The sequence below is a fragment of the Frigoribacterium sp. VKM Ac-2859 genome (genome assembly GCF_013204925.1).
Lineage (GTDB): Bacteria > Actinomycetota > Actinomycetes > Actinomycetales > Microbacteriaceae > Frigoribacterium.
On sequence record NZ_JABMLC010000001.1, the window covers coordinates 1144517 to 1590269 of the forward strand.

The window sequence follows — 445753 nt, forward strand, 5'->3', positions numbered from 1 at the left end:
TACCCCTCGGCCAGCGACGGCCCGCTCAGCTCGACCTGGCCGTCGACGACCTCGACGCGGGTGCGGCCCACGGGCACGCCGTCGTACACGCACCCGCCACTGGTCTCGCTCGACCCGTAGGTGCGCACGACGGTCACCCCGAGCCGACGGGCCCGTTCGACGAGGGGGCCGGGAGTCGCCTGCCCGCCCACCAGGAGGGCGTCGAAGCGGCGCAGCACGTCGGCCACGCCGGCGTCCTCGTCGGCGGCGTCGAGCGCCGTCGAGAGCTGCGCGGGGACGAGCGACGAGTACCGCAGAGGGTGCTCGAGCCGACCGGCGGCGGCGACGAAGTCGGCGACGTCGAAGTGGCCGGGCGTCAGCAGGGCCGGCTCGGTGCCCGAGGCGATCGAGCGGACGAGCACGTTCAGCCCCGCGACGTAGTGCGCCGGCAGGGCGAGCACCCACTGCCCGGGCCCGGCCAGGGCACCGTCGGCCGCGGCGGCACCGGCGAGCACCGCGTCGGAGGACAGGGCCACGCGCTTCGGGCGTCCGCTCGAGCCGCTGGTCTCGACGACCAGCGACACCGCCTGCGGCACGAGTCCCGGGAGGTCGGCGGGCACACGGTCGTCCGTCCGGGGCGCCACCGCGGGACCCCCCTCGAGCGCGACCCGGAGGGCGTCGAGCACCGCACCGGGCTCACGTGCGTCGACCGCCCGCAGGGTGCGCGTCATCAGTACTGCCAGGGGAAGGGCGACCAGTCGGGAGCACGCTTCTCGAGGAACGAGTCGCGTCCTTCGACGGCCTCGTCGGTGCCGTAGGCGAGGCGGGTCGCCTCGCCCGCGAAGACCTGCTGACCGACGATGCCGTCGTCGGTCGCGTTGAAGGCGAACTTGAGCATGCGGATGGCGGTCGGCGACTTCGTCAGGATGGTGCGCGCCATGGCGAGCGCCTCGCGTTCGAGGTCGACGTGTGGCACGACCCGGTTGACGGCACCCATCTCGTGGGCACGGTCGGCGCTGTACTCCTCTGCCAGGAAGAACACCTCGCGAGCGAACTTCTGCCCGATCTGCTTGGCGAAGTAGGCGCTGCCGTAGCCCGCGTCGAACGACCCCACGTCGGCGTCCGTCTGCTTGAACCGACCGTGTTCGCGACTGGCGATCGTCAGGTCGCAGACGACGTGCAACGAGTGGCCGCCACCGGCCGCCCAACCGGGCACCACGGCGATGACGACCTTGGGCATGAACCGGATGAGCCGCTGCACCTCGAGGATGTGCAGCCGCCCCGCCGACGCCGGGTCGGGCACGTTCGCCTGGTCGCCCTCTGCTTTGTAGCCGTCACGACCGCGGATGCGCTGGTCGCCACCGCTGCAGAACGCCCAGCCCCCGTCCTTCGCGCTGGGACCGTTGCCGGTCAGCAGGACGACCCCGATGCGGCTGTTCATGCGGGCGTCGTCGAGCACCCGGTAGAGCTCGTCGACCGTGTGCGGCCGGAACGCGTTGCGCACCTCGGGGCGGTCGAAGGCCACGCGGGCCACCCGCCCGTCGAGGCTGTGGTGGTAGGTGACGTCGGTCAGGGCGTCGAACCCCTCGACCCCCCGCCACTCGGTCGGATCGAACAGGTCGGACACCTCGGAAGCCATGTCGCCAGCCTAGCGACGGGGTCCGACCTCGCCGCCTGGCGGGGTCAGACCGTCGAGACGAACCGCCCGATCAGCCAGACGAGCACGAACGGGTTCGACAGCGAGCTGAGGACCACCGCGGCCACCCCCCACCACCGGCCGCGGCGCAGGACGGCGGCCATCAGACCGATCACCCCGACGACGACGGAGGCCAACAGGGTGACCAACGCGAGGACGGCGGCCGGGCTCACGGCGTCCGCGGCCAGGAGTCCCAGGGCCACACCGTCGAGTGCGAGCAGCACGACGGCCAGGACGAACGTGACGACGCCGAGGCGTCGGCTGCGCGCAGGGTCGAGCACGTCGTGACCGGGACCGTCGAAGACCCGGAGGCCGTCGGCCTCGGACGAGGCGCGGCCGAGGCCGTCGCGCCCCGGGTCGGAGGGATCGTCGGGTGAGGGCTCCGGTCGTCGGACGGGTTCGGGTTCGCGGTCGACCATGACGCACGACCTTACCGGGGTCCCCGGTGCGACACTGGGCGGATGCCGACCGTCGACCGCGCACCGTCCACGACTCCCCCGCTGCCTCCCCTGGCCGACCTGGTCGAGGGTGCCCACGTCGTCCGTCTCCCCCTCCGCACCCGGTTCCGCGGACTCGACGCACGCGAGGCCCTGCTGGTCGAGGGCCCGTCGGGCTGGACCGAGTTCAGCCCCTTCGTCGAGTACGGACCGGCCGAGGCGGCCGCCTGGCTCGCGGCCACGATCGACTTCGGCTGGGGCCGGCTCCCCGAGGGGGGCGCCCGCCGGGTGGCGGTCAACGCGACCCTGCCGGCCGTCTCCGCCGACCGGGTGCCCGACGTGCTCGCCCGCTACCGCGGCTGCCGGACGGTCAAGGTCAAGGTCGCCGAGCGCGGTCAGACCCTCGCGGACGACATCGCCCGCGTCGCGGCGGCCCGCGACTGGGTCGGCCCCGAGGGGCGCGTCCGCGTCGACGCCAACGGAGGATGGTCCGTCGAGTCGGCCGAGGAGGCGCTGGTCGGCATGGCACCGTACGCCCTGGAGTACGCCGAACAGCCCTGCGCCACGGTGCCCGAGCTCGCCGAGCTGCGACGCCGCGTCTCGGGGTCGGGCGTGCTCGTCGCCGCCGACGAGAGCGTCCGCAAGGCCGACGACCCGCTGGCCGTGGCCCGGGCCGGGGCCGCGGACCTCCTCGTGGTCAAGGCCCAACCGCTCGGCGGCGTCACCGCCGCACTGCGCATCGTCGCGGCGGCCGGGCTGCCCGTCGTCGTGTCGAGCGCCCTCGACACGTCGGTCGGGCTCAGCATGGGGGCGCACCTCGCCTCCGCCGTGCCCGGGCTCCGCCACGACTGCGGGCTCGGCACGGCCGCCCTGCTCGGGGCCGACGTCACGCGTGATCCCCTGCTGCCCGTCGACGGAGAGATCGACGTGCGACGGGTCGAGGTCGACGTCGACCTGCTCCGCCGCCACGCGGTGGACGACGACCGACGCGACGTGTGGCTGGAGCGGCTGCGCGCCTCCTACGCCGTGCTCGCGGGCTGACGCCCCGTCGCACGCGGCGCCGGGCGACGCCACGGCGTCGGTGCGTCAGAGACCGGAGTACGCGTGGAGGCCCTTGAAGAAGACGTTGACGACCGAGAAGTTGAACATGACCGCGGCGAAGCCGATGATCGACAACCACGACGACCGGGCCCCGCGCCACCCACGGGTCGCCCGCGCGTGGATGTACCCGGCGTAGAGCACCCAGATGATGAAGGTCCAGACCTCTTTGGTGTCCCAGCCCCAGTAGCGGCCCCACGCCCGCTCGGCCCAGATGGCGCCGGCGATGAGGGTGAAGGTCCAGAGGACGAAGCCGACGAGGGCGATGCGGTAGGCCAGGTCTTCGAGGCGCTCGGCGCCCGGGAGGGTGTCGAGGAAGCGCAGGCCGGCGAGCTTGGACTGCTCACGCTTCGTCTGCACGAGCTGGGCGGCCGAGAGCCCGGCGGCGATGGCGAAGAACGCCGTGCCGAGGATGGCCACGAAGACGTGGATCACCAGCCAGGCGGACTGGAGCGCCGGTGGCAGCGGCGAGACCGCCACGTAGTAGTTGACGGTGCCGATCGCGAGCAGCACCAGGTTGAGGCCCATGACGTACGCGCCGAGGAACCGCAGGTTGACCACCAGCTGGACGGCCAGGTAGACCCCGACGATGATCGCGGTGCCGGTCAGCGAGAACTCGAACATGTTCGCCCACGGCACGCGACCGGCGGCCAGTCCACGCAGGACGACCGAGGAGACGTGGACGACGAACCCCAGGAGCATCATGGCGATGGCGACGCGCTCGAAGCTCGAGGCCTTGGCGGACCCACCGGCGGCGGGGACCGCCCCGCCCGCTCCGCCCGACGGCCGGTCGAGGACGACGGTGCTGCCGCCCGACGACGAGCGCGAGACGGTGGTGGTCGCGAGGGCCTCGGCCTTGGCCGCACGGGCCGCCGCCTGCTGGGCGTCACCGGACCGCTTCGCCAGGTCGAGGGCGAAGGCCACGAACGAGATCGTGTAGATGGCCATCGCCGAGTACACGGCGACGAGCGAGTAGTAGGCGAGGTCGGCGGTCACCATCAGATCTTACGTCCGCGTCCCCCGGCGGCGGGGCCGGGTTTCTCGACGTCGTGACGGGCCGGGTCGTCGGCGACCTCGCGCGCGACGTCGGCCGGGACGCCGAGGCCGCCCAGGTGCGCCTTGGCGATGTCGCCGACGGCGCGTCCGAGCGTGGGGTCCTCGCCGCGGGCGAGCCCGGCGTACTCGAGCCGGACGCCGTCGCCGGTCTCGGTGGCCTTGACCCAGACCCGACGGCGCGGCACGAACAACGCGGTCAGCAGACCGGCGAACGAGAGCCCCGCGAACAACAGCACCCAGACCTGCGAGGGGTCGTGGTGGATGTCGAACGAGGCGAACCGCTTCACCCCGTCGAAGGTGATCGTGCCGAGACCGTCGGGGATCGTCGCCGTCTCGCCCGGGATCAGCTGGACCGCTTTCTCTTGCGCGTCGTCGTCGGTGCCGGCCAGCGGGGTCAGACCGTCCGTGTCGAGCGTGTAGACGGACGTCGGCACCCCGGCGTCCAGCCCGAGGTCGCCCGAGTAGACGTTCAGGCTGAGCACGGGGTTCGTGGTGTCCGGGTCGGTGGACGTCAGGGCCCCCGTGCCGTTGTCCGCCGCCGTGGGGTAGAAGAACCCGATCATGCCGAGCTGCCGGGGCAGGGCGTCGGGCACCTTGATGACGCCGAGCGAGGTGAGGTTGGTGTCCTGCGGCAGGAACGGGACCGTGTCCCGGAACGCGACGTTGCCCTCGCCGTCGCGCACCGTCACGTCGACCGCGTAGCCGTTGCCCAGCAGGTAGACGTTCGAACCGCCGATCGACAGGGGCGAGTTGACCTTGATCTGCGTCTTCTCGGCGTCGCCACCCCGCGCCTGCGCGGTGACGTCGGCGGTGAAGTCGGTGGCCATGCCGGCCGCGCCCGCGGTGTCGGGCGCGTACTCGGTCGAGAACCGGTCGAGCGCGATCGAGAAAGGCGACAGCTGTGCCTCGTCGAACCAGCGGCCCGGGTTGAACGAGTCGTACGAGCCGAGCACGTTCGAGAAGGTCTGACCCTCGACGACCACGCGCTGGCCCGAGTAACCGAAGCCGCCGCCGACGCCGACGGTCAGGAGGACCCCGACGAGCGCCGAGTGGAACACCAGGTTGCCGGTCTCGCGCAGGTAGCCGCGTTCGGCGCTGACCGAGTCGCCGAAGACCTGCGTGCGGTAGCCGGAGCGCTTCAGCTGGGCCCGGGCCGCGTCGACGGCACGGGCGGCCGTGATCGAGGCCTCACCCGCGCCTCCTGCGGTCTCGAGCGTGATCGACCGGTACCCGGCCAGGCGCGACAACCGCGCGGGGGTCTTCGGGGGTCGAGCTCGCAGCGCCTCGAAGTGGTGCCGGGTGCGCGGGATGATGCAGCCGATCAGCGAGATGAAGAGCAGCAGGTAGACGGCCGAGAACCAGGGCGACGAGTAGGTGTCGAAGACGCCGAGCTTGTCGAGCACCGGGAACAGGTCGGGGTGGTCGGTGCGGTACTGGACCACGCCGTTGGGGTCGGAGGTGCGCTGCGGCACGAGCGAACCGGGGATCGCCGCGACGGCGAGCAGCATGAGCAGGAAGAGCGCGGTCTTCATGCTGGTCAGCTGTCGCCAGAAGAAGCGCAGGTAGCCGACGGGGCCGAGCTTCGGCTGCGTGATGCCCGCGCCGTCGGAGGCCGCCGGGCGGACCGAGTCGATGTGGTCGCTCGGGCGCAACGGGTCGCCGCCGACGTCGGTGGCGTCCGCGTCGGTCAACCCGGTGTCGCTCCGCCCGGTGTCGGTCCCGGCGGCCACCGAGGAGGCGCGGGTCGCGTCGCCCCCGTCGCGGTCAGACGATCGTGCCATAGGTCGCGATCACCGCCCCGACGTGTGACATGAGGCTGGACCAGAGGCCCGTGACCATGAGCAGACCGATGAGCACGAGCAGTGACCCTCCGACGATGTTGACGACGCGGATGTGCCGCTTGACGAACGAGATGGATCGTGACGCCCAGCCGAAGCCGAGCGCGACGAGCAGGAACGGGACCCCGAGGCCGATGCAGTAGAAGGCCCCGAGCAGGACGCCCTGCCAGGCCGAGCCCGAGCCCAGGGCGAGCACCTGCACGGCGGCCAGGGTGGGTCCGATGCAGGGGGTCCACCCGACGCCGAAGACGATGCCGAGCAGGGGCGCCCCGGCGAGACCCGTCTTCGGGAGGAACCCGGGCTTGAGGGTGCGTTGCAAGAACGTGAACTGCCCGATGAAGACGAGACCGAGCAGGATCACCACGACGCCCATGACCCGGGTGACGACGTCGCGCCACTGGATCAACCAGAACCCCGCCGAGGCGAAGGCGAGCGAGGTGCCGACGAAGACGACCGAGAAGCCGAGGATGAACAGGACGACGCCGAGGACGAGCCGGCGGCGGTCGCGGCGCCGGGCCCTCGCCTCGGTCGCCCCCGTCGTCAGACCGCCGACGTAACCGAGGTACCCCGGCACGAGCGGCAGCACACACGGCGACAGGAACGAGATGAGCCCCGCCAGCAGGGCCACCGGCAGGCCGACCGCGAGCTGACCGCCCACGACCGCGTCGAAGAAGGGATTGCCCTGGTACACCTAGGACGTCTCGGCGAGGGTGTCGGAGATCAGGGTGTCGAGGATGCCGGGCCCGTCGAGACCGCCCAGGATGCGCGCCGCGATGCGGCCCTGCTTGTCGAGGACGATCGTGGTCGGCACCGCGTTGGGCGCGATCGTGCCGGCGAGGGCGAGCTGGACCGCCCCGTCGTTGGCGTCGACGACCGACGGGTAGGTGACGTCGAAGGTGCGGGCGAAGGCCAGGGAGGTGTCGGCCTGGTCGCGCACGTTGACGCCGAGGAACTCGACGCCCTTGTCGGCGTAGGACTGGTTGAGCTTCTCCAGCTCCGGTGCTTCGAGACGGCAGGGCGGGCACGCCGCGTACCAGAAGTTGAGGACGACGACCTCGCCCTCGTGGTCGGTTCGCGAGACGGTCTCGCCCGCGTCCGTCTCGGCCGTGAACGCGACCGGGTCGGTGCGGTCCTCGGGCGCGATCTCGGTCACGGTGCCGTTGCCCGAGATGTAGTTCTCGGTCGTGCCGTTGCCGTACTGCTTCGCGAGGTCGTCGGCGGTGGACGAGCACCCCGTGGCGACGACGCCCAGGACTGCAGCGAGCGCGAGGCCCCGGACCACGAGTCGGGCTCGGGTCGGACGGATGGTCTTCTGGCTCACACTGCTCCCAGGTCGACGGCGGACTGGTTCAAGTGTGCAGCGGGTTCCTGGTAGCCGACCTCGACGAAGCCCCCCTCGCGGCGTTCGAGCGTCGTGATGCTCGAGAGGGTGCAGCGGCGGCGGCGCGGGTCGTGGAACAGGCGGGCGCCCGTCACGCTCCGGTGGACCATCCAGATGGGCAGCTGGTGGCTGACGAGCACGACGTCGCCCTCGTCGACGCTCGACCAGGCCTCGTCGACCGCCGAGAGCATGCGGGCGGCGATGCTCACGTAGGCCTCGCCCCAGCTCGGCTTCAGGGGGTTGACGATCCAGGGCCACTCGGCCGGCACCTTGAGCTGCTTGGCGATGGTGAAGTCGCTGCGACGACCCTCGTACTTGTTGCTCGGCTCGATCAGCCGCTCGTCGACCTGCGTCTCGAGCCCGAAGGCCGACGACCACGGCGCCGCGCTCTCGCGGGTGCGCTGGAGCGGTGAGGCCACCACGGCGCGGACCGGGACGCCCTGCTCGTGGAAGGCGTCGGCCGAGGCGGCCGCCATCCGGTGGCCGAGGTCGCTCAGGCCGAACCCGTCGAGGCGGCCGTAGAGCACGTGCTCGGGGTTGTGCACCTCACCGTGCCGGACGAGGTGGATCTGCTGCGCGGGCATGCGGACGAGTCTAGGTCGGGACCGCCTGCACACCTCCCACACGGGAAGCCCCAAGCTCGCCGTGGTCCGCCGGGGCCGTCCGGCGGGTCGCGCGAGGCGGTGACTGTAAACTCGGGCCTCGTGATCGAACGCACCCTCATCAAAGACCTGTCCGCGCTGCCCGACGGACCCGTGACCGTGACCGGCTGGGTCGAGACGGTGCGCGACCAGAAGAAGGTGCAGTTCGTCGTGCTCCGCGACGAGACGGGCGCCCTTCAGCTGGTCCGCCCCCGTACCGCGGCCGACGTGCTCGAGGCCGCGGGCGAGACCGACGACGTCGCCGACGCGATCTCGTCGCTGTCGCAGGGCAGCTTCGTCACCGTCACGGGCGAGCTCAAGCACGACGAGCGCGTCAAGCTCGGCGGCATCGAGGTCAAGGTCGAGACGCTCGTCATCGACTCGCTGGCCGACCCCGAGACCCCCATCGCCGCCGACAGCGGCATCGACAAGCGCCTCGACTGGCGCTTCCTCGACCTGCGCGTCCCCCGCAACGCCCTGATCTTCCGCGTGCAGACGACCTTCGAGCACGCCCTGCGCACCTGGTGGATCGAGCGTGACTACGTCGAGATCCACACCCCGAAGCTCATGGCGACCCCGAGCGAGTCGAACGCCGAGCTGTTCAAGGTCGACTACTTCGACGGTGTCGCCTACCTGGCGCAGAGCCCCCAGTTCTTCAAGCAGATGGCCCAGTCGGCCGGCTTCGGCAAGATCTTCGAGATCGCTCCGGTGTTCCGTGCCGACCCGTCGTTCACGTCGCGTCACGCGACCGAGTTCACGGGGGTCGACGCCGAGATCAGCTACGTCGAGAGCCACGAGGACGTCATGCAGATGCAGGAGCAGCTGCTGGCCTTCGCGTTCCAGGCCGTGGCCGACAAGCACGGCGCCGAGATCAAGGAGCTCTTCGACGTCGACGTCGTGGTGCCGACCGTGCCGTTCCCCCGCATCCCCTTGGCCGAGGCCAAGCGCATCGTGGCCGAGCGCGGCTACGAGGTGCCCCGGGCGGATGCCGACATGGACCCCGAGGGCGAGCGCCGCATCGCCGAGTACGTCGCGGAGGAGTTCGGACACGACTTCGTGTACCTGACGGACTACGATGCCTCGATCCGCCCGTTCTATCACATGCGTCATGACGACGACCCGCAGCTCACCAAGAGCTACGACCTCATCTACCGCGGCACCGAGATCACCACGGGTGCGCAGCGCGAGCACCGCATCGAGGTGCTCGAGCAGCAGATCCGCGAGAAGGGCAAGAAGCCCGAAGAGCTCTCGAGCTACCTCGACTTCTTCCGCTACGGCGCCCCGTCGCACGGCGGCTTCGGCATGGGCCTCGCCCGGGTGCTGATGCTCATGCTGAACCAGGCCAACCTGCGTGAGGTGACCTTCCTCTTCCGCGGCCCCACGCGCCTCCAGCCGTAGCTCCTCGCCACCGACCACAGAAGCCCCGACGAGAGTGTCTCGTCGGGGCTTCTCGTCGTCGTGCGCCGTCGGCCGTCCTCAGCGGACGGCCGCGCGGAGCGCCGTCCGGAGCCGCTCGGGCTCGACCCGCCAGATGGTGTGCACGCGACCGTCGATCAGGACGACCGGGATCTCTTCGGCGTACTCGGCGGCGAGCTCGGCGTCGTCGAGGATGTTCTTCTCGTCGACGACCATGCCGGCATCGACGAACTCGGCTTCGGCCAGCACGCCGTGCACCGCGGAACGGGCGTCGTCGCACAGGTGGCAGCCCGGCTTGGTCAGGAGGGTGATTCGCGGTTCGGCCATGCCCTCAAGGGTAGCGAGGGCCGGCTGGCGCCCGGGCACGACGAAGGCCCCCGGCGACCGGTGGTCGGCGGGGGCCTTCGCGTCGAGCGACTACTTCTTGTTGCGACGCTGGTGACGAGTCTTGCGAAGCAGCTTGCGGTGCTTCTTCTTCGCCATGCGCTTGCGACGCTTCTTGATGACAGAACCCATAGAGGACCTCACTGATTTCTGGATTGGACCGACCGGGTCCGAAACAGAACCGCGGAAAAATGCCTCGGGTCAGTCTACTAGGACGGCCCGAGAAAGTCGAAGTGGGCCTACCCGACGTCGGCGATGCCGATTCGCAGCACGGCCGCGACGGCCGATTCCGGCACGCGGAAGGACCGCCCGAAGCGGATCGCCGGCAGCTCGCCCGAGTGGACCATGCGGTAGACCGTCATCTTCGACACGCGCATCATGTCGGCCACCTCGGCGACCGTGAGGAACCGCACATCCGACAGATCCTGCGACATGACCCTGCCTCGTCTCGGGCCCCGGGCGGGGCTGTGGAGCAGACGGGTGTTCCCCATGTGCCTGGGGGCAACTCTAGGGGCGCGTGTGACTCGGTGTAAAGGTGCCCGGGCCGCTACTGGCCGGTGCGTCCCCACCGCTTGCGGACGGGGTCGATGACGCGCTCGTCCAGGGCCCCGAGCGCGCTCTGGGCGTCGTGCAGGGCCGAGGAGGCGCGGTGCTGGGCCCCGGCCGCGTAGCGACCCAGCGTGCTCCCGACGTCCTCGGCGTCGGGCAGGTTCTCGGCCGCCCGCCGGAGCGGGGCGGGGACGGAGGCCCCGGCCCAGGCGGCGAAGGGCGTGCTGGCCAACGCCTCGGAGGTCAGCGAGTCGGCACTGACGAACGGGATCAACCAGTCCTCGACCACCTCGAGCGGCCCCGACTCGAGCGAGTAGTACCGGTGCTGACCTTCTTCGCGGACGCGCACCAGACCGGCCTCGCGCAGCACCCGGAGGTGCTTCGAGACGGTCGGCTGGCTGACGCCGAGGGACGTGACCATCTCACCCACGCTGATGTCGGCATTGGCGGAGTCGGTCGACAGCGAGGCGTCGAGCAGCACCTTCAAGAGGTCTCGGCGGGTGGCGTCGGCGATCACGGCGAAGATGTCCGGCATGCGACCAGCGTAGTGACCCGGGATAGCATGACCGTCGTGACTCGCGCCCCCGTCGCCGGTCGACGCCGCCCCTCGGACCCCGGCCGCTCGCCCTGGCGCAGACTCAGCGACGCGATCGACGACATCGGTCGCAAGTCGCCCGCGCGCTTCGCCATCCTGATCTTCACCGGCCTCATCGTCGTCTTCACCCTGCTGTTCTCGTTGCCGATCGCCTCGGCCGACCGGACGATCACCCCGCTGGCCGACTCCGTGTTCACGGCCGTCTCGGTCATCTGCGTGACCGGCCTCGCGACGGTCGACATGGCCACCCACTGGTCCCTGTTCGGCCACGTCGTCATCTTCGTCGGCGTGCAGATCGGGGCGATCGGCGTGCTCACGCTCGCGTCGATCATGGGCCTCGTCGTCTCGCGCAAGCTCGGCCTCCGCGCCCGGCTGATGGCCGCCGGCGACCAGAACCCGCTGCGGGTGCACGCCGGCCCCGTGCCCGAGGGGCAGGCCGTGCGACTCGGCGAGATCGGTGGCCTGCTGACGACGGTGGCCCTCAGCTCGTTCGTGATCCAGCTCGTCATCGCGGTGCTGATGATCCCCCGCATGCTGATCGACGGCATCCCCGTCGGCGACGCGGTGCTCGACAGCTTCTACTACTCGGCGATGGCCTTCACGAACACCGGGTTCACGCCCAACGCCGAGGGTCTGGCCGCGTTCGAGAACGACTACTGGTTCCTCAGCCTGATCATGGTCGGGGTCTTCCTCGGCAGCATCGGGTTCCCGGTGATCTACGCCCTGGCCCGGAACCCCCGCAACCCCCGGCGCTGGTCCGTCCACGTCAAGCTGACCCTGCTGACGACGGCGATCCTCATCGTGTTCGGCATGGTGCTCTACATCGTCCTCGAGTTCGACAACCCGAAGACGTTCGGCGGCATCGAGGCCGGCCCGACGGTGTTCCAGTCCCTGTTCCTCAGCATGATGACGAGGTCGGGCGGTTTCTCGACGATCCAGATCTCCGACCTGAACGGATCGTCGCTCCTCGTCACCGACATGCTGATGTTCATCGGCGGCGGCTCGGCGTCGACCGCCGGAGGCATCAAGGTCACGACGCTCGCGGTGCTGTTCCTGGCGGCCTTCGCGGAGGCACGCGGCCAGCGGTCGATGGAGGCCTTCGGCCGCCGCATCCCCAGCGACGTCCTGCGCCTGGCCGTCAGCGTCGTCCTCTGGGGCGCCACGATCGTCGCCGTGTCGAGCATCCTGATCATGCACATCACGAAGGAGCCCCTCGACCACGTGCTGTTCGAGTCCATCTCGGCGTTCGCCACCTCGGGGCTCAGCACCGGCCTGACCGACCGCCTGCCGGACTCGGCGAAGTACATCCTGGCGGTCACGATGTGGATGGGCCGCGTTGGTACAGTGACACTCTCCGTCGCCCTGGCCGCCAGCCAACGACGCCAGCTGTTCACCCGAGCCGAGGAGCGACCGATCGTTGGTTGACAAGATCAAGCACGACGCCCCGGTGCTCGTCATCGGCCTCGGACGCTTCGGCGCCGCGACCGCCGGACAGCTCGAACGGCAGGACCGTGACGTGCTCGCCGTCGACACCGACGCCGGGCTCGTGCAGAAATGGGCCGACCGCGTGACGCACGCGGTGCAGGCCGACGCCCGGAGCATCGACGCCCTCAAGCAGATCGGCGCGCAGGACTTCTCGATCGCGGTCGTCGCCGTCGGCTCGTCCATCGAGGCCAGCGTGCTCATCACGGCCAACCTGGTCGACCTGAAGGTGCCGCAGATCTGGGCGAAGGCGATCAGCCAGTCGCACGGCAAGATCCTCGCCCGCATCGGCGCAAACCACGTCATCTACCCCGAGCGCGAGGCCGGCGAGCGCGTCGCGCACCTCGTCTCGGGCCGGATGCTCGACTACATCGAGTTCGACGACGCCTTCGCGATCGTCAAGATGTATCCGCCGAAGCCCGTCCGCGGTGCCTCGTTGGCCGCGTCGAACATCCGCAAGAAGTACGGCATCACGATCGTCGGCGTCAAGAGCCCCGGTGGGGCGTTCGTCGAGGCGACCCCCGAGACGGTCATCAGCAACCACGACCTGATCATCGTGTCGGGCGACAGCCGCGCCATCGAGCGCTTCGCCGCCCTCGAGGGCTGATCGCCTAGCGCCCTTCGGCGATCTCGCGGTTGCGGGCCAGGGCCGCCTGGGTCGCCCGCTCGAACAGCTCGAGCAGACCACCGTCGGCGAGTTCGGCCACGGCGCGCTCGGTCGTTCCGCCAGGGCTCGTGACACGGCGACGGAGTTCGGCCGGTGCGGCGTCGGCCGGCAGGACGTCGCTCGTCGCGAGCAGCTCGCTCGCGCCACGGAACGTGCCCTGCACCAGGGTGGCGGCCTGCGCGCGGGTGAAGCCCAACGCGACCGCCGCCTCCTGCAGTTGCTCGACGAGGTAGAAGACGTACGCGGGGCCCGAACCCGAGATCGTGCTGAGCGCGTCGATCTGCGCCTCGGGGACGACCACGACGTCGCCGACGACGGCGAAGAGCGACCGGGCCAGGGCCAGGTCGGCGTCGGTCGAGCGCGACCCGGCGCTCAGGCCGGTCACCCCGAGACCGACGTGCGACGGCGTGTTCGGCATGGAGCGCAGCACCGACACGGACTCGGGCAGCGCCGCCTCCATCGTGGCCGTCGTCACGCCGGCGGCCAGGCTCACGACGACGGCACCCGCGTCGAGCACGGGACCGATCTCGTGCAGCAGGTCGACCACCATGTGCGGCTTGACGCCGATCAGCACCAGCCGCGCACCGACGACCGCGGAGGAGTTGGCGCTCGGATCGGTCTCGGTGGCGAAGGAGGTGACCCCGCCGTGCCGCAGCGCGCGGGCCTTGACCTCGGTGCGGTTCGTCACCCGCACGCCCCCGTCGACGGACACCTCGGGGTGCAGCAGGCCCTGCAGGATCGCGCCGCCCATCGAGCCGGCTCCGAGAATCGCTGTGGTGGGGAGGGTGGTGACCATCCGGCCATCCTAGGATCGACCAGGACCACACGAGGGGATCGAACCGATGAGCAGTCACGGCGGCAACAAGGCGATCATCGCCGCACTCAGCGCGAACCTGGGCATCGCGGTGACGAAGTTCATCGCCTGGGCGTTCTCGGGGTCGTCGTCCATGCTCGCCGAGGGCGTCCACTCCCTGGCGGACTCGGGCAACCAGCTCCTGCTGCTGCTCGGTGGCCGCAAGGCGAAGAAGGCCGCCGACGCCGACCACCCCTTCGGCCACGGGCGCGAACGCTACGTCTATGCGTTCGTCGTCTCGATCATCCTGTTCAGCGTCGGTGGCGTGTTCTCGCTCTACGAGGGCGTCGAGAAGCTGCGCGAGCCGCACCCCCTCGAGGTGCCCTGGCTGCCCGTCCTCGTGCTCGCCATCTCGCTCGCCCTCGAAGGGTTCTCGCTGCGCACCGCGATCCGCGAGTCCCGCCCGAGCAAGGGTCAGCAGAGCTGGGTCGCGTTCGTGCGCCGGGCCAAGGCCCCCGAGCTGCCGGTCGTGCTGCTCGAGGACGCCGCCGCGCTGCTCGGCCTGTCGTTCGCCATGATCGGCGTCGTGCTCACCTGGATCACCGGTGACGGCGTCTTCGACGCGATCGGCACCCTGGCGATCGGCGTGCTGCTCGTCGCGGTGGCCGTGATCCTCGGCATCGAGACGAAGAGCCTGCTCGTCGGCGAGGGCGCCTCGGCCGACGACGTCCAGAAGATCCGCGCCGCGATCACGGGCGGGCCCGAGGTCGAGTCGATCATCCACATGAAGACCCTCTACCTCGGTCCCGACGAGCTGCTCGTCGGCGTCAAGGTCGCGATGCCCGGCCGCACGGTGCTGGCCGACGTCGCGAGCGCCATCAACGCCGTCGAGTCGCGCATCCGCGAGGCCGTGCCGATCGCCCGCGTCATCTACGTCGAACCCGACGTCTGGGTCAAGCCGGGCCAGGTCGACCCGCCGACCGACGCGATCGTCATCCGCGCGGCCGACTGACCCGAGGAGGCGCGGATCGGCCCTCGGGGTCGGCCCGCCTCAGTGCCCCTCGGCGACGCGCCGCGCGGCGAAGAAGTCGTCCAGCCGAGCCCGGCACTCGGCCTCGCGCACGCCGGCGTACACCTCGGCGCGGTGCGGGAGCCTGCGGTCGCGGACGATGTCGTAGACGCTGCCCGCGCCTCCTGCCTTGTCGTCCCAGGCCCCGTAGACGAGCCGCGGGACCCGGGCGGCGAGCAGGGCCCCGGCGCACATGGGGCACGGTTCGAGGGTGACCACGAGCGTCGTGCCGGTGAGGTGCCAGTCGCCGGTGTGCGCCGCGGCGGCCCGCAGCGCGATCACCTCGGCGTGGGCGGTCGGGTCCTGCCGCAACTCGCGTTCGTTGCGGCCGGTCGCGATGACCAGGCCGTCGGCGTCGACCACCACGGCACCGACCGGCACGTCGGCCGAGACGTGGCACGCGTCGGCCTCGGCGAGGGCGAGCGACATCCAGTCGTCGAACTCGGGCGGGACGGCGATCACGGGGCCTCTGCGGGGTCGGGACGGCTCACGGAACCGGTCGACTCCGCTACCGTTGAGCCTATGCGAGTGCACGTAGCGGACCACCCCCTGATCACCCACAAGCTGACCGTGCTCCGCGACAAGAGCACACCCTCCCCCACCTTCCGGGCGCTGACCGAAGAACTCGTCACGCTGCTGGCCTACGAGGCCACGCGCGACGTCCGCACCAGCCCCGTCGACATCGAGACCCCGGTCGGTCCGACCACGGGTCTCGAGATCAGCCAGCCGCGTCCGCTCGTCGTGCCGATCCTGCGCGCCGGCCTCGGCATGCTCGAGGGCATGACCAAGCTCGTCCCCACGGCCGAGGTCGGATTCCTCGGCATGGTGCGCGACGAAGAGACCCTCCAGCCCACGACCTACGCCGAGCGTCTGCCCGACGACCTCTCGAACCGTCAGTGCTTCGTGCTCGACCCGATGCTCGCCACCGGCGGTTCGCTCATCGCGGCGATCGACTACCTCCTCGACCGCGGCGCCGTCGACGTCACGGCGGTCTGCATCCTGGCCGCGCCCGAGGGCCTCGCCGCCGTCGAGAAGGCGATGGAGGGCCGCGACGTCCACGTCGTGCTGGGCGCCGTCGACGAGAAGCTCAACGAGCAGGGCTACATCGTGCCGGGCCTCGGCGACGCGGGCGACCGCCTCTACGGGCTCGCCTGACCCCCGTCGCCCCGACGCCCCGGACCGCGCCTCCTCGACCGCAGGAGGCGCGGTCCGGCGTTTCCGGGCCGCTCACGGTGCCGGAACGCGAACGTCGCTTGACATCGCGACGCGGGGTGTAACAAGATCGACCCCATGACTAACAGTGTGCTCACCCCGACCTCTCGTGAGGCCCTCGGGAGCACCGGCATGATGATGCCGATGCACGCTGTCATGTGTCGAATGTGTGCCTGATCCGGTCACACACCTCGCCGAGTCGAAGCTGCTGACACCGCCAGCTGAGCTCGTGACCCCACCCGGTCACTGAGCCACCGACTCCAGGATGCCCCGCGTCGCCACCCTCGACGCGCATCCCGAACGGTGCATCGCACCGACTGCTCGTGACGTACGGCACCATCGCCGGCGGGATCGAGCACCGACACACATCGAGCAGTCCCTCCGCACCCGGCGACCCGTCGGCCCGAGGGACCGCCGCCGTCACGCAAGGACCCCGCCTGTCATGTCCCTCATCCTCGACCGCCCCGTCACCGCCACCCGCACCGTCTCGCCCGCCCGTTCCGCCGCCCCGACGCCCCTCCGCGAGGTCGCGCCCGCCCTCTCGGCCGCCCCCAGCGACGCGTCCGTCGTCGCGAGTTCCGTTGCTCCCGCGGCACCTCGACCCCGCGCCGTGCCCGAGGGCACCGAGGCCCGCGGCTTCGTCCTCTACGTCGGGCTCGACGAGCTCAAGGCCGCCGCCGACGGCACCTCGCTCGGCGACGTCGTCTCGCAGATCAAGGAGCTCGTCGGACGGATCGCCCCGTCGGCCGAGACGCACGCCGCCGTGGCCCTCGCCCCCGAGGGGGCCGGCGGCCGAGACGTCGAGGTCGTCCGCCTGGCCCTGCAGGACCCAGCCGCCCTGGCGAAGCGCCGGCAGGTCACCGAGGACGACGAGCCCGGTGCCCGCGGCGGCGTCGTCGTCGACATCTCGCGCAAGCGCCTGCTGCTGGACGGCGACGTGGCTCCCCTGACCTACAAGGAGTTCGAGCTGCTGCAGTACCTCGTCCTGCGCGAGGGCCGCACCATCGAACGAGCAGAGCTGATCTCGAGCCTCTGGGCCGACGGCGACGACGAGGTGCCGAACGAACGCACCATCGACGTGCACGTCCGTCGACTGCGGTCGAAACTCGGCGCCTTCGAGGACATCGTCCGCACCGTCCGCGGGGTCGGCTACCGGTTCGACCGCCACGCGGACGTCTCGATCCGTCACGCGTCGACCCCGTCGCCCGACGTGTTCTGAGCCCCGTCCGGCACACGCGCCGGCCGCGGCGTCGGCTCGGTGCGAGTTCCCAGGAATTCCTCGGGTCCACCCCTGGACCACCGTTACCGATCCGTTATAGATTGTGTCTCGCCGACGTCGTTTGCTGTGGCGGCCGAGGCGGAATGTGATTGCAGGACACTCCTGGTGCAAGGGAAGAGGGCCGGTCGCCATCGGGCGACCGGCCCTCTGTCGTGTACCCCCGGGTACACGCTCGCTCGTCGCCGCCCCCGCGCGTCGGCCCGAGGTCGGTGGCCTTTCGTAGACTCGACCTCGACGAACGTGAGGGACGACATGAGCGAGACATCGATGGCCGTGGGGGCCTGGGAAGCCCTGTTCCGGGCCCAGGTCAGCGTCATGCGTGAACTGACCGAGTGCTTCCCGACCCACGAGATCTCGTTCAACGAGTACGACGTGTTGTTCAACCTGTCCAACCAGCCCGATCGGCGGGCCCGCATCCGCGACCTGACCCGCCACCTGTTGCTGACGCAGCCGAGCATCAGCCGTCTCGTCGACCGACTGGCGTCGAAGGGCATCGTCGAGAAGGCCTCCGACCCCGGCGACGGCCGGGGCATCATCGTGACCATGACGGACGAGGGCTACGACCTCTACCGACGCACGGCGGTCAGCCACGCCGAGGCCATCCGTCGTCGCGTGGGCGGAGCACTCGACGACGACGAACTGGCCTCGCTCGCCGATCTGTGCACCAAGCTGCGGCTCGGCACGCCGGTCGGGACGAACGCATGACCTCTCCCTCCATCGTCTGGTTGCGCGACGATCTGCGCCTCGCCGACAACCCCGCCCTCGTGGCCGCCGTCGAGCGCGGCGAGCCGGTCGTCGTCCTCTTCCTGCTCGACGACGAGACCGACGGCCTCCGCCCCCTCGGCGCGGCCTCACGCTGGTGGCTGCACCACAGCCTCGCCGCCCTCGCCGAATCGCTGCAGGCCGTCGGGGGGCGACTCACGCTGCGCCGGGGTCCCCAGGCACGCGAACTCCCCCGTCTCGTCGACGAGGTGGGCGCGGGTGCCGTCTTCTGGAACCGCCGGTACGGTCTGGCCGCCCGCGACGCCGACGCCGGGCTCAAGTCGTCGCTGCGCGAGCGTGGGCTCGACGTGCGCAGCTTCCAGGCGAACCTCATGTTCGAACCGTGGACCATCCAGACCGGGCAGGGCCAGCCGTTCAAGGTCTTCACGCCGTTCTGGCGCGCCTGCCTCGACCGGCCCGAACCCCGCCACCCCGAGGCGGTACCCGACGAGCTGCACGTCCCCCACGCGACGCCCGACAGCGACGACCTCGACTCGTGGGCGCTGCTGCCCACGACCCCCGACTGGTCGGCCGGCCTGCGCGACGCCTGGACCCCGGGCGAGGCGTCGGCCCTCGACACCCTCGAACGTTTCGCCACCGGCCACCTGGCCGACTACGGCCTGCGCGACGAGCCGGCCCAAGAGGCGACGAGCCACCTCTCGCCGCACCTCCGTTTCGGCGAGGTCAGCCCGTTCCAGGTCTGGCACCGCATGCGCGGCGACCTGGCACCCGACGCCCGAGAACAGGCCTCGGGCTTCCTGCGCGAACTCGTGTGGCGCGAGTTCAACCACACCGTCCTCTTCGCGAACCCGCACCTCGCCACGAAGAACTACCGGCCGGAGTTCGACGACTTCCCGTGGCACGAACTCGAACCCGGCGAACTCGAGGCGTGGCAGCAGGGCACGACCGGCATCCCGCTGGTCGACGCGGGCATGCGAGAGCTGTGGACCACCGGGTACATGCACAACCGGGTGCGCATGGTCACGGCGAGCTTCCTGGTCAAGAACCTGCTGGCCGACTGGCGGGTGGGCGAGCAGTGGTTCTGGGACACCCTGGTCGACGCGGACGAGGCGAACAACCCCGCGAACTGGCAGTGGACGGCCGGCTCGGGTGCGGACGCGGCCCCGTACTTCCGAGTGTTCAACCCCGTCCTGCAGGCCGACAAGTTCGACAAGCACCGCGACTACGTGCGGCGCTGGGTCCCCGAGGTCGACACCGACTCGTACCCCGAGCCCATGGTCGACCTCAAGGCCTCCCGCCGGGCCGCGCTCGACGCCTACGAAGCCATGCGCCGCACCACGCGCACCGAATGACCCCGCCCCTCGAGAGGACCGCCTCCGTGACGACGTCATCACGACCCGACCGCACCGAACCACCCACGGGGATCGACGCCGTGTTCGCCGCACGCGCTCCCGAGCGGCGCGGCCCGAGCGCCGTGTGGGCGACCTTCGACCGTTCGGGCGTCACGCACGACGGCTCCTACGGCCAGGTCGCCCCCGGCACCGCGCCCGGCGTCGACACGGCGTACCGCATCGCCTCGTGCACGAAGAGCTTCACCGCCACCGCCCTGCTCGCCCAGCGCGACGCCGGGCTCGTGTCCCTCGACGCACCGATCACCGACTTCGTGCCCGCCTTCGCCGACGTGGCCCTGCCCACCGCCGACTCCCCCGTGCCGACCCTGCGCATGCTCCTGACCATGTCGGCCGGCTTCCCCACGGACGATCCGTGGGGCGACCGGCAAGAATCGCTCACCGACGACGGACTCGACGCCCTGCTGCGGGCCGGGCTCAGCTTCGACAGCGTGCCGGGCACCACCTTCGCCTACTCCAACCTCGGCTTCGCCCTCGTGGGCCGGGCGATCGCGGCCGTCGCCGGCAGGCCCTACCGTGAGGTCGTCGAGTCGACGATCCTCGAACCGCTCGGCCTGACGGCCACCGGCTTCGAGGCGACCGTGCGAGCGACGGGCGGCGTCGCGATCGGCCATCGCCGCACCTCCGACGGGGGTGACCCCCTGCCGTTCTCAGGCCCGGGCGCGTTCTCGCCGATCGGCGGCTTGTTCAGCACCGTGACCGACCTGGCGCGCTGGGCGCGCTGGCTGGGTTCCGCCTTCGACCCCGAGGGCCGCGGCGACCTCGACGGCATCCTCTCGCGCGCCTCCCGACGCGAGATGCAACAGGTGCAGCGTTTCGTCCCCGCCCGGGTCGGGCACCCCGGCGGCTACGGGTTCGGCCTGTTCGTCGAGCACTACCCCGACCACGGCCCCGTCGTGTCGCACAGCGGGGGCTACCCCGGGTTCTCGGCCCACATGCGCTGGCAGACCGCGACCGGCCTCGGCGCGATCGGGTTCGAGAACGCGACCTACTCGAAGGTCTCCGAGCCGATCGGGCTCGCGCTCGACGGCCTGATGGCCGAGCGCCCCGATGCCCGCGTCGTCGTGCGGCCGTGGCCCGAGACGTCCGCGGCCCGCGAGGCGGTCGAGGCCGTCGTCCTCGGCGGCGCCGTGCCCGACGGGTTGTTCAGCGAGAACGTCGAAGCGGACCTGCCGCTCGACCGACGCCGCGCCTCCTGGGCCGCCGCCGTCGAGTCCGTGGGCGGCTGGGACGACGACGGCGAGGCATCGCCGCCCGACGAGTCGTCCGCGCCCTCGCACGTGGTCTGGCGACGACGGGGAGCCCGGGGCGTCGTCCGGTTCGAGATCCGGCTCACCCCCGAGCATCCGCCCCGGGTCCAGACCGTGTTGGTGAGCGCCGAGAGCGCACGGTAGCCGAAGGGCTCGTCGGGCCAGGCGTCGTCAGGCGGGCCAGGCGTCGTCACGCGGGCCAGGCGTCGTCAGGCGAGCCCGACGCCGTCAGGCGGGCGGCCGTCCTCCGGCGACCCCGGCGGCCCGGGCGGCGGCACGGGCCCCACTCCGACCCGCGACCCCCAGGCTGCCCGTCGTCGCCCACGCGGCGATGAATCCGGCCGAGAACGCGTCCACGAGACCCACCGAGTCGACCCAGCGCGAGACGACCCCGTCGACCACGACCGGTTGCTGCCCCCGCGAGACCACGACGGCACCCCCGTCGTCGGCGACGATCGCGACAGCGCCGACCTGCTCGGCGAGCGCCGTCGCCGACGCGACGGGGTCGTCCAGCCCGGTGAGCTCGCGAGCGGTCTCGTCCGACGGGAAGAACAGGTCGGCTCCGTGGACGGCCGCGAGGAACGCCGACGCCCCGAAGCGGCGGACGATCGAGGCGCTGCCCGGGGCGACCGAGACGAGCGCCCCCGCCTCCCGGGCCCGTCCCACGAGGCGTCGGAGGGCGACCGGGCTGCGGGACTGGGCGACGGTGTAGCCCGTGAAGTGCACGAGACCGGCCCTGGCGACCAGGTCGTCGGGGACGTCGTCGGGGCTCAGCGAGGCACCGGCCCCCCGATCGGTGAACATGATGCGCGACGAGCCGTCGACGGTGATGACGACCGTGCCCGTCGGGTCGTGGGCGTCGTAGGACAGACGGGCCACGACCCCCGCGTTGGCGAGCAGTTGCGCGTGGCGTTGCAGGTCGGCCGTGCCGACCCGACCGACGAACGAGACCTCGACCCCCAGCGACCCGAGCCACGCCGCCGTGTTCGCCGCCGAACCCCCGGCCCGGTGCCGGATGGTGGCGGCCGTCTCGGTCCCGGTGCCGTCCTCCGCCCGGGGAGTGACGATGATGTCGTCGAGCACGTCCCCGAAGACGAGGACGGGCGACCCGGTGCGGGGTCGGCCGCCGGAGCGGCGGAAGCGGTCGCTGGCGGGGATCATCGGCATCCAGCCGACCACGGATCGGGGGCCGGGACGGGACGAGGAGGCGCAAATCACCCTCGCGGGTGCGTCACGTTCACCCGTCCCGGCCTCGCGCCCGACCCGCTCGGCCCCGACTCAGACGGTGGCGGGCAGCGGGGCCGGGGCCTCGCGACGGGCGCGCCGGCCCCGGACGACCAGGGCGTCGAGCGCGAAGCGGCCCGGCCCCGTGAGCACGACCGCGACGGAGACGACCGCCAGGACGAGGACGTACTCGAACCCACCCGTCGTCGAGTAGAAGCCGTTCGGCAGGTGGACGGCGACCAGGGCGACGACCGCCGTCACCGCCAGGAGCGCGGCGGCGACACGGGTGGCGACGCCGACCACGAGGGCGACGCCACCGGCGAGCTCGGTGACGGCCGCGACCGGGGCGGCGACCTCGGCGAGCGGGATGCCCATGCCCCCGAAGGCGCCCTGCGTCGCGGCGAGGCCGTCGACGGCGAGCTTCTGCCAGCCATGGGCGACGAACACGACCCCGAGGACGACGCGGACGAGGAGGAGGCCGAGGGACGAGAGAGCTGACGACACGAGGTGCCTTTCGGTCGGGGACGGGGTCGTGGCACGTCGTCGGGCCCCCCGCCACGGTAGGAGGTGACGCGTCACCGACCGGGGTCGTGGAGATCCCTGCCAGGCCTTCGCCAGAGCCTTGTCAGGCTCGGGTGGGGCATCCGGGGGACGCGGGGACGCGTCGCGAGGGCGCTTCGGCGGACGCGTGGCGTGCCCCGCGAGCGCTGTCGGTGGTCCGGGGCAGGATCGGGGCAGGACCACGGGCGGGCCGACGAGCCCCCGACGAGAGGCGGCACACATGGCGACCATCGCGATCACGGGAGGCTCGGGCCGCATCGCGACCTGGGTCCGCCCTCTTCTGCTCGAGGCCGGCCACGACCTGCGGCTGCTCGACGTGGTCACGCCACCCGGCGACCTCCGACGACGAGAGACCTTCGAGCACGTCGGCGTGACCGATCTCGACTCCCTCACCGTGGCGTTCGCCGGGGCCGACCTGGTCGTCCACCTCGCGTCGCACGCCAGCGAACGCACGTGGCACGAGATCCGCGACCTCAACGTCGAGAGCGCCTACGTGGCGCACGAGGCCGCCCGTCGGGCCGGCGTGACCCGGCTGCTCGCGGCCAGCTCGGTGCACGCCGTCGGGTTCGAACCGGGCTCGAGCGCCGCCGACCACGACGTGCCGGCCCCCCGGCCCGACACCTTCTACGGCGTCAGCAAGGTGCTGCTCGAGGCGGTCGGCAGCCTGTACGCCGACCGCTTCGGCTCGACCGTCGTGTCGGCGCGCATCATGACGGCCGAGGTCGAGCCGCACGACGTCCGCAGCCTCGGCACCTGGCTGTCCCCGGCCGACGCGACCCGGCTGATCCTGGCCACCCTGACGACCGCACCGGCCGGGCACCACGTCGTCTGGGGCGTCAGTCACAACACCCGTCGCGTCGTGTCGCTCGCGGCGGGCGAGGCCATCGGCTACCACCCCGAGGACGACGCCGAGGCGTTCGCCGACCGCTTCGCCGGTCAGGTCCTGCCCCCCGACGCACCCGTCGGCGGGGACTTCACGACCATGCCGTTGGGCGAGACCCGGTGACCCGCCCGAAGGCGGCATCCGGTCACGCGCGCGAGGCCGATAGCGTGGCCGTGTGACCCCCACCCAGCACTCGTCGTCCGTCGCCGAGATCGACCCCGTCGTCCTCTACGAGATCCTCCGCCTCCGGGTCGACGTCTTCGTCGTCGAACAGGAGTGCCCCTACCCCGAGCTCGACGGGCGCGACCTCGAGCCGACCGCGCGCCTCCTCTGGTCCACCGACGACGACGCCCGGATCCTGGCAACGCTCCGGGTGCTGCACGACGGCGACGACCGTCGCATCGGCCGGGTGGCGACGGCGTCGTCGGCTCGCGGTCGCGGGCTCGCCGCCGACCTCATGCGGTCGGCCGTCGACGAGTGCGACGGTCGACTGGTCCGGCTCGACGCCCAGGCCCACCTCTCGGGCTGGTACGCCCGGTTCGGCTTCGTGGTCGACGGTGACGAGTTCCTCGAGGACGGCATCCCCCACCTGCCGATGACGCTCGCCGCCACGCGCTGACGCCGGCCCCTGGCTCGGCACGGCACCGGCTGGTCGATCAGACGGTCGGGCCGGGGTGGTGGTGCTCGAAGACCAGGCTGGTCCGGGTCGAGGCGACGGCCGGGTGCGCCGAGAGGTGGTCGAGGACGAACTCGCGGACGTCGTTCGTGTCGCGGACGGCCAGGTGGATGATGAAGTCCTCGGACCCGCCCAGGAAGAACAGCTGCACCACCTGCGGCAGGGCCCGGATCTCGGCCGAGAACGCGGCGATCCGCTGCCGGGCCGACGCGAGGATCGTCACGCTGATCAGCGCCTGCAGGTCGAGTCCGAGCGCGGACAGGTCGACGTCGGCTCCGAAGCCGGCGACGACGCCGCGCTCGACGAGGGACCGGAGGCGCGCGAGACAGGTCGACGGAGCGATCCCGACCTGCGCGGCCAACGTGGCGTTGGGGGTCCGACTGTTCGCGAGCAGCAGGCGCACGAGCTGCCGGTCGATCTCGTCGAGCCGAACGTCCTTCGTCGCAGCCATGCCTCGTCCCGTCCCTCACCGTCGATCGTGCGGCCAGGCAGGGCCTGCACAGAATCTCGTGCGGAGAGCTTGGCACGCATCGGCACGAAACAGCACACTGACCTCAGTTCGGCGAACAGAGGCGTGCACCGGCCGCCCGTCGTCGAGGCCACTCCCCGAGAGGACGAACCATGCGCGTCGGCATCCCCACCGAGATCAAGAACAACGAGAACCGCGTCGCCGCGACACCGGCCGGAGTCCACGAGTTCTCCCGCCGTGGACACGACATGATCGTGCAGGCCGGCGCCGGACGGGGGTCGGGGTTCACCGACGCCGAGTTCGTCGCCGCGGGTGCGACGGTGGTGGACGACGCGGCCGACGTCTGGGGCGAGGCCGATCTGCTGATGAAGGTCAAGGAGCCGATCGCGGCCGAGTACCCGCTCATGCGGGCGGACCAGACCCTCTTCACCTATCTGCACCTCGCGGCCTCACCCGAGTGCACCGAGGCCGTCCTCGCGTCCGGCACGACCGCGATCGCCTACGAGACGGTCCAGCGGGACGATCGCAGCCTGCCGCTGCTCTCGCCCATGAGCGAGGTCGCCGGCCGCCTCTCCACGATGGTCGGCGCCTACCACCTCATGAAGCCGATCGGGGGCACGGGCGTGCTGCTCGGCGGCGTCCCCGGCACCCCGAAGGCGAAGGTGGTGGTGATCGGCGGCGGCGTCGCCGGTGAACACGCCGCGGCGAACGCCCTCGGCCTCGGCGCCGACGTGACCGTCATCGACGTGTCGCTTCCGCGCCTCCGCGCCCTCGAGGTGCAGTTCGGCGGCAGGGTGCAGACCCGCGCCTCGACGGCCTACGAGATCGGCGCCCAGGTCGCGGCCGCCGACCTGGTGATCGGTTCGGTTCTGATCCCCGGCGCACAGGCCCCCAAGCTCGTCACCGACGAGATGGTGGCGTCGATGCGTCCCGGATCGGTGCTCGTCGACATCGCCATCGACCAGGGCGGCTGCTTCGAGGGCTCGCGCGCGACCACGCACGACGACCCGACCTTCGCCGTCCACGACAGCGTCTACTACTGCGTCGCCAACATGCCCGGCGCGGTCCCCCAGACCTCGACCCGGGCCCTGACGAACGCGACCATGCCCTATGCACTCGCCCTCGCCGACCGGGGGTGGCGTGACGCCATCGCGGCGGATGCGTCGTTGGCCCGCGGCGTCAACGCGGTCGCGGGGCAGATCACCAACGCGGGCGTCGCGGCGGCGGCCGGCGTCGACCTGGTGGACGCCCGCGCGCTCTGACCCGTCCGGCGACGCGACGGTCCACCTCCGCGACGGCGCCCTCCCGGACGCGGGGCGAACCGGTCCGGCCGGTAAGCGAAGACCTCTCTCCGAACCAGGTGGTCCGGAGAGGTGCAGCCCCTATGCTCTGGGCATGGCACGACGACCCACCCCTCCGCGGGAGCGGCTGCTCGAGGCGGCGCGGACCGAGTTCGCGGCCCGCGGCCTCGCCGGAGCCCGCGTCGACACGATCGCGCGCGACGCCGAGGCGAGCAAAGAACGGCTCTACGCCCACTTCTCGACCAAGCGCGACCTGTTCGACGCCGCCCTCGGCGAGAGCATCGGCCGCTGGGTCGCGGTCGTCCCCTTCGACGCCCACGACCTGCCGGGCTGGGCCAGCGCGCTCTACGACCACCTGGCCTCGAACCCCGACGACGCGCGCCTCCTGCTCTGGGGCCAGATCGAGGGCGTCGCGTTGCCGAGCCCCGGCGTGCTCGACCACGGTCAGCTCGAGGCGCGCCGTGACTCGGTGCGTGCGGCCCAGGACGCGGGTGACATCTCGTCCGGCTGGGACGCCGACGAGTTGCTGACCATGGTCTTCGGCGTCGTGCTGGCCTGGTTCGTCACGCCCGAGGCCACCAACCTGCACACCGGCCCGCAGCAGCGTCGGTGCGACGTCGTCCGCCAGGCCGTCGCCCGCATCGTCGACCCCGGCTGAACCGCCCCCGGCACCGTCCGACCCGCCGGGAGTAGCGTCCCCGTGTGACCACGACCGAACCCACTCCCGCCCTCTCCCCCGACCTTCAGCGCGTCCTCGACAGCGTGCCCGACCCGGGCGGCGTCACGACGTCGGACGAGGTCTACGCGGCGACCGACGTCGATCTCGAGGGGTTCCTCGCGACGCCGGCCGGCGCCTCCTCGTCCGGGCTCGTGCCCGGCGTGCTCGTGCTGCACGACTGGTTCGGCGTCGTCGACCACGTCAAGGTGCGCGCGCAGATGCTCGCGCGGCTCGGCTACGTGGCGCTGGCCGGCGACGTCTACGGGCAGGGGGTCCGCCCGTCGCCCGAGGAGGCCGCCGGCGAGGCGGGCAAGTACTACGGTGACGTCGCGCTGTTCCGGTCGCGCCTGCTCGCGAACCTCGAGCGCCTGCGCGCCGAGCCGGGCGTCGACCCGTCGCGGATCGCGGTGATGGGCTACTGCTTCGGCGGCTCGGGTGCCCTCGAGCTGGCCCGCGCGGGTGCCGACGTCGCCGGCGTCGTGTCGTTCCACGGAGGGCTCGGGACGGGGAGGCCCGCCGAGAAGGGTGCCGTGACGGCCCCGCTGCTCGTGATGACGGGTGCCGCCGACCCGGTGGTGCCCGACGAGGCCGTGGTCGGCTTCGAGGACGAGATGCGCGCCGCCGAGGCACCCGACTGGCAGGTGCTGAGCTACAGCGGCGTCATGCACGCCTTCGCCGTCCCCGGGACGGACGCACCCGATCACGGGGCCCAGTACGACGCCCGCGCGGATCGTCGCTCGTGGCAGCAGCTCGAGACGTTCCTGTCCGAGGTCTTCGCCTAGGCCCGAGGGGCCCGAGGGTCCCGACGGGCGCGACGGGCAGGACGCCAGACCGTCAGGAGGCGCGGTGCCGGGACGCTCGTCGCCCCGGCACCGCCTCCGTCGTCAGAAGCCGGCCACGCGGGCCGTGCCGGCCCGGGCCAGGTCGCGCAACTGGACGGCCGTCGCGACGGCGGCGTGGGCGGCCTCGGCACCCTTGTCCTCCTTCGAGCCGGGGAGGCCTGCCCGGTCGAGGCCCTGCTGCTCGTCGTCGAGGGTGAGCACGCCGAACCCGACGGGCTTGCCCGTGTCGAGCGTCACCCGCACCAGGCCCGAGGTCGCGGCGTCGGACACGTACTCGAAGTGCGGCGTGCCGCCGCGGATGATGACACCGAGGGCCACGACCGCGTCGGCCCCGGCCTCGAGCGCGGCCTTCGCGACGACGGGCAGTTCGAAGCTGCCGGGCACGCGCACGACCGTGGCCGTGGCGCCGAGGCGCTCGACCGTCGACAGCGCGCCGGCCAGCAGGCCGTCGGTGATGGTCTCGTGCCAGGTGCCGGCGACGATCGTGACACGGATTCCCGTGCCGTCGACGTCGAGTTCGGTGGGGGCGCCTTCTCCGCTCATGCGCGGTCTCCTTCGGTCGTGCGGGTGGTGGTCGTGGTGTCGGTGGCCCGGGAGTCGGACGCAGGGGATGGTGCGTCGAGGTCGCGGTCGCCCAGCCAGGAGACGAGAGCGGCGATCGTCACGACCGGCACGCCCTCGCGGGCCCCGAAGTCGAGCAGTGCCCGCAGGCGCATCATCTCGCCGTCGTCGCCCACGATCTCGCTGATGACGGCCACGGGTCGCAGCCCCGCGGCCTTCATCAGGTCGACCGAGGCCTCGGTGTGGCCGTCGCGCTCACGCACTCCGCCGTCACGGGCGCGCAGCGGCAGGACGTGCCCGGGACGGTGCAGGTCGTCGCGCACGCTGGTCGGCGACGCGAGCGTGCGGAGGGTCGTCGCCCGATCGGAGGCGCTGATGCCCGTCGTCACGCCGGCCGCCGCGTCGACGCTGACCGTGTAGGCCGTGCCCCGGGCGTCCTCGTTGTGGGCGACCATCGGCGGCAGGTCGAGTCGGTCGGCGATCTCGTTCGTCATCGGCGCGCAGACGAAGCCGGAGGACACCCGGACCGTCCAGGCGATCCACTCGGCCGAGGCCAACTCGGCCGACAGGACGACGTCGCCCTCGTTCTCGCGGGACTCGTCGTCGACCACCACGACCGGGCGACCACGGCGCAGGTGCTCGAGGGCGAGCTCGATCGGGGCGAGGCGCGAGTCGACCCGCCCCTCCTCCCGGGGCGTCGACACGGTCACGGGCGCCCCGTCACGGCGGCGTCCCGCGGGTCCGCCGCGTCGGCCGGGGCGGCCGCACCGCGCGGGCCGCCGGCGTCGAGCGCGTCCAGTCGCAGCATGCGGCGCACGTGGCGGGCGAGCACGTCGGTCTCGACGTTGACGCGGTCGCCGACGGCCTTGCCGCCCAGGGTCGTCACGGCGAGCGTCTCGGGGATGAGGCTGACCTCGAACCAGCCCGGCAGCTCGCCGGGTTCGCTGATCGCGCTCACCGTGAGGCTGACGCCGTCGAGCGTCACCGACCCCTTGTCGACGAGCAGGGGCGCGAGGTCCTCGGCGAGGTCGAACCGGACCCGACGCCAGGCCTCGCCCTCTTCGATCTCGACGACCGTGGCCGTGCCGTCGACGTGGCCCTGGACGATGTGCCCGCCCAGGCGGTCGCCGACGCGGGCGGCTCGTTCGAGGTTGACGCGCGTCCCGGGGCCGAACGTCCCCACGGTGCTCATGGCCAGGGTCTGCCGCATGACGTCGGCCGTGAAGGTGTCACCCTGCTGCTCGACCACCGTCAGGCAGACGCCGCTGACCGAGATGGAGTCACCGTGCGCGGCGTCGGTCAGCACGGCCGGGCCGTGGACCGTCAGGCGGACGCTGTCCCCCTGGTCGGCGACGCGCTCGACGCGTCCGAGTTCTTCGACGAGGCCGGTGAACATCAGCGCACCACCGGGCCCGTCGGGTCGGTGGGTCGGTGCGTGCGTGCATCGGGCCCGCGGGGCGTGGTCGCCTGCGTCGTCATGTCGTCCTCCGGTCTGCCTGGCTGTGTGCCGAGGGCTCTCCGGGGGTGCGCGACGCGAGGGTCGGCATCGGCCCGGGGGTCCGCTGACGGACGACCGGGCCCGCGCCACCTCTCATCCGGACTATGACCGTCGGTACCGGGGTTCCACCGGTTCAACCGGCCGCCACCTCTCGGGGACGACGCGGGTCGCGGACTGTGACCGCCGGCTCAGATTTTCACTGACCCCGGAGCGCGTTGCTCTGTCGGCGACGATAGCACCGCCGCCTCGTGCGGCCCCGACGTGTTCGGCCAGGGCGTAGCCGGGCGTCGCACGGGCGGCCCGGGCTCAGCCGTCGACGAGCCCGGGCTCAGCCGACGACGAGCCCGAGGTGAGCCGCCATCGTCGGGGCGAAGGTCGCCAGCTGCAGGTCGTCGATGGTCGCGCCACGAAGCCCTTCGAAACCGTCGATGCGGGAGAAGTCGCTGGTGCGCAGATCGGTGTGCGACAAGGAGGCGCGGGTCACGTCGAGCGTGCCGATGCGGCAGTCGACCAGCGCGACCCGCAGGGCCTGCACACCCCCGAGGTCGAGTTCGCCGATCGTGCAGCCCTCGATCACGACGTCGGTGAGGCGCGCCCCGCGCAGGTTGAGGAAGTCGACCTTGCCGCCGACCAGGTGCACCGACCGCAGTTCGGCGTCGAACAGCTCTGCCGACCCCCACCGGGGCCGCTCGACGCGGACGTCACGCCAGGTGCTGCGCGAGGCGGCGAACTCGGGGGCGAACGAGTCGGCCAGCACCGACTCGACCAGGCGGGCGCCCCGCAGTCGGGCCGATCCGAGCCGCGGCGACTCGAAGACGCACTCGGTGAACTCGGACCCCTCGAGGTCGCGACCGGTCAGGTCGGCGTCGACGTACCGTTCGAGCTCACGGCTGTCGCGCGGACCCAGCAGGTCGGTGCCGAGATCGACGAGCCCCCGGGGCTCGACGGGGTCGAGCCGCGGAGCGTCGGTGCCCCCCGGGGTCGCGGGGCGGGACGGCGTGGGGCGGCGCGACGGGGTCATGCGACGAGGCTAGCGGCGGGGGTGCGACACGACCCCGAGGAACGTCCGGGCGGGCGTCCGACGCGGACGTTCTCAGCACTCGATGACGTTGACCGCGAGCCCGGCGCGGCTGGTCTCCTTGTAGCTGTCCTTCATGTCGCGGCCGGTCTGGCGCATCGTCTCGATGACGGTGTCGAGGCTGACGACGTGGCTGCCGTCGCCGAGCAGGGCCATGCGGGTGGCGGCGACCGCCGTGCCCGCCGCGATGGCGTTGCGCTCGATGCAGGGCACCTGCACGAAGCCGCCCACGGGGTCGCAGGTGAGGCCGAGGTGGTGCTCCATGGCGATCTCGGCCGCGTTCTCGACCTGGCGGGGCGTCCCGCCGAGCAGGGCGGTCAGCGCGCCGGCGGCCATCGACGCGGCCGAGCCGACCTCGCCCTGACAGCCGGCCTCGGCCCCCGAGATCGACGCGTTGCGCTTGTAGAGCGACCCGATCGCCGCCGCCGTCAGCAGGAAGGTGCGGGACAGCTCGTGATCGGTCGCGCCGTGGAACCTCATGGCGTAGTAGGCGACCGCCGGGATGATGCCGGCCGCGCCGTTGGTCGGGGCGGTGACGACGCGCCCGCCGCCCGCGTTCTCTTCGTTGACGGCCATCGCGTAGGCCTGCAGCCACTGGGCCGGCAGGTCGGAGGCCAACAGCGAGGAGGCGCGGCCCCGGTCGATCGCCGAGCCGCCGAGGGCGAAGGCGGTCGCCCGCTCGTCCTGCTGGCGGAGCATGGTCGCGAACTGCCGGGCGCGCCGGGGCACCTTCATCCAGCCGGGCAGGACGCCCGTGGCCTCGAGACCCGCGTCGACGCAGGCCCGCATGGCCGCCCAGCGCGAGTCGAGCCCCGCCGCGGCGTCGGCCTCGCCGTGCAGGGCGACCTCGTTGCGCCAGGCGAGGTCGGCGATCGACGCGCCTTCGGAGTCGCAGAGGCGCAGCAGGTCGTCCGCGTCGGTGAAGGCGAACGGCGCCTCGGCGGTGGGCACGGCCTGCTCGTCGTCGCCGTCGCGCACGACGAAGCCCCCGCCGACCGAGAAGTAAACTTCGCGGGCGAGGCTCTCGCCGTGAGCGTCGAAGGCCTCGACGCTCATCGCGTTGGGGTGCCGGGGCATGCGCGTCAGCGGCGCCATGCGCAGGTCGTTGGGGGCGAAGGCGATCTGGTGCCGGCCGAGCAGCCGCAGGCCGCCGCCCTGCTCGACCGCCTGCTGCATGCCCGAGACGACCTCGGGGTCACAGGTCTCGGGTTGCATGCCCGCGAGGCCGGCGAGGACGGCCGACGGCGTGCCGTGGCCGAGGCCGGTGGCGGCGAGCGAGCCGTAGAGCACGGCCTCGACCCGCACGACGTCGGTCAGCCGGCCGTCGACGTCGAGACCGAGCAGGAACTCGCGGGCGGCCCTCATGGGGCCGACGGTGTGCGAGCTCGAGGGGCCGATGCCGATCGAGAAGAGATCGAGGGCCGAGACGTGGTCGGTCACGGAGAACCTGCCTTCCGGGGTCACCACGACGTTACCCGCTCCCGCCGACGCCCAGGAGGTCGGGGCCGTTCGCCACCCCGAGGAGGCGCGGCTCGCCTCAGGCGGGTCGCCCCACCTCGCGGGCCCGCTCCGCCATCGCGCCCGACATGCCCTCGAGGAACCGTCGGACGGTCTCGAGCTCGGCCTCGTCGAACTCGGCCATGACCCGGTCGCTCATCACGCCGAGCGGCCCGAAGAACGCGCCCGCGACCTCGCGGGCGCGATCCGAGTAGCGGACGAGCACCCGGCGCCGATCGGCGTCGTCGCGGCTGCGGTGCACGTGCCCGACCTTCTCGAGCCGGTCGATGACTCCGGTCGCCGCCCCCGACGTGACGCCCAGGAGCTCGCCGAGACCGCCGGCGGTGACGGGGTCGCCGTCACGCTCGGCCTGCATGACGTGCAGCAGCGCCTCGAGGTCGATGTGGCCGAGACCGTGTCGCGAGGCGAAGGCCTGGGCGACCTTCTGGGACTCGGTGGTCAGCCGTTGCATGTGGGTGACGATCTCGTCGGCCTGCGGCGAGCGCGACGGACGGGTCGACGGGGCCGTGGGGCCCGGGTCTCTCGGGGTGGGCATGGAACCTCCTGCGTGACGAGTCTGGTCGATGCTCCTGTGATCTGCAATACTCTTAGCTCCTAAGACATTCAGCGACTGAAGGATCACCATGCGCACCCTCGCCCGCATCGTCAGCGGCCACCGCACCGCCTGGGCGGTGCTCGCCGCGACGGCCGTCGCCGTCGCCCTGCTCTTCACGGTCCTGCCGCAGAGCGAGGGCGACGCGGCCCCGCCGTCGGGCGTCCCCGACACGAGCCAGTCGGCCCAGGTGGCCGAGTTGCTCACGACCTTCCCGAGTGCCGAGACGACGGTGGGCATCCTGGTCTTCAGCCACGACGGCGACCGGCTCGACGCCGCCGACCTGACCGCCGTCGACGAGCGGGCGGCCGCCCTCGCCGAGCTCGCCACGACCCCGCAGGCCGTCCGGCCGCAGATCAGCGACGACGGCACCGCGGCGATCGTGGCCGTCCCGCTCGACGCCACGACGGTCGACGCCGACGTCGCGGGCACGGCGACGAGCCTGCGGGACGCCGCCTCGGCCGACCTGACCGCCGGGCTGGACGCCCTGCTCACCGGGCCGATCGGGTTCCAGGACGACATCGCGAACGCCTTCGCCGGGGCCGACTTCCGGCTCCTGCTGGTCACGGTGGTCGTCGTGGCCGTGCTGCTGATCGTCACCTACCGCAGCCCCGTGCTGTGGATCGTGCCGCTGGCCGTCGTCGGTGCCGCGGACGCCCTGGCCGGCCGGGTCGCGGCCGCCGTCGCCGAATTCCTGGGCATCCCGCTCGACGCCTCGATCTCGGGCATCCTCTCGGTGCTCGTCTTCGGCGCGGGCACCAACTACGCCCTGCTACTCGTCGCGCGTTACCGCGAAGAACTGCTGCTCGAGCCCGACCGCCATCGCGCGATGCGCACGGCCGTGACGAGCGCCGGGCCCGCCATCGCGGCCAGCGGCGGCACGGTCGCCCTGAGCCTCCTCACGCTGCTCCTCGCGTCACTCACGGGCAACCGGGCCCTCGGTCTCGCCTGTGCGATCGGCGTCGGCGTCGCGATCGTGTTCGCCCTCGTCGCCCTGCCGGCGGCCCTGGTGGTCTGCGGTCGCGGGCTGTTCTGGCCCTTCGTGCCCCGCGCCTCCTCGTCCGGGCGCGACAGCGTGCCCGACGGGGCCGACGCGGCCCGGACGGCCGACGCCACCGCAGGAGGCGCGGCGCACCACGCGGCACCGCGACGCGGCTTCTGGGATCGTCTCGGGCGCGGCGTCCGACGCCGTCCGGCCGTCGTGGCCGTGGCGTCCGTCGCGGGCATCGGCGTCCTCTGCCTCGGCCTGAGCGGCTACGCCGTCGGCCTCTCGCAGACCGACCAGCTGCTCGGCGACCCCGATTCGGTCACCGCGCAACAGGTGATCGACGACTCGTTCTCGGCGGGGCTGACCAGCCGCACCACCGTGATCGTCCCCTCGACGGTCGCCGACGAGGCCACCGCGCTCGCGTCGGGCACGGACGGCGTCGACACGGCCACGACCGGCGAGACCGAGGGCGGACTGACGCGCGTCGACCTGCAGCTGTCCGCCGAACCCGAGAGCGACGCCGCGTTCGCCACCGTCGAGCGTCTGCGTGCCGGGTACGCCGACGCCGGCGGCGGCCTCGCCGACGCGCTCGTCGGGGGCAGCGACGCCACCGCCTACGACACGAAGGTGGCGGCGCAGGCCGACATCGACCTGATCGCGCCGATCATCCTGGCGATCGTGTTCGCCGTCCTGGCCCTGTTGCTGCGCTCGCTCGTGGCCCCCGTCCTGCTCATCGCCTCGGTGCTCGCCACGTTCTTCGCGAGCCTCGGGGCCTCGACCTGGCTGTTCCAGAACGTGCTGGGGTTCCCCGCGCTCGACACGGCGGTGACGCTGTACGCGTTCCTGTTCCTCGTCGCCCTCGGGGTGGACTACAACATCTTCCTCACCACCCGGGCCCGCGAGGAGGGCCTCGTGCACGGCACCCGCGAGGGCATGGTGCGGGCCCTGGCCTCGACCGGCGCCGTCATCACGAGTGCCGGCATCCTGCTGGCGGCCGTCTTCGCCGTCCTCGGCGTGCTGCCGGTCGTCGCCCTGACCCAGGTCGGCGTGATCGTCTGCCTCGGCGTGCTGCTCGACACCCTGGTCGTGCGCACCGTGCTGGTGCCCGCGCTCGTGTTCCTCACCGGTGACGCGTTCTGGTGGCCGAGCCGGCGTCCGTCGGTTCAGCCGCAGGCGCCCCAGAGCCCGACCCGCGACGCCTCGGCCGACGCCTCGGCCGCGACGAACCGGTTGCGGTAGCGGTACGCGTCGTCGTAGGTGTCCTCGCGCCCGTAGCCCTCGGCGACGAGCCGCTCGTTGAGCATCGTGCCGTCCGGCGACCAGACGTAGCGCAGCAGCCGGTCGTAGCGGTCGGCGTCACCCTGCGAGGCGTCGTCCTCGAGCCAGACCGTGGCCCCCTCGGGCAGGGTGGCCGTCGTGAAGGCGCTCGCCTCGGGTCCGAAGCAGTCGACGGGCGCGTCGGGCTTCACGGTCTCGGGGGTGTCGACGCCGATCAGGCGGATGCGCTCGCGCTCCCCCGCCACCAGGACGACGACGGTGTCCCCGTCGACGACCCGGTCGACCACGGCCTCGACCGCCGCGGCCGGGACGCTCGCGGGCACGGGGACCGCACCCGCGCCTCCCGGGTCGCCACCCGCCGACCCGTCGCCGAGGAGGCGCGGGAAGGCCACGAGGACGGCCCCCGCCACGAGCACCACGAGGACTCCGAGCAGCCGGCGCGGCGTGAGGCGACGACGCGACGGACGGCGACGCGCGCTCACTCGGCGAGCCGCGTGCCGCGGAGCTCGGGCAGCATCGTGGCGGCGACGGCCCCCACGACGAAGACCGCGCCGAAGACGACGAACAGGGTGGGCGGCCCCCCGAGGGCGATCAGCGGGGGCACCGACAGCGGCGCGGCGATCGAGGCGATGCGCCCGACGCCCGCGGCCCACCCCGCGCCCGTGCCCCGCAGCGGGGTGGGGTAGAGCTCGGGCGTCACGGCGTAGAGCGCCCCCCACGCGCCGAGGTTGAAGAACGACAGGGCCATGCCCGCGACGAGGATCTGCGCGACGCTGCCGCTGACCGCCCCGAAGCCGAAGAAGACGGCCGCGACGGCCGACCCGAGCAGGAAGGTCGCGAGCGTCCCCCGGCGTCCCCACTTCTCGATCAACCAGGCCGAGGCCGCGTAGCCCGGCAGCTGCGCCAGGGTGATGATCAGCACGTACCCGAACGAGCGCACGAGCGGGAACCCGGCCGCGACGAGCAACGACGGCAGCCAGACGAAGGCGCCGTAGTACGAGAAGTTGGTCATGAACCAGACCACCCAGATCGCGACCGTGCGGCGAGCCATGCCGGCACCGAAGAGCCGGCCGACGGAGGCGCGGGCCGGCTTCTCGACGACCCGCGCCTCCTCGGCGGCCACGGTCGGGGCGGCGACGCCGGCCGCCTGCTCGAAGCCGCGGACGGTGCGCTCGGCCTCGTCGTGACGCCCCTTCGACTCGAGGAAGCGCACCGACTCGGGCATCCTGAGGCGGACGAACACGGCGTAGAGCGCGGGAGCGGCACCGATCAGCAGGGCCCAGCGCCAGCCGTCGTCGCTCGTCGGGATCACGAGGTAGCCGACGAGGGCGGCCCCGATCGAGCCGACGGCCCAGAACGCCTCGAGCAGGACGACCACCCGGCCCCGGATGCGCCGGGGTGAGAACTCGCTGACGAGGGTCGACGCGACCGGCAGTTCGGAGCCCAGGCCGAGTCCGACGACGAAGCGCAGGACGAGCAGCACGCCGACCGACCAGGACAGGGCCGAGAGGCCGGTGGCGAGGCCGTAGAGCAACAGGGTCAGGGCGAAGACGGTCTTGCGGCCCAGGCGGTCGGCCAGCGAACCACCGACGGCCGCGCCGATCGCCATGCCCGCGAACCCGGCCGACGCGACCCAGGCCAGTTGTCCGGCCTGGTCGCTCCACACGGTCATCAGTTGGGCGATGACGAACGAGAGCAGGCCGACGTCGAGCGCGTCCAGGGCCCATCCGATGCCCGAGCCGGCCAACAGGCGACGGTGCTTCGAGGTGAACGGCAGCTCGTCGAGGCGCTCGCTGCGCGTCGGGGCGACCGGGGTCGAGGTGGGGACGGGGGTCATCGGGGCCTGTCGTCTCGGGGTGTCGTCGGGTCGGGCGGGTGGTCGGACACGGACTCCTCGCGTGAGGCGGACCGGGCCACTGGGCAGTGTAGGAGCCGTGAAGATGGCCGCGGCTACAGACACCGGGGCCGCGGCACCGTAGCCTCGGGCGGACCGGATCATCTCGGTCCGCGACGGAGGCACCACCATGGCAGAGAAATCAGCGAAAAAAGGCACCGCGAAGGTTGCCGTGCGCTCCTTGAAGGAGAAGCGCGCCGACAAGAAGGCCAAGGGCGCGACGGGTGGCCACTCGGAGGACATCGTCTCCAACGCCAAGAAGCGCTGACGCACGACGTCCCCGAAGGGGCGCCGACCTCCGCACCGGGTGACCGGTCGCGAGGCGGCGCCCCTTCGTCGTTCCCGGCACGCGGCGACGCCCGCGACGACGCCTCGGGCCTCCACGGGTGTGACACGACGACCACACCTGACATAACCTCGACCTCGTGGCCCGCGATCAGGGGTGGGCCCGGAGGGACGGCGACATGATCGACAGGCGCATCAGGGCATGGGCGGCGACGGGGGTGACGGTCGTCGTGGCCGGAGCGCTGGCCCTCGGGGGCGCGACCAGCGCCTCCGCCGCCGGACCGGGAACGGTCGGCTGGGCCGACTTCACCGTGGACGGGACGGCTCGCGCGTACACGGGCACGATGACGATCCCCGGGGACTTCCCGCAGGCGACGTTCACGTCGACCTCGCGCCAGGCGACGATCCCCAGCGGGTCGAGCACGTGGCAGGGCACGGGCACGCCGGTCGGCGCCGAGTACGACTCGAGCCGCGGTCGCCCCTACCTCAACCTCCGTCCCGCCCAGGACTCGCCGACCGCGGCCGCCGCCTCGGTCACGACCTACACCTTCGATCGCGCCACCCCCGCGAGCGACTGGTCGTTCGTGCTCGGTGACGTCGACGCCGACCAGGTGACGGTGTCGGCCACCGGCGCCGACGGTGTGGCCGTGCCCGCCGACGCCCTCGGCTTCGGGAGCACGTACAACTACTGCCGCACCGCGGCCGGCGGTCCGTCGCCGTCGTGCGACGCCGCGGGACTGCGCGACGTGCCGACCTGGAACGCCGCCACGGGCGTGCTGACCGGCAACGCCACCGCGTCCGACACCGAGGGCGCCGCCGCCTGGTTCAGCCCGACCGTGCCGCTGTCGACGCTGACCTTCACGTACCAGCAGCGTTCCGGGTTCCCCGTCTACCAGACGTGGTTCGTGACCAAGACCTTCACCGCGAGCGGGGTGGTGACGAACGACGGCGCGGCCTACCCCGGAGCGATCGTGACGGTCGTCGACCCGGCGACCGGTGAGGTCGTCGGGACCACCACGACGGTCGGCCCCGAGGGCACCTGGTCGGTCCCCGGCCTCGTCTCGGGCACGCCCTACGAGGTCGACGTCACCACACCGGAGGACGCCGCGGATCTGCCTGCCGTGCCCTTCACGATCGCGGGCGACGACTCCCCCGGACTCGACTTCGCCTTCGCCGGCGCCGTGCCCCCGGTGGCCACCGCGCCCCTCACGGTGACGGTCGTGGAGGCCGACGGGACGCCCGTGGCCGACCGTCCGGTGAGCATCGTCGTGCCCGACCAGATCGACCCGGTGGCGTCGGGGACGACCGGAGCCGACGGCACGGTCACCTTCGAGGGGCTCGACCCGGCGGCCGAGTACGACCTGGTCGACGAGGTCACGGGCATCGCCCGCGGTCCGGTCACCACGGCCTCCGGCGCGTCGATCACGCTCGACCCGACCGTCGAGATCACGACGAGCATCGTGAACCCCGACGGATCGGCACCCGCGACCGGGTCGACGGTCGACATCGTGCCGGTCGGCGAGACCGCGCCGGTGGCGAGCGTCGAGACCGGCGCGGGCGGCTCGTTCACGGCGGACGGCCTCACCCCCGGCGAACAGTACGAGGTGGTCCTCAACGAGGACGTCGACTCGGCCGTCACGATCACCGCACCCGCGACGAGCGGGACGATCCCGCCCGTGCAGATCGCGGCCCCTGCGACCGTGTCGGTCGAGGGCACCGTCGTGGACTCCGACGGCACGCCCGCCGCCGACCTCGAGCTGTCGCTGATCGAGGCGGACGCCACCGACCCCGAGCCCGTCGCCACCCCGACCACCGACGCCGCGGGCGTCTACCGGGCCGGCGACCTCGTCCCCGGCACGACCTACGACGTCGTGGCCGACGGCGAGGCCATCGGGTCGTTCACGGCGCCGACCGCCGACGGGACCGTCCCGACCATCACCCTCGCCGCGCCTCCCGTGGTGACCCCGGTGCCCGACCCCGAGCCGACCCCCGACCCGACCGTCACGCCGGCTCCCGTCGTGCCGGCAGCCGGAGGCCAGGGCACGGGCGGCACGGGCACCGGCGGCTCGGGCCGACCGCTCGCCTACACCGGCAGCGAGCCGGGCCTGCCGCTCGGCGTCGCGGCGGCCGCCCTGGCCCTCGGCCTCGCGCTCGTCACGGGCTCGGCCGTCACCCGTCGCCGGGCGGGGCGCCGCTGACCGCGGCGGCCCCCGGGGCCCGACCCCACGAGGCAGAGGAGGCGCGGTGTCCGGTCGACGGGCACCGCGCCTCCTGCTGTCCGTCGGCCCGTGGGCCCCGTGGGCCCGTGGGCCCGTGGGCCCGTGGGCCCGTGGGCCCGTGGGCCGGGCATGTGCCCGCACCGGGTGCGAGGGAGTTGGCTCGGGACCATGAAGAACACCACACTCGGCCAGGTCGACGGCGGACTCGACGTCGGCCGCCTCGGCCTCGGCCTCATGGGCATGTCCGCCTTCTACACCGGCAACAGCACCGACGACGACGAGTCGGTGCGCGTCATCCACCGCGCGCTCGACGTGGGCGTCACCCTGCTCGACACCGCCGACATGTACGGCCCGCACACGAACGAGCAACTGCTCGGCCGCGCCCTCAAGGGCCGCCGCGACCAGGCCGTCGTCGCGACGAAGTTCGGCAACGTGACCGACCCCGAGGCCCGCGCCGAACGCACGGTCGACGGTCGCCCCGAGTACGTCCGCCGGTCGGTCGACGGCTCGCTGAAGCGCCTCGGCATCGACCACATCGACCTCTACTACCAGCACCGCGTCGACCCGCTCGTGCCCATCGAGGAGACCGTGGGCGCCATGGGCGAGCTCGTCACGGCCGGCAAGGTGAGGTTCCTCGGGCTGTCCGAGGCGGCGCCCGAGACGATCCGCCGTGCCCACGCGACGCACCCGATCACCGCCCTGCAGACCGAGTGGTCGCTGTGGAGCCGTGAGCCCGAGGCCGAGATCCTGCCGACCGTCCGCGAGCTCGGCATCGGCTTCGTGCCCTACTCGCCGCTCGGTCGGGGGTTCCTCACGGGCACCATCCGCTCGGTGGACGAGCTCGCCGAGGACGACTTCCGCCGGTTCGCTCCCCGCTTCTCGGGCGACAACCTGCAGGCCAACGTCCGCATCGTGCAGCAGGTCGACGAGGTCGCCCGGGCCGTCGGCGCCACACCGGGTCAGGTCGCGCTCGCCTGGCTGCTCGCCAAGGGTGACGGCATCGTGCCGATCCCGGGCACGAAGCGCCGCGCCTACCTCGACGAGAACGTCGCGGCCGACGACGTGGTGCTCGACGCCGAGCAGGTGCACCAGCTCGACGACGTGGCCGCGCCGAAGGGCGCCCGCTACGCCGACATGTCGACGGTCGACAAGTAGCGAGGCGACCGGCGTCGGCTCGACCGTCGGCCTGCGTGAGCCGTCGCTCGGCCACCCCGCCACCCCGCCACCCCGCCACCCCGCCACCCCGCCACCCCGCCACGAAATGAACATCCCGCCATCTTTTCTCGTGGCGGGATGTTCACTTCGTGGCGGGGTGAGACGTCCGGGCGCGGAACGAGGGCGAGCCCGAGGAGGCGCGGGTACGGTCGAGCGATGGACGACGTGATCAGACGCCGGGCCCTCGTGCACGGTTCGGTGCAGGGCGTGGGTTTCCGTTTTTCGACCGAGGGCGAGGCGGACCGACTGGACGTCGGCGGCTTCGTCCGCAACCTGCCCGACGGGACCGTCGAGGTCGAGGTCGAGGGACGGCCCGACCGGGTGGCGCTGCTGCTCGAGTGGCTGGACGAGGGGCCCCGTGGGGCCCGGGTCGACCGGGTCGAGGTGAGCGAGATCACCCCCGTGGGCGAGAGCGAGTTCAGCACGCGCCACTAGCCCGAGCGACGATCAGAACGGGGCCCGGCGGCCGGAGACGAGAGACCCGGCCCGGACGCTCGCACACACCCGACAGTGTGGAGTGCCCGGACCGGGCGTTCAAGGGTACCTGCTCGACGGCCCGGCCCGATCACCCGGACCGGTTCGGTCGGACCGTCCGGCCCGGTCGGCCCGTCCGGCCCGGCGCGTCCGATCTCGTCGACCGGTGACCTCACATCCGGTGCCGCTGCCGCGTCTACGGGGTGGATACCATCGCCGAGAGCCAGGAGGCACCGTGAGCGTCCACACCAGCGTCGACACCCCCGTCGGCCCGTTGACCGTCGTCGGGGGCGAGACGGGCCTCGTCGGCCTCTACTTCGACGAGCACCGCCACCTCCCCGATCCGACCGGCTTCGGCCCGGTCTCGCGGGACGGCGTCGGCCTGAGCGACTTCGCCGAGGTCGGGCGCCAGCTCGGCGAGTACTTCGGCGGCGAGCGGCGCTCCTTCGACCTCCCGCTGGCACCGCGAGGCAACGACTTCCAGGTGCGGGTGTGGACGCTCCTCCGCGACATCCCCTTCGGCGAGACCCGCAGCTACGGGCAGCTCGCGACCGCACTCGGCGGCGTCGGCCTCGCCCGCGCGGTCGGCGCCGCCAACGGGCTCAACCCGTTGAGCATCGTCGTGCCGTGCCACCGCGTGGTCGGCTCGGGCGGGGCCCTGGTCGGCTACGCCGGCGGGCTCGACCGCAAACGGTTCCTGCTCGGGCTGGAGGCCGACCAGCCGTCGGGCCCCGACTCCGGTCGGCTGTTCTGACGTGGAACCCTTCGAGCGCGTGGTCGCCCGGCACGGTCGCACGGTCTGGCGCGTCTGCCGGGCCGTGCTCGACGAGCACGACACCGACGACGCCTGGAGCGAGACGTTCGTGGCGGCCCTCGTCGCGTATCCGTCGCTCCCCGCGTCGACGAACCTCGAGGCGTGGCTGGTGACCATCGCGCACCGCAAGGCGATCGACGTGCTGCGGGCACGGGAGCGTCGCCCCCGCCCGGTCGAGACGGTGCCCGAACCGCCGCCCGCGCCTCCTCACGACGAGACCGTCGCGCGCGCGGACGAGCTCGACGGGGCGCTGCGCACCCTGCCGCCGGGCCAGCGGCGTGCCGTGGTCTACCACCACCTCGTCGGGCTCTCGCACCGCGAGGTGGCCGAGCTGACCGGCATCAGCGCGGACGCGGCCCGGCGTGCGTCCGCGGACGGCATCGCGGCGCTGCGGCGGCTGCTCGCGGAGCCGGCGACGCCCCGACCGGCTGACGCCTCCGACCGGGCCGCCGACCGCGCCTCCGTCCCGTCCGCCTCCCCCGAGCCGAAGGGCACCCGATGACCGCCTCCCCCATCGACGCGTCGACCGACCCCGGCGACCTGTTGACCAGCCTCGACCCGACCGACGAGCGACTCGCCGCGCTGCACGCCCGCTTCGCCGAGACCGCCCTCGGCGTCGGGGCGGTCGACGTGGCCTACCGCACCCTCGACTCCCCCGTCGGCCTCCTGCTGCTCTGCGCCACCGACGTGGGCGTGCTGCGGGTGGCCTTCGAGATCGAGGGGCACGACACGGTGCTCGACCGCCTCGCCTCGACGGTCAGCCCGCGCATCGTCGAGGCGCCGTCACGGCTCGACACCGTGGCACGCGAGCTCGACGAGTACTTCCGCGGCGAGCGCCGCGCGTTCGACCTGCCGCTCGACCGGCGCCTGTCGACGGGGTTCCAGCGGACGGTGCTCGAGCACCTGCCCGACATCGGCTACGGGTCGACGACGAGCTACGCCGCGGTGGCGCTGGCCTCGGGCAGTCCTCGCGCGGTGCGGGCCGTCGGCACGGCCTGCGCCACCAACCCCCTGCCGCTCGTCGTCCCCTGCCACCGGGTGGTGCGGAGCGACGGGACCTCGGGCAACTACCGTGGGGGCATGGCGGCCAAGCAGATCCTCATCGACCTCGAGGCGGGGGCGTGAGCGACGCGGTGACCTCCGGCGTGACGGCGGCCGGCCCGGGAGCGGTGCCGTCGGACGTGGCGGGCGCGGGCGTCGTGGTCGGTGACGACGGGCTGGCCCGACCGGTCTGGGCGTCGACCGATCCGCTGTTGCGCGAGTACTACGACACCGAGTGGGGGCTGCCGGTCCGGGACGAGCGGGGCCTGTTCGAGCGGCTGAGCCTCGAGGCGTTCCAGTCGGGGCTGTCGTGGGCGACGATCCTCCGCAAGCGTCCGGCGTTCCGGAGCGCGTTCTCCGGCTTCGACCCCGACGTCGTCGCGCGCTTCGACGACGAGGACCGGGCACGGCTGATGGCCGACGCGGGGATCGTCCGCAACCGGCTCAAGGTCGACGCGACGATCCGCAACGCGCGGGCGACGCTCGACCTGAGGGCCGACGGCGGCCTGGTCGACTTCGTCTGGTCGTTCCGGCCGGCCGAGACTCCCCGGCCCCGCACGATGGCCGAGGTGCCGACGACGTCGCCGGAGTCGCTCGCCCTCTCGCGGGCACTCAAGGCGAAGGGGTTCACCTTCGTGGGGCCGACCACCATGCACGCGCTGATGGAGGCCGCGGGCATCGTCGACACGCACCTCGTCGACAGCCACCGCCGCGGGTCGTCCGGGGTGTGGGGCGACGACGGCCGGCCGGTGCCGGACGGCGGCCCCCGGGCGGCCGGGTCGTGACCGCGGACTCGCCCGACGGGGCGGTACCGCACGGGGCGGTACCGGTCGGGGCGGTACCGCATGGGGCGGTACCGCACGGGTCGACCGCGCGCTTCGTCGTCGAACCCGTCGGCGCCTGGGACCACGCGCACGCCGTGGGATTGCTGGCGGCGCACAGCGTGCCGGGAGCCGAAGCCACCGACGTCGCCGCGGCCACGCACGCGCGACTGGTCGAGCTGGGCACGGGAGCCGAGCGCGCCTCCCACCGTCTCGACCTGTCGTTCGCGGCCACCGGGGTCGACGTGACGGTGACCGGGCCCGACGGCGTGCCGCCGACGGAGGCGACGGTCGACGAGGCACGACGCGTCGTGCGGACGTGGCTCGACCTCGACACCGACCTCGACGACGTCGAGCGGGGCTTCGCCGACGACCCCGTGCTCGGGCCGCTCGTCGCGGCGCGTCCGGGCATCCGCGTGACGGGCAACCCCGACGGGTTCGAGACGGCCGTGATGACGGTGCTCGGGCAGCAGGTCTCGCTCGCCGCGGCGCGCACCTTCACCGGGCGGCTCGTCGCGGCCCACGGCGAACCCGTCGCGGGGACGGGCCTGACGCGGTTCCCCCGCGCCGACTGCCTGGCGGCCGCCGACGTCGACGAGCTGCGGGCCGCGGTCGGGGTGACGAACAGTCGCGCGCGGACGATCCACGCCCTGGCCGAGGTCGTCGCCGACGGACTCGTCATCGCCCCCGACGTCGACCACGCCGACGCCCGCCGACGCCTGCTCGCCGTGCCCGGCATCGGCCCGTGGACCGTCGAGTACCTGGCCGTGCGCGCCCTCGGCGACCGCGACGCCTGGCCGGCGGGCGACCTCGTGCTGCGGCGCGTGATGGGCGGCCTGACGACGAAGGAGGCCGAGGTCGCCGGGGCACCGTGGTCGCCCTGGCGCGCCTACGCCCTGTTCCACCTCTGGGCCGCGGTGCTGCCGACCGCGCCGTGAGGCGCCCGGCGCCACCTGCCGACGACGACGACCGGACGAGGAGGCGCGGTGCGCCTAGCCTCGGAGGCCCACCACGAGAGGACCCCCCGATGAGCGACGCCCGCACGAACCCGGACCCGCACGAGCCGGACGACGAACTCGGCCACGGCGACGCGCTCGACCAGGCTGCGGTCGAGGCCGCCGCGATCGAGACGCACCGGGCCGCCCACGGCACGGGCCCGACCGACACGCAGGGCGAGTCCGCCGCATCGGGCGAGGCGACGCCGGACGGCGACGTCACGCAGCCGCTCGGCGGCAGCCACTCGGGTGAGGAGGGCTATGTCGCCGTGAGCCCCGGGGGTGTCTCGGGCGAGCAGGACGCCGCCTTGACCGTCGACGACGAGGACTCGCACTCGGCCGACCCCGAGGCGAACGCCCACCGTGGCGACATCGGCGCGAACCGCGGCGGCAGCGGCGGCCGCTGACCCCGAGTGAGACCCCGGGAGGGCGCCGAGACCCGCGTGCGTGAGCCGGGGCCTCGGCCACTTCGTGGGGTCTCGGCGGCGACCGGGTGGTGCATGCTGGTGGGGATGACTGACACGCGCCCCCACCTCGACGACTTCGCCCGCTTCATCCAGGCCTCGCCCTCGTCCTTCCACGCCGCGGCCGAGGCCGCCCGCCGGCTCGACGACGCCGGGTTCACCGCCCTCGACGAGACCGCCGAGTGGCCCTCGGGCCCGGGCCGTCGCTACGTCGTGCGCGACGGCGCGGTCATCGCCTGGATCGAGCCGGCCACCGCGACGGCCACGACGCCGTTCCGCGTCGTCGGAGCGCACACCGACTCCCCCGGCTTCAAGCTGAAGCCCAAGCCGACGACCGGCACTCGCGGCTGGCTGCAGGCCGGCGTCGAGGTCTACGGCGGTCCGCTGTTCAACTCCTGGCTCGACCGCGACCTCGAGTTCGCCGGCCGACTGGTCACCCGCAGCGGCGAGACGCACCTGGTGCGCACCGGGCCGCTGCTGCGCTTCCCGCAGCTCGCCGTCCACCTCGACCGAGGCGTCAACGCCGACGGCCTCAAGCTCGACCCCCAGCGCCACCTGAACCCCGTGGTCGGGGCGGGACCGCTCGACGAGGCCGACGTCCTCGGCCACCTCGCCGGGTTGGCCGGGCTGACCGGAGCCGACGTGACCGGGTACGACGTGGTCGTGGCCGACACCGCGCCTCCTGCGGTCCTGGGGATGTCGGGCGAGCTCTTCGCCGCCGGGCGCATGGACAACCTGTCGTCGACCCACGCCGGTCTCGTCGCACTGGTCGAGACGGCGACCTCGGGCATCGAACTCGACCATGTCGCCGTGTTCGCGGCGTTCGACCACGAAGAGGTCGGTTCGGCCACGCCGTCGGGTGCAGCCGGGCCGCTGCTCGAGGACGTGTTGGCCCGGGTCTCGGCCGGTCTCGGGGCGACGACGACCGATCACCGCCGGGCCATCGCCGGGTCGTGGTGCCTGAGCGCGGACGCCGGGCACGCGGTGCACCCGAACTACCCCGAGCGGCACGACCCGGTCAACCAGCCGGTCGTCAACCGCGGGCCGCTGCTCAAGATCAACGCGAACCAGCGCTACGCCACCGACGGGCTCGGGGCGGCCGAGTGGTCGCGGGCGTGCGAGCAGGCGGGTGTGCCGTTCCAGGAGTTCGTCTCGAGCAACTCGGTGCCCTGCGGCTCGACCATCGGACCGATCACCGCGACGCGACTCGGCATCCGGACGATCGACGTCGGCATCCCGCTGCTCGGCATGCACTCGGCCCGCGAGTTGTGCGGCGCCGACGACCCGGCCTACCTGTCACGCGCCGCCGCCGCTTTCCTCGCGCCGGACGCGTAGGTCGGCCGCGGACGGCCGCGGCCCTGCCCTGCCCTGCTTTGCCCTGCCCTGCTTTGCCCTGCTCGAGGCGGTTCGCCGTGACATGACGGTCTGACATGTCAGGGTAGTTTGGTGCGATGCACGAGGCGAATCGACTACGACTGGCGGATGTCGAGATCCGGTACGGGCGCCGACCGGTGGTGGCCGCTCCCGCACTCGAGATCGCCCGATCGTCCACGACAGCGCTCGTGGGAGCATCCGGCAGCGGCAAGAGCTCTCTGCTTCGCTGCCTGACGGGCCTCCAACGCCCTTCCTCGGGTCAGGTCTTCGTCGACGACCTCGATCTGACGTCCTTGTCCCCCTCCCGGCTCGCTCGGCGACGGCGAGAGCTGTTCGGCATCGTCCTTCAAGACGGCGGCCTCGTACCGTCGTTGTCGGCCTTGGACAACGTGCAGATCGCTCTCGACCTCCGCCGCATCCCGAAGTCGCGATCCACTGCCCGATCGACCCTCGCCGACCTCGGCCTGACCAGACTGGCCGACCGGCGACCCGACGAGCTGTCCGGCGGCGAGCGGCAGAGGGTCGCCTTCGCCCGGGTGCTGGCCCAACGGGCACCTTTCGCGACGTTGGACGAACCGACCTCGAGCCTCGACGCCGAGAGCCGCGCCGACGTCGTCGACGGCATCCGTGCGCTCGCGGCCGCGGGGTGCGGCACGGTGCTGGTCACGCACGATCTCGAGCTCGCCGCCAGCGTCGACGCCGTCGCGGCGATCACCGAGGGGCAGGTCGTCACGCATCTGACCCCGACGACGGCGTCGGACATCCGCCGGCGGATGCGAGCCGTGCACGACACCCAGAGCGAAAGATGATCGGCCTCGCTCGTCTCGCCGGGGCCTCCCTGCGCATGCTCGCGACCGATCGGGCCACCTGGTTCGCCTACGGCGCCGTCGTCCTGGTCACCACCGTCGTCGCCGGCCTCGCCCTGACGGGTGTCGACTCGGCAGGCGGTGCGCCCGCCCCCCTCGGAGGCATCGTCCGCTCGTGGACGACTCCCGCGGCGTTCATGGCCGTCGTCGCCGGCACGACGTGCCTCGCCGCCGTGTCACGACTGACCCAGTCACAGTTCGACCCGACCCGTCTCGCCTGGGTGCCCTTGGGCGTCCTGCCGTGGCAGGGGCGAGCGCTCATCGCCCTCGAGACGGCCGTCGTGACGGTCGCGGCCGCCACGGGGGGTATCGCCATCGTGATCGTGACGGCCACGGCCCTCAACCCCCTGACAACTCCCTGGGGTTCCCTCGTCCTCACCACGGGTCCACTGGTCACCGTCGGCACATCGGTCGTCGTCGCATTGTCACTGACCCCGGCGCTGGTAGGTGCGACGAGCCGCTTCCCGCCGCGTCCGCGACGGGCCAGGCTCGGCCGCGTGCTCGGTTGCGCGATCCCCGTCGCGGCCGTCGTGGTGCTCCTGGCCCTGATGCCGTCGACTTCGATGAGGGACGACGACGTGGCCGGGCTGGTGCCCTGGTCGCTCCTCCTCGTCGTCCTCGGCTCCGTCGCCGCGTCCACGATCGGCCCTGCGGCCTGCCGTCTCGCCGCCGCCGGGCTCGGTCTGGTTGCGCGGGGTACCCGATGGACCATTCCCCGACTCGCCTTCCAGGCCGTCGCGGACGGCGTCCGCCGCGATGGCGCGGGCATCTCGGTGCCGATGGTCGGCGTCGCCGTCCCCGGCGGACTCGCCGCCGTCTTCCTGGCGGGCGACGAGGCCCTCCGTGCGTTCGGTTCGCTGGTCACGTCGGAGACGACGATCAACTGGGCGGCCGTGACCGGTCTCGCCACGGCGCCCGCCCTCCTCGCAGCGGTCACGGGTGCACTCGTCTTCAGCCTGTCGGCCCCGATCCGTCGAGACACCGGGCGAGCACTGCTCGCCGCGGGAGCCGCCCCGGCGACCCTTCGGGCCATCGCCTCCTTCGAGGCCGTCCTGCTCTGGGCTCTCGGGGCCCTTGGCGCCGTCGCCGTGGTAGCGGTCTCGGCCTCACCTCTGTTGTCGGCCGCCCAGGCCGACCTCGGCACGTGGGCGGCCGTGATCGTGAACCCGGTCACCCTGTGCTGTTCCGGGCTCGCCCTCGTCGCACTGCTGATGGGCAGTTCGTTCGGCCGACGGTCGTGACCGGCGGCGGATCAGCCGAAGGCCTCCACCGCCGGCGCCCCGAGCGCCCAGGCCAGGATCGCCGGCCACTCGCCGTAGCCCGAGTCGGGGGTGAGGTGACCGCCTCGGGGCACGACGACGACCGGGGCGTCGACCCGCGCCTCCCAGGTGTCGACCGGGCCGAGCGGCAGCCACTCGTCGTCGTCCCCGGCGACGACGACCGACTCGGCGTCGCCCCCGAGCGCGAGCCGCCGCCCGTCGAACAGCTCCCCGGCCACGAACGCGTGGATCGGCTGGCCGGCGATCAGCTCGGGCGACGGAGGCGCGACCAGCGCGACCCGGTCGGCGGACGGAGGCGCGACGCCGGCCTGCAGCCTCAACCAGAGCAGGCACGAGAGGCTGTGGCACAGCACCGTCACCGGACGGCCCGCGGGCAGGGCGGCCCGTTCGTGTCGCACCGCGGCGTCCCAGGCGGCGGGCGTGGGCTCGTCGGCGTCGGGCAGCTGCGGGTAGCGCACCACGTGTCCGCGGGCCTCGAGCTCGCCGGCGAGCCAGCGCTGCCAGTGCCCCTCGGGACGATGGTTCTGCCAGCCGTGCAAGATCAGGAAGGCCGTGGGCGGGGTCGGCGTCGGGGCGGTCGCGTCGGTCACGGTCCGATCATGCCCCGACCCGGCGTCCTCACGTGGCAGGGTCGACCCATGACGTCACACCCGTACCGCGCCCGGTTCGGCGACGGCTACGCCTTCGAGGGTGAGCCCACCCTCGACGGTCCGCCGCCGACCGGATTCCACGTGACGACGCGCAGTCGGGTGATCGGCCACGGCCGGGCCGCCTTCGAGGCCGCAGGGGACGCCGTGCTGCACTGGCAGGTGCACCGCGGCTCGGGCTTCGTGCCCCTCGAGGTGCCCGTCCGCGTGGCCGTCGGTGCGACGAGCGTCTGGGGCGTGACCCTCGGCCCCGTGCACCCACCGGTCGCCTGCCGGGTGTTCGCCGTCGTCCGGTCCGCCACCGACATCGGCTTCGGACACGCCGCCCTGGTCGGCCACCCCCAGCGCGGCTGGGAGAGCTACCGCGTGCACCACCACGACGACGACCGCGTCACCCTCGACATCCGCGTCGTCTGGCTCCCCGCCGCGTGGTGGATGCGGGCCGCCGGGCCGGCGTCCGCATTCGCCCTCTCGCTGATCCTGCGGCGCAACCTCCGTGCCCTCGACGTCGTCGTGGCCTCCGCCTGACGGCACCGCGCCCTCACCGGACGGCCCGGTCACCCCTCCGTGGGGACGAGGAGGCACGGCTCACGAGAACAGGTCGTCGAGCCACCTCTGCCAGGCCGACCCGGTCGCGGCGGCGTCGGCCCCGTCGGCGAAGTCGTGGACGCTGACGCTCACCCCGGCCCCCCAGGCCTCCCGCCCGAAGATGCGGACGAGCGCGCTCGCGGTCCGCAGCCCCACGAACGACGCCGTGCGGTACGAGAGTCCCGCGGCGACCGGACCGACGCCGGGCAGGTCGACCACGACGGCGTCACCGACCTCGACGTCGTCGGCCAGGTCGAGGGCCTGCAGCACCCGGGCGGCCGATCCCGCCGCCCGCGACGACTCCGGGGCGTCGACGCTCGTGAACGTGGCCTCCCGGCCCGTGAACCACGCGACGTACTCGGCGAGGGTGTGCAGGTAGAAGTCGGTGTGCTCCTCGACGCCGGGCACCTGCCCCTCGTCGAAGACGCTCGAGTGCCGGTAGGTCAGCCGGGTCGCCTCCTCGGTGTCGTCGCCTGCCTCGAGGGCGAAGTCGAGCTCGTTGAACCAGCCGCCCTCGCCCTCCATGCGGTTGGCGTAGTGGCGACCCGGTCGCCAGGCCGTGACCACCCCGCCCGGCCCGGCCGCGCCTCCCACCCGGGGTTCGACCTCGCCGGGCCAGAGCCACCCGCCGGTGCCCGTGGTGACGGCGTCGAAGACCACGGCGGGAGGCGCGGCGAGGGTGACGGTCCGGACGATGTCGGCAGCGGGCACGATGACTCTTCTCTCGTCGAGGCGGGTGGGTCGGAGGCGGTGGGCCGCGGGTGGGACCCGGCGGGGTCAGCCTGCCACCGGGGACCCCGCCTGCGCCAGCGTCCCGGGCTCCGAGCCCACCGTGCCACACTGATCCGATGACCCCTCGACGTCGCCACGCCGGTTCGCCACGGCGTGCGGCCGCCCGCGACGCCTCGCGAGCGGGGGACGTCGACACGACCGTCACCGTGCGTCGCGTCGAGCGGGGCGACCTCTACGTGCGGGTCAACACGATCGGCGACACCGGCGACCGTCCGTTCGTCCTCGTGCCGGGCATCGGCGTCTCGTCCGACTACTTCGAGCGCCTCGCGCCGAACCTCAACGAGTTCGGCCCCGTGCACGCTCTCGACCTGCCGGGCTTCGCCGGGGTGCCGCACCCGGGTCACGCCCTGAGCATCCGCGAGTACGCCGACCTCGTCGGCACCGCCATCGACGAACTGGGACTCCACGACCCGGTCGTCGTCGGGCACTCGATGGGCACGCAGATCGTCGTCGACCTCGCCGCGCGCCGACCCGACCTGTCGACCGTCGTGCTGATCGGGCCGGTGATCGATCCGGCCCATCGTCACGTGCTCGAGCAGGCGGTGCGGTTCGCCCGGGCCGCCTGGCACGAGCCCGGCCGGGTGAAGTTCCTGGCCCTGAGCGCCTACGTGCTCTGCGGGGTGCGTTGGTTCTCCCGCATCCTGCCGAAGATGATGACCTACCCGATCGAGCAGCACCTGCCGCAGATCGCCGCCGACACCCTGGTCATCCGGGGCGAGCACGACGCCGTCGCCCCGCGCGAGTGGGTGCGCCGCGTCGGCGAACTGCTGCGCTCGTCCCGCCTGTGGGAGATGCCCGGGGCCGCCCACTCCGTCATGCACGCCCACGCCGAAGAGGTCGCCAAGCTCTGCGTCGAGCACGCCCAGCAGCCGATCCGACACGACGAGGGCGTCGAGTTGCACCACTACGTCGACGCGGGGGACGGCGACGAGAGCGACGACTTCAGCCCCAGCCCGGCCGACTTCGTGAAGGCCGTGGGGGCGCGCCTGCGTTCGACCGCGGCGACCATGCGCGGAGACGACGAGGCCCTCGCGAAGGCCAAGACGGACCACGCCGAGTCGATGCAGGCGGCCTTCGACCGTCGCCAGGCCGAGAAGGCCGCGGCCGGCGCCGACCCCGACGACGGCCCGCACATCGAACCCACCACCGGCGGCGCGGACCGCTGACTGTGCGGCTCGTCTCGGCCGCGCCGGGCCGGGCCGGGTCGGGTCGGGTCGGGTCGGGTCGGGAACGCAGGAGGCGCGGGTCGCCTCGCCGCCGGACCCTCACGCCCCCGAGACGGTCAGCCCGATCAGCACGAGGTTGAGGGCCACGACGACGACCACGGCCACCCAACCGGCGATCCGCGTCCCGACGGCGTTGACGCCCGTGCCCATGAGCGACCGGTCGCTCGTCGCCACGACGAGGGGCACGAGGGCGAAGGCGATGCCGAAGCTCAGCACGACCTGGCTGAGCACGAGCAACCACGTCGGGCTGATGCCCGTCGCGAGCAGCACGAGGGCCGGGATCAACGTGACGACCCGACGCACCATGAGCGGCACCTGCACGTGCAGCAGGCCCTTCATGATCTCGGCGCCCGCCATCGCCCCGATCGACGTGGACGCCAGACCCGACGCGAGGAGGCCGACGGCGAACAGGACGCCGATCACCGGCCCGAGCGCCGCCGCGATGGCCCGCTGGGCCCCGGGGATCGTGTCGGTGCCGTCCTGACCCGACAGGGTCGAGGCCGCGAGCACGAGCATGGCGATGTTGACGCCGCCGGCGACGAGCAACGCCAGCACGACGTCCCACCGGGTGGCCTTCAGCACGCGGGCACGGTCCGCCCCCTCGGCCACGACGCCGTGGTGGTCGCGGGTGAGTGCGGAGTGCAGGTAGACCGCGTGCGGCATGACCGTCGCGCCGAGCATCGACGCGGCGAGCAGCACGGCCGTGCTGTCCTCGAAGCGGGGCACGAGACCGGCGAGCATGCCTCCGGCCGACGGCGGGGCGAAGAGCAGCCCCGCGCAGAAGCCGAGCGTGAGGACGGCGAGCAGGGCGATGACGACGGCCTGGAAGACTCGCCCGCTGCGGTACCTCGTGAGCAGCAGCAGGCCGAGCGAGACGAGGCCGGTGATCAGGCCCCCGACGACCAGCGGCACCCCGAAGAGCAGCTGGAGCGCGAGGGCTCCCCCGATGATCTCGGCGACGTCGGTCGCGGCCGCCACCAGCTCGGCCTGACCCCAGTACGCCAGCCGGAGGGGCCGACGACGGAGGCGCGTGCCCATCACCTCGGGCAGCGACCGACCCGTGACGATGCCGAGCTTCGCCGACAGGTACTGGACGAGCACCGCGATGGCGTTCGCGAGGACGAGCACCCAGAGGAGCGTGTACTGGTACGCCGCCCCGGCCGTGAGGTTGGCGGCGACGTTGCCGGGGTCGACGTACGCGATCGCGGCGACGAACGCCGGGCCGAGCAGGGTGCCGCGGGGTCGGGCGTGCACGACCTGCGGGGCACGGCCGTCACGGGGTCGGTCGGCGTCGGCACGGCGGGTGTCGGACGAGCTCATGCCTCGACCCTAGCAAGATTTCGGTGTCCCGAAACCTTGGTGTGAGGCCTCCGTAACCCGCCCGCGGGCCGCACGCCGCGCCCGCACACCGAACGCCGCGCCCGAACGCCGAGAACCCCGTTCCCGAAGACGAACCACGATCGATCGGGGTTCTTCTTCGCGAACGGGGTTCGTCGGTGATCGGTGTGTAGTCGACCGACCGCGCGGAGGTGTTACTCGGTGGCGGCGGTGATCTTCGCGACGCCGACGAGCATCTCGTCCTGGACGGCGTCGGTCTTGAAGGTCTGGTTCAGCAGCGACGCGGCGTCGGGGCTGATGTGCACCGTGGTGCCCTCGAGGACGGCGTTGCCGTCGACGACCTCGAGGGGCTTCAGCGAGCCACCGTAGAGGTTGAAGAGGTAGGCGTCTTCGGCGGCGACGGTGCCGTTGGCGGTGACGGTGCCGTAGAGCTTGCTCTCACCCGGGTCGATGCGGAAGTCGGTCAGTTCGACGACGGTGCCGTCGGCGGAGGTCAGCGACAGGCCGGAGCCGTCGTGGTCGATCTCGCCCTGGACGTAGGGGCGCACGTCGCTGTCGGGGCCGTAGTAGTCGACGTTTCCGCCGGTGATGGGGAAGGCGAAGGTGCCGTCGGTGAAGGTCGCGGTGCCGACGACGCCGGGGGTCAGGCCCAGGCTCGTGAGGGCGTCGACGAAGGACGCGTCCACGGCGACCTGCGTGTCGACGCCGTTCGACAGATCCGGGATGGACGCCTCAAGCAGCATGCTCTCGCCGGGGCCGGGTTCACGGGTCTGGTTGACGGGGTGCGTCGGGGCCGTGTTGTTGCTCTCGGAGTCCGAGGTCGAGGCGCAGGCCGCGAGCGAGAACACGAGGGCGCCGGTGGCGACGACGCCGAGGACGCCTCGACCGAGGGAGGAACGGAAGGGGGTGCGCATGAATGGTCCTTGTCTGTGCTGCCCGGTGGGATTGATCGGTGTTCGACGCCCGGGCCGCGTCGGATGGGGCGAGGGGGCGACCCGGCCGGGACGCTCCCTCGCGGCGCTCAGTCCTCTTCGGAGAAGAAGCGGTCGACCTTGCGGTGGTACCGCTGACCCAGCAGGCCACCGAGGACGGCCCCGGCGAAGCTCAGGACGACGACGAGGCCGAGGCCGATGAGACCGGCGAGGGACGACGACTGCAGGTCGTCCATCGAGGGCACGAACGGGTTCGGCGACGACGAGTCTCCGGTCTGGGTGCCGACGACGCCGACGACGATCGCCAGGACGATCGTGATGACCAGACCCCAGAGCCAGGTCGCGAGCCCCTGCTTGAAGCCGCTGAAGCGGGCGATGCGCGACGCCGTGTAGCCACCGATGAGGTACCCGAAGAACATGATCGCGAGCACCACGATGCCCGAGGTCAGCGCGAGCACGTCGGCGTTGTCGGTCGTGAAGCTGCGCAGGTCGGCCATGGCGGTCGAACCGGAGGCGACCCCGCCCCAGGCCGCGAGGACGCCGCCGAAGATCGTGATCATGACGAGGCCGAAGCCCGTTGCGGCGAACCAGCCGAGCAGGCCGGCGCCGAAGCGGATGCCGCCGAACTCCTCTTTCTGCTGGGCGAGCAGCTCACGGCGCACCGACACGTGGTCGATGCCCGAGTCCTTGACGAGGGGGTAGGCGTGGGAGCCGGTGTCGCGACCCGCGGCGGCTCCTGCGGCCGCGCCTCCGGCTGCCGCCGCGGTGGGCGCGACGGCGGTGGGGGCGTCCTGACCGAACGAGGGCTGACGCTCGGCCGCGGCGCGGTCGGTGGCGTCGCGTTCGGCGTCCGAGCGGTCGTCGACCCACCCGTCGTGCGAGGACGAGGAGGCGCCGGTCGCCGCGGTCGCGGACGCCGCGGTGGCCGTGTCGTCCCCTCGGTCACCGGTGGCGGGCTCGCCGGCACGGGCGGCCTCGGCCGCACGGAGGGCCTCGTCGTCGTGCAACGGACGGCGCGTGCCGTCCGAGGAGGCGGACCAGGCCCGCTGGGCGGGCTCGGTCGGCGCCACCATGGGCACCGCCTCGGTGGGACGGCCGGTCGAGGCCGCGTCGCGGTCGGACTCCGAGAGGACCTCGGTGTCGCGGCGGTCGGCGTCGGTCGACGGGTCGGCGTCGGCGTGCTGGTCGGGCCCGGTGTCGCCGGGGACGTACTCGGCGGGCACCGAATCGGGCAGCGCCTCCTCGTCGGACGACGCGGGAGCCTCGTGCGCGTCCAGGCCGGACGCCTCGGGGTTCGCGGGGGCCTCGGCGACGACCGGGCGGTCCTCGGCGTCGGCGACGGGGGCCTGCTGCGTCGGGGCGTCGGACCCGAAGTCGACGGCGGGCTGCTGCTGCGTCGGGGCGTCGCCGCCGAAGTCGACGGCCGGGGGCTGCTGGGTCGGGACCTCGGAGCCGTACGGCACCTCGGTCGGCTCGACCGTCTCGCCGGTCTCGTCGGACCGCGGGGCGTCGTTCGTGTCGCCGTACTGGGGATCGCGTCCCTCGTGGTCGGGGCGGTCGCGCCGCGGATCGTTCGCGTCGGTCATGGCTCACTCCTGTCGGTGGGGTCGTTCCCTGGATCTGTGATCCGCCTGAACGTTACGCCCGAACGGCACCCCGGGCCGGGAGCCCCCGCCCGCGCCCGCGGGACTCACGGGCGCGGACGAGCCGGTAGCGTGGACCGGACCGCCGAGCGACGAAGGACGACGACGTCATGACCGACACCAGCCAGACCCCCTCCGACCCGACCGCGACGGCCCCCGGCGCGACCGACTCCGCGGCGACGGGCCGCCGGGCCGCGGCGGCCGCCCGCACGCGACCGAAGGCCGACATCGCCCGTTCGTGGCTGCTCGTGCCGGGCACCGCCCCCGACCGTTTCGACTCGGCCCAGGCGTCCCGCGCCGACCAGATCGTCCTCGACATCGAGGACGCGGTCGACCCCGCCCGCAAGCCAGCCGCACGCGACGACGTCGTCGCCTGGCTCACGGGCGGCGGCGAGGCCTGGGTGCGCATCAACGACCGCTCGACGGACTTCTGGTCCGACGACGTCGACGCCCTGATGGGCCTGCCCGGACTGCACGGCGTCATGCTCGCCAAGACCGAGGCGCCCGAACACGTCACCGAGACCTTCGACCGGCTCGGAGGCGCGGTGCCGGTGCTCGCGCTCGTCGAGTCGGCCCTCGGCATCGAGGAGAGCCCCGCCATCGCCAAGGCCCGCGGGGCGTTCCGCCTCGCGTTCGGAAGCGGCGACTACCGCCGCGACACCGGCACGAGCGCCGACGACCTGGCCATGGCCTACCCCCGCTCCCGCCTCGTCGTGGCGAGCCGCATCGGCGGGCTGCCCGGCCCGATCGACGGCCCGACGGTGGGCAGCAGCCACCCCGTCCTGCGCGAGCAGTCCGGGGTCGCGGTCGCCCTCGGCCTCACCGGCAAGCTCTGCCTCGACGTCGAGCAGCTGCCCGTGATCAACGAGGTCATCAGCCCCACGCCGTCCGACGTCGCCTGGGCCCAGGACTTCCTCGCCGACTTCGAGGGACGCGGCCGGGTCATCCGCGACGGCAGCGACCTGCCCCGCCTGGGCCGGGCCCAGAAGATCGAGAAGCTCGCCTCGGCGTTCGGGGTGCAAGCCGCGAACTGACGGCTCGACGGAAGGAGGCGCGTCCCACCCGGGACGCGCCTCCTTTTTTTTTGCCCGGATATCTGGCAGACCGTTGACAGACGATAGTCAACGACATATCTTTTACACATCGCGACAGGACGTCGCGACCTCGATCTCTTCCCCCCGACCCGAGAGGAGTACCCCATGGGTACCGACTTCACCCCCGAGAACCACGGCGACCCCCGTCGCCGGCACCACGACTCCCCCGACGCCCGACACGACCCGATCGGCCGCGGCGAGGGTCACGGCCGCTTCGGCCGTCCGTTCGGCCGCGGGTTCCGCCCCGGTCCGGGCTTCGGCGGCTTCGGCCCCGGTTTCGGCCCCGGCGGCCCGGGCTTCGGTCCCGGCGGCTTCGGACCGGGCCGCGGAGGACGCGGCCGGGCACGACGCGGCGACGTGCGCCTCGCGATCCTCTCGCTGCTGTCCGACGCCCCGTCGAACGGCTACGGCCTGATCAAGGCGATCGCCGAGCGCACCGACGGCACGTGGAAGCCCAGCCCCGGCTCGGTCTACCCCACGCTGCAGCAACTCGTCGACGAAGAGCTCATCTCGTCCGACGAGACCGCGACCAAGAGCGTCTTCACGCTGACCGACGCGGGCCGGGCCCACGTGGCCGAACACGCCGACGAGATCGAGAAGGCCTGGGCCGCCACGGCGGACGACGCGAGCGACACCGACCGCGAGTTCCAGACCAGCCTCATGAAGCTCATGGGCGTCGTCAAGCAGTTCCACCACGACGGCAGCGACGCCCAGCGGGCCGCCGCCACCGCCAAGCTCGACGAGGCACGCCGCGCGCTCTACACGATCCTGGCCGACTGAGCCCCGGCGGGCCGGGGCTCGGCCGACCGAGCCCCGGCGGGCCGTCCGCCGGTGGCGGCCGGACCGATGTCGGGGGCCGTCGGCATGATGGGGCCACGAGCACGACGACCCCGCCGGAGGCGCACATGAGCACCGCAGACGACCCCACCACCGCGAGCACCGCCGACCTCGCGCAGGCGGGGTACGACCCGTCCTTCCTCACGGTCGACGTGCCCCTGCCGGCCGTCCACGCCACCGTCCGCGAGCTGCCCTACGTCCACTTCACGGTGCTGCTCGACCCCGTCCGGCGGTTGGCCGCCCTGACGGCCGTCAACATCGACGGGTCGTCGCTGGTCGACCTCGGCCGGGGCGACGACTGGCACCTCGACGAGCGCGTGCCCGACGACGAACAGACGGGTCCCGAGGTGTACGCCTCGAACGACCTCGACCGGGGGCACCTCGTGCGTCGGCGCGACCCGGTCTGGGGCGAGCGAGCCGTCGCGGCCGCGGCGAACGTCGACACCTTCAGCTTCACCAACGCCGCACCCCAGGCCGCCGAGTTCAACCAGTCGAAAGAACTGTGGCTCGGCCTCGAGGACCAGGTGCTGCATTACGCCTCCACGCATCGGCAGCGGCTGACGGTCTTCACGGCGCCCGTGCTGCTCGACGACGACGCGCCCTACCGCGGCATCCGCCTGCCCCGTCGGTTCTTCAAGGTCGCGGCCTGGACGACCTCCGACGGCGGTTCGTTGCGCAGCGCGGCGTACCTGCTCGACCAGTCCCCCGAACTCGACGGCGTCGACCTCGAGGCGGCCTTCGCCCGCGCGCACGAGCAGGGCGACCCGCCGCCCCTCGGGCCGTACCGCACCTACCAGGTGCCCGTCCGCGACATCGCCGAGATGACCGGTTTCGACCTCGCCCAACTCGCCGAGGCCGACACGCTCCGGCCCGTGCCCACGATCGAGCCGCCGGACGGCATCCGCGCGGGGTGGGTGCCGCTGACGTCGGTCGACCAGCTGTCGTTCTGACCGCCAGGCGACGCGACCCCGGCTCGTCCAGGCGGCTCGCATCGGGCCGTGCCAGCATTCTCGGGCCATGGCACCGAACGACCGAGATCCCGTCGACCCCACAGACGCCCCGTCACCCCTGCCGCCCGAGATGCCGCGCAGCCTGACGGTCCTGCGCGACGAGGACGCCCCACCCGTGCGGGCCACACCCTGGCGAGAGGTCCGGGTGGACTTCTTGGTGCCGACCACCTCGACCGGTGCGGCCTCCGGCGTCCGGCACCTGCTCGACGAACCCGAACTGCACTTCTCACCCGGGCTGCGCCAGGGGACGCTCGCTCTGATGCCCCGACGGTCGGCACTCCTCCGCGTCGTGCTCGCGTGGGAGTGGTCGGTCGAGGCAGCGTCGTTCGCCGTGCACTCCTTCGAGCCCGAGCCCTTCTCGTCCGACGAACGAGACGCCCTCGAGGCATGGTTGCGGGCGACGGCGCGGCGGTTGCAGCTGTTCGACGGCGCCCTCGCGCGTGCCGTCGCCCGGGTCGACCACGACGTGGTCCGAGGCGTCGACACGAGCTCTCCCGAGGCCTCGCTGGCCGGCGCCGCCGCTGCGGCCCGGGCGGCAGCCCCTGCGGCCGCGGGTTCGCCCGCCTCGGGCCCGGTCGGGGGCCGTCCGGTGCCCCACCACTCCGACCCGGTCGACCTCTCGGCGGCCGGGCCCGCCGCCACGACGATGCGGACGGCCACCCTCGGGACGAGACTCGCCTCCCCCGCCGTCGGCGCCGCCCACCCCGTGGTCGACGTCACCCTGCCGGACGCGAGCGACCCCGGCTGGGAGGTCTTCGTCGACGCCCTGAGCCGTCAGACCCTCGGTTACCGTCGCACCCTCGACGACGGCGGCAGCGCCTACGCGTTCACCTACCTCGTCGCCGACGACGTCGACGACGTCACGCCCGACGACCTGGTCGACTGGCACGACCAACACATCCAGCGGCAACTGCTCGTCGAGGACGCCCGCCAGGCGTACGTGCACCTGCTCGCCGGGCTCGAGCCGCCCGTCTCGGTGCAGTACACGGTCTGACCGACGCGGCGCGCGCCTCCCGGGCAGGCAGTCGGGTCAGGGGGCGACGTCGACGATGGCGACGAAGCGGGTGCCGACGCCGTCGACCTCGGCGCGCACGACGCCCGGCTCGGGCTCGGGCAACTCGTCCGCACCGTGGTCGTCGCAGCTGAGGTAGGTGTACTCGGGCCACCACTTCTTGGGGCGGGCCGCCTCGTGGTAGCCGCAGACGACGCACTCCAGTTCGACCCAGACCGGCTTGCCCGTGCGGTTCGCCCGGGACTGCACCAGCCAGGCCGGCGGCGTCCGCTCGATCGCGACGAGTTCGTCGACCGTCATCTTCGGCGGCAGGCCGTGGCGCTTGGCCATCTCGAGCGGGATGTCCAGTCGCAGGGCGGCGTCTCGTCGCGTGATCACCCGCACACGCTACCCGTCCGCCCCCACCCCTCGCGAGCACCGGCGCTGTTGCCACGCGCAACACAAGCCGTCAAGTCGGCCAGAGTGCCGACTTGCCCCCGAACGAGGGCCAGGCGGAAGCTCGACCCAGGCGGCACGTGTCCGATCCACCCGGTCGGTCGATCACCGGACCGCCCGGCAGGCACCACCCGACACGCACCACACGAACCAAGGGGAACCACATGAAGACCTCCGTCGCCGCCGCCCTCACCGCCGCAGCCCTCGTCGTCGGATCGCTCGGGGTCTCGACCTCGGCCGTCGCCGCCGGGCCCGTCGACACCATCCGGTCGACGGACGTCGTCGGCGGCGAGAAGGCTCCCACGACGCCGTGGGCCGTGCAGCTGGTCTTCCGGACCGGCGGCACCGCCAGCTACGCCTGCACCGGCGAGCAGATCAACGCCAGCTGGGTGCTGACCGCCCGCCACTGCATCGACGGCGTCACCTCGATGCAGGTGTACCACTCGAACAGCACGACGAACCCGGGCACCGCGATCGCCGTCGACCGCGTCGCCGCCGCCCCCGCGGGCGACATCGCGCTCGTGCACCTCGGCCAGTCGAAGGCGCTCGGCAGCTACCCGACGCTGAACCTCGGGTTCCAGGCGACGTCGTCGGGCAGCGGCACGATCATGGGCTACGGCCTGCGAGCGAACTCGGTGCAGTCCGACGGCCTGTACCAGGCGACGGTGGGCCTGACCGGCCGCAGCACCGACGCCTACGGCGGGGCCGCACAGCACCTGACCGGCACCACCGGCGCGGCGAACCACGGCGACTCGGGTGGCCCCCTGATCGTGGGCGGCCAGATCGTGGCCGTCTGCTCCACCGGCGACGAGGCCGACCCGGGCGCGAACACCCGCGCCGGCTCGAACTACGCCGTGCTGTCGCAGAGCGCGACCTGGATCCGCTCGACCGCCGGCCTCTAGTCCGCGACCTCGGCCGGGTCCGCCGGCGACGGGCGGCCTCGGACGCAAGGCCCGTACGGACGCGCCCACCCACGGAACGCAGGAGGCGCGCCCCGGTCACGCGACCGGGGCGCGCCTCCGTCGTCGCGTTGACCCGCGCCTCCTCGGGGGCGTCGGCCGCCGGACGTCAGGCGATCGGCTTCTCGAAGCAGATCGACTGCGGGATGGTCGTGACGTAGGGCTCGTAGGTCGGGATGCGGGTGAAGCCGATCTTCTCGTAGAGGGCGACGGCGTCGGGCTGACGGTCCCCGGTCTGCAGGATGAGTCGGCGGGCACCGCCCTCTCGGGCGGCCGCCTCGAGCTCGGCCATCAGCAGCCGGCCGATGCCGCGGCCACGCTGACCGTCCGCGACGATCACCCGCTTGACCTCCCATTCGCCGTCCCGGCTCTGCACGAGGGCGTGGCCGACGGGCGTGCCGCCGTCGGCACCGTCGTCGACGACCACCAGCACGGTGGCCAGCACGTTCGACGGGTGCACCGTGAGGGCGGCGTTCCGGGCCTCGACGACCTCGACGGGTTCGACGACGTCGCGGTGGTAGCGGACGGTCATCTCGGCGTCCATGGCGTCGCGCAGCGCGACGGCACGGGGATCGTCGAAGGCGACGCGTTCGAGATGCAGCGGGGGCAGGGCAGAGGGAGCGGTGTTCGTCACCAGACGATTCTGCCCCCTCGTGGGGTGCCTAAAGTCGCACGCCCCGCGCGGCCATGAACGGCACGGGGTTGGTCGAGGCGCCGCCGACGCGGGTCTCGAAGTGGAGGTGGCAGCCGGTCGAGTTGCCGGTCGAACCGACGAGCGCGATCAACTGGCCCGCGACGACGCTCTGCCCGCGGGACACCTTGATGCCCCCGTTGACGATGTGGCCGTACGCGGTCGAGACGCCGCCGCCGTGGCTGACCTGGATGTAGTTGCCGTAGCCGCCGGTCAGGCCCGCGAAGGTGACCGTCCCGGAGGTCGCCGCGTAGATCGGGCTGTTGCAGCCGGGGGCCAGGTCGATGCCGTCGTGCATGCGGTACACGCCGGTCACGGGGTTCACGCGCATGCCGTAGCCGCTCGACATGTACCCGGCGCTGGGGCGCACCCAGCCCGAGCCGCTCGAGGCACCGCCACCGCCGGACGAACCGCCGCCGGCGGACGGGGCGGGCGCGGGTGCGGAGGGCGTCGAGGGCCGGGCAGCGGCGGCCGCGGCAGCCGCGGCGCGCTGCTGACGGAGCGCCTCGGCCTGGCGGGCGGCCTCGGCGGCGGCGGCGGCCTTGCGGGCCTCTTCGGCCTGACGCGCGACCTCGACGCCGGTGGCGTAGTCGGCCTCGGTCTGCAGGCTCTGGTCTTGCAGCACGGCGAGCTGGCCCTGGAGGCGCGACTCGTTCTCCTGCTGGGCGGCGACGGCGGCCGCGGCCGCGTCGGACGCGGCCTGGGCCTCGTCCATCGAGACCTGGGCGGCTCCCTGCAACTTCACGAGCGCGTCCGAGGCGACCTTGGCCTGGTCGGACAGCGACTGGGCCACGTTGCGGTCGTTCACGGCCTGCTGACGGATGCCGTCGGTCTGCTCGGTGAGCTTGCTCATCGCGCCGAGGCGGTACAGCAGGTCGTCGGCCTGCTCGGTGTCGCCCACGAGCTGCGACGAGACGTCACCGCCACCGGTGCGGGCGAGCTGGGCCGAGACCTGACCGGCGCGCTGTTCGCTGGCGTCGGCCACCGCAGCCTTCTCGTCGGCCTGCGACTGCAGTTCGGCGAGCTTGGCGGCACCGGCGTCGGCGTCGGCCTGGGCCTGCTCGAACTCGGCACCGAGACGTTCGGCCTCGGCCTGGGCGGTGGTGGCGTCGCTCGCGAGCTGGTCGAGCAGCCCCTGGATGCGGCTGACCTCGGAAGCCTTCGCCGACTCGCTCGACCGGGCCGCCTGGACGTCGTCCCACGTCGGGTACGAGGCGGCCTGTGCGGGCGAGCCCCCGAGCACCGCGCCCGACGCGACGAGCGTGAGGCTGAGCAGCACCGTCGCCACGGCGGCGGCGACGCCCTGACGGCGGGGCAGGGACACGGGCGAAGTCACGGAGGAGCACCTATCTGTGGTCGGTCCTGAGCCCGCTGGACGCGCCGGATCGACGGTCGTCGGGGGTGGGGAACCCGCTCAGCCTACGGGCGGAACCGGGAAGGGTAAACCCGCACCTCAGGGTTTCTCGTCATCGGCATGTCCCCAGTCAGGGGTTCACAGGGGGATGCACGACATGACTCCAGTCACATCCGTCACACGATCTGTACCCCGATCGACGAGGAGGCGCGGGTCGGCGACACCCGTCGCCCACCGCGACGGGCATCGCCGTTCCGGGCCGGGCCGGGGCCGGGCCGGGCCGGGCCGGCCATCGGGCACCCGGCACCGGGCACGGGCGCCGAGCCGCCAGGCGGGTCAGTCGACGAAGGCCGAGTTCAGACGGTGGAGCGCCGCGGCCAGCGCGTCGACCTCGGCGGCCGTCCACCCCTCGAGCCGGTCGGCCAGTGCGGACCGGTTGGCGTCGACCGATCGGGCGAGCAGGTCACGACCACGGGCGGTCAGCGTGAGCGCCTGGCCGCGGCGACCCTCGACCGCGGCCCCCGCGCCGGGCTCGACCAGGCCCAGCTCGACGAGTCCGCCGAGCTGGCGCGAGACGGTCGAGCGGTTCAGCCCGAAGTCGGCGGCGATGTCGGTGGCGCGGCAGCCGGGGTGGGTGGCGATGAAGGTGACGAGCGAGTGCTCGACGAACGACAGCGGGGCACTCTTGTGCCGGGCACGGGCGACGGCCCGTCGGGACACGGTCTCGAGCTCCGAGTAGACCGTGTCGATTCCTCGCTGCCCCCGCTGGTCCGTCACGTGTTCAGCCTAACGGCGGGTGGTCGGGAACACCGAGGGGGTCGTTTGTGTTGCATAATGCAACTGTAGACCGACGGGCAACGGCGCCCCCGACCCCGAGGAGCCCCGTGACGACCACCGACCTGACCCTGCACCGCCCGGACGACGGCGCGCGCCCCGACCACGACCCGTTCCGCGCCGACGCGCTCCGGGGGCGGGACGACCGACCCGACCCGCGCCTCCACCGGGCTCACCAGCACGCCGGGCCCACGACCGCGCGCCGCCCGCGTCCCGACGCCGCGGCCTGGCGGTCCCTCGGCCTGCACGTGCTCATCCCGCTCTTCCTGGCCACCGGCATGGCCCTCGCCTACCTCGGCGCCTTCGGCCACCCGACCCCGCACCACGTGCCCGTCGCCGTCGTGGGCAGCTCGGCCCAGAGCGAGGTCTTCGCCCAACAGCTCAACGACGCCGACCCGGACGCCCTCGACGTGCGCACCGTCGCCGACGCCGACGCGGCACGCAGGCTCATCACCGACCGCGAGATCTCGGGTGCGTTCGAGGTGGGCGCCACCGACGCGACGCTGTACGTCTCGTCCGCGGCGTCGGACACGACCGCGAGCGTCCTGCAGAAGGTGTTCGGTCCGGTCGCCTACCGACTCGGGCTGCCCCTGAAGGTCGACGACGTCGTCCCGAGCGGCGAGGGCGACCCGACCGGACAGGGCCTGTTCTTCCTGCTCGTCGCCCTGAGCGTCGGCGCGTACGCGAGTGCCGCAGCCATCTCGGCGGCGAGCGCCCGGCTGGGACTCGGCTCGCGCCTCCTCGCCGGGGTCGTCACGGCAGCCGTGATCGCGGCGATCGGCACCGTCGTGGTCGGCCCCGTCTACGGCATCGTCACGACCGGCCTCTGGGGCGTCGCCCTCGTCAGCTGGTTGTACGTGACCGCCGTCGTCGTGATCGGCATCGGCCTGCACCCCCTGCTCCGCCACTGGACGACGCCGGCCCTGACCATGCTCTTCGTCATGCTGAACTTCACCAGCTCGGGCGGAGTCTTCTCGTCGCAGCTCGTGCCGCTTTTCTTCGGCGCGTTGGGTGCCTTCTGGAACGGCTCGGCCTGGCTGCACGCCACGCAGTCGATCGTGTACTTCCCCGGCCAGGGATGGGGCCGGGCCGGTCTGACGCTCGCACTCTGGCTGGCCGCGGGGCTCGCCCTCGCCGGACTCACCCACCTCTGGAGCGTGCGCCGCACCCGGCTCGCGAACGAGCGCGTGGCCGTCCGCGAGGACGAGGAGGGCATCGCCGCCTGAGCCGCAGGGCGTCGGGGACGCCGGGGACGCCGGGCGCGGCGGTGACGCGTGCGACACCGGGCGCCGGGCCCGCCGGGGACGCGTGCGAGACTCGACCGGTGACGACGACGCACGAGACCCTCCGGCCACCCCGACGCGACGAGCGCAACTGGGCCGACAGCTTCAGCTACTGGGCGACCCGGGTCGTCCAGCCGACCACGATCGACGAGCTGAGCGAGCTGGTCGCCGGGGCCCCGCGCATCCGGGCCCTAGGCACGCGCCACTCCTTCAGCGACGTGGCCGACGGACCGGGGCTGTTGGTCTCGACCACGGCGTTGCCCGCCGACCCGGTGATCTCGGACGACGGCCACGGCGTCACCGTCGGGGCCGGCACGAACTACGCCGTCGTCGCGCAGCACCTCGACCGACACGGACTCGCCCTGCTGAACATGGGCTCGCTGCCGCACATCTCGGTGGGTGGAGCGATCGCGACCGGCACCCACGGCTCGGGACTCGGCCTCGGGAGCCTGTCGAGCGCGGTGTCGGCCCTCGAGATCGTCGGGCCCGACGGGTCGCTCCGGACCGTGCGTCGTGGACAGCCGGGCTTCGACGGCAGCGTCGTGGCCCTGGGCGCCCTCGGCGTGGTGGTCCGGGTGACCCTCGACGTCCAACCCGGGTTCCGCATGCGACAGGACACCTACGTCGACCTGCCCTGGTCGAGCGTCGACGACCACCTGATGGACGTCATGGGAGCCGGGTACAGCGTCAGCTTCTTCCACGAGTTCGACCACCGCATCCGCGAGGTGCTGGTCAAGTCGCGCGTGCCCGACGGCCTCGCCGACGTGTCGATGCCCCGTGACCTGTGGGGCGCCCGCCCCGCCCCCGTCGACGAGCACGCCGAGGTCACCGGCACGAAGTCGACGCCCATGGACGGCAGCGTGGGGTCGTGGGCCGACCGGTTGCCGCATTTCCGCATCGACGCCACCCCGTCCGTGGGTTCCGAACTGCAGAGCGAACACTTCGTCGCCCTCGAAGACGGTGCGGCCGCCCTCCGCGCCGTACGACGCCTCGGCGACGAGCTACGCCCGCACCTGCACACCTGCGAGACCCGCACCGTCGCGGGCGACCCGCTCTGGTTGAGCCCGACACCACAGGACAGCCTGGGCATCGCCTTCACCTGGAAGAAGCACCCCGCCGAGGTCGCGGCCTTGATCCCCCGGGTCGAGGAGGCGCTGGCCCCGTTCACCCCGCGCCCCCACTGGGGCAAGCTGTCGGCCCTGCCGCACGCGGCGATCGTCGCGGCGTACCCGAGACTGACGGATTTCGCCGACCTCGTGCGCGAGATCGACCCCGAGGGCAAGTTCGGCGGCCCGGCCGTGGAGCGCCTGCTCGCCTAGCCGGGACGGCGTGGAGCGCCTGCGCGCCTAGGCGCGACGGGTGGTCGACGGGTCGGGCCTGGAATCCGGCCTCGGGTCGGGCACCGGATCGGGCCTGGGGTCGGGCTTCAGTAGGACTCGCCGGTGGGGTCCGCCGCCTCGAAGTCGAGCAGCTCGGCCCCGCCGACGGGCAGGCCCTGCCAGGTCTGCAGGCGCCAGCCGGCATCGATGCTGCCCTCGAGGGTGACGACCCCCGTGTTCTCGAGCAGGTGCTGACGGATGAACTCGTCGTCGGCGTTGACCGCCCGCGAGCCGACCCAGGCCCGGATGGCCGCACCGTGACTGACGGCCGCGACCGTCTCGTGCCCGTCGCCCTCGGCCCCGGCGATCAGGTCGGCCAACGCGGCGTCGTACCGCGCGGAGAACTCGTGCCCGTCCTCGGAACCGGGCACCCGGACGTCGAGGTCGCCCGACGCCCAGGAGAAGACGCAGCCGACGTAGGCCGTGACCGCCTCGGTGTCGTGTCGGCCTTCGAGGTCGCCCGCCTTCACCTCGCGCAACCCGTCGAGCACCGTCGGCGCGAGGCCCCGGGCGGCGGCCAGAGGAGCCGCGGTGAGCTGCGTCCGCACGAGCGTGCTGACGGCGAGGGCGCCGATCGTCTCGTCGGCGAGGGCGGCGGGCAGAGCCTCGGCCTGCCGTCGACCGAGGTCGGTGAGCCCGACGCCGGGGGCGACGGTGCCGAGCACGCCCTCGACGTTGTCGGGGGTCTGACCGTGGCGGATCAACAACAGGCGCATGATCGTCAACCCTACGGTGGACCCCCGACACCGGCGGTCGGTCAGGCGTCGGGCCAGAGGCGACCGGCGTCCACGACGACGTCGGCCCGGGCGCGGGTGGCCCGCACGAGCCGGGCGTTCGCCTCGTCGGGACCCGCGGCCCAGGCCTCGGCGGCTCCGGGCGTCATGCCGAAGCGGACGTGACGGGCGACGAGCCAGCGCCGTCGCCGCTCGGCCGGGGTGTCGACGAACCACACCTCGTCGAACGTCGCGCGCACCGCGGGCCAGGGCGTGAGCTCGGCCAGCAGGTAGTTCCCCTCGCTGACCACGACCTCGACGGACGGATCGACCTCGACCGCGCCGCCGATCGACTCCTCGACGCCCCGGACGTACTCGGGTGCCCACACCGTCCCCGACCGGGACCGCAGCCGCTCGAGCAGGGCGAGGTAGCCGTCGGCGTCGAAGGTGTCGATCGCGCCCTTGCGGTCGAGACGGCCGAGCCGGGCCAGGGTGGCGCCCGCGAGGTGGAACCCGTCCATCGGCACGACCACGGCCCTCACCCCGACCCGCGTGAGCCCCTCGACGACGGCCGCGGCGACCGTGCTCTTGCCGCCCCCGGGCTCGCCGGCGACGCCGATCAGGGTGCGGACGGACGTCGGGGCGGGACCGCCGGGGGACGCGAGGCCCGCGGAGGAGCCGCGCCGCGCCTCCTGCGTCCGGGCGTGGACCGCCAGGGCTCGGGCGACGAGGGCCTCGACCGAACCGAGCGGCGTACCGGTCACTCGGGGCGGCCGGCCGAGCCCGGACCGGTGCCCGCCTCGTCGCCGACGTCCGCGGTCCGCAGCTCGGTGAGGGCCGCCTCACGCCGCGACCGGCGCCAGGCGAGCAGGGCGTGCAGGGCGATGGGCACGACCGACAGCACGACGAGCACGACCGCCAGCACGTCGATGTGGTCGCGGATGAACGGGATGCCGCCGAGCAGCGAGCCGAGCACCGTCATGCCCACGGCCCAGAGGAAGGCGCCGGTCACGTTGAAGAGCAGGAACCTGCGGTACCGGTAGCCCGCGGTCCCCGCGGCCAGCGGGACGTAGGTGCGGACGATCGGGACGAACCGCCCGAGGATCAGGCTCGTGCCGCCGTACTTCGCGAAGAAGGCCTCCGCACGCTCGAGGTAGGCCGTCTTCAGGATGCGGGCGTCGTCCTTGAACAGGCGTCGGCCGAAGCGGTTGCCGAGGAAGTAGCCCACCTGGTCGCCGAGGACCGCGGCGACGAAGGCGCAGAGGGCGATCACCCAGACCTGCAGCCCCAGCGCCTCGTGCAGCACGCCGGCGGTGAAGAGCAGGGAGTCGCCGGGCAGGAACGGGAACAGCACGCCCGACTCGATGAAGACCATCAGCGAGATTCCGGCGAGGGCCCAGGGCCCCAGGGCGGGCAGCAGCTCGTCCGGGTTGAACAGGACGAACCCCCCGCCGGTGGAGGCGGGCAGGGCGGCGAGCAGGGTGTCGGCGATCACGAGGGACGACTGTAACGGGTCGACCCCGGGACGCGGCGTCCACCGAGCGGACCACTCGCGCATCCACCGGTCTCGGCCGGGCGGGGGATGCCCCCGGGCGCACCGCGCCCCTAGCCTGGGGCGATGCGGACACCCCTCAGCATGCCGACGACAGGACGCACGCGATGATCGAAGCCCGGAACCTCACCAAGATCTACGGAGACAAGCGCGCGCTCGACGACGCCACCTTCACGGTCCGACCCGGTCTCGTCACCGGGTTCCTCGGCCCGAACGGCGCCGGCAAGTCCACCACCATGCGCATGATCGTCGGGCTCGACCGCCCCACCAGCGGCAGCGTCACGGTCAACGGCAAGCGGTTCGCCGACCACGCGGCCCCCCTGCACGAGGTCGGCGTCCTGCTCGACGCCAAGGCCGTGCACACCGGTCGCAGCGCCCACGACCACCTGCTCGCCATGGGCGCCACGCACGGCATCGGCAAGAAGCGCGTCGACGAGGTGATCGCCCTGACCGGCCTCGAGTCGGTCGCGAAGAAGCGCGTCGGCGGGTTCTCGCTCGGCATGGGCCAGCGCCTCGGCATCGCCGCCGCGCTGCTCGGCGACCCGGCCACCGTCATCCTCGACGAGCCCGTCAACGGCCTCGACCCCGAGGGCGTCGTCTGGGTGCGCACCCTGGCCCGCTTCCTCGCGAGCGAGGGCCGCACCGTGTTCCTCTCGTCGCACCTGATGAGCGAGATGGCCCAGACCGCCGACCACCTCATCGTGCTCGGGCGCGGCAAGGTGCTCGCCGACTCCCCCATCTCGGACGTCATCTCGCAGGCGTCGGGCGACGCCGTGCGCGTCCGCAGCCCGCACGCGGACCACCTCGTCTCGCTGCTGCAGGGGCCGGACGTCGCCGTCACGGCCGTCGAACCCGGCGTGGTCGAGTTGCGCGGCATCACCGCCGAGCGGGTCGGCGACCTCGCCGCCTCGTCCGGCGTCGTGCTGCACGAGCTCACCCCGCTGGTCCGCTCGCTCGAGGACGCGTACATGACCCTCACGCAGGACTCCGTCGAATACCACGCAGGAGGCGCGGCGCGAGGCAGCCACGTCGCCCCCGACACGCAGACCCCCCAGGGAGCGACCCGATGACCGCCACGACCCCCACCCGTCACCGCGACCGACCCGTGCGCCCGACCTCGAAGCTCACCTTCGGCGGCGTGCTGCGCAGCGAGGTCATCAAACTGCGTACGCTCCGCTCGACCTGGTGGTGCCTGGCGATCATGGTCGTCATCATCGTCGGCTTCGGTGCCCTCTTCGCCCTGAGCGCGGGCCTGTTCCAGGCCGGCGAGGCCAGCACCGAGCAACAACAGCAGATCGTCGCGCAGTCCGTCTCGGTCGGCGTGGTGTTCGGCCAGCTCGTCGCGTCGATCCTGGGCGCTCTCGTCATCACCGGTGAATTCGGCACGGGCATGATCCGGTCGACCTTCTCCACGGTGCCCAAACGCCTGCCCGCGGTCGTCGCCAAGCTCGTCGTCGTCGCGCTCACGCTCTTCGTGGTGTCGCTGGTCGCCCTCGTCCTGACCCTGCTGATCAACAGCGCGATCCTGCCGTCGAACGACATCACGGTCGACTTCGGCGACGGCGCCCTCTGGCGCAGCGTGGTCGGAGCCGCGGCCTCGATCGCCTTCATCGGCATGATCGCCTTCTCGCTCGGGGCGATCATCCGCAACGGCGCCGGCGCCATCGCGGCCTCGGTCGGCCTGGTCTTCGTGCTGCCGATCATCGTGCAGATCTTCACGGCGTTCGTCGACGCCGCCTGGGTCTACACACTGGCCGAGATCATCCCGCCGAACGCCGCCGCCCGGCTCTACGACTACGTCGTCTCCGGCCAGTCGGCCATGGCCCTGCCGAGCCCCGACGGGGCCCTCGTCCTCGAGCCGTGGAGCGCCCTGCTGGTGCTCGTCGGCTGGGTCGTCGTGCTCTTCGGTCTGGCGCTCGCGCTCGTGAAGCGACGCGACGTCTGACCGACGGGCACCGCGCCTCCTCGGGGTGACGGCGACGCGATCGGACGGATCGGGAAGAACCGGACCGTCTCGTACGTTCGGTCGCACAGGCACACCGCCGTCACCTCCGAGGAGCCCCATTTGAGCATCGACCCCTCTCCCCCGACGACCGTCGTCGACAGCCGAGCCGCCGAGAGCCGAGCCGCCGACACCGCGACGGCGGGCGCCGACGGCGACCAGGCCGGCACCGAGGCGCGCAACAAGCTCGTCATCGGGCTGCTGCTCGTGTCGGCCTTCGTCGTGATCCTCAACGAGACGATCATGGGCGTCGCCCTGCCGAGCCTCACGCGCGACCTCGACATCACCGTCACGGCGGGCCAGTGGCTGACCACGGGCTTCATGCTCACCATGGCCGTCGTCATCCCGATCACGGGCTTCCTGCTGCAGCGCTTCAACACCCGCCCGGTGTTCATCACCGCGATGAGCCTCTTCAGCCTCGGGACGGCCATCTCGGCGATCGCCCCCGGCTTCGGCGTGCTGCTGCTCGGCCGCGTCGTGCAGGCCTCGGGCACGGCGATCATGATGCCGCTGCTGATGACCACCGTGCTCACCCTCGTGCCGCCGGCCACGCGCGGCCGCACGATGGGCAACATCTCGATCGTCATCTCGGTCGCACCGGCCATCGGCCCGACGATCTCGGGCGTCATCCTGAGCGTGCTCGAGTGGCGCTTCATGTTCATCCTCGTGCTGCCGATCGCCCTCGTGGCGCTCGCGCTCGGTGCCGCCCGCGTCAAGAACGTCACCACGCCGAAGAAGGTGCCCCTCGATGTCACCTCGGTGATCCTGTCTGCCTTCGCCTTCGGTGGCATCGTCTTCGGGCTCAGCTCGATCGGCGAAGGGGCAGAGGCCGCCGTCCCCGCCTGGGTGCCGCTGGCCGTCGGCGTCGTCGCGCTCGTCGCGTTCGTGCTGCGTCAGCGCTCGCTGCAGCGTCGCGACCGCGCCCTGCTCGACCTGCGCACGTTCTCGTCGCGCACCTTCACGATCTCGGCGTCGGTGCTCGGCGTCGGCATGATCGCCCTCTTCGGCACCCTGATCGTCCTGCCGATCTACCTGCAGAACGTGCACGGCCTCGACCCGCTCGCCACCGGGCTGCTGCTGCTGCCCGGCGGCCTCGTCCAGGGCCTGCTGTCGCCCGTCGTGGGACGCCTGTTCGACAAGTACGGTCCGACCGTGCTGCTCGTGCCCGGCACCACCCTGGTCAGCGCGGTGCTGTGGTTCATGTCCACGGTGTCCGAGTCCACCCCGATCCCGATGGTCCTCGCCGCCCACGTCGCCCTCAGCATCGGTCTGGCCTTCATGTTCACGCCGCTGTTCACCTCGGGCCTCGGGTCGCTGCCGTCGAACCTGTACTCGCACGGCAGCGCGATCGTCGGCACGGTGCAGCAGCTGGCGGGCGCCGCCGGCACCGCCGTGTTCGTCACCGTGATGACCCTGGCCGCCACCGCGGCGGCCAGCCAGTCCGGTGCCGGAGCCGCCGCCACGGGAGCCGGCGTGCGCGCCGCGTTCCTGGTCGGCGCGATCATCTCGGTGTTCGCCGTCGTGGGGTCGTTCTTCGTCCGGCGCCCGCCGGTCGTCGAGGGCGCCGAGCCGGTCGTCGCGCACTAGCCTGCGCGCGTCGCGCGTCGTGTAGCGCGCGTGGCGCAGCGCGCGTGGCGCAGCGCGCGTCGCACGTGAGCGCGTCGCGTGGCGCGTGGCGAGACGTGCGTCGGCGCTCCGCACATCGTCGCTGGCGAGCTGCCGATGGTCACGGCCTCCCCCTCGGGGAAGCGCCAGCCGTCGGCAGCTCGTCGTCGTGTCAGCCGTCCGTGAGGTCGTGGACCATCGCGCAACCTACGGCCTGCGCCGCGTGATCCCGTCCCCCGACTGCCCCATGGCGCCGGCGGTGCGACCTGCACCACCCGCGCCTCCTCAACCCCTGCGAATTCGGTGCGGGTGCGGGTGCGGGCAACTCCTCTCCCGCGGTGCGCCCCGCCTCCGGGCCCCTGTCTTCTCCGCCTGCGCCTCTTCAGGAGTCCTGCGTTGCCGACACGCGCCTCCGCAACCCCTCCGGGTGCGGGTGCGGGCAACTCCTGTCCCGCGGTGCGCCCTCCCTGCGGGTCCCTGTCTTCTCGGCCCGCGCCCCCTCGCGAGTCCTGCGTTGCCGACACGCGCCTCCTCGGCGGTCATGCATTGCCGTCACGCGCCTCCTCTTCCCCTGCAGGCGCGGGTGGGGCTGCGGGTGCGGGCAACTCCTGTCTCGAGGTGCGCCCCACCTCGAGGTCCCTGTCTTCTCGACCCGCGCCTCCTCAGGAGTCCTGCGTTGCCGACACGCGCCTCCTCGGGCACCTGCTTCCTCGACGTGCGGGCCGACGCGGACACGGGCTCCGAGCGCGAGTAACGTCCGGGCACGTGCAGATGATGCAGACTTGCAGGCTGCGCACCCGACGTCACGCATCCCCGGGAGGCCGACCCATGACAAGCTCACCCACCACCGCGTCGAACGGCGGCCCGAGCGGAGGCACGCGCAGCCTCGTCCCGGCCCGGATGGACCGTCTGCCGTGGACGAGGTTCCACTGGTCGATCGTCGTGGGCCTGGGGTTCTCTTGGGTACTCGACGGGCTCGAGATCCAGATCGTGGCTTCGGCCGGGTTCCAGGCGGACCTCGGGCTCACCGCCGCCGAGGTCGGGCTGCTGGGCACGATCTACCTCGTCGGCCAGGTCTTCGGGGCCCTCATCTTCGGGCGGATGGCCGACAGCCTCGGCCGCAAGAAGCTGTTCATCCTGACCCTGGCGATCTACCTCGTGGCGAGCGCCATCGCGGGACTGTCGCCGAACTTCGTCTTCCTGGCCGTGTTCCGGTTCTTCGCCGGTGCGGGGATCGGCGGGGAGTACGCCGCCATCAACTCGGCGATCGACGAACTCATCCCGTCGAAGTACCGCGGACGCGTCGACATCGCGATCAACGGGACGTACTGGGGCGGCGCGGCCCTGGGCGCGACGGCCAACATCTTCTTGCTCGACCCCGACCTGTTCGCCGAGAACGTGGGCTGGCGCATCGGGTTCTTCATCGGGCCGGTGCTGGGCCTCGCGATCATCTACCTGCGCCGCCACATCCCGGAGAGCCCGCGGTGGCTGATGACCCACGGACGCGAGAAGGAGGCCGAGGCGACGGTCGACGACATCGAGGCCCGCGTCGAGAAGGACAAGGGCACCGACCACCTCACCGCCGTGTCGGACGACCAGGCCATCGAGGTGGTCGCGGCGGGGCGGATCGGGTTCGGCACCATCATCCGCACCCTGGTACACGACTACCCGAAGCGAACCTTCGTCGGCGCCGCGATGATGATCACGCAGTCTTTTCTCTACAACGCGATCTTCTTCACCTACGCACTCGTGCTGCAGAACTTCTACGGCACGAGCCCCAGCAGTACGCAGTACTTCTTCCTGATCTTCGCCGTGGGAAACCTGCTCGGGCCGCTGGTGCTGGGGCCGCTGTTCGACAGCTGGGGTCGACGTCAGATGATCTTCCTGACGTACGCCGTGTCGGCGGCGGTGCTCGCCGTGTCGGCGATCCTGTTCCAGGCGGACGTGCTGAACGCCGCGACTCAGACCGCCTTCTGGAGCGTCTCGTTCTTCTTCGCCTCGGCAGGCGCGTCGTCGGCCTACCTGACGGTGAGCGAGATCTTCCCGCTCGAGCTACGGAGTCAGGTCATCGGCTACTTCTTCGCCCTCGGACAGATCGTCGGCGCCGTCGCTCCGAGCCTCTACGGCGCCCTCATCGGCGACGGGAGCGACCGGGGCCCCCTCACGGGCGGGTACTTCCTGGGCGCCGGCGTCATGCTGGTCGGCGGTGTCATCGCGCTCATCTTCGGAGTCGACGCGGCTCGCAAGTCGCTCGAGACGATCACCACTCCGCTGTCGGTCGTCCCCTCGTCGAAGCAGTCGCCGCGGAGCTGAGGTGGGCCGGGCAGGGCAGGGCCCGCGGGCGGGGTGGCTTCACCAAGCCGGCGGGCGGCTTGGCCAGGCCGGACGGCGGGCCGTGCTGCGGGCCATGCCTCGCGACCGGCTTGGCCGGGCCGTGCGGCGCGATGAAGGCCAGTGGGACGGGCTACGCGCTCCACCGCTAGGTTCCCCCGATCGGGAACTCCTGACCGGGGCGCCGTCGGGGAATCGCCAGCCGCCAGGATCGGCGACCCCGGGGTCCGAGCACTCGCGGCAACGAGGAGTTGCCGACATCCTCGGCGCGACGGGGGCCACCCGCCGTGAAGATCAGCGCTTCGATCGCCTCAGCCGTCGACCGCCACCTGTTCTTCACCATCATGGCGCTCGCCCGGAACGGCACCCGCCCCTCACGGGCGATGTCGGAGTCCTTGACCCGGTCCTCGTCGAAACGCCGTTCGTGGTGTGCTCGTCCATCGGTCTCGAATCCGATGATGCCGTCGACCACCATGTCGATGATCTTGTTCGTCCCCGAGACGGGGATCTGACGCACGACGTGGCGTCCCGCGCGTCGGAGTCTCGTCCCGGCGGCGCTCTCGAGGATGCTCTCCGCGCCTCCTTCACTCCATGCGACGAGGCCGGCAGCGTCCACCCTCTTGCGGGACAACACCTCGGCGGCGTCGTCATCGTCCTGGACGATGCCTGCCTCCCTCGCCCAGTCGACGAGGATCACCGCGTCCTCGAAGGATGGCGCCTCGACGACCGCCCGTGCCAGGGCGTCGCGAGGATCGACCGCCCAGGTCGATCCTCGGCAACTCAGGTCGACGGGGTCCCAGACGACACGGACCCCTCGACGCCTCCGGAGGCGCGAGGCCGTCAACGGAACCGACACGGTGACGGGCGGTCGGCGCGACGACCACGACCACGCCCCGAGCAGGTGGAGGGCGGAGGCTCCCGTGAGCCGGCCACCGACCGCCACCGCGACGAACCGGGGGTCATGGGGCGGCCACGTGGAGTACCACCCCCGCCGGGGCCGGACGACGCTGCGGGATCGCACGGCGACGGTGAGGTGTCGGTCGGTCGCGCCGTGGGCGACGAGGTCGCGTCTGTGGAGCAGGCCTCCGGCGGACGAGACCAATTCGGCGATCGTGGTCATGTCCACGAGCGTGTCGGAATCGCCGTAGCCGGCACCTCCGCGCGACTCGGATCGGGGACGCACGGCGGCGGCGGGCCCCTGGGGACGAGACGACGCCGGACCGGTGTGACCTTATCCGCGGTCGGGACCGGCCTGCCGTCGGCAACTCCTGTCTCCTGCCCAGACCCGATGTCGTGCGAGAGTTCCGGCCCGGTGGCGATGCCCTGGGGCAGGAGTTGCCGATCGTGCTGGTGCGGTGTCGGGAACTCCTGCCTCGGGCGTCGGCGTCGCGAGGGAGGCGCGAGGGCTCCGCCTCGGGAAGCCGACAGCCAGGAGTTGCCGACCGGGACAGACGCTTGGCGGTGACAGCAGGCGGAACGGACAGGACAGGACGGGACGAGACGGAAGGGGGCAGTAGACGGACGGGACAGGGGCGGCACGAGGCGAGGCGGGGGCTGGGCGAGACGAGGCGAGGCGGGGGCGGGGCGGGGCGGGGCGGGGGCGGCGATCAGGGAGTCGTGACCGCCGGGGGCATGCGCGCGAGGTCCGGACCGATGCCGATGTCGACGAGCACGACGCGTCCGGCTCGCTCCGCCCCCGGGCTCACGACGAGCCCGACCTTGTGCCCGCCGAACGTGACGGTGACGTCCGCGGGCAGCACGTGTGGCGGATCGGGGAGGGCCCCGTCGTCCACCCCGATGCCGCTCGGAACGTCGACCGCGATCACTCGTGGTGCGGGCTCCGTGACGTCGCCGTCCGCAGCCGAACCTCCGCCCGGGGACGTCCCTGCGCCCCTCCCCGTCACGGATGCCACAGCCGCTTCCGCACCCGCACCCCATGTCGCACCAGTGACCACCGGCAGCACCGCCTCCACCACGCGCAGCGAATCCCCCCGGAGCCCCGCTCCGTTCGAGCCCGTCCCGACCAGTCCGTCGAGCAGCACGTCGTACGCGGGCAGAACCCCCGCCACGACCGCAGCATCGCACCAGGCTTCGACGTCGTCGAGCACGGCCCCTGCCGCGAGCGCCGCGGCCAGGGCGGCCTCGTGCACCCGTGACCCCACCGGCACGACCGTCACCGCGCCGCCTTGTGGCACAAGCTCGCGGGCGAGCGACTCCCCGGCGTAGAGCGCGTCACCGCCGTTGTTGCCGCTTCCGACGAGCAACAGGATGCGGCCCGCACGACCGTCCCGAGAGGACGAGGAGGCGCGCAACACGTCGCGCACGACGTCCGCGAGACCGTCGGCCGCCCGCCTCATCAAGGGTTCACCCGCCTCCAGGTGTGGGCGCTCCGCCTCGCGGATCTGTGCCGCCGTCCAAGCTTCGACCATGCGTCCACCCTCCTCCCCTCGCCCGCCGGACGACCGGGCTCCCACCCCGGTCCGCCACGGCGCCGGGCCCCGCCGTGCCGCACCGCGCCGAGGGAGGACCTGCTCGTGCGGCACCGGCCGAGTCGGTAACTCCGGGCCTGTGACGCGCAGGCGGCCGAGGGCGCCGCCCACGGGAGGCACGGGCGGCACGAGGGAGGAGTTGCCGACATCGCGCGCCACTCGGCACCTCGGACGACCCGATCGCGAGCAGACCCGATCGCGAGCAGACCCGAGCCGACCGTCACGCGACCAGAACGGCACGACGAGCGGGAGGCGCAGCGGGCACGACGAGCGGGACGTGCAGCGGGCACGACGCGCGAGACGCGCGCAGGGGGCACGACGAGCGGGGCGCGCAGCGGGCACGACGAGCAGAACGAGCACAGCGAGCACTACGACCACAACCGTCACGAGCTGTGCGGCGCTGCCAGACTGTCGGGATGCGTGCGACCACCCCGAACCCCGTCGACGGCACCGAGATCGCCTACGAGGTCGACGGGGACGGTCCGCCGCTCCTGCTCGTGCACGGCTCGGGCCTCTCGCGCGGCACCTGGCGGGGGCTCGGCTACCTCCGGGACCTGCAGCGCGACTTCACGGTGGTCGCCCTCGACATGCGCGGCCACGGCAAGAGCGGCAAGCCCCACGACCCCGAGTCGTATGCGATGGACCTGCACCGTGGTGACGTCGGCGCCGTGCTCGACGCCACGGGCCTCGAGCCCGCGCACTACGTCGGTTACTCGTTCGGCGCCCGCATCGGGCTGTCCGTCGCGGCGCACGAGCCCCGGCGCCTCCGGACGCTGACCACGATCGGTGGCAGCTGGGCCCCGATGAACGGCAACATCGGCGCGACCTTCACGCCCGACTGGCACGACGCCCTGACGACGGGTGGCATGGCCCGCTTCGTCGACCGCTGGGGCGAGACGATCGGCCGTCCGATCGATCCCGAGACCCGCCTGGCCTTCATGCAGGACGACCCGATCGCCCTGGCCGCCTTCTTCACCGCGGCAGAGACGGGTGGCGGCCTGACGGTCCCCCAGCTCGACTCGGTCGAGGTCCCCACCCTCCTGCTGGCCGGCACGCGGGACGTCGACCGCCACCGCGAGTCCCAGGAGGCCGCCCGCCGGATGCCGGCAGCCGTCTTCTACTCGCTCGTCGGCCAGGACCACGCCTCGTCGCTGCTCCCCGTCGACCAGGTGACGGACCTGCTGCGCACCTTCCTCGAGACCGTCGACGCCTGAGGCCCGCCCCGACGGGTCGTCGACCCGGAGGCGCGGCGCCCGAACGCAGGACGCCACCAGGAGGCGCGGCGCCCGAACGCAGGACGCGACCCGGAGGCGCGGTGCCGGTGCGCAGGACGCCACGGGACGACCCCGGCGAGCGCCGGTGCGCGCCGACTGCGAGAATGGACGCACCATGGGCATCAGTCGGCGAGCGTTCTTGACGGGATCGGTCTCGGGGGCCGCGATCCTCGTGCTGTCGGCCTGCACGACGGACTCCCCCGCGCCGACGGCCAGCCCCACCCCGTCCGCCACGCCGACCCCCACGCCGACGCCGACCTCGTCGGGCACGGTCGCCCCCGCCGCCTTCCGCCGCAGCTCGTGGGCCGACGATCCCTACTCCCTCGGGGCGACGAGCCACCTCACCCCCGGCACCTCCGACGCCGACCGCCGGTTGCTCGGCACCCCGCTCGACGACCGCCTCTTCTTCGCCGGAGAAGCCGTCGCCTCGACGATGGGCGGCACGGTCTACGGTGCACGCCAGTCGGGCTTCGACGTCGCGGCGCAGGTCGCCGAGGTCGCCACGGCCGACGAGCGCATCGTCGTGATCGGCGCCGGCATCGCGGGCGCGACCGCGGCGCGGTCCCTCGTCGACCGGGGCTACGACGTCGTGGTCGTCGAGGCCCGCGGCCGGGTCGGCGGCCGGGTGCACAGCGTGCACGACGACGACTGGCCCTACCCGGTCGAACTCGGCGTCGGCCTGCTCGAGGGCCCCGGGTCGGTGGCCCTCCAGGCTGCCCTCGCCCTCGCCCGCGTCCGCACCCGGCCGCTCGACGACACCGTCGAGGTCCGGACGTCCGACGGTGCGGTCGACTCCCTCGGCGACGCCGCCGACCGTCTCGACCGGGCCGCGTCCTGGGCCGCGGGGCGCTCCACCACGACCGACGCCGACTCCGGCACGAGCGTCGCCGACGCCCTCTCCGGCTCGGGGGCCGACGACGTCTCGGCCCTGCCCGGTCCCGACGGGGTCTCGGACGCCGACCGCCTCGCCCTCGTGCTCGACGACCTCCTCCCGGCCCGCTGGGGGGTCGGGGCCGACGACCTCGCCGCCTCGGCCCTCGGCGACGACCCCGCGGGCGACCTGCTGCCCACCGGCGCCTCCGTGGTGACGGGTGGCCTGTCGGGCTTCGTCGCGGGCCTGCTCGACGGCCTCGACGTGCTCCGCGACAGCAACGTCGTCCGCGTGCAGTACGGCGACCAGGGCGTGGGGCTGAGGCTCGCGACCGGCGAGTCGCTCTCGGTCGACCGCGCCGTGTCGACCATCCCCCTGGGCGTGCTGAAGACCGGCGTGCCCGAGTTCTCACCCGACCTGCCGTCCACCCACACGGACGCGATCGAGGCCCTCGGCGTCGGCACGCGCGAAGTGCTCTGGCTGCGCTTCGACGAGGCCTTCTGGTCCACCCAGGCCACGGTCTGGGCCGTGCTCGACGACGACGCCCCCTACCGGCTCTTCGTCAACCTCATGCCGGCGACCGGCGCACCCGTGCTGGTCGCGCTGACCGGTGGCGACGCGGCGGCCGAGGTCGCCGGCCTCGACGACGACGCGGCGGTGGCCTCGGCGATGCAGAGCCTGGCGCCCTACCTCGACCTCGTGGCCGCCGGGTCCCCCGCGCCCACCGACGAGCCGACGGCCGACCCGACGTCCTGACCCGCGCCTCCTCGTCCGTCGACCGCAGGAGGCGCGGTGCCCGTCGCCGACGCCGGCCCGCCACCCTGCCGTGCCCGCGCGTGCGGCCGCACGTGGCTCAGCGCGACGAGCCCCACGAGCACGCCGACGATCGTGCCCAGGGCGATGCCGTTGTACAACAGGAACTCGCCCGGCCAGGTGACCTGCGCCGGGTCGAGGAAGAAGTACGGGTACCAGCCGACGTCGGCGCCCCGGACGATCGTGAACACGCCCCACACGAGCGGGAAGACCAGCACCACCGAGAGCACCCGCCACCGCACCCGCGGCCGGTCGGGGCCGAACACCCAGTCCACGAGCACGAACGTCGGGATCACGAAGTGCAGCAGCTGGCTCGACCAGGGCACCTCGATGCGGTAGTCGTGACTCGCCGACTCGGCGACGATGATGCCGAACACGATGCCCGACACGATCACGTAGGTGCTGACCAGGGCGTGGACTCCTGCGAACCAGCCGGGCTCCTGCCGCCCACGCAACGACACGACGCCCGCGAAGGCGAGCACCACGACGTTCGCCATGTTGCTCTGCTGCGTGAAGTAGCTGAAGTAGTTGATCGAGCTGAAGGTGCTGAAACCGAGCACGTAGACGAAGTCGGCGACGAGGGCGACGACGCCGACGGCGGCCGCGAGCAGGCGTAGGACGCCGACGATCCGTCGCACCGTGTCACGCCCTCCGGATCTGGTCGGCTGTGGTCGGGGGAAACGTCGATCGTACTAGGCGCCCGCCCGACGCCTCGACGTGCGGAGGCCGGGCCCGCTCGTCGTGACGACGTGCGGACCCGGCCTCGGTGCCTCGGCGTCGCGACCGAGCGCGACGTCGTGCCGATCAGGCGATCAGCTGGGGATGTAGTTGAACTCGTCCGGGTTCGGACCGGTGCGCTCGTCCTTGTTCAGGGCGGTGATGGCGGCCACGTCGGCGTCGGTCAGCTCGAAGTCGAAGAGATCGAAGTTCTCTTCAACGCGCGAGCGCGTGACCGACTTCGGGAAGACGATGTCGCCACGCTGGATGTGCCAGCGCAGCGTCACCTGCGCGGTCGTCTTGCCGACGCGCTCGGCGATCTCGGTGATGGTCTCGTCCTTGAGCACGCCGCCCTGGGCGATGGGCGACCAGGCCTCGGTGTGGATGCCCTTCGAGACGCCGAACTCGCGCAGCGCGTCCTGGGTCAGGTAGGGGTGGACCTCGATCTGGTTGACGACCGGGACGACCGAGCCCTCGTCGAGGACGCGCTCGAGGTGGGGCTGCTGGAAGTTCGAGACGCCGATGGACTTCGCGCGGCCGGTGGCGTGGATCTCCTCGAGGGCCTTCCAGGTCTCGACGTAGTCGACGTCGATGCCGGGCAGCGGCCAGTGGATGAGGAACAGGTCGACGTAGTCCTGCTTCAGCGCGTCGAGCGTGCCGTCGAACGCCTTCAGCGCGTCGTCACGCTTGTGGAAGCCGTTGTTGAGCTTCGAGGTGACGAAGATCTCGCTGCGGTCGATGCCGCTCTCGGCGATCGCCTCGCCGACGCCCGCCTCGTTGCCGTACATCTCGGCGGTGTCGATGTGGCGGTAACCGACCTCGAACGCGGTGAGGGTGGCGTCCTTGGTCTCGGCCGGGTCGACCTGGTAGACGCCGAACCCGAGCTGAGGGATCTGGATTCCGTTGTTCAGGGTGATGGTGGGGATCGTGGTCATGTGTAGAGCCAACCACTCACCCCCGTCGAACCTTCCGAGGAAACACTGGTGGACGTACCCCGGGCGTGTTACTGTGGTGAGTCGCTTGGGTCCTTCTTCTCAGAAGTGCCCCGTGCGGTGACGACCGAGTCCACACCGGTGCACCGCCCGAACAGCCCCGCGAGACGACCTCGCCGGATGCGCACGATGACCACCGATCATCGTTGCCCTACTTCTCCGGCCGCCGTCACCGCAGGCCCGACCACCGCCGTCAGGCGGACCACGAGCGCCCATCCGGCATCTCGTGCCACGGATTCTGTCGCAACACAGAGCACACATCGAAATCGAGCATCATGAACGACATCATCAGCATCACCGGCACGGTCACGACCGCGCCCACCCTCACCACCGCCCGCCTCGTCGAGTTCGTCGTCGTCGACGACCGCGGCACCCAGTTCGCTGTCCGCGCCTGGCGCGACGACGTCACCGCCGCCGTGCGCGTCGGTGCGTCGGTCGTCGTCGACGGAGCGGCCGGCTGGGTCATCCCCGGTCGCAGCTGGCGCCACGAGCCCAGCCGCACCATCGTGCAGGCCTCGTCGGTCGAGACCCGCGAGCTCGCCCTGGCCGCCTAGGCCCCGGCGGCGCCTGCGGGCGCGACGACCCGAGGAGGCGCGGTGAGGCTGTCGGCCGCACCGCGCCTCCTGCGGTTCCCGGCCCCGAGGAGGCGCGGTGAGGCTGTCGGCCGCACCGCGCCTCCTGCGGTTCCCGGCACCACGACGAGGGGCCCGGCCACCGAGGAGGTGACCGGGCCCGTCGTCGTGTGCGGAACCCGCGAGGTCAGAGCCCCCGGGCGCGGACCAGGATCGGACGGTGGTCGCTGATGCCGGCCGGCAGGGTGACGACGTCCTCGATCTTGAGGTCGTAGCTCGTCGCGAAGTCGAAGTGGCCCTTGACGTACTTGTAGCCGAGGTAGGTCGGGGTCGAACTGCGGGTCAGCACGAAGCCGTCGCGCTCGATGTGCTTGCGGAGACCGCCGTGGAACCACGGGTAGTTGAAGTCGCCCACCATGAGCATCGGCACGCCGGGCGCCAGCGCACGCATGAGGCGGTGCGCCGACTCGACCTGCTTCTTCCGCAGGGCGTTCGTGGCGGTGAGCGGGGCGGCGTGGAACGAGCCGATCAGCACGTCGCGTCCGCTCTGCCGGTCGGCCAGGTGCATGGCCAGGAGACGCTCGTGCGCCGGCGACATCACCCGGTCGTGCATCGACTTCTTCAGCGCGTAGACGTTCGTCCCCAGCAACTCGAAGCGCGAACGGCGGTAGTAGGCCGCCAGCCCGAGACGGTTGTTGTGCGTCGACGCCGCGAGGGCGAACTCGCCGAACTCGTCGGGGATGTCCTTCGTGTCGGCCTCTTGCAGGCAGAGCACGTCGGCGTCGTTGTCCTCGGCGAGCGACCGGATCTCGCCCTTGGCCGTGTGCTCGCGAAGGTTGTAGCTGACGACGCGCATCGTGTGTCCGTTGTCTTCTGTCACGAGTAGCGAACCTAGTCCACGTCTGTTTCGGGGAGGTGCAGGTTGGACGAAAGGGGGGTGCCGGGTGAGGCGGACGTCGTGTCCGCCGCACCCGGCACCCCCTGACGGTCGGCTACTCGCCGCGGTGGCTGCGGTCGGCGTCACCGGTCAGCGCCGCGCGGGCCGCACGGCGACGGGCCGAGACGACGAGCGCTGCACCGAGCAGGGTCAGCAGTGCGGCCAGCGTGACCGGGCCGGCCAGCTCGGCGCCGGTGAAGGCGAGACCGGTGGTCGCTGCCGCGGCGGCGGGTCGAGGCGTCGACGCGGCCGGGGCGGTCGGGCCCGCCGCGGGGGCGGCGAGCGCGGCCGGGGTCGTCGTCGGGGAGGACGTCGGCGTGGTGGTCGTGCCGGTCGCGCCGGAGACGCGGGCGAACCAGGCGTTCGAGGACGTCACGGCCTGGCCCGACTCGATGCCCCGCGCCGTCACGGTGCCGACGTCGTGGTGGTCGGCGGTGCCGGCCGTCACACCCGCGAGGGCGGCGGTGCAGTCGAACGAGGCGCCGACCGCGAGCGGGCCGGCCCAGGTGACACCGGTGGACGGTCCGCCCAGGGCGCTGAAGTCACAGCTCAGGCCCGTGACGGTGCCGTTGGCGACGACCGCGTCCGAGACCGAGACGTCGGCGAGCGCGTCGGCGCCCGTGTTGGTCACCCGGTAGGCCAGCGAGGCGGTCCCGTCGGAGAGCACGACGGCGGCGTCGGCGGTGTCGGCCGCGTGGCCCGCGGCGTCGCCCTTCGTGATGGTCACGGCGGAGACGGGGACGTCACCGCTGCCCACTCCCCCGGCGGAGGCCTGGACCTTCGAGGCCGTGACCCGGCTGCCGGCGGCGACACCGGCCCGGACGGTCGATGCCGTCGCGGCGTTGGTGAAGGTCTGCGGGGCGGTCGCGGTGCCGGTGGGGGCGGCGAGGCTCACGGCGACGGCGGCACGGTACTGCGCGGTCCGCGTCTGCGCGCCCCACGAGACCGTGTACCCGGAGTCGGTGCAGTCGAACGAGGCCGGGGTCACGGCGACCGGGGCGGCCAGCGAACCGTCGGCCTTGGTGCGGATCTCGGTGAAGACGGCGGTGTCGCAGTCGAACGACCACGCCTCGCCGGCGGGGACCGAGTCACCGACGGTGGCCGAGTCGAACGGCCCCATCGGCGTGTTCACGCTCCAGACGAGGAAGTCGTCGGCCACGAGTCGACCCTGGTCGGCACGGGTGTAGGTGCCGAACTTCGTCACGACGTCCGAGCCGCGCAGCACACCGGTCGGAGTGACGACGGTCGTGAAGTCGCGACCGTCGTTCGTGGTCGACGTGAAGGGGGTCGGCACGCCCGACGGGGTGGTGCGTCCCTCGAAGTCGGACGTGACGAAGGCCTGGCCGCTGACGTTGAGGTGGTCCTCGGCGTAGGCGGTCATCGTGAAGGTGACCACGGACGGGCGCGTCCCGACGACGGCGGCGTCGGCCACGACCGCACCGGTGGCGGGGTCGCGGAGCGCGAAGTCGGTGGGCAGGTTCTTCAGGTGCTCGCTGAGCGTCAGCGTGAAGGTGTCACCGGCGAGGGTGTCGTCGGGCACCTGCCACGCGATCGTCGTCGTGAGCTGGGAACCCTGCTTCGGCGTGGTCGGGGTGACCGTCACGTTCGTGATGGCACCGTCGATCTCGGCGGCCCGGGCCGGAGCCGCGGTGCCGGTGAGGGCGGCGGTGCCGGCCAGGGCGAGGGTGGCGAGCAGCGCGGCGGACAGGCGCAGGGCCCTCCGCCCGCGACGGGGAGACCCCGCGAGGGTGAGCGAATGCATGGTGGTGCCTTTTTCGGGTAGGGCAGATGCGCGCCTCGACCTGTTCCCCCGGTGCCGTGTTCGGGTACGGCGCCGGGGTCGGGTGAACGGGGATCGTCACGTCTCGGGTGACACCCAAACTAGGGCCGGCGTGCCGACCGTGTCCACCATCGGGGGGACAGATCACCCGGACGAGGAACGGGCGACGAGGGTGGCGCCCGAGCGACGGACGTTCCGCGGTGCGCCGTGCGCCGTGCGCCGTGCGCCGTGCGCGGTTTGCCGGGAACTCCTGCACCCTGTCCGACACCCGCCCCGATTCCCCCGCAGGCGAGCCCACACCGCAGCACGAGCCAGGAGTTGCCGACACGGACCACCCCCGGTCGGCAACTCCTGCACCCTGCCCGGCACCCGCCCCGACTCCCCCGCAGGCGAGCGCCACCGCAGCACGAGCCAGGAGATGCCGACACGGACGGCCCCCGGTCGGCAACTCCTGCACCCTGACCGACACCGGCCCCGACTCCCCCGCTGGCGAGCGACGCCGCAGCAGGGACCAGGAGTTGCCGACACCGCGGCGGGGGCGGAACACGGGCCAGGAGTTGCCGACACCACGCGGGCGGGGCAGGCGGGGCGGGAGGGGGCGGGGACGCGAGGAGGCGGTGGTCGCCCTCCCGAGGGAAGGTGACCACCGCCTCCGGGTGGCTCAGGCCGTCAGGCCGTCAGGCCGTCAGGCCGTCAGGCCGTCAGGCCGCGGGTGCTACCCGCGCCAGGGGAACCAGCCGTGGAAGAGGTCGCCGAGGGCGTTCCAAATCCACTGCAGGATGTCACCGAGGCTCCAGCCGCCGGGGTGTCCGGGCTGTCCGGGGTGGCCGGGCTGGCCCGGGCCGGGACCCGGGTCGGTGGGCGTCTCGGGCTCTTCTCCCGAGGCGACCGTGAGATAGGTGACCTGTCCCGTGTCGCCGTACACGACGCGGCCGAGGAAGGTCTGCTCGTAGGGCAGGCCCGTCCAGGACGCGGTCAGCGTCGCCGTCTCGCCCAGCCCTGCGGAGAGGGTGGCCGGGTCGACCGCGAAGCCTCCGACGGCCGTCGCCGGGTCAAGCAGGTACGACGTCAGCGTGTAGTCGAGCTGCCCGGCACCGCTGTAGAAGTCGACCAGCAGCACGTACTCGCCCGCCGCGGGGCCGTCGAGGTCGATCTGCTCGTCCGCCGAACCGGTGGCCGAGGACGCCGCGAGCCGGTCGGGCGCACCGTCGGCACCGGCCGTGTAGAGGAGCAGGTCGAGGTCCGCGGTGTCGTCGGCGCTGTCGAGCACGAAGCGCGCGTGGCTGGTGCCCTCGGCGATCGTGACCGGCGTCTCGGCCGCCGCGGTGCCTGCCGCACCCGAGCCGGTCGTGACCTGCCCGGCGGCGAGGCCCTCGGTGGTGAGCGGCAGCTCGAGGGCGTCGCCCGCCGTGACGTCGAACGCCTTCTCGCCCGTGGCGCCCTCGCCGGCCACCTCGGCCGGGGCCTGCAGCTGGACGGGGCGCACGGCGAGCGGGCTGCGCACGTCGTGGGTCCCGTCGGACCAGGTGAGGTAGCCGGTGGCGAACTGGTCGAGCTCCGCCGTCGTCCGGGTGAAGGTGACCGTGTAGTCCTGCTCCTCGCCCGCGGCGCCGAAGGTCAACGTCGAGGGTTCGACCGTCGCCGTCACGCCGTCCATCTCGATCGGGGCGACCGTGTAGGTCCCCGCCCCGGTCGAGGTGACGGTGCGCGTGACCTGGGCGGTGCCGGCCAGCGAGCCGACGCTGATCGACGGCAGGTTGAGCGACGAGTCCGTGCCCTCGACGGTGTCGATCGAGTCGACGTAGGCCTGCCAGTCGGCCGGACCGTTCTCGTAGAGCAGCCCGGGTTCGAGGAACGCGGTCGGGTCGACGTGGCCGGCGCCCTGGGCGAAGACGTCCCGGCTCGGAGCACCGTCCTCGCCGACGAGGTCGTAGGCGGTCGTCATCATGGCCGACTTGACCTCGTCCGGGGTCCAGTCGGGGTGGACGTCCTTCGAGAGGTAGAGCGCGGCCAGACCGGCGATGTGGGGGGACGACATCGACGTGCCCGAGAGGAACTCGTACGTGCCGGGCTCGCCTTGCGCGTTGGCACCGTCCGCGAGGATCGCCACGCCGGGGGCCGAGATGTCGGGCTTCAGCAGGTTGCCGCCGTCGGCCGTCACCGGGCCGCGCGACGAGAAGCCGGCGATCTGGGGGGTGGCGGGCTCGGGCAGTGCGCCCGGGTTGCCGTCGAGCAGGGTGGCGGTGGCACCTTCGGTGTCGGCGTACGCGTGGACCGCGTCGTAGTCGTCGGCGTTGAGGTGGACCGTGGGGACGGCGTGTTCGTCGAGGTCGACCGAGCTGCTCGTCGGGTTGACCAGCACCATGCCGATGCCGCCGGCGCGCTCGACCTCGGCCGACTTGGCCGTGCGGTCGTAGACACCGCGGTCGCAGAGCACGATCGTGCCGGCGGCCTTCGCCGGGTCGAGCGTGTCCGGTGCGCAGAGGGTCACCGCGGTGGCGTCGGCGCCGGCGGCCGCGACGGCGGTCGACGAGACGAAGTCGCCCGTCAGGCCGTCGGTGCCGGTCGGCACGGTGATCGAGCCGCCCAGGTAGTCGGTGCCGTCGGCGGTCCGAACCGTCGCGCTGTAGCTGGGGATGGTCGACGCCGCGACCGTGGTGATCCACGGTGCCGCGTTGTCGGCGGTGGTCGCGGTCGGGCCGTCGTTGCCCGCCGAGGCCGCCACGAAGACGCCGGCCGAGGCCGCGCCGAGGAACGCCTGGTCGGTGGCCGAGAAGGTGCTCGTGGCCCCGCCTCCGCCGATCGAGTAGTTGATGACGTCGACGCCGTCGGTGACCGCGGCCTCGATGGCGGCGATCAGGTCGAGCGTGGCGCAGCCGTCGTCGTCGGTGGCGACGCGGTCGGGGCCGTCCCAGCAGACCTTGTAGGCCGCGATCTTGGCGGCCGGGGCGACGCCCGAGACGGTGCCGAACGAACGGTCGCCGATGGTGGCCTCGACGTCGGCGTTGCCCGCGGCGGTCGACGCCGTGTGCGAGCCGTGGCCGTTGCCGTCGCGGGGAGAGAGGTACTCGCCCTGCTCCTCGGTGCCGATGTTGCCGACGCCGAAGCCGTCGACGAAGTAGCGCGCACCGATCAGCTTCGTGTTGCAGTCGCCCGCGTCGAACTGCACGCCGGTCTGGCACACGCCGGTGAAGGTGCCGCCGTCGCCCTTGGCGAAGACGGTCCGGTCGCCGTCGAGGTGGGGTTCGGCGTCGCTGGCCGACCCCAGGGGGTCACCGGCGAACGAGGCGTTGCCCGCCGCGATGCCCGAGTCGATGATGCCGACGACGACTCCTTCGCCGGCCTTCTCGCGTCCGCCGACGGCGTCCCAGACGCCACCGTTCCCCTCGGCGTCGCCCAGGCCGAGGAACTCGGTCGACGGCGTCGCCTGCAGCTTGAGCAGCTCGTTCTTCGAGACGGCGGCGACCGAGGGGTCGCTCGCGAGCTCGGCGGCCTGGGCGGCCGTGAGGTCGGCCGCGAAGGCGTTGGTCGTGATGGCGTAGCTCGCCTGGACGGTGGCGCCGGCCGCCGCCGCGACGTCCTGCTGGACGCCCTTCAGGTGCTCGGCGTAGTCCTGCACGGGAGCGCTCTGCGCGTCGAGGTCGCTGCCTTCGGGCACGGCGGTGCGGGCGAGGCCCGGCTGTCCGCCCTCGTAGGTCGCGGCCGCCGGCTCGCGCAGCGTGACGATGTACTTGCCGTCGGAGAACTGGCTGTCGCCCACGACGGCCGGGCCGTCCGCGGCGAAGGAGGCGGTGGCCGGCACCGCGACGAGGCCCGCGGCGACGACGCCGGTGGCGAGGAGGGTGGCGAAGCCGCCACGGAGTCGGGTGCGGGGCGGAGCGGTCGGCCTGCGTCGGCCGGATGGTGTGATCACGGATCGCCTTTCGATGCACGTCGTTCGGGACGTGCTGTCGGTGGTGCGCCGCAGCCCCGGGCCGCGGTCGATCCATAAGAACTACCTGTGAATGTCGGTGACCCTCTAGTGGGGGCCATGGCCGAAACCGGCCACTGACCGGCTTCGGCCAGAGAGTTCACACGAGGAGGCGCGGGCGGGGCACCGCCGTCGTCCCCCCTTCGGCGGACGGTCGCCTCGCCGCGCCTCCCTACCGCGTCGTCAGCCCGAGCCGCGCCGCCGCCCAGGCCGTCCCCGCGCCGAGCCCGCGCGACGCCGTCGACCAGTCGTGGCCGCTGCCGGGCACGACGTGGCGGGTGACGGCCATGCCCGCGGCCCGGGCCGCCGCCGCCACGACGGGCATCACGGGCCCGTAGCGCGAGTCGGTCCCGCCGACGGCGAAGAACCCGGCACTGTCGGCGTAGGGGGCCCGGGCGGCCAGCACGGCGAGCGGCTGGGCGGCGTCGTAGGCCGCCCGGTCGCCGGCGAAGCCGCGCTCGACCGTCGCCCGGGCTCCCCCGTCCAGCAGTGGTCCCCGCTGCCCCGAGACGTCGACGAACGAGGCGAAGAGCTCGGGGTGGCCCGCCGCCAGCTGGAGCGAACAGGTGCCGCCCTCCGAGAAGCCCGACACGGCCCACGCCCGACCGGGCGCCTGGACCGAGAGGTGGCTCGTGATCCACCGGGGCACGTCGACCGTCAGGTAGGTCTCGCTGTGACCGAGGGGTCCGTCGACGCACATCGGGTTGTTGGTCGGCCGCTCGAGCTGGTCGGGCATCACGACGATCGGCGCGAGGCCGTGGTGCGTGCGGGCGAGCGCGTCGAGGGTCTCGACCATCCGTCCGGCGTCGACGAGGTTCTCCGGCGCGGCGCCGGGGCCCTGTCCGGACAGGACGACGTCGACGGGCAGGGGCGGCGGATCGGCCACGAGGGCGGCGGGCGGCAGGTACACCAGGGCGTCCCGCGCGTCGAAGTGGGACGCCGTGCCCGGGATGGCGACGCTGCCGAGCCGTCCGCGGGACGGCAGGTCGGCGGGTGCCCGCCAGGTGCGTCCCAGGTCCGGGGCCGCCGGGGTCGACGTCCGTCCGGCCCGCACGGCCGCCCCCTGCGCGACCGGGACGACGAGCGGCGAGACGTCCGACACGCCGAGCAGGGCCCCCACGGTCGGGAAGAGCCCGCTGTCGCGGTCGATCGCGAGGCCGGTGGCGAGGGCCGTCACGACGATCGTCGAGGCGGCGAGGACCCGCCGCCCCGCGCCTCCGCGCACCACGGCGACCACGGCCGCGCCGACCACCGCCAGCAAGGCCCCGACCCAGAGACGGTCGACCCAGGTGGGCGGGACGTCGAGGACGTCCTCGACGTCTCCGAGCCACCAGGTGACCAGCGCGCCGAGGCCGGCCCCCAGCGCGGCGGCTGCGGCGACCCAGCGCCACCAGGTGCGGGCCCCGCGCGGACGGCGCACCGTCGAGACCACGAGCGCCCCGGCCACGGCGTACACGGCCGCGAGGGTGCCCGCGGACATCAGGGAGAGCCTCAGCACGAGGGCTCCGCACGGGGAGGATCGATCACGTCCGGACGCTATCGAGGCGACTCGATGGGTGAGCCGTGAGAGGGCTGGGCGTCGGCTGACTCAGACCCAGCCGCGGCGTGCGGCCTCGACTCCGGCGTGGAACCGGTTGCTCGCGCCGAGCTCGTCGAAGAGGGCGTGCAGGCGTCGCCGGAGCGTGCGGGACGAGATGCCGAGCTGACCGGCGATCACCTCGTCGGTCGCCCCCGCCGCCACGAGGGCGAGGAGGTCGCGCTCGGCGGGGGTGGGGGGTCGCATCGCGAGTCGCGCCTCCTGGTCCCGCGACGGCACGGTGGCTCCCGACGTCGCCGGCACGGTCGACGACGACGCCAGTCGCGCGGCCACCGCGGCCCAGTCGACCGCGGCCCCACCGGCCCCCGGGGTGCCCGGCACGGGCAACGCGCTGCGCCACCGGGCCTCGAACAGGTCGTGGAGGGCGGCGACGAGCGGCTCGGACTCGGTCACGAGGGCCTCGGGCCGGTCGGGGTCGTGCCCGATCGAGACGAGGGCCACCCGGCGGTCGGCGACGGCGAGCTTGACCGGCAGGTCGTGCGTGATGCGGGCCTCCTCCCCGTCGGCGCCGAGGCGGTGGACGCCCTGCCAGCTGCCGTCGGCCGAGATGCTGGCGACCGTGTAGACCGCCCGCCACCGCACGCCGCGCCCGAGGGCGACCCGCTGGGTGGACTCGTTCGACGCGACCACGTAGGGCGGACGGTCGAAGGCGACGAAGTCGGTGGTCGCCCGGTGCTCCAGCCTCGAGTACCAGTCCCCCACGGCCGCGTGCCCGACGACCACCCGCGTGAGTTCGTCGGCGTCATGCGGGCGGCGGCCCTCGTCGAACAGCGCTCCCAGCTCGGGCACGGCCGCGCGCACCTCGACGAGCGCGTCGGCACGCGCGGCGACGACGGCCGGCACGGCCACGCGCGGGTCCACCGCGCCGTAGCCCTCGCCCCCCGCCGAGCGCTGGACGAGCCCGAGCGAACGGAGGCGCTCCAGGGCGGCCAGGGCCGTCGCCTCGTCGAGGTGCACGGCCCGTGCCACGGCCTCGGGCGTCGGCCCGGCCGCCGCTCCCGCGGCGTCCGCCAGCCCGGCCCCGGCGACGACGTGACGGTAGACCGCGACGGCCACGTCGTCGATCCCGAGGGCGGCGAAGGACGGAAGGGGCACGGGACGATCTTGCCCCGTCACAGCCGACTCTTGGTAGCGTCGTCCAGATGACCGGACACGGGGCGGGGCGGTGAGCCGCGAGACGATCGCGTCGCCCTCGGCGGCGAGGCTGCGCCGACCCGGTTTCTCGATCGGTCTCGCCGACCGGTTCTCGGGCAGCTGGCGCAGCGTGCTGGTCGTCTACCTCGCGTCGCGGCTGTTCTCGACGAGCGTCCTCTTCGCCGTCTACGAGGTCGCGAAACTCGCCGGTGCGACCTTCATCACCCCCGGCAGCGACCGCAGCTTCCTCGACTTCACCTCGTCGTGGGACGCCGACCGGTACCGCACCATCGCGCTGCACGGCTATCCCTCGACCCTGCCGACCGACGCTGCCGGCGAGGTGCTGCCGAACGAGTGGGCGTTCCTGCCGGTCTTCCCGTACCTCTGCCACCTGCTGATGGTCGCCACGGGCATGGACTTCGTCGTCGCCGCCCCTCTGCTCGCCACCGTCTTCGGTGCGGCTGCGGCCGTCGTCCTCCACCGCCTGCTCGTGACGAAGGTCGGACGCACCGGCGCCCTCTGGGCCGTGCTGCTGTTCTGCTTCGGGCCGATGGCGTTCGTCATGTCGGTCGGCTACGCCGAGAGCCTCTTCCTCCTGCTGATGTTCGGCGGCCTGCTCGCCATGCAGCGGCGGAACTACCCGCTCGTGGCGGCGGCGGGCATCGTCGCCTCGTTCGTCCGACCCGGGGCGCTCGCCCTGGCGTTGGCGCTCGGCATCCACCTGATCGTGCGCTGGCACACCGAGCGGGAGCGACCCGGGGCCCGCACGGCCGCTGCCTCCGCCGCCGCTGCCTCGACCACGTCCTCCGCTTCGACCTCGGCCTCGATCACGGGGCACGGCACAGCGGGTGCCGACGCGCCGTCCGCGTCGACGCCGCGGTCCCCCGGAGGCGCCGGGACGCGACGGATCGCCGGGATCGGCAGCGCGCCTCCTGCCCTCATCCTCGCCGCCCGGGCGTCGGCCCGTCGTTCCTGGGCCGGGCTGCGCGAGTTCGTCGTCGGTGGCCGGATGCCGAAGCGCGAACTGACGACGATCGTCGTGGCGGGGCTCTCGATGGCCGCGGCGGGACTCGCCTGGCCGGTGATCGCCCACGTGGTCACGGGCCAGTCCGACGCCTACCTCGAGACCGAGATGGCCTGGTGGGTGGACTACGTCGGCCGCCCGGCGTTCGTGCCGTTGACCCCGTGGTTCCTCCTCGCCGGGCGGTGGCTGGGCATCGGGGGCATCGTGCTCGTGCTGGCCATCATCGCGTCGTTCACGTTCTGGGTGACCCGACGCTCGACGCTGCGGCTCGGTCACGAGGTCGTCGCGTTCACCGCGGGGTTCTTCGCCTACCTCGTCGCGGTGTTCCTGCCCCAGCAGAGCCTGTTCCGCCTGCTCATGCCCCTCAGCCCCCTGCTCGGCACGCCCGCGATCTCGTCGCGACCGTGGGTGCGGCGCTCGATGCTGCTCGGCGGGGCCGCGCTGCAGCCCGTCGCCGTCGTGTTCGTCTTCCTCTTCACCGCGCCGTAGCCGTCGGCGCGATCCCGGCCCCGACGGGCCGTGCGGTGGCGGCTGTGCGGTGGCGGGTCGGCAGCAGCGGGCTACGCCGGGGCGGGGCCCTGCGGCGGCGGGCTGGCGCAGCGGGCTGTGCCGCAGCGCGCTACGCGGCGGCGGGGGCCAGTTGCATCGCGTCGGCGAGGAGCGCGACCGACCGGAGGCGCGCCTCCGTCGATGAGGCCGAGTGCGCGACGATCAGCTCGTCGGCCTGGGCGGTACGGGCGAACTGCTCCATGTACTCGCGTGCGTCGCCGGGCGTGCCGACGGCAGTGTAGGTCGTCATGGTCTGGACGTGCTGCCCCACGGGGGTGCGCAGCAGGTGGTCGAGCTCGTCGTCGCCGAACTCGCGGGTGGGGTCGATCTGCCCGCTCTGGCGCAGCAGCATCATGAGGCGCTGACGCTTGACGGCGGCGAACTGCGTGTCGGCGTCGTCCGCGTCGTCGGCGACGATCGCGTTGACGGCGGCGAGCACGTACGGCTCGCTCAGCTGGGTCGACGGCTGGAACTCGCGACGGTACGCCGAGACGGCGTCCACCAGGTCACCGGGGGCGAAGTGCGAGGCGAAGGCGTAGGGCAGACCGAGGGCGGCGGCGAGCTTGGCACCGAACAGCGACGAACCGAGGATGTACAGCGGCACGTTCGTGCCCGCCCCGGGGACGGCCTGGACGCCGGCGACGCGCGACTCCCCCGCGAGGAACGCCTGCAGTTCGACGACGTCCTGCGGGAAGCGCTCGGACGACGAGGGGTCGCGGCGCATGGCACGGAACGTGGCCTGGTCGCTGCCGGGGGCTCGGCCGAGGCCGAGGTCGATGCGCCCCGGGTGCAGGGTCTCGAGGGTGCCGAACTGCTCGGCGATGGCGAGCGGCGAGTGGTTCGGGAGCATGACGCCGCCCGAGCCGAGGCGGATGGTCGAGGTCTGGCTCGCGATGTGGGCGATCAACACCGACGTCGCGCTCGAGGCGATGGAGGCCATGTTGTGGTGCTCGGCGTACCAGACCCGCCGGTACCCGCTCGCCTCGGCCTGCTGCGCCAGGGCCACGGAGGCCGCGAAGCTCTCGCGCACGGTCTGGCCGGGTGCGACGGGGGCGAGGTCGAGGATCGAGAGGGGAATGCTCATGCGGGGGTGAACAACGACGGGCGTCGTCGTATGCCCCGCGAGGCAAAACGAGTGGTCCCGGACCGTCGTCCGCCGTGGGGCGGAGGACGATCCGGGACCACTCGATGCGCGGGGGGCGCGAAGGGCGCGAGCCGGGCGCGGCCTACAGGCCGCGGGCGAGGCGGTGGTACGCGGCGTTCCAGGCGACCTCGTGACGGAAGTCGCGGATGCGGGTGTCCTCGTCGATCACGAGCAGCTCGGTCTCGACGATGCGGGCGAGGTCCTCGAAGGCCTCGAGCCCGACCGCGGTCGACATGACCGTGTGGTGGGCGGCGCCGGCCGTCAGCCACGCCTCGGCCGACACGGCGAACGACGGACGGGGCTTCCACACCGCGCGCCCCACCGGGAGGTTCGGCAGGTCCTCGTCGGGGTCGACCACGTCGACCACGTTGACCGTCAGGCGGAAGCGGTCGCGCACGTCGCTCATCGCGACGACGACGGCCGGGCCGGGGTCGGCGGAGAAGACCAGGCGCACCGGGTCGTCCTTGCCGCCGATGCCGAGCGCGTGCACCTCGAGGGAGGCGCGCCCCGACGTCAGCGCCGGGCTGACCTCGAGCATGTGCGCCCCGAGGATCTTCTCCTCGCCGGGCACCAGGTGGTACGTGTAGTCCTCCATCAAGGAGGCGCCACCCGGCAGCCCGGCGCCCATCACGTTGGCCGCACGCACCAGCACCGAGGTCTTCCAGTCACCCTCGGCACCGAAGCCGTAGCCCTCGGCCATCAGGCGCTGGACCGCGAGGCCGGGCAGCTGCTTGAGCGCGCCCAGGTCTTCGAAGTTCGTCGTGAAGGCACTGAACCCGCCCTCTTCGAGGAACGAGCGCAGACCGATCTCGATCGCCGCACCGTCTCGCAGCGACTGGTGACGCTCGCCGCCCGCCCGCAGCGCGGGGACCACGTCGTACTCGGCCTCGTACACCGCGACGAGCGCGTCGATCGCCGTCTCGGACGCCGCGGCGACGGCCTCGGCCAGTTCGTTGACGCCCCAGGTGTTGACCTGGACGCCGAAGGCCAGCTCGGCCTCGGTCTTGTCGCCCTCGGTCACGCCGACGAAGCGCATGTTGTCGCCGAAGCGTGCCAGCTTGAGCGAGCGCATGGCCGAGGCGCCCGCGGCGGCGCGCATCCAGGTGCCGACCTGCTGCTGCACGCGCGGGTCGCTGACGTGGCCGACGACGGTCTTGCGGGGCACCCCGAGACGGGTCTGCATGTAGCCGAACTCGCGGTCGCCGTGGGCGGCCTGGTTGAGGTTCATGAAGTCGAAGTCGATGTCGGCCCAGGGCAGCGCGACGTTGGCCTGCGTGTGCAGGTGCAGCAGCGGCTTGCGCAGGGCGTCGAGGCCGCCGATCCACATCTTGGCCGGGCTGAAGGTGTGCATCCAGGCCGTGACGCCGATGACCGAGTCGTCGAGGTTCGCCTCGAGCATCGTGCGACGGATCGCGTCGGCGTCGGTCAGGACGGGCTTCCAGACGAGGCGCACGGGCACGTCGGAGGCGGCGGCGAGTTCGTCGGCGATGGCACGCGACTGGTCGGCGACCTGCTGGAGCGTCTCTTCGCCGTAGAGGCCCTGGCTGCCGGTGAGGAACCAGACCTCGCGTGAGGCGAGGAAGGCGGTGGGGTCGAGGGTGTCGTTCGTCACTTCAGTTCTCCTGCGGGTGCTTGTCCGTAGACGTTCTGGTACCGGTCGAAGAGGGCGTCGATGCTCTCTGCCGGGATGGGGATGGGTTCGCCGAGCTGGCGGGTGATGTGGACGGTGCGGGCCACGTCCTCGGTCATGACGGCGGCCTTGACCGCGTCGCGGGCGTCCTTGCCGATCGTGAAGACGCCGTGGTTCTGCATCAGCACGGCCCGGCTGCGGTGCCCCTCGAGCGTCGCGACGATGCCGCGGCCGATCGAGTCGTCGCCGATGATCGCGAACGGCCCCACGGGGATCTCGCCGCCGAACTCGTCGGCCATCGCCGTGATCACGCACGGGATCGCCTCGCCGCGCGCGGCCCAGGCCGTGGCGTAGGTCGAGTGCGTGTGCACGACTCCGCCGACGTGCGGCATGGTGCGGTAGACGTAGGCGTGGGCGGCGGTGTCGCTCGACGGACTGCGGTCGCTGCCCGGCGTGCCCTCGACCACGGTGCCGTCGAGGCGGCAGAGGATCTGGTTCTCGGCCGTGAGGTCGTCGTAGAGCACCCCGCTGGGCTTGATCACGAAGAGGTCGGTGCCGGGCACGCGACCCGACACGTTGCCGCCCGTCCAGACGACGAGCCCGTAGCGCACGAGCTCGGCGTGCAGGGTGGCGACGTCTTCTCGGGTGGCGTCGATGGCCGCCTGCGTCGAGCGGTCGATCCAGCCGGTCATGCGGTCACCTGCGCGTCGCTCGTGGCGGAGGCGGTGGCGTCCTGTTCGACGGCATCCGTGCCTCCACCGCCCTCGGTCGTCGCCGAGGGAGCCGAGGAGGCGCGGGTCGCCTCGCGACGCATCGCGCGCAGGCGGTGCATCACGTCGTTGCCGCCCCGACCGAACCAGTCGTGCAGCAGGAGGTACTCGGCGTACAACGCGTCGTAGGCGTCGGCGGCGGCCTCGTCGGGGACGTAGGTCGCCCGGTCGACGCTGCCCATGGCCTCGGCCGCGGCGCGGATGTCGGCGTAGGCGCCCGCGGCGACGGCGGCGTGGATGGCCGACCCGAGGGCCGGGCCCTGCTCGCTCGTGATCGTCGAGATCGGCATGCGGAGCACATCGCTGTAGGTCTGCATCAGGTGCTTGTTCTTCAGCAGACCGCCGGCGGCGATGAACTCGGTGACCGGCACGCCCGACTCCTCGAAGGCCTGGACGATGCGGCGCGTGCCGAACGCCGTGGCCTCGAGCAAGGCCCGGTAGCCCTCTTCGGGCGTCGTGCTGAGCGTCTGGCCGACGATGACGCCGCTCAGCTCGTGGTCGACGAGCACCGAGCGGTTGCCGCTGTGCCAGTCGAGGGCCACGAGGCCGTGGGCCCCGACGGGCTGCTCGTAGGCGAGGTCGGTGAGGTGCTGGTGCACGCTCTTGCCGGCCGCCGCGGCGTCGTCGACCGACGACTGCGGCACCTGGTTCTTCACGTACCAGGCGAAGATGTCGCCGACGCCGGACTGACCGGCCTCGTAGCCGTAGAGGCCGTCGACGATGCCACCGTCGACGACGCCGCACATGCCGGGCACCTCGGCGAGCTTGTCGCCGTTCATGACGTGGCAGGTGCTCGTGCCCATGATGGCGACCATCTGGCCGGGCTGCGTGGCCTTGGCGGCCGGGGCCGTGACGTGCGCGTCGACGTTGCCGACGGCCACGGCGATGCCCTCGGGCAGTCCGGTCCAGCCGGCGGCCTCGGCCGTCAGCGTGCCCGCGACGTCGCCCAGGGCGCCGATCTCGTGCACGACCTTGGTCTCGGCGAAGTCGGCGAAGTCGGGGTTGAGGGCGGCGAGGAACTCGCGGCTGGGGTACTCGCCGTCCTGGTAGATGCCTTTGTAACCCGCGGTGCAGGCGTTGCGGACGTAGCGCCCGCTGAGCTGCCAGACGATCCAGTCGGCGGCCTCGACCCAGTGCTCGGTCGCGGCGTAGACCTCGGGGTCCTCTTCGAGCAGCTGCAGCCCCTTGGCGAACTCCCACTCGCTCGAGATGAGCCCGCCGTACCGGGGCAGCCACGACTCGCCCCGCGACGCGGCCAGTTCGTTGATGCGGTCGGCCTGGCCCTGCGCGGCGTGGTGACGCCACAGCTTGACGAACGCGTGCGGGCGGTCGGCGAAGCGGTCGAGCTCGTTGAGCGGGGTGCCGTCGGCGGTGGTCGGCACCATGGTGCAGGCCGTGAAGTCGGTGCCGATGCCGACGACCGCGGCGGGGTCGACGCCCGACGCGCGGAGGGCTTCGGGAACGGCGTTCTTCAGCACGTCGACGTAGTCGGACGGCACCTGCAGGGCCCAGTCGGCGGGCAGGCGCTCGCCCGTTCCGGGCAGCGTGCGGTCGACGACCGCGTGCGGGTACTCGAACGTGGCGCTGGCCAGTTCGGCGCCGTCACGCACGCGCACGACGACCGCGCGGCCGCTGAGCGTGCCGTAGTCGACGCCGACGACGTACGTCTCGGCCGAGGCGCCGGCGGGGTCGGGGGCCGCGGGCGACGGGTCGGAGGGGATGGCGGTCTCAGCCATGGAACGTCCTTGTCCTGATGCGAAAGTGAGCGCTCACATTCTCACATGAGCGAGTGGGACCGTGCAATCTCGCACGGGCGGTTCGGGGTCGGTCAGCGGGCCGGGGCCGCCGTCGAGCGGCGGACGACGAGCTCGGGGTCGAGTGCCGCCACGGGCGCCTCGTCGCCGGCGAGCACGGCCTCGACGGTCGTCATGAGTCGGCGCCCGAGTGCCTCGAAGTCCTGCCGCACGGTGGTCAGCGGCGGGACGAAGTGTTCGGCCTCGGGGATGTCGTCGAAGCCGACGATGCTCACGTCGCGCGGCACGACCCGACCGGCGTCGACGTACGCGTGCACGACGCCGAGCGCCATCTGGTCGTTGCCGCAGAACACGGCCGTGACGTCGTCGCGCCCGGCCAGCTCTCGGCCGATGCGATGACCGGAGCCCGGGGTCCAGTCGCCGCGCAGCAGCACCGTCGAGTCGACGCCGAGCCGTTCGCAGGCCTCGCGCCAGCCCCGCTCGCGGTCGCGGCCGTCCATCCACCCGTCGGGCCCGGCGACGTGGGCGATGCGGCGGTGACCGAGCGAGACGAGGTGCTCGACGGCCGCCTCGGCCCCGGCGGCCTGGTCGAACGAGACCGTGTGGTGGCCGTCCTCGGCCTCGCTGTCGGCGGTGACCAGCGGCACCGAAACCCCGGAACGCCGCAGCACCTCGAGGGCCTCGGCGTCGGGCGCGATGAGCACGATGGCCGCCACGTTCTGGCCCACCAACGAGTCGAGGGCCTGCCGCATGCCCTGCCGGTCGTCGACGTCGAGGGTGGCCATCGACACCTGGTACCCGGCTCGTCGGGCGGCACCGTTGAAGCCGTGCATCGTGCTCGACGGCCCGTAGAACGGGAACCCCGTGCTGATCACGCCGAGCGACCTCGTCTTGCGGCTGGCCAGCGCCCGGGCGGTGAGGCTCGGCCGGTAGTGGAGCTCGTCGATGGCGACGTCGACCTTGGCCTTGGTGGCGGGACGGACCGTCGGGTCGCCGTTGACGACCCGCGAGACGGTCTGGTGCGAGACGCCGGCTGCGGCCGCGACGTCGAAGAGGGTTGCCACGAGGTGATCCTAGTTCGGTTCGGTTTTCGGGACGGTGGCGTCGTGTGCGGCCGGCCCGCGCCTCCTGCGGTCTGGTCGGTGCCCGCCGGGGGCGGGGAGACGAGGAGGCGCGGCTCCCGTGACCGGGAACCGCGCCTCTCGCGGATGGTGACCGCTCGTTACTTGCCGGACGAGGCGGCGCGACGCTTGTTGAAGACGTCGAACGCGACCGCGGCGAGCAGCACGAGGCCCTTGATCAGGGACTGGTACTCGGTGCCGACGCCGAGGATCGACATGCCGTTGTTCAGGATGCCGATGATGAGACCACCGACGATGGCGCCGGTGACCGTGCCGATGCCGCCGGTGACGGCGGCGCCACCGATGAACACGGCCGCGATGGCGTCGAGCTCGAACCCGTTGCCGGCGCTGGGGCTGGCGAGGTTCAGCTGACCGGTGAAGACGACGCCGGCCAGGGCGGCGATGACGCCCATGTTGACGAAGAGCAGGAACGTGACGCGCTTCGTCTTGACGCCGGACAGCTCGGCGGCGTGCAGGTTGCCACCGATCGCGTAGACGTGACGACCGAACACCGAGTTCTTCATGATCATCGAGTACGCGACGACGAGCACCGCGAGCACGACCAGGACGATCGGGGTGCCCGAGTAGCTGGCGAGCAGGAACCCGACGTACATGACCAGGGCGACCGTGAAGACCATCTTGGTGATGAACCACAGGAAGGGCTCGTCCTCGAGCTGGTACTTGCGACGCGTGGCACGGCCGCGGAGGCCGGTGCCGATGAGGGCCAACGAGGCGACGGCGCCGAGGACGAGCGTCAGCGGCTCGTACCCGGTGGTGCCGAAGGCGGGCAGGAAGCCCGACCCGATGTCGCGGAACCCCTGGGGGAAGGGCGAGATCTGCTGGCTCTGGAGGGCGATCTGGGCGGCACCGCGGAACGCGAGCATGCCGGCCAGGGTGACGATGAACGCCGGGATGCCGAAGTAGGCGATCCAGAAGCCCTGCCAGGCCCCGACCAGGGCGCCGAGCACGAGGCAGAGCACGACGGCGAGCGGCCAGGGCAGGCCCCACTGGGTGATCATGACGCCGGCCATGGCGCCGGTGAAGGCGACGATGGAGCCGACCGAGAGGTCGATGTGGCCGGCGATGATGACCATCACCATGCCGATGGCCAGGATCAGGATGTAGCTGTTCTGGACCACCAGGTTCGACACGTTGATCGGTGCCAGCGTGATGCCGTTCGTGGTGACCTGGAAGAACAGCACGATGACGATCAGCGCGATGAACAGGCCGATCTGGCGCAGCTGCCCGCCGAGGTACGAGACGGCACCCGTGATCGGGTTGCCACCCGAACCGGACTGCGGCTGACGGGAGGTGGGCGACCCGCCCGTGGGCTTCGGGTCGGTGGCCTGGGTGGGGCTAGGCGCGCTCATTGACGGGGCTCTCTCGTTCGAGGGTCATGTACTTCAGGAGGAATTCGGGGGTCGCCTCGGCGATCGGCACGTCGGCCGTGATGCGCCCCTCCGAGAGGGTGTAGATGCGGTCGCAGATGCCGAGCAGTTCGGGCAGCTCGGACGAGATGACGATGACGCCCTTGCCCGCGTCGGCGAGCTGGTTGATGATCGTGTAGATCTCGTACTTCGCGCCGACGTCGATGCCACGGGTGGGCTCGTCGAGGATGAGCACGTCGGGGTCGGCGTACATCCACTTCGACAGCACGACCTTCTGCTGGTTGCCGCCCGAGAGCTTTCCCGTCACCGACGCCACGGTGGGAGCCTTGATGTTCATGCTCTTGCGGAAGCGCTCGGCGACGGTGCTCTCTTCGGACCGGTTGACGAAGCCCCAGTTGGCGAGCTTGCCGAGGGCCGAACCGGACACGTTGCGCGTGATGTCGTCGATCAGGTTGAGGCCGTACTTCTTGCGGTCCTCGGTGGCGTAGGCGAGACCCGCGGCGATGGCCTTGCTGACCGTCGACGTGTCGATCTTCTCGCCGCGCTTGTAGACGGTGCCCGAGATGCCGGTGCCGTAGCTCTTGCCGAAGACGCTCATCGCGAGTTCGGTGCGTCCGGCACCCATCAGCCCGGCGATGCCGACGATCTCGCCGGCCTTCACGGCGAGGTTGGCCTGGTGGATGATCTCGCGCGTCGAGTCGAGGGGGTGGTGGACGGTCCAGTCCTCGATGCGCAGCAGCTCGTCGCCGACCTTCGACTCGTGGGCCGGGTAGCGGCTCTCGAGGTCACGGCCGACCATGCCCTTGATGATGCGATCCTCGGACACCTCGTCGGCGTGCATGTCGAGGGTCTCGATCGTCTTGCCGTCGCGGATGATCGTCACCTTGTCGGCGATCGCCTTGATCTCGTTGAGCTTGTGGCTGATGATGATCGACGTGATGCCCTGCCCCTGCAGGCTCTTGATCAGGTCGAGCAGGTGGGCCGAGTCGTCGTCGTTCAGGGCGGCGGTGGGCTCGTCGAGGATGAGGATCTTCACGCGCTTCGAGAGCGCCTTGGCGATCTCGACCAGCTGCTGCTTGCCGACTCCGATGTCGACCACCTTGGTGACCGGGTTGTCGCGCAGGCCGACGCGGGCCAGCAGGCCGGCGGCGTCGAGGTTGGTCTTGTTCCAGTCGATGAAGCCGTTCTTGGACTGCTCGTTGCCGAGGAAGATGTTCTCGGCGATCGAGAGGAACGGGCTGAGCGCCAGCTCTTGGTGGATGATGACGACTCCCGCGGCCTCGGAGTCGTTGATGTTCTTGAAGTCGACGGGCTGGCCGTCGAGCAGGATCTGACCGTCGAACGAGCCGCTCGGGTAGACGCCCGAGAGCACCTTCATGAGCGTCGACTTGCCGGCGCCGTTCTCGCCGCAGATCGCGTGGACCTGGCCGCGCTCGACCTCGAGCGTGACGTCCTGCAGGGCCTTGACGCCGGGGAACGTCTTGGTGATCTCCCGCATCTCGAGGATCGTGTTCGCCACGTGTTCCTTCTTCCGTGTGTCGGGTGGGTGCCGCTGGGGAGCAGAGAAGCGAGGAGGCGCTGGTCGGCGACCGGCGCCTCCTCGGTTCTCGCAGGGGAGGGACCTACTTGAGGTCGGCCTCGGTGTAGTAGCCGCTGTCGATCAGGACCTCTTTGTAGTTGTCCTTCGTGACGATGGTCGGCTGGAAGAGGTACGTCGGGACGACCTTCACGCCGTTGTCGTACGTCTTGTCGTCGTTCGTCTCGGGCGTCTTGCCGGTGAGCAGGTCGTCGGCCATCACCACGGACTGGTCGGCGAGCTGACGCGTGTCCTTGTAGATGGTCGAGTACTGCTGACCCTCGATGATCGACTTGACCGAGGCGGCCTCGGCGTCCTGGCCGGTGATGACCGGGAGGGCGTCGCTGGTGTAGCCGGCACCCTCGAGCGCCGAGATGATGCCGATCGAGATGCCGTCGTAGGGCGAGAGCACGCCGTCGAGCTTGGTGCCGCCCGAGTAGGTCGAGGCGATCAGGTTCTGCATGCGGGCCTTGGCGGTGGCCGGGTCCCAAGCCGCGGTGGCGGCCTGCGTGAACTGGTCCTGACCGGAGCCGATGGTCAGCGAACCGTCTTCGATGTAGGGCTTGAGGGTGTCCATCGCGCCGTTGAAGAAGAAGGTGGCGTTGTTGTCGTCCGAGCTGCCGGCGAAGACCTCGATGGTCTTGGGCGAGGCGCCGTCGACCTTCTTGCCGTCGGCGTCGGCGAGGCCGAGACCGGTCAGGAGGCTGGTGCCCTGGTCGACGCCGACCTTGTAGTTGTCGAACGAGACGTAGTAGTCGACGTTCTCGTTGCCCGTCAGCAGGCGGTCGTACGAGATGACCTTGATGCCGGCCTTGGCGGCCGAGTCGAGCTGGTCGCTGAGCGAGCCACCGTCGATCGAGGCGACGATGAGGACCTTCGCGCCCTTGGTGATCATGTTGCTGATCTGCTGGACCTGCTGGGGGATCTTGTTGTCGGCGTACTCGAGGTCGACCTTGTAACCCTTGTCCTCGAGGGCGCTCTTGACGGCGTCGCCGTCCTTGATCCAGCGCTCGGACACCTTGGTGGGCATCGCGACGCCGACCAGCGCACCGGCGTTGTCGCCGCTGCTGCTGCCGCCGGCGTCACCGCCGCGTCCGCCGCCGCCGCCGGAGCAGGCGGCCAGGGAGAATGCCATGCCGACGGCGACGATGCCGACGAGGAGCTTTTTCTTCACGGTTGTTCCATTCGTGTCAGGTGTCATCTCGACGGCGTCGTCGATGACGGGTGATGGTGCTGTGAGGGAATCTCTGTGGTGCGGGCGCTCGACGGCTCGGGTGGCCGGGGACGCGCCGGGCCGACGGGTGCGCGAGGCCTGCCCGTCGGGGCTGAGGGGACGTCAGGCCGGGGCGACCGCGAGGAGGCGCGGGGCGGGCGACGTGCGGACGGCCCGGTGGGCGGCCGGGCGGCGGAGGGAGGAGCTGTTCACGGTTGACCTCTTCGTCAGGAAACGTGTGGCTGGGGTGTCGCGGAGTGGAGCGGGATGGCCCGTCGCGGGGACGGTCGAGCGCTGACCTGAGAATGTGAGCGCTCACATCGGTGGTGCTGGGCAATACTGAACGAGGTCCAGGTGCTTGTCAAGTCGGTCGGTGCCCGGCGTGTCGCGACAGGATTTACATGTTCGCCACACGCCGTTCACGCGCGTGAGCGGTCGTCACGTCACAGTGTGCCCATGATCACCGCGACCGCGACCGTCCACACGGCGCACGACGCCGCCGGCCTGTTCTGGTTGTCGCGCCGCCTGCTCGCCGAGCACCGGGCCGCGAAGGTCGAGGTGGGCCAGTACCTCGTGCAGCTCGCCGACGCCGGGACCGTGCTGCTCACCGAGCTGCCCGAGGCCCTGCGGTTCGACGTCGTCGTCCGGGACGAGCTGACGGCACGCCGCACGCGCCGGGCGCTCGAGGCCGCCCTCGAACGCTGCCTGCCCGGCACGGTGTCGGCCATGACCTGGCAGACCGAACCCGTCGCCGTCTGAGGGCGGCCCGGCGCGACACCCCCGAACCAGCGCGACGCCCCGGGTTCGTGGGGTGTCGCGCTGGTTCGGAGGTGTCGGGCCGCGCTAGAACGCGGTGATGGTCCAGCTCGCCGTGTGGGCCTCGCCCGGGGCGAGCAGCACGAGGTCGTCACCCGAGTTGAAGGCGTCCGGCGGGCAGGTCATGGGCTCGACGGCCAACCCGACGCGGTCGTTCTCGGGTTCGGGACGGTCGGCGGTGTGCACCTGCACCCAGGGCAGCTCGGTCCCCCACGACATGGTGACGCCGTGGCCGTCGCGCGCGGTCACCGTGGCGGTGACCCGCGCCTCCTGAGCGGGGCCCCCACCGGCGTCGCCGTCAGGGGTGCCGAACGCGAGGTCGGTGAAGGCGTGGTCGACGAACAGGTCGCCGACCGGGTGCCCGTCGCGGAAGTCGAAGCCGTCACGGTCACCGACGGGCCGCGTGCCGACGGGGACGAGGCGGTCGTCGGTCACCTCGAGGTAGCTCGCGGCGGGCAGCGTGAACGACCAGTCGTCGACGCGACCCTCGCCGGCGACGAGGTAGGGGTGCGGCGCCGTGCCGTAGGGGGCGACGCCCGTGCCCGCGTTGCGGGCCGTGACCGTCGTCGTGAGCCCGTCGTCGGTCAGCTCGTAGACGACCGACAGCGCCAGCCGCCACGGGTAGCCGTCGCTCGGCACGAGCACGAACGAGGCCGAGGCCCGCGCGGCCTGGGCCTGGTCGATGGTCCAGTCGGCCCAGTGGGCCAGGCCGTGCAGGGCGTGCCCGCGCTCGACCTCGTTCAGCGGCAGCTGGTGTTCGACCCCGTCGCGCTCGTAGCGTCCGTCGGTCACGCGGTTGGGCCACGGGGCGAGCAGGGCCCCGCGGAAGCCCGGCCGCACCTCGTCGGCGGCGAACGGCACGACCAGGTCGCGGCCCTCGAACGTGAGCGTGCGCAGCGTGGCCCCGACCCCGGCGATCTCGGCCCGGTAGCCGTCACGCTCGAGCACGACCTGCGCGCCGGAGACCGGCACCGGCGACGTGACGAGGCGAGCGGTCGGCGGCGCCCCCGGTGCGGGCTCGACGACGGGGGGCACGGTGCCGTGCGGCGGAACGGGGGCGACGGGGGTGGGCTCAGACATGCGCGGGCTCTCCGAGGACGGACGCGGACAGGAACGGGTTGCGGAAGCGGCCCTCGGGGTCGACCGACGCGACGTGGGCGGCGAAGTCGCCGAGACGCGGGAACACCCGGCGCAGCTCGGCGTGCGTGGCGGTCGAGACCTTGCCCCAGTGCGGGCGGGCGTCGAACGCGCCGAGCACCCGCTCGATCTCGGGCAGGACGGCGAGCACCTCGTCCGGGCGGCGATGCCAGGTGAAGTGGAAGGCGACGCTCTGACGTCCGCCGCTCGGGCTGATCCAGGCGTCGTCCGGGGCGATCGTGCGGATCTCGCTGACCATGAGCACGTCGGCGAAGGTGTGCGCGATGCCACGGAGCCCCTCGATCGCGGCCGCGGCGTGCTCGGCGGGGATCAGGAACTCGCTCTGGATCTCTTCGCCGGCGCTCGGCGTGAAGTCGAAGCGGAAGTGCGGGAGGCGTTCGAGCCACGGGCCGGCCACGCCGCCCTGCTGCGTGACGGCAGCGGTCTCGGCCCCGGGGATCATGTGCGTGGTCGCGTCGGCCCGCACGGCACCGAGGTCGCGGAGGTCGAGACCGACCGCGTCGCCGACCCGGTGCTTGGACCAGACCTGGTCGACCCCCGCGCCGTCGTACCGCGTGAAGAAGCTCAGGCTGTACGCGCCGGCGAGTACGGCGTCGAGGTTCTCGAGAGCGGCCGCCCACGGGAGGTCCTCGTGGATGGTCTGCTCGACGTCGAAGGTCGGCACGGTGTCGAGTTCGAGGCTCGTGACGACGCCGACGGCGCCCAGCGAGACGACGGAGGCGCCGAACGCGTCGTCACCGCGGCGCACGGTCTCGAGGCTGCCGTCCGCGCGGACGAGCTCGACGGCGCGGACGCCGGCCGAGAGGGCGGGATTGCGCACGCCGGAACCGTGCGTGCCGGTCTGGACCGCTCCGGCGACCGAGATGTGGGGCAGCGAGGCGAGGTTGTGCAGGGCGAGGCCGCGACGCTGCAGCTCGCCCGCGAGGGCGGCGTGCGTCGTGCCCGCACCGACGCGGACCGTGCCGGCGGCCGAGTCGACCTCGACCGGGGTGTCGAGCACGTCGAGCGAGACGAGGACGCCGTCGGTGTCGGCGACCCGGTTGAACGAGTGGCGCGAGCCCAGGGCCTTGACCCGACGGCTGCCGGTGACGACGTCACGCAGCTCGTCGATGCTCGTGGGGCGACGCAGGTCGGTCGTCGAGTACTCGACGTTGGCGGCCCAGTTCTGCATGGAGACTCCTTCGGCTCGGGGTGCTGCGTCGAGTCTAGGCGAGCCCCACGGCCGGGAGTGAGCGCTCACTCGCCTCGGGCGGCGGCCTGCCAGCCGAGCAGCGGGCCGAGGCGCTCGGCGGCGTCGGTCAGCACCTGCGTGTACTCGGCGAGTCCGAAGTCGAACGGCAGCTCGACGATCAGGTCGTCGACCTCGCGCATCGCGGCGTTCTCGTGCAGCTGCTCGGCGATCCACTCGGACGGGCCGACGAGGTCGCGGTCGAACATCATGCCGCGGGGTCCGTGGGCCACGGTGGTGCGGTCGCGACGGGAGGACGCGTAGGCCTCGTACGCGGCACGCTGCTCGGCGGTGGCCGTGTCGGTGGGCAGGACGACCGCGCCCTTGGCGACCCGCGCCTCCGGACCCGAGGGGTGGACCGCGCGGAAGGCGCGGATCTGCTCGAGTTGCGACGCCGCGAAGCGGGTCGGCTCGATCGGCCCGGGCGCGCCCGCGAAGCTGACGTTGCTGATCAACATGCCGAGGCCCTGGCGACCCGCCCACTCGGCCGACCGGGGGCTGCCCGCGCCGTACCAGACACGGTCGGCGAGGCCGGGGCTCTGCGGCTGCACCCGCCCGGTGAAGACCTCGATGCCCTCGGTGCCCTCGAACGCGCTGACCTGCTCGCCCCGGACGAGCGAGAGGAACTTCTCGACCCGGCCGTACGAGAAGTCCTGGTGGTCGGCGGCGTCCCCGTAGAGGTGCGGCCCGACCTCGTCGTAGGCGCGGGGCTCGCCGACGCTGACGCCGAGCTGCAGCCGGCCGCGCGAGAGCACGTCGACCGTGCCCCAGTCCTCGGCGAGACGGAACGGGTTCTCCCAGCCGAGCGGCATCACGGCCGTGCCGAGGGTCAGGCGCGAGGTGCGCTGCACAGCGGCCGAGAGGAACGCGACGGGCGACGAGATGCCGAACTGCAGGTGCCGCGTGCGGGTCCAGCCGCCGTCGAGCCCCAGCGCCTCGGCCCGCTCGAACAACTCGAGCCCCTGCTCGAGACCGACGGTCGGGTCGTCGCCCTCGAAGGCGCCGATGGTGAGGAAGCCGAGACGACGCAACGGCCTCGCGGCGGCGGACGGAGCGGGCGACGAGGAGGCGGTGGTCACCCGTCGAGCCTAGCCAGACGACCCGGGGTCGCCGGGCCGGGCCCCGGCCCTCGTCCCCCCGTGCGACATCCCCGGACGGCGTCCCCCGGGGTGCGTCCCCCGCATTGGGGACCGGCCCACCCCCGTACTGGGTGCCTGTGCCCCGTTGTCCCCCACCCCGGAGTGCGGTTCGCTGGACGGAGCCGTTCGAGGGTCACGTCCACGACGACACGACCACGCACGCCACCACGACTCCAGGGGAACAGAACACGATGGACACCGCAGAGCCCGACACCGGACGCCCGGGCACGAACGACCCCTCGGACGCGGCGCTCGTCCTCGACCCCACCGCGACCGTGGGCACCGTCCGGACCACGCCGGCGCACCCGGCCCGCATCCGCCGCGAACGCGCCACCCGTCTGCGTCGCCCCGCCACCTTCGTGCTGTCCTGGCTCGACCTGCCCAACGACGGCAGCGACCCCACCCTGCCCCTCGGCACGTGCCTCGTGCTGCGCACGGTCGGCCGGCCGGCGCGGGACGTGCTCGTCGACCTGCCCGGCGGGCCGGTCCGGGGTCGCGACAAGCTGCGCCCCGGCGCCCCCCTCGGCATCGCGACCCCCGTCGAACTCGACGCTCTGGTCGCCCTCGGCACCGTCTTCGTCGAGTGGTCGGACGCTCGCGGTGTCAGCCGGACGACGTGGCTCCGCGTCCCGCCGGTCCCGGCTCGGTACCGCAGCCCCGCCGCCCACTGACCACGTCGACACGTCCACCCCGGACCGGGACGTCCCCGGGAGGGACGTGAACGACGCGCCGGCGCGCGCCGCCCCTCCCGGGCTCAGCGCCGGTAGGCCGCCGCCGGGTGCGTCGCGGGGAGCCGGGGTCCCCCGCCGGTCAACCGCTCGCGCAGCGTCTCACCGGGCACGTACGCCTCGCGCAGTCGACCACGACGACGCAGCTCGGGCACGACCAGCTCGACGAAGTCGGTCAGCGTGTCGAACGAGTGGTACTGGCGCAGGTTGATGCCGTCGATGCCCTCGTCGTCGAGCCAGCGCTCGACGGCGTCCGCGACGACGGTCGGGGTGCCGGCGACGAAGAACGTGCCGCCCCAGGCCTCGTCGACCGAGTCGATCAGCTGCCCCACCGTGATGTCGAGCGGCAGCGCGGCGGCTCCCGGGTGGTCGAGCCGACCCTCGGCCTCGAGCGCCTCGCGCACGGTCCGGTCGCGGGGGTGCGCCGGGGCGTCGAAGGGGATGCTGCGGTGGATCAGCTTGCCCTGCTCGCTGGCGAACGAGCGGTAGAGCGCCAGCTTCTCGGCGACGACCTCGTCGGTCTCGCCCGTGATGACGCCGGCCTGCACGATGAACGACACGTCGGCGGCGGAGCGTCCGGCCGCGACCGCCGCCTCGCGCGTGGCCGCGCCGACCGCCCGGACGGCGGGGCCGCCGGTGAAGACGACCTCGGCGTTGCGGGCCGCCTGCTCGACGCCCTTCGGCGACGCCGTCGCGAGGAAGAGCACGGGCGTGCGCTGCGGCGACGGCTCGCTGAGGTGCGGGCCGGCGACCCGGAAGTGCTCGCCGACGTGGTCGATCGCGTGCACCTTGGCGGGGTCGGTGTAGACGCCGGAGCCGGGCTCGAGCCCGTCGGCGGTGGGGTCGGCGACGACGGCGTCGTCCTCCCACGAGCCCTCCCACAGCTTGTAGAGGACGTCGAGGTACTCGGCGGCGCGGGCGTAGCGCTCGGCCTTGGGGATCTCGGCGTCGAGGCCGAAGTTGCGGGCGGCGTTCGGCAGGTACGACGTCACGACGTTCCAGCCGACGCGCCCCTTCGTGAGGTGGTCGAGGGTCGACATCCGCCGCGCGAACGCGAAGGGCGGCTCGTAGCTCGTCGAGAAGGTGATGCCGAAGCCGAGGTGCTCGGTCACCGCGGCCATGGCCGGCACGACCATCATCGGGTCGTTGTTGGGCGCCTGGATGCCCTCGAGCAGGGCCGGTGCCGGGCTGTCACCGAACACGTCGTAGGCACCGAGCACGTCGGCGATGAAGATCGCGTCGAAGCCGCCACGCTCGGCCAGGCGGGCCAGCTCGAGCCAGTACGCCAGGTCTTTGTACTCGCTGCGGTGGTTGTGCGGCAGTCGCCAGAGACCGTGCGTGATGTGCCCGACGCAGTTCATCTCGAAGAGGTTGAGGATCAGCTTCTTCTTCGGGGCGGGGGTCCCGGCGTCGACGGCGGCGGCGGGGACGGTGGCGGACGGCTCGGGCGCGGGGGTGTCTGCGGTGCTCACGCGTCCTACTGTGCCGCACCGCGCCTCCTCGTCCACCGGGCGGTGACGCCGTGTCGCCCGAGGGGAGAACCGGGCGGCACCACACCGCACCGCGTCCCGTGCACGACACCGCGACGAGACGAGGTGTGGTGCACGGAACGCGGTGCGGCGCGGTGCGGCGCGGCGCGGCGGGTCAGCGCTCGCGGATCGTGGTGGTCACGTCGACGAGGCTGGGATCGGCGGGCGCCGAGCCGAAGCCGAACCGCACGGGCGGGTCGAGCGGGGCCAGCGGCCCGAGGGCGCGACCGTCGAGACGGGCGTCGACCGCGACGATGCGCCGGGCCAGCGTCACGCCGTAGTACTCGCGACGACCTCCACCGGCCGTGCCCGCCGTGCGGGCACCCCGGACGATCAATCGGGCCACCGGGTCGATCAGCGTGAGCCAGCCGGGGCGGGTCGCGAACGCCCGGGGCACGAGCCGCAGCAGCCAGCCGAGCGCGGACACGGGCCCGATCTCGAGCGACAGGTCGAGGACGTCGCCGCCCGCGTCGTCGGGGCCGGTCGAGACCCGCAGCGTCCGGTCGACGCCGCGCCACGACACGGGCTGCACGCGCACCTCGTCGAACGTGTAGGTCGACGAGACGTAGTCGGCCACGGCCTGCGACGGCGCCAGCAGCGTGCGGTGGCCGTCCGCCCCCTCGACCATCACGTCGACGAAGCGGCCGAGCGGCGAACGGTCCCACAACCCGACGACGACGCGCGTGCCGGACTCCGTGCCGAAGCCGGCGATGCGTCCGTGGAACCGCTGGTCGGGGGTCGCTCTGCTCATCGCTCGACCGTACGCCGACGGTGCTGCACGCACCGCGCCTCCGGGTCCGTCGCTCCCCCGCTCGTCGCGGGCCGAGGCGGACCCGGAGGCGCGGGTCGTCGGTTCGGGAGGCGCTACTCGGCCACGCGGGCCGAGACGGTCTCGAGGGCGGCGAGCTCGTCGGCGCTGAGGGCCACGCTCGCGCTGGCCAGCAACGCGGGCAGCTGCTCGAGGGTGCGGGCGCTGGCGATCGGGGCGACGACGCGGGGCTGCGCCTGCAGCCAGGCGAGGGCGATCGTGGCGATCTCGACCTGGTGGGCGCTCGCGATGTCGCGCAGGGCGGCCACGACGTCGAGCCCCTCGTCGCTGAAGTAGCCCTCGACGTTGCCGCTGCGGGCCCCGGCGATGTCGTCACGGCTCTGGTACTTGCCGGTGAGGAAGCCCGCGGCGAGCGAGAAGTAGGGCGTCACGCCGAGCTGGTTCAGGGCGGCGAGCGGAGCCAGGTCGCGCTCGTAGGACTTGCGGGTCACGAGGTTGTAGTGCGGCTGCAGTGCGACCGGGGCCGCGAATCCCTCGCGGCGCGCGATCTCGACCCACTCGGTGATGCGCTCGGGCGAGAAGTTCGAGATGCCGACGTGCCGCACCTTGCCGGCCTTCTGCAGCGCGTCGAAGGCGCCGAGGGTCTCGGCGAGGTCGTCGCCGGTGTCGAAGTGCGCCCAGTACAGGTCGATGTGGTCGGTCTGCAGGCGGGTCAACGAGGCGTCGGCCGCGGCGGCGACGTTGGCGGCGCCGAGCCCGGGGAACTCGGGGTGCTGGCTGACCTTGGTGCCGAGCACGATCTGGTCGCGACGCGAGGCACCACCCTGGGCGAGCCAGGTGCCGATGACCGTCTCGGACTCACCGCCCGAGTTGCCGTCCGCCCAGGCCGAGTAGACGTCGGCCGTGTCGACGAAGTTGCCGCCGCCGGCGACGAAGGCGTCGAGCACCGAGTGCGACTCGGCCTCGTCGCTGGTCCAGCCGAAGGTGTTGCCGCCGAGGGCGAGGGGGAAGACGTCGAGGTCGGATGTTCCGATGAGGGGCATGCGGGGGTTCCTTTCGCGAACGTCGCGTCGGGTCGGCGCGGCGACTACCCAGGTCTAACGCGTGCGGCGCGGGTTCGTTCCCAGGTCCGCGGCGTTCCCGTGTGCGCGGCGCTCCCGGCCGCGCGCTGCTCCCAGGTGCGCGGCGTTCCCGTTTCCCGTGTGCGCTCAGTACCCCTGCTCGACGTCGACGACGCCCTCGGGGTCGCCGCCCTCGGCGAGCGCGCAGATGTTCGCCTCGACCCGGGCCTGGAACAGCGGCTCGGTCATGTCGTTCGTGTTCGCCTGGTGCGGGGTGACGAGCGCACGGGGCTCGGCCCACAGGGGGTGACCGTCGGGCAGCGGCTCGGGGTCGACCACGTCGAGGCCCGCGGCCCCGATCCGCCCTTCGGCGAGTGCCGTCACGAGCGCGTCCGTGTCGACGAGCGGGCCGCGGGCGATGTTGACCAGCACGGCCGTCTCGCGCATGGCGGCGAACTCGGCGGCACCGAGCAGGCTGCGGGTGCCGCCGGTGAGGGCGGCCGCGACCACGACGACGTCGCTCGTCGGCAGCACCTCCGCCAGGCGGTCGACCGTGATCGTCCGGGCAGCACCCGGCACGGCCTCGTCGGTGCGGCGCACCATCGTCACCTCGACGTCGAACGGCTGCAGCAGCCGCAGCAGCTCGGTGCCGATGCCGCCGGCCCCGACGATGGTGACGGACGCTCCGTTCAGCGAGATGCCGCGCTGCTCGCGCTCCCACGAGGAGGCGCGGGCCCTGATCTGCAGGGAGCGCAGCGTCGCCAGCGTCAGCGCCAGGGCGTGCTCGGCCACGGGTGCGCTGTACGCGCCCTTGGCACTGGTGAAGACCAGGCCGTCGCGGGCGGTGGCCTGCATGGTCTCGACGTAGGCGTCGACCCCGGCGCTCGGCAGCTGGACGACGCGGACGCGGGGGTGCTCGTCGATCGCCGCGCGCAGGGCGTCCTGGTCGACGCGGCCACCGAGGACGATCATGTCGGTCTCGTCGCCGAGCTCGACCAGGCGGGCGTCGGTCGCGTCCACCGCCCTCGTCGCGGGGGCGACGCCCCAGGCGTCACCGGACGACGCCTCGGAGTCGGCGGTGGCGGAGGCGGAGGGCAGGACGGTGACGGCGACGGTGCTCATCGCTCCACCGTATCGATCCGGTCACGAAAGCGACTCAGGCTCGTGTCTGCGTCGAGCCGGTGGCAGAGTGACGCCGTCTGCAGGTCGCGAAACCCGATCGTGGACGCGGGAGGCACGGGTCAACGGCGACACGCGCCTCCTTCCCCTCACCCCACCCCGTCGCTCCCGTCGCACGACGGTCGACGGTCGCGGCCCCCGGGGGTACGCTGTCCCACGGCCCAGGCGGGCCCACGGCCCCACCGGGCCCGGCGGCAGCACGACGGAAGGCAGGTGAGCGGCGATGGCTGGTGACAGTACTGGCGCCCCGCGGCATCGCTCCGTGATCGCGCCGTCCGCCCCGCTCGTCTGAGCACCGGGCCCGACCGACCACGAGCGAGGCCCACGGGCACCGACGTCTCCTGTCGACGCACGTCGTCGACGACCCGACACCCCGGTGTCGTCTCGTCGCCCGTGTGCGTCGCCCCGGCCCCACCGCACACCCGCCGTCCACACGGCTGTCGTGACCACCACCGGTACGACATCGTCCCTCGACGGACGGTCGTCGCACCCCGAACGGCAGGAGCGCAGACCATGGCACTCATCGACAACGGCATCTACGTCGCGGGACACCGCACCGACAGCCCGGCGAACCTCGACGAGACGTTCGAGTTGCTGCACGAACACCAGGGCATGGCCTGGATCGGGCTGTACCGCGCCGACCCCGACGAGGTGCGCTCGATCGCGCAGGAGTTCGAGCTGCACCCGCTCGCCGTGGAGGACGCACTCAAGGGCCACCAGCGCGCGAAGCTCGAGCGCTTCGGCGAGACCCTCTTCGTCGTGCTGCGGTCGGCCCGCTACCTGGACGCCGAGGAGACGGTCGAGTTCGGCGAGGTGCACGTGTTCGTCGGCCCGGGCTTCGTCATCACGATCCGGCACGCCGAGAACCCCGACCTGGGTCGGGTGCGGCGCCGCCTCGAGTCGAACCCCGAGCTGCTCGCCCTCGGACCCGAGGCCGTCCTCTACGCCGTGCTCGACCAGGTGGTCGACGGCTACGGCCCGGTCGTCGCCGGCATCGAGAAGGACATCGACGAGATCGAGGACGAACTCTTCGGCGGCGACCCCGAGGTGTCACGGCGCATCTACGAACTGCTGCGCGAGGTGATCAGCTTCCAGCGCGCGACGAGCCCGCTGCGGGGGATGCTCGAGAACCTGCTGCGCGGGTCGGACAAGTACGGCGTCGACGTCGAGTTGCAGCGCTCGCTGCGCGACGTGCTCGACCACGTGTTGCGCATCGGCGAGCGCGCCGACACGTTCCGCGCCCTGCTCGAGAACGCGCTGACCGTGCACTCGACGCTCGTCACCCAGGCGCAGAACGACGAGATGCGGCGCCTGTCCGAGGCCGGGCTCGCCCAGAACGAGGAGACCCGGCGCCTGTCGGAGGTCGGCCTGCAGCAGAACGACGAGGTCAAGAAGATCTCGGGCTGGGCGGCCATCCTGTTCGCCCCGACCCTGGTCGGCGGCGTCTATGGCATGAACTTCGACCACATGCCCGAGTTGCACTGGCAGTTCGGCTACCCCATGGCGGTCGCCGCCATGGTCGCGGTCGGCGCGAGCATCTGGGGCGTCTTCAAGTGGAAGAAGTGGCTCTGACGCCGTCGCACCGGTGACGCCGTCGGGCGGGTGATGCGGAGAACGCAGGAGGCGCGGGTCGGGTGACCCGCGCCTCCTGCGTCCACGAGGCGGTGCGGTGCTGCGATCGGGGCCTAAGCCTCGAGCGCGGCGTCGAGCGTGATCTCGACGCCGGTGAGGGCCTTCGAGACGGGGCACGTCTCCTTGGCGTTCTGGGCGGCCTCGAGGAAGCCGGCCTCGTCGATGCCGGAGACCTCGCCGCGGACGGTGAGGGCGATGCCGGTGAGCTTGAAGCCGCCGGCCGAGTCCGGGCCGAGCGAGACGTCGGCCTTGACGTCGAGCGCCTCGACGGTGCCGCCGGCCTGGCCGAGGACGGCCGAGAACTGCATGGCGTAGCAGGCCGAGTGGGCCGCGGCGAGCAGCTCTTCGGGGCTGGTGGAGCCGTTGGCGTCGTCGGCGGCACGCTTGGGGAACGAGACGTCGTAGGTGCCGAGCTTCGAGCTCGAGAGCTCGACCTGGCCTTCGCCGGTCTCGAGGCTGCCGTTCCAGGCGGTGCGTGAGGTGCGAGTGGGCATGTGGTGCCTTCTTTCGTGGAGGGGCCGACGTCGGGGTCGGCCCGGGGTGGGGTGTTCGGGGGTGTTCTGGTCGGTCGGTGAGGCGGGTCAGAGGTGCTGGTCGGTGAGGGCGGCCGTGTTCGCCCGGACGGCGGCGGCGAGCGCGGCGATGTCGGCTCGCAGCGTCTGCAGGTCGGTCAGCTCGAGACCGGTGGCGCCGCAGATCTGGTCGGCGAAGCCGGCGGCCTGCTCGCGGAGCGCGACCCCGGCGTCGGTCAGGGCGACGTCGACGGTGCGCTCGTCGGAGGCCGAGCGTGTGCGCGTGACCAGGCCGTGGGCCTCGAGCCGCTTGAGCAGGGGCGACAACGTGCCCGACTCGAGCTGCAGCTGGTGGCCGAGCTCGGAGACGGTCGTCGGGCCGCCCTGCCAGAGGACCAGCAGCACGAGGTACTGCGGGTAGGTGAGACCGAGCGGCGCGAGCAGGTCGCGGTAGCGCGCCGTGACGGCACGCGAGGCGTTGTAGAGCGCGAAGCAGATCTGCTCGTCGAGCACGGGCGCCGGGCCCGGGGTCGTCGTCTCGGCTGCTGTCGTCATGTCGGCGACTGTAGCACGTCGCGCACGATTTGGTTGTGCACAACTAATTCGCTCTTTGATGCCTCAATCGACGCGAACCCACCTCGGTCGACGTCGGCCCGGCGTTCCCGGAAGGCGATCATGTTGACGCGGTTGCCGCAGCGGACGCTGCAGAACCGCTTCGACCCGTTACGTGACAGGTCGACGAAGACCCCGTCGCAGTCCTCGGCGGCACAGGCCCGCAGCCGGCCGGTCTCGTCGGTGCGGATGACGTCGACCAGCGCCAGGGCCGACTCGACGCGGATGCGGTCGGCGAGGGGCGCGTCGTCGCTCGTCGCGTGCAGGTGCCAGTCGAGGGCGTCGTGTCGCACGAGCCGGGGCGACGAGACGCTGTCGGCCAGCATGCGGTTGACCTCGGCGGCGAGCAGGTCGCGCTCGAGCGTCCAGATGCGTCGCAGTTCGGCCCGGACGCCCTGCACCGAGGCCAGTTCGGCGTCGTCCCGGTCGAAGCGGCCCGAGAAGGCGAACGAGTCGAGCAGGGCCGTCAGCTCGGCACGGGTCGAGAGCTCGTCGCCACCGGACCGACTCGCGCCGGCACCGGTGTTGACCAGGGCGACGTTGAACTCGAGGACGTCTTCGGTGTCAGGGGCGAAATGCAAGTTGACTCCTTGTCAGAGGCGGTCCTACGCTCGCCACAGAGACGGCGCGTCAGCACCCATTGTGCACGACGGCCCTGACACCAAGGAGTCCTCGTGAGCACCGGTGCGACCACGACCACGATCGCGACGACGCCCCTCGCCGCGGGGCGCCCCGCCTCGACCACCGCCGGCCTGCTCGTCGCCCTGCTGGCCGCCGCCTCGTTCGGATTCTCGGGTCCGTTCGTCAAGCCGTTGCTCGAGTCGGGCTGGAGTCCCGTGGCCGCCGTCACGGTCCGCGCCCTGATCGGCGGGGTCGTGCTCGCCCCCGTCGCCCTCTTCGCCCTCCGGGGCCGCCTGGGTCCGATCTGGCGGGCCCGGTGGCGCGTGCTCGGCATGGCGGTGGTCGGCGTCGCCGGCACCCAGGTCTTCTACTTCGCCGCGGTGGTGCGCATCCCGGTGGGCACCGCGATCCTGGTCGAGTACCTCGCTCCGCTGCTGCTCGTCGGCGTGGCCTGGGCGACCTCGCGACGCGTCCCGCAGGCCGTCGTGCTCGTGGGCTCCGTGATCGCCTTCGCGGGCCTCCTGCTGGTCGTCGCCCCGAGCGGAGGCGTGGCCCTCGACCCCGTCGGGCTCGCCCTGGCGGGGGCGGCGATGGTCTGCTGCGCCGCCTACTTCGTGCTCGCCGCCCGGCCGAGCGGCGACCTGCCCCCGGTCGCCCTGGCGGCGTCGGGCCTGCTCGTCGGCGCCGGGCTGCTGGGACTGCTGGGACTGACCGGCCTCGTGCCGTTCACGACCTCCGCGGCCGACGTGCCCCTGTTCGACGCGATCGTGCCGTGGTGGGTGCCGATGCTCGTGGTCGGCGTCGTGGCCACCGCGGTCGCGTACGCCACGAGCATCACGGCGAGCAGCATGCTCGGCTCCCGCCTGGCGTCGTTCGTCGGCCTGCTCGAGGTGGCGGCCGCCGCGCTCTACGCCTGGCTGCTGCTCGGCGAGGCCCTGACCCCGCTGCAACTCGGCGGCGGCCTGCTGATCGTGGTCGGCATCGGCTTCGTCCGGGCCGAACGCACCCGCGAGGCCGCGGTCGTGGCCGACGCGGTGGCCGAGACGCCCCTCGGCGACGCGGTGGCCGAGCCGCCCGTCGTCGACACGGTGGCCACCGACGGCCGAGGTGCGACCCTGGGGTGATGGACCGATGCGGGCGCGGCCCAGGCGGCTCTTTGGTCAAAAGGCCCGCGATTTACTGCTCGCAGGAATCAACAGGCTGCATCCGTACAACAAACTAGATCGTCACCGCGCGGAGTCCTTGATTAGTTCAATGCACAACGTCTTCGTTCCCGACGTTGAACACGTAAATGTCCCAGGGATCTGGGTTGTCGAACTTTTCCCCCCGACCGATCTGCCTTCGCTTCAGGCCGCATTGACGAAGAACGGGTGGGACAAGACTCCCTATAGTTGCCCCTCAGAACAGAGCAGCAACGCGACGCTCGGCAATTCACGGGCGCAGGGGGGTGTTAGGTGTTGCGTGTCATCGACGTAGTACGGCCAAACTCCGGCTTTATGGCGGTTGATGCTGTCCATGACGAGTTGCCAAAGGGAGTTGACATCGTCGAGATGCACGCCCGCCAAGTCGGAGCCAGCCTGACGGCGATTGTGGCGCGATTTAGGCTCTCCCCAACGGAGGCTGCATTTCTGGATCTGGAGTGGCATCGACCACACGAGCCGCGACTAGCCATAAGCACGTCGATCGCGATTATTGCGGTAGTCATCGCACTCTGACGCGGGAGCGCGCACGCGTCCAAATAGCCGGCGGTGGCCACGACGATGTACGGCGTCAGGCAGCTCTGAGTGAGCTCGACCTACTAGAGGATGGGGCCACTAGAAGCTAGCCGTAAAACTACCAGAATGATACTAACGTGATATCACTATGGTAGTTCAGTGGGATCACCGGCGCAGGCTATCGAGATCGACTCAGGTCATGTACTCGACGGCAGATGGTTCGTCTTACAGTGTCGGCGTGGATGTTTGAGCCTCGAGCACGGTGAGCGACGTGGTCACTCTTGCGCCCAAGCTGGGGGTGGTGCAGAGGCTGGTTTGCAGCTTGAGTGAGTGAGTAATTTCTGGATCAGTGTGAACGCGAGGTAGCTATGACCGGCCAATCTTGGAATCAATCCCCAGCTGATGAGAATCCGCGAAGAATGGCCACTTTTGTCGTCACGGGACTGGTGACTGGTGCGGTGACGGGCGTTGCAGCCCCGAGCATTGTTTTTTCACTGGGTGCGATGATGAGCGCCGAAGGGGAAAGCGCTGAGGGGGCTGCGTCCGAAATGTTGCTCATCGGACTAGTCTTTTCCTTCCTCACGGTTCCAGCGGGAATAGCTTTCGGAGCCGTCGTCGGCCTGCTCACATCGTTTGCCCGCCCAGTTGTTGCTCAGACCCGGCCCGGTATTCGGCTGGCTTTTCTTTCGGCTATTTCTGTTGCTTTGTCGTCGGGTCTTCTCCTCCTCATGGGGTGGTACGTGTTCCCGACCCTGCTGTGGTTTGTCCCAGGTGTTGTGTTTGGCTTCTTAGCTGTTGTCGTAGCTGAGGCTTTTGTTCGTTCAAGGCAGCGCAGGCAAGGGGGCCGGAAGCTTTCATCTGAAAGGCTTCCAACCCCCTTGGTTTAGAGCGCCGGTTTAGGAGTTGCTAGGGCAGTAGCTGCCGATCGCAGTTGCTTTCGGTGATGGGCCGGCCGCCGGAACTCCCAGGGGCACAGGCACTTGATCACCGATATTCCACGCTTGACCGTCATCGGTGATGCCCCTCACTCCGTTGAACGACACAAGTCCAGGTGGCGTCGGCACCACGGTGAGCTCAGATAGGGAGCGCGTCGTTGCTGCCCAGTCGGGTACGACGTATGCGCCACCGAAGTCTGCCGTGAGACCAATTTGCCCGGTGCGGTCGTCGTACCCGATGTCAGTGAAGTGCTGATCTTCTCCGAACTCAGCAATCAGATTTTCGTTGGCAGGGACGGCCTCGAGGGCCCAAGCCGAGCCCTGCGGCGAGGTTCCTGGGGCATCCAAGATGACACCGTCGCTGTAGAGCTGACCGGCGTCATCCAGAGCGTACGTTCCGTTCGCTGCGAAGACCATTGTGGTGTACGGGCCTTCGTCGACAACCGACCATCTGTAGCCATCCCAGTAGATGTATCGCCCCTGATCGTCGAGGGCCTTCACCGCGCCGCCGTCGGGAACTGCGGTCATAGCTGATGCTTGCACAATGGGAGATGCCCACGGCGCCGACTCTGCCGGCATCATTTCGTATTCGCCCCAAGTTTTGACGGTGTTGGACGTTGTGACCGCGGCCGCAGCACCGTTGAGGATAGACACATCTACAAACTCCCCGGCGAGCGGTGTTGGCATGAAGGACGATGGGGTAGTGCCCCATTCGACATCCCAGACACCGTCTGATTCGCGGCCCATTACTCCAGAACCTCCTCCCCAGGTATAGAGCCGCTTGTCACTGCCAAGAGCCAAGATGGTGGCCTTTGTGCTGCCCGCTTCAGTCCGAGTGGCAGCGAACTTCGACACCCGCACACCGCCCGGAAGTGGTGCTGCTGGTACGGGGGCCACCGCTTCGCAGAAAAAGACGCCGTCTGCGTAGGGAGAGACAACCGAGCCGTTACCGACTCCCGAAATGCGTCCAGATTTAGTCAAGAAGAAGTTCTCGGAAAGAGCTACATATCGGTCCTGAGAGATGGAGATACGAGCGTCGATGTTCTTGCCACAGATCAAGTCTCCACCAAGCGATCCGTCCTCTTGCCTGAAAATGATGGGCTTTTTCAGCGGACCTGCGACCAGACAGATGAGGCCAACGGCGTCACGGGTAAGGAGTGTGCTCCAGGTAGGGGAGTTGTTCCACCGAACGTAGGCCTCGTGGTTAGGCATACTCGCCTGAAAGCCGGTCATTGTGACGACGCCTGACCGGGTCAGTTCAATGTCAATGTCGTAGTAGATCGCTCCAAACCTCTCTGCGCTTGGGCAGAAGGGATCGTTGGCAATGTGCTTAACGGAAAATGATCTATACCAGTCGAGTATCTGCGAATCGGCGACTCGACTCGTAATCTCAATTTTTCCGGTGCTTGCGTGTCGAGTTGCAGCAACACGGTCGTTATCGTTGATGTAGATAGCGTTCGTGTAGCCAGTTTGTTTGGATGCAGCGGCGGTATTGGTATCCCAGTCTGCTTTGAGGTTGACCATCGTTCGGTAGTCTGCGGGGCCGTCTGCGGCTGGCTGGCGAAACCCGCGTGCATCGCCACGGAAGGTCAGGCCGGTAGGCGAGGCGCCTTTTAAGAAGCCTCGTGGCTGAGCCGAAATCATGCAGGCGGTGACGATCGCACGGTCGATATCGCTGGCCTCCTCGGAGTGTGTCGACGTCCAGGGAATGAAAGTCCGGTAATTGAACTCTGTTGAATGGACCTCTGCAGCCGTGAGTGCAGGTGACGACTCGAGGGCCCGCATTCCTCGTTCTTGGGGATTACTGTCCGGCTTTGGAAAGGCGAGTGTGGTGGCCGAAATCACGGACGACCGAACGGAGTCCGGAACAGCAACAGGATCGACTGGCTCAGGATCTGGCGCAGTCGGAGAGGGGCTGGCGGTAGGAAGGTCACCGCTTTCGTTGCCCGAGCCTTCTGCTGGGTCCGATTCAGACGCAGGCTCGGCATAGGCGTTGAGGTCTGCAACAACGGGCACCTGATCGGGCTGCGGGGATACGGATTCGAGATTGAGTGAGTACGAGGTATCGGGATTGAGCGATTCGAAGGTTACGTTTGGTTCTTCGCTATCGATAGTCAATGTCTCATCAAGGGTGGCGCGGAATGAAGTTGCGTCCTCGGGAGCTAGCCATGCTGTCGTAAGCGTAGAGGGCGTCGCAGCGACGACGACGATGGGAACAACGGCTAGGTCAACTGTTTCTTCTAGGACCAGGCTTTCCTGAGCAGCGAAAGGAAGGGTACTTCCGACAGGAACATCTTCCGCGTCATCGGCGTCGCTTGGGTCCAGAGTGACGCCTGCGGTGTCGCCTTTGACTTCGTCACCGTAATAAATGGTGACGTTGAAGGGAGTTCCTGCCTCGTTCGTCCCGGATAGAACATGGGCCCCTTGGCCGGTGTCAACATCACTGTCGATAGTCAAGGGATGTCCGTTGACATCCTTGAATGAATCGAGATTGTCCCAGTCGATGACGATAGCTGTGTCAGCTTGCGCACCGGACGCTGGTTGCACAGCGATTAGAAGCGATCCTGCTAGAGCCACGGTAGCCGCTACGGCTACGAGACCTCGTGTTCTTGTCGGCACAAATTCCCCCTTAGTAATTGCATGGAAGTTACTGGCAATTAGAAAGAGTCCTCTGCCCCCAAGAAGGGGGTCGACTGAACGGCGAGAGCTCACCGAAACCTAAAAAGCTTGGCAACAAGCGGTTACACAACTCATGCTGCAAGTTCGTAGGCACGAAGCCGCTCGACGCCATCGGGAGAATGGACAATGCGCCGAGCAGTGCGGTGGTCTCCGAGCCCGGAGGCGTCTCGGGGGTAAGCCGGCCAAACTTCCTCGCCTCCTCGAGAGTCGAGTGCTTGGAAGATGACTCGGGCTGTGGCGTGGGTTCCGCGTCGACGTCAGTGAGGCTCAGAGCGCATGAAGGCTTCCTCAGCCAGCCACCAGGTCCAGAGCTCGCGTTCGCGGGCATAGAGGGTGGCGAGGGTGCCGAAGACGTCGAAGGTTCGAGCTGCAGCGTCGCGAAGATCGCGGCGGTGAAGTCGCCACCCGCTATTGGTGGAGACGACGAGGCGGTGGGTCCGGAGACGGGAAAGGACTCGGATGATGCGGTGTCGGGGGACTCCGAGTCGGTCGGAGGCGTCATCGATAGTGACAGGGGCCTCGTGGCGCATGGTCGCGTAGACGCGGCCGGCAAGGTGTCCGAGGCCAAAACGGGTGAAGAGGTCGTGTCGGAGGTCGGCTAAATCGCTCTCGAATCGGCCCAGGAGGTCAGCGCGACGGTCGAAAAGGACGGCGGGGGGCGGGCGGGATAACTGCCCTCCTATTAGCGCCGATTCGTCCGGTCGCTCGTAACGAGGTCATGGGAGCTGAGCACGAAGTCCTCGACGAGGCGCTTGGTCACGCCTGGCCCCGCACCGACTGAGATCCAGTGGCTCTTGTCGAGGTATCTCCCCGGGGTGATCGATTCGTGGTCTCGGCGGAGTGCGTCCGCGTGGTGCGGGTCGGCCTTCACTGTGATGATCTGCAGGTCGGGATCGTTGTCCGCGACGATGAGGAACACCTTTTCCGGGGTCTTCCACACCTCGAGGTGCGGCGTGAACGGGTAACCACGACTGACGTGCTCCAACCTCGCGGCGGCGTCCCGGGCCGTCTCTTGAAGCTGCGTGCCCGACAGGGTCATCGCTTGTGCCGGCCAAACGTTGTCGGGTCCACGGGCCGCCGCGCGTGAGGTAGCCCCTCGACGACCAGCAGATAGGCCTCGGTGACCAGGTCGACCACGAGGTCAGCCGGAAGATCGCCTCCCGGGTTCAGCGTGACCCAGTGTTTCTTGTTCATGTGGTACCCGGGCGTGATGTCGTCATGCTGCTCCCGGAGCGCCTTCGCGTCCTCGGGTGCGGCTTTGAGGATGACGATGGGTTCCCCCGTGATCTCCGTTGTGAGCATGAACACTTTGCCCCGGACCTTGAACACGTCCCAGTCAGGACCGAACGGATGCTCGAGCCCTGCGCCGGGTAGCTCAGCAGCTCTGTCTCGGGCTTGCTGCCGCACGGTGTCGGCCTGCATATGTCCCCCACGATTGTTGATTCTAGAAAGTACCGAGTCGACTCCTATGACAAGAGTTGGTGTGCGATGGGTTGATCTCCGTTTTGATGCGCGGTCCGACCGGGAGCACGGAGCAGCTTGCTCCGTGCTCCCGGGGTCGTGGAACGGTGGACGTTGCTCAGGGGATGACGACGAGCTTGCCAAGCTCGCCCCCGAGGCGCAGACCTTGGCCGCCTGGCTCGACTCCGTCAACTACACCCCCGCGTCGTAATTACCCGGCCCGCCTCAAAGAGAGAAGACCAGTCATGAGAGCAGTCCAGTTCAACACCTACGGCACCCCCGACGTGCTCGAGGTCGTCACGATCCCTGAGCCTCACGCGGGCCGCGGCGAGATCGTCATCGACGTCGCCAGTGCAGGCATCAACCAGATCGACACCAAGATCCGATCCGGCTCCATAGCACCCACCCCCGATCTCGCAGCCCCGACAGGCGCCGGCGCCGACGCTGCCGGGACCGTCGTCGAGGTCGGCGACGGCGTCAAGGACGGCTAAGCATTATTCCTAGGAGGCACGGATGACGACGGATGCACCGACCGCAGCCGGAGACGGCGGGGCCGTCGACCCGGTCAGCTCACTGTTGCCGGGCGTCTCAAAGGCTCATCGCAAGCTCGCAGGTCGGCTCCTCGACGAGCTCGGGCTCTCCCCCGGGCAGGAACTGTTGCTGATGCTGCTGTGGGAGGAGTCCCCGCGAACGCAGGCGGACCTGATACGTCTCCTCATGGTCGAACCGCCGACCACGGCCAAGATGCTCGCCCGCCTCGAGAAGAGCGGCTTCGTCGCGCGCGAGCAATCCACGACCGACGGGCGTGTCGTACTCGTCCGGCCCACCCCTGCCGGCCGTGATCTGGAAGGGCCCGTGACCACGACACGGGCACAGCTCGAAGAACTGACCACTGCGGACCTGTCCAACGCTGAACGGGAGCAGCTCGGCAAGCTCTTGTCGCGGGTGGGAGAGACGCTGGTGAGCCGCCTGGCCTGACCACGGATCGCTGTTGGAAAGCCAGCGCGAATCAGCGGAGGCCAGGCCTGAGGTCGCCAGTCGACGATCCCCTCACGGGCGGCGATCACCGCTCCCATCGGCCTGGCTTCGGCTGCTCTGGGGTGCAGCGAACAGCACGAGCTCCTGCCCAAATAACGGACCCAGAGGAGGCGCGCTCGGCGAACTGCTGACCATCCGACTCAGGACCGCCTGAGGAGCACCCGACCTGCGAGCTTCCCAGAAACCCGGACCGGTTCAAAACCCCGTTTTGAACCGGTCGTCGTTTGCGAGCAGCTGATCCAGGCCCGCCGCGGCCAGACCCAGAACCAATCGCTTGCGGTCACCGACGATAGCTAAGCCACCGCAGGGCCTCCCTCCTCAGACTTAGCGTGGCTAACAGCGCTCGAGGCAATCTCAGAATCGATACATTCAGCAGGTGCAAAGACCGGCGAACCCTTGACTCTCCTAGGCGTTGCTCTCGCGTCGACTTCGAGCAGCGAAAGCGGACCTCTCACGATGACTTTCTGGGTGACGGCGGTTGGTTGGAGCGATAGTCGAGGTCATCGCCTCTCGCACTGCCGATCAATGGTTCCAACGTGTTCGTCGCCGACCCGTCCGACCCGGATGCCCCGTCGAACCTGGTCGAGAACGTCGCCGAGATCGACGGCCACCTGGCCGAAGCCCTGGCCGCCGGGCAGCCCGACTGGTTCGTGGCCGGGCTACGAGCGTTCCGGTACCCGATGCTGTGGGAGGCGGTGGTCACCCTGGTCGCGCCCGACGAGCCGGCGCCGTCCGACCAACCCGCATCCGTGGCCGAGCACCTCGCTCGGCACGTCAACCACGTCCTGGTCAACACCGCCGAGGGACGGAGCATCCGACCCGACGGCGGCACGCCCGTGCTGGACTCCCCCGTGACCGCCCGGCACGCGCAGCCCGGGGCGGTGCTCCTCGTCGACGGGATCGGGCGTGACGCCGCGCTGATCGACACCGATCCCGACGTGGTCGGCTGGGGCACCGAGGTCGACGGCTCGATCGTCCTCGTGGTGCTGCCGCGCGACCGGGTGCCGCTCGTCGACCTGCGGTTGACGTCCCTCGCGACCTGACCCGCGCCTCCGAGGCCGGGCATAGGGTCGAGGGGTGACTCCGACGACGCTGCCGCGCAGCACGCCCTCCGCCCAGAACGTCGACGCGGCGGGCATCGCCGCCTTCGTCGACGCCCTCGAGACCACCGCCGGCGTTGAGCCGCACAGCATCATGCTGCTGCGCCACGGGCAGGTCGTCGCCGAGGGCTGGTGGGCTCCGTACTCGGCCGACCGCGCCCACCTGCTCTACTCGCTGAGCAAGAGCTTCACGTCGTCGGCCGTCGGGTTCGCCGTGGCCGAGGGCCTGATGGGGCTCGACGACACCGTGCTCGGCCACTTCCCCGAACTCGACGACGAGGTCACCGACCCGCGCAGCCGCTCGATGCTCGTGCGCCACGTGCTCGCGATGGCCAGCGGGCACCGCGCCGAGACCCTCGACCGTGCGCTCGCCGTCGACCCGGTCGACGTCGTCCGGGGCTTCCTGCTCACGCCGCCCGACGACGAGCCCGGTACCGTCTTCGCCTACAACCAGCCCTGCACGTTCGCCGCCGGCGCGATCGTGCAGCGCGTCACGGGCCAGCCGCTGAGCGAGTACCTGCGACCACGCCTGCTCGACCCGCTCGGCATCGGCGAGGTCGGGTGGCAGCGCGACGCGTCCGGCCGCGAGCTCGGCTTCAGCGGACTGCACGCCACCACCCACGCGATCGCCGCCCTCGGCCAGCTCCACCTGCAGCAGGGCGAGTGGGACGGCGTGCAGCTGATGCCGCGCGAGTGGGTCGCCGAGGCCACGCGCTCGCACGTCTCGAACGCGGGCGAGTCGAACCCCGACTGGGCGCAGGGCTACGGCTTCCAGTTCTGGATGGCCCGCCACGGCTACCGCGGCGACGGCGCCTACGGGCAGTTCGCCGTCGTGTTGCCCGAGCACGACGTCGTGCTCGCCCTGACCGGCCAGTCGCTCGACATGCAGGCCGTGCTCGACGCGGCGTGGGCGCACCTGCTGCCCGCCTTCGGCACGGACGCGGCGCGCGTCGGCGACGCCCCGGCCGACGCCGCCCTGGCGTCCCGCCTCGCCGACCTGGCACTGCCCGGGGTCGCCGGTCCCACCGAGCACGACGCCGCACCCGTGCGGCCGGCGGACGAGGAGGCGCGGGACGGCGACCAGGACTCCCCCGGCACCGACCGGCTCGTGTCGTTCACCGCGGCCGACGGCAACGACCAGCCCGACCTCACCCTGGTCGACCTGCACGCCTCGGCCGACGCCGCGACGACGCTCACCCTCGTCGAGGGCGACTCCCGCCTCGTGGTCCGGGTCGAGGCCGAGGACTGGGTCGTCACCGACGGCTCGGTCGGCGCGGCCGGCTCAGGCGCCGGCTCCGCCGCGCCGGTCGCCGCGAGTGCCACCCGGTCGGCCGACCTGCTGCACGTCGACCTCGTCTTCCTCGAGACGCCGCACCGCCTGCACCTCACGCTCGACGAGGCGGACGGGACCTTCACGGCCTTGTGGGAGACCCAGCCGCTCCACGCACCCGCGCTGGCGCAGCTGCGCATGCCGCGCGACTGACGCGACCCGCGCCTCCGAGGCGCCGACCCGGCTGGGCCGGCGCAGGACTCAGCCGAGGACGCCGGTGTGCTCGAGCACGATGTTCACGCCGATGAGGATGAGGATCACGCCACCGGCGATCTCGGCCGGCTTGCCGAACCTCGCACCCACCCGGCGCCCGACGAGCACGCCGACGAAGGTCAGGACGGTGGTGGTCACACCGATCAGCAGGATCGCCCAGCCGATCGAGACCGGCAGGAACGCCAGGGTCACCCCGACCGCGAGGGCGTCGATGCTCGTGGCGATCGCGAGCACGGCGAGTTCGCGGAGGTTCAGCCGGTCGGTGTCCTTCTCGTCGTCCTCGCCCGACGAGAACGCCTCGTAGAGCATCTTGCCGCCGATCAGGGCGAGCAGTCCGAAGGCGACCCAGTGGTCGAACGGCGCGATGTACTGCGCGAACGTCGAGCCGAGCAGCCAGCCCAGCAGCGGCATCAACGCCTGGAACGCGCCGAACGTCACGGCGATGACGACGGCATGACGAGCGTTGAACCGCGTCATGTGCAGGCCCTTGCCGAGGGCGACGGCGAAGGCGTCGGCGGACACGCCCAGCGCGATGAGGAAGAGAGCCCAGAGCGACATGGGGGCAGCGCCTTTCGAGACGGTCGGGTGGAGACACCGCTGTCTCGGAACCTGACGATCCTGCCATGCCCGACGCGCCTCCTCGGCCGGAAAAGCCCTGATCAGAGGTATTCGGCGCGCCGAATCCGTGGTGTCGGCGAACCGTCGCGCGGGGCGTCGCGCGCCGAACGCCTTCCCCGGCCGACGGTCATGAGGCGCGGCGCGGATCAGGAGGCGCGGCGCGGCTCAGGCGGGGACGAGCACGTCGCGGGGCAGCACGGCGTGCACGCCCCAGGTGCGGTTGGCGACCTGGGTGACGCGCAGGTCGACGACCGTGCTGGCGAAGGCCAGCGCCGTGGCGGCGTCGAGCGAGTAGAGCTGACGCATCCACTCGACCATCGCGGCGAGCGCGTCGCCGCTGGCGACGTTGAGGTCGGCGTCGAAGCCGAAGGTGATGCGCGCCTCGGGGGTCTCGGCGTGGATCGTCGAGAGCGGGCGGTCCGTGGCGAGGCCGACCCGCGCCTCCGTCGTCATGCCGGTCTCGATCGCGGTGCCCCCGACCTCGCCGTCGCCCTGGGCCGCGTGCCCGTCGCCGAGGTAGAGCAGGGCGTCGTCGACCGCCACCGGCAGCCAGAGGGTCGTGCCCGCGACGAGGTCACGGCAGTCGATGTTGCCGCCCACGGAGGTGCGGGGCGGGATTGTCGAGTGCTCTCCGGCCTCGGCGGGGGCGAGTCCCATGACGCCGAGGAAGGGCGCGATCGGTCGACGCAGGCCCAGGCTCTCGGTGGCCGTGCCGGCGTCGCGGTCGATGCTCCAGAGCAGCCAGGCGGCCTCGGCGTCGACCAGGCCGAGGTGGCGGGTGATCGGGGTGTCGGCGGCCGCGGCGACCGTGAAGCCCCAGTCGTCGGGGGTGAGCGCGAGCAGGTCGAGCTGGAGCATGTCGCCCGGCCGTGCCCCGCGGACGGCGATCGGACCGGTCAGGGCGTGACCCCGCCGCGTCGGGAACAGGTACGGGGTGACCTCGCCGGGCACGGTCTGCGGCTCGAGGTGGCCCGAGGCGTCGAGCGAGCGCACGACGACCGTGTCACCGGGGTCGATCGTCAGCACGGGGGCGTGGTCGCGCGAGAAGACCTCGTGGGCGGTGTCGGTGCGGGGGTCGAGGCGGTGGGTCGTCATCGTCCGAGCGTAGGCCGCGACGCCGACACCGACGCCCCGCCGGACGTGCCGCGCCCAGGGGCCGTCGGTACGATGGAGCCCTGTTCCGCCCAGACCCCGCCCCACCTGCTCACAGAGAGACCGACGCCCCCATGGTCCTGTTCTTCCACGTCCTCATCATCGCCATCTCGGTCGTCGGCGCCGGCCTCATCTCGGCCGCTCTCGTGGGGCTCGCGACCTCGAAGTAGCGCGAACCCCCTCGGCGTCCCTCACCCGGACGGAGGTCGTCGACCATCCGGCACGAGGTGTTGTAGCCGACCCCCAAAGACCCGTTTGACGGTCGGACGCGTCGGCCTGCACGATGGCCGCATGTCCGCACTCGACGAACTCCGCGCCACGGCCCACCCGATCCGCCTGCGCCTCCTGTCGCTCCTGACCGGCGTCGCGATGAGCGCCGCCGAGGCCGGTCGCGAGCTCGGGCTGTCGCAGGCGACGGCGAGCTACCACCTGCGCGTGCTCGAGCGCGTGGGTCTCGTCGAGGTCGTCGAGGTGGTCAGTATCCGCGGCGGCGAGGCCAAGCGCTACCGGCACCTGTCGTCGGCGCAGCCGTTCCCCGTCGTCCCGCCCTCCGTCGACGGGACCGACGACGACACCGACGCCGAACGCGCCCGCTACGTCGACGCCCTGGCCGACGAGCTGCGTCGCCGCTCCCCGCGGCGGGCGGAAGGCCCCCAGATCTCGACCGACGCCGAGCTCTGGGTCGACCCCGAGACCTGGCAGCGGGTCGTACGCCACGTGGGTCACGCCTCGGCCCTCCTGCACGCGGCCGCGCAGCGCCCCCGGACGCCCGGCACGAACCCGGTGTCGATGACGGCCGCCCTGTTCCCGATGAGGCGACCGTGACCGGGGACGCAGGAGGCGCCTCCTGGGCCCCCCGGGCCCCTCACGACCGCCGGGGTCCCCTCGCCCACGGCCCGTTCCGCTGGCTGCTCGCGGCTCGGACGACGGGCGTGCTCGGCAACGCCGTCGCCCCGATCGCCCTCGCGTTCGCCGTGCTCGACCTGACCGGGTCGGCGGCCGACCTCGGCCTGGTCGTCGCGGCCCGGTCGATCGCCAACGTCGCGGTGCTGCTCGTCGGCGGCGTGATCGCCGACCGGCTGCGGCGAGACGTCGTGCTCGTCGGGACGTCGCTCGCCGCCGCCGGGACGCAGGCCGTCGTCGCCTCTCTCGTCATCACGGGGTCGGCGACGATCCCGCTGCTCGTCGTGCTGAGCGTGCTGAACGGGGCGGTCGCGGCCGTGAGTCTGCCCGCGGCGGCGGCCCTCGTGCCCGAGACGGTGCCCGACGTCCTGCTGCGGCCCGCCAACGCACTGCTGCGCCTCGGCCTCAACGGCGGCAGCGTCGTCGGGGCGTCGGCGGGGGCGGGGATCGTGGCGGTGGTCGGTCCGGGCTGGGGCCTCGGCGTTGACGCGGCGGGCTTCGCCCTCGCGGGCGTGCTGTACTCGCGGCTGCGGCTGCCCGTCCGGTCCGCCACCCCGCCGAGCGGCGGGGCGGACGCGGGCGCAGGCGCAGGGGCGGGCTCGGGGGCGGGCGCGGGCGCGGGGGCGGGCGCTGGCTCGGGCCCGGGCTCGGGCCCGGGCTCGGGCCCGGGCTCGGGCTCGGGCTCGGGCTCGTCGGTGATCGCCGACCTGCGCGAGGGGTGGCAGGAGTTCACCCGGCGCTCGTGGGTCTGGATCGTGGTGGCGCAGTTCGCGGTGCTGAACGCCGCGTTCGTGGGGGCCACGACGGTGTTGGGCCCCGTCGTGGCGGACGGGTCGTTCGGGCGGGCGGCCTGGGGGCTGGTCGTCGCGGCCCAGACGGTCGGCCTCGGCCTCGGAGCCGTCGTCGCCCTGCGCTGGCGGCCCCGGCACGGCCTCGCCGTGGGCGTGGGGCTGATGGCCGTCACGGCGGTGCCGGTGGCGACGCTCGGACTGGCTCCGGTGGTGCCCGCGCTGGTGGTGGCCTTCCTGTTGGGCGGCGTCGCCCTCGAGATCTTCGCCATCTCGTGGGACCAGTCGTTGCAGAGCCACGTGCCCCGCGCCTCCCTGGCCCGGGTCTACTCGTACGACATGGTCGGCTCGTTCGTGGCCGTGCCGCTCGGCGAGGTGTTCGCGGGGCCGGCGGCGCAGTACGTCGGCACGCGTCCGACGCTGCTCGTCTGCGCCGCGATCATCGTGGCGGCGACCCTCGCGGCCGTGTCGACGCCGGGCGTCCGCCGACTGACGACCGACGAGGTGCGCCCACGGGTCACCGAGCCCTGACGGTCGCCAACTCGTCCCAGTGGGTGGTGGCGCGGGGCGACACCATGTCGCGCTTCATCGACCACCCGCGACGGTGGCGGAGACCCGCGATGCCGAGCCCCAGGGTGTCCTCGCCGAACTTGCCGGCGATGCGGTCGATGACGGCGCCGTAGGCGGGCGGTGCCGCGTCGGCCTCGCCGAAGACGTCGAGGCTCGCGTGTTCGTCGCGCGGGGTGAGCTCCATCAGGGTGACGCCCGCCCGGACGTAGCGCTTGCCGGGTTCGAGCTGCGGCCCGAGGGCGGCGATGGCCGAGCGGTACAGCAGGGCGGCGTCGTCGGTGGGCTCGGGGAACGCCACCGACACCGAGTGGTTCGTGTGGGCGGCGCTGTCGGAGAACGGCGAGGTCGCGGTGAAGCAGCGCATCATGCGCGTCAACGACCCCTGCCCGCGCAACCGGGCCGCGGCTCGCTGCGTGTAGACCGACAGGACCTCTTCGAGCTCGGTGACGGTCGTGATGGGCACCGCGAACGACCGCGAGTGGTAGATCTGCTCACGGTCGGGCTGCACCTGCTCGATCGGCAGGCAGTCGACGCCTCGTAGCTCGTGGACCACCCGGGCCTGCACGACGCCGAAGCGCGTGCGGATGCGGGCCGCGTCGGCGTCGCGGAGGTCGGCCGCGGTGTGGATGCCGAGCGGCGCGAGCTTCTTCGCCGTGCGGCGACCGATGCCCCAGACGTCGCCGACGTCGACGCTCGCGAGGATGGCCGTCTGCTGCTCGGGGGCGTAGCTGCCCAGGTGGCAGACGCCGGCGAGGGCGGCGTTCTGTTTGGACCCCCGGTTGGCGAGTTTGGCCAGGGTCTTGGTCGGCGCGATGCCGATGCTGACGGGCAGCCCGATGAGCTTGCGCAGGGCGCGGCGGATCTCGCGGGCCTGGGCGATCGTGTCGTCGAGCGAACCGGTCAGCTCGATGAACGACTCGTCGATCGAGTACACCTCTTGGTCGCTGGTGTACCGACTCAGGATCTCGGCCGACCGCGCCGACATGTCGCCGTAGAGCTCGTAGTTGCTCGACACCGCGACCACTCCCTGCATCGCCGCGATCGGGGCGATGCTGTGCCACGGTGCCGCCATGTCGACGTTCAGCGCCTTCGCCTCTTGCGAACGGGCGATGACGCAGCCGTCGTTGTTCGACAGCACGACCACCGGCCGCCCCTCGAGGGCCGGGTTGAAGACGCGCTCGCACGACACGTAGAAGTTGTTGGCGTCGACGATGGCGACGCTGCGCTCGGACGCGGTCGACCTGGATGTCGTAGCGGACTCAGACACGGTGCAGGCACCTCGTCACGACGCCCCAGATCGTCGCCTCGTCGAGCTCGGACAGCACGATCTCGGGGTAGGCCGGGTTCTCGGGGCTGAGCACCATCCGCCCCTGCCGGTACGAGAGGCGCTTGACGGTGAGCTCGGCGTTGACGACCGCGACGACCACGTGGCCGTCGTGGGCGTCGAGCCCCCGGTCGACGACGAGCTCGTCACCGTCGAAGATGCCGGCGCCGGTCATGCTGTCGCCGCTGACCCGCACCAGGAACGTCGCGGTGGGGTCGCGCATCAGGTGCCGGTTGAGGTCGACCGGCCCGTTGTAGTAGCCCTGCGCCGGGGAGGGGAAACCGGCGTGGACGGCTTCGGCGGCCTGCTGCGGCAACAGGTGGTCGGGACGTTCGTCGCCCCCGACGGGGCCGATGACGGCGGTCACCGTGTGCCCTCGCACCCGGCACGGGGGTCGCCGAGGAGGCGCACGCCGGTTCGCACGGACGACTGCCGGTGATCTCTCATCACGCCTCCCACCGAGGACGCTACGTCAGACCACCGACACCGCGCTCCGCGCCGGGACGGCCGCCCCACCGCGACCGCCGACCCCGAGCGTGCCGCCCCACCGCGACCGCCGACCCCACGAGTGCCGCGCCACCGGCACGACGTCCCGCCCCGATTCCTTCGGCCACCCCGTCGCCCGACCGCCCATCCGCCGCGTGGTCGGCAACTCCTGCCTCGTGCTGCGACGTTCCGCGGCGGCCCCGAGCCTCCGGGCCCGGGGATTCGCGCTGCGGCACCGTCCCGGAGTTGCCGACGCGGATCGTGGTGACGCGCGGTCCCGACCGGAGCCGAGCCCGCCCGCACCCCCGGCACGCCCCGCCGCCACCCCGGCACCCCGCTCAACCCGCCCTGCGCGTCGCCTCGCGGTGCGGGCAATTCCTGCCTGGTGTCGCACCGAGCTGCGCGAGCCCCGGGACTCCGGGCCCGGGATTCGGCGCTGCGGCACCAGCCCGGAGTTGCCGACACGAGTGCGCGACGACACGAGCGCACGGCGCACGGCGCACGAGCGCGCGGCACGGTCCCGACGCGACGTGCACGTCCGCACTGCCGAGCCCCGCCCGCGGCACGCAGACGCGTGCGGTCGTCGGCGGCGGGACCCTCAGCCGGCGAGGGCGTCCCGGAGGGCGGTCCCGTGATCGACCAGTCGACCGGCGCGGGCCGACGGGGCCACCTCGTCGAGCCGCTCGACGAGGCGCAGCGCGGCCGCCAGCACGGCCGGTTGGTCGGGGGCGTAGGTGCGGACGGTGTGGAACAGCGAGTCGACGAGCGCCTCCACGGACGGCCACGTGACGAGGACGGCGGGTGCACCCCGGTCGTCCAGCAGCGCCGTGACGGGCTCGCCCCGACGCCACAGCGGGACGAGCACTCCGGCCGACATGTCGAGCGCGCTCACCGCGGTGTACGGGTCGTTGCTCCCCGAGGCGAGACCGCGCACGGCGATCTCGACGAGTTGCTGCAGGGCGAACCCGACGTCCTGGTGAGGCGTCCGGGCGGGCCCCAGGGTGGTCGCCCGTCGCAGTTCACGGACCGTGTCGGACCCCGGGGAGGCGCTGGTCACCGCGAGCGGGTCCCCCACGATCACGTACCGGCCGGGCATCGCGACGACGTCGACGACGAGGCCGTCACGCACGGCGACGCGTCGGAGCGCCTCCCACGCGACGGTCTGCACGTAGCCGTCGGCGTCGGCACGGACGACGGCCGCGTCGGCCGGGAGCGGATCGTCCGCCGAGGACCGGGCCCGCGCCTCCAGGCTGACGTCGTCGGCGGGGCTCGTGGGGTAGACGACGTCGGTCACGGCCCGGAGGTCGTCGAGCACGCGCGCCTGCAACGAGGTGATCTGCACCGAACCGGCGATGTGGTGGATGAAGAAGACCAGCACCCCCACGTCGAACACGCTGAGCAGGACCGCGACGTGGACGGCGATCACCGGGACGAACGCGCTGGTGTCGTCGACCTCGGTGTGGACGGTGCGCATCACGACGATGCAGTAGAGGAAGGTCGAGGTGAAGGTCGCCAGCACGAACTGGTTGGCACGGTCGGCCATGAAGTTGCGGACGAGTCGCGGGCCGTAGGTCGACGACGTCGTGGCGAGCACCGAGATCGTGATCGAGAACGACGTCCCGGCCACGGTCAGCATGGACGTCCCGATGCCCGACAGCAACGACCGTCCCCCGGAGGCGCTGAGGGCACCCAGCAGCGGCAGCCCCTCGGTCACCGTCGTCGGCAGGGACCGGTCGACCGTCACCAGCACCTCGGCGAGGACGACGGCGACGAGCCCGAACACGGCGGGCAGGAACCAGAACGACTCCCGCACGCGGGTCAACGACAGCATGCCGCCGAGCGTAGACGGTGCCTCCCGCCGCGCACCGCCCGAGGAGGAGGACGCCGCGACCGACGCCCCCGCCGATCAGCGGGTCGTGACCACCCGTCGTCCGAGGTCGGAGTCGAGCATCGTGTCCATGGCCGTGTCCACCAGGCGGTCCCCGAGGGAGCGCTCGATGCGGCCGGAGGCGACCAGCGAGGCGATGCCCTGCATCGTCGCCGCGAAGAGCATCTTGAAGTGGTCCCGCGACTCGTCGCCGGACGCCTCGGACTCCGTCGGCCCCAGGGCTCCGTCGAGGACGGCGAAGAGGGTGACCGCCGCCTCGTGCACGGCCTCGGGCTTCGTCGTCACCTTGGTCTGGAACATGAGCTCCATCAGCGCGGCATCGTCGACGGCGAAGTCGACGTAGGCCCGGGCGACGCGATGAAGGCGTTCCGTCCGACCTCCCCCGCCGTCGAGCGCGCGTCGGACCCCGGTGGTGAGCCGCTCGAACCCGGCTCCGGCGAGCGCGTCGAGCAGCGCCTGCCGATCGACGAAGTGGCTCCGGGGGGCACCGTGACTGACCCCGGCCCGACGGGCGAGGTCGCGGAGCGAGAGGCCGTCGACGCCGGACTCGCGCACGACCTCGATCGCCTCGTCCAGCAGCACCGCGCGGAGGTTCCCGTGGTGGAAGGGCCGCTGCGTCATGCTTCGATCCTAATCCCCGACTAGTCATTGACTAGATACTAGACACCGCCTAGATTTAGGCCATGACGACTCCACGCACCCTTCTCGTGCTCGGCGCCACGGGGCAGACCGGGCAGCACTTCACGCGACTGGCACTCGACGCCGGGCATCGACTCCGCGCTCTCGCGCGGACGCCCGGCAAGCTCGCGATCGAGCACGACGACCTCGAGGTCGTCCAGGGCTCCCTCGACGACGACCTCGACCTCGACGCCCTGCTCGGCGGCGTCGACGCCGTCGTGATGATGGTCGGGGACGCGGCCGCCCAGCGCGAGCGGCAGGTGAACGCGACCTTCGTCCGAGCGCTCGTCCCCGCCATGCGCCGCAGCGGCACGCGACGACTCCTGTACCAGGCCGGGGGCCTGAGCGCGGAACCGGGCAAGCCCCTCGCACCGGTGCTGCGGATCGTCCGCAGCACGATCGCCCGCGCGTACATCGGGCAGCACGAGGACAACGAGGCCGTCATGCGCTACCTCGACCAGGACGCCCGCGACGTCGAGTGGATGGTCCACCGGGCCGGCATCGGCTCCGACGGCCCGTCCAAGGGCGAACTGCACCGCTCCTCCTCGTTCATCAGCATCGGCACGTTCGCCGACTGCGCCGCCTACGACCTGCGGCTGCTCTTCGACGATTCGGCCGTCCACACCTGCGACGGCAGCCGCTACCGGCGCGGCTGATCGGCTACCGCGGGGCGCTGGTCCGCAGGGCGGCGGCGAGGACGACCTCGAGAGCCTGCACCTGGCGCGCCGCGGTCCAGCGGCCGGGGTCGCCGGTCGCCAGGCTCGAGACCCCCTCCACCGCCGCGACGAGTGCCGCCGCCCGGGTGCCCGCCTCGTCGTGGCCCCCGGGATCACCGACCTCGAGCAGTCGCGTCAGACGGTCGGCGAAGGCGCGGCTGGCGAGGGCGTGCCGCTCGGCCAGGACGGGATCGTCGAGCGCCGCGGCCAGGAAGCCGACCCACACGCGGGCCTCGGCGAGGCGCTCGTCGTCGGTCGGCAGGGTGCCCAGGACGACGGCGCGTACGGCGGCCGTCGCGTCGCCGGCACCGCCCTCGAGCGCGTCCGAGCGCTCGCGGGTGCGCTCGTGGAGCACGTCCCGGGCGTGGAGCAGCAGGGCCTGCTTGTCCCGGAAGGTGTGCAGGACGAGGCCCGTGGTGCAGCCCGCCCGTTCGGCGACCGCGCGGAGGGTGAGCCCCGTCGGCCCGCGCTCGGCGAGGGTCGTGAACACGGCGTCCGAGAGACGCCTCCGGGTGTCGTCCACGTCACGCGTCCTGCTCATCCCGTGATCGTAACGCATGTTACCGTAACGGTTGTCACGAAAGGACGACCCATGCGCTGGACGATCACCCGGACCCCCTTCGACCACCCCGACGCCGACGGCCTCCGCCGCGCACAGCGGGTCGAACTCGACGCCCGGTACGGCAGCGACGACCACGAGCCGGGCACGCCGCCGTCGGCGGCCGACGTCCCGGTGTTCCTCGTCGCCCGCACGGACGACGGCCGGCCGATCGCCTGCGGTGGCCTGCGCCCTCTCGCCGACACGGTGGTCGGCCCGGCCACGGTCGAGGTCAAACGCATGTACGTCTCGCCCGAGGCGCGGGGATCGGGGGTCGCGACCGCCGTCCTCCGAGCCCTCGAGGACGCCGCACGCGACCTGGGCTCCCGCCGGATCGTGCTCGAGACGGGCATCCTCCAGCCGGACGCCATCCGTTTCTACGAACGCGAGGGCTACGAGAGCATCCCGCTCTTCGGCTCGTACGCCGGGTCGGCCGAGTCGGTCTGCTTCGCCCGCGACGTCTGAGCCGCGGCCGCGGCACCCCGTCGACCCGCAGGCGCCCTGCCGACCCGCAGGCGCCCTCCCGACCCGCGGCGGGGCATCCCCCACGGGGCGGGGCACGTCTTCTGGGGTAGGGACAGCCGCCGGTGGATGCGGCATCGTGTCCGTCAGACCTCCCGTCGGCAATTCGTGACGAAACCTGCTCGACCCTCGTCCCCATTGCTGAGGCCACGTCCCACCAGCGTGCGACCCGGAGAGGAGGACCAGGAGATCACCGTGCCCAGCACCTACATGCCCGCGACCGGACCGGCGCCCGACGAGCGCGCACCGGACGAGCGCGCACCCGACGAATTCCGCCGGGACGCCTGGTCGAGCGACGACGTCGAGGAGGCGCGCGACAGTCTGCAGACGGTCCTCGCCGGCCGGGACTTCCGTGCCCGCGTCGACTCGGAGCCGTTCGCGTTCCGCTTCGCCTCCGCCGGCGACGCCCGTCTGGCCCTGCAGACCGGCACCTTCACCGGTCACCTGCAGGGCACGATCCCGTGGTCCCGGGACTACGTCGTGTCCTGGTTCCAGCAGGGGTCCGTGACCATCGACCACCCCACCGGGCAACTCACCAGCGTGGGCACCCGGCCATTCCTGACCCCGACCGAGACGTCGTTCTCGTTCGTCATGACGCCCCACCGGCACGGCATCGTCCACATCGACGGCGCCTTCTTCGAGGAGGTCGCCACCGAACGCCACGGCGGGCCGGCGCAACGGATCGTCTTCGACTACGCCGCCGTGCCGAGCGACGTCGCCCTCGCCGCCTGGCAGCGCACCCTCGGCGCCGCCACCCCGACGATCGTCGACCCGCGGACCCCTCCCCTCGCCCGCCACGGCGCCCAGACGGCGATCGTCAGGACGCTGCTGGACGTGTTCCCGTGGCGAGCGGTCGACGTCCCCGACACCCTGCGCACCGAGCGGACGAAACGCCTGCGACTCGCCGCCGAGTACGTCCACGCCTACGCCGATCAGGCGATCTCGTCGGCGGACATCGCCACGGCAGCCGGCATGCACACCCGGACCCTGCAGCAACTGATGAACGAGCACCTGGGCTCCAGTCCGTCGAAGTACCTGAGACACGTCCGCCTCGACCGGGTGCGCCAGGACCTCGTCGCGGGCGACCCGGGGACGACCCTTGTCTCAGAGGTCGCCGGCCGCTGGGGCTTCGGGAACATGGGCCGGTTCTCGGCCGCGTACCTGGCCCGCTTCGGCGAGCACCCGAAGGACACCCTCGCGCGCTGAGCGGTCGGAGGCGCGGGTTCCGTCATCGCCGGCGGTCGGTGTATCGTCTCCCTCACTGAGGTAAAAGGCGTCGCGATCCGCGACGCACCCGCACGCGGCATCGGACGATCCGCCACTTCTTCCCTCGAAGGAGTGCGCCCTCGTGTCGCCCAGCCCCCACCTCATCCGCCGCGCCGGCCTCCGCACCGGCGACGCGCCTCCTCGCCTCTCGGACGCCTGGATCGCCCTCGCCGGGTTGTCCGCGGTGTTCCTGTTCGAGATGCTCGACAACTCGGTGCTGAACGTCGCGCTGCCGACGATCGGCCGCGAGCTGGACGCCTCGACGACGGGCCTGCAGTGGGTGTCCGCCGCCTACTCGGTCGCCTTCGGCGGGCTCATGCTGCTGTTCGGCGCCGTCGCCGACCGCGTCGGCCGCCGCCGCGTGATGATGACGGGACTCGTCCTGCTGGCCGCGGCGAGCCTCGCCACCGCGGCGGTCACGACGACCGGGGAACTCGTCGCCGTCCGCGTGCTCATGGGGGTCGCGGCCGCGATGACCACACCGGGGTCGATGGCGCTGGCGTTCCGCCTCTTCGACGACGAGGGCCTGCGCGTCCGCGCGCTGACCGTCATCTCGACCGCGGGGCTCGTCGGCCTCGCCGTCGGACCGACGGTCGGCGGGTTCGTGCTGGCCGTCGCCCCGTGGCAGGTGCTGCTGCTCGCCGACGCGCCGATCGCCGTCCTGGCCCTGGTCGGCATCGGGCTCGGTGTCGCCCGGGACGACCCCGCGGGGCTCCGACGCGACCCGGTCGACGTCGCCGGAGCGCTGCTCGGCACGGCGACCGTGTCCACCGCACTCGTGACGCCGACCGTCCTCGTGGAGTCGGGTGGCACCTCCGGGTGGGGGTGGCTCGGCGTCGCCGTGACCGTCGTCGGCGCCGTCGGGTTCGTGGCCCGGGAGCGGTCCGCCCGGCACCCGGTGGTCGACCTCTCGCTGCTCGCCCGTCCGTTGGTGTCGAGCGGCCTCGCGTTCAAGGCGGCGTCGGGCCTCGCCGTCGCCGGGCTCTCGTACCTGGTGACGCTCCAGCTGCAGTTCGCCTGGGGCTGGCCGCCGGCCCTGGCCGCCGTGGGGACGCTTCCGCAGGTCGTCGTGCTGCTCGCCGGCGGGCGCCTCGTCGGGCCGTTCGTCCGGCGGGTCGGTCTGGCCCGGGCGGCGGGGATCAGCGCGGCGTCGGTCGTCGCGGGCCTCGCGGTCTTCGGCGCCCTGGGTCGCCACGGGTACGTGTGGGTGCTCGTCGCGCTCGTGCTGGTCGCGGCGGGGATGCGCGTGGTCGGGGTCGTCGCGGGCGCCTCGGTGCTCACCGGCCTGCCCGCCGACCGCACCTCGGTCGGTGCCGCCCTGGTCGACACGTCGAGCGAGCTCGCGAGCGGTGCCGCCGTCACCGCGGCCGGGACGGTCGTCGCCATGCTCGTCGGCGGCAGCATCACCTCGACCGCCTGGACGGCCGCACGTCTGGCCACGTTCCAGGACGCCCTGACGGTCGCGGGCCTCGGGCTCGCCGTCGTCGCCGCCGCGCTGGTCGCGGTCGGGACGACCCGTGCGCGGGCCGCCGACGGCAGGACCGACCGCGGCCGCGCCGACCCCGGCCGCGGCGACCCCGGCCGCACCGAACCGGCCCCCGAACCGCTCTCTACCCCGACCCGTTCGACCACCACCACCGAGGAGACCTCCCGTGCCTGACACCACCGCCCTGCCCCGTCCGCCGTTCGACCCCGAGTTCGCGCCCTTCCTGGAGGCGATGGACGCCCGCGGTCGGTTCCGCCTCGAGACCGGGATGCTGCCGCGGATGCGACAGCTCGAGACGACGGAGGCGCAGCTCGACGAAGGACTGCACGCCCGCGGTCTCGAGAGGCGCAGCATCACCGTCCCCGGGCACCTCGGCGACCCGATCGACCTCGCGGTCGTCCAGCGGATCGGCCGCACCGGGCCGGCGGCCTGCGCCTACGCGATCCACGGGGGCGGCATGATGTTCGGCCACCACCTCGGCAACCTCGACTCGTACGACGACTGGCTGCTCGTGCACGACGTCGTCCTCGTCAGCCCGGACTACCGCCTCGCGCCCGAGCACCCCGACCCCTACCCGGTCGAGGACTGCTACGCCGGTCTCGTCTGGGTCGCCGAGCACGCCGACGAGCTCGGCGTCGACCCCGACCGCGTGGTCGTCGTCGGTCAGAGCGCCGGGGGCGGGCTCGCCGCGGGCACCGCGCTCCTGGCCCGTGATCGACGCGGCACGGCCCTTCTCGGGCAGGTGCTCGTCAGCCCCATGCTCGACGACCGCGACGCGACCGTCTCCGCCCGGCAGTTCGACGGGGTGGGCGTCGCCGACCGGGAGATGACCCGGTTCGGCTGGGACGCCTACCTCGGCGACCGTCGTGGTGACGACGACGGCGTGTCGATCTACGCCGCTCCCGGCCGCGCGGCCGACCTCGCGGACCTGCCACCGGCCTACGTCGACTGCGGCAGCGCTGAGGTGTTCCGCGACGAGGCCATCGCCTACGCGGGGGCGCTCTGGGCGGCCGGGGTGCAGGCCGAGCTCCACGTGTGGCCGGGGGCCTTCCACGGGTCGGCGAGCATGCTGCCGCAGGCGACCCTGTCGCGCCGAGCCGTCGCGGCCCTGCGGGACTGGACCGGGCGCCTCCTCGGCTCTGCCGCCTGATCGAGGCCGAGATGGAGCCCGGTCACGATCAGGGGGCGCCGCGGCGGCGACGGGACACGCTCAGGAGTCCCGCCGCCGCGCGGCGAGGGCGAGGAGCGCACCGAGACCGAGGAGGCCGAGCACCGCGATGCCGAGGACGGCCGGTTCGCTGCCCGTGAAGGCGAGCAGACGGTCACCCCGTGACGCTCCGGGCCCGGTCGACGGGTCCGAGGTCGTGCCCGCGGCACCGACGGCATCGACGGGTGCCTCCGGGTCGACCGGGGCACCCGGGTCGACCGGCACACCGGGATCGACCGGCTCCCCCGGGTCGACGGCCGGCAGGAGGCCCGCGTCGATGCCGAGGTCCCGGTCGACCCCGACGAGCTCGTCCCCCTCGAGGACGGTCGAGAGCGCCACCGTCGCGGTTCCGTCGAGCCCGGCGTCGGAGTCGACGGTGTCGTCGTCTCCCTGGTGGCGTGCGGTCCAGGCCCGGTCGAGCAGCGAGGAGAAGGCGACGGTGTACTCCCCCGGGCGGAGCCCGTCGAAGACGTACGTGCCCGCGACGTCGGTCGTGGTGCGCCGCTCGACCCGACGGCCCCGGTCGTCGGTGCCGGTGAGGGTCACCGGGAGGAACGGGATGCCGGCCTCGGCAGGCCCCTGGAGCCCGTCGGCGTCCGCGTCGTCCCACACGCGGTCGCCGACGGCTCCGGCGACGACGGTGATGGCGGCCCGGTTCGAGAACGCGGCGAGCGCGAGGTTCGTCGCGCGGAGGCCGAAGCGGTTGGTGACGACGTCCCCGTCACGTGCCTCCGTCGTCGTCGCGGTCAGGTCGTGCGTGACGACCTCGCCGACGTCGACGGCCGTGGTCCGCTGGATGCGGACGGCGGTGACGTCCTCGAGCGCCACCTGGTCGCCGCCCGTCCCGATGCGGGACGCGTCGAACCAGGCGGTGTCGCCCCCGGGGGCGTTGCTCGGGTCGTCGCCGTCCAAGGAGATGCCGCCCGGGGCAGCGGTGGTGTAGCGGACGCGTTCACCGGCGTCGGGGTCGACCTCGACCGGGGCGGCGAGTTCGACCTGCCCCCCGCTGGCCCCGACGGTGGGCAGGACGTCGATCAGGTCGACGGCCGCGATGGGGACGGAGTCGGTGTTGCGGTACTCGAGCGTCCAGACGAGGTCGTCGCCGACGACGACGGTGGGCTCCTCCGCGGTCTTCTGGACGCCGATGCCGCTCGAGGACTCGACGCGGACGCCTCGGAGTGCCGTGCGGAGCCCTTCGGGCGACAGGTCGTCGTCGGCGGCGACGTGGGCGGTGTTGTTCACGGACCCCGGCGGGGCCGTCCCGGACACGTCGAGCCGGTACGTGAGGGGCGCGATCGGACGGTTGGGGACGACGTCCTCGAGGGTCCAGACGATCGTCTCGTGGAGCTCACCGTCGATCGTCGTGGTCTCGACGCTCGTCGGTTCGAGGGAGCTCGAGCCACGCTGGTACGTCGTGTGCGCGGGCAGGACGTCCGTCACGGTGAGGACCTGGGGGCGGCCCCCCTCCGTCGCGTTCGTCAGCGTCGGGTAGAGGGCGTAGTCCATGCTCGTGCCGGCGACGACGAACGCGGTCTTGTCGGGGGTGGTCACGGCGGTGGTGCCGGGGTCGACGACCTTCTTCACGACCCGGGCCCTGACCTGCGTGACGATGACGCTGTCGGCCAGCGGCCCGACACCGTTGGCCGCGGGCGCCGTGTCGTGGACCCAGGCGCTCGTGCCGTCGAAGAACGAGCCGAAGTCGTGGACGCGGGTGTCGTTCGGGGCGGCCTGCACCTCGAAGTAGCTGAAGAGGTTGCCGGCCCGCCCACCGGCGACCGTCCCGACGGCGCGGATCTTCCCGATCGCGTCGACACCGCCGGGCACGTCGTCGGGGCTGTCGTACCAGGGACCGTCGGAGTCGTCGCACGTGGCGTCCCGACCGACGGTGGGGTCCGTGAAGGAGAACGCCGCGTACTCGATGCGGACGCCCTCGTTCCAGCCGTTGGTGGTGGCGTGCTCGCCGAACAGCGTCGTCAGCTGTTGGAAGCGGTTGTCGTAGACGTCGCAGGCGATCGCTCCGACGTAATCCGAGACGCCCCTGTTCGCGAGGGAGACCTGGGAGCGGAGGCGCGTCCCGGGGGTGACGTAGGGGTCTCCCGACTTCGCGGAGCCGACGGCGGTGGAGCCGTCCGCCCGGGTCTGGCCGAGGTGCTTGAAGCCCCCTCCCGGGACGAAGAACGACAGGTTGCGGTCGACCGAGTTGTTCGCCAGCGGCTCGGTCGAGCCCGGGAAGTTGGACGAACCGCTGATGCCCGTCGTCTGCAGCGGGGTGAAGGTGTTGGTCGCGATGAGGGACTGGCCGGCATCGAGGGCGGGAACCCAGATGCTGATGTACCCGCTGATCACGTAGGGCTTGACGCCCCCCTGGATCGGCTGGCCGGTGGCGCTCTGCGAGGGGATGCCCCTCGACGGGGTGATGTCGGTGTCGGTGCCCGTGATGGTCACCTCGACGGGCTGCCCCGGAGCGGACTGCGTGCACTCGAAGCGGCCGGAGTGCAGCACCGTCGTGGACCTCCCCCCGCTGCCGCCGGGGAGGACCGGGAAGGTGCGCCCGTCGTTGAGCCCGCAGGCGGCCCGCCCGTCGTGGCCGACGAGGACCGCGGGGGACGGCAGGTCGCCGAACATCCGGGAGACGTCGTCCTGGAAGGTGAAGGTGCCGCTCGAGCGTTCGTAGCCGAGGAGCCCCTGCCCGGGGACCACGGGCTCCCACGCGACGGTCACGGGGTACTGGAGGACCGTCCCCTCCGTTCCGTCGGGGCCGACGACACCGGGGTGGAAGGTGGAGTTCGCGACGGATTTCGCGAGGTCGAAGCGCGGTGCCGCGGAGACCGTCGTCGCCACGGATGTGACGGGCCCTGCCGGTTCGGCGACGCCGTCACCGGTCACGGTGCCCGTGATGGCGACCGTGCCGCCGCCGGCCCGGGAGTCGATGGTCAGGACGACCGGGGTCGCGAGGACCTGCCCCTCGCCGACGGTGCCGACGTTGCAGGTGAGTTCGGGGCCGACGATCGCGGAGCCGTCGACCTCGCAGGTGTTCGGCATCCCGGCCCACGTGGTGCCGTCGGGTGCGGTCACGGTGAACCGCTCGTTCGTCACCGAGCCGCCGTTGGCGCTGACGGTGACGCGGTAGGTGATGGCGTCGAAGGTGCGGACGATGCCGTTGGAGGCGCCGGCGTCGGCACCGGGGCCCTCGGCGGGCGTGAAGGGGCCGCTGCCGTCGGCGCGGCGTTCGATGTCGAGGTCGACGGTCGCGGTCGAGGCGGCGGTAGCCGCGGCCGACGTCGGAGCAGCCGGCTCCGCGGCGGTGGGCGTCGCCGCGGCCGGTGCCGCGGCAGCCGGTGTCGCCGCGGCCGGTGTCGCCGCAGCCGGTGTCGCCGCAGCCGGTGTCGCCGCGGCCGGTGTCGCCGCGAAGGCCGCGGTGACCATGGCCAGGGCCACCGTCGCACCGACCCCTCGGATCGATGTGGTCGTCTTCATCGTGTGGCCCCTTCGCCGATCGTCGACACGCCACCCGGAAGGTGACATGTCCGAGTTCACATGTCGGTTGCCATGTTAGGGCGCGTCGAAGGCAGGGGGAACCCCCGGAAGAAGGTGGCTCGACCCCTCGTCAGTCGCGCTTGGCGCAGGTGACCTGGTCGGCGGACTGGCCCGAGACGTTCCCGGGCAGGGCCGCCGAGGTCGGTGCGGGCGTCGGCGCCGGGGTCGCTCCGGCGCCCGGGACGACGTCGACCGCCCCGTCGGTCGCCTCGCCCGACGGCTCGCCCCCGGCACCCGTGGACGGAGACGCCGACACACCCGGCGCGGCCGGGGCGGCCGGGTCGAGCACCGCCGACCGTCCGAGGCTGTCCGCCGAGAGGGTCAGCGGCAGGTTGCGCTGCAGGGCGTCGTCCAGCACCGCGGCCGCCGACTCGTCGACCAGCACGCGGTTGCGGTCGGCGGGGTCGTCCACCGCCGGGTACTGCACGAAGACCATGTTCGACAGCCCGACCGTGTTCACGGCGAGGGCGAGCTTGGCGAGGGTCGACGCGTCGGCCAGCGTGTCGCTCAGCGTCATGTTCGCGAACGCCACCCTCGCGATCGCCAACACCTTGGTCGGGTCGGTCAGCGTCCCCGCCGACACCGTCTGCCGGGCCAGCGCCGAGAGGAACGTCTGTTGGTTGCTGATCCGCCCGAGGTCGCTCGAGTCGCCGACCCCGTAGCGCGAGCGGAGGAAGGCTCCGGCCTCGGCCCCCGACAACGTCCGCGTGCCGGCCGGGAGGTCGAGCGCGGGCTGGACCTCGGTGTCGCGGATCGGCGTCGCCAGGCACACCTCGACGCCGCCGATGGCGTCGGCCATCGACACGACCCCCTCGAACGTGATCGATCCCGCGTAGTCGATCTGCAATCCGGTCAGCTGTCCGATCGTCTGGGCCACGCACGACAGCCCGTTCTTCGGTCCGCCACGTCCCAGCGCGGTGTTCAGCATCGCGCCCGAGGTCGCCGGGCTGACCGTGCCGTCGTCGTTCGGGCAGGCCGGCATCGGCACGATGAGGTCGCGCGGGAAGCTCACGACCGCCATGTTCGTGTGGTCCTCGGAGATGTGCACGAGCACCGTGGAGTCGTTCTTGCCCGCCCCCGAGCTGGCCTGCTGGTTGGCGGCGTCGTCGAACCCGGTGCCCAGCCCCTCGCGGGTGTCGGTGCCGATCAGCAGCAGGTTCACCTCACCGGTCTGCGCCGTCAGCTGCGGCACCGGCGAGGCGGACGACCCGTCGGGTCCGGCGAGCTGCACCGTGGGCCTCGCGCCCTGCAGCACCTGCCACGTGGCGATGGCCGCGATCGAGGTCGTGCTGACGAGGACCACGGCCAGCGCGGCCGCCGTCACCTTCGCCGCGAACGCCACGGGGTGCCCACGGCGGAGGCGACCGTGGCGGGCGATCCCGCCCTGCCGCACCGCGCCTCCTCGATCGGCGGGGTCGTCGTGGCCGTCGGGGGCCCGCTCGGTGCGTCCGTCGTCGGTCATGCGCGCCCCCTCGGCGAGAGAGGGCTCGGGAGACCCTCGTCGGGACGAAGCATAGGAGGCGCGGGCCGGGAAACCCCGGAGGTCGCGCCGTCGTCGTCCCCGGCCGTCGCGGTCAGGCGGTCTCGCCGAGCGTGGCCGGCGCGACGGCGGGGAGGACGTCCTCGGTCCAGTCGACCCTCAGGGAGCCGGACCCCGACCCCGACCAGCCACGCAACTCGGCGCCGACCGTGTCGCGGAACGTGGCCGCCTCGTCCTGGTCGCCCACGACGACGTCGAGCCGCAGCCGCGCCAACTGCTCGGTGACGCGGACCGGCAGGCCCCAGGCCTGCAGCACGAGCACCTCGGACGCGGCGCTCAACGCCGGGAAGTGCCGCCGGAGCTTCTGCTCGACGACGTGCAGCACGGCCACCTCGTCGGTGGGGCGGATCACTCCGGTCAGCGAGATCATGCCTGATGGTCCGCCCGGGAGGTTACGGCAGTGTGGCCGCCCGCTGTGAAAGCACCCGGGTCTCGCTTCCTCCCCCGCGGCGGCTTGTCCCCCGGCCGGTCCCCCGCGGCCACGACCGTGTTGGCAGATCGGCCCCGGGTGGGCATGATCGTCACATGGCGAAAAAGCTCAAGACGGCCCACCGCGACCTCGTCGAGGCGCTCGACCACCACCGCAAGGTCATGCAAGAGAAACCGCTGTCGAGCAAGCGTGCCGGTCGGGCGACCGCCAAGCTGCGACTCGCCGTCTCGGCCTACTCGGCGGTCGTCGCCGACAAGACGGGCCAGCCCGACCCGTTCGTCGACTACGACGCCCTCGACCCGGCCACCGTCGCGTCCCTCGCCGCCGAACGCGACGCCATCGCCCACAAGAAGTCGTCCGACCAGGGCACGCTCGACTGACCCGGCCGCGCCGCGCCTCCGCGGCTCACTAGGCTCGGGCGATGGACCTCGTCGACGTCTGGCCCCTGTTCCGGTTGTGCCTGCGCACCCCGCGTCTCGAACTCCGGGTGCTGCGGGACGACGATCTGCCCGGCCTCGTCGAGGCGGCAAGGGCCGGCATCCACGACCCCGCCCGCATGCCGTTCTCGGAGCCGTGGACCGACCTGCCCGACGACGAACTCACGGCGGGACTGGCCCGGCACCAATGGCGCCAACGCGCCGCACTCACCCCTGAGTCCTGGTCCCTCAACCTGGTCGCCCGTCGTGACGGGGTCCCGATCGGGATGCAAGACCTGGTCGCCCGCCGGTTCACAACCCTCCGTACCGTAGAGACGGGCTCATGGCTGACCGCTTCGGCCCACGGTCAGGGCCTCGGCACCGAGATGCGCGCCGCGGCGCTGACCTTCGCTTTCGACCACCTCCGCGCCGAGGTCGCGACGTCGAGCGCCGCCGAGTGGAACGCCGCGTCGCTCGGCGTCTCCCGGCGACTCGGATACGTCGACAACGGTGTGTCGCGGGTCGCACCGAGAGGCCAAGCCGAAATCGACCAGCACCTGCTGCTCGAACGCGACTCGTTCGTGCGTCCGTCGTGGACGACGCACGTCGACGGGGCGCCGGAGGCGCGACGGGCGCTGGGCCTCGACGAGACGGCCCTGCGCTGAGAGTCGTTTGCGCCACCGCGGGGTGGCGTCGCACCGCCGACTGGACGTCGCACCGCCCACTTCGACGGTGCGATGCTCAGTCGGCGGTGCGATCCCGGCCCGTGACTCGGGGCGGGCTACTCGGCCCGGCGACTCGGGGCGGGTCAGCCCGGGGCGGGTCAGCTCGGGACGGCCGCGCCCTCGACGAGGGTCCAGCCGCCGTCGGCCGCCCGGCGCACCGCGCCGGCCCGCTCGAACGCGTCGAGCCAGCCACCCATCGGCCACTCGCCCCACCGCGCGGCGAAGAGGCCGCCGTTGCGCACGACGTCGAACAGGTGGCGCCACGGCGGTGACGACGTCGGGTGGTACTGGTGGTACGCGTGGGCGCCGCCGACCCAGACGAGCGGGACGTCGAGCGAGCGAGCGGTGAAGGCGAAGTCGGTGTCCTCGCCGCCGTAGCCCTCGTATCGCTCGTCGAAGCCGCCGAGCCGCGCCCAGGCGTCCGGCGTCACCGCGAACGACAGCGACCAGAACAGCGGATAGTCCGCGGCGCCCGCGACGAGCGTCGTCCCTGCAGGAGGCGCGGGTCGCGCCGCGTGCGGAGCGGTCGCCCCCTCGAGCCCCTCGCCGGTGCCGAGCACGAACCCCTCGGGCAGGTAGGTGACGGGTCCGCTCAGGAGAGCCCCCGGGAGGTCGAGCGCCGCCTGCTCGTAGTGGCGGAAGAGATCGGGGCCGGGGACGCAGTCGGCGTCGAGGAACACGATGAGCGTGGCGCCGTGACCGACGGCCGCGTCGGCTCCGCGGTTGCGTCCGGCGGCGAGGCGCAGGCCGTCGGGACCCGGCGGGACGTGCAGGGTCGTGACCCCGGCCAGGGCGGGCACGTCGGGAGCGGGGGTCTCGTCGAGCCAGACGACCACGTGGCCGGCGTCGGGCGCCACTTGCCGGACGAACCGTAGCTGGTTGGCGACGTGCTTCATGCGGGTGGCGGACGCGAGGGTCACCACCACGACGGTCACGAGGCGACCCCCGCGAGGTCGGTGCCGACGGCGGGGTCGGAACCGACGGCGGGCTCGGCGCACGCGGGGCCGACGCCGTGCGTGCCCCGACCGGCCACCTCGACGACCACCGCGGCGGCGCGGGCGGCAGCCCCCTCGACCTGCCACGCCGACCAGTCGGGCCGCAGCCCCCGGGCGCGCTCGACCACCGACGGCCACTCGTCGTCGGCGGGCCAGGACGGCGCCACGACGGCGAGACCGGCCCGGTCGAGCGCCCGGGCGGTCGTGAGCTGTTCGTCGAAGGGTCGGGTCTGCGGCACGACCACGGCACGTGCGCCGAGGGCGGCGAGGTCGGCGACGGTGTTCTGGCCGGCCCAGGTCACGATCACCTCGGCCGAGGTCATGGCCGACCACGGATCGTCGACCCAGGTGTCGAGCCCGAGGGCCGACCAGGTCGTGCCGGGCGTGGCCCGAGCCGCGCGGGCGACCGCGGCCGAGAGGTCCCCGTGGTCGCTGCCGCCGGCACCGCCCACGAAGAGGACGCTGCCGGGGACGACGGCCGACCCGCGGTCCGAGGCCCCGCGCCCGTCCTGCCGCGAGATCCCGCCGACCCAGCGCACCTTCTCGGCGACCCGGTCGAGCGCCGACGAGTCGTGCGTCCCGGCAGGCCAGGGAGCGATCACGCGCGACGCGGCGTCGTACGCGAGTCGATGGGGTTCGTCGGTGCGGTCGCCGGGTTGCGAGACCACGACGACCTCGACGCCCAGCAGCCGCACGAAGAGCGTCACCTCGACCGAGACGTCGACGACCATCGCGTCGAAGGGGCGCCCGCCGGCCGCGGCCCCGGCGATCTCCCCGGCGATGCGGCCCAGGCGGGAGGCGTGCCCGGGGTGCCCCACCGGGGCCCAGTGCAGCAGGCCGCCCACGGTGGGCGAGGCGTCGGCGGGGTGACGGACCACGCCGTCCGGGCCCGTGGTCGGGGCGTCGTCGCGCTCGAGTTCGACCCAGGTGGTGTCGTCCGGCAGGTCGACAGGGGCGCTCAGCGAGCTGAAGACGACGACGTCGGCGTCGAGGTGCGGCCGGACGGCCGAGAAGCGGGTGCGGTGCCCGGCGCCGTGGTGGTGCACGTACCAGCCGACGAGGGGGCGGGCGACCGTCGAGGTCACGCCGTCACGACCCGTCGGCCCGTGCCGGCCGGGCGCACGGCCGACAGGCCGCCGGCGAGGGACGAGGAGGCACGGTGTCGGCCACCCACGCCGGTCGCCTCCGTCGCGGCGACGGCGGACGTGCCCGGCACGCGCTCGTCCGAGGCCACGACGTCGGCGTACAGCCGCTCGAGGACGGCGGCCCGGGCTCGCAGCGAGAACCGGTCGACGGCGTCCTGCCGCACGGTGCGGCGGGCGTCGGCGTCCGTCCCGACCCGGCGCAGCAGGTCGTCGGCCGCGCGCGCCATGCCGTCGAGGTCGCCGGCGGGGACGAGGGCGGCCCCGACCGAACCCGCCACGACCTCGGGGACTCCCCCGACGGCGAACGAGACGACCGGCGTACCGGTGACCAGCGCCTCCGCGATGACGAGGCCGAAGGGCTCCTCCCACACGGGCGTGACGAGGGCGCAGCCACTGTGCCCGACGAGGGCCGCGAGCTCGGGCTGGCGCAGTTCGCCGACGTAGTGGGCGGTGGCTCCGAGGTGCGGGGCGACCTCGGTCTCGAAGTAGTCGACGTCGCCGATGCGACCGGCGATGACGAGGCGGCGCCCGGCGCGACGGGCGACCTCGAGGGCGAGGTGCAGCCCCTTCTCGGGGACGATGCGTCCCGACCAGACGAGGTCGTCGCCCCCCGGTCCGAAGCCCCAGCGCTCGGTGTCGACGCCGTTCGGCAGGACGCTCGCCTCGACGCCCTCCCTCGCCCAGGCGGCGGCGGTGTGGCCGCTGACGGCGACGAAGCGGCTGCGCGGCCCGGTGGACGAGCGGTGCGCGGCGAGCATGGCGGGCAGGGTCGGCGTGTGCAGGGTGCTGACCATCGGCACGCCGATGCGGTCGGCCCGGGCGAGCGGGGCGCCGTGCAGGCTGTGGTTGTCGACGAGGTCGTAGTCGTCGGCGTGGTCGGCGACGAACTGCAGGGCGCGTTCGAGCGCCGGCAGCGCGCGCTCGAGGTAGCCGACGGGGTAGGTCGTGTCGGTCGCCTCGGCCGGGTCGTCGAAGACCACGGCGGGCAGGACGAACTCGGGCGGGCTCTGGTCGAGGTGGTCGGACCCCTCGGTGGCGATCAGCGAGACGCGGTGGCCGCGCTCGCGCAGGGTGCGCACCTGGTGGTGGACCGACGACTCGAGGCCGCCGGCGAACGGCTCGCGGATCGGGTAGCGCAGGGGCGCCACGACGACGATGCGCAGGGGACGGGAGGCGCGGGTCACGCCGTCACCGCCGCGACCGTCGCGAGGGCGCGCTCGTACACCGCGAGGTGCGCGGCGGCCACGTCGTGGCGTTGTCGTCGCCGCACGGACCGACGTTGCCGCTGCAGGGCGGCGCGGTGCGGGGTGCCGCGGCGCGAGGCCGGCACCCGGGCCGGGGCGTCGTGTGCGTCGGCGGTCTCGTCGACGGCGTGCGGGCTGACCAGGGCGATGACGGCCGCGGCCAGCGACGCGGGGTCGTCGAGGTCGAAGGAGGCGGTGGTCCCACGGTCGGGGTGCTGCGCCGCGGCGTGGCCGACGCGGGGCGCCGCGACCGGGACGGCCAGGTCCCAGCACAGCTCGACCCAGCCCGAGTGCGTGCCGTGGCGGTAGGGCAGCACCGAGACGTCCAGGTCGGCGAGCGACCGCTCGAGCCGGGCGTCGGTCAGGCGCGGGTGCTCGGCGAGGGTCGCCGACGGGCCGGCGGCCCGGACGAGCTCGCGGATGCGCTCGGCCTGCTCGGGGTCGCGCACGCGCTCGTTCAGGTCGACCCGCGCCTCCACGGCGGCACCGGTGGCGCGCAGGGCGTCGACCGCCGCGAGCAGGGTGCGGACGGTCTCGACGCCCGCGACGTTGGGGCGCAGGTCGCGGAGGTGGACCCCGACGACGACCGTGTCACCAGGTGTGCCGACCGGCAGCTCGACCTCGGGGTCGACGATGGCCGGATGCGCGATGACGGTCGGGCGACGACCCCACCGGGCCTCGACCTCGTCGGCGGCCGCGTCGGTGAGGGTGATCAACTCGTCGGCGGCCGGGATCAGCACGTCGAGGTGCTCGACGTGGGGCGCCTGGTCGACGAGCTGCGGGTTCGTCAGGTCGTGCACCGTGTACACGAGCGGCAGGCGCAGGTCGCGCAGGGCCTCGACGACGGCGACGAGGTGGTCGGTCGGGTACGACTCGGTGCCGAAGTGCACGTGCAGCAGGTCGATCTCGTCGGCGTGGGCGCGGAGCCAGTCGGCGTCCAGCACCACCGGGGGCCACCAGCGGTCCGGCTCGGCGGGGTCGGGCAGCGGGTCGGCGAGGTGGACGACGCGGCCGGAGGCGTCGTCGGGGTCGAGCAACGAGCGGACGTACGGGTGGCCGGCCGGGACGGAGGCCACGCGGAGGGGCGCGACGACGACGGTCTCGTCGGACGCGGGGGCCGTGGTCGACGGCGACGTCGGGGCGTGATGGGTCATCGGGGCCTCCTCGGCGTGATCAGGTCGCTCGCCGTGGCGGACCGGCGCGAGGCCTGTCTCGCGGGACGACGAGCACCCGCGACGATGCGGGTGAGGTGTGCCGGGGCTGGCGGCGGGAAAGGATGACGCGACCGGGGAAGTCGCTGTTGACTCAACATAGGCCCGCGCGTCCCCCTTTGTCCGTTCCGAGCGCGGGCCGGAGGGAAGCATGTCCGAACAGCGAACCGAACCCGACGGCCGCACCCGTCACTACGGCGACTTCTACGGTCTGAGCGAGCCGGAGGGCGACGGGGCGATCGCCCTCGTGGTGGGCAACTGCCAGGCCGAGTCGCTGCGGATCTTCCTCGACGGCGGGGGCCTCAGGACCGTCCGGATGCCGCCCGTGCACGAGCTCACGGCCGCCGACCTGCCGCAGCTCGGCCGGTGGCTCGGCCGGGCCGGGCTGCTGGTCTCGCAACCGGTGCGCGACGACTACCACGACCTCCCGCTCGGCACGGCCCAGCTGGCCGCGATGCTGCCCCGGGAGGCGCGGGTCGTCCGGGTGCCCGTCGTCCGGTTCGCGGGCCTCTACCCCGCGCACGTCATCGTGCGCCCGCCGAGCGACGTCTCGCTCGTGCCGCCCGTGGTCGAGTACCACGACGTCCGGCTGATCGCCGAGGCCGCCGGGCAGCCCCTCCCGGGAGGCGCCCTGACGCCCGCCGTCGTCCGGTCGGTCGCCGAGCAGTCGCTGGCCGAGCTGCGGAAGCGCGAGGTCGCCCACGACAGCGTCGTCGCGTCGGACCTGTTCGAGGTCGGCGCGGGCGACGACGGGGCCGGCACGCCGCGCTTCGACCAGATGCGCACCCTGAACCATCCCGGCAACCCGGTCTGGACGGCCCTCGCCTCGCGCGTCCGCGAGCGCCTCGGCCTGCCCGAGCACGTCGTCGACCCGGGCCGACCCGTGCTCTCGAGCGTTCACGCCCCGCGCGAGCAGGCGGTGATCGACGCCTGGGGCCTCGACGACGAGGCGACCGACCACTGGGTCGTCGGCGGCGAGCGCGTCGACGCCGACGAGGTCCGCCGGGCACACCTCGCCTGGTACGCCGAGCACCCGGACGCGGTCGAGGCCGCGCTGGCCCGTCACGCCGACACGTTCGCGCTGTGGGGTGCGGCGTGAGCGGCGGGGCCGTCGATCCCTCGACCCGCGAGGCGACCGCGCGCGACTCGGCCCGGTCGACCGCGCGGGACGGTGCGGCGGCCACGATCGACCTCGTCGAGCTGCCCGTGGTGGTCACGCACCACGATCCGCAGCACGGCGTCGCGACCTACGCGGCCCAGATCGCCGCGACGGTCGAGGCCCGCACCGGTCGGCACCTCGCCCTGGACGTCGCCGACCTGCTCGACGTGCCGGACGTCGAGGGGGGCGTCGATGCGTGCCCGGACGACGCCGTCGACGTCGGCGTCCCGCGGGCCCACCTGCAGTTCACCGACCGGCTCTGGGGCCCCTCGCCGTCCGCCGCGGCCGACGTCGTCGAGCACCTGGCCGACACGACGGCGCTCACGGTCACCCTGCACGACCTGCCGCAGCCGTCGGACGGCGAGCGCAACCTGAGGAGGCGCGGTGAGGCCTACGGTCGCGTGGTGGCCGCCGCGCGAGGCGTCGTGGTCAACAGCGACCACGAGCGCTCCCTCCTGCGCGAGTGGGTCGGCTTCGACGGCCCGGTCGAGGTGATCCCCCTGCCGGTCGACCGGCACCCCCTGCCGGCGGAGCGGACCGGGTCGGCCGGGCTCCCCGAGCCCGCCGGGCCGGCCTGGCTCCCCGAGCCGGACGGCGACGTCGCGGTCATCGGCTTCTTCTACCCGGGCAAGGGGCACGCCGAGGTGGTGGCGGCCGTGGCCGGACTCGCGGCCGCGCGGCTCGACGCCGCCGGCGACCGGGGCGGCAGCGGGGCGACGCGACCGGACGCGGGGGCGACCGGCGTCGTGGCGCTCGGCCGCGCCTCCTCGGGGCACGAGGCCGAGCTGCAGCAGCTGGTCGACGAGGCGGCGGCGCTCGGCGTGCCGTTCGGCGCGACGGGCTACCTCGACGACGCGACGCTGCTCGACCGCGCCCGGCGGGCGTCGGTGCCCGTGGCGGCGCACCAGCACGTGTCGGCCTCCGGATCGATCGCGACCTGGATCGCGGCCGGGCGACGACCGCTCGTGCCCGACACGAGGTACTCGCGCGAGATGGCCGCCCTCCGGCCGGGCACGCTCACGCTCTACCCCGACGGCGGTCTGGCGACGGCGATCGCGACGGCCCTGGCCGACCCGGCGTCGACCTGGCTCGACGACGACGCCCGGACCCTGCCCGGCCTCGACGAGGTGGCCGACGCCTACGCGGCGTGGTGGGCCGAGGGGGTGCGCTGGTGAGCCGCGACGCCGGGTCGCCGGTGTCCGACGCGACCGACACCGCGCCTCCTGCGGGTGGGCGGTTCGTCGTCGGCAACGCGTGGGACGCCCTCGACGGGGTGTGGCCCGACCTGCCGCCGCTCGTGTCGGTGGTCGTCGTGCACTACCGGCAGCAGGCCGAGCTCGACCGCACGCTGGCGGCGCTCGCGCGTCAGAGCTACCCGGCCGAACGGCTCGAGGTGATCGTCGTCGACGACGGATCGCCGACGCCACCCACCGTGCCCGAGGGGGTGCGGCTGATCGTGCAGGAGGACCTCGGGTTCCGGCTCTCGGCCGCCCGCAACGTCGGCGTCGCCGCGTCGTCGGGGTCGGTGCTGTGCTTCGTCGACGCCGACACCTCACCCGAGCCGGACTACGTGCTACGGCTGACCCGGCTGCCGGCGCTCGCCCCCGAGGCGGTGACGGTCGGCCAGCGGAAGCACGCGGACTTCGCGGGGGTGCTGGGTGGCGACGGCGGCGCAGGTGACGGCGTGGCCGTGCCGGTGTCGGAGCCGGTCGAGCTGGCAGGGCCGGCCCACGAGCTGGAGCAGCCGCGCTGGTTGCAGCAGGCGTACGGCTGGTCGGCCGACCTGCTGCACGCCGACGACCGGTCGTACCGTCACCTGATCGGGGCGGTCACCTGCTGCACCCGCTGGTTCTTCGACCAGGTCGGCGGCTTCGACGAGTCGTTCACGAGCTACGGCGGCGAGGACTGGGAGTGGGCCCACCGCGCGTGGCTCGCCGGCGGCGTGTTCGCGCACGTGCCGGGCGCCGTGGCGTGGCACGACGGGCCGGACTGGGCGGGACGGGCGACGGGTGCCGGCGGCGCGTCGGCGGGGTCGGGGTCGGGGGGTTCGGCGGGGTCGGCGGCGGCGGCGTCGGCGGCGGTCGCTCGCGAGGACGAGGAGGCGCGGCGTCAGGTCGAGAAGAACGGCGAGACCCTGCGCCTCGCGGACCTGATCGCCGTGCGCGGCTCGCGTGGGTTCGGCGTGCGGAGTCGCGCGGTGGACGTCTGCGTCGACCTGGTCGCCTCCGTCGGGACGTCGATCTCGGCCGGTGCGGCGTTCGTGGCGGTCGACAGCGTGCTGGCGGCGATGCCGGGCGTGACGGTCGTGGTGCCGGATGACGTGGCCCCGGTCTTCGAGGCGGACCAGCGGGTGCGGGGCCGCTCGTCGGACGCTGCCGCCGCGGCGCTGGCCGGTGCCCGGGTGGTCGTGACGCTCGACGGGCCCGTGCGGGTGCTGCCCGCGGTGGAGGCCGGCGGCTCGGACGACGCCCGGGTGCAGGCCCTGGCCGCTGCGGTCGGCCTCGGGGACGACGTCGCGCGCGACCTGCGGACGGCGACGGACGCGGTGGGCGTCGGGTCGCTCGGCACGGTCGAGTTGGCGGACCCGTCGGGCCGCGTGCTCGTGACGGTCGAGTCGCGCCGCGCCGCCCTGCGCGCCCGACGCTGGGGGGCGGGCGTCGCGTTCGTCTCGCACCGCGCCTCCGTGGACTGGCTGACGCCCGTCACGGGCGAGCCGAGCGTCGCCGCCTACCTCGGCGGCTGGGGCTGATCCCGGGGCCCGCGCGATCACTCCCGCGGCCGCGTCGAGTGGTCCCCCATCGTCCTTCGTCGACCGACGAGGGACGGTTCGGGACCACTCGACCGACGTTCAGGGGGTGGGTGCGACCAGGGTGAGCCAGCCCTCGTCGACGACGTAGCCGAGGGTGGCGTTCGCGGCGACGATGGCGGGGTTGTCGGCCGAACCTCCGGTGCGGAAGCGGAGCACGCCGGCGTCGAGGAGGGCCAGCACCGACGCGGCCTTGACCGCCGCCGCGAGGCCTCGACCGCGGTGATCGGGATGCACGACGGTGACGTCCGTCTCGGCGGTGGGACCGTCGAGGTCGACGACGGTCAGGCCGACGAGGCGACCCGTCGACGTGAGGGCACCCCAGGCCCGGCGGGTCGGTCCGGGTGTCGCCGACGACCGGTCGAAGGGCTCGTGCCGTGTGGCCACGCTGCCCGGGTAGTCGTCGAGGGTCTGCGCGTCGAGAGCGAGGACGTCGTCGACGTCGTGCAACCCGAGCTCGCGGATCGTGACGTCGGCGACCCTGCCGGACGCGAGGGCGCGGAGGCGGTCACGGTCGAGGCGGTCGCCGTCGAGCCGGGCACCGAACGACCGGGCCGCGACGGTCCACCCGGCGCGGAGGAGCGCGGCGGCCTCGGGTGAATCGTCACGGAGGACGGCCGGTGTCTGCACGGCCCGATGGTACGACGCCCCCGCTCGATAGGGTGGTCTGGTCGCGGTGGGCGGCGCGGACGAGGGGGATCTCATGAGCGACCAGAACGACGGAGCGGACCAGCGGGGCGGGCAGCCGCAGCAGCCGCCCTACGGGCAGCCCTCCTACGGGCAGCCCTCCTACGGGCAGCCCTCCTACGGGCAGCCGACGCCCCCGCCCTACGGGCAGCAGTCGCCTCCGCCCTACGGGCAGCAGCCGCCCTACGGGCAGCCGACGCCTCCGCCGTACGGGCAGCAGCCCGGGTACGGGCAGCCCTCGTACGCACAGCCCTCGTACGGACAGCCGCCGCAGGGGTCGCCCTCCGGCCCGGGCGGGTCGGTCCCCCTCTGGGCGCCGCTGTACGGGGCGGGCCCGATCGTCGCGGTGAAGCGGTTCTTCCTCAAGTACGCCGACTTCACGGGGCGCGCGAGCCGCAGCGAGTACTGGTGGGTGGTCCTCGCGAACACGGTCCTCTACTTCGTCCTCGGCATCGTCGGGTTCCTCGCGGGCCTCCCGGGGAGCACGACCGACTACGACGGCACCCTCGAACCCGGACCCGGTTCCATCCCCTTCGGCTTCGTCTTCGCGATCCTCTTCTTCGGGACGATCGTGCCGTTCCTCTCCCTCGGAGCGCGGCGACTCCACGACATCGACCTCAGCGGATGGTTGCTGCTCATCAACCTCGTCCCGTACCTCGGCGGATTCGTCATCTTCATCCTGTCGCTGCTCGGCCCGAAGCCCGGCGGCGCCCGGTTCGACCGGCCCCGGGCCTGACGGCACCCCAGCCCGGGCGCGGTGACGGCGGCGGACGCGTCACGGTAGTTTCTCGACCATGAGCGCTCCCGACGCCCGCGTGCCCGACGACCGACGTGCCCTCGTCCAGCCGGAGCTGCGCCCCGGCGAGCACCTGCTCTGGTCGGGCGGCCCGGACGAGAGCGTGACCTTCGGTCGCAACGACCTGTTCCTCGTGCCGTTCAGCCTGCTTTGGTGCGGGTTCGCGATCTTCTGGGAGGTCTCCGCGCTGCGCGACGGGGCATCGTGGTTCTTCGTCGCCTTCGGTGGGGTCTTCGTGGCGATCGGCCTCTTCTTCGTGGTCGGCAGGTTCCTGCTCAAGCGGGCCTGGAAGGCGAAGACGGGTTACGCGGTCACCGACCAGAGGTCGTTCCTGGTCGTCGGGTCGACCGTCCACCAGGCGCCGGCGAAGCAGCAGAACCAGGAGGTCTCGTGGTCCCGGGACCGCACCCACGTCAGCGTGGACTGGACCGACTCGATCACGGGGAACACCCCGTTCGGCGCACGGCAGCGTGGCCTGACCAACACGGGCCTCGACGGGGTCATGGCCCCGCTGCCGATGACCTTCGTGGACGTGCGCGACGGCGAGGCGCTGCTGCGCGCGCTCGACGAGGCCGGGCGTCCGGAGGCGCGGTGAGGGCCGTCCGCGGATTCCTCCGTCGACGAGAGGCGGACGTCGACGAACCCCGCCGCAGTCAGGCCTGGCGTGACCTCGTCGACCGGGTGCTCGTCGAGTTCGACGCACTCAACCCCTGCGGACTGGAGCCCGGCACGGAGGACGGCGCCCCGTAGGACGAACATGAACCCGAGGCCGACCCGATGACGACGGCGACGACGATGACGGCATCGGGCCGCGTCTCCGGCGGTACCGTGAACCCGTGTCCTCCCACCTCCGCCTGATCGAGCCGCGAGACGCCCCCGAGTTGGCCCGGGCGTTGACGCGCAACCGTGAGTTCCTGGCGCCCTGGGACCCCGTGCGCGGTGACGCCTACTTCACGCCCGAGGGGCAGCTGTCGGTGATCTCGTCGCTGCTGGCGCAACGATCCCGGGGTGAGGCGCAGCCGTTCGTCATCGTCGACGAGGGTGCCGTGGTGGGCCGGCTGACCCTCAGCGGGATCGCCCGTGGCCCCTTCCGGTCCTGTGACCTGGGCTACTGGCTGTCGGAGGACCGCAACGGGCGCGGCATCATGACCTCGGCCGTCGGCGAAGCCGTCGACTGGGCGTTCGGCGACGCCGGCCTCCACCGAGTCCAGGCGGGGACGCTCCGTCACAACGTCGCCTCACAGCGGGTCCTGCAGAAGGCGGGTTTCGAGCAGTACGGCATCGCACCGTCCTACCTCGAGATCGCGGGCCGTTGGCAGGACCACGTCCTCTTCCAGCGGGTCGACGACTCGACCGGACGGTGATCCGTCCAGGACAGGCTCGGCCGTTCCCTTGGAGGGTGTGACCCCGCCATCCGTTCGATCCGGACACCCGCCGCGACACCGGCCCGGAACTGCCGACACCGACACCGGCAGCGCCCACCCGTCGGCAACTCCTGACTCCCGTCGCGGTAGCTCTCCTCCCCGGTGATCCCGGCACCCCGCCGCAGCACCGGCCCGGAGTTGCCGACACCGACAACGGCGGCATGCTCGACATCCGCTTCGACCTGGACGCGTGTCGGCCCACCCCCATGCACGCGGCACGCGTCCCGCCCCAGGTCAACAAATCCTGACTCCTGCCGCAGCCGCTCCCCTCCCGCGCGGAAGCGGGCACCCCGCCGCAGCACGAGCCCGGAATTGCCGACACCGGAGTCCGAGCCGGAGGCCCCGGGGGCGTTGTCGAGGGATGGGAGGCGCCCGCGGCGGACCGGTAGCCCCGTCAGAGCACCGTGTAGCCGGCGGCGAGCGCCGAGCGACCCGTCAGGGCCGTCAGGAGGCGCGGCGCGTCAGCCCACGGAGCATCGGCCACGAGGGCCCCGAGCACCACCAGCGCCTGACGGCCCGCGATCTCGGGCGCCGGCCCGTCGAGCCCGGCGGCCGCCCTGAGGTCGCCCGTGTGCACCACGAGCTCGACGACGCGCGTCGGGAGGTACGCCTCGAGCCGCCACTCGCCGACCGGCGTCTCGACCCGCGCGTCCGCGGTCCGTGCAGCCACCACGCCGGTCACCCGTCGCACGACGGCGTCGACGCTCTCGGGCAGGTGGGCGCCGAGGTCCCGTCCAGCCTGCCGCCCCCGCTCGGCGACCTCGTCCGGTTCGGCACGGCCGCCCCGGACCGCCCGGTAGTAGTCGACGGTCCGGTGGCCGGAATCGGACGACCCGGGCCGCAGGTACTGCTCGACCGTGAGCAGTGCCCGCGACGTGTGGCCGACGAGGTCGCGGTGGTTCCACTCGCCGAGGGCCGGGGCGTCCCAGAGGGCCGGCGGCCGGTCCAGCTCGTGCACCGTCTCGGCGAACCATCGCGCCGCCGCCCCGAACGCGTCGCGGACCGTCGCGAAGCTCTCGTCCATGGGGTGAGCCTAGATCCGGCCGTGACCTGCGTCGCGGGGTGTCCACCCGACCGTCACCATGCCCTAGCCTCGCCATCGTGGGGAAACGTCAGATCTACGTCGAGACCGTGATCGACGCCGACCTCGACCGGGTCTGGGCCGCCACGCAGGACCCCGCGCAGCACGTCCGCTGGGACGTCCGCTTCTCGAGCATCACCCCCGGGCCGCCGGACGCCGACGGGTCGACCCCGTTCCGCTACGTCCGCCGCACGCCCGTCCACACCGTCCGGGGCACGGGCGTCAGCATCGGCGAGCGCCACGGCCGGGACGGTTCGCGCACGTCCGCCCTGCGCTTCGCGACCGACGACGTCCTCTCGCCGATCCGGGCCGGTCGCGGGTACTGGCGCTACGTCCCCACCGCCGACGGACGGACGCGCTTCGTGACCGGCTACGACTACGACCCGGGTTGGGGCCCGCTCGACCTGGTCGTGCGTCCGCTGCTCGGTTGGGCGACGGCGTACAGCTTCGACCGCCTGCGCCTCTGGCTCGAGACCGGCCGCGAACCCGAGCGGTGGCCGCTCGCCTGCGCTCTCGCGTTCTGGCGTCCGGACCGCCCCCGCGCCTCCCGCACCCTGCGTGCGCCCGCCGGCGGCACGCGCGCGGGCGACCACCTGAAGGAGGCGCCGGTCACCCTGGCCGCGCTGCCCGACCCCGCGAGGCGGTCACCCCGATGACGTCGATCTTCGAGCGGGCCCTCGGCGAGGACTTCACGCGTCTGCACCCGATGATGCAGCGACGTTTCGGCGTCGGTCTCGACTCGGGCGAGGCCTGCGTGGGCCGGGGGGTCATGTCGTCGATCCGGCGGGGCCCGTGGTGGACGGTGCCGTTCTTGCAGATCGGGCGGTTGCGCAACATCCTGGTGCCCGACGTCGGCCACGACGTGCCCTTCGTCATCGAGAACTACCCGTACCGCGACGCACTCGGACGCGAGACGGTCACCTTCGTCCGCTCGTACTCGGTGCCGCGCCGCCGCGCGGGCCGACGGCCGGTCCGATTCGACGCGACGATGGTGCTCGACCGGGGGCGGGTGCTCGACTACCTCGGCACGCACCAGCACCTCGCGGTCGACCTCGACCTGTCGGTCGACGACCGCGGCGGCCTCGTGCTGCGATCCGGGGCGCAGCGCTTCCACGAGGGCCCCGTCTCGTTCCGCTTCCCGATGCTTTTCAGCGGTCGGGCCGAGTTGCACGAGTGGTGGTCCGACGACGACGAGTCGTTCCACGTCGACCTCGAGGTGCACAACCACCGCTTCGGGTTCCTCTTCGGCTACCGCGGCGCCTTCACCTGCGAGTGGGTCGCCGCCTCCGATGCGCCCGCCCGGCTCAAGCCGCGACGCACCGAGGCGCGTCTCTAGGCCCCGAAGTGGAGCGTGCGTCCCGTCCCTCTGTCGGCAAGTCCTGGCTCCCGTCACGCCCGCACCCGTCCCACGCCGATCCACGCACCCCACCGCAGCACCAGCCAGGAATTGCCGACACCGCAACCGCCAGCACCACTGACCCAGGCACCGGCACCGGCACCGGCCCCAGCGTCAGACCCCGTCGGCAAATCCTGGCTCCCGTCACGGCCGCACCCGTCCCACGCCGATCCCGACACCCCGCCGCAGCACCAGCCAGGAAATGCCGACACCGCGACCGCCACCGCCACCGCCACCGCCACCGGCACCAGACCCCGTCGGCAAGTCCTGGCTCCCGTCAGAGCCGCACCCGTCCCACGCCGATCCACGCACCTCACCGCAGCACCGGCCAGGAATTGCCGACACCGCGACGCCGCGACACCGGCACCGGCACCGGCACCGGCGGCAGACCCCGTCGGCAAGTCCTGGCTCCCGTCACGGCCGCACCCGTCCCACGCCGATCCCGACACCCCGCCGCAGCATCAGCCAGGAATCGCCGACACCGCGACGCCGCGACACCGGCACGGCGTCGGTCGCCGGCGCCGGCACCAGACCTCGTCGGCAAGTCCTGGCTCCCGTCACGGCCGCACCCGTCCCACGCCGATCCCGACACCCCGCCGCAGCACCAGCCAGGAATCGCCGACACCGCGACACCGGCACGGCGTCGGCGCCGGCATCGGCGGCCACCGGGGAGGGGCGGGTCGAATCCCGGCGGAGGAACGACCCGGCCGGTCACATCAGCAGGCGAGGGAGGGCCGTGTACGCGACGACGAACAAGATCGACAGGGCCACCACCGACCCCGCCGTGACGACGGGCACCCACGTCGGGACGGACGACCGGGTCCGCATGGTGCCCCAGGCGAGGAAGCCCGCGCCGAGGACCAGTTGGAGCACCCAGTAGATCGCGCCCGGTCCCTGGTCGAGGACGACGAGCCCGTAGAGCCCCTCCCCCACGAGCACCGTCGAGAGCGGCACGACCGCGAGGGTGCGCCGGGTCGGCGACGACGCGGGGAGGAGTGCGGCGCTGACGCCGATCACCGGGCCCACGAGGAGACCGAGGATCGTGAAGACGTTCTGGAACGGCTCGTCGTAAGGGAAGCCGCGCCATCCTGACACGATCCGGTAGCCCTCGACCAGCAGCACGAACGCCACGGCACCCAGGACGGCCGACAGGGCTGGACGGGCCCGCACGGTCAGGACCAGCGCGAAGACGAGGATCGACCAGCCACCGGACGAGTTCGCGAAACCGCCGAGCCATTCGGGCAGGACGCCCTGTGCCGGGCTCGTCAGTCCTCCGAGCACCAGTGCTCCGGCCGCCACCGCGGCGACCCGACCGATGCCGTGGACGATCGTCGCAGCCCGGGCCCCCTGCCGTCGGGCGGTCGGCGAGGCGGGGCGGTCGAGTCGGGTCTCGGGCATGGCAGCTCTCCTTCGAGGAAGTGCCAGCGTACGAACGCCCGGCGTCGGGACGCGTCCTCCGCGGGTCGCAGGCCGTGCGGCTCGAGGATGACCCCGCCCGTCGAGACGTCCCTGGACGTCGGGCCGTCGGATCGCTGGCCACGGAAGGACGATTCGCATCCGCCCGGCCGCGATGCCGGCCGGACCCGCGTGCCGTCAGAAGGTGGCCAGGGCGCTCACCCTCATCTGCTGCACCCGGGCGTTCGCACACGCCTCGAAGCTCGACCCCGAGGCGGGGACGAAGATCGACTCGAGCGAGCCGGGCGGGTAGACGCGGAACCCGTCGGTCGCCTGCGGGCGGCACTCGGACGCGTCGTAGTTCCCCGTCTGGGCGATCTGCACGATGGTTTGCACCTCGGCACCGGGGGCGAGCGTGTGGGCCTCGTGCGGCGTCGCGCGGTCGAGCGCGGCCGAGGCGCCGATCTGGGTGCCGTTCCCGTCCCCGACGAACGAGACGCCGGGCCAGCCCTGGAGGGTGCAGGAGCGCTGACCGCCGTTGGTCAGGATGATCGCGACGCCGTAGCTGCCGGCCGCACCCCCGCCTCCGTCGGCGATCTCGGCGGTGAGTTCGCCCACCGTGCACCGCGAGGCCGCGTCACCCGGGGCACCGTCGCCCAGGTCGCCACCGCCGCCGGACGCCCCGTCGGGACCCGGCGTCGCCGTGGGAGAGGAGGCGCTGGTCGGCGAGTCGGTCGCCGACGAGCCGGTCGTCGGTGAGGCCGTGACGGTCACGGTGGGGGCCGCCGTCGTCTCGGGGCCGCCCGGGGCCGAACAGCCCGAGAGCACGACGGCGAAGGACGCCACGACGACCGCGGCGGGGACGAGGGAACGGATCGGACGCTTCATGTCTCCACCGAAGCACGCTCGGCCAGGTTCTTGCACACTCTGCACCTTTACCCGCTCGCTCCCCGGTCTCCACCGGGACGACGAAGGGCCCGACATCCGCGGATGCCGGGCCCTTCGTGGTGCCGACCGGGGTCGGCGGGACGATCAGTTCTTGCCGAGGTCGTCCTTGGCCTTCTCGGTCTCGAGACGCTCGTCGCTCATGTGCTGGTCCTTGTGACCCTGCTTCGTGAGCTCTTCGTCGTCCGTGCGCTTGCCGACGGCCTCTTCGGCCTTGCCGGCGGCCTTCTGGACGAAATCTTTTGCCTTGTCACCAACGGACATGACGTACCTCCTGGTTGTCGGTCGACCGGACTGACCCGGTACACCCGTGACGGTAGGCCGGGTGTCCGCGGGCCGTCGGGGTTCACAGGCTGTTCCAGGTTCGTACCCGGACCGGGACCCGACCGATCGGTCTCGACCCGGTCCACGCCGTCGCCTAGGATCGTCGCCGAGGGGGGCACCATGGCACGACACACACCGGGGGCGGGCGACGACGAGGGAGTCACGCCCGGTCACGAACCCTTCGCGCCCCCCGCGTCCGACACCGACGACGACGCCGTCACGGTCGACGCGTCGGACGCTGCCGGACCCCGACTCGTCGCCTGGTCGCACCCCGGCACCGCGGGTTCGGCCACGACCGTCGGCACGGCCAGCGCTGCCTCGGCCGACCCGGTCGGCGCGACCGACGACGACGAGGACGGCGAACCCGCCCCCCGGTCCCGCCGTCGCCGCCTCGCCGTCATCGGCGGCGTCGTCGCCGCCGCGGCCCTCGTCGCCGTGGTCGTGAGCGCGGTCCTGTCCACGAACGGCTCCGCCCCGCTCGCGGCCGGGGCACCGACCGGGTCCGCGAGCCCGACCACGATCGCCCGCACCTCGACACCCACCCCGAGTGCCTCCCCGTCGCCGATGCCGACCGCCCCCGCCACGCCCTCGCCCCGGGCGGCCACCCCGCCGCCCGAGGACGCTGCAGTGCCGGCGCCGTTCATCACCCCGGTGCCCGCGGGCACGGTCGTCGCCGAATCCGACGTGGCGTCCCCCAAGGGCAGCATCCACTTCCACTACCGGGTGGTCGCCACCGGCGACGGCACCTACACGACCGACGTGACCGACTTCACCTCGAGCCTGCCCGTGCCGGTGGGGGTGTCGTTCTACCAGGTCGCTCCGTCCGTCGGCGACGGCATCACCTTCGGAGGCGACGGGGGTTCCGAGATCGGGGGGCCCACCGCGACCCCGGCATCGGCGTCCTGGAGCTTCGGAGCGGTCACCCAGCCGTCGTACCTCTCGACCCTCGTCGTCCATTCGACCAGCACCTCCCCGGACGTCCCCGTCGAGATCTCGGCCGGGAAGGTGCTCGCCGTCGCCCCGGTCGCCTGGTCGGTGCCGCCGCGTGGGACGAACATCGCCCCGGTCGACTCGGGTGCGGTGGCCTTCGCCACGGGAGCGCTCGAGGCGACCACGGCGTCCGGTTCGCCCAAGCGGTACACCGTCGCGCCCGACGACCTCATCGACGCCGTCGCCCGGCGCTTCGGCATCTCGGTCTCGGCGCTCCTCTACATGAACCAGGGCCTCCAGGTCATCGACGACGCGCAGCACCTGTTCGCGGGCACGACGCTCGTCCTCGACCCCGACAGCGTCTGAGCCGGGACGTCCCGCACGACGACGCCTAGGGTCGGGGTGGTGCCCCGCCTCCCCGTGCTCGTCCGTCACGCCGTGTGGTGGGTGCAGGACTACGCCTACGCCGCCGTCTGGCAGGTGAGGGCCGTCACGAGTCCTCGCGACCCGGAGCGCTACCTCGGCGGCACCGGTCGGCCCGTGCTCGTCGTCCCCGGCGTGTGGGAGACCTGGGCCTTCCTCCGACCGATGATCGAACGCCTGCACGCCGAGGGCCACCCCGTGCACGTGCTCGACGACCTGCGGTGGAACAGCCGCCCGGTCGAGGCCACCGCCCGCGACGTCGCCGCCTACCTGCTCGCACACGGACTCACCGACGTCGTGATCGTCGCCCACAGCAAGGGCGGCCTGATCGGCAAGTACGTCATGGCGCTGCTCGACGAGACCCGCCGCGTGCGGTCGATGGTCGCCGTCTGCTCGCCGTTCTCGGGGTCGCGCTACGCCACCTGGCTGGTGCTGCCCGCCCTCCGGGCCTTCTCACCCCGCGACGCCACGACGATGCGGCTCGCTCGGGACGAGTCGGTCAACGGCCGCATCACCTCGGTCTTCGGCGAGTTCGACCCCCACATCCCCGAGGGCAGCGAATTGCCCGGCGCCGTCAACGTGCACCTCCACGCGGGCGGGCACTTCCGGGTGCTGGCCCACCCCCGGACGATCGCCACCGTCCTCGCCGCCGCCGGCGAACCCGTCGAGCCGGTCAGGCCGGCGTGAGCAGGTCGTGCGCGAGCACGTCGGCGACGGCCAGCACCTTGTAGCCCTCGCTCTCGAAGAACACCGTCATGCGGTCGGCGTCCGTGCTCATCACGGTGCCCTCACCCCAGGTCGCGTGCACGACGCGCGCGTCGGGCGCGAACGCAGGAGGCGCGGTGTCGGTGACGTCGTCCTGCTCGCCTCCGCGCGCCTCCCGGGGGTCGCCTGCCCTCTCGGCGGCCCGGCAGCCGTCGCAGTTGCCGCACCGCTCGGGCGAGTCCTCGCCGAAGTAGCCGAGCAGGAAGTGCCGACGGCAGCCGGGCGCCTCGGCGAAGGTGCGCATCATCTCGATGCGCGAGCGCTCGACCCGGTCGCGGGTCTCGGCGACCCCGCGCGCCGCCTCGGCGGCACTGCGGGCGTCGAAGCCGTCGACCGGCTCGAACCCCTTCGACGACTCGGACAGGGCACCGCCCTCGAGCAGCAGGTCGATGAGGCGCGAGACCGTGCGCGCGCCGAGGGCCAGCTGGTCCGACACCTCCGATCGCCGGACGGGCCGACCCGCCGCCGAGAGCGCGGTGAAGACCCCCCGAAGGTCTGCTCGCCCGGGCAGGCCCGAAGCGAAGAACGAGCGCAGCGAGAGGTCTTCGGGGCGGTAGTGGAGCGTCGCGGTGGCGGGGTCGCCGTCGCGCCCGGCCCGGCCGATCTCCTGGTAGTACGAGTCGAGCGAGTCGGGCACGTCGGCGTGCACGACGAACCGGACGTCGGGCTTGTCGATCCCCATGCCGAACGCGCTCGTCGCCACCACCACGTCGACCTCGCCCGCGTGGAACCGCTCGTGCAGTTCGCCCCGCTCGGCCGAGCGCTGCCCGCCGTGGTATCCCACGACGGTGCGGTCGGGGCAGCGCTCGGCGATCGCGGCGGCGTAGTGCTCGGTCGCCTTGCGGGTGGCGACGTAGACGATGCCCGGCGTCGTCGAGGCGGCCACCTGCTCGACCACGGCGCGGGCCTTCTCGTCGTCGTCCTCGTGCCGCACGACCTCGAGGGAGAGGGTGGGCCGGTCGAAGCCGTGGCTCAACACGAGCGGGTCGTCGAGGCGGAGGCGTTCGACGATCTCGTCCCGCACCGGGCCCGACCCGGTCGCCGTGAGCGCCAGCACGGTGGGTCCCCCGAGACGGTCGACGACCTCGCCGAGGTGCAGGTAGTCGGGCCGGAAGTCGTGCCCCCACGACGACACGCAGTGCGCCTCGTCGACGACGAAGAGGGCGACCCCGGCGTCGCTCAGGCGGTCGACGGTCTCGTCCCGGGCGAGCTGCTCGGGGGCGAGGAAGACGTACGTGACCTCTCCGGCGGCGAGGCGCTCCCAGCCCTCGTCGTTCTCGGCGTCGGTGTGGCCCGAGTTGATCGCGACGGCGGGCGGGGCGTCGGGGCGTCCGACGAGTCCCGCGACCTGGTCCGCCTGCAAGGCGATCAACGGCGAGACGACGACCGTGGGCCCGTCGAGCACGGCGCCGGCCACCTGGTAGATCGCCGATTTGCCGAATCCCGTGGGCATGACCGCGAGGGTGTCCCGGCCGGCGACCACCGCCTCCAGGGCCTCGAGCTGGGCGGGGTGCAGGTCGGTCCAACCGAAGAGGTCGGCGGCGGCACGGGTGATGTCGTCGGTGCGGGCGGTGCTCGTGCGGGCGGTGCTCGTGCGGGTGCGTGCGGGGCGCGTCGTCGTGCTCATGTGGTCCTCGTTCCGGTGGGGCAGAGGTCCATCCCAGGCACGTGCGGGGCGACACGCGCAGGGCTGCCAGGCGATGCCCGGCCCTGCGTACCCCACCCGCCGCGAGTCGCGCATGGTACCCCTCGGTGGTCCCGCCGCGCCGTCCGTCGCGCCTCCCGCGCACCGGCCCCGCGCCACCCGTCACGGGCGGAGGCGCGGGTCCAGCCGTCGCGGACCCCGTGGGCGTAGCGTCCGGTGCATGAGCGACGAGAAGCAGACCGAACCCGTCATGGACGGGGCCACCGAGGCGACCGACCACGAGAAGCTGAGCGGCCTGATCGAACAGGTCGAGGCCGACCACGGCGACGAGGGCGCGGCCTCGATGGCCGACCACCTCCGCGACCGCATGGACGAGACCGCGCAGGCCGACGAGAGCCCGGCAGACGCCGAGGAGTGAGTCCCCGGGGCTCCACCGCGAGGTGGAGCCCGCAGGCCCCGGTCGTGACCTAGCGTCGAGGGATGTACTCCAACGGCTTCTCCCTCGTCGGTGTCCTCTACCCCGTCTTCTTCGTGGTGGTGTTCGCCTTGGCCGTCACGCTGGCCGTGCTCCTGATCAGGACCCTGCTCTGGGTGATCCGGGCACTGGCGGCCTACACGCGAGAACGAGAACTCCGCATCGACCTGCTGCTCGCCGGTGACGACGACCCGGCAGGCCCGCCGGCACCCGGCGGTCCCGCGATCTGACGACCAGGAGGCGCGGGTTCAGTTCCCGACGCCCGCGACGACCTCGCGGACGAGGTCGGCCACCAGCCCGGGCCGTTCGAGACCCGGCAGGTGGGCGACGTCGGGCAGCACCCGACCCGGTCCCTGCCCGAGACGTCGAGCCGTCTCTGCGTAGAACGGCTCGTCGGCGGGGATGTCGAGCGCGCCCCAGGTCGCCAGGACCGGCGTCGCGACCTCGCCGAGGCGGCTCCACGTGTCGAGCCCGGCGTCTCCGGCCCCGTCGGGTGCGGCGACCTCGAGGATGCGGGCGTTCATCCGCTCGAAGAGTTCGCGGGGGGCACCCGTGACGCGGCCGCTCCGCGCCGCAGGGCCGTCGAGCCACAGGTGGGCCAGGAGACGGACCTGCGCCTCGACGTCGCCGCTGCCGGACGCCTCGTCGAGGGCCTCCATCAGCGGGCCCGACGCCGGGTCGGGGGTCCAGTCGAACGGGGTGTCGTCGTCGGTCATGCCGCTGACCGCGGCACCGATCAGCAGCACGCCCGCCACGCGCTCGGGTGCGGTCACGGCCAGGTCGAGGGCGAGCGCACCACCCATCGAGTTGCCGACGACGAACGCCCGCCCGACGCCCAGCCGGTCGAGCAGCTCGACGAGGTCGGCCAGGTGCGTGGCGTCGCCGTCGGCCGCGGAGGCCGGGCTCTCGCCGAACCCCCGGCGGTCGTGGGCCACCAGGTCGAGCCCGTCGGCCGCGAGTTCGTCGGCGACGCCCGTCCAGCTCCGGCGGTCGGCGACGCCGGCGTGCAACAGCACCACGGTCGGGCCCTCGCCCCGCCACCGGGTGGCCGCGAGGGCGGTGCCGTCCGACAGGGTCACGTCCGCGCGTTCGCCGCTCATGTCCGCCACGGTAGCGCCCCGCCGTGCCCTTGCCCAGACCCGCATGCCGCCGCTCGGATGGCCTGACGGCCCGACGGCCTGACGGCCCGGACGACCCGGACGGTCTAGACCCGGACGGTCTAGACCCGCTGCTGGCGCGGCACGACGACCCGCTCGAAGACGACCACTCCGGCCGTCGCGATCGGGATCGCCACGAGGGCACCGAGGACGCCGCCGAGCGCCCCTCCCCCGAAGGCCGCCACGATGACGAGGGCGCCGGGCACCGCCACGGCCTTGGACATCACCCGTGGGGTCAGCACGTAGGCCTCGACCTGGGCGTAGACGAGCAGCACGATGCCGACGACGATCGCGGTGACGGGCGAGACGGTGATCGTGGCGGCGATGATGATCGCGTAGGCCACGACCGTGCCGACCACGGGGATCAGTGCGCCCAGGAACGCGAGGGTCGCGAAGAGCACCGGCACCGGTCCGCCGGCGATCGTCAGCACGATGAAGACGAACACGGCGTTGACGGCGGCGAGCGCCACCTGCCCGGCGACGTAGCGGCCGACCGACAGGAAGATCTCGTCCGAGATGCTCATGACGTTCTCGCGGTGGCTGCGGGGCACGGCGCGACTGAGCGAGCGCAGCATCTGCGGGAGGGTGATCGCGAAGTAGAGGGTGAGGATCGCGACCACGATCACCGCGGTGATGGCGTTGGTGATCCCCTGGCCGACGGCGAGCAGGCCTCCGCCGAGGGCGAGCAACTGGTCGGGGTCGAGCAGGTACGAGGTGACGGCGCCGACCGCGTCGTCGACGTCGACGTCGAACCCGACGGTCTCGACGGCCTGCTGCACCCAGGGCTGGCGCGAGAGCTCCTGCAGGGCGGCGGGGGCCGTCTGCACGACGTGCCCGATCTGCTCGATCAGCGCGGGCACGACGGCCGCGACGATGCCCACGACGACCCCGACGACCAGTACGACGGCGACGACGACGCCGACCCAGCGCGGGGCGCCGGCGCGCGCGAGGCGTCGGACGACCGGTTCGAAGGCGAGCGCGAGGAAGAACGCGAGGCCTATGTAGACGAGGATCGTCGACAGGGCCATGAGGGCGACGATGATGCCGACGCCGAGCCCCCCGCCGAGGGTCGCGATGAGGCCGAACCGGAAGGCGCCGGGGCGCTGCATCGGGCTGGGGGGTGTGGCGGTCTGCGTGGCCGTACCGGCCGATCGACGCACGAGACGGGCGCGGGGTGACGAGGGCATCCGACCATCCTGACCTGCTCGAGCCGATCGAGGCCACGCCGACACCGGTCGGCCGGGGTCCGAGCCGCACGATCGGCCCATCGAGTGGGAGCTCCTCCGGCCCGTCGCGCGCGAAGGCCCGCCCCGACTCTCGTCGGGACGGGCCTCCCTGCGTCCGTCGGGACGCGTGCCGCGAGGGGTCAGGCCCCCTGCACGTTCTCCTTCGACTGCTGGGCGCTGCCCTTCACGTCGCCCGCGGCGCTCGAGGCGTCGTCCTTCACGGTCGAGGCGGCGTCCTGCGCCGTGCCCTTGACCGAGGCGAACGCCTCCTGGGCGGGCTCCTTCAGCTTCGACGCCACGTCCTGCGCCGCACCCTTCACCGAGTCGAGTGCCGGGCCCGCTGCGTCCTTGGCGTCGGAGACGAGCTCCTTCTCCTTGTCCGAGGCGGGGATCAGGGACGACACGAGCCAGCCGGCTCCGAAGGCGATGAGGCCGACGGCGAGCGGGTTGCCCTTCGCCTTGCGCACGGCCGCCGACGAGGCGTCCGAGACGCTGCCCGCGGCGTCGTGACCGGCACCCGAGGTCGACGAGGCCGCATCGTGCGCCGCACCCATGACCGACTCCTTGACGCCCGAGAAGCGGCTCTTCACCTTCTCGGTCTGACGATGCGCGATGCTCGACGGGTTCACCTTGTCGGCGAGCGCGTCGACGTCGTTGCCGAGTCCGGCGCGCGTGCGCTCGATCTCGGCGCGGATCTCGTCGGGCGTGCGGCTGCTGCCGTTCTGGTCGGTGGTGCTCATGCGGTGCCTCCAGGCGTGACGGTCTCGGGGATCTTCTTGAGGGAGTCGACCGTCTTCGGTGCCCCCTTGATGCTCTTCAGTTCTTTCCTCCCGCGCAGGAACAGCACGAGGGCGACGATCGCGTAGACGACCGCGATGATCAGCGACGACCAGCCGAGGCCGATCAGCACGCCGAGGCCCCACATGGCGGCCAGCGAGACGAACAGCAGGGCGAAGAGGGCGGTGAGACCCGCTCCGCCGAACATGCCCGCACCCTTGCCGGCTTTCTTGGCCGACTCGGTGAGCTCGGCCTTGGCCAGCTCGACCTCTTGACGGAAGAGGGTCGAGATGTCACCGGTCACGCCGGAGAGCAGGTCGCCGAGCGACGTGGTCGCGGCCTTGTCCTCCGGGGCGGGAGGCGTCGCCACGGGCTCGCGGAACGGGTCGCTCACGCGCGCGTCCCCGAGGTGCCGGGCCACGTCGTGGGCACGCTGGAGTCGGGCGTCGACGTGCCGACGCCGGGGACGTCGCCCTCGGTGACGACGTCGTACTCACCGGCCACGGGGCCGACGTCACCGACGAGACGGCTCGGCGCGGTGGCGGACGCAGGAGGCGCGGGCCGGCTCGCCGCACCTCCGGCGTCTCCGGTCGTGGCGGCGTGCTCGTCCCCGGCCTCGGCCGTCAGCGACTTGACGACGCGTCCGGCGAGCAGGCCGGAGACCGCGGCGATGGCGATGAACGTGCCGGGCTTGCGCGCCGCGTACGACTTCACGTCGTCGAGCAGGCTGCCCGGGTCGCGACCCTCGAGCCAGCCGGCGACGCCGTGGGCGCGACCGGACAGGTTGCGGACCAGCTCGCCCGCGATGCCGCTGTCGGCGGAGTCGGCCATCGAGCCGAGCTGGTCGCCGACCTGGCGGAGGCCGGCCGCGGCCTTCTCCTGCTGGGCGCCGGCCTGCTCCTTGAGCTCGCCCGTCGCCTGGCCGAAGAGCTGCTTGGCCTGGCCGCCTGCCTCGGAAGCGACCCTGGAGACCTGCTCCTTGGCACTGCCGGCGACGTCGGAGGCTGCGGACTTCGCGTCGTCCGCGACCCCGGCCGCCTCGTCCTTCGCGGCGCCGGCCTTGGCCTTCGCGGTGTCGGCGGCGCCGGTGCCGGTGCCGGTGCCGGAATCGGCGCCGGCGCCGGTGCCGGTGCCGTCGTGCCCGAGGTGCTCCTCGACGACCGGGGCCGCGGTCGCGCTGAAGTCGCTCGCCGTCGCGTCGGGGTCGGTGATGTCGGCGTACGCCCCGACCTGGTCGCCCAGGTCGGTCACGGCGTCGTCGCGGCGCAGGTGGTCGTGCCCGGAGGCGGCGCCGCGAAGCGGCTGCCCCTCGGAGGTGGTGTCGTAGACCGGGGTGGACGGATCTCCGTCGTAGCGTTCGTCGTCGCTCATGTCGTGCCTCTCGGATCGTCGGCGACCGTCCGGGTGACGGTCGTGATCGGGGTAGGACCTGTCACTCTGTCCCTCTCCCGGGGGGCGGTGACCGCACATGGTGAAAACGCGACGGGGGGTTGACACGGGCCGGCCGGAAGGGTCGTTTTCGGGACGGATCGTGTCGGGGAAACGCGACATGCCGCCCACGTTCGCACGTGAGCGGCATGTCGTGACCTGTCGGGGCCGGAGCCCGGGCGACTAGCTGTCCTTGCCGTCCGAGACCTCGCTGTCGTCGCTCTGCTCGGAGTCGTCGACGAGGCCCTGCTTCGACCCGTCGGCCAGGGCTTCGGTGTACTTCTTGTCGTCTTCGGTCATGTCGGTCGAACCGTCGGGGATGCCGTTGTCGTTGGTCATGCCCGCACGATACTCGCCGGCCCGCCGACCGGGCCGTCAGTGGAACTGGGGGACGATCAGCCACAGTCCGACGAGCACGGCAGCGATCCCCACGGCGAAGCACAGCCCGCCGGCGACCGTGGCGCCCAGCGGTCTCGACCTCGACGGTCCCCCGCTCGGGACCGCGGCACCGGCCCCGCCGTCGGACTCGACGGCGCCGTCCGCGAACAGACGGACCCCCGTCGCGAACGCGGTGACGATGACGGCGGTGGCGGCGAGCGCGGTCGCGAAGACCACGACGAAGGCGCCCCAGTCGACTCCCAAGAACATGGTCACTCCCCTCGTCCGCGGCTCGCGCCGACCCGTTCGGCGGCCGGGGCCTCGTCGCTGTCGTTGACGGTCTCGTGGGTCACCGGGTGCCGTCGGGCGAGGAGGGCGAAGGCGAGCCCACCGGCCAGGGCGAGCACCGCGACCACCACCAGGCCCGCCGTGCTCGAACTGGCCAGCCAGGCCGAGAGCCCTCCGACCAGCGCGGCGGCCGGCAGGGTCACCACCCAGGCCGACGCGATCCTGCCGACCACGCCCCAGTGCACCGTGGCGAGCTTCTTGCCCAGCCCTGCCCCGACGATGGACCCCGACGTCACCTGGGTCGTCGACAGGGCGAACCCGAGGTGGGACGAGATCAGGATGGTCGCGGCCGAGCTCGTCTCGGCCGCGAACCCCTGCGGGGCCTGGACGTCGGTGATGCGCTTGCCCACGGTGCGCATGATGCGCCAGCCCCCGAGGTAGGTGCCGAGCGCGATGGCGAGGCCACAGGCGAGGACCACCCAGAGCTGCGGGGCGCTGCCGGCGCCCTGGTAGCCGGCGGCGATCAGGGTCAGCGTGATGACGCCCATCGTCTTCTGGGCGTCGTTCGTGCCGTGGGCGAGCGAGACCAGGGAGGCGCTGATCGTCTGCCCGTGCCGGAAGCCGGCGGTGGACCCCCGCAGGGTGGCCTGCCGCGTGATCCGGTAGGCCACGTAGGTGGCGACGAGGGCGACCACGCCCGCCACGACGGGCGAGATCAGGGCCGGCAGGACGACCTTCGACAGGACCACGCCGAAGTCGACGGCCCCCACGCCGGCACCGATGACCGCGGCCCCGATCAGGCCGCCGAAGAGGGCGTGCGACGAGCTGGACGGCAGCCCGAGGTACCAGGTGGCGAGGTTCCAGATGACGGCTCCCACGAGACCGGCGAAGATCATGACCGGTGTCACCTGGACCCCGCCGTCTCCCTCGCGGATGATGCCGTTCGAGACGGTGCTCGCGACCTCGGTCGAGAGGAAGGCACCCACCAGGTTGAGGACGGCCGAGATGAGGACGGCGACCTTCGGCTTGAGGGCGCCGGTGGCGACCGAGGTCGCCATGGCGTTGGCCGTGTCGTGGAAGCCGTTCGTGAAGTCGAAGACCAGCGCGATCACGACCACGAGCACCACGGTGACGAACACGTCCATCGGTACCGCCCTCCGGGACCCTCGCCGGTCACCGACCGATGACCGCGGCACGATGGCCCCGGTGCGACGCGAGGCCTCGTGGACGCGCTCGAAGATGAACGCCGAAGGAATCTTGCACATCATGCAAATGGACCGGAGGGCTCGGTGCTCACCACCGTCGGGACCGGCCGTTCCGCTAGGCGCAGCCCCGCGAGGCGCGTACGGTGGGCGCAGGCAGCCCCAGCTCCCGGTCGCCGTCCTCCCGCACCTCGGGAGGTGGTCCGACCGGAAGCACCGAGCACCCCGACCCGACGGACCCCATGGCACGCACCACCCTCCCCGAGACCGCACCCGAGCAACTGACCGAGTGGCCGTCGCTCGACAGCGACGACCACTTCACGGACGATCCCGCCCTCTGAGGAGCGATCCCCCACGGGGCGTCCCGCGCCTCCTCGGCGTCAGGCCGCCGTGCGTGACCGACGCGAGCGGGCCAGGACGAACGGCAACTGCGTCTCGTCGACGACGGGCACCCCGTAACGGAGGGCCTTGCGGACCTTGCCCGATGCGCAGGCGACGTCCGCGGCGACGACCAGCGACGTCTCGGTCGTGACCGCCGGCCAGACGACCAACCCGGCACGTTCGAGCGTCCGCACGAGGGCGTCCCTCTCCTGGCTGAGCGATCCGGTCAGCGCGACGTGTGCGCCGGGTGCCAGCGGACCGACGTCGGGCCGGGCCAGGGACGGCGTGCGGGGTTCCGGTGCCGCTCCGAGGGACTCGTCGAGCCCCTCGATGACCTCGAACTCGTCGAGCTCGTCGTCCTCCGCCGGACGGGGCGCGCGCTCGAGCACGGACGGCACGAGAGCCGCGTCGCGCCGGTGCGGGGCGATGCCGAGCATCTCGGCGACCGCGTCCACCTGCCGCCGTTCGTCGTCCGAGAGCACGTCGTGCGCCCAGACGGTCGAGACGAGGGAGGCGAAGTAGCGGTCGTGCACGAGCGCACGGGACAGGTCGTCGAGGTCGAGCTCGGCGGCGAGGGTCGCGAGGTTCCCGGCCTCGTCCCTCGAGAGGTAGCCGTCGGACAGTGCCTTGTCGAGCATCGCCGCGTACTGGTCCTGACGACGGTCGAGGCCGAGCTGGGGCAGCAGCTCGGTCGCCCGCTCGAGGAAGCGCGGCTCGGTGGGCGCCGGCTCGACGGACAGGCCGTAGACGTCGCGATCGAGGTCGAGGTCGACGGGACCCGCGAGGTGCGTGCCGCCCGCGGGGCTCGCCGGGGGCACCGCCGCGGGAGCCGTGGGCCCCACGGCGCCGGACGCCGAGAGGACGGCGGAGGGGGCGGGCGCGAGGTCGCGCACCCGGGCGACCCGGCGCCGGGCCCGCCAGGCCGCGCGGCCGGGGACGTGGCCTCCGTCGTCGGCGCCACCCGCGCCTCCTGCGTACCGGGGGTGAGGCGTGGACCGCGGGGTCTCGGCCGTCGGCCACTGCTGCAGGGCGGCGTAGCGGCCCCAGTCCTGCCACCAGGCCGACTGGGCGTCACCCATGCGCAGGTAGGCGGACAGCAGCTGGGCGGTCGCCGCCGCGTCACCGAGCGACTCGTGGGCGACGGAGAGGTCGACGTCGATGGCCGCGCAGCAGTCGGCGAGCGTGCGGCCGGCGCCGGGAAGGTACGTGGGGGCGAGCTTCATCGTGCAGAGTGCGCCCGACCCGTCGGCCCCGAGCGGTGACACGAGCCCGAGGCGCGCGAACTCGGCGGCCAGGAACTGCGCCTCGAAGCGGGCGTTGTGCGCGACGACGACGCGCCCGCGCAGGCGGTCGCAGAGGTCGTCGACGACGTGCTCGAACCGGGGTGCCCCGCGGACGTCCGCGCTGCGGAGCCCGTGGACGTGGATGGGCCCGAGGTCCCGCGAGGGGTCGACGACGGTCTCGAACGACGCCTCGACCTCGCCGTGGACGTCGAGGTGCACGATGCCGATCTCGATCACCCGATGGTGTCGCCCGGGCCAGAGACCCGTCGTCTCGACGTCGATGACCGCGTAGCCGCCGTGAACCATGTCATCCCTTTCGTCGGGGCGAGCCTGGCAGGTTGCCCGATGGGCATCCAGCCCGCAATCGGGTGACACCCGTCGTGGGGCGGTGGGGGGACGCGGGGTCAGGAGGCGCGGCTCGGTGCTTCCCGTCGGTCCCGTCGTCCGCCACGATGGGGGCATGACCGCCGCCCCCGCCTCCGTCACCGCCGCGACCGCCTCCGTCACGGCCCCGACCGCGTCCGTCACGGCCGTCTGCCGGGTGTCGGCCCTGCTGCCCGACTCGGGCACGATCGGCGTGACCGCCATCGACAAGCGCCCCGTGGACGGGCCCGTCCACGTGCGCCCCCTCGGCCTCCGTGCCGACGTGCAGGCCGACCGCAAGCACCACGGCGGGATCGACCAGGCGGTGTACGCCTTCGCCGACGAGGACGCCGCCCACTTCGCCGAGCTGCTCGGCCGCGAGGTGGTGCCGGGGCTGTTCGGCGAGAACCTGCGGACGTCCGGGGTCGACGTCACGGGCGCGGTGATCGGCGAACGCTGGGCCGTGGGCGGCACCCTCGTGCTCGAGGTCACGAAGCCTCGCGTCCCGTGCGGCACGTTCGCCCGCCGACTCGGCGAGGCCATGTGGGTCAAGCGGTTCTACGCCGAGGGCCGCCCCGGCACCTACCTGCGGGTGGTGAAGGCGGGGCCCGTCCAGGCGGGTGACGGCGTCACGGTGCTGTCACGACCGTCGCACGGGGTGACGATCGGCGAGGCCTTCACGGGGCTCGGGCCCGACCGGGCCGAGGCCCTCCTCGCGGCCGTCGACGGACCCGACCGCCTGAGGCTCACCGACGAGGTCCGGGGCTTCGCCGAGAAGGCCCTGCGAGGGCGCGTCCCCGCCTGAGCGTCGGCACGCACGCTCCACTAGCCTCGACCGAGAGGGCCCGGACGGGGCCCGCGCCACAGGAGGCACCCATGTTCGAAGCCGAGAACATCCGCGACTGGATCGGCATGCCGGTCGTCGACCCCGACGGCGACAAGGTCGGCTCGCTCGAGAGCATCTACTTCGACACCGCCGCCGACCAGCCCGCCTTCGCCACCGTGACCGCCGGACTGCTCGGCCGCTCGCGCCTGGTCTTCGTGCCGCTGCAGGGTGCCGTCGTCGCCCCCAAGCACCTCAAGGTGCAGTTCGCGAAGAAGCTCGTCAAGGACGCCCCGTCGATCGAGACCGACGGCGAGCTCGAGGCAGCCCGCGAGCCCGCCGTGTTCGAGCACTACGGCCTCGTGTACCAGACCGGTGCGGCCGGCGAACGCCGCCTCGGCCGCCGCTGACCGCCGCCGCTCCCGACCGCGAAGGGCCCCGCCGCATCGGCGGGGCCCTTCGGCGTCCGCTCGGGCGATGGTGCGCGGACGAGTGCAGAACGTGCAAAAATCAGGAGGCGCGGGTCGGTGACCCGCGCCTCCTGCGTCGTGCGCCCGCCCCGACGCCGCCGCCACGTGCTCCGGCCTCGTGCCGCCCCTCCCCCTCGCCTCGCTCCCGTCGCCTCGCCTCACGCCCCCTTCGCCTCGCCTCACGGCCCGTGCCGCTGCCCGAAAGGCCACCCCATGACCCACGCCCCCGCCCCGACCGGCGCCTCGTCGCCGTCCTCCCCCGGAGCGGGCCCCGGCCAGCCCGCCGGGGTGCCGCGTCACGCCTGGTACGCCCTCGTCGCCCTGCTCCTCGGCATGTTCATCGCCCTGCTCGACACGACGATCGTCAACGTCGCCCTGCCGACGATCCGCACGACGCTCGACGCCTCGGAGTCGACCCTGTCGTGGATCATCTCGGGGTACGCCCTCGCCTTCGGCCTCGCGTTGATCCCCGCCGGGCGCATCGGCGACCGCATCGGCCACAAGTGGGTCTACTTCACGGGAGTCCTGCTCTTCACGCTGGCGTCGCTCGCCTGTGGCCTCGCCCAGGACGACACCCAGCTCGTCGTGTTCCGCGTCGTGCAGGGCCTCGCCGGCGGCATCTTCGTGCCCGCCGTCACGGCGTTCATCCAGTTGCTGTTCCCCGGTCGCTCGCGGGGCAAGGCCTTCGCCATCATGGGCGCCGTGATCGGCGTCTCGTCGGCGCTCGGTCCGATCATCGGCGGCCTGATCATCCAGGCCTTCGGCGACGAGAACGGGTGGCGTCTCGTCTTCTACGTCAACCTGCCGTTCGGCATCATCACCCTCGTCGCCGCCGCCGTCCTGCTGCCCAAGCGCGACGAATCGGTGCCCCGTCCCGACCGTGGGCTCGACTGGATCGGCCTCGTGCTGGTCTCGGGCGCCTTCGTCGCCCTGCTCGTCCCGCTGATCCAGGGGCAGGACGAGGGCTGGCCGCTCTGGACCTACCTGACCATCGCCGCGGGCGTCGTGCTGCTCGCCCTGTTCGGCCTGTGGGAGGTCGCGTACACGAAGCGCGGCAAGACCCCCCTCGTCCCGCCGAAGCTGTTCGCGCACCCGTCGTTCACCGGTGGCGTCGTCCTCGCGCTCGTCTACTTCGCGGCCTTCACCAGCATCTTCTTCACGATCTCGCTGCTCTGGCAGTCGGGGCTCGGCCACAGCGCGTTGGCCTCGGGTGCCGTGGCGATCCCGTTCGCGGTCGGCAGCATCATCAGCTCGTCGCAGAGCAACCGCATCGCCGCCCGGCTCGGTCGCGGCGTGCTGATCCTCGGCACGGCCCTCGTCACCATCGGCCTCACCTGGATGTGGCTCGTGCTCGTCACGGTCGACGCCTCCGACCTGACCAACTGGATGCTGCTGGTCCCGCTGCTGCTCGCCGGCCTCGGCAACGGCTTCTTCATCGCGCCGAACGTCCAGTTCATCGTCGCGACGGTCGACCGGCAGGACGCCGGCTCGGCCAGCGCCGTCATCTCGGCGATCCAGCGCATCGGGTCGGCCGTGGGCATCGCGATCATCGGCAGCGTGCTCTTCGGCACGCTGACCATCTCGGGCCGCACGCCGGCCGACGTCGCCACCGGCTTCACCGACGCGGCGGCCCACGCCATGCTCGTCAGCGCGATCTTCGCCCTGGCCTCGTTCGTGCTCGTGTTCGCCCTGCCGCGTCGCGTCCCGCAGCAGCGCGGATAGCGCCGTCCGGGCGCCGCCACGCGCGGGTGGGGCCGGGATGCGAACCCGGCCCCCTCGTTCGGGCGGCACCAAGGAAGGTGAGGCACACTGCAACGATGCCCTCAGCCCTGCCGACCACAGAGCCGACCGTCCGCCCCGTCTCGACGACCCGTCGAGACCGGGTGCTGCCGCTCGACGGCCTGCGCACGCTGGCCATCGCCCTCGTCGTGCTCTACCACCTGCACGTGCCGGGCTTCGGCAGCGGTTTCGTGGGCGTCAACGTCTTCTTCGTGCTGTCGGGCTACCTGATCACCACTTTGCTGCTGCGCGAGCACGCGTCGACGGGACGCATCCGGCTCGGCCGGTTCTGGGTCCGCCGCCTGCTGCGGCTCTACCCGACGCTGCTCGCCGTCGTCGTGGTGGGCGTCTCGCTGTGGTGGCTCGTGGGTGACTACCAGGGCTCGACCCTCGGCCCGGTCGGTGCCGCCCTGATCGCCCTCACCTACACCGGCAACGTCGCCCGGGCGTTCTTCGACACCTCGCAGGGCGTCTTCGCGCCGATGTGGAGCCTGTCGATGGAAGAGCAGTTCTACCTCGTCTGGCCGCCGGTGCTGGTGCTGCTGCTCGCCGTCGCGGTCAGGCGCAAAGCCCTGGTCGCCGGCCTCTCGGTGGTCGTGGTCGCCTCGGCCGTCGCCACCTGGTTCCTCTACGACCGCCCCTCGGGCGGTGCGACCCCCGACATCTACTTCAGCCCCGTCCTCAACGTGGCCCCCCTGCTGATGGGCTGCGTGCTCGCGGTCGTCCTGCGGTCCGACCGCGTGCGGGCAGCCCTCGCCGGCCGCTGGGGAGCCCTCGCCACCTGGCTCGGATTCGCCGGGGTCGTGGGGTCGCTCTTCGTCATCGGATCGGGGTGGCAGCAGAGCGTCCTCACCTTCGCGGTCGCGTTGCCCGCCGTGGGCCTGGCCTCGATGCTCCTGATCGGTGGTCTCGTCACGGCGTCGTCCCCCGTCGCCTGGGTGCTGTCCCTGGCACCGGTCGCCTGGTTCGGACGGGCCGTCTCGTACCCGCTCTACCTCTGGCACGTCGTCTTCATCGCCCTCGTCGAACCGTACGTGCAGGGTGCGCTCGGCATCGTCCTCGTGCTCGCGGCGGCGATCGGCACGTCCGTTCTCTCGCACCACTTCGTGGAGAAACCGGCCCTCGCGCTGAAGGGCCGTTTCGAGCCCCGGGAGCCTCGCCGCGCCTCCTCGACCGTCTCACGCGACCGCGAGCTCACGAACGCCTGACGCCCAGCGCCGGTCGGCGGGCGCCTGACGCCGGGCGGACCGGGGTCAGAGCCAGCCACGCTCGCGCGCGACCCGGGCGGCGGTGTGCCGCGACGAACTGCCGGTCTTCTGCATCGCCGACGACAGGTAGTTGCGCACCGTGCCGGACGCGAGGTGCAGCCGGGCGCTGATCTCGCGCACCGAGAAGCCGTCGGTCGTCAGTCGCAACGTGTCGAGTTCGCGCTCGGTCAGCGGGCAGTCGTCCATCATCGCCGAGGCCGAGATGTCGGCGTCGATGTAACGGCGGCCGTCGTGCACCTGCACGATCACCCGTTCGAGTTCGTCGGGGTCGACCGACTTCGGCAGGAACCCCCGCACCCCGGCACGGAGGGCACGACGGAGCACGCCGGGGCGGCCGTGACGGGTCAGCAGCACGACCGCCTGCTCGGGTCGTCGACCCAGGATCGCGATCGCCGCGTCGATGCCGTCCATGCCGGGCATCTCGAGGTCGAGCAGCACGACGTCGGGCTCGTGCAGCGCGGCGAGGGCCACGGCCTCGGCACCGTCGGCGGCCTGGGCGACGACGGTGATCGTGTCGCTCAGGTCGAGCAGGGCGGCGATCGATCGACGCAGCAGGGTCTCGTCGTCGGCGAGCAGCACGCGGATCATGCGGACCTCGTGCCGGTCGACGCCCCCGGGGCCGCCGCGGGGGCCGCCCCGGCCCGTGTCGCCGTCGGCCGGGATGCTCCGCCGGCTCCCGTCGCCGTCGCCCTCGCCTCGACCCGGAACCGGCCGTTCTCGAGCCGGGTGGTCACCGTGCCGCCGACCGCGGCGAACCTCTCGCCGAGACGGGCGAGGCCGCTGAGTCCGCGCAGGGGCTCGGGGGCACCGTCGTTGAGGACCTCGACCGACTCGGGGCCGAGCACGATGGAGACCCGCTCCGCCTGGGCGTGACGCAGCACGTTCGTCGTGGCCTCACGCATGACGTGGCCGAAGAGGTCGTCGGCCGGGTGACCGACGGGAGGGACGCCCGTGACCTCGAGCTCGATGCCCGCCGCCCGGATCAGTTCGGCCGAGTTGGCCAGTTCGCCGGCGAGCGTGAGCGTGCGTTCGCCGTAGGCCAGCCGACGGGTCTCGGCGATCGTCTGCACGATCAGCTGCTCGGCCTCGCGCAGGTGCCGTCGCGCGGCGGCGGGGTCGCGGTCCAGGGTCTTGTCGGCCAGCTGCAGCTGCAGGCGACCGACGTGCAGGGCCTGCCCCTGGATGTCGTGCAGGTCGACCGAGAACCGGTACCGCTCGCGCATCACGGCGAGCTCGGACTGGGTCTCGCGGGCCGCGTCGATCTCGAGGTACAGGTCGAACCCGTACCGGTTCAGCCGACAGATCCCGTAGAGCGACAGCAGGCCGATCACGACCACCGTCGACAGCCCCACGAGCGGTGCGGCCGCGTCGACCTCGACGACCACCACGGGCACGAGCGCCGCGACCACGGCGGCGACGACCCATCGCCAGGAGGCGGACGGGGGCGTCGTCGCCAGGTACCCGACGGTGAGGCCGAAGGGGAAGAGCAGCAGGGCGTTGTGCCCGCCGAGCGGGACCGCCAGCCAGACGAGGTACGAGACGACGAGACCGGCGACGGCCAACGGCACGGGTGGGCGGCGTTCCCAGAAGAACGAGTGGGCCGTGACGAGCGCCCCCGCGGCGCCGGAGGCCGCCACCAGCCACCAGGAGGCGCCCTCTGCCACCAGCGTCACGACCAGGACGAGGGTGGTGAAGAGCGCGAGCGCCACGAACGACCACGTGATGTACCGCCGCATGCGCGCGAGCGGGGGCAGGTGGCCGCCCGGTCGAGGACGCACGGCCAGCGGGAGGTGGGGCATGCGACCACGCTAACGGAGGCCGCCGACGCACGGAGGTGCCCGATGTCACGGCCGAGCATGACCGATGTCACACGGCACGGGTGGCACGCCGGCACTACCCGTCGTCCGCCCGGCCACGAGATCGTCGAGGTCATGACGAACTCCACCGACACCACGCCCCGACCGGCCGTCGCGCCCGGCTCCGCCGAGCGCGGCGACGCCGTCATCTCGACGCACGGCCTCCGCTGTTCGTACGGCTCGTTCACCGCCGTCGACGGCCTCGACCTGACCGTCCACCGCGGCGAGCTGTACGCGCTCCTCGGCACGAACGGTGCCGGCAAGACCACCACGCTCGAGGTGCTCGAAGGGCATCGCACGGCCGACGCGGGCCGGGTCGAGGTGCTCGGCGGCGATCCGACCGACCGGGGGCGCATCCGACCGCGCATCGGCACGATGTTGCAGGACTCGGGCCTCGCCCCCGAGCTCACCGTGCGCGAGAGCGTCCAGCTGTCGGGCGCCGTCTCGGGTCGCGACGACGACGTCGACCGCGTGCTCGGCCTCGTCGGCGTCGACCACAAGGCCTCGGCCCGGGTCGCACGGCTCTCGGGCGGCGAGCGGCGGCGGGTCGACTTCGCCGCGGCCGTCTGGGGCACGCCCGAGCTGGTCTTCCTCGACGAACCCACCACGGGGCTCGACCCCGCGGCACGGGACGCGCTCTGGGCCGTGGTCGCCGGACTCCGGGAGGCGGGGGTCACCTTCGTCCTGACCACCCACTACCTCGAGGAAGCCGCCGAGAACGCCGACCGCATCGGTCTGATGCACCGCGGGCGCATCCGTCGCGAAGGGACCGTCGCCGACCTCACCGCCGGCAGCACGACCTCCATCCGCTTCGTCGCCCCCGGCCCGCTGGACGGCCTCCCGCTGCAGGTCGCCCGGACCGAGAACGACCTCGTCGTGATCGAGACCGACGACGCCCAGCGCGACCTCGGGGCGTTGCTCGGCTGGGCGACCGACGCCGATCGCCCGTTGGCCCGTCTCACGGTGCACGAGTCGGGACTCGACGACGTGTTCCGCGACCTCGGCCGCGCCTCCTGACCGTCGACCGTCGCCGACTCCGCTCCCCACGCCCATCCCCGAAAGGACATCCCATGACCACCGTGACCCGTCCCTCCCCCACCCGGTCGGCAGGCTCGCGACGTCGTTCCGGCCCGCTCGCCATCGCCCTCGCCGAGCTGCGCATGCTCGTGCGCAACCGCACCGTCGCCCTCTGCGCCCTGCTGCTGCCCCTGGGCTTCGGGGCCCTCACCTACGCCTTCGACTCGTACGGCACGGCCGGCATGCTCGCCGGCGTGCAGATCATCGGCATGGTGGGCCTCGGCGTCTACGTCACCGCGACGACCACCCTCGCGGCCCGTCGACAGTCCCTGTACCTGAAGCGGTTGCGCAGCGGGTCCGTCGGCGACGCGGGCATCATCGCCGGGCTCGTGCTGCCCGTCGTGGCGGTCAGCGTCGCGCAACTCGTCATCGTGCTCGGCGTGCTCGCGCTCCGCGAGCCCCCGGTGCACCCCGGGCTGCTGATCGTGGCCGTCCTGGTCGCCGAGGCCATGTTCGCCGGCTTCGCCCTGGCCACGGCCGGGTTCAGCACCTCGCCCGAGCACGCCCAGTACACGACCATGCCGCTCTACCTGATCACGCTCGGGGTGGCGATCTGGTGGACGGTCACGGGTGCCGACGACCTGCTCTGGCTCAAGCGCATCCTGCCCGGGGGCGGACTGATGGAACTGATCACCCTCGCCTGGAATGGCGGCGACCTGTCGCTCGTGTCCGTGCTGCTGGCACCGACGCTGGTCTGGGCCGCCCTCGGAGCCCTCGCGGCCACGAAGGCCTTCCGGTGGGAACCCCGGCACTGATCGGCCATCGGCCCCGACCAAGTCCCCGGGCCGACGCGGCCGGGCTAGGGCCGACGTGGCCTCGTCAGGGCCGACGCGGCCGGGTCAGGGCCGACGCGGCCGGGCGACGGCGGGCACGCCCACCGCGACCGACCCGGCCGGGACGTCCTTGGTCACGACCGCGTTGGCCCCGACGACGCTGCCGCTGCCCACGGTGACGCCGCCGAGCACGGCGGCCCCGGCACCGATCATCACCCCGTCACCGACGGTGGGGTGCCGGCGGCCGAGCGCGCCTCCTCGTCCCTTGCCCCCGAGGGTCACTCCGTGGAAGATCGTGCAGTCGTCACCGACGACCGCGGTCTCGCCGATCACGACGCCCATGCCGTGGTCGATGAACAGGCGGGCCCCGAGGCGGGCCCCGGGGTGGATCTCGACGCCGGTCAGCGATCGGACCATCTGCGACAGCAGGCGGGCGGCGAACCGCGATCCGAGGAGGCGCGGTGCCGGCCCCGCACGCCACAGTCGCGAGGTCACGCGGTGCGCCCACACCGCGTGCAGGCCCGAGTAGACGAGGGCGGTCTCGAGGCGTCCTCGGGCAGCCGGGTCGCGCCTCCGGACGGTGTCGAGGTCCTCGCGGAGGCGTGCGACCAACCGCACCCTAGGCGTCCGCGAGGTCCTGGAACAGCACGGTCGACAGGTAACGCTCTCCGGTGTCGCAGACGATGGCGACGATGCGCTTGCCGGCGTTCTCGGGTCGCTTCGCGATCTCGAGCGCGGCGTGGATGATCGCCCCCGACGAGATGCCCGAGAGGATGCCCTCCTTCGTGGCGAGGTCGCGCGCGACGCGCAGGGCGTCGTCGAGCTGCACGGGGAACACCTCGTCGATCTGCGAGCGGTCGAGCACCTCTGGCACGAAGTTCGCCCCGATGCCCTGGATCTTGTGCGGGCCGGCCTTGCCTTCGCTCAGCAGGGGCGAGTCGGCGGGCTCGACCGCGACGACCTTCACGCCGGGGACCTTCTCGTGCAGCACCTGACCGACGCCCGTGATGGTGCCGCCGGTCCCGACGCCCGCCACGAAGAAGTCGATCTTCCCGTCGGTGTCGCGCAAGATCTCGGGCGCGGTCGTGCGGCGGTGGATCTCGGCGTTGGCTTGCGTCTCGAACTGCTGGGCCCAGATCGCGTTCTCGGTCTCGGCCGCGATCTGCTTGGCGCGTTCGACGGCGCCCTTCATGCCCTCGGGTCCGGGGGTCAGCACGATCGTCGCGCCGTAGGCCTTCATGACGGTGCGTCGTTCGACGCTCATCGTCTCGGGCATCGTGACGATCACCCGGTAGCCGCGGGCGGCGCCGACCAGGGCCAAAGAGATGCCCGTGTTGCCACTCGAGCCCTCGACGATCGTGCCGCCGGGCTTCAGGTCGCCGGAGGCCTCGGCCGCGTCGACGATGGCGACGCCGAGACGGTCCTTCACGCTGGCACCCGGGTTGTAGAACTCGAGCTTGGCCAGCACCTCGGCCCCGCCCTCGGCGGGCAGCGCGTTGAGCTTGACGAGCGGGGTGTTGCCGAAGGCCGAGGTGATGTCGGCGTGGATTCCGGGCATGCGCGGGTCTCTTCCGTGAACGGGGGTCTGTGCGGACGGATCGATGCTCATCTTAGGCAGCCGTCCTGCACCGTCCCCCTGTGTGTCCCCGAGCGACGTGTGCGTCCCCCGCCGCCTGCCACCCCACCGCCGCCGTCCCGCCGCGCCACCCCGCCACCCCGCCACCCCGCCACCCCGCCACGAAGTGGTCACAGCACCATGCCTAGATCTGGCGGTGTGGCCACATCCTGGCGTTCTGCCGTGGCCTGAGCTCGACCTCGAGGTCTCGGAGAACCCTGGCGAGCGGTAGGCGGAGCGCAACGTCCTCGGCGTCGCATCGACCGATCGCCGTGATCGCACCCGATCGCACGAGTCGCCGCTCACGGGCCTTTTCGGCCTTCACCACCGCCGACGGCACCCGTCCCGCACGCATCGCCGCGTCGTCGTACTTGGCCTTGCCGTCGAACTCGAGCGCCACGTCACCCATCACGAAGTCGCAACGTCCCGCCAGCCCTGCGCCGTCGAAGATCTCGACCTGCATCACGGGCTCGGGAGCACCGAGCTCGAGGAGCGCGAGCCGACAGAGCGATTCGCCGCCGTTCTCCGCCCAGGGCGTGCCGAACGCCGTGACCTGACGAGCCGTCGCGAGTCCTCGGGCACCGGGTTCGCGGTCCAGGCGCTCGAACAGCAGACGGCGCATGGCGTCTGCCGCCGCGTCCACGCCCGACCGGTGACCGGCGGACGGATGCGGGTCGCGTCGCGCGGGCACGTCGAAACATCCCGCCCGGGCGGCGGCGCGGCGAAGGACGGCGTCGACACAGAGCACTCCGTCGGCGAACGACGCCGTCCGCGACCTGTCGACCGCCGTACGCCCCTCGCTCGTCACGACGAGCCCGTCGACCGTGACCGTGTCGCGGGCATCGATCGGACCCGGGTGGCGAACGACTCGTGCGGTCGCCTGCGTCCGGTCCCGACTGGGATCGATGACGTGGATGGGCCCCCGCGGCCAGTCGACGCTCGGCAGCCCGTGGAGGGCGACGGCGGAGCCGTGCGACACGACGACCCGAGGCGACAGGCCTGCCATGACCGCTCTCGTCGTCAGGACGTGCCGTCGACGTCCGTCGAGACACGCCCAGTCGGCCGCGTCGACGTAGGCCCCGGGGTGCACCCGATGCAGAAGGCCGCGACTCGCGTCACGTCGCAGGGCGGTGCCGTACCTGCTCTGAGAACCGTAGGTGGCGGCGAAGACGAGGGGTGGAAGCGCGTCGGTCACGCACCCGAGAGTGTCCCCGCAGCCCACCCTCGAGAGCCGAGCTGCGCCTCCTTGTGGACGGCCTCCACGCAGCCATCGCTGTGTGCGAGACGCGCACTGTCGCACAACACCGAGAAATGGTCACAGCACCCGGATTAATCGGGGTGCTGTGACCATCTCGTGACGGGGTGCGGCGGCGCGGCGGCGGCGGCGCGGCGGCAGCGCAGGAGGCGCGGTGCGGGACTACGCGCCCGTCACCTTCCCGGGGTTGAACACGCGCCCCGGGTCGGCCGAGTCGAACAGCCCCTGCATGACGGCCACGCCCTCGGGCGAGACGTCCTGCGCGAGCCACGGCTGGTGCTCGAGCCCGACGCCGTGGTGGTGCGAGACGGTCGCCCCGGTGTCGATGAACGCCTGCTGGATGGCGTGCTTGACCACGTCGTACTCGGCCTCGGCGTCGTCACCGTGCTCGAAGGCGAAGGTGAAGTACAGGCACGCGCCCGAGTGGTACGAGTGCGACAGGTGGCCCATGATCCAGCCCTGCTTGCCGATGCTGTCGAAGGCCTGGTTCGCCGCGGCGTAGACGCGCGACGACACGAGGCGCAGCTTCGACCAGGGGGCGGCGGTCTCGGAGACGTCCGCCGCGCCTCCGTGGTCCATGAAGAAGTCGCGCAGGTAGGGCGTGTCGAACTTCTTCTGGTCGTAGAGCTTGCCCGGCCCCTTGCCGACGCTCATGCCCTTGTTCGCCTTGACGATCTTGGCGACGGCCTTCTGGGTGTGGGCGACGTGCTCGGGACTGCCCTCGTAGCCGATGAACGACAGGCACATCGCGTCGACGTCCCAGCCCTTGGCCTTCAGGATGGTCGGCAGCAGGTCGGTGACCTTCTGCGAGATGCCCTTGCCCGGCTTCGACGTGGCGAACGAGAAGGCGGTCTCGTGTGCGTCGCTCACGCGGGTGACCGACGGGCTCACGTCGCTCTCGGCGATGGCCTGCATGGCGGCGAGGCCGTCGTGCCACGACGGGAACAGGTAGGCGAGGATCTCGCGCTTCTCGGGCAGGCGGTGCACCTGGGCGGTGACCTCGGTGATGACGCCGAGACGTCCTTCGCTGCCGATGATCATCTCCCGCAGCGACGGACCCGTCGACGCGCTCGGCACGGCGCGGATCGAGAGCACGCCACCGGGGCGCACGACCCTCAGCCCCTTGGTGATGTCGGCGATGTCGCCGTACTTGTCGCTCTGCATGCCCGACGAGCGGGTGGCGACCCAGCCGCCCATGGTCGAGTGGGTGAAGCTGTCCGGGAAGTGACCGAGGGTCCAACCGCGGGCGTTGAGCTGCTCCTCGAGGTCGGGGCCCTGACCGCCGGCCTGGATGCGCGCCAGTCCGCCGTCCTCGTCGATGTCGAGCACCTTGTCGAGCCGGCCCATGTCGAGCGAGACGATCGTGCGCTCCTCCGCGGGCAGCGGTTCGAGGCTGCCGACGATGTTGCTGCCGCCACCGAAGGGGATGAGGACGAGGTCGCTCGCGACGGCCAGGTCGACGATGCGCTGGATCTCGTCCTCGTCGGCCGGGTACACGACGACGTCGGGCACCCGGTCGAGACGTCCGGCGCGGATGCGGATCAGGTCGCGGATGCTCTTGCCGTAGGTGTGGACGACCCGGTCGTGGTCGTCGGTGACGACCTGGCCGTCGCCCACGATCTGCACGAGCGAGTCGAGCACCTCGGTGCCGACCCGGGACGAGGGGACGTCGAGGTCGTCGAACGAGAGGCCGGTGTCGTGCCCCTGGGACAACTCGACGCCCACGATCTTCTTGACGAAGGGGGCGAAGGCGGGCTTGTCGTCGTGGTGGAAGGCGACGCCCTCGACGCCCCAGCCCCACCACTTCATGTGCTTGACGCCGTCGACGGCAGGACTCTTCTTCTGTTGGACGTCGGTCACGGGCGTTCTCCTTCGAGCGGGTCTGACGGGCCCAGGATGCGGGCGGTGTTGGCGTCCTTCAGACGCAGGATCTCGGTGCGCACGCGCGTCGAGAAGTCGGTGACGGACTCGCCGTCGTGGGGCCGCATCGGGTCGCCGAACGCGACTCCGACGGGCAGTCGGCCGGGCCGGGGCCAGCTGCGGCCGCGCGGTTGGGCGATGTTGGCGCCGATCAGGGCGAGCGGCACGACCGGCACGCCGCAGGCCGAGGCGAGGGCGGCGGCGCCGGGCTTGAAGGCGGCGACGGTGCCGTCCTTCGAGCGGGTGCCCTCGGGGAACACCAGCACGGGGTAGCCGCGCTGCAGCAGCGATCGAGCACTGACGGTGGGCTGCCCCTGGCGCCCGCGGGCCGCCGCCTTGGCCGCGGCACGTCGGCGGGCCGAGCTCTGCGGAGTCGACCCCGCCGACGCACCGGACGAGGAGGCGCGGGTCGCGTCGACCGCGGAGGCCGGGGTCCCCGAGCCCCGCTGCACCGGGAACGCGTTGAAGAACAGTTCGGTCAGCTGACGCCGCCAGGGCACGTCGAAGAAGTAGTCGGCCGCGGCGCCCGTGGCCAGGTAGCGCGCGAGCTTGCGCGGCAGGGCACCGAGGATGAGCGGGGCGTCCAGGTGGCTCGAGTGGTTCGCGACGACGATGAAGCCCCCGGTGAGGCCCTCGACCCGGTCGCGGTCGATGACCGTCACGTCGGTGATCGACCAGATCGTCGGCTTGAGCACCATGCGCTGCGCGACGTAGCGGGCCATCGCGTGTCGCCGCGAGCTGAAGCGGTCGCGGACGTCGCTCGCGACGTCACCGGCACGCTGGGCGACGCCACCGGCCCGCTGGGCGACGTCCCCGGCTCGCTGGGCGACGTCGGCCCTGACGTCGTCGACCCGCTGGGCCACGGCGTCGAGGCGGGCGTGGTCGCGGCGTCGTTCTGCGTCGTCCTTCACGCTCACTGCCCCACCGGCTTGCGGCGGCTCGACGAGATCGCGCCGGACGCGGCCCGGACGGCGCCCTTGGGGGCGTGCCGGACCAATCCCATCAGCACCTTGTACCGAAGCGTGGGCATGGAGATCACCTTGCCTTTGTCGACGTCGCGCAGACAGGCGACCACGAGTTGTTCGGTGCTGAGCCACAGGGCGTTGGGTATGGACGACGACTTTATGCCGGCACGCTGATGGAACTCCGTCCGCACCCAGCCCGGCAGGAGGGCCGTGACGCCCACGCCGGTGCCCTTGAGCTCGACCGAGAGACCCTCGCTGTACGAGGTCACCCACGCCTTGATCGCCGAGTAGCTGCCCATGGCCATCAGCCCCGCGGTGCTCGACACGTTGACGATGCGACCGCGACCGCGCTCGCGCATGGACCTCGCCGCCGCACCCGAGAGCACGAGCACGGCCCGGCACATGACCTCGAACGCGAGGTCGTGCGCGGCGACGTCGGTGGAGGTCAGCGGGGTGTGCATGCCGAAACCGGCATTGTTCACCAGCAGGTCGACGGGGCGGGTCGGATCGGCCAGCCGCTCGGCCACCCGGTCGACGTCGCGACGGTCCCCGAGGTCGGCCGCGAGCACCTCGACGTCACGGCCGAGCGCGCGCAGGGCGGTCGCCGTCTCGTCGAGTCGGGTGAGGTCACGAGCGACCAGGACGATGTCCCAGCCGCGCATGGAGAGTTGGCGGGCGAATTCGGCTCCGATGCCGGACGTGCCCCCGGTGACGAGCGCTACAGCCATGCCGCTTACGATACGGTGCTGAGAGCAGACTGCGCGCATCGAGACACGTTCGAGGCCCTTCTCGCCTCGTCCACTTCTGCCCCGGAGGACCCCCTGTCATGACGACCAGAGATGCCCCGCGCGCCGACCCCGACTTCGACATCCGCGAGTTCACCAAGACGGCCCAGGGCAACTGGCGCCCCGACCTCGACCTGTCCGGCTTCGCCGACCGCCCCCTGGGCCCCGACGCCCTGCGCCTCGTCCGCCATCTCGGGCGTCTCGAGAGCGCCACGATGGAGAACCTGCGCAACCTCCTGGTGACGGCCACCCACAAGGACACTCGGGTCACCGCGTTCCTCGTGACGTGGGCGTTCGAGAAGTTCTGGCTGGCCGACGCCCTCGACGCCGTCCTCGAGGCCCACGGCGAGCCCCGCAACCGCGACGTGACCGAGGGGCCCAAGCGGCACGCCGCCTCCGAGGCCGTCGAGCGCCGTGGCCCGATCACCCGGGCCCTCCAGGCCATCACCGTCGGCTCCCCCATCGTCGCCGTGCACACGACGACGGGGGCCGTCGACGAATGGGTGCTCCGAGAGGCATACGACCGCCTCGACGAGCTCGCGGCACACCCCACGCTGACCACCGTGATCGACCGGGCGAGGGTCGTGAAGGGTCGTCACGAGCAGTTCTTCGCGAGCGAGGCCGACTGGCGCCTGCGCGACTCGCGCCGGTCGGTGAAGATGACCCGCGCCTCCCTGCTGACGGCCGTCTGGCCGATCGGCGCCGTCGAGCGCGCCGACTCCGAGCGCACCTTCTTCGACGCCACCGTCTTCGGCGGGGCCGAGGGCCACCTGCGCGCCGACCGCGTGGGCGCGCAGGTCGCCGACCTGCCGGGCCTGGACGCCTCCGTCGGGGCGGCCGTGACCAGAAAGCTGACCGCATGAGCTCCACCCCCGGCCTCGCGCTGCCCGACCAGACCCCGGGCGCCACCCGAGTCGACCTCGGCGGCTCGCACGTCCTGCTCACCGGCGGCACCGGCTTCGTCGGCCAGGCGATCCTCGAGCGTCTGCTCTCGTCGCACCCCGGCACGACGGTCACGCTCCTCATCCGACCGAAGGCCGGCACCTCGGCCGAGGGGCGTCTGCGGCACCTGCTGAAGAAGCCGGTCTTCGCCTCGTGGCGCGAGGCCGTCGGGGCCGAGGGCGTCGAGAAGGCCCTCGCCGAGCGGCTCCGGGTGATCGAGAGCGGTCTGGGCGACCTGCCCGACCTGCCCGACGACCTCGACGTCGTCATCCACAGCGCGTCTACGGTGTCGTTCGACCCGCCGATCGACCAGGCCTTCGAGACCAACGTCGGCGGGGCGGTCGGGCTCTACGAGGCCCTGCGGAAGACGGGCACCGACCCGCACGTCGTGCACGTGTCGACCGCCTACGTCGGCGGCATCCGCAAGGGCGTGTTCCCCGAGGCGTCGCTCGGCCACACCGTCGACTGGCGTGTCGAGCGCGCCGCCGCCGCCGACGCCCGCGCCCGGGTCGAGGCCGCCTCCCGCCAGCCCGAGACGCTTCGCACCTTCCTCGCCCAGGGTCGTGCGGCGCACGGCAAGACCGGTCCGCAGGCGGTCGCCACGGCCGCAGAAGACGCCCGCGTCGCCTGGGTCAAGGCCCGTCTCGTCGACTACGGACGCACCCGGGCCGAGACGCTCGGCTGGACCGACGTCTACACGCTGACCAAGGCCTTCGCCGAGCGCGCCGCCGAAGAGCTCTGGGCCGAGGCCGGGCACCGCCTGTCGGTCGTCCGACCGGCGATCGTCGAGAGCGCCCACCGGCACCCCTACCCCGGCTGGATCGACGGCTTCAAGGTCGCCGACCCGCTGATCATGTCGTACGCCCGCGGGCTGCTGCCCGAGTTCCCCGGCGTGCCCGACAGCGTGCTCGACGTGATCCCGGTCGACTACGTCGTCAACGTCATCCTCACCGTCGCGGCGAACCCGGTCGAGGCCGGCAGCCCCCAGTACTTCCACGCCAGCTCGGGCGGCAGCAACCCGTTCTCGATCCTGCGCATGTTCGAGAACCTCAAGGCGTTCTTCACGGCCAACCCGCTGCCCCGCGACGAGCACTCGTCGATCGAGGCGCCGCACTGGAACTTCCCGGGCGTGCGCAAGGTCGAGGGCGCCATCCGCACAGCGAACCGCGTCAACGACGTCCGCGAGGCCGTGCTCACGCGACTGCCGAGCACGCTGCGCACCCGGACGGCGCTGGCCGGGGTCCAGACGCGGCGGGCCGACCTCGAGTCGCTGCAGAGCCTCACCGACCTCTACCGCCACTACGTGCAGTCCGAGATCATCTTCGACGACCGACGCACCCGGGCCCTGCACGCCGGACTCCCCGCGGGCTCGCCCGCGGACATCGGCTTCGACGTGACCGACGTCGACTGGGAGGCCTACTTCCAAGAAGTGCACTTCCCGTCCATCACCTCGATGACCCGGGCGTTCTCGGTGCGACCCGCCGCGTCGGCCGCCGTCGCCGACACGCGGGCCCTGCCGCCGCGCGACGACGTCGTGGCCGTGTTCGACCTCGAGGGCACGGTGCTCGACAGCAACATCGTCGAACAGTACCTCTGGGTGCGCTCGGCCGGGTTCCGCAAGGCCGCCTGGCCCGGCGAGGTCGCCAGCCTGCTCACCTCGCTGCCGCGCTACCTCCGGGCCGAGGGTCGCGACCGCGGCGAGTTCATCCGTACGTTCTCCCGACGGTACGAGGGCATGCCCGTCGCGCGGCTCTCGGGCGTGGTCCGGTCACGCGGCTACGCCGACACGGTCCTGCGCCACACCCTCCCCGACGCGCTCGCCCGATTGGCCGAGCACCGTGCCGCCGGGCACCGCACGGTCCTGGTCACGGGCTCGATCGACACCCTGACGACTCCCCTGGCACACCTCTTCGACGACGTCGTCGCCAGCACGATGCACCAGCGCAGCGGCGTCTACACGGGTTACCTCGCACAGCCTCCGCTGGTCGACGAGGCCCGCGCCGCCTGGCTGCGCCAGTACGCCCAGGCGAACGACATCGATCTCTCGGGGTCGTACGGTTATGGTGACTCGTTCGCCGACCTCGCCTGGCTCGAGATGGTCGGCCACCCGAACGCGGTCAACCCCGACAGCAATCTGGCACGCGAGGCGCTCCGAAGAAGATGGAGCATCCGCGATTGGACTCGCAGCGGCCCCCACGGCAGAAGCGGCACCAGCACCACGAGCGGCACCAGCAGCACCACAGCGAAAGGAGACGGAGGCAGGGCCTGAGCCCGCGCCTCCTGACATCACATGGCCTTCGACATCGACAAGTTCGCCGCGACCTCCGAACGCCTGAGCTGGGACGACCTCGACCTCGACCACTTCCGGAAGAACCCGCTCTCGGCCGACTCGCTGCGGACGCTGCGCTACATGGCCGACGTCGAGTACCACACGGTCTGCTACACCCGTGACCTCCTCACGACTCCTTCTCACAAAGAGAACGAGATGACCACGTTCATGACGATGTGGAACCGCGAGGAGTTCTGGCACGGCGAGGCCCTGGCCGCGATCCTCGAGGTCCACGGCATCACGGTCGACTACGACCAGCTCCGCGCGAACCGGCTCAAGCTCGGCTGGCGTGAGCGCCTCGACCCGGTCAAGCAGGGTCTGCTCGGCAAGATCGTCGGCTCGGACTTCGTCGCCGTCCACATGTCGTGGGGCGCGGCCAACGAGTACTCGGCCGTGTCGGCGTACAAGCGCATGGCCGAGCTGGAGCAGGACCCGGTCCTCGCCGAGCTGCTGAAGCGCATCGCCAAGCAAGAGGCCCGCCACGTGGCGTTCTACGTCTCGCAGGCCCGCGAGCGTCTGCTCGCGAGCAAGAAGGCGCAGAAGCTGACGCGGTTCCTGCTGTCGAAGGTCTGGGCCCCGGTCGGCTCGTCCATCATGGAGGTCGACGACGTCAAGTTCGTCTTCGGCCAGCTGATGAGCGGCGAAGAGGGCCGCAAGGCGGCCGTCAAGCTCGACCAGAACATCTCGAACCTGCCGGGCATGAGCGGTCTGACGATCTTCCAGAAGGCCCTCGACGGCCTGGGCATCCGCGCGGACTCGGTCGGCGGCTCCTCCGCCGGTTCGGTCGCCACGGCGTGAAGACCAGCCACCTGAGGCACTTCCTGGTCGCGGCCGACGTGCTGCACTTCCCGGTGGCGGCCGACAAGCTCGGCATCTCGCGGCAGAAGCTCGAATCGTCGATCGAGGCCCTCGAGCTCGAGTTCGGTGCGAAGCTGTTCGACCGCGACGTCACGCCGTACCGGTTGACCAAGGCCGGCAAGGCGGCGGTGGTCGTCGCCGAGGACGAACTGGCGAGTCCTTCCACCCCGACCCCGCCGCCACCCCCGCCGGCCGGTGGCAAGGCCAAGGCGTCGAAGGGCACGGGCCGTACGCCCGCCGTCAAGGGCCAGCCCAAGCCGTTCAAGAAGCGCCAGGGCCGCTAGCAGCGCCTGAGGCGGGCCGCCCGCTTGCCACCGCATCACACCACACCACGAAGTGGACACGGCACTGCGTTTTCGCCTGGTGCGGTGTCCACTTCGTGGCGGAGTGCGCCTCATGGCGAGATGGTCACGTCGTGGCGGCGTCGGGCCCGACCGTGGCGAACCAATCCGCGTACCGCGTGTTCCGTGCCATGCGGCGGGTCTCGTCGGGGGCGTCGTCGTCCCACCACACCGGGCCGCGTTCACCCAGCGACGTCTTCGCGGCGTCGACCCGGGCCCGCGCGTCCTCGACGGCGGCAGCGTCGTCGGCGGCCAGCGCCGTCTTCTTCGCGCGCCGCGCCTCCATCAGGTCGTGGACCAAGGAGGTGCGGGTCGCCTCGTCGAGGCGAGGGTCCGTCCGGCGCCACAGCCGGCCGCGGACGACGAGGTACCGCCCGTCGGGCGTGACCAGGGGTTCGGCGCTCATCCGTCGCGTCGGTGACGCTGCACGAGGGAGTGCAGGAGGGGAAAGCTCCGGGTCACGGTCTGCCAGAGGGTCTCACGGTCGAGGCGATCGTAGTGATGGACGACGAAGTCGCGATTCTTGGCGGCGAGTGAGAACTCGACCTCGTGGAACCTCGTGCCGTCGTACGCGACCAAGCGCTTGCTCAGGTCACCGGCCCGGTTGGCCAGCGCCTCGAACGCCAACGGAAGCGCAGGGTCGCCGTCGAACGCCTCGCGACCACGGGACACGAGCTCGGCCGAGGCCGCCAGGGTCGCGTCGAGGTCGACCAGCCAACGTTCGGCGCGGTCCGGAGAGGGGTTCACACGGGCACCGCTTGTGTCAGGATCTCGCGGTCGGCCTCGGGGTCGAGCCCCCGCCGGGACACGACGTCGACCGGACGCTGGAACACGGCTTCCATGTCGATCTCGAACTGCGCGAAGTCGAAGTAGGTCGCCTCGGCCCCCGGATCGACCAGGAGGTCGATGTCACTTTCGTCGGTCTCGGTCCCGCGAGCGACCGACCCGAAGACGCTGACGGCGTCGATGTGGCTCAGGCCCGCGAGGCGCCGGACGAGACCGGCACGCGAGGTGATCTCGTCCAGCAGCGAAACGCCCTCTCGACCAGACGGGGGACGCTCGGACATCTCGACGAAACGGCTCCACGGCACGATGACGACCTCGGGGCGGCGGTGCGGCCCCACGGCAACGGCCGGACGGTCGGGGTCGAGCCGGAAGTCCCTCATGAGGCGGCTGAAGCCGCTGCGGGCATCAGCCACGGCGAGGACGTCGGCGCTTCGGATGGAGGTCTCCATGGAGACGATGCTAGCGCGGAGCCCCTCATCGTGTACATCTTTCTGTACATCTGCTCTCAGGCCCGCGCGACGGCCTGCCTCGCGAGCTCGCGCTGCACGCTGAGGGCGAGCTCGCGCAGCATGACGAGGTCGACGCTCTCGACCGTGCGGGGCTCGGGGTCGGCGACGCAGAGCGCTCCGATGCGGACGCCGTCGGGGCTCTCGACCGGGTAGCCGGCGTAGAACCGCGCCGGCGCCTCGACGCCGAACCGTTCGTCGGCCCAGGCGTCCTCGACGATGAACGGCTGGCCGCCGGCGACCGTGTGGGCGCAGAACGAGAGCGCCATGGGCAGCTCGCGGTCGCCGCCCCCGGCGAGGGCCTTGTTCCAGTGTCGGTCGGCGGTGACGAGGGAGAACGCGGCCCCGCTCGCGCCGAGCAGGGTCCGCGCCCGTTCGACGATGTCGTCGAAGCGTTCTTCGGGGTCGGTGTCGAGGAGGCCCAGGGCCCTGATCGCCTCCACGCGGTCGACCTCGGCCTGAGGGGCGTGCCGGCGCGCCCGGGCCACGCCGCCGCCGGCGGACATCTGCGCGTCGAGCATGGGCGCGAGCATCTCGGCCTGCGCCTCGCCCCAGCGGGCGTACTTGGCGATGAGCTTGTCCCGGTCGTCGTGGCCCGAGAGCGGCGACGGAGGCATGAGCACGTGCACCCGGGGGTGGGTCGAGCAGACGTCCCGGATGGTCTCGTTCAGCTCGGCCGCGTGTCGGTCGACGAGGCCCCCGCCGGCGATGCGGAACACCGTCACCTCGCTGGGCGACTGGACGCCCGTGACGAGCACGGGACTGCTCGCGCCCCCGGTCTCGGTCTCGATGTGCACGAGCAGGTCGACGAACGCGCGCCGCCACTTCGTGACGTCGGTCATGGCGAGGGCGTCGTTGATGCCCGTCACCACGACCACGGCGTCGTAGCGCGTGAGGTCACGGTGTCCGAGCACCCGGCGGGCGGACACCGTCCCCATCGAGGGGTCGGCCACGACGTCGACGTCGACCCCGCGACCCGTGGCCTGCGAGACGGCCCGCGCGAGGTGACCCGCGAGCCCCAGGTCGTGGCTGCGGACGCCCCACCCGACGGCGGGTCCGCTGCCGAACAGCAGCACGCGATCGGGGCTGACGCCGGGAGCGTGCGTCCGGGCGACGCTCTCGGGCCTGGGCAGCCCGAGGCGTCGGTCGAACCAGCGATTGCGCTGGCGGATCATCCCGCGCACGAGCGGGCTGACGAAACGGTTCATGCCGGGTTCCTCCCACAGCGGTGGCCTGATCGACGAGGGCTCCGCGTGGTGAGGGCCGAGCGGTGTCCCTCCATGCTCTCGCCCGTGTACCGGGCGGGACAGCCCCAGGTCGGGGGCCGCCGGACGGCGCGTCCGTCAGACCGCGCGGGGACCGTCCGACCCCGGCGGCGGCTGGGCGAGCAACCGCGCGAGGTCCACGTCGACGAGATCACGGAGGCGCTGGTCGCGTTCGACGGGATACGCCGGGTCGACCGCCTCGACGGCCGACACCTTCGTGACGATCGCGGCCCCGACGTCGCCCCAGGCCCGGTCGACCGCCGCCGCGACGATGTCGCGCACGAAGTCGTCGTCGGACTGCAGCTCGTCCAGCCGGTCGGCCACGGCCGTGTAGGTCTTCTCCCGGAACCAGAGGGTGTCGTCGTCCCCGCGCCGGTAGTCGTGCTGGTGTCGCGACCGGCCCTTGGCCTTGAGGGCCTTCGCCCGTTCGCCGCCGATCCGTTCGTTCTGCTCGCGCTGTTCCGCCGCGAGGCGACCGAGGATGGTGCGCACGGCCTCGCGGGTGCGCTCGTGGTCGAAGTGCTCGTCGTCGCGGAGGGCACGGATGACGATCGAGTTGGCCACCGAGACGACGGCGGCCGCCCGCGAGATGAGCACCCCCTCGGCGACGGCGCGCTCGAGGGCGGCGGGATCGGGCGTCGCCGGCTCGGAGGGGGCCCCGCGCGTCTTGCCGAACTTCATCGCGCCTCTCTCTCGACCGGGTGCGCCGGAGCGCCGGGTGACGGACCGACGATGGCCCGACGTCCCATTAAAGACCCACGGCGGGGTCCGTCGCCCCGGAGCAGGACGACGGACCCCGCCGCGACGGAGACGACGGATCAGGCCGTGGCGGCCAGCGCCGACGAGGTCTCGCGGACGAAGTCGTCGAGGTCGCCGGGGTCGCGCGACGTGACGAGCGTGAAGCCCTGCTCGACGTCGGTCACCACCGAACGGTCGACCCAGCTGCCGCCGGCGTTGCGGACGTCGGTCTGCAGCGACGCATAGGAGGTGAGCTCCTTGCCCGTCACGAGGCCGGCCTCGATGAGCGCCCACGGGCCGTGGCAGATCGCCGCGATCGGCTTGCCCGCCGTGGCGAAGGCCTTCACCAGGTCGACGGCGTCGCTCTCGGTGCGGAGGGTGTCGGCGTTGATGGTGCCGCCGGGCACGAGCAGGAGGTCGTGGTCGGCGGCGTCGACCTCGGCGATGGTCGTGTCGGGGCGGACGGTCTGCCCCGGGTCCTTGTCGCCGACGAGCGTCTGGATCGGCTCGGTGGAGACGCCGGCGACGACGACGGTGGCGCCCTGCTCGCGCAGCTTCGCGACGGGGACGACGAGCTCGTCCTGCTCGACGCCGTAGTTGGTGACGATCGCGAGAACGCGGCGTCCGGTGAGTTCGGTGCTTGCCATGGTGATGCTCCTCTCGGGGCCGGTCGGGGCCCGGTGTGCGACGCCTCCCGTCTACGCGGGCGGGCTGGGTCGTGGCTGGCTCGGTGTACCCCACCCGCGCCTCCGGACCGCGGCCCCTCCCGATCAGCTGGCCAGGAGCGCCCTGGCGGTCCCCTCGTCGAGGATGAGGTCGGTGACCAGGCCCGCGGCGAGCGCACCTCGGACGCTGACCACCTTGGCCTCCCCCGCGACGACGCAGACGCGACGCGGCGTGCGTCGGATGGTCGCCAGGTCGGGCCCGGTCGCGCGCCGGTTGAGCTCGATGTCGGCCGACGAGCCGTCCTCGCGGAAGAACACGGTCGCGACGTCGCCCACCACGTGGTCGTGGGCCAGGCTGTCGTGGTCGCTCTGCTCGAGGTAACCACCTGAGTAGACGTGGCTCGGGACGTGTGCCTCGCGCGAGCCGACGCCGAAGACGACGAGGTCCATGGCGCCCTGCAGCGAGAGGACGCGTCGGGTGCTGCGCTCCCGCCACAGGGCGCTCTTGGTGCCGGGGTCGTCGAAGAACGCGGGCACGGGGAACTGCTGGATCAGGGCGCCGTACGCGTGGCCGAACCGACGCAGGATCTCGCTGGCGTACTCGATGCCGGTCGTGCGGGTGTTCGCCGCACCGTTGAGCTGGACGAAGACGGTGTTGTGCGTGGTCTTGGGCACCAGGTACCGGCTGACCGCACTGACGGTGGAGCCCCAGGCGACGCCGACGACCATGTTCGAGTCGACGTACTGGGTGAGCGTTCGTGCAGCCGACAGCGCGACCCGGTCGAGCCGGTCGACGTCGCTGGTCTGGTCGGGCACCGGGACCACGTGCGCGACCACGCCGAACCGCCGGTGCAGCCCGTCGCCCACGGCCGTCGGCTGGTCGAGCGGGGACTTGATCTGGATGTCGACGAGGCCCGTCTCGCGTGCCGCCTTCAGGAGGCGCGACACCGACGAGCGGGACGTCTGCAGTTCGTGCGCGATCGCCTCCATCGTGAGGTCCTGCATGTAGTAGAGGTGCGCGGCGCGCAGGGCCTCCTGCGTGCGTTCGGACGTGTCGCCAGCGACCAACGGGACCTCCTTGCACGTTCGTGCAGATACGTTGCACCTTGTGTGCATCGGGACGACGATGAATCTACCGGCCCGCAGGACGAGTCGGTCACCACCACCTGACATCGCATCTCGAAAGAAGCAGTGACCATGTCGAAGAAGACAGACTCGATCCGTCCCAACGTGCAGCGCATCGTCGACCGCCCGACGGCACAGGTGCTCGTCGTCGGCGGTGGCATCAACGGCATCGCGACCTTCCGCGACCTCGCCCTCCAGGGCGTCGACGTCGTGCTCGTCGAACGGGCCGACTACGCGTCCGGCGCGTCCGCCGCGTCGTCCCACATGATCCACGGCGGCATCCGCTACCTCGAGAACGGCGAGTTCCGCCTCGTCCGCGAGAGCGTCGAAGAGCGCAACGGCCTGCTGAAGATCGCTCCGCACTACGTCAAGCCGCTGCAGACCACGATGCCGATCTTCTCGACGTTCAGCGGCATCATGAACGCCCCCTTGCGCATGCTGACGCACAAGCAGCGCTCCACGAAGGAGCGCGGCGCACTGCTGATCAAGGTCGGCATGACCATGTACGACTCGTTCTCGCGTGACGGCGGCTCGGTGCCCCGTCACAAGTTCCTCGGGCGCAAGAAGGCGCTGGCCGAGATGCCGCACCTCAACAGGGCCCTCAAGTACACGGGCACCTACTACGACGCGTCGGTGCATGAGCCCGAGCGCCTCGCGCTCGACGTGCTGAAGGACGGCCTGGCCGCCGGCGACAACGCCCGCAGCGCCAACTACCTCGAGGCCGTCGGGACCGCCGACGGCGGCGTGACCCTGCGCGACGTCGTCAGCGGGACCGAGTTCACGGTGAAGGCCGACGTCGTCATCAACGCGTCGGGCCCCTGGACCGACCTCACCAACAAGGCCTTCGGCGCCGAGTCGCAGTACATGGGCGGCACCAAGGGGTCGCACATCGTCGTCGACAGCCCCGAGTTGCTCGAGGCCACGAACGGTCGCGAGATCTTCTTCGAGAACAACGACGGCCGCATCGTCCTGATCTACCCGCTCAAGGGTCGCGTGCTCATCGGCACGACCGACCTCGAGGCCGACATGGCCGAGCCGGCCGTCTGCACCGAAGAAGAGGTCGACTACTTCTTCGACCTGGTGAAGCACGTCTACCCCGACATCGAGCTCAACCGCGACCACATCGTCTACCGCTACTCGGGCGTCCGCCCCCTGCCCAAGCACGACGACCTCGCCGCGGGCTTCGTGTCGCGCGACTACCGCATCGTCGAGACCGAGGTCGCCGAGCTGCCCGGCACGGCCGTCCTCAGCCTGGTCGGCGGCAAGTGGACCACCTTCCGTGCCCTGTCGGCGCACCTCTCCACCGAGGCGACGACGAAGCTCGGCGTGAAGCGCACGGTCGACACCACCGGCATGGCGATCGGCGGCGGCAAGGACTTCCCCACCACCGAGGGCGCCCGCACCACCTGGGTCGCGGCCCACGCCGACGGGCTCGACCGTGACCAGGTCGACCGTCTGCTCACCCGCTACGGCACCCGCGCCTCCGACGTCATCGAAGTGCTGCTCGACCAGCCGTCGCAGGCCCTCGAGGCCGACTCGACGCTGACCACGGCCGAGATCGCCTACTTCGCCGAGCACGAGGACGCCGTCCACCTGGCCGACGTCGTCCTGCGCCGCACGAACCTCGCGTTCGTCGGGGGCGTCACCATCGAGTTGCTCACCGAGATCGCGGACGTCATGGCCCGCTCGCTCGGATGGACGACCGAGCAGCGCGACGACGAGATCGAGCAGACCCTGACGACCCTGCGCGACTCGCACGGCGTCGAGGTCCACTCGCAGCACGTGCCTGCGGCGACCCCCGCCGCGGCGACGAACTGACGACACCGACCCGATCGAGAAGCCCCGCCCCTCACTCCGAGGGGCGGGGCTTCGTCGTCCTCGCCGGGGATCTCGTGACCTGACATTGACATGTCGACTTCGCTGCCCATCGGGCAAAATGTGACGTTTCCGTATTAGGATGCTGGCCGGGCAGACGCCCGTGAGGATCTAGGAGGCCGCATGCCGATTCCCGTCACTCCCCCTGCCGCCGAACGACAGTTGCTGCGCGACACGGTCCGCAGCCGCATCCGTGACGCGATCATCGACGGCACGCTCGAACCGGGCGAACGCCTGCACGACGACGAGCTGATCGCCTGGCTGCAGGTGTCGCGCACCCCGATCCGCGAGGCACTCGGCGACCTCGTGCGCGCCGGCCTCGTCGAGATGGCACCGAACCGCTACACGAAGGTCGCGACGCCGAAGGCCGAAGAAGCCGTCCAGGCGGTCCAGACCCTGGGCGTGCTCTTCGGCGGCGCCGTCCGGCTGGCCGTCCCGAACCTGCCGGACGCCGTCAAGCGAGAGATCGTGCGGGCCATCGACGTCTGCCTCGGCGACCTCGACCGTGAAGACGCCCCGGCGTTGAACGCCCACGCCATCGCGCTCTTCTCGACCTACGTCGACCACTGCGGCAATCCGTCACTGGTCAAGGTCTGCACCGACGTCACCGACGGCCTCGCCTACAAACTGCGCGTGCCGAACATCGTGCAGGTGCTGCAGTGGGACTCGATGGCCGACTCGTTCGCCGCCCTGCGCGAGGCGACCGAGGCCGGTGACCCCATCGCCGCCGAACTCGCCGCCGAGGACCTGCACGCCCTGCCCGGCCAGCGCCCCGTCGCCTGAGCGGGCGGGCGCGGCCGACCGGGCGGGCGGGCGCGGCCGACCGGGCGCGTACGGCCGACCGTCCTTCGGTCCGTCAGACCGCCGTGACGTCGTCGACCTCGCCGACGAGTTCTTCGATGATGTCCTCCAGGAACAGCACGCCGGTGGTGACGCCCTCGGCCGAGACGGAGCGGGCGACGTGCGCGCCGACCCGGCGCATCGAGGCCAGGGCGTCCTCGAGGTCGGTGTCGCGGCCCACGGCGCCCAGGCGGCGGATGCGCTTCTCGGGCACGGGTGCCTCGAAGGCCCCGTCGCCGGTGAGGTCCATGACGTCCTTGAGGTGCAGGTAGCCCGTGGGCTGGCCGTCTCCGTCGGTGAGCACGTACCGCGAGTACCCCCGGGCCGCCACGGCGCGCTGCACGTCGGCCGGAGTCGACCCCGGCGCCAGGTGCACCATCTCGTCGAGGGGCACCTCGACGTCGCGCACCTTGCGGGTGGTGAACTCGAACGCCGCCGACAGGGTGCCCGACGAGTCCGTCAGCGTGCCCTCGCGGGTCGACTGCTGGACGATCGTGGCGACCTCGTCGAGCGTGTACGAGCTCGTCGCCTCGTCCTTCGGCTCGACCCGGAAGAGCCTCAGCACGCCGTTGGCGATCGCGTTGAGCGACCAGATGACCGGCTTGAAGACCGTCGCCACGAAGACGAGCGGGGGCGCCAGGATGAGCGCCGCCCGGTCGGGCACCGAGAACGACAGGTTCTTCGGGATCATCTCTCCGACGACCACGTGCAAGAACGTGACGAGCACGAGCGCCACGACGAACGCGACGACGCCGATCGCCTCGGCCGAGAGGCTGGTGAGACCGAGCGGGATCTCGAGCAGGTGGTGGATCGCCGGCTCCGAGACGTTCAAGATGACCAGCGAGCAGACGGTGATGCCCAACTGGCTGGTGGCCAGCATGAGCGTCGCGTGTTCCATCGCCCACAGGGTCTTCTTCGCGGCCTTGCTGCCGGCCTCGGCACGCGGCTCGATCTGCGAGCGGCGTGCCGAGATGACGGCGAACTCGGCGCCGACGAAGAATCCGTTGACGATCAGCAGCACGACCAGCCAGACGATTCCGGGCAGGTACTCGTTCATCGGTCGACCCCTTCGGTCAGCGAGGCGACCACGCGGTCGTGCTCGGTCGTGGGTGCGGCGGCATCGAGGCCGCCGTCAGGTGGGGCCGGCACGAAACGCAGGCGTTCCAGGCGTCCGTTCGCGACGCGTTCGACCCGCAGGCTGCCGCTGCCGCTCTCGAGGGCGACCTCGTCGCCGACCTCGGGCAGGCGGTCGAGCCGGTCGATGACGAACCCGGCCACCGTCTCGTAGTCGCCGTCGTCGGGCACGCGGATGCCCGCCCGGTCGGCCAGCTCGTCGGGCCGGAGGGCACCGTCGAAGAGCACGGTGCCGGCCTGGCGCACGATGCCCACGCGGGCCCGGTCGTGCTCGTCCTCGAGCTCGCCGACGAGCTCTTCGACGACGTCCTCGAGCGTGACGAGGCCGGCGGTGCCGCCGAACTCGTCACGCACCACGGCCATCTGCAGGCCGCCGTGGCGCAGCAGGCCGAGCAGCGAGTCGGTGCCCATGCTCTCGGGCACGAAGCGCGCCTCCTGCATGAGGGCGGTCGCGACGACGGAGGCGCGCCCGGCGAGCGGGACCGCGAACGCGTGCTTCACGTGCACGACCCCGACGATGTCGTCGCTGTCGTCACCGATCACGGGGAACCGCGAGAAGCCCGAGGTCAGGGCGGCCTCGACGACGTCGGCGGCCGAGCCGGTCGACGCGATGGTCGTCATGCGGACGCGCGGCGTCATCACCTCGGAGGCGTCGTGCTGCGAGAAGCGCAGGGTACGACCCAGCAGGGTCGCGTGGTCCTGGTCGAGCTGGCCCTCGAGGGCCGACCGGCGCACGAGCGAACTCAGCTCTTCGGCCGAGCGCGCACCCGACAGCTCTTCTTTGGGCTCGATGCCCATGGCGCGGATGGCCGCGTTGGCGGTGTTGTTGAAGAGCAGGATGAGCGGCTTGAACACCGTGGTGAACGCGGCCTGGAACGGCACGACGAACTTCGCGGTGGCGAGCGGCAGCGCGAGGGCGAAGTTCTTCGGCACGAGCTCGCCGACGACCATCGAGAAGAGGGTCGCGAGCACGATCCCCGCGACGCTGCCGACGACCGGGACGGCCGCGGCGGGCACGCCGAGCGAGCCGAGCGGACCGCTCAGCATCGAACTGATGGCGGGCTCGAAGGTGTACCCGGTGAGCAGGGTCGTCAGCGTGATGCCGAGTTGCGCACCGGAGAGGTGCGTCGAGGTGATGCGCAACGCCTTGATCGTGGGACCGAGGCGTTTCTCGCCCCGGTCGCGCCGCGCCTCCAACTCGTTCCGGTCGAGGTTGACCAGCGAGAACTCGGACGCGACGAAGAAGCCGGTGCCGACGGTGAGCACGAGGCCGATGCCGACCATGACCCAGTCATTCATGTCGCCCCTCCCCGTCTGTGACGACCGCGTGTGCGGTCAGGCGTGGGAGAGGCCAGGGCATGTGAGAGGGGGGTTCGTCCATGACCGAGAACAGTAAGCAGATCCCCCGACCGATGCCTGAGAACGTGCAGTCGGTGCAGTCGACCCGCCCTCGAGCCGAGGAGGCGCGGGTCAGGCCGGAGGGGCCGCCGCCGTCGTCGAGGTGGTCGGCGTGGGGGCCTCGGGCGTCGAGATCGTGGGCGTCGGGATGGTCGGCGGCAGGGCGGGCGGCGTGGCCCGCAGGTCGGCCACGCGGTCGGCCGGCTCGGTGCGGGCGAGGAACCCGATGCGCGACTCGCGCACGTGCCAGCCCATCAGCTCGGCGGCCCCGGCCTCGTCGCCGGCGTCGATCGCCGCGAGGATGCGTCGGTGGTCGGGCCAGAGCCGCTTGCCTCGCGAGAAGGTGTCGAGGGCGTACAGCCACTCGATCTTGTTCGACAGCTGGCGCAGCAGGGTGGCCAGGGTGGCGCTCCCGCTCAGCTGCGCCACGCCCACGTGGAACCGGTCGTTGAGCTCGACGAGACGGTCGAGGTCGCCGGCCTCGACGGCGGCGTCCCCGTCGTCGAGCAGCTGGCCGAGCACGCGCCGCGTGCGCCACCAGTCCTCGGGCGGGCGCGGCTCGCCGAACAGCTCGCGCGCCCGCAGGGCGGCGCGTCGCGCGGTCGAGATCTCGAGGGCCTCGCGGACGGCGAAGAGGTCGTCGGCCTCGTCGACCGGGATCGCCGCGACCCGGCTGCCCACGTGAGGCGTCGACTCGACGAACCCCTCGGCCTCCAGCGCACGCAGCGCCTCGCGCACCGGGACGCGCGAGACCCCGTGGCGGCGGGCGACCGACGCCTCGGTGATGCGCGTCCCCGGCACGAGGGCGCCCTCGACGATCTCGCGACGCAGGGCGTCGACGAGGACGACGGGCGTCGGGCCCTCAGAGGGCGAGGCTGGCACCGGGGATGGCTCCCAACAGTTCGGTCGTGTACTCGGCACGGGGCGACAAGAAGATGTCGTCGACGCTACCGCGCTCGACCACGGCACCCTTGCGCATCACCACCACGTCGTGCGCGATCTGCCTCACGACCGCCAGGTCGTGCGTGATGAACAGGTAGCTGAGGCCGAGCCGACGCTGCAGGTCGCCGAGCAGCTCGAGGATCTGCTCCTGGACGAGCACGTCGAGCGCCGAGACGGCCTCGTCGCAGATGAGCAGCTCGGGCTCGAGCGCCAGCGCCCGGGCGATGGCCACGCGCTGACGCTGCCCGCCGGACAACTCGTTCGGACGGCTCTGCGCGACCGACCGCGGCAGGGCGACCTGGTCGAGCAGCTCGGCGACCCGGTGCCGACGCGAGGCACGGTCGCCGACGCCGAAGATGCGCAACGGCTCGTCGATCAGCCGCTCGACGCTGGAGGTCGGGTCGAGCGAACCGTAGGGGTCCTGGAAGACGGGCTGCACCCGGCGACGAAGCGCGCGACGGGACGCACCGCGGCTCGTCGTGATGCTCTCGCCGTCGATCAGGGCCGACCCGCTCGTCGCCGACTCGAGGCCGAGCACGATGCGGGCCACGGTCGTCTTGCCCGAACCGGACTCCCCCACGATCGCCGTCGTGGTGCCGCGCGGCACCTCGAACGAGACGTGGTCGACGGCCCGCACCTGCTCGCCACGGCGACCACGGAGGCGGAACTCCTTGACCAGGTCGGTGACGGTCAGGATCGGGTCGACCCGCGCCTCCTTCGCGTCCGTCGCCTCGTCGAGGACGGCCTCGCCGCGGCGGAGGGCGGTGGCCGAGGCCAGCGTCGGCGCCGCCGCGACGAGGCGCTTCGTGTACTCGTGCTGGGGGCGACGCAGGATCTGCTCGGGCGTGCCCTGCTCGACGACGCGTCCCTCGAGCATCACGACGATGCGGTCGGTGCGGTCGGCGGCGAGCCCCAGGTCGTGGGTGATGAAGAGCAGGGAGGTGCCACGGCTCTCGACCAGCGTCTGAAGGTGGTTCAGGATCTGCCGCTGCACCGTCACGTCGAGCGCGCTGGTCGGCTCGTCGGCGATGAGCAGCTGCGGCTCCCGGGCCAGGGCGATCGCGATGAGCACGCGCTGGCGCATGCCGCCCGAGAACTCGTGGGGGAACTGCCCCGCCCGGCGCTCGGCCTCGGGGATGCCCGCCTCGCTCATCAGCGCGACGACGCGGCGCTGGACCTCGTCGTGTCCGCGGAGGCCGTGGGTGCGCAGCGCGTCGGCGATCTGCGCGCCGACCTTCATCGACGGGTTCAGGTTGGTGGACGGGTCCTGCGGCACGAGGCCGATCCGGGCGCCGCGCACCTGACGCATGGGGGCCTCGGTCGCCTGCGCGAGGTCGAGGGTGCCGCCGTCGGGCCCCGCCAGCTCCATCGTGCCGCCCGTGATGTGGCCGGCCCCGGGCAGCAGGCGCAGGATGGCGGCGACCACCGTCGACTTGCCCGAGCCGGACTGGCCGACGATCGCCACCCGCTCGCCCGGCAGGACGTCGAGGTCGACGCCGTGGACGGCGGGGGTGTCGCCGAACGAGACGCGGAGGTCGCGCACGCTCAGCAGGGGGGAGGTCGGGTTCTCAGCGTCCTGCGGCATAGGCCTGGGCTCCTCGGGGGTTGGCGGCGGCGGAGAGCACGCCGGTCTCGGGGTCTCGCGACACGCTGGACAGCCGGCCCAGGGACCAACCGCCGGCGCGGGTGACGACGTGGCCGCGGGCGACCAGCGCGTCGATGACGTCGTCGCCCAGGCGGTCCTCGACCACGACGCCTCCGGGCTCCCAGGTGCGCGGCCAGAAGCTGCCAGGGAACGACGTGGTGTGCAGGGCCGGGGCGTCGATGGCCTGCTGCGGGGTGTAGCCGCCGACGATCGTGCGCAGCAGGTAGAGCAGCTGCCACTGGTCCTGCTGGTCGCCGCCGGGCGAACCGAGCGCGACGACGGGCTCGCCGTCCTTCAGGACGAGCGTGGGCGTCAGCGTGGTGCGCGGGCGGGTGCCGGGCGCGAGCGTCGACGCCGTGCCCTCGTCGAGCCACGACATCTGCAGCCGGCTGCCGAGGCAGAAGCCGAGCTCGGGGATCGTCGGCGACGACTGCAACCAGCCGCCCGACGGGGTCGCCGACACGACGTTGCCCCAGCGGTCGACGACATCGAGGTGGCAGGTGTCGCCGCGCGTCTCGCCGGTGGGCTCGGTGAACGGCTCGGCCAGACGGTCGGCAGGAGGCGCGGTGGCGGTCGGCGGGGCGTCCTCGGTCGCTGCGTCGGCTGCGTCGGCGCGAACCGGTGCCCGACCGGGGGCGGCGACGGTGGGCTCGCCGACGCCGGCCGGTGCCTCGCTGAGCGCGGGTGGCAGGTACTCGGTGCGCATCGTGGGCAGGGCGAACGGTTCGCGCCCCGGGACGTCGCCCGGTCGCAGCTCGTGCGACGCCCGCTCGCCGATCAGCGCGCGGCGCCGGTCGGCGTAGTCCGCGGACAACAGCACGTCGAGGGGCACGTCCCCGGGGCCGTACCAGGCCTCGCGATCGGCCATCGCGAGCTTCTGTGCCTCGACGATGGTGTGGGCGCCGTCGGCGGTCGACGGGTCGAGCAGGGCGTCGTCGAGCGGCTCGAGCAGCGCCAGCACCTGCAGCAGGGCGGGACCCTGACCCCAGGCGCCGGTCTTGGCGACGGTGTGGCCGCGGAACTCGATCGTGGTCGCCAGCTCGGTCGTGGCCCGGAAGGCGGCGAGGTCGGCGGCCGTGACCACGCCCGCGTGGTCGGTGCCCGACGAATGACGGTGCGGAGTGCGGACGAACGCGTCGATCGCCTGCGCGACGTGTCCGCTGCCCCACTCGACCCGCGCCTCCTCGATCTTCGACTCGCGGGACGCGTCGGGGCCGAGGGCCTCGCCCGCCGCGACCAGCTCGTCGAGGACGGCCGCGTAGGCCGGGTTCGTCAGCAGGTCGCCCTCGCGCGGCACCTCGCCGCCCGGCATCCACTGGGCGGCGGACGTGGGCCAGTGCTCGGTGAACAGGTCGGCGACGGTCTCGATGGTCGACGCCACGCGCGCCACGATCGGGTGGCCGTCGCGGGCGTAGCCGATCGCGTAGGCCAGGACGTCGGCCAGGGACCAGGTGCCGTGCTCGGCCAGCAGCTTCAGCCAGGCGTCGACGGCACCGGGGACGGCGGCCGCGAGGGCTCCCGACCCGGGGACGAGCTCGAGGCCCTCGGCCAGGTAGTGCTCGCGGGTGGCCCCGGCCGGGGCGGGGCCCTGGCCGACGAGCACGGTCGGCGCGTCGGGGGCCTCGGCCGTCGCGTAGATCGCCGTGAGGTCGCCGCCGGGACCGTTGAGGTGCGGCTCGACGACGTGCAGGACGAAGGCGCCCGCGACGGCCGCGTCGAAGGCGTTGCCGCCGCGCTCGAGGACCGACTGGGCCGAGGCCGTCGCCAGCCAGTGCGTCGACGACGTCATGCCGAAGGTGCCGCGCAGGTCGGGGCGGGTGACGAACTCGTCGGGGGTGGTGTAGGTCACGAGGGGGTCACTTCCGGTCGCTGGCGGTGGGGTCGAGGGCGTCGCGCAGGGCGTCGCCGAACAGGTTGAAGCCGAGGCAGATCACGGCGATCGCGAGACCCGGCACGACGGCCGCGAAGGGCGCCTTGGCTAGGTACTGCTGCGCGTCGCTGAGCATGATGCCGAGGCTGGCCGTCGGCGGCTGGATGCCCAGCCCGAGGAACGACAGGAGGGCCTCGCCGATCACGGCGACCGGCATGATGACCGTCGCCTGGACGATGATCGCCGAGACGCAGTTCGGCAGGACGTGCTGGAAGATCACCCGCAGCCCCGAGGCGTCCATGGTCGTCGCGGCGAGGACGAAGTCGGTCGACTTGATCCGGAGCGTCTCGCCGCGCACCACGCGGATCATCGTCGGCACCTGCGCGATGCCGAGGGCGACCACCGCGTTCGTCAGGCTCGGACCGCTGATCGCGGCGAGCGCCACCGCGATGATCAGGAACGGGAACGCCAGCATGACGTCGGTGAGGCGCGAGATCACGCCGTCGAGCCACCGCCAGTAGCCGGCCAGCAACCCGAGGGGCGTGCCGACCACCACGGCCAGCAGCACCGACAGCACGCCGACCTGCAGCGAGACGCGGATGCCGTAGACGGTGCGCGAGAGGATGTCGCGGCCGAGGTCGTCCGTGCCGAGTACGTAGCCGACCGTGCCCGGCACCTGGAACGGCAGCTCGAAGTTCACCCGGGTCGGGTCGTACGGGGCGATGAGGGGCGCGGCGAGGCCGGCGACGAGCACGACGAGCAGCATGACGCCGCCCGTGACGCCGAGCTTGTTGCGGACGAGGCCGCGCCAGACGCGTCCCCGCCCCGACCCGAGGCCCGCCCCTGCGGCGGTGGGTGTCTCGATGACGGTCACGATGCGCCTCCTACCCTGATGCGCGGGTTGATGACGGAGTACAGGACGTCCACCGCCAGGTTGATCAGGATGTAACCGACCGTGATGATCAGCACGACGGCCTGGATCACGGGGTAGTCACGGGTGAACACCGAGTCGAGCGTGAGCTTGCCGAAGCCCGGCAGCGCGAAGATGCGCTCCGTCACCACGGCGCCCGAGATCAGGCCGCCGAGTTGCAGGCCGACGATCGTGACGACCACGATCATCGAGTTGCGCAGGCCGTAGCGCATCAGCACCCGCCCACGCCCGAGCCCCTTGGCCCGCGCGGTGCGCACGTAGTCGGTCTTCATCGTCTCGATCATCGAGGCCCGGGTCTGCCGCATGATGACCGCGGCGAGGCTCGTGCCGAGGATCAGCGCCGGCAGGGTCAGGTGGTAGAACGCGCTCGCCGGGTTCTCGGCCACCGGCACGTAGCCCGACGCCGGGAACAGGCCGAGGCCCGCCGCGAGCCAGAGGATCGCGAGGATGCCGAGCCAGAAGTTCGGCACCGACAGACCGACCAGGGCGGCGGCGTTGGCCATCCACTCGGGCCAGCGTCCGCGGTAGCGCTCGGCGACGACGCCGAGGGCGACGCCCACGACGACCGCCACGACGATGGCGTAGAGGGCGAGCCACAGCGTGACCGGCAGGGTGGCCCCGATCAGCTCGGTGACCGGGGTGCCGGTGCGGGTGGACTCACCGAAGTCGCCGCGGACGAAGTTGCCGACGAACCGGCCATACTGCACCAGCAGCGAGTCGTCGAGGCCGAGGTCGGCCCGGATCGCGGCGACGCGCTCGGGCGTCGCCTCTTCTCCGGCGAGGGCCAGGGCCGGGTCGCCGGGCAGCTGGCGCACGCCCCAGAACACGACGATCGAGGCGATCACGAGCGTGACGGCCGACTGCCAGAGCCGGGTGAACAGGTAACGGGTCATCAGGTCACTCCCCCTCGACGAACGCGGCGTTGCTGAGCCGCACGACGCCGTCGGCGTAGGTGGACACCCCGGCGACCTCGTTCGTCAGCGCGGTCAGGCTGCGGGTGCGGTACAGGTAGATCAGCGGCTCGTCCTCCTGCACCTGCGTCACGGCCTCGCCGTAGAGCGCCGCACGCTCGTCGACGTCGATGGACGCGGCGGCGTCGGCCAGCAGCTCGTCGACCCGGGGGTTGCTGTAGCCCGAGTAGTTGTTGCCGCCACCGGTGCGCAGGAAGTTCACCATGTTGCCGTTCGGGTCGACGCGGCCCGACCAGCCGAGCTGCAGCGCGTCGAAGTCGCCGCGCGACTGGACGTCGAGCAGGGTCGAGTACTCGACCGGGGTGATCGACAGGCGGAACCCACCGTCGGCGACCTGGGCCTGCAACGCCTGGGCGAGGCGCAGCGTGTCGGCGTTGTTGCTGGCCTGGATCTCGATCTCGTAGGGCGTCGTCACCCCCGCCTCGGCGAGGAGGCGCTTCGCCCCCTCGGGGTCGTAGCCCGGGCAGGCGTCGCTGGCATCGGTGGCGAACGGACTCGTCGGCGGGATCGGCGAGCAGGCGGTGTCGTTCCACCCGCCGAACACGCTCTGCACCAGCGCGTCCCGGTCGATCGACATGGCCAGCGCCTGACGGACGCGCACGTCGCTCGCCAAGGGGGTGTCGATCTGGACGGGGTCGGTCCCGACGCCGTCCTGGTTGCCGATGTTCACGGTGATGCCCTGGTAGCCGAACGAACCGACCTGCAGCACCGTGAGGCCGTCGTCCGCCATGAGGGAGTCGACGTCCATCGTCGACATCGAGTCGGCGACCTGCACGTCACCCGCACGGACGTTCGCCGCACGGATGCTCGCGTCGGTGATGATGCGGTACGTGATCGAGTCGAGGTGCACGTCCTCGGCGTCGTAGTAGAGGGGGTCGCGCTCGACCGAGATCGAGGTCTGCGGCACGCGGTCGACGAACTTGAAGGGGCCCACGCAGACCGGGGCGTCGCCGAAGTCGTCGCCCTCGGCCTCGAGCGCCGTCGGGGACATGATCATCCCCGCGCGGTCGGCGAGGGCCGCGGTGAGCGGGGCGAAGGGGCGCTCGTAGGTCAGGCGCACCGTGTCGTCGTCGAGGGCCTCGACCCCGGTCACCGGACCGAGCTCGCTGGCCCGCGACGAGTCGGGCTTGTCGAGGTGACGACGCAGCGTCGTGACGACGGCCTGGGCGTCCAACGGGGTGCCGTCCGCGAACACGGCGTCGGTGCGCACGGGGATGTCGACCGTCAGGCCGCCGTCCGACAGCGTCGGCAGCTCGGTCGCCAGCAGCGGCACGAGGTCACCCTCGGCGTCGATGTCGTACAGCTTCTGGCACACGGTCTCCATGACGTAGCGCGTGTAGAGCGACGACGACGTGGTGGGGTCGAGGGCGTCCGGCTCGGCGGACAGCGCCATCACCAGGTCGCCCCCCTCGACGATGGTCCGGTCGCCGATCGGCGCGGTGGTCACGTCGGTCTTGTCGGGCGGGTTCGTCCCGGCGGGTTGCTGCGGGACGCAGGCCGTCAGGGCGAGCGTCGCGGCGGCGGCGAGGGCCGGCAGCGCGAGGGCCCGACGCAGGCGGCGACGCCCGGCCAGGGAGCTCGCGGCGCGGGCCGTGCTCGCGGCGCGGGTCGCGCTCGCGGCGCGGGTCGCGCCGGCGCTCGCGGCGCGGGTCGGGCGGGGTGGGCGGGCCATCGGGCCTCCGATGCTCGGGTGGTATCGGTCTGCGCGGCGTGGATTGCATACAATCCTGCCGCACGCCCCAGTTTTGTATACGAATTGTTTCGCGCGGGTAAAACGTGGCCCGGCCGGTCCGGCTCCGGCCCGTCTCGCCTAGAGACGCACCCGCCCGCACCCGCACCCGCACCGAGGTCGCACCACGATCGCGTCACGAAACCACGCTCGGGGTTGGTTCGACGACTCGGAAGTGGTGCGACCTGAGCGTCACGGCAAGGGCAGCCCTGCTGAGCGGAGGTTCGCGGCCAGGCGGGGTGGGTGCGACAACTCGTCCCAGACCGTTCGCGCGAATCCGTTGACCTCGGGCCGGTTGCGGATGCGGTCCTCTCGGATCTTCTCGTCCACGACGACTTGTCCGGACGACCGACCGTTCTTCCACCGCCCTTCCGCGTACTTGATCCGTCCGTCGAATTCGAGCACGACGCCGAACCGGGGCCACCAGAAGTCGACGACGTCGGCGAAGAGGCCGCCGTCTCCCCAGGTGAAACGCTGCTGGAGCACCGGAGGAGGCGCGCCCAGCTCGTGCAGGACGACCCGCGTCAGCGATTCCCCCGGGGATTCGGCCTCGGGCGTCGCGAAGGCGACCGCCCGGCGTGCACTCGGCAGGCCTCGTGCCGACCCACGTCCGTCGAGGACGTGCCGCACGTCATCCGCGGTGGCGAGCCCCCTCCGCACGAGGGCATCGAGGGCGACCACCGCGTCACGGAACGACGACGTGGAGGGCGAGATCGGCTGCTGTTCGAGCCGGAGAGGTGAGGGAAAGTGGAGGGAGCGACCGCACCTCCTCACCGGAGAGCGGTCCCGGGTGCCGCACGACGTTCGCCGTCGTCTGGGTCGTGCGGCGGTCCGGGTCGACGACGTGCACGCGGCTCGGCCACTCACCGAGGGCCGGCAGCTCCCAGCATGCGGCCGCCGACGCATGAGACACCACCATCCGCGAAGCGAGCCGCGGCATGACGGCGAGGACGAGGATCAGGTGGCGATCCCGAGAGGAGGCCGCTCGCCACGCGGCAGCGTCGACGGCTGCCCCACGACGCACCCGGACGAACTCACCCCGCTCGACACCACGACGCACGGCCTCGGACTCCCGCCGCCCGTGCTCGAGCCGGTCGGACCGGATGATGTGGGGCAGATGTTCGATCACAGGGAGAGACTGCCGTCACATGGCGGCCCGCCAGTGGTTGTCCACAGGCAGGGCGACGACGAGGTCACACCACGTCTGCGGCATCGAACCGCCCGACGGGGCAGTTCGACGACTCGACGGTGGTGCGACTTCGTGCAGAGCGGGGCGAAGAAGCCGCGAGGAGGCGAGGAGGCGCGGGGCGGCTACTCGAGGTTGGCGTGGCGGGGCCAGAGCTCGTCGGCATCGGCACCCGAGCGCTTCCACAGCGCGTGGAAGACGGCGTCACCGAGCAGCACGACGGTCTGCTCGAACAGCCCGCCGGCGTACTGCGACGACGCAGCTCCCGAGCGGTCCTGCTTGTCGGCGGCGGGCACCACGAGCACGGCCTCGGCCAGGTCGGCCAGCGGCGAGTCGGCGGCGGTGGTGATGGCGGCCACCCGCGCGCCGGCGTCGACGGCCGTCCGGGCCGCGGCGACGATGCCGGACGTCGTGCCCGAGCCGCTCGCGGTGAGCAGCACGTCCCCGTCGGCGATCGCCGGCGTCGTGACCTCGCCGACGACGTGGACCTCGAGCCCGAGGTGCATCAACCGCATCGCGGTCATGCGGAGGGCGAGACCCGAGCGACCCGCACCGTGGACGAAGACGCGCTCGGCGTCGTCGAGCAGGTCGGCGAAGGCGTCGAGCTGGCCGGACGTGTCGGACGAGTCGTCGCCTCCGGCATCCGCGTCGAGCACCGCCGAGACGGCGGCGTCGACCTCGTCGGCCACGAGCTCGAGGGCGGTGGCGACGGAACCGTGGTCGTCGTCGGGGGTCGTGCTGTCTGCGGGGGTCACGGGTACCAGCCTGCTCGCCCCGCGCCTCCGGCGTCCAGGTTCGGGCCGGCGGTCCGCGGCGACGGGCTCCGGGCGGGGGTGCGACCAGAAGGGGGGCCACCGTCGACCCGCACTGGGGGCAGCCCGGCTGCCGACCGCTGCCTAGCCTGGGACAGGGGGACGAGACACCGAGAGACACCCGAGGAGCACCACGTGACCAGGACGGTCGACACACCCGCGCACCCGACGCGCAGCTACGAGCGGCTGAGGCCTGCCATGCGCCTGTTCTACCTGTGGACGCTCTCGCGTTCCCGGCACGTGCCCTCGCCACGCGGACGGCCGACCTACCGGGCGGACTCCCCCGACCCCGACACCGTGCTGCTGATCGGCACGGGTCCGACCCACGGCTTCGGCGTGACGAGCCACGAGCAGGCGCTCACGGGTCAGATCGCCAAGGAGACCTCGAAGAGCACCGGTCGCGCCTGCTCGGTCGACTACATCGGCGACGAGATGATGAACGCCGGTTCGGCCCGTTCGTGGATCGGCGACCACGACCTCAGCCTGTACGACACGGTCGTCGTGATGCTCGGCCTCAACGACGCCGTCATGCTCACCCCGCTCGAGGGATGGCAGCGTGACGTGACGACACTCGTCACCGACCTGACCCGCCGCGTCCACCCCACCGCCCGCATCATGCTGGTCGGCGTGCAACCTGTGCGCTCGGTCACGCGGTTCGACAACCCGTTCGGATCGGTCGCGGACCGGCACGCCGCCCGCATGAACGAGATCACCGAGCGGATCGCCGCGCAGCACCCGTCGGCCTCGTACTTCCGGCTGCCCCCGGGAGAGCTGCAGCCCGGTCGCCCGCACGGCTGCGAGACGATGTACCGGCAGTGGGGCGCCGTGGTCGCCGACCGGGTGGCCCCGACCCTCGACGTCGTGCGCCGCGGCGAGACCGTCGAGCACATCGGACGCACGTCCGTCGCGCCCGTCGTGCCCGAGCGGGTCGCCGCCCAGCTCGAGGTGGCCCGACTGGCGGCGTCGGTGGCCGCACCGGCCCCGGTCGACCCGGTCGTCGCGCAGCTGGAGGCCGCGCGGGCGGCCGTCGCCCGACTCGAGGCCGAGCAGGACCTCGCGCGTCTCGAGGCCGAGCAGGCCGTCGCGGCACGCCCGGCGGACGCACCCGCGTCGGCACGCCCGGCGGACGCACCAGCGCCGACCCCGGCGGACGCACCCGCGACCGCTCTCGGGACCGGGGCCACCCCGTCGACCGACGCCGCGCCTCCTGCCCGTCCGCGTCGGGCCCTGCCCGAGCCGACCTTCGAGTGGTCGGGAGCCGAGAAGCTGGTCGAGCTCGCGAGCAGCGGCGGGTCGGACACCCTGCAGGACCTCGCCCGCCGAGCCGAGAAGGAGTTCGGCGTCGACGTCGCGGTCGTCTCGCTGCTCGACGGCAAGAAGCTCTACTACGCGGTCAACACCGAGCTGCTGCCGGTCTCGATCCCCCGCGAGCTGACGTTCTGCGACGTGACCGTCGCGGCCGACGCGCCCGTGATCGTCGAGGACGCCCGCAAGGACGACCGGTTCAAGGACAACCCCTACCTCGACCTCAACCACGGATACTTCTACGCCGGGCACCCGATCCACTCGTCGTCCGGCGAGGCGATCGGCACCTTCTGCCTGCACAACACGCGGCCCCGCAAGGCGAAGAGCGTGTCGTCCGAGAAGCTGGCCGAGTTCGCCCGGCTCGCCGAACTCGAGCTGCAGAGCTACGAGACGGCCGAGGGCGGTCACGACCTGCCGACGATGTACGAGACCCGGGAGGCGGCGGTCGCGGCGGCCGTGTCGGGTCGCGCCCCACAGGCGGCCGCGCTGGCACAGGGCGTGGCCGACGCCGCGGGCGTCGTCGCCGCGCCCCAGCCCGCGGCTACGCCCGCGGCCGCGGCTGCGGTCGCGGGTGCGGTCCCCGTGGTCGCGGCTGCTGCCGCACCGACCACCCCGGCCCCCACGCGCGTCGGGCGCCACGCCGCCCCCTGACCGCGACCCGCGGGCGAGGACGCACCACGTCCGCGTCGTCGAACCACCCGAGAGCGTGGTTTGACGACGCGACGGTGGTGCGACCGGCACGCCGTCACGCCGTCACGCCGTCACGCCGTCACGGTCGCTGAGGCGCCCTTCCGCTGCTTCAGCCACAGCACGAGCACGAAGCTGAAGATCACGAGCACCATCCACGAGCCGATCTTGCTGGGGTGCACGAGGCTCCAGCCGTCGACCTGCGAGGCGTAGGTCCAGGCACCGAGCAGGGTCGCGGCGTTCTCGGCGATCCAGATGAACAGCCCGATGAGGGCGAACGACACGAGCAGGGGCATGCGGCGGTCGACGCCCCGCACGCGGAAGGTCACCGACCGCCGGGCGATCAGCAGCGCGGCGACGCCGAGCAGCACCCAGCGCAGGTCGGCGATCCAGTGGTTCGTGAAGAAGTTGACGTAGAAGCCGACCGCGACGGCCATGGTCGCCGCCATCGGCACGGGGTCGACGCGGAGGTCCAGCCGGCGCCACGCCTGGCAGATGTAGCTCGCGACGGCCGCGTACATGAAGCCGCTGTAGAGCGGCACGTCCCCGAGGCGCAGCACGCCGGGCTCGGGGTACGACCACGAGCCGATCGCGACCTTGAAGACCTCGAGGCCGAGGCCCAGGACGTGGAAGACGCAGATGACGAGCAGCTCGTCCCGGGTCTCGAGCCGCGTCGCGACGAGGACGACCTGCACGAGCAGGCACCAGATCAGCATCGCGTCGTAGCGCGGCACGCCCACGTCGACCACGCGGGTCACGGCGAGCCCGGCGAAGATCGCGACGGCGAACGCGCACGAGAGGGCCTGGGCGCGGCCGAAGGCCAGCAGGTCGAGCAGGGACTCGCGCGCCCGGGCGACGCGACCCGGACCGTGACGCGGGACGACCTCGACTGCGGACACCGTGCCCCCTCGGGGTTCGTCGTCGGTGCGGGCCGGGTGGCCGCACCGTCGCGCCCCGCGGGTGCGACCTCGTCCACGCTACGAACCCCGAGGAGGCGCGGCGTCCGCCCCGAGGACCACCCGCCTCCCCCGCGGGTCGCGTCCGCGGACACGCGAGAGCCCCCTCGCCGTGCGGCGAGGGGGCTCTCATGGGGTGCTCGTCGGCGCCCCGCGCTGCGGGTCGCTGGTACGCACCGTCGACGGGCCGGGCGTCAGCCCGTCCGAAGTCGTGCACCGGGCCGGGGCCCGGGACGGTCAGATCTGGTCGTCGTCCACCAGGCCCGCCACGAAGGGGTAGCGGTCGGCCACGTACTCGTGGAGGTCGGGGTGGACGAGGGTGTCGAGCGAGGGAAGTGAGGAGGTCATGGTCGGGCCGTTCAGTCGAGGTCGTCGGTGTCGTCGAGGGCCGTGTCGAAGTACGACACGTGGTCGCCGACCTGGTCGGCGAGGATGCGCTGGGCGAAGGTCACGACGCGCGCCTCAGGCCGACATCGCGTGGGCCGGGGCAGCCACGAGGAAGTCGGCGTAGGTGGGCTCGTCGACCCGGGCGACGGCCGAGACGGCTGCCGAGATCGGCGCAGCGAGGGCGACGGCCGCGACTCGCGCCCGACGACGACGGGGGTAGGTCTCGATGCGGACGGCCGGGACGCGGGGGTCGCGGCGGTAGAGGCCCGCGTCGACGCGACCGGTGGTCGGGCGGGTCGCCGCGGGGCGGGCCGAACCGACCGTTCCCCGGACGAGGGAGACGAGTTGCTCGTGGCCGAGGCCCTGGAGCGAAGTGCTGCTGGTGTTCATGTTCTTCTCATTTCTGGTGACCCTGCGTCACCTGAGGAACCTGCTGGAACTCCGGCACCGCCCGTGAAGTCGGTGCCCGTACCGCCGTGAACCGGTACGTCCACCACTGTGGCAGGCCGATTGCTAGATGAACTAGCCAGATCGGGAAGAGTGCGCATTGCGGACATGGCTCGGTCCTCGCCTGCACGATCTGCGTTCTTCTTCGTTTTTCTGCATTTGTCTTGTTTTCTCTGTGGAAGCGACGTACAGTCGGCCCACGCCGGCAGCACGCGTGCCGGCAGCACCGCGAGACGACGAGGAGGTCGCATGTACGCCACCGAACGGCACGAGTCGATCGCCGAAGCCCTGCGCTCGGCCGGTCGGGTGTCGGTCAGCGATCTCGCCCTGCGTCTCGACGTCACGGCCGAGACGGTCCGCCGAGACCTCGACGCCCTCGAACAGGCGGGCCTGCTCCAGCGCGTGCACGGCGGTGCCGTCGCCGCCGGCCGGTCCAGCGTCAGCGAACTCAGCCTGACCGAGCGCGAGACCCGGCACAGCCCCGAGAAGACCTCGGTGGCCCAGGCCGCCGCGCACCTCGTGCCGCCGACGTTCACGGGCTCGATCGCCCTCGACGCCGGCACCACCACCGCCGCCGTCGCCGCCGAACTCGCCCGCTGGACGCCGGCGACGCCCGGCACCGTCCTCACCGTCATCACCAACGCCGTCCCGATCGCGGCCCTGTTGCAGCACAGCCCCCACGTCGACCTGCACCTGCTCGGCGGACGCGTCCGCGGGCTGACCAGCGCCGCCGTCGGCACCAGCACGGTCGAGCAGATCCAGGCGCTCCGCCCCGACATCGTCTTCGTCGGCGCGAACGGCGTCAGCGCCGGCTTCGGCCTGTCGACCCCCGACGAGTTCGAGGGTGCCGTCAAGTCGGCGTACGTCCGTGCCGGACGCCGCGTCGTGGCCGTGGTCGACCAGACCAAACACGGCGAGGAGGCGCTGGTGCGGTTCGCGCGCCTGGCCGAGATCGACACCGTGGTCACCGACGCGCCCCCCGCGCCCGACCTGGGCGAGGCCCTCGAGCTCGCCGACGTCGAGGTGATCGTCGCATGAGCGCCCCGACCCCCACGCCCCGCCCCGTCGTGGCCCCGATCGACACCGCCCCGCAGCCAGGAGGCACCCGCATGATCCTCACCGTCACCGCGAACCCCTCGCTCGACCGCACGATCGAGCTGCCGGGCACCCTGCAGCGCGGGGCGGTCCAGCGCTCGGTCAGCACGACCGACGAGCCCGGCGGCAAGGGCGTCAACGTGTCCCGGGCCCTGGCGGCGTCGGGTGCCGAGACGGTGGCCCTGCTGCCCGGCGCCCTCGACGACCCGGTCCTCGTCGCCCTGCGCGAGCGAGGCGTGCCCACCGTCAACCTGCCGATCGGTCAGCGCCTCCGGGCCAACGTCACCCTGACCGAACCCGACGGCACGACCACCAAGATCAACGAGCTCGGCCCCGACCTCGGCTCCCACGTGGACGAACTCACGGCCCTCGTCGTCGAACACGCGGCCCTCGCCTCGTGGCTGGTGCTCGCCGGCTCGCTGCCGCCCGGCCTGCCGACGACCTGGCTGGCCGACGTCGTCCGGGCCGTGCGCGCCTCCTGCGGTGACGCCGCCCCGCGCATTGCGGTCGACTCGTCGGGCGAGCCGTTCGCGGCCCTGATCGCGTCGGGCGTCGGCATCGACCTCGTCAAGCCCAACGCCGACGAGCTCGCCGAGATCGTCGGCGGCGACCCCGAGGCGTACGAGGCCGACCCGGCCTCGGCCGTCGCCGGGGCCCGACGCCTGCGCGAGCTGGGCGTCGAGACCGTGCTGCTCACCCTCGGCAGCGCGGGCGCCTTGTTGATCGACGACGAGGGCTCGTGGTTCGCCGCCGCCCCCGTCATCACCGCCCTGAGCACGGTGGGCGCCGGCGACTCGTCGCTGTCGGGCTACCTGCTCGCCGAGACCGCCGGGGCCCCCGCCCCGGCCCGCCTCGCCCAGGCCGTCGCGTCCGGAGCCGCCGCCGCGGCCCTGCCCGGCAGCATCGTCCCCCGCCTCGACCAGACCTTCCCTGACGACATCGACGTCGTCCCGGTGGCCCCCGCGGCCGTCGGGCACCTCTGAGCAGCGTCGCCCAACCCCAAGGAGCAGAACAGCATGTCATCCCTCATCAGCACCGACCTCGTCGGTCTCGACGAAGACCTGGGCGGCACGTCGACCGACGTCATCCGCGCCCTGGCCGCGCGCGTCGCGGCCTCGGGCCGCGCCGGCTCGGCCGATTCGCTCGCCGACGACGCCATCAAGCGTGAAGCCTCGGTCGGCACCGGCGTCCCCGGCGGCATCGCGATCCCCCACGCGCGGTCGGCCTCGGTCACCGAGCCCACCCTCGCCTTCTCCCGGCTCGCGCGCACGGTCGGCTTCGGTGCCCCCGACGGCGACGCCGACATCGTCTTCATGATCGCGGTGCCCGAGGGCGCCGACGGCGACCACATGACGGTCCTCTCGACCCTCGCCCGCGCCCTCATCCGCGACGACTTCACCGCCGCCCTCCGCGCCGCGAAGACGCCCGCCGACATCGTGCAGCTCGTCGACGACGAGGTCAGCGGCGAGGTCGCCGAGACGCGCGGCGCCACCGCCGCCTCCGCGGCCGGGGCGACCAGCGCCTCCTCGTCCGCGGCCGACGCCACGGGCGACGGCGCGCGGCGCCCGAAGCTGGTCGGCGTCACCGCCTGCCCCACCGGCATCGCCCACACCTTCATGGCCGCCGACGCCCTCGTCGCCGCGGCGAAGCGCCTCGGCGCCGACCTGCAGATCGAGCCGCAGGGCTCGGGCACGGTCACTCCCCTCGACCCGGCCGTCATCGCCGAGGCCGACGCCGTGATCTTCGCCGTCGACGTCGACGTGCGCGACCAGGGCCGCTTCGCCGGCAAGCCCGTCGTCCGCGGACCGGTCAAGCGCGGCGTCGACGCTCCCGACGCCATGGTGAAGGAGGCGCTGGCCGCCGCCAAGGACCCGAACGCCGCCCGCGTGGGCGGCACGGCCGGTGCCGCCGGTGCCGCCGCGGGTTCCGCCACCGAGAAGCAGGGCTTCGGCTCGTCGCTCAAGCGCTGGTTGCTGACCGGCGTCTCGTACATGATCCCGTTCGTCGCCGGTGGCGGCCTGCTGCTCGCCCTGGGCTTCCTGCTCTCGGGTTACGAGATCGCCGGCAACGCCGCGACCGTGCTGACCGACTACTCGCTCGTGAACCTGCCGCCCGAGGGCCTGATCTACTTCCTCGGTGCCGCCGCGTTCCAGATCGGCAACCTGTCGATGGGCTTCCTCGTCGCCGCCCTGGCCGGTTACATCGCCTACGCCATCGCCGATCGACCCGGCATCGCCCCCGGTTTCGTCGCCGGTGCCGTCGCGGTCTTCATGGGGGCCGGCTTCATCGGCGGTCTCGTCGGTGGTCTGCTCGCCGGCTTCGCCGCCTACTGGATCGGCAAGCCCGACGTGCCCCGCTGGCTGCGCGGCCTGATGCCCGTCGTGATCATCCCGCTGCTCGCGTCGATCTTCGCCTCGGGCCTGCTCGTGCTCGTGCTCGGCGGCCCGATCGCCGCCCTGACCGTCGCCCTGACCGACTTCCTCAACGGCCTCAGCGGCACCGGGGCGATCGTCCTCGGCGTCATCCTCGGCCTCATGATGTGCATCGACCTCGGCGGCCCGGTCAACAAGGTCGCCTACTCGTTCGCCGTCGCCGGCCTGTCGGCGGGCTCCATCAGCGACAACCCCGCTCCGCTGATGATCATGGCCGCCGTGATGGGTGCCGGCATGGTGCCGCCGCTGGCCATGGCCCTCGCGTCGACCGTCCTCTACCGAAAGGGCTTCTCGCAGGTCGAGCGCTCCAACGGCACGGCCGCCTGGCTGCTGGGCGCCTCGTTCATCTCCGAGGGCGCGATCCCCTTCGCCGCGGCCGACCCGCTGCGCGTGATCCCCGCCAGCATGGTCGGAGGCGCGGTGACCGGAGCCATCTCGATGGCCGCCGGCGTCACGTCGCAGGCCCCCCACGGTGGCATCTTCGTGTTCTTCGCGATCGGCAACCTGGGCATGTGGGCGTTGGCGATCGTCGCCGGCACCGTCGTGAGCGCGTTCGTGCTCGTCCTGCTGAAGAAGTTCGTCCGCCGGGGTGCGGCCGCCGGGGCCGACGCGTCGGCCGAGGCCGCCGAGGCCGGTTCGGTCGTCGGCCAGCGCAGCCCCGTCGCCGCGTAGCAGCGACACCGCCCCGCACCGACGCCGTCGAGGCGACCACACGAGGAGGCGCGTTCCGGGAAGTCCTGGAGCGCGCCTCCTCGGCTGTGGACGGGCCGCGGACGGGCGGCCGCGTCCTCTACCCTGGCGTGAGCAACCGATTGGACCCCACGCCGTGACCGACATGAGCCTGAGGCTCCCCACCACCCATTTCCGTGCCGTCTTCGACCTGGGCCAGCGCCCGGCCGCGCAGACGCCGCTGCCGACCGCGCTCGGCAAGCCGAACCTCTACGCCGAGTACGACGACGACGACCTGATCACCGCCCTGTACGTCGGCTACGAGACCGGGCAGGTGCACCTCGAGACCACGCCCTCGGGCGACGTCGAGCACCACTTCCACCTCGCGAACGGCGACGACAGCGACCTCAGCCCCTTCGGCGTCGCCGACACGCGGGTGCTCGTCGAGTGGTCGACCCGGCTGATCGTCGACCTGCACCGCCGCATGCCCGACCTGCTCGACGAGGTCGACGAGGCGGCAGCCTGGCACGACGCCGGCTTCGACCTCTACGTCCTCGAGGTCGAGGAACCGCGCAAGCTCGACCTGGTCGAGGTCGACATCGAGGGCGAGCTGCTGACCCTGCCCTGGCTCGGCTCGGGTGCCGTCGAACACGACCACATCGAGGGCGACGACCACCCGATCGCGCTGACCTGGACGCCCCAGGGCGCGTCCGAGGGCGTGCCGATCGCCGAGGCCTGGCTCGACCCCCGGACCGACCAGCCCCGGACGAAGGCCCTGCCCGGCGTCGACTGGGAGGCCGTGGGCTGGGGCCGCGACGAGGTGCTGCCCTGGCTCGAGGCGATCTACATGAACCACCACGTGCTGCCCGACGCGGCCGGCACGATCCTCACGGGCGTGCTCGAACGGCTGGGCGGGATCGACGGCACCGACTAGCCGGGGGGCCTTCGGCTCTCGGCCCTTCGCACCGCGTTTCGTGCACGGCACCGCGTCTCGTCGCGGTGCCGTGCACGAAACGCGGTGCGAAGCGGTGCGGTGCGGTGCGGCCGGGGCTGCCAGGATGGCGCGATGAGCGACTCGCCCGCACCGCGCCTCCTGAACCTGTTGCTCCTCGACGTCACCGACGAGGCCCGCGACGACCCCGCGTTCGAGCGCGAGCTCGACGACCTGTCCACCTCGGTGGTCGCCGCCGCCGAGCAGATCGGGTTCACGGTGCGCCGGGTGCCGGCCAACCGGCTCGGCGACGTGCGCGCCGCCCTCGCCGAGGCGGACGCGGTGCTCGTCACCGGTGGCGAGGACGTCGACCCGAGCCACTACGGCGGTCCCCTCGACCACCCGGGGCGGGGTCAGACCTTCGCCGACGCCGACCGGGTGCAGATCGAGGTGGTGCGCGGGTCCGTGGAGGCACGGCTGCCGCTGGTCGGCATCTGTCGCGGCATGCAGGTGGTCGACGTCGCCCTCGGCGGCGACCTCGTGCAGCACCTCGAGCACCCCGGCCACGTGAACCCGGACGACGTCTCGGACAGCATGGTCGACCACCCGGTCCGCCTCGCCGACGACAGCACCCTCGCCTCCATGCTCGGCACGACGTCGCTGGTCGTGCGCAGCTCGCACCACCAGGCGGTGGGACGCCTGGGCGAGGGGCTGCGCGCGGTGGCCTGGGCCGACGACGGCACGGTCGAGGCCGTCGAGCACGACACGGCTCCGGTGTGGTGCGTCCAGTGGCACCCCGAAGACCGCGGGGCCACCGGCACGGTGCTGACCGACCTGCTCGTCGCCGCGCGCGACGCCGCCCTCGGTCGAGTCGGCGACCGGTCGCGTCGCACCGCCGACTGAGCGTCGCACCGCCGACTGAGCGTCGCACCGCCGATGTGGGCGGTGTGACGTCCAGAGGGCGGTGCGACGTCTAGTGCGGTGCGTTGCTCGACCGCGGTGGCCGAACCCGGGGCTGGGCCGGGGCCGGACCCGGTGGTCCGGCCCGGTGGCTCGGCCCGGTGGCCCGGCCCGGCTCCTAGCGCTCGCGCACGATCAGGGCCGAAGCCGCGGTCACGAGCCGCCGGGGCAGGAACCGGTGCGCCTGGGCACCGATCGCGTTGCCGAGCCCGCTGACCACGACGGCACGGCGACGACGCACGGCCCGCAGCGCCGCGGTGACGACCTGCTCGGGCGTCTGGCGGCCGCTCGTGAGGAAGTCGCTCCCGGTCGCGGCGAAGAAGCCGGTCTCGGTCGCCCCCGGGCAGAGGGCCGTGACGGTGACGCCCGACCCCCGCACCTCGGCGTGCACCGCCTCGCTGAACGAGAGCACGAACGACTTGGTCGCCCCGTAGACCGCCATCGTCGGGATCGGCTGGAAGGCCGCGGTCGAGGCGACGTTGACCACCGTTCCGCGGCGTCGTTCGACCATGCCCGGCAGCAGCGCGCGCGTCAGCGCGACCACCTGCGAGCAGTTGAGGTGCACCTGCGTCTGGACGGCGGCGGGGTCGGACTCGACGAACGCCCCGTGGGAGCCGACGCCGGCGTTGTTCACCAGCACGTCGATCGCGCGGTCGCCGACGGCGGCCAGCACGGTCTCGACCCCGTCGGGCGTCGACAGGTCGGCGACCACGGCCGTGAACGACCCGGAGGCGCGGGTCGCCACGAGCTCGGCCCTCACCTGCTCGAGACGGTCGCCGCTGCGCGCCACGATCACCACGTCGTGGTCGGGGGCGAGCCGCCGGGCGAACTCCGCGCCGATGCCGCCGGAGGCGCCGGTGACGAGTGCGGTGGGCAGGGACGTGGTGGGTGCGGGCATGTCGCCCATCCTGCCGCGCCCGCCGTCGGAGGAGGTCGCACCACGCTCGCGTCGTCGAACCACCCGGGGGGCTGGTTCGACCACGCGAGCGTGGTGCGACCGGGCCCCGCGGCCGGGCCCCGCGACACACGGCGTCACGCGGCGACGCATGACGTGACACGTCCTCGCGAACGCGACCCGCGCCTCCTTATGCTCGGCGACACCCCGAACCCACCACCTCAGCCGACACCCTGGAGCCCCCATGATCAGCCTCGAGCAGCTGACGAAGGTCTACGAGACCGGATCGCACCGCACGACCGTCCTCGACCGCGTCGACTTCCGGGTCGACACCGGCGAGATCGCCGCGGTCGTCGGCCCGAGCGGCGCCGGCAAGAGCACCTTGGCCCAGTGCGTGACGCTGCTCGAACGACCGACCTCGGGCTCGGTCGTCGTCAACGGCGACGACCTGACCCGGCTCGGCGAGCGCGACCTGAGGGTCGCCCGCCGTCGGATCGGCACGGTGTTCCAGTCGGACGGGCTCTTCGGCCGTCGGACCGCCGCACAGAACGTGGCCCTGCCGCTCGAGTACCTCGGCGTGACGAAGGCCGAGACGAGGCGTCGAGTCGCCGAGCTGCTCGACCGAGTGGGGCTCGGCCACCGTGCCGACGCCCGGCCGCACGAGCTCTCGGGCGGCCAACGCCAGCGCGTCGGCATCGCCCGGGCCCTCGCCCTGCGGCCGACCGTGCTGCTCTCGGACGAGGCGACGTCGGGCCTCGACCCCGCCTCGACCACCTCGATCGTCGACCTGCTGCGCGAGTTGCGTGACGACCTCGGCCTGTCGATCCTGTTCGTCACCCACGAGATGGACACCGTGCTGCAGATCGCCGACACCGTCGCCCGCCTCGACCACGGACGCATCGTCGAACGGGGTCGCGTGCTCGACCTGCTGCGCGACCCCGCGTCGGCGCTCGGTGCGGCGCTGCGACCGACCCGACCGGCGGCCGGTGCCCCCGACGGCTCCCGCACCTGGCGGCTCGACTACGTCTCGGCCGACGTCCCGACCGACTGGCCGACCACGCTCGGATCGACCCTGGGGTCGCCCGTGTCGCTGCTCGGAGCCTCGATCGAGACCCTGGGAGGCGCGACCGTCGGGCACGCGACCGTCGCCGTCCCCGAGGCGGTCGCCTCGCGCCTGCCCGGGGTCGCCGCCGCACTCGGGCTCACCGCCCGCTCCCTCGACCCGTCCCCGGCGCCCACGCCCACGCCGACACCCACGCCAGAACAGGAGCTCGTCCGATGAGCGTCGTCAGCACGGTCGCGCCGATCGCGACGACCGCCCTCGCGTCGGGCACGAGCCCGTCGACCGCGTACGACAACTCGGTGCCGTGGGCGCAGATCCCCGCCCTGGTGCTCCCGGCGCTCGGCGACACGTTCGTGATGGTCGGCATCGTGATGGCGATCGTCGTGCTGGTCGGGGTGCCGCTCGGGGCCCTGGTGCACAACCTCGGCCCCGCGGGCCTCGTGCCGAACGCGCCGGTGCACACGGTGCTCAGTGCCGTCATCAGCATCGGACGCTCGCTGCCGTTCTTGATCCTCATGGCGTCGATCGTCCCGTTCACCCGGTTCGTGACCGGCACCAACATCGGCATCGCGGCCGCGGTGGTGCCGATGTCGATCGCCGGCATCGCCTTCTTCACCCGCATCGTCGAGAACTCCCTGCGGAGCGTCCCCAGCGATCGGGTGCGCGTGGCGACCGCGAGCGGGGCGTCCCGCCTGCAGATCGTCCGCACCGCACAGCTGTCCGAGGCGCTGCCCGGCCTGATCGGGGGCCTCACGATCAACACGATCGCGATGATCGAGTACTCCGCCATCGCCGGCACCATCGGCGCCGGCGGCATCGGCTACGTCGCCGTCACCTACGGCTACCAGCGCTTCGACCACACCGTGATGATCGTCACGATCGTGTTGCTCGTCGCGACGGTCGCGGCCGTCCAACAGCTCGGCGACCTCGCCGTGCGGGCCACGAGCCCCGAGCCGGTCCGCCGGCGCCGCTGGTGGCGACGCCACGCGACCGACCTGCCCCCGGTGGCCGCCGCGGTCTGAACCGCACCGCGCCTCCTCGTTCCCCCTGCGGTCCCGCACCGCGGCTCCTCGTCCCCCTCTGCGGTCCCGCACCGCGCCTCCTCGTTCCCCCCTGCGGTCCCGCACCGCGCCTCCCCCGCCCGCAGGCGCCGCCTGCCCCCTCCCGAAGGACAGCCATGCCCGAGAACACCCCCACCCCCGCACCCGGCACCGCGTCCGTGACGGACGACCACGGCTTCGAGCTGAGGCGTCGTCGCCGCTGGCCCTGGATCGCCGGAGGCGCGGTGGCGGTCGTCGCCGTCGCCGCCGCGATCGTCGTGCCCCTGACCGCGCCCGCCGGGCCGGCCGTCGCCGAGGCCGGGGCGACGCTGACCGTCGCCACCGCCGAGGGCAACGCGTCCGAGCAGGCCCTCGTGCAGTTCGTCGCCGACGAGGTCGCCCCGAAGTACGGCATCACCGTCGCCTTCACGGGCCTGAGCGACAGCAACACGATCAACCGGGCCGTCAGCGAGGGCGAGATCGCCGGCACGGTGTACCAGCACGAACTGTGGCTGGACCAGGTGCTCGCCTCGAACCCGGACTTCCGGGAGGAAGCGGCGACGCCGGTGTTCCGCTGGGGCTTCGGCCTCTGGTCGTCGACGTACACCGATCCCGGCCAGCTGCCCGACGGCGCCACGGTGTCGCTGTACTCCGACCCGGCCAACGAGGCCCAGGGGCTCTGGGTGCTCGAGCGCGCCGGCCTCATCACGCTGAAGGACGGCGTCGACAAGGCACACGCCACCCAGGACGACATCGCCTCGAACCCGAAGGACCTGCAGTTCACCCTGCTCGACTTCGCCGCACAGTCGCGGGCCCTGCCCGACCTCGACGCAGCCGTCGGCTACACCGAGTACTACCTCGCCGCCGGCGTGCCGATCGAGCAGCAGATCTTCGCCCCCGCCGCACCGGACGAGTTCGCCGGCCAGCTCACCATCGGCAGCGACTACGCCGACGAGGACGCCGTGAAGAAGCTCGTCGCCGCCTTCCAGGACCCGGCCGTGCAGGAGTTCCTCGCGACCGACCCTCGCGTGAAGGGCATCCTGCTGCCGCTCGACGCGGAGTAGGTCGCACCGCGGTGTCGGTCGCACCGCGGATCAGGCGAGCACGACCTCCGAGGCCTGCGACCCGAGTCCGTGTGGAGATCGCACCGCCGAATGGACGTCGCACCGCCGAAACGGGCGGTGCGACGTTCATCCGGCGGTGCGACACGGGCGCGCGGGCGGGCCGGGCGTGCAGGCCAGCGCACCGCCGCGCGGGCCAGCGGCTCAGCCGGCGGGCGCGACGACCACGTCGACGCCGGCGGCTGCGAACTCGGCCAGCGCCTCGGTCGTGGCGGTGGCGTCGGTCACGAGCGTCCAGCCCTCGGGCAGCGCCGCGCGGGCGTGGAACGTCGCGCGACCGAGCTTCGACCCGTCGGCCAGCACGTAGACGCGTTCGGACTGCCGGCACATCAGCTCTTTGAGCCGGGTCTGCACGAGGTCGGCCTCGACCACGTGGCCCGAGGCGAGCACGCCGTCGGCGCCGAGGAACACCCGGTCGAAGGTCAGGCGCTCGAGCGCGGCCTCGGCGAGCGGCCCGACGAAGCCCTGGCTGGCAGGTCGCAGCGTGCCGCCGAGGCACTCGAGGTGGATGCCGTCCGAGTCGGCGAGCTGTTGGATCACGGCGATCGAGGTGGTGGCGACGGTCGCGACGAGACCCGAGCGCGCCTCCCGGGCGAGGGCCGCGACCGACGAACCGGCGTCGAACAGCAGCGTCTCGCCGTCGTGGACCAGCGTGCGGGCGTGCCGCGCGATCTCGGCCTTGGCCACCCCGGCCTCGAGGTTGCGCTGACGGAAGGTCGGCTCGGCACCGGGGGCACCGAGCGGCATGGCCCCGCCGTAGGTGCGGGCGATCTCGCCCCGCCGGGTGAGCTCGGCGAGGTCGCGGCGGATGGTCGACGGGGTCACCTCGAAGCGACGACTCAGCTCGTCGACGCTCGCCAGGCCGGTGGTGTGGGCCAGGTCGACGATGTCGCGGCGTCGCTCGCGTGCCGTGGTGCTCATGCGGTGGTGCTCATGCGATGGCCGTCCTGATCGGTGGGGCGGGCGGCGTCACGCCGACGACGCACCGACCCGGGCGGCGTCGGCCGGGCTGGGCGACATCTCGACCGCCTGGCGCAACGCCTCGATCATGCTACCGACGGCCACGACGCCGGTGCCGGCGATGTCGAACGCGGTGCCGTGGTCGACCGAGGTGCGGATCACGGGCAGTCCGACGGTGATGTTGACCCCCGCCTCGATGCCGAGCACCTTCACCGGGCCGTGGCCCTGGTCGTGGTACATCGCCACGATGAGGTCGTAGTCGCCGCGGCCGCCGAGGAAGAACGCGGTGTCGGCCGGCAGCGGCCCGACGGCGCGGATGCCGTCGGCCTGGAGCACCTCGAGGGCCGGGGTGATCTTCTCGGCCTCCTCGCCGTAGCCGAAGAGCCCGTTCTCGCCGGCGTGCGGGTTGATCGCGCAGACGCCGATCCTGGGGTCGTCGACGCCGGCCCGGCGCAACGCCTCCCAGCCGCGGCGCACGGTGCGCTCGACGAGGCCGGGCTCGATCTTCGCGATGGCGTCGATCAACCCGATGTGGGTCGTCACGTGGATCACCTTGATCTTGGGCGTCGAGAGCATCATCGACACCTCGCCGACGCCCATGAAGTGCGCCAGCAGCTCGGTGTGGCCGGGGAACACGTGACCGGCCTCGTGCAGCGCCGCCTTGTTCAGCGGTGCGGTGCAGATGCCCTGCACGAGACCGGCCATGCCGAGCTCGCACGCGATGCGGATGTACTCGTACGCCGCGTGGCCGGCCTCGGCCGAGACGGCGCCCCAGGGCAGGTCGGCCGAGAGCAGGTGCGGGTCGACGACGTTGATGCGTCCGGGGGTGAAGACGGCGTCGGCGGGCCCGTCGACCTCGACGATCTCGGCGTCGACCCCGAGCGCGGCGGCGCCGAGCCGCAGGCGGTGGGCGTCCCCGACGACGACCGGTCGCGCGTCGCGGTAGGCGGCCTCGTCGAGCAGTGCGCCGACGGTGACCTCGGGTCCGACGCCGGCGCCGTCGCCCATGGTGACGGCGATGAACGGCCGCGTGTCGGGGGTCGTCGTGGTCATGGGGTTCTCCGTTTCGTGGGGGCGCCGGACGCTGCCGACGCGGTGAGGTCGTGGGGGTCGGCGCCGGCGCGCGTGCGGCGCACCAGGTCGACGAGGTCGGCGAGCACGGTCGGGCCGCCGAAGCTGCCGGGCTTGGTGGCGACGAGCCGGTCGTCGCCCGCGGCCGCCCGCCCGTCGCCCGCGAGGCTGAGGACGGCGCCGTGCTCGAGTTGGGTGAGCGGCCGCAGGGTGGTCGTCGTGAGCCGGTCGAGCACCGCGCGGGCGGTCTCGCCACCGGTCAGCACGAGGTCGAGCTCGACGTCGGCGTCGATCCGGGCGACGACCTCGGCGAGGGCCGCCGATCCGACGAGCGGGTCGGGCAGGCGCCGGGCGGTGACCGTCAGCACGGCGACGGACGACCGGGACAAGGAGGCGCGGGTCGCCTCGACGACGGGGCCCGCGTCGTCCGCCGGGTCGAGCACGTGCACGTCCGCACCGGTCGCGGCGAGCGCGTCGGCGTGGCCCCGGGCCACCTCGGCGGCCGAACCGACCACGACGAGGACGGGCCGCTCGGGCCCGGCCCCGTCGCGGGGCCCGGCCTCGTCGCGGACCCCGGCCTCGTCCGACGCGTGAAAACCAGCCTCCGGGCTCGATTCCGGAGCGACCGCGTCGGCCAGGGCGGCGGCGAGCGCCGCACTGCCCGCGAGGGCGACCGGCCGACGGACTCCGGGAGCGGCGACCAGCCGGAGGACGGCGTCGACCACGGCGGCGAGGTCGTCGTCGGTCTCGGCGTCGACCAGGAGCATCGCTCCCCCGGCGAGGGCGGCGTCGAGGTGCGCCGCGGACGCGTCCGGCCCCGACCGCACCACGTCGAGGCCGACGAGCACCGTCGGCCGGTCGACGAGTTCGGCCAGTGTCGAGGGGGCGCCGTGCGGTTCGAGATGCCAGAACGGTGTCTCGGCGAGGGGTCGCCCGTCCACCAGGGGCCGCCCGTGGACGACGGTGCGCCCGAGGGCGGGCAGCGCGCCGGCCACGACGAGGTCGTACCCGCGGGCGGCCAGGGCCTCGAGCTCGGGCCCGACGTGGCCGCGCCACAGGGAGTCGGTCTTCTTGAGCACGAGCGCGCCGGCCGTCAGGGGCAGCGTGTCGATCGCGACCCGCGCCTCCTCGGCGGTGCCGGAGCGGGTGCCGACGTCGACGACCGTGACCGCCGCGGCGGGACCCGCCGGCACGCCGAGCGAGACCACGGTCTCGTGACCGCGCAGCCGGAACTGCTCGGCGGTCTCGGCGGCGCCGGAGAGGTCGTCGGCGATGACGGTGATCGGGCTCATGATGCCGCCATCCTGACACGATTGCGCGTTATGCGCCACCGGTCTTGCGCGAAACGCGCAGCGGTGGCACAGTGTCATCCAGCCCGGACGAGGGCGTCGCAGCGCTGCGGGACCGGGCGCCGTCGACCTCGTCGAACCCCTGGATCGAGAGGTCGATGATGACCGTTCCGTTCGCGGACCACGAGATGTCTCGCCGCACCCTGCTCCGCTGGGGTGCCGCGGCCGGCCTCTTCGTGACCGCCACCAGCCTCGCCGGCTGCGCCGGACCGACCGGGTTGCCCGGACCCGGCACGCTGACCCTGGCCCTCAACCGCTCGCTGGTCAGCCTCGACAACAAGCTGAACCAGTTCGACGCGGCCGTCACGGTGCAGCGAGCGGTGCGCCAGGCCCTCACGCAGATCGGCCCCGACATCACGCCCGAGCTCGTGCTCGCCGAGAGCTTCGAGCCGACGAGCGACACGCAGTGGACGGTCCGACTGCGCGAGGGCGTGCGCTACTCGGACGGGACGCCCGTCACGGTCGCCGACGTCGCCACCGCGTTGCAGATGTACGAGCAGGTGCAGGGCTCGTTCGTCGCCAGCTTCTTCCCCGAGTTCCCGACCGTGACCGCGATCGACGAGCGCACCTTCACGCTCGACTCGTCGCAGCCGATCCCGGTGCTCGACGCGTTGATGAGCAACATCCTGATCACCCCGGCCGCGGCGAACAAGCCGGAAGAGCTGCAGGACGGCGTGGGCAGCGGCCCGTTCGTCGTCACCCGGTTCAACCGCGGCGCCGGCACCTACAGCCTGAGCCGCAACGAGCAGTACTGGGGCGAGGCGCCGGGCGTCGACCGGGTCGAGGTGCGGTTCCTGCCCGAGGAGTCCAGCCGCGTGATCGCCCTGCGCAGCGGCGAGGTCGACGTGATCGACTCGATCACGCCCGACTCGGCGACCCAGTTGCAGGGCCTGCCCGGCATCGTCCTCGACGAGGCCTCGAGCCTGCGCATCAACCAGATCTTCTACAACTTCCGCAAGCCCGAGGGGCACCCGCTGGCCGACGCCCGGGTGCGCGAGGCGCTGAGCCACGCGATCGACGGCCGGGCGCTCGTGCGCGACGTGCTGACCGACTCGGTCACGCAGGCCGACGGCGTCGTCCCGCCGAGCCTCCTCGGCTACGCGAAGACCGGCGAGTACACCTACGACCCCGACCTCGCCCGCCGCACGCTCGCCGAGCTCGGGGCGAGCGACCTCACGTTGCGCATCATCTGGGAGACCGGCGAGTTCGCCGGCGACACCTTCATCATGGAGGCGCTCGTCGAGATGTTCGGCGCGATCGGCGTGCGGACCACGCTCCAGCAGTTCGAGCCCGGCGGTGACATCCTCCAGTGGCGCCAGGGCAAGGCCGGCGACTGGGACCTGCTCGGCAACGGCTTCTCGGCCCCCACCGGCCTCGCGCTGACCATCCTGCAGGGCATGTACGCGGGCACCGCCGAGAAGGAACGGACCCGCGACACGTACCAGGGCTACGTGCAGCCCGACGTGGCCGAGGCGATCGCCCGGGCGTCGACCGAGCCGGACGCGACCCTGCGCCAGCAGCGGCTCGCCGAGGCGCAGCAGGCGGCCTGGGACACCTGGCCCTGCGCCTGGGCCTTCGTGCCCAAGTCGGTGCTCGCCCGTCGCGAGCGGGTCGAGCGCCTCGCCCTCGCGTCGTCCAACACGTATCCGCTCGCCGACGTCCGACTGGGGGCCTGACCATGGCGACCTACATCCTCAAGCGCCTCGGCCAGGGCCTGCTCACCGTGTTCCTCACGGTGTCGACGGTCTTCGTGCTGATCCGCCTCGCCCCCGGCGACCCGGCCGTGGCCTACGCCGGGCCGCTCGCGACCAACGAGCAACTCGCCGCCGTGCGCGAGCAGTTCGGCCTGGACGACCCGCTGCTGCAGCAGTACGGCGTGTTCCTCCAGCAGTTGTTCACGGGCAACCTGGGCACCTCGTACTCGTTCCAGGCACCGGCCGTGCAGGTCGTGCTCGAACGGCTGCCGTACACGCTGACCCTGTCGTTCGCGGCGATCCTGTTGGCGGCGGTCGTGTCGATCCCGCTCGGCGTCTGGATGGCCCGTCGCACCGACACCCGCAGCGAGACCGGCGTCAACGTCGTCGCCATCGCGGGTCAGTCGATGCCCGACTTCTGGACCGGCATCCTGCTGCTCAGCGCCTTCGCCGTCGTGATCCCGATCTTCCCGGCCTCGGGCTTCGCCACCTGGGGCGGCCTCGTGCTGCCGACGGTGACGATCGCCATCCTGCAGGTGGCCCTGATCTCCCGGCTCGTGCGCCGCGAGATGGCGACCAACTTCTCGGCGCCCTACCTGACCGTGGCCCGGTCGCGCGGCGTCTCGGAGCGGGCCCTGACCTGGCGCTACGCCATGGGCAACTCGGCGATCCCCGTCTTCACGGCCCTCGGCACTCGCTTCGCGGCGATGCTCAACGGCGTCGTCGTGGTCGAGGTCGTGTTCGCCTGGCCCGGCGTCGGGTCGCTCATCGTGCGGGCGCTCGAGACCCGCGACTACCCCCTCATCCAGGCGACCGTGCTGGTCACGTCGCTGCTCGCCGTCGGCGTCCAGCTGCTGATCGACCTCGCCTACCCCCTGCTCGATCCGCGCGTGCGGCTCGGAAAGGCGAGTGCCGCATGACCCGCACCGAGACCACCGGACAGCCGTCCGGCACGTCGACCGCCGGCGCGGCCGGTCGCACCCCCGAGGAGGCGCGACGCACCGCGGTCACGCCTCGCCTGCTGAAGAGGTCCGAGGCGGCCCGGCGGACCTCCGCCGCACGGGTGAAGCTCTGGGTCGGCGCGATCTGCGCCCTCGTGGTGATCATCCCGATCGTGCTGGCCCAGGCCCTCCCGCTGCCCGACGCGAACGGCCAGGACCTCGGCAACCGCCTCGCGCCTCCGTTCACCGCCGGCCACCTGTTCGGCACCGACCAGCTCGGTCGCGACCTGCTCTCGCGGGTGCTGCACGGCGGTCAGGTCTCGCTCGCGATCGGCGTGCTGGCGGTCATCGTCTCGGGCGCCATCGGCGTCGTCCTCGGCTCGATCGCCGGGTTCTACGGGCGCTGGGCCGACACGCTGATCAGCCGCCTGCTCGAGGCCCAGATGTCGCTGCCGTTGCTGATGATGCTGCTGCTCGTCGTCGCCCTCTTCGGCCCGTCGATCCCGGTGATCACCTTCGTCATCGCGATCGCGCAATGGCCGGAGGTGGCCCGCCTGACCCGGTCGCTCGTGCTCGTCGAACGCGAGAAGCCGTACGTCTCGTCGGCCCGCACGCTCGGCCTGAACCGCTTCACGATCCTGCTGCGCCACGTCGTCCCGAACGTCATCAAGCAGGCGACGCTCGTCGTGCTGCTGCTGCTCGCGCAGGCCGTGCTGCTCGAGAGCGCCCTGAGCTTCCTCGGGGCCGGCCCGCAGCGACCGTTCGCGACCTGGGGCCGCATCATCTCGGACGGCCAGGACTACGTCACGACCGCCTGGTGGATGGTGACGATCCCGGGTCTGTTCATCGTGCTGCTCGTCGTCGGGGTCAACCTGCTGGGCGACGCCCTGCGGGACCGGCCGCGCCGGTCGACGGCCTCGCGCCTCCGTCGGTTCGTCGGGCTGCGCCCGTCGACCCCGGCCTCGACCCCGGCCTCGGCATCGACCCCGGCCCCGGCCCCGGCCCCGGCCCCGGCCCCGCAGAAGGGAACGATCGCATGACCTCCGTGACCGACGACACCGTCGACCCCGACCTGCTCCTCGAGGTGCGTGACCTGCAGATCGAGCTGATGACGACGAACGGGATCGTGCGCGCCGTCGACGGCGTCTCGTTCCACATCGCCCGGGGCGAGACCGTCACGATCATCGGCGAGTCGGGGTCGGGCAAGTCGACCACCGCCATGGGCGTGCTGCAGCTGCTGCCCGCCGACCTCGCCGTCGTCTCGGGCCACGTGCGCATCACCGGACTCGACGTGCTCGCCTCGGCCTCGGCCGTGCGCAAGGTGCGCGGTCGGGCCGTCGCCCTGATCCCCCAGGACCCCATGACGGCGCTCAGCCCGGTGCGGTCGATCGGCTCGCAGCTCGGCGAGGCCATCCGCATCGCCGGGGCCGCCAGCGGTCGGGCCGCCGTCACCGCCCGGGCCGTGCGCCTCCTCGAGCAGGTGCACATCCCCGACCCGGCGGCCCAGCTGGGGAAGTTCCCGCACCAACTCTCGGGTGGCATGCTGCAACGCGTGCTGATCGCCATCGCGTTGGCCTGCGAGCCGCAGCTGATCGTGGCCGACGAGCCCACCAGCGCCCTCGACGTCACGGTGCAGGCCGGCATCCTCGACCTGTTGCTCGAGCTGCAGGAGCAGCGCGGCATCGGCCTGCTGATGATCACCCACGACCTCGGCGTCGCCCGGCTCGTGTCCGACCGCATCCACGTCATGAAGGCCGGCGTGTTCGTCGAGTCCGGCGACGTGCGGCAGATCGTCGAGCACCCCGCCGAGCCCTACACGCAGGGGCTGCTCGCCGCGGTGCCCACCCTGGGCGCCTGGGACGAGACGCCGTCCACGCCCGCCACGACCAGCACCGACCGACCGGAGGCCACCCGTGTCTGACATCATCCTCGAGGTCGACGACCTGGTCGTCGACTACGGCAGCGGCTCGAGTGCCCACCGCGCCGTCGACCACGTGTCGTTCTCGGTGCGCCGCGGCAGCACCTTCGCCATCGTGGGCGAGTCGGGCTGCGGCAAGTCGACGATCGCCAAGGCGGTCATGCGGTTGCTGCAGCCGACCAGCGGGCGCATCGTGCTCGACGGCACCGACCTGGCGACCCTGTCGGAGGCGCGGTTGCGGCCCCTGAGGCACCGCTTCCAGATGGTCTTCCAGGACCCGTACGGCTCGCTCGACCCGCACCTGAGCGCCCGCGACATCGTCGCCGAGCCGCTCCGACTGAAGGGCGTGCGGTCGGCCCAGGACCGGGCCACCGAGGCGGCGCGCCTGATCGACCGCGTCGGCCTGCCGTCGACGGCGCTCGACCGTCGCCCGCACGAGTTCTCCGGCGGCCAGCGCCAACGCATCGGCATCGCCCGGGCGCTCGCCTCGAGCCCCGACCTGCTGATCTGCGACGAGGCGACGAGCGCGCTCGACGTGTCGGTGCAGGCGCAGGTTCTCGACCTGCTGCGCGAGATCCAGGTCGACACCGGCATCACCTACGTCGTCATCTCGCACAACCTCGGCGTCGTGCAGCAGATCAGCGAGAGCGTCCTCGTCATGAAGCAGGGCGCCGTCGTCGAGCAGGGCGCCACGGCGCAGGTCCTCACGTCGCCTGCCGAGGACTACACGCGGCGGCTGCGCCGGGCCGCCCTCGACCCCGCGACGATGACCGGCGTCAAGCCGCGCCACGTCGTCCGCAGCCTCTCGTTGGGAGCCACCGCATGACCCGGACCGACACCGCCCGGACCGCGACCACCCCGGTCGACCCCACCGCGCTCGACGCCGCGGACACGGTGGCCGAGGCGGCCACGCGCCCCGCGCCTCCTCGGCTCGTGCTCGGCACGATGACCTTCGGCGACACCGTCGACGAGGCCACCGCCGCCCGCATGCTCGACACCGCGCGCGACGCGGGCGTCACCTGGATCGACACGGCCAACGCCTACGTCGGCGGCACGACCGAGACGATGCTCGGCCGCCTGCTCGCCGGGCGGCGCGACGAGGTCGTGCTCGCCTCGAAGGCGGGCATGCCGCACGCCGACGCGGGCGGACTGCCGCCGCTCTCGGCCGTGGCCCTCCGCGCGAGCGTCGAGGCGAGCCTGCGCCGCCTCGGCACCGACCGTCTGGACCTGTTCTACCTGCACCAGCCCGACCGGGCGACCCCGCTCGACGAGACCCTCTCGACCGTCGCCGCCCTGGTCGCCGAGGGCAAGGTGCTCTCGCTCGGCGTCTCGAACTACGCCGCCTGGCAGATCGGCGACGTCGAGCGCATCGCCGACGCCGTGGGCGCACCCCAGCCGGTCGTCGCCCAGCAGCTGTGCAACCTCGTGGCCCGCCGCCTCGACGACGAGTACCTCGAGTTCGCGAGCGTCCACGGGCTCGAGACGATGGTCTACAACCCGCTCGGCGGCGGCCTCCTGACCGGTCGGCACCGCTTCGACGAGACGCCGGCCGACGGGCGCTTCGGCGACTCGGCCCTCGCCGAGATGTACACGAAGCGCTACTGGGACGCCGACCTGTTCGCCGCGATCGACCGCCTGTCGGGCGTCGCCGCCGAGGCCGGCGTGACGCTCGTCGAGCTCGCCCTGCGCTGGGTGGCGTACCGACCCGAGGTCGGGTCGGTGCTGCTCGGCGGCTCCCGGCCCGAACAGCTGACGGCCAACGTCGCCGCCGTCGCCGCCGGGCCGCTGCCCGACGAGGTGGTGGCGGCCTGCGACGAGGTCGGGCGTCAGCTGCGGGGGCCGATGCCTCCGTACGCGCGCTGAGCCGCGCCTCCCGGCCCTCCGCACCGCGCCGCACGCCCCCGAACCGCACCGCACCGCACCGCACCGACCGCACGCCCCGCACGAGAGAGAGCACCATGAGCACCGCCAGCGACTTCGCCCGTACGATCCGCCGCCGCGAGAGGGCGGTCGGCTACTGGATCACCCTCGACGCCCCGCCGGCGACCGAGCGCATCGCTCGGCTCGGCTACGACTACGTCTGCCTCGACGCGCAGCACGGCCTCTTCGGCTACCAGGGCATGATGACCGGCCTGCTCGCCATCGACGCGGGGCAGACCTCGGCCGGGCTCGTGCGGGTCGAGGCGAACGACATCACGCCGATCGGCAAGGCCCTCGACGCCGGGGCGGCCGGCGTCATCGTGCCGCTCGTCGACACGGCCGAGGACGCCGCCTCCGCCGTGCGCAGCGCGAAGTACCCGCCCCACGGCCGCCGCTCGTACGGCCCCATGCGGTCGAGCCTGCGCATCGGCCCCGTGCCGGCGGACGCGAACGACACGACGATCGTGCTCGCCATGATCGAGACGCCCGACGGGCTCGCGAACGTCGAGGCGATCGCCGCGACGCCGGGACTCGACGGCCTCTACGTCGGGCCGAGCGACCTGTGCATCGCGGTCGGCGGGGCCTACCCGGGCGACCCGGCCGTGGAGGAGGCCTTCGACGCCGCCCTCGTCCGCGTCGCGGCCGCGGCCGAGGCCGCGGGCATCGCCGCGGGCATCCACACGCCGCACGGCGACGTCGCCCGACAGCGGCTCGCCTCGGGGTACACGTTCGCCACGGTCGCCGGCGACCTCAACCACCTCGAGGCCGCCGCCCGCGACCACCTGCAGCGTGCCACCGCGACGGACGACCCCGACGCGACCGCCGGAGGCGCGGCGTGAGCAGGCAGGACGCGGTCGCGGACGACGCGGGCGCCGACGACGCGGTCGCGGACGACGTGGGCGACGACGGACGACTGCGGCCCGACGCGGCCGGTCGCGCCTGGGCGTACCTGCCGACGGCCACGGTGCAGTCGCACGCGGCCAACCTCGCCGAGCTGCCCGACGGGCGCCTGGCCTGCGTCTGGTTCGGCGGCACGCAGGAGGGCGTCTCGGACATCCACGTCTGGTGCTCGGTCCTCGACGGCGAGGTGTGGTCCGAACCGGTGCGCCTCAGCGACGACCCCGCACGCTCCGAACAGAACCCGGTGCTCTTCACGGCCCCCTCGGGCGACGTCTGGTTGCTCTACACGGCGCAACGGGCCGGGAACCAGGACTCGGCCGAGGTGCGCCGCCGGATCTCCACCGACGGCGGGGCCACCTGGGCCGAGCCCACGACCCTCTTCGCGGCCGACGAGACGGGTGGCGTCTTCGTCCGGCAGCCGCCGGTCGTCACCCGCGCAGGCGACCTGCTCGTGCCGGTCTTCCGCTGCGTGACGACCCCGGGGAAGGCGTGGGTGGGCGACCACGACACGAGCTCGGTCATGATCTCCCGGGACGGCGGCTCCACGTGGGGTGAGGTCGCCGTCCCGGGGAGCACGGGAGCCGTGCACATGAACGTGCACGAGCTGCCCGACGGATCGCTGCTCGCGCTCTTCCGCAGCCGCTGGGCCGACGCCGTGCACGAGTCGCGCTCGACCGACGGCGGACTCCACTGGTCGGCACCGGTGCCGACCGAGCTGCCCAACAACAACTCCTCGGTGCAGTGGGTTCCGCTCGCCGACGGGCGCCTCGCGATCGTCTACAACCACCGCCGCGCCGACGCCACCACCCCGCGCCGCCTCGGGCTCTACGACGAGATCGACGAATCCGGCATCGTCGAGCAGGCCGTGCTGCCCGGCGCGGGCGCAGACCTCGACCAGGAGGCGCGGGCCGGGTCGCCCGCGGAGGGGGGCCGGACGGCGTTCTGGGGCACGCCCCGGGCTCCGATGTCGCTGGCGGTGTCGACGGACGGCGGGCGCAGCTGGCCGCACCGCGTCGACCTCGAGGACGGCGACGGGTGGTGCCTCTCGAACAACTCCCGCGACGGGCTGAACCGCGAGCTGTCGTACCCGAGCATCACGCAGACCGGCGACGGCGCCGTGCACGTGGCGTACACCTGGCACCGCCGGGCGATCCGTCACGTGCGCCTGTCGGCCGCCGATCTGCCCGGACCCGACGTCGAGGGCTGAGCCGTGTCGGACGACGGGACGCCCGTCACCGAGCGGGCGGGTGACGGTGCCGGCACCGACCGGCACGCCGTGGTGACGGGCTGCAGCTCGGGCATCGGGCGGGCGATCGCTGAGTTCCTGCTGGCCGACGGGTGGCGGGTGACCGGTCTCAGCCGACGCGCGGTCGACCTGGGCGACGGGTTCTCGTGGCTCGGCTGCGACCTCTCCGTGACCGCCGACGTCGCGCGAGCGGTCGCCGACGTCGGGTCGGTCGACGCGATCGTCCACGCGGCCGGCTACCAGGTGGCCGCCCCGCTCGGGCAGCTCGACCCCGCCGCCCTCGAGGGCATGTTCGCCGTGCACGTCGGGGCCGCGGCCGCGCTCGTCGACGCACTCGTCGACCGGCTGGCCGACGGCGGTCGCGTCGTGCTGATCGGCAGCCGCACCGCCGTCGGCGTCGCGGGCAAGAGCCAGTACGCGGCGACGAAGGCGGCCCAGGTCGCACTGGCCCGGAGCTGGGCGGCGGAACTGGCGCCGCGCGGCGTCACCGCCAACGTCGTGGCGCCGGGGCCCACCGACACGCCGATGCTCGCCGACCCGGCCCGCGCCTCCTCGGCTCCGGTCGTGCCACCGCTGGGCGCGCTCGTCGACCCGGTGGACGTGGCGGCCCTCGTCGCGTTCGTGCTCGGGCCGCACGGACGGAGCATCACCGGGCAGGCGCTCGTCGTGTGCGGCGGCGCCTCGCTCTGAGGTCGCACCGGGTCGAGGTCGCGGCGGGTCGAGGTCGCGGGTCGGGGTCGCGGCGGCTCGAGGTCGCGGCTCGAGGTCGCGGGTCGAGGTCGCGGGTCGAGGTCGCGGGTCGAGGTCGCGGCGGGTCGAGGTCACAGCGGCTGCGAGGACGCACCACCATCGCGTCGTCGAACCATCCGCGGGCCTGGTTCGACGACGCGGGCGTGGTGCGGCCTGTCCCGAAAGCGACGATCGGGGCCCCAATTGTTTTGATTCATTCAAAAGAAGGCGTATGGTGGTGTCAACGCCGACGGAGGCCAGGGCCACCGTCGAGCACCTCGGCGCCGCCCTCCTCACCTCCGCTGGCCGCCCGCTCGATCCCCCGATCGCGGGCCCCCGACCAGCACGACCCGCCCAGCCCCGAGGAGTCACCGTGAACACCACCGCCACGACCGCCCGCACCGCCGCCACCCCGCTCGGCGGCCGCTACGTCAGCAGCACCGCCGCCTCGACGGTCGGCAGCTACGTCGGTTCGCTCGCCGCCGACGTCGCGCCCGGCTCGTACGTGAGCACCTCGGCACGCCGCGACCTGTCGATCGGTCGCTACACAGCCAGCGCACGGCGTCGCCTCTCGGCCGCCACGGCGTCCGTCCGGACGGCCACGGGCTCGATCCACACCGCCACCGGCTCGATCCACACCGCCACCGGCTCGATCCGCACCGCGTAGTCGGTGCCGGTCGGGGGCACCCCTCCCCGACCGACCCGGACGGGCCGCCCCACCAGACCCGGGCCCGCCGCGCGACCTGAATCCGCGCGGCGGACCCGTTCCTCTGGGCGATGTCACGACCTACCCGGTCCGCCCACCTCGCCCAGGAGACACGACGTGCCGCTCACCCCCGAAGGTGAGCGGCACGTCGTGTCTCCGGGACGACCGGGCCCGAGCCCGGCACTCCGGACTAGAGCGTCGCGGCGGAAGGGTCCCAGCTCTCGTCGAGCGGCACCGGCTGCTGCACGGCGGACTCGACGGAGACCGGCGCACCCTGCTCGGCGGCCGACGAGATCGCCAGCAGGACGTCGAGAACGTGCGAGGCCACGGCCCCGCTGGCACGCTCGGCGTCGCCACCGCGGATGGCCCGCGCCAGGTCGAGCACGCCCGAACCGCGTCCGTAGGTCGAGCCCGCGGCGGTGAGCGTCTCGGGCTCGTCCCGGCCGAACCGCCAGAGGCTCGAGTCGCCCTCGAAGGTGTTGGGGTCGGGCAGCACGAGGGTGCCCTCGGTGCCGCTGATCTCGACGAAGCCCATGCGGGGCAGCGCGTTCTGGAACGAGAACGTCGACTGGGCCGACTGCCCGCCCGCGAACTCGATGAGCGCCGCGTGGTGCGTCGGCACCTCGACCGGGAAGGTCTCGCCGGCCCGGGGACCGCTGCCGATGGTCCGGGTGTCGAACGACTTCGACGAGACCGCGCTGACGCGGCTGGCCGAGCCGAAGGCGTGCACGAGGGTCGTCACGTAGTACGGCCCCATGTCGAAGAGCGGACCGGCCCCGAGCGCGAACAGGAAGTCGGGGTTCGGGTGCCACGACTCGGGCCCGGGCACGTGGAACATCGTGGTCGCCGTGAGGGGCTGACCGATGTCGCCCCGGGCGATGGCGCGCATGGCGGTCTGGATGCCGGCGCCGAGCACGGTGTCGGGGGCACACGCGACGCGGACGCCGGCCGCCTCGGCGGCGGCGAGCAGGTCGCGGGCCGACTCGTGGTCGAGCGCGAGGGGCTTCTCGCTCCAGACGTTCTTGCCGGCGGCGATGATCTGACGGCCGACCTCGGCGTGCACGGCCGGGATCGTGAGGTTGACGACGATCTCGATCTCGTCGATCGCGAGCAGCTCGTCGACCGTGCCGTGACCCGGGACGCCGTACGCCTCGGCCTGCGCCTGGGCGCGGTCGAGATCGAGGTCGGCGACGAAGAGCACCTCGAGGTCGGCGAACTGCGTCATGTTCTCGAGGTAGGTGCCGCTGATGACGCCCGCGCCGATGACGCCGACGCCCACGCGTCCCGTGCGGCCGGCGGTCGTGTCGACGCCGCTCACTTGTCGTTCTCCTGCAGCCAGGCGAAGGACTCGGCGACGCCGTCGAAGACGTCCTTCGCGTAGTCGTCGAACTCGACGACGCGCAGCGCGTGCGGCGCGGCGGCGAGGACGGCGGCGACGTCCACGTCGCCCTGACCGGCCGGGGTCTGGTTCTTGAAGGCGGCGGCCAGCGCGTCGGGCACCTCGAGGGCGCTCTCGCTGCTGGGCAGGGCGGTCGCGATGTCGCCGGAGATCTTGCCGTCCTTGACGTGCAGGAACTGCACGCGGTCACCCAGCGAGCGCAGCAGCGCCGGGGTGTCCATGCCGCCGACGGTCGACCAGAAGGTGTCGATCTCGAGGACGACGTCGTCGTTCAGTCGCTCGAGGAAGAAGTCGTAGACGGGGCGGCCGTCGACCTTGTTCGCGAACTCCCACTGGTGGTTGTGGTAGCCGAACTTCAGGCCCGACGCGGCGGCCAGCACCTGCAGCTCGTTGACGCGGTCGGCGATCTTCGCGGCGTCGTCGGCGGTCTGCCAGCGGTCGCTCGGGATGAACGGGTCGATCACGGTGCCGATGCCGAGCTGGGCGGCGGCGGCGAAGGCGCGCTCGGGCTCGTCGGAGTCGATGACCGGGGCGTGGCCCGAGGGCGCGGTGACGCCGGAGGCGGCGAAGGCCTTCTCGAACTCGTCGGCACGCTCGACGAACGAGTAGGGCTCGACCTTGGTGAAGCCGATCTCGGCGATGCGGGCGACGGCGCCCTGCAGGTCGGCCGAGACGGCGTCTCGGACCGTGTAGAGCTGCACGGAGGGTGACGAGGTCATGGGAGTGACTCCTTTGTCGTGAGGGGTTCAGGTGGTCTGGGCCCAACTCTGCCACTTATGTCGACCGATGACAAAAGTTCGTCCCGAATCGACGCATTCTCTTGCCCGGACGACACCCGCTGTGTATTCTGCGAACACCTAGCGCGACTAGGTTTTGACTCGAGGAGGCGTCATGGCCAACCCAGGCCCCATCGGCACGCAGGGCGTGCTCACCCAACCCATCAGCACCGTGCGGGTGTCGCGGGGCTACATGATCGCGCTGGGGCTCGCCCAGTTCGGCCTGTTCGCGGCCCTGCTCTCGCCGGTCTACGTGAGCATGCAGCTCAAGGCGCAGCAGTTGAACCCCGACGACCCGGCGAGCATCATCGGGCTGGTCCTGCCCTTCGGTGCGTTCGGAGCACTCCTCGCCAACCCGCTCGTCGGCGCGCTGAGCGACCGGACCCGCACGCGGTGGGGCCGTCGTCGGCCCTACCTGGTGGGCGGCATCGTCGTGTTCACTCTCGCCCTCGCTTGGCTCGCCTTCGCCCCCACCGTGCTGCAGCTCGGCATCGCCTGGGTGGTCGCGCAGATCGCGGCCAACGCCGTGCTCGCCGCCCTGACCGCGAGCTTCGCCGACAACGTGCCGCAGTTCCAACGCGGCAAGGCCTCGAGCGTCATCGCCCTTGCTCAGAACATCGCCGTCCTCGCCGGCACCTACCTCGCCGTCCTGTTCGTCGCGAACCTGCCGGTGCTCTTCATCGCGCCGGGCGTCCTCGCCGTCGTGCTCATCCTCGTCTACGCGGTCGTCGCCCGCGACGACCTGCCCGAGTACGAACTCAAGCCCTTCACGTTCGTCAACCTGGTCAGCTCGTTCTGGACGAACCCCCTGAAGCACCGCGACTTCGCCTTCGCCTGGTGGTCGCGGTTCCTGATCATCCTCGCGACGTTCATGTTCACGACCTACCGGCTGCTCTACATGCAGGAGCACCTCGGCATCGCGGACGTCGCCGACGCCACGGCCGCGGTCGCCTTCGGCGTCCTGCTCTACACGATCGCGTTGATGGCGAGCGCCGCGCTCTCGGGCTGGCTGAGCGACAAGCTGAAGATGCGCAAGGTCTTCGTCGGGGGCTCCACCGCCCTCTTCGCGGTCGGCCTGATCCTGCTGGCCCACGCCGAGACGGTCACCGGCTTCTACGTCGCCGAGGTCGTCATGGGCTTCGCCTACGGCATCTACGCGGCCGTCGACACGGCGCTCGTCGTCGACGTCCTGCCGAACGCCGACCGTCCCGGCAAGGACCTCGGCGTCATCAACATCGCCAACGCCCTGCCCCAGTCGCTCGCCCCGGCGATCGCCCTGTTCTTCCTCGGCGTCGGCAACGCCGGTTCGGGCAACTACACGCTGATGCTCTGGGCGGCCGGCGTCGCGGCGATCCTCGGCGCCCTGGCCGTCATCCCCATCAAGCGCGTGCGCTGAGTCGGACGCATCGATCAGGAGGCGCGGGTCGGGAGGCGCGAGCGCTCACCGACCCGCGCCTCCCGCACGTCACCGTCGGTCGGCCGTCTCGCGGTCGTCGACCGTGCGGACGGCGCCGGTCTCGATCCGGTCGGCCAGGATGCGACGTCGACGTCGACCCAGGGACAGCGCCCCCGGCACGACGAGGACGACCGCGATGGCGATCCACAGTCCGATGGTGAGCGGGCTCGACACCAGGATGCCCGGGTCGCCCTCGGACAGGATCATCGCCCGGCGCAGCTGCTGTTCGAGCAGCGGCCCGAGGATCAGCCCCACGACCGCGGGGGCCACGGGGATGTCGCCGATCCGCAGCAACAGGCCGAGGGCGCCGATGCCCGCCAGCAGGAACAGGTCGGTGGTCGACCCGCCCGCCGAGTAGGCGCCCAGGCAGGCGAACACGACGACCGCCGCGTAGATGGCCCAGGCCGGGATGGTCAGCACCCGGGCCCACACCTTGACCAGCGGCAGGTTGAGCACCAGCAGCATCACGTTGCCGATGTACAGCGACGCGATGAGTGCCCAGACGAGGTCGCCCGACTCGGCGAACAGGGTCGGTCCGGGCTGCAGCCCGTAGGACTGGAAGGCCGTGAGGATCACGGCCGCGGTGGCCGAGGTCGGCAGTCCGATCGTCAGCAGCGGCACGAGCACGCCGGCGGCGGCGGCGTTGTTCGCCGCCTCGGGCCCGGCGACGCCCTCGATGGCGCCGTGGCCGAACTCGTCCTTGTGCTTCGACAGGCGCTTCTCGGTGGCGTACGACAAGAAGGTCGGGATCTCGGCGCCCCCGGCCGGCAGCGACCCGATCGGGAAGCCGAGCGCCGTGCCGCGCAACCACGCGGGCCACGACCGCTTGAACTCGTCGCGGGTCAGCAACGCCCGCCCCTTGACGGGTTGCACGGTCGTGCGGCCCGTCTTGGCCAGGACGTGACCGAGGGCCTCGCTGATGGCGAAGAGACCCACCACCACGAGCACGACGTCGATGCCGTCGAAGAGGCCGCCGGCGCCGAAGGCGAGTCGGGCCTGGCCGGACTGCGCGTCGATCCCGACGAGTCCGATCGTCAGGCCGATGAGCAGGCTCGCCGCCCCCTTCAGGAGGCTCGGGCCGAGCAGGGCGGACACGGTCACGAACGCGATCACCATGAGGGCGACGTACTCGGGCGGCCCGAGTTGGACGGCGAAGTCCGCCACCCAGGGGGCGACGAACGTGATGGCGACGGTGCCGACCGTGCCGGCGACGAACGACCCGAGGGCTGCCGTGGCCAGGGCCGACGCGGCACGACCGGCCTTCGCCATCTTGTTGCCCTCGATCGCCGAGACGATCGAGGCGGACTCCCCCGGGGTGTTCAGCAGGATGGACGTCGTCGACCCGCCGTACATGCCGCCGTAGTAGATGCCCGCGAACAGGATCAGTGCCGCCGCGGGGTCGAGGCGGAAGGTGATGGGCAGCAACAACGCCACCGTCAGGGCCGGGCCGATGCCGGGCAGCACGCCCACCGCGGTGCCGATGGTGACGCCGAGCAGCGCCCAGAGCAGGTTCTCGGGCGTCAGCGCCGCCTCGAAGCCCTGCATCAACAGGTTCAGCTGGTCCATGGTCTAGAACCCCCAGGGCCCGGCGGGCAGCGCCAGGCCGATCACGCGGTCGAACAACAGGACGATGACGCCCGCGAGCACGAGGCCGTAGAGCGCCAGGCGCCACCACGGCCTCGGCGAGCCCAGCACGAGGGCGCCGGCGACGAACAGGGCCACCGAGACGACGGTGAAGCCGACGAACGGCAGCAGGACGCCGTAGACGACGATGCCGGCCAGGAGGCCGAGGACGCTCCACAACCGCGGGCTCACGGGGCCCACTCCCCGCCGCAGGACGACCAGGACGAATCGCAGGTTCACCGCGACGAGGGCGACGCCGACCACGGCGAGCAGCACCCCGATGATGGTCGGGAACGCTGCGGGCCCCAACGGTTCGCTGGTCGGACGCAACGACGCGGCGTCGGTGAGCACGACGATCGCGGCGACGACGAGGAGGAGACCGACGACGGCCGTGACCGCACCGCTGACCACCGCAGGGTGGTCGACGGCTCGGGAGGCGACGGACGACGGAGGCGCGGCCCGGCGGTCGCGGACCGTGCGTACCTCGGTGGTGTCGAGACCGGGAGGGGCCTGCTTCTCGCGACGGCGGGCTCTCATCGGTCGCTCCCCAGTCCGATGTCGTCGAGGACGGTGCCGATCGTGGCCTCCTGGTCGGCGACGAACTCGTCGAACTCGGGCCCGGTGAGGAACTCGTCGCCCCACCCGCGGGTCTCGACGATGTCGGCCCAGGCCTCGGTGTCGTGCATCTCGGTGAGCATGGTGACCAGCGCCTCCTCGTCCTCGACGCTGATGCCGGGGGGTGCCGCGACGCCACGCCAGTTCTGCAGCTCGACGTCGAGGCCCTGCTCGTGGAACGTCGCGACCTCGGGCAGGTTGTCGACCCGCTCGGGGCTCGACACCGCGAGGGCCCGGACCGAACCGTCGGCGATGTACGGCGCGATCTCGCTGATGCCCGAGATGCCCGCGGTCGACCGCCCCGAGAGCAACGTGGTGAGTGCCTCGCCACCGCCCGAGTGCGCGACGTAGGACACCTCGGCCGGATCGGCACCGGCCGCCTGGGCGAACAACCCGGCGAGGATCTGCTCGACCCCGCCCGCCGAACCGCCCGAGATGGACTGGGCCCCGACGTCGTCGCGCATGAGCCCGGCGAACTGCTCGAGGCTCTCGATCTCGGATTCGGCCGGCACGACGAGCACGAGGTACTCGGTGCTCAGCCGCGCGAGCATGGTGACGTCCTGCAGCGAGTAGGGCGACTCGTTCGTGATGACGGCGCCGATCATGATCGCCCCGGTGGCCATCAGCTGGCTGGCGTCGCCCCGGTGCTGGACGAACTGGGCGAGCCCCGGGGTGCCTCCCGCGCCTCCGACGTTGTAGACCTCGCTGCGGCCGATGACGTCGGCGAGCGAGGACTGCATGGCCCGGGCGGTCTGGTCCCACCCTCCACCAGGGTTGGCAGGGGCCATGATGCGCAGCTGTTGCCCGCCGAGAGCGGCCTGGATGGCCGTCGCCGGGCTGGCGCTGCGGGCCACGTTCGTGGCCACGAGGGCGACCACGACGGCGATCGCGAGGGCCACGACCACCCCCAGGCCGACGCGGTCTCGAAGGCCTCCGCCGGGGGCACGTTCGTCTGCGGGCATCGTTGCTCCTCATCGATCGTCGACGTCTTCGTCACTCTCTGTATACAGTGACGGACGGTCGGCGTCAACGAGGAGGCGCGTGGCCGGGTCGGTCAGGCGAGCTCGGCGTCGACCTCCGAGCGCAGCAGGTCGAGCCGGATCTCGCGGGCCCGCTGCATGTGCCGCCGCGCGACGGCGCCCGCGCGCACGGCGTCGCGGTCGCGGATCGCCGCCACGACGAGCGCGTGCTCGTCGAGGGCCTCGCCCCACCGGTCGCCGACCGACAGGGTCGAACTCGGGGTGTGGATCAGGTGGACCGACAGCCGCTCGAGCAGGTCGAGCAGGACGGGGTTGTGCGCGGCGTCCCAGAGGGCGGCGTGGAACTCGAGGTTGGTGGTCATCCGGAGGCGGTCGGACGGGTCGACGAGTGCCCGGTCCCGGGCCACGAGCCCGTCGAGGCGCTCGAGGTCGTGGTCGTCGCGGGTGTTCGCCGCCTGCGCGGCCACCTCGGCCTCGAGCATGATGCGCACGTCGTAGACCTGCACGACCTCACGGGCGTCGACGCGTTTGACGAAGAGACCTCGCGCGCCGCGTTCGAGCAGTCGTTCGTGCTCCAGACGTCCCAGTGCGGCACGGACGGGGGTGCGCGACACCCCGAAGCGCTCGGCCAGCACGACCTCACGCAACGCCGTTCCGGGAGGGAGGACGCCCGAGAGGATCTGCGTGCGCAGCTCGTCGTGGATGGAGTCGCCGTCGTGACGCGTCGGCCGTGCCGCCACGTCGACGCGGGCGTCACCGGGCGAGGTCATGCCCTAGGCGGCCAGACCGGCCCGCCGGCCGAACACCGCCCCCGCCGCGAGACCCGAACCGCCGGGGTAGTTGCCCGAGAACAGACCACCGAGCGCTTCACCGACGGCGAAGAGCCCGGGCACGGTGCTGCCGTCGTCGCGTCGCACCCGCCCGTCGACGTCGCCGGCGAGGCCGCCGAAGGTGAAGGTGATGCCACAGGTCACAGGGTAGGCGAAGAACGGACCCGTCTCGAGGGGCGTCGCCCAGTTGCTCTTCGGCGGGGTGACGTCGGCCCTGCGGCCGTCCTTGACCGTCGGGTCCCACGGCACCGAGCGGTCGATCGAGGCGTTGTACTCGCGGATGGTGGCGACGAACGCGGCGGCGTCGACGTCGAGGGAGGCCGCGAGCTGCTCGAGCGTGTCCGCCTCGACGACGCTGATGCCGGGCATGTCGTACTCCTCGGTGCGCAGCATCGGACGGAGCGACGCGTCGAAGACCTGGTAGGCGATGCCGCCCGGTTGTTCGAGGATGCGGCCGCCGAACTTCGCGTACGTGTAGTTGCGGAAGTCCTCGCCCTCGTCGACGAAGCGTCGACCCTCACGGTTCACGATGACCCCGAGCGGGTAGCTCTGCCTCGTGAAGCGGTTGGTCAGCTCGCGGTTGCCCTCGTTGTCGGGGTGGAAGGCGTCCCACTGCACGCTGTGGGCGGTCGACCAGTCGCCCCCGCGGGCGGCGCCGAGGTCGAGGGCGGCCTCGATCAGCTCGCCCGTGTTGAGGGGCGTGCCGCGGACGACCGCCGAGCCCCAGCCCGGGCCGAGGTGTCGCTCGCGCAGCTCGGGGCTCGACTCGAAGCCGCCCGACGCGACGACCACCGATTCGGCGCGCACCTCGTGCTCGCGGCCCTCGGCGTCGACGCAGGTCACGCCCGTGACCGAGACGGGCACCGTCGCCCCCGTCCCTTCCCCTGGCCCTGCCCCCGCCGCCGCCTCGGTGGGCGCGGTGAGGAACCCCGTGACGCGGACGCCGTACGCGACACGGTAGCCCAGGCGTTCGGCGACCGCACGGTGGTCGGCGACGAGGCCCTTGCCCCCGTCGACGTTGCCGAGGTGGAGACCGCCCCAGAACAGGTAGCCACCACCGTCGCGCTCGTACGCCTGACGCTCGTACATGAGGCGGTAGCGCAGGCCCAGGTCGTGCAACCAGGCGACCGCGTCGCGCGACTCCTCGACGAGGACGGTGGTCATGTCGGGGTCGTTGCGACCCGAGGTGACCTTCCGCAGGTCGGCCGCGTACTCGTCGGCGGGATAGGGAGGCACCTCGGTGACACCGTGCCGATCGTCCGGCTCGACGATGTCGACCAGGTCGGCGAGGCCGCCGTGCGCGATGCGGGTCGCCCCCGCCGTGTAGTAGCTGTTGCCACCCGACTCGGCCTCGTCGCCGCGCTCGAGCAGCAGCACCCGACGACCACGGGAGGCCGCCGCGTGGGCCGCGGTGAAACCGGCGTTGCCGCCGCCCACCACCACGACGTCGACGGACTCGGGCAGGGGTGTGGCGGTCATGGTTCTCCTCTTCGAGATGGAGCATTAGTGTATACACTAATCACGCTCACTGTCGAGCCCAGGCCGACCTCTGCGGCGAGGCTTCCGCGAGTCGGGCGGAGGCGTGTGCGACGGCCTACCGTCGCACACGTCATGACGCCCCCGACCGACCCCGCACCCGCCCCCGCCGCCACCACCGGTCCGGGTGCCGACCGGGTCGTGCCCACGGTCGGGCCGGTCATGGCACCCGACCTGCACCTCATGACCTACAACATCCGTCGCCGCATGCCGCAGGTGCGGACCACCCGTCACGCGCTGGCCGACCGGTGGTCGACCCGGTTGCCGGCGCTGCGCCTCCTGCTCGAGGCCGAGCGACCCTCGGTGCTCGGACTCCAGGAGGCGCTGCCGGACCAGTCCGCGCAGCTCGCGGCCGCGCTCGGCGACGGCTACGCCTCGGTCGGCACGGGTCGCGACCGCGATCGCGGCGGCGAGCGCGTCGAACTGCACGTCGACACCACCCGGCTGCGGATCGTCCGCCACGAGGCGCTCTGGCTCTCGGCCACCCCCACGGTGCCGGGGTCGCGCTCGTACGGCAACATGATCCCCCGCACGGCCGTCCACGCCGAGCTCGACGACCTCGTGACCGGGGCCCGGCTGCACGTCGTCGTCACGCACTTCGACCACCTCTCGGCCCGCTCGCGGCGGCACTCCGCCGTGCAGCTGCGCACCTTCACCGACGCCCTCGACGGACCCGTCGTCGTGATGGGCGACTTCAACGCCGGGGTCGACTCCCCCGCGCACCGCGAGCTGACCCGCGGCAGGCTGGTCGACAGCCGCGTGGTGGCCGACGCGCGGCTCGACCCGGGCTGGGGCTCGTTCTCGAACTACGGCCCGCCCCGCACCGGCGGCCGCCGCCTGGACTGGCTGCTCGTCGACGCCGGGGCCCACGTCGAACGGGCCGGCGTCGGCGGGGTCCGTCCCGGCGGCGTCGCCCCCTCCGACCACGACCCCGTGCACGCCGTCGTGCGCTGGCCGTCCGGGCACCCCGCCCCGCGTCCGCCCGACGAGCCCACCGTCGAGCACCGCACCACCGAACACCGCCCCGAGGAGTCCTGAGATGTCCACCGTCGCCGAGACCTTCCTCCGCCGCCCGCACGGGGTCCTCGAGTACGTCGCCGACGCGGTGCGCGTGGTCGCGGCCCTGAGCGTCGTCGTCGCGGGCATCGGCTGGGGCGTGGTCGAGATCGCCGTGCTGATGCTGGCGCTGCTCGGCACCCTCGTGCCCCGCATGCTCGGCCTCCGGGCGAGCGTCGACCTGATGGTCGGCGTCGCCGCCCTGGGCGCCGCCTGGAGCAGCGTCTTCGAGCTCTACACCCGGGTCACGGGCTACGACACGGTCGTGCACTTCCTGCTCAACGGCCTGCTGGCCGCGGTGTTCGTCGTCCTCGCCCGCCGGGCCGGCTGGATCGCCTCGTCGGGCGACACCGGTGGACGAGGAGGCGCGGGTCGCTCGGCCCGCGTCGGCTCAGTCCTGACGACGGTCGCGTTCGGCCTGGCGGCCGGCACCCTGTGGGAGATGGGCGAGTGGGCGGGCCACACCCTCGTCGACTCGGCGATCTTCGTCGGTTACGACGACACGATCGGCGACCTCGCCGCGGGAGGCCTCGGCTCGCTGCTGGCCGGGCTGGCGCTGCCGTTCCTCGTGGGGGGCGACGTCCGCGGCCGAGCCACGCGCGCCTCCTCGTCCGGAGCCGATGCCGGTGCCGGTGCCGGTGCCGACGGACGCGGGGTCGACGCCGTCGGCCACGGCCACCCGCGCGTCCACCACCGCTGACGGCGTCCAACCGAGCCGCGTGAAGACGCCGGCCGGGTCGGCGCGCAACCAGCGCGACCACGGCAGGCCGTCGATGCCGTGCACCGTGAACGAGTGCAGCGCCCGGTACGTCCGCAACCAGGGGGCGTTGCCCGGGTCGAGCGGCCGGGCCGAGATGCCCGTGACGACGTCGCGGCGGTAGGCGATGCGGCCCCGCCCGGCGAGTTGGCGGTCGCCGAGGTGCAGGGCGAGGTCCATGTCGTCGTGCAGCAGGGTCTCGTGCCGGTGCACCTCGTCGCGCACGTCGAGCCAGGCGGTGCGGCGCATCATCATCGTCGAGCCGAACAGCGGCCAGTGCGCCAGCGCGGCCCCGATCACGAGGTGGTACGCGCCCACGTAGAGGGCGGAGAGCAGGCGCTCGACGCCGACGGGCGCGTCGTAGAAGCGGGCGTTCGTGCTGACGGCGAGCACGTCCGGATCGTCGACGAGGGTGCCGACCAGGTCGGCGACCCAGGTGCGGGGAAGGACGCTGTCGGCGTCGACCCGACCGATGAGGTCGACGGGTGGGGCGGCGCCCGGTCCGGCACCCACGCCGGCGGCGGCGTCGTACCCCGTGCTCGCGGCCGCGGCGATGCCGACCTCGGCCTCGGTGACCACCCGGGCACCGTGCCGGAGGGCCACCTCGACGGTGTCGTCGGTGCTGCCGTTGTCGACGACGATCACCTCGTCGGGCACCCGGGTCTGCCGCGCGAGCGAGCGGAGGCAGGCGTCGAGCAGGGCTCCGTCGTCGCGGACGGGGACGACGACACAGACACGCACTCGCCCATCCAACCCGGTCGGGGCGGGTCACGTCGAGCGTTCACACCCCAGGACGTCGCCGAGACCGTCGGCGCGCACGGGGGTCTCGGCGGTTTCGTGGGGTCTGGCCGCACGCCCGCCCGGCGAGAGCAGACTCGGCGCATGATCCCGACCGCCGCCGAACCGATCGTCCCCATGCTCGCGAAGGCCGTGGCCGACGTGCCCGAGCCCGACTCCGTCGAGGGCGGACTCGTCTACGAACCCAAGTGGGACGGGTTCCGCGGCATCGTCTACGCGGAACGCGCCGACTCCGACGCCGACGACCCCGACGCCCCGCTCACCGTCGAGATCGGCAGCCGCGGGTCGAAGATGCTGACCCGCTACTTCCCCGAGCTGGTCGAGGCCCTCGCCCGCCTCCTGCCGGGGCCCTGCGTGCTCGACGGCGAGATCGTCGTGCGGACCGGCGACCCTGGCCACGAACGCCTGGACTGGGACGCGCTCGGCCAGCGCATCCACCCCGCGGCCTCGCGCGTCGCGAAGCTCAGCGCCGAGACCCCCGCGATGTTCGTCGCGTTCGACCTGCTCGCCCTCGGCGGGCGCGACCTGCTCGACACCCCGTTCGCCGAACGCCGCGCGCTGCTGCTCGAGACGCTCGGCCCCGAGGGAGGCGCCGACAGAGGCGTCGAGGGAGGCCCCGACGAAGGCGCCGACGGCACGGCAGGAGGCGCGGACCGCCCCCTGCACGTCAGCCGGGCCACCGACGACGTCGCGACCGCCCGCCGGTGGCTGACCGAGTTCGAGGGCGCAGGGCTCGACGGGGTCGTGGCCAAGCCGGCCCGCGCCTCCTACGCTCCCGGCAAACGCACCATGCTCAAGGTCAAGCACCACCGCACCGCGGACGTGGTGGTGCTCGGCTACCGCGTCCACAAGAGCGGTTCGGGCGTGGGGTCGCTGTTGCTCGGGCTGTACGACGCCGACGGCGAGCTGACGAACGTCGGAGGCGCGTCCGCGTTCTCGGACGCCCGACGCCTCGAGCTCGTCGACGAGTTGGCGCCGTTCGTCGACCGCGACGACGAGGGCGAGGTGCGGCACGCCGAGACCGAGCGCAGCCGCTTCTCGTCGGGCAAGGACGTGTCGTTCGTCCCGCTGCGCCCCGAGCGCGTGGTCGAGGTGCGGTACGACCAGATGGAGGGCTCCCGCTTCCGCCACACCGTGCAGGTCGAACGGTGGCGCGACGACCGCGAAGCGCGTTCGTGCGGTTTCGACCAGCTCGAGGTCCCGGCGGCGTACGACCTGGGCGAGGTGCTCGCCTAGGCGACGAGCGCTTCCTCGGGCACAGGGCACCGCGTTTCGGGCACCGCACACCGACGAGACGCGGTGCCGTGCACGGGACACGGTGTCGTGGTCAGTCGGCGGCGGGCTTCCGCGCGCGGCTGGGCTGCACGCGGGGCGGCTCGCCGGGCATCTTCGGGAAGTCCGGCGGGAAGGGCAGTTCGCCGAGGCCGTCGGCGACGTCGCGCTCCCACCAGGCGAGCAACGTGTCGATGCGCCCCGGCGACTCGTGCATCGAGGCCCACGGGTCGCCGTGGGTCTGCAGCCGCTCGGGCACAGTCCGCACGGTGTGCTCGGCCGGGTCGATGCCGGGCAGGTCGTCCCACGTGACCGGCAGCGACACGGAGGCGCGGGGCAGCGCCCGGGGAGACCAGGCCCCCGCCATGGTGCGGTCGCGATTGGCCTGGTTGTAGTCGACGAAGAGGCGGTCGCCGCGTTCTTCCTTCCACCACGCGGTGGTGACGCGGTCGGGGGTGCGGCGTTCGAGTTCGCGGGCGGCGGCGATCACGGCGTGCCGCACCTCCAGGAACTCGTGCGTCGGCTCGATCGGCGCGAAGACGTGCAGACCCCGGTTGCCGCTCGTCTTGACGAACGCGGTGAGACCGGCCTCGTCGAGCACGGCCCGGAGGTCGAGTGCGGCCGTCACGGCATCGGCGAAGCTCGTGCCCGGCTGCGGGTCGAGGTCGATGCGCAGCTGGTCGGGCAGGTCGGGCTGCTCGGCGCGCGAGGCCCACGGGTGGAAGACCAGGGTGTTCATCTGGGCCGCCCAGACCGCGGCGGCCGGCTCGTCGATCACGAGCTGCGGGTGCACGCGGCCGCTCGGGTAGGTGATGTCGACGGCCCGGACGTAGTCCGGCGTGCCGCGGGGCGGGTTCTTCGAGAAGTACTGGTCGCCGTCGACGTCGCCGCCGAACCGCTGCAGCGAGATCGGACGGTCGCCGTTCGCCGCGACGAAGGGCGTGCCGACCTCGACCAGGTAGCGCGCCAGGTCGAGCTTGGTCACGCCGAGGTCGGGCCAGAGCACGCGGGACGGACTGCTGATGCGGACGTCGCGGTCGCCCACCCGCAGGGTCGTCGCCTCGGATGCCATGTGCGTGACGCTAGTCCCGTCGCGCCGCCGGGGCACGAGGTGCCGGCGTTCACGGGGTGTTCACCCGGGCGTCGCTTCCGTCCGAGATGGTTCGGTCCACACCCGACGAAACGGACACCCGAATGCGCACGCCCCTGCTCCGCCTCGGCGCCCTGACCCTGGCCGGCTCGATCGCCGCCGCCGGGCTCGTGGCCACGAGCGCCCTGCCCGCCCTCGCGGCCGACGCCGACGTCGTCGTCAACGAGATCGACACGACCGACGACTGGGTCGAACTGCTCAACGCCGGCCAGACCCCGACCGACGTGTCGGGCTTCGTGCTGCGGGACGACAAGGACACGCGGACGCTCGCGCTGCCCGCGGGCACGGTCCTCGCCGCCGGCGAGCGCCTGGTCGTCGACGTCGCCGACGACGCCGTGTGGGGCGCCGCCGCCTACGGACTCGGACGCGCCGACGCCGTCCGGCTCTACGCCGCCGACGGCACGACCCTGCTCGACTCGTACGCCTGGACGCAGTTCCCGACGACGACCTACGGCCGCTGCGCCGACGGCACCGGCGAGTTCGCGACGACGGCCGCCGGGACGCGAGGCACCGCCAACGAGTGCGCGACGACACCGACTCCGACCGACCCGACGGACCCCGCCCCGACCGACCCGACGACCCCCGCCGTGCCCGCCACGACCGACGTCGTGATCAACGAGGTCGAGTCGAACGGCGACGACACCGACTGGGTCGAACTGACGAACGTCGGGACGGTGCCCGTCGACGTCTCGGGCTACACCTTCCGGGACGAGGACGACGTGCGCACGCCCTTCACCCTGCCCACCGGTTCGGTCGTGCAGCCCGGCGCCTTCTTCGTGATCGACCAGGCCTCGGGCTCGAACCCGGTCGGCTTCGACTTCGGACTCGGCCAGCCCGACTCGGCACGCCTGTTCGACACCGCGGGCACGCTCGTCGCGTCGTACGCCTGGAGCGTCCACAGCACCGTCAGCTACGGCCGCTGCCCCGACGGCACCGGTGAGCTGACCACGACGACCGCGACCACGAAGGGCGCGGCGAACGACTGCTCGTCGCCCGTGCGCATCAACGAGGTCGAGAGCCAGGGAGGCGCGCCCGGCGACTGGGTCGAGCTCACGACCGTGGGCACCTCGTCGGTCGACCTCGGCGGCTACGTGCTGACCGACTCCGACCCGACGCACCGCTACGTCGTCCCCGCCGGGACCGTCGTCGCCCCCGGCGGCTTCGTCGTCCTCGACGAGCAGACCCCGACCTCGGCCGGCTTCGACTTCGGACTGGGCGGTGCCGACTCGGTGCGCCTGCTGCTGCCGGACGGCACGACGGCGGCCGACGGTTCGACCCTCGCCGACGAGTACTCGTGGACCTCGCACGCCGCCACGACCTACGGCCGCGGACCCGACGGCACGGGCGACTTCGCCGTCACGTCGACCTCGACCAAGGGCTCGGCCAACACCTTCGCCGGCGTCTCCGTGCCGACGGCCTGGCCCGGCGGACCCGACGAGGTCCCCCTGGACGACGAGGGCACCTTCACCGGTGACCTGAGCGGTCTCGACTACGAGCCGACCGGCACCGCGACCCCCGGCACGCTCTGGGCGGTGCAGAACGGCGACGGCCTGCTCTACCGGATCGTCCCGGACGGCGCCGGCGGGTGGGCACCGCAGACGACCGACGGCTGGGCCGCGGGCAAGAAGCTGCTGTACCCGAGCGGGGTCGCGACCGACATCGTGGACGCCGAGGGCGTCACGGTCGCCGACGACTCGTCCGCGGGCGGCGTCTACGTGTCGACCGAGCGCAACAACGCCTCGGGCTCGGTCAGCCGCCCCTCGGTGCTGCGCTACGACGCCTCGAGCCCGGCCACGACCCTGGTCGCCACCGACGAGTGGAACCTCGCCGCGGACTTCCCCGGCCTGGGGGCCAACGCGGGCCTCGAGGGCATCACCTGGGTGCCCGACGCCTGGCTGACCGAGGCGGGGTTCGTCGACGAGGCGACCGGCGCCTCCTACGACCCCGCGACGTACGCCGGCCACGGTGACGGGCTCTTCTTCGTCGGCGTCGAGGGTACCGCGAGCGTCTACGCCTACGCCCTGATGGACGACGGTTCGTTCGAGCGCGTCGCCACCATCGCGACGTCGTTCGCCCTGGTCGCCGACCTGCAGTTCGACGCCGACCTCGACGCGCTCTGGGTCGTCTGCGACGAGGCCTGCTCGGGCCGCACGGCGCTGTTCTCGGTCGACGAGTCGGGGTCGTTCGCCGAGGACGTCGTCCACGAGGCACCGATGAACGCCGACCGCGGGCTCGCCAACGAAGGCTTCGCGATCGCCCCGGCGGCGACGAGCGTCGACGGGTTCCGCCAGACGTTCTACGCGGACGACAACGACACCGACGGGTTCTCGCTGCGCGCCGGGACGTTCCCCGGCGTGGCGGCCGAGCCCGGGACGCCCGGCGACCCCGGCACCCCCGGGACGCCCGGCAACCCCGGGACGCCCGGCACGCCCGGCGACCCCGCTGCCCCCGCCGATCCCGGCACGGGCGTGACGCCGATCGGTCAGGGCTCGGCCCCGGCGACGGTCGACGGGCAGCTCGCCTTCACCGGTTCGGACGCCCGATGGGCAGCGGCCGCGGCCCTGCTGCTCGTGCTCGCCGGGGCGGGCACCCTGATCGCCCGCCGGCGTCGACTCACCCGCGACTGAGGCACGACGCCCCACGACCCCGTGTCGAGCGATGCACCCGGAAGCGTCCGGGCGCGTCGCTCGACACGGGGTTCTTCGTCGTGCGGCGTCCGTGCCGCGGCCGTGGCGGCCGACGGGTCAGCGGGTCAGCGGGTCAGCGGCGTCGCCGTGCCGGTGACCGTGACGCCGCCGACGACCGGGACGTCGACCACGAGGCGGCTCGGACGCCCCACGTGCCGCCCCTGCCTCACCACGACGCGGGCAGGAGGCGCGATCAGGTCGAGCGCGCGGAGGTAGCCGCCCAGCGACGCGGCCGCCGACCCCGTCGCCGGGTCCTCGGTGAGGGAGCCGACGGGGAACAGGTTGCGTGCCTCGACCACGGTCGCCCCGGACTCGTCGACACCCTGGGCGTGGATCACCGTGATCGTGCCCGCCCAGCCCTGTTCGTCCATGAGGGTCCGCACGGCGACCGGGTCGAACCCGAAGGCGTCGAAGACCCGCTGGTCGCGGACCGCCACCACGGGGTGCCGGTTGCCCGCGAAGGACTCCCGCAGCGGACGACGCTCGTCGAGGTCGGCGTGCGTGAGGCCGAGCAACGCCAGCAACCGGTCGGCGACGGTCGGGTCCAGGTCGCGCACGACGGGGTCGACGCTCGTGAACGACGCCGTCACCGGGCCCGCGACGGCGTCGGCACCCCCACGCGAGGTCTCGATCACGACCGGCCCGACCGCCGTCTCGAGCGTGAACGCTCCGACCCCGCGACGCTCGGCCAGGGCGACGGCGGTGGCGATCGTCGCGTGCCCGCAGAACGGGACCTCGGCCCCGGGCGAGAAGTAGCGCACGACCACGTGCCGTTCGTCGCCGGCGCGGGACGGATCGACCACGAACGCCGTCTCGGCGTACCCCACCTCGGCGGCGATCCGCCGCATGTCGGCGGCCGAGAGGGCCGACGCGTCGAGCACGACGCCGGCCGGGTTGCCGCCGCCCGGTCCGTCGGCGAAGGCCGTGAGGTGCAGCACCTCGACGGTCGGGGCGGACGGCGAGGGAGCGGCGGGGCCGGCGGGAGGCGAGGGTCTGCGGTCGGTCACGACGCCACTGTGCCGCACCGCGCCTCCTCGTCGCCAGCGCCACCTCGTGCCGGGTGGCCGGCCCGGACCTCGCGACCGTGCCGGACCGTGTCGGACCCCGAGCCGCCTCACACGACCCGACCGGCCTCGAGCCGCACCACGCGGTGCGCGGCGTCGAGCAGCAACGGATCGTGCGAGACCGCGAGCACCCCCGTGCCCCGGGCCGCCTCGTCGAGCAGCGTGGCCCGGATGCGGTCGGCGCTGTCGGCGTCGAGCCCGGTCGTGGGCTCGTCGAGCAGCAGCAGGTCGGCCCCGCGCGCGAGTCCGTGGGCCAGGAGCGCACGCTGCCGCTGGCCACCCGAGAGCGCGGCGAAGGGTCGGGGCGCCAGGTCGGCGACGTGCAGGCGCTCGAGCGCCTCGTCGACGGCGGCGCGGGCTCGACGGTCGAGGGGACGCCACCGGCCCACGCGACCCCAGGCACCGACCGTCACGACGTCGCGCACGGTGACCGGGAGCCCGTCCGGGATCGACGTGCGCTGCGGGACGAAGGCGATCGTCGACGTCGTCGAGCGCGTGCCCGACGACGGTTCGCGGACGCCCGCGACGACCTCGAGCAGCGTCGACTTGCCGGCGCCGTTGGGGCCCGCGACCACGGTCAGGGCACCGCTGCACACCTCGAGGTCGACGTCGGCCAGGGCCACCCGGTCACCGAACGTGCACCCCACCCCGAGGAGGCGCGCCAGGGACGAGGGAGCGGTGGCGGTGATCGTCGTCATGCCGGCAGCCTAGTTGATAAGCGTTCTCATTCTCAGCTACGGTCGTGTCTCGTGCCCTTCCTCTTCACCGCCGTCCTCGAGCCGTTCTCGCTCGACTTCGTCCAGCGCGCCCTCGTCGGCGGCGGCCTCGTCGCGATCCTCTGCGGCGTCGTCGGCACCTGGGTCGTGGTCCGCGGCATGGCCTTCCTCGGCGAGGCGCTCGCGCACGGCATGCTGCCCGGCGTCGCCCTCGCGACCGTGCTCGGTGCGCCCGTCCTCGTCGGCGGGGCGCTCAGCGCCGTCGTGATGAGCCTCGGCGTGGCGGCGCTGCAACGACGCGGTCGCCTGTCGTACGACACGAGCATCGGCCTCCTCTTCGTCGCGATGCTCGCCCTCGGCGTCGTCGTCATCTCGCACTCGGGCAGCTTCGCCACCGACGCCACGTCGATCCTGTTCGGCGACGTCCTCGCGATCACGACGGCGGACCTCGGCCTGCTCGCCGGCGCGACGACCGTCGGCGTCGGCCTCGCGGCCGCCTTCCACCGCCCCCTGCTGGCCCTCGCCCTCGACCCGCGCCTGGCCGCCGTGCTGGGGCTCGGTCCGCGCTCGGCCCAGGCCGTGCTCGTGGGCCTGGTCACGCTCGCCGTCGTCGCCTCGTACCAGGCCGTCGGGTCGTTGCTCGTCGTCGGACTGCTGCTCGCACCGGCCGTCGCCGCGGGCCACTGGACGACGCGCCTGCCCACGCGGATGGTCCTCGCCTCGGTCGTCGGCGTGCTCGCCGTCGCCGTCGGCCTGCTCGTCTCGTGGCACGCCGCGACGGCCGCCGGCGCCTCGATCGCAGCGACGGCCATCGCGTTCGCCGGCCTCTCGGGGGCCGGCCACGCCGCCCTCGGCCGTCGGCGGGCACGTCGGGTCGACACCGCCGCCCCGGGTCGCACGGGCACGGCGCCCGTCGCGACCCCCGCCGCCTGACCCGCCCGCACGACCCCACGTCCGCACTCCCCCGCCCGTCTCCCCGACCCACCCCACGCCCACCCGGAAGGACCGCATGCGATCCCCCCTCCTCACGACCTGCCTGCTCGGCACGCTCGCCCTCGGGCTGACCGCCTGCTCGACCGACACCCCGCCGGGCGGCGACCCCGCCGCCGGGACCACGGCCGACGAGACCGGCACCACCGGCGAGGGCCACGGCGCCGTCGCCGGTGCCGAGGAACTCGCCGAGCCCCGTCTCGGCCTCACCACGATCGACCCGTCGGGCACGGTCGCCCACCTCGACCTGCTCGACGAGGGCGTCGTCGAGCTCGGGTCGGTCGATGCCCCGACCGCCGTGGAGACCGACGGGCGGTACCTGTTCGCCGAGACCGCCGGCGGCCTCGAGGTCGTCGACAGCGGGGTCTGGACGTGGGACCACGGGGACCACTTCCACTACTACCGGGCCGACCCGCGCCTCCTCGGCACCGTCGAGGGCGACGGCGCGGCGACCGTCGCGACCACGAACCTGTCGACCTCGGGTTCGACCGGCGTGCACTTCGCCGGCTCGGGCGACGCCGTGCTGCTCGACACCGAGGCGCTGTCGCGGGGCGAGCTGCGGGAGCGGTTCCGACTCGACGGCGAACCGGGCACCGGCATGGTCGTCCCCGTGGGCTCGTACGCCCTGGTGACCGAGGGGCGCGGCGAGGCGACGACGCTCGTCGGACGGACCGCCGACGGTGACGAGACCGGCCTGCGCGAGGCCTGCCCGGACGCCTCGGGCACGATCACGACCCGCGTCGGGGCGGTCGTCGGCTGCTCGGACGGCGCCCTGCTCGCGACCGTCGCCGACGACGAGCTCGTCGTCGAACGCATCCCCTACCCGGCCGGCTCGACCCCGTCGTCGGGCGGCACGGCGGCCCCGGCCACCGCGTTCGACAACCGGGAGGGGCGACCCACCGTGGCCGGGCTCGCCGGCTCCGCGGGCGTCTGGTTGCTCGACACCCGGGCCCGGGCCTGGACGCTGCTGCCGGCACCGACCCCGCTGGTCACGGTGACCGCCGTGGACGACGCCGACCAGCGCCTCCTCGCCCTCGCCCGGGACGGCCGCGTGCTCGTCCTCGACGGCACCACCGGCCAGGTCGTCGCCGAGACCGCGCCGCTCGTCGCGGACTCGCTCGCCGCGGGCCGGACGCCGACGCTGATCGCCGACCAGCAGCGCGCGTACCTCTCGGCCCCGGTCGAGGGGCGGCTGTACGAGATCGACGCCGCCGACGGCGCGCGGATCGCCCGCAGCTTCGAGACGGCGGGCGAGCCGGCCTTCGTCGCGGAGACGGGTCGATGAGGGCGCCGTCGACGGCCCGCCGCCGGGCCGGGCTCGCCACCGCCAGCCGCAGCACCGCCGCCCGCGTCGCCGCCGTCCGCGTCGCTGTTGTCCGCGCCGCCGCCGTCACCGTCGCGGCCGCGCTGGCCCTGACCGGCTGCGCACCCGCCGGCGACGACCGTCCGGTCGTGTTCGTGTCGACGAACATCCTCGGCGACGTCGTCGACGAACTGGTCGGCGACCAGGCCGAGGTCGTCACCCTGATGAAGCCGGACGCCGACCCGCACTCGTTCGAGATCTCGGCGCAACAGGCGGCACGGATGCGGGCGGCCGACCTCGTCGTCTCGAACGGCCTCGGCCTCGAGGAGGGGCTGCAGCAGCACCTCGACGCGGCGGTCGACTCCGGCGTGGCCTCGTTCGTCGCCGCGGACGCGATCGACGTCCTCGACTACCGCGACGGGGACGCCGCCGGCACCCCCGACCCGCACTTCTGGACCGACCCGGGCCGCATGCTCGACGTCGTCGACGCCCTCGGGCCGGTGCTCGCCGAGGTCGACGGCGTCGACGCCGCGGCGCTCACCGCGCGCACCACCGACTACCGGGCCGAGCTCGACCGGCTCGACGCCGACATGGTCGACGCCTTCGCCGCGATCCCCGCCGAACGGCGCGCACTCGTGACGAACCACCACGTCTTCGGCTACCTCGCCGACCGGTTCGACTTCGACGTCGTCGGGGCCGTGATCCCCGGCGGCACGACGCTCGCGGCGCCGTCGGCGTCCGACCTCGCCGACCTGGTCGACGCCGTCGAGACGACGGGCGTCCCCACCGTGTTCGCCGAGTCGTCCTCGCCCGACCGGCTCGTGCAGGCCTTGGCGAGCGAGGCGGACGTCCACGTCGACGTCGTCGAACTGTTCACCGAGTCGCTCACCGCGGCCGACGGCGACGCCCCCGACTACCTGACCATGATGCGCGTCGACACCGAGCGCATCGCCACCGGACTCTCCCCGTGAGCGTCCGACCACCAGAAAGAGGAACACCCATGCGCACCACCCACCTGCGACGGACCGGCGGCACGCTGCTCGCCCTCGGCGTCGCCGCGACCCTCGTCGCCTGCTCGACCGGCGGACCCGGCTCCGCGTCCGACGCGACGGGCGGCGCCGACGCGACCGGCGCCTCCTCGTCCGGCCCCCGCCTCGCCGTCTCGTCCGAGGGCCGCGTCACCGTGCTCGACGGCGAGACCCTCGAGACCGTCGGCGCGTTCGACTCCGAGGAGTTCACCCGCCTCAACCCGGCCGGCGACGGCCGACACGTCATGGTCACGACGAGCGGCGGGTTCCAGGTGCTCGACACCGCGGCCGGCAGCTCGTCCGAGCCCGCCCTGACCGACCTGGTGTTCGACGCCGACACCGCGGGCCACGTCGTCCGGCACGGCGGCAAGACGATCCTCTACGCCGACGGCACGAGTGACACCACGGTGTTCGAGTCCGCCGACCTGACCGACGCCGTCACCGACGGCGAGCTGCCCGCGGTCGAGACGATCGAGGGCGTCGAGGCCCACCACGGCGTCTCGGTCGTGCTCGAGGACGGCACCTTCCTCACGACGGTCGGCGACTCCGACGGCCGCACGGGCATCGAGGTGCGCGACGCCGACGGTGCGGTCGTCGCGCAGAGCGACGAGTGCCCGGGCGTCCACGGCGAGGGCACCGCGGCCGACGAGGCCGTCGTCCTCGGCTGCGAGGACGGAGCGCTCGTCTACCACGACGGCACGATCACCAAGCTCGCCTCGCCCTCGCAGCCCTACGGCCGCATGGGCAACGCGTACGTCAGCGAGACCAGCCCGCTCGTCGTCGGCGACCACAAGGACGACCCCGACGCCGAGGGCTACCTGCTGCACGCGGTCACCCTGATCGACACGGCCGCCGACACCCTCGACGTCGTCGACCTGCCCGAGGGCGTCGAGTACACCTTCCGGGGCGTCGCCCGCGGCCCGGGCGACCTCGCGTACCTGATCGGCACCGACGGCGCCGTGCACGTGCTCGACCCCGCGACCGGCCAACTCACGGCGTCGTGGCCCGTGATCGGCGCCTGGGAGGGGCCGGCCGAGTGGCAGGACGCCCACCCCGCGATCGTCGTCGCGGGTGACGTCGGCTACGTCACCGAGCCGGCGACGGACAGCGTGCACGCGGTCGACCTGACCACGGGCGAGGTGCTGTCGTCGCGCGAGCTCGACGTCACGCCCAACGAGGTCGCGGTGGCCACGGCCGACTGACGCGACCACCCCAGGGACGAGGAGGCGCGGTGCGAGGGCACCGCGCCTCCTTCGTGGTCGGGGGCTGCGCACGGCTCGTCCGGCCGGCCCGGCGCGCTCGGCCGCCCCGGCCGGCCCCACCCCGCCGGCCCGCCCGCCCGCCGGTCGCTGACCCGTCCTCTGGGGGCACCTCGGCCCCCGTCCCCGCGTGCCGCGGCACCGAAGACCGGGAGAGTCCGACGAATTCGTGACGTTTCGCCCTCGGGCCACGTCTCCATCGTGTGCCGCCCACGGCGGCGCCGCAGGACCACGGATCGAGAGGACCCCATGCCGAGCTTCTACGTCAGCGCGCCCGACGGAGAACCGGACCCCACCGGCGGGGTCTCCGCGCACCCCGTCGACCTCGCGGGCGGCGGCGACGACGGGGGCGGGTCGACCTACCGGCGCGTCCAGGACGGCGGCACCGACCTCCGCGAGGCGACCCGCCGCCTCGAGACGCACTACCGGGGCCGACGATTCCGGTCCCAGTCGGGAGGCAGCCCGTTCGAGTACTCGTACGTGCTCGCCGGCGACGACCGCCTCGTCATGCAGACCTCGTCGTTCAGTGCACCGATGCAGGGCGAGATCCCCTTCCCGGGGCAGTACATCGTCGCGTGGAACCGCAGCGGACGCACCACCCTGCACCAGCGCGGCCACACGTTCACGAGCGAGGGCTCCACGCCGTTCCTCATGCCGGCCGAGGAGGCCTTCTCGTTCGAGTCGACCCCGCGGAGGAACGGCATGGTGCAGGTCGGCAGCGACTTCCTCGAACGGACCGCCGCCGAACGCCACGGCGGACCGTCACAGCGCGTCGTGTTCGACTACGCGGTCACCCCTCGCCCCGAGGCGGTCGCGGCCTGGCGGACCGCCGTCGGTTCGAGCGCCGCGGCCGTCGTGGCCGAGCAGGCGTCACCGCTCGTGCGACTCGAGGCCCAGCTCACCCTCGCCCGGGCCATGCTCGACCTGTTCCCGTGGCGCGCCGTCGACGTGCCCGTCGGCCTGCGCACACAGGAGGCCGCCCGCGTCCGGCACGCGGTCGAGTACATCCACGCCCACGCCGCCGAGCCGCTCACCCCGGCCGACATCGCCGAGGCGTCGGGCATGCACACCCGCACCCTGCAGACGTCGCTGAAGGAACACCTCGGCACGTCACCGGCGGCGTACCTGCGCCAGGTGCGCCTCGACCGCGTCCACGACGAACTGCTCGCGGCGGCCCCGAACGAGACCCGCGTCTCGGACGTCGCCCGACGCTGGGGCTTCGGCAACTTCGGCCGGTTCGCGGGGTCGTACGCCGCGCGCTTCGACGAGTACCCCCGCGACACGCTCGCCCGCTAGCGACGCCCTGGCCTGCCCTGCCCGGCCCGCCCCGCCCCGCCCCGCCCCGCCCCGAGGAGGCGGTGGTCGAGTGGGCAGAAATCGTCCTTCCCGCTCGCACGAAGGACGTTTTCTGCCCACTCGATCGTCAGGCGCCCTGCTGCTGGGCGTAGGCCTCGGGGCCCTGTTCAGCCGCCGACGGGTCCATCCAGCCGAACTCGAGGATGTTGCCGTCCGGGTCGGTTAGCTGGCGCTGGTACATGAAGCCGTAGTCCGACGCGGGGCGCGCCTCCCTGCCTCCGGCGCCGAGGCCGGCCGTGACCGTCGTGTCGACCTCGTCGCGCGAGTCGAGCATGACGGCGGTGGCGACCGAGGGGGCCGTGGTCGGATCGCCGATGGGCAGGTCGGTGAAGGTCTGGAAGTACTCGCGCCGGAGGATCATGAACGCGCTGTGGTCCTCCTCCACGATCACGCACGCGGCGTTCTCGTCGGTGAAGAGCGGGTTGATGGTGAACCCGAGGGCCGTGTAGAACGACTTCGCCCGGTCGAGGTCGGTCACGGGCAGGTTGACGAACATCATGGCCACGGTGTTCTCCTTCGAACGGTCCACGGGTGGTGACGCTCAGCGTGGCCCCGCCCGTGTCGGCCGTCAAGACCTCGGCGGCAGCTCAGAAGTCGAGCAGGCGCACCGTGACGCCCACGGTGTCGCCGACGCCGAGGCCCTCGGCGTCGCGCACGGCCCGCTTGACGGGCAGGGCGTAGGCGTTCTCGTCGCCGAGGGGGAAGACCGACGTGGTGAACGTCGACGAGCCGACCCGCGCCTCCACCCGGACGGAACCCCAGCCGCGCAGCAGGTCGCCGGCCACCATCAGGACGTGGTCCTCGACGTCGGGCGGCAGGCTGACGAACGTGTAGAAGGCTCGCCGACTCTCCCACCGCCACAGGTCGGCGTCGAACGTGAACTGCATCTCGACCCCTACTCCCGCCGCGAGCCGTCCTCCGAACCTAGTGCCGGTGCCCCGGCCCGGCCCCCGGCCCGCTCCACACCGGGAACGGGTCGACGAAGTCGCGCCAGCCCGCCGGGTCGCCCAGCAGCTCGTCGTCGGTCAGGAGGCACGTGTCGAGCTCTCGACGGATCGTCGCGACGTCGAGGTCGAGACCGAAGAAGGCGATCTGCTGGCCGTGCGGCGAGTCGGGGTGCCACGACGGGCTCGAGGTCGGGTCGAGGCTCAGCATCTGCCCGACGCTCGACCACGAGCCGACGCGGTCGCTGCGGGTCGCGAACTGGGTGAAGCCGCGCGAGCGCAGCACCGTGCCGACGGCGCCCGGGGCGAAGGTGTGCTCGACCGCGACGGCGAGGCGCCCCGGGTGGAACGGACGCTCGTCCCGGTAGGCGTACGTCGTGACCACGCCGTCGTGGTCGAGGTCGGGGGTGTGCTCCGAGAGGGCCTGCATCCAGCCGGCGGCGCCGCCGAGCTGCGCCGCGCCTCCCGGGCTCTCGAGGGTCTCGCGTCGCACGGCGTCGACGCCGGCGACGAGGCTCTCCGGCGCCAGTCGCGCGAGCAGCCGGCGGATCGTCCGCAGGTCGCGCGGGGACACCCCGGCCGTGTCGACCAGGACGATCACGGTCGCGTACTCGACGAGGTCGACGACGTGCTCGGCGGCGAGGAACCGGTCGTCGACTCCGCCGAGCACGAGGTCGACCAGCTCGACCGCGCTGACGACCGAGACGACGTGCTGCAAGAGCGACCGACCCGAGGGCCGCCCCAGGGACGAGTCGAGCAGGGAGCCGAGCAGCAGACCGGTGGCCCGGCTCGGGGTGCCGGCAGCGAGCGTGGCCACGACGTCGACCGGGTGCCCGTCGTGGGCGAGGTCGAGCGCGAGCCGGTGCACGGCGTCGGCGGCGTCGTGCGCGTCCGGACCCGCGACCAGCCGGTGGCTCGTCGATCCGAGCAGCCGGTCGGCCACCTGGTCCACCGCCGACGGGCTCTGGCCCGTCACGAGGACGACGCCCCGGTGGCGTGGGGACGAGGAGGCGCGGGTCGGTTCGGTCATGCCCCCACGCTAGGTGATAATGGTTCTCACTAACAACCGACACCACCCCATCGACTCCACCCCATCGACTCCAGGAGGCAACCGTGAAGGTCCGCAACTCGCTCAAGGCGCTCAAGAAGATCCCCGGTTCGCAGGTCGTCCGCCGCCGCGGTCGGGTCTACGTCATCAACAAGAAGGACCCGCGGTGGAACACGCGCCAGGGGTGACGTCGTCTGGCAGGATCTCCTGATGCCTGCCGACCGGACCCCCCGCCGCCCCGACGTCACGACCACCGAGGTCGTGGGCGGTGCCGAGGCCGTCCACGTCTCGTTGCACGAGTACGACGAGCGCTGGCCGGCCGAGTTCGCCGAGCACCGACGCCGCATCGTCGAGGCCCTGGCGCCGTCGGGCATCGCCGTCGACGTCGAGCACATCGGCTCGACGTCGGTGCCAGGCCTCGCAGCGAAGCCGATCGTCGACGTCGTGGTCGCGGTGCCCGACATCACCGCGGAAGATGACTACCTCGACCCGTTGCTCGCCGCGGGCTACGAGCTGCGGGTGCGCGAGCCGGGGCACCGACTCGTGCGGACGCCGGAGCGCAGCGTCCACGTGCACGTCTACGAGCAGGGTGCCGACGCGATCGCCGGGTACCTGCTGCTGCGGGACCACCTGCGCACCGACGCCGCCGACCGCGAGCTCTACGCCGGCGTCAAGCGGGACCTGCTCGACCGCCGCTGGGACGACATGAACGACTACGCCGACGCCAAGACCGAGGTCGTCACGGCCATCACGGCGCGGGCTCGCGCCGCCCGCGACGCAGCCCGGGACGCAGCCCGCGAGGGCTGACCCGAGCGGGCACGGCCTCAGCCGGCCGAGGTCGCCGCCATCGACTGCAGCCCGGTGACGCGCAGCAGGTCGAGTCGCGCCTCGTCGTCGGACCCCGGCGCCACCGTGTAGACGACGATCCTCAGGTCGCCGGGCGCGGTCAGCACGTCGCAGTCGATCGCGATCGGCCCGACCGGGGAGCCCGTCACGGTCTTGCGACTGGCCCGGTGCTCGGCGACCTTGGCCTCGGCCCAGCGGCGTGCGAACCCGGGCGACGTCTCGAGCAGGCGCGACACGAGGTGGCCGAGCGAGGGGTCCGACGGATAGCGCCCCACCGCTGCCCGCAGGTCGGCGGCGAGGTCGCTCGCGAAGTCCTCCTCGTGCCGGGCGTCGAACTCGGTGCCCTCGTGGCCCGACGTGAAGTGACGCCAGACGAGGTTGCGCTCGAGCCCGACGAGGCGCGACGGGTCACCGTTCACCGCGGCCCAGAGGGGGTTCCAGAGCAGGATGTCGTGGGTCGCCGAGAAGACGGCCAGCGGCACGTCCCCGAGCCGGTCGACGATGCGCTGCACGCCGGGCCCCACGTGGCGCGGGACGATCCCGGCCGACGGAGGCGCGGCGCCGGCCGAGCGGTAGAGGTGGTCGCGTTCGTCGTCGCTCAGGCGCAGGGCGACCGCCAGGGCGCGGAGCATCTGCGGGGACGGGTTGGTCGCCCGACCCTGCTCGAGGCGGACGACGTAGTCGACGCTCACCCCGGCGAGCGCCGCCAGCTCTTCGCGGCGGAGACCCGTCGTGCGGCGCCCCGCCCCCGCGGGCAGCCCCACGTCGGCCGGGCCGACCCGGTCACGCCACGACCGCAACACGTCCGCGAACTCACTCATGCCCCTCATCCTCCCCCGGCCCGCGCGCCCGAGGGTGGTACCGGCAGTCCTCCCGTCGTGCGGGGCCTGGGTGCCGAGGCGGGGCCGGGCGCAGCATGGACCCATGACCACCACACTCATCACCGGGGCCAACAAGAGCCTCGGACTCGAGACCGCCCGCCGCCTGATCGAGGCGGGCCACACCGTGTACGCCGGCATGCGCGACCTCGACTCGGGCGACGCCGTCCGGGCCCTCGGCGCCCACGCCGTGCAGCTCGACGTCACCGACCAGGCCGGCGTCGACGCGGCGCTCGCCTCCCTGCCCGAGCTCGACGTCCTCGTCAACAACGCGGGCGTCCTCGGGTCGTCGTTCGGCGTCGACGACCTCACCCCCGAGACGATGCAGGAGGTGCTCGACGTCAACGTCGTCGGGCTCGTCCGCGTCACCCAGGCCGCGATGCCCCTGCTGCGCCGCTCCGACCGTCCCGTGATCGTCAACGTCGCGTCGGGCGTCGGCTGGCCGCGCTGGCTGAGCACCGAGGGCCACGACGAGTACCCCGTCGCCGCGGTGCCCTACGCGTCCTCGAAGGCGGCCGTGATCGCCCTGACCGTGCAGTACGCCAAGAACCTGCCGACCTTCCGCGTGAACGTCAGCGACCCCGGCTACACCGCCACCGACTTCAACGGGCACGGCGGCCACCAGACGGTGACCGAGGGCACGGACGCCACCGTCGCCCTCGCCCTGCTCGGGCCCGACGGCCCGACCGGCGAGTTCCACGACCGCCGGGGCCGCATCGACTACTGAGCGGCGACCGCAGGAGGCGCGGTGCGAGTCCTCGGGACCGGCACCGCGCCTCCTGCGCGTCCGGTGGGCCGGCCGTTCAGCAGCAGTCGCAGGCCTCGGCTCCGCGTTCGCCCGTGAGGGCCGAGACGGGTGTCGTGCAGGCCTCGCCGCGCCAGGCCTCGACCCCCTCACGGACGGCGAAGACGACGATGACGAGTCCTGCGACCGGGTCCGCCCAGGTCCACCCGAAGGCGAGGTTGAGCACCAGGCCGAGCAGGACGGCGGCCGAGAGGTAGCTGCAGATGAGGGTCTGCTTGGAGTCGGCGACGGCGGAGGCCGAGCCGAGCTCGGTGCCGGTTCGTCGCTCGACGAGGCTGAGGAACGGCATGACCGCCAGGCTGACGGCGGCCAGCACGATGCCGACCGGGGAGTGGTCGGGTTCGCGGGCGCCGGCCAGGGCGAGGACCGCGTCCACGCCGACGTAGGCGGCGAGACCGAAGAACGAGAGGGCGATCACGCGGAGGGCGAGCCGTTCGCGCCTCTCGGGGTCGGGGGCCGCGAACTGCCAGGCGACCGCGGCGGCCGAGAGCACCTCGACGACGGAGTCGAGGCCGAAGCCGATCAACGCGGTCGAGGACGCGACCGTGCCCGCGGCGATCGCGACGATCGCCTCGACCACGTTGTAGCCGATCGTGATCGCCACGACGAGACGGATGCGCCGCTGCAGCAGGAGGCGACGGGCCGGGGCGATCGGCGCGGGCGACAGTGCGGCGGAGGTCATGCACCGCCCCCGCAGCAGAACGGCACGTCGCACGAGTCGTCCGGACACGGCAGACCGTCGTCGACCGCGAGGACCACCTCGACGAGGGCGGTCAGTGCTCGGGTCAGGTGGACGTCGGCGATCTCGTACCGGGTGGATCGCCCCTCGGGGGCGGCCACGACGAGACCGCACCCGCGGAGGCATGCGAGGTGGTTCGACACGTTCGACCTGGTCAGGCCGAGTTCCGTCGCGAGGACGCCGGGGTAGCCGGGGCCCTCGAGCAGGGTCAGCAGGATGCGTGAGCGGGTCGGGTCGGCCATCGCCCGCCCCAGGCGGTTCATCACGTCGACGCGGGACGAAAGGGTCAGCATGTGCTGACCATACAGCACTCGCTGACCGGTCAGGGCGCCCGGGGCACACGTCCATCCCCCGCGGGTCCGGTCCTCGGGACCGGCACCGCGCCTCCTGCGCACGGAAGGACTAGACACGTCCTCGTGCCCTCACCGCTCCTCCTCGCCTCTCTCGCCGGCCTGCTCTCGGGCCTCTCCCTGGTCGTCGGGGCGGCGGTGTCGTGGTTCGTCAGGGTGCCCCGCGAGGTGGTCGCCCTCGTCATGGCGTTCGGTGCCGGCGTCCTGATCTCCGCACTCTCGTTCGACCTCGTCGACGAGGCCACGAGCAGCGGCGGGCTGCTCCCGACCCTCGGCGGGTTCCTGGCGGGCGCCGTCGTCTACGTCGTCCTGGACCAGCTGCTCGAGCACGGCGGGTTCCGGCGCAAGCACCACCGTCGCGGGTCGGCCGGCTCGGGCACCGGCCTGGGCATCGCCCTCGGCGCCCTGCTCGACGGCGTCCCCGAGACCGCCGTCCAGGGCGTCAGCCTGACGGGCGGCGGGTCCCTCAGCATCGCCGTGCTGGTGGCCGTGGTGATCTCGAACTTCCCCGAGGGCATGTCGAGCACGGCCGACCTCAAGTCGTCGGGCCGGTCGGCCGGGTACGTCTTCGGCCTCTGGTCGGGCATCGCCGTGGTGTGCGCCCTGTCCGCGCTCGGCGGGTACGCCCTCCTGGGCGGGGTGCCCGAGGGCGGACAGTCGTTCGTCATGGCGTTCGCCGCCGGGGCGATCCTCGCGATGATCTGCGACACGATGATCCCCGAGGCCTTCCGCAAGACGCAGACGCTCACGGGACTCGTGACGGTGCTGGGCTTCGTCGCGAGCTACGTCGTGCACCAGGTCGCCTGAGCGGGTCGCCCGAGCGGGTCGTCGCGCCCCGAACTGGGTCATCCGTTCTGCGCAACGGTGCCGACGACGGGGTCGATGCTCGGTACCCTGCTGTCGTGAGCCCCGACCTTCCCGCCACTCCGGAGAACCACCCGGAGTCCGTCCGGCGTCTCGCCGCGACGCTGCAGACCCTGGACGAGGCCCACCGCCGCTACCGGCTCCACGCCGCGAAGGTCTTCGGGATGGGCCACACCGAGCTGGCGGCCCTGCTCGCCGTCGCCGACGCCCCGGGGCTCACCCCGGGAGCACTCGCCCAACAGCTGCTGCTGAGCACGGGGGCGACGACGGCCGTGGTCGACCGGCTCGAGAAGTCGGGGCAGGTCACGCGCAGCCGTCACCCGGGCGACCGCCGCAGCCTCTTCCTCCACCTGACCACGCAGGGCGAGGACACCACGACCACCCTGCGCGAGGCGTACCAGTACGTCCTCTCGACCACGGGCACGGACGAGACGATCGCCGAGGCCCTCCCCCAGCTCGACAGCATCGCCGCCGCGCTCGACGCCGCCGCCCGCGAATCCGCGTCCTGACCCGGGCCGGCCGGTGCCGGACTCGTGCGCCCGCTCTCGCCGCGCCTCCTCGCCGGCTCTCGCCGCGCCTCCTCGCCCGCTCGCGCCGCGCGTCCTCGCCCGCTCGCACCGCGCCTCCTCACACGGGTCGCACCGCGAACTGAGCGTCGCACCGCCCACTTCGGCGGTGCGACGTCCAGTCGGCGGTGCCGCACCGCCCCTGACGATGCGACGCCCCGCCATCGAGGTCGAGGTCGCACCACCGTCGCGTCGTCGCACCACCGTGTTGCGTGGTGCGACGACTCGACGGTGGTGCGACTCCGACTCCGACTCCGACGCCGACTTCGACTCCGGCCCCGGCCCCGGCCCCGGCCCCGACCACGAGCCACGACTCGTAGGCTGCGGGGCATGACATCCGACGTCGGGGAGCGCTACGCCGCGCGCGCCCGCGAGTACGTCGACCACCTCGGCTCGATGACCTCGGTGCACCCCGCCGACGAACACCTGGTCACGTCCTGGGCGACGACGGTCGAGGGCCCCGTGCTCGACGCGGGCTGCGGGCCGGGCCACTGGTCTGGGCACCTCGCCGCGCGGGGCGTCCGCGTGCGTGGTCTCGACCGGGTCCCGGCCTTCGTCGAGCACGCGCGCCGCACCCACCCGGACGTCTCGTTCCGCCTGGGCGACGTGGACGCCCTGCCGTACGAGCCCGACGAGTTCTCGGGAGTCCTCGCCTGGTACTCGCTGATCCACCACGACCCGGGCAGCATCCGGCGCCCCCTCCGCGAGTTCGCCCGGGTGCTCGGGCCGGGCGGCGGGCTGCTCGTCGGGTTCTTCACCGGGACGACCGTCGAACCCTTCGACCACGCGATCACGACCGCGTGGCGCTGGGCGCCCGACCTCCTCGCGGACGAGCTGCGCGCCTCCGGGTTCGACGTGCTCGAGACACACACCCGCACGGGACCACCGTCCGGGCCGAGGCCCCACGGCGCGATCATCGCCCGTGTCGCTCAGGGTGTGACCGTCAGCCCAGCCCCTTGATGTGGGTCTCGATGGCCGTGAGGACGGCGCGATGCGCGTCGAACGAAGTCGCCCAACCGTCGACGAGCAGGCCGTGGTCGGCGCCGTCGACCGTGACGAGGCCCGCATGCGTCTCGAGCCCCCGCGCCGGCTGCCACATCGAGTCGGCCCCTCCGCCCACGGCGAGGTGTGACGAGGAGGCGCGGGTCAACGCATCGAGGACCACGGGCTCGGTGAGGACCGGCGTCAACCACACCCCTGCGACGCCGTGCTCGACGGCCCACGGCAACGCGAGGGTGCCGAACGACTTCGCGAGGACGAGGTCGACGCGACCGTCGACGGCCTCCGCGGCATCCTGCAGCCGCTCCTCGACGACGGGCCGCGAGTCGTCGGCCGTCAGATCTCGGGCATCCCACTCGACGGCCTCGACTCGCCAACCGAGCTGCCGCAGCATCAACGCAGGCCAGTAGAGCAGCGGCGCCTTGACCCCGTACCCGGTACCCGGGAGGAGCACCGCGACGGGACACGACGTTCCTGTCGACGGCCCGGACGAGGTGGGTGAGCTCATGGGCCGAGGCTAAGGCAGACGACCGATCGTGGTGATGCCAGCGTGTCCCCGTGTCGGGGTCGCACCACCGTCGGGTCGTCGAACCACGGGACACGGTGGTTCGACGACGCGTCGGCGGTGCGACGTCCCGTCGGCGGTGCGTCCCGTCGGCGGTGCGACTCCCGCGTGACCGGAGCCGGGGCGCGCTACGCCCGTCAGCCGCCCTGGCGCACCTGCCGCACGTACCGGTACACCGTCGGCTCGGACACGTGCAGCGCCTCGGCCACCTGGGCCACGGCGCCCTTGAGCAGGAAGACACCCGCCCGTTCGATCTCGCGCACGGCCGCGACCTTCTCGTCGGGCGTCATGCGGTGCGGCTCGACGCCCTGGGCCGCCACGATGCGGGCGACGCCGTCGAGGGCGAGCTCGTCGACGTTCATGCTCAGTCGTTCGGCGACCGGCCCCGACGACGAGGTCGAGGCGGGGCCCGCCTCGGACCCGGAGCCCAACGGCGCCCCCTTGACCAGCCCCGTCGTCGCCGTGATGGCCGCGAGCAGGTCACGAGCCCGGGTCAACGGCTCGTCGTCGATGTTGAGGCAGAGCATGCCCACGACGTCGCCGCCCGCGTCGCGGATGAAGAAGGTCGACGAGCGGAACGTGCCGCCGGTGCGGGACTCGGCCAGGTAGTTGGCCAGGTAGTCGCGGTCGTCGTGCTCGTGGTTCTGCAGCACCTTGAGCACGAGGTCGGTCGCCGGCCCGCCGACGCTGCGCCCGCTGACGTGGCCGTTCGTCAGGGCGACGATCGACCGGCTCAGGTCGCTCGTGTCGTGCAGCACGACCTCGGTCCGCGGCCCGAGCAGCTCGGCGAAGAAGTCCATGAGCGGCAGGTAGGGCTCGAACTCGGCCCGCAGGACCCGGCTGGCGTCGACCACGGTGGCGCTGCTGGCTCTCGTCATGCCCCTAGGTTACCGGCATGTAACGAAATCGTCGCACTGTGATAATTTCTTCTCATCTCGCCGATCACTCGGCTAGCTTGCGATGACCGACGACGCTCACGAAAGGCTCGACCATGACCCGAACCCGCTCCCGCTCCGCCCTCTGGGGCACCGTCGCCACGGGCGCCGTCCTGGCCCTCGGCCTCACGGCGTGCGGCGGCCCGAGCGCGCCGCAGCCCGGCGACGCCTCCGGCGACGCGTCCGGCGGCGCCTCGTCGTCGTCCTCGACCATCCCCGACACGAGCGCACTGCTCGACGCCGTGCAGGTCGACGACGCCCTCGCCGCCCAGGTGCCCTCCGACATCAAGGACGCGGGCACGCTCGTGGTCGGCTCGAACGTCCAGTCCGCGCCGAACAACTTCTACGAGGCCGACGGCTCGACCGTCATCGGCTCGGACCACGACCTCATCACCGCGGTCGGCAAGAAGCTCGGCCTCGACGTCGAGTACGAGAACCAGGACTTCGGCTCGCTCATCACCAGCCTGCAGTCCGGCCGCGTCGACGTGACCATCGCTGCCATGAACGACACGGCCGAGCGCCAGCAGGCGATCGACTTCGTCGACTACCTCACCTCGGGCATCACGCTGATGGTGCAGAAGGGCAACCCCGACGACATCACCGGCCCCGACGCGCTCTGCGGCAAGGCCATCGCCGTCGTCACCGGCACCAGCCAGCAGGAGTTCGCCGAGGCCACCAGCACGCAGTGCGAGTCCGACGGCGAGGAGGCCCTCGACATCACGGTGACCGACAGCGACAGCCAGAACCAGACGCAGCTGCGAACCGGCCGCATCGACGCCATCGTCAACGACCTGCCCAGCGCGGTCTACATCTCGAAGACCGCCCAGGACGGCCAGGCCTTCGAGGTCGTCCCCGGCGACGTCATCGACGGCGCCCCCTACGGCATCGGCGTCAACAAGGACGACGCCGAGCTGCGCGACGCCATCGCCGCGGCCCTCGACTCGCTCATCGACGACGGCACCTACGGCGAGGTCCTCGACGCCTGGGGCATCACCTCGGGCAGCGTCACCGAGGCCACCGTCAACGGCGGCAAGTAGGTGGCGACCGCACGACCGACGGGCACCGACCCGGGCGACGCCACCCGCGCCTCCTCGGCCGGACGCGGCGGCGGTCCCGCCGGCGGCCGTGAGCTGCTGCCCCAGGTGCGCCTGAAGCACTGGGGCCGCTGGGTCAGCGCCGTCGTGATCGTGGTGCTGCTCGTCGCGCTCGTCTACGGGGCGTCGCAGGGCGACATCTCGTACCGCGACATCCCGTACTACCTGGTGTCGCCGATCATCCTGCAGGGCCTCGTCGGCACCATCGTGCTCGCCGTGGTCGCGCAGGTGAGCGCGGTGGTCATCGGCGTCGTCATCGCCCTGATGCGCATCTCGAAGAACCCGGTGGCGCAGGCCTTCGCGGCCGGCTACACCTGGCTGTTCCGCGGCCTGCCCGTGCTGCTGCAGATCCTGCTCTGGTACAACCTGGCGCTGATCTTCCCGCGCCTGACCGTCGGGGTTCCGTTCACCGACGTGGTGTTCCTCGACGTCAGCACGAACGACGTCATGACCACGTTCGTCGCGGCGTTCCTCGGTCTGGCCCTCAACGAGAGCGCCTACATGGCCGAGATCGTGCGCGCCGGCCTCAAGAGCGTCGACCGCGGCCAGATCGAGGCCGCCCAGTCGATCGGGCAGACCCCGATGCAGCGCATGGCCCGCATCGTGCTGCCCCAGGCGATGCGCATCATCATCCCGCCGACCGGCAACGACTTCATCAACATGCTCAAGGGCACGGCGATGGCGTCGGTCATCGGCTACCTCGAGTTGATCAAGGCGGCGAACAACATCGCCTCGTTCAACCTGCAGGTGATGGAGACCCTGATCGCCGCGGCGATCTGGTACATGGTCATCGTCAGCGTGGCGAGCGTCGGCCAGTTCTACCTCGAGCGCAGCTTCGACCGCCAGGACCGCCGCCCCGGCGGACCGCCGAACGCCCGCGCCCTCCGCCGCAAAGTCGCCGCCGACCTCGGCCGCGCACCCCTCGTGAGGAGCACCCCGTGACCACGACCGACACGACGACCGCAGGAGGCGCGGTGCCCGCCGCCGAGGCGGCCCCCGTCCTCGAGGCCATCGGCATCGGCAAGTCGTACGGCAGCCACGAGGTGCTGCGCGACGTCTCGATGACCGTGCGCAGCGGCGAGGTGGTCTGCATCATCGGCCCGTCCGGAGCCGGCAAGTCGACGTTCCTCCGCACCCTGAACCGGCTCGAGGAACCCGACGCGGGCGAGGTCTGGGTGGGTGGCGAACCGATGGGGTTCGAGCTCCGCGACGGCGTGCTGCACGAGCTGACCGAGCGCCGCCTGTCGGCGCAGCGGGCCCGCACGGCCATGGTGTTCCAGCACTTCAACCTGTTCCCGCACCTGACCGTGCTGGGCAACGTCCTCGAGGGCCCCGTCCGCGTGCAGCGCCGGTCCGCCAAGGAGGCGCGGCGCGAGGCCGTCGAGATCCTCGAGCGGGTGGGCCTCGGCGACAAGGTGGACGCCTACCCCGGCCAGCTCTCGGGCGGGCAGCGGCAGCGCGTGGCCATCGCCCGGGCCGTCGCGATGAAGCCGCTCTTCCTGCTCTTCGACGAGCCGACCTCGGCCCTCGACCCCGAGCTGGTCGGCGAGGTGCTCAAGGTGATGGGCGACCTGGCGCGCGACGGCATGACGATGCTCGTCGTGACGCACGAGATCCAGTTCGCCCGCGAGGTCGCCGACCGCGTGGTCTTCATGGCCGACGGCGGCATCGTCGAGCAGGGGCCGGTCGAGCAGGTGCTCGGCGCCCCGCGCGAGGCGCGCACCCAGCAGTTCCTGCAGCGGGTGCTGGCGTGACGTCGGGCTCGGCGACGGGCACGGCCACGGCCACGGGCGCAGGCACGGGAGCGGCGGCCCCCGGCTCGGCGCTCGACGCCTACCTCGCGTCGTTCGCCGAGCCGGTCGGCTACCTGAACTTCGGCAGCTACGGGCCTCCGTCCAGGGACGTCGTCAAGACGATCGGCCGCCTCGCCTCCGCGGCGAGCGTCGGCGTCCCCTCGTCGGGCCTGCACGCCGAGGACGAGCGAGCCCTCGCCGCGGTCGCCCGCCTCACCGGGTTCGACCGAGGAGGGGTCGCCCTCACCGGCAGCACGTCGCTCGGGCTCATGCAGATCGCGTTCGGCCTGCCCCGGGGCGAGGTCGTGGTCAGCAGCGCCGAGTTCCCGTCGAACCTCTACGCGTGGTGGCGCTCGGAGGAGGCCGGGCTCACGACGGTGCGGCCGCTGCCCGCCGTCCCGGGGCAGCCGCTGGCGCCCATCACGCCCGAGCGCGTGGCCGACGCGGTCGGGCCCGACACCGTGGCCGTCGCGGTGAGCGCGGTCGACTTCCGCACGGGCACCGTCGCCGACCTCGCCGGGCTGAGGGAGGCCGTGGGCGACCGCCTGCTCGTCGTCGACGGCATCCAGGGCTTCGGCGTCCTCGACGCCGACTGGACCCTCGCCGACGCGCTCGTCGTCGGCGGCCAGAAGTGGCTGCGGGCGGGCTGGGGAACCGGGTTCGTGGCGCTGTCCTCGCGGGCCCTCGCGCGCCTCCGTCCGGTCCTCGGCGGCTGGACCGGCGTCGAGGGCGCCTCACGCTACGACGGCGTGCCGCACGCCCCGCTGCCCGGGGCGCAGCGCCTGTCGGTGACCAACGGGTCGCCGTTCGCGTCGGGTGCCCTGGCCACGGCGCTCGAGCAGCTCGAGTCGGTCGGCGTCGGCGTCGTGGCGTCCCGCGTGGCGGACACGGCGGGCGACCTGGTCGCCCGTCTCGAGGCCGCAGGGGTGCCCGTGCTCTCCCCCGTCGAGCGATCACGACGGGCGGGACTCGTCGTCGCCGGCGTGCCCGCGGGTGAGGCCGCCGCCGTCGGCGCACGGCTCGAGGCCGCCGGCGTCACGGCGACCGTCCACGGCGACGACCGCGTGCGCCTCAGCGTGCACGCCACCACCACCGCGGCCGCGATCGACGCGGCCCTGACCGTCCTGGGAGGACGACGATGACCCTCGACCCGAACCCCCTCCGCGCCGTGCACACCGAGGCCGCCCCGGCCGCGATCGGCCCGTACTCGCAGGCCGTCCGGGTAGGCGACCTCGTCTTCGTGTCGGGCCAGCTGCCGATCGACCCGGCCACGGGCGAGTTCGCCGGGCCGGACGTCCGCGACGAGGCGGCCCAGTCGCTGCGCAACGGGGTCGCCGTGCTCGAGGCCGCGGGGTCGGACGTCGACCTCGTCGTCAAGACGACGGTGCTGCTGGCCGACATCGCCGACTTCGCGGTCGTGAACGAGGCCTACGCCGAGGTCTTCCACGGCGGGGTGCTGCCGGCGCGCGCCGCGTACCAGGTCGCCGCACTGCCCAAGGGCGCCCGGGTCGAGATCGAGTTCGTCGCGGCGGTCGCCCCGGGGCACGCCGGGTAGCATCGCGGCATGCCGGAGGGTGACAGCGTCCACCTGCTGGCCGCGCGCCTCCGTCCCTCGCTCGTCGGGCGTGTCGTCGTCGACGGCGAGCTGCGGTCGGGCGGCCGGGCGGGCGAGTCGCTCGCCGGTCGGCGCGTCGTCGAGGTCGACACCCACGGCAAGCACCTGCTGACCCGCTTCGACGACGCCACCACCCTGCACACGCACCTGCGCATGCAGGGGTCGTGGACGCTCACGCGCCCCGGCCGCGTCCTGCCGTCCCGGCTGCAGCGGCAGGTGCGGGTGCGTGCCCGGCTCGACGACGGCCACACCCTCTGGGGCGTCGACCTGCCGGTCGTCGACCTGGTGCCGACCCGGGACGAGCACGCGCTGGTCGGCCACCTGGGCCCCGACCCGCTGCGCCCCGACTGGGACCCCGAGGAGGCGCGACGTCGCCTGGCCGCACTCCCCGACGTCACGGTCCGTGCCGCCCTGCTCGACCAACGTCCGATGGCCGGCCTCGGCAACCTCTGGGTCAACGAGGTGGGGTACCTGCGTGGCCTGCACCCGGCCGCCCCGATCGGCGAGGTCGACCTGGTGAAGCTCGTCGACGTGGCCGCGCGCGCCCTGCGCTTCTCGGTCTCGACGCCCGGCGCCTACCAGGTCACGACGGGCCGGACGCGCCGCGGCGAGACGCACTGGGTCGTCGGCCGGGCCGGACGCCCGTGCCTGCGCTGCGGCACCCGCGTCGAGGCGCGCGACGACCCTCCGACGCCGGACGGGCGCACGCGACGGGCCTGGTGGTGCCCGCGGTGCCAGCCCGCGGCGTGACGCGGGACGGGTCGCGACGACGTTCCCCCAGGAGTGGGCCGCGGCCGGCTCAGCGCACGCTGACGAAGATCGGGTTCGCGTACAGCCAGGTGTCGGCCCACGGGTCGGCCGGGCTCATCGGGAACGGCTGGGGTGCCCGCGGGTCGACGTCGGCTCCGAGCGGGCCGACGCCGTGCACCCGGCCGTCGCTGCCGCGCAGGCGCACGTAGCCGTCCTCGGTGGCGGGCTCGAGCGGCACGACGACGCGGAACGGAGCGGCGGACCGGTCGGCGACGTCGAGCAGCTCGACGACCCGGGTGCCGGGCGCGCGCTGCTCGTCGCGGTCGGCCGCGGGTCCGGTGACGCGGCCACGGATCACGTCCAGGTGGGCGAGCCGCGGGATCGTGCCCCGTGAGGTGGGCGTCGTCGTGGGCACGACGTCGACCACGAGCTCGAGGGTGGTGCCGCGCGGGACGGTGAGGGTCCCGCCCAGGGTGGCCTGCGCCTCCTGCCCGCCGGTGGCCCGGAGCACGACGGAGAGCCCGGCGACCAGGTTTCCGTGGTCGACCCAGAGCCGACCGGCGCGGATCGCGTCGAGCAGCGCGGCGGACGACCGGTCGACGGCGCCGACGTGGTTCCGGCTGAACTCGCCCGGCCAGAAGTCGGCACCGTTCTGGGGCGTGGCCGTCGCGACCGGGTCCGGGCGGCGGCCGGCACGGTCGAAGTTGCCGAGCGTCGCGCCGGCCTCCCAGCCGGGCCCGCTCGGGAAGTCGCCGACGCGCGTGGCGTCGGACTCCTTGAGGTGGAGGTCGCTGTTCGAGGTGATCCACCAGCGCCGGCCCTCGCTGAGCAGCGAGTCCCACACGCCGCCGACGACGGCCGTCGTCCAGTCGAAGCCGCCGTGGGTCAGGTAGGCCTCGGCGGGGTAGCCGGCGAACGAGAACTCGCTGGGGGCGTTCTCGTACTCGCCCCGCCGCGAGCGCGCCGACGCGTTCGCGGCGATGGCACCCGCCTGGGCACCGGGGGCGCCCTCCATGCCGACGAACACCTCGGGGTCGGCGTCCTGCCAGGCCCGCAGCTCGCCGGGCGAGTCGATGCCGAGGCGGCTCGGGTGGTTCGCCAGGACGATCACGTCGTCGACGACGCCCGCGCTCTTCTGGGCGCCGAGCCAGGCGATCGCGTCGGTGGCGTGCACGAGCCACTCGGCGGCGTCGTCGGTGCCGGGGCGCGGCTTCTCCCAGCCGTTCAGCTTGCCGTCGTGGTCGAGCTCGAAGCGGCGCAGCACACGGGTCGTGGCGGGACCGGGTGCGACGAGCACGGTGGCGTGCTCGGCGCCGGGGATGTACCACTCGAGCCCCTGCAGCACGAGCAGGTCGGGCCGGGCAGCCCGCGCGGTCTCGATCTCGCGGGCGGCGTTGAACACCCCGCCGACGTTGGCGTGGCCCTTGTTGCTGTGCTCGGTGAAGGCGATGGCGTCGACCCCGAACCTCTGCGCCTGGTCGAGGATCGTCGTCATGGGGTACTTCGCGTCGTGCGAGTAGACCGAGTGCACGTGGTGGTCGAAGACCAGCCACGAGAGGGCGGCCGGATCGACGACGGCGGGCGCCGACGGCAGCGGCGCCGCCTGCGCGGGGTCCGCTCCCCGCAGCCCCTGGGCCGTCGTCCCCACGGCGACCGTCGCGGCGACGGAGGCCCCGAGGAAGGTCCGGCGCGAGAGGCCCGATCCGGTCGGCGCGGACTGCTCGGGGCGGGGGTCGAGGGACATGGCTTCACTTTCGTCGGGCGGGCGTCCCGACCGTAGGCAGCGGGCCTGAACCGCAGGCCAACGGTCGGGGACGCGGACGACACCGGGCGTTCACGAACCGTTCCCCCGGGTGCGCGACAGTCCTGGCGTCGCCGCGCGCTCCCCGCCGCGCAGTCCACGCACCCACCGAAGGTCCCGATGCTCCCCTCCGTTCCCGCCGTCCGTCGTCTCCCCTCGCGCGCCTCCGGACGGGGCCTGCTCGTCGCGGCGGCCCTCGCCGTCGGCGCGGTCGCCGGCCTGGCCGGCCCCGGTGTCGCCGTCGCCGCCCCGGCGCCCGCACCCGCCGACCCCGCGCCGCTCGTGCTGCGCGACGCCGCGGGGACCGCGATCGTGTCGGGCGACGCACGCGCCGATCCCTCGTTCGCCTCGGCGCTGCTCGCTGCGGGTTGCCCGGCCGACGCCGACGACGCCGCCCGGCTCTCGGTGACGTCGGGAGGCGCGATCGTCGTCACGTCCCCGAGCGTCGCGGTGACCGCGGGGCAGCCGGTCGAGGTGCCGATGGCCATCTCGTTCGAGGAGGTGGTCGCCGCCGGCGTCGAGGAGGGCGGAGCCACGCTCTCGCTGGAGTGCCTCGTCGTCGAGTCCGGCATCCCGTCGACGGTCGTCGTCGCGGCGACGCTGCCCGTGACCTTCGCCGCGGGGACCTGGTCGGTGCCCGGCGCCGAGGTCGACCCGGCTCCGCCGACGGACGACCCGACCGCGCTGCCGACCGCCCCCGGCACGGCACCCTCCCCCGCACCCACGGACGGGGCCGGGGCCGGGGCCGGGACGGACTCGACGCCGCGACCCTCGGCCACGGCCCGGCCCTCCGCCGACGGAGCCCTCGCCTTCACGGGCGGTCAGGTCGCCGGGGTCGGCGCTCTCGCCGCGGGGCTGCTCGCGGCGGGCACCGCCCTCGTGCTGCGGCGACGCCGGACCACGCCCGTCGACGGGCCGCCCGCGGAGTAGGGCTACGGCGCGCTCGGCGCCTGCTCGTCCGCGGCGACGTCCTTCTGCATGGCGAACTGCGTGCGGTGCAGTTCTTCGTAGCGGCCGGCCGCGGCCAGCAGTTCCTCGTGGGTGCCGCGCTCCACGATCGAGCCGTCCTCGACCACGAGGATCTGGTCCGCGCTGCGGATGGTGGACAGGCGGTGCGCGATGACGAGGGCGGTCCGCCCCTCGAGCGCCTCGCTGAGGGCCGCCTGCACGGCGGCCTCGGACGTCGAGTCGAGAGCCGCGGTCGCCTCGTCGAGGATGACGACGCGGGGCTGCGCCAGCAGGAGGCGCGCGATGGTCATCCGCTGACGCTCGCCTCCCGAGAGCCGGTAGCCGCGCTCCCCCACCATCGTGTCGAGCTGGTCCGGCAGCGACCGGATGAGGGACTCGAGCCGCGCGCGGCGGACGGCGTCCCACACCTCGTCGTCGGTCGCCTCCGGCCTCGCGAGGCGCAGGTTGCTGAGGATCGTCTCGTGGAACAGGTGGCCGTCCTGGGTCACCATGCCCAGCGTGTGGCGCATCGAGGCGAAGGTCACGTCACGGACGTCCGTCCCCGCGAGGCGCACGGCGCCGCCGTCGACGTCGTACAGACGCGACATCAGCTGCGCGATCGTGGACTTCCCGGCACCCGACGTGCCCACGAGCGCGACGGTCTGCCCGGGCTCGATCCGGAAGGACACGCCGTGCAGCACCTCCTCGCCACCGCGGGTGTCGAGGGTGGAGACCTCCTCGAGGGAGGCGAGGGACACCTTGTCGGCGGACGGGTACGCAAAGCGGACGTCGTCGAACTCCACGCTCACAGGGCCCTCGGGGACGGAGGCGGCGGTGGGCTTCTCCTGGATCAGCGGTTCGAGGTCCAACACCTCGAAGACGCGCTCGAAGCTCACCACCGCGCTCATGATCTCGACCCGCGCGTTCGCGAGGCCGGTCAGCGGCACGTACAGGCGCGTGAGGAGGAGGGCCAGGGTGACGACCTCCCCGGTGTCGAGCTGGCCGGCGAGCGCGAGGGCGCCGCCCAGTCCGTACACGAGCGCGAGGGCGAGGGCGGATACGAGCGTCAGCGCGGTGACGAAGACGAACTGCAGCAGCGCGGTCCGGACCCCGATGTCGCGGACCCGGGCGGCACGGACGCGGAACTCCTCCGCCTCCTCGTCGGGACGGCCGAACAGCTTGACGAGGGTGGCCCCGGGCGCGGAGAAGCGCTCGGTCATCTGCGTGCTCATCGCGGAGTTGTGGTCGGCGGCCTCGCGGCGCAGCGCGGCCAGACGGCTGCCCATGCGCCGCGCGGGGACCAGGAAGATCGGCAGCATGACCACGGCGAGGACCGTCACGAGCCAGGACGTGCTGAGCATCACGATCAGCGTGAGGACCAGCGCCACGACGTTCGTGACGACGCCCGACAGGGTGCCGCTGAAGGCCTGTTGGGCGCCGATCACGTCGTTGTTGAGGCGGCTCACGAGGGCGCCCGTCCGGGTGCGGGTGAAGAACGCGATCGGCATCTTCTGCACGTGGTCGAAGACGGCGGTGCGGAGGTCGAGGATCACGCCCTCGCCGATCCGGGCCGAGAACCAGCGCGTCACGAGCGAGACGCCGGCGTCGGCCAGTGCCACGACGGCGATGAGGACGGCGAGCCGCACGATGGACGCGAGTTCGCCCCGCGCGACGATGACGTCGACCACCCGGCCGGCCAGCACGGGCGTCGCGACCGCGAGGACGGCCCCCACCACGGACAGGGCGATGAAGACGACGAGCTTCGACCGGTAGGGCACCGCGAACGTCATGATCCGCCGGACGGACGCGCGCGAGATGCCGTGCCCGCCGTCCCGTGCGGACGAGATCTTGTAGAGCGAGCTCCAGGCCGCGCCTTCCATGCTCATGGTGGTTCCTTCCGTGGGGGCCTGGCCCAATGTAGACGGCGGATCGCCCCGGGCTCGCAGCAGCCGTGCCCGGGCCGGTCCGACGGTGCCCGGGACGGTCGGCAGGCCGTCGTCAGGGAAGGAGGACGACCTTGCCGTCGAGGGTCCGGGACTCGGCGAGTTCGAGCGCGCTCGCGACGTCGGTGAGCGGGAACCGCGCCGCGACGTTCGCCGTGAGGACGCCGTCCCGGACGAGTTCCAGGACGTGGGTGAGGTCCTCGTCGAGGCGTTCCCGGTACGCCTTCCCGCGGGTGCCGTGGCCTGCCCAGAGGTCGTAGAAGGTGGCGCGCCTGCCGTTCGGGAGGGCGTTCCAGGTCAGGATGCGGCCCAGGTGCCGCAGGAACGGCGGCCAGAGGCTCCCGGTGCCGCTGACGGCGGCGATGATCGCGTACGACACCAGGGTGCCACCGCTGCCGAGCAGGGACCACGAGGTCCGCGCCGTCTCCCCACCGACGTTGTCGAAGACCGCCGCCAGGCCCCCGGCGGGAGCCGACCGGCGCACGGCCGAAGCGAGGTCCGGGTCGGCGTAGTCGACGGGGACGACCCCTCGCGCCCGAAGGGACTCGTGGTGGCGCGGGGACGCCGCCGCGATGACGTGGACGCCGGCGTGCTGGGCCATCTGGATCAGGAGCCCGCCCACGCCTCCGTTCGCCCCGAACACGAGGATCGTGTCCCCGGCCTGCACGCGGGCGGCTCGGTGGAGCATCTGCCACGCGGTCACGCCGTTGACGGTGACCGCCTCGGCGAGGTCGGCGGCGAGTCCGTCGGGGACCACGATGCTGTCCCGGACGGCGACGATCGCGTGTCCGGTCCAGGCGCCGGTCTTCGTCAACGTCGCCACGCGTCGGCCCACGAGGCCGCGGTCCGCGTCGGTGCCCGCCGCCAGCACGGTGCCGACGAGGTCGTAACCGGGGGTGAAGGGGAAGGCCGGCTGGGCGAAGTACCGCCCGCGACGCATCGCCTGTTCGGCGTACGAGATCCCCGTGGCCTCGACGGCCACGAGGAGTTCGCCGGCGCCGGGCGTCCCGACGGGGGCGGCGAGGTCGACCACGGGTCCGTCGGGTTCGACGAGGCCGGGAAGGACGATCCGCGTCGTCGTGGTGGGGAGCGAGGTGATCGCGTTCATGGTGTTCCTCTTTGTTAGTGTTCAGTCAGTCACAACTGCGGGGATGCAGAAGGACGAGCGTGCGCGCCGCCCGGCTCAGTCGCGGTGGCGGATGCCGGCGGTGAGGGTCGAGGCCCAGGACTGCGGCACGCGGGCGAGGTCCGCCTGGACGACGAGGTGGCAGAGCTGCCCGTAGGCGATGAACCGCTGCACGGCGTCGGGGGCGGCACCGGATCCCTCGGTGACGGCCTCGACGACGGCACCGAGTCCGTCGTGGACGGCCCGACGGACCGCGGCCACGTCCGTCGCCGCCTGTGCGTGCGACTGCATCAGGATGAGGTCGCGGTCGGCGATCAACTGGACGTAGGCCTCGGTCATCGCGTCGAGGACGCCTTCCGGCGTCGTCGACGCGGCCGCCGCCCCGGCCTCGCGCATGGTCGCCTCGACGAGGGCGTAGGTGTGCCGGACGGCCGCGACGAAGAGCCCCTCCTTGCCGTCGAAGAGTCGGAAGACGTAGGCCGGCGAGACCCCGGCCGCGGCGGCGACGTCGGCGACCGGGGTCGCGTGGAGGCCCTTGCGGGCGAAGACGTGCACGGCGGCGGTCGTGATGAGCGCACGCTGCGCTTCCGCCGTCGATCGTGTCGAGGTGCCTGAGGTCATGTGACTGAGTGAACACTCACATCGATGATCTGTCAACCGTGATCGTGCGGACCGCAGCCATTCGCCGGCGGCCGGGCGATGCACGAGGATCGACGTCATGGACAAGGACACCCTGGCGTCGACCCCCCGGCTGACCCTCCGCCTGCATCGCGAGGACGATCTGGAGCGACTCCTCGCGATCCACTCACGACCGGACGTCTCGCGGTACCTCCTGGAGGAGCCCTGGACGATCGAGTCCGGACGGGCACAGCTCGATCGGCGCCTGGGTCGGACGGACCTCGCCGAGCCCGTCGGAGCACTCGCCCTCGTCGTCCAACGGGAGGGCCGGCTCATCGGCACGGTGGCGCTGTGGCGCACCGAGTCCGAACCCCGCACGCTCGAGGTCGGATGGACGCTCGATCCCGACCACGGAGGCCGGGGCTTCGCGGGCGAGGCGGTCGCGGCCGCGCTACGGCTCGCGTTCGCCCGGGACGACGTCCATCGCGTGACCGCGCAGATGGACGGCCGCAACACGGCCTCCGCCCGACTCGCGGCCCGGGTCGGCATGCGGCAGGAGGCGCACCACCGGCAGGACTTCTGGAGCAAGGGCGAATGGACCGACACCCTCGTCTTCGCGATGCTCGCCGACGAGTTCCCCGGGTGACGCGTCGGCCCCGGGGGGACGTGGACGGGCAGACTCGTGCCGAGGAGTCCACCGCGACGGAACGGAGACGGGCATGTTCATGAGGCGCGGCGGATCGACCGAAGGATGGGCGCTCATCGGGTTCGGAGTCGTCGCCTGCCTGTTCTCGGCGCTCGCCCTGTCCGGCGCGTTCGGCTCGGTGCCGGACGGCGGTCGCGCGGGGACGTTGGCCTACCTGGGCATCCCCGTGGGCATCGCGGCGATCGTCGTCGGCATCGTCGGCCTCCGTCGCGACGACCATCGCGCCGGGGACTGACCCCGCGCCTCCGTCGGCGGGCGTTCCGGGACCGCCCGGGTTGCAGGTGCCGCAGCGTCATGTGGTCTGCTCGAAGCACGTCCCGTGTCGTCCCGCGTCGAAAGGCCCGCCATGCATGCCATCCCGGTTCCGCCCCGTCAGGTCCTGATCGGCGACGCCGCGGCGTTCGTCGGCTTGACTCCCCGGGCGATCCGCCACTACCACCAGATGGGCCTGCTCCCCGAGCGCGAGCGGGGCACCGACGGCCGACGGCGGTACGGCTACGCGGAGATCATCCGGCTGCTGTGGATCCGCCGGATGGCCGACGCCGGGATCGCCCTCGACGACATCCGTGACGCCTTCACCGGGGCCGCGCCGGGCGCGGACACCGGCGTGACCGAGACCACGGACGAGGTCGCCGGCGTCCTCGCCCGACTGGAGGACACCCTCGCCGCGCAGGAGGACGAGCTACGCCGGAAGAGGGAGTCGGTCCGGCGCATGCGGATGCTCGGCAGCCGCCTGGGGCTTCTCGACGAGATCGTCTCCACCCGGCTCGAGGCCGCGCCCGAGGGCTCGCTGCGGCAGGACGACCTCGACTCGCTGCTGGTCACCGAGCGCATCTTCGGCCCGCTGGGTGCCGTCCTCCAGGCGAGCCGATTCCTCGTGCTGGCCCTGCACCCCGAGCTGCGTGCCGAGTCCGACCGCGTCGACGCCGCCGAGGAGGCGCTCGACGACTCGGTCGCCGTCGACGACCCCCGGGTGGCACGGGTGGCGGCCGAACGGCACGCCTTCGACATCAGGCTGCTGGGCCTGATCGAGGAGTCGGGCCAGCGGGACGAGGACGACGCGATCTTCGACGCCTGGGACGATCGACACCCCACCGAGGGTGCCGAGGCGGCCCCGGCGCCCGAGACGGCGGCGGGCTCCCGCGCCAGGAGCGCAGCGGACGTCATCCGGAGCATGCCCTACGACTTCTCCCCCGCCCGCCTGCGCTGCATGGAACTGGCCCTCCACCTGGCGGTGGCCGAGACGCCCACGCCCTGAGCGGTCCCGCGAGCCCTTGACCTGTCTTGCACCGCAAGGTAGCTTGTGACGCATGACAGCGGACGTGGGGGCGCAACTGCGCAAGGGGGTCGTCGAGTACTGCATCCTCGGACTGCTCGACCGTGAGCCCATGTACGGCTGGCAGCTCTCCGAGCAGCTCGTCGAGGCGGGTCTCGTCGCGAGCATCGGGACGCTCTACCCCATCCTCGGTCGCCTCCGGGCCCAAGGCCTGGCCACCGCCTTCGACCAGCCGTCCGCGACGGGGCCCGTCCGCAAGTACTACCGGCTCACACCCCTCGGGCGCGACCAGCTCGGCGCCTTCCGCCTCCAGTGGGCTCCGTTCACCGCCTCGGTACACCGACTCATCGGAGAAGACACCCGTGACTGACACCACACCCGAGATCACCACCGCCTACCTCGCGCAGCTCGACACCGAGCTCGACCAACTCCCGGCAGACCTGCACCGGGACATCGTCACCGGCATCCGGGAGGAGCTTGAGGGTCTCGACGCCGAGGCCGCAGCCGCGCGCATCCGGCAACTCGGCGACCCGGCCTTCATCGCCGCCGGGGCGCGCGCCGAGACCGTCGGCGAGGCTCCTCTCACCAGCCCGGACGCGCCTCCTCCCGGTCGGACGTTCTCGATCGTCGCGGTCGTCGTCCTGATCGTCGGCTCGTTCCTGGTGCCGATCGTCGGTGCGATCGCCGGCCTCCTCTTCGTCAGCCAGGCAAGAGCCTGGAGCCGACGGGAGAAGGCGGCCTCGTGGCTCGCCACAGTGGGTGTGGTCCTCCTCGCCCTCGCGGCCTCGACGGTGATGGCCTCGGCGGGTCTCGGCGGCACCCACCTCGTCGTCCTGGTCGCCTACCTCGTGTTCCCCGTGGTCGGCGTCGTGCTGGCCGTCCGCGCACAGCGCCGGGGCTGGCACGCCTGACGCGGGCTCCTGCTCGTCGCGGGACGCCCCTGAGCCGAGCGCCCGTCGACCGGTCCGCTACCGGGAGCGCGGGAGACGCTCGTCGAGCAGCGTCGCCAGCCGGTCGAGGTCACCACGCACGAGGCGGGCATCGGACTCGACGTCCGCTTCCGACATCCCGTCCCGGCGGAAGAGGGTGAAGACGGCCTCGCTCCCCTGGTCGTTGGCCACGACGCGGAAGGGGTTGCTCACGACCGTCCCGTCCGGCAGGGTCACGTCGTGATCGAGGATGCCGAGCTCCACCGGCCCGGTGAACGCGACCTCGACGACCCCCATGGGTGAGTCCGTGAGCCACCGCCCCCCTTCGTGACGGATGCCGGCACTCAGACCGGCCGCCCACGCGGGGAGGTTCTCCGGGTCGCCGGCGACGCTCGAGACGGCGGCGACGTCGTGGTCGAACGCGCGCGAGATGTGGACGGCGGGCCAGGTCATGCCGGGAAGCTAGCAGCGTTCCGCCCGACGAGCGACCCCCACGACGCCGGGTCAGCCCCGGCGGCGCGCACCTCGTCGGTAGCCGAGCCATGCCGCCAGGACGAGCAGGCCGACGACGAGGACGACCGCGCCCACGAGACTCGCGGTCGAGAACACGTGCACGCCGTCAGTGGTGAAGGTCGTGTCCGACAAGGGGGCGTACGCGAACCACCCGAAGGACACGGGTCGCGCCGACGCGACGGCGAACACGACGACGCCCACGACGGACGCCGCCAGACCGCCACCCAGGACGAGGCGGGAGACCAGGCCGGCACGTTGTGTCATGCCCGGACCATAGCGTGCGCGGTAGGCGGTCGCCAGCGCTCCGATCGAGGCGTAGCCTGCCCCCGTGGACCTCCAGCTGCGCCAGACCGTGCTCGACGCCGAGGACGCCCGCGGTCTCGCGTCCTTCTACTTCGCGCTGGTCGGTGGCATCTACCGCCCCGGGGACGAGCCACCCACGGACGGTTCGGATGATCGGGCCGAGTGGGTGACGTTCCGCACCCCCGAGGGCGTCCGCCTCGCCTTCCAGCGAGTCCCCGAGCTGCCCCGGGTGACCTGGCCCGACGGGCCGGTGCGCCAGCAACTCCACCTCGACTTCATGGTGGCGGACGCCGACGCGCTCGAGCGCCAGCGGTCCCTGGCCGTCTCGCTCGGCGCGACGGTCGTCGACGACCAGAGCGCCGACCCCGACGAGGCCCTCTACGTCTTCGCCGATCCGGAAGGGCACCCGTTCTGCATCTTCGTCGCGAGCGGAGTCGGAGACCCGACCGCCTGGTGACCGGCGTCGCGCCGGTCCCTGCACGCACCCTCCGGACGTGGAGCCCCGCGGGCTAGGCCAGACGTCGAGCCCCGCGGGCTAGGCGCGACTCGGCGGTCTCGCCGCCCTCGTCCTCGACGGCTCAGGACGGTCGGTGGCCCAGTCGACGTGCGTGCCGGTCACACCGGGCAGGTGGGTCGCCGGATCGTGATCGGGCTCTGCTTCGGGGTAGAGGCCCCGGCCTGACGACGCACTCGCGTAGAGCGCCGCGAGCCAGGTGGGGTTGATCTCGACCGTGCGGCTGCCGGCGAACTTGAACCGGAGGCTGATCTGGGGCGAGAGCCAGACGGTCGACCGGCCGTCGCCGGTCTCGATCGGTTCCTTCCACGAGAACATGAACGACTCGTTCTGGCGGAACTTGTTCACGATGACGATCTGGAGGTGGGCGAGGAGGCGGTCCTCGACCTTGAACTCGAGGACGTCGCCGTCGTAGACGATGTATCCCATGGCTGCTCCGAGACGGAGAACGCCCGACGGTGCTGACAGCAGGGTCTGGGCTGTGGTGGTGTGCGGATCTCACTGCGCACTGCGCCGGCCGTCTTCGCGACGCCACACGTGGTGACGAGACCACATCGGTGATGCGTCCGCTCGGCTCTCCTCGAGACCTGACACTAGACCGCCGACGAGGAAAGGCGACAGGGTCCCGACCCGAACGGGACCCTGCCGCCGGCAGCCCGCACCGGACCCGACCGGTGCCAGCGCACGCCTTGAGGACCTGAACCACCCTCAAGACATGCCCAGCCTGCGCCTGCGCTCGAAATGCCCGAAAGATCTGGACTTAAGCCGAACCCTTTGATACTCACGGGCGCGGTGGGCGTTGCGGCAGCGTCGACGTCCCCGAGCACGACGCCACGGCCGGACTTAAGGTCGTGTCATGAGTTCTAATCCGGATGTCATCCAGGCGTTGGCCTCGAGCGGCGCCGCGGGCCTGGTCATGGATTTCGACGGCGTGCTCTCCCCCATCACCGACGATCCGACCCTCAGCGAACTCCTGCCGGGCACGACGGATCTCCTCGAGGGCCTGGCCGGACGACTCAGGACGGTGGCACTGCTCTCGGGGCGGCCTGCGGACTTCCTCGCCGAGCGCGCCACGGTCCCGGGTGTCGATCTGTACGGTTCGTACGGCCTCGAACGGTGGACACCCCAGGGCGTCGAGGTCCTGCCCGAGGCCCGGACATGGCGGGAGGCCGTGACCGCGGCCACGAACGAACTCCACCGTCGGTTGGACGACGTCCACGGCATCTACGTGGAGGACAAGTCCCTCGCCGTGGCGGTCCATTGGAGGCGCGCACCCGATCAGCGGGCCGCAGAGGAGATGATCGCGCCGCTGATCGAATCCGCCGTGAGGACGCACGGCCTCCGACGGGAGCCCGGCAAGTGCGTCGAAGAGCTACGGATGCCGTTGGAGGAGGACAAGGGCACGGCGCTGGAGCGGATCATCCGATCGAACGTACTGGGCGTCGTGGCCTACGCGGGTGACGACCGTGGCGATCTCCCGGCGTTCGCGGTGGCCTCGAGCACCGGTGGCCACCCTCTGGTCGTGGACGCCGCCGACACCGCACCCGAGGTCCTCCGTGTGCCCGGGGTCCACTTCGACGGCCCGGCGCAGTTCCAGGAGTGGCTGCGGCGCCTCGACCGGGCGCTGACCTGACAGGACGTCGCGCCTCGCCGCCCGCCCCTCCTGACCCGGGTGATCGAGGAGCTGCGTCACACGGAGTCCGCTTCGTCTCTACTGTTCACCCCGAGGACGAGACTCGTTCCCGCGAAAGGAACGAGCGATGAGCGAACGACGTCGGCGAGAACTGGGCGAGTCGGACGAACCCCTCGAGGACGAACTCGACGAATCGTTCGACGCGACCGTGGAAGAAGGCGCCGAGCGACTGCACCGCACCCTCCGCACCACGCTCATCACGGGCTTCTTCGGAGGCCTCGAGGTCGGCCTGGGCATCATGGCGATGCTCGCCGTCCTGACCGAGACGGGCAGCCACCTCCTGGCGGGCCTGGCGTTCAGCATCGGGTTCCTCGCCCTGCTCCTGGCGCACTCGGAGCTCTTCACCGAGAACTTCCTCCTGCCGATCGCCGCACTCGCGGCGAAGGAGGGCACGTTCCTGCAACTCCTCAAGCTCTGGGGTGCCACGTTGGTCGCCAACCTGGCCGGCGGATGGATCTTCATGTGGCTCGTCGTCCAGGCCTTCCCCGAATGGCACACGACCCTCGACGAGTCGGCCCACCACTTCGTGGACGCTCCGTTCTCCCTGCAGACCGTGATCCTGGCCGTCCTGGGTGGCAGCACGATCACGCTGATGACCCGCATGCAGCACGGAACCACCTCCGACCCTGCGAAGATCGCGGCTGCCGTCGCCGGGGCGTTCCTCCTGGCCGGCTTGCAGCTGTTCCACTCGATCCTCGACTCGCTCCTCATCTTCGGGGCCATCCAGGCGGGCAGCGACGTCAGCTACGCCCAGTGGGCGGGGTGGTTCGGCTACACGCTGCTCTTCAACATCCTCGGCGGGCTCGTCCTCGTCACCTCCCTGCGGCTGCTCCGCACGAAGGAGCTCTTCTCGAAGGCGCGGGACGAGAACGAGTGAGGAGGCGCGGGAGCGGTCCGCCCTCGGCCGGACCTGGCCGTCGCACCAGACCGTGACGGCACACTCGACCGTCGCCGCACCTCCTTGATCCCTCTCGGCACTCGACGTACGGTGAAAGTGCCGATGACGTCGAGGGAGCGAGCATGGACGAGGACACGGAACAGCCGAGAGGTCGGCTCCGACTGCAGCGGCCGACGTTTCGAGGGTCCTCCGTCGGCTGGGGCATCGGAGCGGTCTTCTGGCTCGTCGGCGCGGTCCAGGCCCTGGTCCGGGTGGTGCAGGACGGAGGCACGTCCGTCGTCGGCGCCCTGGTCCTGATCGGGCTGACCGCCCTGGCGGTGGTCTGCGTCATCGGCACGGTGGCGACGATCCGGCATCCCCGTCCGGCGCCTCCCGCCACCGACGCCTGACCGGTTCCCCTGGTCGGCGGTGGACCCGCGGATGCCCCCTGGTCGGCCGATGAACCCCGTTTGCGACGATGAACCCCGATCTTTCGGGGTTCATCGTCGTGAACGGGGTTCATCAGGCCGCCGGCGAGCGGCGCACCCGGCGCCGCCGCACCGGTCAGCGCGCGGCGAGCGCCTCGACCGGGGTGACCGACATGGCACGGCGGGCCGGGACGAGGGCGGCGACCCCGGCCAGCACGGCGGCCGTCACGGCCAGGCCGAGCAGCAACGGGACGGGCAGCGTCGGCGCGATCAGCAGGCCCTGGTTCGCCGAACCGAGCAGCGCCTGGGCTCCGGCCCAGCCGTAGACGACGCCGAGCACGACCCCGACGACGATCGCCGTCAGCGCCATCTGCGTCGCCTCGAGCAGGATCATGCGGCGCACCTGACCCGCGGTCGAGCCGATCGCGCGCAGCAGACCCAGCTCGCGCCTCCGTTGCATGACGCTCAGCGACATGTCGTTGACCATGCCGACGGCGGCGATCACGGCCGAGAAGCCGACGAGGGCGGCGACGATCAGCAGCGTCGTGGTGAACACCTGGTCGAGCTCGGCGGCGTACGACGGGTCCTGTTCGATCGAGTAGATGAAGCTGCGCAGCGTCTCGAGCGCGACCGACAGGGTCGTGACCAGGGTCACGCCGATCACGATGCCGATCGTGGCGCGCGTGCTGCGCTCGGGCTGACGCACCGCGTTCTCGGCGGCGAGGCGGGCCACCTGGCTCGTGCCGAAGGTCCGGCCGACGGCGCTCAGCACGGCGGGCATGAGCGCGTGGGCGCCGACGACGACCCCGGTGAACGACAGCACGCCACCGAAGAACGCGATCAGCACGCCCATCGCGTCGACCAGCCCGACCACGACCCCGGCGACGAGCAGCAGACCACCGCCGACGACGAGGAGGGCGGCGACGACCGTCCGGACGAGGCGACGGCTCCGGCCCGCGACGGGGGCGTCCTGCGCGGCGTCGGTCGCCTGCAGCGGCGTCACCTGCAGCACGCGACGGGAGCCGACCCAGGCCGCGGCGACCGTGGTCAGCACGACGGCGACGGCCGGGACGAGACCGCCCACCGAGAAGTACGAGTAGGCGAGGTCGGGCAACTGTCCGCGACCGACGAGCACCCGCACGGCGACGACGACGAGGGCGAGCCCCACGAGCGTCCCGAGCACGGCCCCGGCGACCCCGACCACGAGACCCTCGCGGGCGACGGCCCGACGCTGGTCCCGTGCGGACGAGCCGAGCAGGCGCATCAGGGCGATCGTCGGCGTCCGGCCGGCGACCACGGTGGCGAAGGTGTTGGCCGTGACGATCGCCCCGACGTAGAGCGCGAGGCCGACGAAGACCGCGGCGACGAAGCCGAGCATCGTCGAGACCGTGCCGCTCGCGGCGACTGCGGCGTCGGAGGCGACGATCTGCTCGAGCACGTGGGTGACGCCGAGCAGGCCGACGCCGAAGGTCGTGCCGAGAGCGGCCACGAGGATGCTCGGACGGTGCTCGAGCAGCTGGTCGCGGGCGCTCACGCGACACGCTCCAGGTCGAGCATGACGCCCGAGATCTCGGCCGCGCTGCTGCGGTCGATCTCGTGCACGATGCGGCCGTCGGCGAGGAACACCACGCGGTCGGCGTAGCTCGCCGCGACCGGGTCGTGGGTGACCATCGCGATGCTCTGGCCGTGGTCCGTCGACGCGGTGCGCAGCACGTCGAGCACGTCGCGGCCGGCCTTCGAGTCGAGGTTGCCGGTGGGCTCGTCGGCGAAGATCAGGTCGGGCCGGGTCGCCAGGGCACGGGCGATCGCGACGCGCTGCTGCTGCCCGCCCGACAGCTGGTGGGGCCGGTGGGTCAGCCGGGCACCGAGGCCGAGCGTGGCGACGAGCCAGTCGATCCAGGCGCGCTCGTCGGCCGTGGCCCGACGCCCGTCGAGACGGAACGGCAACTCGATGTTGGCCGACACGTCGAGGGTGGGCACGAGGTTGAACGCCTGGAAGACGAAGCCGATGCGGCGACGACGCAGCAGCGTCAGCTCGGTGTCGTCGAGGCCGGTGATGTCGGTGTCGCCGAGCAGCACCCGGCCCGAGGTGGCCGAGTCGAGGCCGGCGGTGATGTGCATCAGGGTCGATTTGCCCGAGCCACTCGGGCCCATGACGGCCGTGAACCGGCCGGTCGGCAGGTCGAGCGAGACGTCGCGCAGCGCGTCGACGCGGCCGTCGCCCTGGCCGAAGGACTTCGTGACGTTCCGGACGCGGGCGACGGGGACCGCGCCTCCTCGGGTCGGGTCGGCGGGACGGGCGGACGGGACGCCCTGGGGCTGGTCGGGACGGGACATGGTGGTCTTCCTGTTCGTGAGGCGGGGGCGGGACGCGGGAGCGGATGGGGGCGTGGTGAGGTCAGTGGCGCAGCGTCGAGTTGACGTCGTCGCCGGGCACCGCGTCGACGGTGGTCCAGCTGGCCCAACGCCCGTCGACCTCGGCGACGACGCGGCCGTCACCACAGCTGACGAGCCCCGAGGTCGGCAACGGCTCGGGCAGCGTCGCGGGGTCGAGGGCCGGGCCGCCGAGGTCGCCGTCGACGGGGACGCAGGCGGCGAGGTCGGGGCCGGTCTCGGAGGTGAACGAGAGTTCGTAGCCGGGCTCCTGCGTGTCGAGGCGCACGTCGACGTCGCGCGCGTCGGCCGGCACCCAGGCCGGCAGGAACCAGGCGACGTCGGTCGAGTCGGCCGTGCTCGGGGCGTCGGCGGCGGTGTCGAAGTGGCGCTGCTGCACCTGCTCCGCACCAAGTGCGCTCTTCGCCGCGTCGACGGCCCCCGAGCACCCCGTGAGCGTGACGACGGCGAGCGCCGCGACGCCGAGACCGGCCGCGAGGGCGCCGCGGCGGCGGGTGGTGGGGGACGAGGAGGCGCGGGTCGCGATGGTCGCGGAGGTCGTGTCGTTCATGTCTACGATCCTCGCCGCGGGGCCCGGTACCGGAACATCACGTGCACCCACGGACCCGCGCGGGGGTTATCCCCCGCTGGCCCCCACTCCGTCCACAGCGGGAGTCGGTCGTACCGGTCGGTGTCGTAGGGTCGAGAGCAGGTCCGGCACGCAGACGTCCGGGCGGACGACGGACGGGGCACTCCCCTCCGGGAACGAGGGGGACATCGTGACCGAGCACCGAGGCCTCGGCCAGGGCGACACCGGCGCGGGGGCGACCCCGGTCGAACCACGGATCGCCCTCACGGCGACACCGTTCGTCACTGCGATCGCCCTCTCGCCGATCATCGCGATGGGCCTCGTGGTCGTGACCATGCGTCGCGCCCTCGAACTGGCCGTCCCGGGCCGGACCGGCGTCGACGCCGGTGACCTGGGCGTCGTGCAGATCGCCTCGTTCGTGCTCTGGATCGGCATCGTGTTGCTCGCCTGGCTCGACCACCGCACGCTGCGCTCCCGCGGGCTGGAGCGACCCTTCTCCTGGGCGTGGGCCCTGCTCGGCCCGCTCGTCTACCTGATCGGCCGCAGCGTCGTCGCGCGCCGCCGGGTCGGTGGCAGCGCCGCGCCGCTCTGGCTCTACCTCGGGCTGACCGTGCTCGGGTCGATCATCGCCGTGATCGTCGTCGTCTCGTCGGGGGTGCCGACGCCGTGAGCGTCGTGGAGGTCAGCACGGCCGTCGTCGAGCTGACCCGCGTCGAGCTGGGAACACGATCGCCGACGGAGGCGTAGCGTCACACGGGTCGAAGGCGTTTTCTTGCGTCTTCATTGGCCGGTGTTGCTTGCATCCCTGCCCGTGAAGCTCATGCGACAACATCGGCATCTGGGGCACGGCTACGGACTCTTCCGCGGCCGTGCCCCTCTCTCGTGCCCGGGCGGGCCGCAGGTGCGGCCGACGCAAGGAGGCGCGGTGCGAGACCCCTTCGCACCGCGCCTCCTTCATGGGCGCTTCATCGGAGGCGCAGGGCCGGCGCATCGGGACGGGCTCCAGGATGACGGTGATCCCATCCGAGGCGAGCAGCCCCGAGCCGAGAGCGTGACCATGAGCGACCCCCGCCCGACCCGCATCCCCGAACCCGACCGCACGCCCGAGGGCCCTGCCTACGAGGGACGACTGCTCGACCGCGTCGACGACGAGGTCGTCGACCAGGGCGTCGCCTTCGACCTGCGGACGCTCGTCTCGCGCCGCAGCGTGCTGAGCCTGATCGGGCTCGGGGCGGGCAGCGTCGTGCTCGCCGCCTGCACGTCGGCCACGGGGGCGGGCGGGACCGGCGCCTCCTCGACCGCCACGGCGTCGGCGAGCCCGAGCGCGGGCGCGGCCACCGCGCTGCCGGCGGGCGAGATCCCCGACGAGACCGCCGGGCCCTACCCGGGCGACGGCTCGAACGGAGCCGACGTGCTCGAGCGGTCGGGCATCGTGCGCAGCGACATCCGGTCGAGCCTCGACGGTGGCACCACCGCGGCCGGGGTGCCGATCACGCTGAGCATGACGGTGCTCGACATGGCGAACGGCGACGTGCCGTTCGCCGACGTCGCCGTCTACGTCTGGCACTGCGACGCGGCCGGCGGGTACTCGATGTACTCGGACGGCATCACGGGCGAGACCTACCTGCGCGGAGTGCAGGTCGCCGACGCCTCCGGCACGGTGACCTTCTCGTCGGTCTTCCCGGCCTGCTACTCGGGGCGATGGCCGCACGTCCACTTCGAGGTCTACCCCGACGCGGGGTCGATCACCGATTCGACGAACGCGATCGCGACGTCCCAGCTCGCCCTGCCCGAGGCCGCGTGCCGGACGGTCTACGCGCTCTCGGACTACGACGGTTCGACGGCCAACCTCGGGCGGGTCAGCCTCGCCGACGACAACGTCTTCAGCGACGACAGCGGGGCACTCCAGCTGCCGTCGGTGACGGGCGACGCGACGTCGGGCTACGCACTGGCGCTGACCGTCCGCGTCGACACGCGGACGACGCCCACCGCCGGCGCCGCACCCGGTGGCGGCGGCGCCCCCGGCTCACGCTGAGCCGCCGAGACCCCATGGCGACGGAAAGAGATGCGGTGCGAGACCTCCTCGCACCGCGCCTCCTCGGGTGGTCGCCTACTGGTAGACGCGCACGTAGTCGACCTTCATCTGCTGCGGCAGCGGGGTGCTGCCGTCGGGGTAGCCGGGCCAGGCACCTCCGACCGCGACGTTGAGGATGATGAAGAAGGGCTTGTCGAAGACCCACGGGTCGCCGCCCGTGCTGGCCGGCGTGACCTGGTGGTAGACCTGCCCGTCGACCGACCAGGTGATCGAGCCGGGTGCCCAGTCGACCGCGACGGTGTGGAAGTCGTCGGCGATCGACCACCCCTGCGGGTGCTGCCACGTGCTGGTCAGTCCCTCACCGCCCGAGTAGCCGGGGCCGTGCACGGTGCCGTGCACGCGGTGCGGCTCGAAGCCGACGTTCTCCATGATGTCGATCTCGCCCGCGCTCGGCCACGCGTTCGTGGGCAGGTCGGCCCCGAGCATCCAGAAGGCCGGCCAGATGCCCTGGCCGCGCGGGATCTGGATGCGCGCCTCGACCCGGCCGTACTGCGCCGTGTACTTGTTCTGCGTGGTCAGCCGGGCCGAGGTGTACGACCCGTCGCCCTCGCGCTTCGCGGTGATCACGAGGTTGCCGTTGCCGTCCAGGGCCGAGTTCGACCGCGAGTTCGTGTAGTTCTGCAACTCGCCGTTGCCCCAGCCGCCCCCACCGGTCTCGAGGTTCCAGACCGAGGGGTCGGGGGCACTGCCCGCGCCGCCGTCGAACTCCTGGGACCAGACGATCGCCTGCTGGGCGGAGGTCTCGGCCGAGGCCGGGGCGGGCGCGGCCGCGACCGTGGTCGCGGCGAGCGCCGCGGCGGCGGCCAGACCGACGCCGGTCAGGGTGCGACGCGTCAGGGTGCGACGGGTCAGGGTGCGTGTCGTCAGGTGCTGGTCGGTCCTCATCATGTCTCCGCTCGTCGTCGTGCGTCGGTTCGTGTCCGTGCGTCGGTTCGTGTCCGTGCGTCGGTTCGTGTCGTCAGGGCGTCCGGTCACGGGTACGTCACGACCCGGCTCGGGACGGTGTTTCCCACGGGCGTCGGCACCGAGTCGCCGACGCCGTTGATGACGCTCGAGATCGTGCCGACGTCACCGAGCGAGACGGTGAAGACGCCGTGGGCCTTCACGCCCGGCACCCGGGGCACCTCGAAGGCCTGCGCCAGGCGCACCTGCGGGTTCGCGTTGAAGAACGAGTACACGCCGCCACCCCAGATCTCGTGGTTGGTCACGCCGTCGGCGACCTTGTACGCCGCCCAGCCCTCGCCGGTCGGGCTCTGCCACGAGGCGTTGTCGGGCACGTCGTACGGCAGCTCGTTCTGGAAGAACACCGTGCGGCCGCGCTCGCCGTTCCACACCACCTGGTACTGCTGGTAGTGCTCGACGAACAGGCCGGTGGCCAGGACGTCGTCGCCGTTCACCTCGACGCCGGTCGCGCCGCGGTTGACCGTCCAGCCCGTGGGGGCGCCGCCGTGGTCGGCACGCCAGGCCCAGATGTGGTCGATGATCGTGTCGTCCGAGTTCACCTGCAGCGTGGTGGTCGCGTTGCCCTGGATGCTCGAGCCGACGCGGAAGTACACGTCCTGCACGCTCTGCGGGTTCGCCGCGTGGTCGACGTGCGAGCCCGTCGTGCCGAGTCGCATCAGCTGGGCGCTGTTCTGCGTGCCGGCGTCGACGACGAGCCCCGAGACGTTCACCCCGGCGACGTCGGCCGTGGTCAGCACCGCGTCGCCGCTGGTCGGGACGAGCGTCGGGAACCCGATGCCCGTGACGACGGTGTCGGCCCGCGTGACCTCGATCGCCTGGTCGAGCGGGTAGGTGCCCGGCGTGAAGAACAGGTTCAGGCCCTGCGCCAGGGCACCGTTGATCGTCGCGGCCGAGTCGCCCGGGTGCGCGACGAAGAAGTCGCGCATCGGCAGGTCGGTGCCGGGGGTGCCCGGCCAGGTGACCCCGGCCGAGTCCCGCTGCAGCGCGGGGACGAACACGTGGTAGTCCCCCGCGTCGTCGAGGTAGAGGTACGGCTTCTCGCGCGTGACCGGGGTCGTGGCGAGGGTCGTGTAGCTCTTCGAGAAGTCGTTCGCGGGCGCGCCCTGCACACCCGAGAAGGTCATGTTCCAGTTGCCGCCCTGCCACGAACCGAGGGTCGAGTCGCGCGTATACCACTGCTGCTGTGACCCCGAGCTGACGGTGCCGTCGACCTTGCTGTCGGCGATGTAGCCGCCCGACGAGTAGCCCTGTCCGCCGTCCTGGTTCGACGGCCCCATCGTCAGGTCGCCCCTGATGTGGACGCGACGCATGGGTGCCGCCTGCGACACGGCCCAGCGGTCGACGCCCGACTCCGGCTCGACGGCGAGGTTCTCGACCGACCGCCAGAAGTTCTGCGTGGCGTTCTTCTCGTCGCCGGCGTTCCACCCGGAGTCGACGTTGACCGCGCCCCGGATCGTGACGTCGTCGGGGTCCTTGCCGAGCCCCTGCAGCGCCGTGTAGAAGCCCAGGTTCGCGAAGACCCGGCCGTAGGTGCCGGGCTCGAACAGGAAGGCGTGGCGCTGGCCGCCGAACTGCGCCGTCGGGTTGCGCAGCTGCGCGTCGAAGGCCGTGTCGATGTCGGCCTGGATCGTCGAGGCCGGCACGCTCGGGTCGTACACGGTCACGTTCGGGCCGAAGTCCGGCCGGTCGCTGGTGGTCACGGTCGGTGCCGACTGCGCGGCGAGCGCGGGCACCACCGCCCCCACGACGCTCGCGGCGACCCCCGCCGCGATCAGAGTCCTCATCCGTCTGTGCATGATCTTCTCGTCTCCGGTGGCGTCTTTGCCACCCGATCCGGACGCTACGCCCGCCTCCACGACGAAACAAGACCCCCCTGTCCAGTACGCGAACGGGGGGTGCGGGAAAAGTGCGGAGACTGCAGGAGGCGCTGTGCCGGTCACGCCGGCACCGCGCCTCCTCGGGTCCTGCGGGTCAGAGCACCTGGTCGAGGAAGGTCTTCAGCCGGTCGGTGCGCGGGTGGTCGAAGAGCTGGGCCGGCGGCCCGGCCTCGACGACGACGCCGCGGTCCATGAAGACGACCTGGTCGGCGGCCTCGCGGGCGAAGCCCATCTCGTGGGTGACCACGACCATCGTCATGCCCGCACCGGCCAGCCCCTTCATCAGGGCGAGCACGCCCTTGACCAGCTCGGGGTCGAGGGCCGAGGTGGCCTCGTCGAAGAGCATGACCTCGGGGCCGAGCGCCAGGGCCCGGGCGATGGCGACGCGCTGCTTCTGGCCTCCCGAGAGGGACGCGGGCCGTACGTCGGCCTTCTCGGCGAGCCCGACCTCGGTGAGGCGCTCGAGCGCGACCCGTCGGGCCTCGGCCGCCGACACCCGACGGACCCGGCGCAGCGGCAGCACGATGTTGTCGAGCACCGTCCGGTGCGGGAACAGGTTGAAGTGCTGGAACACCATGCCGACCCGACGACGCAGCGCGTCCTCGGAGCCGTGCAGCACGTCCGTCCCGTCGAGCAGCACCTCGCCGCCCGAGGGCTCCTCGAGGCGGTTGATGCAGCGCAACACCGTCGACTTGCCCGACCCCGAGGGGCCGATGATGCAGGTCGTCGTGCCGGCGGGCACCACGAGGTCGATGCCGTGCAGCACCCGGGTGGCGCCGAAGTCCTTGGTCAGGCCCCGGATCTCGAGGTCGCCGGCGGTCTGGACCGCGGGCACGGCAGGAGGCGCGGTGAGGGCGGTCATCGAGGGGCTCCAGACGTGGCGGGGGCGAGGGGTTCGGCGGTGGGGGCGGCTGCGGCCGAGGTGGTGGGGGCGACCGTCGCGACCGCTCCCGCCGACGTCGGCGGGGAGGCCGGTGGGACCGTGCCCGACGGGCGCCGCCCGAACGAGCGGCCCTCGCGCAGCCGACGGTCGATGACGTTGACCAGGTGCGTCAACGGCACCGTGATGATCAGGTAGAACACGCCCGCCAGCACGAGCGGCGAGAGGTTGCCGTTGGTGATGGCCGCGTCCTGCCCGATGCGGAACAGCTCGCGCTGCGACGTGATCAGGCCGAGGAAGTACACGAGCGACGAGTCCTTGACGATCGCGATGAACTGGTTCACCAGCGACGGGAGCACCTGGCGGATGCCCTGCGGGATCACGACGAGCCGCATCGAGTCGCCGTGGCTCATGCCGAGCGCCCGGGACGCCTCGAGCTGACCACGGTCGACGGCGAGGATGCCGGCCCGGAAGATCTCGCCGATGTAGGCGCTGGCGATCAGGCTGAGCGCGAGGATGCCCAGCGGGTACGGGTTCCCCCGCGTGAACAGGTTGAACAGCGGTGACAGGCCCGTGCCGATGAGCAGGATCGTGAGGATGGCCGGGAGGCCGCGGAACACGTCGGTGTAGATGCGGCTGAGCACGCGCGGCAGGCGATGGCGGCTCGTGCCCATCACCGCGAGCAGCAGCCCGACCACGATGCCGATCGCCGTGGCGCAGAGGGCCAGCAGCAGCGTGTTCCACACCCCGTAGGCGAGCATGTCGGGCAGCGTGCGCAGCATCGCCTCGCCGTCGAAGAAGCTGCGGCCGATGTTGGCCAGCGCGTCGGAGAAGTTCACGGTCGCCCCCTGCTCACTCGCTCGGCTGGAACTCGTCGGGCACGGGCTGGTCCGGGAAGAACTCCTGGTCGATCTCGAGCCAGGTGCCGTCGGCGACGATGTCGGCGACAGCACCGTCCACGGCCGTCTTCAGTGCGTCGTTGCCCTTCGCGATCGGGAAGCCCACCGGGAACTCGGGCACGGCGACGTTGATCGCGATGGTCTGCGAGCCGTTCGACGCCGCCGCGTACTCCTCGGCCACGGGGAAGTCGAGGAAGTGCGCGTCGATCGTGCCCGAGCCCAGCGCGGCGACGGCGCTGTTGTTGTCGGGGAAGCGCACGAGCTCGGCACCGGTGAAGTTCTCCTGCGCGTAGCTGTCCTGGATCGTGCCCTGGACGATGCCGAGGCGCTTGCCGTCGAGCGAGGACTCGTCGTCGGTGATGCCCGAGCCGTCGGCGGCCAGGACCGAGATGTACCCGATGAAGTAGTGGTCGCTGAAGTCGACCGTCTTCTCGCGTTCTTCGGTGTCGCTGATGGACGCGGCCGCCATGTCGAGTTGCCCGTTGGCGACGGCGGGCAGCAGGGCCGAGAACTCCTGCGTGACGAACTCGGTCTTCAGCCCGAGGCGCTTCGCGACCTCCTTCGCCATCTCGACGTCGAAGCCCTGCAGCTCGCCGTCCTCGGTGTAGGCGTAGGGCTTGGTGTCGCCGGTCGTGCCGATCCGCAACGTGCCGGCCGAGACGGTGCCCAGCTCGTTCGAGGCGTCGGCTTCGGAGCCGTCCGACGAGCAGGCGGTCAGGGCGAGGCCGAGGGAGGCGACCGCGGCGAGGGCGGCCGTGAGGCGGGTGGTCGTTCGTCTGGTCATGGTTCTCTCCTGTCGGGGCGGTGCGAGGCGGTGCGGTGCGAGGGGAGTGCGGGGTGGGTTCGGGAGGCGCGGGTCGGGTGGATCAGGACGGCACGGCCAGGCGGTCGACCGTGTCGGTGGCGGCCGCGGCCGTGTGGTCGTCCTCGTCGAGCCAGGACGTGCCGTCGTAGCCGCGGTCGGGGCTCATGAAGTCGATGTCGGTGAACGGTTCCTCGTCGACGGCCAGCTGCGCGAGCAGCTCCCCGATCGCGGGGGCGTGCTTGAAGCCGTGGCCGCTGTCGCCTCCGGCGACCACGACGCGGGGGTCGCCGCCGGGGTGTCCGATGACGAACTGCCGGTCGGGCGAGTTCGTCACCATGCAGGCGATCGCCTTGGCGGGGGTCGGGTCGAGCCCCGGGAAGGCCCGGGCCACGGCTGCCGAGAGCATGCCGTAGTCCGCCGCGGGGTGGATGTACCGGTCCACGGTGTCGGCCTCGGCGTCCTCGAAGGCACCGCCCGAGTCCTCGAGGCCGATCTTGACGGCGTAGCCGTCACCGTCGCCGCGGTCGGCGCCGTGGCCCCAGAGGGTGGTGCCGTCGGGCAGCTGGCGGATGAACACCGGGAAGGCCGCGAGGTCGAAGTCGCCGCCGGGTGCCGTCGCCTCGGGGGTCGTGCCCTCGAACCAGAAGAGCGGGGTGCGGCGGGCGACGAGGGGATGGTCGACGAACTGCGGGGTCCAGGCGCCGAGCGTCACGACCACGCGGGCGGCCCGCAGCACGCGTCCCCCGGCCGTGACCTCGACTCCCCCGTCGACGGGGTCGATTGCCGTCACCCGGGTGTCGGTCAGCACGGTCGCGCCGAGCGACCGGGCCACCTCGACGGCGGCCCGCACGCCCTTCTCGGGGTAGCTGATGCCGGCGGCGGGGTCCCACACGCCGATGTCGTCGGGGCCGAAGCCGGCGTACTGCGGGAACCGCGCGACGAGTTCGTCGTGCTCGAAGACCGTCGACTCGAGCCCGGCCTCGTGGACGGCACGCAGGGTGCCGGCGACGACGTGGCCGTCGCGGGGGCCGACCATGACGCCGCCGGTCTGACGCAGGAGGGTCTGACCGGTGCGCTCGCCGAGGTCGTACCAGAGGTCGCGGGCGCGGGTCGCGATCGGGGCCAGCCCCGGGTGCTCCATGCAGGCGATGCGGAACAGCCGGGTCGCGCCGTGGGTCGAGCCCATCGGGTGGCCGATGCCGAAGCGCTCGACGCCGATCACGCGCCGTCCCCGCTCGGCGAGGCGCCAGAGCGCCTGTGCCCCCCAGGCGCCGAGCCCGACGACGATGACGTCGGCGTCGAGGGACGGGTCGGTGGGTCCTGGTACCGAGGAGGCGGTGGTGGCGTCGTTCATGGCCCCTGTCTATTGCGTCGGCACTTGCGCCCTCAAATATCAAAAAGGGATGATCTGATACGCGCTGCATATGAGGCGCGACCGACGAGAGGCCCGTCATGGAGATCCGAGAGCTCACCTACTTCATGGCGGTCGCCGACGACCTGTCGTTCACGAAGGCCGCCGCGCGGTTGCAGATGAGCCAGCCGCCGCTCAGCCAGGCCATCTCACGACTCGAGGCGAAGCTCGGCACGCGGTTGTTCGAGCGGCAGGCGCGGACGGCCCCCCGACTGACCCCCGCGGGCGAACTGCTGAAGCGCGAAGGCAAGCGCATCCTGCACCAGATCGAGCAGACCGAGTCGCTGCTCGATTCGGTCGTGGCCGACGTCCAACCGCTGCGGGTGGGCAGCATCAGCTCGGTGCTCGCCGGCCTGCTGCCGACCGTGGTGCGGGCGTTCTCCGCGTCGCACCCGGGTGCCCGGGTGCTGGTCGAGGAGAGCGAGGAGCAGGCGATCCTGTCCGACCTCGTCCGCGGGTCGGTCGACCTGGGGTTCACGCGCGTCCGGTCGATCGACGACCGGTTCGAGGTCGAGCAGCTGGCTCTCGAGCCGCTGGTCGTGGCTCTGCCCGACACCCACCGCCTGGCAGGCGAGACCTCGGTGCCGCTCGGCGAACTGGCCGAGGACGACTTCATCATGTTCAACCGCGAGGACGCACCCCAGGCCTACGACCGCATCGTCATGTCGTGCGTCCGCGCCGGGTTCAACCCCCGCATCCCCATCCACGCGGTCAACGACCTCTCGATGCTGAGCACGGTCGCCTGCGGCCTCGGCGTCTCGCTCATGCCCTACCTCTCGTCGTACATCCCGATCCCCGGCGTCCGCTTCGTCACGATCGCCGAGGACTGGGCGCGGACGGCCCTGTCGATGCTCTGGCTCTCCGGTCGACCGAACCCCATGACGACGGTCTTTACGGCGCAGATCCGGACCGAACTCACCGTGATGCGCGACCGCGACCTGCGGGCGAGGCGCATCACCCTCGAGTTGATCGGCGGTTGAGTCGACGACGCGAGCACGACTTGGGGCACGTCGCGTCCCGTGTCAAGCCCGGTGCGCATCCTCCCCGGGCCGGAGAGGATGGAGCATCTCCTGCCAGTGCTTCACGGGCGGCACGGTCTCGTCACACGGCCGTGTCGGCGGAGACCGATGCGACGATCGTCGCGTCGCTGGGGCCGCGACCCGCCCTAGGGGTCGCGGCCCCTCACAGGCCTGCGGCCTAGTGTGACGACCAGTGCGCGCCCCGGCCGACCATCGTGTCTCCAGACCTCGGACACGACGAGACCGGGCGGACAACCGCTACCTAGAGATCAGAGGTCCATCCCATGCCCATGACGACGCTCTACACACGTCAACAAGCCATCCGCCTGTCGTCCGAGAGCGACGTCGACGCCCTGAAGGGTCGGATCGTCGCCGCATCCGGCGGAGCGCCCGCGTTCGTCGACGTCGAGACGGCGTCGGGCAGCCACGTGTCCGTCCTGGTCACCGGTCGGACCGAGATCTGGTTCGAGACGGTCGACCGTGTCGACGAGCCGTCGGCAGCCTCCGTCGCGGAGCTCCCCGACTTCGACTACTACGCCGCCGAGTCGGCGTAGTCGTCCGGCTCTCGCCGGATCTCGGCCAGGCTGAGCTGCGACGACGCGGTGATCAGCACCTCGACGGCCTTCAGCGTGCCGGCCCCCTCGTTGACGGTCAGCCAGAACGGCTCGCCGCCGGTCGCGGTCGCCAGGACGCGGGCCTTGAGGTCCTCGAGCGACGTGTTCGACAGGGTGTACGCATGGCCGTCGTAGACGATGTCGATGCGGTTCATCAGGTGGCCTTACTGGTGGGCACGGAGGGCTCGGGCACGATCTGCAGACCCGCGTTCGTGTTGGCACTGACCTCGAGGGCGTGGATCCACGCGGGGTTGATGGCCGGGCTGCGCGAGCCATAGTACTTGTACACCAGCGGGATGGTCGGGTGCAGCCAGATGCTCGTGCGGCCGTCTCCGACCTGCTGATCGTCCTTCCATGAGAAGTAGAACGACTCACCGCGACGCATCTTCATGCCGATGACGATCTGGAGATGGGCGAGGGTGCGGTCGTCGAAATCGATGGTCAAAGAGCGGTCGTAAGCGAGTTTTCCCATGTCTGGCCTTCTGCGAGATCGGAGCGACCAGGGCCCAGACGGCCGCTCGACGCACTGGTCGTTGGACGACCGATGCGACCAGACGCTACACGACATCTGTCCCCCGACACCGAACCTTCTACCCCGATAATCCTCAATCTCACAGAACTGACGACAGGTCAACCCTCTTCACCAGAACGGGGGGTCTTCATAGATTGGAGACCGATCCCCGGGCCAGCGGAGGTCGGTCACCCCGAGAGGAAGGTCGGTCATGAGCACCTACGAAACCAATCCGTTCGCTCGACCCGCGGTGATCCACACGTACCCCAAGCCCGGCAACGCTCGTGCACATCGAGTGAGCGTCGGCCTGACCGGCATCGACCGGAGCAGCAGTGCGTACCGGCTGCCCGCCTACGAGGACTTCTTCCTGCCCCGCCCCTCTCACGACGGCATGTCGTCGAGAGGAGGCACCTGGTGAAGCACATGACCTTCGCCGACAAGTCGTTCCTGCTCGGCGACGAGACGGCCGTCACGGTCCTCGAGTACGCCGCGGCCTTGGCCCATCACCACGACGCGGACGACGTCGAGCTCGAAGCCATCAGCTCGGACGGTGACGAGGTGCGAGCCATCCTGTTGCTCGGCGGGGGTGCACCGCTGATGGCCGAGAGCGCCCACACCGAGTTGCCCGAGCCCGACAACGCCGACGCGCTCGCCTACATGAAGCGACGCATCGACGCGTTGCGGCACGCACCATCGGCCAACCCTCTGGACCCGGAGACGCACGTCGACAGCACGTACTCCGAACCCGACCTGACCCAGAGTTGATCGAGACGGGTCGACGCGCCTCCGCCCTGTCCGCCCGCGACGACCCGAGATTCCCTAAACTCGACGAGACTCATCCAGCGAACCGGGCGGTGACCATGACGACATTCGACGACGCGGTCGAGGCGCTGAGTCGTGCGCCGATCGGTGATTCGTTGTCACGGCCCTTCCTCGACCTCTTCCCCGTCTCCGGGGTCTCGATCGCCACCGTGGGCCCCGTCCTCGGCAGCGAAACCCTGACGGCGACGGACGACACCGCCCTTCGGCTCGACGAGCTGCAGTTCGACCTCGGCGAGGGCCCGTGCTGGGATGCGATGCGCACCGGCAGCCCGGTGCTGGTGTCCGACGCGCGTGCGTCGTCCAGTGCCGTCTGGCCCACGTTCGGCCCCGCGATCGTCGACCTCGACGTCCAGGCGATGTTCGTGTTCCCCGTCCGGGTCGGCCCCCTGCAGCTGGGTGCCATCGACCTGTACAGCGACCGGCCGGACGAGATGCCGGGCGAGGCCGTGGTGCGGGCCCAGATCCTGGCCCGAGCCGTCAGTCGCGCCGTCCTGCGCCACACGCTCGAACGGGAGCGACGCGACAACAACCTCGAAGTCGAGCCCGTCGGGGCGCACTCGCGCCGCATCGTGCACCAGGCCACGGGACGAATCCTCGTCCAGGCCCGGGTGTCGGCCGACGATGCGCACCTCCTCTTGCAGGGCTACGCGTTCTCGACCGGGGCCCGCGTGATCGACGTGGCCACCGACATCCTCCGTGGGCGGTTGACGTTCTCGGCCTCAGAACACGGAATCGAGGAACACCGCAATGAGTAACACCGACCGGGAAACCCATCTCGTCGACGTCTTCACCACCCTGGCCGACACCCTCGTCGCCGACTACGACGTCGTCGAACTGCTGCAGACCCTGGTCGACACCACGGTCGACCTGTTCGACGTGAGCGCCGCGGGCATCCTGCTGGCCGAGGCCGACGGGGCGCTCGACGTCGTGGCCTCGACCAGCGAGGCGTCGTACCTGATCGAGGTCATGCAACTGGACTCCGAAGAGGGCCCCTGCTTCGACTGCTACGTCACCGGCGCCTCCGTCAGCGTGCCCGACCTCGGCACCGTGCCCGACCGGTGGCTGCCGTTCGCCCGGGCCGCGTCCGAGCACGGCTTCGCCTCGGTGTTCGCGATCCCCCTCCGACTCAGGGCCGAGACGATCGGCACGCTCAACCTCCTGCGTCGAGAGACCGGCGATCTGAACCCCCGTGACATCCGCGCCGCCCAGGCGCTGGCGGACGTCGCCACGATCGGCATCCTGCACGAGCGCACGGTGCGCGAGGGCGACGTCGTGCAGCAACAGTTGCAGACCGCCCTCGGGACGCGCGTCGTCATCGAGCAGGCCAAGGGCGTCGTGTCCGAGACCCGCCGCGTCAGCACCGACGCCGCCTTCGACGTCCTCCGGCGCCATGCTCGTGACCACAACGCCCGCTTGGCCGACGTCGCCCGGGACGTCGTCGAGCGCCGCCTCGAACTCTGACCTCCAACGCGAACCGGCCACCCCGCCTCACGGTCCACGCGGTATCGTGCGTGCGGAACCCGGGTGCGTTCAGGCCGTCCGGGCTCATGACGTCGGCCCGGACCCCGCCGGCGTCACCCACCCCGGACGCGTCCGCATCCCGAACGTCGATCCTCACGTCCGCATAGACGATTCCGGCCATCTCTGTCCAGCCCCTTCTCAGGGGGCGACGGGACTGCGAGTCTGTTCACCGAGCCCGTCGCGGGCCGGCCTGAACCCGGCTCGCGAGGGGTGGCCGATCGGTTCCCGAAGACCATCGGCCCGTGAGTGCCCTCCGACGATCACCCGTTTCGACGGAGGGCACTCACCGTCACTCGGAGTGGCCGAGCAGGGCCGTCAGCGCCCAGTAGTCCCGCGTCGTGTCCTCGGAATGGCCGCAGTGCAAGCACGACCAGCGCACGGCAGGCCCGCCGGCCCCCGGGGCCAGACTCGCGTGCATGGACGACGATGCGTGGCACCGTGGGCAGTCTCGAGACGGGACGGACATGACGACTCCAATCGTTGGTCGCCCTCCGTCCTAGCGGCCCGGAGCGCCCCTAGCCGCCCCCTTGACAAATGCGGACGGTGCTCGGCGATACCGTCGGCCCGGCTCCTCAGACAGCGGCCGCCGCCCGCGCGACGTAGCCCTCGACGAGCCGCTCGCTGGCGGCCTCCGTGTCGGGCACCGTGGCGCGGTCGACCGTGAGCCGGGCCCAGTCGTCGCCCAGCACGAGGTCGGTGACGCACTCCGTCGCCGAGCAGGACCGGTACGCCCGGTCACCGTCCGCGAGGCCGGGCACGCTCACGGCCGTGTCGGGGTCGAGCAGGCCGAACTCGATGCGCTGATCGAGGGCCCAGGCGCCTCCGGCCAGGACGCTCTCGCTGCTGTAGGGCGTCGTGTCGTCGAGGATCGAGCACGACGTGGCGACCGCCCGACTCCAGGCCGCGGCGTAGACCGACCAGCCACCGCCCGGGGTCAACACGAACAGGTCGTCACCTGCGCTGAGGGCCTCGCGCTCGAGCGCGGCGTCGGCCACGCAGGACCAGGGCCGGGCCGGGCCGCCGAGCGGCCAGGGGTCGTCCACCACGTCGGCCGACGAGACGACCTCGGTCACCTCGGCGACGACCGGTGCGAAGCGCTGCTCGGAGGTGGCCTCGACGGACGGCGCGAACTCCGTCGCGATGATCGACACCCAGCTGTCGCCGACCAGCTGGTCGAAGGTGCAGCCCCGGAAGGTCTCGTCGCCGAAGCACCGGCCGTCGGGATCGTCGCCGTAGATCTCGACGAACCGCGGCCACGTGTCACCGGCGTGCGGGAGGACCTGCACGAGCAGGCCGCTGTAGCCGCCGCCCCCGGTCGGGTTGTTCTTGCCGTCCGACGACCCTCCGTCGTTCCACGTGCACGAGAGCCCTCCTTCTTGGGCGATCGCGTAGTCCGAGGGTCTGACGGAGTCGCGGTCGTAGTAGTCCCGCGGAGTCCATGACGCGTCGAAGGCACCGGCGGTCTCGGCCGACAGGAGGCCCGCGCAGTCCACCCCGAGTTCGGTGACCGGCGAGTCGGCGACCGGTGTCGGCGTCGGCGTCGCCGTCGGCCCGGAGGCCACCGGCGTCGACGGCTCCGGGTCGTCACCGCCCGCACCGCCACTCGTGCACGCCACCAACAGCATCGTCGTCGCGAGCGTCGACGCGAACGCCGCCCCGACCCGTTTCGTCGTCGTCCCCATGCCCCGACGCTACCGAGCAGAGGAGGCGCGGGCCGTCTCGATCGCGCAACGGTCGTACCCGATCGCCGCGGGACGGGGGACAACGGCATCACGGTCTCGTCACGACGAGGCCCGCAGCCGACTCCGCCCGTCGACCGGCCCGACCGTGCTGTCTACAGTCGACCGACCGCGCTCACCCGACGCGCGGCACCACTCGTCCCGGGGGAACCATGTCCACATCACGCCGCCTCGGCGCCGCCACCGCCCTGCCCGCCGTCGCCTTGGCCGCCGCCCTCGTCCTCACGCCCGCCACGGCCTTCGCCGCCGAGGGCGACCCCGTGTCGACCGGCGCCCCGACCGGCACCTCGACGCCGACCGACTCGACGTCTGCCGACTCGACGAGCGCCACCGCCGTGACCGTCCCGGGCGATGCCTCACCGGCGGTGCCCGAGCAGGCCGGACCCGACGCCCCGGCCGTCGCCCCCGCGACGCCCGCGAGCGGCGCCACCGACACCAGCGGATCGTCGGAGGAAGCGACCCATGCGGCCTCACCGGAGGCCGACGCCCCGGTCGAGACCCCGGCCTCGACCCAGGAGGTCGCTCCGGCCGGGGCCGCGGCCGACGTGGTCGTCGACGACCTCTTCGTCCTCATCCCCGTCACCGCCGCGCACCCGGGCCAGGCCTTCCCGGTCGTCGCCCAGGGCTTCGCGCCCGGTGACGTCGTGGACGTCACGGTGTCGGGCGACGGCGTGCCCGCCGATGCCGACTACGTCTCGTTCGACGACTCCCCCGTCTTCGACGAGGACGGATCGACGGTGTTCTGGGTGGAGCTGCCGGCAACCTTCGCCGTCGGGGGCGTCGTCACGGTCACGGTCACGGACGGCAGCGGCCTCTCGACCTCGTCCGACGTGCCGGTGACGGCCTCCGTCCCGGCCCCCGCGCTCGTCGCACCGGTCGGCGCGACGGCCGGTGTCGTCACCGTGAACGGCCAGAACGGCATCCCCGGCGGCTACGCCCTCGTCGAGGTCTACGACGCCGACGATCTGGTCACCGATCTGCCCGACCCGTCGACCGATGCGCCGTCGCCGGATGCCGGCCCGGCGACTGAGCCCGACCCGTCGGCTGACCCCGACCCGACGTCCGACGCCGAGCCCACGGGCGACGAGATCGCCTTCGAGATCTCGGTCGACGTCGACCCCGTCCCCTACGAGGTCTCGGGCTCCGCGACGGCCGTGGTGCCCGTGGACGCGGACGGACGCTTCGCGGCCCGCTTCGTCCTGCCCGCCGGCGACTTCGCGACGGACGCCTACACCTTCGACGCCGACTTCACGACGGAGAGCGACTTCTCGGAGGCCGTCGTCTTCTCGGTCGCCCCGGCCGTCGTCGTGCCCGCCGTCACGACCCCGGGCACCGTCGCCCCGACCGCACTGCCGGTACGTCGCGTCGCCGCCATGACGCCGACCCGCGCGACGTCGCTCGCCTACACGGGATCGGAGCCGTCGGCCGCGCTGACCTGGGCCCTCGGTGCCGTCCTCGCCGGGGCCGGTGCGCTCGTCGCCGGCCGCCTCCGCCTGCGTCGCCGCTGAGTCGAACCCGGCGGGCCCCTCAGGCCGCCACGATGTACACAGCCCGCCACGAGATCTCGTGGCGGGCTGTGTACATCGTGGAGGCGTGCGGCGGGGCGCAGCGCGGCGCCGCCGCGGCCACCCGTCAGGGCGCGGGCTCACCCGGGGCCGGCGGGTCGCGGACGACCTGCTCGGCTCCGGCCTTGTCCAGCGTCCCCGGGAAGTTGAACCGCCCGAACTTCCCGGTGGGGTCGTGCGGGCTCACCGGGCGGGCGATCGAGGAGGCACGGATCACCTCGATCAGCAGGTCGCGTCGGGCGTCGTCGAGCGCGGGCGTCGACCGCTCCCTGAGCAGCACGGACGCCGTCGGCCCCCGACGTCGGCCGATCTTCAGCAGCAGACCGGCCTGGTCGCCGTCGCTCAGCCCCACGAGCTCGGCCCGTTCGATCTGGTCGAACGGCACGACGCGATGGCGGATGCGCAGTCGACGCCCCTCGAGGTCGATCGCGAAGGGGGTGTTGAGCCACAGCACGACGTTCCACCCGACCGCGGCGGCGGTCGCCCAGAACACGAAGGAGATCGGCACGGCGATCGGGCCGAACAGATCGACCAGCGACTCGCCGCCTCGAGAGAAGAAGGCACCGGCCGTCCCGAGGATCACGGTCGCCGGCAGGAAGACCCGCATCGCCCGCACCAGCACCCGCTGCTTCGGCTCGTCGTCGAACACGATCCAGGTCTCGTCGGACATGCCGTCACCGTACCGGGCGCGCGACTAGGCGAGCCGCGCCTCCAGGCCGGCCCGCACGTCGGGCCACTCGGCGCGGACGATCGAGAAGTAGGCCGTGTCGCCCAGGGTGCCGTCGGCGGCGACGCGGTGCGAACGCAGCACGCCCTCGGGGACGGCGCCCAGCCGACGGATCGCTGCCGCGCTCCGCAGGTTGCGGGCGTCGCAGCGCAGCGCGACCCGGTTCAGGCCGAGGGCGTCGAACGCGTGCGTGAGCAGCAGCAGCTTGGTGGCGGGGTTCGTCCGTCCTCCCCAGAAGGGGCGGCCGTACCAGGTGCTGCCGATCTCGACCCGCCCCTGCGCCGGCACGAGGTCGTAGAGGGTCGTCGTGCCCCGCACCTGGCCGTCGGCCTCGCCGCGCACCGTGAACGCGAGGGTCGTCGGGTTCGCGAGTTGCGCCTCCACGTGCTCGGCGTACGCCGTGACGCTCGCCGGACGCGGCGTCACCATGCCCGCCCAGAGCCCGTCGTCGGTCAGCGGCCAGAGCGCGGTCGCGTCCTCGACGGCGAGCGGATCGAGCCGCACGCCGTGCCCCACCAGCGCGACGTCGTGGATCATCGGTCCTCACCTGGCGTGCTCATGCGCACGATCCTAGGGACCGTGGACGAGGAGGCGTGGCGCCGGCCGCGGACACCGGTCACGACGCCCCGCGCGCATCCGCTACGGTGATCGATCACAGCCCACGAACTGGGGGCCGCGGCACGACCCCACCGTGCCGCACCATCGTCTGACGCGTCCGACCCGACGGGCCCGCCCGAGGAGACACCCATGAGCACCCACAGCACCCCCACACGCCTGCGCGAGGACGACGTCGACGGCGTCGTCTGGGACGCCGCCCAGGAGGCGCGACTCGCGTCCGCGCCCGCCCGCACCTCGACCGCGGCCGCGGCCCTGCCCGCCCAGGGCCCCGCCGCCGTCTGACCCGGCGCCCGCGCGATCCGACCGGCTACGGGCGGTCGGCGTCGTCCCGCTCGTCGGCCCCGCCTGCGACACGTTCGTCGGCGTCGTCCCGCTCGTCGACCCCGTCGAGCGGCGCGACCGGAGCCCCGGTCGCCACCGCACCGGCGGTCGCCACCTCGGACGCCGTCCCGGCACCGCGCCTCCCGGCCCGTCCGGCGCCACGACCGTGCGCGGCGCGCTCGGCGGCCTCGAGCTGCTCGGCCTCGTCGCCCGACAGCGCCTCGCCGCGGGACACCATGCCGGCCACGTCGGAGAGCCTGATCTGCGGCAGGAAGAGCGACAGCACGAACGCCACGGCGATGAACGGGATCAGGTAGGCGAAGACCGGCGCCAGCGAGTCGGCGTAGGCCTCGACGACGAGACGACGGATCTGCTCGGGCAGCTGGTTCAGCGTGGCGGGGTCGAGGGTCGCCGTGGCCTGCGAGGCGTCACCGGCCGACGCCCCGGCGCCCGTGAAGACGTCCGTCAGGTTCGAGGTGAGCCGGCTGGTGAACAACGCACCGAAGATCGCGACGCCGAGCGCGGCGCCCACCTCGCGGAAGTAGTTGTTGGTGCTGGTCGCCGTGCCCACGTTCTGGGCGTCGACCGAGTTCTGCACCACGAGCACGACGACCTGCATGATCAGGCCGAGGCCCGCACCGAAGAGGAAGAGGAACACGCAGATCAGCCAGAGCGGGGTGTCGGCGGTCAGGGTCGTGAACAGCGCCATGGCGATGCCGGTCAGGATCGTGCCGACCACCGGGAACACCTTGTACTTGCCGGTCCGGGTGATCAGGTTGCCCGACAGGATCGACGTGCCGATCAGGCCGACCATCATCGGCAGCAGCAGCAGGCCCGAGACGGCCGCGGACGCGCCCGACGACATCTGCAGGAAGGTCGGCACGAACGCGATGGCCGAGAACATGCCGATGCCGAGCACGAAGCCGACGGCGGTCGCGAGCACGAACACCTTGTTGCGGAAGAACGACAGCGGGATGATCGGGTCGTCGGCACGCGACTCGACGAGCACGAACAGCGACGCCGCCACCACGACCCCGGCGCCCCAGAGCCAGGTCTCGGGCGCACCCCAGCCGTGGTCGTCCTGACCGCCGAACTCCGTGAAGAAGATCAGGCAGGTGGTCGCCGCCGACAGCAGCACCACGCCGAGCACGTCGATGCGCTTGGTGGCCTTCTTGCTCGGCAGCGTCAAGGCGGCCCAGGTGATGGCGAACGCCGCGATGCCGACGGGGATGTTGATGTAGAACGCCCACTGCCAGGTGAGGTGGTCGACGAAGAAGCCGCCGAGCAGGGGTCCGCCGATGGCCGACAGGCCGAAGACCGCGCCGAGCGGGCCGAGGTACTTGCCGCGCTCGGAGGCGGGCACGATGTCGGCGATGATCGCCTGCGAGAGGATCATCAGACCGCCGCCGCCGAGGCCCTGGATCGCGCGGAACACCACGAACATCCAGAAGTCGGTGGCGAAGGCGCAGCCGATGCTCGCGAGGGTGAAGATCGCGATCGCGACGAGGAACAGGTTGCGGCGGCCGAGGACGTCGCCGAACTTGCCGTAGATCGGCATGACGATCGTCGTGGCGAGCAGGTACGCCGTGGTGATCCAGGCCTGGTGCTCGACGCCGCCGAGCTCGCCGACGATGGTCGGCATGGCCGTCGACACGATCGTCTGGTCGAGGCTCGACAGCAGCATGCCCGAGATGAGGGCGCCGAAGATGATCCAGATGCGTCTCTTCGTCAAGAGGAAGGGCGCGTCGGCCTTCGCTGCGGTGGTGGTCGTCATGGCTGGGTCACAGCGCCTTTCGGTCGTGGTCGGCAGGGTGGGTCGGGGCGGGCGGGGAGGCGTGGCCACGAGGCGCGGCGGCGGCGAAGAGCTCGCGGGCGATCACGAGCTGGTCGGCGAGGACGGCGTCGAAGCGCTCGTCGTCCCGCCCCTCGGCGGAGAAGAACCGTTCGAAGGCCCGCTGGACGAGCCCGGTGAGCAGGGTCACCGCGACGTCGATGCGGGGATCGCCCCCGTCGAGCCCCTCGTGTGCGGCCACGGCCGAGACGACGCGTCGCCGCTGCTCGTCGCCCTGCCGCATCATGGCGCCGAACAGGCGGGGCTCGCGGTCGAGTGCGGCCTTGAAGTGCGCAGCCTGCCCGCGGGTGAGGCCGACGTTCTCGACACGCTCGACGACGAGCGCGCCCAGGTCGTCGAAGACGGTCGACAAGGGCGGGAGGCGCGGGTCGCGTCGCGAGGACGAGTACCCGTCGAGCGCCTCGTCGTCGTCGTCGAGCGCGACGCCGACGACGACGTCGTCCTTCGACGCGAAGTGGTTGAAGAACGTCCGACGCGAGATGCCGACCGAGGCGCAGAGCTCCTCGATGGTGAAGCCGGCGAGTCCGTGCTCGGCCGTCAGGCGCCGGGCGGCAGCGGTCAACTCGACGCGGGTGCGCAGTCGACGCTGGGCCGTCTTGCCGGCGGTCGTGGCCATCGCGCGCCTCCTGGTCTCGTCGCTCTCGTGATCGGCGACGTCGCCGGGGGCCTCGCGGCCGAAGACGATGATTGCACTTTCGCGCCAGGAGTGCAATCACGCATCCTGTGGACCCGCCCTCCCACCGGGGCGGCTGGGGGCTACGCGGCAGAACCATCCGCGTCCCCTGAGAACGACGTCGCCGGACGTCAGGTGTTGCCTACGCTGATCGGATGAGTGCACCGAGAGCCCGCCGCGTCTGCCTGTCGGTCGCCGGTTTCGCCCTCGTGGCGATCGGCCTGGCCGTCCTGGCGTTCACCTTCGACTGGGACGCCCCCACGATGTTCGGCCTGCCCACCGGGCTCGCCGGCTTCTCGCTGATGATCGCCGGCGCGATCGTCGCCGAGGTCGGCTTCCGCGGGGCGGTCAAGGCGCGGAGGCGCGAGGTCGCGGTCCGTCGGCGCTCGCACGTCACCGACCTCGAGCGCACCTCGTAGCGGTCGCCGTCAGACGGTGAGCCACTTGATCGCCGGGTAGAGCACCCGGGCGATCTTGCGGGGGCACGGGAACGACGTTCGCGTGCCGTCGCGTTCGTTGAGCGTGATGACCGGCCGATCCGCGACCGTCGAGTAGTCGACGGTCTCGAGGGAACCGGCGGGGATCTCGTGCGTGGTGGGGCGACCGGCGGTGTCACGGAGGACGTAGACGAGACGATCGTCGTGCACCTGCATGCCGTGCTGCGCACCGCCTGCCGTCCACGTCACCGAGAGTCTCACGAGCCGACCCTAGCGGGTCGCCGGGCCGCGGGGGCCCGGGCGTCGTCCCCCCGCTGCCGTCCGACCTCCCGACCAGGAGGCGCGGCGTCGGTCGTCCTCATGGAGTCGCGACCCCGAGGGCGTCGCCCAGGTCGCGGAAGACCGCCTCGGCGACGGGACGACGGGACGCGGACAGCGCCTCCTGCACGACTCGTCCGTAGAGGATGCCGGCCTCGTCCACGCCGCTCGACCCCTCGGCGGTGAGCGCCAGGACGAAGCTGCGTCGATCGGTCGGGTGCTGGAGCCGGACGACGAGACCGGCGGCCTCGAGCCGGTCCGCGAGGGCCGTCATGGCACCCGACGAGAGCCCCAGGGCTTCGCCGACCTTCTTGGGCGGGGTGTCGCCGTGCACCGAGAGGTGCACCAGGGCGAGGTAGTCCGTGGCGCCGACGCCCATGCCCTTGGCCAACCGGTCGTTGACGGAGGCGATCCGGGACTGCAGGCGTTGCAGCGCCACGAGCACGGCCGTGACGTCGTCGGTCCGCGGCTCGGGGCGGGTGTCGGCACGGGTCTCGGCACGGGGCGCGACGGTCGTCTGCGCGTCGGGGGCGGGGGTCATCGGGTCTCCGGGAGGAATCGGATCGGATACGGCGTCCACCTCGGCCCGGGGTTCGGGTCCCGTCCGACGACTGCGCGACACATGTCGCTTATTGAACGAGCAACTCGATCACCAAGTAGTTAGATGATCGTACCATCGGTGGACGGGCCCCGGAAGTCCCCCGGTCACGGGTCGTCCGTCGATGCATCCGGTGCACGATCCGACTCGTGAGGCGAGTAAACTCGCGGCGGACTCGGCGCCAGGGTCCGGCCAACCGGGGTCGACGACGATCCGACGACACGATCGACACCGCAGGAGCAACCCCATGACCGCAGACCCCCGCCCCCACGTCGTCATCGTCGGCGGCGGCTTCGCCGGCATCGCGGCGATGAGGTCCCTCCGAGACGCCGACGTCCGCATCACCCTGATCGACCGCCACGTCTACAACATGTTCCAGCCGCTCATGTACCAGGTCGCCACCGGCGGCCTCAACGCGGGCGACGTCACCTACTTCCTGCGCAGCCTGCGGTCCAAGCAGTCGAACGCCGAGTTCCGCCACGGGCTGCTCACGACGATCCGCGCCGACGAGCGCATCATCACCCTGCGCGACGGCGAAGAGATCGCCTACGACGCCCTGGTCCTCGCCAACGGCGTCAACACCAGCTACTTCGGCACCAAGGGCGCCTACGAGTACGCCTACTCGATGTACTCCCGGTCGCAGGCGCTGCGCATCCGTGACGAGCTCTTCACGCAGCTCGAGAACGCCGCGGCCTCGGTGGGCAGCGGCGAGGTGCGCGTCGTCATCGTCGGTGGCGGTGCCACGGGCGTCGAGATGGCCGGCGCGCTGGCCGAACTGCGCGACCAGGCGTTGAAGGACGCCTACCCCGAGATCGACGCGTCGAGCATCACGATCACCCTCGTGCACCGCAGCGGCGAGTTGCTCAAGCCCTTCTCCCCTCGTCTGCGCAAGTACGCCGCCAAGGTGCTGCGCAAGCGCGGCGTCGACCTGCGGCTCGACACGGGTGTCGAAGAGGTCCGTCCCGACGGCGTCGTCGCCGCGGACGGCGAGTTCATCCCGGCCGAGCTCGTCATCTGGGCCACCGGCGTCGCGGCCCACGCCGAGGTCGCCTCGTGGGGCGTGCCGCAGACCCATGGTGGACGCATCCAGGTGAACGACGACCTCACGGTCAAGGGCTTCGACTGCATCTTCGCCGCGGGTGACATCGCCGCCACCGACGACGCCCTCGCTCAGCTCGCCCAGCCGGCGATCCAGGGCGGCGAGCACATCGGCGAACAGATCGTCCGCCTGCTCGCCGGCAAGAAGCTCGCGCCGTTCAAGTACCACGACAAGGGCACCATGGCCACGGTGGGCACGAACGCCGCCGTGGTGCAGTTGCCCAACGGCTTCACGCTGACCGGCCCCGTCGCCTGGCTGTTGTGGGTGTTCGTCCACATCACGAGCCTGCTCGGGAACGGCAACCGTCTCTCGACCCTCACGCACTTCTTCGTGCGCTACCTCTGGGCGCTCCGCAAGCGGGCCATCCCCATCGTGGGCGACGTCCGGCCGGTGCGCCCGAACGGTGACCGGGCGCCCGAGAAGTGGCAGACCGAGAAGGCCGAGTAGCGGTCGGCGCCTCCTGACCCGAACGCCGAGAACCCCGTTCACGAAGACGAACCACGATTGATCGGGGTTCTTCTTCGCGAACGGGGTTCTTCTCGGTGATCGGCTACGTGCCCGATCGGTCGAGCGGGGGTGTTGCTTATTCGGTGGCGACGGTGATCTTCGCGACGCCGACGAGCATCTCGTCCTGGACGGCGTCGGTCTTGAAGGTCTGGTTCAGCAGGGCGGCGGCGTCGGGGCTGACGTGGACCGTGGTGCCCTCGAGGACGGCGTTGGAGCCTTCCATCTGGATGGGCTTGAGCGTGCCACCGTAGAGGTTGAACAGGTAGGCGTCTTCGGCGGCGACGGTGCCGTTGGCGGTGACGGTGCCGTAGAGCTTCGACTCGCCCGGGTCGATGCGGAAGTCGGTCAGTTCGACGACGGTGCCGTCGGCGGCGGTCAGCGACAGGCCGGAGCCGTCGTGGTCGATCTCGCCCTGGACGTAGGGTCGCACGTCGCTGTCGGGGCCGTAGTAGTCGACGTTGCCGCCCGTGATGGGGAAGGCGAAGGTGCCGTCGGTGAAGGTCGCGGTGCCGACGACGCCGGGGGTCAGGCCCAGGCTCGTGAGGGCGTCGACGAAGGACGCGTCCACGGCGACCTGGGTGTCGACGCCGTTGCTGAGGTCGGCGATCGACGCGGCGGGCGTCGACGCGGCGCTGGGCTCGGAGGACGACGAGCTCGACGAGGAGGACGTGTCGGTCGAGGTGCCGGAGTCCATCGAGCACGCGGCGAGGGAGAAGAGCAGGGCGCCCGAGGCGACGAGGCCGAGGGTGGTCTTGGTGATGTTCTTGCGAGTGAAAGCGTTCATGGTGAAGCTCCTTGTCAGTTGGTCCCGGTGGGGATGTACTGGGTTCGCCACCGGGCCCGAAAAGGATTGGAACGCATCATCTTCGTTACCCGGCCGTGACCTCCACCGCCTCGTCGGCACCGGCGACCGGACCCGGGGATCGTCGCGCCCGGGCCACCGCGAGCCCGCGTTGCGAGCTCCAGAAGTCGCGGACCGTCTCGCGGAGTTCGGACGCGCCGACGTCCGCTCCGAAGGCCAGCGACCCCGGCTCGAGGGCGATGCCGTCGGCCAGGGTGGGCAGGGCGACGGGGTCGAAGCCGATGGCGTCCACGAGGTCCGCGACGACGTCGAGTGCCTCTCGGTCGTCCGACGCCAGGGCGATCGCGCTCCGCTCGGGATGACCGGCGGGCAGGGCTCCCTCGTCGAGGTCGTGGTACCCCATGTGGTTGAAGCCCTTCACGACGCGTGACGCGGGCAGGTGCTGCCGGACGAGCTCGCTCGTCGAGGTCCGGACGTCCGAGAGGTCGTCGCGCAGGCCGTCCGTCTCCCACCAGTAGTTCATGGCGTCGACGACGACCTTGCCCGCCAGGGCGTCCACCGGCACCGAGTCGAGCTTGCCGAGCGGCAGGGCCAGGACGACGATGTCCGCCTCCCGTGCCGCGTCGGCCGACCAGACCGCGCGGGCCCCGGGGGCGATCACGTCGACGATGAGGCGGATGCGGGCAGGGTCCCCCGAGCCGGAGAGGAGGACGGGGTGGCCGGCGGCGTGGACGAGGCGGGCGAGGACGGTGCCGACCTTGCCCGCGCCGAGGATGCCGATGGTGGGTGCGGACGTCATGTGTCGTGCAACGCACGAGGGCATCCGGCGATTCCGGACGCGGCGATGCACCGCAGGCCCCTGAACCAGGTCTGCGGTGCACCGTCGGTGTGGAGTCGCTCAGAAGCGAGCGACGGAGGTGACCGTCAGGCGCGGGCCGTCCGGCGGCGGGCCGCCACGAGCAGGCCGAGCCCGGCGAGCAGCGCCAGCAGCCCGCCCACGAGCGGGCCCGACGCGTCACCACCGGTGAAGGCCAGCGACGAGTCGGCGGCGAGGGCCGAGGAGGCGCTGGTCCCCGAGGCGAGGACGCTGCGGTCGGCCGCCGCGGCGGTCACGAGCACGGTGCCGGTGGTGCCGGTCGTGCCGTCGACGCCGCTGGTGCCGTCCGTTCCGGGCGTGGTGGTGCCGCCGTCGCCCGGGATGACGGGCATCGTCGGGTCGGTCGGTTCGAACGGCTCGGCCGGGTCGACGGGGATCGTCGGGTCGGTCGGGTCGGTCGGGTCGGTCGGCGTGGTCGGCGTGGTCGGCGTGGTCGGCGTGGTCGGCGTGGTGCCGGTCGTCCCCTCCGTGGTGTCGCTGTCGCCGATCACCGAGACGGCGTTGCCCCCGACGGTCACGGGCAGCCCCACCGACGGCACGATCTGCGTGCCCCCGAGGATGCCGTCGTCACCACTGGTGCTGCCACCGGTCGAACCCGTACCGGTGCCGGTGGTGCCGGTGCCCGTCGTGGTGCCCGTGCTGCTGCTGTCGCCGATCACCGAGACGGCGTTGCCGCCCACGGTCACGGGCAGCCCCACCGACGGCACGATCTGCGTGCCCCCGAGGATTCCGTCGTCACCGCTCGTGGTGCCACCGGTGGTGCCCGTACCGGTGCCGGTGGTGCCGGTGCCGGTGGTGCCGGTGGTGCCGGTGCCCGTCGTGGTGTCCGTGCTGCTGCTGTCGCCGATCACCGAGACGGCGTTGCCGCCCACGGTCACGGGCAGCCCCACCGACGGCACGATCTGCGTGCCCCCGAGGATGCCGTCGTCACCACTGGTGCTGCCACCGGTCGAACCCGTACCGGTGCCGGTGGTGCCGGTGCCCGTCGTGGTGCCCGTGCTGCTGCTGTCGCCGATGACCGAGATCGCGTTGCCACCGACCGTGACCGGGGTGGTCACCGTCGGGATCACCTGCGTGCCCCCGGCGACGGAGTCGTCACCGCTGGTGGCGGCGCCACCCGTGGTCGGACCCGTGCCGGTGGTGCCGGTGCCGGAACTCGCGGCCGGAGCCGTGGTCGAGCCGGTGCTGCTGCTGTCGCCGACCACCGAGACGGCGTTGCCGCCCACGGTCACGGGCAGCCCCACCGACGGCACGACCTGCGTGCCCCCGAGGATGCCGTCGTCGCCACTGGTGGTGCCGGTGGCCGAGCCGGTGGGGCCGGCGTCGGTCGCGCCTCCTGCGGGGGTGCCGGTCGTGGTGCCGGTGCTCGACGAGTCGCCCAGCACCGAGATCGCGTTGCCACCGACCGTGACCGGCAGGGTCACGTCGACGAGGGCCTGGGTGCCCGAGCCGATCGCGTCGTCGCCCGACGTGGCGGCAGGGGCCGCCGGTGCCGGTGCCGCGGGGGCCGCGGCCTGGACGGGAGCGGCCGTGCCGGCCGAGTCGCCCAGCACCGAGACCGCGTTGCCACCGACGCTGACCGGCACGTCGATCGAGACGATGCCCTGGCTGCCCGAGAGCACGCCCGAGTCGCCGCTCGTCGTCGTGACGGGCGCGGCGGGCGCGGCGGGTGCCGCGGCGGGTGCGGCGGGTGCCGCGGCCGGGGCGGCGGGTGCCGCAGCCGGAGCGGCCGGGGCGGCAGGCGCCGCAGGGGCCGGCGCGGTGCTGCTCGAGTCGCCGAGGACGCTGACCGCGTTGCCGAGCGCCGAGACCGGAGCCTCGACGACGGCGCCGACCTGGGTGCCCGAGAGCAGCCCGTCGTCGCCGGTGGTGGTCGCCGCGTTCGCGGCGGTGGTTCCGAGGGCCCAGATGCCCCCGATGAAGAGCGCTCCCATGAGCCCTCTCGAGACGTACGTGTTCATGGTCTTCTCCAAGAGATGAGGTGTGTGGTGCCGCGGGGTCGCGGCGGGGTCGCTGATGTCGCCGGCAGCCGGGAGGCTGCAGGGGCGACGCGACCGGCCTCAGTCGGGGGAAGAGTCGGTGTCGTACGCAGGCGTCGACGGGAGGTCGTCGTCGCCGTCCGCGGACCCCGCCGAGACGGCGAGTCCGGGAAGCAGGGAGGCGCGGGTCGCGTCGATCGCGACGGCACCGCCGGCCGCTCCGCCGCCCGAGGCCTGACCGTTCGCGCTTCCGCCGGTGCCCGAGGGCAGGGAGGGCGTGCCGTGGTCGTCACCGGCAGGAAGCGGTGCGGGGCCGGGGGTGGGCGCCAGGGGTGCGCTGGTCGTGTCGGCGGACGAGGACGGACCCGAGGCGATCTGCGCCCGCAGGATGCCGACCGCGTCGGTCGATGCGGTCGTGCCGGACACGTCGGACGCGTCGGTCACCGCGGCGACCGCGAGCTCGTCCGTGGCGACGACTCCGAGGCCGTCGGCTCCGTCGACGTCCGCGTCCGCCCCGGCGGGCACGTCGCCCGCGGGGACCGTGACGCCCGGTCGGGGCGTGACGCCCCCGGGCACGACCGGCGGGACCACGGGGGTGGCGGGGGCCGCAGCCGAGTCGCCGACGGCGGTCAGACCCTCGTCGACGACGCCGGTCAGCGGCTCGGTCACGGTCGAGAGGGGTGCCGGGCCGGTGACGGCAGGCACCACGGGGACGGCCGCGACGACCTGGTCCACGGTCTGCGCGACGGGCGCGACGACCGACGAGACCGGTGCGGCGGCTGCGACCTGCTGCACGACCTGGGGCACCACGGGGGCGGCGGCCTGCACGACCTGCTGCACCGGGGGTGCGACGGCCGTGGCCTGGACGGCGACGCCCGTGACCTGCGACACCGCGCCTCCTGCGGTCTGACCGACGGCGGCCACGGGGGCGTCGAGCGATCCGGCGACCTGGCCGACGGCCGAGGTGACGCCGCCCAGGAGGGAGGACGGGGCCTCGTCGGCCGAGGCCGACGGGGACGAGAAGGCGAGTCCGAGACCGACCATGCCGATCGCGGCGAGACCCGAGAAGCCGAGGAGGCGCACGAGACGGAGCGGGGCGGGTCGCCTCGTCGTCGTCTCGGCCGTCTGATCCACGGCGTACCTTCTTCGGTCGCATCTCACCGGGGTGGTGGGTCCCGGCGTCGGGGTCGTGCCCCTCATCGCGCTGGTGAGACGCGATGTGCCGTCTTTTCTACGCCGACGACGCCGGATTGTCCATGAGCCTGTCTCAGATGTACCCCGATCGCCTCGACGACGCGTCGGCGAGGGACGGCTCAGACCAGCTCGAGGTCCCAGGAGGGCGGCACGTAGACGGAGCCCCACCCGGCGCGCAGGCGCGTGATCGCCCGGTCGAACGACTCCACGACGTCCATGTCACGTCGGACCATGGACTGCAGCTGCAGTCCCTCGTAGAGGGCGATCAACTGCTCGGCACCCCTGGCCGGCTGCATCGTGTCGGGCTCGCGCCCGAGCTCGACGTCCTGCGCGAGCGAGCTGTGGATCAACCGGTAGAACTGCTGCCACTGGTCGTGCAACAGCGGCGCCAGCGGGTGGCCCGGGGTCGCCGCGACGTTGACGGTGGCACTCAGCAGGCGCATCAACGCGGGTTCGGCGGCGTTCGCGGCGACGATCGCGCGCAGCAGGGCGATCGTGCCGTGCGTCCGGGCGAGGGGGAGCAGCGGCCGGGTGCGGCGGCCGACCCAGAGGTCGACGGTCGCCAGGACCAGGCCGTTCCAGTGGGTGAACTCGTCGCTCACGGTCTTGACGGGCAGATCGGCGGCTCGGGCGACCAACTCGAACGACGCCTCGTGGAAGGCGTGCTCGGTGAAGACGCGCATGGCCGCCTCGACGATGGCGATGCGTCGCTCGACGGCGGCGGACGGGGCTCCGAACGGGGTGGCGGGGGTGGTCGTCGTGGCCGTCGGGGCGTCCGACGACTCGGGGTGGGTCTCGTGGATCACGCATCGACGTTACGGACCGCACGGCGCACGAGTCGACGCCCAGTCCGGGGTACACGGGTGCCGCTGCGTCGGTCGCGTCGCCGGATGACGCGTCAAGGATTGAGTTCTCAGGGAGACCCGCGTATACCTCAGGTAACGGGGAACGCCCGCACGAACCGATCACGTGTGTCCAGGTGCCTCCTCTTCCCAGTCAGGTGGCGCCATGCCCCGTTCGACGTCCCCTTCCCTCCTCGCCCGCTCGGGGCTCGTCCTCGGCGTCGCCGCCGCCCTCACGGTGGCCTCGGCCCTCCCCGCGAGCGCCGCGAACGTCATCGACGGCCCCGTCGACCTCGGGTCGGCCCGCAGCTACGCCGTGCTCGCCGCCTCGACGGTCACCAACACCGGCCCCAGCGTGGTGAACGGCGACGTCGGCCTCAGCCCCGGCTCCTCGGTCACCGGGTTCGACGCCGGTGGCCCCGGCGTGATCGTCGGAGGCGTGCAGCACGTGGCCGACGAACCCGCGCGGCTCGCGCAGCAGGACCTCACCTCGGCCTACGACGTGGCCGCGGCCCTCACCCCGCAGGAGAGCAACGTCGTCGACCTGGCCGGTCGGTCGCTGTCGCCCGGCGTCTACTCGGGGGACGCGGTGCAGCTCACCGAGAACGGCAGCCTCGCGTTCGCCGGCTCCGATCGGTCGGTCTGGGTCATCCAGGCCGCGAGCACCCTGACCATCGGCGCGAACACGACCATGACCTTCTCCCAGGGCGCGAGCGCGTGCAACGTCTTCTGGCAGGTCGGCAGCTCGGCCACCCTCCTCGCCGACGCGGACTTCCGCGGGACCATCCTCGCGCAGGAGTCCATCACCGCGACGACGGGTGCGACCGTCGTCGGACGACTCCTCGCCCGCACCGGGGCCGTGACGCTCGACACCAACACCCTCACCGTGCCCGCGGCCTGCCCCACGGTCGGCACACCGTCCGAGACCGTCGCACCGACCATCACGTCGGGCAGTCCGACGGCCGCGACCGAGGGCACCCCGTACTCGTTCACCGTCACGGCGACCGGCGCCCCGGCCCCGACCTTCACCGTCACCACCGGCACCCTGCCGGCCGGCCTCACGCTGAACGGCACCACCGGCGAGATCTCGGGCACCCCGACCACCCCCGGCGACACCACCGTCACCATCACGGCCGACAACGGCACGACGCCGCCCGACACCGCGGACTACACGATCACGGTCACCCCGGCCGCCGTCGTCACGCCGCCCCCGGGCGACGGCGGCACCCCTCCCGGCACCGTGACTCCCCCCGGCGCGACCACGCCGCCCGGGACGACCACGCCGTCGACCCCGGCCGTCCCCGTCTCCGACCGGAACGGCACCGGCCCCCGCGGCGACCTCGCCTACACGGGTGCGGACACCACGCTGCCGGTGATCGGTGCCGGCCTGGTCCTGCTCCTCGGTGCCGCCCTCGTCACCGTCACCGCCATCCGACGCCGCCGCCTCGCCCGGTCCTGACCGACGGGTCCACCGGCGGCGCCTCGCTCGACCGACGCGCGCCTCCTGACCGAGGCCCCGGGCCCGGGTCCCCGGGCCCGGGTCACCGGACGCCGGTCGACGGACGCCCGTCGACGTTCACCGGCCGGCCGCGTACCTCGCGCTCACCTCGGCCGCCGTCGAGGCGACGTCGAGGACCGTCGTGTCGTCGAGGTCGCCCCGGAAGTGCTTGCTGGTCGGCGGCGAGGGCCAGGGCGCGTTCACCGCGTCGTAGCCGATCCGCCAGTAGCCGCGGGCGTTCTCGGCCGCCGCCTGGGACGACGACCCGACCGGCGCGCCGTCCACGTAGAGCGTCATGCCCGACGAGTCCAGGGTCGCCGTCGCGAGGTGCCACGCACCGTCGGTGTACGTCGACGGGCTCTGCAGGGTGAAGTACCCGCCGCTGTAGACGCCGAAGATCAGCGTGCCCCGGTCGGTCAGGTAGAGGTGACGGTCGTACTGTCCCGACGCGCCCGCCTGGCTGTTCCCGAAGCCGATCAGCTTGCCGCCCGTCGTCGTGGTCGTGCGGAACCAGGTCTCGACGGTGAAGACCTGGGGGCCGTCGATGTTCAGCCCCGTCGTGACCTGACCGTCCACGCCGTCGAGCCTCAGGAACGGGCCGTCACCGGGGGCGCACGTGCCGCCCGTGATCGTGGCCCCGGGGGTGAGGGTGCCCGGTCGTCCGTTGCCGCTGCTGTCGCGCGCGGTCGTGCCGACCCCGTCGTTGAACTGGTAGGCGAATCGCGCCTGCGCCGCGACCGGGCGGTCGAGGCAGGCGAACCGCGAGGTGGCGAGCACGCTCGAGGTCGAGGTCGTGGCCGAGAACGCCGCGTGGCTCGAGCCGACGACGAGGAAGAGCACGGCCACCCCGGCCACCACGGTGAGGGCGACGCCCGAGACCCGGGCCGCGCGCGACCGCCCCGACGGCTGCGTGGGCGCACGGTGACGGGACGGGGCGAGGGGGTCGACGACGTCCTCGCTGGTCGGCTCGAGCCGCATCGCCGCGAGCAGGAGCAGCACGACGAGGGACACGACGAGCACGCCCACCACGCGGTCGCCGCCGTGCCAGAGCATCGGCGACCCGATGGACGGCACGAGCAGGACCCCGACGCCGTGCACGGCCTCGGCGGCGACGGGGCTCGAGTCGACCTCGGCGTTCGCGTCGCCCTTGAGTCGCAACGACCCGTCGTCGGTCGTGTCGACCAGACGGTGCAGCCGCAGCTCTCCGGCCCGGTCCGGATCGTCGACGAGCAGCACCTGCCCCGCGTCGAGGTCGGTCGTGTCGACGGGCATCGCCACGACCACGTCCCCGGCGGCGATCGCGGGCGACATCGACCCCGTGACCACGGTCGTGGGCGTCCAGCCCCAGAGGGCCGGGACGGCCGCCCAGAGCAGGAGGCACACGGCCGTCGTCAGGACGACCCGCGCGATCGTCGCCAGGCACAGCGCACCCCAGAACGACAGGTCGGAGCGGACCTGCGGGGTGGTGGCGGCGGGGGCCGCGAGGGTCGTCATGTCGGCGTGTTCCGGCTCGGGCGTCGTGTCCCGCGTCAGCGGGTCTGGGCCTCCCAGGTGAAGGCGATCGCCGCGCGCGAGTCCTGACCGGTGTTCGGCGTCGACTGGCTGAGCGCGTACGTGAACTTGAACGAGCGGGACTCGGCGGCCGTCCCGTCCGGTGACCAGGTCGGGGCGCCGGTCGCGTAGCCGGTCCGCTGGCTCGCGAAGTCCGCGAGGGTGCCCGAGAAGACCTGCGCACCCTGGCTCGCCGGGGTGAAGCCGTCACACGAGGCGCTGGAGGCGCCCGACCCCTGTTGGATCGTCAGGTCGAGGAAGGACGAGAGCGAGTTGGTCGTGGTCGCCGCAGTGCCGTAGAGCCGGACCGACGAGGGCAGGCTGCCCGTCGAGGTGACCGTGATGCACCTCGTGCCGGTGTCACCGGGCATCAGGCCCGAGGCCGAGAACAGGGCGACGTCGGAATCGTCGTCCGTGAGCTGCACGGTGCCGGTCGACCAGTTGCTCGTCGGGTTCGAGGTGGTGGCCGAGAAGGCCGAGTACGACGCCGTCGAGATGATGGCGCCGGAGGCGATGACGGCGACGGGCACGGCGGCCCAGCGGGCACGGCGGGTCCAGCGGGCGCGGCGGAGCGATCGGGACATGTCGGGGAGTCCTTCGGGTGGGGGGCGCCGAGGCCCCCGTGGTGCCTGTCGGGAGGGGGCTCTGACGTCTCGGCACGGTGCCGATGGGGCGACGGTACCGAGGGATCGTCGACTCGGTAAGGGGCGTCGTGTCCCCAGTCAGGGGGAACCCCCTGTACCCCGCCGGGGCGCACCGGCCGGAGGTCAGCGTCCGCGGCCGGCCAGCAGCGCGTGCAGCAGGGGCACCGCCGAGGTGGCCATGAGCACCGTGCCGACCACGTCGTCCCCGCTGCGCAGGACGGCCCCCGCGATCAGCAGGGCGGCGAAGAGCACGGCCGAGACCACCCGCCGGGCGGTCCGCTCGATGCGGGTCAACTGGCGCTCGATCCGGGGGCTGCCCACCTCGAGCGTGCCGTCCTCGAGGCGCGTGACGAGGTGGTCGAGTCGGCCGGGCAGACGCACGGCCACCGTGGCGGCGTCGAGGGTGCGGCGCGTGACGTCCTGCACCGCGTTGCCGCGTTCGTCGCGGATCAGCTGGGCCGCGTAGGGCTCGACCGAGTCCCACAGGTTGAACGCCGGGTCGAGCGCGCTGGCGACCCCCGAGGTCAGCGTCATCGCCCGCAGCACGAGCAGGAAGTCCTCGGGCAGCTGGAACGGCAACGACCGGATGAGGTCGCCGAACTGCCCGGCGAACTCGCGGTACTCCCGCGGGTCGACCTGCCGGAGTTCGGCGAACCCCATGCCGCCGAACCGGGCGAAGGTGGCGGTCACGGCCCGCTCGAGCCCGAGAGTGTCGGCGCTCGGCAGCAGGACGCCGAGGTCGCGCATGGCGTTCACCATGCCCGAACCGTCACGCGAGGCCGCCGCGATCAGCAGCTTGCGCAAGCCCGTCCGGGTGCCCGTCGGCACCTCGCCCATCATGCCGAAGTCGATGAAGGTGAGCTTCCACGGTCGCTGCCCGTCGACCGCGTCGGGCACGGGCGTGACGAAGATGTTGCCGGGATGCGGGTCGGCGTGGAAGAACCCGTGGGTGAAGAGCTGGTCGAACATGACCGCGGCGAAGACGGGGGCGACCTCGGCGGGGTCGATGCCGGCGGCGGCGAGCGCGTCGACGTCGGTGATCTTGATGGCCGAGACGTCGTCCAGCACGAGGACGCGACGCGTGGTGCGCTCCCACACGACGTCGGGCACGCTCACCCGGTCGTCGTCGGCGAAGTCGGCGGCGAAGCGGGCCGAGTTGGCGGCCTCGTTGAGGTAGTCGATCTCTTCGAGGCTGGTGCGTGCGAACTCCTCGACGAGGGCGGGGGCGTCGACCCGGTCGGACACCAGCCGGACGTGGCTGAGCCAGCCGCCGACGCGGCGGAGTGCGGCGAGGTCGACGTCGACCACGGCGTCGATGCCGGGCCGCTGCACCTTGAGCACGACGTCCGTGAGGCCCGTGTCGGCGGCGTCGACGGGCCCGAGCGTCGCCCGGTGCGCCTGGCCGAGCGAGGCGGCGGCGATGGGCGACTCGGCGACGGTGGCGAAGACCTGCCCGAGGGGTCGGCCCAGCTCGGCCTCGGCCAGGGCGCGGATGCCCGGGAAGGGCACGGGCGTGACCTCGTCCTGCAGCCCCTCGAGCTCTTTGGTGATCTCGGGCGGCAGCACGTCGAGTCGCGACGACAGGTACTGGCCGACCTTGATCATCAGACCGCCGAGGTCGAGGGCCAGGGCGTGGAAGCCCCGAGCGAAGCGCCGCATGCGCCGGGCACGCGTGCGCTCCGCGAGCCGCCGCAGGCCGAAGCGGGGCAGGACGAGTTCGAACCACCAGGTGACGGCGAGGTGCCGCGACGCGAACCGCAGGATGCGACGGTAGCGCGCGCGACCGGCCCGGTCACGCACCGGAGGACTGGACGCGGAGGGGTCGGTCGACGCCACCCTCGTCAGTCTCGGGCGAGGATCGAGTAGATGCGACGACGGGCCTCGTCGAGCACCGCCACCGCCTCGTCGACCTGCTCGGGCGAGCCCGTCCGGCCGACCTGCGCCGTGGCGCGGGCCAGCTCGACGCCGGCCTTGGGCAGGGCGCGGAACCGGTCGCCGGTGGCGGAGCGCTCGGGCTCCCACGGAGCCGACGGGTCGACCCCGGCGGCGGCGCGACCGGCCTCGGTGAGCGAGTAGACCTTGCGGCCGTCGGTCTCCTCCGCGGCGACGAGCCCCTCGTCGGAGAGCAACTGCAGGGTCGGGTAGACGGACCCGGCGCTGGGCTTCCAGTCGCCGCCGCTGCGCTCGTCGATCTCGCGGATGATCTGGTAGCCGTGCATGGGGCGTTCGGCCAGCAGCGCGAGGATCGCGGCCCGCACCTCGCCCCGCGGGGCACGGGTGCCCTCGCGGCGGTCGAAGGTCGAGCGGAGCTGCTCCATGGCCTGCCACATGCCGTCGAGGCCGGTGCCGAAGCCGAAGGTGCCGGGTGCTGACGTGCTGCTCATGGTGTTCTCCTTCTCGAGGGTGGAACGGGGTCGAACGATACCCGGACGATATACCCCCACCGGTGGCCCGTCAGGGCTGACGCCCAGGCAGGAGGCGCGGCCGCCGAGATCCCGAACGGTCCTGTTCTGGGGGTCCCCACGCACTCGTTCGGGGGGTTCGGGCGACCGGGCGAGGGTGGTTGAGTTCCATTCGTGGGTATGAACCCCCACCGACGGCGCGTTGCCGTCACCTCTCCGGCGTTCCCCGACGTCCGCCGGCGAGCCCTGCTGCCTCGGCGTTCCCCGACGTCCGCCGAGGCGGCAGGACCTCCGTCGTTCCCCGACGTCCGACGGAGCCGTACGTCCCTCGGTGACGGTCCGCGCCTCCGAGATCCCTGGAGTCCGCCATGCCCTCGTTCCCGACCCGCCGCCTCGCGGCGACCGCCGCCGCCGCGGCCCTGCTGTTCACCGTCCTGGTGACCGCCCCCGCCCAGGCCGCGACCCCGTCGCCCGCCCCGGCCGCCACCGCCCCCACCACGACGGCCGCCGCCTCGACGGCCACGTCGGGCGTCTCGGCCGACCTGTCCGGCGACATGATGACGGTGCCCGCGGCGCCCCTGCTGAGGGCCCAGACCGACGACGACGTGTCGCCGACGACCGGGGTGACGGACCACCCGGTGTACGTCAGCGTCGCCGCGGCGACGGCCGCGACCTCGGACGACTCCCCCACGCCTCCCGACGACGCCTCGATCCGGGCCGCCGTGACGCAGCTGCACGACTACTGGTGGGCGGAGTCGGGTCACACCGTGAACGTGACGCTCGCCGGCATCGAGACCCGGTCGCTCGACCAGGCGTCGTGCGTCCCGGCCACGGTGCTCAACACGGTCCACACGTCGGCCTTCGGCGGACGGTTCGCCCGGTACGCGTGGGCCGGCACGAACGAGCACCTGATCGTCCTGAGCCGCGAGACCTGTGGGACGACGGCGACCGCGTTCGGCACGGTCGGCGGCGACGGCGGCGAGGTCTTCAGCTCGTACGGAGCGGGCAACACGCTGGGCGTCCCCGTGCTGCTGCACGAGTTCGGCCACAACCTCGGCTTCGGCCACGCCGGTGCCGGCATGTGCCGCAGCACGACGTCGTTCGACGGGGCCGCGAGCGACTACCGGTACGCCACGTCGACCGACTCCCCCGCCTCCTGCCCCGTGCTCGAGTACGGGGACTTCCTCGACATCATGGGCTACTCGGTCTCGTCGTCCCGCCCCCACCTGTCGTCCGTCCAGCGGGTCCGCGCCGGTTACCTGACCGACGTCACCACGCTCAGCGGGGCGGGCACGACCCGCCAGGTCACCGTCGCCTCGCTCGACGGCGCCGCGAAGGGCCGCGCCGTCAAGGTGGTCGACCCGGTCAGCGGTCAGGACTACTACGTCGAGTACCGCACCGCGACCGGGACGGACGCCACCAGCCCGGAGTTCGGCGGACGTTCTCCGTCCTGCGCCCTCGTCGGATCGGGCTTCACGCGCTGCGCGCTCACCAGCGACAAGACGACCGGCAGCGTCCGGGTGCTCCGACCGCTCACCCTCGCGGGCAGCACGGTGTCGACCGTCGCCCTGGCGGTCGGCCTCGACGCCGGGCGCGACCCCAGCCGTCGCGACACGCACCTCGACGCGGGCGAGTCGTTCACCAGCGCGAACGGCGGCTTCACGGTGTCGGTCCGCTCCATGACCCCGTCGGGCGGAGCGGTCCTCGACGTGAGCCTCGCCGGGGGGTCCGCCAAGGTGCCCGCCTCCGCTCCGGCCCCGACCCTGTCGGCCCCGGCGCCCGCGACCGCCCCCGCGACGACGACCAGTCGACTGAGCGTCGACCGCACCCGCCAGACCCACGGCTCGACCACCCCGATCACGACGACCACCCAGGTCGTCGCGTCGGACGGCTCGGCCCCGAGCGGGACGGTGACGCTCCGGGACGGCACGGCCGTCGTCGGCAGCACGAAGGTCGGGTCCGACGGGCGCGCCACGGTGACCCTGCCGGGGACGACCGCGGCGGGCACCCACCAGCTGCGCGCCTCCTTCGTCCCTGCCACGACGACGCAGTCCGGCTCGGACTCGGCGGTCGTCGGCGTGACCGTCGACAAGGCCTCCTCGTCCAGCGCGCTGACCCGCGGGACGACGGCGATCACCAAGAACAAGGCGGCGACGGTCACGGTCACGGTGTCGGCCCCCGGCGTCCCCCGCCCCACCGGCACGGTGACCGTGACCTCGGGCGGCAGGACCGTCGGCACCGCCACCGTCTCGGCCGATGGAGCAGGACGCGTCACCGTGCCGGTGGGGACCTTCACCCGCGGGGGCACGTACGTCCTATCCGCGTCGTACGCCGGGTCGGGCAACGTGTCCGCCAGCGTCTCGAAGCGGATGATCGTCGTCCTGCGCTGACGCGCGCGGCGCCGAGTCCGCGGCGCCGAGTCCTCGGCGCCGGGTCCGCGACCCGGGCGCCGGAGCGTCAGGAGGCGCGGGTCGCGACCACAGAGGGGCGGTGCGTCACGGCACGGGACCGTGACGCACCGCCCGGCCCGACAGGAAGAGCTGTCGGGCGGCCGGGCCTTCTCAGGAGCCCGGCGGCCTACCGGCGGCTACCGCGGAGTCACCGTGATCGAGTCGAGCTCGGCGAATCCGGTGCCCCCGGCGAAGTTCGGAGAACCCTTCGCCAGACGGATCACGTTGACCCCGGCCTTGAGCGTGACGGGTGTGGCCGCCGAGGTGGCGAACCGCCCCCAGCCACCCGTCGGTGCGTACGACACCGTCGAGAACGCACCACCGTTGAAGGCGAGGCCCTGCGTCGACGTCGTTGCGCCTCCGTTCGCGTAGCGGGTCGTCAACGAGTAGCTGCCGGCCGTCGGCACCTCGACCACGAAATCGACGAACGAGTTCGACCGGCCGTCACCCAGACCGTCGATGCGACCCACGTAGCCGGAGTTGGACGCCGAGGACGACGACAGGATCGACGCGTTGACCACCGTCGCGTTCTCGGCCTCGTAGGTCTGCTGGTAGCTCGTGGCCGGGCCCGAGGCGGGCGTGACGACCACCTGGTAGGCGCCGAGGTAGTCCTGGTTCGGGATGGGGACGGTGACGGCCCCGTTCACGACGCCGACGGTGGTACTCGACAGCTGGGTCGGTGCAGCGACGTTCGCCATGCGTCCCGAGCGCGGCGTGTAGTTCACCGTCACCCTCACCTGCGACCCGAGACCGGCCAGTCCCTTGACCTGTACGGCGTTGTCACCGAACGTCCCGCCGAACGCGACGTTGACGATCCCGCGGGTCGAGTCGTACGAGGCGAACCCGTCGAGATCGCCCGAGGGCGTCACGTCGACCATGGAGCCCGCCATCTCGCCGTACCACTTGTAGAGCCAGTACGACCCGGTCGGAGCGTTGTTCCACACGAGTCCCCCGACCGTCCCGGATTCGTACCAGTACGCGCGTTCGGCGTCCTTGATGCCGGTGCGCTCGAACTGCGCGATGAAGTGGGCCGCGACGCTGGGGGTGTCGACCTGGTTCGGCGAACCGTATTCGTTGATCGAGATCGGACGCGGGCTGATGCCGAGGTCACGCTCGATCGATCGGTAGTCGGCCACGTGCTCGTCGACGTCGGCCCACCCGCCGTCGTCCAGTTCGTGCCAGACGACGACGTCCGGCAGGGTGCCGTCGGCCTTCGCCCTGGCCATGAACTCGCGCATGCGGTCGGGGTAGTAGCGGCTGTAGCTCGGACCCACGATCGGCGTCACCGTGTCCTGCAGCTTCACCTGGCGGTAGGTCCGGGTCCACCCGTCGAGGAACGGGCCCGCCTTCGCGGTGTCCCAGGTGCCGTCGGGCTCGTTCCACAGCTCCCAGCCGTTGATGTTCGTCGTGCCCGCCGCGGCGACCCGGGCCCCGACCATCGTGTCGATCTTCTGCGTCCAGTCCTGCCAGCTGATCCAGCGGTACGGGAAGTCCGGGTAGACGTCGGGCATGCGGGCGTACGACTGTGCACCGTCGCGGGTGAACGCGTTCGCCGTCTTCAGCACGTCGCCGGTCGGCACGGTGGCACCGTTGCCGAGCTGCTGCACGCCGGGAGCGGGCTGCGTGTGCTGCTTCAGCCGCAACGGCGTCAGCAGACCAGGGGCCGGCGTCGTGTCGGACGCCACGGCGTACAGCCCCCCGGCTCCGACGTGGGTGACGGGCCTGATGCTCGTCGAGGCGTCGACGACGAGCGTGTTGCCCGCCGCTTCTGCGGGTGCCGCCGGTGCGACGAGCGCCGCGAGGACCGCCGTCGCCGCCAGCAGTCCCGTCGTGATCTTCGTTCGGTTCACAGAGAAGCTCCTTTGCTTTCTTCGAGGGATGGAACCGGGTCGCACCGCCCTCACGGGCGGGACGTCAGGAGGCGCGGGTCAGCCCTCGACCCGGGCGATGGGCAGCCAGACCCTCATGGTCGACGGCCCGCGGTTCGCCCAGGTGGCGTAGGGCACGAGGGCGACCGCGCCGAGCGGGCCGGTCGCGTCGACGGGCTCGCCGTACGGCCAGTCGGCGGTGGCCGCGGCCAGACGTGACACCTCGACCGTGGCACCCCACTCGGTGGTCACCGGTTCGACCGAGGTGTCGACGACCACGTCGTTGACGTCGCCGTCGGGCAGGTCGGTCGACTCGAGCGCCAGCACGAGCGGGCCGCGCTGAACGGCGACCTGGCCGCGCACCGCGTCGATCCGAGGGTCGGGCAGGCTCCACCGGGCTTGCATCGGCAGGTCGACCGTGACGACGTCGCCCGCCGCGAACCGGCCCCGGACGGTCGTCGAGCGTCCGTCCCGCACGGACGGTGCCTGGCCGGGCGCCTCGATGCGTGCCGAGCCCGCCCACGAGGGAATGCGCAGGTCGAGGTCGACCTCGCGTCGCGTGTCGTCGCGCCAGGTGATGCGGACCGCGCCGTCGTAGGGGTAGCCGCTGCGCACCGACAGGGCGATCGGCGTGCCGTCGGAAAGGGCGGTGTCGACGTCGTACTCGCCGTACTGGTGCACCTGCAGCCCGGCCGGCGTCTTGGTCGCGAAGGTCGACTCGACGCTCGCGAGCGTGCGGGCGACGTTCGTCGGGCAGCACGAGACCTCGAACCAGGGCGCCCGGAGGCTCGACAGGGCGCGGGCGTTCAGCTCGTCCTCGTCGGGGGCGACGCCGTCGGTGCGCTGGTGCAACGTGTTCGTGTAGAAGAAGGCACGCCCGTCCTCGCGGGGCGAGGCCATCACGTTGTTGAACAGCGTGCGTTCGATCAGGTCCGCGTAGCGCGGGTCGCCGTCCTGCAGCAGCAGGCGCCACGACAGCATGTTCGAGGCGATGCCGGCGCAGGTCTCCGAGTAGGCGCGATCCGGCGGAAGCTCGAAGTCGGCACCGTACGCCTCGTCCTGGTGGTGCGAGCCCATCCCGCCGGTGACGTACGTGCGGCGCGCGACGGTCGCCTCCCACTGCCGCCGGACGGCGTCGGCGAGTTCGTCGTCGCCGGTCTCGACGGCCACGTCGAGGGCCCCGGCCGCCAGGTACAACGCCCGCACCGCGTGCCCGCGCAGCACCTCGGCCTCCCGCACCGGCACGTCGTCCTGGAAGTACTCCTGGCCGTACTCGATCGGCGCCAGCAGGCCGCGGCCGCGGCGCTCGACGAAGAGGCGCGCGAGCTCGACGTAGCGGGGCTCGTCGAGGGCGCGGCCGAACTCGACGAGCGCGACCTCGATCTCGGGGTGCCCGCAGACCGCCACCCGCCCGTCGGGCCCGAACTCGACCCAGAGGTGGTCGGCCAGGCGGCGGGCGACGTCGACCAGGGCGCTCTCGATGCCGGTCCTCTCGGCCGCGACGGCCGCCTGGAGGAGGTGGCCGAAGCTGTAGAGCTCGTGGCCCCATTCGAGGTTCGAGTAGCGGGCGGGCTGCCAGGGACGACCGAAGCTGGTGTGCAGGTAGCCGTCGTCGTCCTGCGCCGAGGCGACCCGGTACACCAGCTGGTCGTAGCGCGACGAGAGGTCGGCGTCGTGCGATCGGCCGAGCTCCCACGCCATGCCCTCGAGCAGCTTGTAGACCTCGCTGTCGACGAACTCGATGCCGGCGTGCACCCAGCCGGCCTGATGGGACGCGGCCCGGTCGAAGTTGCCCGTCCAGCCGATGCGCTCCATCCAGTCCTCGCAGTGGCGCAGCACGACGTCGGCGTTCAGGCGTTGCTTCTCGGCCCAGTACCCGCCGGTCAGGCGGATCTCGGACGAGTCGAGCGGGGTCAGGGTCGACCGGCCGGGCCGGACCGGGCCCGAGAACGGTGCGGTCGAGGTGTGGATGGTGGTCACGGGCGTGCTCCTCGCGGGATGTGTGGTGGTCATGTCGGTTCGGTCCTGTCGGCCAGGCGCTGTCGGCTCGGGGAGGCCGGCTCAGTCCTTGACGGCACCGGCGGTGACGCCGGCGGCGACGTACCGCTGGGCGACGACGAGCAGGACGGTGGCGGGGATCGACGCGACCACGGCGGTCGCCATGATCGAGTTCCACTCCTGGTTGTTGTTGCCGATGTAGCGGTAGATGCCGAGGGTGATGGTCTGGGCCGAGCCGCCGCTGTTGAGCGTCGACGAGAAGACGAAGTCCGACCAGGCCCACAAGAACGCGAACAGCCCGACGGTGACGGCCGAGTTGCGGCTGACCGGAAGCACCACCGAGACGAAGGTCCGCCACGAGCCGGCCCCGTCGAGCTTCGCGGCGCTCAGCAACTCGTCGGGGATGCCGCTCATGAACGCGGTGAAGATCAGCACGCCGAACGGCACCGCGAGCGTCGAGTCGGCGATCACGAGACCCCACCACTCGTTGAGGATGCCGAGGTTGAGGTAGATCGCGTAGAAGCCCATCGCCATGATGACCTGGGGGATCATCTGCGCGACCAGCAGGACGAAGCTGAGCGCGCCTCCCCCCTTGGGCCGCAGCTTGGCGAGCGAGTACGCGGCCGGTGCCGACAGGGCGACCGTCACGACGACGGTGCCGAGCCCGACCAGCAGGCTCGTGCCGAGGTAGGGCAGCTGCTCGGACACGACGGCCGAGTAGCCGTCGAGCGTCGGATTCGTCGGGAACCACGACGGCGGGCTCTGCCGCATCTGCGCCGTCGGCGTCAGCGAGACGTTGATCATCCAGTAAATGGGGAACAACATGATCGCCGTGAAGACGACGCCGAGGACGGTCGTGGCCAGGCTGCGCCGGCCGGCCCGCCGCGAGGAGGCGCGGCGCACGTCCGATCGCGGGGCGGGGGTCCGGGTGATGACGCTCATGACCGACTCTGCTTCCTCTGCACGCGCAGGTAGACGAATCCGCAGATCAGGGCCATCACGATCAGCAGGTTGCCGACGGCGGCCGCGGGGCCGAAGGTCGGGAGGGTCGAGCCGAAGCCCAACTGGTACGACCAGATGGCGAAGGTGGTCGAGGCGTCGCCCGGGCCGCCCCGGGTCATGATCCAGATGATGTCGAAGACCTTCAGCGTGTAGACGAGGCCGAGCAGGATGGTGATGGCCGACACCGGGCGCAGCAGCGGGAACGTGATGCGCCAGAACTTCTGCCAGGCGTTCGCGCCGTCGAGCGCCGCCGCTTCGTAGAGGTCACCCGAGATGTTCTGCAGGCCGCTGTAGAGGATGACCAGGTTGAACGGGATGCCGATCCAGATGTTGGCGACGATCACGCTCGTCAACGCCCACTGCGGAGAGGTGAGCCAGTTGACCTGGCTGCCGCCGAAGGTCTCGATGACCGAGTTGACGACGCCGCTCTCGCTGTTGAGCATCCAGGACCAGGTCGACGCGCTGACGATCAGCGGCAGCAGCCACGGCACGAGGAACAACGCGCGCAACGTCGACGACAGCGGGAACCTCTGGAAGAAGAAGACCGCGAGTGCCATGCCGATCGAGAACTGGAACGCGATCGAGACGCCCGTGAACAGCAGCGTGTTGACGAGGGCCGGGCCGAACGTCGGGCTGGCGAAGACGTCGGTGAAGTTCTCGAACCCGATGAACGGTGCCGTGCCGTCGATGAACGACCGCACGGTGTAGTCGCGGACCGACAGGTCGACGTTGCGGATCAACGGGTAGGCGTAGAAGACCGCCAGGTAGAGGACGACCGGGGCGATGAAGGCCCAGGCGGTCAGCTGGCCCGCGTCGGGGCGACGGCGACGCCTCGGGCGGCCGGGGCCGGCGGGCGGGACGTGCGTCCCGCCCGACCGTCCGTCGGGCACGGCCTCGCGACGTTCGAGGATGACGGTGCTCATGGTCGCTCGTCCCGGACGGTCACTTCGTGGCCGACTCGGCGGCCTGCTGGGCCTCGTCGAGGGCGTCCTGGGCCGACGACGACCCGCTGAGGCTGTTCTGGACGGCCTTCCAGAGCTGCTCCGAGATCTTCGGGTACTCGGTGCCGAGGTCGTCGCTCGTGCGCCCCTTGGCATCGCCGACGGCGGTGACCCACGGTTCGAGGTCGGGGTCGGCCTGCACCTGCTGCTCCTGCGCGTCCTTCGTCGGCGCGACGTACGACAGGGTCGTGTCGGTGGCCACGAGGTTGTCGGTGCTCGTCAGGCACGCCCGGATCTTCTCGCTGACGTCGTACCGGGCGTCGTCGCTCTGGACGGGGACCGTCAGGAACTCACCGCCCGTGGGGGCCGGTGCCGCGCCTCCGTCCTTCGCGGGGATCGAGATGATGCCGTAGTCGATGCCCGAGTCCTTGACGCCGGCCAGTTGCCAGGTGCCGTTCTCGCCGAAGGCGTACTCCCCCGTGAGGAACTCCTGCCAGCTCGTGGTCTGCGTGTTGCCGATGACCGAGTTCGGGGCGTAGCCGTCCTCGACCCACCCGGTCCAGAGGTCGAGCGCCGACACGGCGTCGTCGGACGAGAGGTCGGTCAGCTCGGCACCGGACCCCCAGTACCAGGGCAAGAACTGGAAGCTTCCTTCTTCTGTGCCGATGGCCGAGAAGGTGATCCCCTTCCCGCCGGAGGCCGAGACCTTCTCGAGGGCCGAGGTCAGGGTGTCCCAGTCGGTGATCGACGCGGGGTCGACGCCCGCCGCGTCGAGGACGGTCTTGTTGTAGTACAGCGCCAGGGTGTTGGCGCCGATGGGCACCCCGTACGTCGCACCGTCGATCTGTCCGGCCGCGAGGATGTTCTGCTCGATGTCCGAGGTGACGGCACCGGTCTCGTCGGTGTCGGTCAGCAGGCCCGCCTCGGCCAGCGTCGAGACGACGGGGTTGTCGACGAGCAGCAGGTCGGGCGAGTTGCCCTGCTGGCCGGCGAGGAGGGCCTTGCTCGTCAGGTCGGAGGTGTCGTAGCCGGTGCGTTCGACGGTGACGCCGGCCTCGGTGCCACAGGCCTGCACCAGCTTCGCCCAGTCGGACGAGTCGTCGAACTGCGGGTACGGGTCCCAGAAGGTGTACGTCCCCGACGGGGCCGAGCTGCTGCCGCCCGACGAGCCACCGGCACACCCGGTCAGGGCGAGCGACACGGCGGCCAGACCCACGACGGCGACGGCCGTCTTCTTGCTGCGGATGAACGAGATCACAGGAATTCCTCTCTGAATGCTGCGGGTTCCTCGTTCGGAGAGCGCCGCGCGGTGCAGGGGGATGCCGGTGCGCGACCGTCTCGTCGTCGAGAAGTTGTAACCGAAACCGGTTTCGGGTTGAAAGCTACATTTGCCACAGTTGCTTGTCAACACGTTCGTGAACTATTTTCGCTACATGGGTACGAGCAGCGGTGGTCGAGGGACGGGGGCGCCCGTCACGCTCGCGGACGTGGCCCGGGCCGCCGGCGTCTCGGTGGCGACCGCGTCGAAGGCCCTCAACGGGCGGGCCCAGGTGCGCGAGAGCACGCGCGTCAAGGTGCGAGAGGCCGCCGCCGCCCTGTCGTTCACCCCGAACTTCTTCGCCCAGGCCCTCAACTCCCAGCGCACCGGCACGATCGGCATGGTCACGAGCGACCTCGACAACCGTTTCGTCCTGCCCGTGCTGCTCGGCGCCGAGGACGCCTTCGGCTCGGGGTCGCTCTCGGTGCTGCTGGCCGACGCCCGCGACGACGCCCTGCGTGAGCAGTTGCACCTGCAGAACCTGCTCACCCGACGCGTCGACGGGCTCCTGATCGTGGGCCGCACCACCAACCCCCGCCCCCCGGCTCCCGTCCTCGCCGACGTGCCGGTGGTCTACGTCTACGCGCCGTCGACCGACCCGACCGACGCGTCCTTCACCCCCGACAACGTGCAGGCCGGCCGTCTCGCCGCCGAGCACCTCATCGCCAAGGGTCGGCGGCGCATCGCGCTCGTGAACGGCGAGTCGTCTTACGCCGCCTCACGCGACCGGGCGGCGGGGGTGCTGGCCGCCACGCAGGCCGCCGGGCTCGAGCTCGTCGGCGGTGCCTCGTTGTACGGGCAGTGGGGCGAGGCCTGGGGGCGGGACTGCGCGCGCCTCCTCGTCCGGGGCGACGAGACCGTCGACGCGATCGTCGCGGGCAGCGACCACATCGCCCGCGGCGTGCTCGACGCGCTGCGCGACGAGGGCCGGTCGGTGCCGGGCGACGTCGCCGTCATCGGCTTCGACAACTGGGACGTCCTCGTCCGCGAGTCACGCCCGACGCTGACCAGCGTGGACATGAACCTCGAACAGCTCGGCCGGGCGGCCGCCCAGCACCTGGTCGACGCGATCGGGGGCTCGACCTCGGCGGGCGTGACCTACGGAGCCGTGCGCGTGCACGAACGCGAGTCGACCGGCTGACGCGCGGCGCGCCTCCTGCTCTGGACCTCCGCGCCGGCCCGGTGGCCTTCTTGCCGGCCCGGTGCCGCCCCCTGCCCGGCCCGCAGCGCGACGAAGAACCCGGTTCCGAACCATGCACCCAGAAGGAACGGGGTGCATGGTTCGGAACCGGGTGCGAGGCGGCAGGAGGCGCGGGTCGGCGACCGGCGGAGGTGCGGGCCGGCGGGGTGCCTCAGTACTTGGCGGACTGCCCGCCGTCGATGGGCACGACGGCCGCGTTGACGTAGGTGGCGTCGTCCGACAGCAGGAAGGCGACGACCGAGGCGATCTCGTCGGCCTTGCCGTAGCGCTTGGTCGGGTTGATCTGGATGAACTGCTCGGCGGCCTTCTCGGGGTTCTCGGCGTCGATCTGACGCATCGAGGCCTCGACCATGGGCGTCCAGATGGCGCCGGGGGCGATCGCGTTGACGCGGATGCCGAACTCGCCGTATTCGACGGCCGAGTTGCGGGTCAGGCCGACGACGCCGTGCTTGGCCGCGGCGTAGCCCGACTGGTTGCCGACGCCGCGGATGCCGCCGACGCTGGCGGTGTTGACCACGGCACCGCCGTCGCCCTGCGACCGCATGACGCCGAGCACCTTCTCGAGACCGAGGAACACCCCGCGCAGGTTGATCGAGACGACCTTGTCGAACTCGTCGGCGCCGAACCGCTCGGTGAGGTTCTGCTTGCCCTCGATGCCGGCGTTGTTGAAGAACGCGTCGATGCGCCCGAAGCGCTCGACCGTCGCCGACACGTAGCGCGCGACGTCGTCCTCGCTCGACACGTCGGCGACGACGGTCACCACCTCGGCCCCGGGGACGGCCTCGAGCACGGCGGCCTGCGAGTCGGCGAGGCCCTTCTCCGAGACGTCGACGAGGGCGAGCTTCGCGCCCTCGCTCGCGACGCGGACGGCGGCGGCCCGGCCGAGGCCCGACCCTCCGCCGGTGATGAGGACGACCTTGTCGGTGAAACGCTCCATGGGACGGGCTCCGGTTCTCTCGTTCGGTGAGGCCCGACGCGGCGCCGGGCCAGTGGTCGCGCGACCGTGCGCGACTCGCCGTAAGGCTACACATGTCGCCTTACTGCGCCCTGACCGTGGTGGCCGCGCCGCGCCTCCCGCCGCCCCACGACGCGACGAACCCCGTTCACGAAGAAGAACCACGAGAAAACGGGGTTCATCTTCGTGAACGGGGTTCGGGGCGCAGGAGGCGCGGGCCGGGCGACCCGAGGAGGCGCGGGTCGACCACCCGAGGAGGCGCGGGTCAGCGCCCGGCGCGCGTCCCGATCTCGACGCCCACGATCCGCTCGTCGGCGATCGTCACGGGGTACACGTCGCCCGTCAGCCGCACCGTCGCCTCGGTCTCCCGCTCGGCGCACGAGCCGCCGACCCACAGCTCGACGTCCCCGGGCTCGACGACCCGTCGGTGCTGCCGGTCGGTCAGCGCCAGACGGGTGGTGGGGACGCGGAAGACGACCCGCGCCTCCTCACCGGGTCCGAGCGCGACGCGCGCGTAGCCGAGCAGCTGCGCGACGGGCCGGGTGACCGAGCCGACGACGTCGTGCGCGTAGAGCTGCACGAGGTCGGTGCCGGGGCGGTCGCCCGTGTTGGCGACCGTCACCGAGGCGACGAACGAGCCGCCCGCCGGCACCTCGGCCGAGTCGACGACCAGGTCGGAGCGTCGCCACGAGGTGTACGACAGCCCGTGGCCGAAGGGCAGCACCGGCGTGCTGTCGGCGCTCGTCACCTCGGACGGCCCGCCGAGCACCGGGTGCAGGTACGAGAACGGCTGCGCGCCGGCCGACCGCGGCAACGACACGGGCAGGTGCCCGGACGGCTCGACGCTGCCGGTCAGGACGCCGGCGACGGCGGCCCCGCCCTCCTCCCCCGGGAAGAACGCCTGGACGACGGCGGCGGGCGCCCCCGCACCCGACACCGCCCACCCGATGGCGTACGGCCGGCCCGAGAGCACGACCATGACGGTCGGCGTGCCGGTGGCGACGACGGCCTCGACGAGCTCGCGCTGCACCCCGGGCAGCTCCAGGCTCTCGACGTCGTTGCCCTCGCCGACGGTGCCCCGGCCGAACAGGCCGGCCCGATCGCCGACCACGACGACCGCGACGGAGGCGGCGCGGGCGGCCTCGACCGCCGCGTCGATGCGTGACCGGTCGTCGCCCTCGACGTCGCAGCCGGCCTCGACGACGACGTCGGCGGAGGGCAGCTCGATGCGCAAGGAGGCGGCGACGGTCGGCAGGTCGATGCCGAGCGGCACGCCGGGGTGGTGCGCCAGCACGTGGTTGACGAACGAGTAGCAGCCCATCAGGGCCTCGGCGCTGTCGCCGTTCGGGCCGACCACCGCGACCGACGCCGGGCCGGTCCCCGCGACGTCGGCACCACCGGTGGCACCCGCCGCCCCCCGCACGAGCGGGAGCACGCCGTCGTTCGTCAGCACGACGACCGACTCGTCGGCCAGCCGCCGCGCGACGGCCCGGTGCTCGGCCGAGTCGAGGTCGATCGCGGTCGGCGGCGCCGTCTCGAACGTCTCGTCGAGCAGCCCGAGCTCCTCCTTCTCGGCGAGCACGCGGATCACCGCCCGGTCGACCAGCGCCTCGTCCACGTCTCCGGCCCGCACCCGCTCGGCGAGGGGCGCGAGGTAGGCGTCACCGGTGGGCAGCTCGACGTCGATGCCGGCCTCGAGGGCCAGCGCGGCGGCCTCGCCCCGGTCGGCCGCGACGGCGTGCATCACCTGCAGGAACGCCACCGAGAAGTAGTCCGACACGACCACGCCGTCGAACCCCCACCTGCGGCGCAGCACCTCGGTCAGGTACGACGGCGTCCCGGCGACCGGAACCCCGTCGATCTCGGCGTACGAGTTCATCACCGACCGCACCCCGCCGTCGAGCACGGCCATCTCGAAGGGCGGCAGCAGCACGTCCTCGACGAACCGCGGTCCGACCTGAGCCGGTGCGTGGTTGCGCCCCGCGGCCGAGGTCGAGTAGCCGACGAAGTGCTTGAGCGTCGCGTGCACGCCGGCCGCCTGCAGCCCCTTCACGTAGGCGGTGCCGATGGTGCCGACGACGTAGGGGTCCTCGGCGATGCACTCGTCGACCCGACCCCAGCGGGTGTCACGGATGACGTCGAGCACGGGCGCGAGACCCTGGTGCACGCCGAGGTCGCGCATGGACCCGCCGATCAGCCGGGCCATCTCCTCGACCAGCTCGGGATCGAACGACGCGCCCCAGGCGAGCGGCGTCGGGAACGTCGCGGCCTGCCAGGCGGCGAGGCCGGTCAGGCACTCCTCGTGCACCAGCGCGGGGATGCCCAGTCGGGTCTCGTCCCGCAGGCGGCGCTGTTCGCGCCACAACCAGGAGGCGCGCTCGACGGGGTCCACCGGCCGCGTCCCGTAGACCCGCGTCAGGTGCCCGAGCCCGTGTCGGGTCGCCTCGACGTAGTCGCCCGACGTCGCCATCTCGCCCTGCATCGGGGCGACGTTCTCCGCGCCCTGGTCGACCCACCAGCCGACCAGCTGGGCGAGCTTCTCGTCGAGGGTCATCTCGGCCAGCAGCGACGCCACCCGGTCGGAGGCGCGGGGTTCGCCGACCGTGAGGGCCTGCGGTCGGTGAGCGGTGTCGGTCATGTCGGCTCGCGCCTCCTGGTCTGTGACGGTGTCGGTGGCGGTCATCCCTTGACCGCCCCGGTGAGCCCGCCGACGATGCGGCGTTCGAAGAGGCTGAAGAAGATCAACGCGGGCAGCATCGAGAGCGCCGTGAAGGCGAGAACCCGTGCCGTGTCGACCGAGTACTGCGACGAGAACGCCTGCACGCCGAGCGGCAGGGTGAACGTCGACGGGTCGTTGAGGATGAACAGCGGCAGCAGGTACGAGTTCCAGGCACCGATGAAGGCGAGGATGCCCACCGTGATCACGCCGGGCAACGACAGCCGGACGACCATCCGGAAGAAGAAGCCGAGGCGGCTGCAGCCGTCGATGAACGCGGCCTCCTCGATCTCGTCGGGGATCGCACGGAGGAACGGCACGAGGATGATGATCGTCGTCGGCAGGGCGAAGGCGATCTGCGGCAGGATGACGCCGGCCAGCGAGTTCGTCAGGCCCAGGTCGCGGATCACGAGGTACAGCGGCGTGATCGCGACGGTCATCGGGAACATCAGGCCCGCCGCGAAGAGCGCGTAGAGCACCCCGCGACCGGCGAACCGGTACCGCGCCAGGACGTAGCTGGCGGCCAGGCCGAGCGCCACCGTGCCGATCGTGGTCGCCCCGGCCGAGATCAGCGAGTTGCCGACCTGTCGCCAGAACGTGCCGCCGGTCAGGACGTCGAGGTAGTTGCCGACCTGCCACGGGCTCGGGAACCCGGACGGGTCCGTCGTGATCTGCGCGTTGGTGCGGAACCCGCCGATCACGATGAACGCGACGGGCGCGAGCATCGCCACGATGACGACCACCGCGACCACGTACGCGACGCCGCGACCGGGGTCGGCGATGCCGCGCCTCCTGCGGGTCGACGGCCGGGGCGCCGCGGGCGCGGGGGTGCCGCCGCGGGGGCGGGCGGGCAGGGTGCTGGCGGTCATCGTTCTTCTCCTGCGGTGGTGGCGGAGGTGGTGACGGCCCCGGCCGTGTCGCGTCGCAGCACGAAGCGCTGGTAGACGAGGGCGACGACGAGGGAGATGAGGAACAGCACGACCGCGACGGCGTTGCCGTAGCCGTAACTGCCCGAGGTGCGGCCGTTGGCCACCATGTAGGTCGCCATGGTCGACGTGCCGGCGGTGGCCGCGATGTACTGACCCCAGATGATGTAGACGAGGTCGAACAGCTGCAGCGAGCCGATGATCGACAGGAACGCCCAGATGCGCAGCGTCGGTCCGAGCAGCGGCAGCGTGATGCGGCGCTGGATCTGCCACCAGCTCGCGCCGTCGATGGCCGCGGCCTCGCTGAGCTCCTCGGGCACGCCCTGCAGCCCGGCCAGGAAGAGGATGACGGCGAAGCCGACGTACTTCCAGGTGATGATGACGAGCAGGGTCCAGATCGCGATGCTCGGATCGGCGAGCCAGTCGGTCGCGAACGAGCCGAGGCCGACCTTGGTGAGCAGGTCGTTGACGGCGCCGCTGCCCTGGAGCATGAGGCTCCAGCCCGTGCCGACGACGACCTCGCTGATGACGTAGGGCACGAAGATCAGCACGCGGATGAGCGACTGACCGCGCAGCTTGCGGTTGAGCAACAGCGCGAGCCCGATGGCCACCGGGCCCTGCAGCACGAGCGAGAGCACGACGATCGTGGCGTTGTGCCGCAACGCGTCGAGGAAGGTCGGGTCCTGGAAGATCGTGACGTAGTTGCGGAACCCGACGAAGTCGGTCGGCGGGCCGAAGCCCGACCAGCTGAAGAAGCCGTAGTAGGCGGCCATCACGATCGGGAAGACCACGAACGCCAGGAACACCACGAGGGCGGGACCGACCAGCAGGGCGATCTCGAGGCCGCGGGCGCCACGCCCCTTCCGGGACACGGCCCGGGAGGCCACCGGGGGCGAGGCGAGTGCCTCGCCCCCGGCGGTGGCGTGAGGCCGCGAGGGTGCGGCGGGCCGCACGGAGGGTTCGCGGAGACTCACGATCCGACCTCTACGCCTTCTTGGCGGCGGCGTCGACGGCGTCGACGAACTGCTGCGGCGTGCCGTCACCCGAGAGCAGGTCGACCACGGCGACGTTCATCGCGTTGCCGACGTTCAGGCCGTAGACGGTGTCGAGCCACTGCGAGACGAAGGGGGCGTCGTTGTAGGCGCTGAGCACGTCCTGCAGGTAGGGCTCGGTGACGGCCTCCTGGGCGACCGTGTTGACGGGAGGCGCGTTGAAGGCCTTGTAGTAGGCCGTCTGCACGTCGGGGGTCGCCAGGTAGTTCAGGAAGTCGACGCACGAGTCGGGCGCACCGGCCGAGCACGAGTACCCGTCGACCCCGCCCATGATGGCGCCGGTCTCGCCGTCACCGCCGTCGACGGCGGGGAAGGGGAACCAGCCCAGGTCGGACAGCGGCTGCTGGTCGGGCGTGAGCGAGGCGATGACGCCCGGGTTCCAGGCACCCATGAGCTCCATGCCCGCCTGGTGGTTGGCGATCAGACCGGCCGAGCTGCCGGCGCCCTGCTGGGCCGCCGTGGTGAGGAACCCGTCGTTGAACGGCTCGGTGTCGCGGAAGTCGGCGAGGTCCTCGGCCGCCTTGACCCAGCAGTCGTCGCTGAAGTCACGGTCGGTCGCGGCCTTCTCGAGGACGTCCGAGCCGCACGAACGCAGCGCGAAGAAGAAGTACCAGTGGGCGGCGGGCCAGGCGTCCTTGCCACCGAGGGCGACGGGCGAGACGCCCGAGCCCTTCAGGGCGGTGACGGCCTGGTCGAGCTCGTCCATCGTCGTCGGGGCCTCGGTGATGCCGGCGGCGTCGAAGAGGTCCTGGCTGTACCAGAAGCCACCGGGGAGCACGGCGACGGGCATCGAGTACACCTTGCCGTCGACCGAGCCCGACCCGAAGGTCCCCTCGCTGATGTCCTTCTTGGCGTCGTCCGAGATGACGTCGGTGAGGTCCTTGACCTGTCCGGCCGAGACCATGGCCTGGAGCTTGCCGCCGCCGCGCTGCAGGAACACGTCGGGGGCGTCGCCCGAGTTGAGGGCGGTCTGCAGCTTGCTGTCGAAGTCCTCGTTCTGCACGGTCTGGACGTCGATCTTCACGTCCGGGTTGGCCTTCTCGAAGTCGGCCGCGGTGGCCGTCCAGAAGTCCTGGCCGGGGCCGGTCGTCGAGTTCTGCCACAGGGTGAGCGTGCCGTCGTCCGACCCGCTTCCGCCCCCGGTGCTGCAGCCGGTCAGCAGTCCCGCTCCGATCAGCAGGGCCGCAGACCCGGCCAGGAGCCGTCGAGATGTGGTCATGGTTCCACCTTTTCCTCTTCGTTGAGCGGCCGTGGTCGGCCGAGCGTGCCGTGCTCCGATGCGCGGCATGGCCTCAGTGTCGAAAACGGCGGGGACGGTGTCAAACGTTTTCGAAAACCATTTCCGTCGGGCTAGGCTGCCGACGTGATGACGGCACGGGTGACGATCCACGACGTGGCACGGGCTGCCGGGGTGTCGGTCGCGACGGTGTCCAAGGCGGTCAACGGCCGCTACGGCGTCTCGGCCCAGGCGATCGAGCGCGTCATGGCGGCGGTGGACGAGCTCGGCTACGAGTCGAGCCTGGTGGCCAGCAGCATGCGGGCCCGCCGCACCGGGGTGATCGGCGTGCTCGTGGCCGACTTCGAGCCGTTCAGCTCGGAGGTGCTCAAGGGGGTCGGGGCGGCCGTCCGGTCGCGGGGCGCCGAGTACGACCTGCTGGCCTACAGCGGGGCGCACCGCGGCGAGAACACCGGGTGGGAGCGTCGCTCGCTCAGCCGGTTGAGCGGCACGCTGATCGACGGCGCGATCCTCGTCACGCCCTCGGTGCTGACCACCGCCGCGAGCATCCCCGTGGTGGCCGTCGACCCGCACACCGGGCGCACCGACCTGCCGTCGGTCGAGGGCGACAGCCGGGGCGGGGCGCTGCTCGCCGTCGAGCACCTGCTCGGCCTGGGGCACCGGCGCATCGGCTTCCTGGCCGGACGCCCCGACCTGCGCTCGGCGTCGTTGCGCGAGGCGGGCTACGTGCAGGCGCTCCGGGCGGCCGGCATCACCCGCGACCCGGCGCTGACCCGCAACGGCGACTTCGAGTTGACGGCCTCGCGCCAGGCGGCCCGCTCGCTGCTGACGAGCCCCGACCGGCCGACGGCCGTCTTCGCCGCCAACGACCTCTCGGCCATCGCCCTGCTGCGCACCGCGCTCGACCTCGGCCTGCGGGTGCCCGACGACCTCAGCATCGTCGGGTTCGACGACATCCCCGAGGCCTCCCGCGAGTCGCCTCCGCTGACCACCGTGCAGCAGCCGATGCAGCGGCTCGGCAGCGCGGCGGCGGGCATGCTCTTCACGATGCTCGAGGGCGGCGAACCGGCCGCGCCCGAGGTGCAGCTGCCGACGCGGCTCGTGGTGCGCGGGACGACGGGGCCGCCGCGCGGGTGAGCGCGACCTGCTCCTGCTCTTCCACAATCATTCGCGTTCGCGTACGGTTGTGCACACCATGGCCGAACTGAGCGCGTCCGAATACGCGAGACGTCACGACATCTCGACCCGTCGTGCCCAGGCGGCCGCAGCGGCCGGACTGCTCGACGCCCGGTGGGTCGGCGGACGATGGCTGATCGACGACGCCGTTCCGCATCGACGGCAGCCCGGCCGACCGCTCTCGCACCGGTCGGCCGACGCCCTGGTGGCTCGGCTGACCGGTGACCCCGACTGGGCCGTCGGATTGTCGCCCAGCGAGCGGGGCCGGACGCTCGCCCGGGTCGACGAACTCCGGCAGGGCACGACGCCGTCCGACCGCCTCGCCCTCTGGCTACGGACCGCCCACCCCACGGCCCGGGGGTTCGAGGCACCCGCGGCCGACCTCCCCGATCTCCGACTGGACACCCGGCTCACCCCTGGGGGCAGCAGCGACGAACGCTCGGGCATGAGCGACGGCGGCAGGCTCGAGGCACACGTGTCCGCCGCCGACCTCGACGCCGTGGTCCACGAGTACCTGCTCGTCCCGTCCCGCCGACCGAACACCGCCCTGAGGGTCCACGACGGCGCCGCACCGCGCCCGCTGCCACTCGGCACCCTCATCGCGGACCTGGCGACGAGTGCCGGACCACGAGAACGGGCCGCCGCCGACAGGTTGATCCTCGAGGGCTCGCGATGATCGTCGCGCCCACGCTCCGAGCCGCCCAGGCCGACGCCTGGCACGCCCTCTTCGAGGTGCACGAGCGCCTGCCGGCCGGCTGGGCCGTCGTCGGCGGCCAGATGGTCCAGTCCCATTGCTGGGAGCGCGGGTCGACGTCGGCCCGCCCCACGAACGACGCCGACACCGTGCTCGACGTGAGGGCACATCCGACGATGCTGCTGCGCTTCACGACGGTCCTGCGCGACTGCGGATTCGTCGCGGACGGCCAGAGCTTCGAGGGCCATCAGCACCGCTGGGTCCGGGGCGAGGCCCAGATCGACGTCCTCATCCCCCGCTTCCTCGGCGAGCGCGCGTCGTCCCGTCGCGGGATCACCGGCGGGACGACCCTGGCCGCACCCGGTGCCCAGGGCGCCGTCGACCGAGCGCGCGTCGTCGAGGTCCGGGTGAACGGCCGCGACGGTGCCGTCCTGCGGCCGACCCTGCAGGGCGCGCTCCTCGCCAAGGCCGCGGCCGTCGAGATCCCGGGAGACGACCACACGCGACACCTCGTCGACATCGCCACCCTCGGGTCGCTCGTCTCCCGCCGGGATCGAGTGGCGACGGACGTCACCGAGACCGAGCGTCGCCGCATCCGTGCCGCCCTCAGCCTCATCGAGTGCGATCCGCTCATCTGCCGGGTCGCGGACGTCGACCCGATCGTCGTGGACCGGCTGCGCCTGGCCTTCGCCTGACGCCCCCCGCAGACCCCGGTGTCGCCCTTGACACCAGAGTCCGTGCCGAGAGTTCGGGCTCCCGACCGTGCCGACGGTTCGGGCCGCCGACGGCGTGCCGCGACAGGGTCGGTCGGACACGGGGCACCCCGGGAGGCACCCGGGCATGTCTTCGGAGCGGCACGCCTCCCCCGTTTGGGCGACGTCGAGAGAAAGACGGGAACGCAGGAGGCGCGGGTCACGCGACCCGCGCCTCCTGCGTCCTCGGGGCCGTCAGGCCCGGCCGATCAGGCCCGACCGCTCAGGCCCAGAGGAACGGCACCACGAACACCAGCAACGTGACGACCGGTCCGATGACCACCATCGAGAGGCCCCATCGGGTCAGGTGGCGGTAGAGGCGCGGACGATCCTCTTCCACGCCCGAGGCGACGATGGTCGCGCCGGTCGTGCCGAACGGGGCGCAGTCGACGAGCGACGCGGAGATCGCCAGGGCGTAGATGAAGCCGGTCATCTCGAGTCCGCCGCCCGGCACGAGCAGGGGGACGGCGAGCGGGATGAGCGCACCCAGGATGCCGATGGTCGACGCGAAGGCCGACACGAGTCCGGCGATCACGCAGATGACGAACGCGGCGAGCAGCGGCGACGAGACCGACCGGGCGACCTCGCCGAGCTGGTCGATGGCACCGAGCCGCGTCAGCACGCCGACGTACGTGATGATGCCGCCGAGCAGCAGGATGGTGTTCCAGTCGACTCGCGCCAGCGACGCCCGGCCCACGTCGGGCTTCACGAAGGCGAGGAAGACGGCGAGCGTCAGCGCGACGGCACCGAGGTTCAGGTCGACGTCGAGCAGCGTGATCGTGAAGAAGCCGACGATCAGCACGGGGATGCTCACGAGCACGACGACCTGGTAGGCGCCCAGCCGGGTGGCCGTGGCCGGCTCCGTCAGCACGGCCGTGCCGCCCGCACCGCGCCCCGTACCTGCACCGGCACCGCGCCCGGCACCGCGCGTGCCGCCGGTCCCGCCGCCTGCCGTCGTGGCCCGGGCCGCGCCCGCCGCCCGGGTCCGGGCGATCAGCTCGCGACCGCCGAACAGGAAGAACGCGACCAGCACGACGAGCGTGTTGACGCCCACCGAGAGGCCGAACATGAGACCCGGGTTGTAGGGGATGCCCGAGGCCCGCGCCACCGTCATGACCGTGATGCCGTTGATGCTGGTCGGGGCGAGGGCGCCACCGACGATGGCCGAGCTCATGACGATGCCCATCATCGTCGAGTGGATCTTGTGCTTGTGCGCCAGGCTCATCGCGATCGGCACGATCGTGAACGCCGCGTGCGACGTGCCGAGGCAGGCGACCAGCGTGCCGATGACGAACATCGCCCACGGGATCAGCGCCACGCGGTCGCCGATCAACCCGACCGAGCGGTCGACCAGCCAGTCGACCACCCCGGTCTCGCGGGCTATGCCGAACAGGTAGGTGATGCCGAGCAGGATCAACAGGGCGTCGACCGGGAATCCGCCGAGGACGTCGTCCAGGCTCTCGCCCACGACGAGCACGCCGACGAGGAGGGCCGCGACGAGCGCCAGGGCTCCCATGTGCACGTTGCGGATCGCCGAGAGGGCGAAGACGGCCACGAGGACGATCAGCGCGACGAGCTCGACGCTCACGAGGTCGCCGCCGGGGTGGGTTCGGTCGGATCGGGGGTGTAGGGCATCGTCGTCGATCTCCTGGTTCGGGGTGTCGCGGGTCGGGAGGGGGAAGGGGAAAGGTCGAGGAGGCGCGGGTCAGCGACCCAGCGCGAGCCCGGCCCGGTAGGCCGCCAGCGCCGCCTCGGGCACGTCGGCGAGGTCGTCCAGTCGCACCAGGTCGCCGGGGGCCACGTCGGCCACGAGCCGCGCGCCGCCGAGCAGGTAGTAGGGCGCGATGCCGTCGTCGTCGGGGTCGACGATGACGGGGGCGACACCGGCGATCTCGTGGTGGTGGCCCTCGACGCGGAAGGCGGTGCCGGCCGACAGGGCCTCGCCGGCACGGGCCGCGAGGACCGTGTGCTGACGGGGCTCGGGCAGGCGTGACGTCCCGTCGACGGCGGCGACGATGCTCAGCGGGGTCTCGACGCCCATGAAGTGGTAAGGCCAGTAGATGCAGGCGTGACGGCCGTCGCGGCTGACGACGTGCCCCTTGCCGCGCAGCGTCTCCCAGGTGACGGGGTCGCCGGTGCGCACGATCACGAACACGCCGCCGGCGAAGCTGGCCTCACCCGGCAGGCGGAGCATCGAGAAGACGTCGACGACGCCGGTGCGGCCGAGCAGACCGCCGTCCTCGCGTGCCGTGTAGAGGTCGGCGAGCTCGTCCGGGCGGGCGACGGGGTAGTGCAGGGCCTCCACGTCGGCGCGGGCGCCGGTGTAGAGCGAGACGACGTTCATCTCGCAGGAGTCGGCGGCCGCCGCCCGCTTGAGGCCGGCGACCGCCGCGGCACGCGCCTCGACCGTCGCCAGGGGGTCGTCGCCCAGGTCGAGCAGCGATGCCAGGGAGGGGGCGTGCACGGTCGTGCCGGCCTGGTCGACGACGCCCGTGGCCGGGTCGAACGCGAGGTCGTACTCGCCCGACTTGCCGAGGGCCACGACGTCGAAGCCGCACTCGAGCACCCACGCCACGAGACGCAACAGGTTCGCGGGCTGGTCGCCGTCGCCGGGCAGGTACCGCAGACCGGCCGCACGGGCCTTGGCGCTCAGCGCCACGCCGGCGACGGACTCGACCTCCTTGCTGACCATGACGACGTGCACCCCGCGGTCGAGCGCGGTGTCCGCGTAGCAGTGCCCGGCCTCGATGCGACCGGTGGCCTCGACGAGGACGTCGACACCGTCCCAGTCGACGGCCGAGGCATCGGCGATCACGGCGATCGAGCCGGCCGAGACCGCCTCGGCGGTCGCCGCCGCCGTCGACGGCGTCGCGACGGACGAGGTGGGTACCCCGAGCTCGTGGAGCATGGCCGTCACCCCGTCGACGTCGGGGTCGACGAGCTGCGTGGCCGTCAGGTCGGGCAGGCGGCGCAGCTGGTCGAGCAGCGTGCGGCCGTAGCCACCGTTCGCGCCGGTGAGGAGGACGCGGACCGGAGTCGCGCGAGACGTCGTCGAGTGGAGGATCACCGTTGTTCCCGTTCGTTCAAGAGGCCAGGAGCGGCCCGGGCGAGCATGGCAACTGTAGCGAGACTTATCAAATTGTCAAACATCGCACCAAATAGTCACATAGACTGTCCTCGCCCACCCGCCGAGATCGAGGCGTCGTGAGCCCGCCCGCCACCGAGAGGTCCCGCATGTTGATAGGTGCCGTCGCCGACGACTTCACCGGAGCCACCGATCTCGCCTCGGGCTTCCGCCGCCGCGGCCTCGAGACGGTCGTCGTCGTCGACCCCGCCGCCGTCGAGCCGGCGACGTACGCCGGCGTCGACGCGGTCGTGGTGGCCCTGAAGACCCGAACGGCCCCGGTCGACGAGGCCGTCGCGCGGTCCACCGCCGCCCTGTCCTGGCTGGTCGAGGCGGGTGCCGAGCGGTTCGCCCTGAAGTACTGCTCGACCTTCGACTCGACCGACGAGGGCAACATCGGGCCCGTCCTCGACGCCTTCCGCGACCGGCTCGGGGTCGAGCGCGTGATCGTCGTCCCCGCGTTCCCCGCCAACGGCCGGACCGTCCGAGAGGGTCGCCTGTTCGTCGGCGACGACCTGCTCGAGGACTCACCGATGCGTCACCACCCGTTGACGCCCATGACGCGCTCGAGGCTGCGCGACCTGCTCGCGCCGCAGACCCGGGCCACCGTCACCGAGGTCCCCCTGCGGGACGTCCGCGCCGGGGCCGACGCCCTCCGTTCGACCCTCGACGACGCTCCGGCCGGCTATCTCGTCGTCGACGCGGTGGACGACGACGACCTCGTGACCATCGGCCGCGCGACGGCACACCACCGCCTCCTCAGCGGCGGTGCGGGCCTCGCCCTCGGCGTCGGTGCCGACGACGCCCCCGCCCCCGCCCTGCCCGCCGAGTTCTCGCACGTGACCGGGCGCCGCCTGGTGGTCTGCGGTTCGGCGTCCGCCGCCACCCGTGGCCAGATCGCCCACGCGGCGGCCACGCACCCCACGCGCAAGGTCGACCTCGAGGCCGCCACGGCCGACCCCGCGGCCGAGATCGCCGAGTTGACCGCGTGGGTGCGCGGCCTCGACGCCGACGCGGTCCCCGTCGTCTACTCGGTCGTCGACCCGTCCGACGTCGTGGCGGCCACCGACCGCGCCACGTCCGACGCCACCCCCGACGCGGCGGCCCTGGTCGAGACGGTCCTGTCGACCCTGGTGCACGACCTCGTCGCCGACGGCACCGTGGGGCGGGTCGTCGTCGCCGGTGGCGAGACCAGCGGCGCCGTCGTCACGGCGCTCGGGGCACCCGCCCTGGTCATCGGACCACCGCTCGGCCCCGGCGTCTGCTGGAGCGCCGCGACGACGAGCGGCGGCCGACCGGTCGCCCTCGTCCTGAAGAGCGGCAACTTCGGTGCCGCCGACCTGTTCTCGACCGCCTGGGAGGCCCTCTCGTGACCGCCACGACCACGAAGTCCGCGAAGACCGCGGCCGAACGACTCGTCGACGCCGGCCGCGCCCTCGTCGCCGCCGGTCTGAGCCCCGGCAGCTCGGGCAACGTCAGCGTCCGCGACGGTGAGCACCTGCTGATGACCGGCACGGGCACCATGCTCGGGTCGCTCACGGTCGACGACCTCTCGGTGCTCGCCCTCGACGGCACGGTGCTCGCCGGCCCCAAGCCGTCGAAGGAGGTCGCCCTGCACCTGGCGCTCTACCTCAAGAACCCCGGGCACCGGGCCGTCGTGCACGTCCACTCCCCGTCCGCGGTCGCCCTGTCCTGCCTCGAGCCCTGGTCCGAGCACTGCGCCGTGCCCCCGCTGACGCCGTACTCGCTCATGCGGGTCGGCCAGGTCCCGCTGCTGCCCTTCGTCGCCCCCGGCGACCCGGCCATGGGGTCGTTGGTCACCGACAGTCCGCTGCCGTTCCGCGCCGCACTGCTGTCGAACCACGGCAGCGTCGTGAGCGGCGAGGACGTCGACCGGGCCGTCCTCGGTGCCGTCGAGGTCGAGGAGGCCTGCCGGATCGCCCTGCTGACCCAGGGCGCCGACCGCCGCCTCATCCCTGCCGACCAGGTGGCCGCCATCACCGCGGCGTCCGGCATGCCGTGGACGGGTCCCACCGCACTAGGCTGACCGACGCGAGAAAGGCCGACGTGTCCCCCACAGCCCCCCTCATCCCCGAGCAGCGGCGCGAGAGCATCGTCGAGCACCTGCAGCGCGAGCGCGTCCTGAGCTACCGGCAGCTGACCGACCTCCTCGGCGTCAGCCAGATGACGGTCCGACGCGACGTCGCGACCCTCGAGGACGAGGGTCGCGTCACGGCCACGCCCGGCGGGGCCAAGCTCACCCCGCGACTGCTGGTCGAGGCGAGCCGGGACGTCAAGCAGGACGTCGACGTCGCCCAGAAACGGTCCATCGCCCGCGAGGCCGCGGCGCTCGTGCGCGACCACATGACCGTCTACCTCGACGCCGGCACGACCGTGCAGGCGATGCGCGAGCACCTCGACGACCTCACCGGCCTGACGGTCGTCACGAACGACCTCGCGACCGTCCGGTCGTTCTTCGACCACCCCGACGTCGACCTCATCGTCGTCGGGGGCCGGGTCGACAGCGCGAACCAGTCGACGCTGGGGCGGCTGACCCGGTTGACGCTCACCGAGCTGTCGCTCGACCTCGCCTTCATCTCGTCGAGTTCGTGGGACCTCACGCACGGCGTCACCACGCCGGTCGAGGCCAAGGTCGAGGTCAAGCGGGCCGCGCTCGAGGTCGCCGAACGCTCGGTGCTCGTCGCGGACAGTTCGAAGTACGGGCGCTTCGGCAAGTACCGTGCCCTCCGCCTGGCCGAACTCGACACGATCGTGACCGACGACCGCCTGGGCGACGAGGCGACGGCGGCCCTGGTCGACGCCGGTCTCGACCTCGTGGTCGCCGCCCCGGGCGAGCCCGCCTGACGCGAGTTCCCGGGGACGCAGGAGGCGCGGGTCACGCGACCCGCGCCTCCTGCGTCCCCGGCGGCCCGCCGCTCAGCGGGGGATGACCGAGAACAGGAACTTCTTCTTCACCATCACCCAGAGCAGCAGCACCGAGACCACGTGGACGATCGTGCCGACGACCACGTCCGAGCGGTCCAGCCCGGGGATCGACGCGACGGCGAGCACGAAGAAGACCTGCCAGATGAACACGTAGAGGCTGGCCTGCCCGAGGGGGACGTAGAACCAGCCGAGAGCCGCCGAGATCGGCTTCCAGAACACCGTGAGGATCGCGTAGACGCAGACGACCACGAGGGCCACGTCGACCAGCCGGCCCCACTGCATGTCGACCCGCTGGTAGCCGGTCGCGTACAGCGTGTCGTAGAGGCCCGCCGGGATCGGCCCCGGGGCGAACCCGTAGGCGTGCCCGGCCCAGATCAGCGCGAGGAACCCGGCGTAGCCGACGACCCCCACGCCGACCAGCACCTTGCCGAGGCGGGTGGTCAGCGCCGCCACGATCCGACGCCGGTACCAGCCGATGACGAGACCGTGGGTGAAGAGCACCTGCCAGGCGAAGAGCGGGAACACCGGCTCGAACTGCGACGGCAGGAGGTGGACGTCGGGGAAGACCACCCCGACGGCGTAGACCGCCCAGCTGAGCAGCAACACGGCCCACCAGGCACGCCGCTTGATCGCCCACATCAGGGCGGGGATCGTCAGGCTCAGCACGACGAACAGGCCCATGATGTTGAACGGCCACGGCCCCATCTCGAGCAGCAACAGCTGACGCACGGCGTACCACGGCGGCGGGTAGTCGAGCAGGCGGTCGACGTTCGGGTACAGGTCGTAGACCCGCCCCTCCGCCGAGGTGCCGGTCATGCCCGTGCCGCGGTCGGTGAAGGTCGTGACCGCGTCCGTGTTCAGCAGCGGCACGAAGCTCAGCGCGAAGACGACCAGGATGACCGCGAGGGTCACGACGTACTGCTTGCGCGCCCGGACGAAAGCGCCGATCGCGGCGGCCTTCTCGCCGTACTTCTTGATGCCGAGCGGGTAGACCATGCCGAGCACGATGCCGCTGAGGAACACGAACATCTCGGCGCCCGTGATCGCCCCGACGGCCTTCAGCGTGACGAACGAGAACGGCCCCGCGACCTCGATGTGCGTGATGACGACGGCCAGGATGATGAACCCGCGGAAGAGGTCGATGCGCAGGTCGCGGCCGGGTGATCCGTCGTCGGGGTAGCGCCAGCGGGGCAGCAGGCGCCCGACGACGCCGCTCACCAGGAAGACGAGGGCGAGCACCACGGCACAGGCCACGATCCAGCCCATCTCGTCGCCGCCGCCGTCGCGGACCTGCACGGTCGCGGCGTCGCCGTCGGTCGAGGTCACGCGGTCGGTGACCGGCCCGAGGTCGATCCGGTCGGACGCCTCGAGATCGGTGCGCAGCGCCCCGGCGATGCCCGACTCGGCCGTGGCCCGCCAGTCGACGGGTCGGTCGCCCGCCTCGGCCTCGTCCCGCTCGACCTCGAGCCAGGTGACGCCGGAGATCCGGTCGTGGGTCGGCAGGGCGTCCAGCACCTGACGCCACCAGCCCTGCTTGACGTCGAGCTCGGGGGCACCGTCGAACCCGGCGGCGTAGAGGGCGCCCGTGTCGAGCAGCATGGGTCGGTCGCGCCCCTCGGCGAAGCGCTCGTAGAACGTCGACGGCTGAGCCTCGGTGTAGCCCCAGGTCTCGTCGAAGCGTGCCTCGACCTCGCCCGCCGCCGGGGCCTGGTTCTCGACCAACGGCACCGACGTGCCGGCGGCCGTCGAGGCGCTGCCCTTGGCGAAGAAGAACATCGACTGGCCGACCCAGTCGACCGCGTCGTCGCCGGGGTAGTAGGGCCCGTACGGGTCGTCGGCCTCGGTGACCCGCCCGTCGTCGTTCGTGTCGAGCAGGTCGACGTCGCCCGAGGGGGTCTCGGTGAGGCGGCCGACGGCGTCCGCGAACGGATAGCCCGCACCGTAGGACGGAGCCCACACCATGCGGGCCTGCGAGTCCCCGGCGTGCACGACGTCGGCGAGGGCCCGGAACGCCCCGACGAACGCCGTGGGCTGCTGCCCCCAGCGCTGCCAGTTGCCGTTCATCTCGGGCGCGAAGCGCACCAGCTGGAGCGTGCCGTACTGCCGGTCGATCTCGGTCAGCAGGTCGTCGGCCCGGCGCGCGTCCGCGGCGTCCAGGTCGGCGAGCCGCCCGGTGGGCTCCAGGCTGACCACGAGCACGGCGCCCTGGGCGGCCGCGGCACGGGCCGACCGGCGCCACTCCTCGACCGCGCCCTGGTCGAGCGGGTAGTCGATGTTGACGCCGTACAGCGACGGCGTCGCGCCGAGTCGACCGGCGTAGCCGTCGGGTCCGTCCGAGCCCCAGTCGAGGTCCGGGCCGAACCACGTGTCCGAGGGTTCAGGAGGCGCGGCGGCGGCCGACGCGGACGTCGCGTCCCCGAGCACCGCCGGCCCCAGCACCAGCGGCACGAACGCCGCGACGGCGAGCAGGGCCGCGCCGATCCGGCGGGCCGCCCGCCGACGTGGCACCGTCGCCGACGGGTGCCTCAGCGTCGGCACACGAGCGTCCACACGTTGCGGCCGTCCTCGTGGCGGTAGTCGAGGCTCTCGAGGCTGAGGAGCGCCAGGGCCAGGCCGCGACCGTCCTCGTCCTCGAGGTCGGCCATCGAGACGGCGCTGAGGTCGATCTCGCTGGGCATGCCGTTGTCGTGGAAGACGGCCGTCAGCCGGTCGTCGGTGGCGGAGAGCTCGAGGGTGAAGCGGCGACCGCGGTCGGCCTCGGACCGGCGCGAGTGCTCGACGACGTTCGCCGCGATCTCGACGATCGCGGTCTCGAACGAAAAGCGCGTCTCGAGCGAGTCGTCGCCGAGCGAGGTCCACCACGCCTCGAAGGCGTTCTGCACCAGGTCGATGCTCTCGGGTTCGACGGCCACGTCGATGACGACGGGGCCGGGACGCTCAGTCATCGAGGGCGGCCGAGACCGAGGCGCGGGGCTTGAGGATGCGGTCGAGGTTCGTGAGGCGCAGCACCATCGAGACCTGCTCGGTGGGGGCCACCAGCCGTAGGTCTCCCCCGGCCTGGCGTGCCGACTTGAGGCACGACACGAGGGCCCCGAGGCCCGACGAGTCCACGAAGGTCGTGCCCGAGAGGTCGACGATGATGAGGCGGTCGCCGGCCGCGAGACGCGCGGCCACCTCGTCGCGGAGTTGTGGTGTCGAGACCACGGTGAGGCGCCCCTGTGGGGAGAGCACGCAGCCGCCTTCGACGGCCTCGACGGTGACGGTCATCATGATTGTTCCTTGTCGTGGGGTGCCGAGGGCCCCGGGTAGAGAACGGCCCGGACGATGATGCTGAAGATCACCAGGTCGAAGAGCACCCAGGCGATGTTGACGAGCGGCGCGAGGCCCTCGGCCTGCCCGGTGGCGTAGCGGACGCCGACCAGGACGAGTGCGGCGACGAGGCAGGCGACGGCCCAGATCTGCGGTCGGACGAGGTCCCACCGGGGGCCGGTGGCCGCCTGCTTCGTCTTGGGCGTCACCGAGAAGCCGAGCGCGCGGCCGCGGTAGACGTTCTGGAACGCCGTGGTGACCGAGGCGATCCAGACCGGGAAGAGCGCCAGCGAGTACTGCTGCCCCCGCCAGGTCGGCCTGCCCGCCGCGACCACCCAGAAGAGCAGCTGGTTGAAGACCAGGAAGGGGATCAGGCGGGCGAAGAAGTCGACGCTGTAGGCCTGCACCGGCACGACGCCGAACGACAGGCAGAGCACGGGCGCCGCGATGTAGACCACGGCGGCGAAGCCCGAGAGGTAGCTCCACATGGTGGAGAAGTACATGAGGCGCTGACCCCACGACAGGCCCTTCTGCACGAGCGGGTTCTCGCGGAAGAACACCTGCATGGTGCCCTGGGCCCAGCGCAGTCGCTGCGTCATCATGGTCGCGAGGTCCTCGGGCGCGAGCCCGATCGCGAGGGTCTCGTCGTGGTAGACCGACCTCCAGCCCAACCCGTGGAGGCGCATCGCCGTGGCCATGTCCTCGGTGACCGAGATCGTGGCCAGGGGCATGATCGCCTGCGCCTCGGAGCCGCGGTCGACGTCGAGCGCCCCGACGAGCAGCGAGATCGACTCGATGGCGGCGAGCGGGGAGGACGACCGCTGCGCGAGCAGGTCGAGGGCCGCCTCGTCGAGGGCGTCGAACGTGTCGGGGCCGAGCGACATGGCGGCGAGCTCGGCGAGGTCGCCCTTCATGGCCGCGAGGTCGGCGTCGGCGAAACGGAAGGCGATCGTGTCGATGCTGCGCTGGAACCGGTAGGTGACGTCGCCGATGGACTCCCCCGCGGCGAACTCGGCCCGGGCCCGCTCGACCACGGTCTCGGCGTCGTCCAACGCCTCGAGCACGCGGGGCTGGCCGACGGCCTCTTCGCGTGCCCGCACCAGCAGCTTGCGCGAGGTGCGGACGGCTCGACGCACGGCCGCCTCGACCTCGGTGACGTACCGCGCGACGCCCAACTGCATGAGCGCCTCCCGACGGAGGACCGCGTTCGACCCGCAGAAGAAGGCGCTGTTCCAGCCGTCCTTCGACTGCTGGATGGGGCCGTAGAACAGCGGTGCCTGACTGCCCAGGGGGTCGGACTCCGGCACGTTCTCGAACCACTGCGGCGTCTGCACGAGAGCGATCCGCTCGTCCTTGAAGTAACCGAGGGTGCGGTCGAGGATCTCGGGCTTCGGCACCTGGTCGGCGTCGAGGATCAGCAGGAACTCGCCCTCGGTCGACAGGAGGGCGTTGTTGAGGTTGCCGGCCTTCGCGTGGCGCGGCCGGTCGGCCCAGTCGTCGGACCGGGTGATGACGCCGATGCCCGCGGCCTCGGCGGCGGCACGGATCTCGGGGCGTCCCCCGTCGTCGAGGATCCACGTCGTGTGCGGGTAGTCGATGCGCTGCGCCGCGAGGGCGGTGCGCATGACGAGCTCGACCTCCTCGTTGTACGTGGTGACGAAGACGTCGACCGTGACGCGCGTCTCGAGGCCGTCGGGGTCGGGCGCGGTCGGCGGCTCGCCACGCTCACGCAGCCGCCAGGCCCCGAGGCCGAACAGGAGCGAGTCGATCACGCTGTACGTCTCGGCGAGGATCAGCGGCACCGCGATCCACCACGACGACCAGTTCACCGACGAGGTCCACCGCCAGACGATGTAGTTCAGGCCGGCGAGCGACGCCAGCAGGACCGCCACCCGGATCGTGACGATGCGGCGACCCGGGGTGGTCCGGTCGAGCAGCCGCTGGTCGCGGCGACTCAGGGTGTCGGTCACGCGCGACGGTCCATGACGACGACGGTGACGTCGTCGCGCGAGAGGCGTCGCTCGGTCAGGGCCGCCATCGACCCGAGCAGGCCGAGGCCGTCGGCACCGCCGGCACCGCCGGTGGCGGGCCGTGTCGCGAGCCGCCCGACCTCGAGGGCCCAGTCGAACTCGTCGTCGAGGACGTCGAGGACGCCGTCGCTCATGACGATCAGCTGGTCGCCGACGCCGAGGCGGGTCGTCTCGGTGACGTGCTGTTGCTGCTCGTCGAGCCCGAGCGGCAGCCCCGTGCCCGCGAGGTGCTGCACGCTGCCGTCGGCCCGGACGATGATCGACAGCCCCGCCCCGGCGTCGACGAACGAGAGTTCGTCCGTGTCGAGGTCGAGGACGGCGTGGAAGTACGTGACGAACGTCCCCGTGCGCTGCAGGTCGGTCCGCACGGCTCGTTCGATGCGGTCGACCGCGAGGCCGAGTTCGCGTCCGGCGGCGACCTGCGGTGAGGCCGCACGACAGGCCGCCCGGACGGAGGACCCGATGATGGCCGCCCCGACGCCCTTGCCCATCACGTCGCCGACGGCCACGTGCACGAACCGGCCGATGAGTCCGTAGTCGTAGTAGTCGCCCCCGACGTTCAGAGAGGGCAAGCAGATGCCCTCGACCCGGACGCCCTCGACCTCGAGGGGCTGGGCCGGCAACAGCGCCTGCTGCGTGGACCGGGCGGCCGAGGCGTCGGCGTCGGCGAGGAGCTCGACCTGGGCCCAGGCGGCCAGGTCGCGGAACTCGGCCATCTCGTCGTCCGAGAGCTGCCGGGGCTCGGCGTCCATGAGGCAGAACGACCCCACGACGTTGCCCGATCCGTCGCGCAGCGGGTGACCGGCGTAGAACCGCAGCCCGTTGTCGTTGAAGGCGCCCAGGTGGGCGAACCGCGGGTCGACGCGGGCGTCGTCGGTGGTGACGATCTCGCCCGTGTCGGTCACGAGGCTGCACGGGGTGTCGGTGCGCCCGGACTCGGGGTCGTCGAAGCCCGCCCGGCCGACGAAGAGCGCGCGCTCGTGGTCCATGACGGTGACCGACGACAGCGGCACCCCGAACACGGCCCGGGCGACGCGGGTCACGCGGTCGAGGCGGGCCTCGTGGCCCGACTCGACGATGCCGAGCGTCTCGACCGCTCGCTGCCGACGTTCTTCGCGGACTTCGTCCCTGATCACACGGCTCCCTCTCGCTGGGCGCGCCTGGTGGGAGCGTGCCGTCTCCGAACCCTGCAACGATGCCACAGAGCCCTCGCCGCGTCATGCCCACCATTAGGGGGACACCGAGGAGGCGCGGTGCCGGTCGACGCATGACAAACCTTGCCATCGCGCCTAGGATCGGTCCATGGCCACCATGAACGTCTCGCTGCCCGACGGTCTGAAGCACTTCGTCGAGGCCCAGGTCGACGAGCGCGGTTACGGGACGAGCAGCGAGTTCATCCGCGAGCTGATCCGTCGTGAGCAGGCGCGCGCCCGCCTCCGCGAACTCGTGGTGGACGGCATGGCGTCCGGGGCGGGCTCGGACCTCGACGAGCAGTACCTCGACCGCCTCCGTGACCGCGTGCACCGCGCCGGGGCCGACCGCGCGTGAGCCGCCGCGTCGTGACCTCGCGACGCGCCGACCACGACATCGAGTCGGCCGTCGACCACTACCTCGACGAGGGGGCGCACGCAGCCGCGCTCGACTTCGTCGACGCCATCGACGACGCGCGGTCGCTCATCTCGGCGCATCCCACCCTGGGGTCGGCCCGGTTCGCCGTCGAGACCGGGATCGACGGCCTGCGGAGCCTGGCGCTCCGCCGCTTCCCGTTCGTGGTGCTCTACACCGACGACACGGACGCCGTGCGGGTCCACCGGGTGCTGCACACCAGCCGAGACCTCCCGGTCGAGTTCTCCGGAGCCTGACGACCGAGGAGGCGGGGTGCCGGTCGACCGGCACCGCGCCTCCTCGAGGCCTCGCGTCAGTCGAGGAAGTCGAAGACGAGATCGAGCGATCGGGCGGGATCGATCGGAGCGGTCGACCCGGCCGGAGCCGCGACGATGACGCTCAGGAGCCCGTGGGGCGTCAGCAGGATCGACCCGCCCCCGACGACCGGTGACCCGTCCTGGGCCGTCGCGACGAAGGCGCGCCCGTCGAAGGCGTCGGCCCGTTCGTCCTCGACCTGCTCGAGGGACAGCCCGTCGACGCCACCCCCTGCGGGGACCTCCGCGTCCATGCCCGCCTGGTCGAGTTCCTGGACCGTGGCGATGAAGCCGACCCGGGACCCGTCGGCCTCGCTGGTCCACGTGCAGTTCGCCTCGTCGGACCCGATGGTCGAGGTTTCTGCCACGAGGGTCCGCCCCGTGACGAGATCGCCGAGGACGGCCCCCGCCGCCTCGCAGTCGGCGGGCAGGGTGAACTCGCCGGTCGGCTGGTCGGCGGCGTCCGCCGTGGCGGTCGCCTGCCCCGGGGACGACGACCGACCGGCGTCACCGGAGTCGGCGCCGCCTCCGGTGCAGCCCGCGAGCAGGAGGGTCACGGCGACGGCTCCGACGATGGTCGAGAGTGCGGGCGTGGTGGTGGTGCGCATGGTGGTCCCCCGGTGGTGCGCCGGACCCCTTCCGACGACCGCCTCAGCCTAGACGGGTCGGTCCACCTCGGGGCGGGTCAGCTGCCGGGCCAGAAGCGGGTGATCAGGTCCTGGATGAACGGGATCAGGTCCTGCACCTGGTCGACGCCGGCGATCGCGACGGCCACGAGGGGCCACAGCGACACCACGAGCGTCGAGATCACGGCCGCCACCCCGAGCACCCAGGCCAGGGCACCGTTGCGCACCTTCACGATGAGCAGCAGCAAGACCAAGGCCAGGACGTAACCGATGGCGATCGCCGCGACGATCGAGCCGACGGGCACGTCGAGGGCGCCGGCCGTGCCGCCGTCCGCCGCACCGATCAGGGTGAGCACGGGCAGCAGCACGCCGACGACGATCAGCACGCAGAGGACCACCGAGGTCACCAGGGCCGCCCAGACGGCCCGCGGCCGGGGGCGTCGGGTCGTCGTCGTCGTGCGCCGCCCGAACATCACTTCTCCGTCGTGGCGACGTCGTCGCCGTCGACGACGACCTGCGCGTCGCTGTCGGAGTCGACCTCGACCGTGACCCTCCCGCCGTCGACCGTCACGGTGACGTCGGCACCGTCGGCGTCGCGTGCGTCGCCCGAGGAGGCGCGGGTGGCGTCGCCGTCCGAGGCCCTGTTCTCGTCCACCGCGTCGGCCACGCCGTCGACGGCGTCGGCGGCCTTCTCGCGGGCGTCGGCGACGACCTCGGACGTCGTGTCCAGTGCGGCGTCGGTGGCGTCGGCGGTCGTGGAGCGGGCGTCCTCGCCACGGTCCGCCGCGGAGTCGAGGGCGTCGGCAGCAGCGTCCCGCGCCTGGTCGGCCACGTCGCGGGCATCGTCGGCGACGTCGTCCGCCTCGGCGGCCGCCTTCTCGCCGACCTCGCCCGCGGTGGCCTTCGCCTGCTCGGCGACCTCGCCGGCCTTGTCGCCCAGCTCGCGGGCCTTGTCGGACAGGTCGCCCGCGGCCGTCCGAGCCTTGTCGGACAGGTCGCCCGCGGCGGTCGCGGCGCGGTCGCGTGCCTCGCCGGCGGCGGCCCTGGTCTTCTCGCCGGCCTCCTTCGCCCGGTCGCCGGCGTCGGACACGGTCTGCTTCGCCTTGTCCGCGGCGGCGTTCACCTTGTCGGCGGCGTCCTCGTCCGAGTCGAACGGGCCGTGCACGTCCGTGACGGTGACGTTGACCGTGACCTCCTCGCCGTCGAGCTGCCCGACGGCGTGCTTGACCTGCGTCCGGACGGTGTCGGCGAGCGTGGTGACGTTCGTCGGGTACTCGGCGACGACGGCGATGTCGACCACGAGCCCCTCGTCGGTGGTGCCGGCGCGGACGCCGGGGACGGAGCCCGTGCCGATCGCCGTGCGCAGGGCGCCGGCGAGCCGCTGGGACGCGGTGCCGAGGGCGTGGACGCCCGAGACGCCGAGGACGGTGACGCCGATCGTGTGCTCGAGGACCTCTTCGGGCGAGGTGGCCCGGGTGGACGCCGCGGCGTCGATGTCGATGGGGGTGACGTGGTGGGTGGACTCGCTCATGAGACCGGCCTTTCATCGTGGAACGTGGGTGGGGCGACGGACGGCCCCCGTCCTCGGGTCGAGGGCGAGGGCCGTCCGTGCGGTGGGGCGAGGGAGGTCAGTCGAGCCGCGTCGCGGACGACATCTGGCTGCGCAGACCACCGTTGATCTGGATCACGACGGGCGTCTCGGTCCCGAGGACGCCGTCCCAGTGGGCGACGGCCTGGTCGATGCTCCGGCGGATGTCGGTCGGCGAGACGCCGCGACGCGCGTTGGCGGTGACGCGCAGGACCGACTCGCGCTTGACGCGGAAGGCGGTCACGTCCACCGAGACGATGCCCGGGGTGTCGGCCAGCGCCTCCTCGAGGACCTGTTCGGCGACCTTCGCGTCGACGACCAGGCGACCACCGGTGGTCTGGTCGCGACGCGACCCCTCGTCGACGGTGAGCAACGTGCCGGTCTGGCCGTGTCCCTGTCGCAGGGCGAACCAGGCGAGCAGGACGATCAGCACGAGGCTGGCCGCCGCGACCACCCAGAGGATCCACGGCTGGTCGCCGAGGGCGTCGGTCGCGGGGCCCCTCGCATCGGAGGCACCCTGCGAGACGGTCTCCTGGACGTCGGGCAGAAGGGCCCCGACGGCGACGGCTCCGCCGGCGAGCAGCAGCACGAGGCCGATGACGAAGACGACGATGCGGTTCAGAGCGCGATTGGTGCTGTTCATGACCCGACCGTTCCTTTCTCGGACAGCTTGACCTTGTGACGCAGGGCCGGGCTGAAGTCGTAGGCGCCCAGTTCGTCGCGGACGGCTTCGTCGATGCTGCGGACGTCGGTCTGACGGCCGGAGGTGCGGGTGACCTCGATCAAGGCGCTGCGCTTGCCCACGCTGACGCTGACCTGCGAGGGGTCGACGTCGCCGGCGTAGCTCGCGGTGCGGGCCAGCGAACGGGCGATGACCCGGTCGTCGACCACGGCCACGGTGCGCTCGGCCTTCGCGCCACGACGGCCACGACGGCCCGGCGCGAGCGCCACGACGATCAGGACGAGCCCGATCAGCGCGACGACGACCGCGACGGCGGTCAGCACGCCGACCGGCGCACTCGCGGCGTCCAGGGTCGAACCGACGAGGTCGGTCGGCGCCAGGAGCAGCGGAGCCGTCCCGACGGCGGCGAGGACCGCCTCGGTGCCGATCCACGCCAGGGCGACGATCAGCAGGACGGCGAGGGTGATGGCGATGCCGGCCCGCGACGAATGCGTCTCACGGCGCACGATGCGCTTGTAGAGCGATGCGGTGCTCATGCGACGCGCTTCCTCTCTCGGATGTCGGCACCGGTGATCTGCAGGTCGACCTTGTCGATGCTCGACCCGGTCAGCTGCAGCACGCGGTCACGGATGGTGGACTGGGCCGCCGTGAGGCGGTCCAGCAGGGTGCCCGAACGACGTTCGGAGACGCCCAGGGGCGAGACCCGGATGGGGGTCTTGGCGATCACGCTGAGAGCGCCGTCGTGGTCGGCCAGCTCGACCGACACCTTCGACGCGGAGACCTCGAGGGCCTCCGCGGTGACGGCCGAGACGACCCGACGCACGGCACGTGACGTGATCTTGTTCCGGCCGTGGAGGGCCCGGTCGGCCGTCACCGCCGCGGTCACGACGACCGCCGCCCGCGGAGTGCGTCGGCGAGGCCGCGGACGTCGAGCTTGCCCTCGACGACACGGCCGACGCCGAACCCGATCGCCATGGCGATCGCGACGAACACGAAGGCCCAGAAGCCGAAGGCCAGGGCGGTCAGCGCCAGGACGGCGCCAACCAGCATGCCGGTGGTCGTGGCGGTCACTTGACGCGGCTGTCGTCGGCGTCGTCGTCGTTGTCCTCGGAGGGGATGTACACGTCGGAGACGGTGACGTTCACCTCGGTGACCTCCATGCCGACGACCTGCGAGATGGCGTCGGTGACGGACTTGCGCACGTCGTCGGCGACCTTCTGCAGCTCGACGGGGTACTCGGCGACGATGACGATGTCGGCGGCGACCTGCTTCTCGCCGACCTCGACCGAGACGCCCTGGCCGCGGTCCTGCTGGTTGATCACGTTGCGGATCGCGCCGATGGCACGGGCGGCACCGTTGCCCAGGTCGTGGACGCCGCGCACCTCGCGGGCCGCGATGCCGGCGACCTTCGAGACGACGCCCTCGGCGATGGTGTTCTTGCCGGCGGCGTGGGACTGCGTGGTCTTGGCAGCGGCGGTGCTGGTGGAGGGGGTCACGTTGCTCATGGTTGCTCCTTGCTCTGGACCGGTGGGACCGGTCGGTGTCGGGGTGCCCGTGAAGCGGGTCACATCATTCAGACGCATGGGGCACGGCAGGTGTCATGGTGGGTCAGCCAGCTTTCAGGGAACGATTCACCGCCACTCACATTTCGGCCATCACGTCCCCCGATCCGGGCACGGGGTGGTAGTCAAGAGGCATGGCGCGGGCCGTCCGGTCCTCGTCGCCGGGGTCCCACCGCGTCCCGCCCCCGTCCGATCGCAGGAGGTCGTCATCACCACCGACGACCCCCTCCTCGACGCCGCGGACGCGACGCTGGCCGTCCGGGCCCGCGACGGCGACGTCCACGCCTACGAGGTCATCGCGCGCCGACACGGACCGCTGATGCGCGTGTACGCCGCGCGCCTCCTGGGCTCCGACCTCGAGTCGGACGACGTCGTGCAGGACGCCTTCATGACGGCCTGGCGACGCCTGGCCGACCTCGACGACCCGTCGCGGGTGCGCAACTGGCTGATGCGCATCGTCAGCAACAAGGCGGTCGACCGTATGCGCGTGCGACGCGACCACGACGACGTCGACCGGCTCGAGGTGTCGGCCCCGCGCCACGAGACGCCCGAACGCGTGGTCGAGGCCCGGTTGCAGCTCGACGCCATGTGGTCGGCCCTCGACAAGCTCCCCCTCGACCAGCGACGGTGTTGGCTGTTGCGTGAGACCGCCGACTACTCGTACGCGGACATCGCCGAGGCCCTCGACCTGCCCGTCTCGACGGTCCGGGGCAAGATCGCGCGGGCCCGGGTGTTCCTCATGACCGAGATGGAGGCGTGGCGATGACGACCGACGACCGCTCCCCCCTCGACGTGCCCGAGGACGACGACACGGTGGACGGCATCCCCGCCGACCGCCTCGCGGACTACCTCGACGCCGGACGCACGCCCCGCGACCCGGCCATCGAGGGCTCGGCGGCCTGCCGCCTGTACCTGCAGTCGTTGGCCCGGGTGCACGACCTGTCCCGCGCCTCCCTCGAGCACGAGGCCCGCCGCGAACCCGACCGGGACGGCGCCTGGATCGACGGCCTCCTCGACTCGATCCGTCGAGAGGTCGTCGGCGGACGGGTGATCCCGATCGGCCACCCCGACCCCGCGGTCCGGTTGAGCGTCACCGAGGCCGCGGCGCGCGGGCTCGTGCGACGGGCGGGCGACGAGCAGTCCGGCGTCGTGCTCGGGTCGACGACCTTCGACGGCGACCTGACGACGGCGGGGGCCGACGTGGTCGTGCGGGTGACCGCCGCGGCCCGGTACGGACTCGACCTCGGCGCCGTCGCGGACGAGCTGCGCACCCGCATCACCGAGACGCTGACGCGGCACACCGGGCTGACCGTCGTCCGGGTCGACGTGCTCGTCGACGACGTCTTCGTGGCGAGAGAGGACGACCGATGAGCGACGACCTGCTCTCCCGTGACCTGACCGAGGTGCTGCGCGGCGTCGAGGGCGTGGTCGACGTGTTCGACGCGCACCCCGTCGTCGAGGGGGCGGTGCGGGCCGTCGCGGCCGGCCTCGACCTCGCGGGCTCGACCGGCCTCGTCGAGATCTCGCGGACGGCCGGTTCGGTGTCCGTCACCGCCCACGTGGCGACCGGACTCGACGTCCCGACGCCCGAGACGCTGGCCCGGGCGGCCGACGCGCTGCGGGGACGCCTGGCCGCCTCCGGCGTGACGGGCGACGACGTCGTGGTGTCGGTCTCGGCCCGTCTGGTCGACGCATCCCGCTGACCGCGGGACGACGAGGAGGCGCGGTGCCGGTCCGACCGACACCGCGCCTCCTGCGCGTCAGCGCTCTCTCGTGAGCCGCTGCGGGTGGTGCTGGTGCTGCTACTTGATGGCGGCGCGGATCTCGGCGGCGGCACCGGCGACGTCGTCGGCCGAGTAGATCGCGGCACCGGCGACGGCGACGTCGGCTCCGGCGTCCTGGACCGAGCCGACCGTGGCGGCCTTGACGCCACCGGCGACCGAGAACGGCACGCCCGAGGCCTTGCCGGCCTCGAGCAGCTTCTCGAACGTGAAGCCTTCTTCGGCCTGCTCGTCGAGCCCGGCGTGCATCTCGACGAACTCGGCGCCGAGTGCGACGACCTCCTTGGCACGGGCGGCCTTGTCGCCGACGCCGATGAGGTCGACGACGATGCCCTTGCCGTGGGCCTTGGCAGCCTTGACGGCACCGGCGATGGTGCTGTCACCGGCGACGCCGAGCACGGTCACCAGGTCGGCGCCGGCCTTGAACGCCTCGCCGGCCTCGAGCTCGCCCGCGTCCATCGTCTTGAGGTCGGCGAAGACGATCTTGTCGGGGTGCGCCTCCTTGATCGCGGTGATGGCGCGGAAGCCCTCGGCCTTGATCAGCGGAGTGCCGAGCTCGATGATGTCGACGCTCGGCGCGGCGGCGGCGGCCAGCTCGAGGGCGGCGTCGGTGGTCAGGGTGTCCATGGCGAACTGCAGCTTCATGTGGTGCTCCTCGTGGGGGCGACGGGGCCCGATCGGGCCTCTGGTACGTCGTCGATCCCGTTGCCTTCGATCCTGGTCCGACGATGCTGTGAGAGCAGCCCCTCGACGGGGGCGTCCCACCCATCCGTTCGGGTAGGGAGGGTGGCGTCGGGTAGGCGGACGCCTAGGGTGGGCCCATGAGCCACACCGTGCACGACGTCCCCGGTCGGGCCGGTTCCGACACCCTGGCCCGCACCCTGGCGTCCGAGCACGCGCGGGCGACCGCCGACCTGGTCGACCGGCATGCGATGACGCTCGAGTCCGTGCTGGCCGCCCTGCGCTCGCGACGCCTCGACGACCGGGCGGCACGGACCGAGGCCATCGACGTCGCGGCGGGGGCCCTGGTCGCCCTCCGGACCGGGTCCGACCGTGACCGCGGGACCACCCTCGAGCCGGTCGTCGGGGCCTTCGCGCGCCTCCGGTCCGACCTTCGACCGCTCGTCCGCTTCGGCGACCTGGACGTTCAGTTCGTCGAGCCTCCGGCGACGGGTCGGGCCCTGCCGGGCGACGTCGCGCACGTGGCCCGGGCCGTCGTCCGGAACGCCGTGCTCACCTTCGTCGACGCGGGCGACGCACGTCGGGTGCGCATCCAGTGGGACTGCGACGGCCTGAACCTGCTGATCGCGATCCGTGACGACGGCGCGGGCGAGTTGACGGCACACGACGACGCGCTGCGGCCGATCACCGAGCAGGTCTCGGGGGTCGGGGGCGAGCTGACGGTGGCGTCGACCGTGGGGTGGGGCTCGGAGTTGACGGTACGCCTGCCGCTCGACCCGCCGCCGTCGAACGAGCCGTGGGAGCTGGTCGCGGCCCTGAGCGAGCGGGAACGCGAGGTGCTGCACCGGGTCGCGGCCGGCGACCGGAACCGCGACATCGCGGCGGTGCTCGGCATCAGCGACAACACGGTGAAGTTCCACGTGTCGAACCTGTTGCGCAAGCTCGGGGCCCGCAGCCGCACCGAGCTCGCCGCCCTCGCCTCGTCCCCCTGACCCGGAGGCCGCACTCTGCCCTCTCGCCCCCTGCGGCCGGTCGAGTGGGCAGAAAACGTCCTCCGTCTCGATCAGAAGGACATCTTCTGCCCACTCGGCGCCCGGGGTGCGGAGCCGACCCCCGTGGTGCCCGTGGCGAGCGACGCGGCTGGTGGAGTCAGAGAGGATCACCTCTCGCCAGCGATCATGCGGTGACAGTGGCTTTGGCCGTGGCGCGCGTCACGTCGTCGCTAGGTCCGCCGCCGCGCCATCACCGCGCGCTGGAGCAGCACGAAGACCAGGAGTATCCCGCCGGTGATGATGGTCGTCGCCTCGGGCGGGATGCCTCCGTCTCGCGTGATGAGCACGTTCATGAGGCCGAGCACGAGCGCTCCCACGACGGACCCGAGCACGAAGCCGACGCCGCCGGTGAGGAGGGTGCCACCGATCACCGTGGCGGCGATCGAATCGAGCTCCCACCCGATGCCGGTGATGTTCTGCGCGCTCCCGAGCCGGGCCGTGTAGATGACCGAGGCGAGCCCCGCCAGCGATCCGCTGATCACGTAGACGGCGAGCTTCGTGCGGCGCACCGGCAGGCCCATGAGGGCGGCCGACTGCTCCGACCCTCCGATCGCGTACACGGTGCGACCCAGACGCGTGCGGTGCAGCACGAAGAACGCGACGGCGACCACCACGAGCGCGATGAGCACGCCAGGAGTCGTCACGACGTCGTTCACCTTCGGACCGTCGACGACCTTCATGTTCGTCGCGAGCGAGCGGATGGGCGACTCGTCGGCGAGTCGCTCGGGCACCGTGCTGAGGATGGAGGCGAGGCCCCGTCCGAGGAACATCATCGCGAGCGTCGCGATGAACGGCTGCACGTCGAAGAACTGGATCAGCACGCCCGAGACGACGCCGGATGCCGTGCCGATGAGGATCATCAGCACCATCACGACCCAGGGGTTCCAGCCGGCGTTCGCGAGCAGCACGCCCGCGACGCTGCTGACCGCGACGATCGCACCGACGGAGAGGTCGATGCCCCCCGTGAGGATCACGAACGTGAGCCCCACGGCCAGGACGATCACATGGGCGTTGTTGATGAGCAGGTTCGACAGGGTCGCGGCCTGCACGATGCGGCCGTAGGCGATCTCTCCGTAGGCCAGCATCGCGATCAGGATCACCAGGGCGGCGACCGTCGGCAGGGAATCGAGTCGGAGCCGCATGCGGCGACGCGGTTCGAGGGGCCCGTTGCCGGGGCCCGGACCGGGGGTCGGCGTGGGGGTGAGGGGCGGGCGGATCGTCGTGGCGCTCATGCGGACACGGCCTCCTTCTCGGTCGACACGGAGGTCGGCGCCGGGCGGCGGCGCCTCGTGAACAGGGCGCGGACGCGCCGGGACTGCAGCAGCACGATCGCCACGATCACGATCGCCTTGAAGGCGGGCGTCGCCGAGGAGGAGACGCCGAGGAACACGACGGTCTTGTCGAGCGTCGCGATGAGGAGCGCCCCGACCGCGGCTCCGAGCAGGTGGAACTTGCCGCCGGCCAGCGACGTCCCGCCGATGACGACCGCGAGGATGGCGTCGAGCTCGAGTTGGTAACCGGTGCGCGAGACGTCGACCGTCATGACGCTGGACGTGGCGAAGATCCCGGCCACGCCGGCGAGCAGGCCGCTCCCGATGTAGGCGGTGAACAGGAGGGCTCGGCGGTCCAGCCCCGCGAGGCGCGCGGCCTTCGGGTCCATTCCGATCGCTTCGATCATGAGCCCCAGGGCGCTGCGCCGCACGAGGGCGGCGACGCCGAGCGTGATCAGCACGGCCAGCAGGAACACGACGGGTAGTCCGACGAGGTAACCGTTGGCGACCCAGCGGAAGGGCTCGTTGGCCGCGGCCGTGTTCTGGCCTCCCGTGATGACCTTGGCCAGGCCACGGCCGGCGAGCATGATCACGAGTGTGCTGATGAACGGCTGCAGCCCGACGACCGACACGAGCATGCCGTTGACCGCGCCGAGGACCCCGGCGATGAGGAGCGCCAGGCCCATCGCGGCGAGCGCGACGCCGAGGGAGTCGGAGCCGGCCGCCTTCAGGAACTCCATCGAGACGGCACCGGCGACGACCATGATCGAGCCGACGCTCAGGTCGATGCCGCCGGTGGCGACCACGAGGCACATGCCCACCGCGATCATGAGCACGGGGGCAGCGGCCCGGAGGATGTCGACGAGGTTGCCCACGAGGTTGCCCGTGTCCGGGTTGACGGACAGTGCGAGGTAACCGGGGTCCTTCGCCACGTTGATCGCCAGCAGCAGCACGATCGCGACCGTGCCCCAGACCCAGGGCCGGTGCAACAGGTCACCGAGCCCGTGGGCGCCCAGGCGCCTGGTCATGGTGGTCGTCGGGTCACTCATCGGGTTGCCTCCTCGGGCGTGGTGCGGGGGATGGTCTCGAGGGGGATCTCGGAGACGCCCTCCTCGGCGATGGCGGCGACGATGGACTCGGCGGTGACGTCCGGTCCCGCCGCGAGCTCGGCGATCTTGCGGTGGTCCTTCAGCACGACGATCCGATCGCTGAGCCGGACGACCTCCTCGAGCTCCGAGGAGATGAACACGACGGCGACTCCCGTGTCGGCGAGGGCGGCGACCTGTTCCTGGATCTCGGCCTTGGCACCGACGTCGATGCCGCGTGTGGGCTCATCGAGGATCAGCAGCTCCGGCTCGGTCGCCAGCCACCGGCCGAGCAGGACCTTCTGCTGGTTGCCGCCGGAGAGGTTACGGATGGGTCGATCGGGATCTGCGGGTCGCACGTTGAGCTCGGTGAGATATTTCGTCACCATGCGGTCCTTCTCCTTGGCCGAGAGCGGGCGGGCCCAGCCCCGTTTCGCCTGCACGGCGAGCACGAGGTTCTCGCGGACGCTCAGGTCGCGGATGATCCCCTCGTCTCGACGGTTCTCGCTCGAGAACGCGATGCGGTGCTTCAGGGCCTTCGCAGGGGACGAGATCGCCACGGGGACGCCGTCCATGGTCACGGATCCCGAGTCGGGGCGATCGACTCCGTAGAGGAGACGGGCGAGTTCCGTGCGGCCGGAGCCGAGGAGGCCGGCGAGGCCCACGACCTCGCCGCGACGCAGGTCGACGTCCGTCGCGTCGAGCGAGCCCTTGCGGCCGATCCCGGTGGCCCGGTAGACGGGCTCGCCCTCGGCGACCTGTCGGCTCGCCCGGTCCCGGTCGAGGGAGCGGAGGCTCTGCAGGTCCTTGCCGATCATCTCCGAGATGAGGCCGGCACGATCGATGTCTCGTGTGAGGTGCTCAGCCACGAACTTGCCGTTGCGCAGCACGGTGAGTCGGTCGCTGATCGCGAAGACCTGGTCGAGGAAGTGAGAGACGAAGAGGATGGCGACGCCTTCGTCACGAAGGCGTCGCATTACCCGGAAGAGACCTTCGACCTCGTCCGCGTCGAGGCTCGAGGTCGGCTCGTCGAGGATCAGCACCTTCGCCTCGACGACCGTGGCGCGGCTGATCGCGACGAGCTGCTGGAGGGCGAGGCTGAGCGACGAGAGGGGGGTGCGCGCGTCCAGGTGACCGAGTCCCACCCGCGCCAGGACCTCGGAGGCGGCGGCGTGCGTCCCCTTCCAGTCGATGCCGAACCGGCCGCGCTTCTCGTGGCCGAGCATGACATTCTCACCGATGGTGAGGTTGCTGCACAGGTTGACCTCTTGGTAGACCGTCGAGATCCCCGCAGCCTGCGCGTCCGCGGTGCCCGAGAGGCGACGTTCGACGCCGTCGACGACGACGCGTCCGGAGTCGATGGCGTAGACGCCCGTGAGCGCCTTGATGAGCGTCGACTTACCGGCGCCGTTCTCGCCCATCAGCGTGTGGACCTCGCCGGGGTAGAGACGGAGGTCGACCCCGTCGAGGGCTTTGACCCCGGGAAAAGCGATGGTGATGGCTTGCATCTCGACGATGGGGCCGGGTGCCTGCATGCGTTTAACTCCTTGTCTGCCGATGCTCACCCGCCCGCTGCCGTGGCAGCGGGCGGGTGGCGGGGGCGGCGAGGCGGACTCGTCCGCCTCGCCGCCGGGTGTGGCCGTGCGAACGGATCAGAACTTGCGGTCGGGAAGTGCCGCGGTGGCCGCCTCGGGCGAGTCGAACGTGGCCGACTGGACGACGATCGACGAGTCGACGGTCTCTCCGTCGAGCAGCTTCTGCACGGCGTCGAGCGCGGTCTCGCCGAAGAGGGGGTTGTACTCGGCGACGAAGCTGAGCTTCGACTCGGACAACGCCTCGAGGGCGCTCTTCGTGCCGTCGATGGTGGCGATCTTCACGTCCTTGCCGGGCGTGAGACCCGCCTCCTCGACCGCCTGCACGGCGCCGAGTCCCATCTCGTCGTTCTGGGCGAAGACCATCTGGACGTCGTTGCCGTTCGACTTCAGCACCGTCTCGAAGACGCTCTTGGCCTCTTCGGTCGACCAGTTGGCCGTCTGCGCGCCGATCTTCGTGAATGCGCTGTCTGCGCCGATCACCTCGTCCCAACCTTCGTTGCGTTCGTTCACGACCGAGACGCCCGCCGGGCCCTCGAGGGTGAAGTACTTGCCACCCTCGGGAAGCGCGCCCTTGGCCCACTCGGCGACGGACTCGCTGACGGCGATGTTGTCGGGCGCGATCCGGGTCGCGTAGAGCGAGGTGTCGTCCGGCTCGATGCCACGGTCGATGAGGACGACGGGGATCTCGGCTTCCTTCGCCCGCTCGAGCGAGTCCTCCCAGCCGGAGCCCTCGGTGGCCGAGAGAAGGATCACGTCGACACCCTCGTCCACGAACGACGTGAACGCGTCGATCTGCGACTTCTGGTCGTTGTTGGTCGCCGGGGCGTACTTCAGATCGAACCCGGCGTCTTTCGTGAAGGTGTCCTGGATGTTCGTCTCGTTGGCCTGACGCCAGGCGCCCTCGGGGCCGACCGCGACGAAGCCGACCGTTGCCAGGTCGTCACCGCCGTCCGTCGAACCGGTGCCGGAACTGCAGGCCGCGAGACCGAGGGCAATGGCCCCTGCGGCGGCGATGGTGGCGATGCGCCTCTTCGTGGACATGGATCTCCTCCTTGAGATGACCGGACGTCTTCGTCCGGTCGTGGCCATGGGGCCGGTCGTGCTGCGTGGGCTCGGGTGCTTCCGCGTGCTGGGAATGTTACCGGTAACAGTTTCGCGAGTGCAAGAGTGATCGAGAACATCCGCCCGTCGGGAAGGGATCGACTGCGAGCCTCAGCGGCGTGACGGCGCTGCAGGCGGCAGGAGGGGCCCGCCCTGCCACACCGGCGGGAAGTCGTCGCCCTCGTCGCTCTCGTCGTCCGGTGCGGCGATGAGCTCGACGAGGGTGTCGACCGTGACGCCCGGCCCGTTGCTGAGCTCGCCGATCTTCTCCCGGTCCTTGAGGACGACGATCCGGTCGCTCACCCGCACGAGCTCGTCGAACGCGCTCGAGATGAACACGACGGCGACACCCTCGAGCGCGAGCTGCGCGACGTGCGCCTGGATGTCGACCTTGGCGCCGATGTCGACGCCGCGCGTCGGCTCGTCGAGGATCAGCACGCGGGGCCGGATCGCCAGCCAGCGAGCGAGAAGCACCTTCTGCTGATTGCCGCCCGAGAGCTCGCCGGCGGGTGTCGCCGGATCGACCGGCGTGATGTCGAAGTGCTCGATGTGCCGCTCGACGAGGTCCTCGCGCTCGGCCTTGGAGAGCGGGTGCGCCCACCCACGCAGAGCCTGCAACGCGAGGATGATGTTCTCCCGCACGCTGAGGTCGTTGATGAGGCCCTCCGCCCCTCGATCCTCGATCCTCGGCAGACAACGCCACCCGGTTCCGCAGTGCGTCCGCAGGGCGGTCGATCACGACGGTCCGACCACCGAGCGTGACCACGCCGCCGTCAGCTCGGTCGGCGCCGGCCAGCAGGCGCGCGAGCTCGGTTCGCCCGGAGCCGCGAAGCCCCGCGATGCCGACCACCTCTCCCGCGTGCAGCTCGAAGTCGACCGGCCGCAACATCCCGCGGCGTCCTACACCGGTGGCGCGGTACAGCGGCGGGCCGACCGGATCCACACGATGGGCGCGGCGCTCTGACCCGATGCGTTGCAGGTGCGCGATGTCCTTACCGATCATCCGCGCGACCAGTTCGGCGCGGCCGATCTCGTGCGGCAGGTAGTCACCCTTCTTCACACCGCCTCGAAGGATCGTCATCCGGTCGCTGAGTGCCAGCACCTGCTCGAGGAAGTGCGAGACGAAGAGGATGGCCACACCCTGGTCGCGGAGGCGGCGGATCACCTCGAAGAGCTGTGCGACGTCGACGGCATCGAGGCTCGACGTGGGCTCGTCCAGCACGAGCACCCGTGGTCGGTCGACCATGGCGCGGGCGATGGAGACAAGCTGGCGGCTGGCGGGAGTGAGGTCCGCCAGCAGGGCTCGCGGGTCCAGCTCGGCCAGTCCGAGCTCGGCCAGCATCGTGGCGGCGCGTTCATGCGTCGCACGCCAGGAGATGCCGACGCGACCGTGCACCTCGTGGCCCAGCATCACGTTCTCACCGACGCTCAGGTTCTCGACCAGGTGCGATTCCTGGAACGCGGCCTGGATGCCGAGGGCCCGCGCGTCAGCCGGACCGCCGAGACGGACGGGCTCGCCGTCCACGAGGACCTCCCCTGCTTCGATCGGGTACACGCCGAGCAGCGCCTTGATGAGCGTGGACTTCCCCGCTCCGTTCTCGCCGAGGAGAGCGTGCACCTCGCCCGAGTGGAGGTCGAGGTCGACCCTGTCGAGCGCGACGCCGTTCGAGAACGCGACGGTGATCCCCCGCATCTGCACCGTGGGGTGGGCAGGTCCGTCCCGCCGCTCGTCGTGACCGGACCAGGTCGGGCCAGCGGCCTGAGGGCCGATCGGGCGCATCGTCGTCGATGCCCGTACGTGACGCACGTGGTGCTCCTCGGGTCGGAGGCCTTGACGGCCTCGCGCCGGGCGGTGCCCGACGTGCACGACTGTAGCTGTCGTGATGCACGCGGGCGAACGACGACGAGCTGGATTACGTCAGATGGCCATCTCGGTCGAGAGGGCGCGCAGCCGCGCTGGAGTCACGCACCACGAGCTCGGCGGGAATCCGGCTGTTCTGCGGGATCTCGCGGCCCTCGATCGCGGCGATCAGGACGTCCACCACGAGCGACCCGAGCGCCGGGAAGTCCTGCCGCACGGTCGTGAGCGGCGGGAGGAAGTGGCGCGAGACGGGCAGGTCGTCGAAGCCGACGACGCTCAGGTCCTCCGGCACGCGGATGCCGCGGTCGTGGAGGCCGTGGATCACCCCGAGCGCCATCTCGTCATTGGCGACGAACACGGCGGTGTATTCCGGAACTCCGGTCAGTCCGCGTGCGTAGTCGTAGCCGAAGTCGCTCGACCAGTCACCGATGACGATGGGCCGCTCGTGCATGCCCCATGCCCGGGTGCGCGCATGGAAGGCACGCTCGCGAGCGCGGGCGTCGAACCAGTCGAGGGGCCCTGAGAGATGGAGGACGTCGCGGTGACCCAGCGACGCGAGGTGATCCACGGCCAGCTTCGTGCCGGCAGCCTGGTCGACGGAGACCGTGAGGAAGGCCGGGTCCTTCTCGGCCTTGACGACCAGGGTCGGCAGCCCCGTCGTGATGGTCCGGAGCACGGCCACGGACGACGAGCGCGGAGCGACCACGCAGAGTGCGTCGATGCCCTGGCCTGTGAGGTGGCGCACGGCCTCCTCGGGAGTCGCCGAGTCGTCGCGGAGCGCGAACGACGCCACGGAGTACCCGCCGTCGCGCGCCGATCGCTCGATGGCCCGCAAGATGCTCGACGGACCGAACTCGACGGCGCTCTCGATCAGCACGCCGATCCGAAGGGCCCGCTGGGTGACGAGCTCGCGCGCAGCACTGTTGGGCCGGAAGTCGAGCTCGGCGACGACCTCGAGCACGCGTTGGCGCGTGGACTCCTTGACCTGCGGGTGACCATTGAGCACGCGTGACACGGTCATGTGTGACACACCAGCACGCTCGGCAACCTCGCGAAGACCGAGACGTTCACCGCCGCCTCTGACGCTCACCCGGGCTCCATCCTGCACGCTCCGCAACGCAGCTTGGCGTCATCTGCGCCGGCGTGGACGTGGCTCCATGGCGCTGGCTCATTGTACGGGGGCCTTGCTCACGTGGCGGTCGGCTTCCGTGACGAACACGACGGGTACCGCCGTCACGGGGCGTAGCGGACGGACATGATGGGACACGAGACACCGACCGAAGGTGAACGGTGTCAAGGTCGCCGCATGGCGCTCATCTGCTTGGTCCTCTCCGGGGCCGCCCTCCTGGTCAACGGCCTCACCCTGCTCGGGCGCGTGCCCGGCCGGGACAGCGGCGTGTTCAACGTCCTGGTCGGCGGTCTGCAGCTCGTCCTCTGCGTGGCCGTGGCCGTGTCAGCCGACGGTTCCCTGCCCATCCTCTTCGGGATCTCGGGCACCTTCTTGTTCGGCATCACGTACCTCCACGTCGGCGTGGACTCCCTCCTCGGCCTCGGCGCCGTGGGCCTGGGCTGGTTCTGCGGCCTGGTCGCCGCTCTCGCCGTCGCCTTCGCGATCGTCCACGTCGCGGACGACCTTTTCCTCGCCGTGCTCTGGACGGGATGGGCGGCGCTCTGGGCGCTGTTCTTCGTCCTGCTCGCCCTCGGCCGATCGGCCATCAGCACCTACACCGGGTGGGCCCTCGTCCTCGCGAGCCAGGTGACCACCACGGTCCCCGCGCTCCTCGGCCTCACCGGGCACTGGCCGACCGGCTCGGTCGCCACGACGGCTGCACTCCTGTCGCTCGTCGGGGTGTTCGGCGGCGCCGTCCTTCTCACCCGCCGAGCCGCCACACGTCCCCAGCCGGAACACACACCTGCCCCTGCCGCTGCCTGACCCACCAGAACGGAACCGAGACCCATGACCACGACGACCACCACGTCCACCACGTCCGTCACCACGGCGTCACCCACCGACGACGCCCTGTTCGCGCGTTTCCGCCCGCTCTTCGACCGCATCGCCGCCGGTGCCGCGGAACGCGACCGTGAGCACCGCCTCCCCGTGGCCGAGATCCGCGAGCTCGCCGATGCGGGCTTCGGAGCCCTCCGCGTCCCCGTCGAGTTCGGGGGCTCCGGCGCCACCCTCCCGCAGCTGTTCCGCCTGCTCACCGAACTCGCAGCGGCGGACAGCAACATCCCCCAGGCCCTGCGCGGCCACTTCGCCCTCGTCGAGGATCGCCTGGTCGCCCGGTCCGGGCATCGCGACGTCTGGCTCGAACGGTTCGGCCGCGGCGAGATCGCCGGGAACTCCTGGACCGAAGTGGGCACGGTGCAGGTCGGCGACGTCACGACGAAGGTCAGCCCCGACCCGGACGGCGGATTCCGCATCACCGGGCAGAAGTACTACTCCACCGGCAGCATCTTCGCCGACTGGATCGACACGTACGCCGAACGCACGGACACCGGCGACCGGGTCATCGCGATCGTCGACGCCCACCAGGAAGGTGTCACCCACACCGACGACTGGGACGGGTTCGGGCAGCGGACGACGGGGTCGGGCACGAGCACCTTCCGAGATGCTCGTGTCGGTGGGGACGACGTCGTGCTCTTCGACGAGCGATTCAAGTACCAGACGGCCTTCTACCAGGCCGTGCTGCTGAGCGTCCTCGCCGGCTCCGTCGTGGCGGCCGAGCGGGACATCGCGTTCGAGGTCAGGAACCGCACCCGGGTGTTCTCCCACGGCAACGCCGACACGTTCGCCGCCGACGCGCAGATCTTGCAGGTCGTCGGCGAGGTCTCAGCCGCCGGCTTCGCCGCACGGGCGATCGTCGACCGCGCCGCCCAGGCCCTCCAGGGCGCCTACGAGGGCGCCTTCCTGGACGAGACCGAGGACGAGCGGCGGAACGACCGCGCCGAACTCGCCACCGCGCAGGCCCAGGTCGCACTGACATCGCTCGCGACCCAAGCGACCTCGCACCTGTTCGACGCGCTGGCGGCATCCGGCGTGAGCACCACGAAGAACCTGGACCGGCACTGGCGCAACGCCCGGACCGCCGGCAGCCACAACCCGTGGGTGTTCAAAGCACGCATCGTCGGCGACCACGCCGTCAACGACGTCCAGCCGCCACGGGTCTGGGCCATCGGCGCGACCCGCCGCTGATCTCAGCAGACGGGCACCGAGGACGAGAAAAGCCCTGCCGCATGAGGCAGGGCTTTTCGAGTTCGCGCCGAAGGCGCCCGCCGGCGGAGGCGGCCAGACAAGCACCGAAGACGAGGAAAGCCCCTGCCGTGTTGGGCAGGGGCTTTCGAGTCTGTGCGCCTGGAGGGACTCGAACCCCCAACCTTCTGATCCGTAGTCAGATGCTCTATCCGTTGAGCTACAGGCGCGTTTCGCTGGCCGATTGGCCAGAGGAAACACTACACGAGGGAGGCGCGGGGCGCGAATCGAGGCCGACCGCGCCTCCTCGGGTCGTGTCAGTAGGTGTGCTTGCCTTCGCCGTCGCCCTTGTAGTCGCCGATCAGCTCATCGACCTGGCCGGCCTCGGCCTGGCCGGGCTGGCGGGTGGGGACGGCGTCGTCGGCCGGTCCGTCGTCGAGCGAACGGGAGCCGGTGCCGCCGTCGGGGTGGTTCTCGCTGGTGATCTCGACGGGGCGGTCGTCCCGCTCGCCGACGGTGTGGTCGCCGTGACCCTCGCCACTGCTGTTGCCACGACGCTCGAGGTCGGTCTCGTCGGTGCCGTGCGGGTCGTCCGGGGTCTTCGTCATCGGGTTCCTCCTGCGCGCCGGACTGTCCGGCGGTCGTGCTCCGAGCATGCGCCGCGGGTCCGACCTCCGCCCGCGACACCCACCACACTCACGGCTCGAACGGTTGGTCGGCCTGCCCACGCTCTCGTCGAGAAGCACAACGACTCTTGCGCAACAGCTCTTGTGCACCTAGCGTCGACACCATGTCCCCCCGAGAGACCTCCCGCAGCACCCTCACCGACGCCGCCTCGATGCGCGTGCTCGCCCACCCGACCCGGTTGCGCCTCCTCGGTCTGCTGCGCGAACGCGGCGCGCAGACGGCCGCCCAGCTCGGCGACGCCGTCGACGAGGCCCCGGGGACGATCAGCTACCACCTCTCGAAACTCGCCTCGATCGACCTGATCGAGGCGGCCGAGCCGCAGACCACCGACCGGCGCGAGCGGTGGTGGCAGGCCACCGCGCAGCTCACCAGCTGGGAGCCCGCCGAGTTGCTCGACGACCCCGACCGCCTCGTCGCCTCGTCCGCCCTGCAGAAGTCGATCGGCCAGGCCTACGCCGCGCGCTTCGGCGAGTACGTCGACGCGATGCCCACCCTGCCTCGCGAGTGGGTCGCGGCCGGGGCGAGCGGCGACCGCAGCCTGCGCCTCACCACGACCGAGCTCGCCGCCCTGCGCCGCGACCTCGAGGCCGTCGTCGACCGCTGGCTCGACGTCGGCGCCGCCCACGACCCGGCGGCCGACGACGGCGCCGAGCCGGTCGTGCTCGTCTACCAGGCCTACCGCCGTCCCTGAGGCCCGTCGTGAGCGAGAGCACGCCGGCCGAGGAGGCGCGGGGCACCGACAGCGCCACTCGCGACGGTCGTCCGGCCCGGCCCCGCGGCGGGCGCACGGGTCACACCGTCCGCACCGTCCGCACCGACCGGGTAGCCCTGTCGTCCCTCGTCGCGGCCCACGCGATCTCGCAGACCGGCAACGTCGTCACGGCCTTCGCCGTGCCCTTCTACGTCCTGGGTCTCGGCGGGTCGGGGGCCGAGGTCGGGCTCGCGGCGGCGTTCGCGACGGCCCCGGTGATCATCGGCGGCCCGCTCGGGGGCGTCGTCGTCGACCGGGTCGGGCACCGGCGGGCCGCGATCGTCGCCGACCTCGTGAGTGGCGCCTCCGTCCTCGCGATGCCCGTGCTCGCGCTCACCGTCGGGCTGCCGTTCTGGGCCCTGCTCGCACTCGTCTTCGTCGGTGGACTGCTCGACAGCCCCGGACAGACGGCGCGCCGGGTGATGCTGCCCGCGCTGACCGAGCGGGCCGGAGTCCGCATCGAACGCAGCGTGGGGCTCCTCGACGGGTCCGAGCGCTTCGCCAAGCTGGTCGGGGCGTCGATCGCCGGGCTCCTCGTCGCCGCCGTCGGACCGGTCGCGTCCCTGTTCGTCAACGCCGCCACCTTCGCCGTCTCGGCGGCCCTGACCGGGGCACTCGTCCCGGCGTCCGGTCCGGCACGGACCGGATCACCGAATCCGAGAGACGACCACCCGACCGACGCCACCGACGCCACCGACGCGACCCGCGCCTCCTACCGGTCCGACCTCGTCGAGGGTGCCCGCTTCGTCGTCCGCGACCCGCTGATGCGGCTGATCGTCGCGCTCGTGCTGGTCACGAACCTGCTCGACGCCGCACGCGGGTCGACCCTGCTGCCCCTCTACGCGAACGACCGACTCGGAGGCGCGGCCGCCCTGGGACTGCTCGTCGCCACCATGGGCGGGTGCGCCCTCGCCGGCAACGTCGCCTTCGGTTTCATCGCCCACCGGGTGCCGCGCCGCCTCACCTTCGTCGCCTGCTTCACCCTCGCCGGCGGGCCGTCGAGCCTGGCGTTCGCCCTCGGCGCCCCGCTGCCGGTGCTGGTCGCCGCGACCGCGCTCTCGGGTCTCGCCGCCGGCGCCCTCAACCCGATCCTCGGCACGGTGCAGCTCGAGCGCACCCCCGAGCACCTCCGCGGGCGGGTCTTCGGACTGGTCACCGCGGGAGCCTGGGCCGGCATCCCGGCCGGCGCCCTGCTCGGCGGGGTCGCGGCCGACACGATCGGGCTGACGGTCGCGTTCGGCATCGTCGCCGTGGTCTACACGACCGTCACGCTCGCCCCGCTCACCGGCGGTCACTGGCGGCTGATGGAGCGTCGGGGCCCGCCCGGCGGCCGGCCACCTGCACCCCCGCTGTGAGTCGGGGCGACCCCGGCGCATCGGCAGGTCGGACCGAGCCTGTTTCCAGGCGACGTGTAGTTAGCTCGTCCGGTGACTGCTCACCCGACCCTCTCGACGACGCCTGCCGTCCGTCGACGGGTCACGGGTCGTTGGGTGGTCGCGTCGTCGGCCTCGCTCGTCGTGCTGGCGGGCGTCTACACGATCGCGGTCCTCACCGAGACCGGCCAGTCCATCGAGGACAGCATCCTCCGCTCGGTCGACGGCACCACGTTGTTGCAGTCCGGGGTCGCGCTCGACGCCATCTCTCCCCCGGCCGTGCTGCTGGTCGTCGCCCTCACGATGGTGGTGGCGTTCCTCCGCCGCCGGCCCGGGTCGGCCGTCCAGGCGGGCGTGCTGATCATCGGCGCGACGGTCACCACCCAGGTGCTCAAGCAGCTCGCGCCCCGTCCCGAGCTGACGGGCGAGCTCTACGGCAACAGCTTCCCCAGCGGGCACGTCACGGTCGCCGTCGCCGCGGTCCTGGCGATCATGACCACGTTCGGCCGGCACGCCCGGCCCCTGTTCTACATGGTCGGTGCGGCGTTCGCGGCCGTCGTCGCCGAGCAGACCGTCGCCTTCGGCTGGCATCGCTGCAGCGACGTCGTCGGCGCCTGCGCCGTGGCCCTGCTCTGGCTCGGCCTCGTCCGCATCGCCGCCGCCCGCCTCTCACGTGACCCTCGCGGCCGCGACGACGTGGGCCCCCGGTCGCATGGGGCCACCTCGGTGGTGCTCGGCCTCGCCTTGGTCGTCTGCCTCACCCTGTCGGGCGCGATCTGGAGCATCGGCATCGGCTCCGACATGAGCCTCACGACCTCGACCGGCCAAGGGGTGCTGATGGGCGCGCGCCTCGCCGCGGCCGGCGTCGTCCTCGTCACGTGCTGGATCGCCTGGAAGCTCGACCGCAAGGCCTGACGCGCACGTGGCCCGATCGGCTCAGCCCGCGGCGCCGGTCCCGAACAACAGCCCCAGCAGGTAGGTCACGGCGGCCGCCCCGAACCCGATGCCGAGCTGGCGCAGCGCCCGCCTGACCGGGCTCGCCCCCGACAGCAACCCGACGACGGCGCCCGTGCCGAGCAGCGCGACGCCGACCAGCGCCGACGCCACGACGACCGCCACGAGCCCGGACAGCCCGAACAGGTAGGGCAGCACGGCGATCACGGCCCCGGACGCGAAGAAGCAGAAGCTCGAGGCGGCAGCGCCGAAGGCCGTGCCGAGGGTCTCGTGGGTGGCGGGCTCGTCGGCCGAGCGCGCCTCCTGGTCCGGGGCGTCCGCCCAGCCGGCCGTGGCGGCGCCCGGCGCGGCCCCCGCAGGAGGCGCGCTCGGCGACGAGGCCCCTCGCCCCGCGCCCGCGAGCACCTCCCGCGCGTGGGCCTCGGCCTCGTCGGGCGACATGCCCCGTGCCCGGTAGACCAGCGCCAGCTCGTTCGCGTCGACGTCGAGGTCGGGCAGCACGTGTCGCGCCGTCGGGTCGGGGGTGGAGGCGTCGAGCAGCTCGCGCTGCGACCGCACCGAGACGTACTCGCCCGCACCCATCGACAACGCCCCGGCGAGCAGGCCCGACAGCCCGGTCAGCAGCACCACGTGGTTCCCGACACCCGAGGCGCTGATGCCGAGCACGAGCGCCAGGTTGCTGACCAGACCGTCGTTCGCCCCGAACACGGCCGCCCGGAACGACCCCGACAGGCGGTTGCGTCCACGCTCGGCCAGGCCGCGCACGACCTCGCCGTGGATGCGCTCGTCGGCGGCCATCGCGTCGGTGGCGTCCGCGTCGGTCGCGTACGGCGACCGCGCCTCCGCGCTCTGCACGAGGGCCAGCACGAAGATCGAGCCGAAGCGCCGGGCGAGCACCCCGAGCACGCGGGTGCGCAGGTCGGTGCGGGCCGGACGCCCGACGTCGGCGCCGAGCAGATCCACCCAGTGCTGCGCGTGGCGGCCCTCGGCGTCGGCCAGGGCGACCAGGATCGCGCGCTCCTCGCCGTCCCGGCGGCGGGCGAGGTCGCGGTAGGTCGACTCCTCGGCGCGCTCGTCGGCGAGGTAACGCCGCCAGCGACGCAGGTCGGCGGGGGTGCGGGTGCTCGTGCCGCCGCTGGTGCGGGTGCTGCTCGTGGGCATGGGGACAGTATCGGCCGCGAGTACGGTCGAGCGGTGACCACACCCCGGCCCCGCTACCTCGGCGTCGACCTCGCCTGGCGCGACTCGACGCCCGAGCGCCCCGCGAACGAGACCGGCCTGGCCGTGATCGACGCCGACGGCACGGTGCTCGACGCCGGCTGGGCGCGCGGCGTCGACGAGGTCGAGGCCTGGGTCCGTCGCTGGTCGACGCCTGGCTCGGTCGTCGCGGTCGACGCCCCCGTGCTCGTGCCGAACGCCACGGGCATGCGGGCGAGCGAACGCCTCGTGGCGCGGGCCTACGGTCGCTGGCACGTGTCGGCCAACGCGAGCAGCGCCTCCCTGCCGTGGCTCGGCGGGCGCACCCTCGGCGAGCGCCTCGAGCGTGCCGGCGGCGTCTACGACGACGGCGTCGTGCCGGTGGCGGCCGACGCGGTGGGGCACTTCGAGTGCTACCCGTACACGACGCTCGTCGGCATGGCCGAGCTCGCCTACGACGACAAGCGTCCCCGCTACAAGCGACCCGACCTCACCCTGCCGAAGGAGGCGCGGCGCGAGGCCCGCGCGGCGGCCTGCGACGAGCTGCTGCGTCGGCTGGGCGGGCTCGCCCGGGCCGAGGTGCCGTTGCGCCTCGACTCGCACCCGGTGTCGGCGGCGCTGCTCGAGGAGCCCTCGCCGCTGGTCGACCGGGCCTACAAACACCGCGAGGACCTGCTCGACGCACTGGTCTGCGCCTGGACGGCGGCGCTCCGCGCGCGGACGCCCGAGCGCCTGCAGGTGCTCGGCGTCGACACCGAGCCGGACGACCGCGGGAGGCGCGCGACGCTGATCTCACCGGCCCGCCCCGAGCAGCGCCTCGGCCCCGCCCCCGTGGCGCGGGTCGGCTGAGGGCCGCACCGCGCCTCCTGACGCGACGACCCCGGGGCGCGGGTCGGCGTCGCGACGCGACCCGCGCCTCCTGACGTGACGACCCCGGGGCCCGACCCGGCGTCGGGACGCGACCCGCGCCTCCTGCACCCGCCGCGTCCCGCCCGTGTGGCAGGGTGGCGGCATGCCCGCACGACCCGTGACCGTCCGCCGCACGACCGCCGACGACTGGCAGCGCGTCCGCGACCTGCGCCTCGCGATGCTGGCGGACACGCCGATCGCCTACGGCGAGACGCTCGCCGTCGCCCGTCGTCACGCCGAGGCCGAGTGGCGGATGCGCGGGGCCCGGGGCGAGGCCGAGCACGGCACCTCGCTGGTCGCGATCGACGACGGGACGGGCGACTGGGTCGGCGCCATGGGCGGCTTCCTGCAGGCGGCGGGGCAGCCCCTGCTGGTCGGCGTGTACGTCGCCCCGAGCCATCGGGGGCGCTCGGCCGGGGTCACCGACCTGCTGCTCGACGGCGTCGAGACGTGGGCCGCGACCGAGGGCGACACCCTGCGCCTGCACGTCCACGAGCAGAACGAGCGGGCCATCGCGTTCTACCGTCGACGCGGGTACGAACCGACCGGACACACGAACCCCTACGCCCTCGACCCCACCGCGCGCGAGCTCGAGATGCTCGCACCGCTGCGCTGACCGCCGTACCCGTCCGGTGGCGAGCACGCACGACGTCTTCCTCGAGGGCGCACACGACGAGTCGCGCCACCTCGTCGAGCAGACCCTGATCGATCACGGCTTCACCCTGTCGCTCGCGTCGGACGGCAGCACCCGGGCCGTCCGGGGCACGCTGGCCTCCACCCTCGCGCTGCGCGCCTTCGCCGGGCGGGCGCAGTTGCTGACCCTCGGCGTGCAGTGGTTCGTGGACGACCGGGGACGCCTCGTGGTGCGGGTCGTGCACGAGCCGGCCCTGTCGGTGCTCGGCGGCCCGGTCGGCGTCGTCCGGGCGCAGCGGGCCGTCGGCGACGTGGTCCGGGCACTCGAGGCGGTCGCCCTCGCACGCCGCGCCCCGTGACGGATGCGACCCGCGCGCGTCCTGTCCCCCGAAACACGCGTCTCGAGGCCCTGCCTGTGAGGAGCGTCCACGTCTGAACCGCACCATCTCGTGCGGCCTAGCGTTCGTCGAGATGGAGGGCGCGAGTCCTGCATCGGTGTCGTCCGGACCGTGGGTCCCTGCCCGTGAAGCTCTCCCTGCGGCCCGGCGGCGTCACGGAGAGGATGCCGGGCCCGACGGACCCGCCGTCCTCTTCGTGACGCCCGATGCCGACGTCTCGCCTCCGCCCTGCCTGCCCCGGCCAGGCCGAGCTCGTTCAGTGCGGCCTGGTCAGCCCGAGATCCCGTCGACGTAGAGCCACCGCCGGTCGACCCGGGCGAACCGGCTGACCTCGTGCTGCGACCCCACGCCGTCGTCGTCGCGGAAGTGCGCCTCGAACTCGACCGTCCCCTCGTCGTCGAACGGCCCGCCCGCCTGCGTCCGCACGACGTCGAGCCGGAACCAGCGCGTGCCCCGGTCGACCTCGAGCGTCGCGGGCCGCGTCGTCGGGTGCCACGTCTCGAGCAGGTAGGAGGCGCGGGCGAGCACGAACGCCGAGTACCGCGAGCGCATCAACCGTTCCGCCGTCGGGGCGGGCGTCGTGCCCCGGTGCAGCGGCCCGCAGCACGATCCGTAGGTCTCGCCGCTGAGGCAGGGGCACCGGGCCGAGTCGTCGAGGTCGCAGCCGGAGCCGGCGGCAGGAGCAGCAGGAAGCATCGGGCCATTCTCCGGCACGCCGCGGCGCCCCGTCCCCGGACCCGCCTCGCGCCCGCCCCCTCCTCTTCGCCCCGTCCCCGCGCCTCCTCTCGGCCCCGTCGGGAACTCCTGCCTGACGTCACCACCCACCCGCGCCTCGCCCACCCCCGCGACCCGACGCCGCACCAGCCAGGACTTGCCGACACCGCTCACGCCTCGTCGGCAACTCCTGCCTCACGTCACCACCCACCCGCGCCTCGCCCACGCCCACGACCCGACGCCGCACCAGCCAGGAATTGCCGACACCGCTCACGCCTCGTCGGCAACTCCTGCCTCACGTCACCACCCACCCGCGCCACGCCCACCCCCACGACCCGACGCCGCACCAGCCAGGAATTACCGACACCGGACACGCCTACCGGCCCGAGCTACACCGTGGGCGGGCGCCGGGTACACCCGGTCGGCTCCCCAGTCCGGGTCGCACCCCAAGGGGCCGCCCCCGCACTGGGCGTCGCACTCCGGGCCACGACCTGCCACGGTGATGCCGTGACGAACTCGCCGACCTCCACCTCGCACCCCGTCCACGAGCAAGAGCTCGTGTTCGCGCACGTGCGCGCGGTGCTGAGCGCGGGGGAGGCCGGTCCCGTCCTCCCCCGACTGTCCCGGCGCACGACCGCACGGGCCCTGGCGTCGGCCGGCTTCAGCACCCTGACCGGCGAACCCGTCCGGGCGTCCGCCCTCAAGCACGACGGGACGCAGTTCTTCGACCGCTCCGAGACCGTCCTGGTCGAGTCGCTCAACAGCGGGCGACGGTTCTACGGCCTGTTCGTCGAACCGACCTCCCCGACCCACGAGGACTGGGCGACCGTCACCGACATGTTCGCCGAGCTCGGGCGTCGCGTGCACGGCCGCCTCGCCCCCGCCGACCAGTTCCGCGGCTGAGCCCTCCCACCACACGCGAGGTCGCACCACGGTTGCGGCGTCGAACCACCCCCGTGCGTGGTTCGACGCCACGTGCGTGGTGCGACCCGACCGCCCGAGCCGCCCGAGCTGCCCCGGCACCCCGGGCCACGCGCACGCGCCGCCCCGCACCCGGTAGCGTCGCGGCATGCACGCCCTGCCGCCCGGAGCCCTCCGCATCGTCCACCTCAGCGACGCCCACCTGCTCGCCGACGGAGCCCTGCACCAGGGTGTCGTCGACACGACCGAGGCCCTCGACCTCGTGCTGGCGGAGTCCGCACGGGTCGAGGGGGTGCGACTGCTGGCGGGGTCGGGTGACCTGTCGGACGACGGGACCCGCGCCTCCTACCGGCACCTCCGCGAGCGCACCGACGCCTGGGCCCGAGCGGCCGGTGCCGAGGTGGTGCTCGTGCCGGGCAACCACGACGTGCGCGAGGCCTTCGCCGAGGTGCTCGGCGGCGACCCGGCGAGGCCGCTCGACCTCGTGCGCGACGTCGACGGCTGGCGGGTGGTCGGGCTCGACACCTCCGTGCCCGGGGCCGGTTACGGACTGCTGCGACCCGAGCAGCTCGCCTGGTTGCGCGACGAGCTCGCGACGCCCGCCGAGCGGGGCACCGTGCTCGTGCTGCACCACCCGCCGATCGCGGCGCCGACGACCCTGCACGAGTCGCTCGCCCTGCAGGACCCGGAGGCGCTGGCCGCGGTCCTCGAGGCGTCGGACGTCCGCGTCGTCCTCGCCGGGCACTACCACCACCACATCGTCGGTCACCTGGCGGGCGTCCCCGTGGTGGTCGCGCCCGGGGTGGCGAACGACACGGACGTGCTGGCGACCGTCGGCACGGAGCGGGCCGTGCGCGGCTCGGGCTTCGCCGTGGTCGAGGTGGCGGCCGACGGGTCGGTGCGCTCGACCGTCGTGCGCACGCACGACCCGCGCGACGGCGACGAGGTCTTCGTGCTCGACGAGGCCGCCGTCGCCCGCATCGCCGCCGAGGCCGGACCGTCGCCCAGGGGCCGCGCGTAGGCTCGGGACAGGCCTGCCGCCCACCCGGGGTCGGCGCCTGGCCGATCGTCGAGTCGTGAAAGTGAGACCCCCATGCGCGTGGTCGTCGTCGGAGCCACGGGCAACCTGGGCACCGCCCTGCTCACCCGTCTGCAGGCCGAACCCGAGGTGACCTCCCTCGTCGGCGTCGCCCGCCGGGGGCCGCGCATGGCGACGCCGCCGTACGGCGAGGTGACCTGGTTCTCGATCGACGTCGGGACCGACGACTCACCCGTGGCCCTCGAGCGGGCGTTCGCCGGGGCCGACGCCGTCGTGCACCTCGGCTGGGCCCTGCAGCCGAGCCACCACAAGGCCGTCATGTACCGCACGAACGTGCTCGGCACGTCGCACGTCCTCGACGCCGCCGCCCGGGCGGGCGTGCCGCACGTGCTCGTCGCGTCGTCGGTCGGCGCCTACTCGCGGGGCCCCAAGGGTCGACGCGTCGACGAGACCTACAAGACCAAGGGCGTCCGCCGCTCCAGCTACTCGAAGCACAAGTCGATCAACGAGCGCGTCATGGACGCCTTCGTCGAGCAGCACCCCGAGGTCACGCTGACCCGCATGCGCCCGGGCCTCGTGTTCCAGGCCTCCGCGGCGAGCGAGATCGTGGGGCTCTTCGCCGGTCGCTGGGTGCCCACCCGCTGGATGCAGCGCGTGCGCCCCCCGTTCATCCCGCTCGCCCCGCGCTTCGTGTCGCAGGTCGTGCACGCGAGCGACGTCGCGGACGCGTTCTGGCGGGCCATCGACCGCCGCGCCGGTGGGGCGTTCAACCTCGCCGCCGAACCCGTGGTCGACCCCGACCGCATCGCCCGGGCCTTCGGCTCCCGCCTGCTGCCCGTGCCCTACCGCCTGTTGCGCGCCGTCGTCCAGCTCACCTGGCTGGCCCGCCTGCAGCCGACCGAGCCGGGCTGGCTCGACATCGCGGCCAAGATCCCGGTCATGTCGACCGAGAAGGCCCGGGACGTCCTCGGTTGGACGCCCCGTCACACCTCGGACGAGACCCTGCGCGAGTTCGCCCACGCCCTCGCCCACCGGACCAACCACGAGGGGTCGCACCCGCTGCACGGCTGAGCGGCGGGCCTCAGCTCGAACCGCGAGGCCGGGCCCGCGCCCGCGCGAGCCGCGCGCCCGTGCCACCTGCCAGCCCGCGCGAGCTCCAGGCCCTACGGCAGCGTGAGCTCGAGCAGCCCGTCGGCCCGCACGGTCACCGACACGTCCTCGTACCCGGCGACGCGCGGCAGCCCGTCGGCGGCCGGCCCGTCGTGGTCGCCCACGACCACGACCGAGGCTCCGGAGGCGCGGGCGGCCTCGAGCCCCGCCGCGGCGTCCTCGAAGACGACGACCTCGTCCGGGTCGACGCCGAGCAGCTCGGCAGCCAGCAGGTAACCGTCCGGGGCCGGCTTGCCCACCGCCACCTGCTCGGACGCCAGCACGACCGCGGGCCAGGGCACGCCCGCCTCGGCCATCCTCGACCGCGCCAGCTCGTGGTTCGCGCTCGTCACGAGGGCCACCCGGTCACCCGGCAGGCTCGCCACGAAGGCGGCGGCGCCCGGGATCTCGACGGTCCCGTCCCGGGTGCCGGCCTCGACCGCCTGCAGCCCGTCGGTGAGGAACCGTGCCTCGTCCTCGGGCAGCCGGGGCAGGAACCGGGTGACGGTGTCGTGGGTCTGCCGGCCGTGCGCGAACGCCAGCAACTCGACGACGTCGAGCTCGTGTTCGGCCGCGAAGTCGCCCCAGATGCGTTCGACCAGGGCGGTCGAGTCGACGAGCGTGCCATCCATGTCGAACACGATCGCGCGGCAGGTGAGGGTCGTCATGGCCACAGTCTGCCCCGGCGCACATGCGGCACGCACCCCCACGGCGTACCGTGCCCGCATGCACGAAGACGAGCAGGACACGAAGACCGGCACCACCACGGGCGACGCCACGACGGCCACGGACGGCGTCGGCTACGCAGGCACCGCCGAGACCGCACCGGACCGTCGCGACGCCGACGACCCGACCGCGGACTTCCCGCGGAGCGAGGCGACCACCGCCGAGATGCAGCGGTCGGCGACGGAGGACTCCCCCGCCGTGGACTCCGACACCGACCTGGACGCGGTCCAGGCCCTGCCCGGTGAGGGCGGGCCGGACGACGGTGGCGACATCGAGGTCGACCCCGACGACCTCAACCTCTCGGGCGACTCGATCCCCGGCCACCCCAAGCCCGGCGAGCCCGATCCCGCCGACGCGCCCTCGGGTGACGGCGCCGCGCCGTCGCACCCGAAGCCCGGGCCGCCCCGGCCCCGCGGCTGACGCCTCCCGGACCGACCACGAAGGGCCGCACCGTCTCGACGGTGCGGCCCTTCGACGTGCGCGCCGTGGCGCGGGCGGTCCGACGTGTGTGGTGTGGTGCCGGGCGGGCCGCCCCGTGAAGAAGCTCCCGGCCCACCGGGCACCACGCGCCCACCATGGGCGGGCTCGCTCACGGTACCGCTGCAGTCTGGGCGGGCAAAGAGGACCCTGCCAGGAAAATGCCTGTTCAACGCCCGGAATTAGCTAGACGCACTAGTCACCGTGGCGAGAGGGTGCCCGATGCGCACCTCCGAGCAGCCGTCGGGCCGGTCGAGATCCCGTGGACGTCTAACCTCTCGACGACGAGTGATTCTCCACAGCCTGTCCACAAAGCGAAAACCCGCGCCCGAGGTACGGTCGAGGGCGTGACCGACCTCGCCGCAGACGCCTCCCCCACGACCGACACCGCGCCTCCTGCCCCCGTGCTCGTGATGATCGACCGGGCCCGGGCCGGCGCCCGAGGCGATGGTCCCGGGTGGCACCTCGCCGACGCGGCGGAGCCGACGGTGAACGTCGTCGACCTGGGCGTGACCCGCGGCGACGGCATCTTCGAGGCGTTCGGCGTCGTCGACGGAGCCGTGCAGGCGCTCGAGCCGCACCTGAACCGCCTGGCGCGGTCGGCGGCCCTGCTCGACCTGCCCGTGCTCGACCTCGACCTGATCCGCGAGGCGGTGCTCGCCTCGGCCGCCGCCCACGCGCCCGTCCCGTTCGCGTTGACCAAGCTCATCGTGACGCGCGGCCTCGAGGGCGTGCCCGAGAGCGAGCCGACCGCGTGGGCCCGGACCGAGGTCTACGAGGACCACGCCGTCGAACGCCGCGACGGCATCCGCGTCGTGGCGCTCGACCGCGGCTACCGGCACGACGTCGCGACCACCTCGCCGTGGCTGCTGCAGGGCGCCAAGACCCTCTCGTACGCCGTGAACAAGAGCGTGCTGCGCGAGGCCGCCCGCCGGGGCGCCGACGACGTCCTCTTCGTCAGCAGCGACGGGTACGCGCTCGAGGGGCCGTCGGCCTCGCTCGTCGCGCGTTTCGGCGACCGCTTCGTCACCCCGCGCACCGACCAGGGCATCCTCGAGGGCACGACGCAGGCGGCCGTGTTCGACGCCCTGGCGGACCTCGGCCACGAGACCGCGTACGAGCTGCTGCCGCTCACCCGCGTGCACGAGGCGGACGCCCTGTGGCTGCTGTCCAGCGGACGTCAGATCGCACCCGTGTCGGACCTCGACGGCCGGTCGTTCGCGATCGACCACGAGCTGACGACGTCGCTGGTCGAGGCGCTCTGGGCCCGCCGCGCCTGAGCCCCGGCCGTTCGAACAGATGTCCACCATGCGAACGATGTGTCGGGCGATGGTGGCGATCACTCGGTGACCTGCGAGAGTCGGGAACGCGTCGATTCACGGCGACGCGACCCGCACCACCCCGTTCCGCACGCGGTCGCAGGGCCGCAGAGATGAGCTGAACACATGAACATCGTCCACGCCTCCGGGCACCACCCCCTCGCGCACGACCTGGCTCCCACCGAGCCGATCGACATCAGCGCACTCCTCCTGGCCGAGGCCGCGGCATGAGCGCCGCCGACCTCGCCCGCCTCAGCCACGACCAGCTCGTGGCGCACGTCCGTCGCTCCGTCGACGTGACCGGCCACTACGCCGCCGACCAGCGGGTGCCCGCCGCCCGCATCGAGGTCTACCCCAAGCGCCGACCCGCCGGTCGAGCCCACCGGTCGCCGGTCGACCCCGGGCCCGTCGTCTGCGGCACCGTCGTCGACATCACGCCGGGACCGAGCTACGCCGACTTCTTCGCCCCCGAGGCGCAGCAGCTCGCCACCGCCTGATCCCCGTTCGGCCTCGGCCGACCCACACGACGACCGCCGTCCCCTCGGGGCGGCGGTCTTTCGCATGCCCGGGGGACGCAGGAGGCGCGGCTCCGATCCCGAGGACCGGCACCGCGCCTCCTGCGCTCGCCCCACCGCCTAGGAGGCGCGGCTCCGCAGCAGCGTGAAGCTCGCGTCGCGCACGAGCAGCGTCGTGACGGCGCCCTCGACCTGCTGGCCGGGGTCGCTCGACGCGGCGAGCTCCCACTCGCCGTGGGGCGCGTCGGGCACGTTGAACTCGACGACCGCCGTCGAACCGTTGACGAGGTAGGCGAACGCGTCGGCGTCCTTGTGGGTCAGCACGAAGGTGATCGCCTTGTTCTCGCCCTGCTGCCAGTCACCACTCGAGAACGAGTGGTCGTCGGCACGGCGGACCTGCACGTGGTCGTCGCTCTCGACCTCGGGCGCGTAACGGAACCAGTCGGGCCGCAGCGCCGGGTTCTCGCGACGCAGCGTGATCAGCTCGGTCGTGAAGGCGAGCAGGTCGCGGTCGGCGCGCTCCCAGTCGAACCACGAGATCTCGCTGTCCTGGCAGTAGGCGTTGTTGTTGCCGCCCTGGCTGCGGGCGATCTCGTCGCCGCCGAGGATCATCGGCACGCCCGCGCTGAGCAGCAGCGTGCCGAGGAAGTTGCGACGCTGGCGGTCGCGGTACTCGTTGACCGCGGGGTCGTCGGTCGGGCCCTCGGCGCCGCCGTTGAACGACTTGTTGTCGCTCTCGCCGTCCTGGCTGTCCTCGCCGTTCTCCTCGTTGTGCTTCTCGGCGTAGCTCGTCAGGTCGGCGAGGGTGAAGCCGTCGTGCGCGGTGACGAAGTTGACGCTCGACAGCGGCGAGCGGCGGTCGCCCTCGTAGACGTCGGGGCTGCCGAGCACGCGGTCCGAGAACGTCGAGAGGACGCCGGGCTCGCCGTTCCAGAACTCGCGCACGTCGTCGCGGAACTTGCCGTTCCACTCCGACCAGTCGGCCGGGAAGCCGCCGACCTGGTAGCCGGCGGTGTCCCAGGGCTCGGCGATCATCTTGACGCTCTGCAGCACCGGGTCCTGGTGGATCAGCGTGAGGAACGCGCTGTGCTCGCTGGCCTCGCCGCCCTGCCGGGTCAGGGTCGTGGCGAGGTCGAAGCGGAAGCCGTCGACGTGCATCTCGGTGACCCAGTAGCGCAGGCTGTCCATGATCAGGCCGAGCGCCGCCGGGTGGCTGACGTTCAGGCTGTTGCCGGTGCCGGTGGTGTCGAAGTAGTTGCCCTCGTCGCCCTCGACCAGTCGGTAGTAGGCGGCGTTGTCGATGCCCTTGAACGAGATCGTCGGGCCCATGTGGTTGCCCTCGGCCGTGTGGTTGTAGACGACGTCCATCCACACCTCGAGGCCGGCGGCGTGGAGGTCCTTGACCATCTGCTTGAACTCGGCGACCTGGCCGCCGGACGTGCCCGCGGCCTTCGACGCGTACTCGTCGTGCGGGGCGAAGAAGCCGATCGAGTTGTAGCCCCAGTAGTTGCGGAGGCCCTTCTCCTCGAGGTGGCTGTCCTGCACGAACTGGTGCGTCGGCAGCAGCTCGACGGCGGTGACGCCCAGGTCGGTGAAGTGCTTGATCGCGGCGGGGTGCCCCATGCCGGCGTAGGTGCCCCGGATGTCCTCGGGGACGTCGGGGTGCGTCTGCGTGAAGCCCTTGACGTGCACCTCGTAGACGACCGTGTCCTCCATCGGCGTGAGCGGGCGCTGGTCGTCGCCCCAGTCGAAGTCGCGGTCGGCGATGACGTTGCAGGGCATGGCCGCGGCGGAGTCGGACTCGTCCATCGTCTCGGGCTCGTCCATGTCGTGCCCGAAGACGGCCTGACCCCAGTCGAACGTGCCGTCGAGGGCCGTCGCGTACGGGTCGAGCAGCAGCTTGTGCTCGTTGTGGCGGAGGCCGGCGGCCGGGTTCCAGGGGCCTGCGACACGGAGGCCGTAGCGCGAGCCGACCCGCGCCTCCTCGACCACGGCGTGGAAGACGTGGCCGGTGCGGTTCGTCAGCTCGAAGCGGCGCTCGGTGCCGCCGTCGGCCTCGTCGTCGAACAGGCAGAACCAGACGTGGTCGGCGGTCTCGGAGTACACCGCGACGTGGGCGCCGCCGTCGGGCAGGGGCGTCACGCCGAGGGGGTAGGGCAGGGAGCGGGAGTCGTTCATGATCCCAGCAGTACAGGAGGAGCGCCGTCGGCGGCCAAGCTGAGCGCCGTACCCCGCCGAACCGTCCCGCCCGCGCCTCCCGCGCCTCCTTCCTCCCCCGCCTGCCCGCCCCTCCCCGCCATGAACCCCGTTCACGAAGATGAACCCCATTTTCGCGTGGTTCAACTTCGTGAACGGGGTTCATGGCCTCGTGTCGAGGACGACCACGCCTCCCCCACACGCCGGGGGCGAGCTCCCACCGCCCCCAGGCGAGGAGGCGCGGATCAGGCGGGCCGGGCGCCGCCCGTCACGCTCGCCCCATGACCGGCACCGCGCCCCACCTCTGCCCGCTCGTCTTCACCTCGACCCACGGGGGCACGACGCGCGAGGCGCGACGCCTGCAGCTCGAGGCGCGGCGGGGATCGCTGGTCCGCGTCCATCGGGGCACCTACGCCGTCGCCGCCGACTGGGACGACCTCGACGCGCGAGGGCGGCACGTCGTCCTGACCAGGGCGGTCACCCGAGGGCTGGACCGACGGTGCACGGTCTCCCACGACTCGGCCGCGGCCCTGTGGGGTCTGCCGCGGGTCCACGACGCCTACGCGGACGTGGTGACCGTCATCGATCCTCGGCGGACGACCACGAGGCGTTCGACCGACCTCCTGCGACGCCCCGGCTCGGTTCCGACAGCCGACCGCGACGAACTCCACGGAGTGTGGCTCACGAGCCTCGAGCGGACCGCCGTCGACGTGGCTCGGAGCGCCTCGTTCGGCGATGCCGTGCTGTGTGTCGACGCCGCCCTGCGCCGCCTGGTCCTGCCCGACGGACACCGGACGGGCGCTGCCGTCGAGGCCGAGTTCCTCCGCCGACGCACTCGACTCATGTCCCGACTGGGCCCGTCCTCACACCCGGGCGGACGGATGGCCCGTCGCGCCGTCGAGTTCTCGTCCGCGTGGGCCGAGAACGGAGGCGAATCCCTCCTGCGTGTCGTGCTGTTCGAACTGGGCTTGTCGTCGGTCGAGTTGCAGAAGACCTTCATCCTCGACGACCGGTTCCTCGGACGCTGCGACGTCTTCCTCCGGACCTCCGGCGTCGCGGTCGAGTTCGACGGCCACATCAAGCTCACCGACCCCGAGATCCTCGCCGGAAGGACTCCCGCGGAGGCCATCAGGCTCCGGGGACGTCGCGACCGCCGCCTCCTGCGCCATCCCGAGATCCGTCACGTGGTGCACTGCGAATACGCCGATCTGGTGTTCCCGGAGAGGCTGGTCGAACTCCTCCGGACGGCCGACGTCCTCATCGATCCACGTCGGGTGACGGACGCTGCGCGGGTCGCTCGACGGCGCTTCGTCGGGGCGTCCGGATGAACCCCGTTCACGAAGATGAACCCCGTTCAATCGGGGTTCATCTTCGCAAACGGGGTTCGCGCGCATGCAGAGGGTCGGGGCAGGGGCGGCTAGCTGACGTGCACGTCGGGGCGGCGGCTGCGCGAGGGCTCGGCCCGGCGCAGCACCTCGCGGGTCACCGGTGCGACCTCGCCCACCCCGGTCAGGAAGAACCGCCCCATGTTGGACAGCGGGTTGCCCTCGGTCCACTCGAAGTAGATGTCGGGCACGACGCCGGTCTCGTCGCGGATCGCCAGCAGCACGCTGGCCACGGCGTTCGGCACCGCGCCGCTCGTCGTGCGCAGCACCCGGTAGCCGTGCAGTGCGTGCCCCGTCACGACGAGGTCCTCCTCGAAGTTCGACGAGTCCCCCTTGTGCACCTCGAGGAAGATGACCGGCGAGCGCTGCGGGATGCCGCTGTACTTCCGCTCGGCCGTCAGCTTCTTCTTGTAGATCTCGGCGACCTCGCGCCCCGGCTCGTGGGCGATGACGCGGATCGTGCCGTACTCGTCGGCGTCCTCGCGCACGTACGCGAGCGCGGTGTCGTCCAGGGTGACCGAGGTCGCCCGCAGCTGGAACGACCGCTGCACGCGCGAGACGAGCGACACCGCGATGATCCCGATGATGAAGATCGCGGCGATGCGCACGCCGTCGGGACGCTCGACGACGTTGGTGATGGTCGTGTAGACGAACACGAGGGCGACGACGCCGAAGCCGATCGTGCGCTTCCGCTGGCGCGCGCGTCGCGCCGACAGCGTGACGGCCACGGAGGCGCTGGTGATCAACACGAGCACCCCCGTCGCGTAGGCCCCGCCCTGGGCGTCGACGTCCGCCTCGAACACGATGGTGATGACGAAGGCGATCACCGTGAACACCAGCACGAGGGGACGGACGGCCCGGGCCCACTGCGGCGCCATGCCGTAGCGCGGCAGGTAGCGCGGCACGAGGTTGAGCAGCCCGGCCATGGCCGACGCCCCGGCGAACCACAGGATGCAGATGGTGCTGACGTCGTAGAGCGTGCCGAAGCCGTCGCCGAGGTACTGGTGCGCCAGGAACGCCAGGGCTCGGCCGTTGGCCGACCCGCCGGCCTGGAACTCGGCCTGGGGGATCAAGAGCGTGGTGACGAAGCTCGACAGGATCAGGAACGAGCTCATGATGATCGCGGCCGTGGCGAGCAGGCGACGGGCCCCGCGGATGCGTCCCACCGGCTTGGCCGGGGTGTCGGTCGGGTCGCCGGTGATCTGGGGCATGACGGCCACCCCGGTCTCGAAGCCCGACAGGCCGAGGGCCAGCTTCGGGAAGACGATCAGGGCGATGCCGACCATGACGAACGGGTTGCCGTGCTGCACGGTCAGCGCTTCCCACCAGTTGCCGATGACCACCGGGTTCTCGCCGATGTGGAAGAGCGACACGGCGATGACGACGAGGTTGAGCGTCAGGAAGATCGCGACGAGCACGACCGCGATGCCGATCGCCTCGCGGAAGCCCCGCAGGAAGACGGCGGCGAGCAACGCGACCAACACGAGCGTCAGCGGCACCTCGGCCCCGTGGAACCACGACGGGGCGAACGGGTTCTCGACGGCGTGCGCCGTGGCGTCGGCCGCCGACAGGGTGATGGTGATCATGAAGTCCGTGGCGGCGAAGCCGAGCAGGACGAGGACGAACAGCTTGCCGCCCCACCAGGGCAGCAGGCGCTCGAGCATCGCGATCGAGCCCTCGCCGCGCGGGCTCTCGCGGGCGACGCGGCGGTAGACGGGGAGCGCGCCGAACAGCGTCAGCAGCACCAGCACGATGGTCGCGAGAGGCGAGAGCAGCCCCGCCGCGACGGCCGCGATGGCCGGTTGGTACCCGAGGGTCGAGAAGTAGTCGACGCCGGTCAGGCACATCACCCGCCACCACGAGTGCGTCTTCTCCGGGGTCTCGGCGTGCGGACCCTGGTGCGTCCCCGCGGTCTCGGTGAGGCCGTGCAGCAGCCAGCTCCGCATCCGTCGCGTGGTCGGGTGCGGGGTGGGCGGTGCGACCCTGGCGGGTGACTCGGGCTGCGCGGACACGGGTTCCTCTCGGACGTGCGGTGCGCACCGACCGGGAGGCGGGCACGCGCCCTGCAACGTTAGGCCTCGCGCGCCTCCCGGTGGTGACGTCCGGCGTTAGGAAACCGTGAGGATCCCGACGGCGACCGCGGTCACGCCTCCTCGACGACCTCTGCCCCGGCGTCGGGTACGAAGCGGTAGCCCATGCCGAGCACCGTGACGAGGTGTCGCGGTGCGGCCGGCACGGGTTCGAGCTTCTTGCGGAGTTGCGCGAAGTAGAGCCTCAGGTAGCCGGTGTCCTTCGCGTGGAAGGGGCCCCAGACCTCGGTCAGGATGGTCTCGCGCGTGATCAGCTTGTCGGGGCTGTGCAGCAACAACTCGAGGATCTTCCACTCGGTCGGCGTCAGCCGGACGGCCGTGCCGCCGCTGCCCGCGCCGCCGCCCGCACCCGCGCCGCCGCGCGCACCCGCGCCGCCACCCGCGCCCGCGCCGCCCCCCGGCCGACGGACCACGGTCTTCGCCGCGAGGTCGACCTGCACGTCGCCGAACGTGACCACGGGCTGCTCGTCGTCGGTGCCCGACGGCAACCGGCGGGTCTGCGCCCGGATGCGGGCGAGCAGCTCGTCCATCGAGAAGGGCTTCGTGACGTAGTCGTCGGCGCCCGCGTCCAACGCCTCGACCTTGTCGGCGGCGTCGGTGCGGCCCGACACGACGAGGATCGGCACGGTCGACCAGCCGCGCAGGCCGGTGATCACCTCGACCCCGTCGAGGTGGGGCATGCCGAGGTCGAGCATGACGAGGTCGGGGTGCCGGCTCGCCGCGAGGTCGAGCGCCTCCCGCCCGTCGGCGGCCGTGACGACGTCGTAGCCGCGCGCGCCGAGGGTGACCTTGAGCGCCCGCAGGATCTGCGGGTCGTCGTCGGCGATCAGGATCTTCACGGCGCTCACGTGGCCGACCGTACCCGATCGGCCTCGCCTGCCCCGCCCGGCCCGGCCTCGCCTGCCCCGCCCGGTCCGGGCACCACCGGCAGCCCGACCACCATGGTCAACCCGCCGCCGGGGGTGTCGTCGAGTGCGAGCGTGCCGCCCATCGCCTCGACGAACCCCTTGCTGAGCGCCAGCCCGAGCCCGAGCCCCGTGCCGTTGTCGGTGTCGCCCAGCCGCTGGAACGCGACGAGGATCTCGTCCCGCCGTTCGACCGGGACCCCGGGTCCGCGGTCCACGACCCGCAGCTCGACCCGGTCGCCGAAGGCGCTCGTCGAGATGCGGACGCTCGCGTCCGGCGGCGAGTGGCGCAGGGCGTTGTCGAGCAGGTTGACGACCACGCGCTGCAACAGCACGGCGTCGGCCCGCACGGGCGGCACCGTCGCCCGCAGCGCGAGCTCGACGTCGGCCGGCCCGAGGCCGAGCTCGTCGAGGGCGCCGAGCACGACCTCGTCGACGTCGACGTCGGCGGGCGTCACGGCGAGGGCCCCGGCCTGCACGCGGCTGACGTCGAGCAGGTCGGTGACCAGGGTCGAGAGCGAGTCGAGGCTCTCGTGGGCGGTGGACAGCAGCTCGTCCCGGTCGGAGTCGCTCCAGGCGACGTCGGTCTGCCGCAGTCCGCTGACGGCGGCCGTCGCGGCGGCCAGCGGACGACGCAGGTCGTGACCGACGGCGGCGAGCAGGGCGCTGCGCATGCGGTCGACCTCGGCGAGCGGGGCGACCTGGCCTGCGGCCCGGCTCAGCTCGGAGTGCTCGAGGGCCGCCTCGACCTGCGCCGCGACGACGTCCAGGAGGCGCCGGTCGGCCGCCTGCAGTTCGGGTCCGGTCAGCTCGAGGGTCGCGTCGGCGCCCGCGGCGATCGACGTGGTGGTCCCGGCCGGGGACCCGGCTCCGGGACGGCCGTCGTCGGCGAGCCGCGCCTCCCCGATCTCGACCCCGCCCTGGACGACGCGCACCCGGGTCATGCCCAGGGCCTCGCGGGTGCGGCCGATCAGGGCCTGCAGGGCGTCCTGGCCGCGCAGCACGCTCCCCGCGACCGTGGCGAGCAGCTCGGTCTCGGCGAGCGCCCGGGCGGCGGCACGGCTGCGTCGTGCGGCCTGGTCGACCACGTAGCTGACGATCGCGGCGTTGAGCACGTACAGCACGAGTGCCGCCAGGTGCAGCGGCTCGGCGATGGTCAGCTGGTAGATCGGCGCGATGAAGAACAGGTCGAGCGTCACGCCCGAGAGCAGCGCCGCGAGCAGGGCCGGCCAGATGCCACCCGTGACGGCCACCACCACGACCAGCAGCTGGAAGACCAGCACGGTGCCCGCGATGCCGTCCTCCGAGCGGTGCCCGGCCAGCAGCCCGGTGAGCAGCGGCCCGGCCACGAGGGCGAGCACGAACCCGGCGATCACGCGGCGTCGCGACAGGGCCCCGCCGAGTCGCGGCAGCACCCGGTCGCGTCCGGCCGAGGAGTGGGTGACGATGTGCACGTCGATGCGTCCCGACTCGCGGATCACCGTCGAGCCGATGCCGGGCCCGGTCAACGCCGCGGCCAGGCGCCCCCGTCGGCTCACGCCGATGACGAGTTGCGAGGCGTTCACCCCGCGGGCGAAGGCGACGAGCGCACGGGGAACGTCCGAGCCGACGACCTGGTGGTACGTGCCGCCGAGCTTCTCGACCAGGGCCCGCTGGGCCGCCAGGGCACCCGGTGCTCCCTGCCGGAGGCCGTCCTGCGCACTGACGTGCACGGCGACGAGTTCTCCTCCGGAGGACCGGGCGGCGATGCGGGCACCCCGTCGGATCAGCGTCTCGCCCTCGGGGCCGCCGGTCAGGGCGACGACGACGCGCTCCCGGGCCTCCCAGGTGCTGTCGATGCCGTGCTCGTCGCGGTACGCCTTGAGCGCGCTGTCCACCTCGTCGGCCAGCCAGAGCAGCGCCAGCTCGCGGAGGGCCGTCAGGTTGCCGAGGCGGAAGAAGTTCGAGAGCGCCGCGTCGACCCGGTCGGCCGGGTAGACGACGCCCTCGGCCAGTCGGTCCCGGAGGGCCTGAGGGGCGAGGTCGACGAGCTCCACCTGGTCGGCCGCCCGCAGCACGGCGTCGGGCACCGTCTCGCGCTGCGTCGCCCCGGTGATGCGCTCGACCACGTCGGTGAGCGAGTCGACGTGCTGGACGTTGACGGTCGAGACGACGTCGATGCCGGCGACGAGCAGGGCCTCGACGTCCTGCCACCGCTTCTCGTGGGTGGAGCCGGGGGCGTTCGTGTGGGCGAGCTCGTCGACCAGCGCGAGCTGCGGTGCCCGCGCGAGCACCGCCTCCAGGTCGAGTTCGTCCAGCGCGACGCCGCGGTGGACGACCGCCCGGCGGGGCACGACCTCGAGGTCGCCGACCAGCGCCGAGGTCGCCCGCCGCCCGTGAGTCTCGACGACGGCCACGACGACGTCGACCCCTTCGGATCGCAACCGTGCCCCTTCTTCGAGCATCGTGTACGTCTTGCCCACGCCGGGTGCCGCCCCCAGCACCACCCGCAACCGCCCTCGCTTCATGCGCTCAGCCTGTCACCCCTGCGGACCCGAGCGTGCCGGACGGGGACCACCCGCCGGGCACACGGGAACGCCCCGTGACCACGGGGGCCACGAGGCGTGTGTCTCGAGGGTACCTGGCCCCCTCCGTGGTTCAGCTGGAGGGTCGCACCCGACGCGACCCTGCGCGATCTCACAGGGGGTTGTGTGCCTGGTGCCTCTCGAGGCCGTCCGACCCGAATCGGACTCTTGCAGGATACGCGATCCGGAGGCTCCGTTGCCCATTGGGCATGGAAATTCTCAGGAAGCCCCGGCACGATGGTCCGATGCAGCAGACTCCGGCGCGTGGGGACCTCACCCGATTCGGCACGGAAGCGGTCGGCGGGCGCGACGAGAAGCGTCGGGCGACGAGCCGTGGGCTCGCCGACGCGGCCTTCCGACTGGCGACCGAGAAAGGCTTCGACGGCTTCGTCGTCGAGGACGTCACCGCCCTGGCCGGTTACTCGAGGCGCACCTTCGCGAACCACTACTCGTGCAAGGAGGACGCCGTGGCCTCGGTGCTCCTGAACAAGGCGGGCGCGGCGGTCGACGCCTCCGACCTGTCGATGCTGGCGTCCTTCCAGGGGACCGACATCGACCTGCTCGAGCTGCTGCTGTTGTCGGCCGTCGACACCCAGCTCGTGGACTACATGATCAGCCTCCGCCACCTGCTGCGGACGCACGAACCCCTGCTGCCCTACGTGCTCGCGGTCGGCGTCCCCATGACCGAACGCGTCGGCGACGTGATCGGCCTGGCCGTCGGCCCCTCGCGGGACGACCTGACCACGTCCTTGCTGATCCACTCGACCTGGGGTGCCGTCATCGCCGTGCTGCGCGGCGTCTACGACCCCTGGGTCGACACGACCACCGACGACGAACGCGTCGACGCCCTCCGCGCCTACTGGGCGACGACGTTCGAACGCTTCCGCACGGGCTTCGGGCCCGTCGCCTGAGCCGGTCCGCACCGCACCGCACCGCACCGCGTTTCGTGCACGGCACCGGGTAGAGACGCGGTGCCGTGCACGAAACGCGGTGCGACACGCTGGGCTCGGGACGAGGAGGCGCGGTGCCGGCCTCGTCAGGCCAGCAGGTCCACGGCGAGGTAGCCGGCGTATCCGCCCGACGTGCGTCCGTCGCGCCGTCCCGAGGTCAGCACCTCGCCGACGTCCGAGGCGACGAGCGTCGCACCGGCGTCGCGCAGCCGGTCGACGAGGACGTTGTCCTCGTGCAGGTCGACGGGCGCGAACCCGCCGACGGACCGGTACGACGACGCCCGCACCCCGAGGTTGGCGCCGTGCACGTGGCCGTTCGGCCGTCCGGGCGTGTGCCGGGCCGTCCAGGCCGCGATCTGCCGCGGCGAGAGGTCGGCGAAGTCCGGGCGCACGGTCCCGATCACGACGTCGGCGCCCGAGGCGGCCCGGTCGAGCTGGTCGTCGATCCAGCCCGGCGGCACGACCGAGTCGGCGTCGGTGCAGGCGAGCCACACCGCGTCGAGCGGCAGGTCGTCCGAGGGCGCGCCGAGTTCGTCCAGGGCGACGTCGACGCCGACGGCCCGTGCGACGCCGACCCCGCGGGCCTCGATCTCGACGACGGTCACGCGGGCGTGCGCACGAGCGGCCGCCACCGTCCCGTCGGTGCAGGCGTCGGCCACGAGGACGACGACGACCCGCACCTCCGGATGGGTCCTGGCCGTGTGCCGCCGCGCGACGTCGACGCCGTCGAGGGCGCGCGAGACGAGTTCCTCCTCGTCGTGCGCGGGGACGACGACCGCGACGGCCCGCACGGGGCGGGCCGGGGTCGGGGCCGGGGCCGATCGGATGGGCGCGTCGCTCATCGCAGGCCCGTCCGCTGGGCGACCGACCGGGGGTCGCGCGAGAAGACGTCGAGCACGAAGTCGCCCTCGACGTGGTGCGAGACCCGGTGGAGGCGCGGGTCGGCGCCCAGCCGGGCGTGGACGTCGTCCGCGCCCTGCCGGAAGTCCCCCTCGGGCTGCGTCCAGTGGCAGGCCACGACGTCGCCGTCGTCGGCCAGACCGTCGACGATCGAGTCCACCAGCCGCCCGAACGCCTCCGGGGCCAGGTAGTAGCCGACCTCGCTGAGCACGACGAGGTCGAAGGTGCCCGACGGGTAGTCGGCGGCGGCGTCGGCCTGCTCGACCGTGACGTGGGGCAGGTTCGCGAGCCGCTCGCGAGCGGCCTGCACGGCGACCGACGACACGTCGAGGGCCAGCAGGCGGTCCGCCGCGGGGGCCAGGTCGCCCGTCAGCACGCCGATCGAGCAGCCCACCTCGAGCACGCGGCCGTAACGCTCACGCGGCAGCGACGCCACGGTGAGGGCGCGCTTGCGGCGCTCGTACCAGCGCGTCGTGACCCGCCACGGGTCGGCGCGGCGGGCGTGCGTCCGGTCGAACGTCGCCTCGGTCGCCGGGACCGACGCCGCGGCGCCCGCGTCCTGGCCGTCCGCGTCCTGGCCGTCCGCCTCCGACCCGGCCACGACGAAGACCTCGCGCCCGCGGGTGAAGTGCCGCTCGAACACCGGGTGCAGCACGGGTGCGTCCTCGGGCGCGGTCGAGAGGGGTCGGCGCTGCGAGACGTACGCCGCGAGGGCCGAGCGCTTCGCGGCGTCGGCGACGGCGTCCAGGGGCGAGAGCCGCAGCGACGGCCAGGGCACGTCGGGGTGGTCGGGCGAACCCCAGTGCCACAGCCAGATCGGGTACTCGAGCACCGTCGTGCCGGCCTGGTCCGCCTCGGCCGCCAGCTCGGCGGCGATCTCGCCGAGCACGCGGTGGTCCCGGTGTCCGTCGCCGCGCCAGGGCGCGACGAGCAGGCCAGCGGGCCCGGGCAGCAGGGGACGCAGCCGCTCGGTGATCTCGGCTCGGGCCTCGCGGACGGTCCCGTCGGCGATGCTCCAGTGCACCAGCTCGACGTCGTGACCCAGCAGGTCCACCGCGACCCGCGCCTCCTCGGCCCGCGTCGCGACGAGGTCCTCGGCGCTCGTGGTCGAGCCGGGGTGCGAGGCCGCGCCGTCGGTCACCACGACGACCGTGACCGGGATGCCGCGGGCGGCCGCGTGGGCGATGAGCCCGCCGGCGCCGAGGGTCTCGTCGTCGGGGTGGGCGGCCAGCACGACCACGCGCGACGCGCTGGTCGGGACGACGGCGCCGTCGAGCGGCGGCAGGTCGAGGAGGCGCGGGTCGGCCTCCCAGGTCTCCACCGGAGTCCCCGGCGCGCGACCGTCGAAGCTCACCACGTGGGACGTCCGTCGGCCACGGCCCGACGCAGGACCGTCTGGCCGAGCGACGCGTCGTCGCGTTCGCCGTGGTGCTGGCGGAGGTAGAGCTCGAGGTCGGCGACGCGCTTGGCGTGGGCCGCGTCGGTGGCGAGCGGGGCCGGGCCGAGGGCACGGGACGCCCGCGCGAGCACGTCGTCGCAGGCGTGGGCGACGGTCCCGCGGACGCGCTTGGCCAGCAGCCGCCCGGCGTCACCGGTCGCCTCACCGGCGTCGACGAGGTCGGCGGCCTCGACCAGCGCCCGGCGGGCGTCGGCCAGTCGCGTGTCGACGAGGCCGAGGGCCTGCAGGAGGTGCGGGTCGGCAGGGCGCTCCGGCGTGCGCGACGAGGCGGTCACCGCCGCGGCCAGCAGCGTGCGGGCCACGCCGACCGCGCCGCCGTACCAGCACGCCGCGACTCCGATCCCGCCCCACGAGAAGCCGGGACGCTCGAGGTACCACCCGGGGGCACCGACCTCGTAGGCCTCGACGTCGTCGAAGTCGACCGGGCCGGAGGGGATCTCGACGAGGCCCCTGGCGTGCCAGGCGTCCGCCGTCACGGTCACGCCCGCCTGACGGAGGTCGACCGAGAACAGCCGACGCTCGTCGCCGACCCAGGCTGTGACGAGCGCGCCGTCGAGGGTGCCCGCCAGGGAGCACCAGGGCTTCGTGCCGGCCAGCGACCACGGACCCGACCCGTCCGGGCCCCGGGTCGCCGTCAGACGGACGCCGGGCCCCTCGGCGGCGAACACGCCCCAGGTGAACGGGTCGGCGGTCCGAGCGCGCGGGGGGACGGAGGAGCGGTCGCCGTCGTCCTCGTCGGACAGGATCTCGGTGGCGGTCGCGGCGCCGACCTCGGCGTGCTGGTCGAGGATGGCGAGGGCGTCGAGGTGCGGTTCGGCCGCTCGGGCCGCACCGAGATCGTGCGCGGCGAGCGTCGCCAGGGCCTGCCAGAGGTCGGCCGTCGAGCCCAGTCCGGGCAGGGCCCCGTGTCGACCGAGCTCGACGGCGAGGTCGAGTGCGTCGCCCACCGAGGGCGCCGGACGGGATCGCAGCCCCTCGACGACGAGAGCGGTGGCCGTCCCGACGACCGGACCCGCGCCTCCCAGGGTGACCGGCTCGACGGGGTCGGTCGAGCGCGCGGGCGCGGAGGGACTCATGGTCTCGACGCTAGTCGGTCGTCCGATCGAGCGTGGGGGTTGACAACGGGGTGGACGACAGGCGTCGGGCAGTGCGGGAGGCTCAGAACTCGTCGCTGTCGAGCGGGATGCGCTCGGCCGCTTCGGCGGTCTGGGGCTCGATTCCGCGGAGGCGGCCGATGCGCCCCTCGATGTCGTCGACCAGGGCGTCGTCGTCGATCTCGGCCTCGTCGGTCTGCTCTTCGGAGACCAGCATCTGGCTGGCGGGACCGAGCAGCACCTGGAACCGCTGGTGCACCCCGCCACGATCCATGCCGGGCAGGTCGACCATGTCGGACTTGTTCTGCATCGCCAGCGCTCGCGCGTACTCGACGACGGCCGCCGCGATCGCGTCGCCGGTGACCAGGTACTCGTCGGTGTAGTGGATGCGTTTCACCCGTGGTTCTCCCTGCAGTCGAGACGACTCGTCGTCACCGATCACGCTACGCGCGACGGGGCGGGAAGGCCCCGTGCCGGGCGACGTCGGTGGGCCCTCGAGCGGGCAGAAGAAAAGCCACCCCGGAACATCTCTGGCGAGAGAGAGAACCGACGTGGCTTTCCGCGGAGCCGGTGGGATTTGAACCCACGGTTCCCACAAAGGGAACTCCACCTTAGCAGGGTGGTGCACTAGGCCGAACTATGCGACGGCTCCATGCGGCTCGCGAGCGAACGCGCAGGGACAAGCATAGCGGCCCGGAGGCCAGATGCCGAACCGGGGCCCGGCGCCGGTCGGACGTCCGGCCGGGACGGGCGTGGACAGAACCACCCGTGCCCCACCCGCTCTGGGGGGCGTGATCGGCTTGTCGGCATTTGTGCCGACACATAGAGTACCCCTGACGCCGACGACGGCCGAGGGGCCGGGGCCCGACAGCACGGGCCCGTTCACCCTTGCCGAACACGCCCCCCGACGGTCGCCGCGTCACGTGCCCCACCATCGAGCGCCGCACCCGAACGGCTGCGCCCGAGGGGCTCGCCGCCGGCACCGACGCCGGCCTCCACACCCCCCACGGTGCCGCACCCCTGATCCCGGCATCGCGGGGTTCTCATGCGTGCCGGTTCGGGCCGCCGCTTGAGGTCACCGGTCGTCCCGGCGAGCTGGTTACTCGCCGGGGCGACTTCTCGGCGGAGCGCCTAGTTCGAGCCGAACGCCACCGAGCAGGTCTGGTCGGCCGCCGTCTGGCCGGTGAGGCCCTCGATGACCTCGGTCGTCGGAGGCGTGGTCGCCGCCCCCGCGCCCGGGTCGGTGGGTGCCGCCGTGTCGGCCGGAGCAGCGGTCTGGGCGGGAGCAGCCGTCTCGGCCGGAGCGGCCGGGGCCTGGGTCGCCGCCGAACCGTCACCCGTGCCGGTGTTCTCGGAGCCGATGCCGGTGCTGCCCTCGGGGATCGAGAACGGGACGTCGTTCGCGATCGCGTCGAAGAGCTGGGTCGCCACGGCCTCGTCGGGCTGCACCTTGTTCTCGTAGACGCCCGACCCTCCGGTCGTGCCGGGGTACTGGACGAAGTTGACGGCGTCGAGCGGCAGGTCCCGGAGCGCGAGACCGATCTGCACCATGGTGTCGATCTTGGTCAGCTGGTCGGACAGGGTCATGTTGCTCGCCGCGGCGCGGGCCAACGAGTAGAGCTTCGTGGGGTTGCTGAGGGTGTCGGCGCTCTTCACCGTCCGCAACAGCGACGAGAGGTAGACCTGCTGGCTGCTGATGCGGCCGAGGTCGGACCCGTCGCCCACGCCGTGGCGGGTGCGCAGGAAGGCCAGGGCGTCGGCACCCGAGAGCACGGTCTCGCCGGCCGGGATGTCGAGACCCGTGTAGCGGTCCTTGATGGGCGTGGCGGCACAGACGGGGACGCCGCCGATGGCGTTCGACATCTCGATGACGCCGTTGAACGAGATCATGCCCGCGAAGGGGATGTCGAGACCGGTCAGGCTCGAGACGGTCGAGGCGACGCAGCTCAGCCCGCCGTACGAGTAGGCCTCGTTGATGGGTCGGGCCGACATCGCCGAGTAGTACCCCGAGCCGTCCTCCTTCGCGCACGACGGGATCGGCACGACCATGTCGCGGGGGATGCTGACGGCGGTCGCGTTGGTGTGGTCGGCCGACACGTGGAGCAGGATGTTGACGTCGTTCAGGGTCGCGTCCCGCTCGCCGAACGCCCCCTGGTCCTGGCTGGCGTCGTTGTCGGTCCCGACGACGAGGATGTTGAAGCCGCCTTCGTACTCGCTGATCGACGGCGGAGCGGGCTTCGTCGTCTCGCCCTGGGCCGCCTGCAGCTCGACCCCGTCACCGAGGTCGCTGCGCACCTGGTACGCCGCGATGGCGCCGACCGAGGCTCCGCTCACGAGCAGGACGGCCACCGAGGCGGCCACCACCTTCGTGACGGCCCGCACCGCGCCTCCGCTCTTGAGCCGGCCGTGTCGGGCGACTCCCGTCGTCGCGGGGGCGGAACGGCGTCCGGAGGCGGTCGCCTCGGGCCGGGCAGCTCGTCGGCCACGGCCGGATCGGTCGCGAAGGTCGCTCACGCGGTGTCCTCTCGGTCATCGAGGGCGACCCTCGCTCGCGCGGCCTCGGGATGGTTCGAGGATCGAGCGGGCAGAAGGGCACCGTTCGGTGTACGGGCAGATGGAGATACTACCCAGGCGGTCCTGGGCCGCTGCCGGGACTCAGCCGGTCGCACGGTTCGCGACGAGCTGGACGGCGTACGAGGCGTGCCACTTGCCGGCGGCCGGTCCCCCGTTGCACTCGCCGTCGCTCGCCCCGGGCGTCTTGATCCAGAGCAGGGCGTCGAGCTTCGTCGTGCCGGTCTGCACCGAGGGCACGACCCCCAGGCCGGCCCCGGGCGCGTTGCACCACGTGCCCTTCCAGCCGCGACCGTTGCGCGACGTGTCGATCACGTACCGTGCGCCTCCCGTCGCCAGCGACACCTTCTCGGCGTAGGCACGCTCGGATTCGACCGGGTAGTAGTTCGACACGTTGGTCGCGAAGCCGCGCGCGCGGTCGACACCGGCCGCCTTGAGGCGCGCGGCCATGGTCTGCGGCGGCACCCAGTTCGAGTTGCCGGCGTCGAGGTAGGCCGGGACGCCCGCGTCCGCCAGGGTCGCGACGGCGGAGGCGATGGTGGCCTCCCGCCCGCTCGTCTGCTCGGGGCAGTTGCTGATGAGCGTGAGGGCGTCGGGCTCGACGACCACGACGACCCGGTGGCCCGCCAGCCGCGAGGCGACGAGGGAGTTCCAGCGCAGGTACGCCGCGTTGTCGGCCGACCCACCCGCCGAGTGGCTGCCACAGTCGCGGTTGGGGATGTTGTACGTGACGAACAGGGGGGTCGCGCCGACCTTCTCCGCGGCGGCGACGGTGCCGTCGATCTTCTTCACGAGCTGGGCGTCGGTCAGCCAGCTGCCGAGCCAGGTCGCCACCGGCTGCTTCGAGATCGTGCGGGCCGCCGCGGCCTCGGCGGTCCGGCCCTCGGACGTCAGCGTGGTCGCGGCGCGCGCCGCCTCACCGGCGGGGTCGACGTACAGACCGCCCCGGAACAGCGTCGTGGTGGGCGTGGTGCGGATGGTCTGCGAGACCGCGGCGGGCGTCGTCACCGTGGGGACCGACGGGACCGACGTCGAGGCCGGGTCGGGCGACACGGGCGACCCGGTCGACCCGCGCTCCCCGCGCGAGGTGAAGGCGGCGATGGCTCGCTCGGCCGACTTGGACGACCGTGCGGGCGGGCTCGACGCCGTGGTCGGCGAGGCCGTGACCGAGGTCGACGAGGGGGCGACGGGGGCCGCGTGCGCTCGCGCGGGAGCGACCGCGAGGCCGGCCGTCAGGGCGACGGCGACGCCGAGGACGACGGCGGCGCGGGTCGTCGGGGTCATGTGGGTCATGGCTGGGGTCCTGGTGTCGAGGGGCCCGGGCGGTGTTCGGCCCACCCGGGGTGCCGACCGGTGCGGGACCGCAACGGGGGGCTCGATCAGTGCAACACGGGGGTGCCTCGGCGTTCAGTCCCTGTTCGGGGGGACGGAGCGTTCCACTTCGGGGGCCACGGGGGTCGGAGAGGGCCTCTGGCGGGGTTCCGGGCACGGCACCCGAGGAGGTCGTCACGGCGGCCCTCGCGGCGGCCGACCTGGGAGACTGGACGGGCGGTCGCGGACGCTCCCGCGCGCGCACCAGGCCCGGGAGGACCACATGAACGGCGAGACCAACCGAGACGCGTGGCGGGACTCCGTCGAGACCTGGCTCAAGGGCGACGAGCGCAACGACGTCTTCGACGGCTACCTCGACTGGTACCGCGCGCCGGTGATGGCCGACACCGACGACTGGACCCGCGACTTCTTCGTGCTGCCGGCCGTCGGTTCGGACGTGCTGCACAAGCACGCGGGCTTCGTCGACGGCGACGCCGCCGTCTCGGTCGACGACACCACCTGGCGCGACCTCAGCACCCTGATCGGCGAGGCCTTCGCGACCTACGCCGCCGCCAAGGCCTAGGAGGCACGGGTCGCGTCATCTGCGGAACGCGCGACCCGTCTGGCGGAGGGCGTGGGATTCGAACCCCGCGGCGCGCCAGCGACGCGTCCGCCCGGTCGGCGCCCTCCAGGACGCGGTGCGGAACGCGTAACCCGACTGGCGGAGGGCGTGGGATTCGAACCCCGCGGCGCGCCAGCGACGCGTCCGCCCGGTCGGCGCCCTCCAGGGCGCGGTGCGGAACGCGTAACCCGACTGGCGGAGGGCGTGGGATTCGAACCCACGAGACATCTCTGCCCACTTGTTTTCAAGACAAGCTCCATCGGCCGCTCGGACAGCCCTCCCGGTGGCCGGACGAGCTACGCCGCCACGATGTGATCACTACGCCACTTTCAACCGTGGCGTCGTGTTCATGTCGTGGCGGGATGCACGCATCGGGCAACCGGGGCCGAGTCTACCGACTCAGAGCGTCGCGAGCACCTCGGCGAGCCCGTCGTCCAGGTCGCTCGACGTCTGCTCGCTGGCCACCGCGGCGACGTCGTCGGGCGCCTGGCCCATGGCGACCCCGCGTCCCTCGGCCGCGGCCCAACGCAGCATGTCGATGTCGTTGCGCCCGTCGCCCGCGGCCAGGACCTGCGACCGCGGCACGTCGAGCCACTGCCGCACGCGCTCGAGGGCGGTCGCCTTCGTGACGCCGTCCGGGGCGATGTCGAGCCAGGCCGTCCAGCCGACGTTGTAGTTCACGTGCTGGAGGCCCATGCGCTCGACGGCCGTGAGGAAGTCCTCGGTGTCGTGGTCGGGCGAGACGACGACCACGCGGGTCGCCGGCCGGCCGACGAGGTCGTCGAACTCGACCTTCTCGGCGTTCAGTGCCGCCGCCGCGGCGGGGAACGACCCGCAGTACCGCAGCAGCCCCTCTTGGTCTTCGACGGCGTACCCGGCCCCCGCGTCGGCCAGGGCCTCGCGGATCGTCGACAGCACCTGGGTCGGGTCGAACTCCTCGACGTGCACGCGGCGGTACCCCGTCGGGGCCGACTCGTCACGGCCCAGGGTGATCGCACCGTTCGCGCAGACGACGTAGTCCGAGACGAGACCGAGACGCTCCATGACGGGCAGCGTCATCGACACCGAGCGTCCGGTCGCGATCATGACCTGGTGACCCTGGTCGTGGAGGCGCGTGATCTCGCCGAGGACGCCCTCGGAGATGGTGCCGTCCTCGGGCATGATCGTGCCGTCGACGTCGAGCGCGACCAGCCAGCGGTCGGCGGCGGCCACGGGCTCGTCGCCGGGCCGGGGTGCGGCGGCGGCCTGGCTCACGCGACCGGCTCGATGACCTCGAGGCCGCCGAGGTAGCCGCGCAGCGCCTCGGGCACGACCACCGAACCGTCGGCCTGCTGGTGCGTCTCGAGGATCGCGACGAGCCACCGCGTGGTCGCGAGGGTGCCGTTGAGCGTCGCGACGGGGGCCGTCTTGCCGCTCTCGGTGCGGTAGCGGGTGTCGAGGCGGCGTGCCTGGAAGGTGGTGCAGTTCGACGTGCTGCTCAGCTCGCGGTAGGTGCCCTGCGTCGGCACCCAGGCCTCGATGTCGAACTTGCGTGCGGCGCTCGAACCGAGGTCGCCGGCGGCGACGTCGATGACGCGGTAGGTGAGGCCGAGTGCCTGCAGCATGCTCTCCTGGAACCCGACGAGGGCGTCGTGCTCGGCCTCTGCCTGGTCGGGGTGCACGTAGCTGAACATCTCGAGCTTGTTGAACTGGTGCACGCGGAGGATGCCCCGGTTGTCCTTGCCGGCGGCACCGGCCTCGCGGCGGTAGCAGGTCGACCAACCGGCGTAGCGGATCGGGCCCGCCTCGACGTCGAGGATCTCGTCGGAGTGGTAGCCGGCGAGCGCGACCTCGCTCGTGCCGGTCAGGTAGAGGTCGTCGGCGGGCAGGTGGTAGACCTCGTCGGCGTGGGAGCCCAGGAACCCGGTGCCGGCCATGACCTCGGGTCGCACCAGCGTCGGGGTGATCAGCGGCGTGAAGTCGTTCTCCAGGGCGAGGTCGAGGGCCATGTTCATCAGGCCGAGCTCGAGGCGGGCACCGATGCCGCGCAGGAAGTAGAAGCGCGAGCCCGACACCTTGGTGCCGCGCTTGATGTCGATCGCGCCGAGCTTCTCGCCGAGGTCGGCGTGGTCGAAGGCCTCGAAGTCGAAGGAGGGACGGGTGCCGTGCTCACGGAGCGTCACGAAGTTCTCTTCGCCGCCCGAGGGCACGCCGTCGATGATCAGGTTGCCGATGCCGCGCGCGGCCGCGTCGAAGACCGCATCGGCCTCGTTCGAAGCGGCCTGCGCCTCCTTCACGCGGGCGGCGAGCTGCTGCGCCTGCGCGACCAGGGCCTTCTTCTCGTCTTTCGGCGCCTTGGCGACGGTCTTGCCGAAGGCGTTCTGCTCGGCGCGCAGGTCTTCGAAGGCGGCGATCGCCGCGCGGCGGGCCTGGTCGGCCGCCACCGCGTCGTCGACCAGCGACTCGGAGTCGCCCCGGGCCCGCTGGCTCTGCTTGACGAGGTCGGGGGATTCACGAAGCAACTGGGGATCGATCACCCGCCCATCCTAGGCAACGGCACCCGCGCGGCCGACGTTCTGCACAGAGCCTTCGCCTTCCCGTTACCTCACGGGGGTGCGTCCAATACGCTCGCCCCATGACCGCCACCTCCCCCTCCCCCGCCGAGCACGCCTCGGCATCCGAGCCCGAGACGGCTCGCCAGACCGCCGCGGTCGTCTACAACCCGATCAAGGTCGACCTCGACGCCATCAAGACGGCCGTCGGGCGCCACGAGTTCTCGAACGGCTGGGCCGCCACGAAGTTCTACGAGACCAGCAAGGAAGACCCGGGCGGCGAGGTGACGAAGCAGGCCCTCGCCGAGGGCGTCGACATGGTGATCGCCGCGGGTGGCGACGGCACGGTGCGTGCCGTGGCCGAGGCCCTGCGGGGCACCGACGCGTCCCTCGCCCTGCTGCCCTCGGGCACGGGCAACCTGTTGGCCCGCAACCTCGAGCTCTCGCTCGACAACCTCGACGACTCGATCGCGACGGCGTTCAGCGGTCGCGACCGTGACATCGACCTCGGCGTCGTCGACGTCGAGCGTGAGGACGGCTCGCGCGAGACCAAGGCGTTCGTCGTCATGGCGGGCGTCGGCCTCGACGCGAAGATGCTCGCGAACACGAACGACGAGCTGAAGAAGCGCGTCGGGTGGCTCGCCTACGTGGACGCCATCGCCCGCGCGCTCCGCGACGACAACAAGATCGACGTCCGGTACGAGCTCGACGACCAGGGCCGCAAGTCGATGCGCGCCCACACGATCATCGTCGGCAACTGCGGCCTGCTGCCCGCCAACATCATGCTGCTGCCCGACGCGGCGATCGACGACGGCATCTTCGACATCGTCGCCCTGCGCCCCGAGGGCTTCTTCGGCTGGGTGCAGATCTGGGTCAAGATCGTGTGGGAGAACGGCGTCATGCGCCGCACCCAGGTCGGCCGCCGCATCCTCGCCGCCAACAGCCGCGAGGTGCGCACCCTGCGCTACAACAAGGGCAAGAAGCTCGTGGTCCGACTCGACTCCCCCCAGGACTTCGAGATCGACGGCGACTCCGTCGGCAAGGTCGTCGCCCTGCGCGCGGTCGTCGACCCGGGCGGCCTGACCGTCCGCGTGCCGGCCGACGCCTGATCGGCACGGGCGGCCGGCCGAGCGAGGCCGGTCGTCAGCGCAGGCCGCTGATCAACGCAGGCCGCTGATCAACCCGCGCAGCCAGTCGCGGGCGTCGACGAAGGCCTCGTCGTCGTACCGCGGCGAGACCTCGGCCGGGGCGCCGTCGGCACGAGGGTACGACCCGAGGAACATCACGCTCGGGCTGAAGCGCTTCAGCCCGAGCAGGGCGTCGGCCACGCGTTCGTCGAGCACGTGCCCCTCGAGGTCGATGACGAACCGGTAGCGCCCGAGGGCGTCGCCAATCGGTCGCGACTGGATGAGGCTGAGGTTGATGCCGCGGGTCGCGAACTGCTCGAGCATGTCGACCAGGGCCCCCGAGCCGTCGGCCGGAAGCTCGACGATCAGGCTGGTCTTGTCGGCACCGGTCGCGGGCGGCACGGGCACCGTCCGGCTGACCAGCACGAAGCGCGTGACGGCCTGGTCGTTGTCGCCGATCTCGCGGGCGAGCACCTCGAGATGGTGGTGGTCGGTGATGCCGGGAGGCGCGACCGCGGCGTCCGCGGAGCCCCCGGCGCCGCCCGGCTCGAGCAGCGAGGCGGCGGCGGCCACGTTCGACGAGGCCGGCAGGTGACCGTGGCCGGGCAGGTTGCGTTCGAGCCAGCGGTGGGTCTGCGCGTAGGCGACCGGATGCGCGTTCACCAGCCGCACCTCCTCGATGCGGGTGCCCGGCCGGGCGACGAGCACGAAGTTGACGCGCACCAGGTACTCGCCGACGATGCGGAGGCCCGGCACCGTGGCGAGGGCGTCCTGCGTCGCACTGACCCCGCCCTCGACGCTGTTCTCGATCGCGATCATCGCGGCCGTGCTGACGCCCGAGACGACGTCGGCCAGGGCCTCGCCGACGTTGTTGACGCTCTTCCAGGTGGCCCCGACGGCCTCGGGCACCTGCTTGAGCGCCGCCTCGGTGAACGTGCCCGCGGGCCCGAGGTAGCTGTAGGTCGTCGAGGAGGCGCGGGTCGGCATGACGAGGAGCCTACTGAGAGCCGCCCGGGCACCGCGACGAAGGTCGGCGGCGGGTGCCAGGATGTCCCCATGACCGACCGTGCCGGAACCCCCGCAGAAGCCAGCGACCTGATCGACCCCGAAGAGGTCACGGCCGCGTACTACGAACTCGTCCCCGACGTCGGCGAGGTCGAGCAGAAGGTCGTCTTCGGCACCTCGGGCCACCGCGGGTCGTCGCTCGACGCCGCCTTCAACGAGACCCACATCGCCGCCATCACGCAGGCGATCGTCGAGTACCGCGCGGGCCAGGGCATCACCGGCCCGCTGTTCATCGGGCGCGACACGCACATCCTGAGCGGCCCCGCCGAGCGCACCGCGGTCGAGGTGCTCACCGGCAACGACGTGAAGGTGCTGGCCGACGCCGAGGGCGGCTACGTGCCGACGCCCGCGCTCAGCCACGCGATCCTGGTCTACAACAACGACCCCGCGAACACCGACAAGGCCGACGGCATCGTCGTCACCCCCAGCCACAACCCGCCCCGCGACGGCGGCTTCAAGTACAACCCGCCCCACGGCGGGCCGGCCGACAGCGACGCCACGAACTGGATCGCGAACCGCGCCAACGAGATCATCGCCGCCGGCAACGTCGACGTGAAGCGCGGCGTCGGCACGCCCGGCCGGCACGACTTCCTCCGCGGCTACGTGGGCGACCTCGTCAACATCATCGACATCGACGCCATCAAGAAGGCCGGCGTGAAGATCGGTGCCGACCCGCTCGGTGGCGCGAGCGTCGAGTACTGGGGCGCGATCCGCGACGTCTACGGCCTCGACCTCACCGTCACGAACCCGGGCGTCGACCCCACCTGGCGCTTCATGACGCTCGACTGGGACGGCAAGATCCGCATGGACCCGTCGAGCCCCTCGGCGATGGCCAGCGTCGTGCGCCGCAAGGACGAGTTCGACGTCCTGACCGGCAACGACGCCGACGCCGACCGGCACGGCATCGTCACGCCCGACGGCGGCCTGATGAACCCGAACCACTACCTCGCGGTCGCCATCGACTACCTCTACACGCACCGCCCCGAGTGGCGCGACGACGCGGCCATCGGCAAGACCCTCGTCTCGTCGAGCATCATCGACAAGGTCGCCGAGTCGCACGGGCGTCGCCTGTGGGAGGTCCCGGTCGGGTTCAAGTGGTTCGTCCCCGGCCTGGTGGACGGCTCGGTCGCCTTCGGTGGCGAAGAGAGCGCCGGCGCGTCCTTCCTGCGCAAGGACGGCACCGTCTGGACGACCGACAAGGACGGCATCCTGCTCGCCCTGCTCGCGAGCGAGATCATCGCCGTCACCGGCAAGACCCCCTCGCAGCTCTACGCCGAACTGGTCGAGAAGTACGGCGACCCGATCTACCAGCGGGTCGACGCGGCGGCGACGAAAGAGCAGAAGACCCGTCTGGGCAAGCTCGACGGCGACGCCATCGAGGCGACCGAGCTCGCGGGCGACCGCATCACGGCCAAGCTCAGCAAGGCTCCGGGCAACGACGCGGCCGTCGGCGGCGTCAAGGTCGTCACCGACAAGGCCTGGTTCGCGGCCCGCCCCAGCGGCACCGAGGACGTCTACAAGATCTACGCCGAGTCGTTCGAGGGCCCCGAGCACCTCGCGCGCGTCCAGGCCGAGGCGAAGACCATCGTCGACGCCGCGCTCGGCGCCTGACCCGCGCCTCCCGCACCGCCCGACGGGCGTGTTCGTGACGGACGGGCGACGTCGATCGCCCTCGTCCGACGAACACGCCCGTCGCGCGGTTCGCGGGGCCGCGCGGCGGGCACACGGCGACGGCCGGGCGGCAGGCTCAGCCCGCGTAGTCGGGGGCGGCCGGTAGGCCGAAGAACTCCTCGAGCGTGGTGACGCCCGTGTCGTGCATCTCGGTGGCGAGGGGCACGCCCACGTACCGGAAATGCCACGGCTCGAAGGTGAAGCCGGTCACGGCGACCTTGTCGGCCGGGTAGCGCAGCAAGAACCCGAAGCGCCACGCGTTGGCCGCGAGCCACTGCCCCTGCGGTGTGTCCCCGAAGCAGGCCTGCAACGCGCAACGGAGCGGCACGGGGCTGATGTCGAGGGCGAGCCCGGTCTGGTGCTCGCTGAAACCCGGACGGGCGCTCTGTGCATCGGCCTGTGCCTGCCCGAGACGCTGGACCCAGCCGGCGTAGACGCTCACCTGGGTGTCGTACGAGCGGTAGGCACTCTGCACCTGGAACGCCCCGGCCCCCTCGGCCTGGCCCGCCCGGAACATCTCGACGACCGCGGCGGCGGCCTCGGCGCGGAGGGTCGGCGGGTTCTGGTGCGCCACGTCGGGCGTGACGAGGTCGCCGGGGACGTAGTCGACCGGGTCGAGCGCGCGCAGCTTGTCGCTGACGACCCAGAGGCTGGCGGGGTCGTCGACCGACCGGGCCGCCTTGTCGAACGCGGGTGTCGTGGGGGACGTGGGAGGCGCCTCCTCGGTCGGGGTCGGGGTGGGGGTGAGCGCCGGCGAGACGGTCGCGGCCGACGTGCTCGGGCTCGGCTCGGGCGCTCCCCCCGAGCACGCGGCCAGCAGGCCGGCCGAGAGGACGACGGCCAGGACGGTGGCCGCGGGGTGCGGCAGGGAGGGGCGGCGTGACATCGCGTCGAGCCTAGTCACGAGCAGCGGACCGACAGGGACGGACGATTCCTCTTGTTGTCGGATGCTTGCCCGTGAAGTAACTTTGCGTACTGCGCAATTCCTCGTCGCGCCTCCCCCTTCCAGACAGAAGAGACACCATGTCGAGCGCCGCCTCCGCACCCACGACCACGGCCCCCGCCGAGCGCCAGGGCCTGATGACCCACCGCCAGATCTTGTACGTCATCTTCGGCCTGATGGCCGGCATGTTCCTCTCGGCCCTCGACCAGACGATCGTCGGCACCTCGATGCGGACGATCGCGGACGACCTCGACGGGCTCAGCCTGCAGGCCTGGGTGACCACCGCCTACCTGATCGTGTCGACCATCTCGACGCCGATCTACGGCAAGCTCAGCGACATCTTCGGCAGGCGACCGCTCTTCCTGATCGCCATCACGATCTTCTTGCTGGGGTCCGTCGCGGCCGGCTTCTCCGAGAGCATGTACCAGCTCGCCATCTTCCGGGCGATCCAGGGCATGGGCGCCGGCGGCCTCATGGCCCTGCCGCTGACGATCATGGGCGACATCCTGGCCCCGCGTGAGCGCGCGAAGTACCAGGGCTACTTCCTGGCCGTGTTCGGCATCTCGAGCGTCATCGGCCCGCTCGTCGGCGGGCTCTTCGCCGGAGCCGACCAGATCCTCTTCGTCACCGGCTGGCGCTGGGTGTTCCTGATCAACGTGCCGATCGGCATCGTGGCGCTGTTCATCGTCGTGCGGTTCCTGCACATCCCGGGCCAGAAGCGTCGCGAGAACGTGCGCATCGACTGGTTCGGCGCCGCCGCCGTCATCGTGGCCGCCGTGCCGCTGCTGCTGGTGGCCGAGCAGGGCCGCACCTGGGGCTGGAGCTCGCCCGGGGCCTTCGCCTGCTACGTGATCGGGGCCGTCGGCATCGTCGCGTTCGTCGTGATCGAGCGATCGATGGGCGACGATGCACTCATCCCGCTCAAGCTGTTCCGCAACCCCACCTTCTCGATGGCGACCGTGCTCGGCGTGCTCGTCGGGTTCGGCATGTTCGGCGCCCTGCTGACGGTTCCGCTGTACCTGCAGCTCGTGAACGGGGCGACCCCGACCGAGAGCGGCTTCCAGATGCTGCCGATGATCGCCGGCCTGATGATCTCGTCGATCGTCGCCGGCCAGCTCATCTCACGGACGGGCAAGTACAAGATCTTCCCGATCACGGGTACGGCGTTCATGGCGGCCGGGTTCTTCTGGTTCACGAACCTCTCGTTCGACAAGCCGTACTGGTTCATGATGATCGGCATGCTGTTGGTCGGCCTGGGACTCGGACAGCTGATGCAGACCCTGACCATCGCCTCGCAGAACTCGGTCGGGGCCCGCGACATCGGCGTGGCCACGTCGGCGTCGACGTTCTTCCGACAGATCGGCGGGACGCTCGGCACGGCCGTGCTGTTCTCCGTGCTCTTCAGCCGCATCCCCCAGACGATCGCGGCCGCGTTCGCCGACTCGAGCCTGCAGGGCCGTGCCCAGGCCGCCCTCGCCGACCAGTCGGTGCTGAGCGACCCGGCGAACGCCGCGATCCTCAAGCTCTACCAAGCGGCCGGAGGCGGCGACACGTCGCAGGTCGGCGGCGCACTCGACGGCAACACGTCGTTCCTCAACACGGCCGACCGCCGTCTCGCCGCGCCGTTCCTCGACGGCTTCGCGAACGCGGCCGTGACGGTCTTCTGGGTCGCCCTGGTGGTGGTGCTCGTGGCCTTCGTGCTGAGCTTCTTCCTCAAGGCCACGCCGCTGCGCCAGAAGTCGGCCATCGACGAGGCAGCCGACGACGCGCGGGCCGCCGTGGCCGCCGACGCCGCACTCGCGGCGCAGGCCGCCGCCGCGCAGACCGGTTCGCTGGTCGCCCCCGACACGGGTTCGATCGACGTCGTGCCCACGGAAGAACGGCGCGGCGACACCTCGTCTCGGCGCTGATCGGGTGCCCGGCGCGACGTTCGCCCGGCACCCGATCCGCTCGAGCTGGTGTCGCGACACGGCAAGTGTCGGGTAGCGTTCCCTCGACGGCGCTTCGGTGCCGAACGGTTCGTCCCGCGTCCGGCGTTCCCTGCCCGTGAAGCTCACGCGGGAGGCGAGACGACCGAAGGCCGCACACCCACGGGGTGTGCGGCCTTTCTCCGTCATGGGACGCCCCACCGAATCGATTCCCTGCGTGAAGCTCTGGTCGACACGGCGGGACGCCTCTGCCCACTCGAGGCGGACATGTCGAGCCTAGGACGGCCACGAGCCGCAGCACAGGGGTTGACAACGAGAAAAACCTGGTCAGCGGTGACTTTTTGCTAGACGGACTAGCGACGGGGCTAGACTCCCCCTCATGCCCGATCAGCACGCCACCGCCGCGCCCTTCGACGCGTCCGGCTATTGGTACAGCAGCAGCACCGAAGAGCGCGGCGTCACGGTGTTGAACACCCTCCGCGCCTACCGTGCCGCCGAGGTCGCGATGCGGGCCCGCACCCGCAAGTCGATGAAGATGAACGACACCGACCTCGCCGCCCTGCGGTTCCTGCTCCGGGCCCAGCGGCTCGGCGACCCCGTCAGCGCGAAAGAACTGGCCGCCCAGCTGAAGATCACCTCGGCGTCGACGTCGGTGTTGATCAACCGCCTCGTCGCGAGCGGGCACATGCTGCGCCACCCCCACCCGTCCGACAAGCGCGGGGTCCTGCTGACCGCCACGGGCGACTCGAACACCGAGGTGCGCGACACCATGGCGGCCATGCACGCCCGCATGATCTCGACGGCCGAGTCGCTCGACGCCGACGAGGCGGCCGTGGTCGTGGGCTTCCTGCAGCGCATGACGGCAGCGATCGAGATCGACGACCACCACGTCGACGGCGATCCGGCCGACCGGGCGGGCACGGGCGCGGGCGCGGGTGCGGGCGCGGGCACGGGCACGGGCACGGGCACGGGCACGGGCCACCATGCGTCCTAGCCGTTGAGCGAACAACTGGTGAACTGACTAGATCGACTAACCATCGACGTGACAGTCTGACCGCACGACACCGATTCACGGCGGTGTCGTGACCGTCCGAAGTTCCACCGTTCCGCCAGGCATCGCAGGGGTGCCAGAGACGAGCCGAACATGACCACGATCGACGTCGCTCGCAGCGACCGCACCACCGCCCGCAGCACCTTCTCCGAGGTGCGCGACACCGCCCGCCAGCGAACGCTGGCCGTCATCGCCACGGCTGCCACCGGCGCGAGCGTCAGCCTCGTCGCCGCCCTGCTCCTCGCGCTCGGCGTCGTGCGATGACGTGCCCGTCGGGCTTCTCCGCCCAGCAGATGCAGGGTCTGACCCACGAGCAACTCGTGTCGTTCGTCCGCGGGTCGGTCACGACGGCCGTCTCGGCCGCCGACCTGCACGCCGTCAGACCGACTCGACCTGCGCCGACGGGAGCCGTCTGCGCATGACGGCCACCGCCTCCTCGTTGCTGTCGACGAGCAGGTAACGACGACCGAGGGCATCCGCCACCGCCCCGGTGGTGCCGCTGCCGGCGAAGAAGTCGAGCACCCAGTCGCCTTCGCGGCTCGAGGCCTGCACGATGCGACGCAGGACGCCCTCGGGCTTCTGCGTCGGGTAGCCGGTCTTCTCGCGACCGGTCGGCGACACGATGGTGTGCCACCACACGTCGGTCGGCAGCTTGCCCCGGGCGACCTTCTCGGGCGTGACGAGCCCCGGGGCCATGTACGGCTCGCGGTCGACGCTCGTCGAGTCGAAGTGGTACATCGTGGGGTCTTTGACGTAGACCAGGATCGTGTCGTGCTTGGTCGGCCACCGGGTGCGGCTCTTGGCGCCGTAGTCGTAGGCCCAGATGATCTCGTTCAGGAAGCAGTCCCGCCCGAACAGGGCGTCGAGCAGCACCTTCGCGTAGTGCGCCTCGCGGTAGTCCAGGTGAAGGTAGAGGGTGCCGTCGGGGGCGAGCAGCCGCCAGGCCTCGGCCAGACGAGGTTCGAGGAACGACCAGTAGTCCTCGAAGCGGTCGTCATAGCCCATCAGGTCGCCCCGGATGCGCTCGTACCGCACGCCCTTGAAGCCCGCCACCGAGGTGGTCGAGTCCTCGGCGCTGCGCACGGACGTCGTCGACCGGCGACGCTGCTGCCGCCCGGTGTTGAACGGGGGGTCGAGGTAGACGATCGTGAACCCGCCGTCGGGCAGCTGCGCCGTGACGTCGAGGGCGTCACCGTGGACCACGAGGCTCGGGGAGGCGGTGGTCCAGTCGAGGGGCATCCGACCATTCTGCTGCCTGGCGGGCACCGACACGCGCCCGACTCCCGGCCCGGGGCGCGTAGCGTGTCGGGATGACCACCGAGGTAGAGAACCGCCCCACCCAGAACCAGTACGCCCTCGTCGAGGACGGCGAGACGATCGGCTTCGCCGCCTACGACGTCGCCGGCCACGAGATCCGCTTCACCCACACCGAGATCGACCCCAGCCGACGATCCGCCGGCCTCGGGGCCCGGCTCGTCCAGGGCGCCCTCGACGACGTGCGCGCGAACACCGACCTGCGCGTCGTGCCGCTCTGCCCGTTCGTGGTCGACTTCGTCGAGGACCACGTCGACTACCGCGAGCTGCTCGACCGCTGACCGCGGTGCGGCCGCCGAGGCGACCACGGCGAGACCGCCGAGCCGTACCCCCGGCAGGAGGCGCGGGTCGCCTCGACGGCGCCCCTCACGTGCTCAGGGCACGCGCGCCAGCCACTCGGGCGTCGCGAACTTCGAGGTGACGAGCTGCTCGGCCTTCTCGAGCTCGGACTCGGTGACGTGGCCTTCGGTCGCCCCGTAGAGGCCGGTGAAGGTCTGCTTGAGCCGCTCGATGATCTCGGCGCGGGACAATCCCGTCTGGCTCCGGAGGGGATCGACACGCTTGGCGGCGCTGGTGGTGCCCTTGTCGCTCATCTTCTCGCGGCCAATGCGCAGGACCTTGACCATCTTGTCGCCGTCCATGTCGTACGACATCGTGGCGTGGTGCAGCAGGGCCCCGTTGCCCAGGCGTTTCTGCGCGGCCCCGCCGATCTTGCCCTTGGCGCTGGTGATGTCGTTGAGCGGTTGGTAGAAGGCGTCGATGCCGAGCGACTTGAGCGCCGTGATGACCCACTCGTCGAGGTACGCGTACGAGTCGGCGAAGCTCATGCCCTGCACGAGCTCGCCCGGAGCGTAGAGCGAGTAGGTCACGATCGACTGGGCGTCCATGAACATCGCACCGCCGCCGCTGATGCGGCGCACGACCTCGAAGCCGTGGGTCGAGGCGGCGTCGAGGTCGACCTCGTTCTTCAACGACTGGAAGCTGCCGATGACCACGGCGGGCTGGTCCCACTCCCAGAAGCGGAGCGTGGGCCCGCGGCGGCCCGCTCCGACCTCTTCGGTGAGCACCTGGTCGAGGGCGAGGTGCACGTTGGGCGACACCGGGGCGTCGTGGATGATCTGCCAGTCGTAGTCGCGCCAGTCGGTCGCCTTCGAGAGGCTGCGGCGGATCGCCACGGCGATCGCCTCGGGCGAGAAGCCGAGCAGCACCGCGTCGGCCGGCAGCCCCTGCTTGATCGTCGCCGCGATCGTCGCCGCGTCGGACTCGACCGGCAGGCCGTTCACCGCCCGGTCGACGGCGTCGAGCGCCGTGTCGGGCTCGAGGAAGAAGTCACCGGCGAGACGGAACCCGGCGATGCGCCCCTCTCTGACGTCGAGGTCGACGACCACGAGCTTTCCGCCTGGGACCTTGTACTCACCGTGCATGGTCGCAGCCTATGCCTGGTGCCCCACGCGGTCGTCGAGCCACCGCACCAGGTCGGCGACGACCTCGTCGCGGTTGGTCTCGCGGAACACCTCGTGCCGGGCGCCCTGGTAGACCACGAGCTCGACGTCGCTGAGCCTGCTGCGGTTGACGTACGCGTCGGCGAGCTTGCGGGCGCTGGCCTCGCCGCCGAGCGGGTCGTCGTCGCCGACGAGGACGAGCACGGGGAGGTCGCTCGCGAGCCGGGTCGAGGGGCGACCCATCAGCCGGAGCGTGTCGGCCGTGCCGAACAGCTGTCGGGCCGTCGCCTGCACCGACAGGGGGTCGGCCGCCATGGCGTCGACCACGGCCTGGTCCCGGCTGAGCCACTCGTAGCCGGTGTCGCCGAGGTGGGCGTGCCGGGCGTTCAGGTCGCCCGCGTTCATGCTGCCGGGCATGCGGTAGGCCGTGCCGCTCAGCACGACGGCGTCGAACCGGTCGGACCCCTCGTCGACGAGCTTCTGCGCCATCAACGAGCCCCACGAGTGCCCGAGCAGCACGAGCGGCGAGCCGGGGTTCTCGGAGCGCGCGATGCCCGTCATCCGGACCACCGCCTCCATGGCCCCGCGCAGCCCCGACGGTCCCAGGCGGCCGAGCTTCGTGTGGTCACCGCCCCACTGGCCGAGGCCGGTCTCGCCGTGACCGAGGTGGTCGTTCGCGTAGACCGTGTAGCCGGCCCGCACGAGGTCCTGAGCGAGGTCCTCGTAGCGCAGGGCGTACTCGCCGAGGCCGTGGGCGAGCTGCACCACGGCCTTGGGCGACGCCGCCTTCCAGACGTAGTAGTGCACGGTCACGCCGTGGGCATCGGTGAACTCGTAGTCGCCTCGGGCGGCGGAGAAGGTGGGCACGGAGCCAGTCTCCCATCACGGGGCCCCGCGGGCCGGGCCGGGCCGGCCCGGGCCCGCCGGGCCCCGTCCCGTCAGCGGCGGGCGTCGACGTCCGTGCGCACCACGCCGAACGCCTGGTCGAGGTCGACGTCGACCTCGGTGCCGTCGTCGAGGCGCACGTCGACCTCGTAGGCCACGCCGGTGTCGTCGCTGCGGTCGGCGTCGGTCACCGTGCCCCCACCGGCGGCGGCGAGGGCGGCGGCCGCGGCCCGGTCGTAGTCCGCGCCGGTCAGGTCGTCGTCGCGGGCCGAGTCGTCACGGGCCGAGTCGTCGCGGGCCGAGTCGTCGAGCCCCGGACCCGCGGCGGGCGTCGGGGTGGCGTCCGACCCGAGCGAGTCGTCGTCGCGGTCGTCGCCGGCGACGGGCGTCGGGGTGGCGCCGGACCCGCGCGAGTCGTCGTCGACGCGGCTCGAGGTGACGGAGTGGTCGCCGTCGAGCAGCACCGTCGCCTCGCGACCGTCGGGCAGGACGACCTCGACCTCGTAGCCGACGAGTCCGTCGTCGAGGGTGTCGACCTCGGTCACGGTGCCGCCGCCGGTCTCGGCGAGCGCCGCCTCCTGGGCCCGGTCGCGGGTCTGCGCGGACACGCCGTCGTCGAGGTCCGAGGCGAGGGCCACGCCGCCGCCGCCCAGCACGAGGACGCCCGCGATTCCGCCGGCGATCAGCAGGGACTTCTTCTTGGTGAGGGTGTTCTTCAGCATGGTTCGCTCCGTTCGTGGGGCCGCCGGGCGGCCGGGTCTGTCGCTCTCTCGAGCTGATGGACCCCACTCTCGCGAGAGGGCACTGAAGCGGTCCTGAAGCGACCTGAAGATCCGTTCAGGAGGCGCGGATCGCGTCACCGGAGTGGGCGGGTCCACGTGCCCCTCGGCGGGTCGGCGCGCACCCGCCCGGCAGGACGGGAACCCGCCGACCACCCGGGGGGGCGCTCGGGTCAGGCGGGACCGGCGGGAAGGTGGACCACGAACCGGGCACCTCCGAGAGGCGAGGCCGTGGCCGACACCGCGCCTCCGTGGACCCGGACGATCTCGCGCACGATGGCGAGCCCCAGTCCGCTTCCGCCCGCGTCGCGGGCGCGGGCCTCGTCGAGGCGCACGAACCGGCCGAACACCCGCTCGCGGTCCGCCTCGGCCACCCCGGCGCCGTCGTCGTCCACGGTGAGGACCACGCCTCCGTCGCGCTCGACGAGGGCCACGGCGACGCGGGCGTCGGCGTGCCGGGCCGCGTTCGCGACGAGGTTGTGCACGACCTGGCAGAGCAGCCCCTCGTCGCCGTCGACGCGAGCCGGGCCGACGGCCGTGGCGTCGACGGCGAGGGGCTCCCGACCGTCGGGACGGGCGACGCCGCGCAGGCGGGCGGTCTCCGACACCACGAGGTCGTCGAGGTCGACCGGGCGGCGCGTCACCCCCAGGGCGCCCTCGTCCGCCCTGGCGAGGACCAACAGGCCCTGCACGAGCGCCGTCAACCGCGCCTCCTCGCCGAGCACGGTGCCGGCCAGGGCCGCACCGTCGATGCTGCCGGGGTGCAGCAGCGCGACCTCGGCGTGCTGCCGGATGGTGGCGAGCGGCGTCTTCAGCTCGTGCGAGGCGTCGCCGACGAAGCGCCGCTGGGCCGTCGCCGACGAGTCGAGCCGGTCGAGCATGCCGTTCAGCGTGCGGGCGAGGCGGGCGATCTCGTCGCCGCCGCCCGGGTCGGGCAACCGGTGCGACAGGCTCTGGGCCGTGACCGTGTCGACCTCGCGGCGCATCGACTCGACCGGGCGCAGGGCACGGCCCACGACGAGCCACGTGGTGACGCCGAGCACGAGCAGGGCCACCGGGATCGCCACGCCGAGCGTGACGAGACTGGCCGAGGAGGCGGCGCTCGCCTCCTCGAGGGAGCGCGCGGCCACGACGCCGTACCCGGTCGTGACGACCCGGGCGGGGACGGGGGTGGCGTCGTCGGTGGAGGACGTGGCGTCGTCGTCCGCCTCGCCGTCGTCGGAGCGCGAGCCGCCCGACCCGGAGTCGGCGTCGGCGTCGTCGTCGTCGTCGTCGTCACCCGTGGGGGTCGGCGTCGGGGTCGGCGTCGACGCGGCCGGTGTCGGCGTCGCGGTGCTCTCGACACCGACGTCCTCACGTTCGACGACGAACTCGTCGCCGTCGAGCGAGACCCGGTCCCCCGAACCGGACGAGGCGATCGACGAGGCGACGTCGGCGAGGTCGTCGTCGCCTCCCACGGCGAGCACGCGCCCGGACGCGTCGGTCACGACGACCAGGGACCCGTCCGTCTCGCCCGCGACGGCCACGCTCGGCGTCGAACCGATCGCGAGGGCCGACACGGCGCGGTCCACGTCGGCCGAGGCGGCCTGGCGCGGGGCGTCGGCGAGCACGGCCTGTTGCACGAGCGCGAAGACGAGGGCGAACACCCCGAGGGTCAGCGCCACGGCGAGCACGGCGGCCACGGTGATGCGCGACCGCAGCGACGCCCGTCTCACCCGACGCGGCCCGGTGCCGGCGGACGGCCCGTGCCCGGGAGCCGGGCGGCGAGGGGCCCGCTCAGCCACCCCGCGCCTCCAGACGGTAACCCGCCCCCCGGAGCGTGACGATGGCTTCTCGGCCGAACGGCCGGTCGACCTTGTTGCGCAGGTGACGCACGTACACCTCGACGATGTTGGGGTCGCCCTCGAAGTCGTCGTTCCAGACCCCGTCGAGCACCTCGCGCTTGGTCACGACGCTGCCGGCGTGACGCATGAGGAACTCGAGCACCGCGAACTCGCGGCTCGTGAGTTCGACCTCAACGTCGCCACGGTGGACGGTCCGCGAGGCGGGGTCGACGCGGAGGTCGCCGGCCTCGAGCACGACCGGTCGTTCGCGGGCGCCACGGCGGACCAGGGCGCGCAGCCGGGCGAGCAACACGGCGAACGAGAACGGCTTGGTGAGGTAGTCGTCGGCGCCGGTGTCGAGGGCCTCGACCTGGTCCCACTCGCCGTCCTTGGCGGTCAACATGATGACGGGGGTCCAGTCGCCTCCCTCGCGCATCGCCCGGCACACGGCGTAGCCGCTCATGCCGGGCAGCATGATGTCGAGGACGACCACGTCGTAGCTGCCCTCACGGGTCCGCCAGAGCCCGTCGGTGCCGGTCGCCGCGACGTCGGCCGCGATCCCCTCGGCCTCGAGCCCGAGCCGCAGACCCTCGGCCAGGGTCGCCTGGTCCTCGACGACGAGCACGCGCACGGGGCCTCCCTCGGTCGCGCCGGGTGCGCGTCGTGCCCATCATGGCGGGAGCGCGCTGAAGCCGGGCTGAAGCGGACCGGCAGCGGAGGCGCGGCGCAGGACTCCCCGCACCGCGCCTCCTGAGGGACCGTCGTCAGTGCGCCGAGTAGCCGCCGTCGACGAGGTGGTAGCTGCCCGTGACGAACGACGCCTCGTCGCTCAGCAGGAAGAGGACGAGCGCCGAGACCTCGGCGTCGGTCCCGAGGCGACCGGTCGCGTGCTGCGACTCGAGGTACGAGAGCGCGTCGCCCTCGAGCGAGGCGCGGACGAGGGGCGTGTCGATGAAGCCGGGGCCGACCGCGTTGGTGCGGACGCCGCGCTTCGAGTACTCGAGCGCGGCGACCTTGGTCAGGCCGACCAGGGCGTGCTTGCTCGCGACGTAGGCGGCGTTCTGGGCGATGCCGACCGAGCCGAGCACCGAGCTCATGTTGACGATCGACCCGCCGCCCGCCTCGACCATCGCGGGCAGCTGGTAGCGCAGGCCGTAGAAGACGCCGTCGAGGTCGACCGAGCGGACGCGGTCCCAGGCGGCGATGTCGTACTCGCCGATGTCGGCGGCGGGGGCGCCGATGCCCGCGTTGTTGACCGCGAGGTGGAGGGCACCGTAGGTCGTCTTCGCGAACTCGACGGCCGCCTCGGACTGCTCGGGCTTCGCGGTGTTCTGCTCGAACGCCACGGCCGCGCCACCCGCGGCGACGATCTGGTCGACGACGCCCTGGGCCGCGTCGAGCTTGATGTCGGTGACGACCACCGATGCCCCCTCGGCCGCCAGGGAGCGCGAGATCGCGGCGCCGATGCCGCTGCCTCCGCCGGTGACGAGTGCCGTCTTGTCGCTGAACCGTGCCATGGTGCGTGCCTTCCTCGTTCGTGGGCCGACCGTCGGGGCCGGTCGGGCTCGTCGACGAGCCCGTCTGCGAACGTACGCCCGCAGGGACCCATGAGCAACAGGTGTCGTCTTGATCCGGGCCGATCTCGTGCAGTCCGTGCACCTTCGCTCGTTCGGGGGCAGGGTGGCGGGATGACCTCCCCCACGTCCTCCCCTCCGTCCACCGCCGTCCTCTTCGACATCGACGGCACCCTGGTGGACTCGAACTTCGCGCACGTCGACGCCTGGTCGCGGGCCTTCACCGACGTCGGCCACCCCGTCGACAGCTGGCGCATCCACCGGTCGATCGGCAAGGACTCGTCCCTGCTGGTCGAGGGGCTGGTCGGGAAGGACGCCGCCACGCGCCTCCTCGACGACGCCAAGGACGCGCACTCACGCCATTACGCCGAACACCTCGGCGAGCGGGGCGACCTGCACGTCTTCGGGCGGGCGACCGACCTGCTCGCCGAGCTCGCTCGCCGGGGGCACGGCGTCGTGCTCGCCACGAGCGCGCCCGAGGAGGAGCTGAAGGCGCTGCGCGACCTGCTCGACGTCGAGGACGCCCTCTGGGCCGTCACCTCGAGCGAGGACGTCGAGACCGCGAAACCCGACCCGGGCATCGTCGAGGTCGCCCTCGACAAGGCGGACGTGCCGGCCGAACGCGCCGTCATGGTCGGCGACGCCGTGTGGGACGTCGAGGCCGCGCACCGGGCGGGCGTGACCTGCATCGGCGTGCTGAGCGGCGGCTTCTCCCGTGCGGAGCTGGTCGAGGCGGGGGCCGAGGAGGTCTACGACGACGTGGCCGACCTGCTCGCCCGACTCGACGAGAGCGTGATCGGTCGGCTCGGACGCGACTGAGATGGGGCGACCCTGGCGACCGCCACCGCGCCTCCTCGTCCGTCGGGCGTGCCCCGGCTCAGGCCGCGGCGCCGACTCAGGCCGCGGCGCCGGCTCAGGCCGCGGCGCCGCCGACGTTGACCATCCAGTGCTGGCCGAAGCGGTCGTCGAGCATGCCGAACGAGTCACCCCACGGCGCCTGCGACAGGGCCTCGTGCACGGTGCCGCCCTCGGCGAGCGCGTCGAACCATCCGGTCAGCGCCTCGGCGTCGTCGGGTCCGCCGAAGAGCGAGAGCGACACGCTGCTCGCCTCCTCGAGCGGGTACGAGTCGGGGCGGTCCGCCCCCATCAGCAGCAGGCCCGACGGCGTGGCCAGCTGGGCGTGCATGACCTTCTCGGCCTCGTCGGGGGTGCCGACGCCGAACTCGCCGAAGGTGCTGAAGGTGGGGCTGCCGCCGAAGACGGAAGCGTAGAAGTCGAACGCCTCCCTCGCCTCGGAGCGGAACGCCAGGTACGGGGTGAGCTGCACGGTCACGGGGGCCTCCTCGGGTCACGGCGCCGGACGGCGTCGAGCCCAGGGTGGCACCACCCGGGCCGGCGCACCAGCCCCGGATCGACGGCAGGAGGCGCGGGTCGGGACCCCGGGGTCAGGTCGCCGGGGTGCCGCCTCGCGACGACGCCCACACCTGCACGGCGAGACCGGCGGCGATGAACCCGAGCATCAGGGCGCCCATCACGACGGCGGTGCCGCCGAGCGCCCCGGCGAGCGGGGTCGCGGCCCCGCCGAGCCCGAACTGCAGGCCGCCCGCGAGCGCGGCGGCCGTACCGGGCGCGCGGTGCCCGAGCGCCTGCGTCAGGGTGATCGACCCGGGGATGACCCAGCCCCAGCCCGCCGTCACGAGGGCGAGCGCGGGCCAGATCAGTGCCGGGCCGACGCCGGTCAGCGCACCGACGAGCACGAGGGCCGACCCCACGGTGCAGGTGACGAGCCCCACGGTGAAGAGGTGGTCCTCGGCGAAGCGCCCGACGAGGCGGCGGAACACCAGGGTCGAGGCGATCATGCACGACGCGTTCGAGGCGAAGACGAGCGTGTAGAGGCCCTCGCCGAAGCCGTACTGCTCCTGGAAGACGAACGACGACGTCGCGATGTACGAGAAGAACCCGATCGTCGCGGCGCACCCTGTCACGAGGTACCACCGGAAGCGCGGCATCGCGAGCAGCGTGCCCATCCGTCGCAGCGAGGCGACCAGCGAGCCCGCACCCGGCTCGGGGTCGACGAGCGTCTCGGGCAGACGGCGCGCGGCCGCCCAGGTCAGGGCGGCCCCGAGCACCGCGAGCACGACGAACGTCGCCCTCCAGCTCGACACGGAGAGCACGACACCACCCACGAGCGGGGCGACGACCGGGCCGACGGCGTTGATCGCGGCGAGCGTCGCGAAGAGCCTGCTGCGCACGAGGCCCGTCGTCGCGTCACCCACCATGGCCCGGGCGGCCACCGAGCCCGCCGCGCCGCCGAGGCCCTGCGCGACGCGCGCGACGACGAGGGTGGCCGCGTCGGGAGCCACGGCGCAGGCGAGGGAGGCGAGGGCGAACAGGACGGTCCCGCCCAGCAGGATGCGCCTCCTGCCCCGACCGTCGCTGATCGGCCCGATCACGATCTGCCCGACCGCGAACGCGACGAGGAACGCCGTCAGGCTGAGCTGCACCTCGGCCGTCGACGCCCCGAGGTCGCGCGCGATGGCCGGCAGCGCGGGGATGTACATGTCGGTCGCGAAGGGCGAGATGCCCACGACGATCGCCACCGTCAGCACGGCTCCCCTCGCGGACAACCAGGAGGGGCGGCTCGGCTCGGCCGGGACGTCGTCGTCTCTCATCGGCACGAGCCTAGGCGCGGGGCGCCCAGGGGGGTCGCGTCGCACCCGGACCGCGACCAGACGTTTACTTAGCCGAACTAAACGAGTATCGTGGCCCGGCGATGACCGACTCCGCGCCTCCCGCCCCCTCCGCCACCCGGGCCGTGCCGCATGCCCACCTCGCGACCGACGTGCGCGGCGCCGTGCTGCGGCTCGCCCGCCGCCTGCGCCAGCAGAAGGCCGACGCCGACGTCACCGACGCCCAGATGGCCGCCCTCGGCTACGTCGTGCAGAACCAACCGCTGACGATCGGGGCGCTGACCGCCCACGAGGGCGTCACTCCCCCGTCGATGAACCGGACCGTCGGCAAGCTCGTCGACGCCGGGCTGCTGCGTCGCACGGTCGACGACGACGACAAGCGCCGCGTGCTGCTCGAGACGACCGAGGCCGGCGCCGCCTTCGTCTTCGAGACGCGTCGACGTCGGGACGAGTGGCTCGTGCCCCGCCTCTCGGCCCTCACCGCGGACGAGCGCCGCACCCTGGCCGACGCCACCGAGATCCTGCGGAAGCTGACCCGCTCGTGAGCGCCATGTTCCGCAGCCTGTCGCTGTTCAACTACCGCCTCTGGTTCGCGGGGGCGCTCGTGTCCAACATCGGCACCTGGATGCAGCGCACGGCACAGGACTGGCTCGTGCTCACCGACCTGACCGACAACGACGCCACGGCCCTCGGCATCACCATGGCGCTGCAGTTCGCCCCGCCGATCCTGATGGTGCCGATCACGGGGCTGATCGCCGACCGGTTCGACCGGCGGCGACTGCTGATGGTCACGCAGCTGAGCATGGGCCTGCTCGGGCTCGGCCTGGGCGTGCTCGTCCTCACCGACAGCGTGCAGCTCTGGATGGTCTACCTCTTCGCCCTCCTGCTCGGCGTCGCAGCCGCGATCGACGCCCCGGTGCGGCAGAGCTTCGTGTCCGAACTCGTGCCCCCCGGCCACCTGACGAACGCCGTCAGCCTGAACTCGGCGTCGTTCAACGGCGCACGCCTGGTCGGCCCCGCGGTCGCCGGCGTGCTGATCGCGACGATCGGCACGGGGTGGGTGTTCCTGATCAACGCCGGCTCGTTCGCGGCCGTGCTGCTGTCGTTGCGGTTCATCCGGGTGGCCCAGCTCGAGCTGAAGCCGGCCGTGTCGCGGGCCAAGGGCCAGATCCGCGAGGGGTTCCGGTACGTGCGCGAGAGGCCCGACCTCGTCGTCGTCTTCGTCATGGTCTTCGTCATCGGCACCTTCGGCCTGAACTTCGCCATCTTCACCTCGACCATGGCCAGCGTCGAGTTCGGTGTCGACGCGAGCGGGTTCGGCCTGCTGTCGTCGGCGATCGCGGTGGGGTCGCTGGTCGGCGCCCTGCTCTCGGCCCGACGTGAGAAGCCCCGCTGGCGCGTGCTCGTCACGGCGGCCCTGGCCTTCGGCGTGACCTGCCTGGTCGCCGCCGTCATGCCGACCTACTGGAGCTTCGCCGCCGTGCTCGTCACCGTCGGACTCGCCTCGATCACCCTGATGACGACGGCGAACGCCACCGTGCAGCTGACCACGGCACCCCGCATGCGCGGGCGCGTCATGGCGCTCTACATGGCCGTCTTCACCGGCGGCACGCCCCTCGGCGCACCGATGGTCGGTTGGGTCGCGTACGTCGCCGGACCGCGCTGGGCCATCGGCGTCGCGGCGGCGTCGGGCTTCGTGGCGGCCGGCGTCGCGATCGTCTGGCTCGTCCGCGGGCAACACCTGCGGGTGCGCCGCGTCCGTGGGGGCGAGCCCGAGCCCGTGACCGGAGCGCTGCCCGTGCTCGGGGCGGGCCGGTTCCACTACCGCCTGCAGCACGACGGCGACGCGGCCGCCGTCCGCGCGCGCGACGAGACCGCGGCCGAGCTCGCCGTCGACGAGGGCACGGCGACGCGACCGTCCTGACCAGGAGGCGCGGCGCCGGCGGGTCAGAGGCGCGCGTAGACCAGCAGGGACGCGAGCAGCACGACGAACGGCGCGATCAGCAGCACGTTGAGCAGCTTGTGCTCGACCATCACGGCGACCCACTCGCGCAGGAAGGCGCTCGGCACGTAGTACGCGGCGGTGGGCGCCCCGACCACGTCGGCGCTGCTGCCGGCGTCCCGCGCCAGCAGCGCGGCGCGCAGCACGTGGTAGTTGTTCGTCACGACCAGGGTCGACCCGGTCCGACCGGCGTCGGCGAGCACCTTCCCCGACAGCACGAGGTTCTCGCGGGTCGAGCGCGACTCGGTCTCGGGCAGCACGTCGGCCGGGTCGGCCCCCTGGGCGATCAGGTACTCGGCCATGGCCTCGCCCTCGGGACGCGGTTCGTCGGCCCCCTGACCGCCCGACGGCACGAGCACCGGCCGCCTCACGCCCTCGGGGGTCGCGCGGTAGATCGCCAGCGCCCGGTCGAGTCGGCTGCGCAGCAGCGGCGGCACCTCGCCGCGGATCAGTCCGGAGCCGAGCACGATCAGGGCGTCGGGCTGCTCGCGCACCCGGGGTCGGGCGTAGACGAGCGACCACAGGGTGAACGCGGCGAACGTGAGCGCGGCGTAGCCGGTGACGAAGACCACGACGATGCCGAGCCCCACGGCTGCGTCCTGGAGGGCCGCGACGTCCGACCGGCGACCGGCCTCGACGATCACGACGACGAGCAACGGCACGCCGATCAGCGCGATGCCGACCAGCAACGACAGCAGGTTGCCGAGGCTGCGCCCTTCGGACCGGAGCATGGTGACGCCGTTCGCGATCGCGAAGACGGCGAGCGCGAGGACGAGCAGGGGCACGAGCGCTACGGCGACGAGGAACACGAAGACGAGCGGCGGGAACGCCGCGACGAGGACGTTCGCGGCGGCGACGACCCCGAAGCCCCCGGCCATCAAGAGGAACACCCCGTTGCGGAACCGCCGGGCGTCCCGCCGACGCGACGCGGCGAAGAGCAGCAGGAAGACGACGGCGATGCCGGCCGAGATCGCGGTCATGAGCAGAGGCTACCCGCGCGAGGCCCCAGGAAGTCGCTCGGACCCCCGCGCGCGCGGGAGGGTCTCGGCGAGATCCTGGGGTCTCGGGACACGGGCCGCGCGGGCGCGAGCCGCACGGGCGCGAGCCGCGCCGGCGCGAGCCGCGCGGTCAGCGGTCGAAGAGGTTGCCGAGGCCGGGGATCTGGAAGCCCTCGCCGAGGTTGCCGAGCTGGTCGCCCAGTCCACCCACCTGCTCGCCGAGTCCGCCGACCTGCTCGCCGAGTCCGCCGAGGTACTCCTCGCCGCCCGCGGTCAGGCCGTCCAGCCCCTCGAAGCCGAAGCCGTTGGTCAGCTGGTCGAAGTCGATGCCCGACGTCACGGCGTCGGACAGCAGGGGCAGGGCGACGCTGTTGACGGCGGCCGCCCCGGCCACGGCGACCGCGAGGCCCGCGACCCCCGCCACTCCGGCGCCGACCGCGGCACCTGCCGCGACCTTGCCCCCCGTGCTGCCGAGCACGCGCTTCATCAGGCCGGGGTGTGCGGTCTCGCCCCGGGTCGCCGCCCGGGCGAGGTCGGCCGGGGCGCTCGACGCGGGACGCTCGCCCGCGGGCACCTCGGCGCTCAGGCGGGTGAGCACCTGCTGACGCTGCTCGGGGGTGAGGCGCTCGAAGGCGTCGCGGTGGACCTGCTCGAGCTGCTGCGGCGGGGCGGTCTGCAGCAGGTAGTCGTACTTGGCGAGGGCCGCGCGGTCCGCGGCGGACCCCTGGGGGGCGTGGCCCCCGGTGGCCGGGCGCCCGACACCCCGCTGCGGCGCCCCGTACCCGTCGCGCTGGGGCTGGCGGCCGCCCTGCTGCGGCTGCCCGCCCTGGCGGTCGTCGCCGGTCACCTTGTCGGAGACCTTGCGCACCACGTCACGCCAGTCGGTGGAACCGCCGGACGCGCCACCGCGGCCGGACGAAGAAGAAGAGGAGTTGCCGAGCGCACGCGCGGCGGCACCCAGGAGACGGTCGAAGTTGGCCATGCGAGCGATCATCCCGGGCCCGCATCCGAGAAGCCCCCGCAGGAGCCGAGCATCGCCCGGGAACGGCGCGTCCACCGCTGCGGGTTACGGTCGAGCCCTCCTCCGGGTTACATTCGCAGGGGACGTCCGCGCGGGCCCGACCCGCGACGCGCGCTCCATCCTCAGGAGGTGTCGCATGGGCAAGGCAGCAGTCACGGGCTGGGTCGCCCTCGCGATGCTGGTCTCGGGCGCGGCGCTCGTCCTCGCCGCCACCTTCCGCCTGGCCACGGTCGGGCTCTTCGCCGGCGGTTTCCTGCCCATCGGCGACCTCGACTTCGTCACCATCGCGATCTGGCTGCTCGGTGCCGCCCTCGTCGTCGGCGGCGTGGCCCTCGCCCTCGTCGGGCTGACCGACCGGGTGCTCGGTGCCCTGCCGCGCGACGAGCCGGAGCACCCTCTCGAGCACGAGGCCGTCCGCGAGACGACGCCGGCCCCCGTCCGACCGACCACCCAGGAGGCGCGGGTCCTGTCCGCAGGACGGCCGACGGCCGCCCCCGTGGTCGCGTCCGCCCCCGTCCTCGCCGCCACGCCGACGCCGGCGATCGCCTCCGCCACGGGCACGCCCGTCGAGACCGCGTCCACCCGCTCCGCCGTGCCCGAGCAGGCTCCCGCCGGGCCGACCCTCGCCGAACGCCTGCGTCCCGTGCTGTCGTCCGCCGCCACCCGGGTCGCGGCCGCCGTGCG

Annotated in this window: 435 protein-coding genes, 3 tRNA genes, 2 pseudogenes and 1 riboswitch (2 of these 441 cut by a window edge); of the genes and pseudogenes, 194 read left to right on the forward strand and 246 right to left on the reverse strand. The window is 72.4% G+C overall.

What is annotated here, in order from left to right; translation table 11 throughout:
• The 3 genes in view from HQQ78_RS05265 to HQQ78_RS05275 are tightly spaced (at most 44 nt apart) and all read right to left on the reverse strand, a layout consistent with a single transcriptional unit that may run on beyond the window.
• Positions 1-710: the 5' portion of an AMP-binding protein gene (locus HQQ78_RS05265; RefSeq protein WP_173151368.1), read on the reverse strand. It extends 451 nt beyond the left edge of the window; 710 of the gene's 1161 nt are visible here — the first part of the coding sequence; its start codon is at positions 708-710; its stop codon lies off the left edge, out of view.
• Positions 710-1618, reverse strand: coding sequence for a 1,4-dihydroxy-2-naphthoyl-CoA synthase (locus tag HQQ78_RS05270; RefSeq protein WP_056046577.1), 909 nt, complete (start codon positions 1616-1618; stop codon positions 710-712). The genes HQQ78_RS05265 and HQQ78_RS05270 overlap by 1 nt, the downstream gene beginning before the upstream one ends.
• 44 nt (positions 1619-1662) lie before the next feature.
• Positions 1663-2094, reverse strand: coding sequence for a hypothetical protein (locus HQQ78_RS05275; RefSeq protein ID WP_056046580.1), 432 nt, complete (start codon positions 2092-2094; stop codon positions 1663-1665).
• A gap of 42 nt (positions 2095-2136) precedes the next feature.
• Here HQQ78_RS05275 and HQQ78_RS05280 point away from each other — a divergent pair, with 42 nt between their 5' ends.
• Positions 2137-3153, forward strand: a complete 1017-nt coding sequence (locus HQQ78_RS05280; protein ID WP_173151370.1) for an o-succinylbenzoate synthase — start codon at positions 2137-2139, stop codon at positions 3151-3153.
• Positions 3154-3198: 45 nt separating this feature from the next.
• Here the strand turns inward: HQQ78_RS05280 and ccsB are convergent, their stop codons facing one another.
• The 5 genes from ccsB to HQQ78_RS05305 are packed head-to-tail and all read right to left on the reverse strand — an operon-like array spanning position 3199 to position 8069.
• Positions 3199-4209 (reverse strand): c-type cytochrome biogenesis protein CcsB, encoded by a 1011-nt coding sequence (gene ccsB, locus HQQ78_RS05285; protein ID WP_159826062.1) that lies wholly within the window; start codon positions 4207-4209, stop codon positions 3199-3201.
• Complete coding sequence (locus tag HQQ78_RS05290) at positions 4209-6047, reverse strand: cytochrome c biogenesis protein ResB (protein WP_173151372.1); 1839 nt, start codon at positions 6045-6047, stop codon at positions 4209-4211. Before HQQ78_RS05290 ends, ccsB begins: the two co-directional genes overlap by 1 nt.
• A complete protein-coding gene (locus HQQ78_RS05295; RefSeq protein ID WP_173151374.1) occupies positions 6031-6795 on the reverse strand; it encodes a cytochrome c biogenesis protein CcdA in 765 nt (254 codons plus the stop codon). The genes HQQ78_RS05290 and HQQ78_RS05295 overlap by 17 nt, the downstream gene beginning before the upstream one ends.
• Positions 6796-7425: a TlpA disulfide reductase family protein gene (locus tag HQQ78_RS05300; RefSeq protein ID WP_236556940.1), complete on the reverse strand. Its 630-nt coding sequence runs from the start codon at positions 7423-7425 to the stop codon at positions 6796-6798. It abuts the gene before it with no gap.
• Entirely contained in the window at positions 7422-8069 is a 648-nt protein-coding gene (locus tag HQQ78_RS05305; protein WP_056046592.1) for a histidine phosphatase family protein, read from the reverse strand. Before HQQ78_RS05305 ends, HQQ78_RS05300 begins: the two co-directional genes overlap by 4 nt.
• A 120-nt stretch (positions 8070-8189) precedes the next feature.
• On the opposite strand from HQQ78_RS05305, the gene aspS reads away from it, so the two are divergent.
• Complete coding sequence (gene aspS / locus HQQ78_RS05310; RefSeq protein ID WP_173151376.1) at positions 8190-9524, forward strand: aspartate--tRNA(Asn) ligase; 1335 nt, start codon at positions 8190-8192, stop codon at positions 9522-9524.
• A 78-nt stretch (positions 9525-9602) separates the two neighbouring features.
• Here aspS and HQQ78_RS05315 read toward each other — a convergent pair whose 3' ends face one another.
• The 4 genes from HQQ78_RS05315 to HQQ78_RS16325 form a co-directional block, all read right to left on the reverse strand.
• The gene (locus tag HQQ78_RS05315) at positions 9603-9869 is read right to left on the reverse strand and encodes a glutaredoxin family protein (protein ID WP_173151378.1); all 267 of its coding nucleotides are present in this window, start codon (positions 9867-9869) and stop codon (positions 9603-9605) included.
• 90 nt (positions 9870-9959) lie between these two features.
• Positions 9960-10058 (reverse strand): 30S ribosomal protein bS22, encoded by a 99-nt coding sequence (locus HQQ78_RS05320; RefSeq protein ID WP_003792170.1) that lies wholly within the window; start codon positions 10056-10058, stop codon positions 9960-9962.
• A gap of 107 nt (positions 10059-10165) precedes the next feature.
• A complete protein-coding gene (locus tag HQQ78_RS05325) occupies positions 10166-10360 on the reverse strand; it encodes a helix-turn-helix domain-containing protein (protein ID WP_043593002.1) in 195 nt (64 codons plus the stop codon).
• Positions 10361-10473: 113 nt separating this feature from the next.
• Positions 10474-11010 carry a helix-turn-helix transcriptional regulator gene (locus tag HQQ78_RS16325; RefSeq protein WP_082460318.1) on the reverse strand — a complete coding sequence of 179 codons (537 nt, stop codon included), beginning with the start codon at positions 11008-11010 and terminating at the stop codon, positions 10474-10476.
• A gap of 27 nt (positions 11011-11037) precedes the next feature.
• Here HQQ78_RS16325 and HQQ78_RS05335 point away from each other — a divergent pair, with 27 nt between their 5' ends.
• On the forward strand, positions 11038-12495 hold the full coding sequence (locus HQQ78_RS05335) for a TrkH family potassium uptake protein (RefSeq protein ID WP_056046599.1): 1458 nt from the start codon (positions 11038-11040) through the stop codon (positions 12493-12495).
• The gene (locus HQQ78_RS05340) at positions 12488-13159 is read left to right on the forward strand and encodes a TrkA family potassium uptake protein (RefSeq protein ID WP_043593005.1); all 672 of its coding nucleotides are present in this window, start codon (positions 12488-12490) and stop codon (positions 13157-13159) included. The genes HQQ78_RS05335 and HQQ78_RS05340 overlap by 8 nt, the downstream gene beginning before the upstream one ends.
• A 4-nt stretch (positions 13160-13163) precedes the next feature.
• Here HQQ78_RS05340 and proC read toward each other — a convergent pair whose 3' ends face one another.
• Positions 13164-14015, reverse strand: a complete 852-nt coding sequence (proC, locus tag HQQ78_RS05345) for a pyrroline-5-carboxylate reductase (protein ID WP_173151380.1) — start codon at positions 14013-14015, stop codon at positions 13164-13166.
• Positions 14016-14061: 46 nt separating this feature from the next.
• On the opposite strand from proC, the gene HQQ78_RS05350 reads away from it, so the two are divergent.
• A complete protein-coding gene (locus tag HQQ78_RS05350) occupies positions 14062-15024 on the forward strand; it encodes a cation diffusion facilitator family transporter (RefSeq protein WP_159826054.1) in 963 nt (320 codons plus the stop codon).
• Positions 15025-15063: 39 nt separating this feature from the next.
• Here HQQ78_RS05350 and HQQ78_RS05355 read toward each other — a convergent pair whose 3' ends face one another.
• Positions 15064-15510 carry a nucleoside deaminase gene (locus HQQ78_RS05355; RefSeq protein WP_159828494.1) on the reverse strand — a complete coding sequence of 149 codons (447 nt, stop codon included), beginning with the start codon at positions 15508-15510 and terminating at the stop codon, positions 15064-15066.
• A gap of 93 nt (positions 15511-15603) precedes the next feature.
• Between HQQ78_RS05355 and upp the strand changes: the two genes are divergently transcribed.
• The 5 genes from upp (at position 15604) to HQQ78_RS05380 (ending at position 21098) form a co-directional block, all read left to right on the forward strand.
• Entirely contained in the window at positions 15604-16236 is a 633-nt protein-coding gene (gene upp, locus HQQ78_RS05360; RefSeq protein ID WP_043593011.1) for a uracil phosphoribosyltransferase, read from the forward strand.
• A 499-nt stretch (positions 16237-16735) separates the two neighbouring features.
• On the forward strand, positions 16736-17512 hold the full coding sequence (locus HQQ78_RS05365; RefSeq protein WP_159826052.1) for a winged helix-turn-helix domain-containing protein: 777 nt from the start codon (positions 16736-16738) through the stop codon (positions 17510-17512).
• Between the two features lie 312 nt (positions 17513-17824).
• On the forward strand, positions 17825-18277 hold the full coding sequence (locus tag HQQ78_RS05370; protein ID WP_056046607.1) for a MarR family winged helix-turn-helix transcriptional regulator: 453 nt from the start codon (positions 17825-17827) through the stop codon (positions 18275-18277).
• Positions 18274-19647 (forward strand): deoxyribodipyrimidine photo-lyase, encoded by a 1374-nt coding sequence (locus tag HQQ78_RS05375; RefSeq protein WP_173151382.1) that lies wholly within the window; start codon positions 18274-18276, stop codon positions 19645-19647. Before HQQ78_RS05370 ends, HQQ78_RS05375 begins: the two co-directional genes overlap by 4 nt.
• Positions 19648-19673: 26 nt before the next feature.
• A complete protein-coding gene (locus tag HQQ78_RS05380) occupies positions 19674-21098 on the forward strand; it encodes a serine hydrolase domain-containing protein (RefSeq protein WP_173151384.1) in 1425 nt (474 codons plus the stop codon).
• An 84-nt stretch (positions 21099-21182) separates the two neighbouring features.
• Here HQQ78_RS05380 and HQQ78_RS05385 read toward each other — a convergent pair whose 3' ends face one another.
• Positions 21183-22115, reverse strand: a complete 933-nt coding sequence (locus HQQ78_RS05385) for a carbohydrate kinase family protein (protein WP_173151386.1) — start codon at positions 22113-22115, stop codon at positions 21183-21185.
• Between the two features lie 117 nt (positions 22116-22232).
• Complete coding sequence (locus HQQ78_RS05390; protein WP_192124543.1) at positions 22233-22682, reverse strand: DoxX family protein; 450 nt, start codon at positions 22680-22682, stop codon at positions 22233-22235.
• A gap of 277 nt (positions 22683-22959) precedes the next feature.
• Here HQQ78_RS05390 and HQQ78_RS05395 point away from each other — a divergent pair, with 277 nt between their 5' ends.
• Together HQQ78_RS05395 and HQQ78_RS05400 are read left to right on the forward strand one after the other, a co-directional pair.
• Positions 22960-23745: an NAD(P)-dependent oxidoreductase gene (locus tag HQQ78_RS05395; RefSeq protein ID WP_173151390.1), complete on the forward strand. Its 786-nt coding sequence runs from the start codon at positions 22960-22962 to the stop codon at positions 23743-23745.
• 52 nt (positions 23746-23797) lie between these two features.
• Entirely contained in the window at positions 23798-24241 is a 444-nt protein-coding gene (locus HQQ78_RS05400; protein ID WP_173151392.1) for a GNAT family N-acetyltransferase, read from the forward strand.
• Positions 24242-24278: 37 nt separating this feature from the next.
• On the opposite strand, the gene HQQ78_RS05405 is transcribed toward HQQ78_RS05400, so the two are convergent.
• Positions 24279-24749: an Lrp/AsnC family transcriptional regulator gene (locus tag HQQ78_RS05405; protein WP_056046623.1), complete on the reverse strand. Its 471-nt coding sequence runs from the start codon at positions 24747-24749 to the stop codon at positions 24279-24281.
• 170 nt (positions 24750-24919) lie between these two features.
• Between HQQ78_RS05405 and ald the strand changes: the two genes are divergently transcribed.
• From ald to HQQ78_RS05420, 3 genes are all read left to right on the forward strand, one after another.
• Positions 24920-26029 carry an alanine dehydrogenase gene (ald, locus tag HQQ78_RS05410; protein ID WP_173151394.1) on the forward strand — a complete coding sequence of 370 codons (1110 nt, stop codon included), beginning with the start codon at positions 24920-24922 and terminating at the stop codon, positions 26027-26029.
• A gap of 133 nt (positions 26030-26162) precedes the next feature.
• Entirely contained in the window at positions 26163-26726 is a 564-nt protein-coding gene (locus HQQ78_RS05415) for a TetR family transcriptional regulator (protein WP_056046627.1), read from the forward strand.
• A 44-nt stretch (positions 26727-26770) separates the two neighbouring features.
• Entirely contained in the window at positions 26771-27568 is a 798-nt protein-coding gene (locus HQQ78_RS05420; protein WP_173151396.1) for a dienelactone hydrolase family protein, read from the forward strand.
• 102 nt (positions 27569-27670) lie between these two features.
• On the opposite strand, the gene ribH is transcribed toward HQQ78_RS05420, so the two are convergent.
• The 6 genes and pseudogenes from ribH to HQQ78_RS05450 form a co-directional block, all read right to left on the reverse strand.
• A complete protein-coding gene (ribH, locus tag HQQ78_RS05425) occupies positions 27671-28171 on the reverse strand; it encodes a 6,7-dimethyl-8-ribityllumazine synthase (protein WP_173151398.1) in 501 nt (166 codons plus the stop codon).
• 103 nt (positions 28172-28274) lie between these two features.
• A pseudogene (ribB, locus tag HQQ78_RS05430) lies at positions 28275-28845 on the reverse strand (3,4-dihydroxy-2-butanone-4-phosphate synthase); the annotation flags it as partial.
• A gap of 50 nt (positions 28846-28895) precedes the next feature.
• Positions 28896-29585: a riboflavin synthase gene (locus HQQ78_RS05435; protein ID WP_173151400.1), complete on the reverse strand. Its 690-nt coding sequence runs from the start codon at positions 29583-29585 to the stop codon at positions 28896-28898.
• A gap of 183 nt (positions 29586-29768) precedes the next feature.
• Positions 29769-29903, reverse strand: a riboswitch (FMN riboswitch).
• Positions 29904-30015: 112 nt separating this feature from the next.
• Entirely contained in the window at positions 30016-30708 is a 693-nt protein-coding gene (locus tag HQQ78_RS05440) for a pentapeptide repeat-containing protein (RefSeq protein ID WP_173151402.1), read from the reverse strand.
• 72 nt (positions 30709-30780) lie between these two features.
• Positions 30781-32205 carry an L-serine ammonia-lyase gene (locus HQQ78_RS05445; protein WP_173151404.1) on the reverse strand — a complete coding sequence of 475 codons (1425 nt, stop codon included), beginning with the start codon at positions 32203-32205 and terminating at the stop codon, positions 30781-30783.
• Between the two features lie 97 nt (positions 32206-32302).
• The gene (locus HQQ78_RS05450; RefSeq protein ID WP_123570553.1) at positions 32303-32818 is read right to left on the reverse strand and encodes a MarR family winged helix-turn-helix transcriptional regulator; all 516 of its coding nucleotides are present in this window, start codon (positions 32816-32818) and stop codon (positions 32303-32305) included.
• Positions 32819-32906: 88 nt separating this feature from the next.
• On the opposite strand from HQQ78_RS05450, the gene HQQ78_RS05455 reads away from it, so the two are divergent.
• A complete protein-coding gene (locus HQQ78_RS05455) occupies positions 32907-35102 on the forward strand; it encodes an MMPL family transporter (protein WP_173151406.1) in 2196 nt (731 codons plus the stop codon).
• Here HQQ78_RS05455 and HQQ78_RS05460 read toward each other — a convergent pair.
• Together HQQ78_RS05460 and HQQ78_RS05465 are read right to left on the reverse strand one after the other, a co-directional pair.
• Positions 35027-35623 (reverse strand): thermonuclease family protein, encoded by a 597-nt coding sequence (locus tag HQQ78_RS05460; RefSeq protein WP_173151408.1) that lies wholly within the window; start codon positions 35621-35623, stop codon positions 35027-35029. The genes HQQ78_RS05455 and HQQ78_RS05460 overlap by 76 nt on opposite strands.
• A complete protein-coding gene (locus HQQ78_RS05465) occupies positions 35620-36978 on the reverse strand; it encodes an MFS transporter (RefSeq protein WP_173151410.1) in 1359 nt (452 codons plus the stop codon). Before HQQ78_RS05465 ends, HQQ78_RS05460 begins: the two co-directional genes overlap by 4 nt.
• A 187-nt stretch (positions 36979-37165) precedes the next feature.
• Between HQQ78_RS05465 and HQQ78_RS05470 the strand changes: the two genes are divergently transcribed.
• From HQQ78_RS05470 to HQQ78_RS05530, 13 genes are all read left to right on the forward strand, one after another.
• Complete coding sequence (locus HQQ78_RS05470; protein ID WP_173151413.1) at positions 37166-37303, forward strand: hypothetical protein; 138 nt, start codon at positions 37166-37168, stop codon at positions 37301-37303.
• 196 nt (positions 37304-37499) lie between these two features.
• A complete protein-coding gene (locus tag HQQ78_RS05475; RefSeq protein ID WP_173151415.1) occupies positions 37500-39518 on the forward strand; it encodes a hypothetical protein in 2019 nt (672 codons plus the stop codon).
• Between the two features lie 189 nt (positions 39519-39707).
• Positions 39708-40694 (forward strand): aldo/keto reductase, encoded by a 987-nt coding sequence (locus HQQ78_RS05480; RefSeq protein ID WP_159826022.1) that lies wholly within the window; start codon positions 39708-39710, stop codon positions 40692-40694.
• Positions 40695-40910: 216 nt separating this feature from the next.
• Entirely contained in the window at positions 40911-41189 is a 279-nt protein-coding gene (locus HQQ78_RS05485; RefSeq protein ID WP_056046650.1) for an acylphosphatase, read from the forward strand.
• Positions 41190-41463: 274 nt separating this feature from the next.
• Entirely contained in the window at positions 41464-41982 is a 519-nt protein-coding gene (locus HQQ78_RS05490; RefSeq protein WP_056046652.1) for a methylated-DNA--[protein]-cysteine S-methyltransferase, read from the forward strand.
• A gap of 1 nt (position 41983) precedes the next feature.
• Positions 41984-42544 carry a sigma-70 family RNA polymerase sigma factor gene (locus tag HQQ78_RS05495; RefSeq protein WP_173151417.1) on the forward strand — a complete coding sequence of 187 codons (561 nt, stop codon included), beginning with the start codon at positions 41984-41986 and terminating at the stop codon, positions 42542-42544.
• Positions 42541-43167, forward strand: a complete 627-nt coding sequence (locus tag HQQ78_RS05500) for a methylated-DNA--[protein]-cysteine S-methyltransferase (protein WP_173151419.1) — start codon at positions 42541-42543, stop codon at positions 43165-43167. Before HQQ78_RS05495 ends, HQQ78_RS05500 begins: the two co-directional genes overlap by 4 nt.
• 44 nt (positions 43168-43211) lie before the next feature.
• On the forward strand, positions 43212-43868 hold the full coding sequence (locus HQQ78_RS05505; protein ID WP_371740401.1) for a DNA-3-methyladenine glycosylase I: 657 nt from the start codon (positions 43212-43214) through the stop codon (positions 43866-43868).
• Positions 43865-44842, forward strand: a complete 978-nt coding sequence (locus HQQ78_RS16330; protein WP_173151421.1) for a DNA-3-methyladenine glycosylase 2 — start codon at positions 43865-43867, stop codon at positions 44840-44842. The genes HQQ78_RS05505 and HQQ78_RS16330 overlap by 4 nt, the downstream gene beginning before the upstream one ends.
• Before the next feature lie 89 nt (positions 44843-44931).
• Positions 44932-45306 (forward strand): hypothetical protein, encoded by a 375-nt coding sequence (locus HQQ78_RS05515; RefSeq protein WP_173151423.1) that lies wholly within the window; start codon positions 44932-44934, stop codon positions 45304-45306.
• Between the two features lie 105 nt (positions 45307-45411).
• Positions 45412-46698 carry a M18 family aminopeptidase gene (locus tag HQQ78_RS05520; RefSeq protein ID WP_173151425.1) on the forward strand — a complete coding sequence of 429 codons (1287 nt, stop codon included), beginning with the start codon at positions 45412-45414 and terminating at the stop codon, positions 46696-46698.
• 116 nt (positions 46699-46814) lie between these two features.
• Positions 46815-47546, forward strand: a complete 732-nt coding sequence (locus tag HQQ78_RS05525; RefSeq protein WP_056046659.1) for an ABC transporter ATP-binding protein — start codon at positions 46815-46817, stop codon at positions 47544-47546.
• The gene (locus HQQ78_RS05530; protein WP_173151427.1) at positions 47543-48844 is read left to right on the forward strand and encodes a hypothetical protein; all 1302 of its coding nucleotides are present in this window, start codon (positions 47543-47545) and stop codon (positions 48842-48844) included. Before HQQ78_RS05525 ends, HQQ78_RS05530 begins: the two co-directional genes overlap by 4 nt.
• A gap of 11 nt (positions 48845-48855) precedes the next feature.
• On the opposite strand, the gene HQQ78_RS05535 is transcribed toward HQQ78_RS05530, so the two are convergent.
• Complete coding sequence (locus tag HQQ78_RS05535) at positions 48856-49473, reverse strand: alpha/beta hydrolase (protein WP_173151435.1); 618 nt, start codon at positions 49471-49473, stop codon at positions 48856-48858.
• A 48-nt stretch (positions 49474-49521) separates the two neighbouring features.
• Between HQQ78_RS05535 and HQQ78_RS05540 the strand changes: the two genes are divergently transcribed.
• The gene (locus HQQ78_RS05540; RefSeq protein WP_173151437.1) at positions 49522-50058 is read left to right on the forward strand and encodes a DUF1990 family protein; all 537 of its coding nucleotides are present in this window, start codon (positions 49522-49524) and stop codon (positions 50056-50058) included.
• A gap of 60 nt (positions 50059-50118) precedes the next feature.
• Here HQQ78_RS05540 and HQQ78_RS05545 read toward each other — a convergent pair whose 3' ends face one another.
• Positions 50119-50829, reverse strand: coding sequence for an SRPBCC domain-containing protein (locus tag HQQ78_RS05545; protein WP_173151439.1), 711 nt, complete (start codon positions 50827-50829; stop codon positions 50119-50121).
• A 137-nt stretch (positions 50830-50966) separates the two neighbouring features.
• On the opposite strand from HQQ78_RS05545, the gene HQQ78_RS05550 reads away from it, so the two are divergent.
• The gene (locus tag HQQ78_RS05550; protein WP_173151441.1) at positions 50967-52076 is read left to right on the forward strand and encodes an alpha/beta fold hydrolase; all 1110 of its coding nucleotides are present in this window, start codon (positions 50967-50969) and stop codon (positions 52074-52076) included.
• 99 nt (positions 52077-52175) lie between these two features.
• On the opposite strand, the gene HQQ78_RS05555 is transcribed toward HQQ78_RS05550, so the two are convergent.
• The 3 genes from HQQ78_RS05555 to HQQ78_RS05565 all read right to left on the reverse strand — a co-directional run bounded on the left by HQQ78_RS05555 (position 52176) and on the right by HQQ78_RS05565 (position 55992).
• A complete protein-coding gene (locus HQQ78_RS05555) occupies positions 52176-53456 on the reverse strand; it encodes an Nramp family divalent metal transporter (RefSeq protein WP_173151451.1) in 1281 nt (426 codons plus the stop codon).
• A gap of 212 nt (positions 53457-53668) precedes the next feature.
• The gene (locus HQQ78_RS05560; protein ID WP_173151454.1) at positions 53669-54388 is read right to left on the reverse strand and encodes a hypothetical protein; all 720 of its coding nucleotides are present in this window, start codon (positions 54386-54388) and stop codon (positions 53669-53671) included.
• Between the two features lie 107 nt (positions 54389-54495).
• Entirely contained in the window at positions 54496-55992 is a 1497-nt protein-coding gene (locus HQQ78_RS05565) for a CvpA family protein (protein WP_173151456.1), read from the reverse strand.
• 167 nt (positions 55993-56159) lie between these two features.
• On the opposite strand from HQQ78_RS05565, the gene HQQ78_RS05570 reads away from it, so the two are divergent.
• The 4 genes from HQQ78_RS05570 (at position 56160) to HQQ78_RS05585 (ending at position 59984) form a co-directional block, all read left to right on the forward strand.
• A complete protein-coding gene (locus HQQ78_RS05570; protein WP_173151457.1) occupies positions 56160-57083 on the forward strand; it encodes a CoA ester lyase in 924 nt (307 codons plus the stop codon).
• A 165-nt stretch (positions 57084-57248) separates the two neighbouring features.
• On the forward strand, positions 57249-57923 hold the full coding sequence (locus tag HQQ78_RS05575; RefSeq protein ID WP_173151459.1) for a PadR family transcriptional regulator: 675 nt from the start codon (positions 57249-57251) through the stop codon (positions 57921-57923).
• 125 nt (positions 57924-58048) lie between these two features.
• On the forward strand, positions 58049-58930 hold the full coding sequence (locus HQQ78_RS05580) for a DNA/RNA non-specific endonuclease (RefSeq protein WP_173151461.1): 882 nt from the start codon (positions 58049-58051) through the stop codon (positions 58928-58930).
• A 67-nt stretch (positions 58931-58997) separates the two neighbouring features.
• Positions 58998-59984, forward strand: a complete 987-nt coding sequence (locus tag HQQ78_RS05585; protein WP_173151463.1) for a hypothetical protein — start codon at positions 58998-59000, stop codon at positions 59982-59984.
• A gap of 36 nt (positions 59985-60020) precedes the next feature.
• Here HQQ78_RS05585 and HQQ78_RS05590 read toward each other — a convergent pair whose 3' ends face one another.
• Positions 60021-60380: a hypothetical protein gene (locus HQQ78_RS05590; RefSeq protein ID WP_056046678.1), complete on the reverse strand. Its 360-nt coding sequence runs from the start codon at positions 60378-60380 to the stop codon at positions 60021-60023.
• Between the two features lie 221 nt (positions 60381-60601).
• Between HQQ78_RS05590 and HQQ78_RS05595 the strand changes: the two genes are divergently transcribed.
• Complete coding sequence (locus HQQ78_RS05595) at positions 60602-61339, forward strand: trypsin-like serine protease (RefSeq protein ID WP_123570571.1); 738 nt, start codon at positions 60602-60604, stop codon at positions 61337-61339.
• Between the two features lie 166 nt (positions 61340-61505).
• On the opposite strand, the gene HQQ78_RS05600 is transcribed toward HQQ78_RS05595, so the two are convergent.
• The 3 genes from HQQ78_RS05600 to HQQ78_RS05610 all read right to left on the reverse strand — a co-directional run bounded on the left by HQQ78_RS05600 (position 61506) and on the right by HQQ78_RS05610 (position 64218).
• Positions 61506-62030, reverse strand: a complete 525-nt coding sequence (locus HQQ78_RS05600; RefSeq protein ID WP_371740363.1) for a GNAT family N-acetyltransferase — start codon at positions 62028-62030, stop codon at positions 61506-61508.
• Between the two features lie 28 nt (positions 62031-62058).
• The gene (locus tag HQQ78_RS16335; protein ID WP_148053639.1) at positions 62059-63423 is read right to left on the reverse strand and encodes a peptidoglycan DD-metalloendopeptidase family protein; all 1365 of its coding nucleotides are present in this window, start codon (positions 63421-63423) and stop codon (positions 62059-62061) included.
• A gap of 354 nt (positions 63424-63777) precedes the next feature.
• On the reverse strand, positions 63778-64218 hold the full coding sequence (locus HQQ78_RS05610) for a MarR family winged helix-turn-helix transcriptional regulator (protein ID WP_123570572.1): 441 nt from the start codon (positions 64216-64218) through the stop codon (positions 63778-63780).
• Between the two features lie 107 nt (positions 64219-64325).
• Between HQQ78_RS05610 and HQQ78_RS16340 the strand changes: the two genes are divergently transcribed.
• Both HQQ78_RS16340 and HQQ78_RS05615 read left to right on the forward strand, forming a co-directional pair.
• Positions 64326-65501, forward strand: coding sequence for a hypothetical protein (locus HQQ78_RS16340; RefSeq protein WP_371740364.1), 1176 nt, complete (start codon positions 64326-64328; stop codon positions 65499-65501).
• Between the two features lie 98 nt (positions 65502-65599).
• Positions 65600-66877 (forward strand): FAD-binding protein, encoded by a 1278-nt coding sequence (locus tag HQQ78_RS05615; protein ID WP_371740365.1) that lies wholly within the window; start codon positions 65600-65602, stop codon positions 66875-66877.
• A 107-nt stretch (positions 66878-66984) separates the two neighbouring features.
• On the opposite strand, the gene HQQ78_RS05620 is transcribed toward HQQ78_RS05615, so the two are convergent.
• From HQQ78_RS05620 to HQQ78_RS05630, 3 genes are read right to left on the reverse strand one after another with little or no spacing between them, the layout of a single operon-like run.
• Positions 66985-67653, reverse strand: a complete 669-nt coding sequence (locus tag HQQ78_RS05620) for a histidine phosphatase family protein (RefSeq protein ID WP_173151468.1) — start codon at positions 67651-67653, stop codon at positions 66985-66987.
• 41 nt (positions 67654-67694) lie between these two features.
• Positions 67695-68414 (reverse strand): nucleoside/nucleotide kinase family protein, encoded by a 720-nt coding sequence (locus HQQ78_RS05625; RefSeq protein WP_277959384.1) that lies wholly within the window; start codon positions 68412-68414, stop codon positions 67695-67697.
• On the reverse strand, positions 68411-69145 hold the full coding sequence (locus HQQ78_RS05630; RefSeq protein ID WP_235452643.1) for a DedA family protein: 735 nt from the start codon (positions 69143-69145) through the stop codon (positions 68411-68413). Before HQQ78_RS05630 ends, HQQ78_RS05625 begins: the two co-directional genes overlap by 4 nt.
• 164 nt (positions 69146-69309) lie before the next feature.
• Between HQQ78_RS05630 and HQQ78_RS05635 the strand changes: the two genes are divergently transcribed.
• From HQQ78_RS05635 to HQQ78_RS05650, 4 genes are all read left to right on the forward strand, one after another.
• A complete protein-coding gene (locus tag HQQ78_RS05635) occupies positions 69310-70272 on the forward strand; it encodes an ABC transporter ATP-binding protein (protein WP_043593111.1) in 963 nt (320 codons plus the stop codon).
• A complete protein-coding gene (locus HQQ78_RS05640; protein WP_173151469.1) occupies positions 70269-71147 on the forward strand; it encodes an ABC transporter permease subunit in 879 nt (292 codons plus the stop codon). The genes HQQ78_RS05635 and HQQ78_RS05640 overlap by 4 nt, the downstream gene beginning before the upstream one ends.
• Positions 71148-71273: 126 nt before the next feature.
• Positions 71274-72791: a DHA2 family efflux MFS transporter permease subunit gene (locus HQQ78_RS05645; protein ID WP_173152191.1), complete on the forward strand. Its 1518-nt coding sequence runs from the start codon at positions 71274-71276 to the stop codon at positions 72789-72791.
• An 846-nt stretch (positions 72792-73637) separates the two neighbouring features.
• Positions 73638-75122, forward strand: a complete 1485-nt coding sequence (locus tag HQQ78_RS05650; protein ID WP_173151471.1) for an MFS transporter — start codon at positions 73638-73640, stop codon at positions 75120-75122.
• Positions 75123-75288: 166 nt separating this feature from the next.
• On the opposite strand, the gene HQQ78_RS05655 is transcribed toward HQQ78_RS05650, so the two are convergent.
• Together HQQ78_RS05655 and HQQ78_RS05660 are read right to left on the reverse strand one after the other, a co-directional pair.
• A complete protein-coding gene (locus HQQ78_RS05655) occupies positions 75289-76260 on the reverse strand; it encodes a glycyl-tRNA synthetase (protein ID WP_173151473.1) in 972 nt (323 codons plus the stop codon).
• Positions 76261-76747: 487 nt separating this feature from the next.
• On the reverse strand, positions 76748-77569 hold the full coding sequence (locus HQQ78_RS05660) for an NAD(P)H-hydrate epimerase (RefSeq protein WP_173151475.1): 822 nt from the start codon (positions 77567-77569) through the stop codon (positions 76748-76750).
• Between the two features lie 476 nt (positions 77570-78045).
• Here HQQ78_RS05660 and HQQ78_RS05665 point away from each other — a divergent pair, with 476 nt between their 5' ends.
• The gene (locus HQQ78_RS05665) at positions 78046-78843 is read left to right on the forward strand and encodes an alpha/beta fold hydrolase (RefSeq protein ID WP_056046697.1); all 798 of its coding nucleotides are present in this window, start codon (positions 78046-78048) and stop codon (positions 78841-78843) included.
• Positions 78844-79018: 175 nt separating this feature from the next.
• Positions 79019-80530 carry an FAD-dependent oxidoreductase gene (locus HQQ78_RS05670; protein WP_173151477.1) on the forward strand — a complete coding sequence of 504 codons (1512 nt, stop codon included), beginning with the start codon at positions 79019-79021 and terminating at the stop codon, positions 80528-80530.
• Here the strand turns inward: HQQ78_RS05670 and HQQ78_RS05675 are convergent.
• A complete protein-coding gene (locus tag HQQ78_RS05675) occupies positions 80461-81225 on the reverse strand; it encodes a Pr6Pr family membrane protein (RefSeq protein ID WP_056046700.1) in 765 nt (254 codons plus the stop codon). The two genes, HQQ78_RS05670 and HQQ78_RS05675, sit on opposite strands and share 70 nt — an antisense overlap.
• A 174-nt stretch (positions 81226-81399) precedes the next feature.
• Complete coding sequence (locus HQQ78_RS05680) at positions 81400-82239, reverse strand: aldo/keto reductase (RefSeq protein WP_173151479.1); 840 nt, start codon at positions 82237-82239, stop codon at positions 81400-81402.
• 332 nt (positions 82240-82571) lie between these two features.
• Here HQQ78_RS05680 and HQQ78_RS05685 point away from each other — a divergent pair, with 332 nt between their 5' ends.
• Positions 82572-82850, forward strand: coding sequence for a hypothetical protein (locus HQQ78_RS05685; protein WP_056046704.1), 279 nt, complete (start codon positions 82572-82574; stop codon positions 82848-82850).
• Between the two features lie 205 nt (positions 82851-83055).
• Here the strand turns inward: HQQ78_RS05685 and HQQ78_RS05690 are convergent, their stop codons facing one another.
• The 5 genes from HQQ78_RS05690 to HQQ78_RS16345 form a co-directional block, all read right to left on the reverse strand.
• Positions 83056-83748 (reverse strand): endonuclease/exonuclease/phosphatase family protein, encoded by a 693-nt coding sequence (locus tag HQQ78_RS05690; protein WP_307785101.1) that lies wholly within the window; start codon positions 83746-83748, stop codon positions 83056-83058.
• A 112-nt stretch (positions 83749-83860) separates the two neighbouring features.
• Positions 83861-85567 (reverse strand): Ig-like domain-containing protein, encoded by a 1707-nt coding sequence (locus HQQ78_RS05695; RefSeq protein WP_173151481.1) that lies wholly within the window; start codon positions 85565-85567, stop codon positions 83861-83863.
• Between the two features lie 733 nt (positions 85568-86300).
• Positions 86301-89498 carry a S8 family serine peptidase gene (locus HQQ78_RS05700; RefSeq protein WP_173151483.1) on the reverse strand — a complete coding sequence of 1066 codons (3198 nt, stop codon included), beginning with the start codon at positions 89496-89498 and terminating at the stop codon, positions 86301-86303.
• Between the two features lie 229 nt (positions 89499-89727).
• On the reverse strand, positions 89728-91035 hold the full coding sequence (locus HQQ78_RS05705; RefSeq protein WP_173151485.1) for an alpha/beta hydrolase family protein: 1308 nt from the start codon (positions 91033-91035) through the stop codon (positions 89728-89730).
• A gap of 108 nt (positions 91036-91143) precedes the next feature.
• Entirely contained in the window at positions 91144-92247 is a 1104-nt protein-coding gene (locus HQQ78_RS16345; RefSeq protein WP_173151487.1) for a helix-turn-helix transcriptional regulator, read from the reverse strand.
• 70 nt (positions 92248-92317) lie between these two features.
• Between HQQ78_RS16345 and HQQ78_RS05715 the strand changes: the two genes are divergently transcribed.
• Positions 92318-93799: a mannosyltransferase family protein gene (locus tag HQQ78_RS05715; RefSeq protein WP_173151489.1), complete on the forward strand. Its 1482-nt coding sequence runs from the start codon at positions 92318-92320 to the stop codon at positions 93797-93799.
• Between the two features lie 130 nt (positions 93800-93929).
• Here HQQ78_RS05715 and HQQ78_RS05720 read toward each other — a convergent pair whose 3' ends face one another.
• From HQQ78_RS05720 to chvE, 8 genes are all read right to left on the reverse strand, one after another.
• A complete protein-coding gene (locus tag HQQ78_RS05720; protein ID WP_173151491.1) occupies positions 93930-94943 on the reverse strand; it encodes an LLM class flavin-dependent oxidoreductase in 1014 nt (337 codons plus the stop codon).
• A 142-nt stretch (positions 94944-95085) separates the two neighbouring features.
• Positions 95086-96615, reverse strand: a complete 1530-nt coding sequence (gene araA, locus HQQ78_RS05725) for an L-arabinose isomerase (RefSeq protein ID WP_056046727.1) — start codon at positions 96613-96615, stop codon at positions 95086-95088.
• Positions 96612-97325 (reverse strand): L-ribulose-5-phosphate 4-epimerase, encoded by a 714-nt coding sequence (locus tag HQQ78_RS05730; RefSeq protein ID WP_043595113.1) that lies wholly within the window; start codon positions 97323-97325, stop codon positions 96612-96614. Before HQQ78_RS05730 ends, araA begins: the two co-directional genes overlap by 4 nt.
• Positions 97322-99139: a ribulokinase gene (araB, locus tag HQQ78_RS05735; protein WP_173151493.1), complete on the reverse strand. Its 1818-nt coding sequence runs from the start codon at positions 99137-99139 to the stop codon at positions 97322-97324. Before araB ends, HQQ78_RS05730 begins: the two co-directional genes overlap by 4 nt.
• 92 nt (positions 99140-99231) lie before the next feature.
• Positions 99232-100221, reverse strand: a complete 990-nt coding sequence (locus tag HQQ78_RS05740) for a LacI family DNA-binding transcriptional regulator (RefSeq protein WP_056046729.1) — start codon at positions 100219-100221, stop codon at positions 99232-99234.
• A 158-nt stretch (positions 100222-100379) separates the two neighbouring features.
• Positions 100380-101648, reverse strand: coding sequence for a multiple monosaccharide ABC transporter permease (gene mmsB / locus HQQ78_RS05745; RefSeq protein ID WP_082460334.1), 1269 nt, complete (start codon positions 101646-101648; stop codon positions 100380-100382).
• Positions 101635-103185 (reverse strand): multiple monosaccharide ABC transporter ATP-binding protein, encoded by a 1551-nt coding sequence (gene mmsA / locus HQQ78_RS05750; protein WP_056046732.1) that lies wholly within the window; start codon positions 103183-103185, stop codon positions 101635-101637. The genes mmsB and mmsA overlap by 14 nt, the downstream gene beginning before the upstream one ends.
• Positions 103186-103288: 103 nt before the next feature.
• Positions 103289-104443 carry a multiple monosaccharide ABC transporter substrate-binding protein gene (chvE, locus tag HQQ78_RS05755; RefSeq protein ID WP_056046734.1) on the reverse strand — a complete coding sequence of 385 codons (1155 nt, stop codon included), beginning with the start codon at positions 104441-104443 and terminating at the stop codon, positions 103289-103291.
• 468 nt (positions 104444-104911) lie between these two features.
• Between chvE and HQQ78_RS05760 the strand changes: the two genes are divergently transcribed.
• Positions 104912-105214 carry a hypothetical protein gene (locus HQQ78_RS05760; protein WP_056046737.1) on the forward strand — a complete coding sequence of 101 codons (303 nt, stop codon included), beginning with the start codon at positions 104912-104914 and terminating at the stop codon, positions 105212-105214.
• Between the two features lie 84 nt (positions 105215-105298).
• Here the strand turns inward: HQQ78_RS05760 and HQQ78_RS05765 are convergent, their stop codons facing one another.
• The 3 genes from HQQ78_RS05765 to HQQ78_RS05775 form a co-directional block, all read right to left on the reverse strand.
• On the reverse strand, positions 105299-106351 hold the full coding sequence (locus HQQ78_RS05765; protein ID WP_173151495.1) for an aldose 1-epimerase family protein: 1053 nt from the start codon (positions 106349-106351) through the stop codon (positions 105299-105301).
• Positions 106344-107600 carry an FAD-binding protein gene (locus HQQ78_RS05770; RefSeq protein WP_173151497.1) on the reverse strand — a complete coding sequence of 419 codons (1257 nt, stop codon included), beginning with the start codon at positions 107598-107600 and terminating at the stop codon, positions 106344-106346. Before HQQ78_RS05770 ends, HQQ78_RS05765 begins: the two co-directional genes overlap by 8 nt.
• A 65-nt stretch (positions 107601-107665) precedes the next feature.
• Entirely contained in the window at positions 107666-108736 is a 1071-nt protein-coding gene (locus HQQ78_RS05775) for an LLM class flavin-dependent oxidoreductase (RefSeq protein WP_173151499.1), read from the reverse strand.
• A gap of 251 nt (positions 108737-108987) precedes the next feature.
• Here HQQ78_RS05775 and HQQ78_RS05780 point away from each other — a divergent pair, with 251 nt between their 5' ends.
• The gene (locus tag HQQ78_RS05780) at positions 108988-109467 is read left to right on the forward strand and encodes a hypothetical protein (RefSeq protein WP_173151501.1); all 480 of its coding nucleotides are present in this window, start codon (positions 108988-108990) and stop codon (positions 109465-109467) included.
• Positions 109468-109550: 83 nt separating this feature from the next.
• On the opposite strand, the gene HQQ78_RS05785 is transcribed toward HQQ78_RS05780, so the two are convergent.
• The 4 genes from HQQ78_RS05785 to HQQ78_RS05800 form a co-directional block, all read right to left on the reverse strand.
• Entirely contained in the window at positions 109551-110996 is a 1446-nt protein-coding gene (locus HQQ78_RS05785; protein WP_371740366.1) for an NtaA/DmoA family FMN-dependent monooxygenase, read from the reverse strand.
• Positions 110997-111168: 172 nt separating this feature from the next.
• Positions 111169-111804: a hypothetical protein gene (locus HQQ78_RS05790; RefSeq protein WP_173151503.1), complete on the reverse strand. Its 636-nt coding sequence runs from the start codon at positions 111802-111804 to the stop codon at positions 111169-111171.
• A gap of 113 nt (positions 111805-111917) precedes the next feature.
• Positions 111918-112865, reverse strand: coding sequence for an aldo/keto reductase (locus tag HQQ78_RS05795; protein WP_173151505.1), 948 nt, complete (start codon positions 112863-112865; stop codon positions 111918-111920).
• 165 nt (positions 112866-113030) lie between these two features.
• Positions 113031-114005: an NAD(P)-dependent oxidoreductase gene (locus HQQ78_RS05800; RefSeq protein WP_173151507.1), complete on the reverse strand. Its 975-nt coding sequence runs from the start codon at positions 114003-114005 to the stop codon at positions 113031-113033.
• A 570-nt stretch (positions 114006-114575) separates the two neighbouring features.
• On the opposite strand from HQQ78_RS05800, the gene HQQ78_RS05805 reads away from it, so the two are divergent.
• Positions 114576-115634, forward strand: a complete 1059-nt coding sequence (locus HQQ78_RS05805; protein ID WP_056046751.1) for a magnesium and cobalt transport protein CorA — start codon at positions 114576-114578, stop codon at positions 115632-115634.
• A gap of 113 nt (positions 115635-115747) precedes the next feature.
• Here HQQ78_RS05805 and HQQ78_RS05810 read toward each other — a convergent pair whose 3' ends face one another.
• The 3 genes from HQQ78_RS05810 to HQQ78_RS05820 all read right to left on the reverse strand — a co-directional run bounded on the left by HQQ78_RS05810 (position 115748) and on the right by HQQ78_RS05820 (position 117399).
• Entirely contained in the window at positions 115748-116188 is a 441-nt protein-coding gene (locus HQQ78_RS05810; RefSeq protein ID WP_056046752.1) for an OsmC family peroxiredoxin, read from the reverse strand.
• A gap of 87 nt (positions 116189-116275) precedes the next feature.
• Entirely contained in the window at positions 116276-116761 is a 486-nt protein-coding gene (locus HQQ78_RS05815) for a MarR family winged helix-turn-helix transcriptional regulator (protein ID WP_173151509.1), read from the reverse strand.
• A complete protein-coding gene (locus HQQ78_RS05820; protein WP_173151512.1) occupies positions 116758-117399 on the reverse strand; it encodes a CGNR zinc finger domain-containing protein in 642 nt (213 codons plus the stop codon). The genes HQQ78_RS05815 and HQQ78_RS05820 overlap by 4 nt, the downstream gene beginning before the upstream one ends.
• 93 nt (positions 117400-117492) lie before the next feature.
• On the opposite strand from HQQ78_RS05820, the gene HQQ78_RS05825 reads away from it, so the two are divergent.
• Complete coding sequence (locus HQQ78_RS05825; protein ID WP_371740367.1) at positions 117493-118563, forward strand: EamA family transporter; 1071 nt, start codon at positions 117493-117495, stop codon at positions 118561-118563.
• A gap of 1010 nt (positions 118564-119573) precedes the next feature.
• Entirely contained in the window at positions 119574-120041 is a 468-nt protein-coding gene (locus HQQ78_RS05830) for a hypothetical protein (protein WP_173151514.1), read from the forward strand.
• 9 nt (positions 120042-120050) lie between these two features.
• On the opposite strand, the gene HQQ78_RS05835 is transcribed toward HQQ78_RS05830, so the two are convergent.
• Positions 120051-122636 carry a hypothetical protein gene (locus HQQ78_RS05835; RefSeq protein ID WP_173151516.1) on the reverse strand — a complete coding sequence of 862 codons (2586 nt, stop codon included), beginning with the start codon at positions 122634-122636 and terminating at the stop codon, positions 120051-120053.
• A 347-nt stretch (positions 122637-122983) separates the two neighbouring features.
• On the opposite strand from HQQ78_RS05835, the gene HQQ78_RS05840 reads away from it, so the two are divergent.
• Positions 122984-123370, forward strand: coding sequence for a hypothetical protein (locus HQQ78_RS05840; protein ID WP_173151518.1), 387 nt, complete (start codon positions 122984-122986; stop codon positions 123368-123370).
• Positions 123371-123450: 80 nt separating this feature from the next.
• On the opposite strand, the gene HQQ78_RS05845 is transcribed toward HQQ78_RS05840, so the two are convergent.
• Positions 123451-123807 (reverse strand): MmcQ/YjbR family DNA-binding protein, encoded by a 357-nt coding sequence (locus tag HQQ78_RS05845; protein ID WP_173151520.1) that lies wholly within the window; start codon positions 123805-123807, stop codon positions 123451-123453.
• Positions 123804-124190, reverse strand: a complete 387-nt coding sequence (locus tag HQQ78_RS05850; protein WP_173151522.1) for an MmcQ/YjbR family DNA-binding protein — start codon at positions 124188-124190, stop codon at positions 123804-123806. Before HQQ78_RS05850 ends, HQQ78_RS05845 begins: the two co-directional genes overlap by 4 nt.
• A gap of 284 nt (positions 124191-124474) precedes the next feature.
• On the opposite strand from HQQ78_RS05850, the gene HQQ78_RS05855 reads away from it, so the two are divergent.
• The 4 genes from HQQ78_RS05855 (at position 124475) to HQQ78_RS05870 (ending at position 127850) form a co-directional block, all read left to right on the forward strand.
• On the forward strand, positions 124475-124720 hold the full coding sequence (locus HQQ78_RS05855; RefSeq protein ID WP_173151524.1) for an alcohol dehydrogenase catalytic domain-containing protein: 246 nt from the start codon (positions 124475-124477) through the stop codon (positions 124718-124720).
• Positions 124721-124742: 22 nt separating this feature from the next.
• A complete protein-coding gene (locus HQQ78_RS05860; protein WP_173151526.1) occupies positions 124743-125207 on the forward strand; it encodes a MarR family winged helix-turn-helix transcriptional regulator in 465 nt (154 codons plus the stop codon).
• Positions 125208-125803: 596 nt separating this feature from the next.
• Positions 125804-126310, forward strand: coding sequence for a hypothetical protein (locus HQQ78_RS05865; protein WP_173151528.1), 507 nt, complete (start codon positions 125804-125806; stop codon positions 126308-126310).
• Between the two features lie 34 nt (positions 126311-126344).
• Positions 126345-127850, forward strand: coding sequence for a serine hydrolase domain-containing protein (locus HQQ78_RS05870; RefSeq protein WP_173151530.1), 1506 nt, complete (start codon positions 126345-126347; stop codon positions 127848-127850).
• A gap of 48 nt (positions 127851-127898) precedes the next feature.
• Here HQQ78_RS05870 and HQQ78_RS05875 read toward each other — a convergent pair whose 3' ends face one another.
• Positions 127899-128468 carry a manganese efflux pump MntP family protein gene (locus HQQ78_RS05875; RefSeq protein ID WP_173151532.1) on the reverse strand — a complete coding sequence of 190 codons (570 nt, stop codon included), beginning with the start codon at positions 128466-128468 and terminating at the stop codon, positions 127899-127901.
• Positions 128469-128693: 225 nt separating this feature from the next.
• Positions 128694-129623: an acetamidase/formamidase family protein gene (locus HQQ78_RS05880; protein ID WP_173151534.1), complete on the reverse strand. Its 930-nt coding sequence runs from the start codon at positions 129621-129623 to the stop codon at positions 128694-128696.
• 348 nt (positions 129624-129971) lie between these two features.
• Between HQQ78_RS05880 and HQQ78_RS05885 the strand changes: the two genes are divergently transcribed.
• Positions 129972-130505 carry a transcriptional regulator gene (locus tag HQQ78_RS05885; RefSeq protein WP_173151536.1) on the forward strand — a complete coding sequence of 178 codons (534 nt, stop codon included), beginning with the start codon at positions 129972-129974 and terminating at the stop codon, positions 130503-130505.
• Positions 130502-131902 carry an MFS transporter gene (locus tag HQQ78_RS05890; protein ID WP_173151538.1) on the forward strand — a complete coding sequence of 467 codons (1401 nt, stop codon included), beginning with the start codon at positions 130502-130504 and terminating at the stop codon, positions 131900-131902. Before HQQ78_RS05885 ends, HQQ78_RS05890 begins: the two co-directional genes overlap by 4 nt.
• Here the strand turns inward: HQQ78_RS05890 and HQQ78_RS05895 are convergent.
• From HQQ78_RS05895 to HQQ78_RS05910, 4 genes are all read right to left on the reverse strand, one after another.
• Positions 131889-133208 (reverse strand): Y-family DNA polymerase, encoded by a 1320-nt coding sequence (locus HQQ78_RS05895; protein ID WP_056046762.1) that lies wholly within the window; start codon positions 133206-133208, stop codon positions 131889-131891. The genes HQQ78_RS05890 and HQQ78_RS05895 overlap by 14 nt on opposite strands.
• Entirely contained in the window at positions 133201-133632 is a 432-nt protein-coding gene (locus HQQ78_RS05900; RefSeq protein WP_143048573.1) for a translesion error-prone DNA polymerase V autoproteolytic subunit, read from the reverse strand. The genes HQQ78_RS05895 and HQQ78_RS05900 overlap by 8 nt, the downstream gene beginning before the upstream one ends.
• 717 nt (positions 133633-134349) lie before the next feature.
• Positions 134350-135582, reverse strand: coding sequence for a DUF2254 domain-containing protein (locus tag HQQ78_RS05905; protein ID WP_173151540.1), 1233 nt, complete (start codon positions 135580-135582; stop codon positions 134350-134352).
• A gap of 75 nt (positions 135583-135657) precedes the next feature.
• The gene (locus HQQ78_RS05910) at positions 135658-136260 is read right to left on the reverse strand and encodes a TetR/AcrR family transcriptional regulator (protein ID WP_173151542.1); all 603 of its coding nucleotides are present in this window, start codon (positions 136258-136260) and stop codon (positions 135658-135660) included.
• Positions 136261-136322: 62 nt separating this feature from the next.
• Here HQQ78_RS05910 and HQQ78_RS05915 point away from each other — a divergent pair, with 62 nt between their 5' ends.
• Entirely contained in the window at positions 136323-136973 is a 651-nt protein-coding gene (locus tag HQQ78_RS05915) for an NAD(P)-dependent oxidoreductase (RefSeq protein ID WP_173151544.1), read from the forward strand.
• A 4-nt stretch (positions 136974-136977) separates the two neighbouring features.
• Here the strand turns inward: HQQ78_RS05915 and HQQ78_RS05920 are convergent, their stop codons facing one another.
• Entirely contained in the window at positions 136978-137574 is a 597-nt protein-coding gene (locus HQQ78_RS05920) for a TetR/AcrR family transcriptional regulator (RefSeq protein WP_173151546.1), read from the reverse strand.
• Positions 137575-137625: 51 nt separating this feature from the next.
• Between HQQ78_RS05920 and HQQ78_RS05925 the strand changes: the two genes are divergently transcribed.
• The 4 genes from HQQ78_RS05925 to HQQ78_RS05940 all read left to right on the forward strand — a co-directional run bounded on the left by HQQ78_RS05925 (position 137626) and on the right by HQQ78_RS05940 (position 142055).
• Positions 137626-138096, forward strand: coding sequence for a GNAT family N-acetyltransferase (locus HQQ78_RS05925; protein ID WP_173151548.1), 471 nt, complete (start codon positions 137626-137628; stop codon positions 138094-138096).
• Between the two features lie 252 nt (positions 138097-138348).
• Positions 138349-139359, forward strand: coding sequence for a helix-turn-helix domain-containing protein (locus HQQ78_RS16350; RefSeq protein ID WP_173151550.1), 1011 nt, complete (start codon positions 138349-138351; stop codon positions 139357-139359).
• Positions 139360-139501: 142 nt separating this feature from the next.
• Complete coding sequence (locus HQQ78_RS05935) at positions 139502-141079, forward strand: MFS transporter (RefSeq protein WP_371740368.1); 1578 nt, start codon at positions 139502-139504, stop codon at positions 141077-141079.
• The gene (locus HQQ78_RS05940; RefSeq protein WP_371740369.1) at positions 141072-142055 is read left to right on the forward strand and encodes an alpha/beta hydrolase; all 984 of its coding nucleotides are present in this window, start codon (positions 141072-141074) and stop codon (positions 142053-142055) included. Before HQQ78_RS05935 ends, HQQ78_RS05940 begins: the two co-directional genes overlap by 8 nt.
• A 60-nt stretch (positions 142056-142115) precedes the next feature.
• On the opposite strand, the gene HQQ78_RS05945 is transcribed toward HQQ78_RS05940, so the two are convergent.
• The 3 genes from HQQ78_RS05945 to HQQ78_RS05955 all read right to left on the reverse strand — a co-directional run bounded on the left by HQQ78_RS05945 (position 142116) and on the right by HQQ78_RS05955 (position 147559).
• The gene (locus HQQ78_RS05945) at positions 142116-145589 is read right to left on the reverse strand and encodes an SdrD B-like domain-containing protein (protein WP_173151552.1); all 3474 of its coding nucleotides are present in this window, start codon (positions 145587-145589) and stop codon (positions 142116-142118) included.
• A gap of 130 nt (positions 145590-145719) precedes the next feature.
• Positions 145720-147111 (reverse strand): LCP family protein, encoded by a 1392-nt coding sequence (locus HQQ78_RS05950; RefSeq protein WP_173151554.1) that lies wholly within the window; start codon positions 147109-147111, stop codon positions 145720-145722.
• 112 nt (positions 147112-147223) lie between these two features.
• The gene (locus tag HQQ78_RS05955) at positions 147224-147559 is read right to left on the reverse strand and encodes a hypothetical protein (RefSeq protein ID WP_123570612.1); all 336 of its coding nucleotides are present in this window, start codon (positions 147557-147559) and stop codon (positions 147224-147226) included.
• 155 nt (positions 147560-147714) lie between these two features.
• Between HQQ78_RS05955 and HQQ78_RS05960 the strand changes: the two genes are divergently transcribed.
• Together HQQ78_RS05960 and HQQ78_RS05965 are read left to right on the forward strand one after the other, a co-directional pair.
• A complete protein-coding gene (locus HQQ78_RS05960) occupies positions 147715-147999 on the forward strand; it encodes a hypothetical protein (protein ID WP_043595140.1) in 285 nt (94 codons plus the stop codon).
• A gap of 41 nt (positions 148000-148040) precedes the next feature.
• Positions 148041-148700 carry a GNAT family N-acetyltransferase gene (locus tag HQQ78_RS05965; RefSeq protein ID WP_123570613.1) on the forward strand — a complete coding sequence of 220 codons (660 nt, stop codon included), beginning with the start codon at positions 148041-148043 and terminating at the stop codon, positions 148698-148700.
• A gap of 158 nt (positions 148701-148858) precedes the next feature.
• Here the strand turns inward: HQQ78_RS05965 and HQQ78_RS05970 are convergent, their stop codons facing one another.
• Genes HQQ78_RS05970 through HQQ78_RS05985 form a run of 4 tightly spaced genes read right to left on the reverse strand, consistent with a single transcriptional unit; the run spans position 148859 to position 153298 of the window.
• A complete protein-coding gene (locus HQQ78_RS05970; RefSeq protein WP_173151556.1) occupies positions 148859-149695 on the reverse strand; it encodes a galactosyltransferase-related protein in 837 nt (278 codons plus the stop codon).
• Positions 149692-150840, reverse strand: a complete 1149-nt coding sequence (locus HQQ78_RS16355; RefSeq protein WP_173151558.1) for a glycosyltransferase — start codon at positions 150838-150840, stop codon at positions 149692-149694. The genes HQQ78_RS05970 and HQQ78_RS16355 overlap by 4 nt, the downstream gene beginning before the upstream one ends.
• Positions 150837-152084 (reverse strand): glycosyltransferase, encoded by a 1248-nt coding sequence (locus tag HQQ78_RS05980; RefSeq protein WP_173151560.1) that lies wholly within the window; start codon positions 152082-152084, stop codon positions 150837-150839. The genes HQQ78_RS16355 and HQQ78_RS05980 overlap by 4 nt, the downstream gene beginning before the upstream one ends.
• Positions 152081-153298, reverse strand: a complete 1218-nt coding sequence (locus HQQ78_RS05985) for a glycosyltransferase (RefSeq protein ID WP_056046783.1) — start codon at positions 153296-153298, stop codon at positions 152081-152083. Before HQQ78_RS05985 ends, HQQ78_RS05980 begins: the two co-directional genes overlap by 4 nt.
• Before the next feature lie 208 nt (positions 153299-153506).
• Here HQQ78_RS05985 and HQQ78_RS05990 point away from each other — a divergent pair, with 208 nt between their 5' ends.
• The 3 genes from HQQ78_RS05990 to HQQ78_RS06000 are packed head-to-tail and all read left to right on the forward strand — an operon-like array spanning position 153507 to position 157263.
• Entirely contained in the window at positions 153507-154454 is a 948-nt protein-coding gene (locus tag HQQ78_RS05990) for a WcbI family polysaccharide biosynthesis putative acetyltransferase (RefSeq protein WP_173151562.1), read from the forward strand.
• A complete protein-coding gene (locus HQQ78_RS05995; RefSeq protein ID WP_173151564.1) occupies positions 154451-155689 on the forward strand; it encodes a hypothetical protein in 1239 nt (412 codons plus the stop codon). Before HQQ78_RS05990 ends, HQQ78_RS05995 begins: the two co-directional genes overlap by 4 nt.
• On the forward strand, positions 155686-157263 hold the full coding sequence (locus HQQ78_RS06000; RefSeq protein WP_371740370.1) for a glycosyltransferase family 2 protein: 1578 nt from the start codon (positions 155686-155688) through the stop codon (positions 157261-157263). The genes HQQ78_RS05995 and HQQ78_RS06000 overlap by 4 nt, the downstream gene beginning before the upstream one ends.
• A 99-nt stretch (positions 157264-157362) precedes the next feature.
• On the opposite strand, the gene HQQ78_RS06005 is transcribed toward HQQ78_RS06000, so the two are convergent.
• Positions 157363-157950 (reverse strand): GNAT family N-acetyltransferase, encoded by a 588-nt coding sequence (locus HQQ78_RS06005; RefSeq protein ID WP_173151566.1) that lies wholly within the window; start codon positions 157948-157950, stop codon positions 157363-157365.
• Positions 157951-158023: 73 nt separating this feature from the next.
• On the opposite strand from HQQ78_RS06005, the gene HQQ78_RS06010 reads away from it, so the two are divergent.
• From HQQ78_RS06010 to HQQ78_RS06025, 4 genes are all read left to right on the forward strand, one after another.
• Positions 158024-158743 (forward strand): DUF805 domain-containing protein, encoded by a 720-nt coding sequence (locus HQQ78_RS06010; RefSeq protein ID WP_173151568.1) that lies wholly within the window; start codon positions 158024-158026, stop codon positions 158741-158743.
• A gap of 58 nt (positions 158744-158801) precedes the next feature.
• Positions 158802-159398: a hypothetical protein gene (locus HQQ78_RS06015; protein WP_173151570.1), complete on the forward strand. Its 597-nt coding sequence runs from the start codon at positions 158802-158804 to the stop codon at positions 159396-159398.
• Positions 159395-159553: a hypothetical protein gene (locus tag HQQ78_RS06020; RefSeq protein WP_173151572.1), complete on the forward strand. Its 159-nt coding sequence runs from the start codon at positions 159395-159397 to the stop codon at positions 159551-159553. The genes HQQ78_RS06015 and HQQ78_RS06020 overlap by 4 nt, the downstream gene beginning before the upstream one ends.
• Positions 159554-159639: 86 nt before the next feature.
• Positions 159640-160167: a GNAT family N-acetyltransferase gene (locus HQQ78_RS06025; protein WP_173151574.1), complete on the forward strand. Its 528-nt coding sequence runs from the start codon at positions 159640-159642 to the stop codon at positions 160165-160167.
• A 454-nt stretch (positions 160168-160621) separates the two neighbouring features.
• Here the strand turns inward: HQQ78_RS06025 and HQQ78_RS06030 are convergent, their stop codons facing one another.
• Positions 160622-161251, reverse strand: a complete 630-nt coding sequence (locus tag HQQ78_RS06030) for a maleylpyruvate isomerase N-terminal domain-containing protein (RefSeq protein ID WP_173151576.1) — start codon at positions 161249-161251, stop codon at positions 160622-160624.
• Between the two features lie 77 nt (positions 161252-161328).
• Between HQQ78_RS06030 and HQQ78_RS06035 the strand changes: the two genes are divergently transcribed.
• Positions 161329-161964 (forward strand): SRPBCC family protein, encoded by a 636-nt coding sequence (locus HQQ78_RS06035; protein WP_082460343.1) that lies wholly within the window; start codon positions 161329-161331, stop codon positions 161962-161964.
• The gene (locus HQQ78_RS06040; protein ID WP_173151578.1) at positions 161961-162644 is read left to right on the forward strand and encodes a DUF4166 domain-containing protein; all 684 of its coding nucleotides are present in this window, start codon (positions 161961-161963) and stop codon (positions 162642-162644) included. Before HQQ78_RS06035 ends, HQQ78_RS06040 begins: the two co-directional genes overlap by 4 nt.
• 771 nt (positions 162645-163415) lie before the next feature.
• On the opposite strand, the gene HQQ78_RS06045 is transcribed toward HQQ78_RS06040, so the two are convergent.
• The 3 genes from HQQ78_RS06045 to HQQ78_RS06055 form a co-directional block, all read right to left on the reverse strand.
• A complete protein-coding gene (locus tag HQQ78_RS06045; RefSeq protein ID WP_173151580.1) occupies positions 163416-164102 on the reverse strand; it encodes a DUF6518 family protein in 687 nt (228 codons plus the stop codon).
• Positions 164103-164297: 195 nt separating this feature from the next.
• The gene (locus HQQ78_RS06050; protein WP_173151582.1) at positions 164298-164987 is read right to left on the reverse strand and encodes a DUF4232 domain-containing protein; all 690 of its coding nucleotides are present in this window, start codon (positions 164985-164987) and stop codon (positions 164298-164300) included.
• A gap of 144 nt (positions 164988-165131) precedes the next feature.
• Positions 165132-165308, reverse strand: coding sequence for a CsbD family protein (locus HQQ78_RS06055; RefSeq protein WP_157485369.1), 177 nt, complete (start codon positions 165306-165308; stop codon positions 165132-165134).
• Between the two features lie 180 nt (positions 165309-165488).
• Between HQQ78_RS06055 and HQQ78_RS06060 the strand changes: the two genes are divergently transcribed.
• The gene (locus HQQ78_RS06060; RefSeq protein WP_056046806.1) at positions 165489-166664 is read left to right on the forward strand and encodes a LysM domain-containing protein; all 1176 of its coding nucleotides are present in this window, start codon (positions 165489-165491) and stop codon (positions 166662-166664) included.
• 39 nt (positions 166665-166703) lie between these two features.
• Positions 166704-167408 (forward strand): alpha/beta fold hydrolase, encoded by a 705-nt coding sequence (locus HQQ78_RS06065; protein ID WP_371740371.1) that lies wholly within the window; start codon positions 166704-166706, stop codon positions 167406-167408.
• Here the strand turns inward: HQQ78_RS06065 and HQQ78_RS06070 are convergent.
• On the reverse strand, positions 167395-169113 hold the full coding sequence (locus HQQ78_RS06070) for a RecQ family ATP-dependent DNA helicase (RefSeq protein ID WP_173151586.1): 1719 nt from the start codon (positions 169111-169113) through the stop codon (positions 167395-167397). The two genes, HQQ78_RS06065 and HQQ78_RS06070, sit on opposite strands and share 14 nt — an antisense overlap.
• Positions 169114-169351: 238 nt before the next feature.
• Here HQQ78_RS06070 and HQQ78_RS06075 point away from each other — a divergent pair, with 238 nt between their 5' ends.
• Both HQQ78_RS06075 and HQQ78_RS06080 read left to right on the forward strand, forming a co-directional pair.
• Positions 169352-169549 (forward strand): hypothetical protein, encoded by a 198-nt coding sequence (locus HQQ78_RS06075; protein WP_054146271.1) that lies wholly within the window; start codon positions 169352-169354, stop codon positions 169547-169549.
• Positions 169550-169611: 62 nt separating this feature from the next.
• Positions 169612-169836: a hypothetical protein gene (locus HQQ78_RS06080; protein ID WP_173151588.1), complete on the forward strand. Its 225-nt coding sequence runs from the start codon at positions 169612-169614 to the stop codon at positions 169834-169836.
• Between the two features lie 18 nt (positions 169837-169854).
• Here HQQ78_RS06080 and HQQ78_RS06085 read toward each other — a convergent pair whose 3' ends face one another.
• The 9 genes from HQQ78_RS06085 to HQQ78_RS06125 form a co-directional block, all read right to left on the reverse strand.
• A complete protein-coding gene (locus HQQ78_RS06085) occupies positions 169855-170706 on the reverse strand; it encodes an alpha/beta fold hydrolase (RefSeq protein ID WP_173151590.1) in 852 nt (283 codons plus the stop codon).
• Between the two features lie 119 nt (positions 170707-170825).
• Positions 170826-171950: an AI-2E family transporter gene (locus tag HQQ78_RS06090; protein WP_123570632.1), complete on the reverse strand. Its 1125-nt coding sequence runs from the start codon at positions 171948-171950 to the stop codon at positions 170826-170828.
• A 179-nt stretch (positions 171951-172129) separates the two neighbouring features.
• Entirely contained in the window at positions 172130-172729 is a 600-nt protein-coding gene (locus HQQ78_RS06095) for a DUF3618 domain-containing protein (RefSeq protein WP_173151592.1), read from the reverse strand.
• Entirely contained in the window at positions 172726-173160 is a 435-nt protein-coding gene (locus HQQ78_RS06100; protein ID WP_082460459.1) for a phage holin family protein, read from the reverse strand. Before HQQ78_RS06100 ends, HQQ78_RS06095 begins: the two co-directional genes overlap by 4 nt.
• Entirely contained in the window at positions 173157-174137 is a 981-nt protein-coding gene (locus HQQ78_RS06105) for a hypothetical protein (protein ID WP_173151594.1), read from the reverse strand. The genes HQQ78_RS06100 and HQQ78_RS06105 overlap by 4 nt, the downstream gene beginning before the upstream one ends.
• A gap of 240 nt (positions 174138-174377) precedes the next feature.
• Positions 174378-174533, reverse strand: a complete 156-nt coding sequence (locus HQQ78_RS06110; protein ID WP_173151596.1) for a hypothetical protein — start codon at positions 174531-174533, stop codon at positions 174378-174380.
• A 36-nt stretch (positions 174534-174569) separates the two neighbouring features.
• Positions 174570-174842 carry a hypothetical protein gene (locus HQQ78_RS06115; RefSeq protein ID WP_123570635.1) on the reverse strand — a complete coding sequence of 91 codons (273 nt, stop codon included), beginning with the start codon at positions 174840-174842 and terminating at the stop codon, positions 174570-174572.
• 2 nt (positions 174843-174844) lie between these two features.
• Entirely contained in the window at positions 174845-176005 is a 1161-nt protein-coding gene (locus HQQ78_RS06120; protein ID WP_123570636.1) for an inorganic phosphate transporter, read from the reverse strand.
• A gap of 437 nt (positions 176006-176442) precedes the next feature.
• On the reverse strand, positions 176443-178032 hold the full coding sequence (locus HQQ78_RS06125; RefSeq protein WP_159828014.1) for a 3'-5' exonuclease: 1590 nt from the start codon (positions 178030-178032) through the stop codon (positions 176443-176445).
• A 154-nt stretch (positions 178033-178186) separates the two neighbouring features.
• Here HQQ78_RS06125 and HQQ78_RS06130 point away from each other — a divergent pair, with 154 nt between their 5' ends.
• The 4 genes from HQQ78_RS06130 to HQQ78_RS06145 all read left to right on the forward strand — a co-directional run bounded on the left by HQQ78_RS06130 (position 178187) and on the right by HQQ78_RS06145 (position 182369).
• Entirely contained in the window at positions 178187-178894 is a 708-nt protein-coding gene (locus HQQ78_RS06130; protein ID WP_173151598.1) for an MOSC domain-containing protein, read from the forward strand.
• Between the two features lie 71 nt (positions 178895-178965).
• Positions 178966-179322, forward strand: a complete 357-nt coding sequence (locus tag HQQ78_RS06135; RefSeq protein ID WP_043596802.1) for a PRC-barrel domain-containing protein — start codon at positions 178966-178968, stop codon at positions 179320-179322.
• A gap of 273 nt (positions 179323-179595) precedes the next feature.
• Positions 179596-181104: an MFS transporter gene (locus tag HQQ78_RS06140; protein ID WP_123570639.1), complete on the forward strand. Its 1509-nt coding sequence runs from the start codon at positions 179596-179598 to the stop codon at positions 181102-181104.
• A 95-nt stretch (positions 181105-181199) separates the two neighbouring features.
• A complete protein-coding gene (locus tag HQQ78_RS06145) occupies positions 181200-182369 on the forward strand; it encodes an acyltransferase (RefSeq protein WP_173151600.1) in 1170 nt (389 codons plus the stop codon).
• A 45-nt stretch (positions 182370-182414) separates the two neighbouring features.
• Here HQQ78_RS06145 and HQQ78_RS06150 read toward each other — a convergent pair whose 3' ends face one another.
• The gene (locus HQQ78_RS06150) at positions 182415-183017 is read right to left on the reverse strand and encodes a response regulator transcription factor (protein WP_173151602.1); all 603 of its coding nucleotides are present in this window, start codon (positions 183015-183017) and stop codon (positions 182415-182417) included.
• Complete coding sequence (locus tag HQQ78_RS06155) at positions 183014-184228, reverse strand: sensor histidine kinase (protein ID WP_173151604.1); 1215 nt, start codon at positions 184226-184228, stop codon at positions 183014-183016. Before HQQ78_RS06155 ends, HQQ78_RS06150 begins: the two co-directional genes overlap by 4 nt.
• A 132-nt stretch (positions 184229-184360) precedes the next feature.
• Between HQQ78_RS06155 and HQQ78_RS06160 the strand changes: the two genes are divergently transcribed.
• A complete protein-coding gene (locus HQQ78_RS06160) occupies positions 184361-185302 on the forward strand; it encodes an ABC transporter ATP-binding protein (protein ID WP_173151606.1) in 942 nt (313 codons plus the stop codon).
• Between the two features lie 53 nt (positions 185303-185355).
• Positions 185356-186117, forward strand: coding sequence for an ABC transporter permease (locus HQQ78_RS06165; RefSeq protein WP_173151608.1), 762 nt, complete (start codon positions 185356-185358; stop codon positions 186115-186117).
• Positions 186118-186201: 84 nt separating this feature from the next.
• Here the strand turns inward: HQQ78_RS06165 and epsC are convergent, their stop codons facing one another.
• The 6 genes from epsC to HQQ78_RS06195 all read right to left on the reverse strand — a co-directional run bounded on the left by epsC (position 186202) and on the right by HQQ78_RS06195 (position 192618).
• Entirely contained in the window at positions 186202-186753 is a 552-nt protein-coding gene (gene epsC, locus HQQ78_RS06170) for a serine O-acetyltransferase EpsC (protein WP_123570644.1), read from the reverse strand.
• Position 186754: 1 nt separating this feature from the next.
• Positions 186755-187693: a cysteine synthase A gene (cysK, locus tag HQQ78_RS06175; RefSeq protein ID WP_173151610.1), complete on the reverse strand. Its 939-nt coding sequence runs from the start codon at positions 187691-187693 to the stop codon at positions 186755-186757.
• 202 nt (positions 187694-187895) lie between these two features.
• A complete protein-coding gene (locus tag HQQ78_RS06180) occupies positions 187896-188756 on the reverse strand; it encodes a hypothetical protein (protein ID WP_173151612.1) in 861 nt (286 codons plus the stop codon).
• Between the two features lie 411 nt (positions 188757-189167).
• On the reverse strand, positions 189168-190865 hold the full coding sequence (locus HQQ78_RS06185) for an FAD-binding oxidoreductase (RefSeq protein ID WP_324289756.1): 1698 nt from the start codon (positions 190863-190865) through the stop codon (positions 189168-189170).
• Complete coding sequence (locus HQQ78_RS06190; protein ID WP_173151614.1) at positions 190862-191836, reverse strand: lysophospholipid acyltransferase family protein; 975 nt, start codon at positions 191834-191836, stop codon at positions 190862-190864. The genes HQQ78_RS06185 and HQQ78_RS06190 overlap by 4 nt, the downstream gene beginning before the upstream one ends.
• Positions 191837-191838: 2 nt before the next feature.
• Positions 191839-192618 carry an SDR family oxidoreductase gene (locus HQQ78_RS06195; protein ID WP_056046842.1) on the reverse strand — a complete coding sequence of 260 codons (780 nt, stop codon included), beginning with the start codon at positions 192616-192618 and terminating at the stop codon, positions 191839-191841.
• Between the two features lie 98 nt (positions 192619-192716).
• Between HQQ78_RS06195 and HQQ78_RS06200 the strand changes: the two genes are divergently transcribed.
• The 4 genes from HQQ78_RS06200 to HQQ78_RS06215 are packed head-to-tail and all read left to right on the forward strand — an operon-like array spanning position 192717 to position 197088.
• Entirely contained in the window at positions 192717-193538 is an 822-nt protein-coding gene (locus HQQ78_RS06200) for a hypothetical protein (RefSeq protein ID WP_173151616.1), read from the forward strand.
• On the forward strand, positions 193535-195886 hold the full coding sequence (locus tag HQQ78_RS06205) for an SDR family oxidoreductase (RefSeq protein ID WP_123570649.1): 2352 nt from the start codon (positions 193535-193537) through the stop codon (positions 195884-195886). The genes HQQ78_RS06200 and HQQ78_RS06205 overlap by 4 nt, the downstream gene beginning before the upstream one ends.
• Before the next feature lie 21 nt (positions 195887-195907).
• A complete protein-coding gene (locus HQQ78_RS06210) occupies positions 195908-196744 on the forward strand; it encodes a hypothetical protein (RefSeq protein WP_055970915.1) in 837 nt (278 codons plus the stop codon).
• Positions 196741-197088: a LysR family transcriptional regulator gene (locus HQQ78_RS06215; protein ID WP_173151618.1), complete on the forward strand. Its 348-nt coding sequence runs from the start codon at positions 196741-196743 to the stop codon at positions 197086-197088. Before HQQ78_RS06210 ends, HQQ78_RS06215 begins: the two co-directional genes overlap by 4 nt.
• A gap of 124 nt (positions 197089-197212) precedes the next feature.
• On the opposite strand, the gene HQQ78_RS06220 is transcribed toward HQQ78_RS06215, so the two are convergent.
• The 7 genes from HQQ78_RS06220 to HQQ78_RS06250 all read right to left on the reverse strand — a co-directional run bounded on the left by HQQ78_RS06220 (position 197213) and on the right by HQQ78_RS06250 (position 202110).
• Entirely contained in the window at positions 197213-197551 is a 339-nt protein-coding gene (locus HQQ78_RS06220; protein WP_173151620.1) for a hypothetical protein, read from the reverse strand.
• Positions 197548-197892 (reverse strand): HepT-like ribonuclease domain-containing protein, encoded by a 345-nt coding sequence (locus HQQ78_RS06225; protein WP_056046849.1) that lies wholly within the window; start codon positions 197890-197892, stop codon positions 197548-197550. The genes HQQ78_RS06220 and HQQ78_RS06225 overlap by 4 nt, the downstream gene beginning before the upstream one ends.
• The gene (locus tag HQQ78_RS06230; protein WP_173151622.1) at positions 197889-198380 is read right to left on the reverse strand and encodes a nucleotidyltransferase family protein; all 492 of its coding nucleotides are present in this window, start codon (positions 198378-198380) and stop codon (positions 197889-197891) included. The genes HQQ78_RS06225 and HQQ78_RS06230 overlap by 4 nt, the downstream gene beginning before the upstream one ends.
• 56 nt (positions 198381-198436) lie before the next feature.
• Entirely contained in the window at positions 198437-199645 is a 1209-nt protein-coding gene (locus HQQ78_RS06235) for a GAF domain-containing protein (protein ID WP_056046852.1), read from the reverse strand.
• Between the two features lie 135 nt (positions 199646-199780).
• Positions 199781-200383: a hypothetical protein gene (locus tag HQQ78_RS06240; RefSeq protein WP_173151624.1), complete on the reverse strand. Its 603-nt coding sequence runs from the start codon at positions 200381-200383 to the stop codon at positions 199781-199783.
• Between the two features lie 137 nt (positions 200384-200520).
• Entirely contained in the window at positions 200521-201087 is a 567-nt protein-coding gene (locus HQQ78_RS06245; protein ID WP_123570651.1) for a type 1 glutamine amidotransferase domain-containing protein, read from the reverse strand.
• A 123-nt stretch (positions 201088-201210) separates the two neighbouring features.
• Positions 201211-202110 (reverse strand): sugar-binding transcriptional regulator, encoded by a 900-nt coding sequence (locus tag HQQ78_RS06250; RefSeq protein WP_254065110.1) that lies wholly within the window; start codon positions 202108-202110, stop codon positions 201211-201213.
• A gap of 192 nt (positions 202111-202302) precedes the next feature.
• Between HQQ78_RS06250 and HQQ78_RS06255 the strand changes: the two genes are divergently transcribed.
• Complete coding sequence (locus HQQ78_RS06255) at positions 202303-204048, forward strand: glycerol-3-phosphate dehydrogenase/oxidase (RefSeq protein ID WP_173151628.1); 1746 nt, start codon at positions 202303-202305, stop codon at positions 204046-204048.
• A gap of 180 nt (positions 204049-204228) precedes the next feature.
• Complete coding sequence (locus tag HQQ78_RS06260) at positions 204229-204888, forward strand: GntR family transcriptional regulator (RefSeq protein WP_056046860.1); 660 nt, start codon at positions 204229-204231, stop codon at positions 204886-204888.
• 73 nt (positions 204889-204961) lie between these two features.
• Here HQQ78_RS06260 and HQQ78_RS06265 read toward each other — a convergent pair whose 3' ends face one another.
• The 10 genes from HQQ78_RS06265 to hxlB form a co-directional block, all read right to left on the reverse strand.
• Positions 204962-206002: a hemolysin family protein gene (locus HQQ78_RS06265; protein ID WP_159825960.1), complete on the reverse strand. Its 1041-nt coding sequence runs from the start codon at positions 206000-206002 to the stop codon at positions 204962-204964.
• Entirely contained in the window at positions 205999-207378 is a 1380-nt protein-coding gene (locus tag HQQ78_RS06270; RefSeq protein ID WP_173151630.1) for a hemolysin family protein, read from the reverse strand. Before HQQ78_RS06270 ends, HQQ78_RS06265 begins: the two co-directional genes overlap by 4 nt.
• 171 nt (positions 207379-207549) lie before the next feature.
• The gene (locus HQQ78_RS06275; RefSeq protein WP_371740373.1) at positions 207550-208359 is read right to left on the reverse strand and encodes a GntR family transcriptional regulator; all 810 of its coding nucleotides are present in this window, start codon (positions 208357-208359) and stop codon (positions 207550-207552) included.
• Positions 208340-210004, reverse strand: coding sequence for an ABC transporter ATP-binding protein (locus tag HQQ78_RS06280; RefSeq protein ID WP_173151632.1), 1665 nt, complete (start codon positions 210002-210004; stop codon positions 208340-208342). The genes HQQ78_RS06275 and HQQ78_RS06280 overlap by 20 nt, the downstream gene beginning before the upstream one ends.
• Positions 209988-211913, reverse strand: a complete 1926-nt coding sequence (locus tag HQQ78_RS06285; protein WP_371740374.1) for a gamma-glutamyltransferase family protein — start codon at positions 211911-211913, stop codon at positions 209988-209990. The genes HQQ78_RS06280 and HQQ78_RS06285 overlap by 17 nt, the downstream gene beginning before the upstream one ends.
• Positions 211914-211920: 7 nt before the next feature.
• A complete protein-coding gene (locus HQQ78_RS06290) occupies positions 211921-212808 on the reverse strand; it encodes an ABC transporter permease (RefSeq protein WP_236556928.1) in 888 nt (295 codons plus the stop codon).
• Positions 212805-213758, reverse strand: a complete 954-nt coding sequence (locus tag HQQ78_RS06295; protein WP_056046871.1) for an ABC transporter permease — start codon at positions 213756-213758, stop codon at positions 212805-212807. The genes HQQ78_RS06290 and HQQ78_RS06295 overlap by 4 nt, the downstream gene beginning before the upstream one ends.
• 4 nt (positions 213759-213762) lie before the next feature.
• A complete protein-coding gene (locus tag HQQ78_RS06300) occupies positions 213763-215508 on the reverse strand; it encodes an ABC transporter substrate-binding protein (protein ID WP_173151634.1) in 1746 nt (581 codons plus the stop codon).
• A 249-nt stretch (positions 215509-215757) separates the two neighbouring features.
• Positions 215758-216246 (reverse strand): hypothetical protein, encoded by a 489-nt coding sequence (locus HQQ78_RS06305; RefSeq protein WP_173151637.1) that lies wholly within the window; start codon positions 216244-216246, stop codon positions 215758-215760.
• A 630-nt stretch (positions 216247-216876) separates the two neighbouring features.
• On the reverse strand, positions 216877-217506 hold the full coding sequence (hxlB, locus tag HQQ78_RS06310; RefSeq protein WP_056046874.1) for a 6-phospho-3-hexuloisomerase: 630 nt from the start codon (positions 217504-217506) through the stop codon (positions 216877-216879).
• Between the two features lie 192 nt (positions 217507-217698).
• Here hxlB and HQQ78_RS16360 point away from each other — a divergent pair, with 192 nt between their 5' ends.
• On the forward strand, positions 217699-219519 hold the full coding sequence (locus tag HQQ78_RS16360; RefSeq protein ID WP_173151639.1) for a GAF domain-containing protein: 1821 nt from the start codon (positions 217699-217701) through the stop codon (positions 219517-219519).
• Between the two features lie 110 nt (positions 219520-219629).
• Here the strand turns inward: HQQ78_RS16360 and HQQ78_RS06320 are convergent, their stop codons facing one another.
• Together HQQ78_RS06320 and HQQ78_RS06325 are read right to left on the reverse strand one after the other, a co-directional pair.
• Positions 219630-220454, reverse strand: a complete 825-nt coding sequence (locus tag HQQ78_RS06320; RefSeq protein WP_173151641.1) for a DUF817 domain-containing protein — start codon at positions 220452-220454, stop codon at positions 219630-219632.
• Between the two features lie 519 nt (positions 220455-220973).
• The gene (locus HQQ78_RS06325) at positions 220974-221288 is read right to left on the reverse strand and encodes a hypothetical protein (RefSeq protein WP_056046878.1); all 315 of its coding nucleotides are present in this window, start codon (positions 221286-221288) and stop codon (positions 220974-220976) included.
• Between the two features lie 306 nt (positions 221289-221594).
• On the opposite strand from HQQ78_RS06325, the gene HQQ78_RS06330 reads away from it, so the two are divergent.
• From HQQ78_RS06330 to HQQ78_RS06350, 5 genes are all read left to right on the forward strand, one after another.
• Positions 221595-222383, forward strand: a complete 789-nt coding sequence (locus HQQ78_RS06330; protein ID WP_173151643.1) for a DeoR/GlpR family DNA-binding transcription regulator — start codon at positions 221595-221597, stop codon at positions 222381-222383.
• Positions 222384-222454: 71 nt separating this feature from the next.
• Positions 222455-223423: a 1-phosphofructokinase family hexose kinase gene (locus HQQ78_RS06335; protein ID WP_159825498.1), complete on the forward strand. Its 969-nt coding sequence runs from the start codon at positions 222455-222457 to the stop codon at positions 223421-223423.
• Positions 223424-223456: 33 nt separating this feature from the next.
• Entirely contained in the window at positions 223457-225544 is a 2088-nt protein-coding gene (locus tag HQQ78_RS06340; RefSeq protein WP_173151645.1) for a fructose-specific PTS transporter subunit EIIC, read from the forward strand.
• A gap of 154 nt (positions 225545-225698) precedes the next feature.
• Positions 225699-226475, forward strand: a complete 777-nt coding sequence (locus HQQ78_RS06345; protein WP_173151647.1) for a hypothetical protein — start codon at positions 225699-225701, stop codon at positions 226473-226475.
• A 132-nt stretch (positions 226476-226607) separates the two neighbouring features.
• Positions 226608-227375 carry a gamma-glutamyl-gamma-aminobutyrate hydrolase family protein gene (locus HQQ78_RS06350; RefSeq protein ID WP_173151649.1) on the forward strand — a complete coding sequence of 256 codons (768 nt, stop codon included), beginning with the start codon at positions 226608-226610 and terminating at the stop codon, positions 227373-227375.
• A 175-nt stretch (positions 227376-227550) separates the two neighbouring features.
• Here the strand turns inward: HQQ78_RS06350 and HQQ78_RS06355 are convergent, their stop codons facing one another.
• Positions 227551-228330: an SDR family oxidoreductase gene (locus HQQ78_RS06355; RefSeq protein ID WP_173151651.1), complete on the reverse strand. Its 780-nt coding sequence runs from the start codon at positions 228328-228330 to the stop codon at positions 227551-227553.
• A 241-nt stretch (positions 228331-228571) separates the two neighbouring features.
• Between HQQ78_RS06355 and HQQ78_RS06360 the strand changes: the two genes are divergently transcribed.
• The 3 genes from HQQ78_RS06360 (at position 228572) to HQQ78_RS06370 (ending at position 231494) form a co-directional block, all read left to right on the forward strand.
• Entirely contained in the window at positions 228572-229609 is a 1038-nt protein-coding gene (locus HQQ78_RS06360) for a methionine ABC transporter ATP-binding protein (RefSeq protein WP_173151653.1), read from the forward strand.
• Entirely contained in the window at positions 229606-230412 is an 807-nt protein-coding gene (locus tag HQQ78_RS06365) for a methionine ABC transporter permease (protein WP_173151655.1), read from the forward strand. The genes HQQ78_RS06360 and HQQ78_RS06365 overlap by 4 nt, the downstream gene beginning before the upstream one ends.
• Before the next feature lie 155 nt (positions 230413-230567).
• Positions 230568-231494 carry a MetQ/NlpA family ABC transporter substrate-binding protein gene (locus HQQ78_RS06370; protein WP_173151657.1) on the forward strand — a complete coding sequence of 309 codons (927 nt, stop codon included), beginning with the start codon at positions 230568-230570 and terminating at the stop codon, positions 231492-231494.
• A gap of 201 nt (positions 231495-231695) precedes the next feature.
• On the opposite strand, the gene HQQ78_RS06375 is transcribed toward HQQ78_RS06370, so the two are convergent.
• The 3 genes from HQQ78_RS06375 to HQQ78_RS15815 are packed head-to-tail and all read right to left on the reverse strand — an operon-like array spanning position 231696 to position 234874.
• A complete protein-coding gene (locus HQQ78_RS06375; protein WP_056046906.1) occupies positions 231696-232472 on the reverse strand; it encodes a DeoR/GlpR family DNA-binding transcription regulator in 777 nt (258 codons plus the stop codon).
• A gap of 48 nt (positions 232473-232520) precedes the next feature.
• Entirely contained in the window at positions 232521-233564 is a 1044-nt protein-coding gene (gene pdxA / locus HQQ78_RS15810; protein WP_056046908.1) for a 4-hydroxythreonine-4-phosphate dehydrogenase PdxA, read from the reverse strand.
• Positions 233561-234874 carry a four-carbon acid sugar kinase family protein gene (locus HQQ78_RS15815; protein ID WP_173151659.1) on the reverse strand — a complete coding sequence of 438 codons (1314 nt, stop codon included), beginning with the start codon at positions 234872-234874 and terminating at the stop codon, positions 233561-233563. The genes pdxA and HQQ78_RS15815 overlap by 4 nt, the downstream gene beginning before the upstream one ends.
• Positions 234875-234945: 71 nt before the next feature.
• Between HQQ78_RS15815 and HQQ78_RS06390 the strand changes: the two genes are divergently transcribed.
• The 10 genes from HQQ78_RS06390 (at position 234946) to HQQ78_RS06435 (ending at position 244946) form a co-directional block, all read left to right on the forward strand.
• Positions 234946-236607, forward strand: a complete 1662-nt coding sequence (locus HQQ78_RS06390; RefSeq protein ID WP_371740375.1) for an ABC transporter substrate-binding protein — start codon at positions 234946-234948, stop codon at positions 236605-236607.
• A gap of 2 nt (positions 236608-236609) precedes the next feature.
• Positions 236610-237545, forward strand: coding sequence for an ABC transporter permease (locus HQQ78_RS06395; protein ID WP_043594466.1), 936 nt, complete (start codon positions 236610-236612; stop codon positions 237543-237545).
• Positions 237542-238606, forward strand: coding sequence for an ABC transporter permease (locus tag HQQ78_RS06400; protein ID WP_173151661.1), 1065 nt, complete (start codon positions 237542-237544; stop codon positions 238604-238606). The genes HQQ78_RS06395 and HQQ78_RS06400 overlap by 4 nt, the downstream gene beginning before the upstream one ends.
• A complete protein-coding gene (locus HQQ78_RS06405) occupies positions 238603-239487 on the forward strand; it encodes an ABC transporter ATP-binding protein (protein WP_056046912.1) in 885 nt (294 codons plus the stop codon). Before HQQ78_RS06400 ends, HQQ78_RS06405 begins: the two co-directional genes overlap by 4 nt.
• Positions 239480-240310, forward strand: coding sequence for a dipeptide/oligopeptide/nickel ABC transporter ATP-binding protein (locus tag HQQ78_RS06410; RefSeq protein WP_173151663.1), 831 nt, complete (start codon positions 239480-239482; stop codon positions 240308-240310). The genes HQQ78_RS06405 and HQQ78_RS06410 overlap by 8 nt, the downstream gene beginning before the upstream one ends.
• Positions 240307-241347: an aldo/keto reductase gene (locus tag HQQ78_RS06415; RefSeq protein ID WP_173151665.1), complete on the forward strand. Its 1041-nt coding sequence runs from the start codon at positions 240307-240309 to the stop codon at positions 241345-241347. The genes HQQ78_RS06410 and HQQ78_RS06415 overlap by 4 nt, the downstream gene beginning before the upstream one ends.
• Positions 241348-241442: 95 nt before the next feature.
• Positions 241443-242243 carry an HpcH/HpaI aldolase/citrate lyase family protein gene (locus HQQ78_RS06420; protein ID WP_173151667.1) on the forward strand — a complete coding sequence of 267 codons (801 nt, stop codon included), beginning with the start codon at positions 241443-241445 and terminating at the stop codon, positions 242241-242243.
• Complete coding sequence (locus HQQ78_RS06425) at positions 242240-243511, forward strand: exo-alpha-sialidase (RefSeq protein ID WP_371740376.1); 1272 nt, start codon at positions 242240-242242, stop codon at positions 243509-243511. The genes HQQ78_RS06420 and HQQ78_RS06425 overlap by 4 nt, the downstream gene beginning before the upstream one ends.
• A gap of 3 nt (positions 243512-243514) precedes the next feature.
• Positions 243515-244240 (forward strand): SDR family NAD(P)-dependent oxidoreductase, encoded by a 726-nt coding sequence (locus HQQ78_RS06430; protein WP_371740377.1) that lies wholly within the window; start codon positions 243515-243517, stop codon positions 244238-244240.
• A gap of 412 nt (positions 244241-244652) precedes the next feature.
• Positions 244653-244946, forward strand: a complete 294-nt coding sequence (locus tag HQQ78_RS06435; protein ID WP_173151669.1) for a hypothetical protein — start codon at positions 244653-244655, stop codon at positions 244944-244946.
• 229 nt (positions 244947-245175) lie between these two features.
• On the opposite strand, the gene HQQ78_RS06440 is transcribed toward HQQ78_RS06435, so the two are convergent.
• A complete protein-coding gene (locus HQQ78_RS06440) occupies positions 245176-246303 on the reverse strand; it encodes a Gfo/Idh/MocA family protein (protein ID WP_056046921.1) in 1128 nt (375 codons plus the stop codon).
• Positions 246300-247103 (reverse strand): sugar phosphate isomerase/epimerase, encoded by an 804-nt coding sequence (locus tag HQQ78_RS06445; RefSeq protein WP_123570674.1) that lies wholly within the window; start codon positions 247101-247103, stop codon positions 246300-246302. Before HQQ78_RS06445 ends, HQQ78_RS06440 begins: the two co-directional genes overlap by 4 nt.
• Positions 247104-247275: 172 nt before the next feature.
• Between HQQ78_RS06445 and HQQ78_RS06450 the strand changes: the two genes are divergently transcribed.
• A complete protein-coding gene (locus HQQ78_RS06450; RefSeq protein ID WP_056046923.1) occupies positions 247276-248556 on the forward strand; it encodes an MFS transporter in 1281 nt (426 codons plus the stop codon).
• Positions 248557-248625: 69 nt separating this feature from the next.
• Here HQQ78_RS06450 and HQQ78_RS06455 read toward each other — a convergent pair whose 3' ends face one another.
• The 5 genes from HQQ78_RS06455 to tcuA form a co-directional block, all read right to left on the reverse strand.
• Positions 248626-250182, reverse strand: coding sequence for a tripartite tricarboxylate transporter permease (locus HQQ78_RS06455; RefSeq protein ID WP_173151671.1), 1557 nt, complete (start codon positions 250180-250182; stop codon positions 248626-248628).
• Positions 250183-250185: 3 nt separating this feature from the next.
• A complete protein-coding gene (locus tag HQQ78_RS06460; protein WP_173151673.1) occupies positions 250186-250776 on the reverse strand; it encodes a tripartite tricarboxylate transporter TctB family protein in 591 nt (196 codons plus the stop codon).
• On the reverse strand, positions 250773-251816 hold the full coding sequence (locus HQQ78_RS06465) for a tripartite tricarboxylate transporter substrate binding protein (protein WP_173151675.1): 1044 nt from the start codon (positions 251814-251816) through the stop codon (positions 250773-250775). Before HQQ78_RS06465 ends, HQQ78_RS06460 begins: the two co-directional genes overlap by 4 nt.
• Positions 251817-251908: 92 nt before the next feature.
• Positions 251909-252604 carry a GntR family transcriptional regulator gene (locus HQQ78_RS06470; protein ID WP_173151677.1) on the reverse strand — a complete coding sequence of 232 codons (696 nt, stop codon included), beginning with the start codon at positions 252602-252604 and terminating at the stop codon, positions 251909-251911.
• A gap of 3 nt (positions 252605-252607) precedes the next feature.
• Positions 252608-254143, reverse strand: a complete 1536-nt coding sequence (gene tcuA / locus HQQ78_RS06475) for an FAD-dependent tricarballylate dehydrogenase TcuA (protein WP_173151679.1) — start codon at positions 254141-254143, stop codon at positions 252608-252610.
• A gap of 132 nt (positions 254144-254275) precedes the next feature.
• Between tcuA and HQQ78_RS06480 the strand changes: the two genes are divergently transcribed.
• Positions 254276-255238: an endonuclease/exonuclease/phosphatase family protein gene (locus tag HQQ78_RS06480; RefSeq protein WP_173151681.1), complete on the forward strand. Its 963-nt coding sequence runs from the start codon at positions 254276-254278 to the stop codon at positions 255236-255238.
• 409 nt (positions 255239-255647) lie between these two features.
• Here HQQ78_RS06480 and HQQ78_RS16365 read toward each other — a convergent pair whose 3' ends face one another.
• On the reverse strand, positions 255648-256754 hold the full coding sequence (locus HQQ78_RS16365) for a glycosyltransferase family A protein (protein ID WP_371740378.1): 1107 nt from the start codon (positions 256752-256754) through the stop codon (positions 255648-255650).
• Between the two features lie 141 nt (positions 256755-256895).
• Here HQQ78_RS16365 and HQQ78_RS06495 point away from each other — a divergent pair, with 141 nt between their 5' ends.
• On the forward strand, positions 256896-258047 hold the full coding sequence (locus tag HQQ78_RS06495) for an ATP-dependent DNA ligase (protein WP_254065007.1): 1152 nt from the start codon (positions 256896-256898) through the stop codon (positions 258045-258047).
• Between the two features lie 91 nt (positions 258048-258138).
• On the opposite strand, the gene ligD is transcribed toward HQQ78_RS06495, so the two are convergent.
• Positions 258139-259155 carry a non-homologous end-joining DNA ligase gene (gene ligD, locus HQQ78_RS06500; RefSeq protein WP_173151685.1) on the reverse strand — a complete coding sequence of 339 codons (1017 nt, stop codon included), beginning with the start codon at positions 259153-259155 and terminating at the stop codon, positions 258139-258141.
• A gap of 122 nt (positions 259156-259277) precedes the next feature.
• Here ligD and HQQ78_RS15610 point away from each other — a divergent pair, with 122 nt between their 5' ends.
• The gene (locus tag HQQ78_RS15610) at positions 259278-261860 is read left to right on the forward strand and encodes a lamin tail domain-containing protein (RefSeq protein WP_216844160.1); all 2583 of its coding nucleotides are present in this window, start codon (positions 259278-259280) and stop codon (positions 261858-261860) included.
• A 125-nt stretch (positions 261861-261985) separates the two neighbouring features.
• Here the strand turns inward: HQQ78_RS15610 and HQQ78_RS06520 are convergent, their stop codons facing one another.
• Both HQQ78_RS06520 and aztA read right to left on the reverse strand, forming a co-directional pair.
• Positions 261986-262927, reverse strand: a complete 942-nt coding sequence (locus tag HQQ78_RS06520) for a PhzF family phenazine biosynthesis protein (RefSeq protein WP_173151687.1) — start codon at positions 262925-262927, stop codon at positions 261986-261988.
• Between the two features lie 107 nt (positions 262928-263034).
• A complete protein-coding gene (aztA, locus tag HQQ78_RS06525; RefSeq protein WP_173151689.1) occupies positions 263035-263682 on the reverse strand; it encodes a zinc ABC transporter ATP-binding protein AztA in 648 nt (215 codons plus the stop codon).
• A 51-nt stretch (positions 263683-263733) separates the two neighbouring features.
• Between aztA and aztB the strand changes: the two genes are divergently transcribed.
• From aztB to HQQ78_RS06550, 5 genes are all read left to right on the forward strand, one after another.
• Positions 263734-264633 (forward strand): zinc ABC transporter permease AztB, encoded by a 900-nt coding sequence (aztB, locus tag HQQ78_RS06530; RefSeq protein WP_173151691.1) that lies wholly within the window; start codon positions 263734-263736, stop codon positions 264631-264633.
• A 76-nt stretch (positions 264634-264709) separates the two neighbouring features.
• Complete coding sequence (locus HQQ78_RS06535) at positions 264710-265975, forward strand: ABC transporter (RefSeq protein WP_173151693.1); 1266 nt, start codon at positions 264710-264712, stop codon at positions 265973-265975.
• Positions 265972-266964: a zinc ABC transporter substrate-binding protein AztC gene (aztC, locus tag HQQ78_RS06540; RefSeq protein ID WP_173151695.1), complete on the forward strand. Its 993-nt coding sequence runs from the start codon at positions 265972-265974 to the stop codon at positions 266962-266964. The genes HQQ78_RS06535 and aztC overlap by 4 nt, the downstream gene beginning before the upstream one ends.
• Positions 266965-266993: 29 nt before the next feature.
• Positions 266994-268223, forward strand: a complete 1230-nt coding sequence (aztD, locus tag HQQ78_RS06545; RefSeq protein ID WP_173151697.1) for a zinc metallochaperone AztD — start codon at positions 266994-266996, stop codon at positions 268221-268223.
• 306 nt (positions 268224-268529) lie between these two features.
• Positions 268530-269576, forward strand: coding sequence for a helix-turn-helix transcriptional regulator (locus tag HQQ78_RS06550; RefSeq protein WP_173151699.1), 1047 nt, complete (start codon positions 268530-268532; stop codon positions 269574-269576).
• 127 nt (positions 269577-269703) lie between these two features.
• Here the strand turns inward: HQQ78_RS06550 and HQQ78_RS06555 are convergent, their stop codons facing one another.
• The 3 genes from HQQ78_RS06555 to HQQ78_RS06565 form a co-directional block, all read right to left on the reverse strand.
• Positions 269704-270141, reverse strand: coding sequence for a VOC family protein (locus HQQ78_RS06555; RefSeq protein ID WP_173152217.1), 438 nt, complete (start codon positions 270139-270141; stop codon positions 269704-269706).
• A gap of 82 nt (positions 270142-270223) precedes the next feature.
• On the reverse strand, positions 270224-270523 hold the full coding sequence (locus HQQ78_RS06560; RefSeq protein WP_173151701.1) for a DUF1905 domain-containing protein: 300 nt from the start codon (positions 270521-270523) through the stop codon (positions 270224-270226).
• 37 nt (positions 270524-270560) lie between these two features.
• Positions 270561-271610 (reverse strand): GTP-binding protein, encoded by a 1050-nt coding sequence (locus HQQ78_RS06565; protein WP_173151703.1) that lies wholly within the window; start codon positions 271608-271610, stop codon positions 270561-270563.
• An 83-nt stretch (positions 271611-271693) separates the two neighbouring features.
• Here HQQ78_RS06565 and ykgO point away from each other — a divergent pair, with 83 nt between their 5' ends.
• Positions 271694-271816, forward strand: coding sequence for a type B 50S ribosomal protein L36 (gene ykgO / locus HQQ78_RS06570; protein ID WP_056224971.1), 123 nt, complete (start codon positions 271694-271696; stop codon positions 271814-271816).
• Positions 271817-271838: 22 nt separating this feature from the next.
• A complete protein-coding gene (locus tag HQQ78_RS06575; RefSeq protein ID WP_173151705.1) occupies positions 271839-272435 on the forward strand; it encodes a GrpB family protein in 597 nt (198 codons plus the stop codon).
• Between the two features lie 17 nt (positions 272436-272452).
• Here the strand turns inward: HQQ78_RS06575 and HQQ78_RS06580 are convergent, their stop codons facing one another.
• Positions 272453-273295, reverse strand: a complete 843-nt coding sequence (locus HQQ78_RS06580; protein WP_173151707.1) for a helix-turn-helix transcriptional regulator — start codon at positions 273293-273295, stop codon at positions 272453-272455.
• 103 nt (positions 273296-273398) lie between these two features.
• Here HQQ78_RS06580 and HQQ78_RS06585 point away from each other — a divergent pair, with 103 nt between their 5' ends.
• The gene (locus HQQ78_RS06585) at positions 273399-274079 is read left to right on the forward strand and encodes an SDR family NAD(P)-dependent oxidoreductase (RefSeq protein WP_056046963.1); all 681 of its coding nucleotides are present in this window, start codon (positions 273399-273401) and stop codon (positions 274077-274079) included.
• Between the two features lie 76 nt (positions 274080-274155).
• On the opposite strand, the gene HQQ78_RS06590 is transcribed toward HQQ78_RS06585, so the two are convergent.
• Positions 274156-274839 carry a cation diffusion facilitator family transporter gene (locus HQQ78_RS06590; protein WP_173151709.1) on the reverse strand — a complete coding sequence of 228 codons (684 nt, stop codon included), beginning with the start codon at positions 274837-274839 and terminating at the stop codon, positions 274156-274158.
• Positions 274836-275189 carry a helix-turn-helix transcriptional regulator gene (locus tag HQQ78_RS06595; RefSeq protein ID WP_159825897.1) on the reverse strand — a complete coding sequence of 118 codons (354 nt, stop codon included), beginning with the start codon at positions 275187-275189 and terminating at the stop codon, positions 274836-274838. The genes HQQ78_RS06590 and HQQ78_RS06595 overlap by 4 nt, the downstream gene beginning before the upstream one ends.
• A 123-nt stretch (positions 275190-275312) precedes the next feature.
• On the opposite strand from HQQ78_RS06595, the gene HQQ78_RS06600 reads away from it, so the two are divergent.
• From HQQ78_RS06600 to HQQ78_RS06610, 3 genes are all read left to right on the forward strand, one after another.
• Positions 275313-276053, forward strand: coding sequence for a ZIP family metal transporter (locus tag HQQ78_RS06600; protein WP_123570692.1), 741 nt, complete (start codon positions 275313-275315; stop codon positions 276051-276053).
• A 95-nt stretch (positions 276054-276148) separates the two neighbouring features.
• On the forward strand, positions 276149-276619 hold the full coding sequence (locus HQQ78_RS06605; RefSeq protein ID WP_056046983.1) for a MarR family transcriptional regulator: 471 nt from the start codon (positions 276149-276151) through the stop codon (positions 276617-276619).
• Positions 276620-277006: 387 nt separating this feature from the next.
• Positions 277007-277636, forward strand: coding sequence for a class I SAM-dependent methyltransferase (locus HQQ78_RS06610; protein ID WP_173151711.1), 630 nt, complete (start codon positions 277007-277009; stop codon positions 277634-277636).
• Here HQQ78_RS06610 and HQQ78_RS06615 read toward each other — a convergent pair.
• Both HQQ78_RS06615 and HQQ78_RS06620 read right to left on the reverse strand, forming a co-directional pair.
• Positions 277620-278183 (reverse strand): hypothetical protein, encoded by a 564-nt coding sequence (locus HQQ78_RS06615; protein ID WP_148053648.1) that lies wholly within the window; start codon positions 278181-278183, stop codon positions 277620-277622. The two genes, HQQ78_RS06610 and HQQ78_RS06615, sit on opposite strands and share 17 nt — an antisense overlap.
• Positions 278184-278377: 194 nt before the next feature.
• Positions 278378-279118, reverse strand: a complete 741-nt coding sequence (locus HQQ78_RS06620) for a transcriptional regulator (RefSeq protein ID WP_123570695.1) — start codon at positions 279116-279118, stop codon at positions 278378-278380.
• 113 nt (positions 279119-279231) lie between these two features.
• Between HQQ78_RS06620 and HQQ78_RS06625 the strand changes: the two genes are divergently transcribed.
• The 6 genes from HQQ78_RS06625 to HQQ78_RS06650 are packed head-to-tail and all read left to right on the forward strand — an operon-like array spanning position 279232 to position 284427.
• Positions 279232-280212, forward strand: coding sequence for an ABC transporter substrate-binding protein (locus HQQ78_RS06625; protein WP_173151713.1), 981 nt, complete (start codon positions 279232-279234; stop codon positions 280210-280212).
• Entirely contained in the window at positions 280213-281211 is a 999-nt protein-coding gene (locus tag HQQ78_RS06630; protein ID WP_123570697.1) for an amino acid ABC transporter permease, read from the forward strand. It begins immediately after the preceding gene.
• A complete protein-coding gene (locus HQQ78_RS06635; protein WP_371740379.1) occupies positions 281208-282023 on the forward strand; it encodes an amino acid ABC transporter ATP-binding protein in 816 nt (271 codons plus the stop codon). The genes HQQ78_RS06630 and HQQ78_RS06635 overlap by 4 nt, the downstream gene beginning before the upstream one ends.
• Complete coding sequence (locus HQQ78_RS06640) at positions 282020-283204, forward strand: aminotransferase class V-fold PLP-dependent enzyme (RefSeq protein WP_173151715.1); 1185 nt, start codon at positions 282020-282022, stop codon at positions 283202-283204. Before HQQ78_RS06635 ends, HQQ78_RS06640 begins: the two co-directional genes overlap by 4 nt.
• Positions 283201-283617 carry a RidA family protein gene (locus tag HQQ78_RS06645; protein ID WP_173151717.1) on the forward strand — a complete coding sequence of 139 codons (417 nt, stop codon included), beginning with the start codon at positions 283201-283203 and terminating at the stop codon, positions 283615-283617. Before HQQ78_RS06640 ends, HQQ78_RS06645 begins: the two co-directional genes overlap by 4 nt.
• 9 nt (positions 283618-283626) lie before the next feature.
• Positions 283627-284427: a DNA-formamidopyrimidine glycosylase family protein gene (locus HQQ78_RS06650; RefSeq protein WP_173151719.1), complete on the forward strand. Its 801-nt coding sequence runs from the start codon at positions 283627-283629 to the stop codon at positions 284425-284427.
• Positions 284428-284476: 49 nt separating this feature from the next.
• Here HQQ78_RS06650 and HQQ78_RS06655 read toward each other — a convergent pair whose 3' ends face one another.
• Complete coding sequence (locus HQQ78_RS06655) at positions 284477-286171, reverse strand: PHP domain-containing protein (RefSeq protein WP_173151721.1); 1695 nt, start codon at positions 286169-286171, stop codon at positions 284477-284479.
• 177 nt (positions 286172-286348) lie between these two features.
• Between HQQ78_RS06655 and HQQ78_RS06660 the strand changes: the two genes are divergently transcribed.
• Positions 286349-287158: a hypothetical protein gene (locus HQQ78_RS06660; protein WP_173151722.1), complete on the forward strand. Its 810-nt coding sequence runs from the start codon at positions 286349-286351 to the stop codon at positions 287156-287158.
• Between the two features lie 2 nt (positions 287159-287160).
• On the opposite strand, the gene HQQ78_RS06665 is transcribed toward HQQ78_RS06660, so the two are convergent.
• From HQQ78_RS06665 to HQQ78_RS06675, 3 genes are all read right to left on the reverse strand, one after another.
• Complete coding sequence (locus HQQ78_RS06665; RefSeq protein ID WP_173151723.1) at positions 287161-289062, reverse strand: ABC transporter ATP-binding protein; 1902 nt, start codon at positions 289060-289062, stop codon at positions 287161-287163.
• A gap of 112 nt (positions 289063-289174) precedes the next feature.
• On the reverse strand, positions 289175-290227 hold the full coding sequence (locus HQQ78_RS06670) for a zinc-binding dehydrogenase (RefSeq protein ID WP_173151725.1): 1053 nt from the start codon (positions 290225-290227) through the stop codon (positions 289175-289177).
• A gap of 75 nt (positions 290228-290302) precedes the next feature.
• Positions 290303-290866 (reverse strand): TetR/AcrR family transcriptional regulator, encoded by a 564-nt coding sequence (locus HQQ78_RS06675; protein WP_173151727.1) that lies wholly within the window; start codon positions 290864-290866, stop codon positions 290303-290305.
• Between the two features lie 97 nt (positions 290867-290963).
• Between HQQ78_RS06675 and HQQ78_RS06680 the strand changes: the two genes are divergently transcribed.
• The 5 genes from HQQ78_RS06680 (at position 290964) to HQQ78_RS06700 (ending at position 293756) form a co-directional block, all read left to right on the forward strand.
• On the forward strand, positions 290964-291509 hold the full coding sequence (locus HQQ78_RS06680) for a GNAT family N-acetyltransferase (protein WP_173151729.1): 546 nt from the start codon (positions 290964-290966) through the stop codon (positions 291507-291509).
• A gap of 73 nt (positions 291510-291582) precedes the next feature.
• Positions 291583-291804, forward strand: a complete 222-nt coding sequence (locus tag HQQ78_RS06685; protein ID WP_056047020.1) for a hypothetical protein — start codon at positions 291583-291585, stop codon at positions 291802-291804.
• 111 nt (positions 291805-291915) lie between these two features.
• Positions 291916-292827, forward strand: coding sequence for a MerR family transcriptional regulator (locus HQQ78_RS06690; protein ID WP_173151731.1), 912 nt, complete (start codon positions 291916-291918; stop codon positions 292825-292827).
• A gap of 52 nt (positions 292828-292879) precedes the next feature.
• Positions 292880-293215 carry a PadR family transcriptional regulator gene (locus tag HQQ78_RS06695; RefSeq protein ID WP_056047026.1) on the forward strand — a complete coding sequence of 112 codons (336 nt, stop codon included), beginning with the start codon at positions 292880-292882 and terminating at the stop codon, positions 293213-293215.
• Positions 293208-293756 (forward strand): hypothetical protein, encoded by a 549-nt coding sequence (locus tag HQQ78_RS06700; protein WP_173151733.1) that lies wholly within the window; start codon positions 293208-293210, stop codon positions 293754-293756. The genes HQQ78_RS06695 and HQQ78_RS06700 overlap by 8 nt, the downstream gene beginning before the upstream one ends.
• 57 nt (positions 293757-293813) lie before the next feature.
• On the opposite strand, the gene HQQ78_RS06705 is transcribed toward HQQ78_RS06700, so the two are convergent.
• Both HQQ78_RS06705 and HQQ78_RS06710 read right to left on the reverse strand, forming a co-directional pair.
• Positions 293814-294227 carry an SRPBCC family protein gene (locus HQQ78_RS06705; protein ID WP_173151735.1) on the reverse strand — a complete coding sequence of 138 codons (414 nt, stop codon included), beginning with the start codon at positions 294225-294227 and terminating at the stop codon, positions 293814-293816.
• Positions 294228-294278: 51 nt separating this feature from the next.
• On the reverse strand, positions 294279-294551 hold the full coding sequence (locus HQQ78_RS06710) for a hypothetical protein (RefSeq protein ID WP_173151737.1): 273 nt from the start codon (positions 294549-294551) through the stop codon (positions 294279-294281).
• A 64-nt stretch (positions 294552-294615) separates the two neighbouring features.
• Between HQQ78_RS06710 and HQQ78_RS06715 the strand changes: the two genes are divergently transcribed.
• A complete protein-coding gene (locus HQQ78_RS06715) occupies positions 294616-295047 on the forward strand; it encodes a VOC family protein (RefSeq protein WP_173151739.1) in 432 nt (143 codons plus the stop codon).
• A 78-nt stretch (positions 295048-295125) separates the two neighbouring features.
• Here the strand turns inward: HQQ78_RS06715 and HQQ78_RS06720 are convergent, their stop codons facing one another.
• Complete coding sequence (locus HQQ78_RS06720) at positions 295126-295533, reverse strand: ATP-dependent DNA ligase (protein ID WP_192124281.1); 408 nt, start codon at positions 295531-295533, stop codon at positions 295126-295128.
• 427 nt (positions 295534-295960) lie between these two features.
• Between HQQ78_RS06720 and otsB the strand changes: the two genes are divergently transcribed.
• The 3 genes from otsB to HQQ78_RS06735 all read left to right on the forward strand — a co-directional run bounded on the left by otsB (position 295961) and on the right by HQQ78_RS06735 (position 298084).
• A complete protein-coding gene (otsB, locus tag HQQ78_RS06725; protein WP_173151742.1) occupies positions 295961-296737 on the forward strand; it encodes a trehalose-phosphatase in 777 nt (258 codons plus the stop codon).
• A 127-nt stretch (positions 296738-296864) separates the two neighbouring features.
• Positions 296865-297674, forward strand: a complete 810-nt coding sequence (locus HQQ78_RS06730) for a formate/nitrite transporter family protein (protein WP_123570715.1) — start codon at positions 296865-296867, stop codon at positions 297672-297674.
• Positions 297675-297817: 143 nt separating this feature from the next.
• Entirely contained in the window at positions 297818-298084 is a 267-nt protein-coding gene (locus HQQ78_RS06735) for a hypothetical protein (RefSeq protein ID WP_173151743.1), read from the forward strand.
• Between the two features lie 154 nt (positions 298085-298238).
• On the opposite strand, the gene HQQ78_RS06740 is transcribed toward HQQ78_RS06735, so the two are convergent.
• The 3 genes from HQQ78_RS06740 to HQQ78_RS06750 form a co-directional block, all read right to left on the reverse strand.
• Positions 298239-299636, reverse strand: a complete 1398-nt coding sequence (locus tag HQQ78_RS06740; RefSeq protein WP_173151745.1) for an ABC transporter permease — start codon at positions 299634-299636, stop codon at positions 298239-298241.
• Positions 299633-300439, reverse strand: coding sequence for an ABC transporter ATP-binding protein (locus HQQ78_RS06745; RefSeq protein ID WP_173151747.1), 807 nt, complete (start codon positions 300437-300439; stop codon positions 299633-299635). Before HQQ78_RS06745 ends, HQQ78_RS06740 begins: the two co-directional genes overlap by 4 nt.
• Before the next feature lie 61 nt (positions 300440-300500).
• Positions 300501-301046, reverse strand: coding sequence for a hypothetical protein (locus HQQ78_RS06750; protein WP_173151749.1), 546 nt, complete (start codon positions 301044-301046; stop codon positions 300501-300503).
• Positions 301047-301254: 208 nt separating this feature from the next.
• Between HQQ78_RS06750 and HQQ78_RS06755 the strand changes: the two genes are divergently transcribed.
• Both HQQ78_RS06755 and HQQ78_RS06760 read left to right on the forward strand, forming a co-directional pair.
• Positions 301255-301734 carry a hypothetical protein gene (locus HQQ78_RS06755; protein ID WP_173151751.1) on the forward strand — a complete coding sequence of 160 codons (480 nt, stop codon included), beginning with the start codon at positions 301255-301257 and terminating at the stop codon, positions 301732-301734.
• A 387-nt stretch (positions 301735-302121) separates the two neighbouring features.
• Entirely contained in the window at positions 302122-303099 is a 978-nt protein-coding gene (locus HQQ78_RS06760) for an intradiol ring-cleavage dioxygenase (protein WP_173151753.1), read from the forward strand.
• A gap of 75 nt (positions 303100-303174) precedes the next feature.
• On the opposite strand, the gene HQQ78_RS06765 is transcribed toward HQQ78_RS06760, so the two are convergent.
• From HQQ78_RS06765 to solA, 6 genes are all read right to left on the reverse strand, one after another.
• Entirely contained in the window at positions 303175-304047 is an 873-nt protein-coding gene (locus HQQ78_RS06765) for a family 16 glycosylhydrolase (protein ID WP_254065008.1), read from the reverse strand.
• 83 nt (positions 304048-304130) lie between these two features.
• Positions 304131-305906: a hypothetical protein gene (locus HQQ78_RS06770; protein WP_173151755.1), complete on the reverse strand. Its 1776-nt coding sequence runs from the start codon at positions 305904-305906 to the stop codon at positions 304131-304133.
• Positions 305907-306093: 187 nt separating this feature from the next.
• Positions 306094-306861: an amino acid ABC transporter ATP-binding protein gene (locus HQQ78_RS06775; RefSeq protein ID WP_173151757.1), complete on the reverse strand. Its 768-nt coding sequence runs from the start codon at positions 306859-306861 to the stop codon at positions 306094-306096.
• A complete protein-coding gene (locus HQQ78_RS06780; protein WP_082059848.1) occupies positions 306858-307661 on the reverse strand; it encodes an amino acid ABC transporter permease in 804 nt (267 codons plus the stop codon). The genes HQQ78_RS06775 and HQQ78_RS06780 overlap by 4 nt, the downstream gene beginning before the upstream one ends.
• Before the next feature lie 70 nt (positions 307662-307731).
• A complete protein-coding gene (locus tag HQQ78_RS06785; protein ID WP_173151759.1) occupies positions 307732-308562 on the reverse strand; it encodes an ABC transporter substrate-binding protein in 831 nt (276 codons plus the stop codon).
• A gap of 82 nt (positions 308563-308644) precedes the next feature.
• Positions 308645-309937 carry an N-methyl-L-tryptophan oxidase gene (gene solA / locus HQQ78_RS06790; protein WP_123570725.1) on the reverse strand — a complete coding sequence of 431 codons (1293 nt, stop codon included), beginning with the start codon at positions 309935-309937 and terminating at the stop codon, positions 308645-308647.
• 98 nt (positions 309938-310035) lie between these two features.
• Here solA and HQQ78_RS06795 point away from each other — a divergent pair, with 98 nt between their 5' ends.
• Both HQQ78_RS06795 and HQQ78_RS06800 read left to right on the forward strand, forming a co-directional pair.
• Positions 310036-310974, forward strand: coding sequence for a LysR family transcriptional regulator (locus HQQ78_RS06795; protein ID WP_173151761.1), 939 nt, complete (start codon positions 310036-310038; stop codon positions 310972-310974).
• A 323-nt stretch (positions 310975-311297) separates the two neighbouring features.
• Positions 311298-311567: a hypothetical protein gene (locus HQQ78_RS06800; protein ID WP_173151763.1), complete on the forward strand. Its 270-nt coding sequence runs from the start codon at positions 311298-311300 to the stop codon at positions 311565-311567.
• On the opposite strand, the gene HQQ78_RS06805 is transcribed toward HQQ78_RS06800, so the two are convergent.
• Both HQQ78_RS06805 and HQQ78_RS06810 read right to left on the reverse strand, forming a co-directional pair.
• Positions 311546-311782 carry a hypothetical protein gene (locus tag HQQ78_RS06805; protein WP_123570727.1) on the reverse strand — a complete coding sequence of 79 codons (237 nt, stop codon included), beginning with the start codon at positions 311780-311782 and terminating at the stop codon, positions 311546-311548. The genes HQQ78_RS06800 and HQQ78_RS06805 overlap by 22 nt on opposite strands.
• Complete coding sequence (locus HQQ78_RS06810; protein ID WP_173151765.1) at positions 311782-312099, reverse strand: ATP-dependent DNA ligase; 318 nt, start codon at positions 312097-312099, stop codon at positions 311782-311784. The genes HQQ78_RS06805 and HQQ78_RS06810 overlap by 1 nt, the downstream gene beginning before the upstream one ends.
• Before the next feature lie 250 nt (positions 312100-312349).
• Here HQQ78_RS06810 and HQQ78_RS06815 point away from each other — a divergent pair, with 250 nt between their 5' ends.
• From HQQ78_RS06815 to HQQ78_RS06830, 4 genes are all read left to right on the forward strand, one after another.
• Positions 312350-312556: a hypothetical protein gene (locus HQQ78_RS06815; RefSeq protein WP_173151767.1), complete on the forward strand. Its 207-nt coding sequence runs from the start codon at positions 312350-312352 to the stop codon at positions 312554-312556.
• The gene (locus HQQ78_RS06820; protein WP_173151769.1) at positions 312553-312903 is read left to right on the forward strand and encodes a hypothetical protein; all 351 of its coding nucleotides are present in this window, start codon (positions 312553-312555) and stop codon (positions 312901-312903) included. The genes HQQ78_RS06815 and HQQ78_RS06820 overlap by 4 nt, the downstream gene beginning before the upstream one ends.
• Positions 312904-312998: 95 nt before the next feature.
• On the forward strand, positions 312999-313715 hold the full coding sequence (locus HQQ78_RS06825) for a GAF and ANTAR domain-containing protein (RefSeq protein ID WP_173151771.1): 717 nt from the start codon (positions 312999-313001) through the stop codon (positions 313713-313715).
• The gene (locus HQQ78_RS06830; RefSeq protein WP_173151774.1) at positions 313708-314421 is read left to right on the forward strand and encodes a GAF and ANTAR domain-containing protein; all 714 of its coding nucleotides are present in this window, start codon (positions 313708-313710) and stop codon (positions 314419-314421) included. The genes HQQ78_RS06825 and HQQ78_RS06830 overlap by 8 nt, the downstream gene beginning before the upstream one ends.
• Positions 314422-314770: 349 nt before the next feature.
• Here the strand turns inward: HQQ78_RS06830 and HQQ78_RS16155 are convergent, their stop codons facing one another.
• Complete coding sequence (locus HQQ78_RS16155; RefSeq protein WP_256415754.1) at positions 314771-314899, reverse strand: hypothetical protein; 129 nt, start codon at positions 314897-314899, stop codon at positions 314771-314773.
• A 154-nt stretch (positions 314900-315053) separates the two neighbouring features.
• Positions 315054-316163: a hypothetical protein gene (locus HQQ78_RS06835; RefSeq protein WP_173151776.1), complete on the reverse strand. Its 1110-nt coding sequence runs from the start codon at positions 316161-316163 to the stop codon at positions 315054-315056.
• A gap of 209 nt (positions 316164-316372) precedes the next feature.
• On the opposite strand from HQQ78_RS06835, the gene HQQ78_RS06840 reads away from it, so the two are divergent.
• On the forward strand, positions 316373-317728 hold the full coding sequence (locus HQQ78_RS06840) for a hypothetical protein (RefSeq protein WP_173151778.1): 1356 nt from the start codon (positions 316373-316375) through the stop codon (positions 317726-317728).
• Between the two features lie 124 nt (positions 317729-317852).
• Here the strand turns inward: HQQ78_RS06840 and HQQ78_RS06845 are convergent, their stop codons facing one another.
• Together HQQ78_RS06845 and HQQ78_RS06850 are read right to left on the reverse strand one after the other, a co-directional pair.
• Entirely contained in the window at positions 317853-318455 is a 603-nt protein-coding gene (locus HQQ78_RS06845) for a hypothetical protein (protein ID WP_173151780.1), read from the reverse strand.
• A gap of 24 nt (positions 318456-318479) precedes the next feature.
• Positions 318480-319049, reverse strand: coding sequence for a GNAT family N-acetyltransferase (locus HQQ78_RS06850; RefSeq protein ID WP_173151782.1), 570 nt, complete (start codon positions 319047-319049; stop codon positions 318480-318482).
• Between the two features lie 210 nt (positions 319050-319259).
• On the opposite strand from HQQ78_RS06850, the gene HQQ78_RS06855 reads away from it, so the two are divergent.
• Positions 319260-319412, forward strand: coding sequence for a hypothetical protein (locus tag HQQ78_RS06855; RefSeq protein ID WP_158612872.1), 153 nt, complete (start codon positions 319260-319262; stop codon positions 319410-319412).
• A gap of 25 nt (positions 319413-319437) precedes the next feature.
• On the opposite strand, the gene HQQ78_RS06860 is transcribed toward HQQ78_RS06855, so the two are convergent.
• A complete protein-coding gene (locus HQQ78_RS06860) occupies positions 319438-321225 on the reverse strand; it encodes an MDR family MFS transporter (protein WP_173151784.1) in 1788 nt (595 codons plus the stop codon).
• 7 nt (positions 321226-321232) lie between these two features.
• The gene (locus HQQ78_RS06865) at positions 321233-321919 is read right to left on the reverse strand and encodes a TetR/AcrR family transcriptional regulator (protein ID WP_173151786.1); all 687 of its coding nucleotides are present in this window, start codon (positions 321917-321919) and stop codon (positions 321233-321235) included.
• Positions 321920-322131: 212 nt separating this feature from the next.
• Between HQQ78_RS06865 and HQQ78_RS06870 the strand changes: the two genes are divergently transcribed.
• Positions 322132-322395, forward strand: a complete 264-nt coding sequence (locus tag HQQ78_RS06870; protein WP_173151788.1) for a hypothetical protein — start codon at positions 322132-322134, stop codon at positions 322393-322395.
• A 9-nt stretch (positions 322396-322404) separates the two neighbouring features.
• On the opposite strand, the gene HQQ78_RS06875 is transcribed toward HQQ78_RS06870, so the two are convergent.
• Together HQQ78_RS06875 and HQQ78_RS06880 are read right to left on the reverse strand one after the other, a co-directional pair.
• Positions 322405-322674, reverse strand: coding sequence for a hypothetical protein (locus tag HQQ78_RS06875; protein ID WP_173151790.1), 270 nt, complete (start codon positions 322672-322674; stop codon positions 322405-322407).
• 97 nt (positions 322675-322771) lie between these two features.
• The gene (locus HQQ78_RS06880; protein ID WP_173151792.1) at positions 322772-323272 is read right to left on the reverse strand and encodes a MarR family winged helix-turn-helix transcriptional regulator; all 501 of its coding nucleotides are present in this window, start codon (positions 323270-323272) and stop codon (positions 322772-322774) included.
• Between the two features lie 304 nt (positions 323273-323576).
• Here HQQ78_RS06880 and HQQ78_RS06885 point away from each other — a divergent pair, with 304 nt between their 5' ends.
• Positions 323577-324875 (forward strand): NAD(P)/FAD-dependent oxidoreductase, encoded by a 1299-nt coding sequence (locus HQQ78_RS06885; protein ID WP_056047096.1) that lies wholly within the window; start codon positions 323577-323579, stop codon positions 324873-324875.
• Positions 324876-325011: 136 nt separating this feature from the next.
• Here the strand turns inward: HQQ78_RS06885 and HQQ78_RS06890 are convergent, their stop codons facing one another.
• From HQQ78_RS06890 to HQQ78_RS06910, 5 genes are all read right to left on the reverse strand, one after another.
• The gene (locus tag HQQ78_RS06890) at positions 325012-325719 is read right to left on the reverse strand and encodes a hypothetical protein (protein ID WP_173151794.1); all 708 of its coding nucleotides are present in this window, start codon (positions 325717-325719) and stop codon (positions 325012-325014) included.
• A gap of 85 nt (positions 325720-325804) precedes the next feature.
• Positions 325805-326587, reverse strand: coding sequence for an NADPH-dependent F420 reductase (locus HQQ78_RS06895; RefSeq protein ID WP_371740381.1), 783 nt, complete (start codon positions 326585-326587; stop codon positions 325805-325807).
• Positions 326588-326661: 74 nt separating this feature from the next.
• Positions 326662-328575, reverse strand: a complete 1914-nt coding sequence (locus tag HQQ78_RS06900) for a chaplin family protein (RefSeq protein WP_173151798.1) — start codon at positions 328573-328575, stop codon at positions 326662-326664.
• Between the two features lie 99 nt (positions 328576-328674).
• Positions 328675-329727, reverse strand: coding sequence for a hypothetical protein (locus HQQ78_RS06905; RefSeq protein ID WP_173151800.1), 1053 nt, complete (start codon positions 329725-329727; stop codon positions 328675-328677).
• 179 nt (positions 329728-329906) lie between these two features.
• A complete protein-coding gene (locus HQQ78_RS06910) occupies positions 329907-330593 on the reverse strand; it encodes a TetR/AcrR family transcriptional regulator (protein WP_056047111.1) in 687 nt (228 codons plus the stop codon).
• 202 nt (positions 330594-330795) lie between these two features.
• Between HQQ78_RS06910 and HQQ78_RS06915 the strand changes: the two genes are divergently transcribed.
• A complete protein-coding gene (locus HQQ78_RS06915) occupies positions 330796-332088 on the forward strand; it encodes an ice-binding family protein (RefSeq protein WP_173151802.1) in 1293 nt (430 codons plus the stop codon).
• Between the two features lie 117 nt (positions 332089-332205).
• Here HQQ78_RS06915 and HQQ78_RS06920 read toward each other — a convergent pair whose 3' ends face one another.
• The 4 genes from HQQ78_RS06920 to HQQ78_RS06935 all read right to left on the reverse strand — a co-directional run bounded on the left by HQQ78_RS06920 (position 332206) and on the right by HQQ78_RS06935 (position 336706).
• Positions 332206-333621 carry a LamG-like jellyroll fold domain-containing protein gene (locus tag HQQ78_RS06920; RefSeq protein WP_173151804.1) on the reverse strand — a complete coding sequence of 472 codons (1416 nt, stop codon included), beginning with the start codon at positions 333619-333621 and terminating at the stop codon, positions 332206-332208.
• 35 nt (positions 333622-333656) lie between these two features.
• Positions 333657-334262: a hypothetical protein gene (locus tag HQQ78_RS06925; RefSeq protein WP_056047117.1), complete on the reverse strand. Its 606-nt coding sequence runs from the start codon at positions 334260-334262 to the stop codon at positions 333657-333659.
• Positions 334263-334445: 183 nt separating this feature from the next.
• A complete protein-coding gene (locus HQQ78_RS06930) occupies positions 334446-336122 on the reverse strand; it encodes an ABC1 kinase family protein (RefSeq protein WP_371740382.1) in 1677 nt (558 codons plus the stop codon).
• 41 nt (positions 336123-336163) lie between these two features.
• Positions 336164-336706, reverse strand: coding sequence for a PadR family transcriptional regulator (locus tag HQQ78_RS06935; RefSeq protein ID WP_056047119.1), 543 nt, complete (start codon positions 336704-336706; stop codon positions 336164-336166).
• A gap of 386 nt (positions 336707-337092) precedes the next feature.
• Between HQQ78_RS06935 and HQQ78_RS06940 the strand changes: the two genes are divergently transcribed.
• A complete protein-coding gene (locus HQQ78_RS06940; protein WP_173151808.1) occupies positions 337093-339114 on the forward strand; it encodes an Ig-like domain repeat protein in 2022 nt (673 codons plus the stop codon).
• 197 nt (positions 339115-339311) lie between these two features.
• Here the strand turns inward: HQQ78_RS06940 and HQQ78_RS16370 are convergent, their stop codons facing one another.
• From HQQ78_RS16370 to HQQ78_RS06965, 5 genes are all read right to left on the reverse strand, one after another.
• A complete protein-coding gene (locus tag HQQ78_RS16370; protein WP_371740383.1) occupies positions 339312-341024 on the reverse strand; it encodes a CBM35 domain-containing protein in 1713 nt (570 codons plus the stop codon).
• A 78-nt stretch (positions 341025-341102) separates the two neighbouring features.
• On the reverse strand, positions 341103-343055 hold the full coding sequence (locus HQQ78_RS06950) for a beta-L-arabinofuranosidase domain-containing protein (protein WP_173151810.1): 1953 nt from the start codon (positions 343053-343055) through the stop codon (positions 341103-341105).
• Between the two features lie 48 nt (positions 343056-343103).
• Positions 343104-343865 (reverse strand): carbohydrate ABC transporter permease, encoded by a 762-nt coding sequence (locus tag HQQ78_RS06955; RefSeq protein ID WP_254065120.1) that lies wholly within the window; start codon positions 343863-343865, stop codon positions 343104-343106.
• A gap of 113 nt (positions 343866-343978) precedes the next feature.
• Entirely contained in the window at positions 343979-344965 is a 987-nt protein-coding gene (locus HQQ78_RS06960; protein ID WP_173151815.1) for a carbohydrate ABC transporter permease, read from the reverse strand.
• A gap of 19 nt (positions 344966-344984) precedes the next feature.
• A complete protein-coding gene (locus HQQ78_RS06965; RefSeq protein ID WP_371740384.1) occupies positions 344985-346241 on the reverse strand; it encodes an extracellular solute-binding protein in 1257 nt (418 codons plus the stop codon).
• 175 nt (positions 346242-346416) lie between these two features.
• On the opposite strand from HQQ78_RS06965, the gene HQQ78_RS06970 reads away from it, so the two are divergent.
• Positions 346417-347442: a LacI family DNA-binding transcriptional regulator gene (locus tag HQQ78_RS06970; RefSeq protein ID WP_056047126.1), complete on the forward strand. Its 1026-nt coding sequence runs from the start codon at positions 346417-346419 to the stop codon at positions 347440-347442.
• 211 nt (positions 347443-347653) lie between these two features.
• On the opposite strand, the gene HQQ78_RS06975 is transcribed toward HQQ78_RS06970, so the two are convergent.
• The 5 genes from HQQ78_RS06975 to HQQ78_RS06995 all read right to left on the reverse strand — a co-directional run bounded on the left by HQQ78_RS06975 (position 347654) and on the right by HQQ78_RS06995 (position 354370).
• Positions 347654-348439: an SDR family oxidoreductase gene (locus HQQ78_RS06975; RefSeq protein WP_173151817.1), complete on the reverse strand. Its 786-nt coding sequence runs from the start codon at positions 348437-348439 to the stop codon at positions 347654-347656.
• Between the two features lie 283 nt (positions 348440-348722).
• Positions 348723-351095 (reverse strand): glycoside hydrolase family 3 N-terminal domain-containing protein, encoded by a 2373-nt coding sequence (locus HQQ78_RS06980; RefSeq protein WP_173151819.1) that lies wholly within the window; start codon positions 351093-351095, stop codon positions 348723-348725.
• Between the two features lie 41 nt (positions 351096-351136).
• Positions 351137-352042, reverse strand: coding sequence for a carbohydrate ABC transporter permease (locus HQQ78_RS06985; RefSeq protein ID WP_056047129.1), 906 nt, complete (start codon positions 352040-352042; stop codon positions 351137-351139).
• On the reverse strand, positions 352039-353073 hold the full coding sequence (locus HQQ78_RS06990; RefSeq protein ID WP_371740385.1) for a carbohydrate ABC transporter permease: 1035 nt from the start codon (positions 353071-353073) through the stop codon (positions 352039-352041). The genes HQQ78_RS06985 and HQQ78_RS06990 overlap by 4 nt, the downstream gene beginning before the upstream one ends.
• Before the next feature lie 10 nt (positions 353074-353083).
• Positions 353084-354370: an ABC transporter substrate-binding protein gene (locus tag HQQ78_RS06995; protein WP_173151821.1), complete on the reverse strand. Its 1287-nt coding sequence runs from the start codon at positions 354368-354370 to the stop codon at positions 353084-353086.
• Positions 354371-354517: 147 nt separating this feature from the next.
• On the opposite strand from HQQ78_RS06995, the gene HQQ78_RS07000 reads away from it, so the two are divergent.
• The 3 genes from HQQ78_RS07000 to HQQ78_RS07010 are packed head-to-tail and all read left to right on the forward strand — an operon-like array spanning position 354518 to position 356953.
• Positions 354518-355525, forward strand: a complete 1008-nt coding sequence (locus tag HQQ78_RS07000; protein ID WP_123571912.1) for a LacI family DNA-binding transcriptional regulator — start codon at positions 354518-354520, stop codon at positions 355523-355525.
• A gap of 58 nt (positions 355526-355583) precedes the next feature.
• Positions 355584-356240: a hypothetical protein gene (locus HQQ78_RS07005; RefSeq protein ID WP_173151823.1), complete on the forward strand. Its 657-nt coding sequence runs from the start codon at positions 355584-355586 to the stop codon at positions 356238-356240.
• Positions 356237-356953 (forward strand): hypothetical protein, encoded by a 717-nt coding sequence (locus HQQ78_RS07010; RefSeq protein ID WP_173151825.1) that lies wholly within the window; start codon positions 356237-356239, stop codon positions 356951-356953. The genes HQQ78_RS07005 and HQQ78_RS07010 overlap by 4 nt, the downstream gene beginning before the upstream one ends.
• A 280-nt stretch (positions 356954-357233) precedes the next feature.
• Here the strand turns inward: HQQ78_RS07010 and HQQ78_RS07015 are convergent, their stop codons facing one another.
• Together HQQ78_RS07015 and HQQ78_RS07020 are read right to left on the reverse strand one after the other, a co-directional pair.
• Positions 357234-358598 carry an SLC13 family permease gene (locus HQQ78_RS07015; RefSeq protein ID WP_173151827.1) on the reverse strand — a complete coding sequence of 455 codons (1365 nt, stop codon included), beginning with the start codon at positions 358596-358598 and terminating at the stop codon, positions 357234-357236.
• Positions 358599-358715: 117 nt separating this feature from the next.
• Positions 358716-360077, reverse strand: a complete 1362-nt coding sequence (locus HQQ78_RS07020; protein WP_371740386.1) for a homoserine dehydrogenase — start codon at positions 360075-360077, stop codon at positions 358716-358718.
• A gap of 167 nt (positions 360078-360244) precedes the next feature.
• Between HQQ78_RS07020 and otnK the strand changes: the two genes are divergently transcribed.
• From otnK to HQQ78_RS07035, 3 genes are read left to right on the forward strand one after another with little or no spacing between them, the layout of a single operon-like run.
• Positions 360245-361507 (forward strand): 3-oxo-tetronate kinase, encoded by a 1263-nt coding sequence (otnK, locus tag HQQ78_RS07025; protein WP_173151829.1) that lies wholly within the window; start codon positions 360245-360247, stop codon positions 361505-361507.
• The gene (locus HQQ78_RS07030; protein ID WP_173151831.1) at positions 361504-362181 is read left to right on the forward strand and encodes a class II aldolase/adducin family protein; all 678 of its coding nucleotides are present in this window, start codon (positions 361504-361506) and stop codon (positions 362179-362181) included. Before otnK ends, HQQ78_RS07030 begins: the two co-directional genes overlap by 4 nt.
• A gap of 20 nt (positions 362182-362201) precedes the next feature.
• Positions 362202-362999 carry a DeoR/GlpR family DNA-binding transcription regulator gene (locus tag HQQ78_RS07035; RefSeq protein WP_056047159.1) on the forward strand — a complete coding sequence of 266 codons (798 nt, stop codon included), beginning with the start codon at positions 362202-362204 and terminating at the stop codon, positions 362997-362999.
• A 72-nt stretch (positions 363000-363071) separates the two neighbouring features.
• On the opposite strand, the gene opgC is transcribed toward HQQ78_RS07035, so the two are convergent.
• From opgC to HQQ78_RS07060, 5 genes are read right to left on the reverse strand one after another with little or no spacing between them, the layout of a single operon-like run.
• Entirely contained in the window at positions 363072-365618 is a 2547-nt protein-coding gene (opgC, locus tag HQQ78_RS07040) for an OpgC domain-containing protein (protein WP_173151833.1), read from the reverse strand.
• Positions 365606-366025: an ATP-binding protein gene (locus tag HQQ78_RS07045; RefSeq protein ID WP_082460371.1), complete on the reverse strand. Its 420-nt coding sequence runs from the start codon at positions 366023-366025 to the stop codon at positions 365606-365608. Before HQQ78_RS07045 ends, opgC begins: the two co-directional genes overlap by 13 nt.
• Positions 366018-366350 (reverse strand): STAS domain-containing protein, encoded by a 333-nt coding sequence (locus HQQ78_RS07050; protein ID WP_056047165.1) that lies wholly within the window; start codon positions 366348-366350, stop codon positions 366018-366020. The genes HQQ78_RS07045 and HQQ78_RS07050 overlap by 8 nt, the downstream gene beginning before the upstream one ends.
• Complete coding sequence (locus HQQ78_RS07055) at positions 366347-368296, reverse strand: glycosyltransferase (protein WP_267659719.1); 1950 nt, start codon at positions 368294-368296, stop codon at positions 366347-366349. Before HQQ78_RS07055 ends, HQQ78_RS07050 begins: the two co-directional genes overlap by 4 nt.
• A 59-nt stretch (positions 368297-368355) precedes the next feature.
• The gene (locus HQQ78_RS07060) at positions 368356-369555 is read right to left on the reverse strand and encodes a GAF domain-containing SpoIIE family protein phosphatase (protein ID WP_173151835.1); all 1200 of its coding nucleotides are present in this window, start codon (positions 369553-369555) and stop codon (positions 368356-368358) included.
• Between the two features lie 166 nt (positions 369556-369721).
• Between HQQ78_RS07060 and HQQ78_RS07065 the strand changes: the two genes are divergently transcribed.
• Positions 369722-369967: a type II toxin-antitoxin system ParD family antitoxin gene (locus HQQ78_RS07065; RefSeq protein ID WP_056047170.1), complete on the forward strand. Its 246-nt coding sequence runs from the start codon at positions 369722-369724 to the stop codon at positions 369965-369967.
• Positions 369968-369978: 11 nt separating this feature from the next.
• Positions 369979-370281, forward strand: a complete 303-nt coding sequence (locus HQQ78_RS07070) for a type II toxin-antitoxin system RelE/ParE family toxin (protein WP_307785020.1) — start codon at positions 369979-369981, stop codon at positions 370279-370281.
• 56 nt (positions 370282-370337) lie between these two features.
• Here the strand turns inward: HQQ78_RS07070 and HQQ78_RS07075 are convergent, their stop codons facing one another.
• The 8 genes from HQQ78_RS07075 to HQQ78_RS07110 all read right to left on the reverse strand — a co-directional run bounded on the left by HQQ78_RS07075 (position 370338) and on the right by HQQ78_RS07110 (position 374739).
• Entirely contained in the window at positions 370338-370946 is a 609-nt protein-coding gene (locus HQQ78_RS07075) for a hypothetical protein (protein WP_173151838.1), read from the reverse strand.
• 77 nt (positions 370947-371023) lie between these two features.
• Positions 371024-371371: a hypothetical protein gene (locus HQQ78_RS07080; RefSeq protein WP_371740387.1), complete on the reverse strand. Its 348-nt coding sequence runs from the start codon at positions 371369-371371 to the stop codon at positions 371024-371026.
• 65 nt (positions 371372-371436) lie between these two features.
• Positions 371437-372495 carry an Asp23/Gls24 family envelope stress response protein gene (locus tag HQQ78_RS07085; protein ID WP_173151840.1) on the reverse strand — a complete coding sequence of 353 codons (1059 nt, stop codon included), beginning with the start codon at positions 372493-372495 and terminating at the stop codon, positions 371437-371439.
• 97 nt (positions 372496-372592) lie between these two features.
• A complete protein-coding gene (locus HQQ78_RS07090) occupies positions 372593-373195 on the reverse strand; it encodes a hypothetical protein (RefSeq protein ID WP_159825710.1) in 603 nt (200 codons plus the stop codon).
• Positions 373192-373770 carry a DUF6286 domain-containing protein gene (locus tag HQQ78_RS07095; RefSeq protein WP_173151841.1) on the reverse strand — a complete coding sequence of 193 codons (579 nt, stop codon included), beginning with the start codon at positions 373768-373770 and terminating at the stop codon, positions 373192-373194. Before HQQ78_RS07095 ends, HQQ78_RS07090 begins: the two co-directional genes overlap by 4 nt.
• A complete protein-coding gene (locus tag HQQ78_RS07100; protein ID WP_043597627.1) occupies positions 373767-374120 on the reverse strand; it encodes a hypothetical protein in 354 nt (117 codons plus the stop codon). The genes HQQ78_RS07095 and HQQ78_RS07100 overlap by 4 nt, the downstream gene beginning before the upstream one ends.
• The gene (locus tag HQQ78_RS07105) at positions 374117-374305 is read right to left on the reverse strand and encodes a DUF2273 domain-containing protein (RefSeq protein ID WP_043597628.1); all 189 of its coding nucleotides are present in this window, start codon (positions 374303-374305) and stop codon (positions 374117-374119) included. Before HQQ78_RS07105 ends, HQQ78_RS07100 begins: the two co-directional genes overlap by 4 nt.
• Positions 374302-374739: an Asp23/Gls24 family envelope stress response protein gene (locus HQQ78_RS07110; protein WP_056047193.1), complete on the reverse strand. Its 438-nt coding sequence runs from the start codon at positions 374737-374739 to the stop codon at positions 374302-374304. The genes HQQ78_RS07105 and HQQ78_RS07110 overlap by 4 nt, the downstream gene beginning before the upstream one ends.
• Positions 374740-374914: 175 nt before the next feature.
• Between HQQ78_RS07110 and HQQ78_RS07115 the strand changes: the two genes are divergently transcribed.
• Genes HQQ78_RS07115 through HQQ78_RS07125 form a run of 3 tightly spaced genes read left to right on the forward strand, consistent with a single transcriptional unit; the run spans position 374915 to position 376499 of the window.
• Positions 374915-375562: an RNA polymerase sigma factor gene (locus HQQ78_RS07115; protein ID WP_371740388.1), complete on the forward strand. Its 648-nt coding sequence runs from the start codon at positions 374915-374917 to the stop codon at positions 375560-375562.
• The gene (locus tag HQQ78_RS07120; protein WP_159825708.1) at positions 375559-376167 is read left to right on the forward strand and encodes an Asp23/Gls24 family envelope stress response protein; all 609 of its coding nucleotides are present in this window, start codon (positions 375559-375561) and stop codon (positions 376165-376167) included. Before HQQ78_RS07115 ends, HQQ78_RS07120 begins: the two co-directional genes overlap by 4 nt.
• Positions 376164-376499: a hypothetical protein gene (locus tag HQQ78_RS07125; protein WP_173151843.1), complete on the forward strand. Its 336-nt coding sequence runs from the start codon at positions 376164-376166 to the stop codon at positions 376497-376499. The genes HQQ78_RS07120 and HQQ78_RS07125 overlap by 4 nt, the downstream gene beginning before the upstream one ends.
• Positions 376500-376598: 99 nt before the next feature.
• On the opposite strand, the gene hxlA is transcribed toward HQQ78_RS07125, so the two are convergent.
• Entirely contained in the window at positions 376599-377222 is a 624-nt protein-coding gene (gene hxlA, locus HQQ78_RS07130) for a 3-hexulose-6-phosphate synthase (protein WP_043597635.1), read from the reverse strand.
• Positions 377223-377398: 176 nt separating this feature from the next.
• Between hxlA and HQQ78_RS07135 the strand changes: the two genes are divergently transcribed.
• On the forward strand, positions 377399-378250 hold the full coding sequence (locus HQQ78_RS07135; RefSeq protein WP_254065010.1) for a LuxR C-terminal-related transcriptional regulator: 852 nt from the start codon (positions 377399-377401) through the stop codon (positions 378248-378250).
• Positions 378251-378480: 230 nt separating this feature from the next.
• Here HQQ78_RS07135 and HQQ78_RS07140 read toward each other — a convergent pair whose 3' ends face one another.
• From HQQ78_RS07140 to HQQ78_RS07165, 7 genes and pseudogenes are all read right to left on the reverse strand, one after another.
• Positions 378481-379542 carry an ABC transporter permease gene (locus HQQ78_RS07140; RefSeq protein WP_173151844.1) on the reverse strand — a complete coding sequence of 354 codons (1062 nt, stop codon included), beginning with the start codon at positions 379540-379542 and terminating at the stop codon, positions 378481-378483.
• Positions 379539-380630 (reverse strand): ABC transporter permease, encoded by a 1092-nt coding sequence (locus HQQ78_RS07145; protein WP_173151846.1) that lies wholly within the window; start codon positions 380628-380630, stop codon positions 379539-379541. The genes HQQ78_RS07140 and HQQ78_RS07145 overlap by 4 nt, the downstream gene beginning before the upstream one ends.
• Complete coding sequence (locus tag HQQ78_RS07150; protein ID WP_173151848.1) at positions 380627-382201, reverse strand: sugar ABC transporter ATP-binding protein; 1575 nt, start codon at positions 382199-382201, stop codon at positions 380627-380629. Before HQQ78_RS07150 ends, HQQ78_RS07145 begins: the two co-directional genes overlap by 4 nt.
• A gap of 117 nt (positions 382202-382318) precedes the next feature.
• Positions 382319-383302 (reverse strand): ABC transporter substrate-binding protein, encoded by a 984-nt coding sequence (locus tag HQQ78_RS07155; protein WP_173151850.1) that lies wholly within the window; start codon positions 383300-383302, stop codon positions 382319-382321.
• Between the two features lie 171 nt (positions 383303-383473).
• Positions 383474-384004 carry an ATP-binding cassette domain-containing protein gene (locus HQQ78_RS15835; RefSeq protein ID WP_371740389.1) on the reverse strand — a complete coding sequence of 177 codons (531 nt, stop codon included), beginning with the start codon at positions 384002-384004 and terminating at the stop codon, positions 383474-383476.
• Between the two features lie 103 nt (positions 384005-384107).
• A pseudogene (locus HQQ78_RS15840) lies at positions 384108-385142 on the reverse strand (ATP-binding cassette domain-containing protein); the annotation flags it as partial.
• A 133-nt stretch (positions 385143-385275) separates the two neighbouring features.
• Positions 385276-386331, reverse strand: coding sequence for a LacI family DNA-binding transcriptional regulator (locus tag HQQ78_RS07165; protein ID WP_371740390.1), 1056 nt, complete (start codon positions 386329-386331; stop codon positions 385276-385278).
• A gap of 198 nt (positions 386332-386529) precedes the next feature.
• Here HQQ78_RS07165 and HQQ78_RS07170 point away from each other — a divergent pair, with 198 nt between their 5' ends.
• On the forward strand, positions 386530-387156 hold the full coding sequence (locus HQQ78_RS07170) for an AmiS/UreI family transporter (protein WP_173151854.1): 627 nt from the start codon (positions 386530-386532) through the stop codon (positions 387154-387156).
• A gap of 24 nt (positions 387157-387180) precedes the next feature.
• Positions 387181-388419, forward strand: a complete 1239-nt coding sequence (locus HQQ78_RS07175) for an acyl-CoA dehydrogenase family protein (RefSeq protein WP_173151856.1) — start codon at positions 387181-387183, stop codon at positions 388417-388419.
• Positions 388420-388573: 154 nt separating this feature from the next.
• Here the strand turns inward: HQQ78_RS07175 and HQQ78_RS07180 are convergent.
• Both HQQ78_RS07180 and HQQ78_RS07185 read right to left on the reverse strand, forming a co-directional pair.
• Positions 388574-388646: transfer RNA gene (locus HQQ78_RS07180), tRNA-Arg, on the reverse strand.
• Positions 388647-388733: 87 nt separating this feature from the next.
• Positions 388734-389024 carry a hypothetical protein gene (locus HQQ78_RS07185; RefSeq protein ID WP_056047225.1) on the reverse strand — a complete coding sequence of 97 codons (291 nt, stop codon included), beginning with the start codon at positions 389022-389024 and terminating at the stop codon, positions 388734-388736.
• Positions 389025-389206: 182 nt separating this feature from the next.
• On the opposite strand from HQQ78_RS07185, the gene HQQ78_RS07190 reads away from it, so the two are divergent.
• The 3 genes from HQQ78_RS07190 (at position 389207) to HQQ78_RS07200 (ending at position 392142) form a co-directional block, all read left to right on the forward strand.
• On the forward strand, positions 389207-389794 hold the full coding sequence (locus tag HQQ78_RS07190; RefSeq protein WP_173151858.1) for a helix-turn-helix domain-containing protein: 588 nt from the start codon (positions 389207-389209) through the stop codon (positions 389792-389794).
• A gap of 8 nt (positions 389795-389802) precedes the next feature.
• Positions 389803-391209, forward strand: coding sequence for an MFS transporter (locus HQQ78_RS07195; protein ID WP_371740391.1), 1407 nt, complete (start codon positions 389803-389805; stop codon positions 391207-391209).
• 72 nt (positions 391210-391281) lie between these two features.
• The gene (locus tag HQQ78_RS07200) at positions 391282-392142 is read left to right on the forward strand and encodes a phosphatase PAP2 family protein (protein ID WP_148053721.1); all 861 of its coding nucleotides are present in this window, start codon (positions 391282-391284) and stop codon (positions 392140-392142) included.
• Positions 392143-392163: 21 nt separating this feature from the next.
• Here the strand turns inward: HQQ78_RS07200 and HQQ78_RS07205 are convergent, their stop codons facing one another.
• On the reverse strand, positions 392164-393342 hold the full coding sequence (locus HQQ78_RS07205; protein ID WP_173151860.1) for a VIT1/CCC1 family protein: 1179 nt from the start codon (positions 393340-393342) through the stop codon (positions 392164-392166).
• A 33-nt stretch (positions 393343-393375) separates the two neighbouring features.
• Between HQQ78_RS07205 and HQQ78_RS07210 the strand changes: the two genes are divergently transcribed.
• The 3 genes from HQQ78_RS07210 to HQQ78_RS07220 all read left to right on the forward strand — a co-directional run bounded on the left by HQQ78_RS07210 (position 393376) and on the right by HQQ78_RS07220 (position 395279).
• Entirely contained in the window at positions 393376-394227 is an 852-nt protein-coding gene (locus tag HQQ78_RS07210) for a DUF429 domain-containing protein (protein ID WP_173151862.1), read from the forward strand.
• 163 nt (positions 394228-394390) lie between these two features.
• The gene (locus tag HQQ78_RS07215) at positions 394391-394903 is read left to right on the forward strand and encodes a GNAT family N-acetyltransferase (protein WP_159825105.1); all 513 of its coding nucleotides are present in this window, start codon (positions 394391-394393) and stop codon (positions 394901-394903) included.
• A 16-nt stretch (positions 394904-394919) separates the two neighbouring features.
• Positions 394920-395279, forward strand: coding sequence for a hypothetical protein (locus HQQ78_RS07220; protein ID WP_173151864.1), 360 nt, complete (start codon positions 394920-394922; stop codon positions 395277-395279).
• A gap of 309 nt (positions 395280-395588) precedes the next feature.
• Here HQQ78_RS07220 and HQQ78_RS07225 read toward each other — a convergent pair whose 3' ends face one another.
• The gene (locus HQQ78_RS07225; RefSeq protein ID WP_173151866.1) at positions 395589-396014 is read right to left on the reverse strand and encodes a YchJ family protein; all 426 of its coding nucleotides are present in this window, start codon (positions 396012-396014) and stop codon (positions 395589-395591) included.
• Positions 396015-396539: 525 nt separating this feature from the next.
• On the opposite strand from HQQ78_RS07225, the gene HQQ78_RS07230 reads away from it, so the two are divergent.
• From HQQ78_RS07230 to HQQ78_RS07240, 3 genes are all read left to right on the forward strand, one after another.
• The gene (locus HQQ78_RS07230; RefSeq protein WP_173151868.1) at positions 396540-396935 is read left to right on the forward strand and encodes a hypothetical protein; all 396 of its coding nucleotides are present in this window, start codon (positions 396540-396542) and stop codon (positions 396933-396935) included.
• 166 nt (positions 396936-397101) lie between these two features.
• Positions 397102-397974, forward strand: a complete 873-nt coding sequence (locus HQQ78_RS07235; RefSeq protein WP_173151870.1) for a metallophosphoesterase — start codon at positions 397102-397104, stop codon at positions 397972-397974.
• A 72-nt stretch (positions 397975-398046) separates the two neighbouring features.
• Positions 398047-399063, forward strand: coding sequence for an NAD-dependent epimerase/dehydratase family protein (locus tag HQQ78_RS07240; RefSeq protein WP_173151872.1), 1017 nt, complete (start codon positions 398047-398049; stop codon positions 399061-399063).
• 92 nt (positions 399064-399155) lie between these two features.
• On the opposite strand, the gene HQQ78_RS07245 is transcribed toward HQQ78_RS07240, so the two are convergent.
• Complete coding sequence (locus HQQ78_RS07245) at positions 399156-399809, reverse strand: HAD-IA family hydrolase (RefSeq protein ID WP_173151875.1); 654 nt, start codon at positions 399807-399809, stop codon at positions 399156-399158.
• 58 nt (positions 399810-399867) lie between these two features.
• Here HQQ78_RS07245 and HQQ78_RS07250 point away from each other — a divergent pair, with 58 nt between their 5' ends.
• From HQQ78_RS07250 to HQQ78_RS07260, 3 genes are all read left to right on the forward strand, one after another.
• Positions 399868-400287, forward strand: a complete 420-nt coding sequence (locus HQQ78_RS07250; protein ID WP_148053722.1) for a hypothetical protein — start codon at positions 399868-399870, stop codon at positions 400285-400287.
• Positions 400288-400691: 404 nt separating this feature from the next.
• Positions 400692-401624 (forward strand): aminodeoxychorismate lyase, encoded by a 933-nt coding sequence (locus tag HQQ78_RS07255; RefSeq protein ID WP_371740392.1) that lies wholly within the window; start codon positions 400692-400694, stop codon positions 401622-401624.
• 266 nt (positions 401625-401890) lie between these two features.
• A complete protein-coding gene (locus HQQ78_RS07260; RefSeq protein ID WP_173151877.1) occupies positions 401891-402160 on the forward strand; it encodes a hypothetical protein in 270 nt (89 codons plus the stop codon).
• Between the two features lie 138 nt (positions 402161-402298).
• Here HQQ78_RS07260 and glgX read toward each other — a convergent pair whose 3' ends face one another.
• Positions 402299-404356: a glycogen debranching protein GlgX gene (gene glgX, locus HQQ78_RS07265; protein WP_173151879.1), complete on the reverse strand. Its 2058-nt coding sequence runs from the start codon at positions 404354-404356 to the stop codon at positions 402299-402301.
• A gap of 299 nt (positions 404357-404655) precedes the next feature.
• On the opposite strand from glgX, the gene HQQ78_RS07270 reads away from it, so the two are divergent.
• Positions 404656-405702 carry a hypothetical protein gene (locus HQQ78_RS07270; RefSeq protein WP_173151881.1) on the forward strand — a complete coding sequence of 349 codons (1047 nt, stop codon included), beginning with the start codon at positions 404656-404658 and terminating at the stop codon, positions 405700-405702.
• Positions 405703-405791: 89 nt separating this feature from the next.
• On the opposite strand, the gene HQQ78_RS07275 is transcribed toward HQQ78_RS07270, so the two are convergent.
• The 3 genes from HQQ78_RS07275 to HQQ78_RS07285 form a co-directional block, all read right to left on the reverse strand.
• A complete protein-coding gene (locus HQQ78_RS07275) occupies positions 405792-407705 on the reverse strand; it encodes an APC family permease (protein WP_123571946.1) in 1914 nt (637 codons plus the stop codon).
• Positions 407706-407902: 197 nt separating this feature from the next.
• Positions 407903-408688, reverse strand: coding sequence for a response regulator transcription factor (locus HQQ78_RS07280; protein WP_173152245.1), 786 nt, complete (start codon positions 408686-408688; stop codon positions 407903-407905).
• 5 nt (positions 408689-408693) lie between these two features.
• Positions 408694-411261, reverse strand: coding sequence for an ATP-binding protein (locus HQQ78_RS07285; RefSeq protein ID WP_173151883.1), 2568 nt, complete (start codon positions 411259-411261; stop codon positions 408694-408696).
• A 302-nt stretch (positions 411262-411563) separates the two neighbouring features.
• On the opposite strand from HQQ78_RS07285, the gene HQQ78_RS07290 reads away from it, so the two are divergent.
• Positions 411564-412229, forward strand: coding sequence for a TetR family transcriptional regulator (locus HQQ78_RS07290; protein WP_173151885.1), 666 nt, complete (start codon positions 411564-411566; stop codon positions 412227-412229).
• Positions 412230-412354: 125 nt separating this feature from the next.
• Here the strand turns inward: HQQ78_RS07290 and HQQ78_RS07295 are convergent, their stop codons facing one another.
• The 7 genes from HQQ78_RS07295 to HQQ78_RS07325 form a co-directional block, all read right to left on the reverse strand.
• Positions 412355-413110: a glycosyltransferase gene (locus tag HQQ78_RS07295; protein WP_173151887.1), complete on the reverse strand. Its 756-nt coding sequence runs from the start codon at positions 413108-413110 to the stop codon at positions 412355-412357.
• Positions 413107-414489, reverse strand: a complete 1383-nt coding sequence (locus tag HQQ78_RS07300; protein ID WP_173151889.1) for a bifunctional PIG-L family deacetylase/class I SAM-dependent methyltransferase — start codon at positions 414487-414489, stop codon at positions 413107-413109. The genes HQQ78_RS07295 and HQQ78_RS07300 overlap by 4 nt, the downstream gene beginning before the upstream one ends.
• Before the next feature lie 29 nt (positions 414490-414518).
• Positions 414519-415703 (reverse strand): acyl-CoA dehydrogenase family protein, encoded by a 1185-nt coding sequence (locus HQQ78_RS07305; RefSeq protein ID WP_254065011.1) that lies wholly within the window; start codon positions 415701-415703, stop codon positions 414519-414521.
• An 82-nt stretch (positions 415704-415785) separates the two neighbouring features.
• Positions 415786-416118 carry a hypothetical protein gene (locus HQQ78_RS07310; protein ID WP_159825077.1) on the reverse strand — a complete coding sequence of 111 codons (333 nt, stop codon included), beginning with the start codon at positions 416116-416118 and terminating at the stop codon, positions 415786-415788.
• 165 nt (positions 416119-416283) lie between these two features.
• Positions 416284-416373 (reverse strand) — tRNA-Ser (locus tag HQQ78_RS07315).
• 479 nt (positions 416374-416852) lie between these two features.
• On the reverse strand, positions 416853-418235 hold the full coding sequence (locus tag HQQ78_RS07320; protein WP_173151891.1) for an LCP family protein: 1383 nt from the start codon (positions 418233-418235) through the stop codon (positions 416853-416855).
• A 141-nt stretch (positions 418236-418376) separates the two neighbouring features.
• The gene (locus HQQ78_RS07325; protein WP_173151893.1) at positions 418377-419585 is read right to left on the reverse strand and encodes a glycoside hydrolase family 6 protein; all 1209 of its coding nucleotides are present in this window, start codon (positions 419583-419585) and stop codon (positions 418377-418379) included.
• A 301-nt stretch (positions 419586-419886) separates the two neighbouring features.
• On the opposite strand from HQQ78_RS07325, the gene HQQ78_RS07330 reads away from it, so the two are divergent.
• Positions 419887-420186: a hypothetical protein gene (locus HQQ78_RS07330; RefSeq protein WP_056047292.1), complete on the forward strand. Its 300-nt coding sequence runs from the start codon at positions 419887-419889 to the stop codon at positions 420184-420186.
• Positions 420187-420418: 232 nt separating this feature from the next.
• Here HQQ78_RS07330 and HQQ78_RS07335 read toward each other — a convergent pair.
• The 3 genes from HQQ78_RS07335 to serS form a co-directional block, all read right to left on the reverse strand.
• Positions 420419-420506: transfer RNA gene (locus HQQ78_RS07335), tRNA-Ser, on the reverse strand.
• Positions 420507-420624: 118 nt separating this feature from the next.
• On the reverse strand, positions 420625-421479 hold the full coding sequence (locus HQQ78_RS07340) for an HAD family hydrolase (RefSeq protein ID WP_371740393.1): 855 nt from the start codon (positions 421477-421479) through the stop codon (positions 420625-420627).
• Positions 421476-422741: a serine--tRNA ligase gene (gene serS, locus HQQ78_RS07345; RefSeq protein ID WP_173151895.1), complete on the reverse strand. Its 1266-nt coding sequence runs from the start codon at positions 422739-422741 to the stop codon at positions 421476-421478. Before serS ends, HQQ78_RS07340 begins: the two co-directional genes overlap by 4 nt.
• Before the next feature lie 98 nt (positions 422742-422839).
• Here serS and HQQ78_RS07350 point away from each other — a divergent pair, with 98 nt between their 5' ends.
• Complete coding sequence (locus tag HQQ78_RS07350) at positions 422840-423865, forward strand: diacylglycerol kinase family protein (RefSeq protein ID WP_173151897.1); 1026 nt, start codon at positions 422840-422842, stop codon at positions 423863-423865.
• A gap of 51 nt (positions 423866-423916) precedes the next feature.
• On the opposite strand, the gene pheA is transcribed toward HQQ78_RS07350, so the two are convergent.
• Positions 423917-424870 carry a prephenate dehydratase gene (gene pheA / locus HQQ78_RS07355; RefSeq protein WP_173151899.1) on the reverse strand — a complete coding sequence of 318 codons (954 nt, stop codon included), beginning with the start codon at positions 424868-424870 and terminating at the stop codon, positions 423917-423919.
• Between the two features lie 69 nt (positions 424871-424939).
• Here pheA and pgm point away from each other — a divergent pair, with 69 nt between their 5' ends.
• Positions 424940-426559 carry a phosphoglucomutase (alpha-D-glucose-1,6-bisphosphate-dependent) gene (gene pgm / locus HQQ78_RS07360; RefSeq protein WP_173151901.1) on the forward strand — a complete coding sequence of 540 codons (1620 nt, stop codon included), beginning with the start codon at positions 424940-424942 and terminating at the stop codon, positions 426557-426559.
• Between the two features lie 136 nt (positions 426560-426695).
• On the opposite strand, the gene HQQ78_RS07365 is transcribed toward pgm, so the two are convergent.
• Entirely contained in the window at positions 426696-427505 is an 810-nt protein-coding gene (locus HQQ78_RS07365) for a M15 family metallopeptidase (protein ID WP_173151903.1), read from the reverse strand.
• 137 nt (positions 427506-427642) lie between these two features.
• Here HQQ78_RS07365 and HQQ78_RS07370 point away from each other — a divergent pair, with 137 nt between their 5' ends.
• The 3 genes from HQQ78_RS07370 (at position 427643) to HQQ78_RS07380 (ending at position 430805) form a co-directional block, all read left to right on the forward strand.
• A complete protein-coding gene (locus HQQ78_RS07370; protein WP_254065012.1) occupies positions 427643-429472 on the forward strand; it encodes an MDR family MFS transporter in 1830 nt (609 codons plus the stop codon).
• 397 nt (positions 429473-429869) lie between these two features.
• Positions 429870-430484 (forward strand): MarR family winged helix-turn-helix transcriptional regulator, encoded by a 615-nt coding sequence (locus tag HQQ78_RS07375; protein ID WP_173151905.1) that lies wholly within the window; start codon positions 429870-429872, stop codon positions 430482-430484.
• A gap of 150 nt (positions 430485-430634) precedes the next feature.
• Entirely contained in the window at positions 430635-430805 is a 171-nt protein-coding gene (locus HQQ78_RS07380) for a hypothetical protein (RefSeq protein ID WP_157485415.1), read from the forward strand.
• A 114-nt stretch (positions 430806-430919) separates the two neighbouring features.
• On the opposite strand, the gene HQQ78_RS07385 is transcribed toward HQQ78_RS07380, so the two are convergent.
• Complete coding sequence (locus tag HQQ78_RS07385; RefSeq protein WP_173151907.1) at positions 430920-431780, reverse strand: site-specific DNA-methyltransferase; 861 nt, start codon at positions 431778-431780, stop codon at positions 430920-430922.
• A gap of 71 nt (positions 431781-431851) precedes the next feature.
• Between HQQ78_RS07385 and HQQ78_RS07390 the strand changes: the two genes are divergently transcribed.
• Positions 431852-432136, forward strand: coding sequence for a GNAT family N-acetyltransferase (locus HQQ78_RS07390; protein ID WP_123571960.1), 285 nt, complete (start codon positions 431852-431854; stop codon positions 432134-432136).
• A 93-nt stretch (positions 432137-432229) separates the two neighbouring features.
• On the opposite strand, the gene HQQ78_RS07395 is transcribed toward HQQ78_RS07390, so the two are convergent.
• The 6 genes from HQQ78_RS07395 to HQQ78_RS07420 form a co-directional block, all read right to left on the reverse strand.
• Entirely contained in the window at positions 432230-433279 is a 1050-nt protein-coding gene (locus HQQ78_RS07395; RefSeq protein WP_173151909.1) for a biotin/lipoate A/B protein ligase family protein, read from the reverse strand.
• Positions 433280-433288: 9 nt separating this feature from the next.
• The gene (locus tag HQQ78_RS07400; protein ID WP_173151910.1) at positions 433289-434164 is read right to left on the reverse strand and encodes an alpha/beta fold hydrolase; all 876 of its coding nucleotides are present in this window, start codon (positions 434162-434164) and stop codon (positions 433289-433291) included.
• A gap of 71 nt (positions 434165-434235) precedes the next feature.
• A complete protein-coding gene (locus HQQ78_RS07405; protein WP_173151911.1) occupies positions 434236-434904 on the reverse strand; it encodes a PepSY domain-containing protein in 669 nt (222 codons plus the stop codon).
• 230 nt (positions 434905-435134) lie between these two features.
• Complete coding sequence (locus HQQ78_RS15845) at positions 435135-436745, reverse strand: ATP-binding protein (RefSeq protein WP_371740394.1); 1611 nt, start codon at positions 436743-436745, stop codon at positions 435135-435137.
• Complete coding sequence (locus HQQ78_RS07415) at positions 436738-437415, reverse strand: response regulator transcription factor (RefSeq protein ID WP_173151912.1); 678 nt, start codon at positions 437413-437415, stop codon at positions 436738-436740. Before HQQ78_RS07415 ends, HQQ78_RS15845 begins: the two co-directional genes overlap by 8 nt.
• A gap of 133 nt (positions 437416-437548) precedes the next feature.
• Positions 437549-438301, reverse strand: a complete 753-nt coding sequence (locus HQQ78_RS07420; RefSeq protein ID WP_173151913.1) for an SDR family NAD(P)-dependent oxidoreductase — start codon at positions 438299-438301, stop codon at positions 437549-437551.
• A gap of 171 nt (positions 438302-438472) precedes the next feature.
• Between HQQ78_RS07420 and HQQ78_RS07425 the strand changes: the two genes are divergently transcribed.
• Positions 438473-439177 (forward strand): HAD family hydrolase, encoded by a 705-nt coding sequence (locus tag HQQ78_RS07425; protein ID WP_173151914.1) that lies wholly within the window; start codon positions 438473-438475, stop codon positions 439175-439177.
• 94 nt (positions 439178-439271) lie between these two features.
• Here the strand turns inward: HQQ78_RS07425 and HQQ78_RS07430 are convergent, their stop codons facing one another.
• Both HQQ78_RS07430 and HQQ78_RS07435 read right to left on the reverse strand, forming a co-directional pair.
• Positions 439272-439691 carry a VOC family protein gene (locus HQQ78_RS07430; protein ID WP_173151915.1) on the reverse strand — a complete coding sequence of 140 codons (420 nt, stop codon included), beginning with the start codon at positions 439689-439691 and terminating at the stop codon, positions 439272-439274.
• 112 nt (positions 439692-439803) lie between these two features.
• On the reverse strand, positions 439804-441030 hold the full coding sequence (locus tag HQQ78_RS07435) for a multidrug effflux MFS transporter (protein ID WP_173151917.1): 1227 nt from the start codon (positions 441028-441030) through the stop codon (positions 439804-439806).
• Positions 441031-441131: 101 nt separating this feature from the next.
• Here HQQ78_RS07435 and HQQ78_RS07440 point away from each other — a divergent pair, with 101 nt between their 5' ends.
• Together HQQ78_RS07440 and HQQ78_RS07445 are read left to right on the forward strand one after the other, a co-directional pair.
• On the forward strand, positions 441132-441593 hold the full coding sequence (locus tag HQQ78_RS07440; RefSeq protein ID WP_055978010.1) for a MarR family winged helix-turn-helix transcriptional regulator: 462 nt from the start codon (positions 441132-441134) through the stop codon (positions 441591-441593).
• Entirely contained in the window at positions 441590-442972 is a 1383-nt protein-coding gene (locus HQQ78_RS07445; RefSeq protein ID WP_173151919.1) for an MFS transporter, read from the forward strand. Before HQQ78_RS07440 ends, HQQ78_RS07445 begins: the two co-directional genes overlap by 4 nt.
• 23 nt (positions 442973-442995) lie before the next feature.
• Here the strand turns inward: HQQ78_RS07445 and HQQ78_RS07450 are convergent, their stop codons facing one another.
• Complete coding sequence (locus HQQ78_RS07450; protein ID WP_056047348.1) at positions 442996-444030, reverse strand: YdcF family protein; 1035 nt, start codon at positions 444028-444030, stop codon at positions 442996-442998.
• A 148-nt stretch (positions 444031-444178) separates the two neighbouring features.
• Complete coding sequence (locus tag HQQ78_RS07455) at positions 444179-445030, reverse strand: cation-transporting ATPase (protein WP_173151921.1); 852 nt, start codon at positions 445028-445030, stop codon at positions 444179-444181.
• 175 nt (positions 445031-445205) lie between these two features.
• On the opposite strand from HQQ78_RS07455, the gene HQQ78_RS07460 reads away from it, so the two are divergent.
• On the forward strand, positions 445206-445753 hold the 5' portion of the coding sequence (locus HQQ78_RS07460) for a hypothetical protein (RefSeq protein WP_056049351.1). Its footprint extends 508 nt past the window's final position; the window shows 548 of its 1056 coding nt (coding positions 1-548); the start codon lies at positions 445206-445208; its stop codon lies beyond the right edge, outside the window.

Bases quoted from the DNA above. Each gene is read 5' to 3' on its own strand.
- solA (WP_123570725.1), bottom strand. From the start codon at position 309,937: ATGAACGACGCCACCACCGCCTCCTCGGTACCAGGACCCACCGACCCG.
- HQQ78_RS07235 (WP_173151870.1), top strand. From the start codon at position 397,102: ATGCACGCCCTGCCGCCCGGAGCCCTCCGCATCGTCCACCTCAGCGAC.
- HQQ78_RS06050 (WP_173151582.1), bottom strand. From the start codon at position 164,987: ATGAAGCGTCCGATCCGTTCCCTCGTCCCCGCCGCGGTCGTCGTGGCG.
- HQQ78_RS05635 (WP_043593111.1), top strand. From the start codon at position 69,310: ATGATCGAAGCCCGGAACCTCACCAAGATCTACGGAGACAAGCGCGCG.
- HQQ78_RS05670 (WP_173151477.1), top strand. From the start codon at position 79,019: ATGGGCATCAGTCGGCGAGCGTTCTTGACGGGATCGGTCTCGGGGGCC.
- HQQ78_RS06615 (WP_148053648.1), bottom strand. From the start codon at position 278,183: ATGAGCTCACCCACCTCGTCCGGGCCGTCGACAGGAACGTCGTGTCCC.
- HQQ78_RS05455 (WP_173151406.1), top strand. From the start codon at position 32,907: ATGCGCACCCTCGCCCGCATCGTCAGCGGCCACCGCACCGCCTGGGCG.
- HQQ78_RS05730 (WP_043595113.1), bottom strand. From the start codon at position 97,325: ATGACCGGCTGGATCGACCGCTCGACGCAGGCGGCCATCGACGCCACC.
- HQQ78_RS06675 (WP_173151727.1), bottom strand. From the start codon at position 290,866: ATGACCTCAGGCACCTCGACACGATCGACGGCGGAAGCGCAGCGTGCG.
- HQQ78_RS06420 (WP_173151667.1), top strand. From the start codon at position 241,443: ATGAGCACCGCCAGCGACTTCGCCCGTACGATCCGCCGCCGCGAGAGG.
- HQQ78_RS06030 (WP_173151576.1), bottom strand. From the start codon at position 161,251: ATGGACGAGAGCTTCGCGACGGTCCGCGACGCGTTCGGGGCGGCGGCG.
- HQQ78_RS07260 (WP_173151877.1), top strand. From the start codon at position 401,891: ATGAGCGCCGCCGACCTCGCCCGCCTCAGCCACGACCAGCTCGTGGCG.
- glgX (WP_173151879.1), bottom strand. From the start codon at position 404,356: ATGAACGACTCCCGCTCCCTGCCCTACCCCCTCGGCGTGACGCCCCTG.
- HQQ78_RS05585 (WP_173151463.1), top strand. From the start codon at position 58,998: ATGGCACCGAACGACCGAGATCCCGTCGACCCCACAGACGCCCCGTCA.
- HQQ78_RS06785 (WP_173151759.1), bottom strand. From the start codon at position 308,562: ATGACCAGACGAACGACCACCCGCCTCACGGCCGCCCTCGCCGCGGTC.
- araB (WP_173151493.1), bottom strand. From the start codon at position 99,139: ATGGCTGAGACCGCCATCCCCTCCGACCCGTCGCCCGCGGCCCCCGAC.
- HQQ78_RS06445 (WP_123570674.1), bottom strand. From the start codon at position 247,103: ATGACCTCGTCACCCTCCGTGCAGCTCTACACGGTCCGAGACGCCGTC.
- HQQ78_RS05530 (WP_173151427.1), top strand. From the start codon at position 47,543: ATGATCGGCCTCGCTCGTCTCGCCGGGGCCTCCCTGCGCATGCTCGCG.
- HQQ78_RS05640 (WP_173151469.1), top strand. From the start codon at position 70,269: ATGACCGCCACGACCCCCACCCGTCACCGCGACCGACCCGTGCGCCCG.
- HQQ78_RS05915 (WP_173151544.1), top strand. From the start codon at position 136,323: ATGACGACTCCACGCACCCTTCTCGTGCTCGGCGCCACGGGGCAGACC.
- HQQ78_RS06765 (WP_254065008.1), bottom strand. From the start codon at position 304,047: ATGATGAGGACCGACCAGCACCTGACGACACGCACCCTGACCCGTCGC.
- HQQ78_RS06495 (WP_254065007.1), top strand. From the start codon at position 256,896: ATGATCCCGACCGCCGCCGAACCGATCGTCCCCATGCTCGCGAAGGCC.
- HQQ78_RS05805 (WP_056046751.1), top strand. From the start codon at position 114,576: ATGGCACTCATCGACAACGGCATCTACGTCGCGGGACACCGCACCGAC.
- HQQ78_RS05655 (WP_173151473.1), bottom strand. From the start codon at position 76,260: ATGACCACGATCGCCGAATTGGTCTCGTCCGCCGGAGGCCTGCTCCAC.
- HQQ78_RS06770 (WP_173151755.1), bottom strand. From the start codon at position 305,906: ATGAGGACTCTGATCGCGGCGGGGGTCGCCGCGAGCGTCGTGGGGGCG.
- HQQ78_RS06245 (WP_123570651.1), bottom strand. From the start codon at position 201,087: ATGGCAAGCACCGAACTCACCGGACGCCGCGTTCTCGCGATCGTCACC.
- otnK (WP_173151829.1), top strand. From the start codon at position 360,245: ATGTTGATAGGTGCCGTCGCCGACGACTTCACCGGAGCCACCGATCTC.
- HQQ78_RS05815 (WP_173151509.1), bottom strand. From the start codon at position 116,761: ATGACGACAGCAGCCGAGACGACGACCCCGGGCCCGGCGCCCGTGCTC.
- HQQ78_RS06395 (WP_043594466.1), top strand. From the start codon at position 236,610: ATGGCGACCTACATCCTCAAGCGCCTCGGCCAGGGCCTGCTCACCGTG.
- HQQ78_RS07145 (WP_173151846.1), bottom strand. From the start codon at position 380,630: ATGAGTGACCCGACGACCACCATGACCAGGCGCCTGGGCGCCCACGGG.
- HQQ78_RS07125 (WP_173151843.1), top strand. From the start codon at position 376,164: ATGAGCGACGACCTGCTCTCCCGTGACCTGACCGAGGTGCTGCGCGGC.
- proC (WP_173151380.1), bottom strand. From the start codon at position 14,015: ATGGTCACCACCCTCCCCACCACAGCGATTCTCGGAGCCGGCTCGATG.
- HQQ78_RS07000 (WP_123571912.1), top strand. From the start codon at position 354,518: ATGACGGCACGGGTGACGATCCACGACGTGGCACGGGCTGCCGGGGTG.
- HQQ78_RS05320 (WP_003792170.1), bottom strand. From the start codon at position 10,058: ATGGGTTCTGTCATCAAGAAGCGTCGCAAGCGCATGGCGAAGAAGAAG.
- HQQ78_RS06560 (WP_173151701.1), bottom strand. From the start codon at position 270,523: ATGCAGTTCACGTTCGACGCCGACCTGTGGCGGTGGGAGAGTCGGCGA.
- HQQ78_RS06705 (WP_173151735.1), bottom strand. From the start codon at position 294,227: ATGACCTGGCCCGCCGTCCACATCTCGCGCGCGTTCGACCACGACGTC.
- HQQ78_RS16325 (WP_082460318.1), bottom strand. From the start codon at position 11,010: ATGCCGGACATCTTCGCCGTGATCGCCGACGCCACCCGCCGAGACCTC.
- HQQ78_RS06795 (WP_173151761.1), top strand. From the start codon at position 310,036: ATGGAGATCCGAGAGCTCACCTACTTCATGGCGGTCGCCGACGACCTG.
- HQQ78_RS06940 (WP_173151808.1), top strand. From the start codon at position 337,093: ATGCCCTCGTTCCCGACCCGCCGCCTCGCGGCGACCGCCGCCGCCGCG.
- HQQ78_RS07170 (WP_173151854.1), top strand. From the start codon at position 386,530: ATGGCGCTCATCTGCTTGGTCCTCTCCGGGGCCGCCCTCCTGGTCAAC.
- HQQ78_RS06160 (WP_173151606.1), top strand. From the start codon at position 184,361: ATGACGAACTCCACCGACACCACGCCCCGACCGGCCGTCGCGCCCGGC.
- HQQ78_RS06210 (WP_055970915.1), top strand. From the start codon at position 195,908: ATGGCCTTCGACATCGACAAGTTCGCCGCGACCTCCGAACGCCTGAGC.
- HQQ78_RS06230 (WP_173151622.1), bottom strand. From the start codon at position 198,380: ATGGAGACCTCCATCCGAAGCGCCGACGTCCTCGCCGTGGCTGATGCC.
- HQQ78_RS05665 (WP_056046697.1), top strand. From the start codon at position 78,046: ATGCGTGCGACCACCCCGAACCCCGTCGACGGCACCGAGATCGCCTAC.
- HQQ78_RS05395 (WP_173151390.1), top strand. From the start codon at position 22,960: ATGGCGACCATCGCGATCACGGGAGGCTCGGGCCGCATCGCGACCTGG.
- HQQ78_RS05705 (WP_173151485.1), bottom strand. From the start codon at position 91,035: ATGTCCGCGGGCACCCTCGCGGCCGTGTACGCCGTGGCCGGGGCGCTC.
- HQQ78_RS05565 (WP_173151456.1), bottom strand. From the start codon at position 55,992: ATGACCGACGCGAACGATCCGCGGCGCGACCGCCCCGACCACGAGGGA.
- HQQ78_RS06830 (WP_173151774.1), top strand. From the start codon at position 313,708: ATGAGTAACACCGACCGGGAAACCCATCTCGTCGACGTCTTCACCACC.
- HQQ78_RS05985 (WP_056046783.1), bottom strand. From the start codon at position 153,298: ATGACCCATCACGCCCCGACGTCGCCGTCGACCACGGCCCCCGCGTCC.
- HQQ78_RS05275 (WP_056046580.1), bottom strand. From the start codon at position 2,094: ATGGTCGACCGCGAACCCGAACCCGTCCGACGACCGGAGCCCTCACCC.
- HQQ78_RS07405 (WP_173151911.1), bottom strand. From the start codon at position 434,904: ATGCTGAAGAACACCCTCACCAAGAAGAAGTCCCTGCTGATCGCCGGC.
- HQQ78_RS06405 (WP_056046912.1), top strand. From the start codon at position 238,603: ATGACCTCCGTGACCGACGACACCGTCGACCCCGACCTGCTCCTCGAG.
- HQQ78_RS05515 (WP_173151423.1), top strand. From the start codon at position 44,932: ATGAGCGACGCCCGCACGAACCCGGACCCGCACGAGCCGGACGACGAA.
- HQQ78_RS06080 (WP_173151588.1), top strand. From the start codon at position 169,612: ATGTACTCCAACGGCTTCTCCCTCGTCGGTGTCCTCTACCCCGTCTTC.
- HQQ78_RS06550 (WP_173151699.1), top strand. From the start codon at position 268,530: ATGCCGAGCTTCTACGTCAGCGCGCCCGACGGAGAACCGGACCCCACC.
- HQQ78_RS07370 (WP_254065012.1), top strand. From the start codon at position 427,643: ATGTCGAGCGCCGCCTCCGCACCCACGACCACGGCCCCCGCCGAGCGC.
- HQQ78_RS06745 (WP_173151747.1), bottom strand. From the start codon at position 300,439: ATGTCCCGTCCCGACCAGCCCCAGGGCGTCCCGTCCGCCCGTCCCGCC.
- HQQ78_RS06810 (WP_173151765.1), bottom strand. From the start codon at position 312,099: ATGGGAAAACTCGCTTACGACCGCTCTTTGACCATCGATTTCGACGAC.
- HQQ78_RS06695 (WP_056047026.1), top strand. From the start codon at position 292,880: ATGACAGCGGACGTGGGGGCGCAACTGCGCAAGGGGGTCGTCGAGTAC.
- HQQ78_RS06595 (WP_159825897.1), bottom strand. From the start codon at position 275,189: ATGCTGACCCTTTCGTCCCGCGTCGACGTGATGAACCGCCTGGGGCGG.
- HQQ78_RS07190 (WP_173151858.1), top strand. From the start codon at position 389,207: ATGTCCCCCCGAGAGACCTCCCGCAGCACCCTCACCGACGCCGCCTCG.
- aztC (WP_173151695.1), top strand. From the start codon at position 265,972: ATGAGGGCGCCGTCGACGGCCCGCCGCCGGGCCGGGCTCGCCACCGCC.
- HQQ78_RS05475 (WP_173151415.1), top strand. From the start codon at position 37,500: ATGATCGACAGGCGCATCAGGGCATGGGCGGCGACGGGGGTGACGGTC.
- HQQ78_RS06375 (WP_056046906.1), bottom strand. From the start codon at position 232,472: ATGAGCACCACGGCACGCGAGCGACGCCGCGACATCGTCGACCTGGCC.
- HQQ78_RS06335 (WP_159825498.1), top strand. From the start codon at position 222,455: ATGATCCTCACCGTCACCGCGAACCCCTCGCTCGACCGCACGATCGAG.
- HQQ78_RS07245 (WP_173151875.1), bottom strand. From the start codon at position 399,809: ATGACGACCCTCACCTGCCGCGCGATCGTGTTCGACATGGATGGCACG.
- HQQ78_RS06815 (WP_173151767.1), top strand. From the start codon at position 312,350: ATGAGCACCTACGAAACCAATCCGTTCGCTCGACCCGCGGTGATCCAC.
- HQQ78_RS06845 (WP_173151780.1), bottom strand. From the start codon at position 318,455: ATGTCCGACGAGACCTGGATCGTGTTCGACGACGAGCCGAAGCAGCGG.
- HQQ78_RS06730 (WP_123570715.1), top strand. From the start codon at position 296,865: ATGAGCGAACGACGTCGGCGAGAACTGGGCGAGTCGGACGAACCCCTC.
- HQQ78_RS05385 (WP_173151386.1), bottom strand. From the start codon at position 22,115: ATGATCCCCGCCAGCGACCGCTTCCGCCGCTCCGGCGGCCGACCCCGC.
- HQQ78_RS06415 (WP_173151665.1), top strand. From the start codon at position 240,307: ATGACCCGGACCGACACCGCCCGGACCGCGACCACCCCGGTCGACCCC.
- HQQ78_RS06370 (WP_173151657.1), top strand. From the start codon at position 230,568: ATGCCCGAGAACACCCCCACCCCCGCACCCGGCACCGCGTCCGTGACG.
- HQQ78_RS06070 (WP_173151586.1), bottom strand. From the start codon at position 169,113: ATGAGCACGACGACGCGCCCCGCACGCACCCGCACGAGCACCGCCCGC.
- HQQ78_RS06125 (WP_159828014.1), bottom strand. From the start codon at position 178,032: ATGGTTCACGGCGGCTACGCGGTCATCGACGTCGAGACGACGGGTCTC.
- HQQ78_RS06220 (WP_173151620.1), bottom strand. From the start codon at position 197,551: ATGAGCGCCGAACCCCTGGTCACGCCCGACGGGCGGTACCTCGTCGTC.
- HQQ78_RS05315 (WP_173151378.1), bottom strand. From the start codon at position 9,869: ATGGCCGAACCGCGAATCACCCTCCTGACCAAGCCGGGCTGCCACCTG.
- HQQ78_RS05485 (WP_056046650.1), top strand. From the start codon at position 40,911: ATGGACGACGTGATCAGACGCCGGGCCCTCGTGCACGGTTCGGTGCAG.
- HQQ78_RS05760 (WP_056046737.1), top strand. From the start codon at position 104,912: ATGATCACCGCGACCGCGACCGTCCACACGGCGCACGACGCCGCCGGC.
- HQQ78_RS07305 (WP_254065011.1), bottom strand. From the start codon at position 415,703: ATGAGTCCCTCCGCGCCCGCGCGCTCGACCGACCCCGTCGAGCCGGTC.
- HQQ78_RS05685 (WP_056046704.1), top strand. From the start codon at position 82,572: ATGAACGACATCATCAGCATCACCGGCACGGTCACGACCGCGCCCACC.
- HQQ78_RS06750 (WP_173151749.1), bottom strand. From the start codon at position 301,046: ATGAACGACACGACCTCCGCGACCATCGCGACCCGCGCCTCCTCGTCC.
- HQQ78_RS06260 (WP_056046860.1), top strand. From the start codon at position 204,229: ATGCCGATTCCCGTCACTCCCCCTGCCGCCGAACGACAGTTGCTGCGC.
- HQQ78_RS06850 (WP_173151782.1), bottom strand. From the start codon at position 319,049: ATGATCCACGACGTCGCGCTGGTGGGGCACGGCGTGCGGCTCGATCCG.
- HQQ78_RS05905 (WP_173151540.1), bottom strand. From the start codon at position 135,582: ATGCTGTCGTTGACCCGCGTGCGGGAGTCGTTCTGGTTCCTGCCCGCC.
- HQQ78_RS07225 (WP_173151866.1), bottom strand. From the start codon at position 396,014: ATGCTTCCTGCTGCTCCTGCCGCCGGCTCCGGCTGCGACCTCGACGAC.
- HQQ78_RS07435 (WP_173151917.1), bottom strand. From the start codon at position 441,030: ATGAGAGACGACGACGTCCCGGCCGAGCCGAGCCGCCCCTCCTGGTTG.
- HQQ78_RS07290 (WP_173151885.1), top strand. From the start codon at position 411,564: ATGCAGCAGACTCCGGCGCGTGGGGACCTCACCCGATTCGGCACGGAA.
- HQQ78_RS05465 (WP_173151410.1), bottom strand. From the start codon at position 36,978: ATGACCCCCGTCCCCACCTCGACCCCGGTCGCCCCGACGCGCAGCGAG.
- otsB (WP_173151742.1), top strand. From the start codon at position 295,961: ATGAGTTCTAATCCGGATGTCATCCAGGCGTTGGCCTCGAGCGGCGCC.
- HQQ78_RS06090 (WP_123570632.1), bottom strand. From the start codon at position 171,950: ATGCCCTCGTCACCCCGCGCCCGTCTCGTGCGTCGATCGGCCGGTACG.
- HQQ78_RS06085 (WP_173151590.1), bottom strand. From the start codon at position 170,706: ATGAGCGGCGAACGCGCGGACGTGACCCTGTCGGACGGCACCGCCCTC.
- HQQ78_RS06655 (WP_173151721.1), bottom strand. From the start codon at position 286,171: ATGTCCCTCGACCCCCGCCCCGAGCAGTCCGCGCCGACCGGATCGGGC.
- HQQ78_RS05305 (WP_056046592.1), bottom strand. From the start codon at position 8,069: ATGCCCGCGCAGCAGATCCACCTCGTCCGGCACGGTGAGGTGCACAAC.
- HQQ78_RS07275 (WP_123571946.1), bottom strand. From the start codon at position 407,705: ATGCGGAGCTGGCTGCTGCACGGCCTCACCGAGACCGCGGGGACGCAC.
- HQQ78_RS07425 (WP_173151914.1), top strand. From the start codon at position 438,473: ATGACCTCCCCCACGTCCTCCCCTCCGTCCACCGCCGTCCTCTTCGAC.
- HQQ78_RS05795 (WP_173151505.1), bottom strand. From the start codon at position 112,865: ATGCCCCTCATCGGAACATCCGACCTCGACGTCTTCCCCCTCGCCCTC.
- HQQ78_RS06235 (WP_056046852.1), bottom strand. From the start codon at position 199,645: ATGAACCGTTTCGTCAGCCCGCTCGTGCGCGGGATGATCCGCCAGCGC.
- HQQ78_RS05325 (WP_043593002.1), bottom strand. From the start codon at position 10,360: ATGTCGCAGGATCTGTCGGATGTGCGGTTCCTCACGGTCGCCGAGGTG.
- HQQ78_RS05920 (WP_173151546.1), bottom strand. From the start codon at position 137,574: ATGAGCAGGACGCGTGACGTGGACGACACCCGGAGGCGTCTCTCGGAC.
- HQQ78_RS06690 (WP_173151731.1), top strand. From the start codon at position 291,916: ATGCATGCCATCCCGGTTCCGCCCCGTCAGGTCCTGATCGGCGACGCC.
- HQQ78_RS07325 (WP_173151893.1), bottom strand. From the start codon at position 419,585: ATGACCCACATGACCCCGACGACCCGCGCCGCCGTCGTCCTCGGCGTC.
- HQQ78_RS07375 (WP_173151905.1), top strand. From the start codon at position 429,870: ATGCCCGATCAGCACGCCACCGCCGCGCCCTTCGACGCGTCCGGCTAT.
- HQQ78_RS06920 (WP_173151804.1), bottom strand. From the start codon at position 333,621: ATGACGACCCTCGCGGCCCCCGCCGCCACCACCCCGCAGGTCCGCTCC.
- HQQ78_RS07095 (WP_173151841.1), bottom strand. From the start codon at position 373,770: ATGAGCACCGCATCGCTCTACAAGCGCATCGTGCGCCGTGAGACGCAT.
- HQQ78_RS06400 (WP_173151661.1), top strand. From the start codon at position 237,542: ATGACCCGCACCGAGACCACCGGACAGCCGTCCGGCACGTCGACCGCC.
- HQQ78_RS07155 (WP_173151850.1), bottom strand. From the start codon at position 383,302: ATGTCCACGAAGAGGCGCATCGCCACCATCGCCGCCGCAGGGGCCATT.
- HQQ78_RS06865 (WP_173151786.1), bottom strand. From the start codon at position 321,919: ATGGCCACGACCGCCGGCAAGACGGCCCAGCGTCGACTGCGCACCCGC.
- HQQ78_RS07350 (WP_173151897.1), top strand. From the start codon at position 422,840: ATGACCGCCACCTCCCCCTCCCCCGCCGAGCACGCCTCGGCATCCGAG.
- HQQ78_RS06365 (WP_173151655.1), top strand. From the start codon at position 229,606: ATGAGCGTCGTCAGCACGGTCGCGCCGATCGCGACGACCGCCCTCGCG.
- HQQ78_RS05350 (WP_159826054.1), top strand. From the start codon at position 14,062: ATGAGCAGTCACGGCGGCAACAAGGCGATCATCGCCGCACTCAGCGCG.
- HQQ78_RS06575 (WP_173151705.1), top strand. From the start codon at position 271,839: ATGCCTGCCGACCGGACCCCCCGCCGCCCCGACGTCACGACCACCGAG.
- HQQ78_RS07365 (WP_173151903.1), bottom strand. From the start codon at position 427,505: ATGTCACGCCGCCCCTCCCTGCCGCACCCCGCGGCCACCGTCCTGGCC.
- HQQ78_RS06150 (WP_173151602.1), bottom strand. From the start codon at position 183,017: ATGATCCGCGTGCTGCTCGCCGACGACGAGACCCTGCTGCGTCGATCG.
- aztA (WP_173151689.1), bottom strand. From the start codon at position 263,682: ATGACGACGATCACCGCCACCGCTCCCTCGTCCCTGGCGCGCCTCCTC.
- HQQ78_RS06480 (WP_173151681.1), top strand. From the start codon at position 254,276: ATGACGCCCCCGACCGACCCCGCACCCGCCCCCGCCGCCACCACCGGT.
- HQQ78_RS07075 (WP_173151838.1), bottom strand. From the start codon at position 370,946: ATGCGCACCACCACCACGCCCGCACTCTCGACCATCGTCGGAGCCGTC.
- HQQ78_RS06580 (WP_173151707.1), bottom strand. From the start codon at position 273,295: ATGAGTGAGTTCGCGGACGTGTTGCGGTCGTGGCGTGACCGGGTCGGC.
- HQQ78_RS06010 (WP_173151568.1), top strand. From the start codon at position 158,024: ATGAGCGACCAGAACGACGGAGCGGACCAGCGGGGCGGGCAGCCGCAG.
- HQQ78_RS05660 (WP_173151475.1), bottom strand. From the start codon at position 77,569: ATGGTCGAAGCTTGGACGGCGGCACAGATCCGCGAGGCGGAGCGCCCA.
- HQQ78_RS05850 (WP_173151522.1), bottom strand. From the start codon at position 124,190: ATGCAGGCCGACACCGTGCGGCAGCAAGCCCGAGACAGAGCTGCTGAG.
- HQQ78_RS05555 (WP_173151451.1), bottom strand. From the start codon at position 53,456: ATGAGCTCGTCCGACACCCGCCGTGCCGACGCCGACCGACCCCGTGAC.
- HQQ78_RS05550 (WP_173151441.1), top strand. From the start codon at position 50,967: ATGACCCCTCGACGTCGCCACGCCGGTTCGCCACGGCGTGCGGCCGCC.
- HQQ78_RS06585 (WP_056046963.1), top strand. From the start codon at position 273,399: ATGACCACCACACTCATCACCGGGGCCAACAAGAGCCTCGGACTCGAG.
- HQQ78_RS06180 (WP_173151612.1), bottom strand. From the start codon at position 188,756: ATGGCAGGCCTGTCGCCTCGGGTCGTCGTGTCGCACGGCTCCGCCGTC.
- HQQ78_RS06685 (WP_056047020.1), top strand. From the start codon at position 291,583: ATGTTCATGAGGCGCGGCGGATCGACCGAAGGATGGGCGCTCATCGGG.
- HQQ78_RS05560 (WP_173151454.1), bottom strand. From the start codon at position 54,388: ATGCGCACCCCCTTCCGTTCCTCCCTCGGTCGAGGCGTCCTCGGCGTC.
- HQQ78_RS05405 (WP_056046623.1), bottom strand. From the start codon at position 24,749: ATGGCTGCGACGAAGGACGTTCGGCTCGACGAGATCGACCGGCAGCTC.
- HQQ78_RS06800 (WP_173151763.1), top strand. From the start codon at position 311,298: ATGCCCATGACGACGCTCTACACACGTCAACAAGCCATCCGCCTGTCG.
- HQQ78_RS05575 (WP_173151459.1), top strand. From the start codon at position 57,249: ATGGGTACCGACTTCACCCCCGAGAACCACGGCGACCCCCGTCGCCGG.
- HQQ78_RS06280 (WP_173151632.1), bottom strand. From the start codon at position 210,004: ATGCCGCAGGACGCTGAGAACCCGACCTCCCCCCTGCTGAGCGTGCGC.
- HQQ78_RS06975 (WP_173151817.1), bottom strand. From the start codon at position 348,439: ATGGAGCGTTTCACCGACAAGGTCGTCCTCATCACCGGCGGAGGGTCG.
- HQQ78_RS06255 (WP_173151628.1), top strand. From the start codon at position 202,303: ATGTCGAAGAAGACAGACTCGATCCGTCCCAACGTGCAGCGCATCGTC.
- HQQ78_RS06670 (WP_173151725.1), bottom strand. From the start codon at position 290,227: ATGAACGCGATCACCTCGCTCCCCACCACGACGACGCGGATCGTCCTT.
- HQQ78_RS06120 (WP_123570636.1), bottom strand. From the start codon at position 176,005: ATGGACGTGTTCGTCACCGTGGTGCTCGTGGTCGTGATCGCGCTGGTC.
- HQQ78_RS05860 (WP_173151526.1), top strand. From the start codon at position 124,743: ATGACGACGGATGCACCGACCGCAGCCGGAGACGGCGGGGCCGTCGAC.
- HQQ78_RS05370 (WP_056046607.1), top strand. From the start codon at position 17,825: ATGAGCGAGACATCGATGGCCGTGGGGGCCTGGGAAGCCCTGTTCCGG.
- HQQ78_RS06660 (WP_173151722.1), top strand. From the start codon at position 286,349: ATGCTCCCCTCCGTTCCCGCCGTCCGTCGTCTCCCCTCGCGCGCCTCC.
- HQQ78_RS07090 (WP_159825710.1), bottom strand. From the start codon at position 373,195: ATGAACAGCACCAATCGCGCTCTGAACCGCATCGTCGTCTTCGTCATC.
- aztD (WP_173151697.1), top strand. From the start codon at position 266,994: ATGCGCACCACCCACCTGCGACGGACCGGCGGCACGCTGCTCGCCCTC.
- HQQ78_RS05355 (WP_159828494.1), bottom strand. From the start codon at position 15,510: ATGTCGCTCGCCCTCGCCGAGGCCGACGCGTGCCACGTCTCGGCCGAC.
- HQQ78_RS05365 (WP_159826052.1), top strand. From the start codon at position 16,736: ATGTCCCTCATCCTCGACCGCCCCGTCACCGCCACCCGCACCGTCTCG.
- HQQ78_RS06680 (WP_173151729.1), top strand. From the start codon at position 290,964: ATGGACAAGGACACCCTGGCGTCGACCCCCCGGCTGACCCTCCGCCTG.
- ald (WP_173151394.1), top strand. From the start codon at position 24,920: ATGCGCGTCGGCATCCCCACCGAGATCAAGAACAACGAGAACCGCGTC.
- HQQ78_RS05480 (WP_159826022.1), top strand. From the start codon at position 39,708: ATGAAGAACACCACACTCGGCCAGGTCGACGGCGGACTCGACGTCGGC.
- HQQ78_RS06710 (WP_173151737.1), bottom strand. From the start codon at position 294,551: ATGACACAACGTGCCGGCCTGGTCTCCCGCCTCGTCCTGGGTGGCGGT.
- HQQ78_RS05435 (WP_173151400.1), bottom strand. From the start codon at position 29,585: ATGTTCACCGGCCTCGTCGAAGAACTCGGACGCGTCGAGCGCGTCGCC.
- HQQ78_RS06535 (WP_173151693.1), top strand. From the start codon at position 264,710: ATGCGATCCCCCCTCCTCACGACCTGCCTGCTCGGCACGCTCGCCCTC.
- HQQ78_RS06115 (WP_123570635.1), bottom strand. From the start codon at position 174,842: ATGTTCTTGGGAGTCGACTGGGGCGCCTTCGTCGTGGTCTTCGCGACC.
- HQQ78_RS06970 (WP_056047126.1), top strand. From the start codon at position 346,417: ATGGGTACGAGCAGCGGTGGTCGAGGGACGGGGGCGCCCGTCACGCTC.
- HQQ78_RS07045 (WP_082460371.1), bottom strand. From the start codon at position 366,025: ATGACTGAGCGTCCCGGCCCCGTCGTCATCGACGTGGCCGTCGAACCC.
- cysK (WP_173151610.1), bottom strand. From the start codon at position 187,693: ATGCCCGGAATCCACGCCGACATCACCTCGGCCTTCGGCAACACCCCG.
- HQQ78_RS06240 (WP_173151624.1), bottom strand. From the start codon at position 200,383: ATGAAGTTCGGCAAGACGCGCGGGGCCCCCTCCGAGCCGGCGACGCCC.
- HQQ78_RS05955 (WP_123570612.1), bottom strand. From the start codon at position 147,559: ATGATCTCGCTGACCGGAGTGATCCGCCCCACCGACGAGGTGGCCGTG.
- ccsB (WP_159826062.1), bottom strand. From the start codon at position 4,209: ATGGTGACCGCCGACCTCGCCTACTACTCGCTCGTCGCCGTGTACTCG.
- HQQ78_RS07390 (WP_123571960.1), top strand. From the start codon at position 431,852: ATGACCACCGAGGTAGAGAACCGCCCCACCCAGAACCAGTACGCCCTC.
- HQQ78_RS05965 (WP_123570613.1), top strand. From the start codon at position 148,041: ATGGACCTCGTCGACGTCTGGCCCCTGTTCCGGTTGTGCCTGCGCACC.
- HQQ78_RS06300 (WP_173151634.1), bottom strand. From the start codon at position 215,508: ATGGCCCGCCCACCCCGCCCGACCCGCGCCGCGAGCGCCGGCGCGACC.
- HQQ78_RS05945 (WP_173151552.1), bottom strand. From the start codon at position 145,589: ATGAAGACGACCACATCGATCCGAGGGGTCGGTGCGACGGTGGCCCTG.
- HQQ78_RS06835 (WP_173151776.1), bottom strand. From the start codon at position 316,163: ATGGGGACGACGACGAAACGGGTCGGGGCGGCGTTCGCGTCGACGCTC.
- HQQ78_RS06825 (WP_173151771.1), top strand. From the start codon at position 312,999: ATGACGACATTCGACGACGCGGTCGAGGCGCTGAGTCGTGCGCCGATC.
- HQQ78_RS06270 (WP_173151630.1), bottom strand. From the start codon at position 207,378: ATGAATGACTGGGTCATGGTCGGCATCGGCCTCGTGCTCACCGTCGGC.
- HQQ78_RS05375 (WP_173151382.1), top strand. From the start codon at position 18,274: ATGACCTCTCCCTCCATCGTCTGGTTGCGCGACGATCTGCGCCTCGCC.
- pdxA (WP_056046908.1), bottom strand. From the start codon at position 233,564: ATGACCACGACGACCCCCGACACGCGGCCGTTCATCGCCGTCACCATG.
- tcuA (WP_173151679.1), bottom strand. From the start codon at position 254,143: ATGACCGCCACACCCCTGCCCGAGTCCGTCGACGTCGTGGTGGTGGGC.
- HQQ78_RS06925 (WP_056047117.1), bottom strand. From the start codon at position 334,262: ATGTCCCGATCGCTCCGCCGCGCCCGCTGGACCCGCCGTGCCCGCTGG.
- HQQ78_RS07185 (WP_056047225.1), bottom strand. From the start codon at position 389,024: ATGACGAAGACCCCGGACGACCCGCACGGCACCGACGAGACCGACCTC.
- HQQ78_RS06880 (WP_173151792.1), bottom strand. From the start codon at position 323,272: ATGACCCCCGCCCCCGACGCGCAGACGACCGTCGCGCCCCGTGCCGAG.
- HQQ78_RS07455 (WP_173151921.1), bottom strand. From the start codon at position 445,030: ATGGCCAACTTCGACCGTCTCCTGGGTGCCGCCGCGCGTGCGCTCGGC.
- HQQ78_RS07110 (WP_056047193.1), bottom strand. From the start codon at position 374,739: ATGAGCAACGTGACCCCCTCCACCAGCACCGCCGCTGCCAAGACCACG.
- HQQ78_RS06980 (WP_173151819.1), bottom strand. From the start codon at position 351,095: ATGACCGACACCGCTCACCGACCGCAGGCCCTCACGGTCGGCGAACCC.
- HQQ78_RS06195 (WP_056046842.1), bottom strand. From the start codon at position 192,618: ATGGCTGTAGCGCTCGTCACCGGGGGCACGTCCGGCATCGGAGCCGAA.
- HQQ78_RS07420 (WP_173151913.1), bottom strand. From the start codon at position 438,301: ATGGCACGGTTCAGCGACAAGACGGCACTCGTCACCGGCGGAGGCAGC.
- HQQ78_RS07330 (WP_056047292.1), top strand. From the start codon at position 419,887: ATGAACGGCGAGACCAACCGAGACGCGTGGCGGGACTCCGTCGAGACC.
- HQQ78_RS07440 (WP_055978010.1), top strand. From the start codon at position 441,132: ATGACCGACTCCGCGCCTCCCGCCCCCTCCGCCACCCGGGCCGTGCCG.
- HQQ78_RS06950 (WP_173151810.1), bottom strand. From the start codon at position 343,055: ATGACCACCACACATCCCGCGAGGAGCACGCCCGTGACCACCATCCAC.
- HQQ78_RS06860 (WP_173151784.1), bottom strand. From the start codon at position 321,225: ATGACGACCACCACCGCAGCGAAGGCCGACGCGCCCTTCCTCTTGACG.
- HQQ78_RS06995 (WP_173151821.1), bottom strand. From the start codon at position 354,370: ATGACCACATCTCGACGGCTCCTGGCCGGGTCTGCGGCCCTGCTGATC.
- HQQ78_RS06885 (WP_056047096.1), top strand. From the start codon at position 323,577: ATGACCGCAGACCCCCGCCCCCACGTCGTCATCGTCGGCGGCGGCTTC.
- HQQ78_RS06145 (WP_173151600.1), top strand. From the start codon at position 181,200: ATGCCCTCAGCCCTGCCGACCACAGAGCCGACCGTCCGCCCCGTCTCG.
- HQQ78_RS05500 (WP_173151419.1), top strand. From the start codon at position 42,541: ATGACCGCCTCCCCCATCGACGCGTCGACCGACCCCGGCGACCTGTTG.
- HQQ78_RS07295 (WP_173151887.1), bottom strand. From the start codon at position 413,110: ATGAGCGACGCGCCCATCCGATCGGCCCCGGCCCCGACCCCGGCCCGC.
- HQQ78_RS05830 (WP_173151514.1), top strand. From the start codon at position 119,574: ATGGCCACTTTTGTCGTCACGGGACTGGTGACTGGTGCGGTGACGGGC.
- HQQ78_RS06470 (WP_173151677.1), bottom strand. From the start codon at position 252,604: ATGACCTCGCCCGGTGACGCCCGCGTCGACGTGGCGGCACGGCCGACG.
- HQQ78_RS06805 (WP_123570727.1), bottom strand. From the start codon at position 311,782: ATGAACCGCATCGACATCGTCTACGACGGCCATGCGTACACCCTGTCG.
- HQQ78_RS07135 (WP_254065010.1), top strand. From the start codon at position 377,399: ATGAGCCACACCGTGCACGACGTCCCCGGTCGGGCCGGTTCCGACACC.
- HQQ78_RS05595 (WP_123570571.1), top strand. From the start codon at position 60,602: ATGAAGACCTCCGTCGCCGCCGCCCTCACCGCCGCAGCCCTCGTCGTC.
- HQQ78_RS05580 (WP_173151461.1), top strand. From the start codon at position 58,049: ATGAGCACCGCAGACGACCCCACCACCGCGAGCACCGCCGACCTCGCG.
- HQQ78_RS05650 (WP_173151471.1), top strand. From the start codon at position 73,638: ATGACAAGCTCACCCACCACCGCGTCGAACGGCGGCCCGAGCGGAGGC.
- HQQ78_RS05855 (WP_173151524.1), top strand. From the start codon at position 124,475: ATGAGAGCAGTCCAGTTCAACACCTACGGCACCCCCGACGTGCTCGAG.
- HQQ78_RS06590 (WP_173151709.1), bottom strand. From the start codon at position 274,839: ATGACCTCCGCCGCACTGTCGCCCGCGCCGATCGCCCCGGCCCGTCGC.
- HQQ78_RS06620 (WP_123570695.1), bottom strand. From the start codon at position 279,118: ATGACGAGAGCCAGCAGCGCCACCGTGGTCGACGCCAGCCGGGTCCTG.
- HQQ78_RS06955 (WP_254065120.1), bottom strand. From the start codon at position 343,865: ATGTTGTTCCCCATTTACTGGATGATCAACGTCTCGCTGACGCCGACG.
- HQQ78_RS06890 (WP_173151794.1), bottom strand. From the start codon at position 325,719: ATGAACGCTTTCACTCGCAAGAACATCACCAAGACCACCCTCGGCCTC.
- HQQ78_RS05765 (WP_173151495.1), bottom strand. From the start codon at position 106,351: ATGTCTGAGCCCACCCCCGTCGCCCCCGTTCCGCCGCACGGCACCGTG.
- HQQ78_RS05925 (WP_173151548.1), top strand. From the start codon at position 137,626: ATGCGCTGGACGATCACCCGGACCCCCTTCGACCACCCCGACGCCGAC.
- pgm (WP_173151901.1), top strand. From the start codon at position 424,940: ATGACCGACCGTGCCGGAACCCCCGCAGAAGCCAGCGACCTGATCGAC.
- HQQ78_RS06295 (WP_056046871.1), bottom strand. From the start codon at position 213,758: ATGACCCGTTACCTGTTCACCCGGCTCTGGCAGTCGGCCGTCACGCTC.
- HQQ78_RS06565 (WP_173151703.1), bottom strand. From the start codon at position 271,610: ATGACCGAACCGACCCGCGCCTCCTCGTCCCCACGCCACCGGGGCGTC.
- HQQ78_RS07205 (WP_173151860.1), bottom strand. From the start codon at position 393,342: ATGCCCACGAGCAGCACCCGCACCAGCGGCGGCACGAGCACCCGCACC.
- HQQ78_RS06455 (WP_173151671.1), bottom strand. From the start codon at position 250,182: ATGGACCAGCTGAACCTGTTGATGCAGGGCTTCGAGGCGGCGCTGACG.
- chvE (WP_056046734.1), bottom strand. From the start codon at position 104,443: ATGACACCTGACACGAATGGAACAACCGTGAAGAAAAAGCTCCTCGTC.
- HQQ78_RS06915 (WP_173151802.1), top strand. From the start codon at position 330,796: ATGCCCCGTTCGACGTCCCCTTCCCTCCTCGCCCGCTCGGGGCTCGTC.
- HQQ78_RS06780 (WP_082059848.1), bottom strand. From the start codon at position 307,661: ATGCTGCGCACGCTGCCCGACATGCTCGCCTACGGGGTGTGGAACACG.
- HQQ78_RS07065 (WP_056047170.1), top strand. From the start codon at position 369,722: ATGGCCACCATGAACGTCTCGCTGCCCGACGGTCTGAAGCACTTCGTC.
- HQQ78_RS06140 (WP_123570639.1), top strand. From the start codon at position 179,596: ATGACCCACGCCCCCGCCCCGACCGGCGCCTCGTCGCCGTCCTCCCCC.
- HQQ78_RS07140 (WP_173151844.1), bottom strand. From the start codon at position 379,542: ATGAGCGCCACGACGATCCGCCCGCCCCTCACCCCCACGCCGACCCCC.
- HQQ78_RS06985 (WP_056047129.1), bottom strand. From the start codon at position 352,042: ATGACCGCCAGCACCCTGCCCGCCCGCCCCCGCGGCGGCACCCCCGCG.
- HQQ78_RS15815 (WP_173151659.1), bottom strand. From the start codon at position 234,874: ATGAGCCCGATCACCGTCATCGCCGACGACCTCTCCGGCGCCGCCGAG.
- HQQ78_RS06130 (WP_173151598.1), top strand. From the start codon at position 178,187: ATGACCGCCGCCCCCGCCTCCGTCACCGCCGCGACCGCCTCCGTCACG.
- HQQ78_RS05885 (WP_173151536.1), top strand. From the start codon at position 129,972: ATGTCCGCACTCGACGAACTCCGCGCCACGGCCCACCCGATCCGCCTG.
- HQQ78_RS06250 (WP_254065110.1), bottom strand. From the start codon at position 202,110: ATGCAGGACCTCACGATGGAGGCGATCGCGCACGAACTGCAGACGTCC.
- HQQ78_RS06075 (WP_054146271.1), top strand. From the start codon at position 169,352: ATGAGCGACGAGAAGCAGACCGAACCCGTCATGGACGGGGCCACCGAG.
- HQQ78_RS07395 (WP_173151909.1), bottom strand. From the start codon at position 433,279: ATGCACGGTGAGTACAAGGTCCCAGGCGGAAAGCTCGTGGTCGTCGAC.
- HQQ78_RS06360 (WP_173151653.1), top strand. From the start codon at position 228,572: ATGATCAGCCTCGAGCAGCTGACGAAGGTCTACGAGACCGGATCGCAC.
- HQQ78_RS06775 (WP_173151757.1), bottom strand. From the start codon at position 306,861: ATGACCGCCCTCACCGCGCCTCCTGCCGTGCCCGCGGTCCAGACCGCC.
- HQQ78_RS06645 (WP_173151717.1), top strand. From the start codon at position 283,201: ATGACCCTCGACCCGAACCCCCTCCGCGCCGTGCACACCGAGGCCGCC.
- HQQ78_RS07050 (WP_056047165.1), bottom strand. From the start codon at position 366,350: ATGATGACCGTCACCGTCGAGGCCGTCGAAGGCGGCTGCGTGCTCTCC.
- HQQ78_RS06355 (WP_173151651.1), bottom strand. From the start codon at position 228,330: ATGCCCGCACCCACCACGTCCCTGCCCACCGCACTCGTCACCGGCGCC.
- HQQ78_RS05335 (WP_056046599.1), top strand. From the start codon at position 11,038: ATGACCGTCGTGACTCGCGCCCCCGTCGCCGGTCGACGCCGCCCCTCG.
- HQQ78_RS05790 (WP_173151503.1), bottom strand. From the start codon at position 111,804: ATGAGCAGAGCGACCCCCGACCAGCGGTTCCACGGACGCATCGCCGGC.
- HQQ78_RS06610 (WP_173151711.1), top strand. From the start codon at position 277,007: ATGACATCCGACGTCGGGGAGCGCTACGCCGCGCGCGCCCGCGAGTAC.
- HQQ78_RS06625 (WP_173151713.1), top strand. From the start codon at position 279,232: ATGACCCGAACCCGCTCCCGCTCCGCCCTCTGGGGCACCGTCGCCACG.
- HQQ78_RS06960 (WP_173151815.1), bottom strand. From the start codon at position 344,965: ATGAGCACCGTCATCCTCGAACGTCGCGAGGCCGTGCCCGACGGACGG.
- HQQ78_RS06840 (WP_173151778.1), top strand. From the start codon at position 316,373: ATGTCCACATCACGCCGCCTCGGCGCCGCCACCGCCCTGCCCGCCGTC.
- HQQ78_RS06465 (WP_173151675.1), bottom strand. From the start codon at position 251,816: ATGCCCGCAGACGAACGTGCCCCCGGCGGAGGCCTTCGAGACCGCGTC.
- HQQ78_RS05415 (WP_056046627.1), top strand. From the start codon at position 26,163: ATGGCACGACGACCCACCCCTCCGCGGGAGCGGCTGCTCGAGGCGGCG.
- HQQ78_RS07450 (WP_056047348.1), bottom strand. From the start codon at position 444,030: ATGACCGCGATCTCGGCCGGCATCGCCGTCGTCTTCCTGCTGCTCTTC.
- HQQ78_RS07285 (WP_173151883.1), bottom strand. From the start codon at position 411,261: ATGAAGCGAGGGCGGTTGCGGGTGGTGCTGGGGGCGGCACCCGGCGTG.
- HQQ78_RS07120 (WP_159825708.1), top strand. From the start codon at position 375,559: ATGACGACCGACGACCGCTCCCCCCTCGACGTGCCCGAGGACGACGAC.
- HQQ78_RS07215 (WP_159825105.1), top strand. From the start codon at position 394,391: ATGCCCGCACGACCCGTGACCGTCCGCCGCACGACCGCCGACGACTGG.
- HQQ78_RS05880 (WP_173151534.1), bottom strand. From the start codon at position 129,623: ATGACGACCCACCGCCTCGACCCCCGCACCGACACCGCCCACGAGGTC.
- HQQ78_RS06265 (WP_159825960.1), bottom strand. From the start codon at position 206,002: ATGAACGAGTACCTGCCCGGAATCGTCTGGCTGGTCGTGCTGCTGATC.
- ribH (WP_173151398.1), bottom strand. From the start codon at position 28,171: ATGAGCGGAGAAGGCGCCCCCACCGAACTCGACGTCGACGGCACGGGA.
- HQQ78_RS05695 (WP_173151481.1), bottom strand. From the start codon at position 85,567: ATGCATTCGCTCACCCTCGCGGGGTCTCCCCGTCGCGGGCGGAGGGCC.
- hxlA (WP_043597635.1), bottom strand. From the start codon at position 377,222: ATGAAGCTGCAGTTCGCCATGGACACCCTGACCACCGACGCCGCCCTC.
- pheA (WP_173151899.1), bottom strand. From the start codon at position 424,870: ATGCCGACCCGCGCCTCCTCGACGACCTACAGCTACCTCGGGCCCGCG.
- HQQ78_RS05570 (WP_173151457.1), top strand. From the start codon at position 56,160: ATGACCGACACCAGCCAGACCCCCTCCGACCCGACCGCGACGGCCCCC.
- HQQ78_RS06340 (WP_173151645.1), top strand. From the start codon at position 223,457: ATGTCATCCCTCATCAGCACCGACCTCGTCGGTCTCGACGAAGACCTG.
- HQQ78_RS06900 (WP_173151798.1), bottom strand. From the start codon at position 328,575: ATGAACACGTACGTCTCGAGAGGGCTCATGGGAGCGCTCTTCATCGGG.
- HQQ78_RS06330 (WP_173151643.1), top strand. From the start codon at position 221,595: ATGTACGCCACCGAACGGCACGAGTCGATCGCCGAAGCCCTGCGCTCG.
- HQQ78_RS05720 (WP_173151491.1), bottom strand. From the start codon at position 94,943: ATGAGCATTCCCCTCTCGATCCTCGACCTCGCCCCCGTCGCACCCGGC.
- HQQ78_RS05910 (WP_173151542.1), bottom strand. From the start codon at position 136,260: ATGACGCAGCGGCCCTTCCACCACGGGAACCTCCGCGCGGTGCTGCTG.
- HQQ78_RS05620 (WP_173151468.1), bottom strand. From the start codon at position 67,653: ATGCGCCTGTTGTTGATCCGCCACGGTCAGACCCCCGACAACGTCGAG.
- HQQ78_RS06760 (WP_173151753.1), top strand. From the start codon at position 302,122: ATGAGCGACCCCCGCCCGACCCGCATCCCCGAACCCGACCGCACGCCC.
- HQQ78_RS07385 (WP_173151907.1), bottom strand. From the start codon at position 431,780: ATGCCCCTCGACTGGACCACCGCCTCCCCGAGCCTCGTGGTCCACGGT.
- HQQ78_RS15610 (WP_216844160.1), top strand. From the start codon at position 259,278: ATGCGCACGCCCCTGCTCCGCCTCGGCGCCCTGACCCTGGCCGGCTCG.
- HQQ78_RS06110 (WP_173151596.1), bottom strand. From the start codon at position 174,533: ATGACCAACGACAACGGCATCCCCGACGGTTCGACCGACATGACCGAA.
- HQQ78_RS06205 (WP_123570649.1), top strand. From the start codon at position 193,535: ATGAGCTCCACCCCCGGCCTCGCGCTGCCCGACCAGACCCCGGGCGCC.
- HQQ78_RS06155 (WP_173151604.1), bottom strand. From the start codon at position 184,228: ATGCCCCACCTCCCGCTGGCCGTGCGTCCTCGACCGGGCGGCCACCTG.
- HQQ78_RS06735 (WP_173151743.1), top strand. From the start codon at position 297,818: ATGGACGAGGACACGGAACAGCCGAGAGGTCGGCTCCGACTGCAGCGG.
- HQQ78_RS05845 (WP_173151520.1), bottom strand. From the start codon at position 123,807: ATGACCCTGTCGGGCACGCAGCTTCAAGAGACGGCCCGGGACGCCGCC.
- HQQ78_RS05520 (WP_173151425.1), top strand. From the start codon at position 45,412: ATGACTGACACGCGCCCCCACCTCGACGACTTCGCCCGCTTCATCCAG.
- HQQ78_RS06450 (WP_056046923.1), top strand. From the start codon at position 247,276: ATGGCCAACCCAGGCCCCATCGGCACGCAGGGCGTGCTCACCCAACCC.
- HQQ78_RS05810 (WP_056046752.1), bottom strand. From the start codon at position 116,188: ATGCCCACTCGCACCTCACGCACCGCCTGGAACGGCAGCCTCGAGACC.
- HQQ78_RS07005 (WP_173151823.1), top strand. From the start codon at position 355,584: ATGGCCGAACTGAGCGCGTCCGAATACGCGAGACGTCACGACATCTCG.
- HQQ78_RS06460 (WP_173151673.1), bottom strand. From the start codon at position 250,776: ATGAGAGCCCGCCGTCGCGAGAAGCAGGCCCCTCCCGGTCTCGACACC.
- HQQ78_RS06855 (WP_158612872.1), top strand. From the start codon at position 319,260: ATGAGCACCCACAGCACCCCCACACGCCTGCGCGAGGACGACGTCGAC.
- HQQ78_RS07085 (WP_173151840.1), bottom strand. From the start codon at position 372,495: ATGAGCGAGTCCACCCACCACGTCACCCCCATCGACATCGACGCCGCG.
- HQQ78_RS05470 (WP_173151413.1), top strand. From the start codon at position 37,166: ATGGCAGAGAAATCAGCGAAAAAAGGCACCGCGAAGGTTGCCGTGCGC.
- HQQ78_RS05450 (WP_123570553.1), bottom strand. From the start codon at position 32,818: ATGCCCACCCCGAGAGACCCGGGCCCCACGGCCCCGTCGACCCGTCCG.
- HQQ78_RS06060 (WP_056046806.1), top strand. From the start codon at position 165,489: ATGGCACGACACACACCGGGGGCGGGCGACGACGAGGGAGTCACGCCC.
- HQQ78_RS05875 (WP_173151532.1), bottom strand. From the start codon at position 128,468: ATGTCGCTCTGGGCTCTCTTCCTCATCGCGCTGGGCGTGTCCGCCGAC.
- mmsB (WP_082460334.1), bottom strand. From the start codon at position 101,648: ATGAGCGCGCCTAGCCCCACCCAGGCCACCGACCCGAAGCCCACGGGC.
- HQQ78_RS06350 (WP_173151649.1), top strand. From the start codon at position 226,608: ATGAGCGACTCGCCCGCACCGCGCCTCCTGAACCTGTTGCTCCTCGAC.
- HQQ78_RS05990 (WP_173151562.1), top strand. From the start codon at position 153,507: ATGTCCGAACAGCGAACCGAACCCGACGGCCGCACCCGTCACTACGGC.
- HQQ78_RS06055 (WP_157485369.1), bottom strand. From the start codon at position 165,308: ATGTCCGTTGGTGACAAGGCAAAAGATTTCGTCCAGAAGGCCGCCGGC.
- HQQ78_RS05440 (WP_173151402.1), bottom strand. From the start codon at position 30,708: ATGACCCCGTCGCGCCGCCCCACGCCGTCCCGCCCCGCGACCCCGGGG.
- HQQ78_RS06015 (WP_173151570.1), top strand. From the start codon at position 158,802: ATGAGCGCTCCCGACGCCCGCGTGCCCGACGACCGACGTGCCCTCGTC.
- HQQ78_RS05780 (WP_173151501.1), top strand. From the start codon at position 108,988: ATGGACACCGCAGAGCCCGACACCGGACGCCCGGGCACGAACGACCCC.
- HQQ78_RS06935 (WP_056047119.1), bottom strand. From the start codon at position 336,706: ATGAGCAGCACGTCAGCACCCGGCACCTTCGGCTTCGGCACCGGCCTC.
- HQQ78_RS06665 (WP_173151723.1), bottom strand. From the start codon at position 289,062: ATGAGCATGGAAGGCGCGGCCTGGAGCTCGCTCTACAAGATCTCGTCC.
- HQQ78_RS06200 (WP_173151616.1), top strand. From the start codon at position 192,717: ATGACGACCAGAGATGCCCCGCGCGCCGACCCCGACTTCGACATCCGC.
- HQQ78_RS05950 (WP_173151554.1), bottom strand. From the start codon at position 147,111: ATGACCGACGACGGACGCACCGAGCGGGCCCCCGACGGCCACGACGAC.
- HQQ78_RS05680 (WP_173151479.1), bottom strand. From the start codon at position 82,239: ATGACCACGATCCCCACCATCACCCTGAACAACGGAATCCAGATCCCT.
- HQQ78_RS06165 (WP_173151608.1), top strand. From the start codon at position 185,356: ATGACCACCGTGACCCGTCCCTCCCCCACCCGGTCGGCAGGCTCGCGA.
- HQQ78_RS06095 (WP_173151592.1), bottom strand. From the start codon at position 172,729: ATGAGCACCACCGACCAGAACGGCAGCAGCCGCACGCCCGACGAGATC.
- HQQ78_RS07270 (WP_173151881.1), top strand. From the start codon at position 404,656: ATGACCGGCACCGCGCCCCACCTCTGCCCGCTCGTCTTCACCTCGACC.
- HQQ78_RS05800 (WP_173151507.1), bottom strand. From the start codon at position 114,005: ATGAGCACCGTCGCCGTCACCGTCCTGCCCTCCGCCTCCGCCACCGCC.
- HQQ78_RS06870 (WP_173151788.1), top strand. From the start codon at position 322,132: ATGAGTGCACCGAGAGCCCGCCGCGTCTGCCTGTCGGTCGCCGGTTTC.
- HQQ78_RS06325 (WP_056046878.1), bottom strand. From the start codon at position 221,288: ATGAACACCAGCAGCACTTCGCTCCAGGGCCTCGGCCACGAGCAACTC.
- HQQ78_RS07380 (WP_157485415.1), top strand. From the start codon at position 430,635: ATGACCACGATCGACGTCGCTCGCAGCGACCGCACCACCGCCCGCAGC.
- HQQ78_RS05280 (WP_173151370.1), top strand. From the start codon at position 2,137: ATGCCGACCGTCGACCGCGCACCGTCCACGACTCCCCCGCTGCCTCCC.
- HQQ78_RS06040 (WP_173151578.1), top strand. From the start codon at position 161,961: ATGACGTCGATCTTCGAGCGGGCCCTCGGCGAGGACTTCACGCGTCTG.
- HQQ78_RS05290 (WP_173151372.1), bottom strand. From the start codon at position 6,047: ATGGCACGATCGTCTGACCGCGACGGGGGCGACGCGACCCGCGCCTCC.
- HQQ78_RS07175 (WP_173151856.1), top strand. From the start codon at position 387,181: ATGACCACGACGACCACCACGTCCACCACGTCCGTCACCACGGCGTCA.
- upp (WP_043593011.1), top strand. From the start codon at position 15,604: ATGCGAGTGCACGTAGCGGACCACCCCCTGATCACCCACAAGCTGACC.
- HQQ78_RS06105 (WP_173151594.1), bottom strand. From the start codon at position 174,137: ATGAGCGACGACGAACGCTACGACGGAGATCCGTCCACCCCGGTCTAC.
- HQQ78_RS16155 (WP_256415754.1), bottom strand. From the start codon at position 314,899: ATGCACGCGAGTCTGGCCCCGGGGGCCGGCGGGCCTGCCGTGCGCTGG.
- HQQ78_RS07240 (WP_173151872.1), top strand. From the start codon at position 398,047: ATGCGCGTGGTCGTCGTCGGAGCCACGGGCAACCTGGGCACCGCCCTG.
- HQQ78_RS05270 (WP_056046577.1), bottom strand. From the start codon at position 1,618: ATGGCTTCCGAGGTGTCCGACCTGTTCGATCCGACCGAGTGGCGGGGG.
- HQQ78_RS06650 (WP_173151719.1), top strand. From the start codon at position 283,627: ATGCCGGAGGGTGACAGCGTCCACCTGCTGGCCGCGCGCCTCCGTCCC.
- HQQ78_RS05525 (WP_056046659.1), top strand. From the start codon at position 46,815: ATGCACGAGGCGAATCGACTACGACTGGCGGATGTCGAGATCCGGTAC.
- HQQ78_RS05540 (WP_173151437.1), top strand. From the start codon at position 49,522: ATGACGTCACACCCGTACCGCGCCCGGTTCGGCGACGGCTACGCCTTC.
- HQQ78_RS05770 (WP_173151497.1), bottom strand. From the start codon at position 107,600: ATGCAGAACTGGGCCGCCAACGTCGAGTACTCGACGACCGACCTGCGT.
- HQQ78_RS07250 (WP_148053722.1), top strand. From the start codon at position 399,868: ATGCACGAAGACGAGCAGGACACGAAGACCGGCACCACCACGGGCGAC.
- HQQ78_RS07150 (WP_173151848.1), bottom strand. From the start codon at position 382,201: ATGCAGGCACCCGGCCCCATCGTCGAGATGCAAGCCATCACCATCGCT.
- ligD (WP_173151685.1), bottom strand. From the start codon at position 259,155: ATGGCATCCGAGGCGACGACCCTGCGGGTGGGCGACCGCGACGTCCGC.
- HQQ78_RS06045 (WP_173151580.1), bottom strand. From the start codon at position 164,102: ATGCCCGAGACCCGACTCGACCGCCCCGCCTCGCCGACCGCCCGACGG.
- HQQ78_RS05960 (WP_043595140.1), top strand. From the start codon at position 147,715: ATGGCGAAAAAGCTCAAGACGGCCCACCGCGACCTCGTCGAGGCGCTC.
- HQQ78_RS07010 (WP_173151825.1), top strand. From the start codon at position 356,237: ATGATCGTCGCGCCCACGCTCCGAGCCGCCCAGGCCGACGCCTGGCAC.
- HQQ78_RS06135 (WP_043596802.1), top strand. From the start codon at position 178,966: ATGTTCGAAGCCGAGAACATCCGCGACTGGATCGGCATGCCGGTCGTC.
- HQQ78_RS06720 (WP_192124281.1), bottom strand. From the start codon at position 295,533: ATGGGATACATCGTCTACGACGGCGACGTCCTCGAGTTCAAGGTCGAG.